A 455806-nucleotide genomic window follows, 5' to 3' on the forward strand; every position below is an offset into this window, starting at 1 on the left:
GTGCTGGCGCCGACGGCGGGCGAAAAACGGGGTGCCGTCGGATAGCTCGTGTAACGGGGCAGGCGTGCCTCGCCATATTTTGCGACAAGAGCCGGTTGCATGGAGAGTCCTTCTGGTGAGGGTGGAACCTTGATCGGGTGCCATTCTAGCGGCGGACCGGGGCGGCCTCTTTGAGCAATGTCAAAGGATGTCGACTGCATCTATGGAAGCCGCAATCAGCGCGGGAGCGAGTGTCGTGATCACCCAGGCGACGACCATTTGTCCGGCAATCCCCGTCGGTCGTTTGATGATCTTCTCAGGCAGGGGAGACTTCGGCCATCCGGATTTACATGCGCAATCCTAACCTGCCATTCGCACCTTCGAGGACTGCGCCGCGTCTATTCGGCCGCGGTGCGGGCGGCATAGCAAACGCGGTCGCGAAGGGCGTCGCACGAAAGCAAGAAGGACCTTCTCGGGCAAAGTACTTGTGCCTGAGCGAGAGGAAACTCACAGCAGCCGCGATCTCATAGGGGCTTGTTATCTAGTACTCGGCGCGGGCGGACCGTTCTCTTTGAATGTCAAAGACATGGACGAGAGCTCGCGTGATCCAGCCAATCCATGGGGATTGGGCGCATTCAACTATGACTGCGAGCCCAGGCCGTGGGGTTAGCGGAGCCAACCGTGTCTGCCGGCCATCATATCCGGGGTCCAGGCCGGCTCGTAGGTCAGCCGAACCTCTGCATACTCAACACCCGGTAAATACCAGACGCAGTTGCGCACTGCCTCTTTCAGATATTCGCTTGCCGGACAGCCCTTCGTGGTCGTGGTCATCGTCACATGGACGACGCCGCCATCCTCGACGGATACATCATAGATAAGTCCGAGATCGACTATATTGCGGCCAAGCTCAGGGTCGATGATCATGCGCAGTGCATCGCGGATTGAATCGCAGATCGTCGCGTTTTCCGGTTCGATCATGGCTTCAGCCCTTATCACCGACGCGGACAAAGATGCGGAAGGTGGTTCGTGTTTCGTCGAAATTACCCGCCCACTGGTGCCCCCGCTTGGAGAGCTCCGGGAAGAGGAAGATCGGTTCGCGGGAAAGTAGCGCGAACAGCACCTCGCCCGGCCGCAGCTGCTCTGCAGCCGCGAGGATGCGGACCATGGGTTCCGGGGGGTCGAGCTCGGTCAGGTCGAGGTTTTCGACGGGATCGGGCCAGGAGTCCGGATCGTCGGCATCTGCAGAGACCTCGACGGGGGCTCCCGCTGCCTTTGGCGTGAACAAGACTTCCCAGTCGCCGCCTTGTATCTCCTGTGCCTCGTGGCTAAAGCCGCGGCCCTCCATCACTTTGAACAGCGGCTGCGGACGAAAGGGAGCAAGCAGCCGTAACGCTTGGCCCGTTCTCAACTCGTTCACCGCCTCCATGATCGCTTGGAACGGCTCGCCGCCGCTCCTCAATATGGGTCGGACGTCGAATTCTCTTGGTGCTGGGTTCTGGGTCTCGATAGTCATCGATTACTCCTGTGGTCGAGAGATCGGGAGGAAGAGATGTGGCCTCAGCGCGCCCGCGGGAAGGCGCAGCGGCGCCGCGACGGAGCAAAGCAGACGGGCGCGGACGAGTTCCACCATCAGGCCGATCGTCGCGCAGAGTTGCGCTAGCGTGGCGACGCGGAAAGCCGCCGGCCTTTCGGCAAAAAGCGAAAGCGTTGCCGCAATCACGGCCAAGTAGTAGACGAAAAACCAGAGGCTTGCGCGCTTCTCCTCGACCAAGTCCTGAACACGCGGTACTGCGACCCGCCCGAGAACGGGGCCATAGCATTCGAGCCATGTCAAAAACGGAACAATCTTGTAGAGCTGCGCGAGGCCAAGGCCGGTCAACCAGCCAAAGACGAAGAGGTAGACGAGCGCCGCTGCGTCTTCACCTGCCGCGACCCGTGTGGTTGGCACGGCGAACATGACCACGGAAGCGAAAAGAGCAGCAAAGGCCGCATAGCTCGCGCGGATGTTTAGTTCCACGGTTTTGCGGCGGCGCTCGCGAAGCAGGCGCAAGACGTCGGCCGCGTAGAGAACGGTGGCGAAGACGGCCAGAAATGCTGCGGTGCTCTTCGCCCCTTCCACGGCTTCGCTATTCACTGCAATGGAGACGATGCTGGCAACGACGATCGCCAGGGCAGCGGCGCCCGTCCACCAGACGATCCTGCCTGTGGCCCGCGTGTCATCCGGCGCAAGCATGAACATCGGCAGCAGCCTATAGCTGACGCCGATCGCGGTGAAGGTCAGCCAGCCTGCAAGGCCAAGCGCCGCGTGAAGCGGCACTCCCTTGAGGAGAAGCGCGATCGCCGCAGCACTCGTGACGGCGCCAGTTAAGACGAGCGTGAAGGCGCCGCCGGCAAGAACCGCGACGATCAGCGCGCCGAGACCCACAGCGACGAAGCGAGCGGGAAGCGGCAGCGGTCGCGCCGAAAGTAGCGTCGCCGCGAGCATGATGATGACGAGACCGAAGCCCATCGCCAGTAGGAGCGCGCCGGACGGCAACATGGCCGGCGATACCCCTTCCGCCCCGCCAAGTGCAGCAAAGCCGCCGAGGAGCAGAAGAAGTCCGGGAATAAGGAGCATCAGAGCCGGGAGAGCCAGCCGCCTCCCGCGAAGCGGCGCCGCAACCAGCACCGGCACGAACTGGAGCAGAGCCCCCGTCATCAGGAGGCCCAGCCAGCCGATGACGACGACGTGCACAAGCGCCAACGTCGCGGGTGCTTCGACGGCGGCGAACGGATGGCCATAGCCCGCTGCCATCACGCCCTGCCCGACCATCAGAAAGAGGCAGGCAGCGGCGAAATAGGACATCGTCCATGGGGAAAGCGTGACTGCTGGCATTTAAATCACCATGCTCGGTAATTGTTACCTGCGGGGCCGGATCAATGATCCGAGTAGCAGCAGCATTCGCAGCCGGAGCCGTTTTCAAGACGGGCGATCTCGACGCGCCAGACTGCCGGCCCTTCTTCCAGATAATCCCAGCCGAATTCGCCTGGGAAAGTCGTTTCCAACTTGTAGTGGAGCGGCCGCGGATCGTGGTCGCTGGTGATCAACATAGAGCTGCCAGCCGGGAGCGTTTCGAGCATTCCGAAGATGCGCGGATGACGCTCGCGCGGGGGAACGGTGCGGACGTCGATGGATGGTTTCGCTGGTGTTTGCGTCATTGTCTTGGACTTCTCTGTTGGCCGCCCCTCGTGCATTCCGATACGGCAGCGGCTGGAACCAGATCGGAAGTCGGACCCTATCCCTGAGAGCGCCGTCTCACTTTGACGGCGAGCAAACAAATCTAATTCTCTTTAGTTGCAAAACGCTCTCCGCACTTTCGCGAGTTCACCGACGGGCTGCTTGGCGTGCCATTCGCCCTCGATAAGGCGCCTGTTGTCCAGGCGGTCGAGTTCCTGATTTTTCGTCGCTTCGGTTGTGAGGGTGCTCTACCGCAACGCACGGCGCTTGCGCACGAGAATTGGCCCGTATTCGACGCAGAACAGCGCGAAGGCCATGATCCACGCGCTTCCGGAGACAGCATAGAGACCCGCTGCGACGACGGGAAGTATTTCAGCCAGCGGGCGCAACAGTGCCGAAACGACGATCGCGGCATATGAGGCGGCCGTCAATCGCGATGCGGTAAGCGGATAGCCCGTGTGGCCGCGGCTCGCGCGGGTCATGACTGCTAGCATCATCGCGGCGATGGCCCCCACCGTGAGCACATGCATGACCGAACGTTCTTCGACGAAGCCAAGCGCGCCCATGCCGATTGCGGCGAAGCCCAGGGGAACGAAGGCATAGGCGACGTGCAGTATGACGAGCAGCATTTCCGGCCAGGTGCGCCAACCGCGCCAGCGGGCGAGCCGGACGGTGTGCAGCAGTGCGGCGGCAAAAGCCGCCACCGCCGTGAGCTGATGGTCGGGAACAAGCGTCCATGCGCCAAGCGCTGCGATGCCTGCGAGAATGGCGCCTGTGTCGAAGTGGTTGTAGGGAACCGGAAATTCGGTCCGGCCGGCACGATTCAACCAGTTGCGGGTGAAACTCGGCAAGATCCGACCGCCGATGATGGTGACGAGTACCACATAGGCGGAAATGCCGAGGCGCATCGCGATATGGACATGGTCTCCCGTGACCACGGCGAAATGAAAGCAGGCATTGGCAAGCGACAACGCGAGAAGACCGCCCAACACCTTCAAATCCTTCCACTTGCGGCCGGCGATTACCTCGCGGGCGCAGATCAAGAGCAGCGCGGGTAGGAAGAGGCAGTCTATCGCCGCTGCGGGCGGGATGCCGATCACATCCGGGGACAGCAGCGCCGCGCGTCCCGCCAGCCACAGCGCGAACAGCCCGGCGAGCGGCCAGCCGGAGACGGGGAGGCGGCCTGTCCAGTTCGGTACCGCGGTCAGCAAGAAGCCGGCAAGGACAGCCGGGGCGAAGCCAAACAGCATCTCGTGCGCATGCCAGGCGTGAGGCCCATACCCTCCGGCGATTTCGAGATGACCTGCCAGGGCCGCGATCCAGAGGGTCATAGCGACGACCGCCCAAACAGCGGCGCCGAGAAAGAAGGGTCTGAATCCGTATGAAAAGAGCACCGGGCCCGTGCGGGCGAGGCCCCGCGGCACGTAGCCTTCCCGCTTGGCCACCTTTGATCCATTCATGATTCAACTCCTAATGTCTGGGTCGCCTCTGACTACCGGAGTTGAGCAATGTCTTCTTTGACAATTGGCAAAGACATGGCAGCTGGGTACCGGCGGCCACGCCGTACGGAGTTGTAGCCCTGCTGACCAAAATGTCGCACCAGGGCAATTTGCCTGTTTGCTCCACCTCAAAGAGCCTGCCCGCCACCACCCTAGAATGAGCATGACCGGGCGATATTCGCTCCGTCTTCTCAAGGAGAGGTTCCATGTCTGAGCAGTTCCAGATGACACGTCGCAGCATGCTGGCCGGCGCCGCGATCGCGGGCGCACTGACGCCGCTGGTTGGCTCCGTATCGGCCCATGCGGAAGAGGCGGTAGCCAAGGTGGCCTCCCTCGGCGTCGCGTCGCTGCCGCGCGTCAAGGTAGATCTCGTCAAACCGCCCTTTGTCCACGCCCATACGCAAAAGGCCGAAGGCGGCCCGAAGGTCGTCGAGTTCACGCTGATGATCGAGGAGAAGAAGATCGTCATCGACGAGCAGGGTACTGAGCTCCATGCCATGACCTTCAACGGTTCGGTTCCCGGTCCGCTGATGGTCGTGCACCAGGACGACTATGTCGAGCTGACGCTCATCAACGCGGACACGAACACGCTGCAGCACAATATCGACTTCCATTCGGCAACCGGCGCGCTGGGCGGCGGCGCACTGACGGTCGTGAATCCGGGCGAGACCACGGTGCTGCGCTTCAAGGCGACCAAGGCGGGCGTCTTCGTCTACCACTGTGCACCTCCCGGCATGGTTCCGTGGCACGTCACTTCGGGGATGAACGGTGCGATCATGGTGCTGCCGCGCGAAGGACTAACCGACGGCAAGGGCAAGCCGCTTACTTATGACAAGGTCTACTATGTCGGTGAGCAGGACTTCTACGTGCCGCGCGACGCAAACGGCAAGTTCAAGAAGTATGAAAGCGTCGGGGAAGCCTATGCTGATACGCTCGAAGTGATGCGCACGCTTACCCCGTCCCACATTGTCTTCAACGGCGCAGTCGGGGCGCTCACCGGCGACAACGCGCTCAAGGCCGCCGTCGGCGAGAAAGTCTTGATCGTCCATTCGCAGGCAAATCGCGACACGCGCCCGCACCTGATCGGCGGCCATGGCGACTATGTCTGGGCGACCGGCAAGTTCCGCAATCCTCCCGAGGTCGATCAGGAGACCTGGTTCATACCCGGCGGCACGGCGGGCGCTGCCTTCTACACCTTTGAGCAGCCCGGAATCTATGCCTACGTCAACCACAATCTGATCGAGGCGTTCGAGCTCGGCGCTGCCGCTCATTTCGCCGTTACCGGCGATTGGAACGACGACCTGATGACCTCGCTCCTTGCTCCATCGGGTACCTGACTGAAGCCGGTCGCCCCGATGGCCCGCGTCGGAGCGACCGGCACACTCGCCGCCAGATCTCTCGGTGAGACCGGCAAGGAACGACAGTCGAAAGGAGGCCGCCATGGACGCACTTCCAAAAGGCAGAGAAGTCGCTCCCATCTCGCTTGCAATACCCTCCGCGCTCTTTCTGATACTCGCCGGAATCCTCGCAATTGAGACAGGGCTGCTGGGCAGCGCTCCGTCGGGCAGCGCCCTTGATGAACCGCCCGTCGTAACCGTAGCTCCGAGGGATTTCCGGTATCGTGCAGCCGGGGAGTTCTTCAAGAACGGCTATGCCGTCGACGGGCCGGTGGAGACTGTGCGCATGAGCGCGCCGCTCATCATCATGAAATATCAAGTAACCGCCGCAGACTACGCGCGCTGCGTCGCGGAACAGGCATGCCCGCCCGCCGAACCCGAGCACGTACCCGCAGATCCTGGAAGCACGCCGGCAACGGGCGTCAGCTTCGACGATGCGCAAGCTTATGCCGCCTGGCTCAGCCGGCGAACCGGCACGATCTGGATGCTGCCGACTGACGAGCAGCTCGCCTTTGCGGCCGGCAGCCGTTTTCCCGACGACGCGCTCGACGTCGAGGACGACGGCTCCAATCCAGCCTTGCGGTGGATTGCCGACTACTACCGCGAGACCGCGCGCAAGGCCTCCCGCGAGCCGGAGCCGCAGCGACTCGGACATTTCGGCGAAAGCGAGACGGGCCTCACCGACTTTGGCGGCAATGTCTGGGAATGGACGACGACCTGCGTTAGGCGTGTCACGCTCGACCGCACAGGAAGCATTACCAGCGACACCTCATCCTGCGGCATCTACATAGCCACGGGCAAGCATCGCGCCGCGCTCAGTTCCTTTATCCGCAAGCCCAAGGGGGGCGGCTGCGCCGTCGGCGCGCCCCCGGACAACGTCGGCTTCCGTCTAGTGAAGAATACCCGTTGGTATGCACGCCTGCTGCAGGCGCTTCGCGAGAAGGGCCTCGACGTCTGAGGTGCATCGCATTGAAGGGTGCTTCTCAAGCACTCACGACAACCGCGTTCTGTCGCGCCGCGGATACTCTGCTTTGTTCCCTCCTTCCGCCATGATAGTGAGATCATGGTCGCGTTGGTTCCGATCCAAGGAATCCTGCAGTAGGAAAATCGAATGAAGATCGACCGGAGTGTCGTACGGTCGCTTGCCCTGTTCGACAGGATGAGCGACGCGGATCTGGACAGGATGCTCGCCCATGCGACGGCAAGGCGCGTGCCCCAAGGTGACGCTGTTTTCGAGCAAGGTCAGAGAGCCACAAGCTTTTTCCTGCTCCTGCACGGGCGGCTGAAGGTGACCCAGGTCACCGAGGACGGTCAGCAGATCATCGTGCGCGTCGTCCATCCGGGTGACCTCTTCGGATTTGCAAAGGCGCTGCAGCGTTCGGATTATCCCGGTACTGCTACGGCCGTTACGGAAAGTCTTGCTCTTTCCTGGCCTACGGATCTCTGGCCGCAATTCGTCGAGCAGAATCCGCATCTAGCCGTCAGCACCATGCAGACGATCGGCCAGCGCCTCGAAGAGGCACACACGCGGATTCGCGAGATGTCGACCCAGGAGGTGGAGAGGCGCGTCGCCCATGCGGTGCTGCGCCTTTCGCGGCAGGCGGGCAAGCAGGAAAAAGGCGGCGTCCGCATAGACTTTCCGATCTCCCGCCAGGACATAGCTGAAATGACCGGAACCACGCTGCATACGGTGTCGCGCATTCTCAGCGCCTGGGAGCAGAAGGGACTGGTCGAGGGCGGGCGGCAAAAGCTCATCGTCTGCGACCTGCCAGGCTTGACGGCGCTCGCAGACGGCGGGCGCGACTAGACGGATTTCCGATGGCTATTTGACAAGCATCAAAGAGCAGGTGCTCTTTCTATTCTATCTCCTTGTAGCAAGAACCGAACAGGGTTCTGAAACCAAGGAGAATTTCAAGTGCGCATAATCGCAAAGGGCATGGCAGTCGCCGCAGTTCTTGCCGCCTTCACCGGCACAGCATTCGCCGCCGATTTCGAGGTCCACATGCTTAACAAGGGCTCCGAGGGAGCAATGGTCTTCGAGCCGGCATTCGTCAAGGTAAATCCGGGCGACAGCGTCACGTTTGTTTCGACCGACAAGGGACATAATGTCGAGACGATCAAGGACATGATTCCCGACGGGGCTTCGGCATTCAAGAGCAAGATGAACGAGACCTACAAGGTGACTTTCGACGTGCCAGGAGTCTACGGCGTGAAGTGCACGCCGCACGTCGGCATGGGCATGGTCGCGGCAGTCGTCGTCGGTGACGCGCCCGCCAATGTCGAAAAGGTAAAGGCAGTGAAGCTGCCCAAGAAGGCGCGGGAGCGCCTCGACGCGGCGCTCGCCGTTGCTCTCCAATAGTATCGGCAGCACGCCAATTAATAACCCGGCGCAGTACAAGCCCGTCTGCGTCGGGTCTGTTTAGTGCTGTCATTGTTGGTTTCAGCGATATCGCATGAATGGACGGACAAGATCGCCCGCAAAGATGCAGGCCTCCAAGGAAGTGTGGGGAAGATCTTCGGGACCATCAACACGCGCGAAAAGTTCCTCGACCACCGCTTGGAACTCGCCAAGCACGAACGGGCGCGGCTCAAGGCCAACGACATCCTCGAGTGCCGCAACTGTCATTCGTCGGCAGCGATGACCTTTCCAAGCAGACTAAGCGTGCCGCAGAAATCCATACGCGCTAACTGCTGCCGGGCAGGGCGACCTGCATCGACTGCCATAAGGGCATCGCTCACGAACTGCCCAACATGCAGGGCGTTGTCCCCGGATGGAAGCTGCCTCCGGAACTGGAAGGTGAGACGCTGCCCTCCGCTTCCGCGATCGATGAGCTAAAGCGAGTCTTGGACGAGGCCCACAGCGCCGCGCTCGCGAATTGAGACCGCCGGCTCCGACGCATTTGGGCGGCGCTTCTGAAGCCTCCCGGCACGGGGAGAACAAAGGATTATCGAACCATCAAGACCGGCAGGATCGGTGCGTCAATCATCGTCTTAGTTACGCCGCCGAATATCCTCTCGCGGATGCGCGAGTGCCCGTAGGCGCCGATCACGATCAGGTCGGCCGAAGTGTCGCGTGCGTACTGGACGAGTACCTCTTCGACCGGGCGGCCGGCACTCGGAAGCCGGGCGACTGTCACTTTGACCCCGTGGCGTGCAAGATAGGTGGCGATATCGGCGCCGGGTTCTTTGCCGTTCTTGATCTTTGGATCGACGAGCACCAGGTTCACCCCCTCGGCATTTCTCATCATGTCCAGCGCTTCGCGGGCGGCCCTTGTGGACTCGATGGTCGAGTTCCACGCAAGAAGGACGTTCTTCGGTTGCAAGGTGGCCGATCGGAGATTCGCGGCGAGCAGGACCGGCCGTGCCGAAAAGAAGAGAGCACCTTCTATGACTCCCCGCCGCAGGAGCTCATCTACCCTTAGACTTGTGCCGATCAAGGTGACATCCGCATATCGGGCACGCTCTCCGACGTCTTGCCCGAGCCGCGTCGTCTCTGAGTATCGCCCAGCCACATCGAATGAAATCCCGGTATTTCCGAGAATCTCCTTAGCTTCTCTGACCGCTTGGCGCAGTTGCTCCATGTCACTGTCACGGCTGTCAATCCAGGCGTCGGAAATCGCTGAGAGGTCTCCCATCGGAGGGAGAGTGGCTATCTTGCTAGCGAGAACCGAGAGGTGCGCACCCTCCGATGCACAAAGATCTGCCGCTGCTCTCAGGTCATCTTCGAATTGGCTGACACCAACGACGAGGAGGATCGTCTTGTACGTCATTGATCTGGTCTCCCGAACCCAATTTAAATGCAGAGCGATCCTACTCTGCGTCTCGGCGGCTACATTGATCACGGTCAAGAGCGTCGTGATGGACTTCCGTCCTGAAGCGATCCGCAGCAAGCGGCGGGTTGGCTGTTTACTCCAGCATGGTCTATGGAAGAGTCTGCATGGTGCAAATACACCGAAGACGCTAGACACTGCAGCGGTAAATAGTCCTTTGATGGATGATGGGATGCATTCAGAGAGCGTTTTTGAGAGGACTCGGTTGGGAAGGTTGCTCTTCAGGTGGAGAGGCCACGGCGTCGCAGCGTATGTTGTCGCCGCGATAGTCACTTCGAGCGTTCTCGCCCTCAGCGTGACACTAGGCGAACCAATCGGCGAAGGCCTTCTTCTCTTCTCGCTTATCCCTGCCATGCTCGTCGTGGCGCTGGTCGGCGGCCGGAATGCGATCCTCTTTGCGGCCGGGCTGTCGCTTTTTGCAGCGGTTCTTCATCAGCAGATCACGAGTGCCGACGGTCCGAGTCTCGTGGAACTGGTGGTCTTCGGGTCGGCAGTGCTTCTGATCGTGGCACTGGGAGAAGTGCTTGAGGCGGCAAAACGCGCCATCGACCGGACCGAGAACGTCATAAAGGCCCGCGACGCTCATCTGAGATCGATTTTGGATACTGTTCCCGACGCCACAGTGGTCAGCGCTACCGATGGCACAATCGTGTCCTTCAACGCCGCGGCCGTGCGGCAGTTCGGATACACGGAGGAGGAGGTTATCGGCCAAAACCTGCGCATATTGATGCCGGAACCCTACCGCCACGAACACGACGGATATATGCAGCGCTACATGAGAACGGGGGAAAAGCGCATCATCGGTATCGATCGCGTTGTCTCCGGGCAGCGGAAGGATGGATCGACGTTTCCGATGAAGCTCGCCGTGGGAGAGATGCGGTCCGGCGGCGAGAGGTTCTTCACGGGCTTCATCAGAGACCTGACGGAGCGGGAGGAGTCCGCCGCAAGGCTCGAGCAGATACAAGCTGAACTGGCGCGCCTTGCCCGCCTCAACGAGATGGGCGAGATGGCCTCGACGCTCGCCCACGAACTGAACCAGCCCCTTTCGGCGATCGCCAACTATGCGCATGGCTGTACGAGGCTGTTGCGTGACATGGACGACGCCATAGCTACACGAATGCGCGAGGCACTCGAAGAGGTGGCGAGCCAGTCGCTGCGGGCCGGCCAGATCATCAAACATCTCAGGGAGTTCGTCACAAAGGGGGAGACGGAGAAGGCGCCGGAAGACATCCGCAAACTGGTGGAGGAGGCCGCCGCGCTGGCTCTGGTCGGCTCCCGCGAGCAGGGCGTCAGAACCGTGTTCGAATATTTGCCCGGTGCCGAAATGGCAATGGTGGACCGTATCCAAGTCCAGCAGGTCCTCATCAATCTGATGCGCAACGCGATCGAGTCAATGCGCCTCGTCGACCGCCGAGAGCTGACGATCCGCACTATGCCGGCCGGTGGGGGGGAGGTTGCCGTCCTTGTCGAAGACACGGGTGGAGGTATTCCGGAGGAAATCTCCGGCCAGCTCTTCAAGCCGTTCGTCACGACCAAGGCTAGCGGAATGGGCATCGGGCTTTCCATTTCGAAGCGGATTGTCGAGGCGCATGGCGGTGAGATGACAGTCTCGAAAAATGCGGCCGGCGGAGCCACCTTCCGGTTTACGCTTCCCGCCTATGTAGATGAACGGATCGTTGCAAATGACTGATTACACCGTGCACATTGTTGATGACGAAGAGCCGGTCAGGAAGTCGCTGGCCTTCATGCTGACAATGAACGGATTCGCCGTGAAAATGCATCAATCCGCCGAGGCCTTTCTGGCTTTCGCGCCGGACGTCAGAAACGGGGTTCTCGTCACCGACCTGAGAATGCCGGACATGTCCGGCGTAGAGCTTCTGCGCAATCTCGGGGATCGCAAGATCAATATACCCTCGATTGTAATTACGGGGCACGGCGACGTACCCATGGCGGTGGAGGCTATGAAGGCGGGGGCCGTGGATTTCATCGAAAAGCCTTTCGAAGATACCGTGATCATCGAGGCAATCGAGAGGGCATCTGAACATCTGGTCGCTTCGGAAGCCGATGCGGATGAAGCCAACGATATCCGAGCAAGGCTCCAGACGCTGAGCGAGAGAGAACGCCAGGTGCTCTCGGCAGTCGTCGCGGGCCTTCCCAACAAGTCGATCGCTTATGATCTGGACATCAGTCCTCGCACCGTCGAGGTGCACCGTGCCAACGTGATGGCCAAGATGAAGGCGAAGAGCCTTCCCCATCTTGTGCGAATGGCTCTGGCCGCAGGTTTCGGCCCTTCCTGATCCGCCGAGTTGATCTCGCGCAATGCGGTGCGTTGCCGCAAGCGGCTTAATGGCGGCTCATTGCTGCCAGTTGCAGGGCAGATTGCGCGGGACTTAAATTGTTGGATGCGAAAACCATTATCGTCGTTGCAGCGGACCAGGGCATCCGGCGGTCCGTGGCATTCGCCCTGGAGGTCGAAGGATATTCCACTGAATCCTACGACACTGTGCAGAAGGCTGAAGCCTCTTGCCGGCAAGCGCTCTGCACCATTCTCGACGATGACGTACTGAGATCCGAGCCTCAGGCCGCGGCGCAATTCCTTAGCAATAGGGGCCGCCGGGCCATACTGCTAGTTGATGGCCTGTCGGCCCTTCAGCAACGTGTTGACAATACGACATTGACGAAGCCGTTCACCGGTGCCGACCTGCTCGGCGTGATCAACAGCCTGATCGAGGCGGCTAAGTAGTCTCCCTTAGTGATCTAACCGAATTTCTCCAAGTCACGCGAATTGGCAATCTGTCCCCACATCGAACGGGGGATAACCATGTACGCCGCTGCACAAGCCAAACCACAGTCCATCGAGGCCGAACACCTTGGACCGGCCCCAATTGCTGGGCCCCATCTTGTCGCCACCTACAAGCCGGGTCGCGAGATCTATGCCCAAGGCGATCTCAACGACAAGTGCTATCAGGTTTCGATCGGAGCCGTGCGTGTCTACCGTCTCCTTTCAGATGGACGCCGACAAGTCGTGTCCTTTCATCTCCCAGGCGAAATGTTCGGTTTCGAAGCGGGATCCAACCATTCTTTCTTTGCCGAAGCCATCACGGAAACAACATTGGCCGTTTTCGGGCGCCGGCATATGCAGGAGCGTTCGCGGGAGCTTCTCGCGCTCGCCTTGACCGGCATGGCGCGGGCTCAGCAGCACCTTCTGGTGATCGGCAGGCAATGTGCCGTGGAACGGATCGCCGCATTCCTCGTTGATCTTTGCGAACGTCAGGGAGGAGGCAGGCAGCTACGCTTGCCCATGTCGCGACAGGATATCGCGGACTATCTCGGCCTGACAATCGAAACGGTGTCGCGCGTGGTGACAAAACTGAAGGCGCGCAGCGTCATCGCGCTCAGGGACGCAAGGACGATCGATATCGTCAAGCTGGAAGCTCTGCGTTCGCTCTGCGACTAAGACTGGCCGGGGCCGCGAAATCGGCCCCTCTGATTCTCCGCCGCCGCCAATCCGGCGTGGTCTAACGGGAGGAGGGAAGAGCCATGTTTGTAAGGGAAATGTCTCGTGAGGAATGCCAAGGCGTCGTGGCAGCCGGAGATCTCGCGCGGCTGGCATGTTGCAGGGGCGGCCAGCCCTACATTGTGCCGATCACGTACGCGCATTCGGGTGAAGCATTTTATTTCTTTTCCATGCCTGGCCAGAAAATCGACTGGATGCGCAGCAACCCAAAGGTGTCGCTGCAGATTTCCGAATTTGCCAGCAGTCGACGGTGGAAGAGCGTGGTCGTGACGGGCACGTACAGAGAACTACCGGCGCAAGGCCGCCGTAGCGAGCGTATTCACGCCTGGTCCCTGCTCCAAAAGAAAGCCAACTGGTGGGAACCAGGGGGTCTCAAACCTGTACCGCAAGAGATCTCAGGGGCGTCTGCGCATATCTTCTTCTGCGTCGAGATGGACGAGATGACGGGCCGGGCAGCCTACACCGGTGAGCAATAGTTTCCCGCATCCGCAGGCGATCGCCTCCGATGGATTCTACGCCCCCAGCTTCCGTCGCTTGCATATACCTTTGCAGCTCCGTTAGGCCGGCCGATCCCACGAGCCCAAGCCGGCAAACATCCGGCGCCTTCGTGACGTCGCGGTCCGCACCGCTGTGCGAGCGGAGGAGGTCGCATCGTTGCATACCCATGTCTTGCCGCTCTTGTCCGGATACTTTTTGACCTGCCAGCACGTCTCGCGAGCTCCCAAGCAACTTGATCTGGATCAAGGTGCCACGGGCAGGGCTCTGACAATTCTCGCAATAGTTTTGCGGTTCGCGCCGCGTGCGTCAGTCAGCGATAAGAGAGAGTTGGGGCCTAACCATGAAACACACAGTCGAGATGGTCGTGCTTGCCGTCGGCGCCTTCCTGGCGCTGGTCGGAGCCGGCCTTGCGCATGACCGCCTGTTTGGCGCGCACATGTGGGTGCTGTTCTTCGTGCTGCTCGCCGGCACCCTGGTGCTCATGCGCCGCGTTGACTTCCGCCCGGCTGTCGCGGGTCATCCTGGCCGTCGAAGCGAATACTTCGACGAGGTCGTGAAGTACGGCGTAATCGCGACGGTATTCTGGGGCGTGGTCGGCTTTCTCGTCGGCGTCGCCGTTGCCCTTCAGCTCGCCTTGCCCGACCTCAACGTGGAGCCTTGGTTCAACTTCGGCCGGGTAAGGCCGCTTCACACGTCCGCCGTCATTTTCGCCTTCGGGGGCAACGCGCTTATCGCAACTTCGTTCTATGTCGTGCAGCGTACCAGCCGCGCACGGCTCTTCGGAGGGGACCTCGGTTGGTTCGTCTTCTGGGGGTACCAGCTCTTCATCGTCCTCGCCGCTACCGGCTACTTGCTCGGGATCACGCAGTCACGCGAATACGCTGAGCCGGAATGGTACGTCGACCTCTGGCTCACCATCGTCTGGATCGCCTACCTCGTCGCCTTCCTCGGCACGGTCCTGAAGCGCAACGAACCGCACATCTATGTGGCGAACTGGTTCTATCTCGCCTTTATCGTCACCATCGCGATGCTGCACGTCGTGAACAATCTGGCGGTGCCCGTCTCCTTCCTTGGTTCGAAGAGCTACTCCGCATTTTCCGGCGTGCAAGACGCGCTGACGCAGTGGTGGTACGGACACAACGCGGTGGGCTTCTTTCTGACTGCCGGCTTCCTGGCGATGATGTACTACTTCATCCCGAAACAGGTGAACCGCCCTGTCTATTCCTACCGTCTGTCGATCATCCACTTCTGGGCGATCATCTTCATGTACATCTGGGCCGGTCCTCACCACCTGCATTACACGGCACTGCCCGACTGGGCGCAAACGCTCGGCATGGTCTTCTCCATCATGCTCTGGATGCCCTCGTGGGGCGGCATGATCAACGGCCTGATGACGCTGTCTGGCGCCTGGGACAAAATCCGCACCGATCCGGTGGTCCGCATGATGGTGATGGCCGTCGCCTTCTACGGCATGGCGACCTTCGAAGGCCCGATGATGTCGATTAAGACAGTCAACTCACTCAGCCACTACACTGACTGGACCATCGGCCACGTCCATTCCGGCGCGCTCGGGTGGAACGGACTGATCACTTTCGGCGCGATCTACTATCTCGTGCCGAAGCTGTGGAACCGCGAACGGCTCTACAGCGTGCGCATGGTCAACTGGCACTTCTGGCTCGCCACCCTCGGCATCGTCGTCTACGCCGCTGTTATGTGGGTCGCCGGTATCCAGCAAGGTTTGATGTGGCGCGAATACGACGACCAAGGCTTCCTCGTGTACTCCTTCGCGGAAACGGTCGCGGCCATGTTCCCCTACTATGTCATGCGCGCCGCCGGCGGCGCCCTGTTTCTCGCCGGCGCGCTCCTCATGGCCTTCAACGTAACCATGACGATCCTCGGGCGCGTCCGCGATGAGGAACCGATCTTTGGTGCTGTACCGCTGCCGGCGCCTGCAGAATAGGAGAGCAAAGACTATGTCCATTCTCGACAAACACGCGATACTCGAGCGCAATGCCACGCTGCTGCTGATAGGCTCACTCCTGGTCGTTTCCATCGGCGGAATCGTCGAAATCGCGCCGCTCTTTTATCTCGAAAACACCATCGAGAAAGTCGAAGGCATGCGACCATACTCCCCGCTTGAGCTTGCCGGCCGCGACATCTACATCCGCGAGGGATGCTACGTCTGTCACAGCCAGATGATCCGTCCTTTCCGTGATGAGGTGGAGCGGTACGGCCATTACTCGTTGGCGGCGGAGTCGATGTACGACCATCCCTTTCAATGGGGTTCCAAGCGAACCGGACCGGATCTCGCCCGCGTCGGCGACCGCTACTCCAATGAATGGCATGTCCAGCACATGATCGAGCCCCGCTCGGTCGTGCCGGAATCTGTAATGCCGAGCTACGCATTCCTGAAGGAGACACCGCTCGAGGTGAAGAATGTTGCCATGAGCCTCAAGGCGAACAGAGCTGTCGGCGTCCCCTACACCGACGAGATGATCGGCAACGCGGCTGCGGACCTTAAGGCCCAGGCCGATCCGAATGCCGACGGTTCGGGTGTGGAGGCACGCTATCCCAAGGCCAAGCTCGGCGACTTCGACGGTGATCCGCAAAGGCTTACGGAGATGGATGCGCTCGTCGCCTATCTCCAGATGCTGGGCACGCTCGTCGACTTCTCCACCTACGACGACGCCGCCGGCTATCGCTGAGAAGGAGGCAACATGGAAACGTACACGGCCATGCGCCATTTTGCTGATAGCTGGGGATTGCTCGCGATGACGTTGTTCTTCCTCGGTGTCGTTTTTTTCATCTTCCGCCCCGGCGCCAAGAAGGCTGCCGCTCAGGCGTCTGTCATCCCGCTGAAGGAGGACTGATCTATGGCCGACAAGCACAAGCACGTCGACGAGGTCAGCGGCGTAGAAACCACCGGGCATGAATGGGACGGCATCCGCGAACTCAATAATCCGATGCCGCGCTGGTGGGTCTACAGCTTCTATGCCACGGTCATCTGGGCGATCGGCTATGCGATCGCCTATCCCTCGTGGCCTATGCTGACGGAGGCGACCAAGGGCGTGCTCGGCTATTCGAGTCGCGCCGAAGTCAGCGTCGAACTGAACGCTGCCAGGGCTGCACAGGCCGGCAATCTGGAGCAGATCGCATCGAGCTCGGTCGAGGAGATCATTGCAAATCCGCAACTGCAGCAATTCGCCGTTTCGGCCGGGGCTTCCGTATTCAAGGTGAACTGCGCCCAGTGCCACGGCTCGGGGGCTGCGGGCGGGCAGGGTTTCCCGAATCTCAATGACGACGACTGGCTCTGGGGCGGCAAGCCGGAAGAAATTTATCAGACCATAGCTCATGGGGTTCGCCACGCCCCCGACGGGGAGACTCGGGTTTCGGAGATGCCGCCCTTCGGCGACATGCTGACGCCAGAGCAGATGCAGCAGACGGCCGCCTACGTCGTGAGCCTCACTCAGGCACCGTCGCAACCGCACCTCGTCGAGCAGGGCAAGGAGGTCTTCGCCGACAATTGCGCTTCCTGCCATGGCGCAGACGCGAAAGGAAACCGTGAGATGGGAGCACCCAACCTCGCCGATGCGATCTGGCTCAAGGGCGAGGGCGAGCAGGCGGTCATCGCGCAGATGAAGACGCCGAAGCATGGCGTGATGCCCGCATGGCTGCCGCGCCTCGGCGACCACGCCGTCAAGCAGCTCGCGGTGTTCGTCCACTCGCTGGGCGGCGGCGAGTAGAGGTCCACGACCGATTGGCCGTGCACGCGTGCGGCCGATCTTCCTGGTCACGGGTGGGTGGCCAGCTTTCGTTCGTCTACGGGCAGGGGAGACCGGCCCGTTCAAAGCCCGTGGGGTGCCCACCGCAACGTTCGGCATCCGAGCGCGGACTTGATGCAGATCAAGGTGACCGGAGTGCACATCGGCAAAGGTCGCCTCACAAGCGAAACCACCGCCGGGACCTGCCTGCATGCTCCACCAGCCGATAACCAAAGCTTCAGTCGAACGGCTCGATGCCGAAGCGGTCAATGCCGCGCGCGTGCGAGGGCCGCTCTACGAGAAGCGTCGGAAGATCTTCCCGAAGAGGACCGAGGGTCGCTTCCGCCGGTTCAAGTGGCTGGTGATGCTGGTGACGCTCGGCATCTACTATCTGACGCCGTGGATCCGTTGGGACCGCGGGGCCCATGCACCGGATCAGGCAGTCCTCATCGACCTCGCTTCCCGGCGTTTCTATTTCTTCTTCATAGAGATTTGGCCGCAGGAGTTCTTCTTCGTTGCGGGGCTCCTCGTCATGGCGGGCTTCGGTCTCTTCCTGGTGACTTCGGCGGTCGGGCGGGCCTGGTGCGGCTATGCCTGCCCGCAGACCGTTTGGGTCGATCTCTTTCTCGTCGTCGAGCGCTTCATCGAGGGCGACCGCAACGCGCGCATGCGCCTCGACGCTGGAGCCTGGAGCTTAGACAAGATCCGCAAGCGCGTCGCCAAGCATGCCGTTTGGCTGGCGATCGGGGTTGCGACCGGCGGCGCGTGGATATTCTATTTCGCCGATGCGCCCTCGCTTTTGGCGAGCCTGGTCGCGCTCGATGCGCCGCCGGTCGCCTATACCACGATCGGCATTCTGACCGCGACGACCTATGTCTTCGGCGGACTGATGCGCGAGCAGGTCTGCACCTACATGTGCCCATGGCCGCGCATCCAGGCGGCCATGCTGGACGAGAACTCGCTCGTCGTTACTTACAACGACTGGCGGGGGGAGCCGCGCTCGCGGCATGCGAAGAAGGCGGCGGCTGCCGGCGAAGTCGTCGGGGATTGCGTCGACTGCAACGCCTGCGTCGCTGTCTGTCCCATGGGCATCGACATTCGCGATGGCCAGCAGCTCGAATGCATCACCTGCGCCCTCTGCATCGACGCCTGCGACGGCGTGATGGACAAGCTCGGCCGCGAGCGCGGGCTGATCTCGTACGCGACGCTCAGCGACTATGCCGCCAATATGGCCCTTGCGACCAGCGGCGGGACTGCGGAGATCGACCCGACCCGCGTGCGCGACGCCAATGGCGCCTTCCGTGACAAGGTGCGGCATCTCAACTGGCGCATCGTCTTCCGGCCCCGCGTTCTCGTCTATTTCGGCGTCTGGGCGATTGTCGGACTCGGTCTTCTTTTCGGCCTGCTGGCGCGCGACCGATTGGAACTGAACGTCCTGCACGACCGCAACCCCCAGTTCGTCGTAGAATCCGACGGCTCGGTGCGCAACGGCTATATGGTCAAGCTGCTCAACATGATCCCCGAACAGCGTACCATCAGCCTGACGATCGAGGGTATGCCCGCCGCCACCATGCGCGTGGCCGGCCAGGCGACCGGCGACGGGCGCAGCATCACCATCGGCGTCGAGCCGGACAAGGTCACCCCACTCAAGGTCTTCGTCACGTTGCCGAAGGGTAGACTCGCCGAAGCGGAAGAGGGCTTCTCCCTCATTGCGGAGGATCCGTCCAGCCACGAACGCGATGTGTATCAGGCCAATTTCAATCTGCCGGGAGCAGCAAGACGATGAGCACGACAACGAAACAGCGCGGCCCGGAGCGCGGATTCACCGGTTGGCACATGGTGGCGGTCATGGGCCTCTTCTTCGGCACCATCATCTCCGTCAACCTCGTCATGGCTTGGAACGCCAGCCGAAGCTGGAGCGGCCTTGTCGTCGAGAACACCTACGTCGCCAGCCAGCAATTCAACGGCAAGGTGGCTGAGGGCCGCGCCTTTCAGGCAAGCGGCATCAAGGGACGACTGACGGCCGAACCCGGCGCAATCCGCTACGTCCTTACCCGCAACGGAGAACCGGACCGACAAATCGACAAGGTAATCGCCGTTCTCAAACGACCGGTTGAGGAGCATGAGGACCTTCGCGTCGAGCTCCATCCGGGGGGCGAGGGCGCTTTTGCATTGGCTGAGGAGTTGAAGCCCGGTCAATGGATCGCCGCCATTACGGCCATGTCGGGGGATGCGGTGGTTCACCGCCACACTATCCGCTTCATCGCAGAGGGAGGTGACAAATGAGCTGCTGCGCCGTTGGTGCGGCAACCATGCTTGCCGAAGGAGGGCAGGCGTCGCCCGTCTCCGAGGAACTTTGGCTTGCGAGCCGGGACCTCGGAGGCGGGTTGCGTCGGTCGGAGCTGAGCGTCCCCGATGCCTGTTGCGGTGCCTGCATCGCCACGATCGAAGGAGCGCTGCACGCCAAGCCCGAAGTCGAACGCGCCCGCGTCAATCTCTCCTCCCGTCGGGTTTCAATCGTCTGGAAGGAGGAGGTTGGCGGTCGTCGCACCGATCCCTGTGACTTCTTGCATGCCATCGCTGAGCGTGGTTATCAGACACACCTCTTTTCGCCCGGCGGGGACGAGGGCGACGACCTGCTGAAGCAGTTGATCCTCGCGGTTGCCGTTTCCGGCTTCGCCGCAACCAATATCATGCTGCTCTCCGTATCAGTCTGGTCCGGGGCGGATGCGGCCACCCGCGATCTCTTCCACTGGATCTCGGCGCTGATCGCCGGACCAGCGCTGATCTATGCTGGCCGCTTTTTCTACGAGTCGGCATGGAACGCCATTCGCCACGGCCGAACCAACATGGATGTGCCGATCGCGCTCGCCGTCAGCCTTTCCTATGGCATGTCGCTCTACGAGACGATTGGTCATGGCGAACATGCCTGGTTCGATGCATCCGTGACCTTGCTGTTCTTCCTGCTGATCGGCCGTACGCTCGATCACATGATGCGGGGCCGTGCACGAACGGCGATCAGCGGTCTCGCACGCTTGTCTCCGCGCGGGGCCACGATTGTCCATCCGGATGGCTCGCGCGAGTACCGCGCCGTCGACGAGATCAAGCCAGGCGAACGCCTGATTGTCGCGGCTGGCGAGCGTATCCCCGTCGATGGACGGGTGCTGTCCGGGACAAGCGACCTCGATCGCTCCGTGGTCAACGGCGAGAGCTCGCCGACCGTGGTCGCCACAGGGGACACGGTTCAGGCCGGCACGCTCAACCTCACCGGACCGCTCACGCTGGAGGCGACCGCCGCGTCGCGCGACTCGTTCATCGCCGAAATCATCGGATTGATGGAGGCTGCCGAAGGGGGCAGGGCGCGCTACCGACGCATAGCCGACCGCGCCGCCCGCTATTACTCGCCGGCAGTCCATCTGCTGGCGCTCCTGACCTTTGTCGGCTGGATGCTAGTGGAGGGAGATGTCCACCATGCCATGCTGATCGCAGTGGCGGTGCTCATCATCACATGCCCCTGCGCTCTTGGTCTCGCGGTTCCCGTCGTCCAGGTCGTTGCGGCCGGGCGGCTGTTCCAAGGCGGTGTCATGGTCAAGGATGGCACGGCGATGGAGCGTCTCTCTGAGATCGACACGGTGCTCCTGGATAAGACCGGCACGCTGACCATCGGCAGACCACGGCTCGTGAATGCGCACGAAATCGCAGGGGGTCGGCTCGCGATTGCGGCGGCTATCGCGGTGCATTCGCGCCATCCGATCGCAATAGCGATTCAGAATTCGGCAGGGGCAATCCCTGCGCTTGCTGGCGATATCCGGGAAATTCCCGGCGCCGGCATCGAAGTGAAGACCACGGACGGCGTCTATCGGCTCGGAAGCCGCGGCTTTGCAGTCGGCGATCCGGGCTCCGATGGCGGGCAATCGGAGGCAATCCTGTCGTTGGATTTTCGTGAGCTTGCCTGCTTCCGGTTCGAGGATCGGCCGCGCCCCGCGTCGCGCGAATCGATCGAAGCCCTTGGCCGCCTGGACATTGCGACGGGAATCCTATCCGGCGACCGGGAGTCTGTGGTCGCAGCCCTCGCCAGGAGTTTGGGGATTTCGAACTGGCATTCCGAACTCTCGCCACGCGAAAAAGTCGAGGCATGCGCCGCTGCCGCCGAGGCAGGTCACAAGGCCCTGGTAGTGGGGGACGGCATAAACGACGCGCCGGTTCTGCGTGCGGCACACGTTTCCATGGCTCCGGCGACTGCCGCCGATGTAGGGCGCCAGGCTGCCGACTTCGTCTTTATGCATGAGGCCCTTTCGGCAGTTCCCTTCGCCATCGAGACTTCGCGGCACGCCGGACGACTTATCAGGCAGAACTTCGTGCTGGCGATTGGCTACAACGTCATCGCCGTGCCGATCGCCATTCTTGGGTACGCAACTCCGCTTGTTGCCGCTGTCGCTATGTCCACCTCGTCGCTCGTGGTGGTCTTCAATGCTCTGAGACTGAAGCGCAGCCTTGCCGCCGGTAAGGCCGCGACGCCATCCACATTGATGCATTCAGACGCGGTGACCTCATGAACACCCTCATCTATCTCATTCCAATCGCACTCAGTCTCGGTGGTCTGGGGCTGGTCGCATTTCTGTGGGCGCTCAAGAGCGGACAGTACGAGGACCTCGACGGAGCCTCCTGGCGCGTACTCGACGACGGAGATGGCAAGGGTGAATCGAGCCGGCCTTTCCAGCTATTTGACCAAGATCAACTTACCGAAACCGGCATAGCGCTAGACTGATGGCAGGTTTATTGGGACATTCGCAATGAAGATGCTGCAATTGACTTCGAGCGATAGGACGACCTTCCTGAGTTCGCGCTTCTTCGGACGGCTGCCGTGCTCCACCGTCGACGCCATTATCGAGGACACGAGGCTATCCACCTACGAGGAGCACGATATCCTCTTCCACAAGGGCGACAGCATCGACGACGTGTTCTTTGTACTTTCAGGTCTGATCCGCCTCTACCGTGTTGGAAAAGACGGGCGCGAGGCCGATGTGGCGGTGTTCTCCAAAGGCGAAATGTTTGCCGAGAACGTCATGTACCTGGGGCGTGCCACCGCCAGCGCGGAGGCTGCCGAAGCATCCAACATTGCGCGCATTGACAGCGCCAAGCTTCGCCAATTCGCCGCCGCAGACCCCGATGTGGCGCAGGCTTTCATCGAGCATCTCTGCCATCGAGGCAATATAACGGAAGACCTGCTCGCACAAGATCGCCTGCTCACCGCTACGCAGCGCGTTGCAAGCTACATCCTCAGCCATTGTCCAAACGGCACCACAACAAGCTTCTCGTTCCGCTTGCCGTTCCAGAAGTACGTGCTTGCGGGGAAGCTTGGCCTGGCCCCGGAAGCCCTGTCACGCGCCTTTTCGACGCTGCGCCAGTCCGGGGTCACCGTAAAGGGTCGGATGATCGAGATTCACGACCGGCACGAGCTGGAGCGGATCTAAGCCGGAGCAGAGCACGACTGATCCGAAAATACACGCACAACGTATAATTTACTAAAGATTGAGGAGTTGACACAATACATCTCCCGGTAAGACATGGTCCGGTTCCAGAAGACTGCGGATGCTTGGTTTCGCTATCCGCGTCGCGCGAGGATGGGGAACCATGTGCCGTGCCGTCAAGCATCGACTTCAAGCCCTGGATGCGATCGGCAAAGATAGACAGAAGCCTTGATTTGTCCCCCTTGGGGGATAGATGCTCGTTGCTAGGGGCTGTTCATGACGAGGGAGCAACTTCATGGGACAGTTGACGACGCGAGAACGGGATCGAGCCGCGGCAATATTGCTCGTCCTGGCTATTGTGGGCATAGCCATGGCGGCAGCAGGCCGGTTCGACCCGCTCGGAGTACATGGCGCGATTGTCCTCTTATACAGCCTCGGCCTGCTGTATGTTATAATGTCGAGCTCGTTCGGACCTCCGCCGGATCCGTCGCGGATCTCCCGCTACTACGACGATCCCATCAAGGTCGGCGTCTGGTTCACGTTGTTTTGGGCGATCTTCGGCATGTTCGTCGGAGTCTGGGCCGCCGCGCAGCTCGCCTGGCCTAGCCTCAATTTCGATACCGCCTGGGCGAGCTTCGGGCGGATCAGGCCGGCCCACACGACCGGGGTGATTTTCGGGTTCGGCGGCAACGCCCTGATCGCAACCTCGTTCCACGTGGTTCAAAGGACCTCGCGCGCCCGGCTGGCGGACCAACTCAGCCCATGGTTCGTGCTGTTCGGCTACAATCTCTTCTGCATTCTGGCCGTGACCGGCTATTTCATGGGCGTCACGCAGTCGAAGGAATATGCCGAGGCAGAATGGTATGCCGACCTCTGGCTCGTCATCGTCTGGGTCACCTATTTCATCCTCTACATCCGGACGCTGGCGCGGCGCAGGGAGCCTCACATCTACGTCGCCAACTGGTACTACATGGCCTTCATCGTGGTCGTGGCGATCCTGCACATCATCAACAACCTGACAGTTCCGGTCTCCCTGGGGCATGCCAAGAGCTACACGATCTGGGCGGGCGTGCAGGACTCGATGGTGCAGTGGTGGTACGGGCACAATGCGGTCGCTTTCTTCCTGACGGCAGGCTTCCTGGCGATGCTCTATTACTACCTGCCGAAGCGTGCCGAGCGGCCCATCTTTTCCTATCGGCTGTCTATCCTCAGCTTTTGGGGCATAACCTTCTTCTACATGTGGGCCGGCTCGCACCACCTTCATTATACGGCCCTGCCGCATTGGGTGCAGAACCTCGGCATGACATTCTCTGTGATGCTGCTTGTTCCCTCATGGGCATCAGCCGGCAACGCGCTGCTGACCCTGAACGGCGCCTGGCACAAGGTTCGCGACGACGCGACGCTGCGCTTCATTATGATGGCCGCCTTCTTTTACGGCCTGTCGACCTTCGAGGGATCTTTCCTCGCGGTCCGTCCCGTCAATTCGCTTTCGCACTACACCGACTGGACAGTCGGCCATGTCCACGCAGGGGCCCTGGGCTGGGTGGCGTTGATCACCTACGGTTCGCTCTACACGCTCGTGCCGGCGATCTGGAAGCGCGAGAGGATGTATTCGGCAGCCCTCGTTGAGGTCCATTTCTGGCTCGCCTTCGCCGGCACCGTGATATACGTCTTCGCAATGTGGAACTCGGGCATCATTCAGGGCCTGATGTGGCGGACCTATACCGGGGAGGGGACGCTCGCCTATTCCTTCGTGGATTCCCTGGTGGCGATGTACCCCTACTACATTGCACGCGCCTTCGGCGGCCTGCTGTTCCTGATCGGAGCCGTTGTCGCCACCTACAACATCTGGATGACCGTTCGCGGCGTCCCTGTGCTGGCTGAACGGCACGACGACGTTCCGGTCGCCGCGCCATTGCCGAAAGGCGCGGCAACGGGACCGGCGGAGTAGGATCATGCGCGAACTTATCCATCGAAAGCTCGAGCGGACGGCGATCGGTTTCGTGCTGGCGATCATTCTGGCGGCCAGTGTCGGCGGCATCGTGGAGATCGCTCCGCTGTTCACAATTGACGAGACCGTCGAGGACGTCGAGGACATGCGGCTCTACACGCCGCTGGAGCTCGCCGGCCGCAACATCTATATCCGCGAGGGCTGCTATGCCTGCCACAGCCAGATGATCCGCACGCTGCGCGACGAGGTCGAGCGCTACGGCCCGTATTCGCTGGCGGTCGAATCCAAATATGATCACCCGATGCTGTGGGGGTCGAAGCGAACCGGACCGGATCTCGCCAGGGTAGGAGGCAAATATTCCGATTTCTGGCATGTAGCCCATCTCACCAACCCGCGCGACGTCGTGCCGGAGTCGAACATGCCGGCCTATGCCTGGCTGGCGCGGACACCATTGCGCCTGGATGACCTCGGTCTTCATCTGGAGGCGCAGCGAAGCGTCGGAGTGCCCTATACCGACGAAATGATCGAGAACGCCGCGCAGGACGCCTTCGGCCAGGCCATGCCCGACAGCGAGCAGGCGTCGGGCGTCACCGAACGATATGGCGAGGAGACCCAGGTCAGCGCCTTCGACGGGGTGGCAACACGGGTCACGGAAATGGATGCGCTCGTCGCCTATCTGCAGGTCCTCGGACGGCTGACAAAGGCGGCGTACCAGAACACGGCAGCGCCGGAACAGGTACCCGATCCAGCCGATTGAACGAGAAAGGGACAATTCGTCATGGACGTGACGCACGAGACACTGGTGGAGGCGGCGAAAAGCTGGGGGCTCTTCTATCTCATCGGATTCTCGATCTGCGTCATCGTCTACACGTTCTGGCCGGCTAACCGCGACCGTTTCGATCGCGCCAAGAAGGCGATTCTCGACAAGGATGATCAGCCATGGACGTAGAAGAAGTCGATCCAATCAGCGGCCGGAAGACCACCGGGCATGAGTGGAACGGCATCAAGGAGCTCGACACCCCGGTTCCGCGCGGAGTGCTGCTTTTCCTCGTCATCACTCATGTCTTCGCGCTTATCTGGTGGGTTCTGCTGCCCACGTGGCCGCTGGGCACCACCTACACCAAGGGCCTGCTTGGGATCGACGAGCGCGACGTTGTCGAGGAAAAACTAACCGCCGCGGCTGCCGCCAGAGCGACCTGGGAGAACCAAATCGATACGCTCTCCTACGACGAGATAAGGGCGGACGAACGCCTTATGGCGACGGTGCGCTCAACCGGCCATCAACTCTTCGGCGACAACTGCGCCGTTTGCCACGGCGTCGACGGAAAGGGTCGCAACAACTATCCGGATTTGACCGATGACGACTGGCTTTGGGGTGGCGGACCGGAGGATATTGAGCAGACCCTGAGGGTTGGCATCAACACCAGGCACCCTGAGAGCCGCGTCGGGCAGATGCCCTCGTTCGGTCGCGACCAGATGCTCGAACGCAATCAGGTCCGTGATGTCGCCGCCTACGTCTATTCGCTCACCAATCCCCAATACTCCACGCCGGAGAACATCGGCCGGATCGAGACGGGCAGAGAAGTGTTCCTCACCACTTGCGCCGCCTGCCACGGCGAAGACGCGAGAGGCAGTCGGGAGGTCGGCGCTCCGAACCTGACCGATGCCTATTGGATCTATGGCGGCTCGATGCAAACCATCATCGAGTCGGTCCATGGCGGACGCCAGGGCCACATGCCGACATGGGACGAGCGGCTGACACCGGCGGAGATCAAGATTCTGGCCCTCTATGTCAACGCGCTGGGCGTGGAGAAGCCGTGATGACGAAGGTTGTTGCCAGACGAAGCAGATCGACGCTGGCCTGGTGGGGCCTCGTTGCTGCGGCGATTTTCCTCGGCGCTAACGCCCACATGCTTTACGTCGCGATCGATAGCGATCCCGGATGCGTCGCCCACCTCAAGGAGACGGGGCCGACACCGGGACAGTACAGGGCCGCAAAATCATCCTGCTGACGGCATGGTGTACCCGTGGAGAGACATATGTCTGGAACTCGAAAGTTACAGCGTTGGGTAGGCGAGGTCTCAGGAATAGAGGAGACCTGGAACCCGAAATGGCAGCGCCATTTACCGGCCCAGGCGCCCTTCGAGTGGTTGGCGAAAGGTTGGCGTGACCTGATCACTTTCCCGATGCCCAGCCTGAGCTACGGGATAACCGTCTTCGTCGTTTCCTTCCTGATCATCTGGCTCCTCTTCGCGACCGGACGCGACTATTTCTTGTTCCCCGCCGTTGCAGGTTTCATGATCATCGCGCCGCTCCTCGCCACGGGCCTTTACCTGAAGAGCTCGCGCCTCGAGCGCTCCGAGCCGGTCACTCTTGGGAGCATGCTCCGCGTCAGACCGGTGGCCGGCGCCCAGGTGTTCTTCACGGGGCTTCTGCTCTGCATGCTCATGCTGCTCTGGATGCGTGCGGCCGTGCTCATCTATGCCTTGTTTTTTGGAGTTCGGCCGTTTCCGGGCCTAGGGCATGTCACGCAACTGCTTCTGACGACGCCGACCGGTTGGGCCATGCTCGCAGTCGGCATTTTCATAGGCGCGCTTTTTGCGGGCTTTTCCTTTGCTATAAGCGTGTTCTCCATCCCGATGCTTCTGGACCAGCGCATCGATGCGTTCACGGCAATGGGGATCAGCGTGGCGCTTGTCTGGAACAATCTCCGTCCGATGCTCGTCTGGGGCGCGATTGTGCTTGGACTGTTCCTGGTAAGCGTCGCCACCGGGCTGATCGGTCTGGTCGTGATCTTCCCCTTGCTCGGGCATGCAACGTGGCACGCCTACAAGGCGGTGCACTAGTCATGTCCTGCTGTTCCGGGATAGCCGTTGCAAGCGCTGGGGCCGCTCCTCGGACGAGCCCGCAGGCTGAGGAGATCCGGCTTGCGAGCCGCGATCTCGGCGACGGCCTTCGCCAAACCGTATTGGCGCTGCCCGACATGCATTGTGCCGCCTGCATCGCTGCCGTCGAAGGCGTGCTTAGGAAACTCCCCGGCGTGGAACTCGCACGAGTGAATCTGTCCTCCCGGCGCGTGACCATCAACTGGCGCGGCAATGACGACGAGAGCCCGGATTTCACCGCCGCACTTGTGAAAATCGGCTATGCCTCGCATCTGGCCTCCATTGAGGAGGACACCCAGGATCCGGTGCTTTCTTCCCTTCTAAAGGCGCTCGCGGTTGCCGGCTTCTCGGCGATGAACATCATGATTCTCTCGGTATCGGTCTGGTCCGGGGCTGATCCCGCGACGCGCCATGCTTTCCATCTGATCTCGGCCGCGCTCGCTCTGCCGGCGATCGTCTATTCCGGCAGGATTTTTTATCGCTCGGCCTGGGCGGCGCTGCGGCACGGCCGCACCAATATGGACGTTCCGATCAGCGTCGGCGTTCTCCTTGCCTTCGCCCTGAGTGTTTACGACACCCTTCACAACGCGGCTTATGCCTATTTCGACGCGAGCACGTCCTTGCTGTTCGTCCTGCTGGCAGGGCGAGCACTGGATCACCTGGTGCGGGGCAAGGCGCGTTCCGCCGTCGGAGCGCTTGCGAGGCTCGCGCCGCGGGGCGCCAATTCGATCCGGGCGGACGGCGCGATTGATTACGTCTCGCTTTCCGAGATCAAGCCTGGCATGCATCTGCTGGTCGCCGCCGGCGAGCGCGTGCCGGTCGACGGCGTTGTTGTCAAAGGCGCCTCGGAGCTTGATTGTTCGCTCGTTTCAGGGGAGAGCGAGTGGAAGCGTGCAGCGCCGGGAAGCGCATTGCAGGCGGGAGTGATGAACCTCGCCAATCCGCTGACACTGGTGGCGACCGTATCCGCCGACGGTTCTTTCCTGGCCGAGATGACCCGCATGATGGAGGCTGCCGAGAGCGGGCGCTCCAATTACCGCCGAATCGCTGATCGCGCCGCAAGCTTGTATGCGCCCGTCGTGCACGGTGTCGCCCTCCTTTCCATGTTCGCATGGCTTTACGGAACCGGAGATCTCCACAAGTCAGTCAGCATTGCCATCGCCGTGCTGATCATTACCTGCCCATGCGCCCTTGGACTTGCCGTGCCGATGGTACAGGTGGTGGCGGCACGGCGCCTCTTCGAACGCGGCATCATGGCGCGCGACGGGTCCGCATTCGAGAGACTGAACGAAATCGACACCGTACTCTTCGACAAGACCGGGACGTTGACCTTCGGCGAGATGCGTCTGGTCAATGCGGACGACATTGAGCCCCGGCTCTTGTCTCTGGCCGCGGCGATGGCGAGGGTCTCGCGGCATCCCGCCTCCGCGGCCATTGCCATGGCGGGCGCAGGACGGCACGGGTCCCCTCTGGAGTTCGAGAGTCTGGAGGAGATTCATGGCTGCGGAATCGAGGGGCGGGCAGGGAATGCGGTCTACCGTCTCGGGCGCCCGTCGTGGGCGTCGAATGCAAGGCAGGTCGACCTGGGAACGGCGTCGGTAGCCGTGCTGTCGAAGGACCGCGAAAAGATAGCGGTTTTCGCATTTGAGGACTCCATCCGTCCTGGCGCTCGAGAGCTTGTACAGACACTCCGCTCCGCCGGCTATTCACTAGCGATAGTTTCAGGAGATGCCCATCCCGCGGTTTCGTCCGTCGCCAAGCAGTTGGGCATCGAGAAGTTCTCGGCCGAGCTACTTCCGGGTGAAAAGGTGAAGGCCATCCGGTCATTGGCCGAGGCGGGCAGCAAGGTGCTGATGATCGGCGACGGCCTCAACGACGCGCCGGCTCTTTCCGCCGCACACGTGTCGATCGCCCCGTCGTCGGCGACGGACATCGGGCGAAGCGCGTCCGACTTCGTCTTCCTTGGTCACAGCCTGCTGGCTGTCCGAGAAGTCATCCAGACCGCGTCCAGGGCCGATGTGCTGATCCGCCAGAACTTCGGAATGGCAGTCGCCTACAATATCGTCAGCGTGCCCTTCGCAATCGCTGCACTGGTCACGCCGCTCGCTGCGGCGCTGGCCATGTCCTTTTCCTCGATCGTCGTCGTTGGAAACGCGCTGCGCCTCGGTGCAAAGGTTGGAAAGGGCCCGCGCTTTTTCCGGGCGACCAAACCAGTCACGGCAAAGCCATGAACTATCTTGCGGTTCTTGTACCGGTGGCATTGGCGATGGGCGCTGTCGGACTGCTGGCATTTCTCTGGTCGCTGCGTGCGGGTCAATATGAGGACCTGGAGGGGGCGGCTGAAAGAGTCCTGTTGGACGATGAGGAAGACGAGGGACCGCCGGCGGACCCGGCCAGGGACGGAACCGCCAGCACAGGCCAGCGTTCTGGACCGAAAGAAGACGATGAAGCGACGCTGCACCCCGGAGGATCCAATGCCAAACACGGATGAACACATGGACAACCGCTCCCCGGAGCAAGCTGTGGAGAGGTCAAGTTCGAAACAGAACGACATGCCGGACCGCCAGATTGATCCTTCGGAGTCCGTGACCTTGTTTGCAATTGCCCTTGGCGCGATCGGCGGTCTAGTCGGCCTCGTCGCCGGGATCACTCTCCTGTCGAATTCCGGACTCGGGGCCGCTGTCCTCAATTGTCTAATTGCAGTCCTTGCTGGTGGGTCTGCGGGGATCGTCGCCGGGGGGACGCTGGGAGCGGCGATCGGCATCACGCGCGGCATCCGGGTGCCTAGACAAGTCGGGCCTTGATCACCACGGCTATCGCGTCGCTTGAAACCGGACCTATTGCGACGCTGGTTTTATCGCTGTTGCCAAAGCGTCGGCGGTAAACGCCAATCGTTAGGGCGAATGCGGCCAGCTGATCCGCGAATAACTGCGCTTATCTCTCCGACCCCGCGTTTGTTGATCTGGAACAAGGATTGTTCCAACAGGCTCGTCTATTTGCTGCATCGAGTGCTGCGCCCGAATGGAGAATGGACGATGGCGAGACGACGAACGGGATTGAGCCGAGGGCTGGCGCTGGTCGCCGCCTGCATGCTCGTCCTGCAGTCCGTTGTCCACGCTTTTGCCGGTCAAGGACCGGTTGTCCGACAATTGGATCCCTTCGGCGATCCCCTCTGCATTACGGGGGCAAGCCACTCCGACACTGACCCTGGCGGCCGCGATCACGACAGGCTGGCCGAGTGCTGTATCCTCGGATGCGGCCTGTCCTCAGCTTTGCCTGCAGCACCTGGCGGTCTCGCGTCGGTTCCTGTAACGCCGCGGTCTTCAAGCGCTGTCCTGCCCCCATCCTGCGAGCTGTTGGTTCGCAGAAGCGACCATGATCCCGGCTGTCCCCGAGCTCCGCCGCCGACTGCCTAGATCGCGTCGAGCGTGTTTTCCCACGCCGGAAACTTCCTGGCGCCTGGACCAACGTTAGTCGAGGTGCGGGCTATCCGAACTTCGTGAACTGCGGGCTGCTGTCCAGTCCCCAACTCAACCCCTTCAGCTGTGAAGCGGACCGGCGACGCTGGTCCTCGCGAACCCCGCCGACGCGAGCCGGCATTCGATAAGGAGAGAAGTCCAATGCTAAAGAAACTGGTGCTGACCGCCCCCCTGATTGCCGTTGGTGCGGGAGCGGCGATCGCTCACACCTCGCTCGAAACGAAGGAAGCTCCGGTAGGCGCGAGCTATAAGGCCGTCTTCCGCGTGCCGCACGGCTGCGACGGGAAGCCGACCAACGCGGTGCGCGTCCAGATTCCGGAGGGCGTTATTGCCGTTAAGCCGATGCCCAAGCCCGGCTGGACCCTGGAGAAGGTAAGCGGCGCCTACGAGAAGTCCTACGACAACCACGGCACCCCGACGAAGGAGGGCGTGAAGGAGGTGCTGTGGAAGGGGGGCCATCTGGGAGACGACGAGTACGATGAGTTCGTAGTGCGCGTTTATCTGACGTCGGACCTGCCGGCGGGCAAGGTGCTCTATTTCCCGACCGTGCAGGAGTGCCCCGACGGCGCGGCTGAACGATGGATCGAGATCCCGGCAGAAGGCCAGAGCGGCGACGATCTCGAGTTTCCGGCTCCCGGTGTAAAGCTCCTCGAAAAGGCGGGCAGCCACTAAAAACAATGAGAGGCGGAGGGAAGCGTGCACTCGAGGCGCGCTTCCCTATATGGCTGACGGAGATTGGCATGATCAACCCGCGCTTGGAGGGACGCCGATGCCACGCCCCGGCTCGCATGCTGGCGCTTTCGGTGCTGGCCTGTTCCGCATGGCTCTGGCTCGCCGCAACGGCCTTCGCGCATGCATCGCTGGTCGAGACCAACCCGGCAGACAACGCCGTGCTCGCCGAGGCGCCTGCGGCGTTTTTGATGACCTTCAGCGAGGTGATCTCGCCGCTCTCCCTCAGACTGGTCGGGCCGCACGGCTCGAGCGTTAGCCTCGAACACTACGAGCTACGCGATCGAACACTGAAAATCGAACCACCATCCAGACTCGTCCGGGGCACGCATGTGCTTTCCTGGCGTGTGGTCTCCGAAGACGGACATCCGATCGGTGGTTCGGTGATCTTCACGATTGGGGCGCCGAGCGCAACGCCTCCCGCAGCCGCAGTGGGCATAGACTGGGAGGTTGGCACGGCAATATGGATGGCAAAGCTCGCCCTCTATCTCGGCCTCTTTCTAGGAATTGGCGGGTCGTTCGCGCTGTCGTGGCTTGGAAAGGGCGAGCGCTCCGGAACCGTGGCCATTCACATCATTCTCGGCGTCGGACTCGTCGGAGCGCTGCTGTCTGTCGGTTTCCAGGGTCTCGACGCGCTCGCCGTTCCTCTTCGGCGCCTCGTGCATTTGGCTACTTGGCAAGCTGGAATGAGCACTAGCTTCGGCCGGACCTCCGTCGTCGCCGTTCTTGCATCTGTGATGGCGACCTTTGCGCTGGTCGCGAAGGGCGGCTGGGGGCGCCTTCTTTCTCTGGCTGCGCTCAGCGGGACCGGTCTGGCACTTGCGCTGAGCGGCCATGCCAGCGCCGCGGAACCGCAATGGGTTATGCGCCCGATGGTCTTCCTTCACGGCGTCGGGATTGCGTTCTGGACAGGAGTGCTTACACCGCTGGGACTAGCGCTGGCACGTCGCACACCAGAGTCTGCGGGCATACTGCGCCGCTTCTCCACCACGATCCCGCTCGTTCTCGCCTTGCTGATCGTCGCTGGCATGGTGTTGGCCGTGACCCAGGTTCGCAAACCGGCAGCATTGGTTGAGACCGCCTACGGGGTGGTACTCCTCGCCAAATTGGCTTTGTTTGTTCTGCTTCTTGCTCTTGCGGTGTTTAATCGCCTGCGGCTGACGGAGCCGGCAGAGCGACGTGACGCACCGGCTGCAGGGCGCCTCGCTCGGTCGATCGCCATCGAAACCGTCGTCGCCGTCTTGATCTTCGGCGTAGCCGCAGTATGGCGGTTCACGCCCCCGCCGCGCGCATTGGAAGTTGCCGCTTCCCGACCTGCAGCCGTTCATCTCCATGCAGCGCGAGCCATGGCGAATGTGCGGCTCTCGCCAGGCCGTGTCGGTCAGGTGGCGGCATTCATCGAGGTGTTCGGCAAGGACGGGCAGGTCCTCGCGCCAAGGGAGGTGACGCTCGTCCTTTCCAATCCCGCGTCTGGCATAGAAGCGATCCGGCGGCCCGCGCAGCCCACCGGGGAGAGAAACTGGCGCGTCGATGGTCTCGTGGTGCCCTTGCCCGGCGCTTGGCATGTGCGGCTTGATCTCCTGGTCTCCGATTTCGAGCTCGTGAAGCTCGAGGGCAAGGTTGGAATCCGGCCCTGAAGATGCCCCTTGCTTAGCTTAACATCCACTGGGGGGCGAAGTCTCGAGCGGCCAGGACGCCGTGTTCGACAAGACATTCGGCAAGCCACTTTCCTGCAGGCACAAAGGCGCGCGTGCTCTCTCTCTGCGAAAGCACAATTCTGGAGCGCGACGTTGAAAGCACTGTTTGCGCAGGCGCAAAGACGTGCGGACCAAAATTCTGCAAAAGGAATGTCGAATTCAGGGACGCGAATTCGGCGCGATACCGGCTTCGGCCAGCGGGATCCAAGCACACACCTGGGAAGAAACACGGCAAAGGAAAAGCTCATGACGGAAATAAGCCTCGACAACACCGTGTCAGCGATCGCAGCAGAGCTGCCCGGAGCCGCGGAACTATTCCGGGGACATGACATCAGCTTCTGTTGCGGCGGCGACGTCCGACTCTCGGAAGCCGCCGTCAAGGCGGGTCTCGCACCGTCGGCGCTGCTTGCAGAGTTGCAAGCCCTCGAAGTGGCCGCGAGACGAGACGCACCTGAGCAGACATCGGACCTCATCGGACACATCCTGGACAGATATCACCAGACGCACCGTGCGGAGCTCGCCTGGCTCATCCCGCTCGCCCAGAAGGTGGAGCGGGTGCACGGAGACCACCCGTCGGCACCGATAGGGCTCTCCCAGGTTCTTGAGCACCTGCGGGACGACCTTGAGAGCCACATGATGAAAGAAGAGCAGGTCCTCTTCCCGATGATGCAACGCGGCGGCAGTGCGGTGATCGCCCATCCGATCATGCGGATGCGAGACGAGCACGAGGAGGAGGCGGAGCATCTCCGGACGATCGAACATGTGATCCATGGGCTCTCGCTGCCGCCAGGCGCCTGCGGCTCGTGGACCGCGCTTTATACGGGACTGCGCAAGTTCACCGACGACTTGATCGCGCACATGCATCTCGAGAACGCCGTGCTGTTTCCGCGCTTCGAAGACCAGTCCCAGGCGGCCGTTTGACTTACGAGTCGACCGATTGGGGTTCCATCTGGCGGGCGCCATACCGACCCCTGTTTTTTCTCGCGGGACTATGGGCGCTTGTCGTGCCCATGGTCTGGCTCGTCCCGCAACAACTCGCACCGGACAGGGTCGAGTGGCACAGCCGCGAACTTGTGTTCGGCATGGGGGGAGCTGCGGCAGGGGGCTATCTCCTGTCGGCCTTGCCAGCCTGGACGAAGAGGAGGGCGGTCTCGCCGGCCGCCACTATGATTGCAACCTGGCTCTGGTGCGTCGCCCGTCTTACCGGCGCGCTCTCGGACCATTTGCCCTTTATCGCTGCCGCGACCGGGGTGTCCGCCTATTTTGCGTTCCTGACTGCGATGTTGATGCATGGCATTGTTGTCTCCGGGGCGTGGGATCGGTGCTGGGCGCCGCTTGGGACGGGCGCGCTTGGCATAAATGCCTTGGTTAGCATCGGCGATGGCCCGGGTCCCAAGCCGCTGCTTTATGCCGTGCTGATCGTTTTAATAGGCGGACGCGCCGTGCCCGCTTTCACGCGATCCTGGCTGGACCGGAGAGGAAGAGGGAACCTGCTCTACACTCGGCGGAATCTTTCCCACCTGGCGATAGCGGGCACTCTCCTCGCAGCCTGTCTTCATGGCGCTTGGCCGCCCACGCTGCCAGGTCTCCTGCTGTTGTTTTCGGGCGCTGTGCTGCTGTGGCAGATGAGCGCATGGCGGAGCCTCTGGACCCGCCGCTATCCGGCCCTGTTCATCCTGCATGTTGCCTTCGCCTGGACACCGACGGCGCTCATTCTCGGCGGTCTTTCAGCTATTATACCCGACCAGGTTCCAGCAGATGACGCCCTGCACGCGCTGACGATGGGCGCGATGAGCACGATGATCGCGGCTTTGATGATGCGGCCAGCCATGGTCCGCGACGGCGAGTCCCTGATCCTCGGTCGGGCCATGGCGGTCGCGTTCTCACTCGTGTCGCTCTCGGCGCTGCTGCGGATTTCCGGCGGCTGGTTGAATGAAAACGCTTTCGACACCGTCGCTGCTGCCGCAATCTGTTGGATGGCGGGGTGGACGCTCTTCCTCGTCGCATATTTTCCGGCCATGAGCGGTCCTGTTCCTAGACCCGCGTTCAGCGCCGCACTCGGCAATAAGGTCGAGCGTGGCAACGGCATCACGGCCGCGGAAGGGGTTTCTATGTCCGCAGAGCACCAAGGTGCCGGTGCTTGAGAATGCCCCTCCGATTAGATGTATCTTGCAGGAGAGAGTCATGCAGGTTCAACGAGATCAAAATGGAGATTTCACATTCGACCCCGCTGCGCTCGCGGATCGTTTCCAGCTCTCAAGCGACGACTTGCGTCGGAACATCCGTAGGGGACTCGTCACCAGCACGGTCGAGCGCGGCGAGGGTGAAGACGCTGGCACGTGCCGCTTGCGCGTCAAAATCGGGAACCGAATATGGACCGCAATCCTGAACAGCGAGGATCGCGTGATCAGCGAAGAAATGACCTTTTATCGCGCGAGCTCGCGTACTGAGATCAAACTGGCGTCAGACGGATCTTGACCCAGACCATTCGCAGGGGAAGGCCAGCCGCGGCCAGTCTGAAGGCCGGCCCCTCGGCCCTTGGTCGAAAACCGCTTCGTCCGGTGGTACCCTCACTCGGCGAATAAATTGGGGCCGAATACTTCGTAGTGAATATGCGCTTCGGAAATGCCAAGGCTGAGCAGCTTGTCGTGCTGCATGCGCATGAACGGAACCGGTCCGCAGATGTAATAGTCGGCCTCCTCGAGGAGGATGCTGTCCTTGATCTCCTCGACGTCGACCAATCCGGGAAAATCGTAGTCATGCCCCTCGATATCCGTCGGCAGGGGCTCGTTGTAGAAGATGAACAGCTTGAATTCCGGGTAGGTGCGGGAGGCTTCCTTCAGACGGTCACGCATCGCATGCACTGCGCTGTTTCGTGCGCCATGCACGAACACGACCTTCCGCGGCGGTGTCTGGAGCGCCTTCTTCAGCATACTGACCATCGGCGTCAGACCGACCCCGCCGCTGATCAGAACGATCGGCGTCGTCGCGGTGACGTCGATGTAGAAATTCCCGTAGGGAGCGGCGAGCTTGAGTTCATCGCCGACATTGACATCATCGTGCAGCAAGGACGAGACGTAGCCGGGCGTCCCCAAGCCGCCATCTTCTCTCTTGACGGAAATGCGATAGCTGCGTCCGTTCGGAGAATCCGAAAGGCTGTATTGGCGTATCTGCTGGTACCCGAGCTTTGGCACATGCACCGCGACACTCGTGTATTGTCCAGGCTCGAAATCCGCCACCTGTCCACCGTCCGCCGGCTCCAGCACGAATGAGGTGATGACATCGCTCTCCGGGTGCTTCTCACGGACGATAAAACGACGCCAGCCGGTCCAACCACCGGAGCGTTCGTCCGAGCGCTCATAGAGCTCACTCTCCATGCCAGCCATAATATCCGCCAGATTGCCATAGGCCTGTTCCCAGGCTGAAATGATTTCATCTGTCGCGGCATCTCCCAGCACCTCCTTGATCGATGCAAGCAGATGTTCTCCGACGATGGGGTATTGTTCCGGTCGCACGCCAAGGCTGGCGTGCTTATGGGCGATATCCTTCAGCACCGCCGAAAGGCTCTCCGGATTTTCGATGTTGGCCGCATAGGCGTAGACGGCGCGTGCGAGCGCTTGCTGTTGCTCGCCCCTTTCCTGGTGCGCCATGTTGAATATGTTCTTGAGTTCCGGGTGCGCCTGAAACATCCGCTTATAGAAATGCTGGATGATCGCATGCCCGTGCTGCGCGAGCACTGGGGCCGTGGCTTTGACGATATCTTTGGTCTTCTGGGTCAGCATTTGGGGCTCTCCTTTGGCCACTGAACGGCTCTTCAAACAACCGGGGCGCTCTGACTGCGCCGGGTTCAACATACGAGTGCAGCTGTCTCGGCTGCACTGACTGTGCATCATTCCGCTGACGCTGACGCAGACCTTGAATTCTACTCAGCAATGGAGCGGAATTGCGCGGATTGAGCTTCAGATCTTGTCGTTTTCTGACCCCCGGATCTTTGGACCACCGGCGTCACGCACGGCCGCACCGCTCGTGCGCACCCGAAGTGGAGATCATTTCAACGGTCAGTTCCGAATGGTGCTCGCACGCGATGCGAACAGCCGAACTGCCCATGAGGCTGAAGGCGGTTGAGAAGGCGTCGGCAGCCGTCGCAGTCGGGGCTACGACGCTGACCCGTCGATAGAGTCTTGGCGTTGCCCCGCTCAGCGGGTCGAGAATGTGGCCGAACCGGCCGGAGCCGCCGAACCGGAAGCCGTCCGGGCTCGATGTCGCGACGGCCCTGTTGACGAGGTTCAGTACGCTGTCCGGCGTGCCGGCATCTTCTCGCGTCGCAAGTCCGACCCGCCACGGCCGGCCGTCGTGCTGCGCCCCGATGGCGCGTGTTTCGCCCATGCTGACGAGACTGTTCGCCATACCCGCATCCTTGAGCAGGCCGACGATCCGGTCGGTGATGTAGCCCTGGGCTATGCCATTGAGGGTCAGCCCCATTCCCGGTTGGGAGAATACGACGCGATCGCGGTTGAACTTGAGCTTGTCCATGCCGACGCGCGACAATGCGCGCCTCTTCGCGGCCTCCGGCGGTCCCGCAGGATCAGCGTCGTTGGCGGAAAAGTGCTCTGCATAGAGCGTCCACAGAGGCTGAACGGTGGGGTCGAAGGCACCACCAGTCGCCACCCAGAAATCATGGCTCGCCTCGAGCAGGTTCACCAGATCCGACGGCGGAGCGGCGATCGCTCCGGTTCGGTTCAGTTCGGAGAGGACGGAATCGCTCTGGTAAAGACTGAACACCCTCTCGAGGCGCGACACCTCGGCAACGACACGGTCTATGAGCCGCGCCGCGGCTGCCTGGCTCTCTAAGTTCAGGATCAGTGTCGCGGGCGCGCCCAGGGCGCGGCCTTTCCACGTCAACGCGGCCACTGCGGCTTCGGCACGTCCGCCACGATCCAGCAGCGGGAGTCCGGCGGCAGCTGCCATGATGCAGATCGCCCGGCGGCGCGTAATCGGACTAACCATGAGTTTGAGCCTCCCCATGGCTCTCGGTTTCGATTCCCGCGCCGTACTCGGAGGCCCCGGTCCCCAGTACATAGTCCTTGGGAATTTCCTCGAATCCGCTCACCCGGCCGCCATTCCTTGCAGCGAAATCCCGTGCAGCGCGTTCGCTCGAAAACGGCACCGCCTCCTCGGCCCCCATTCCGCCCCTTACCTTGCTGCCGATGACGTAGAACGCCTTTGTCGCGTCGATCCAGTTCTGCGCTCCCGGCTCCCCCCAGCTCGGCGCTGCGCCCATGTCCGATACGTAGATCGCGGCGACGTCCTTGGGTTCCTCCGGTAACATCGTGAAGGCGACGGTGTCCCGCGCCGAAGAGAACCAGATGGGTTCGGGGATGTCCTGCAGGATGATCTGGCCCTTCGGCCCCGGATGCTCGAGGACGTTCATGCCGCAGTAGCGTCCCATTGCGTCGGCCGTGAGCGCATAGGGGGAGGGCATCATCGCATCCTCCTCCTTCTGGCAGCCGGCAAGGACAAGCGTTGCGGCGAGGATGGCAGTGGCGACCGTGAACCTCATAGCTCCCTCCTTGAGAAGATCAACGTGGCGAATCCGAGCGGTGCGAGCGTCCAGAACCCGAACGCTGCAAGCAGGACGGGCGCAGAAAGGCCGGTGTGGTCGGCGACGCCTCCCAGGGCCGAAAGAGCGCGTGCCCCACCGGAACCGAGGTTGAGCAGGCGGTAGACGTCGGTCGGGTTAGCGAGCAGGAGCAGGTTGAGCAGCCCGGTCGGAATGGCCAGCCCCTGCGCGGCAACGAGGCCGCCGAGCAGCGCCATGTCGTAGATCAATACGAAGAACAGCCAGATTCCAATCGCGATGCCCCCGGCCGTCGCGCGCTCCCTGGCCATCGAGCTTATAAGATAGCCGATCGACGCAAACACGGCCCCAAGGAAGATCGAGGACGCGATCATCGACCCGAAGGCCCGCCAGCTATCCGGTCCGACAGCGCTTCCCGTCGCGACCAGCGCCGCAGCAGCCGCGCCGTAGCCGAAGAGCGTTGCGAAGGCGAGTATCGCCAGATGACCGAGGAACTTCCCGAAGACGACCTCGCGGCGTCCGATAGGATAGCTGAGGAGAAGCAGCATCGTTCCTCGCTCCATCTCGCCGACGATCGCGTCATGCGACAGCAGGAGGGCGATCAACGGCACGAGGAAGATGGTCAGGCTCGAGAGGCTGACGATGACGACATCAAGCTTGTCGACGCCCACGCTACCGGTCGGCACGCTGCCAATGAAGGACAGCGTCAGGGCAAGTGCGGTCAGTAGCAAGGTGGTTGCCAATACCCACCGGTTCCGCATGCCTTCCTGGATTTCTTTCCCGGCGAGGGTGATTATATTGCTCATTTCGTTACCCCGCCCTTGAGAAAATGCGCGTAAAGGTCATCAAGCGTCGGTTCAGTGATCGTCAAGCCGGAGAGCAGCGCAGCATCTGCGGTGATCTCATGCAGCAGCGAGATCTTGCGGTCCGAGGAGACTTCCGCCTCGACGACGCCGTGCGGGCTGCGGCACCATTTCATGCCGCCGTTCAGCCAGGCAGGCGTGGCGTCGGCCTGGGAGAGCGTCAGGCTGATTCGCGTCGGCAGCCGGGCGATGCCACGAAGCTCCGCAAGTGTTCCGTCTGCGATCTTCACGCCATTGTTGACGATGATCACGCGATCGGCGCGGCCCTCGAGTTCGGTAAGGGCATGCGACGAGAGCAGCACGGTGGTGCCCTTTGCCCGCAGTTCGGTGATCAGCTCGTAGAAGTTCCGCCGCAGGGCCGGGTCGAGTCCGCTAGTGGGTTCGTCGAGGAGCAGGATCCGTGGCGTGCCGAGCAGGGCCTGCGCCAGGCCCAGGCGTTGTCGCATGCCCTTGGAATAGGTCCGGACGGGCCGGTCGACGGCTTCCTCGGCTAGCCCGACGCGCTCGAAAAGATCGCTGGCGGCTACACAGTCCACCCGCTTCAGCCGTGCGTAGAAGCGCAGAGTCTCCCGCCCTGTCAGCGCCATGTTGAAGGAGACGCTCTCCGGGAGATAACCCAGGCGTTGCCGTACCGCGAAGTCGCCCGTCGCCGGGTTCTCTCCGAGGACACGCACCAGACCTTTTGTCGGCCGGATAAGGCCGAGCATCAGCTTGATGAGGGTGGTCTTGCCGGCGCCGTTATGCCCGACGAGCGCGACGGTTTCGGCTGCTCCCAATCCGAAAGAAATGTCCCGCACTACGGTCGAGTTTCCGTAGCACTTGCTGACGTTGACTATCTCGACTGTCCCGGTCATTGCACGACCTTCCTGTCTGCCGGCACCATCAGCGGGTGGCTGTCGACGACGCCGCCGGGCAGGATTGCCGGAAACTGCGCCTGCGCCCAGCGGATCACCTGGACGGCGGGGCTAGTGGTCAGCAGCTTTGCCTGCGGGGAAGTCCATAATACCTTGTCGATTAGATCATTCGGTCTGTAGGGGCTATCGCCAACACCGTCGCCGTTGAGGTCGAAGGCGGGGTTGTCGCTCCAGTAATTGCCCTGTCCTTCAGACGACCAATCGAGGTGGCGCGTACCAACATACTTGACCTGATTTCGATTGCTGATGAAGGAGTTGCCGCTGATCAGGTTGCCCTCCGAGCCTGCGGTGAAGTGGATGCCGATCGCGCAGCCCTCGAACACGTTGTTCCGAAAGCGGTTCTTGTTAGCATTGTAGATGAATACGCATTTTTCCGGCCCAAGTCGGCGGACTTCAACTCCTGTCTGTTTCTCGTCCTCGGCCTTCGGAACGCCGTGCTCCGAGGACCGCGCCTTCAGCCAGCGGTCCGCCGGCTGAAGGCGGCCGACGACGATGTTCCCGGTGATCCGGGAGTTGTTCGCGTAGTTCAACAGAAGTCCGTGGTCGCGATCCCCGTCCGAGCGATTGCCTTCTATCTTGAGGCGGTTGGAATACATGATCGCATAGCCGACAGCGTTGCCAGTCGAGACGTTGTCGCTGATTTCGCTGTCGTTCGTGTACATGTAATGCACTGCGAACCGCAGTTGACGAAAGCGATTGCCGCTGAAGACATTCCGCTTGCTCGTTTTGCTGAAAATACCATCGCGCCCGTAGCTGACGTCATTGTCGACGACCCGCGCGCCCGGCGCGTTCCAGACCGATATGCCGTCCCCCGCCTCGCTGATCCTGCCATCGCGCAAGCCGATGATCCGGTTGCCTAGTGCCCAGGAGTCTCGTGCACCGTGAAGATAGATGCCGACGAGATTGCCGATGATCGCGTTCTTCTCCACGCGCGCTCCGGTCGCCGTCTGTGCCACGAAGATGCCGGAGTCCATTCCAGAAAGGTCCTTGCCCGAGCCTCTGATTTCGAGGCCGCGGACGATCGACTGCGGCGCCTTCACGGTTATTACGCTGCCTTTGCCGTTGCCCATGATAAGGGCTCCGGGTTCGCCTTCGAGCGTCAGCGTTTTGCCGATTGTGACCGGTCCCTGATGTTCGCCTTGCAGCACGATGACGTCGCCGGGCGAGGCGCGGTCGAGCACAGGCTGGAGCGGCAACCCGTCGGCAGCCTTCCGAATCGTTGCGGCCGAGACGGGACAGGCGAGGATGACGGCGGCAAGCGCCGCCATCCCGAAAGCCGATATGTTCGTCCGAACCATCAGGCGCCCTGCGCCTCCACGAGCATGCGGCCCTTCATCTCCATGTGCATCGCATGGCAGAACCAGGTGCAGTAGTACCAGTAGACCCCCGGCCTGCTCGCCTTGAAGGTGACGGAAGCGGTCGCTTGCGGTGCCACCTCCATGTTGATGCCGTAGTTGACGATGCAGAATCCATGCGTGAGGTCCTCGACCTCGTCGATATTCGTCACGTAGACCGTGACCTCGTCACCCTGCTTGACGGTGAAATCTTCCAGCCCGAAGGCCGGGGCGGCGGACGTCATGTAGACGCGGACCTTGTTGCCGTCTCGGATGACTTCCGAATCGACCATCAGGTCGATGTTGTCGGCCTTAGCCTGGGCGACCGCATCGGCGAAGAATGGATCGTCCCTGTTCCAGACATGGACGGGGTTGATCTTGGAGGCATGGACGATCGTCGCGTCATGGGGTTCGGCAAAGGTCGGATTGTCGTGCACGAGTACCATCTCGTCGCCCGAAATGTCGATCAGTTGGTCGTTTTCCGGCTTGAGCGGGCCGACGTTCAGGTAACGGTCCTTGGAGAACTTGTTGAGCGAAATTAGCCATTTGCCGTCCGCTTCCTTGGTCTGCCCCATGGACGTGTGGTTGTGGCCGGGCTGGTAATGGACATCGAGCTTGTGGCGAATGGGATCGACCTTCTCGCCCGCATAGGCCCGCTTGGCGTCCTCGATGTTCCATTTGCAAATTTGGCTGTCGATGAACAATGTCGTGTAGGCGTTGCCCTTGCCGTCGTAGGCGGTATGCAAGGGACCGAGACCGAGTTCCGGCTCGGCGACAACGGTGTCGCGGGGCTGGATTTTGTCATCGAAGAGATCGTCGAACTTGCGCACGTCGAACACGGTCACGGTCGGCGAGAGCTTGCCATTCGCAACGACGTGGATGCCGTCGGGCGCCGTGTTGATGCCGTGCGGACTGTTCGGCACGGGCACGTAGCGAGTGTAGGGCGAACCCTTGCGGCCGTCCAGCACCGGCACGCCGCCGATTTCCTTGTAGTCACCCTTTGCGACTCCCTCCTCGATCCGCTTCAGGTTGAAGATGACGACCCAGTCCTGCTCGCTCGCCATCATGTCCGCCAGGGTAAAGCCCTCTTCGGAATTGTAGCAGGTGGCAAAGCAGTACTTGCCCTGGTAGTCGGCGTCGACGTTGTCGAGGTTGCCGTCGACCATTACTTGCCAGGCGACCTCCATCGTCTCACCGTCCACGGCGGTGAATATCGCCTGGTAGGAGTTCTTATCGCCCATGGTCTTGCCGTCATTCGGGACTGGCACGGCGTCCTCGCCATTGCAGAAGACGTATCCGGTCTTCGGATATTTCTGGACCCGAAGCCCGTGGACAGTGTGCTGGTTCGGAAGCTGGATGATCTTGTCGCACTTCATGACGTCGAGCCGAATGCGGCAGACGCGGGAGTTGGATTTGTCGTTGGCGTAGAGGTAGCGCCCGTCATAGGTGCCGTCGGTGAACGACGGATGCGGATGGTGAAGGTCGCCGTTCAGGTAAAGACCCCCCTGATCCTTCAGGAACTCGACCGTTTCCGGCAGCAGCCCCTCGGTCATGACCTTGCGGCTTTCGTTGGTCTGGCCCCAACCGGTGGCACTGCACCGGTTGAAGACGGGTATCCGCATCATCTCGCGCATCGAGGGTGCGCCGAGAATACGGATTTCGCCCGACTGCCCGGATGAGAAGAACACGTAGTATTCGTCGAGCTCGCCCGGCTTCACTTCGTAGCTTCCGTCGGAAGCTGCCTGCGCCTTGGCCGGGGTCGCCGTGCCGCCAGAAAGCGTCAGCGCACCGCCTGCGCTCATAGCGCCGGCCGCCGCCATAAAGGCGGTGGTGCCAAGCATCTGTCGCCTGTTCAGACGCATCTTGGTTTCTTCGTTTGACATTGTGCCTCTCCTTGGATGTTGGCTTCAGACGGGATTTTCCGGCGTCGTTTCTGTCTTTCTGATCGGGGCGCCCTTGTGGGTCACGACGGTCTTCGACGGCACTTCCCCCCGCGAAACCGGGGTCGAAAGCGCCATGAACTTTTCGCGCTTCAGCCGCACCTGGATCATGTGCGGACACCGCTGATCGTCGTGGTAAAGCTCCTGGCAATGCATGCAGTAGATGCATTCGTTGACGTTGATGGCACCCTCCGGATGGATGGACTGGACCGGGCATTCCTTGGCGCAACGTTGGCAGGGCGAGCCGCATTCCGGCCACCGTTTCAGCCACTCGAACATGCGGATCCGGCCCGGAATGGCGAGTGCAGCGCCCAGCGGGCAAAGGTAGCGGCAGTAGAACCGTTCGATGAAAAGGCCGGCGGCGAGCACGGTGAGCGCAAACATGACGAAGGGCCATTCGCGGGCGAACTTCAGGATTATCGCCGTCTTGAACGGCTCCACTTCAGAAAACATCTCGGCAAGCGCGAGAGAGTAGAGCGACAGTCCGAACAGGCCGAGGAAGAGAATGTACTTGATCGGCCAGAGACGCTCATGCAGGCCCCAGGGCACTTTCACCTGAGGCACCTTCAGCAATCGCGCGACATTATTGGTCAGTTCCTGCAGGGCGCCGAACGGACATAGCCAACCGCAGAAGGGGCCGCGCCCCCAAAACAGGAGTGCGGCGGCCACGCTGCCCCACAGAAGGAAGACCAGAGGTGCGGAGAGGAAGAACTCCCAGTGGAATCCCATCACCAGGGAGTTAAAGAATGTCAGGACGTTGACAACGGAGAGCTGGGCGTTAGCGTACCAGCCGAGCCACACCAGGGTGAAGAGCAGATAGCCGCGTCTGACCCACGCAAACAGCGCCGGCCGCTTCACCAGCCAGTCCTGGAAGAAGAAGATTAGGGTCAGGACGAGCACGGAGGCTACCGTGACCGCAACCGACAGCCGGTTCATGTCCCACATTTTCACCCAGAGGGGCTGCTCTTCCGCAATCGGGTCGGCGGGTGCGGCCTGTTCGGCGGCGCTGACCGGCGGTGCCTGTGCGGTGGCTGTCTCGACGGTTACATACGCGTCGGGGAGCGTGTAACCCAGATTATAGGGCAGAACGGTCTTTTCGCGCCCGCCGGCACTTCGTTGCACCAGCAACTGCAGCTCCCAGGGGGCGGTCAAATCAAAATCGAACTCTGCCGAAATCACAAACAGGGCGATTTCGCGCAGCCGCGGCGCCCCGACCGCCGCGAGCGCCGGCAGCCTCGTATGGTAGCGGTCGCGGAACCGCAGCCCCTGGCCCTCCTGGAGCAGTTCGATGCGGTCGAAAATACCGCCCCGAACGTAGCCCGAACCCTTGAACGAATAGGCGCCATCTCCCGCGACGATTATCGCTTCCTCGCCGGGTTTCAGCTTATGGCGCATCTGCTCGTAACGAGCATCTCCGAGCAGCGACCTTCCGATTGCCGGCACGCTAACCGGCGCGACGTAGAGATCGATGAACCGGTCGCCGGGGTTGTGGGTCTCGGGCCGGCCTGCGGCGGCTAGCTGACCGGCCTGCCGAAACGCTTCGGAAACCTCGCCGACTGTCAGCCGTAGACTTCGAACGGAGCCGTCCCCGATCAAGGTCCGCCAGTCGCTCGTATCCGTCTTGTCAAGATCAAGCTTGCGGATCTCGGTAGTGGATCCGGCCGCCGTACCAGCATCCATCCCAAGCCTGCCGCTGCGGATCAGCTTGACGGAGGATCGGACGATGCTGTCGCCCATGACGAGGACGGTTACGGTGGCACCGCTGACGATATCGACTTGCGGGGGCCGATCGGCCCCTGCCGAGACGCGCCCAAGGTCCTTGCCGATGAGGGCATTGACCGAGGCGACGACCTTCGCTTCCGGAATGCCTATTAGAACGATAGGTTCCTTATGGTCGACAAGCTTAAGCCCGCGTACGACGCCTTTCGGATCGATTCCAACTACGACATGGATGGGCTTGCCGGAATAGCCGACGGAGCTTGTGACGTCGGAATTGAGATACGCGTAACCCAGCAGGCTGTCGCCGCGGAAAACGGGTGCGATCGGCGGATCGCCGGTGACCTCGCCGAAGCGGGTTGCACCTCGAAAAATTTCCTGCGGCTGCACTTTTTGAAGGTAGTTGGAAAGTTGGCCCGCGGCCATGCTTGGACCGGCCAACAAGATGGCGATGCAGAGAGTGACGAGGCCGCGCAGAAGGCGTTTGATTTGGTTCTTTTGTATCGCTGCTTGGTACATCGGATTTCCTGGGGCCACGGAGCCACTGCATCGCGGCCATTTCGCACGGCCCGAAATGTATTTCTTTGCGCCAGATCAACTCGATTAACTTCAACTCGGTCCAGTATGTCGAAGGTCGAGAAGATCGAGCTCAATTGCGCTACTTGCGCGTGCCACCGAGAGAGCAGGACATGCCGCAAAAGAGAACCGAACCCTGGGTAATGGCGTCGATGACGGAGTTGCTGTCGTTCGCCCGAGCGATGGAGCAGGAGGCAGTCGACGGCTATGTCGCCTTGGCCGCGCGCATGCGCGCCGAAGAACGCCCCGACCTCGCCGCAGTCTTCGACGGCCTTGTGGCGGAAGAGGAGGGGCATCTCGGAAAGGTGGACCAATGGCTAGGCGAGAGAGCGCCACAACCGGTCAACCTCCCAGAACCGTTCTTCGACGACGAGGGGGCGGGCGTTGTCGCTCCGGAGCTGCTGACGTCGTACCGCGCGTTTTCCATGGCGGTGCGCAATGAGGAGCGGGCCTTTGTCTTCTGGACCTATGCGGCGGCGCATGCGCCTTCCGAGGCAATCAGGCAGGCCGCCGAGCGACTGGCAAGGGAGGAACTGGGCCATGTGGCGACACTGCGTCGCGAGCGCCGCCGCGCCTTTCACGAAATGCGCCACGCGGAAGGCGGCTCAATGAGGGACGACTTGCCGACGCTCGAAGGGCGGCTCGCCGAACTGTTGATACGCATCCCTGCGGCTGCACCCGGAGAAACTGCGGAGCGGTTGCGCGGCTTGGCGAACGAGGCGCAGGAGCGCGCGACCGCTCTAATAGCAACGTCGCCTGGCGAAACGCCTCTCTTGCGGCACGTTCCCGCGAACGTCACCGGGCGGCTGGTCCCACTCTGCGAATTCCTGCTCGATTGCTATCTCGACCTTGCGGAACACGAAAGCACCGAGGCGGCAAGAGCTCGGATGCAGTCGTTCGCCAGCGACATCATCCGCTGCCTCTATGCAGCACGGGAACTTTAGGCTGCTGCCCGGGAGGCACTGGGCCACTCCGGCGCTGAAAGCCACTAATCCATAGACGATTAGCTTTGATTTCGCCGTCCGCTGGTACATCGGCGAAGCGGAGAGGCATTACCCCAGACGCTCCGAGCTTTTTGATCGGTTTCCTCCGGTGAAGAGGAGATTGATCCGGAACAATGCGCTCCATTCTCCTTTGACTAAATGTTCAGCGATCAGCAATCATCTCCCGCTTGCATCTGTCGGAAGGGAGAAGGCGCAGCCAAAGGAGACCACTATGGGAAACGGGACCGCAGATCTGATGACCCGAACAGGCCTTAAAATTCACGTCAGGCCCGTTCGGGCCGAAGATGAGCCGATGCTTGCCGAATTCTTCACCCATGTCACCAAAGAGGACCTGAGTTTTCGTTATCTTGCTGGCCTTAACGAGGTCGGCAAGGAGCGGATCGCGGCCCTCACCAATGTCGATCACGTCCGGACGGAGAATTACCTGGCTTTCGGCGAGAGCGGCAATCCGTTGATCGCCACTGCCATGCTGGCCTGTGATCCCGCATTCGAGCGAGGGGAGGTGGCGATCAGCATTCGCTCGGACTACAAGAATCTGGGCGTTGGCTGGGAGCTCCTCGGATTTCTCTCGCGGGTCGCCGAGGCAAAGGGCGTCAAGGTGCTCGAGTCGATCGAGCGGCGCGAGAACCGTGCGGCCATCGAAATCGAGCAGCAGATGGGATTCACCACCGTGACCGATCCCGACGACCCCACGATCCTCCTCGTCCGGAAGGAACTCAGAGCTGCGTGAGACGCCGCCGCGCGTAAGCAATTTTTGTTCGGCCGGAGCATGCTTCCGGCCGGAGTGCTGACATCTCCAGTCTGGACCACGATACCGTGAATGACTGTGGTAAGTTCAAACCGCGGAAGCTGGCGTGTTCCACTTCCAGACTTACGAAGACGGCCAGCTTCCTGGGTTGTTGGTCGTCCTGCAGCGTCTTGCGGATTCCGTTGGAAGTTGAAGGCATATCAATCAGTTCCGTAACTTCCGCCTAGCTCATATCCGCTCGGCGGGTCTACTTTTGGCAGCACGGGTCGTTGGTGGCGGAACGCTTGGACCTGCAATTGGTGTGATCCGCAAGGTGAGGGTTTCCAAACAGATATGGCAGTAAGCGTCATGCCAAATCCAGGCCGGCGAGGAAACCCAGTCCCAGCTTGCTGTCGCCGCCATGAGTCCGGCCGGCTGCGGCGGCCACGAGACCGGAAATCCCAGCTATCCTTGCGTTCAGCAGAAGGTAGAGGCCTGCCGACAGGCCAACCGTGAGGCAGCCTGTTGGTGGCCAGAGATAATTATTTCGGTCGCTGCGCTCACACCGCGTTGTCGGTCCGGGCGTCGATCCGCGACGATGGACTAGGTGTTTGATTGGAGTTGCCCCCAAAAGACCGGACATGCTCAGGTTGTTTAATCGCTAACTGTCCGTCAAGTGAATTCCTGTCATCGGCATCGGTCCGGCTTAGCACATAGGAGCCGTTTCAAAGTTGATTGGTGCCTACGTCGTGCGCGACCGCAGTGCTGGCAGCTGAGAAGCCGCTCGCGAGCGCGCCCAATCGTGCTGTAGCGAGTGAGAGTGGTGCGCCGATATCTTCCGGAGCAATCCAGTGCCGGGAGCACGGTTGTTTCCGCGGTCGGCAAATGCCGCCGCATAATGGGTCTTCGCAGGTAGGATCTTCCTATGTTTGAGGCGCAGTCTCAGAGAGCTGCCGCCTGAGTAACGGAATGATCAAACCCACGTCCGCAGCAGGGACGCTCCGTTCGTCAATCGAGATTTGACGAACGGAGGGAAGCTGGCGCTTGGCTTAGGCGAGATCGGCGCCAGCCGATGCGTTGAACTCTTCTCCTGTCTTGAGCATGCTGTGCATCATGACTGCGCGCTTGCGGGCGACTGCCACCGCGGCGCGCTTAAAGCCCAACCGCTCGCGCAGCTTCAGCCCCCAGACCTTGAGGCGGCACTCGGCCCTAGCGCTAGTTCTCGTCAAGAGCACCGTTGCCGCTTCGTAGAGCACCCCCCCGCAAATGGCTGTCGCCCCCGACGGGAGGTATGGCCATCATAGTCGACTTCGCCGGATGGATATCGTTGCGTCGTTAGCCCGAGCAAGCGCCCACCGACCGCGATGTTCTGAAGTGATCCGGGGCTTCAATCGCGGCCAACGTAGGAGACAGCCGTAACAGCGCCTATGCCCGGAATCGTCATCAGACGCTTTACAGCTGACTCTGCCGCGCCCGCGGGTAAAGGTCGCATTCGAACGGGCTTGCGCCCGATGGTGTCCGCGCACTCAAGCAGGTGAGCAACCTCTCGGCTGCCTTGCCCGCGGGAACTCTGGCCATTGCCGCCGGTGATTTCAACGTAAACTGCGCGGAGTCTCCGACAGAGGGTTTCTCGCGCTTGCTGCAGCGCGGAAACTGGTACGTGTCGCCCTTGGGACACATGGCCGAAGCCGCAGCCCCAAGGGGATGTGCGCAATCTGAACCGACGCTATACACGCTGGTATCCGAGCTGAAAGTTCAGAGACGGCCCGAAGCGGACCTCGGCGTCAGGATGCAAGGTCCGAATCGGGCGGGGAGTTGCCGTTCGGCTCGTCTGCCAGAACGAACACGTTCGCCGCAGACGTTGCCGACATAGGTCATGCGGTCCTCTTTGCTTGGGGCGTGCGGCTTAGAGACTTCTGGAGTATGCTGAAGACGCTTGCACTCCGAGTAGACGGAGAGGGAGCCATGGACATTGGTGCCTGGCTGCGCGATCAAGGGCTGGGACAGTACGAAGGAACGTTCCGCCAAAACGACATCGATCCTGAAGTACTCAGGCATCTTACGGCCGAGGACCTGATTGAGCTTGGCGTCGCTTCAGTAGGGCACCGTCGTAAACTGCTTGCCGCTATCGCCGCACTGCGTGAGGTCGCTGAACAACCGAACAGCGCAGCTGGGGTTGGCGTGACACCTGTAATCATCCCGGAGGCGGAGCGTCGTCAGCTCACCGTGATGTTCGTCGACCTTGTCGATTCGACCAGGCTTTCCTCACGACTCGATCCAGAGGAGATGGGCGAACTGCTACGGGGCTATCAGGGTGCGGTGGCGGGTGCGATCGCGCGATTCGAAGGACACGTTGCCAAGTACATGGGCGATGGCGTGCTCGCTTACTTTGGCTATCCGCGCGCTCACGAGGATGAGGCCGAGCGAGCGGTTCGAGCGGGGCTCGGGGCCATCGCTGCAGTGCGGAAGCTGCAACCACCGCATGGGGAGACGCTGGAAGCTCGCGTCGGCATCGCGACAGGCTTGGTTGTTGTCGGCGAACTGATTGGCGAAGGTGCAGCGCGTGAGGAGACGGTAATCGGCGAAACGCCCAATCTAGCGGCACGACTGCAAAGTGTCGCCGAGCCGGGAGCTGTGGTGGTAGCATCCGCTACCCGGCAGCTGATAGGCGGTCTGTTCGATCTCGTCGAACTCGGCTTCCACCCGTTGAAGGGTTTTCCTGCTTCGATACCTGCTTGGCGAGTGCTCGGTGAAAGCTCTGCGGAAAGCCGCTTTGAAGCGTTGCACGGGGCGAGCCTGACCCCGCTCGTCGGTCGCGAGCACGAGTTAGGCCTCCTGTTGAAGCGCTGGGAGGCAGTCAAAAAAGGAAAAGGCCGCGCGGTGCTGTTAGCGGGCGAGCCCGGCATCGGCAAGTCGCGCCTTGTTCGTGCCCTGCGCCGGCGTCTGGAAGGCGAGCCGCATACCACTGTAAGTCACTACTGCTCGGCATATCATCAGACCAGCCCCCTTTATCCGGTTATCCGCCTTCTGGAGCGGGCAGCTGGTTTCGCCGCGGAGGATCCCCCCGAAGTGAAACTGAGCAAGCTCGAAGCGCTGCTCACGCAATCGACCGAAGAAGTCGCGGACGCGGCTCCGCTGCTCGCGGCGTTGCTGTCGGTTCCAGCGGACTTTCGCTATCAGCCATTGGAGTTGAGCCCGCACCGGCAGAAGAAGCGAATGCTGGAGGTACTGGTCGATCAGCTCATCGGGCTCGCGGCACGTCAGCCCGTCCTGGCAGTATACGAGGACGTGCATTGGGCTGATCCGACATCGCTTGAGTTGCTGGACCTTGTTGTTGACCGCGTGCAGGACTCGCCGGTGCTGGTGCTCATCACGTTCCGCACCGAGTTTCTCCCACCGTGGACGCGCTATCCCCATGTGACCGCCTTGACGCTTGGTCGGTTGAGCCGTCGGCAAGGCGAAGAGATGGTCGACCGGCTGACCGGCCGCAGAGCTCTGCCTACCGAAGTGCTCAATCAAATCGTCGCGAAGACAGACGGCGTTCCGCTCTTCGTGGAGGAACTGACGCGCGCGATATTGGAGACCAGCTTGCTCAAAGACGAGGGCGATCACTACGCTCTCGCAAGTCCCCTGTCGACAATCGCAATTCCAGCTACGCTTCAGGAATCGTTGTTGGCCCGGCTTGACCGACTTGCGCCCGCCAGGGAGGTCGCGCAGGTGGCGGCCGCAATCGGTCGAGAATTCTCACATGAGTTGCTCGTGACCGCCGCGCCGTTGCAGACGAGCGAGGTTGAGGAAGCACTGGGCGACCTCATTGCGTCGGGATTGGTGTTCCGCAACGGGACTCCGCCGCAGGTAACCTACAGCTTCAAGCACGCGCTGGTACGCGACGCCGCCTACGCGACCCTTGTGCGCACGAAACGACAACGGTTGCACGCGGCGATAGCCACAGCGATCGAGCAGCGCTTCCCCGAAACCGTCCAGACGCAGCCCGAGCTTCTGGCCCAACACTATGCGGAGGCGGGGCGGCTAGAAACTGCCGTCAATTACTGTCTCAAGGCCGGGCAAGCAGAGATTGCGCGGTCCGCAACGGCAGAAGCGATTACCCATCTGACAAGAGGGCTCGAGTTGCTTGAAGGACTGCCAGATGATGCTGCGCGATGGCGGCCGGAACTCGAATTGCAGGTCGCTCTCAGCGTTGCGTTGATGACCGCCAAGGGTTGGGCAGCGCCAGAGGTCGGCCGGGCCAACGCGCGAGCACGCGAATTATGCGAGCGGATCGGAGATAAAGGCAGGCTCTTCCCTGTCCTCTACGGGGAGTGGGTCTTCCACGTCGTGCGCGCTGAACTGGAGGCGGGGAGGAAGGCGGGAGAGGAGCTGCTCCGACGCGCGCAGGAAGAACGGGAGGCGTCCGCTGAGACCGTCGGCAATCGCATCGCCGGAACTGATGCCTTCCTTCGCGGCGAGATCGCTACCGCGCGTGAATATCTGGAACGGTCGCTCGCCCTTTATGACCCGCAGCAACACCGCTCCCTCGCATTCCTGTTCGCCCAGGACCCTCGGGTGGCGGGACTTTCGGTCCTCTCCTGGACCCTCTTCTCTCTCGGGTATCCCGAGCAGGCCCAGGCCAGGAGCAACGAGGCATTGGCGGACGCAAGGGAACTTTCCCACCGCAACACGCTCGGTTACGCCCTGCTTTACGGCTGCATCCTGTCGCAGCTTCGCGGCGACTGGCGGGAGGCCCGAGATCGGGCGGATTCACTGATCAAGCTCGCAAGAGCGCAGGGCTCTCCGCACTTCCTCGGCGCAGGTGCAATGGTTCGAGGCTGGACGCTAGCAGAGACGGGTGAATTGCCAGCGGCCCTCACACAGGTTCGAGAAGGCTTGGCGTCGTGGCAGATGACTGGAGCGAAATTCCTGGTTCCATTCTTTTTGAGCTTGCTCGCGCGCCTCGAGACGCATGCCGGGGGAGCAAAGCGAGGATTGGATTTGCTGACCGACGCGCTGGACCGAGCGGGTGCAACGGGCGAGCGGTGGTTCGAGGCGGAATTGCATCGGCTGTCGGGCGAGCTGATGCAGCTGCTACCAGCGTTTGATCGTGCCGAAGCGGAAGCGCGACTCCGGCACGCGACCGAGATAGCGCGAGGGCAAAGCGCTGGCTTATGGGAGTTGCGCGCGGCGACAAGCCTAGCGCGACTATGGATCCTGCAGAACCGATTCGGCGACGCTCATCACCTGCTCGCGCCGCTCTGCGGCAGGTTTACGGAGGGATTCGCTACATCGGATCTGCAGTCGGTCCAACGGCTGCTTCGCGAGACAGCTCGTGTCAATGGCGCGACCAAGTCATCCGACTAGTCAGCCGAGTTGCGATGTTCTACGCCACCGCACTGACAGCACTGTCGGACGGCAAGGGTGTGGTGTGATGGAGCACCGAGTGAGTAGTCGTCCGCTTTCCGGCAACGAATTAGAGCCCTTAATGTACTATCGTCCTATCCGGGTCACAGTTCTGCTCGCTGAGCGAGCGACCTCAGGGGTCGGAGCGTGACCGCGGCCTTCAGTAGCAAGGTCCGCATTTGGCAACAGCGCCATGACGGCAGTCGGCCCTAACCGGACGTCACTGCAGCCGTCGCCGAAATCGCGCAAGGCACGCGCAGCAAACAGATAGGTGGCCGGGTGGATGCCTGACAATTACGTCCCTTCTTTCGAGCTGCGTCTCGGCTTCAACCTGTCGGGCACGAACAGCGACGGACCAACGAGAAGCCAGGCATCTAGCCAGAGCTCGCTACGGAGACGTCGCTGCCTTAGAGGAGCCCCGTTGCATTTCTCTGTTTCGCAAAGCGGCCTACGTGCCCAACGTCCACACCATACCGGCCAAGGCGCAGGCGAGCAGCGTGACGATGATCGATGCCTTGTACCGGAATATTGCGGTTGCGGCTGTGATGGTCAGAACGAGTGAAGGGAGAACAAGGGAGCTCAGTACGGGGACGTCGAGCGTGAGACCTCCGATCTTCCGCGTGATCACCTCGGCAAACAGCGTGTGCAAACCAAACCAGACCGCGAGATTAAGGATTACACCGACGATCGCGGCGGTGATCGCCGACATCGCCCCGGTTAGCGCCACATTGCTCCGCAGCCTCTCGATGAACGGTGCTCCGAGGAAGATCCAGAGGAAGCAGGGGACAAAGGTGACCCAAGTCGTCAGCACTGCCGCAAGCGTCGCCGCAGTCATCGGGTTGAGCGAGCCAGGATCGCGATAGGCGCCCATGAAGCCGACGAACTGGGTGACCATGATCAACGGCCCCGGTGTCGTCTCGGCCATGCCGAGACCGTCGAGCATCTCGCCCGGTTTCAGCCAACCATATTGCTGAACCGCTTCCTGGGCGACATAGGCAAGCACCGCATAGGCACCTCCGAAGGTCACAACCGCCATCTGGCCGAAGAACAGTCCGATCTTGGTGAAGACGTTGTCCGGCCCGAGAAAGATCAAAAGCAAGGCAAGCGGCACCAGCCACAGCGCGAGGAAAACCGCCGAGACTCGCAGCGACCAGGCCAGGTCGGGGCGCGCGTGAGCAGGGATGTCTTCTCCGAGAAGCGAGTCTTCATCCTTGAGAACTGGTCCGGTTCCCGCCTTGTGGCCGCCGCCGATCCGGAAGAGCGGCGACCCCGAGCGTCCACCGATATAGCCGATGATGCCGGCGCCCAGAATGATCAGCGGGAACGGCACCCCGAAGAAGAAGATGGTGACGAAGGCGGCCGCGGCAATGCCGATCATCAGCCGGTTTTTCAGTGCCCTGCTGCCAATCCGGAAGACGGCATGAATAACGACCGCAAGCACGGCCGCCTTCAGGCCAAAGAACAGCCCCTCGACGACAGTGACATTGCCGAAGGCCGCGTAGATGTAGCTCAGAGCAAGAATCGAAAGGAAGCCCGGAAGAACGAACAGAATGCCGGCGACGAGTCCTCCGATAGTTCTGTGCAGGAGCCAGCCAATATAGACCGCAAGCTGCTGCGCTTCCGGGCCGGGCAGCAGCATGCAGTAGTTGAGCGCGTGCAGGAAGCGGTGCTCGCCGATCCAACGCTTCTCGTCGACGAGGATACGGTGCATCACCGCGATCTGCCCGGCGGGGCCGCCGAAGCTCAAGGTCGCGATCCGCGCCCAGACGCGAAGTGCGTCGCCGAACGGTATGCCATGCCTCAATGCTTGGCGCTTTGACATAGTCGTGGCGTTCTGTGCGATGTCGGACAAGGTCATGCTCCCTTTTTGGGAGAAGGCCAGTTGTGCGTTTCGTCGGTCGCGTCCCGGCACCAGCGGTAAAACGCGTCATAGAGCAGCAGACCCGCCTCGAGCTGTTCGTTGTCGTCGGCATACATGCGCGACAGCCCAAGCGATGCGGCTAACAGGCCGGGCGCCTGCGGCGCAAGATCAAGCCGCGCCGTGTCAGCAGCCCGAACGATTGTTGCGAGCCGCAACAGCGGTTCCGTTGCCAGCCCGAATTCCTCAACCATGACATCAAAGGTGCAATGCTCGCCACGGTGGCTCCAGCGGACCGGCGCGTCGATGTCGAAAGGCGTGGCATTGAAACGCTCGGCGACCGTTTCGACCTCGGACGGCGAGACGAACAGGAACACGGCATTTGGATCAACAAAGCGGCGGATCAACCATGGGCAGGCGATGCGGTCGATCTTCGGACGCGTGCGCGTCACCCAGACGGTGCGCCCTTGCCCATCCCTCTCGGGCAAGCTGGAGGCAGGAACTGCCGGGTGTCCGGCCTTTGCCCAACTCTCGAAGCCGCCCTCGAGCACTTCGGCCGAAATGCCGGCCTGGCGGAGCCAGGCGGCTACGCCGTAGCTCAGTTTTTTGCCGCGGTGGCAGATGACGACGGCGGACCGGCCGTAAAGCTCATCCATCCAGAGCTGCACCTCACGGTAATCGCGCCGAACCGAGCCGGGGACCAGCCGAGGGTCGGCGTTGAAATCCTCGTCAATCCGCACGTCGATGAGAGCTGGGGATTTCGGGGTACCGATGAGGCGGGCGAGCTTGTCGGGGGAAATTTCAAGAAGTGACGGCATGGCGCGTCCTCCGTCTGAGCGGTTGAAAAGGACGCGATTCTTCGGCTGTCGCCTCGTGGGGTGATCGCAACCCCATGGGCTGTCTTTTCCGCTCTTTGCCCACGGCTGTCAAGCGGTGCGCCCGCACTTGTCACCGCACGAATAGCTCGTGAACGGCAACCGCGACGAGGATCATGCCGGCAACCGCCTCGACCGTCTTCGATGCCCTGGTGAGAAGCTCGTGTCAGGTGGCCAGCAGTCTCTCGAACTGCGACCGGAAGAACACCTTAACAACGCGACAGTGGAGAGCGTCAGTGCCACTCCCGTCATCATCACGATCGCAATCATGATGCCGGCCTCGGGCACACCGCGCGACATGGCGAAGGTCATGACGAACAAAGTCAGTGGACACGGGATGAGACCGGCCATCGTGACGTGGGTCACCGAGAGAGCGATCGACACCGCAAGGCCGCGCGTCATCCCTGCCGATGAACCCGTCAGATAGGTGGCCAGCCCGGGCTTGTTGTGGCCGGGCGTCAGCGCATGCACCGCGCCGAACACGATGCCGATCGGCAGGGAGGCGAGGAAGGCCGTCCAGCCGCCGCCATTCGCGAAGCTCTTGATGTGCTCGGCGAAGGCGAGATAGATGTCGCGCTGGGTGTCTACGATCGTTTGCAGCAAAGCCTTATGCCCAGTTTAGTGCGATGCCAGCTACGGCGAGATAACGTCCGATCTTGGTGAAAGCACCAACACCACAAAATGGGTCAGCCCGGCTTCGCTCGCCGGAAACCAGCGCCGATGCCTGAAACGCTCAATCCCGCGGCCGATTAGCCAGTTCACAGTTCACGACTGAGCCGAGCACGCTGCCAACGCTCGCTACGGCAATGAGCAGCCATGGCGAGTAGCCGGCAACCAGCAGGCCTGCCACTGCCGCTTCCGACTGCATCGGCAAAATCGTTGCGGCAGCAAGCGCGACCGCGCCGGTAGGCTATCGCGAGACTGTGACAGCGGCTCGGTGACAATTCACGACACAGTTTGCAGTACTTATAAAATGCCAAGCGGCATCAGGCGCCACCCATATAGATGTCCATGATCTGTCGGTCGTTGTGGACATCTCCGGGCGTGCCTTCGAAGCGCTTTTCTCCGGCGGCCAGGATATAGAGCCGGTCGGCAATCGGCATGGCCTCGCGAATGTTCTGCTCGACCATGAGAATTCCGATGCCGCGCGCGGTCAGCACCTTGATGCGCTCCAGCGTCTCGCTCACCATGGCCGGCGAAAGGCCGGCGGACGGTTCGTCGAGCAGGATGAAACGCGGTTCCGACACCAGCGCGCGCGCCAGCGCCAGCATCGCCTGTTCGCCGCCCGAAAGAGCTCCGGCCGTGGTCTTGCGCCGCCGCGCCAGCGATGGATATTGGTCGACCAGAGCCTCGATGCGCCTGTCCACGAGCTTCCGGTCGGCAATGGCGTAGCCGCCCATGCGCAGATTTTCCATCACCGTCAGCCGTGGAAACACGCCGCCGCCCTGCGGCATCAGCACCAGGCCCTGGCGCACGACTTCATGGACCGGCAAATTGCTGATCGTTTCGCCGCCAAGCCCGATTGTGCCGCCCCATACCGGCAGCGCGCCGGCAATCGCTTTCAGCAAGGTCGACTTGCCGCAGCCATTGGGGCCGAAGATGCAGGTGATCTTACCGGCTTCCGCGACAAGGGAGACGCCATGGACGATCTCCTGCTTGCCGTAGCCCGCAACGACGCTGTCTGCGACCAACGTGTTCATGTCGGACGCCCTAGATAGGTCTGCATGACTTCGGAATTTTGCACGACGTCCTCGAATGCGCCGCTAGTCACCACCCGCCCGGAATCCATGACGATGATGCGATCGCAGACATTGCGCACCATTTCCATGTCATGCTCGATGACGAAGAAGCTTGTTCCCTGCTCGCGCAGCCTGGCGATCGCTTCCAAGATGATCTTGCGGATGCTTGGGTGGACGCCGGCCGTCACCTCGTCGAGCAGGATGAGGGACGCCTGGCGCATGATCACGCGGCCGAATTCGAGCAGCTTTTGCTGACCGCCGGACAAGTCGGACGCGCGGTTGTTGGCGACCTGTTCGAGATGCAGCAGCGCCAGCGTCTCGTCCGCCCGCTGTTGCGCGCCACGCCAATGACCCTCGGCAGCCGCTGCCAGGAGGTTCTCGCTGACTGTCATGTTCTCGAACAACGCCGGGATCTGAAAGGTGCGCGCGAGGCCGAGGCGGGCGATCGTATAGGCCTTTTTGCCGCCGATCTCATGGCCGTCGAACAGGATCTGCCCCCGATCGGGCGTCTCCATGCCGGCCACGAGGTTGAACAGGGTCGATTTGCCCGAGCCGTTGGGGCCGATGAGGCCGGCGATCTCACCGCGTCCGACCTCCAGGTCGACGCCGGCGGCTGCCTGGATGCCGCCGAAATGCTTGTGCACGTCGCGCACGAAGAGGATGGCCTGGTCGCTTGGCGCTTGCGGTTGCGCGGTCATGCTCACGAGCGTCCTCCTTGGCGGGAGCCGAGCAGGCGTCCGAGCACCGTGTCGAGCACGCTGCCTGATTTCCCACTTCGCCGCGCAAACAGGCCGGCGATGCCATTGGGCAGCAACAGCACCACCAGGATGATGGCGGCACCGAGAATAGCGATATAGAAGGCGGTATCGCCGTAGTACATCCAGACAAGCCGGTTGACGAAGAACAGCGCGACGCCGCCGATGGCCGGCCCCCACAGGCTGCCGAGCCCGCCGAGCAGGACCATGACGACCATCTGGTCGGTGATGTCGCCGCCGAACACGCTCTTTGGATTGATGAAGGTCACCCAGTAGGCGAAAATACTGCCGAAGACGGAGGCGACGACGGCGCTGAGCACGAAGGCCTGCAACTTGACCAGCGAGGTGTTGATGCCCATGGCTTCGGCCGCCGGTTCGTGATCCCGTAAGGCCTTGACCTTCAAGCCGAAGCGGGAGCGCTCAAACAGCAACCAGGTGAGGAAATAGGTTAGGACGGCGGCCGCGAACATAGCGAAATAGAAGAAGCGCTCGTTGAGGAAGGGAGGCAGGCCGATACCGCCGGTTCCGCCGGTGAAATCGACGACGGTGGCGAACTGCATGAGCACTTCGGCGAAGGCCCAGGTGGCGATGGCGAAATAAGCGCCGCGCAGCCGCAATGTCGGCGCGCCGATGACGACCGCGAACAGGGCTGTGACGATCATGCCGATGGGAATGGTGGGGAGGAACGGCACAGGGAAATCCGCCCCCATCAGGATGGCGGTTGCGTAGGCGCCGATGCCGAAGAAGGCCGAATGGCCAAAATTGATGTAGCCGGCATAGCCGCCTAGCATGTTCCAGGAACAGGCGAGCCCCGCCCACATCAGCGCGCCGGTGGCGATGCGCAGCCAGTAATTGTTCACCAGCACCGGCAGCAACGCCAGCACGACGAGGATGACGACGAGGAGAAGCAGGCCGACCCAACGCTTTTTCATGGTCTGGGCCATCTTACAGTCCGCGCCGGAGGATGCCGCGCGGGGAAACCAGCAGGACAAGGAAGAGCGTTGCGAAGATCGCGAGATGCGAATAGCTGGATCCGCCATAAGTCGCGACAAAGGCTTCGATGACGCCCAGAAGCAGGGCCGCCACAAGCGCGCCGCCCACCGAGCCCAGCCCTGCCAGCACGGCGACGAAGAAGGCGAACAGCGTATAGCGCAGGCCGATCTCCGGATTGACCGAATAGATGGCTCCCATCAGAACGCCCGATATCGCCGTGATCCCCGTGTAGAGCCCGTAAACATTGGCGCTGAGACGCCGGATGTTCACCCCCATCAAGGCGGCGTTCTGGCGGTTTTCGGCCGTCGCCCGGATCGCCAGCCCGTAGCGCGTGCGAAAGAGAAAGAAAAACAGCCCGCCGGCGATGAGCACCGCGAACGCCGCCGCCGCCACCCGGATCAGGGGCACCGTGACCGGACCGATCATGGTGCTGTGACCGCTGAGCGCCGTCGGTACGCTATGCGTATTGAAACCCCAGACGGTCAGCATTCCGCCGCGCAGCAAGGTGAAGATGCCGAAGGTCAGCGCGAGCGCCATCAGTTCGGGACGCGCCGTGCGGCTGTTTCGAACATTGTAGATCATCGGTCCCATGAGATAGCCGATCGCGCCGAACAGGACGAAGGCCATCGGCATGGCGAGGAAGCCGTCTATGCCGAGAAAGGCCGCCATGTAGTAGGCGAAGTAGCCGCCGAGCACGACCCACGCGCCGACCGCAAAGTCGATGACATGGAGCACGCCGAAGGTCAGTTGGAAGGCGATCGAAAACGTGGCGATGACGCCGCCTATCAGCAGGCCGTTGAGCAGGGTTTGAAGAAAAAGATCCAATGGCAAACCTGTCCGTCAGTCCAAGAGGTCGGCAACATGCTTTTGGCGCGAGTGCGAATTGACGCCTGCAGTATAAAGCCCAATCTGGCCTTTGGAAGAGCCGGCCGTCATCATGCTGCCCGCTGGCATAGCATGTGAGGGGGCGACGGCGGATAGCGCCTCCGCCCGCCTCAAATCGCGATTATTTCCAGCCTGGCAACGGGTAGATGAACTCGGCCGCGGCCGCTTCCTTCGGGCCGACAGCGACGGTCTTTCCATCCTGGATCTGGATCACGACTGGCACCGGCTGGATGTTGTCGTGGTAGTGGTCACCTTCCTTCTCGAACTTGATCGGTCCGTAGAAAGTCGTGATGTCGGTGTCGGCGATGGCGTCCTTGAGGGCGACGCGGTCCTCGGGGGTGAGCGAAGGCTTCTTGCCCAGTCGCTTGGCGGCATCGGCGAAGACGAGGCCGCTGGCCGAGCAGGCGGCTTCCGTGTAGTCGGGCTCATGGCCGAACTTTGCCTGGGCCCGCGCGACATAGTCCTGTGCGGTGCCGAACAGGTCGTCCTTGTAGGGCACCGTAGGCAGCCATACGGCGACGCCGGAGGTGCCGTTCGCATCGGCGCCGAGCGCTTTGGCGAAGGCCGGATTGGTCACGCCGTAATGCATGATTAGGGCTTTTGGCCGATAATTCAGCGATTTCGACGTCTTGATCACATTTATTAGCGGCTCTTCATGCCCGCCCACCGCGACGATGTCAGGGTTGAGGGCGGCAATCTTGGACATTACGGGGGTGAGATCGCCGGAAGCCGGAACGAGCTCGTAGGCGACGACTTCGAGACCCGCTTCCTTGGCGCCGCGCTGGAAGCCTTCGCCGGTCTCCTTCGAAAAGGGTTCGTTGACCCCGATCACCGCGATCGTCTTCGCCTTCGGGTTTGACAGCGCCACCAGCACGCCCAGCGACTGGCCGGATGTCGTGTCGACGGAAGGGATGATGCCGAAATTGAATTCCGGCTTGGCCAACCAGACATTGGGCGACTCGGCCGAACCGGAAATCATCGGAACCTGGTATTTTTGGCAGATCGGCTGAACGGCGATTGTCGAGCCACTGGTGTAGGGGCCGAGCAGGAAATCGACCTCGTTCTGCACGATCAGCCGTTCGGCGGCGTCGGCGCCGGTGGCCGGATTGCTCTGGTCGTCGCCATAGAACATCTCGACCATGAAACGCTCACCGCCGACCTCGACACCGCCCTTCTCGTTGGCGGCCTCGGCCCAGAGCTCGTATCCGTTCTTGGTCAAATTGCCGCCCGAAATATTCTCGCCCGACAGAGACGTGATGACGCCCGCCTTGAAAGTCGGCGCCTGGGCGCGCGCGGTCCGCACGAACGGCATGGCAATCGTGCCGCTGGCAAGCGCCAGGGCGCTGCCGCCGAGAAATGTGCGTCGAGAAAAGCTTACGTCTTTCTTTGGCATGATGTTCCTCCCTGCATTCGTTCCTCAAGTTGCAGGATAGGTCCGCACACTACACAAATCTACCGGAAACGCTCACTGCAGCTCTATGGAAATCCCTATTTGCAGCGCATCACAGCACTTCGTGCTGGTCGCCCCTATGGCGACCCGCGCGACAGAAGCCATGTTGGTCCTCCCTTTCCAATGCCGTCGAATCGCATTCCGTTGACGTTGGCGTAACATTACGCTCATGCACCAAGTTGACCAAGAATTCGGCATTCTCTTTTCTGAGATCGCGCCTGCGAATTTGAGACAATGCCCCGCGGAAGCGCCAAATCCCGTCGTATGCCCCAAGGCGAAACGCCTTTGGGATTAGCTCCCAGGGGCCGAGATCTGACTTCGAGCGCCCCCTGCCTCTGCTGAGGGACCGCTATTGGGCGAAGGAGACCTGGACGTCTCCGATGGATGGGAGAGCGACCGCCGAGAAGCGGGGTGCGACGGCTGCGATGCGCCGAAATTCCTCGTCGCGGTGACCCGCATCTCCCTTGCCTTTGTGAAAGCGCTATACCGCCAAGGATCAGGGCGATACCGGTTGTGGAGCGAAGGCAACCAACGCCTGGAAAACAGTCGGACTGCGGGACATGAGAGGCGCAGGCAAGGCATGCTGACGTTCGTGACGCTCACCTAGCCGCGGCGCGAACGTCGCGCCGGAAATCCGAAAGCGGCATGCCGGCGATCTGCCGGAAAGCCTTGTTGAAGGCGCTCGCCGACCCGTCGCGACCGGAGCTGCAGCAAGTCCCCGCTGCAGCTCTATTTGTGTCAGGCCATCTCTCGATCGGAGGAGCGGGGCTGCCGTGAGACGGCAGCGCCCCGGGAGGGGCTGGGGCGATGCCAAAAGATATCGATCCTGTCCATGCGGTAGACAGGATCGACATTTCGAGGAAGCGTCGGCGCTCTTGCGAGTGGCGACGGCAGTTTAACTCGGCGTATCCTGGTTGGTTCCGAAGGCGCTGCTGAATTAATGAGACAAGAACCGCAGCACCCCGAAGCTATAAGGGTGCTGCCTTGCAGTTCTGGAGAACGTCACCTTTTCTTCACTAGCAGCCCGCCTTGCTCGGCGGTGCCTTCTAACCACAAATGTCGCGGATGGTTCCGAAGAAAAAGAGAGGAGGGTGGCTGTTGCTTTAAATTAAAATCCATGCACAGGCGAATAGTGCACTCACAATAAGAAGAATTACGATGCCAGTGAGATCGAGCGGGTGCATTTCATTCTTCTCTTTGTCGAATATGTCGTCTCCTCGGCAGGTCAACGCCACAGCTCACTCAATGTTTCATCTGGCCCTGATCCATTCTTGGTTGTCGATCATGCATTGTAGGTCCTCCGGCAACATGCCCTGCCATTCGCACTTCAGGACAGCTTCGTAGTATTCCTCGGCTTCAAGAGCCGCTGCCCCTTGCGGAGTCGGCCTGACCGTTAGGACGTTTGCATTTGCTCGCGTTCTTTGCCCAATGCCAGCACTTGAACAGTTCCACCCTCCCATGTGGTACCAGTGGATGTGTGCGAATTTCCGTTCGCCATCGAAGCCTGTAAAGTGCTTCGGGTGATCTGGCCAAGTCTGCCGCCATTTGTTCTAGGTCTGCCTTCGGTGATGGACATCGGTTCGATCGGTCGGAACTGACTTCGTCAGGTTCGCTTGATCGCGAACGCCACGGCACGGAGGAAGCTTCCGGACCGATGCGCTTACGAAGTCGCTGGTGTCCTGCTGGATGTCCGTCGCTGATTTGCTCGGGCAGTTCCGTGCTAACGGCTCCCCGTGGTGCGGATGTTGTAGGGTTCTACTTTCTTGCGCAGCCCCTCGGACAGGGCGCGCGGGCGAATCTCGTGGGCGCAACAAGTAGTCGCACCAGGGTCGACCGCATGGCCGTATACGGATGCCCTAGATGTTGACGTTGACCATCCAGTCACACTCGTCGATCATCGTCGACGCGCTAACGGCAACAGGCCAGCGCTGTTGAGTATTACGTCAATTCGGCGAAATTTTACGTAATTAAATCAAACGGCTGCGCGGCGTTACCACAATGCGCCGGCAGCCTCCATTCGCCTATTAGGGCTAAGCCAAAGCCACAATCAGGAGACATCCATGAACCAGAATGTCTGCAGCGGCGCTTGATCGCGCTCGGCTATCCGAACTCAGCCGGCGGATCGATGAACTGCGTCAGGAAGTCGGCTCTGTCTACGGCACGCGCGACGTGATCGCCGATCTGAAGAGTGAGGTGAGGACGTTACGGCAGCGGTTCTTCGAGGTTCGACTTGAAGTGCGGGGTGCGCAAGAGTGACTCAGCGCAGCGGCGCGCAGATGAGGCGCCGATAGGCCTCCTCAGATCTCGACGAATTCTGGCTCCACGTACCTGCCCGGAAGACGAGCCGTAAAGCCGATGTAAGGCACCGGCGTGCGAGTGTATGTGGTGAACGACCATGTTCCCGGTTTTAGTTCAATATCGAATCCACAATGCGCAGCGCGCTTGATCGCAGCATTGAAGGTGTGCATAGCCTCGGTCAGTTGGCGCTCCGCCTCCTGCTCTTCGGCGGTCTTCGGGAACAGATAAATCTCGGCCATGGGCTCGGTTCCTTGTAAGTTTTCGGGGTGCGCACTTGATGCGGCTTCCGCTGAGAGTACAATACCTGACAGCGACGTTCGAAGCGGTTCCCTTAGATGGAACAGGGCAAATGCGCCGCAGCTGTGTGATGATGAACGTCGCGATTAGGGGCTGCAGAGATCACCCTCTGCAGCTCTCTTCATGTCAATCCATCTCTCGATCGTGAAGAGCGGCTTTCGTGCGACGGCAGCGCCACGGGAGGATCTTGGGGCGCTGCCAGAATGTCGATCCAGTCCATGCGGTAAATATGATCGACGCCGGAGGAGTGCCGACGATAATTAACTCGTCGTGATCTGGTTGGTTCCTGAAGAGTAGCCTTCGCGGTCCTCAGACCGACAGAGCGTGCAGCAACTCGTTGGCATAAGACTTCAGTCCTATTCCAGACCGGTTTTACGCGCCTATTTCACTGGAATGTCCAAGAGAGGCTCGACGATAATAGTTCTTTTGTTGGTCGTCGTCATGCTCGTAATCGCGATCTATGGCTTTCTGGGGATTCAACAGCTGATCTAACGGATCTTGGCCCCAACAAAAAGCAGCGCTCCCGAAAAAGTAAAAGGAGCGCTGCAGTTGTCCGACATGTGCGATTGTCCGCAAGTCGAAATTCTAGACGAGAACACCCTTCTGATCTAGGAACACCTTTCAAACAGCGCATTGGCGGGAATGTTCCGGATCAATGTTCCTTTTTAAGGTTGGCCATTTCAGGCCGGCTCCGGTAGCGGCTGCTGGGGAAGGGGACTGCCGCCTCCACCGCCACCATCGTCATCTGGCCACCAGCCTTGCCAGTCGTCACCGAGCGCTTCCTTCGCCTGACTACCGTCGAAAAGGGGCGATGAGCATCTGCACGAGTTCGTGCTCCGAAATGCCGCTCTCGTCGGGAAGGTATGCGGCAATGTCTTTCTGACAATCCCAGATCAGCTGTTTCATCTTCAGTGCGTCGGCCATTGGTCGTCTCCTCGGAAGGTCAACGTCTTCAAAGTAAAATCCATGCACAGGCGGAATATCGCCGACCCTGAGTGTGTCCTATGCACAGGGGCAACAACAGTGGAGTTTTCGCTATGAAAACACATCTCTTGATGACCTCCGCGGCAGTCGTGCTGATTTTCTCCGGCAGCGCTGCCCAAGCGGATGATCACCTCTTTCAGGCGCAGCAGAACGGGCTGAAATCAGGCAGTACGGCGTCTTCGAACACACACGCTTTCACGGCCAATGGGGCCGGCCATAGCGGTGCCCTTGCACCAGGCCAGGGAAGTCCGTTCACGGGAGAAGAAACTAAAACGCCGGCCACTGAAACGGGTCCGGCCAACCAGCACGCCAATGTAAAGAGCCGAATTTAGAACATTTGGTACCCGCGCTTATACGAGTGCCCGCGCCAGATGCGGTCGCGGGCACTTCCTAACAGGTGGGGGACCTGAATGCCGAATTGCTCGGCATCATGATAATTCCTCGGCGAGCGCGTTTGTTCCCGCGTGCACCAGGCTCAAAGTAACAATGGCTCCGACGGGCTTTCGACCGGAAGAAGTGTCATGCGTTCAGCTGGATATGGCCTTTGTAGCGTTCTGGCGTCCTTCCAATCGGCCGTGAGCCATAGCTCGATTTCCTCCGGCTCGGTCAGGATGACAGGCATCGCCTTCGGATGGATCGGTTTGACGACTGAGTTTGCCTCACAGGTGAGAAAGGCGAACAGCTCGTGCTCGCCGACGCGCGGGTTCTTCACCGAGCCGCGGGCGCCCTTCCATGGCGTCCAGATGCCGGCGAAGAAGGCGAGGGGCTGCTTGTCATCGATCGCGAACCAGCGAGCCGTCTTCTTCGGCTTCGTGTCTTCATATTCGCAGAACGCGTTCCAGGGTACGAGGCAACGGTTCTTGACGCCTGTCCAGCCGCGCCAATGGGGAGAATCCAGGTTGCGAATGTTGGTGACGCCGTAATCCGGCTTGCCATTGGTGACCGTCGGCGGGGACGGCATGCCCCAGGTCAGGTTGATCAGTTCGCGCTCGCCCTCGGCGTTGTTGCGGATCACCGGCCCTGGCTTGTGGGGAAACACCTCCGTCGTCGGGTTCGCTCGGTTCGTCATGTCGCTCTGCGGCCGTGCCGTGTGCCAGAGTTCATCAAACTCGACTTCTATCCGGTACCGATTGCACATGCCTCCCTCTCATCCATCGCGGTGTGCCCTGCCGATCCGGAAGCCGTTGCCCTCGGTGTTCCCGCACCTGGTGCATTTGAGGATCGGCCGCAGCTGGTCGAGCGTGATTTCGTGACCATACTTGCCAGCGAGGCCCCAGCGGTCAACCCACTGGTTATGATCGCACTTGGAGCAGCGCGCGCCGAGCAGTTGATCATCCGCGAGATCTGCCAGGCGCAGATGACCAATGCCGAGATCCGGATCGATGACGCCCTTCTCAGGGATCAAGTCTATCCCGCGTCGGTGGCGCATGCCTCACCTCCTAGCGCCGAGGCTCCCTTATCAAGATGGCGTTTCCGTCACGATTTTCGCACTTCCCGCAACGCATTTTCGGTGCGAGCCGAAGAACGCTCTGCCTCTTGCCAAAGCGTACTGTCAGCGACCGCCGGTCAACCCGGGCAACGTGGCCGCAGCGCCGGCACTTGCAAAGAACGTCGCACCATTCGGGAAGGTTCGCGAAAGTATCTCTTCAGGAACGCCGGCTGGGGCCGCATCACCAGCCGGTTCCTTCGAGAGACGGGCGGCTCTCCCGATGGCATGTCATATGTGAGCCTGCAGCGATCGCGTTGGATGTTGCCGCTCTTGGGGCAACCCAGCGCCTTTGAGAATTCGGAGAGCAGCCCCGGCATGCTCCGGTCGCCGATCCGATCGAAAAGCTGTCGCGCGTCGTATTGCTTCTTTACCCCACACTCGCATTTGATGCGGATCTTCGTCCAGGCCAGAAACTCCGAAAGCCACCAGGCTCCGCCTCTAGGCATGCTTCAACTTCCACTCGGGCTGATGCTCGGCGCAGAACCACTGAGGCTCCTCTTTTCCGAAAGAAAAGCCGAAGCTGCCCCACTTCTTGCAGCCGGGATGCTCGCAATAGTGGACGTAGACGCTGGAATCCTTTTGGCGAACTGCCCCTTGCTCATCGCTCATGGTTGCTCTGCCTCGTTTCCGCCGATGCAAGCGGGTCTCCAGCCCCGTGTGTAGCCGATGCTCATGGCGATCTCCGCAAGCGCGAGCTGTTCGCGTAGGTGTTTGCAGTCGGCCAGCAGGGTGCGGATGGTCGCCTCAGCGTCACCGTCGTGCCATGCCAAGGCTGCGGCAACGTCGTCGATTTCCTGATCGGTTTGATTAATTCCGCATGCGTTCTTCGCGGGGAGCATAGTTCCTCCTTCCCGTGCAAGCACGGGCATCTGCCTCAGCATTTTCAAGATGACGGCCGCATCGCCGATGAATGTTCTTATTATGTTCTGTACGCCGAAAGAGTCAATTCGGCTTTTTGCAGGCCTGTGCGTTAATGGCTTATGGCCAGAGCATCCTCAAAGAAGCCTCGCGATCTCCCTCCGGCAGATCCTATGCCAGCGCGTGTTGATCCTTGTCTTGCAACGCTCGTCGACAGGCCACCGAAGGGGCCGGACTGGGCCTACGAGGTGAAATGGGACGGCTACAGGCTGGCCGTTCATATCGAACCCGGTCGGGTGAGGGTGCTCACGCGCGGCGGCTATGACTGGACAGAGCGCTTCCCCTCGATCGTCGATGACGCTCGGCGACTCGCCGTGCAAACCGCCATCCTCGATGGCGAGGCGGTCGTTCTCGATGAGCATGGCCGATCCGATTTCGGCATGCTGCAGCGGGCCCTGGGTCGGTTGCCATCCGCAATCGAGGCCGGCGCGATCGTATTCCTCTCCTTCGATCTTCTCTATCTCGACGGCCGCGATCTTCGCCGGCTGCCGTTGCGGGAGCGCCGGCGATTGCTCGAGCCCCTCGTCGCCGGCAGGGAAGGGGCGATCCGGCTATCCGAGGAGGTCCAGGCGGACGGCGACGAGTTCTTTCACGCCGCCTGCGCGCACGGCCTTGAAGGCATCATCGCCAAGCACGTTGAGAAGCCCTACCGCAGCGGCCGCGGCGAATGGTGGCAGAAGATCACCTGCAAGCGGCGCGACAGCTTCGTGATCGTTGGCTACGAGCCGTCCACCGTGCCGGGCCATCTCGGTCGGATGCTGTTGGCGGCGCGCAAAGATGACGAGCTCGTCTATGTCGGTGGCTGCGGTACCGGCTGGTCAAACCAGCTTTCACGAGAGCTGCGGAAGCTGCTCGAGGGGATGGCGACAAAAGCGCCGGCCGTGACCTTGAGAAGGAAAGGCGCCGTCTTTGTCGAGCCTGTTCTCGTTGCCGAGGTCGAATATCGCGCCTGGACGGATGACGGGAACCTACGGCACGCCTCGTTCAAGGGGATCAGGGAGAAGGCGGATGATGCAGGGGTGTTTCTAATAACGTGACGCGAATGGCCTAGTGCCCGTGGGGCAACGCATTCCCCCTCGTCTCGCTGCCCTCGTCCAACTCTCGGAACGGCAGAAAACCATACTGCTCCAGCCATTCGCGCATGATCAGGCGGATCATCTCTTGTCGCGTCATCTCAAGCTCTTCGCAGGCGGTAGCGAGCGCCAGCTCAACGTCATTGTCAAAGGTCATCTTCGACCTCCCCAACGCAGTACAACCAAGAGGATTTAGGGTCTCACAACGCGGGTTGCAGTCAAGGATTAGAGGTGCCGCCCAAAGGGGGTACTGCTCTAGCGCAATGCGATATTTGCGCTCCAACAGCAAATTGGCCGCTGCGGTTCTCCGCTCTCCTATAGAGAACTATATATATCCAGCGGCACCCTGTAGTGGCAAACTTTACGCGTCTCATCGATAAGTAGGGGAGAGGCTTTCATGCCCGAAATGCCAAACGAAGTGCCGTCGAAGAGCGACGATGATCGGCGGGAATTTCTAAAAAATTGCGGTCGTTTCGCTATTGTGACACCTCCGACCGTAACGATGCTGCTTTCAACCAGCCTGACGTCAAATGCAATCGCCAAGTCTGGCGGCGGGGGCGGCGGCGGGAAAGTTAAAGGCAACAACGGCTGGGGCAACGGCCCAGATCCAACGAACCCGGGCAGCTCCCATGGCGGTGGCGTTTCACAGGGCGGTCCCGGCGCGGGCAATTCGCAAAGCGGCACCAAGACCGGCGGAGCTCGTTAGTCCAGTCAGCCTAGCTGATCGAAGAAGAACGTTGCTGCTCAAGCTCGCGCTTCGCCATCAACGCTACGCCCTCGATCAGCATCCGTGATGTTGCGGAGCGCTCAGTATCTGCACGGCGTTTCTGCAGTTCCTCGACCTTCTTCATTTCTGAGGTGAGGTCATCACGGAAGGCGTCGATCCAAGCAGAACCTTCATCTCCTTTCGCTGCGGCGACTTCGACTATCAAGCGCTGGAGCATCATGAAGGTGGCTTGGACCGTGGCGCGCATTTCCGAGTCTGTCATTCCGGTCTCCTGTTGTGGGATTGCTCTCAAGCAAAAATACAACCTGAAGTCCAGTAAAAATGCTGTCATGACCGTGTGCGGTGGCCGAGAACGGCAAATGCAAAACCGAGTCACCCAGTCCCGAAATAACTCCCGAACTGATCTTCTGGACATGCCGCAAAGCGTTGTCTATCAGGGCTTGCAGCAAATTAGCCCTCTCTCCTGGGGGGCAAAAGCTCGTGTTTAGAACACGTCGCTCTGACCAATTCCGGGCGGCAAGGTTCGGCACGCTTCGTTCAAGGGGGTACGGGAGGACAATGCGACGGTGTTCGAGCTGTCGTCGCTCAATTCCTAAACCGACCCCTAGCTGCGATGTCGCAGGGAGCGCTAGGCGAGATCCTCCGCGTGACGAACCGCCAGATTGAACAGTATGAGGTGGGACCCGCGCGCGTCAGCGCACGCCGGCTGCTCCTAATAGCAGATGCGTTGCAAGTGCCCGCCACCTATTTTTTAAACGACAGACCAAATGAACTCTACGAGAAGAGTCATCCGGGCCCGTCAGCACTCAATAGAAACCTCTTCAAGCTCCAGCCCGCCAACAAAATGTACGGTGGCATAGCGAGCGAATAGTGCCCGCAGTTCAGTTCCAGAACACTTGGGCTGGCTCCGGCGTCCTTCAGCCTTTGAAGGAAGCGTCTCGATAGATCGGGAAGCACCACCTGATCCCTCGTGGCAATCACGATGTGAAGCTGGAGATCGGGCCGCGCTAGACTCTGCGCATAATTCTCCAGGTTCAGCGGAGCCCAAGCCGTTCGCAGATCAGGGAGCCCAATCACAGGCTCAAGGCTCTTCTGTATCGAGCGGGTCGCGCGTCCCGACCAAACCATGTCAGCGAGACTACCCGCCGTCAAAAACAAAGAGGCCTTTGACACGGCTGGCTCATGCGCCGCGATCAATCCCGCAACCCAGGATCCAGAGACTCATGCCGAGAACCGAAACCTCTCGGTACCCCCGGCTCTTCAGCCAGAGAATAAGCTTTCGCCCATCCAATACCGCCTGCCTCACAGACTGGATCGTTCGACCGAGGTTGGAGCTGAGCATGTAATCAGCGTAGAGCGAGCCGGGGCGGCTGCGCTCGAAGTGATAAGGCATCGTAATCTCGACCACAGTGATTCCGCGCTGCGAGAAGAACTTCGCGATCTGACGATTTCGTCTGCTGGCATTCCAATGATGGAAAATCACCAAGGCCCGATCATGCGAGCCGCTTTCGGTAATTTTTGCCCAAACGACGTTGTTCTCTTCGACGTCGGTTGAAATGTCCGAAGGAAACGTGAGCCACTCGTCGCGCCTCTCAAAGATCTGATCTCGTCCGACCGGGCCATCATAAAAGCTCGGATCGGAGAGGGCCTGGCCCGCAAGGGCACAAAACTCGTCGATAGTGTCTGTTCTCGGCCCGCCCGGGAAGGCGCGGCCGGCGTCGAGGACGCAGGCCGTTACCTTCTTCGCTGCTTCGCCGCGCTGCGCCCGTCGCTCGTCCCAACGATCAAGCCATTCATGAAACACTCTGGTTGGCTCCTATCTCGCTCTCGCGCCATCGCCCGAACTCCGGATCAAAGAGGCCGTATGTCGCGAGCAGCACGCAAACGCTCAGGAGGATCGAGAAGCCGTCGAAAGCGTCGATCAAAAGGTAGCTCCTAAAGAGCAGGCCCACCACGGCAGACATTCTCCAAAGAGGCAGGCGAAACCGCTTTGCGGCGCCGTGATGCTCATAAAGGGCTGAAGCCAAATCGTGGGCCATCCAGGCCAGGATATCTTCGCCGGTCGAGGCGAGGTAGGCGCTTTGTACCTTCATGCATATTGCGACAAGAACACCGAGGACGGTGCACCGAAAGATCCCCCGCATGACCCTGAGACCGATTTCGCCACTCTCGCGCCGATGTTCTGCCGGCCGCGTCGCTGCTGCCTCTTCGATCTTCCATAGATCGTGGATGATCGTATGGAGCAGAATGAGGCCTGCGAAAAAAAGATAGAAGCAGAGGCACATGTAGAGATGTGCGAGCGCCGTAAACCCGATCTCTGCCGGAACAGATATGAGGTCAGGTTGCACAATTGCAATCGTGCCCCAACTCGTCGCATAGTCATCTCCGCCTTCTAGTAGCGGGATCAAACACACGCCGATCCATTGAAACAGACCTGCGAACAGCACGCAGATCAAGAAGACCGCCCAACAGGTGTAAGAATACGCTTCAACATTGCGCGTCCACGCATTGTCGCTCTCCAGCCGGCCGCCCTGCGTTAAGAGCTTCAGCCGCGCATCGTGTTTCCAAAACACCAGCAACTCGATCACGATCGCGAAGAACAGCGGCAAGAGCACCATGAAGAGGAACGTCCAGTTCGGAGCCCAGAGAAAGCCGACTTCCTTCACGACACCATCAGGCCGGCCATAGGTGGCGCTGTGGATCCCCAGGATAGCGCCGCCGGCACTGATCAGCTGTACAAATCTTGCAAGGCTGTCTTTCGGCAACCGCTGGGCGATCACGCGGGGGTACTGAGAGGATCACTCTCAGTCCCGCCCGGAAATGCAAACATCTGCGAACCTTAGTAAAGGTATTTCCTCTGGCGCTGAGCTCACCGAAAGTCACATGCGGAGCGGGAAGTCCGTGGGTTCAGCGAGTTCCCATCAGACGAGATCGGCACGCGTTGGAGATGCTGTCGAAAATGAAAACGACTATTAGAATCAAAAGCACCATGTAGGCGACATTCTCCCAGTCCGAGTTGGTGCGCATTGCCTCCCATAGTTTCAACCCAATCCCACCTGCACCCACTGCTCCAATGATTGTTGCCGAGCGCGTGTTAGATTCCCAAAAGTACAAGGATTGGCTGGCGAATACCGGGAGCACCTGCGGAAGCACGCCGAAACGCTGCACGGCTAATGCCGGCGCCCCCACGGACTTAACGCCTTCCCGCTGCTTCTCGTCGATGTTCTCGAGTGCCTCGGAATAAAGTTTACCGAAGGTCCCGGTGTCAGTGAAGAAGATGGCCGAGATCCCCGCGAGCGGGCCAGGGCCGAACGCTCGAGTGAAGAACAGCGCCCATATGAGCATATCCACGGAACGAAGGAAGTCGAAGAACCGCTTCGTCATCTGGTTCAGCAGACCGCTCCGGGTGATGTTGCGGGCGGCGAGGAAGCACAGCGGAAATGCCAGAAGCGAGGCAAACAGCGTACCCACGAAGGCCATCACAACCGTCTGGAGAAGCTTCGTCCACACGTCCAGGTGCTGCCATTCGGCATTGTACAGGAAGTTGCTCCACGCAAGCGAGAGGTTCGACCGTGAGGGGTCTATCCTTTCACCGCTCGTTACCAACGCCAGAACCTCGCGCGCGCCCTTGCCGAAGAACGGGGAATTAGTGTCGAAGATGAAGTTCGCCCATCCGAAGAAGCGCCTGCGGATGCTGACTTCGTCGCCATCGATTTCGGCCCAGCCTTTGGTGCCGAACGAGAGGGTGATTTTCTCGCCCGGCCTCTTTTGAACCGCCCAGCTGGGCAAGGTGCCTTCCGGGGTAGTCGTGCCGTGGCCATCGACCGCAGCGATGAGCGTCTCGCCGGCGTGGCCGACACGCACCTGCTTGTTGGCGACCATAATGTTCGTGCCACCGCCGAGGGAAATGGCGGCGCGGATGACCACTTCCTCCGAAAGGGAACCAGAAGGTTGCGCTGGCTCCGCAATTGAGGCAGCCCCCTCGTCCTTGACAGCGGGCGCGACCATGAAGCTGATAGACGACGACGTTTTTGGCTGCCTGATTTGCGCTTCTGAGCGCGGCGCGGCCCGTTGAACAGCCTCGTGTTGAAGCTCGACCCATGACGGGGATGGGTTTGCGCCCAGTGGCGAAAACCGTCCATAATTGATCGTCATGGTGCCGTCCGGCTCGACCTCGAGTTCAGGCCTGACCTCGTACGAAACCCAGTCTGCGAGATAGCTGCCGGCGATTGACCAATTGGCGCCGCGCAGAACGTCGCCGATCGAGAACATCCACCAACACGAGATCAGATAAAGCGCCGCGGCTGACCAGATCACGAGAATACGAAGGCGCTTGCCGCTCGATTTCTCCAGAACATCCTTATGGCGCTCGGCGATTGCTTCCATGTCCTGCGGATGCATTTTGTTCATCGAAGAGTCCTCAGGAGACGGTGTTGAAGGCCTGCTCGCCGACCAGGCGGCGTCGCAGCCATGCGGAAAACTGGTCGACGGCAAAGATTGTCGTAAAGAGCAGCAGGACGATTGCGAGTGTCTTGGCTTCGTGGCCCTGTCCGATCGACAGGCGGAGAAGCTCGCCGATTCCTCCGCCGCCGACGGCTCCGATGATCGTTGATGCGCGAACGTTGATTTCGAGCCGGAGCAGGAAGTAGCTCATGAAGTTCGGCATGACTTGAGGAACGAAACCGAACCAAACACGTTCGATCCAGTTGGCCCCGGCGGCACGCAGCCCTTCCTCCGGCTTCATGTCAGCGTTCTCGACCACCTCGAAGAACATCTTTCCCAGAGCGCCAACGGTGTGAACCGACACGGCTATAATGGCGGGGACGGGGCCGAGCGAAAGGATTGCGAGAAAGAAGCCCGCAATGACCACTTCCGGGAATGCGCGGAGCACCTCCATGAAACGGCGCACCGGCCAGCGGATCCAGCGGTTCGGCATCACGTTCTTCGCTGCAAGGAAACTCAGCACGAAACCGAACGCGAGCCCGATCATAGTCGACAGAACGGCGATGTTGATCGTCTCAAGCATCTTGTGAAAATACTCGGGTATGTAGAGATTTTCCGTCAGATAGAGGCGGCCGTCGGGGTAGTTGAACTTAAAGCTGCCGTCGTCGTAGGGCGATGGCAGGTCGAACAGCGCTCGCACGATCTCCATCGCGTCCCGTGGAAGCAGGTCCTCGATGAAGTCGAAGAAAAAAGGCAGGCGATCGAAGAACTTGCCCGCGTTCGTCTCGTTGGCGAACCAGAGCGATGCGGACAGAGCGACGAAAAGAAGCGCCAGCCCGAGCACGGTGTAGATGCGACGCCGGGCGTTAAGTTCCTGCCAGTGGCGCTCGACGAGCCTACCGCTCTCGCCGAGTGAAACATTGCTGATCGAGGAAGCCATGGAAGCTCCGAACTGGAGGCCTGGGATGTCGGGGGGATGCACCAGCCGGAGCGAGGTCGCTCCAGGCTGGCTTGGAACGGCTTGTGATTAGCCGCCGATGGTTGCCTTGCGGGCGTCGATGATCGGCTTGTAGAACTCCTCGTTGACTTCGGTGTAGCCGGTGAAGTCACCGCCCTGAATGGCGGAGAAGCATGCCGGGTCCGTCTTCGGCAGGTCGACCATGAACTGCTTGAACTTGGCCTTCACGTCGTCGCTGAGCGACGTGCGGACGACGATTGGGCCGTTCGGGATGAGCGGTGAGCGCCACAGCTCGACGAGATCGTCCATGTCCAGGATGCCCTTGTCGACCATCTTGCGCAGGTTGCCCGAGCTGTAGCCGTCCTTGAACTCGCCGACGCCAGAACCCCACGTCGTGCCAGCGGCGAAGGTGCCCTTTACGACTTCGAGGACGAGGTTCTCGTGACCGCCTCCGAAACCGGTTTCGCTGAAATATTCCTTGACCGGACCGCCGATGGATTCCGGCAAAGTGACGAGCGGGACAAGGTAGCCAGACGCGGAATCAGGGTCGGCAAAGCCGAGCTTCTTCCCTTTCATGTCCTCGAGCTTCGTCATCCCCGAATCCTTGCGGGCAACCATGATCGAATGATAACCAGTAGAGCCGTCGGTCTGGACGGTCGTCAGGATCGGCTCAACCGCATCCGCCTTGGCGAGGTAGACTTTTGCGTATGCGGAAGCGCCAAGTTCGGCATAGTCGAGCGTGCCGCCCAGCAGGCCCTGAACGACACCGTCGTAATCGGCGGCCGGGAAGAAGGAGACTTTTTCAACGCCGATCGCAGCCGGAAGCTTTTCGGTCAGGCACTGGAAGTTGCGCAGGCGGTCGGCTTCGTTCTCGCCGCCGAGAATCCCGACGCGGAATTCCTTGAGGTCTTCGGCAGCGGCGTGGCCGACGAGGGCGAGGAGGGCGACAGCGCCAAAAAGAGCATTCTTCAGCATGAAATTCTCCCGTTCTCCGGCCGCGCCGGATGATGTTCAGGTCTACGAATTGCCCTTCACGCGGGCGGTCGATCCGGCGGGCGTCAGACGCCGGCCAATGCCAGTGCTTTCGAGCTGGCGGATTTCATCGGACTGCCATGATGTGACGCGGCGGCCGCGCCATCTATGCTCGTCGAGGTCATGGTCTCGTCGATCTCACTGCCATCGGCAGCCGAACCGTAGATCGTACGGACTGCCGCGCTGGTCAGATCGTCCGGCCGTCCGTCAAATACGACTTTCCCCGCGGCCATGCCGATGATGCGTTCGCAGTAGCTGCGTGCGGTGTCGAGCGTGTGCAGGTTGGTGATAACGGTGATGCCCTCGCGTTCGTTGATGTCGCGCAGAGCGTCCATCACGATCTTTGCATTAAGCGGGTCGAGCGAGGCGATCGGCTCGTCGGCGAGCAGCATCTTCGGCTGCTGCATCAGCGCGCGGGCGATCGCGACGCGCTGCTGCTGTCCTCCCGAGAGGGTGCCGGCAGGCTGCAGCGCGGTTTGCTCGATCCCAAGGCGCTCCAAGGCCGAGATCGCCATGATCCGCTCTTCACGAGTGAACACGTTGAGAATGCTGAGAGCCGTGGATCGATGATTGAGCCGCCCGAGAAGGACGTTCGTCAGGACGTCGAGGCGCGGCACGAGGTTGAATTGCTGAAAGATCATGGCGCAATCACGCTGCCAGGAACGCAGCGCTGATCCCCGCAATGCCGAGACCTTCTGCCCTGCAAAATCAATGGTGCCCTCGCTTGGATCGACGAGGCGGTTGATCATACGGAGCAGGGTCGATTTGCCTGCGCCCGATCGGCCGATGACGCCGATCATCTGCCCCTGCGGGATTGTTATGTCGACGGAGTTGACCGCCGCGTGCTTGCCGAAACGGCGTGTCACGGATTTGAGTGTGAGCATCCTTGTCCCCATCATGCCTGACGTGGACGGCTCTCTAGGCTGTGCGCATGACCGCGCAATGTCAGTTTTGTGTAATTTTCGTTAAACCGAATATTCACAGCAACTGCGCGCTGAGGTCGAGTGAGTGCACTTCAACGATGCGTTCAGAAGCGCCCGAGCTCGATCTCGTACCGCTGTCCAGTTCTATCTCCACGACGTCTGTATCGGCAGCGGAATGTCTTGTTGAGGTAAGTGGCGATATCTGATCTCGAGCAGCGCCTCACTGCCGAGTCGATGCGATTGGCTGAATATTCTCCCTTATCGCTTCTCGCCAATCGATCGTCGTCGGGCGATCCGGATCGGTCGTCTTGACCTTGCTGTGGCTGCCGTCTTTGCGTTAGCGACTGGCAGGGCTTTGCCGCCCGCTCGCCTTATGATGCGGCCTTGAGAAGCAGTTCCCAGGGCATTCTCCAACGGGGCGAGAAAACTCTTCCAGTACGCACAGGAAGCGCGATCGCAGGTTACGATTGCGATCACACAGGCGGCGATTGATTTACCAAACAGCTGATAGCGGCCGGCGCGTCTCATTGAAAATTACCGGCAGGAGAGCTCGCGCTCGCCATTTCCTCCGGGCCCGGTGAGCGATTCCAAGGCTGCAAAGGCCCCAAAAACTGCAGGGTCTCGTATGTGAAACAAATCTGTCACAAAACTGTTATGCCCAGGGGCTAAAGGGGTGGCGACGCCGAAGCGTCAATCCGAATTCCAGGGAGAAAATCCATGAAGAAGTATCTAGGAAGCTGCGCGCTCGTCGCGATCATGCTGAGCACCTCTGGCGTCGCTGTCGCTCGCGATCAGATCAAGATTGTTGGCTCCTCGACTGTGTTCCCCTATACGCAGGCGGTTGCTGAAGAGTTTGCCAATAAAACTGGAACAACTGCACCGGTCGTTGAATCCACGGGCACCGGGGGTGGTTTCAAGGCCTTCTGCGGCGGCGTGGGCGAAGGCTTCGCTGACATCACCGGCGCTTCGCGCGCAATCAAGGATTCAGAGGTGAAGCTCTGCGCAAACAATGGCGTCGACGACATCACCGAAGCAATGATCGGCTATGACGGTCTTTCGATCGCGATTTCGCGTGCGAACGAGGCCGACTGGAACCTGACCGAAGAACAGATCTTCAAGGCGCTCGCCGCGGAACTGCCGGACGGCAAGGGCGGTTTCGTCGCGAACCCGAACAAGAAGTGGTCGGATATCGACGCCTCGCTTCCGGATGCCAACATCGTCGCCTTTGGACCGCCGCCGACCTCCGGCACGCGTGATGCCTTTGTCGAGCTGGTCATGCACGACGGCTGCAAGAACCTTCCCGGCATGGCCGACCTCAAGAAGGCTGACGAGGACAAGTGGACCGAAGTCTGCTCGCGCATGCGTCAGGACGGCCCCTTCGTGGAAGCTGGCGAAAACGACAACCTCATCGTTCAGCGTCTCGAGTCGGACCCGAACGCCGTCGGTATCTTCGGCTACTCGTTCCTCTACGAGAACTCCGACAAGCTGAAGGACGTCAAAATCAACGGCGTCGAAGTGACATTCGACACGATCGCCGACGGTTCGTATCCGGTAGCCCGCCCGCTGTTCGTCTACATCAAGAACGCACACCGCGACGTTATTCCGGGCATGAAGGAGTTCCTGGAAGAGTTCGTTTCCGACAGCGCGCTGGGCCCGGACGGCTACCTCGCCGAACGCGGCCTGACCCCGCTTGCCGATGACAAGCGCATGGAAGTCCAGAAGGCTGTGTCCGAGGCGAAGAAGCTCGGTTCGTAACTTCAGGCATTGGGGCTGGCTGCCGCATATGGTAGGCAGCCCCGTCTTTTGTTCTGGGGGCTATAATGTCCGGATATTTGTTGGCTGCATTGGCGCTCGCCGCGCTTGTCATGACTTTCGTCGGCTCTGCGCGTGCTAGAGCGACGCAGAACGGAGCTTCTGAAAAGACGCATTCCCGACCGATCTACCACGGCCTGAATGCGGCGATCTGGACCGGGGTACCGGCCTTCATTTTTCTGCTGTTGTGGCTCGCAGGGCAGAACAGCGTGATCGACCAGCTCGTTATCGCCAGCTTTCCGGGCTCGGAGAGCCTCGATGGGACCGCCCGCTCGCTTGTGATGAGCGAAGTGCGGCAGGTCGCGGCAGGAAACGTCTTCAAGGAGCCGACCCCTCAGATCCAGGCCGCTGTCGAGCATTTGAAATCGCTTCAGCATCTCTCCTCGATTGCTATGGTGGCCGTCGTGGCGGCCGCGATGGCGATCGGCGCGTTCCTAGGCTATCGGGTGATCGGCAATCGTTTCCGGGCGCGCCACAGTGTGGAGCGCTCTGTCACCTATTTCATGATGTTCTCATCGCTGGTCGCCATCGTTACAACGCTAGGCATCATCGCTTCGCTTGTCTTCGAAGCCATGCAATTCTTTTCCAAGGTGCCTATTACTGAGTTCCTGTTCGGAATGCGCTGGGAGCCTCAGATTGCAATTCGTGCCGACCAGGTGGCAGGGCAGGGCGCGTTCGGTGTCATCCCTGTGCTCTGGGGCACCTTCGTGATCGCGCTGATCTCGATGATCGTGGCGGTCCCCACCGGCATCCTCTCTGCGATCTATCTCACGGAGTACTCGGACAGGCGGTTCCGCGCGGTCGTCAAGCCACTGCTCGAAATCCTCGCCGGCGTTCCGACCGTAGTCTACGGCTTCTTCGCAGTACTCACGGTCGCCCCGGCAGTTCGGAGTCTTGGACTTAGCCTTGGCATCGTGTCTTCGCCAAACAGCGCGCTCGCTGCCGGAGCAGTGATGGGCGTCATGATCATCCCCTTCATTTCCTCGCTTTCCGACGACGCTCTGGCCTCTGTGCCGAGGGCCATGCGGGACGGTTCGTTTGCCCTTGGCGCTACCAAGGGCGAAACCATCCGGAAGGTGCTGCTTCCGGCGGCGCTGCCCGGCATCGTCGGCGGCGTTCTGCTCGCGCTCAGCCGGGCGGTCGGCGAGACGATGATCGTCGTCATGGCGGCGGGCCTGATAGCGAAAATGACCCTCAACCCGTTCGATGCGGTAACGACGGTAACTGTGCAGATCGTCACGCTTCTCATCGGCGACTCCGAGTTCGATAACCCGAAGACGCTGGCTGCGTTCGCGCTGGGTCTGATCCTTTTCATCGTGACCCTGATCTTGAATCTCATCGCGTTGCACACCGTGCGGAAGTACCGGGAGAAATATTGATGTCCAGCGCCGCATTTACAGAGGTCATGCCGAAATCAGGCGTCGACTGGCACTCTGAGGAGATGAAGGCACGTCGCAAAGCCCGGTACGCGGCCGACAGACGGCTCCAGATCTACGGTATCGTCGCGATCACCTTCGCACTGGGCTTTCTGGCAATCCTGGTCGGTTCCCTAACCTTCACCGGGCACAAGGCGTTCACCCAGACCGTCGCGACTGTTGAAATCGACCTGTCACAGGCAAAGATTGACCCAGCGAACATCGGCGACGCCGACTGGCGCGGCATCGTCCGCGGGGCGCTCCGCAAGCAGATGCCGGGGCTCTCGCGAAGCGACGAACGAAAGTTCTTCGAGTTGTTCACCTCCTCGGGCCAGTTCCTGGTGCGCGACGCCGTCGTCGCCGATCCGAGCCGGCTGAACGGAGTGAGCCGCTTCGCCATTCCGATGGCCGACCCGGTCGATCAGCTTGCGAAGGGCGAAATCAGCAGGGACGTGCCCGAAAGCCAACGCCGGATCAACGACAAACAGATCGGCATGTACGACCAGCTTGTCGAGAAGGGCGTCATCTCAACGCCGTTTAACTGGGGTCTTTTCTTCAACGCAGACAGCCGTTTCCCTGAGCTCGCCGGCCTGGCCGGAGCGATCTCGGGCTCCTTCTGGTCGCTGCTGGTATGCTTCGCGATCAGCTTCCCCATCGGAATCGCCGCCGCGATCTACCTGGAGGAGTTCGCGCCGAAGAACAGGGTGACCGACCTCATCGAAGTGAACATCAACAACCTGGCCGCCGTGCCCTCAGTGGTGTTCGGTCTTCTCGGTTTGGCCGTGTTCTTGGGCTGGATGGGCCTGCCGCGTTCGGCGCCGCTGGTCGGCGGTCTCGTCCTCGCCCTGATGACTCTGCCGACCCTCATCATCGTCACCCGGGTGTCGCTGAAGTCCGTTCCGTCGTCCATCCGCGAAGCGGCGCTCGGGATCGGCGCCTCGAAACACGAGGCAATCTTCCACCATATCCTGCCGCTCGCCATGCCCACCGTGATGACCGGGAGCATCATCTCGTTGGCACGCGCTCTCGGGGAAACAGCGCCGCTGCTTTTGATCGGCATGAACGCCTTCATCACCAGCCCGCCCGACGGCGTGTTTGCCGCCTCGACCGCGCTGCCCACGCAGATCTACATCTGGGCCGACAGCCCGGAGCGCGGATTTGTGTCCCGGACTTCCGCTGCGATCCTCGTCTTGCTGGCATTTCTCGTGCTGATGAACGGTATCGCGATATTCCTCAGACAGCGCTTCGAGCGCCGGTGGTAGGAGAGATAGAGATGAACATCATGTCGGAAGCAGCAGTCGAAAAGGCGTTGGAACAGAAGATGAGTGACGCACAGTTCAAGATGGTCGGAAAGGACGTGTCCGTCTATTACGGCGAAAAGCGCGCCCTGTTCGACGTGAACCTCAATGTCCGCAAGAACACGGTCACGGCGCTGATCGGACCTTCGGGCTGCGGCAAGTCGACCTTCCTGCGCACCTTGAACCGTATGAATGACACGATCGAGAACTGCCGCGTAACCGGCCAAATCACACTTGACCAGGCCGATGTCTACGATCCGTCAATCGATGTCGTCGAGCTGCGAGCGCGCGTCGGCATGGTATTCCAGAAGCCGAACCCGTTCCCAAAGTCCATCTATGAGAATATCGCCTACGGGCCTCGCATTCACGGACTTGCGCGCTCCAAGGCCGATTTCGACGAGGTAGTCGAGAACAGTTTGCAGAAGGCCGGCCTGTGGAACGAAGTGAAGGATCGGCTGCAAGAGCCGGGCACCGGACTTTCTGGCGGCCAGCAGCAGCGCCTCTGCATCGCCCGTGCCATCGCCGTCGGCCCGGAGGTGATCCTGATGGACGAGCCGTGCTCGGCACTAGACCCGATCGCAACCGCCAAGGTCGAGGAACTCATCCACGAATTGCGCGCGAACTTCACGATCGTCATCGTCACGCATTCAATGCAGCAGGCCGCACGCGTCTCGCAGCGCACCGCCATGTTCCATCTCGGCAATCTCGTCGAGGAGAACGATACCGACAAGATGTTCACCAATCCGGATGATCAGCGCACCCAGGACTACATCATGGGCCGCTTCGGCTGACCGACCGACCATCCGAACAGAGCATCTCCTTCGAGGAATCGAACATGACCCACGCACACATCATGACAGCCTTCGACGAGGAGCTGAAATACCTCTCTCGCCGCATCTCGGAAATGGGCGGTCTCGCCGAGCAGATGGTCGCCGAATCGGTCCGCGCTCTGGTGAACTCCGATCTCGCGCTGGCCCAGAAGGTCATCTCCGACGACGTGATACTTGACGATGCCGAGCGCCAGATCGGCGAGAAGGCGATCGTCACCATCGCCAAGCGGCAGCCGATGGCCTCTGATCTGCGCGAAATCATGGGGTCGATCCGTATCGCCGCCGACCTGGAGCGGGTCGGCGATCTCGGTAAGAACAACGCTAAACGTGTGATCGCTGTTGCCGGCTCCGGCATCCCGCGCAAACTCGCGCGCGGGCTCGAGCATCTCGCCGAGCTGGCTTTGGTGCAGCTCAAGGAAGTTCTCGACGTCTACGCCTCGCGCTCGCCGGAAAAGGCAAACAGCATCCGCGAGCGGGATGAGGAGATCGACGCGATCTACACGTCGCTGTTCCGTGAACTGCTCACTTACATGATGGAAGACCCGCGCAACATTACGCCCTGCACGCATCTTCTGTTCTGTGCCAAGAACATTGAGCGCATTGGTGATCATGCAACGAACATCGCCGAGACGATCTACTACATGACCACCGGTTCGCAGCTCGAGGGCGAACGCCCGAAGGACGATACGACGACTTCGGTGGGAGCCTCAGGAGCGTAGTGCTTCCAGGCCCGGCGAGATCGAGCATCACGGAGTTTTGGCTGAATGCTACCAAGAATCGCTGTTGTTGAAGACGAGGAAGCGCTGAGCATCCTCTTGCGCTACAATCTCGAAGCGGAGGGATTCGACGTCGACACCATACTTCGCGGCGACGAAGCGGAAATCCGGCTTCAGGAGCGTTTGCCTGATCTCCTCATCCTCGATTGGATGCTGCCAGGTGTTTCGGGGATCGAGCTTTGCCGCAGATTGCGCCAGAGACCGGAAACGGAGCGTCTGCCGATCATCATGCTGACGGCGCGCGGCGAAGAGAGCGAACGTGTGCGGGGACTGTCCACCGGCGCTGACGACTATGTCGTGAAGCCATTCTCGACTCCGGAATTAATGGCCCGCGTCAAGGCGATGCTGCGGCGCGCGAAGCCTGAGGTTCTGTCGTCGGTATTGAAGACGGGAGACATCGAACTCGACCGCGAGACTCATCGCGTCCATCGGCGCAGTCGCGAGGTCCGGCTAGGGCCCACCGAATTCCGCCTTCTGGAGTTCTTCATGGTTTCGCCGGGGCGCGTCTTTTCGAGAGCGCAACTTTTGGATGGCGTATGGGGGCACGACATCTATGTTGACGAGCGCACCGTCGATGTTCATGTGGGCCGTCTTCGAAAGGCCCTGAATTTTTCCAATATGCCAGATGTAATCCGGACAGTGCGGGGGGCTGGGTACTCGCTGGAAGCACAATAAGGGAGTGATCACTGAATGGGAGCGCGAATTGTTATCGTCGAGGATGACGAGCCGCTGCGTCTGATACTGGAACAGAACCTCCGCAAAGAAGGCCTGACAGTCGAGGGACTTTCGCGGGGCGACGAAGCCGAAGCCCGGATCGAAAAATCGCTTCCCGACATCCTGGTGCTTGACTGGACCTTGCCCGGCATTTCCGGCATTGACCTCTGCCGCCGCTTGAGGAGCCGCCCCGAAGCAATCTCGCTTCCGATCGTACTCTTGACCGACCTTGCGGACGAGGACGAGCGTATCGCCGGGCTCGCAGCGGGGGCAGATGACTGCCTCGTCAAGCCGTTCTCCACCATGGAGTTCGTCGTCCGGGTGAAGAACCTGCTTCGCCGCACCAACCCCGCCGTACTTGGCCACATGATCAAGGTCGGCGACCTGACGCTCGACCGGGCGTCGCATCGGGTCCACCGCCAGCAGCGCGAGGTGAGGCTCGGGCCGACAGAATTCAAGCTCCTGGAATTTCTCATGCGGTCTCCTGGAAAGGTGTATTCTCGGTCAGAGCTGCGTGCGTCACTCTGGGGGGACGACGCGACTGTCGATGAGCGGGTGATTGACGTTCATATAGGACGCCTTAGGAAGGGCATCGGGTTCGGCAAGGCTGACAATGTCATCCGCACAGTCCGTGGCGCCGGCTATGCACTGAGCGACTATTAGAGTGGCCGAAGATGCCGAAACGCTGCTATGGGCGAATTGCGGACCCCGCCCGCGCCGAAGCGATCGGCCCAACTCCCTGCCTTCGGAGCGACCAGGCCCCCGAATAGCAGCGACAGCAGACCGAATAGCGTCCCGTGGGATGGAAAAGTCCCGCGCCATTGCTGGCGCGAGAATGCTGAACGAATAGTAGAGCGTGCCGTAGCCGATGATTTGAGTCAGGGCGAGGCGCCCAGATCACACTCGCAGGCGCACGTTTTTCGCTTATTTGGCCGGTTCCATCTCGCGTGTCATCCCCGTCCCGCAGCCGCACCCGGCTTTGCCTTCCGACTTCACGCTCGCATCCAGCACGCAGCAGGCGTCAATCTCTGCGGAAGCAGGGCCTCCGCAGCAAGCCGTCTTCTCTTTGCTGCCGGGGAGGGTGACAGTGCACACCCCGGTTTCGGGTAGCACGAGTTGGACCTGCCGCGCAGCCACGTGATCGCCCGCAAGTTCCGCGACGACAGAGCGTACCTGCTCGTAGCCCGTGGCCATGAGGAACGTCGGTGCGCGACCATACGACTTCGAACCGACGATAAAGAAGTCGCGTTCGGGATGGGCAAGCTCCTCGACTCCATGAGGGGGCACAGTGCCGCAGGAGTGGAGGTTAGGATCGATCATCGGCGCAAGTCGGCGCGGTGACTCCACGACCACATCGACGTCGATGCGCAGTTCGTTCAACATACTGAGGTCCGGACGAAAGCCTGTTGCAACGATGATGCGGTTCACACTCAGGGTTTCGGGTTGGCCGCTCACCAATGCCTCGACGTCGAGGCTTTCACCTCTCGACCCGATGGATTCGACGGAAAAGGGTGCCAACAGCTTCAGGCGACCGCTTTCGATCGCGTCCTTGGCCGCCAGTCCGAGCGCCCCGCGGCCCGGCAGTTGGTCGTTTAGGCCGCCTCCGAGCAGTTTGTCGATCTTGTTGCGCCTTAGCGCCCACAGGACGGAGGTCTTCGGGTGTTCCTTCTGAAGCTCAAGCAGCGACAAAACCGCATTTATTGCGGAGTGCCCGCTTCCGACCACCAATACGTTGCTGTCAGCATACAGCCTGCGTTCCCGCCCCAACACGTCCGGGATGCCGTAGCAGATCCGATCGCCCGCCAGGGATTCGCCTAGGACGGGCAACCCGTCCACGCCTATAGGATTCGGCCGGAGCCAAGTTCCGGAAGCGTCTAGTACCGCTCGCGCCGTAAGACGCCTTTCCGTGCCCGTTTCATCACGGTAGCGGATGATGAAAGGTGCCCGTTCGCGACCGTCGTTGGCCACCTTGTCGAGGCCGAGGCGGGTGATGGAATGCACCGTCGTTCCGTACTTTATGTGCCGCGCCACCAGGCGCGCTAGCGGGATCAGATATTGCTGGACGATTTCCGATCCGGTCGGAAGGGTATCGGGGTCGGGCTGGATCCAGCCGCTTTCTTCGAGCAGGTGCAAAGCAGCTTTGTCGAGGACGTATCGCCATGGCGAAAACACGCGAACATGGCCCCACGCGACAAGCGAGGAGCCAGGCCCCTTTCCGCGCTCAAATACGACCGGCTGCAACCCACGTTCGAGAAGATGGGCGGCTGCAGCGAGTCCGACGGGCCCCGCGCCGATCACTACGACTGGAAGTTCAGAATAGTGGTACATAAGCGCATCCTTCCATATTTCTAGTTTTTTCGAAATTACGGCGTAAAAAAAGGGATCAGGCCTCCGCAACATCCCTGTGTTCCCGGCACGCTCCGTCGGCACAGCATTCGTCAGCGAGGTAGCCGATCAGCGAATTCATCGTCTTGTAGTTGGCTCGACAGATGAGCGTCGTCCCGTTTCGTTCCTGGGTCACCAGCTCGGCGTCGATCAGCTTGCGGCAATGGTGCGAAAGCGTGCTCGCGGGAATGTCCAGCTTCTGCTGCAGTCCACCGACGGGGAGGCCATCAACGCCTGCACGCACCAGCGCCCGATAAATGCGCAAACGCGTCGGATTGCCAAGAGATTCGAGTTGTGATGCTGCTATTTCCACGTTCATGGAAACATTAATAGCTAAGCGAATCCACGGATGTCAATGAGTATTTCGATGATTTTGGAAGTATGCGTATCAGCGGTTAGTGGGAGACCACTCATTCCGTCTAAAATGGTTCGTATCGCAACCGCATACCTTCGCGTACTTCGCTGACTTCAGATGGAAGAACGGCGATTCCATCGGCGCGTGCCAGCGAGGACAGGCTTCCGGACGACCCCCTTCCAAGAATGTTTAGAACAGGTATGTCATGGTCATCGCGACCCACTACTGAGACGGGAACGAACTCCGTGCGGCCCTGCCGCTTGCAATAGGCGAACCCCGAGGTGGCGGGGAACCACAGAGGTTCGAACCAATCCAAGCCTGCAGTCGCCCGGATCGCGGGCATGGCAATCTGCCTCAGGGCGATGGCCGCCGCCATCGGATTTCCCGGCAGACCGATGAACATCGCCGCGCCTAGACGGCCGATAGTGACAGGTTTTCCTGGCCGCATCGCGACCTTGAGCACACACAGGGAAGCGCCGCAGGCAACAAGCGTCGCCCGCACAAAGTCCGCGCCACCATGGGACATGCCTCCTGTAGAGATCACGACATCATGAGTCAGCGAGAGTTCGAACAGAGCCGCGCTGAGTTCGTCAAGGCGGTCCCTGACCGTTCCGGCGTCACTGACCTCGATCCACGGCAGGCTCATCATCGATCGAGCCAGATATCTATTGGAGTCGTAGATCTGACCGTTATCGAGGGGTTCTCCCAGCTGCCTGAGCTCGGTTCCGTTGGTTACGAGCGCCACCCGGATTCGTCGCAGAACATCGACTCTGGCCATTCCAAGTGCAGCCAGCATGGCGGCCACATGAGTGCTTATCATAGCGCCACAATCCACGGCTCTTGATCCAGCCGCCAGATCCTCGCCCGCCACCCGGATGTTTTCGCCGGCTCGCGGGCGGTAGGTTGTTACCACCGAATTGCCCGAGCGCAGGCACCGTTCGGCAATGACAACCGCATCATAACCAGAAGGAACAGACGCCCCGGTGTAGATCGCCATAGCAGTGCCGGGTTTTGCCGCCACGCCCATTGTGTTGTCTCCGGCAACGAGACTGCGCACGACAGAAAGCGTCCACGGCCCAGCGCCGGTGAAATCGGCGCTCCGCACCGCATAGCCATCCATCGCCGAGTGGTCGAACCTCGGAAGGTCGTATCCCGCGAACACTGGTCGGGCGAGAATTCGACCCGAGGCGGAAAGGAGATCCACGCTTTCGCTCTCGGTCACAGGAATGGCCGAGCCGACTGCGGTACGCACGGCCTCTTCGACTGACATTTGGTGTTTTGCCGTCGCGCCGCAGTCCGCCGCAGGCGAGCCCCACCTTTGCAGGTCGATGTTCATGTTGCGTCCTGGTTACTCCCGGGCGTTCATGGGCAACGGGGTCGTCCACCCAATGTATGTTTCGTCATTGGGACGAGAACGTCTTCAGGTAAGCGATGACGTTGGCGATCTCATCGGGCTTCTTCAGGCCGGGGAACGCCATCTTCGTGCCCTTGATATAAGCCTTCGGGTTGGCGAGATACTCGGATAGATGGGCGTCGTCCCAGTTCCAGCCTTCCTCCGCCTTGGCCTTGAAGGCGGAGGAGTAGTTGAACCCGTCGACGGCTCCGACCTTCCGGCCAATGATGCCGTTCAGTTCAGGACCTACCTTGTTTTTTGCTCCAGGCCCGACAGCATGGCAGGCGGCGCACTTCTTGAAAACGGCGGCACCCGCTTCGGCGTCGCCGTCGGCGAGCGCAGGGGATGCAAGGAGAAGACAGAGTGATGCGATTGCGAGAGATTTCTGCATTTCGGTTTCCGTATTGCTCAGGAGGGGGAGGGCGGTCCGGCCGCCCTCCAGCGAAGATCAGGCCGAGCGGTATTCCTTCGGCTTGAAGGACAGGTGGGCGACGTTCTTCGGCGCGTCCGAGATCTTGCGGATGTCACCCCATGTCTGCTTGTAGTTGGGAATTATCAGCTCGTTGGTCCCGGCATTCACGACGTTGCCCTGAACGCCTGTCGGGTATCCAAAAAGCATGAACGTCTCGCCACGCCGTGCGCTCGGGGTTGGATAGGCCATGGCCTGGGTCGCGCCCGCGTCATTGTAGACTTCGACCAGATCCCCCTGCTTGATGCCTTCCTCCGCCATGTCTTCCGGGTTCATCTCGATGAATGGATAGGGCCACCGGTCCATGACGAACTCGTTCTGCTGGTCGAGATAGGCCGACTGCCAGACCGTGTTGGCGCGTCCGTTGTTGATGAGGTACTTGTGCTTGTCCTTCTGCGCCTGCTTGCCTGGCGCCTGCAGACCCCGCCAGACGGCGTCCTTGAAGATCGCCTTGCCGTCTTCGGTGTTGAACTTGCCGTCGGCGTAAAGGCGTTTGGTGCCGATGATGCGCTCCGCGCCTCCGGCGGCAACGGGAGCGGCCGCTGCGTTCGCATCCGTCTGCTGGACCGGCTCCTTGCCCCGGGCACCTTCGATGGCCGGGCCGCCGACGACCATCCCTGGCTGCGCGCCAGTGGTAGTTCCGCCCTGCGAGCTGCCCGCGGCCACGGGTTCATCCCCTACACCAACCGCCGGCTCCTGGAACCCGTTGTTGCCCATCGCGCGGAGACGGGCATATGTCACGTACTCGCCGCCTTTTTCGTGTTGATGGTACCCGTCCATGAAGGCGTCTTCTTCGGTCTTCCAGTCGAAGCCTTTGAACTTGTCGGCAGCGGCCGCGTCGCCCATCTCGCGGAGCACGCGCTCCATGTTGTTGGCAATCCGCGCGGCGATGATGCAATCGGGCATGGCTTGGCCGGGCGGGTCCATGTACCGCTCGGTCAGGCGCATGCGGCGCTCGCCGTTCATCGACGTAAGGTTCATCTCGCCCGAAGTGGCCGCGGGCAGGATCACGTGGCATGCCTGGCCGATTTTGGTGGGAATAATGTCTACGTTCACGGCGAACAGGCCGCCTTGGTTGATCCCATCGACGATCGCCCGGACCATTGCCTCGCGGTCTCCATAGGGGGCGGCACTCATCGCATCCTTCACTATGTCGGTGCGCTTCTTGTACACCCTCTTGAACTCGTGAGCGTTCAGGGTCGTTTTGTAGTGATCGCATCCCCAGATGTGATGCACACCGCCCTGGCCGGAGATCAGAAGCTGATCCACATAGGCCGCAGGCTTGCCGACGTGCGCGTCAGAAGGACGGGAGTAGCCTTCCTGATGGCCGCCGAGGCGGACGCATCCCCCACCTGGACGGCCGATGTTCCCGGTTGCGAGCGCGATGTTCACCAGAGCCGCGTTCGTGCGGTAATTGTCGTTGCCCCAGATCAGGCCCTTCTCGTAAGGGAGCATCGTGCGGCGGCGCTTGCCGTCGGCCTTCGGCTCGGCGATCCACTGTGCCGCCTTTTCGATGTCCGCTACTGAGACGCCGCAGATCTCGGAGGCCTGCTGCAACGTCATCTTGTTCGCTTTGACGGCCGCGTCGAATCCGCTTGTGCTGGCGTCGATGAACGCCTTGTCGATCCAGCCCTTCTCGACGATGTGCGTGAAGATCGCGTTGAACAGAGCAAGGTCAGTGCCAGAGTTGATCGCGAGATGCAGGACGTTTTCCGGGCCCGCCTCGGCTTCGGCTGCGTTGATGGTCACGGTGCGTCGTGGATCGACGAACACGATGCGTGCTGGCGGATGCTCCTCACCTGGAAGCTGCTCGTTCTTCTTGTCCGCAGTCGATCCCCGCAGGTTTGGGACCCAGTGGTTGAGGAAGTAGTTCGTCTGTGTCTCAAGGGGATTAGCACCGACGCAGAAGATCGTGTCCGCCAGTTCGGCATCCTCGTAACAGTTGTTAAGTTCGCCGACGCCCATGTCCCGGGTGGCGTGGACTTCGGAGTTGTAGGCAGGGCGGTTGTGGATACGGATATTCTTGACTTTCATCGCCTCGAAATAGAGCTTGCCCGTACCCCAGGTGTTCTCGTAGCCACCGCCCGCGCCGCCATGGTCGTAGGCCGAGACGTAGAGGGCATCCTCGCCCTTTTCCTTGACTATTGTCGCCGTTACGCGTGCCACTAGATCCAATGCGTCGTCCCAACTCGTCGGCTGCATCTGTCCGTATCTCCATACGAGGGGATCGGTCAGGCGCTGCTGCTGTGTATTGCGGGCCTCGGAGTAGCTCATCTCGGCCATACGCGCGCCGCGGACGGAGCCAAGGCCCGAATTGACCACGCATTCGTGGTCCGGCTTGATGACGATATGAACGTCCTGCCCATCTTGCTTGACGATGTTGTACATCGATGGCGAGTACCAGGCGTCGGTCTCCGCCTCTTGCTGCTTCGAGAGGTCGACGGCGAAGGCGTTGCGGTCGGGTTCGGTTCCGCCCTGCTTGTTCGCGGGCCATGTATAGGCGTGATAGCCGCAGCCAACGATGCAGAAGTGACAGGTGACGTTGTGATGCTTTGCATCTGCGGGAATGATCGGCAGACGGTCGATGTTACGTTTGTAGGCCATTGCCATCTCCCTCAGAGCACGTTGGACAGGCGGCCGTAGAGCAGTTCATCTACCCCCTCGGCAAAGATGTCGCCGTTGTCGGCGACACGCAGGACGTACTGCGGTAGGTTCTGGGTCGATTGTCCCCAGACCTGCTGTCCGCCTTTTTCGGGATCGAACACTGAATAGTGTCCGGGGCAGTTGAAGGTCCTCTGGTCCGCGGAATAGCTCAGAGGAAAGCCCTTGTGCGGACAGATGGTCGAGAAACCGACGATATCGCCGTCAGGTCCGACGCCGCCTTCCACCCGTGTACCGAGCTTCAGCAGGACGCCTGCCGCGTTTTCGTCTGGATAGGTGACATCGAGCGGCTCGTTCAGCGCGAGTTCCGAGACGTTGGCCAAGCGGTTCGACGGATAATCCACTCTGGCGGACGGCACGGCCGCCTGCGCCTGCGGCACTCCTGCTCCGGCGGCGGCAACCGTCGCGCTTGCGGCGGCAAGCGCGCTACCCCGCAGGAACTGCCTCCGGCCAATATCGACCATGTTTCGACAGCGTGACATTCAAGCCTCCCTTTTTCGGATGTTCACGTCATGAATTCGATTGCAAGTGACGTGCCATCCGGCGAAAGGCCCAAAATCTCGCGGTCCCCGCCGCCCTTTGCTGGGTCAGCAGCCGTGTGTCGTCCGGAAATCCGGACATATCGGTGCGCCGAGGTTCAGTTTTCCGAACGGGCGCCGCCTTCGATTCCGAAGCGCGTCATCTTTTCCCAGAGCGTCGTCCTGGAGACGCCAAGCTGCCGCGCCGCCTGTAATATCTGGCCGTTCGTCATGCTCAGCGCCTTCAGGATCTGCCTGCGCTCCGCGGCGTCGCGCGCCGCAGAGAGCGTTTCAACGGGGGAGGCGGCTAGGCTGGACCGCCTTTCCGGGAAGAGGTCGACCGGCATCAGCAGCGTGTTTTCGGAAAGCGCGGCCGCCCTCTCGAGACGATTTCGGAGCTCACGGGCGTTGCCCGGCCATGCGTGTTCCAGCATGGCATCCTCTGCCAGCGCGCTGATGCCGCGCACGGGCGTCTCGCGCGACTCGGTAATCTCGTCCAAGAAACGCCCGGCCAGCCAGAGGATGTCCTCGGGCCGGTCACGCAGCGGCATTAGCGTGAGCGGCAGGGCGGAGAGCCGGAAGTAAAGGTCTTGGCGAAAACCAGTGCCGCGCTCGCCCTCGACCTCTTGGTGGGTGGCGCAAACTATGCGCGCCTTGAAGGGGATTGGCTTCTCACTTCCGAGACGGTGCAAGTGGCCGTCTTCGATCAGCCGCAGCAGCTTTGCCTGCAGGGGGAGGGGCATGTCGCCGATCTCGTCCAGAAAGAGGACTCCGTCGCCAGCCCGCTCTGCATAGCCACGATGAAGCTGATGCGCCCCGGTAAATGACCCCTTCTCATGACCGAACAGTTCGCTCTCCAGCAGTTCCGACGGGATCGCAGCGCAGTTCACGGCCATGAACGGCGACGCCGCCCGCGGAGAAATCTGGTGGAGATACCGTGCACAGATCTCCTTACCCGTTCCAGTTTCGCCCTGGATGAGGACGGGCAGCGTGTGCGCCGCATACCGTCCGAGCACCATCTCCACGTTCCGCATGAAAGGAGAGATGCCCAGTTCCGCGTCGACGGGAGCACCGGGGGCGAATCTCAGGCTCGTAGCGATGCGGTCAAGCAAACCGGCCATGTCGAAGGGCTTGGTGATGAAGTCTACGGCACCGCTTCGCATGAGGCGGACCGCCTGATCGATGTCACCAAAGCCCGACATGAAGAGGAACGGTGTCGAGGCTTCGCGGGAGCTCTGACGGAAGACGTCTTCGCCACTCATATCTGGCAAGCGGATATCGCAGACCACCAGATCGAATTCACCCGCCCGACTGGAGAGTTCGCGCAAAGCCTGCTCTCCTCGCGTCCACCACTGTACCTTGTACCCTTCGAGCGAGAGGCGCTGCACGAGTGACTCGCCCATAATGGGATCGTCCTCGAGCAGCCCAATCCGTCCCGTGTCACGCTGCATGGCCAACCTCCAACATACTATCCAGCGGCAATTGCAGCTCGATCAACGCTCCGGTACCGCCGTTTTGACCTATCCTGATCAGTCCTCTAGCCTCGTCCACCATCTTCCTGACCATCCACAATCCGAGACCGCCCGTGCGGTTCGCCGGACCGGGATCAGCCGACGTGAGCACGTCGAGGGCGGGTTTCTGCAATCCAGGTCCGGAGTCTCCGACAGTGAGCACAAGTACGTTCGCCTCGTGGTCGATCCGCGTCTGCACGGTGACGTTTCCCCCGTCGCCGGAAGCGGCGCTAGCATTCAGAACGAGATTGAGAAGTGCCTGCCTGACCGCGACGCCGGAAAGTGCGGCCAGCGAGGCCAACTCGGGACATCGGCCCCAGACGAGCGTCTGCCGCCGCCGAGCAATTTCGGGACCCACCAGCAGACGCACGTCATTGAGGTCGTCCAAGGTCAGCGGCCGGCCCGTGCGGTCGGCTCTGTACGTAGCCAAGGCGGCGCGCACAACATCCCGGATTCCTACGAGGCCGCGCTCGAGCAGGGCTAGGCTGCTTTCCCTGACGCTTCCGTCCGTCCCATGGCTCTTCAGCGTGTCGATGCAGTTGAAGAGTCCACCTAGTGGGTTATTGATCTCATGAGCCATGCTGGAGGCAAGCCTACCGAGACTCGCGAGCTTCTCCTCCTCCGCAAGCTTAATGGTGAGCGTCCTCCGTTCCGCCTCGGCTTCTACGAGCGCGTTGAACCCGTGAAACAGGTCGGCGAATTCACCCTCTCGCCTCGGGAACTCTTCCAACGCGATGGGACGCGGAGCAGCGTTGGCACCGGACCGCATGTGGTCGGCCAAAGTCTTCACGGGCTGCACCATGCGCCTGGTGAGTGCGTATCCGACACTTGCGAACACGATAGCAAGCGCTGCGTTCGTGGCCAGCAACGTGTTCAACACCTGGCGGCGTTCGGCTACCAGGTGGGAGATGTCGAAGGATGCATGGACCGCTCCGACTGTCTTGCCCTGATAGACAAGCGCTCGTTTACCGAAACCGGTGTGCTTGCCCCAGTCGATCTGCACGCCATTGCTCGACGGGGGACGATCCGCGTATTGCTCGGGCAGCTCGGCCAAGGGAGCGACCGATCTAGGATTGCTTGAGGCAAGCACCCTTCCGTCGCGCCCCGTCACGATCGTCTCCAGCGGCGAAAGGGCGCGGTAGACGGAGCGCGTCCTGTCGAGGATGTCGTAGGTTTCCCAGACGTCGTCCCGGAGAACCGGGGGAATGAGTGCGGTCGAAAGCCCATCCAGATAGGTGCCCACCACCCCCGACAGGTGCTGCTCCTGGGTTTCGTGAAGCCTGCTCAGCACGCGTTCCGAAATTATGATGCTGATGACGACCATGAGGGTTGCGACCAGCGCCGGAACCCGGAAGATCAGGGGAATTCGCTGCAACTGCCGGAGAAGTCTCATCCTAGCCTCCGAACGAGATCGATGTTGGCGGCTATGCTGTCGAAGGTAGAAGGGGGCGCATCCACGAAGCCATCTAGTTGCAGCCGTTGCAGCACCGAGCGGCCGACCGGATCCGACGCGATGTCGAGAAAGGCAGACCGCAGGCTTTCCAGGACTGCCGTTCCCTTGAGCTTCGCCGGCGCTGCGATAGGAGGGAAGCCGTGCCAGGAAGACTTGACGAGGACCTTCGTTCGCGCGACCAGTTCCGGCTCTATGTTCCGCATCACCTCCCAGACATAGCCGTCGACGCTTCCGGAGTTCGCCAGCCCGGAAGCAACCGCCCTGATTACGTTGCGATGGCCGTAGGTGAAGAATGTTCGGCGGAAGAAGGACGACTCGTTCAGATGCCGCTCGGCGAGATAAGCCTTCGTAACCAAATATCCGGAGTTCGAGTCGGGATCCGAGAAGGCATGGATGTCGCCCCTGCAATCCTCGAGCGACGTAGCTCCGCGCTCTTCACCGACGATCAGATAGGACTGGTAGAGCGGCCGGCCCCGCCAGAGCGGCGTCGCCACAAGGGTCAGTTCGTCGCGGAATTTACGGAAGGGATAACCGCAGATCCAAGCGGCCTCCAAGCTTCCCGCCACCAGGAGCGCAGTCACCTCCTGGTACGTCCGCTGGGTCACGAGTTGCACGTCGCGGCCGGTCTTTCGTGACAAAAACGTCTGAAGCTCGTCCAGCACATCCAGGTCGTTCGACAGAAACACCGGCGTCAGGCCGAACCGCAGAACATCGGTTCCGCGTCCACCTTCCGCTGATTCGCCAAGCACATGCGTTGCCGTCAATGATAGCGCGCCGCCGAGAAGCATACGCCTGGTCAAAGGCCAAGCGCACCTACCGGACTTGCGAGGGGGCTTGTTGCTGCCTTCGGCCATCCTTCCTCCTCCGGTGTCGACGCACAGTACCCTTCCGCCTCCAACGGAAGTCATCCGCCGACGAGGCTACCTCCTTCGTCGCAGTTCACAAATAGTTAGCACCGGGACTTGCCGCTGTCTACATTTCCAGTATTCTCGACATATGGAACAAGAAAACGCCATGCCGGACCGAGTTAAAGGGGTACGACCATCCTGCGGTGAGAAAACTGCGCGAGCACGCGATCTGGTCCGAAGGAGGAACAGATGAACTGGCTTCCGAAAGGAATGCGTCGGAGGAGGGATCTCGGCCCGAGGCGAGGTGAAGAGGGAGGCGTGATCGTCGGCGCGGCTGGTCTGATCGCTCTTATGGCAGCGGTTACTCTGGGTATCTGGGCCGTTGACGATCTCGACGTGGGTGCGCAGGCGGGCGCGGTGGTGTTCCTGACGGCGTGGTCCGCATTCGCACTGTACGCTGCCAACCCTCCTGGCGCCAAGGATGTGCGGCTGCTGCCCTCCATCCACACCTGCATCAAGCTTGCACCGGCGACGGTCGCAGCCTGCGGAGTGTTGTGGCTCGCTGCCGGGGGATGGGAATAGGATCGTGTGGCGACATCGCTCGACAGCAATGCTCTCGGCGGCCTGCAGCTCTTACCTCATGGTACGGAGCTTCTGCCGCCGCGCGTCGGGGAAGACTTAATTGGAATCATTGACGCTCTTATGTGTCATCTGAATGTAATTCGGTGACGCTACATGGCCCTCTCGAAGTGTCCAAATTTGATGGAGAGGCGCCATGAGCGATATCGACAAGACGAAGCTGTCCTGGGACGAATGGGACGAACTTCACAATCCGCCACCGGCCGAGACCGATTTCGATCGAGTTGTCGATTCGGCCATTTCACGCCGCGGGTTCATCGGCGGCGTACTGGCGTTCGGCTCTGCCGCCGCTGCGATGGGCACGCTCGGCAACCTGATGAGCTCTACCTCGGCGCAAGCGCAGGAAGCCGCGTCCCGCTTCCCCTTCAAGCCGGTCCCGATCGCGACGGACGGCACGGTTCACGTACCGGAAGGCTATTCATGGAAGCCGCTCGTCAAATGGGGCCAACCGCTCTTCTCGAACGTGCCGGATGTTGATGCGGTCAACGGCGTCAGCATTGCGCATTCCGACAAGGTCTTCGGTGAGAATACAGACGGGATGGAACTCTTCGTCGTCGGCGGCCGTCAGGTCATTGTCGTCAATCACGAATACGTGAACACAGAGATCAACCTGCCGAACAACGAAAAGGGTATGCCAAAGAGCGCCGACGACGTGAAAATCCTGCAGAACATGCAGGGCGTCACCGTCATGGAAGTGGCGGAAAGCGATACGGGCTGGGAAGTCGTACTCGATAGCCCGCTAAACCGCCGAATCCATCACAATTCACCGATGAAGCTCTCCGGCCCGGCCGCCGGTTCCGACCTCGTCAAGACCGCCGCCGATCCGAACGGTGTCGACTGTCTCGGGACCTTTAACAATTGCGGCGCCGGCAGGACGCCTTGGGGCACGTATCTCACCTGCGAAGAGAACTTTAACGGCTATTTCGGTACGGCGGACACGAATTTCACGCTCCCGGACGATTACAAGCGCTATGGGATCGCGGCCGAGACGCGCTATGCCTATGAGAAATTCGACGAGCGCTTCGACGTGGCGAAGAACCCCAACGAGCCGCGCCGCGCCGGATATGTCGTCGAAATCGATCCTTCCGACCCCAACTCCACTCCGATCAAGCGCACCGCGCTGGGCCGCATAAAGCACGAGAACGCCGCTGTGGTTGTCGCCCGCGACGGTCGCGTCGTGGTCTACATGGGAGACGACGAGCGCGGCGAATTCCTTTACAAGTATGTCTCGAACGGCATCTATGTTCCGGGCGGCGACACCTCCAGGCTGCTCGATGAAGGCACACTCCACGTCGCTAAGTTCTCCGACGACGGTACTGGCGAGTGGCTGGCGCTGACGCCGGAAACGACCGGTATGAAGATAGACGAGATTTGCGTCTTCACCCGCAAGGCCGCCTCCAAGGTTGGCGCGACCACCATGGACCGCCCAGAATGGGTTGCCATCAATCCGGTCGCTATCGAAGCCTATTGCGCGCTGACGAATAACAGCCGCCGTGGGGAAGTGAAGGACGGCAAGCTGCAGACCAATGCCGGTGGCGACGAGATGAGCGTGAACGCCACCAACCCACGCGAGAAGAACGAGTACGGCCAGATCGTTCGCTGGTATCCCGAAAACGAGGATCACGCAAACGGCAAGTTCAAATGGGACCTCTTCTGCATGGCCGGCAACCCCGACGTGCATAAGGATACCTACGCCGGCTCATCCAACATCAACTCCGGCAACATGTTCAATTCTCCCGACGGCATGATCTTCGACTCAACGGGGCTTCTCTGCATCCAGACCGACGGTGAGGACACCAACGAAGGTGATTTCGCGGGCCAGGGCAACAACCAGATGCTGGCCGGTGATCCGGCAACCGGCCGCATTGAACGTTTTCTCACTGGCCCGAAGGGCGCGGAAGTCACCGGGCTGACCTGGTCAGCCGACAAACGCACCATGTTCGTCGGCATCCAACATCCAGACGCTCCCTTCCCGGACGGAGCAGGCAAGCTCCCACGCTCGACCGTCGTTGCCATCAAGCGCGAAGGCAACGCGGTTATCGGCTAACCGGATGAGACGACTAATCGGTTGAGGCGCCGGGTTCGGCGCCTCTTGATGAACGCGGATGCCATAGCATTCGACCATTATGAGCAGAAGAACCAGAGTGCGCGGCGTTTGCGACGCGTGGAGGGGCGGGGGACGCTACGTTCGACCACATGATTGTGAAAGCAGAAGACGGGGGCCAACGCCTGCGCCGTCATACTCCTATTGGAAGCTGCCGCTATAGCCGATATCGAAGTTCATTATCGGCTTTCGTTTTCGACAGGCAAAAAGCGATGGAACACCGCGATCTGCTCTCGGGACTGGGAAATGCGGGTGAAGTCTTTGCGGCCTTTCTGAAACTCGGGCTAACCTCATTTGGTGGTCCGATCGCGCATCTCGGCTATTTTCGCGATGAGCTGGTCGTGAGCCGGCGCTGGCTCGATGATAAAGGCTATGCAGACCTCGTAGCACTGTGTCAGTTCCTCCCCGGCCCGGCGTCGAGCCAGGTCGGCTTTGCCCTTGGGCTGCTCCGTGGTGGCCCGCTAGGGGCCGCGGCCGCATGGACCGCATTCACGCTTCCTTCGGCGCTCTTGCTGGTACTGTTTGCGCTGGGGGCGGCCGCCTTCGGCGGGCCGATCGGCTCCGGCATCATCCATGGGCTGAAGGTGGTCGCCGTCGCCATCGTCGCGCAGGCCGTCTTGGGTATGGCCAAAAACCTCTGCCCTGATAAGGAACGCGCCAGTATTGCGCTCGCAGCGGTTCTGATTGTGATCCTCGCTTCCGGCTCGATCGGTCAGGTCGCAGCTATCGTCTTTGGGGGGCTTGCCGGATTGTGGCTTTGCCGGTCCAAGAGCGATGCAATCACGGGTCATGTCAGCTTTCCCGTGTCACGTGCTGGGGGTGCAATCGCCCTCACGCTATTCTTTGTTCTGCTTTTGGGTCTGCCCATCATCGTGGCAGCAACTTCGTTGCAGGGCTTGGCGGTTTTCGCTTCCTTCTTCCGCGCCGGATCGCTCGTCTTCGGCGGCGGCCACGTTGTGCTGCCACTGCTGGAAGCCGAGGTCATCCAGCCCGGTTGGGTGACCGCCGATCAGTTCTTGGCGGGTTACGGCGCTGCGCAGGCCGTGCCCGGCCCACTCTTCACCTTCGCAGCCTATCTCGGCGCAGTGCTTGCCCCCGAACCCAATGGGCTTTTCGGCGCAACCATTGCCCTGATCGCCGTCTTTCTGCCAGGCTTTCTGTTGCTGATCGGCGTCCTTCCGTTTTGGGACGCGTTTCGCGCGCGGCCGACCGCGCAGGCGCTGATGCGCGGCGCAAATGCAGCCGTCGTTGGGATCCTTGGTGCCGCTCTTTACCAGCCGGTCTGGACGAGCGCGATCGTCGGCCCGTACGAATTTGCGCTGGCGCTGACCTGCTTCGTTCTCCTCATAGTCTGGAAATGCCCGCCGTGGATCGTCGTTCTTGTTTCCGCGATGGGCGGTGTGCTCATCGGGCTCGCCTAACTGGTGATGATCCGGCATGCTGGATTCCTGCCGCAGCTGGCTTTTTCGCCCGCGCATAGGCCGTTACCCCTGTGGCTGCACTTAAGTTCCATAATATGCGTTATCTGATTTTACAATTTGTAGTTGTATGTTCTATTTTCAAGCGATGAAAACAATGGCTTGCCTCGCGGTTCTGCCGACGGCACCAGCCCCAGTTCCGGCTGGACTGTTCGCAACCGACATATCCTCTTTCGATAAGGGCCACTGACAGGCCGCGCCGCGCCGGCTCTACCAAGACTCGAGCAGGTATCACAACGCGATCCTGCACACCGCCCTTCGCCATGAACGACTAGCTGCGGAGGCGAGCCACATGAGGACCCACGATTGACGAGAAAATTCGAGGCTGCCCGGCGGCGCGGGCCGATAGCAGGGCTCCATGCACAATGGCCATCATGATTTGGGCCTCCTGCTCCGGCGAAGCGTCTAGTCGAAACGAGCCTTGCTTTTCCCCATCCCTTAGAACCGATGCCAGCCACTCCATCAGGTTCTGAAAGTGACGCCGAACCAGCCCGGCAACCTCGTCCGGGAGCATCTGCATCTCGCTCGCCAACATTGCGCAGACACAGAAGGGCTGCGAGGCGTCGAGGACGCACTTCTGCCAGTAATCGAGATAGGCTTCGAGTTGGTTGGCGGGGTCCGCGACATTGTTTCGAAGCGAGTTCAGCCCGTCTTTGGCACGACCTACATAGCGTTCGACTAGGACGGCGACGAGCGCCGCCTTGGTTGGGAAATGGTGGTGGATGCTGGCCTTCCGAATCCCGATCGCGTCGGAAATGTCCGCATAGCTGAATCCGTTGTATCCCCCGACGACGACAAGAGACTGCGCGACATCGAGGATTTTTTCCGAGGTACTGAGCTCCATGTTCGGTATCTACCTTCTGGTAGGATGATCGTCAATTACATCGCGACTTCGTGAATTGACCGTGCACGGGCCTACCAAGTAGTAGGTAGATCGTTCGATCTCAAGGAGCATCCAATGCATCACCAAACTAAACCGCAGTCGACGTGGCTGCGCTCCTACTACTATGCCCGTGCTGGCTTCTCGATCTTCTGGGTGATCGCGGCCACTTCGGCAGCAAGCTTGTCCCCTGTCGCCTCCTTGCTTCTCGTCATCTACCCCGCATGGGATGCGCTCGCGAACCTCGTCGACGCCAGAGCCCACGGCGGCCTCGCCGCCAACAGGTCACAGATGCTCAACGTCTTTGCCAGTTCAGTCATGGCGATCATCGTTCTCTTTGCCGTGATGAAAGACACGTACGCTGTTCTGGCAGCCTTCGGCATCTGGGCGATCCTGTCCGGACTTCTTCAGCTCTACACCGGCATCCGGCGCTGGCGGTCAGTTGGAGCGCAGTGGGCGATGATCCTGAGCGGCGCGCAGTCAATGCTGGCAGGCGGCTTCATGATCAAGCAGTCGCTCGGTTCCATGCCGCCGACCATTCTTGACGTCGCTCCTTATGCCGCTTTCGGCGCCTTCTACTTCCTGGTCTCGGCAATAGCGCTGACTGTTGCGGCCTATCGTGGGCGGAGGAACCCAGCCTGAGAAGGTGATGAGGCTGCGGAGGAACGGCGTCCCTCCCCGCCTCGCCCATGTAGTCGGCGGCGCATAGATCATCAGTTTCGTCGTAATGTTGTTCCCGTGTCTTGAGGATCCACCGATTACTCGGGATCAGCGTCGATGCATGCGATGAGGCCGTCGGGGCCGGTGGGACATTGAGCCGACCGATCTCGGGGCGGAAATCTCCGGTGAAATCGACGCGGGCACGGATCCCGGCCGCCTTCAATTCTTCAAGCGAAAGAAGCTTAGTGGCGGTGCGGGACCCGACGAAGAACCGGTCCATGTAGTCACGAACGCCTGCGTGGCCCTCGAACCGCTCCCGGGTCGACGGATCGTCGATGACGGCGTCGTGAGCGAACAGGTGCAGTGCCGCCTGGGCGTCGAAAGAATTGGTAGCGCGGATTAGCGGCTCGACCACATGTCTATAAGGCTGGTTGGTGGTCATGCCTTACCTCCGTGCTGCCAGCTCCTGTAGACGAACTCAAGCGTGTATCCGTCGGGGTCGGTGACCGGGGCCGCGTAGTAGCGAGGATCTGGAGCTGAGAGCCCGGAGGGTGAAGCTCATGCACTCCCGCTGCCATCGCAGCAGAATGGGCGGCGCCCTGCAGCGCGACAAACAGGGTGAGACGTGATCTCATCCAGATTATCGCTTTATAGCGCCACCATCGCCTCGAAATTGGCAACGAATCCTACCTGCACGGCGCGGGCGACGCGGCGCCGTCTTGAAGCCACAAGAACATCCAGCCGTCCGCGCCGAAGCCGTTGAGGTCGGGGTGCCCTGGCGTCCGTCCCTGCCGTCGCAGTCGAGGCGCTGGCTCGTGAAGAACAGCTCCCTTGAGTCCTTGCAGGCATCCGGCCATCAGTGACCGGAATGTCCCGTGGGCGTTGAAAACGGACGTAAAAAGCACTTGCACAGATTGAACGAAGGACAGGTAACCTGCAACGCTTGTGAATACGCAGGCGCGCAGGTGCGCTCCAAGGTGATCGGGAGGTGCTGCCCATCACATACGTTCCGCCGCCGCGGTCAAGCCTGCAGCGTCGCGTATTCCGGACTGATAGGCACCGATCAGCCTCGCTGCGAGTATTGCAGCCTCCTCGGAATTCAGTGGCAATGCCCGCAATTGCAGTTCGCGACGGAAAATGCCCTCGATCAACTTGAGCTCGTCAGGCCCTAGTGGATCAAGGGTGCATACTCGTTGGTGTCTCATTAGCTCTCCTCCCGGGCCTCGCGATCGCCTCGGTGCCGGGGGAAAGTCTACGCGTCTTGGTGTACATGGCGAGTCAATACTGCGCCTCAAGGACAAAGGGTCTGGAACCGTACAATCACCGCGGAATTGGAGAAGACTGTCCTTCCGAACCATGCTGGCTTGCACATAGTCGATGGGCAGCCGGCATGCTAGAGTCATGTAACACCGATCCGCAATCCTTGGCAGAAAGCGGCCGACAGAGCCGCGGTGCTCCGGCTCCCAATGAGGGGAAGGCAATGGCGATTCCACCCCAAGCTTCGGTTAACAACCAGTTGCTGGACCTGCTTCCGGAGGTTGACTATAACCAGGTTGCGCCTGACCTCGACTATGTCAAAGTGGCTAGAGGCGCTCTGATCGCTACAGCCGGCGCCCCCATAGACCATGTTTATTATCTCACGTCCGGGATTGGCTCCCTGGTCGCCTCGACGCCTGAGGGTAACAAAGCGGAGGCGGGTATCTTCGGAAGTGAAGGTTACATTCCGACTTCTGCTGCGATGGGTGTAGAGCTCAGCGTCCACGACATCATCATGCAGATCGAAGGAGACGGCTACCGGATGGAGTTCAGCGCATTCCGGAAGTGGATGGATCTTAACCGGAATTTCGCCCGAGTGATGATCCGATGCATTGAGGCCTTCTCGATTCAGCTTACCTACACTGCGGTTTCGAACGCGTTGCACGGGGTGGACGAGAGATTGGCCAGATGGCTTCTGATGTGTCACGACCGTGTACCAGGCGACGAGATTCCGCTGACGCACGAGTTCATTTCGCTGATGCTTGCGGTTCGCCGTCCAAGCGTCACAACGTCGCTCCACGTCCTTGAAGGCTACGGTTTTATTCGCTCGAACAGGGGCAACATCATTATCCGGAACAGGCAGGCCCTCGAAGAGTTCGCCCGGGACGCCTATGGCAAGCCGGAGGCGGAATACCATCGACTTATGACTGCGCTCTTCTGAACCCGCAAAAATACGCATCCAGCCCGCCCTGGTACAAACAATGCTGCCGTCGCGGGCCGCAGGGTGTCGAGAAAAAGGCGAAGTCCTTCTCGGCGATCAGCTTGGCGGTGGCCCCGTCCATGAGGAAGCCGTGTTCGATGCACTTCACACCAGCAGCGATAGCCTTCCGGATCGCATCCGGAGTGAGAGCGTGCGCGGCGACATAGGTGCCCCAATTCTCGGCAATTTCCACGGCGGCCCGCAATTCTGGCTCGGTAAAGGTGGTGACGTCGAGCGGGCTGAAGGGTGAAGACACCCGCCGCCCGCCGTAGTTTGATCAGAACGACCCCTTGCATGGACTGCTCGCGGACGTGCAAACGCACCTCGTCGGGGCCGTCCACGACCATGGCACCCCCGCTCGTCTCCATCGGGGTGAGCAGGCCGCCGGTGCTCCTTCGCAGGTCGGTGAGCTGGCGGAAATCGCCACGTCATTATCAAAAACCCTTCTGCCACTTAAGATTTCACCGGCGCCGCCTAAAGACAACCAGAAATAGAACACCGACGCATGATGGGCCCCACTAAGCTGAACTTCGTCCGGTAGCGTACGGCAACCAGAGACGACCTACACTCGTTTTACGGACAACTCGACGAATAGGGAATTTCGCCAGCTATTCGGCTGACGAACCCGTCGGCTCAACTGCCAACAGAAGGCGTCCTTTGAGCTGCGCCAGGGAGGTTCAGATGCAAGTGACGGATGCTTGGGAAGAGTGGTGGCGAGGGCTTGGACATGTTGCCCGATGCAACCGCGACATGGCACGGACACGCGAAGCATTTGATGCTGGGTATGCGGCCGGCCGTCTCACACATCGACGAGCCGCTGATGGCGCAGCCGAAATTGCGCGAGGCACGCGTCCGGGGGCGCAAAGACACGAGACCTGGAGAGCTACAAGAGCAGCGCGGGAGAGCACCTAGCTGCCAGACGGAGGTTTCGCCACGGCCGTCCCTAGATGCCTGTCGTTGAGCAACTTAGAGATTGCCACCACCAACTGTGCCATAGCGAACGGCTTCCCGAGATGATGCTATTGGGGACGCCTTTCGACGCCCAATCGGGAGCGCTGTCTCCACTCACGTAGACGACCGGCATTTCGGGATCGACCTCTCGGCTGAAACGCGCGACATCCCAGCCATCGGGAGCCTGCTGAAACTGCATGTCGGTGATGACCCCTTGTGTGGTGGTCGATGCATTGCTCAAGATTTTCAATGCCTTGTTGCCACTCTCTACAGCAAGACAGCAAATCCGCCTCGACAAGCGTCTGTTCGAAATCGAGCAGAAGCAGCCCCTCGTCCTCTACCAGTAAAATCGCGACCGCTTCCATAGTGCCCCCGTCGCGCCATGCGGCCGTAGGTCTCAAACGCAGTGACGGGCCACCAGTTCCCCAGACTTCCAACCCCCGCTCGGGTAAACGCCTTTCTCCGCCCTTCTACGGAGGTGTCGAGGTCATAACGGATGTGCCCGGACGCGGCAAAACCAAAACCTGCCGCTTCTGGGGCCTATACGTATGGAAGTGCGGGTAAGAGGATTATATCGAATCTACTTATCGACGAGCACCGCTGACCAGCGAAATGGAATGGGCGGCAGCAATTACGAGCGGGGGTAAACCGCTCTTCCGCTTCCTCTGACGTGTACCGGTTGCGCGGGACGCCGATATTGATCGCGCCAAAGGCTGCGCCGCTTGCATCGAGGATGGGGGCCGCCACTGAAAGATCGCCGTGGCAATACTCCTCGAAGGCGGTGGCGTAGCCTTGCGCCTTCGACTTCGTGAGCTTGGCGCTGAGCGCGTCGAGATGCCAGTGGTGTGCAGCGTGAACGGGTGCAGGTTGGATTTGGAGAGGATCGTATGCGCCTCCGCCGACGGCAGGCACGACAGGATCGCGATTTTCGGCGCCGTACAATAAGCCAGCAGGCGCGTCCCGATAATCACGTCATTGTCGAGGACGTGGCGGCTCATGAAGCGTGACACGAAGACGATATCTGTGTCGTCACGAACCGCTAGATTGACGGTCTCCTCAGTCGTCTTACTGAGATGCATGAGGTAGGGCCGCGTTCGACCAGGCTGCTGCTGGCCCGGCTGTAGTGATAGCCGAAATCGAGCGCCTTGACGGAGCTTGGTTTCACCGTTCTTGCTTAGATAGCCGAGCTTTTGCAGGGTGTGGGTGAAGCGCGGGAGGCGCTCATGTCGAGCCCCGTCTCCTCGGCGATCTGCGACAGGCTGAGATTGGCGCGCGTTTCGTCGAAGGCTCTCAGTACGCGGAAGGCAAGCGAAACACCAATGTCCATCAATGATGTTTCGGACGATCAAGGATTATGAAATGAGGCACGTTATAGCCTTCACCCGAGCCGGGCCAGCCTTCGCGCAGCCATGCGAAACAGTGTTACCTCTTCTCGATCAGGGACACGAATTCAGCGAGCTCGACTGAATCCCGCCCGCTCCAGCGCGTCCTGCATATCAGGCGACAGCAGGGCGGCAAGGAATGCCTGAACTGCCACCCGCTCCTTCCGGTCTGTAACTAGCGCGAAATCAAAGTGCTCTTGCGTCAGCGGTATGAAACCCAAGCCAGCGGCGCGCGCGACCGGCCCGATCGTGACGCCCCAGTCGGCGCGTTTCTGTACGACGGCGGCGGCGACTGCATTGTGTGAGCGAGGCTGGTTCCAGTAGCCATCGGGGCGCGTCTGGCCGAGCAATTGGTCGATCAGGATGCGCGTACCGGCACCCTGGTTTCGATTGACCATCATGCATTCTGGATCAGCCAGAGCAGCCTCCACCGCCTCCGGCGCATTGCGGCCTTCGAAGCGCGCGTCACCGCGGCGGAACACGATGCCTTGTATGCGCCGCCAGCCCGGCACGAGCTCGATACCCTCGCTAAGGAACGGCGTGTTGTAGACTTGTGTCTGAGGGTCGAAAAGATGGATCGGCGCAAGGTCGCACTCACAGCGTTTAGCGGCTGCAAGACCGCCCAGGCTTCCGACGGCCAACGATCGCACCGAAATCCCTTGGCGCGCGATCTTGCCCACGACAAGATCAAGGCCTGTGCAGTGACTGCCGATCACAACGAGGTCGGGCACCCTGACCTGCGGCGTGAACAGCGTCACCGGCACTTGTGCGCCCGCTGGCAGATGGTCGGCGAAGGCGTCAATGCGGATAAAGCCATCAGCCTGGGCGAAGGCGGTAATCGCTCCCGAGCCCTTGCCGGTCGCATAGGCCATCAGTCCGTCCCGCCCCTGCACCAGCGAGACCATGACAAACTCGGTGCGCCCCAGTTCGGACGGAACGCGGAAGGGAAGCTGCGCACTCGTCTGCGCATCAACGCGCGGCGGCAGCCCCGCCATGCGCCGCAGGATGGGCACCACCATATCGTGGAAGGTGAACATGGCCGAGGTCGGGAATCCTGGCAAGATGATAACCGGCTTGCCGCCGCATACCGCCAAACAGAGCGGCTTTCCAGGCTTAAGCGCAACACCATGAGCAATGATGCCCGGTTTTCCGAGGCGGCCAATAATACGGTAGCTGACATCTCCCGCACCCTTGGAAGTACCTCCAGATAAAATCAGAACGTCATGGGAGGCGAGCGCCTCACGCATTGCGGTCTCGAGCCTGGCTTCGTCGTCTGGAAACGCGCCCAAAAAATGGGCCTCGCCCCCGTTTTCGGTGACCGCCGCACTAACGATCGGCCCATTGGCGTCGTAAATGCCGGCCGGCTGCAGCGGTTCGCCCGGTTGCACGAGCTCATCACCCGTGGACAGAACAGCAACGCGGAGTTTGCGGGCCACCGTTACCTGCGGCGTTCCGCAGGCTGCGAGTATCCCGATCTCACGCGCGCCGATCACCGACCCAGCCCGCAACACGACCTCTCCTCGCGCCATGTCCGATCCGGCGGTGGAGACGAACTGCCCCGGCGAGACAGCACGCCGCACTTCGATGGCCCCACCCCCGGCTGGCTGAGTATATTCCACCATGACGATCGCGTCCGCACCGCGTGGCAGAGGCCCCCCCGTGGCGATGGCTGTGGCGGTCCCGGGCAATACCGCAAGTTGCGGGACGCTGCCGCAGGCAATCGTTTCCCTGTTCAGCATCAATCGAACAGGCTGTAGGTCAGAGGCGGCAACCAGATCTGCTGCCCGTACCGCAAACCCATCGACATTGGAACGGTCGAAAGGTGGAATGTCGACCTGCGCCGCGACGTCTTCTGCAAGAGCCAGCCCGAGCGCCTCGGCTAAACTCCATTTTTCAGTCGGCACCGACCAGGGAAACAGCGCTGCTTCGAAACGGGCCAGGGCCTCCTCACGTGACAATATCGTCAGAAATTGCTTCTGGTCGGCGTTTTGCGGGATCGAAGAAGGAGACTTCATCATGATGGCTGCTCAGTTCAAATTGCGAAGAGGCATAGCTGTGACGGACGTGCCGACGTCATATCCCTCGCTATCACCCGGCACTGCCAGCCAGGCATCGGCAAGCCGCATGGCCTCCAGTGAAAAATCGCCAACGGCAAGCGGCGTCCACATGGCCTGCTCTCTGCCGAGCAGGACAATCTCACTGAGCCCGACCTTCGACGCAATCTTTCGCGAGAGCGGCAAGGTTGTACCAATCCGCTTCGAGCGGCCTGATAAACGGTCCAGGATCGGCTGGACCAATGCAAGAAAGCCGGCAAAGACATGGTCAGGCGCCCCGGCCAAAGCGACCAGCGGCGTACTGCCAAGTCGGCCGATCGCCGTAGTATCGCCAGGCCGCATGGCGATACGATGCGCAATCAACCCGTTGGAAAGCGTCAGGGCCTCGGCAGTCGCATCAAGGCGGCCAGCACCAGTGCCTCCGACCAGGAGAAGCAAATCGCAAACCTCGCCGGCAAGAGCGGCTGCGATCGAAGCTGCATCACGGTGCGCGGTCTCTATCGCGGCGATCGTCGCATTCGAGGTCATCACACATTCGGCAACGAGGCGCGTCGAGAAAGTCTCATGGTTTACGGAAGCGACATCGATCACACGCACGCGCGGGCTGCGTACGGGAATCTGGCTCAACCCTGCTTTGCGAGCGATCAGCAGGTCCGCGGCGCCGACTATCCCGCCTTCGAGAACCGGGGGTCGATGTGCGGTCATGTCCTCCCCCACCCGGCGCACGCCCTGACCGGGAGCAGCCTCGCCGACGGCAAAAACGATTGGGCTGCTGCAATCGATCAGATCGGCTTGCAACACACAGTCCGATCCAGTCGGCATGACGTCGCCCACTTCCACCCGGACCGGGGCCGTCGAAAGCGCCAGAGGTGAGTAGGCGGACGCTCCCACGAGGTCGAGTGAACAACACGCCCAGCCATCAATTGTCGCAATGTCTCGCAACGGCAGTGCCGGCAAGGCAGCCGGCATCGCCGCGGCGACACGACCAAGCGCCCGGTCAAGCGGCTCCGACCGGGGAGCGATAGGCATCAAACCACTGAGAAGCGCCGCAAGCGCCACTTCCAGGCTTATCAGGGCGCTCGTCGGAGGATGCACTGTCATCATCGCCCGATAATGGGACAGATGCGGGCACCTTGGCAACAGACCTCAGATGCGCTGTCCGCTCGCATTTGGAAAGAAGAGTTGCTGGCCATCGATCTTGTACTCACCGATCGCCTTCTGGCCCTCAGGCGCAAGCAACCAGTCGATGAATATCTGGCCCAGCTCCGCCTTGACATCGGGGTGTTTTTCCGGGTTCACCAGCATGACGCCATACTGGTTGAACAGCCGCTTGTCGCCCTCGACGGAAATGGCAAGATCACCGCGGTTCCTGAACGACAGCCAAGTGCCGCGATCGGAAAGGACGTAGGCATTCATGGCAGATGCGGTGTTGAGCGCCGCTCCCATCCCCTGTCCGATGTCCTTGTACCACCGGCCCTTTGCAACCTCGATATCGACGCCCGCGTCCTTCCATAGCCTGAGTTCCATAAAATGGGTGCCCGACCGGTCACCGCGTGAGACAAATGGCGCTTTTTTTGCTTCGATCGAAACTAGGGCGGCCGCGATATCCGTCATTCCACTGACGCTGGCGGGATCACTTTTCGGGCCAATCAACACAAAATCATTGTACATCACGTCGGAACGCTTCACTCCGAAGCCCTCCCGAATGAACTTCTCTTCCTGTGCCTCGGCGTGAACGAGGACCACGTCGGCATCGCCACGGCGTCCGGTGTCGAGTGCCTGGCCGGTGCCCTGCGCCACGACCTTGACATCGATCCCAGTCTCTCTCTCGAACAGCGGAAGAATATAATCGAACAGGCCCGTGTCCTGGGTAGAAGTCGTCGATGCAACGACGATCGACCGCGTTTGGGCCTGGGCCGGCGTCACGCCGGCCAGGATCAGAAGCATTCCCACAGAGAACAATCGGCGGGTCGGCATTTTCAATCTCCGTTCTGTCGATCAAAGGACGAGATCGCCGCGTATAAAGGCCGCAGCCTGCGGCGTGGCTGGACGATCGAAAAAATCCCTGGCATTGGCATGCTCGAAGAGACGGCCATGGGCCAGGAACACGACATCTCCGGCAAGTCTGCGCACCTGGCCCAGATCGTGTGAAGCCATGATGATCTTGGTGCCCGAATGGGCCGTCGCAAGGATGATTTCCTCCACAAAGCGCGTTGCCGCCGGATCAAGACTTGCGGTCGGTTCATCGAGCAGGAGAATTTCCGGCTGGCGCGCCAGAGCGCGCGCAAGCGCCAGTCTTTGCTGTTCACCGCCCGACAAACGGCGCGCAGGCCTCGAAGCCAGCGCACTCAGGTCAACGCTGTCGAGCAATTCCTCGGTGCGCTGGGCACGCAGGCCGCGCGGGCAACCGGCGTGAGCAAGTCCATACGCAACATTCGCGGCAACCGAGCGCCGCAACATCACGGGCTTCTGAAACAGGATCGCTCGGCGTTCGGGGCCGGCATCGATCCGGCCACCCCAGCTCACGACCCCCCGCGACGGGCCAAGCAAGCCCATGCACAGCCGCAACAGCGAGGTCTTGCCCGCCCCATTGGGGCCAAGAACAAACGTCGGCGCTCCCAGCCCGATCGTCAGGCTTATTCGGTCGAGTATGGTCGTCGCACCGGCGCTCAGCGACACGTCATCGAAGATAAGGGGAAGATTGCTTGCAGCAGCGCGCATTTCTAACCGGCCCTTTCCACGGCCCATACCCGCACGCCCCAGGCAGTGGCATTTACCAGCAGAATGAGGAGAATAAGGATGATGCCAAGCCCGATCGCAAGGGCAATATTTCCCTTTGAGGTTTCCAGAGCAATCGTGGTGGTCATAGTCCGAGTGAAGCCATCTATATTGCCGCCGACGATCATCACCGTGCCGACTTCGGCCGCGGCCCTGCCGAAGCCTGCAAGCAAGACGGTAACGAGGCTGAAGCGGCTGTCCCACAAAAGTGTCGCAACCCTGCTGGCCCAGCCGACCCCCATGGCGCCCAACTCCTCGCGATATTCGAGCCAAAGATCCTCAACTGTCTGGCGCGTCAGCGCGGCAATGATGGGCAGCACCAGAAATGCCTGCGCGATAACCATGGCGGTCGGCGTAAAGAGGAGACCGAGTTCTCCCAGCGGCCCCGACCGCGATAGCAGCAGGTAGACGCTCAAACCGACGACAACCGGCGGCAAGCCCATGAAACCGTTCAACACCACGACCATTGCCGTGCGGCCCGGGAAGCGGGTCAGCGCGAGAAGGGCACCAAGCGGGAAACCGATAATCCCCGCAGCCACGACAGCCGCCAGGCTGACGGCCAGCGACAGCCCGACGATCGCAAATAGGGTGGCATCTCCGGATGCGATAAGCTGCCATGCAGTGAGTGTTTCCGACATGAGGCATCTTCCCTTGTCGCAATTTCCGGCTTTTTTTTCCTGGATGTCAAATTATTGAACAATCGCGCAAATATGCATAAAAATGCAGGATGATCCTGCTGACCACATCCGAGGCTGCTGACTATCTTCGCTTGGGAGAGCGTAAGATTTACGAGTTGATTTCGAAGGAGCGAATCCCGTGCAGCAAGGTGGCAGGCAAATGGCTATTTCCACAGCACGAACTCGACCGCTGGGTCCTTTCGGGGCTCGTGCAGCCGACGGGAATGATATCGCTCGAACTGCCACCTATCGTGGGGGGGAGCCAGGATGACCTGCTGGAATGGAGCCTGCGTCAGTCAGGCTCGGGGCTTGCCACATTGGCGGAAGGCACTGAAGACGGTGTCGCGCGTCTGCTGCGCGGAGAGGTCGCGGCCGCTGCGATCCATTTCCATGGCACGGTAGCCGATGCAAATGTCGATGCGGTAGCCGCCATGCCACGGCTAAGCGATGCGGTGCTGGTCGGCTTCGTCCGCCGCGAGCAAGGCCTATTGCTGGAGCCGGGCAATCCCAAATCGCTGAACGGTCTCAATGACGTCCTGACGAGTGGTGCGAGGATGGCCGTTCGTCAACGCGGTGCCGGAGCGGATATGCTGCTTGCTCAGTTGCTGGCGGATTTAGGTGCGAAACACAGCGACCTCAATCGACTGGAGCCGCCCTGCCTGACCGGTCCCGATCTTGCATCCGCCGTGCGGAGCGGCCAGGCGGATTGCGGCATTGCCACACGCGCCGCCGCTCGCACCGCTGGCCTGGAATTCCTGCCGCTGCTGTGGGAAAATTTCGACCTGCTCATGCGTCAGCGAACCTATTTTCAGCCCTCCTTCCAGGCGCTGTTAGGTTTCTTGCCGCGAAAGGTTTTTACCGACCGCGCCGTCGAGCTTACCGGGTATGATACAAGCCCGGCCGGCCGGATCCGGTTCTTCAAGTAGAGCGCTTACGCGTTCTTGAGAGAAGGGACAAAGGATGCTCGAACACCTTGACTGAGCATCGGAACCGTTAAAATGCGTGCAACTTTCGGTCGAAAGGGCAAAGCAGCATCCGCTGGCTCATCCCAGATCGATCTCGCCTTCCACCACATGATTCAGGCCGGCGGCCTCCGACGTGATGACGGCCTTGACGATCAGCTTCCCTTGTCCTTTCAGACCTTTTTGCTCCACTGCCTTCTCTATCGCCTGTTGCGAGGTCACCCCGACCTGCTTGAGGAACTTGCGCATGGAGACGTTGAAGGGGTCGGTTTCCATATTCGTGATCATATGATTGCCTCGAACAGAGTGAACAGTAAGGTCGATCCGGCACTTTCCGTTCCTGGAACGGAGACCATCGCCAATCGAGCATGAATCCGTTTGAGGTGCAATGAAGGCGATGCTCGCTATACGCTGCCTGGTGGCAGCCGCTTCCTTCCTCTTCGGCGCGACTGCGCATGGGGCGGAACTGCGCGGCCATGGAGGCCCGGTGCGTTCAATCGCCATAGCCCCTGACGGACAGACAGCGATCACCGGCAGTTTCGATACCAAGGCGATTATCTGGTCGCTTGAAACGGGCGAGGCGCAGCAGGTGCTGCTGTTTCACGAAAGTCAGGTCGATGCCGTCGCTGCTTTGCCGCGGGGGCGTTACGCCAGCGCCGGGGCCGACGGCCGTATCGCAATCTGGGAGGCCGGACGCAGCACGCCGGTATCCGTGTTGCATGGCCATGAGGGGCCGGTTGTCGCACTGGCAGTCGCGCCCGATGGCTCTACGCTCGCTTCTGCCTCCTGGGATACGAGCGTGCGTCTGTGGCCGCTTTCCGGCGCTGCGCCGCGCATCCTCAAAGGCCACCATGGCAATGTTAACGCGGTCACCTTTCTGTCCGACGGAACGCTTGCAAGTGCGGGCTATGACGCAGCCATCATACTATGGCCGTCGGGACATGACGCTGCGCCGATGCGAATATCCATGCCGGGGCCACTCAACGCCCTCGTGAGGATGCCGGGCGACCGCCTGCTTGCAGCAGGCGCAGACGGGACATTGCGCCAGCTCGACCGAAGCGGCGCGATTGTGGCCGAGGTCAGGGTGTCCTCCGGCCCCCTGATCGCACTAGCGGCTACGGCTGATGAGAAATACATCGCCGCCTCGGCCATCAGGGAGGGCATCGTGTTGCTCGACTCCCGCACCCTGAAGCCGGTTCACACCCTCGGCAGTGCCGGCGTTGCGCCGGTGTGGGCCCTTGCCTTTCCACGCCGTGCCCGGACGCTGCTGGCCGGCGGTGCGGACAACATAATAAGCGAATGGGATGTTGAAACCGGCAGGCGGCTTGGAACCTCAGCCGCGATCCAGGCCGATCTCATGAGCGAATATGCCGGCAATCCGGACGCCGAAGTCTTCCGTGCCTGCATCGCCTGCCATACGCTCGGCCCGGAGGACGGCAATCGCGCCGGACCGACGCTGCACGGCATCTTCGGCCGCAGGATCGCGTCGCTTGCCGGCTATCCCTACTCCCCCGCTTTCCGGCGGATGGATATCGTCTGGACGCCGGAAACGGTGTCGAAGCTCTTCGAACTGGGGCCAAGCATATATACGCCAGGGACCAAGATGCCGGAGCAGACGATCAACGATCCCGAGGATCGTGCAGCGCTGATCCGCTTTTTGCAGGCTGAGACCCGCCGCGACTAAACTCAACCGATTTGTCTGTCGTTGCGTCGCGCTCCCGCAAGTAATCCTCCGTCGTCCGTGGAGCGGGACGGCCCGACGCTTCGTAAGGATCGAACCCTTCATTCATGACGGATTCGACACGACAGTTATCGCACATCCGCACGACATCGAGGCGTCGGGCATTCTCGCCGGAAAACATCCAGTGCTTGCCCTCCAGCTTGTCAACGATGCGTTCGACGGTACTTTTCGTTCCGAATGGCGTGTCGCATCGAATGCAATGGAACGGCTCTTCCTGTTTGATCACCCGGCGGGGCCCATTCCAGGCCTGGAAATCCAGTTGCGGTACCAACGCGATTGCCTTTTCTGGACAAGTCGCGGCACAGAGCCCGCACTGCACGCAGGCGCTCTCGGCAAAATACAAAGCTGGCCGCTCTTCACTGTCGGAGAGCGCGCCCGTCGGACAGGCCGATACGCATGACAGGCACAGCGTACAGGCATCGACATTGACGTCGAGCCCGCCAAATGGCGCGGCCGCTGGCAATGCCGTGCGCTCTACCGGCGTCGGAGCGGCCTCATACAAGCCGATCACCGAGCTTTTCAGCAAGCTGCGCTTGCCTCCGACCGGCAGGAATGTCACCGGCTTTCGCGCATCCGCTTGCGGCACCATCCGCCCGAGAACCGTTTGCAGATCATCGGGGTCGTCCGCTTCGATCACGCCGCAGAGATCGGCTCCATAACCCAGCGATTGTCCAAGAAGATTGGCGATGGTGACGTTTCTGGCTAGGCCGGTCAGTTCATGTTTCCCCCTCGCCGAAGAAAGGGCCCTGATCGCCACCGCTCCCCAGGCGGCCGGTGCAGTCCACGCCTCGACCCCCAGCTGCGTTATCTCATTCACACCGACCGGCAGCACATTCGCGGGCAGTCCCTGCCCGAAACGCGCCAGCGCATCGATAAGCGGCTCTCCATGACCTTCATCGTGAAACAGCACGATCGGATCGCTGCCGCCTACCCTGTGATAGGTGAGCAGGAGCGTGCGCAGGCGTCGAAGCAGGGCCGCCGCATCCGGGAAAGCATAGGCGGCGGCACCGGTCGGACAGGCGGCCGCGCAACTGCCGCAGCCGGCGCAGATATCAGCGTCGATCGCGACATGGTCGCCAGCGGGTGCAATCGCACCCGTAGGACAAAGGTTGATGCAGCGCGTGCATCCGGTGATGCGCGAACGCGAATGGGCGCAAAGATCGGCGGAAAAATTGATGTAGCGAGGCTTTTCGAATTCCCCCACAAGGCCGGCTGCCTTGGCGATCGCGGCAGCAAGGCCCGCGCGGTCGGCTGGATCTGCTCTCAGATAACCTGCCCGCAATTCATGGGCAGGAAACAGGGGAGCGCCGCCGGAAAGGTCAAGAACTATATCGGCATTCGATAGTGCGCCATCCCGCGGCGCGCCAAAACGCAGACGCTTGCGCGACGATGGCGATGGGATCGCGAAATCGTCGATCGTCAGTTCAAACGCGCCGAGATGACCGCGCGCGTTGCGGATCGTGCCCTGCACAACGGGGAAATCCCAGACGCGATGGGGCGTAACATCGTCCGGCCGCGTCAAAAGAACCGTGACGTTCATCTCGTCGGCAAGCTGCCGTCCAGCCTCGATCGCCGCTTCGTTCCGGCCATAGACGAGCACCACGCCGTTGCTCGCGAGCGTAACGCTGGTCGGCGAAGTGACCGTTTCCGCCGCCATCGCCACGAGTGCCGCGGCTTTCGGCCCGGCGGATGCCCCTTGTGCCGACCAGCCTGACGTCTCGCGGATGTTGACGAAAGCGAGTTCGCCCGCAAAGCCGCGGTCCTGCGCGACTTCACGGAAAAGCCGTTCCTGCTGTGTGCAGGCTATCGTGATGTCGTCGCCTCCATTCAATGCGTTGCGGACGCGGTCGAGTTCGGCGCCGCAGAGTTGATTTCCAGATTGGATTTGGTCGCTTGAGCATCCACGGGCGACACTCTGGCCAAAGTCCGGCATGCTGCGTTCACAGGAACAAACAAAGACGGTGCGTGGTCTGTCTGGGATCATGCTCTTCTCCCCCCGCATCACGGCACCGCCCAACAACGGTGGCGCCTCCACTTCGGATGCATTATAAAGACATTAGGCTCGCCGTCATCAGAAATGGGACCGGCATCATGTTTCAGCACGCTTCGGTGATGGACCACGCCATCGAACTGCCCCCGCCCTACAACCTCGTCATGATGCGCGAGACCGGCGACGCTTTTGCACACGCTCGCGCCATTGCCGCCGAATGGGGAGCAGGGACGCTGGTTTGGGCACGACGTGACGATCTGGCAGAGTTCGCCGTCGTGCTGGAACCGGAAATGCCGCTCGTGCATGCACGCCTGGCCATCTATGCTGGGATGAACGCACTGGCCGATGCGCTTGCCACACATGCGCCCCCGTCACGACCCATCACCTTCGACTGGCCAGACGCGATCCGTGTCGACGGGGTCTTGGTCGGCGGCGGACAACTGAGCTGGCCGGCGGGAACCGGCGAGACCGAGACGCCGGGCTGGCTTATCTTCTCGACAATGATCCGCACCACGATCGTGCGCGTCCACGAACCGGGTCTGCGGCCGCTGTTCGGCGCACTGGACGAAGTGGGTTTCGAAGCCGTCAATACCGGCGAGATCATCGCCAGCTTTTCACGTCACCTGATGGTCGGCTTGGACGAATGGCACGACACCGGCTTTGCGCGGTTGGCCAGGCGATGGCTGGACCGCGTGTCGCCCGGAGGCCACAATGGACGGATCGCCGACAACGGGGATCTGCTGGTTCAGGCCGAACCCGGCCAGACTTCCCTTACGAGGCGGAGCCTGGCGCAGGCGCTTGCATCCTGTTCCTGGCTCGATCCCGCAACGGGAATGCCATGGCTTTGAACCTGCCGCGCACCATTCGCCTCGATCCGTCCGATACGTTCGTCTATTCGCGCGCCGCCGAGCCCGGCGAATGGGCAGTATCGGGCACATTCCTTTTCTTCGGCATCGACCCCGAAACCCTCGCCGGCAAGAAACGCCAGGCTTTTCGAGCCGGCTTCCTGGGCATCGAGAGTTTTGGCTGGTCCACCCTCGTTGTCGTGACGGAGGTGAAGGCGGAAGAACGCGCTGCGGCCGTTGAACGCCTGGCCGAACAGTTGGTCGCGCATTGCGGCGCCCCCGATCTTGAAACAGCGCGGCCGGCCGCCGAAGAAGAAATCGCGTTTGCGCAATCGCTTTGCGATCACCCGCCAAACACCATACTTGCCCTCCACCGCGCCAGCGAGCAGACTGGGATCCGGGAGGCGTTCCGTACCCTTCACCCGAAGGTGGGTCGACTGGATATGGCAACGGCCTTCAACGCTATAGAGATTGACGAGGAAAACGACCGGATGGAAGAGCTCGATATCCGGACGTTGGCGGGAAGGCACACGTGAAGGATTTCTGGGTATCTTCGGGTCACCATCTCCTCGATCGGGACGAGGCAGACCGGCTTATAGTGACCGACGCGTTCCTCAAGGCTTATCTCGCTCGCCCCGAACTGCTTCCGCCGGAAGGGGCGTGTGAGGTAGAATTGCGTCTGCACCATGAGCTTCTGATGCATCATCCGCGCCGTCCGGTCACTCTGGACGAGATCGCCGTCATGGGCGACCCGGATGCCCGCGAAAACTGGGCGTTCATGATCTCCTTCCGCGACCGGCTTCTTGCCACGCCCTCGCTTGAGGCCGCTTATCTGCAACTGGCGCTCGGTTCGGCAGCCGACACGCCTCCGCTGTTCATGAACCAGCTCGCGCAGGTCGTGCTGCGCAATGCGCTCGACGGCGAGACCGAGCCCGCGGTGTTGCGCGCCGCCGAGCTGTTCTATCGCCCACAGCGGGTAAGCTTCCATGAAGGAGCGCTGCTGCTTGCCGACGCGGAAACAATAGAAGTTCACGAGCAGAACCGCCACACCTCACCGCTCTTGAGCATGCTCGGCGGGCCAGCCGTCACCGAACTCGAAATCCTGGACGAGACGAACGCCGATAGCTATTTTGACAGGAGCGATGCCTTTGACATGGTGCTCCGTCTAGGTGGCGCCCACAGCCCCGCGCGTCGCGGCCTTGCCGACGCAATGGAAGCCTGGATCCGCCATCTGGTCGCCGTCACGGTAACGATCGAACCGGTCGAGCGGATCGAAGACGACAACTGGGCATGGTTCGTCGGCCTTGACGCCGAGGCGACACGCATCGGTAATGCACTGTGGCGAGGCGAGGACCTCGACGCCGAAACGGCGGAGCGTATCGTTGCGTTGTTCCGCCTCCGCTTTTCCGACATTGGCGAGGTCAGGCCCCAAGTGGGTGCTCAACCGATCTGGCTGATCATGGCGATGACGCCCGATCGAATGATCCGCATGAAGCCGCAAAATCTTATTGCCGGTCTGCCGTTGTGCGCTACGGCGCAAGCGACCTAGGAGCGCAGTCATGGTGCGGGAAACGGAAAAAGTCGGTGTGATCGTGGAGAGGCGAGACCTGGATAGCCCATGGGCGGATCATTCCTGGGTGCCGGTCGCCGCGCTCGCGGGCGCACCGGTCGCGACACCATGGACGGTGCTCGAACAGACGACGAGGCTTACGCGCTATTATGCAGGGACATCCGACATTGAATTTTTCGGAACGGATACGGCGATGTACCGGGAGAACCTGCGTTCACAGCGGCCTAGCCTTTGGATCGCCCTCCGACTCACGGATTTAGCTCCGGGAATCGTAGTCCATCTGGTTACAGCGGATCCGGCTGAGGCCGAATCTCTGACGGAAACCAACACAGACATCATCGAAGCCGTTTCCATGCCGATTGAAATACAGGAGCGCCTTGCCGCATTCGTGGAAGCTCATCATGTCGAGCGTGCGTTCGTCAAACGCAAGCGTGATCGGACAGATCCCGAAGCCATGGCAAGTCGGATTCATGGTGGCTCACAAAGCAGGACGACAAGGGATGAGTGACGGCAGCGACAATCATCTTGCCCGCTGGTCGCGCCGCAAGCTGGCCTCACGGCGAGAGCATAAGCCGGCGGCCCCTGAATTGGACCAGGCATCGGGCGAGGTCGCCGAGAATAACGATCCGGTGGCCTCCTGTCCTGAGCGCAACCTGCCAGAGGCGAAAGCAGCGGAGCTTGAGGGTGTTGGCGTGGTCGAGCCCCTCCCGCACCTCGAAGACCTGACTGCCGAAAGTGACGTTGCGGCTTTCTTGAAGAAAGGCGTTCCGTTGGCGCTGAAGCATGCGGCGTTACGCAAGGCATGGTCACTGGACCCCGGAATCCGCGACTTCGTCGGCCCTTCGGAATATGCCTGGGACTTCAACAAACCAGGCTCGATGGGGGGGTTTGGTCCGCTCGACGCAAAGGAAACCGTCGTGGGCTTCCTGTCGAAAGCGGCGCGTGCCGTTGACACCCTTACGAAACCGGAGGCCGTTCCGTCACATGAACAACGCGGCGATGCCGTGCCGGATGCGGCCCTTCCTGTCGAGGATCCAGAGAATTTAGCGACGGAAAAGCCAGCCACCGACGAGCCGCCGGCGATAGAGCCACCAGCTCTCGAGGCGTCAACCAATGTGAGCGCATCGGTTGAATTCAAATCTCACACGCATTCGCCGGACAAGATGAGTCCTTCTCAGCTTCCCGAGGCTTACTCTAGGCCCCGACATGGCGGAGCGATGCCACGCTGATCTGGTATTTGCCGGGATCTTATGTGGTAACCCGTCAAGGTCAGGCTGTTGCATTCGTTCGGTATCGGGTTACTATGAGAAACCCCCATTCAGGCAGCACGGTCAAGGTATGATGAACCCCGACTTGCTTTCAGATCAGGCCTGGGAACAGCCAGATGGAGCGGATGCTTCAATCTTCGGTGCAGGAACAGCTGTTCTCGATGACATCGACCAGGCCCGGGCGGACGAATACGCACTCCTCGCTTCACTATTGATCACCCCGCCGGACAGGGAATCGCTCGCCAGGCTTTCATGCTTGCAGGACAACAGCGATGCACCGCTCGGGCGTGCCCACATCGCACTTGCTCAAGCGGCAGCATCGTATTCGCACGATGCGATCTGTCGCGAATATTCCGAGCTGTTCATTGGCGTGGGACGCGGCGAACTCCTTCCCTACGCATCCTATTATCTCACCGGCTTCCTCAACGAACGCCCGCTTGCGCGCCTGCGGGCAGACATGGCCCGTTTCGGTATCGAGCGCGCCGAGGGCAATTGCGAACCCGAGGATCATCTGGCCAGCATATGCGAGATGATGAGCGGCTTTGCCTGCAATCACTTTGCCGTCTCCCACGACGAGGAGCAGGATTTCTTCAAACGCCACGTCGAGCCGTGGGCCGGGCGTTTCTTCAGCGACCTGGAACACGCTAAGGCCGCCAAATTCTACCGGTCGGTCGGCACGGTCGGTCGGCTTTTCATCGAGATCGACAGCGAAGCCTTCGCCATGGCGGCACGGCAAAACGCATAGGCGCATGCCCGGGCGCCAAGCCCACTAAGGAGGAGGATGCCAAGATGCAAGACGAGCGACAAACGGCATTGGGCCGGCGCTACTTCCTTAAGGCATTCGGCGGCGCAACGACGACCGTCGTCGCGGCCGCGGCGCTCTGTCCCACCGATGCTGAGGCCTACGACCCGGGCGAAGAGGAGATGCGGGGCCGCTACCGCGAAACGGACCACGTCAAGGCCTACTATCGCGTCAATCGCTATCCTGAGCAGAAGTGAGGGTGCCATGCTGACGAAGCGCAAGGATCGGCAGGCAAGCCGCACGCATCTGCAAACCCTGACCGGCGGCATGGCAGCGGCCCCCTTGGACCGGCGGACATTCCTCCGGCGCTCCGGCCTTGTCGCCGGCGGCCTGGCGGCACTCGGTTCGTTCCAACTCGGCACAGTCAAAAAGGCCGCCGCGATCAGCCCCCCCCAACCGGGCGTGCCGATTGAACTCAAAAAGAGCATCTGTACCCACTGTTCTGTCGGGTGCACCGTAACTGCGGAGGTCCAGAACGGCGTGTGGACGGGGCAGGAACCCTCCTGGGACAGCCCCTTCAATCGCGGCTCGCATTGCGCCAAAGGCGCCAGCGTACGTGAACTCGTGCACAGCGACCGTCGTCTGAAGTACCCGATGAAGCTCGTCGATGGCCAATGGGAGCGTACCACCTGGGAGGATGCGATCAACGGCATCGGCGACAAGCTTCTCGAGATCCGCGAGAAGTCGGGGCCGGAATCCACCTATTGGATGGGGTCGGCGAAATTCTCCAACGAAGGCACCTATCTCTTCCGCAAGCTCGCCGCTCTGTGGGGAACCAACAATCAGGATCACCAGGCCCGTATCTGTCATTCGACGACGGTTGCCGGCGTAGCCAACACCTGGGGCTACGGCGCCATGACCAACTCGTACAACGACATCAGAAATTCCAAGACGATGCTCGTTCTTGGCGGCAATCCGGCCGAGGCGCATCCGGTCGCGATGCAACATCTGCTTGAGGGAAAGGAACTCAACAACGCCAATTTCATCGTCATGGACCCGCGCTTCACGCGCACGGCTGCCCATGCCACCGAATACGTCCGCTTCAGGTCCGGCACCGACATTGCGCTGATCTGGGGCATGCTTTGGCATATTTTCGAGAATGGCTGGGAGGACAAGGAATTTATCGCGCAACGCGTCTACGGGATGGATGAGGTTCGAAAGGAGGTCGCCAAGTACACCCCGGACGAGGTGGAAACGATCACCGGCGTGCCCGGCGAGCAGTTGAAGCGCATCGCCGAGACGTTCGCGACCCAGAAGCCATCGACGATCATCTGGTGCATGGGCCAGACGCACCACACTGTTGGAACCGCCAATACGCGGGCGAGCTGCATCCTGTGTCTCGCTACCGGCAACATCGGCAAGCCGGGCACCGGCGCAAATATCTTCCGCGGCCACGACAACGTTCAAGGCGCGACGGATATCGGGCTCGACGTGGTCACCCTGCCCTTCTACTACGGTCTGACGGAAGGGGCCTGGAAGCATTGGGGGCGGGTGTGGGAGATCCCCTATGACGACCTGTTGGGCCAGTTCTCTTCCAAGGAACTGATGGAAACACCGGGCATTCCGCTGACCCGATGGTTCGATTCGGTTTCACTGCCAAAGGAAGACGTCGAGCAACCCGACACCATGCGGTCGATGTTCGTACAGGGCCACGCCAGCAACAGCATCACGCGCATACCCGAGTCGATGAAGGGGCTTGCCGGACTTGAGCTGCTTGTCGTGGCCGATCCTCACCCTACAACTTGGGCCTCGCTCGCGGTCCAGGCGGGGCGCAAGGACAACACCTATCTCCTGCCGGTTTGCACGCAGTTCGAAACCTCGGGATCGCGGGTCGCCTCCAACCGCGCGCTCCAGTGGGGCGAGCAGATCGTCCCCCCAAGCTTCGAGCAGAAGGACGATTATCAGGTCCTGTACCTGCTCTCACAGAAGCTTGGCCTCGCCGAATGGATGTTCAAGAACATCGCCGTCGAAGGTGATCGGCCGGTACCCGAGGACGTGCTGCGTGAAATGAACCGCGGCGGCTGGTCGACCGGCTATTGTGGCCAGTCGCCCGAGCGGCTCAAGGCGCATATGCGCAACCAGCACAAATTCGATCTGCTTACCCTGCGCGCGCCGAAGGACGACCCGGAGGTCGGCGGCGATTACTACGGTCTGCCCTGGCCATGCTGGGGAAAACCGGAACTCCGTCACCCGGGAACTGCAAACCTCTACAGCACCGGCCTGCATGTCATGGACGGGGGCAGCCCATTCCGCGCCCGCTTTGGCGTGGAACGCAACGGCGAAACGCTTCTTGCCGAGGGTTCTTACACGGAAGGTTCCGAACTCACCGACGGCTATCCGGAGTTCACCATGGCCGTGCTCCAGAAACTTGGCTGGGATCGGGATCTCACCCCGGAAGAACTAGCCATCATCCAGACGATCGGGGATGATATGGGCGACATCGGCAAGGTGTCGTGGTCGACCGACCTGTCTGGCGGCATCCAGCGCGTGGCGCTCAGCCATGGCTGCCACCCCTACGGGAATGGCAAGGCCAGGGCGCTTGCCTGGAATTTGCCGGATCCGGTGCCGATCCACCGCGAGCCGATCTATACGCCCAGGGTGGATCTTGTAGCCAAGTATCCGACCTATCCAGACGCCAAGCAGTTCCGCCTGCCCAATATCGGCTTCAGTGTGCAGAAGGCGGCTGTGGACAATGGCACCGCGAAATCGTTCCCGATCATTCTGACGACCGGACGCCTCGTCGAATACGAGGGTGGCGGTGAGGAAACCCGCTCGAACCGGTGGCTTGCCGAGTTGCAGCAGGACATGTTTGTCGAGATCAACGTCGACGATGCAGCCGAGCGCGGCATCAGTGACGGAGGTTGGGTCTGGGTCAACGGAGCGGAGAACGACGTGAAGGCAAAGGTAAAGGCTCTGGTCACCGAGCGTGTCGGCAAGGGTGTCGCATTCATGCCCTTCCACTTCGGCGGCTGGTTCCGGGGCGAGGACTTGCGAGCCAATTATCCCGAAGGGACCGACCCTTACGTTCTCGGCGAAAGCGCCAACAGTATCACCACCTACGGCTACGATCCCGTAACGGGGATGCAGGAGCCGAAGGTTACGCTTTGCCAGATCGTTGCGGTGTAGCGGAGGAACGAAGATGGCACGGATGAAATTCCTTTGTGACGCCGAACGTTGTATCGAGTGCAATGCCTGCGTTACCGCCTGCAAGAACGAGCACGACGTTCCGTGGGGTATCAATCGGCGGCGTGTCGTCACCATCAATGACGGCAAGCCGGGCGAACGCTCCGTCTCGATGGCCTGCATGCACTGTACGGACGCACCCTGCGCGGCAGTTTGTCCCGTTGACTGTTTTTACACCACTGCGGATGCCGTGGTGCTGCATTCCAAGGACCTGTGCATCGGCTGCGGCTACTGTTTCTACGCCTGTCCGTTCGGCGCGCCGCAATATCCACGCGTCGGCAATTTCGGCTCACGCGGCAAGATGGACAAATGCACGTTTTGTGCGGCAGGACCGGAGGCCGACTCGACGGAGGTCGAGTATGCGAAATATGGAGCCAACCGGCTGGCCGAAGGCAAGCTGCCACTCTGTGCGGAGATGTGCTCGACGAAATCGCTGCTGGCTGGCGACGGAGTGATCATTGCCGCGATCTACAAGGAGCGTGTGACGCAGAGAGGCTATGGCTCGGGCGCATGGGGCTGGCATACCGCCTATCGGGAGACAGTGGACGTCTAGGGCATCCTGCAGCCGATAAAGTGATCTGAATGCAGATAAGATGATCTGGAACCTAAGGATAGAGCGCCATGCATCATCCTTTCACGCTCAGGAAGGACGCTTCAGCGCTTCGGTCGAACATCGGAATAGCCGGAAACGGGTTCCGTTTCGGTACGATGGTCCGGAAAAATCGAGATAGCGGGTGCTGCTTGGCGTCGCAGCGAAATTGGGAGGACGGAGCAAATGCGGATCTGGAGCCTTTATCGACTGGTCTCGGCGGCGGTTGCGGCATTCATACTGGCTTTCGTCCTATGGATGGCGCCCGCCGGGGCGCAGGAGCGCGCACCGGTTAACAACCCCGGTGCGCAAGGGGTGAGCGAGCAGCAGCTTCTTGATGAGCTCGGCAAGATCCAGGGTCGGGTCACGATACCCGACCGCAAGGCCACAACGCTGCAACAACCTCAAGGTCGCGACTATCAGACCTTCGAGCGGACTGCTCTACCCTGGGTTGGCGCGTTCATCATTATCGGCACGCTGCTCTCGATAGCGCTGTTTTATCTCATCCGGGGCCGTATTCGGACACAGGCAGGCGAATCAGGTCAAAAAATTCTCCGGTTCAACGCGCTGGAACGCCTGCTCCATTGGACAACCGCAACGGCCTTCATCGTCCTCGCGATCACCGGTTTGAACTTGATCTTCGGAAAGCGCCTGTTGATGCCGCTGATCGGGCCGGAGGCGTTCTCGACCTGGTCGATCTGGGCCAAGTACGCGCATCATTTCGTATCCTGGGCGTTCATGCTCGGCGTCGTATTGATGTTGTTGACGTGGATCCGACACAATCTCCCGGACCGCTACGACGCAAAATGGCTTAAGTCCGCCGGCGGATTCTTCGACCGGTCGAACCAAACGCATGTACCGGCGGGACGTTTCAACACCGGGCAGAAACTCATCTTCTGGTCTGTCGTGGTGGGGGGGACTGCGTTGTCGGTCTCAGGCGTGTTCATGCTGTTTCCGTTCTCCTTCACTGACGTCAACGGCATGCAGATGGCCCAATATGTCCATGCCATCGTGGGCCTCATCATGATCGCGGTGATCATTGGGCATATCTATATCGGCACGCTCGGTATGGAAGGTGCCTATCAGGCAATGGGCTCTGGTTCGGTGGACCTGAACTGGGCCAAGGAACATCACAGCGCCTGGGTGGAAGAGCAGCAAGGCAAGACCGGTGCCCGGACACCGCCGCATACTGCCGCTGAGCCGGCGGAATAGACCAGCCATATTCGCACCCGAACGGCGATCTGCGTATCGCGCGTCGTGGCAGAGTTGCGCCACCTGTGCCGCGAAATACTCTGGCAGAACCTAATGCAAAGCAGTTCTGCATTGCTGAAAGGCGAGGCAATCCGAGGACGAAAGGGCCAAATTTTGAGACCGGCTCGGATGTTCGATCAGAGGGTGATCAGAGGGTTTGAATGTCACCTGAGCAAAAGACGCTCGGAGCCTCCTATGAAGGTTTCTCCTCGTTGTCCGCAGAAACGCTGCCGGGTTCGCCCGACCAGTTCTTTCCGACGAGATTGTGACCTGGATCCCCAACCCGGGCGCCCTCGGTCCTGTAGACCTCCCAAGCAGGCTCTGCCGGCTGTACGTTCGTAAAATAATAGCCGGTACCAAACGCGATCGCTCCTACAACGACTACTCCCGTCACGATTATCCCCATTCCGGACTCCTTCGCTTCCGTTGCCACTCGATGTAGCCGCGACCAGGTGCCAACGGGCTATTCGTCTCGGCACAATTCCGGCATCTTATCGTTCTCCTACGGGCCGCTAGTCCCGGAGGGATTTTGAGCTGCGCCTGAATTCTGCTGATACCGGATATCCAATGCTGCCAATGCAATCAGCGGCGGTGGCATGGCAACGCCGGCAACTCTCATTTTCCGGGCCGTCTTTTGGCATTCCGCGATATCGTTCGCGTCGGCGAGTTGCTGGGCCGCTTCCATGCTCAGCACGGATTCCTTGGGCGTGCTCATCACATCGGCCGGCGGGAGCGGCGCTGCCCGTGACTCTTTCTGCGGTGCGTTTGCAACCGATCCGGCATTCGCCTGATCCTTGCCCGGCTCAGGTGCATCGGTTGCGACGCCGTCCTGTCCGGTAACGGCCTGCGCCGAATTACTCCCGCCGCCCCCCGAGGGGTCTTTGCCGGTGGTGGCCGTGCCAGCCAAACCGGCCGAGCCTTGCTGGCTCGAGGCGGGCTGCGGAGGCTTTGCCTGCTGAGCGGCCGTCACGGCAGTTTTCTTCGCATCGGCAGCTTGAGGTGCGTCTGGAGGGGGAGCCTTCATGAAGCCAAGAATCTCCTGGCACAGGTTGGCCGGACCGCCTGGTGGCGAGGCAGCCGCCTCTATTGGCGAGGCAGATTGGGGAGATAGAGGCGCCGGTGGCGTCGCAGTCTGCGCCAGGCAAGTCGAAGTTGAGAGTGCGAACGCTCCCGCGAGAATGATTTCTCTCATCGCCAGCTCCTTGTCTTGTTGATCAGGCAGCGACTATGGAAATTCCTGTTTAACATGCGGGATCATCGCTTAACTTGCAAGTTCAACGGTAACCGTTGGCACCGATTTTAGGTTCCATCGTTGGCACTCCGAGCCCTTGCGGTAGCGTTGTCCTCGTCCGTTTTGATGGACTACAATCCAAAAGAGCAGTAGGGAAGGAAACGAACGGGATCGCCCGGTGCGACCCGGCGGGCGCCATCGGCAAGTTCGACAAGTCCGGTGGCCCAGGAAAGCCCGCTGACCCGCCCCGAACCTTCCGACCGGAAAACCTCAGCGTGACCTTCCGGCGTCAATCGCGCCCGCAGATACTCGCGCCGGCCTGCGTGCTTGTTCTTTTCGAAAGCGGCCGGAACCGTGAAACTCATTGGCTCCTCCCATCCCTCGCCGGCCAACACGGAGACGGCCGGGCGGCCGAATATTAGAGCGCAGATGAAGGCCGCGACCGGATTTCCCGGCAGGCCGAACACCGGAACACCACTCCACAAGCCAAGCGCCAACGGCCGGCCCGGCTTGACGGCGATACGCCAGCTTTGCATCACACCGGCCTCCTGTAACAGCGCCGAGACATGATCCTCGTCTCCCGCCGAGGCCCCGCCGGAGGTGAAGATTACATCTGCCTCTGTTGCCCCTCGGTCAAGCCGGGCGGCCAGTGCTGCTCGGTCATCGCCGACATGACCAAGGTCTACAGGCACATGGTCCCAGCGCCGAACCATTGCCAGAAGCATCGGCCGATTGGCGTCATAGATGCGGCCGACTTCCAGAAGGGCTCCGCCAGCATCCGCGGCGATCTCGTCACCGGTGGACAGCACACCCAAGCGCAGCGGACGGAAAACCGAAACCCTTGTCGCGCCAACGGCAGACAGCAGCGCCAGATCTGGCGGGCGCAGGCGATGCCCCGCCGGCAATGCGACATCGCCGGCGATCACGTCCTCGCCGGCCTTACGGGTATTTGCTCGGATCTTGATCGGACCGTGGAAGGCTATGCGGTGGCCATCGGTGGCGGTATCCTCCTCCAGAACCACCGTGTCGACCCCTACGGGAAGAATTGCTCCGGTCAGGATGCGGACCGCCATTCCCTCCGGCACAGGGCCTAAAAATGGCACACCCGCCGCCGCACGGCCTTCGATCAGCGGCAGCGTCTGGAGTCCCTCGCCGGTAGCCGCATGAGCAAAACCGTATCCATCGACGGCTGAGTTGGCGGCGGGCGGATTGGAGCGACGTGCAACTGCATGGTGCGCCAAAACGCGGCCGAGCGCATCAGAAACGTCGAGTTCCTGGATATCCACAACAGGAGACAGGTTTGCCCGTAGCAGGCCGAGCGCAGTATCCACAGGGGTCCAATCGACGCCCGGCGGCAGGGCAAAACAATCGTTCTTCAAGCGTGGCGGCGTAAGCGGAGGAGGCGTCATCGACATCAGCAAGCCCAATGAAAAACGAAACCGACGGCGCCGATCTTTCGTGTGCTGGTACAGTCGACCGCGTCGTAGAAGGTCATGCCAAATCTCCGTGCAGAATCGCATTGGCGCGCACCATGTCCTGCGGCGTGTTGACATTGAAAAACGGATCGAACGGCGCCGACGCAAACAGCGCAGTCGCGGTGCCATGCCGTTCGGCCCAAAGCATGATCTTGCGAAGCCCGCCTGAAAGTTCGGCGTGGAGGTCCTCGCGCAAACCGACAGGCCACAAACCGAAGGTGGGATGGTGGCGCAGCGATCCCGCCTCATCCGGAGAGGCGGCCAGCGCTATTGGAACCTTCTTCTGTGCCGCCGCGTCGCTGAGCCTGGCCACTAGGTCACGGGGGAGGAAAGGCGTATCGGCCGCCGCAGTCACGATCGCATCCGCGCCCTCTTCGGCCGCCCACTCGAGGCCCGCGAGAACACCCGCCAGGGGCCCAAGATAATCCGGCAGCGTATCGGCAAGCACAGGAAGCCCGAAATCTGAAAAGCGAGCTGGATCCCCATTGGCGTTGATCGCAAGCTCCGCGCATTGCGGCGCAAGCCGTGCATGTACATGACCGAGCAGCGTTACATCGCCGAGCCGCAGCAAGCCCTTGTCGCCGCCACCCATACGAGTGGAACGGCCTCCGGCCAGTATGACACCCATAATTTTAGTCAATTAGTGCGCCTTTGCGGCGGTGATGTTTCTCATCCTCAGGTACGGTATCGGGATCAGCATCCCAGATCAGCCTCTCCTCTCCCGTTAGACAGACGAAGCGTTTACCACGCATGCGTCCAATCAGTGTCAGCCCTACCTGGCGCGCAATCTCCACGCCCCAGGCCGTGAAGCCTGAGCGCGACGCGAGCACCGGAATCCCCATCATGGCGGTCTTGATAACCATTTCGGACGTAAGCCGTCCGGTGGTGTAGAGAATCTTGTCTTCAGCTCCCACTTTCTCGAAGAGCATCCAGCCGGCGATCTTGTCGACCGCGTTGTGACGACCGACATCTTCCATATAGACCAGCGGTCGGTCCTCCTTGCACAGCACCGTTCCATGGATCGCGCCAGCTTTAAGATACAGGCTCGGCGTAGTGTTGATCGTGCGGGCCAGCGTGTAGAGCCACGACGTCCGCATTGGCGCGGCCGGCAAGGTCAGCCCCACCAGGCCCTCCATCATATCGCCAAACACCGTACCTACAGCACAGCCACTCGTGCGGGTCTTCTTCTTGACCTTTTCTTCGTACGTCGTGCGGCTCTCGGTCCGGACGACAACCACGTCAAGTTCCTCATCATATTCAACATCGGTAACCGTTTCTGCAGGATCTAGCATCCCCTGATTACGCAGGAACCCGAGCGCGAGGTATTCCGGGTAGTCGCCGATCGTCATGGCCGTGACGATCTCCTGCGAGTTGAGGAAGATGGTGAGGGGCCGCTCCTCGATAACCGAAAGTTCGAGCTTTTCGCCAAGATGATCCACGCCCATGACAGATCGCGTCAGCCGTGGATTCTCTGTGTTCGGTCCTATGATGTAGTCAGCCGCCATTGGTCACCATCAAAAGAGGGTTGCCGTTATGGGTCTGTAAATAAAGTGCAGTAGCAGGTGATGTCCGTCAAGCAGCCGACGACATCTCGCCTGCCGGTGCGACGCCGGGGCCAAGCGTTCAATGAACAGTTTTCGTCCGGTTTCAGCATGATCTCGGTGACGCTCGGATCATCCAATGCAACGCAGAGCTGATCGCCAAGCGCTTCTTGAAGCTTGCGCACGAGTCGAGGATGGGATCGAAGCTTTGTCGCGGATGTCTCCTTTAAGCTGCTTCATTACGGTGGCCAGCGATTTCAGCGCGATAGTTGGCGGGCCGGAGCTTCTTGAATGTGCTGGTGTCGGCGAGGACCCAAGAGCAGGAAGTAGGCGGGCGACTCTATATTCCTTGTCAGCCGGTGAGACTCGTACATTAACAATTGTAGAATAAGTAATTGATTTTGCCTAGTAATAATGCAGCGAAAACGCAACAAAGAATGGCCCAATCAACCGATTCCGGCCCGGACGGTGCTGAAAGAAATCTCGATGGTAACGCTGTTCGGCATTATGCGAAAAGCCCTAGCAGGACACGCCCGATCCGGATGCGCCGTCTTCAACTGCAAGGGTCTTAGTTGATGGTGAACACCTTTGCTCGGGGTTATCGACAGCCCCCATTCGGGCGACGCGCCGCTTTAACTCCGGAATTCTTCGTATGGAATCGTGTCAAAGCCGCTCAGTAAACGCTTTGATACAACTGCATAAAATCCTGAAACAGGGCAGATACGTCAGGTTCGTAGATCCCGCTCCGCACTGATTGTCGTCAATCGACACAGACAAGGAGAGGCCACATGACTGCTATCGACACATTGTCCCGCCGGAATCATATTGCTGACCGCGCCATCGCGCTTGCTATTGGGTCCATGATGCTGCTGCCGGTCACAGCCCTGCGAGAGGTAAGCGCCGCTGACACCACCTTAGTCAGTTCCAAGAACCAGCAGGCGGATGAAAGCATTCGCCCGTTTGAAATTCATGTCCCGCAGTCTCAGCTCGACGATCTTCGCAAGCGGATCGCGAACACGCGTTGGCCGGATAAGGAGACTGTCGGCGATATCTCCCAGGGCATCCAGCTCCAACGTGTTCAGGAACTGATTCGCTACTGGGGAAGCGAGTATGATTGGCGTAAGGCCGAGCAGGAACTGAATGCCCTGCCGGAATTCATTACCACGATTGACGGGGTCGATATCCAGTTCATCCACGTCCGGTCGCGTCACCCAAACGCCCTCCCCGTCATTTTAACGCACGGCTGGCCGGGATCGCAGTTCGAGTTCATCAAGACGATTGGTCCACTTACCGATCCAACCGCCTACGGTGGTCGCGCGGAAGATGCGTTCGACGTCGTGATCCCGTCGATTCCCGGTCATGGATTCTCCGGCAAGCCTACCGAACTCGGATGGGGACCGGAGCGGGTCGCGAAAGCTTGGGACGTGCTCATGAAACGTCTGGGATATTCGACCTATGTTTCCCAAGGTGGCGACCACGGTTCGGTGATCTCTGATGCGCTGGCGCGGCAAGCTCCGAAGGGCTTGCTCGGCATTCACCTCAACATGCCCGCGACTGTTCCAGGGGAGCTGATGAGGGGCATCAATGCAGGCGATCCGGCACCGGTGAGCTTATCGCAGCCCGAAAGGGAAGCCTATAGGTCGCTTAGCACGTTCTTCGGCAGGAACGCCGCCTATGGCGCAATGATGGTGACCCGCCCGCAGACCATCGGCTACTCGCTAGCGGACTCGCCATCCGGTCTAGCGGCGTGGATCTATGAGAAATTCGTTCAATGGAGCGACAGCAACGGCGTGCCTGAAAATGTCCTCTCCCGGGACGAGATGCTCAACGACATCACCCTCTATTGGCTGACGAACGTCGGTGCGTCGTCGTCGCGCTTCTACTGGGAGAACAACAACAACAACTTCAGCTCCGACGCCCAGAAGACCAAAGACATCAAGGTGCCCGTGGCAATCACGGTGTTCCCGAAGGAAATCTACAAGGCACCGGAAAGCTGGAGCAAGCAGGCATACCCATCTCTGGTCTACTACAACCAGGTCGAAAAGGGTGGCCATTTCGCTGCCTGGGAACAGCCGCAGCTGTTTGCCGAGGAATTGCGGGCCGCATTTAAGTCGATGCGTTAGACTCCAATTCCACATCGGTGCGGCTTCCTTCCGGAAGCCGCACCTTCGCTTTGCGGGCTTCGTCCTGCCCTTCAGCGATGATGCCCATAGCGTATGCTATGGCTCATCCCCGCGCTTCTCGCCGGCTCCGGCATCGCCGCGGGGATCGAGTTGCGAGCGTCCGCGCCCCTCCTGCGGCGACGCTCTCCATATGAAATTTGTAAGCAGATGTACGGCTGCGTTCTCGCGACAAACTTCGTTACACCGCCGCGCGTTTCGAACATATCGCGGATACACCCGAAAGCTCTTATTCGCGGGTCACTTCAAGCGAAAGGAGATCACATGTCCCGCTACACGCATATCCTCGCGGCCCTGGCAGCGAGTGCTCTGGCCCTTGCTGGGCCGGCTTTTGCCGGTCAGAAGCCCACTGTCGTACTCGTGCATGGTGCGTTCGCAGAATCGAACAGCTGGAACGGTGTCGTGCGGGAGCTGGAAAAAGACGGCTATCCTGTCGTAGGGGCCGCCAATCCGCTCAGAAGCGTCAAGGGCGATGCTGATTATGTTTCGGCCATTCTCTCCGGGATCAAGGGGCCGATTGTTCTTGTCGGCCATTCCTACGGCGGCAGCGTCATCTCCAGCGCCGCGAACGGTCATGAGAACGTCAAGGCTCTGGTCTTCGTCGCGGCGTTTGCGCCGGAAGCGGGAGAAACGGCCATCGATCTCACCGGAAAGTTCCCCGGCAGTACCCTGGGCCCTACCCTCGCCCCGCCGGTCACCCTGCCGGATGGTGGTCATGATCTGTACATCGACCAGAACAAGTTTCACGATCAGTTCGCCGCAGACGTTCCGCTCGTTGAAGCCAAGCTCATGGCAGCGGGGCAACGCCCTGTCGCCGAAGCCGCGTTGAAGGAGCCGGCTGGCGCGCCTGCCTGGAAGAAAATCCCGTCGTGGTTTGTTTACGGCGACGCTGACAAGAACATTCCGCCCGCCGCGATGTCTTGGATGGCTGAGCGCGCAAAGTCCAAAGAGACCGTCGTCGTCAAGGGCGCTTCGCACGTCCTCATGGTTTCCCATCCGGGAGCCGTCTCCCAACTTATCGAGAAGGCCGCAGCGTCGGCCGAGAAGTAGTCGCAAAGCTCCCGACGGCATTATCGCGCGTCGGGAGAATACACCCACCATCTTAGTCCGGTTCATCAAAATGGTCAGCCGGCGCCCGCCCTACGCCCTGGTAGTAGGGAAGCTAGCGGCGCAGGCAGGAAAGACGCGCCTTGCCGAAGCAGCAGTGGCTTCGAAGTCGTCGCGGATCGTGCCGCAGACCACCGGAAACGGCACTTCTGGCAAGGGACGGGCGACTCTCCGACCGATTGATTGAAGCTCAACGCGGCGGCCGCAGCATCGGGACGAGCGTCGGCGACGAACCGGCCTGGATCGCGCCGAGCGGTTCGAAGCCGTAGCGTCGATAGAACGGAATGTTGCGCGGGTTCGAGGATTCCAAATAGGCTGGCGCGTGATCGCGATCGCACCGTGCGAGTGCGTACGCCATCAAGGCGTCGCCGTGACCTTCGCCTTGATGCGCCGGATCGACGCCGATCAGGGGCAGGTACCAATGGGGTTCGGTCGGGTGGTACGTGGCCATCTGCTCGAATATGGCCGTGGTTTCGGGGGCAAGAGAGCGCGCAACCGTGCTCTCGAGCACCGCACCAAGCCCCTCCTCGTGGGAATGCACCCCGGGCGATAGCCACAGCGCCGCCCCGGCGCAGCCGTCGGTGCAAAAGGCGGTTCCGTTAGCGAATGCGCTGCTCCCGAACGCCCGGATCATTCGCGGCATGGCCGCAAGGTACTGGTGTGCATGCGGCCAGGTCCATCTCGCCATGGGATCCGCTGCAAACGCCAGCATGACCGTTTCGATCGCCAGATCTTCCTCGGCCGCGGCCATAACTCTCACTGTTGGCGATTTCACACTGCCCTCCTGACGCAGGTGGTCCGACGAGACGCCCGTTCTCAGCTACGCATCGTAACCCGGATGGCGTGGAAGCGATACCGGTTGCTGCCGGCTCAGCGGTTCCGAATTCGCTTCGGTCCATTCTGGCCACAAACGACAGTCGGCTTTGACGGAACAATGACCAGAAGCGGCTGTTAGGGGGACAAAGCTGGAGCGGAGGTAGTTGTGATCCACCATGTCTCGGTAGGGACGAATGATGTCGGGCGTTCGAAGCGCTTTACGATGCCTACTCCGCAAAGCAGCCGCCAACGGAGGCGCCCATGCCGACCCTTCCCTACGCAATTCTCGAAGCCCCCTCTACGCTAGGCCTCGCGACTGACGGTGTGGAGCACTTGCCCGACCAGCTCTTGAGCCTCGGTCTCGCGGAGCGCATTCAAGCGCGCCGCGCCGAGCGGCTGACGGTGCTTCCGAAGGACCCAACGCCTGATCCGGAGACCGGCACCCTGAATGCCAGTGCAATTGCCGCGTGGTCGCCCAAGCTCGCCGACGCGGTGGAAGCGGTGCTTGACGCGGGCGAATTTCCGGTCGTACTCGGCGGCGATTGCACGATCGTGCTGGGCTCGATGCTCGCGTTTCGACGGCGCGGCAGCTACGGCCTGTTCTTCATCGACGGCAACGCCGATTTTTTCCAGCCCGAGGCGGAGCCCAATGGTGAGGGCGCCTCAATGGACCTTGCCCTGGTCACCGGCTACGGCCCGTCGAAACTGGCTGACATTGAAGGTCGCGGTCCTCTGGTCCCTCCCAAAAACGCTGTCGCGTTCGCGTATCGCGATCACAAGGACCAGGAGGAGTACGGAAGCCAACCGCTTCCCAAAGAGCTCAAGGCGATCGACCTCCCCGCCGTGCGCGCGATGGGCGTCGAGGCCGCCGCCCGCGAAGCGGTTCACCACCTGACGCGAGAGGAGCTGGATGGCTTCTTCATCCACCTCGACGCCGATTGCCTCGACGATGTCGTCATGCCGGCTGTCGATTTCCGCATGCCCGGCGGGTTGTCGTGGGACGAGCTGGGGACCGCGCTTCGGGTTGCCTTGGCGAGCGGCAAGGCAGTCGGCATCGAGATTACCATCTACAATCCGCGCCTTGATGAAGACGGCAGCGCCGGACGCGGCCTGGCCGACGTACTGGCCGCAGCGCTCGGAACAGCAGCACCCTCGGTTGCCCAGGGGCGGCCGTTCGATAAATTTACCCTGTAGGAGACTTTCGCAACCGGCCCTATTGCAGACCAGCGCCATCCGGACGATGAGTGGCTCGGTTTCGCCCGAAGCAGACCGCCCCCGAGGGTCGAACTTCGGCTGTCCGCACAACTCATGCCAGCAGCAGTCCGCCGTCCACATGCATGACCTGCCCTGTGATATGGCGTGCTCCGGGTGACAGAAGGAAGGCGACCAATTCGGCCACGTCGATCGGCTCCCCGAGCCGGCCGTTCGGTGTAACCGCACGTGCGCTTTCCATCGCTGCTGATGTCGTGGCGGCATGGCCGCCGCTGTCCTTGCGCGTGAAGCCGGGTGCCACGCAGTTTACCGTCACACCTTCAGGCGCGAGCTGGGCGGCAAGCGATTTGGCCAGAGCCTCCAGCGCAGCCTTGGCGGCACCGGATGCGGGAAAATGCATGCCGTTCGTCCCGAAGCCGTGGGCGACGAACGAACTGACGGCGACCACTCGTCCCTGCGTGGATGTTCTCAGGTCCGGCAGAGCGGCGTCGACCAGCCGGAAAAAGGCCATCGGCATCATGTCGAACGCTGTCTGCAGGTCTTCGTCCGTCAGCTGACCGAACGACGATCGCTGCGCGCGGCCGGCATTCGAAACGATCTGGTCGAGCCCGCCGAAGGCTGCACGCGCCGCCCGTACGAGATGTCCGGGAACGGTCGGATCGGACAGGTCTCCGAGGTCCGTGACAACCTCGGCACCTTTTGCGCTCACCTCCTCCGCGACCGTCCTCAGTCCCTCCGCATTGGCGCCCGTGTGCAGGAAAAGCCGCATGCCGGGCGTCGCGATGCGCCGCGCGATTGCGGCGCCGATTCCGCTGCCAGCACCGGTAATGAGAATTCTTGGTGCGTCTGTCATGGCATCCTCATGAAAATGCGCGCAAAAGCAGAACAAGAGCTGAAGCCGCCGACACGATGAGGACGATGGCCTTCACATGCCCTCGGTCGACGAGCCGTCGTCCCCAGCCCGACAGCAGAAAGCCGAGAAAGGCGAAGGGGAGCATGGTCGCGGCAAGAAGGAGATCGGCGAGGGCGAAACTGCCGACGACGAAAAGGGCTCCGATCGAGATGATGCCGCCGACGACGAAGAAGGCGTTCAGGGTCGCACGCATGCGTGCGCCGCCGGCATTTTGATAAACCATGGCCATGGGCGGAGCCCCGATCGAGGTCAGGGTGCCCATGAAACCGGAAAGAACCCCGGCGAGGAAGAGCGAACTGCGCGTCGTTTCGATCCTCAGCCCCGCAAGGCTGAGCGCCACCGCGAAGAGCACGCCGAAGCCGAAGACGGCCGCAAAGGCATCCGGGCTTAGCAATTGCAGGCAGAACGCGGCCGCCCCTGCCGCCAGCAGGCGCCCTGTCAGGGAGAAGGCCAGATCCTGCCGGTTGACGTCGCTCCATTCCCGAACCGTACCACCGGCACTCACGGCTATGGCCATAGCCAGCATCGGTCCAGGCACGAAGGCGGGATCGATGATGGCGAGCATCGGCGCTGCGAGCATGTTGAATCCGAAACCGGTGGAACCCTGAACCGCACCGGCAAGGATGAGCGCGACAGCCGCGGCTATCCCCTGGGGGCTGAGCAACAATTCCATCATGAGTGCCGATTCCAGCAGGCGGCAAAATGATCGTCGGTCTTGCGCAGGAGCTGCGGAGCCTCTTCGCGGCACCGGTCCGTCGCAAGCGAGCAGCGCGGATGGAAGCGGCAGCCGGTCGGCGGATTGGCGATATCGACGGACTCGCCCGCAGGCACGATGCGTCGCCGCGCGCGCTGGAGCTTCGGATTGGCGACCGGAACCGCAGACAGCAATGCCTCTGTATAGGGATGGATCGGCCGCTCGTAAATGGCGTCGCGCGGCGCGACCTCGACGATCCTCCCCGCATACATGATCGCCACCCGATGAGAGATGTGCCGCACGATAGCGAGGTCGTGGGCAATGAAGAGATAGGATATTCCCAGATCGCGCTGCAGGTCCTGCATGAGGTTGATGACCTGAGCCCGCACCGAGACGTCGAGGGCGGAGACAGGCTCGTCAGCCACGATGAGCGCGGGCTTCAGCGCCAGGGCTCTGGCAATGCCGATCCGCTGGCGCTGTCCGCCGGAAAAGCTGTGCGGATAGCGGTCCGCGGCATCGCTGGGCAGTCCCACGCGCTCCAGCAATTCGGCAACAGCGGCACGCGCTTCCTCTGCGGAACCCGCGAGGCCGTGGACGATAAGCGGTTCGGCGACGATGCTCGAGACCTTCATGCGCGGATTGAGCGACGTATAGGGGTCCTGCAGGACGATCTGCATGCGCGCCCGCAGGCGTCGCAGCGGCTCGCCGCCGAGATGGGTAATGTCCTCGCCGCCGAAGACGATCCTGCCTTGCGCAGCGGGAATGCGGCGGAGCACCGCGCGGCCGACGGTCGTCTTGCCGGAGCCGGACTCGCCGACAAGACCGAGCGTTTCACCCGGCGCCAGGTCGAAGCTCACATCACTGACGGCATTGACGCTCCGGCGTTTGCGGAAAAGTCCGCCGGACGAGAGTTCGTAATCGATGGCGAGGCCGGAAACCGACAGCACTGGGGCGACCGTCATACTGCCTCCCTCCATGCCTGTTCGCCGGCCTTGCGGCAGGCCACTGTGCCCGCACCCATCGCACGGAGAACTTGAGGCACCCGGCAACCCTCGTCGCCGATCGGACAGCGAGGCAGGAAAGCGCAGCCGGAAGGCGGCTGCAACAGCCCCGGCGGAGCTCCGTCTATCGCCGTCAGCCGTTCCTCGTCGTCATCGAGGCCTGGGGTCGAGCGGATCAGACCCTGCGTATAGGGATGCGATGGATTCTCGAAAATGGCATCCACCGGACCGGTTTCGACGATCTGCCCCGCATACATGACGGCGACGCGGTGACAGAGGCCTGCGACGATGCCGAGATCGTGGGTGATCAGAACGATCGCCAGCCGCATCTTCTCCTGCAACTCCGCCAGAAGCTCCAGAATCTGGGCCTGGATCGTCACGTCCAGGGCCGTTGTCGGCTCGTCGGCGATTAGAAGCTTGGGCTCGCAAGCAATGCCCATGGCAATCATGACGCGCTGTCGCATGCCGCCGGAAAACTCGTGCGGATACTGATCGAGCCTCCGCTCCGCCCCGGAGATACCGACCGCCGAAAGCAGTTCCGCCGCCCGTTGCCGCGCCGCCCGCCTGCTGAATCCCATGTGAACCTCTATCACCTCGGCGATTTGCGCCCCCACGGTCATCAGCGGATTGAGCGACGTCATCGGGTTCTGAAAGATCATCGTGATCTCCCTGCCCCAGATATCGCGTGCAGCGTCGGCGACATCGAACCCGGCGAGCGGCTTTCCCTCCCAGAGGATCTCACCGTCCGAGATGCGCCCCGGCACGTCGATCAGGCCCATTACCGCCTGTGCCGTCACGCTCTTGCCGGACCCGGATTCGCCGACGATGCCGAGCGTTTCGCCCGGTGCGACGGTCAGGGATACCCCGCGCAGGGCCTGGACGGTGCCGGCGCGCGTATCGAAACAGACATGCAGGTTGTCGATCTCGAGCAGAGGCATGGTCATGCATCCACCGTCCGTCGCCCGCGCCGCCGCCTGGCCGCCTCGGCGCGCGCAAAGCGTTTCTCCCGCTCCTCGGGGTCGGTCGTTACCCGCAGCCAGTTGGCGAAGAGATTGATGGACAGCACCGTGACGACGATCGCAAGGCCCGGAAAGGTCACGAGCCACCACGCGATGAACAGGTAGTCCCGTCCCGAGGCGACGTCGAGCCCCCATGACGTCGCCGGAGGCTGAACGCCGAAGCCGAGAAACGACACCGCTGCTTCCGCCAGCACGATATTGGTGAACTCCAGGATCGCCAGCGTCAGCAGCGGCGAGACGATGTTCGGCAGGATATGCCTGAAGATGACCCGTGCAGGACGACAGCCGATCACTTCGGCTGCTTCGACGTAAGGGGTCTGACGGGTCGACGAGACGATGCCACGCACGAGCCGGGCATAGACCATCCAGTTCGTCACCGACAGGACCGCAACAAGCGTCCAGACGCCGGGCCCCAGAACCGCGACGACGAGGAGGATGAGAAGGATGCCGGGGAAGCTGACCTGAATGTCGACCAGACGCATCAAGATCGAGTCCATGCGCCCTCCCATGAAGCCTGCCCAAAGGCCGATGACCGTCCCCAGTGTCGCCGCCAGAAGGCAGGTGACGGCGCCGATCGTCAGCGTCGCCCTCGCGCCCCAGATGATGCGGGACAGGACGTCGCGGCCGAGATTGTCGGTTCCGAGCAAGTGTTCCCAGGTGCCGCGCTCCATCCAGGCCGGCGGCTTCAGCCGTGCCATGATCGACTGCGCGGCCGGATCGTAAGGTGCGATAAGCGGAGCGAACAGGGCCAGGAAAACGATGAGCAGGATGAAGGCAAGCCCGATGGCAGCGGCCTTGTCGTGCCAGAGTTCCGATATGCCCGCGCGCGGCACGCGCGTGCTGACAGGAGTGGATGAAGCGGCGGAAGCAGGAGCGGCCATCAGTTCAATTCCATTCTCGGATCCACCGCCTTCGACAGGATGTCGAGCACGATCCCGATCAAGACGATCAGGAAAGCGATGACGAAGACGATGGCCTGCATCAGAAACAGGTCGCCCCGTTGGATCGCCTGCACGGCCGTCAGGCCAAGCCCCGGCCACGCGAACACCGTTTCGACTACAACCGTATAGCCGGAAAGAGTGGCGATCAGTTCCCATCCGGAGATAGAGAGAAAGGGAACCAGGATGTTGCGTAAGGTATGGACGCGCAGAATGCGCGTTAGTCCGAGGCCCTTTGCCCTTGCCGTCTTGACATAGGGCTTGTTGAGTTCGTCGATCATTGACGCGCGCACCATCATCGTGAAGCGCGCAAGCGGCGTCAGTGCGAGCGTAAGGGCCGGAAGAACAAGGTGCGCGGCCGTGCCCATGCCGGAGGTCGGCAGCCATCTCAGCGTCACCGCAAAGATCATGATGGCGACGAGACCAAGCCAGAATTGCGGCATCGCGAGCCCGAGAAGACCGACCGACATGGTCAGCCGATCGACCAGTCCGCCCGGACGCAGAGCCGAAACGGCGCCCATCGGTATCGAAAGCATGACGGCGGCTCCAAGACCCGCCGCGATCAACAGCAGCGTGTTAGGCAAGCGCTCGAACACGACTTCAATCGCAGGACGCCGCTGCCAGAGGCTGTTTCCGAAGTCCAGAGTGGCGATGTCTGCGACGAAACGCAGGAACTGCGTGGCGATCGGCTGGTCCAGGCCGATCTGCTGGGCAAAGGCAGCCCTTTGCGCCTCCGTCGAGCTCAGCGGAAGCATCAGCGCAACCGGATCGCCCACCAGCCGGGTCACGACGAAGACGGTCGCTGTCACCCCGAAGACGACGAGCACCCCCTGGAACAGGCGGCGGAGGATGAATTCCAGCATATGAGACATTCCTGTTGTCGGGGCGACTCTTGCCGCAGAAATGGTCCGCGGCAAGGGTCAAGCCACCTGCGGGCGACGTTATTCGGTGACCTTCATCTCGCTCACCATCAACTTCGCGTCGACACGCGGCTGCCATTCCATGCGTTCCGACATTCCGTAGATGTCCTGGAGATTGAACAGCGGCACCGTGTAGTTCAGGTCGTGCCCCTTTTTCTGGATATCGTCATACAGCGCCTTGCGTTTTGCGGTATCCGTTTCGACGCGTGCCGCTTCGATCATGGTGGCCATCTCGGCATCCGAGTTCGATGCCGCTGCACCGTCCTTGTGGTAGATGAAGGACATTTCCCGGTCGGCATCGAGCAGTTCGTTGGAATTGGCGATGAAGATCGCGTCGGGACGCGGCCCGTCGCCCATCAGGCTGTCGAGATATTGCGAGAATTCCTGGATGTCGGTCGTGACGTTCAGCCCGGTCTCGGCCCAGTAACCCGCGACCGCCTCGATCTGCTCACGGTCCTTCAGCCAGCGGCCGGATTCGCCGACGACCACGAGGGGTTTGCCCTCGGCCCCTGCCTCCTTGATCAGAGCCCGCGCCTTCTCGATGTCATAAGGATAGTGCTCCAGCTTCTCGTTGAAGCCGAAGGCGGCCGGATTGATGTGCGACCCCTTGGCGATCGTCGCATAGCCCATGAAAAGGCCCTCGACCATGGCCTTGCGGTCGATTGCGAGGTTGAGCGCCTCGCGCACCTTCGGGTCCTTTGTAACTTCATTGTCCGTACCCAGGACGAAGACGGACGTCTCGAGGCCGGGAACGGCAGCGAACTTCGGCACATTCGTCGTGAACTCCGGCAGGAGGTTTGTGATCACGTCGAATTCGCCGGAAAGCAGGCCGGAAAGGCGTGTGCCCGGCTCCGTCACGAAGCGGTAGGTGACGTCGTCGATCCCAGGTTCCCCGCCCCAGTAGTCCGCGTTTGCGACGAGCTTCAGGTCCGTCCCGCGGTTCCAGCTGTCGAACTTGTACGGACCGGTTCCGACCGGCGCACCGGCAAGATCGCCGTCCTTGGCATAGCCAGGCGCGATCATCTTCATCCAGTACATGCGCGAAGGGAGGATCGGATCCGGACCTGTGGTCATGAGGTTGACTGTCAGGTCATCGACCTTTTCGGCCGCCTTGATCGTACCGAAATACGCCATCTGCTCGGAATTGTTGGCAGGATCGATGACCCGCGAGACGGATGCAACCACGGCATCGGCATTGAAAGGTTCGCCATTGTGGAACTTGACGCCGTCCCGCAATTTGAACTGCCAGGTCGTGGCGTCGATCTGCTTCGGAGGCTGCGCGGCCAGACCCGGCACGAGTTCGCCGGTTGGCGTCCTTGCCATCAGCGTCTCATAGATGTTGTCGTTGACCTGGCGCTCGCCGCCGTCATCCCTAAGCTGCGGATCGAGCGTCGAAGGCTCCGACCCGATGGCGATGGTGATGGATTGTGCCCATGCTGGCGAACAGGCAAGCGTGGACGCGAGTAACATCAGGGCACCCGCAGACAGTCTCTGTATCTTCCTCATTCACGTTCCCCTATTTTTTGTTTCAGGTCTCAATGGCTTCAGCCGGCAGTTTCCTTTCCCGGATCCCGGTGTCGCCGCTCATGCGGGCTTTTGCGAGCGACGACAGGGGTACGGGCCGCAACGGCCAACGGCAAGCGCCCATTTCGGCAAAGCTTGCCGGAGCGGCTGCGGGGCGCAGTTCGGACATCAGTGAAAGCGTCCATTCTGTGCAGAAGCGTCCCTGGCAGGCACCCATGCCGAACCGTCCGTTGAGGCGCAATTCTCGTGCCGAAACAGCGTCCGGCCCTGACATTTGCGCCTTCAGATGGCCGATTGTCCGGTTCTCGCAACGACAGATCACCGTTTCGTCCGGACAATCGCCAAGGATCGGCGCATCGTGGACGGGCGCGAAAAGGCGGGAGAGGCTGGTCTGCACGGAGCGCAGCCGTCGAATCCCGCTCCGGCCACTGCGCGGAGCGCGCCCTGCCAGCCGGGCCGCAGCCTCGCGGCCCGCTTTGGCTCCATCCGCCTCGGCGGCGTGCGCGCCGAGCACTTCACGAACGTCTCCGGCCCTAAGGATGACGAGGCCTGCCGCCGCATCATTGGTCGGCAGGCCGAAATCGTTCGGACGCAGCCCGTCATGGAGACCGATGCGGTCTACCTCGATCCGCTCCTCCCGCCCATTTGACGCGATGAGGCATGCGGTGAGCATATCGCCGGATCGGGTGATCTCAGTCAGACGCGTGCCGCGGCGCCACACGACGCGGCGGAGCAGGACAGGCACCATCAAGGCAGCCATGTCCGCAAGGATGGACGGATGAGCCAGCAGACGGACAGCAGCCAGGGGCCGCGAAGCAGGATCTCCCTCCTCGATGACGGCCACCGGCGGATTGCCGGCTGCCGTCATTTGTGCGGCCAAAGCGAGCAGCAGCGGGCCGCTTCCCGCAAGCAGGATGCGTCCCTCCGGCACGCGGCCCTCCTTCAGCATCACCTGGAGACCGCCTGCTGCAGCGACGCCAGGCAAATGCCAGCCCGGACGCGGTCTTACCCGCTCCACGGCCCCGCAGCTTAAAATCAAGGCGCGCGGCCGGCATACTTCGACCTTGCCGGCTGTCCGGTCTTCGATCAGCACGGCGCCTGTGCTGTCGATGCCGACGAATGCCCGGCGGGTCCGAACATCCACGCTCGAGGCGGAGAGCTCCGCAGACAGGGCCTGCCAGCGGCCCCTAAGCGACGGTAAGACGGCAATGGGGGCCACGCCTTCGGCCGGCTGGCGATGGATGGCGCCGCCGAGCGCATGTCTCTGCTCGCAAAGCATCACCGAGAGCCCCGATTTCGCAGCTTCGATCGCCGCCGAAACGCCGGCCGGTCCCCCGCCGACGACCATGACGTCAGCCTCTCGCATCGTCATCCTCCAGCGCCATTACGACCATACCGTCATAAACCGGTTCGAGGCAGGCCTCGGTTGCGCGCCCATCCACGCGGACGAGGCAACACTGACAGGCACCGATGCCGCAGAAATACCGGGTTTGTGACCCGGCGGGATCCTTTCCGAATCCATGAATGTTCGAGCCGGCAAGGGCGGCTGCAATGCTTTCGCCTGCTCGGAACGGCACCTCGGCGCCCCGCCAGAAGAAAATCCCGACGGTGGTCATGCCGCGATGCTCCTACCGGCGAACCGCCCCGGATCGAACGGCGAAACATCGACCTCCGGCTCCTCCCCCCGAACAAGACCCGCAACGATCCGGCCGGTCAGCGGCCCAAGACAGATACCGTCTCCTTCAAACCCGGCTGCGACGAAGAGATTGTCGACGCCCGGCATCCTGCCGACCATCGGCAGGCCGTCGCATATGGCAGTGCGGATGCCGGCAAAGCACCGAAGGATGCGCAAGCGCCCTAGCGCGGGCACCATGTCCCCGGCGGAGGCCGCCAGGTGAGCAACCGCTTCGATATCATTTTCAGGGATGGTGCGGCCCTCCTCCCGTGTCGAGCCGATCAGGAACTGGCCGGTATCGAGCGGATCGATGACGACGCCGTATCCCCGGGCATCCACCTGCGTGCCCTGGTGCTTCTTGCTGAGGAGATAGCTGCAGGAGAGAAGCGAACCCGGCAGGCCGGCATTGAGAGCGGGTGCCCGCTCGGTCACCAGTTGCTGCCCCCTGCGTGGACGCGACACATCGGGAAGTCCTATGAGCTTGCCCGCGCCGCCACCTGCGGCGACGACCACCGCCGAGGCTTCGATCACCGCTTCCCCGACACGAACGCCGCTGACCCGGTCGGATCGTCCGTCGTATTCCAGCGCCGCAACGGGGGAATTGCGCTCCACCTTCAACCCTGCGGCGGAAATCAGACGCGAGACTATGCTGTAGCCGATGGCGTGCCCCTCGTCTTCGACTTCCAGCACTGCCACCGTTTTTCGGGAGAGCAGGGCCAATCTATCTGTAACCATATCCCGGGTGAGCCAACGCACCGGCGCACCGACCTCGGCGAGAGCTTTCGAGTGGTCGGAAAGGACCTCGGCTTCCGCGTCGCTCGTCGCAACGAGGAAGGTGGGCCGCCTGTGGAACAGGCCCTGGAACAATCCCTCCTCCGCGAGTTCGCGATAAACCGCCGCTCCGGCCCGGGCCATGGTCATCATCGGGCCCGCGCGTTTGCTCGCCACCGACACGGCACCATCCGCCGCGCCGGTCGCCCCGCTGGCCGGCGTCGAAGCGTCGAGCAGCCGAACGGGCGTACCCGCGAGTGCGAGAAACGACGCGGTCGAGGCGCCGACAATGCCCGCCCCGATAACGATGACTGGTGGTGAAAAATGCTGCTCGCGCACCTGATCCGAACGCCTTGCAAGGAGGTTTCGGGACAGATCGTAGCGCGCCCGGCAAAACCGCGTCGATAAAAGAACAAGGGCACGAGTTATGAAAAAACTTACAACTCGCCGGCTCTGCGCCTTGCGGCCCTGCCCCTGCTCACCGTAACGTCCTCGGCGCGAATGCCCACGAGCCGCAGGAACCGCCACTTGCCCAGCATCAGCCTCTCACTCGTCCAGACCTTCTACCAGCTCGGACGGACCGGCTCCTATTCCGCCGCGGCCAGGGAACTCAATCTCAGCCATCCATCAGTGGCGAACCATATCCGGCGGCTGGAACACCTCCTCGGCGAGCGGCTGGTCGTCGCCGAGCGCGGGGCACGGCGTGTGGGACTGACACCTCGGGGACTTGCGCTTTACGAACTGATCCGTCCGGAATTCGACATCATGCTGACGCGTCTGACGCGACTGATGGAGAGCCAGCGTCCGGTGCTGCGGATCGGCATGCCGCAGGGAATCTTCCATGATCTCTTTCCCCGGGTCGTCCGGAATTTCCATGAAAGCCGCCCTGACGTGGAGCTTGTCGTATACGAGCGCGACACTGCCCTGTCGGATCTCGTCCGCCAAGGCAGCCTCGACATATTCATTGCGGAGCGGCACTTTGGCGACTCCGTCGTTATCCAGCAGTTGATCGGCCGTTACAGCCTTTCGCTCGTCTATCCCCGAACCTGGGGACCCGCTCCCGCCGAGGGCGGCATTCCCGAATGGGCCTGCGGTCGTCCTTTCGTTTCGCATGAACCGGGACAGATAATAAGGGACATCGCCACCGGTTTCCTCAGCAGCAAGGGTGCGGTTGTCGAGCCGCTGATCTCGGTGTCGTCAAGCGTCAGCATCAGGCGCTACGTCAGCGAAGGCCTCGGCTTTTCCATCTTGCCAACCTGGTCCGTCGGACCGGACGATGACACGATAACCCGGGTGGAGCTGCTGAGCCTCACGCCTGTTCCCATCTATTTCGGGACGGCGCACTTCCTGAAGGACAACGAGACTGTCCGGACCTTCTTCAGCCACTGCCAGGTCGAGCTCTCCGGTAGATCTTGATTGGCCATGCTCGCATCAAAGCGCCTTTTCAAGTTCCGGCAGGACTTCGAAGAGGTCGGCGACGAGGCCGTAGTCGGCGACCTGGAAGATCGGCGCTTCCTCGTCCTTATTGATGGCGACGATCACCTTGCTGTCCTTCATCCCTGCGAGGTGCTGGATCGCACCGGAAATGCCGCAGGCGATGTAGAGGTCGGGGGCGACCACCTTGCCGGTCTGGCCGACCTGCCAGTCGTTCGGCGCATAGCCGGCATCGGCGGCGGCGCGCGAGGGCCGACCGCGGCGCCGAGCTTGTCGGCAACCGGGAGGATGACTTCTTTGAACTTCTCCGAGGAGCCGAGCGCACGGCCGCCGGAGATGATGATCTTCGCCGAGGTCAGTTCCGGCCGGTCGGCGCACGACAGCGCATCGGAAAAATGGCGAGCCTTGATCTCACCCAAAGTCGCTCTGAACGGGGCGCCGAAAGTCTCCTCTTCCCTGTGTCTTCCTGCTATTATGGAGATGAGGCGATGGCCCCCTGTGAGCGACAACCGCAAGCTAGCCGCGATCCTGGCGGCGGACGTGGTCGGCTACAGCCGCCTCGCTGGCGCGGATGAAGACCGTACTTTGGCTAGGTTGCGGGCGCTGCGCAGCGATCTGATTGATCCGACCATCGCCGTCCACAACGGACGCGTGATCAAGCGCACAGGCGATGGGGCGCTGGTCGAGTTCCGCAGTGTAGTAGACGCCGTGCGCTGCGCCATCGAGGTGCAGAACAGCATGCTCGAACGCACTGCCGGCGTGCCGCAGGACCGCCGCATCGAGTTTCGGATCGGTATTCATCTGGGCGACGTGGTCGAGGAAAGCGACGGCGACCTGATGGGCGACGGCGTCAACATCGCCTCGCGCCTTGAGGGCGTCGCTGCCCAAGGGGGCATCTGCCTGTCCGAGGATGCTTATCGCCAGGTCAAGACCAGACTCGACCTTTCGGTCAGCGATCTCGGCAACACCCAGCTCAAGAACATCGCAGAGCTGATCCGGGTCTATTCGCTCCAAGTCGGAAACGGGACTCACGCGAAGGCAGGGGCTCCCAATTTCTGGAAGCTTTGCCTCCGACAGCGCCGCCGCCGAAGTCGTCGATCGCCGTGCTGCCCTTCGTCAACATGAGCGGTGATGCCGAGCAGGAGTATTTCGCCCACGGAATCTCCGAAGATATCATCACAGCTCTCTCAAAGCTGTCGCAGCTGTTCGTGATCGCTCGCAATTCGTCCTTCACCTTCAAGGGTAGGAACGTGAACGTTCAGGAGGTGGGCCGGAAGCTCAGCGTGCACTATGTGCTGGAGGGCAGCGTCCGCAAATCCGGCAACAGGGTAAGGATCACCGCACAGCTTATCGAGCGACCACCGGCGGACATTCGACAAGGCCTTGATATCATGGTTCGCGAGTTATATATTCCGACGCATCGGAAGATTTAATATGGAGGCTCACATGCCCGCAGTTGCGGAAATGCTGAAGGCGAGCGAGGCCGCCGTTGTCTCACGCGTGAGCCTACGCGACATCAATCGCGTCATCGATGAGCACATCCTGCCAGACGCCTTCGTTTCGCTCGACAATGGCCGCCACGTCCTGGCGGGGGCCTGTTCACTCATCGCCTTCTATTTTGAGAGCGCGCGCCGCCTCACGTCGGAGGAGCGACTGTTTGCCATCCGCACCGCAGAGGCCCGACTGACAAAAGCGCGCACACTCCCCTGGGCGGCCCTGTTGCGCGAGGACTGGACCGTTCACCACGAGTTTCTGACGATCGATCTTATGCCCTTTATGAGAGGTGCGAGCGAACGGCTGGACGACCTTGCCGCAGCGCGAGAGATCGTGACAGCCTCACCCGACGTACTTGGCGGTACGCCTGTCATCCGCGGCACCCGCATTCCGGTCTACGATGTTGCCGCATCCGTAGCGGCTGGTCATGCGGTTGAGCGCATCCTGGAAACCTGGCCTAGCCTGGACGCGGAGAAGATAAAGCTCGCGTCTATCTACGCGGAAGCGAACCCCTTGCGCGGCCGGCCCCGCGTCTCCGGCGACATTCCCGAAGGCTCAGTCATCATCACAGATCGTCGCGTCCCCCGTCGTAGGAAGACGGGATGAAGTTTCTGATCGATGAGTGCCTCAGTCCGCAACTGGCAAAAATGGCAATCGAAAAGGGCCACGGCGAAACAAGCCACATCGTCTGGATGAAAAAGGGCGGCTTGGAGGACTGGGAGCTCAAACCAATCATTCTCGAAGGCGACTGGACGTTTGTCACGAAGAACTCGGTCGATTTCCGGGGACCAAAAGACAAGCCGGGCACCAAGGGACAATATGCCGACGTCGCCATCCATGCCGGGCTGATCTGCCTTAACGGCCCACCCGGCATGGACCTCGACTGTTCGAGCAGGCATTGATCGAGCTCGACAATGACGATGACCTTATCAATCGGGTGTTGGAGATTTCTCTCGAAGACGAAGAGCTGCGCGTGCTTCGCTACGGTCTGCCGAAAGAATAGCCAAAGGGGCCCGCGGGGCAGCATGGCCGAGGAAGCTAGGTCACCAAAGCTACTATTTACCCACTTGGCGTTTCAGCGATCCCGTGGACTGTCATCTGAGCCTCAAAGTCGGCGCTCTTGAGAGGGAACAATCATCGCGACCGAGCTTGATCGATCGGTTTGCTATCCCTAGAAACTCTCTGGTGGGGCCTGTAGCTCAATGGTTCGAGCCGTCGGCTCAAAACCGATTGGTTGCAGGTTCGAGTTCTGCCGGGCCCACCATACCACCATACTGATCGCCAACGGCCATCGCTTACCAGGCGATCAGCGCATCGGGTTCGCTGGGGATCGTTACTTCCCGCACAATGCGGCCGTCCGCATCCACCACGCACACACTTGAGTATTCCAGTGACGTCGGCATACTGCTTCATGGTCGTCTCTCCGTGCTGCTTTGGAGCAGGCCACTGCTGACTCCGCGACACCATCGTTGTGAGGGACGACCACCGCGCCTCAAACCTGGCGGGCCGGGTTCCGCCCGTTACACCATCTTTTGAGCACAGATCGAAAATACCAGCCGTCGGTTCGCCGCCGAGTGTTACGTGCTGGCGCGCGACGCGGATAACTCGCCGCACAGGTTCCGCCCCAGGTGATGCGACGCCTAAGGCCTTTCCTCTGTGTTAGCAGTTCTACCCGCACCTAGTGGAGCTTACGTTGCGCCACGGGTCGATGGAAATGCTGGGGCCTCCTATCGGCGTCGTCCTATACGAGAGTGCCAATCGACGCATTTCTCAACCGTTTTCCGACCGCACCAAAGCAGAGAAATTTCGAAGAGCCGGAAGGAACATGGACTTCGAGGCTCTACATCCTGATTGCCGGGGATCGCAAACTGTTCGTGAAGTTTAAATACGCTGGTTCGCCCAATAGGAATGGGCCAATGGTACCGAGCTCGATGGCCGAGAGATAGAATACACATCATTGGTGGTATGTGACAATCACGGCATCGGTCCGGCTGCGATGAGGTCATAGGGCAAGCGGACGGGTCCGTCCCGGGCTGTGCCGAGCTCCTCACGGTGTGGTCAACGGCCTGGATTTTTTTATCCCGCGCCGATGGGCCTGCCGATCTTTCTGTGCCGCGCCCACGCCGCCCTTTCCTTTACACTCAACCATATTTACACTTTCACCGAAAGGCACGTCGTCCAAAGGAGCCGGGCCATGTCCATCATAATTGGCATACTGATCACGGTCCTTGTCATCGCGCTGGTGCTTTACCTCGTGCAAAAACTTCCGATTGACTCGACGATGAGGCAGATGGCTCAGATCGTCGTTGTAGTCGTCGGCCTAGTTTCGTTGCTCAGCTATCTGGACGTATTCTGAAGTGCGCGGGGTACTCCCCTCAGCCGACGGCGCCGGCCGACACTTGAAATCGGAATGGAACATTTGGATCCGACCTCTGCGCAGGCAACAACAGGGAAGCGTCAGCCGGGGTTGAAATTCGCGAAAAGGTCCAATTGTCAAACTGCTGAGCCGCTCCCTAGTGCCGTATTAGAGCAGCTCATTCCGGTCCTTGGTCGCTTTTGCCCGCCCCCCCGTGCCATTCGTGTCATTGCCACGCCTGCCTTGAGTTTCGCCGCGCGGCGATTTGTCGATTGCGCCGCCTTCATTATCCCATTCTTGAAGCGAATCCCTCATCCGCGCCGCGGCCTGAGGATCTGGGATGTCTACGTCGAAACCCGCCAAGGATGCTTCGCTGATGATGGCATCCATGAGGTCTGTATCTGAAATATCCAAATCAGGAAAAACTCGCCGGACTGCGCCAAGAGCTTCCGTGGTCGCAAATGGCCGGGCTTCTTTCTGACATGCGCTCAGAAACACGCTGATCGCCGCGCGGACCTCAGGCGATATCTTGCGGGAGTTCTTTCTCATCATCACCTCCCGGTGCATGAGGGCTCTCAATCTAAACGTTGCCTACGTCTCAATGTCCTAGTTCCTCGCGAACGCTACCGCCGTCTGTGATCTTGCCGACCTTCGGACAGAGATTGAAGTTGGGCGGAGCGGCGGATGGGAGCCTTCTGGCAGTCAAACCAGCGAATCAACGGAGTCAATTGCATTCAACCTCCCCCTACGTCAGCCGAAAACAAGTTGCCGCGGACCGCCGGTAATTGCTATGGGCTCAGACCGTGGATCCGCTTACGGGGGAGAAATTTGATGGCCACGCGAATGAACGTTTGACAAGAATCCTAACGGTCATCCTGTTTGGATGGACCAACGCCTTGAATATGCAGCAAGGCTCGATAGTTGAATGCCGAGCCGCAAGACACTACTTCGCGAACTCACGATACAGCTCGACCGTCGGTGCGTGCGTATCGATCGTGTCGGCGACCTTGGTTGCCCTCACGAGCCGACTCAGAAAGGTTCAGGCAGCGCGAAGTAGCAGCAAATGTAGTTGCGCGGCTGGCATTTCCGCCTCGACAAGTTATGTACTTTAACGCATGCTGATTGATAGATTCAACCAGCGTGGTTGGTGCGAAGATGCGGTTGACCGTCCTGTCATGCGTGTTAGCCACAACCGTTTCGATTTCCTACGCAACCGATTTGTCGGAAGACTTTCGCGCTGGCAAACTCGATGAAAGGTGGTGTACTTGCCAGATCGCTCAAAATCGGCCTGTCACCTTCGATTCTGACCCGCAAGAGGTCGGCGACAAGCACGCCCAGATTACAGTTGATCCATCGATCACTGACAACAACTGCGAAGAAAGCGAAGAGATAGAATGTGGCGTCCCCAATGGGGGCAAAATCCCAAACGGGTCAGCCTTCAAACGCGACGACGATTTCCCGGATGACCTGGGACCATCCTTCATCGAGGGGCTGTCGGATCACACCATCCTCAAGTCCGACACCTCGGTAGTTCAACGCCAAGAACTGCGTCTCACCAATGATCTGGAACACGACAGTGCAGCGACGCATGAATATGCAATTACATTCCGCACTACTAAACCCGAATCCTCCACCAGGACGCGCTGGATTACGGCTCAATGGAAACAGGAGCCCCTCCCCTCATATGGCGACGGCTGGAGCCCGAGTCCATTCCTCGCGCAGCGGTATGATGGCGGGATTCTCAATCTCACTGTTCAGGATGAGAACTGCAGGTGTCTAATTGCATCCGCCAAGGCTCCTAATCAAACTTTCAAATGGGAGGAAGGCGCTCTGTCACAATGCAAGCTGACCTATCCGACGAAGGACGAGGGTGAAGCGTGCACCAGCGCGCTCGTCGCGAATTATGGCTCCAACCCGTGGCTGGATCCGCCCACATCCGGGTGGACGGAAATGCGCTACCTCATCAAGGCCGGGAGAGATGAGCGCGACTTCATTGAAGTTCATCAGGACGGTCGTTTCATCGTGCGAATATCCGGGAAGATCGGATATTTGCCGGCGCCGGGCACGACGATTAAGACGAAGTTCAAGATGGGGCACTACCGGAACTACACGCCCAGTACAGACGTCCTTGAGGTCGATTCGGTAAGGGTGTCGCCCAAATGAGAGGGCCTAGCGTCCACCATTTGGCAAATCCGCTTGCTGCGTGGGTGACCCTACTCCTATTCGCGACTTTTGTAAGTGGATTTGGCTCTGCAGTCGCCACCGAGAACGACATAATACATCGTCCAAAGTCTCGTTTCGCCTTCGTGCGAGGAGCAGAAATTGAAGGGGTCACATTTGACTGCGACGTCACGCCATCCAGACGATGTGATCTGAACACATTTGTGCAGTACGCACGCGTCTGCGCACTGCTCGTCGTGAGAAAAAACGCGCTGCACCTCGAATATTTCAGTCCCGATGCGGGCTTCTGCCCCGAGCGGGGCGCCAGCAATGAACCGACCCGACGCTACGGCATCGCTTCCGTAACGAAATCGTTCACCTCAACCTTGCTGGGGCATGCAATCGCGACACGCTATGGCGCAAGGTCGCGCGAAGATTTCGAGCATATCCTGAAGAAACCGGTAGGCAGGTTTGTTGCAAGGTTAGATGTCCCACCCGCCAGTGCATACGTCGACGTCCCCCTTCACGACGTCCTGCGTATGCGCTCCCGAGTCCGCTGGAATGAGTTGGGTTGGTACGGACTTTTCTCCGACGCAAATCAGTTCAGCCTCGACGTGCGAAACCTGAGGATGAATATTCGGGACTTTGCGAGGCGATATCGAGTGCGCGATGAGAACCGCGAAGACAGCTTCAATTATTCTGCCCTGGATTCCGCAATTGCGGCCGCAGTTGCGGAACGCATGGTAACTCCATCCTCCCTCACCGATTTCCTCGAAGAAGGCATCTGGTCCGCTATCGGCGCACAAGGCGACGCGTCGTGGGGTGTTGACCGGGACGGCACTGCGATAGGGTCGTGTTGCTTCAAAGCGGAAGCCGCTGACCTCGCACGGTTCGGTGTCTTTGTTCTGAATAAAGGAAGGGTGGGCCGGCGCCAGATCATCCCGGAGGCGTGGTTCGAGGTAGCAACCAGAAGAAACACCGGCGACCTGATCGACCCGAGAAATAGCTATCAAAATGCCGGCTGCCCTCTGGAATACCGGTACTTTTGGTGGTTCCGACGTGGGCACTCTGATTTCACTGCGATCGGTCGGGACGGCCAATTCATCCACGTCTACCCGGACAGTGGGACCGTCATCGTCCAGATCAGCGATTGGAACGCATGGAGCAATGGATCCGCGAGGGAGTGTCTAACCTTCCAGGCTCACGACGCTTTGGTGCGCGCCGCCGTGAAGGCGCAGGAAGGCGCTCACACCGTATCTTCTGCGCCGAAATAGTTATCGTTCAACTCAAGCGCAAATTTGGGAAAGGGCATCCGCATGTCTCAAATGCCCAGGAAAGCCAAAAGAGCTCCGAACAAGCCGACAACCGCTACCGCGAAGACCAAGGCCCCAAAGACGAATGTACCTTCCTTCACTCCTGCTGGAACGGTGGGCTCGTGGGAGGACGATCCTGAAACGGCCATGGGTCTGACGGTGCCTACGCCGGATCTTTCCAAGCTTCCCCTTGCGTTCTCGTTCCCAGCGGGGGGGCCGCCACCTGCGATCTACGCGCACGGGACGTCTGAGTTCCGTTATTGGGCCACCGCGGCCGCGTTGAGGCGAGGCGCCGACTATTGGGCGCAGCGGGTACCGCTGACGCAATGGCACGGGGGGCCGAGCCTCAACGTCCTGCTCGACAACGGATTCGACCTCGACGCCAACTACGATCGGGCTGCGTTGAACTTCTTCCACGGTCCGGGTGTGACAGGAACGGTATTCACCTGCGAAAGTCCCGACGTAAGCTGTCACGAGGTGGGACACGCCGTGCTTGACGCGTTCATGCCCGAGCTATGGGGCGTCGCCAGCCAGGAGATCGCAGCCTTTCATGAGTCCTTCGGCGACATCAGCGCCTTGATGTCGGCCATCCAGATTCCGTCGCTGCGGACCGCGGTCCTCGCCGTCAGTGGCGGAAACCTCTACACGACGTCGCGTCTCTCAAGGCTCGCGGAGCAGCTCGGAAGCGCCCTTCGCGCGCAGGATCCTGACCTGGCCGAAGCGGACTGCCTGCGAAGTGCGGTCAACTCGTTCAACTATCAGGACCCGATGACGCTCCCAAGTGCAGCACCCATGTCTCAGCTCTCGTCGAAGCCGCACTCTTTCTCGCGCATTTTCACGGGCGCCTTCTTCGAGATTCTCGGCGTTTCGCTCGCCACGAAGGCGGCCAACCCAGGCGCCCCGACTGAGGCGGAGCTGCTTGCCGTCGCCGACGACCTCGCCGGATTTCTCGTTCAAGGTGTGAAGTGGTCGTCGCCAATCGTCACCAACTGCTACGCCCATGTCGCCGCTAACATGGTGATCGCGGCCCAGGTGGACCCGACCTATTCGTCGATCGCCAAGGGCGTGTTCGTGGGGAGAAGCATCCTTTCCCTGCAATCCGCGTCCTCGCTCCCAATGATGGCGAACGTCAAGTTGCTCACCGCGGCGGCGAATTCGGCTACGGCCGAGCGAGAGCCGCTGCCGATGGTCGGGCTGCCGGCGTCCCAATATGGCATCGACGGCGTGCTCTTGGTGGAGGCCGCAGCGGAGCCGCGCGATTTTACCGTGACGTCCGCCGGCTTCAATGCCGAGCCAATCCCCCCCCCGAGCGGAACTGCGGCGGCCAAGGCCTTCGTCGACGACCTCTTCATGCGTGGCCAGATCGACTACGGCGCAGTAGTCGACCCGGAACGCCGACTGGTGCGCAACCACAAGACCAAGACTCACGCACTCGTCAAGGTCAACGGGGGCGCGCGCCTTGAGCGCCGACTTTTCAACTGCGGCCTCTGCGCGCGCGGCGTGACCACTAGAAGGGAACGACTGGGTGACGCAGAAGGAAAGCGTGCCAGACCAAACCCTCGTCGTGCCCAATAACGAGACATCCAAGGCATTCCTAAAGGTCCCGTCGAGCAAGGGAAGCGGTACCGTCCACGCCGGCCGAGAGTTTCTGCTCGCCAGGACCGATGAAGGTCTGCCCATCGTCAGGTGGTCAGTCAGCGGCAGTTCGAGCACACCGTACCCCGACTTGCATCCTCTATCTTTGCGGCGGATCAGACGAAAGCAACTCAAGTGACTGCTTGGCTCTCGCCTCCCATGCCTTGGCCCCCTGTTCGCGTGCGAAAGAGATCGCCTCCTCAAACGAACTCTTGGCCTCAGCCGACCGATCCGTCTGCCTAAGCAGTTCTCCTCGTAGACGAAGCAGCTCAGGCATGTAGTAGTGCTCACCGGTACGCCTTGCGAGCTTCAAGCCCTGATCGAGGGTCGCTGACGCCTCGTCAGTCCGTCCCATTCGAAGGTAGCTGTCGGCGAGCACGCCCAGATAGCATGTCTTATCGACCTCCTGCTCGCCCATGTTGTCGCATATGTGCTGCATCTGCGCGATGCCGGAGGCGTCTTGCTGACTTGCCGCCTTGGCCCACCCGGAAAAGAACGACGCGAAGTTGAGCCAGAGCTGGAATCCGTTGCGTGTCGCGAGCGGCACGAGCTCGTCCACCAGCCTCTGGAGCGTCGCTACGTCCTGACGAAGAGACATCAGTATGCAGCCGTTACCCAGACACGCAGCGAGGCGGTAGTCCGTTTGTCCGCGGGTCTCCATTTCAGCCGCGTGGAACAACTCCACGGCCGCATCTGCCTCCCCAAGTATTTGCAGCGTCCACGAGAGATAGAGCATGGACATGCTTGGAAAGTCGCTTCCTACCTCATCGGCGTGCTCGCGGTGCTCAAGGGCCTCCAGCAACACCTCCCGCGCCTCCGGAAACCTGCCGCGCGCGAAAGCGCACATGCCTCCGAACTGCAGTCCGAGCACGAGGGCCTTAATGTTGCCATCCCTGCGGCCAATCTCCTTGAGCTGGTTACTCGCCCATTCCGCGTCCGAGAACCGGGCGGAGTTGAACGAAGTTCCGAACAGGCCGTCCAGGGCCCGGATCGCCGCCTCCGGATCTCCGGTCGCCTCGCTGAGCCGCATGACGTTCCGGTACGCGTCGCTGCCGTCCCCGGTCATGTATCCGTATGCCGCGTAGAGGACGTCGCCCCTTTCGAGTTCGAGGGTCAGCTCTCTACTGTCGCGCGTCGTCGAACGCGGTATTCTACGGACACATTCGATCCCTTTGGCGAACATGTTCGCAGCCTCGACCTTCGCCCACGTTGCCCCAAGCTTCCTGCCCGCCCTGAGCCAATAGTCGGCGGCGCGCTCGAACTGCGTCGCCTCGTCATAGTGCTGGGCAAGGATCTCGGGATGCTCCACGACCGTCCTCGGCTGAACGACCTCGATAGCCTTGGCGACGAGCGCATGAAGCTCCCGCCGCCTGTCACGAAGCAGCGCCCCGCGGGCGGCCTCCTGCAGCAGACTGTGAGCAAAGGAGTAGCGGGGCCAGTTGCTGAAGGGCTGCGGCGCGACGAGGCCGACGGCAACAAGACGATCTATCTGCGGCCGCAGCACCTCGCTCGAGAGACCGACGACATGGGCGAGCGTCTTCAGGTCGAATTCCCGGCCGATCACAGCGGCCGTCTGCGCGACCGTCTTAACGGCGCCGAGCTTATCGAGACGGGACATGAGCGCGGACTGGAGGGAGACGGGGACGTCGACGTCGCTCTCGGCCGTCGGCCCGAACCGACCGGGCGTATTGGGAGCAAGCATGAGGGCCGATCGGGCGAGTTCCTCAAGATAGAGGGGAACGCCTTCGGCCTTGCTAAGGAGCATTGAGAGGACGCCGGAAGACAGATGGCCCCCTTCGACGACGTTCTGGACGAACTCGCCAGCCTCCTCGCGGGAGAACCGCTCAAGGGCAAGATGCACCGTGACGGCGGTGTCGAACGCCGCCTTCGTCTGCCTCTCGCGCGAGGTCACCAGGAGGAGCACCGGAGACTGCGCGACGTCGTGCGCGAGCGTCTGGAGGAGCTTGCCGGAGGACGGGTCGATCCATTGCTCGTCCTCCACGAAGAGCATCACGGGTCCAGCGCTCGCAAATTGCCGGAGCCAGTCCGAAAACACTTGGCTGATCGCGACCTCCTGCTGGAACGAGGCAAGCCTGGACGGCTCGTAGTCGGGTTCGACCGCCAGGAGCCGTGTGAAGATCGGATACGAGACCGACAAGGGAACGGTGCTCGCCGACAGAGCGACCCGCAGCCTTTCAGACGGCAACGGCGCGTCCTCGGTAATGCCAGCCTCCTGCTTGAGCAGCCTCAGGAACGGATAAAGTGCGCTGTTGGAAAAGGCGGGGGCGCACTGCGCAACAAGCGCCTTCGCTTCGGGAAAGCTCCTCCCAAGCTCGAAGAGCAGCCGCGATTTCCCTATCCCCGGCTCGCCGCTTATCAACGCAACGCGTCCATGGCAGTCGGCTCGCACGGCGTCCCAGAGGGCCTCGATCGCCTGCAGCTCGCTCCTCCTCCCCACCAGCGGCGTCGACCGGAGTTCGCCCGCAAAGCGGTATTTCCTTGCGATCGGCTTGAGGGGGCGCCGGATGTGGATGGGACTGCTGAAGCCCTTCAGCGTCTTGCCGCCGACGTCGGCGTACTCGAAGGCGCCCGACGTCGCCTGGAACGTGTTCTCGTCGACGTAGATGCTGTTCGGTTCGGCTATAGCCTGAAGTCGGTGGGCGAGATTCGGGACATGGCCGAACGCCACCGTCGAAATCCCTGCAGGCGCGCCCTCGATGTCGCCGACGACGACTAGGCCGCTCGCGACCCCAATCCTCACCCCCAGGCGCGAACTGTCCGGCGTTTCTATCTGTGGCATCGCTGCTACGATGTCGAACGCCAAGTGCATCGCGCGCTCGGCGTCGTTCTCCTCCGCCGCCGGAAAGCCGAACAGGACCTGCAGCGCGTCGCCGACATAATTCGCGACGAAGCCCCCGTGCGACCTTGCAAGCGCGCTGCATCGCGAGAGGAATGTCTGCGTGAGCTGGCTGACGTCCTCGGGGTCGAGCCTGGAGGCGTACTCGGTCGAACCGACCATGTCGCCAACCAGGATCGTTAACTGCCGGCGTTCGACTGGAGTGCGACCACCCGCGCGGGGCTCCGCCGACCTGCCGAGCGCAGCGATTGCTGCAAGCAGCTTGCGGCGGGGGCCCATGGGGACGCCCAGTTCGCGCAGATCCTGATCGGAAAGCAGCGCGAGCGTGTCGAAATCGATCTGCGCGTCGACGAATTTGTCCGCCAAATGCCCCAATCCGATCTCGGCCAGCCATTGCGTGACGTCGTTCATCGCCGGATCCGCCCAGTAGACAGGCAACTCAACTTGCGTGTTTCTTCGGTTCAAGCTACTCTTCAAGCTGAGGTCATTCAACAACTTGAGTTTAATCTAGACGTGGTCGCATGGTGGCCACGTATATTGCAGTGCTGCGAGAACGTCTGGTGCGGTCCGTTGGTAGTGCATGGCATGGAATAGCGTAGGGACGGGCCGGACCCTCGGTGGGCAGCACAGAGGGGGTCAACTTGAGAGCGTATAAGATTTTCACGGCTTTGGCCGTATTCTCCTTGCTTGCGGTCTCGCCGGCAGTCGCGGCCAATGAATGCCCCGGGTCAAACAATATGCCTTGGAGGGAATACCGCGGCGGGTCATTAACCGCGCCCACGCCGGAGGAACGGCGAGACGTGATTGACCTGCTCTCCCAATATGCGTGGACGATGGACAACCGCGACTTCGACGGGCTGGCGGCTTTGTTCGTGAATGCGGGACAGTACTACCACTGCGACCCGGGCAATCCGAATTCCGTGCTTGCCATTTCGGCAGGATCGCTGGCCAAGCAATTCCAGACGATGTTCGCGCCCCTCGCTGCAACGAACTCCAGTGCTACGCGCCAGCTTAGCAGCATCCTGATTGGTAAGACGCAAGAGGGCAACTTCGAGGTTGCTTTATCGGTCCAAGTGAGCATTCAAACGATCGGGGTCAGCGCGGTACAGCTCGACTACACGGCCAAGTTATACGCAACGATCACACGGGATGGCGAATTGTTGAAGTTCGTTGTCCTCAAGGTCGCCCCCAATCAGTCCGGGATCCAGGCCAGCGCGCGCTGACAATCCGCGCGAGACGAAAAATGGGGAATGAAACGTGGGGCGCTTCGTCCATCTCGCCGCGGCAATTGCTGTCGCGCTTTCTCTGCCCATACAATCGGAGATCCCTACTCTGCGGGACCTGCACGCCGAACCTTATGAGAAATTGGAGGCCTTTGCAGACGCTGCCCCAAAAGCCGCAACCGCCGGCACCCGGACGGTGTCGCCATACGACCTTCTTCTTCAATGGAACGGCGACGTGTTGTGGGGTCCGGCAATTACGAGCACCAATCCGGTGACGAAATTCGGCGACGAGGCCAGGTCGGTATTCGGCCCCATGCCGGATGGGGTCTGCACGGGGCCGAATTCGCGACCCGTCGGTCTCGAGGTCGACGGAAACGTCGTAAGGCTGGAACCAAATCTCTCCAAGGCAGCCACTCCGCTCGAATTTGCACACCGTGACGTCGAAGGCCGACTGGTGAAGTGGACGACTGCCGTCGACCGCTGCGACAAGCCTTCGCTCGCAGGGGGCGTGACTTTCTGCGGAATGAACTCGCGGGTGGGCCGGGTCACGCGTGACCATGTACAGTGGCTGTTCCTCTGCCGGAAATCGTCCGAAAGCCTGGAAATCGCGGCGGAGCCCTACTGGACGGAGACAGATCCGCGGTTCTCCCGGTACAGCGCAATCGGATTCAACAACGTCACGGGTGAAATCGCATTCCTCGACGGCCGGAAGGACCGCTCCGTGTTCGACTGGAGGGAGCGCTTCCCGCCGCCCGGCGGAGCATCCTACGGCGACTCCGCCGGGCGGCGCGCTGCGGAGGAGCTTTACGACGGCGGCGCCGTGGTCGACTGCGTACTCTGTCACGACAACAAGAAGCCCACAGTCATCGATCCGCACATGCAACAGGCGAGAGTCGGCTATTTCGAGAGCAGACACGATCCGCGCGCCGTGTTCAGCATGGGCAACTTCCTTCCGGGCCGTATCGCGAGAGCGGACGCGCCGTTCCGCGTGATCGGTTCGGCATATTCGGCCGCCCACGCCAGCACCCTGCTTGACGGTAGGTCCTTCTTGATCGAAGGCCATCCATGCTCGAGCTGCCACAGCCTGACTACGCTGGAGTCGGGACGTCGCTTCGCCGCCGATGCCACTGGGAAGGCGCCCGTCATCCCGAACCCGACGGTGATGCAGAACGCGGCCCTCTTCGCGCAAAAGGAAGCCCTCATGCTCGTCCAGAACCATAGGACCGACTGGGCCTCCGCCACTGGAGCAGGCAAGATCAGTCCGTGGATGACACCGGGGCATGGGGGGAGCTTATGGAAAGGTGTGCGCGTACTCAATGACGACGACTGGCTGCGTCTCAGCCGATGCGCATGGGGCGTCGGCGGACGCGAATGTGGATACAGGCCGCTGTTCACGCAGTGCCCACCCCCAGGCGGAGGCGTCGACACCTTCGTGCCAAGGAACTTTTCGGCCGACGTACATCCTAACCCCACCGCCACGAAGGGCACGCAAAAGCTCTTACGCCTTTCCTGGAAGTACCTGAACGGCTACGGCCGCGTGCCGACCCGCGACGACGTGCGCTTCAACGTGGCATTCAAGACAACCGACGTGCCGCTGGCCGGCGCACCACTGACGCGGCACGAGTATCCAACGATTGACGAGGCGAAGGGAACGGGCGTCGTCGCAGCGGCAGGAGGCGTCGGCCGCTCCGGATCGGCGACGCTCCTGCAGGACGTTTCCTTCGCGGGACATAAAAAATGGACAGACCCCGTACCGTCCAGCATGGCTCGTTTGTATTCTCTGGATGTTCCGGCGGCATGCGGGAAGCGCTACCTTTTCAGGATCCTGCCTAAGCGGTTCTGCTTCGACCATTCGGGTGTCCGGTTCAGTGAAGCAGAATACTTACTCTACAAGGACATCGATTGCGACAAATAGAGCAGGCATCCTTTCGCACAGCCCGACGGTCTCCTGCCTCGCCCATATTTCGCTCGCGCATGAGGAACAATCTGCGCGAGACCATGCCGGAAGTCTTCGCAAGACGGATAAGTGTGAGCGGCACGCATGAGGTCACCTAATTCGCGGTTGTGGAGACGCCTCCGATCTCGGCTCTGGAACGTTCGAGAACAATATAGACCGGACTAGCAACCGATACCCGGGCGAACTAAGTACAACCGGCGGCCGCTCTAAACCTGAAAAATGCTGGGCCATGCGGTGAGACTCCGCGTTAATCGCGGTAACCCTACGCTGAGTGCGCGGTGAGGGCAGCGGCGACTTTTCTCTAAAGGCAAACCCGCGTAGGGGTATGCCTATGCCGCTCCAGATTGCGGAGACGATGGCTCAGCAGGGAGATGAGGACTATAGCCACCATCGCGGTACTCGGTTTTTGGGGGCTATGTCGTCGTTTCTACTGGATCAAAGCACCGGCACGAGACAAGATATTATGATCGGCCTTTTTTGTGGCCGCCGCGTTCGGAGCGTTGATGGAAGAGCACTCGGTATCATCCAGACGGGTCTACTTGCAGCTTACGTCTACGACGCGAAGCCGCTGCCGATCCTCAGGCGCGGCCCACGGCGGCACCTGGTACATCAGCCACGACACCTGTTTCGTCTTGAAGCCTGGCCGACCGGGGCTCAGACGCCCGCCGCGATCAGAGCTTTGATGTGCCGCAGGTCCGAACCACAACATCCGCCGACGACGCGCAGTCCGGGGAGCCGCTCTGCCATTTCAGCGTAAAGCGCGCCGAACTCCTGCGGGTCACCGTCATCGAGCTCGGTGGCTTCGTCCAATTCGGCATGGCTGCGGCGCGAGGCGTTTGGGCGGATCATGCCAATCCGGTTGAGCCAGCGCGATGGCAGCTGTTGGCCAAAATGCTCGGGATGGGCGCAGTTAATCCCGTAATAACGAGCGTAGCCGCCAGTCGCGGCTTCGACCTCGCTGAGCGCGGAATCGAGGTCCTGCCCGGTCGGCAACCGCCCGTCGGTCTCGACCGTGAATGAGAGTGCGAAAGGCAGGCCAAGATCGCGCGCCCGGTTGACCATGCCGATGGCCTCGCCTGGATGGGTGATGGTGAAGGCCGACGCGATTTCCACACCCTCCTCGGCAAAGGTCTCCAGCTGGGCGCTGTGCAGGCGGGCCGCTTCGGTCGGGGTCAGAAGCTGCTCGGGTGCATAGCCATCGCCTGCCGGCCCGAGCACCCCCTCAATCAGGATATGGTCACGCCAGGGATGGGCGCTCCGCAGGTCGCGGGCGAAGGCGACGGCGCGCCGGTTGACGTCCCGGATCCCTGCCTCGTCGAGCCCGAGCTTCGGCCCCCAGCCGCCATTGGCGCGCCAGGTCGGCGTGCCCATCACAAAGCCGCGCCCCGCGATCTGGGCCAAGTCGAAATACGAAACCGCGTAGCACCGCAGCATCTCGCGCCCCTCTGGGCTATCGAGCAGGACGAAGGAGGCGAACAGCGGCATTTCGGCGCCTTCATGGAAGATCAGGTCTGTCTCCATGCCCCCGTCGCTGATGAAGGGATCTTGCGACGAAAGCAGGCGATCAAGTATACCCATGATATCCTCCCCCAAAGAATCTATTGTAGCAAATACCGGCGGCACGGTCGAACTTGGTAGCGAGGCGCGACCGGCGTACTCCACGCCGCCGCCGACCGGGCGTCAGAGTTATCACCGACCCAGATGCGCATCCGCGCGACGTCGGTGCTGGTGACCGTTTCCTGATTGGCAACGATCACCAAGACAGACTGGATTGCCGAGCAGTGGCTCGCGCATCATGCAAATTCAACCCGCTCCAGTAACCTGGCACTCATATTGCGAAGCGTGCTGGCGGGAGTTGACCGCACTACATCGCCTCGGTTTGAGCGTTTAAAGATCGGCCGCTCCCTGTCGAACATGGAAGGATGACCGTTGGTCCCGGCGGATCTCAATTGGCTTATCGGTTGTGCGCCGCGCTCGACAATGCCGCTGCGTTCGCAAGCCACTGCACAGCTTTAAATAGTAGGACAGAGGAGGAACTATGAAGATCCTGGTCGCGGTTAAACGGGTCGTCGACTACAACGTCAAGATCCGGGTCAAAGCGGATGGAACGCGCGTCGAGCTTGCCAATGTGAAGATGTCGATGAACCCGTTCGACGAGATCTCGGTCGAAGAGGCGCTGCGGCTGAAGGAGCCGGCAAGGCGTCAACGGTTCGATTTCATCCAGTCTCGCGTAGCGAGCGGGCTAATGTTGCGAACGTCCCACAGCTGTTCATTAGCCGCTTCGGGTTACTACAAGTTACACCCTGCACTGCAACTGCTCGTCATGAGAACTCAAGGATGCGCTTGACCAAATCGAATCCGCGACCTATTAGGAAATGAACGTTTCCAAATAGGTCGATCAGATGAGTTTCGAAAGCATCTCTCCTCGCCCCGTCGGGCGGCCGCGCGAATTCGACATGCACCAGGCTCTGGATGCGGCGATCCGCATATTTTCCGAGAAGGGCTATCACGGGACCTCGATCGCCGAGCTCAAGGCGGAAATGGGACTGACCGCCGGCAGCATATACAAGGCGTTTCGTGACAAGCGTGACGTCTTCGTCGCCGCCTACGACCGCTATAAGCAAATCCGGGCCGATCTTCTGGATGAGGCGCTGTCCTCAGCCTCCACCGGTCGCGAAAAGATCGCCCGCGTCGTCGGTTTCTATGCCATCTCCGCCTGCGGCGAAACCGGCAGGCGTGGGTGCCTGGCCATTGGCGCTGCCGTGGAACTGGTTCTGTCGGACGCCGAGATCGCCGAAAAGGTGGCCGGACACAATCGCCATCTCGTCTCCCGGCTCGAAGGTTTCATCCGCGAAGGCCACCAAGACGGTTCAATCCGCCAGAACGTCGATCCTGCGGGGACCGCGCTTGCGCTGTTTTCCTATCTTCAGGGCGTCCGCATCGCCGGCAAAACCGGAGAGCTGGAAAACCAGATGCTCGCTTCCGCCGAAGCCGTCCTGCGCATTCTCGACTGATTGAACCGTCCGCCTCCTGCCTCCCAAGGAACTCTTCAATGACAGCTCCCGTATCCATCGCCCAGACTCAGCATCCGGCCGGGCTTTCTCCCGGCATGACATTTCTGATGGCCGCCGCCTGCGGCCTGATTGCCGCCAACCTTTACTATACCCAGCCACTCGCCGGCCCGATCGCACTCGACATCGGCCTGCCGGCAGAGGCGACCGGCCTGATCGTTACCCTGACCCAGATCGGCTATGGCATCGGATTGCTGCTGCTCGTGCCGCTGGGCGATCTCCTGGAAAATCGTCGGCTAATCGTGACGATGATCGGACTGGTCACACTTGCCCTGATCGCGGCCGGTCTCTCGACCACACCCGGGCCTTTCCTCACAGCTTCGCTTGCCATCGGTCTAGGCTCCGTCGCAGTCCAGATGATCGTACCCTTCGCTGCCAACCTTGCTCCGGATGCGGCTCGGGGCCGCGTCGTCGGCAATGTCATGAGCGGGCTGATGGTCGGGATCATGATGGCGCGGCCGATTTCCGGGCTGATCGCCGGCCTCAGCTCCTGGCATGCCGTCTTCTATGTTTCGGCCGTCGTCATGGTCGGGCTGGGCGGCCTGCTGTGGTTGCAGCTGCCGACCCGCCGACCGGCGGCCCGGATGACTTACGGCCAGCTCATCAAATCGATGGGCAAGCTCCTCGCGACGCAGCCGGTCCTGCAGCGCCGCGCCGCCTATCAGGCCTGTCAGTTCGCTGCGTTCAGCCTCTTCTGGACCGTCACGCCGCTTTATCTTGCCGGCCCGCGCTTCGGGCTTGGTCATAACGGCATTGCGCTTTTCGCCCTGGCCGGTGTCGCGGGCGCAATTGCTTCCCCCATCGCCGGGCGCCTCGCGGATAAGGGCTTGATCCGGCCGGCGACGGCATTCGGCCTTGTCGGTGTAGGAGCCGCTTTCCTGATGACGCAGGCCGCTACCGAAGGATCCACTACCGCGCTCACGCTTCTGACGCTGGCGGCGATCCTGCTCGACTTCGGCGTGACCATGACCTTGGTGACCGGGCAGCGCTCGATCTACGAACTCGGCGCGGAGTTGCGCAGCCGGCTCAACGGCCTGTTCATGGCCATATTCTTCACTGGCGGCGCCGTCGGCTCTGCCCTGGGCGCCTGGGCATTTGCCTCTGGCGGGTGGTGGCTCGCCTCCATGATCGGCCTTGCGCTACCCGCTACGGCGTTCGCCATCTTCCTGACCGAGAAAATCGATCAGGAAAGAGCCCTGAAGCACTGATCGAATTCAGATTTACGGCCACGCCCCGCGCGTCAAGCGCGAACGGCGTGGCCGGATGACGACCGATCTACTCCTCCACCGGTCCGTAGAGACCGAGCCGGTCGAGCAGCGCCCGCTGACGATCGACACTTTCGACGAGCAGGCCGGTATAGCGATCGATGATCCGGCCGCGGTGATCCGGGTCGGCAACGGCGGCGAGCGCGCCCAGGATTGCCGCAGCCCTTTCCGACGTCTGCCGCAGTTCCACCAGGAGTTCCGCCTTGCCACCGACCTCGGTGACCAGCCGCTTCGTTACGCGGCCGATGCCGGCGGGCGTGCGGCTGCCGGCCGCTACGTAGCCCTCGGGCAGATCCCCCTTGAGATTGGTGACCGACTTGAAGCGGATGACATCGAAGATCTGGTCTACCGCCTGTTTCGCGCCGGTCACGCGCGAAGGATGATCCGTGTCGGCTGCCGCGTGAGGGAGGAGTTCCAGCCGGCCCTTATGGCGTTCCTCGAGCGTCAGGTAAGGCAGCATCGGGCCGCTGAGTTTGCCGGTTGCGACGTCCTTGAAGAGGTCGGCATCGATCGCCGCATGCGCGATCTTGCCTGTCGACAGCGCCTCGTCAAGCGCGGCGGTATCGACCACCTCGCCCCGGTCGTAGTTGACCAGCACGGCGCCATCCTTCATCGCGCCGAGCACCTTCTGGTCGACGGTTCCGGCGTTGGAATAGTGACCGGTCACCGGATCCAGGCGTCCGAGACCGATATGGACGGAGAGCACGTCGGCGCCGGTTGCCGCGGCTACGGCACTTTCGGCATATTCGAAGCCCTCCGTCTCGATCCAGTGCTTGTGGTGGTGGCGGGCGTAGATCGCGACATGCATACCGAAGGCCTTGGCGAGCTTGGCGACTTCACGGCCGATATTGCCGTAGCCGAGAATGGCGATCCTGCGGCCCTCGAGCTTGGCGGTCGGGAAGTCCTTGAGCTGACGGCCGGTATCGAAGTCGCCCTCTGCGACCATCCGGTGCAGCCTGTCGACCGGCAGGTCTGGAACGACCTTCAGTATCGCCTTCATCGCCATCTGGGCGGTCGCGCGGCTGTTTATGCCCGGCGTGTTCATCAGCGGCGCCTGGCCCCCCTCGCCATTGCCGCCGCCCCAGGAGGCCGAGCCCATGTTGCCGGTGCCGGCGCCGATGCGCACGCCGCCGAGCGGGAATACGGAAGCTTTCGGAATGAAGGTCGCCGCCGCAATCAGCGCGTCGTACTGGCCCTTGTCGGTCTGCGGCAGAATTTCCGCCTCGGTGCTCAGATCCGGCTGGTAGAAGAAGTGGACGCGGCCTTTCTCCAGGGCAGACCGGTCGCCGATCGGCCCCAGGTGGAACACGCCGCCCTTTTCCTCGATATATGCCTTCACCTCGCCGTGATCCGGCCGGCCATCGGCACCGAAGCGCAGTCCGACCAGGTCGGCGATCAGCACGGTGTAGGCACGGTCGGGATCATCCTTGCGGACGGCCTGGCCGGCTTTGGCAGGGGCTTCGAACGTGACGCCCTTCTTCGCCAGTTCCTCTTCGAGGACGACGATCTTGGCGCGCAGATAGGCGTATTGCAGGTTCTCCAGCAGTGCGACGACGTCGTCTGGCTCGCGGATGCCGCCGACCCAGGCGCGATAGTCCCCGGGTGTGCCGGGGAAGGCATTGACATAGCGGGCCGCGTCGAGGCCGGGCTCGTATTCGCCATTCGGATGGGTGATGCCCTCATAGCCGAGCAGCTGCTTCGAACGTGCAATGATGCGGGCGTGGATGTCTGTATCTGTGATGTCTTCGTCGACCACCTTCAGGAGCGTCACTGCCGCACCGCGACGCTCTGGATCGGCAACGGTCAGCTTCAGGAGCGGATGCGTCTCCACCCACTCGTCGATCACCTTGCGATTGGCGGCGGAGCGCCGGTTGAGCTCGACCACGGAGCCGACGCGCGCCTCGGACTGCAAGAGACCGAAGGTGGTCTCGGCGAACGCGAGCGCGCTGTAGGTATTTATGACGCCGCCGAGCATGCGGTCTTCGGCGGCATCGTAGAACGGGCCGGCGTCGACAGAGCGCTTGGCCGAAAATGGCTGCCTCGGGTCGACCGGCGGCGCGATCTTCAGCTGGCGCGGGATAGCCCAGGCAGGGTCTTGCTGGTTCTTCTCGATCAACGTCAGGGCATGCGGCGTGAAGGAGGCGACGAAATAACCCGAGACCCCGCCGATCGCCTTCTGGAAGGGCATGAACAGGCAGCACTTCGCCATCACGGCGCTCACCAGTTCCGGTTCCCACGGCATGGCGCCGAGCATCGAGGTGGCATCGAAAACCGCATGCCGGTTGGCCGGATCACCGTCGATCCACTTCAACAGTTCGCAGATCTCGCCGCTGGTATAGGCATTGGCGCCGGTCGTCTCGTGGCCGACGCCGACGAAGATCGACACGCCGAGGGCGGAGAGCTCTTCTGCCGTCGGAATCACGCCTTCGGAGGCTGCGAAATGAATTCGGCTCTCGCAGCCCTTCTCGGCGAATCGCTGCATTTCGACGAGTTGGGTCGCCCAGGACTGGCGGAAGAAGCCCGCGGCTCTCGAAGGATCGCTCTCTGGCCGCGGCGTATCGACATAGACGCGTTGGGAGGCGTCGTTGGCGTTCATCAGGTGCTGGACGCAGACAGTGAAGCCGCTGTGGCCGCCGCCGAGACCCACTGCCATACGGTTCGTCTTCGGAAAACCGAAATAGCGATGGATCGCCCGCATCATGTCGGTCAAAATCTTGTCGGCCGGATAGCCGCGATGCATGCTGCGGGAGATTTCCGCCGTGGTAAAGCCGCCGATATCATTGCCGCTGTCGTCGAACTTGCGATAGGTCTTCTCGATCCAGGCGTCGAAGGCGATCCGCCGCAAGCGGCTGTCCACCTCATCGGTGGTCGCGTCAGTGATCGGGCCGACGCCGAAGAAAGGATTGGACGGCAGCTTCGGCGCGCCATTCCTCGTCAGTTCGAGTGCCTTCAATCGCTGTTCCTGCATCTGCGCGCTGTTCGTCATGATCTGCCATCCGTTGTCGAGGCCTGAGGATGCGCGATAGTGGATCGAATGGAGCATAAACAAGACCTCATCTGCGCCGATCAGCACGCGGAATGCGTCATGCCCGTGCTCGCGAGGACTCCGTACTGTTATTCGTAGGCTGCGGTGATGGCTCGAGCCGCGGCCGCGATGACGGCAGCACGTTCGGCCTGACCGGCGCGAGACTCTGCAACGAACGCGGCCACGGCAATGCGCCTCCCGTCTGGCGCCGTCAGAATACCGACATCATTGGTCACACCATTGATGCCCCCACGGGTTTGGCTCGTGCCTGTCTTGTGCCCGATACCCCATTCTGGAGGGATGCCCGCGCGCAGGCGATCGGGAAAGGTGGTCGTTTGGCTCATGACCGTCAAAAGGAATTCCGTCGAGCCCGCAGTCAGGAGGCTGCCTGACGCAAGGCTGTACAGGAAAGCAGCCATGCCGCGGGGCGTCGCGGTGTCGCGCGGGTCCTTGATGTGGGCCTCGAAGGCGGTTTGGCGGGCTTCCGCGGGGACTTCCCTGCGCGCCTGCTCCAGCCTCTGCGGAAAGACGAACTCTGGCTGCCACATCAACCCATCGGTCTCAGTTTGAAGCTCGCGCTCGGTTCGGTCGATTCTGACGCCCGTCAGTCCCGCCTTGTCGAGGAAGGCCTGTATCGCCTTCGGCCCACCCAGGCGGGCGATCAACACGTCCGTAGCCGCACTGTCACTCGCGACCACCGCCCGGCGCACAAGATCCCGAACACTCGTCTCAAAGGAGCCATGCCTGGCGACGATATCGGCGATGGGCTGGATGTTTACGCTCAGGTCTTCGCGCCTGATGGTGATTTGGTCGTCCAACCGGATACGCTGCTCGTCGACCGCCCGCATGACGGCTGCAGCGACGACCAATTTCATGACACTCTGCAGAGAGAAGCGTTGAGCGCCGTTCACACAAACAGGCGACTTAGGCTGGTCCTGCACGCAAATGCCGACGCGGCCGGGATGCGCGTCGGCGAGTGTCTCGAGCTCCAGACGAAAACGGTCCGGTTGAGTGATCTCGCCTGCGAATATTCGAGAAGAAAAGAGGTTTATGAGAATTGCGACCGCAGCGGTCATATAGATGTTTCTTGGCATGCTCTCACCAATCAAAGGATGTGCTTCGAGCAAGTTGTTGCCATAGGACGCAAACTGAGCCAAATGATAGAATCTCAGCGTAACCTGAATGAGATTCAATTTATGAACTGGTGCAAGGTCGACCTTAACCTCTTGAAGGTGCTGGCGGTCATGTTGGAAGAGCGGAGCGTTGCCCGCTGCGCCGATCGTCTTTTTGTCTCTCCCTCTGCAGTCAGCCACGCACTCGCCCGGCTGAGAACAATGTTCTCGGATCCTCTCTTTGTACGCAGCGGCGGGGCGATGTTGCCTACAATTCGCGCGCAGAGCCTGGAACGCTCGCTTTCGCTCCTGAGTACGGTTTTGAACGCCGAGCTCGAAAAGACGCGAGGGAGCCAATGCACCACGGCGTTCCATCCGGCCGAGTCGGTGAGAGATGTTAAGATCGTTTCACCCGGGGCATTGGAGCTTACGCTGGTGCCGGCCGTTATAGCCATATTGCACGAGCAAGCTCCCAACTGGACACTGACAGTGGAGCCGTTTGAACGGCGCAGCTATGAATCAGATCTCGCGACCGGTCGCGTCGACTTCGTGTTTTCCATCGGTGGAACCACGCCTGTCGGAGCATTGGTGGACGGAATCACCTTGTGGGAGGACGAACTCGTTGTCCTCGCCGGTCCGCGTTCGGATCTCTACGATTGTGCCGATCGAATTTCGACCGAGCTTTTTCTAGCCCATCGGCACGTTTATCCGCTTCCGTGGCCAATTTCCCAGAACTACCTTGATGTGGAGTTGGCGCGGCGCGGGCAGCACCGCAACATTGCCGTCTCGCTACCGAGCTATGCCGCACTTGGCCATCTGCTGGAAACCACCGACCTGGTTTCGTCGCTGCCGGACCGTTCCGCCCGCGCGCTGATGCGCAGCCATCCGGATCTAAAACTGCTTCGCCTTGAACCAGCGCGACGATCGGAGCTCTCGCTCCTCTGGGGGATCGCGGCTGCTCAAGAACCGGCGATCGCGTGGATACGGGACATCATTCAACGTGCCGCGGGCGAGCTAGAGAGCTTCCCGGACAAACGCGTTGCCGGTGACCGGCGCCCCAGCCGGCCGACCGTCGCTTAGGCCTATTCGATAGGCCTGTCGTTTCATCGGGTTTGCATCCGAGGCAGCGCATTCGTTGAAGACCCAACGAGGGCCGAAGCGTCTTCCGCGGTTGCACTCAAAGGCGAGATCTCGAAAAGAGTGGCAGCGCCGCACCCTCCGTCGACGCAGCCACTTCTGTGCAGGAACTCCGTCTGCATTCTGCAGGAGCTATTGCTGTCCGCCGCCCGAGGGAGCTGGCGTCGCCGTGCCGCCTGAAGGCGCCGATGTTTCTCCACCAGACGGTGCCTGAGGCGCTTCGACGTTCGGCACGTTCACGTCGACATCGGTATTCCCGCCGCCTCCGCCGCCGTTGAACAGGTCGCCGCCGAACAGGAACAAGGCTCCGACGATCAGCAGAACCACGATCACTGCGACGGCCCAACCAGCACCGTTGCCTCCGGTATTCACAACTGTTGGTCCTCTATCAGCCATGTTGTTTCTCCTTGTCGTACTTTCCTTCATCGAAACCATCACAAAAGATTTAAGTTCCCTGAAGCTAGGTAAAAGAAGAAGACGGTGACAACAGTTCCGACAAGGAATCGGTGATCGCGTTCGCCTCGGAGCCAGCATTCGGATGGCGCAGGTTTGTCGCGAGATATCTACTTAAAGACACCTTCACAGGTGCATTGAGTCAGTAATGTCTCCGAGAAACCAGTGTGATCCTCATATATCGACGGGAAATGGCAGTAGTATATATCGGACCTTAGTCCCATGGACCCTGACAAAAGTCTTACGGCAGTTGCCGAAAATTTTACCCGACACATATCCCGATGAACGCCATGGCGGATCTCGTCACCTGCTATTGCGTTTGAGGCTCCGGAACTAGTCATGTCGTCCTTGAAGGCAGTTCCGGGGCCTCATAGTCCCCTAAGGAGGCGACAATGGCCGGCAGACTGCCGAGAAAAGCTTCCTAAACGCAGCTCAGCGGCTCGGCATGGCACACCGTAATTGCCACTCTGCCTTCCACCCCCCACGCTTTCACCAGCTCTATCAACCCGGCTGCGTTGGGTCAGGTTTTCTGCAGCGAGATCGGCTGCTTCACCGTTGCCAGATCAGGGCCGCGGACGACCCGATACCGCGCTTCAATGAGGTTATAGATGCCGAAAGCAGCAATACCGGCAGCCACGGCGATGTACAGGATCGAGCCGAACGGCAGTTGTCGAAGCCACTCCAGGGCATCGCTCATGCTGCCAGCCTGTTCCGGGTCAACCCGGAATCCGGCATACGCGAACAGGATGCCGATAATCACGAAGACAGCGCCACGCGCGACGAGGCCGTAAATGCAGATTGAGGTAAGGACGCGGTTCCGGTCGGGAATGCGGACATATCGCTCGAACTTTCGTGTGAGGCCTTTGTACGCGGTGACGACCCCACCGACGATGAAGCCGATCCCGACCGCGATCGCCAGGTACGAGCCGAACGGCTTCGACATAATCCATTCCGCCAGCCCTTTCTCGCCAGATTCCTGGTTTCCACCCGCAAGAAATAGTGCATGTCCGAGGGAGTAGCCGGCCAGCCCAAGGTATACTACGGCGCTGCCGAACAATGCACTGCGCACAGTGAGACCCTTGCGATCGGATCCGTGGTCGTCACTATCCGCAAGGGACTGGGCCAGTCTCCAGGCGACGAACCCGAGCAGGCCGAGCCCGATCAATCCGACCCAGATCCGGCCGAAGGGCTGTCCGAGCAGCGTCAAGAGCGCTGACTTCATTTCGGGCCGACCGCCTGTCACTCCGGAGAAAAGAGCGAGTCCGGCAACGAGAAGGAACACTACACCACGGGCCGTGTAGCCTGCTTTCGCAAGTAGGCCGAAACGAAATCTTGAGGGCATCGTGCTCTCCGGGCTCCAATTTATTTCGTCTACTAACGCACGACCTGCCGGAAGGTTGTCGCGGTTCGACCCAAGCTCTCGGCCGGCACAGACAAGCACCCGTTACAAGATGCTTTCGATGCCCGGGCCTTGCCCGAACAGCCGCTTGTCTTGTGAATTCTAAGGGTGTTGCCGTGCGGCACTCCCCACTCTCTGTTCCTTGCCATCAATGGCTGAGACATGCCATCAAGTGTGAGACGCAAGCGGCCGCGAAGACCTTTGCAGCTCAACAGACATTGCAAGGCGCGCAAGAGAGGTACGCTCGGGCGCACTTTCGTCAGGCAGGCCCACACACTTCAGGAGAACTCATGTTTGACCATGTCAAATTCGGCGTCAGCGACTACGCAGCGAGCAAAGCGTTCTTCATCAAGGCACTCGAACCACTCGGCGTGGCCGTAGTCTCGGAGGAACTGCCGACGTACGGTGTCGAGCTTAGCCCAAAGGGCAAGGCTTCATTGTGCCTGTACCAAACCGAGGAGAAGCCAGCGCATCTCCACCTGGCGTTCACAGCCGAGAATCGCCAGCAGGTCGAAGCTTTCTATCGCGCGGCTCTTGAGGCGGGTGGCAAAGACAATGGTGCCCCTGGTCTGCGCCCGAACTACCACGCGAACTACTATGCAGCTTTCGTCATTGGTCCGGACGGGCACAATATCGAAGTCGTTTGCCACGAATCTGAGGCCTAATCCTGCCACCGAGAGGCATCGGCAAGGCTTCGCCTACCTGCGGCCGCCCGCATACCAAACATTGAGCATCGGTTTCCGGCCCGCAAAGCCGATACGCTGGATGAATGCCCTGACTCGGTTAGACCCTCGGTCAAACTCTCGAGTGAGGCCCAAAGTAAAAGCTCTTGAACAGATCCGAACCGCAGGCCCGCTCATTGTGCAACTCCTTGCTTTGGCAGGCATCAATGCACCTCAGCGACGGCGTCTAGGGCAAGCTTTGCCGCGCTTGAGCGATACCGCCTCCACCAATGTTCGTGCCGCGTTGTGGCCGCCGCTCGACAGGCGCCGTCTAGTGATGGCCAAGAACCACAGCGAGACGTCAACGGCGGGCGTTCAAGGCCCAAGCGCGCTCCTTTGGACGGACTTCGAGGCGAACTTCGATCCAACCCCGTAACCCACTGTTACATTCACCGGGAAGGAGGCTGCCTCAAAGCCAAAAGACTGACTGAAGGCGGCGCACCAAAAGTCCGGCGGAAATCATTGCTGAAATGCGCTTGATCCGAGAAGCCCGCGGTGTGGGCGGCCGTCGTAAAGTTGCTGCCGCTCACGATCTCACTTATGGCCACACGCATCCGGTTCCAAGCGCGGTAGCGACGGAAAGGCACACCCACCTCTCGGGTGAATACGCGCTGAAACTGTGACGGTGACAGGCCTAGGCTCTTTGCGAGCGGCGGTACCGAGGTGAGTTCGTCCGAGTGCGTTCGCAGGTAATCAATAGCCGCTGCTATGCGCGTGTCTCTGCTTCTCGAGGCCCGCCGTGCGGAAAAGCCGAGCAAGTCCTCCAGAGCCAAGCCGGCCCATCTGGCGGCGGCCCTATCCTCCCACAGCTCGCGCATGACGGAAACCTCGCCACTGCGCCCCATGAGAACTCCGTCCACTTCCCAACTGTCGCCGGACAGCGGCACAAGTGCTTCGGTGCCGCCTTGCTTTGGTTCGATGTAAAATACCGCCAGTGGATAGCCGCCGAGATCAAGCTCGTGAAGCACACCAGCGGGAATGACCGCCGTACGGCACGAGTGCCAGTGGCCCCCATGGATTCGCAGCCAGAATTCGCTGTAGATTCCAGCCAGGAAGACGGGAGCGCCATGCTGGTGGAGCTTGTTGTACTCGAGAGGACCGACAAAGAACGTATGCACTTCATCCACGTGCCAAAAGGGGCGGGGGATGCCGTCCGGAGCAGCACGTTCATACAAGCTATCCGGTGCCGACATAGCTAACCTCCCAATACTTGAGACCACCTAACCTCATCCCGATCGCGGGACTGCAGTGTAGGTGAACCTCGCAGAAATGGAACGACCTGTGCTGAAGCGTTCCGCAGTCAGATCGGCTGCGGCGAACGCGGCTCACTGCTTCGAGCGCAGTGGGAGCGCTCCAGCAGAGATCAGTACCCACGTGGAGGATACCGCATGATGCTTCTACCCCACCTATCTCGACGACAGGTTCTGACCTCCGCCGCTTCGTTGATAGCAGCTCCGGCCATAACCGGCCTGTGCGGGTCGGCGGCACAAGGTGCTGGCATGCCACTCGGTCCGTCTATGCCAACGCACTACCGTTTCAAGCTGGGAAGATTTGAAGTGACCAATATCCTCGATGCCGGCCCCGTGCTCGATGGACCGTGGCCGATCGTCGGGCAAGATCGCCCGCAGACCGAGGTCGAAGAGTTGATGCGGCAAAGCCTGCTTCCCGAAAGGAAATTTCGGCCGGGCTTTACCCCCACAATCGTGAACACGGGCAAAGAGCTCGTGCTCTTCGATACCGGCAACGGCGAAAACGGTTTCGTCCCGCGGCCCAATGGCGGCTGGCTAGCAAACCTGTTGGGCCCGGCCGGCTTTACGCCGGAGCAGATCGACGTCGTGGTCCTGACCCATGGCCATGCTGATCATATCGGCGGCCTTATCGAGGGTGGAAGACCACTATTCCCGAACGCGCGATATGCGATCGGGGATGCGGAGTTCGATTTCTGGTCGGCCGAGGACCGTCTCGCGGCTTCTCCCAGCGACAACGAGTATGTGTCGGCAAAGCTCTTCGCCAGCAATGTCATTCCCTTGGCCGAACGTACAAGCTTTATCAAACCGGGTGGCGACGTAGTTCCCGGCATTCGTGCGGTTGAGGCCTATGGGCATACACCTGGCCACCTTGCGTTTCACATCGAAAGCGAGGGCAAACAACTGCTCGTCTGGGGCGATTGCGCGCATCACGAGGTAGCATCGCTTGCGCATCCCGAGTGGCACGCTTTTTTCGACATGGATAAGGCCAAAGGCGCGGAGACCCGGCGGCACATCTATGACATGGTTGCAACCGATCGGCTTCCAGTCGCCGGATACCATACGTCATTCCCCTCGCTCGGGTTCGTTGAGCGGAAGGATAGAGGTTATCGTTGGCTGCCGATTTCCTATCAGTTCAGTTTATAGGCCCCATTGCAACAATGTCAGAGTGTGACCTGATTGTCTCGCATCAAGCCTACGGCCGGGAGCCATTCCCTGATCCGTGCAGTGAGGGCTACGATGCGGCGGATTGGCCGTCCAAGGGCAGCCGACAATGCCTCGGCGGCTTCTTATATGGCGCCCGCCGGATACCGATTCTTCTGTATCGCGCAGCGTTCTCACAATTTTTCGTACTATAACTGGTAGTCACGCGCGCTGCGAGTCGCTCATCCCACAGTGTGCATGCATTTCTGCAGCGAAGGCGTTTTCGGCCGCCCCGGTCGAGGCCGCACCGACGTACGAACTGACGTGTCGAGCTAAACCTATCGCTACATAGACGGGCTTAGCGCCGTCTTTTTCGTTCGGTGTGCGCCCAGGGATACCCTCGCCCCACCCTCAATACCTCCACTTAGGAGCGCGCTTTGCGTTGTGAAGCAACTCGCGAGCCGTGGCAAACCGGCCGAAGAGGCGGGTCAAGCGCCGTTTTTCTTCCTCGCACAAGTTTTGCCGTCGGCAAAACTCCGGCACTGACAACATTTTGGTTGCAGCCTCTGTTATTGCGGCTTGCGGCTGAAGCTCCATAGAAATCCTCCATCCCATGACGCGAGCACACTACCAAAGGCTAATTTAGCTACAAATAAACTAAGACATGTGCTGAGATTTTTTATCTGCAGTCGGGTTTCAGGCATAATACAACGGCAGTCGCTCAGTCCCAGCATTCGCATAACGCCAAAGGCCGCGATAGGGGCCGGGCCGTCCCGGTAAAATAGATAGAAGCGGGCTTTAAGCTTGGTCGCAACACACCTGCCTCTAGCCCTTCAGGCGGCTGGCCGCTTTATCGGCAGCGTCGCGGTCGTTGCCGTGCTGTTTGATGATGCGGCGTGCATCCGCTGCAGCGATGCCGTGCTTTCGCGCGAAGTAGTCGACCTCGTATTTCTGGGTGCCCGATACCAGTCGGCGGTCAGCTGCCGTCTTAGTCTTGTCGTCCGCCATCTAAGGCCTCCTTCCGTTCACTAACCAACAACGCAGACGGGAATCGCAGGTTCCGCGCCTCCTGCCATCACGACCACTAGGCTTCAACCCGAACACACGATAGGGAGCTGGCGCCATGACATTTGCACGCGTGTAAACAGGAGAGTTGGAGTAGGTGCCGCGGTCGGTTTCAGCGTTTCAGCGGGCAGTCTTCGTCGAACAGCAGCTCGCAATGCGGGTCGAGCTTTCGGCTGCCCTGGTTCTGCTATCTGTTTTCTCGGTACGGGTTGGCCTCGTTTTGGCCGCTATCCGGGATCCGCGCATCGCAAAAGTTGCCGTTGGAAGCACTGCGTTATGAAAAATGGATGCGACCAGCAATCCGCACTCCGGCACTCACAAATGGACGGCTTTGGGTGGTATTACTATGTGGTGCCCTTGGCGAACTGAGTGGAGACAATGTGCCGCTGGAAGAGCACGAAAAGGATAACGACTGGCACGATCGAGATGAACGCACCTGCCAAGACGAGTCCCCAATCACCCTGCACACCCCCGAACGAACGACGTAGACTGAGAAGCCCGACTTGGACCGTCAGCGCTTCGGGCGGGCTGGTGATGAGGACGAGGGGCCAAAAGAAGTCGTTCCAGGCGCCTTGAAACGCGAGAATCGCGTTGACCAACAAGGCCGGTTTGGCGTTTGGCAGAACGATCTTGCAGAACACTTGAAAACGGCTGGCACCGTCGACAATTGCAGCTTCCTCTATCTCTCTTGGAAACCCCTCGAAAAACTGTTTCATCAAGAGGACGTTGGCTGAGGCGACGAAAACGACAATCACGCTCCAGGGCGTGTTCAGAAGCGACAGGTCCCTCAAAATCAGATAGTTCGACACAAAGGTCACTTGCGCAGGGATCGTCATTGAGAAGAGTGCTGCAGCGAACAGTAAGCGGCTGCCCCTGAACTTGAGCCGCGCGAGCGCATACCCCGCAAGGCTAGCGATGACGAGCGTCAGGACCAGGCGCCCAGTTGCGATCGCAAGACTATTGCCCAGCCAGCTTCCAAGCAGGCTCTTCCCAGTCTGCAGGTTAGCCGTCTCGTTTATCACCCTCCGGTAGTTGTTGAAGATCAACCCGAGAGCGCCTGGTGTGATGTTGTCCCAGCTCAATAAGCGTCCTCGACGCTCGGATCGGGATGGCGAAATCGGACTGTCGATAAGCGTTTGAGAGGTCGGAGCGGTAAGATTGAGGGGCGTACGTTCGATCCGGGGGCCATTCTGGCGGTCGGCGCGGTAGGTGATCTCATAGACGAATGTCCGCGTCTGCCAAGTCTGCCGAAATCCCCTCTCGTCACGAGCCTGCATCGTTGCCGCACTGGAGCTTCTCAATACAATTGACGCATAATCCGCCGCATAATGCCGCATGAGCGCAGCGGCGATGCCCGATCCCGGGCGGCGGCGAGGAATCTCGGCTCTGGGTTCAACAATCGTAGCATCGGCGGGTGCCGCGTACGTCACGCTGAAATCAACTTTTGCGCCAGGAGCAAGTCCTCCCCACAAAGCGTCACCCGCACCCTCCTGCCCCAAGCGAGCGGCGGCGACCCATGCGGCCGGATTGAGCTGATCGAAATAGATGCGGAACGGTCTCTCGAGTGGATCGACTTTCAAGCTCGCTATAAAGGCAAGAGCGAATGTCCCCACCATGATGGTCGCGACGGCAAGAAAGGCCAGATATAACCAGGCGCTCGCCGCAAGCTGCCGCCGGCGAAGCGCGCCAGCCGGTAAACGGCGGCGCGAGGGAGGGACTTTAGCAGCCGGCGTGCTCGCCATCATTCGCCCTTTTCCTTCACGCCGAGCGATTTTTGTACGTACACGGCTGTGATTGTAAGGATGCCAAGGACGAGGGCCGCAGCACTTGCCATACCGATTCTCGAAGAGGCGCCTGCGGGAAAGGCGTTCTCATAAACGTAGTAGGCAAGCGTTACTCGACTTGCTAGGGGAGCCCCATCTCCTAAAATCGCAACCTGGTCAAACATTTGTAGGGTACCAATGACGCCCATCGTCACGACGGCAAAGGTTACCGGCCTGAGCGCCGGCACGGTTATGTGGCGAAATCGCTGGAAAGCGTTGGCTCCGTCGACCTCAGCCGCATCGTATAAGCTGCTCGGGATCGACTGCAGGCCTGCCAGGAACAACAGCATCAGCGTCGGGACCGTCGTAAAAACGTTCATTAACGCCACGGACCACAGCGTGACCGGCATGAAAAGGAAGTGGCGCTGCGTATTTAGCCAGGAAATAGGCCGATTGTTGTCAAAAACAGACAGCAATCCCGCGAGGGCACAGGAAACAGCAAACGCCAGCGCGCCGACGGCGGCGACGAGCAGAAAGAATGGATCGAAGATCGATACACCCTCGTAGCTGCGTCGCGCGTTGAGAACCAGCGCGCCGTGCAGAGCAGCCATGCCCACGAGGAACAAAAGGATGTGCTGGCGATAGGCAAGCATGACGCTGACGATTGCGGTCATGAAGCCATTTCTCTGGAAGAGCCACAGGAAGATAAGCGTCATGGCCGCACTGGACATGATCGATGGCAGGTAAAACACCGTCCGAACGAGTCCCCTGGCCCGGACGGCATGGTTCACAAGGACCGCCAGAGCAAGTGCGAGCACGGTCTGGGTCGTTGTTACGATGAGCGAGAAGCCGATAGTGTTGCGCAAGGCGAGGAGGAAAAGTTCGTCGGAGACCAGTGCAGTGTAATTGGACATTCCAACAAAGCTTGGAGCCTCGAACAAGTCGAAATCGGTAAAGCTGTAGTAAGCTGTCCGCACAATCGCGTAGATGAAAAACAGCATTATCGAGATTGTAAAGGGCAATACGAAGAGCCAGCCGCTCTTCTCTTCTGACCTTGCTCGTGACATGCATGCTCCTCCCGCAGGCGCCTCGCGCGTTCTCTAACCGTGGCAAGCCCGAGAGAACCTTACTTGGCGAGCATCCGATCAAAGGCGTTTTGTGCCGATGGCAAAGCTGTATTCGCATCCTCCTCCCCGAGGATGACAGAATTGAGCGCAGCATTGATAGGCTGCATCCATCTCCCTCCGACGTCCCCGAAAAAATACGGTGTAACGTGATCGTCTGAGAGGCCTTCAAGGACCACTCGGCTTGCGATCTGTTCAGGCTCGCCGCCCCGCAGCCAGGGGTTGTCAGTCAGACTAGTCCGGCTCGGGAGGGCCAGCCCCTGCTCCAAAACCCATTGCTGAGCCTCCTCGGTGGTTAGGAGCTCGGCAACTTTTGCAGCAGCCTTACTGACCTTCGAGGCCGCGTTGACGGTCCAACCGACGGAGAAGACGATATTGCCTCGTTTGCCGCTTTCAGGGTCTTTCGGCATCCGGACAGTGCCGAGATTTATGTTTGGAGCACTATCGCGCAACGCGCTGAGTATCCAAGCACCCTCTATCGCTACGGCAGCCCGCTCGGACGCCAAGCAACCGCCAGTCCAGCTGTGTCCCGCGTCGGCGGCCATAACGGCGGCCCCAGACTTCACGAGGCCGGTATAGAAATCGAAAGCCCGACGAAAGCGCTCATCCAGGACGGTTTTTCCCCGAGTATCAAAGGGGGACCAGCCTGTCGATAATGCAAAGGCGCCGAACCGGGCATATTCCGGAACAACACAGAGACCATCGACCTCCGGAAGCGACTTGTGCACGGCCACCAATTTCTCTTGCAGCGTCGTCCACGTGTCGTCGTTGCTCGGATAATCGACGCCCGCGTCATCGAAGATGTCCTTGTTGAAATGTATGGCCAGCGTATTGAAGTCCTTGGGGATCGAGTAGAGCTTCCCATCGTAGGTGAGAGCCGTGAGGAGATTGGCTGCAAAACCAGAAACGTCGCTTGTTACCGGTGCGGCTTGACCGGCGCTGAATACTGACCGCGCCCAAAAGGTATCGACGTAAAAAAGGTCTGGAGCGGTGCCCGCCGACAAGCCGTTAATGATGAATTGCGAATAGTCGCCATCAACAGGTTCGTACTTTACCCTGATACCCTCTTTCGCGAGCTTTTCGGCAACAACGTTCGTCAATAGCCCGTTGACAATGGCGACCTCGGACCCACCCCAGCCGGATATCCGCACAGTCTCCTCAGCAGATGCCGGCAAACAGAGCATGGTCGCTGCGACGAGAGCTCCAGGACGGAACAGCATATCGGTCCTCCCTCCGAACAAAAGGCCACGTAACAGAGCGGCAGGTACGGGACAAAGGCGTCCTGCTTTTTCAGCAGGTAGATAGCTTCATATGTGGAAACGTCGAGCGGCGGTCCCTTACTTGCAATATCGCGGAGCCTATCCGAGTATATTCGCTGCGCGGCCGCAACGCCGAGATCGAGGCGAACGCCATCGTCGGCGCCCTTCTCCAAAACTACAACGAGAGTTCCCGATGACCTGCTTCAGCCGGACCGCAGCTGCAAGACCAGCCGGTCCCGCAGCGACGATCACGACGTCGAATTCCATTCTCTCGCGCTCGGGGGGTTCAGCCTACACCGTGCCGTTACATCGCCTTTTCGAGTTCCGGCAGGACGTCGAAGAGATCGGCGACGAGGCCGTAGTCGGCGACCTGGAAGATCGGCGCTTCCTCGTCCTTGTTGATGGCGACGATCACCTTGCTGTCCTTCATGCCGGCGAGGTGCTGGATCGCGCCGGAAATGCCGCAGGCGATGTAGAGGTCGGGGGCGACCACCTTGCCGGTCTGGCCGACCTGCCAGTCGTTCGGCGCATAGCCGGCATCGACGGCGGCGCGTGAGGCGCCGACGGCGGCCCCGAGCTTGTCGGCAACCGGGAGGATGACTTCCTTGAACTTCTCCGAGGAGCCGAGCGCCCGGCCGCCGGAGATGATGATCTTCGCCGAGGTCAGTTCCGGCCGGTCGGAGGACGACAGCGCATCGGAAACATGGGCGGAAAGGCCGGGATTTGCCGCGGCGGCAACCGTCTCGACCGGGGCCGAGCCGCCTTCTTGAGCAGCGGCAAAGGAGGCGGTGCGCACGGTGATCACCTTCTTCGGCTCGCTCGTCTGCACCGTCTGGATGGCGTTGCCGGCATAGATCGGCCGTTTGAAGGTATCGGGCGCGACGACCTCGATGATCTCCGAAACCTGGGCGACGTCGAGAAGGGCTGCGACCCGTGGCATGACGTTCTTGCCGACCGAGGTGGCGGCGGCAACGACGGTGTCGTAATTGCCGGCGAGCGAAACGATCAGCGCGGCCAGCGGCTCGGCGAGATTGTTGGCGAGCGAGGCGTCCTCGGCGACCAGCACCTTGGCGACGCCCGAAAGCTTGGAGGCTTGCTCGGCAATCCCTTTGACGTTCTGACCGGCAACCAGCACATGCACGTCGGTTCCAGTCCCACTGGCGATGTTCGTTGCCGCCGTCAGCGCCTTCGCCGTCTGGTCGGAAAGGTGGCTGTTGTCGTGGTCAGCCAGAAGCAGAATGGCCATGGTAGAATTCTCCCTTTCGATCGAGCTCAACGATCCGTTCCGGATCGGAGCTCATGAGTCTGAAGTGGTTCATGCGTTTGTCCGGCAGCCGGTGTCCGCTTTCGGACGCATGAACTTAAAGCACGCCGGCTTCGGTCTTGAGCTTCTCGACGAGCTCGGCGACCGTCTTCACCTTGACGCCGGCCTTGCGGCCGGACGGCTCTTCGGTCTTCAAGACTTTCAGCCGCGGCGCCGTGTCGACGCCGAAATCGGCCGGGCTCTTCTTGTCGAGCGGCTTCTTCTTCGCCTTCATGATGTTCGGCAGCGAGGCATAGCGCGGCTCATTGAGGCGCAGATCGGTGGTGACGACCGCCGGCAGCTTCAGTTCGACCGTCTGCAGGCCGCCGTCGACCTCGCGGGTGACGTTGATCTTGCCGTCGCCGATCTCGACCTTGGAGGCAAAGGTGCCCTGGGCCCAGCCGAGCAAGGCCGACAGCATCTGACCGGTCTGGTTGGAATCGTCGTCGATCGCCTGCTTGCCGACGATGATCAGCCCCGGCTGTTCGGCCTCGGCGACTTGCCTGACGATCTTGGCCACAGCGAGCGGCTCGACCTGGTCTTCGGTCTCGACCAGGATCGCCCGGTCGGCGCCCATGGCGAGCGCGGTCCTGAGCGTCTCTTCCGCCTTGGCCGGGCCGATCGACACGACCACCACTTCACTCGCCTTGCCGGCTTCCTTCAGCCGCAGCGCCTCTTCGACCGAGATCTCGTCGAAGGGGTTCATCGACATCTTCACATTGGCAAGCTCGACGCCCGTTCCATCCGCTTTGACCCGGATCTTGACGTTGTAGTCGACGACCCGTTTCACCGTCACAAGTATTTTCATGGATTCCTACTCTCTGTCAGCAACAGTTGCGGAAACGCTCGACCATCACGTCCAGCACCTCGCCGGGATCGCGCTTCCACCAGTCGTTCGCGGAAAAGATTTCGACCTCGCAAGGGCCGCGATAGCCGGCGCCTTCAACGAATGAACGGATCGTCTTGAGATCGGCGACGCCGTCGCCCATCATGCCGCGGTCGAGAAGCACGTCATTGGTTTCGGCGAGCCAGTCGCAGAGATGATAGCCATATATTCGCTCGGCGCCGGCACGGTTCAACTGCCGTTCAAGCTCCGTGTCCCACCAGACATGGTAGACATCCACGGCTATGCCGACATTCGGGGCAGCTATGCGATCGCAAAGGTCCACGGCATCGCGAAGCGTCGTGAGGCAGGAGCGGTTGCCGGCGTAGACGGGATTGAGCGGCTCCAGAGCCAGTTTCACGCCGCTTGCCTGTGCGCAGGGAGCGGCTTCGGCAACGCGGTCCGCAACGATCTTCAGGCTTTCGGCAATCCCTTTGGTTCCCGGATGCACGCCTCCGACGACGATCGTTAAGACCTGAGCCCCCAAGCCTGCGGCCATGTCGATCGACTTCTTGAAGTCGTCGATGACGCTTTCGACATCCGTCGCCTGGGTGCCTACCAGAAAGGGCGTCCGGCACAGACCCGCCACGGCCAGCCCGGCGGAACGAACCCGTTCGCCAATCTCCACGGCGCGTGCGCCGATCTCGCGCCGCCAGAACACGATGCTCCCGAAGCCGCGCTCGGCACAGGCATCGATGACCTGTTCGCTAGTCCAGCCCGCACCGCGACCCTCGAGGTTGTGGCCGAGGCTCGCCGTGTTCAGTGCAAGGGCCGAGTGATCCGAAGAGAAGTCCCTCATCTCACACCCCGTAGACTGCGAGGAGACGCTTCATGCGGGTGACGGCCACTTCCGGATCGCGAAGGAGACCGCATTGATCCGCTAGGCGGAAAACCTCGGTGAAATAGGGAAGCGGCCGCATCGCCTGCGCGCCATTCAGCATCACGAAGTGGTCCTGGAAGCCGTTCAGCCAGGCCAGGAAGACCACGCCCGTCTTGTAGTATTGGGTCGGCTCCCGGAAGATCAGCCGCGCCAGCGGCACTGTCGGATCCAATGTCGCGCGGAACGCGGCAACGTCGCCTTCGCCAAGTCTCTGCACCGCAAAAGCTGCAGCCGGCGCGAGCGGATCGAAGATGCCGAGAAGTGCGTGGGAAAAACCCTGCTCGTCGCCTTCGATGAGTTCCGGGTAGTTGAAATCGTCTCCGGTGTACATCTTGACGTCCGCCGGCAGCAGCCGGCGCATCGCTATTTCTTTGTCCTTGTCGAGCAGGGAAATCTTTATGCCGTCAACCTTGCGGACGTTCGCTTCGATGACGGCCAATGCCGTCTGCATCGCGGGTTCGAATGTCTCGCCACCCCAATACCCGGCAAGCTGCGGGTCGAACATGTCTCCTAGCCAGTGCAGGATGACCGGGTGATCACAGGCATCGAGCACGTCGGAATAGACCGTGATGTAATCGTCCGGCCCCCTGGCCGCCCGAACCAGCGCCCTCGATGCCATGAGGATGATCCGCCCGCCCAGCTTCTGCACCGCTTCGACCTGATCGAGATAGGCACGTCTCACGTCGTCGATGCTGTGGGACCTGGAAAGGTCCAGGTGATCGGTCCCGCAGCCGTTTGCAATCAGCGCGTTCGGCAGCTCGGCCTTTGTGCGGCGAATGAGTTCCAGGGCGCCCGCCCAGTCCAGGCCCATGCCGCGCTGGGCCGTGTCCATGGCCTCGGCGATCCCGAGCCCCAGCCCCGCAAGATAGCGGCGGAACTCCAGCGTCTTCGGCCAGTCGACGGTTGCCCGTCCTGAGGGCTCGTTGGCGGTGAACGGGTCTGCCACGACGTGCGCGGCGGAATAGACGACACGAGCAGGATCGGAACCGAGGGCCGCGCCTGCTATCGCTTTGCCTGAAAGGCTGTACTCAGCCAGTCTGCCTTCGGTGTCGGGAAGAGCAATTTTCATTGGAGACCTCAAAATCGCGGAACGAGCATGCCGGCATCTGCCGAGATCGTCTGTCCTGTCGTGTAAGGGAGCCTGCCGGAGGCGAGCGAGGCGATCACGGCCCCGACCTCCTCGGGCTCTCCGACGCGCGGAAAAAGCGTCAGCCCCTGCTCCGCGCGCTCGCGATAGGAGTCGATCACCGGAGCGGTCATTTCGGTGGCGATCAGACCGGGCTGGACGTCATAAACAGCGACGTTTTCCCGCCCGAGACGGACCGCAAGCGCCTTGGAAACCATCGACGCGGCCGCCTTGGAGGCGCAATATTCCGAGCGCTGAACGGCGACCGCCACGGAATTCGACGAAGTGACGTTGACGATCGAGTGGAAAAGCGGGCTTCGCTCCCGAGCCAGAAGTCGGCGCGCGAAAGCCTGGCTCAGAAAGAACATCGCCTTGGCATTCACCCTGAGGCAACGGTCCCAGCTCTCTTCCGTCACCTCGAGAAGGTCGCCGCGCTTCAGCACGCCCACCCCCGCATTGTTGACGAGCGTCGTGAGCGGGCCGAGCTCCGCCTCGATCTTCGTAAGCGCGGCTTCGTGAGCAGCCAAGTCTGCGACGTCGAAGGCAGTCGCGATCACCCGTGCGCCGTGGCTGGAGACGCGTGCGGCAGCGGCCGCCAATTCGTCGTCGGCCGACAGCCCGTTGATTGCGACGGAGAACCCTTCCCGCGCCAGGGCTTCCGCAGCGGCAAGGCCGATACCGCGGGACGAGCCCGTCACCAGTGCCACGGGTTTCGCGGTCGAAGCAATCACGCCCTTGCCCCCTTCTTCAGAAGTTCACGCGCAATGATCATCCGCTGGATCTGGTTCGTGCCTTCGTAGATCTGCGTGATCTTTGCGTCGCGATAGAGCCGCTCGACCTCGAAGCCGCGGATATACCCCGATCCGCCGAAAACCTGCACCGCGTCGGCGGTGCGCTGAACGGCCATGTCTCCGGCGAAACATTTGGCGATGGAGCAGGCCTTCGTCGCGTCAAGGCCCCGGTCGATCTTGGAGGCGGCCGAATGGACAAGAAGACGCGCGGCCTCAATGTCCTTTGCCATGTCGGCGAGCAGCCATTGCACGCCCTGGAAATCGGAAATGGCCTTGCCGAATTGCTTGCGTGTACCGGCATAGTCTACCGCCGCCTCCAGCCCCGCCTGCGCGATGCCGACGGCGAGCGCGGCGATGCCCACGCGGCCTTTGTCGAGAACGGACATCATCATGTGAAACCCGCGCCCCTCCTGACCCAGCAAAGCACCACCGGGCAGGCGCACATCGGTGAAGGTCAACGCTCCCACCTGGCTGGCTCTCTGGCCCATCTTGTGCTCTTTCGGACCTCTCTCGACCCCTGCGGAATTGAGATCCACGATAAAGATCGACATGCCGCGGTTGCCGGCCTCCTTGTCGGTCCTCGCCAGCACGAACCCGACATCGGCAACGGGCGCGTTGTGGATCCAGATTTTGCCGCCGTTCAGCATCCAGCCGTCGCCGTCGCGTTCCGCCGTCGTCCGGATGCCCGATACGTCGGTTCCCGCCTCAGGTTCGGTGATGCAATAGGCGACCTTGACGCGCATGTTCAGGACGTCGGGGAGCATGCGTTGCTGATCATCGGTCCCGTGACGGACGAGCAGCGTGGATATCAGCTCTACCAGGCCGCACTGGTCGGCAACCGACGCATAACCGCGGCTGAGTTCCTCCATCACGACCGCATAGGTCAGCGTGTCGAAACCCGGTCCGCCGAGGGGTTCGGGAACGCCGATACCGAATAGTCCGAGCTTCGCCATTTCCCCGTAGAGCTCTGCGGGGAAACGTTCCTCGCGGTCGAGCGACTCCGCCATCGGTCGGATCACTTCATCGGCAAATGCGCGCGCCATGTCGCGTACCTGCTCCTGTATTTCCGTTAGATACATGGACTTATCCCGATTTCAGTAACTATCCAGTTACATACATCGGGATGCGGCAGTCGGTCAAGCCGGAAAATCGCCGATCGCATCACGACGAGGCTTGCGCGCTGGCCCTAGCCGCGCATATTATGCACCATCTGGTTACTTACATGAGGAGGTTTGTGCATGCACCCGGGAGAGAAACGGAAGTTCGGCCGCGTGGACCTAGACGTCACCGCGTTCGGGTTCGGGACAGCGCCGCTCGGAAACATTTTCCGTGAGATCGATGAAGAGGCGTCGCAGTCCATGTTCCAGCTCGCCTGGGACGCGGGCGTCCGCTTCTTCGATACCGCGCCCATGTACGGGCATGGCCTGGCCGAGCTTCGCACCGGCCATGGCCTGCGCTGGAAGGACAGGGACGAATACGTGCTTTCATCGAAAGTCGGCCGGCTGCTGACGCCCGCCAAGCGATCGACGATCGACTTTGCCCCATGGGTGAACGCGGCGCCCTTCAGCATGCGCTTCGACTACAGCTATGACGGCACGATGCGTTCCTTCGAGGACAGCCTGCAGAGGCTGGGCCTGGAACGAAAGGACATCTGCTTCATTCACGACATCGACGTTTTCACGCGGGGAAGCGAACAGCCCGAAGTCTTCGGGCAGGCCATGGACGGGGCCTGGCGAGCGCTCGATAAACTCCGGTCGGAAGGCCTGGTCAAGGCGATCGGGGTCGGTGTCAACGAATGGGAGGTGTGCCACGAGGCGTTGAGGCAGCGGGATTTCGACTGCTTCCTACTTGCCGGGCGCTATACGCTTCTCGAACAGGACGCACTCGAGGAATTCCTGCCTCTTTGTGAAGAGCGAGGCGCAGCCGTGGTCGTCGGCGGAGGCTTCAACTCAGGAATTCTGGCGACGGGGGCAAGGGAGGGAGCGAAATACAATTACGCACCGGCGCCGAAGGCCATATTGGAAAAGGTGGCGCGGATCGAGGCGGTGTGCAGGACACATGACGTGCCCCTTGGGGCAGCCGCACTCCAATTCGTGGTCGCGCACCCCGCCGTTCCCTCCTTCATGGCCGGCACACGGACGATCGAACAACTGCGCCAGAACCTTTCCTGGTTCAGCCACCCGATTCCCGCTGGGTTCTGGGCGGAACTCAAGTCCAAGGGGCTCCTGCGCGAGGATGCTCCGACGCCCGTATGAAGCGATTCAAGTGAGCGGGCCCTTTCCGACCGTCATCCTCGGGCTTTGACGCCGAGGATGACGTTTGGAGAGGCTGCGCGCATGCACTGGCTCGGAAGAGGGTAGCCGCCTTTCACCCTACCAGAATCGCCCTGAAGTCATTCACATTGGTGCCTGTGGGCCCAGGCACGAACAGATCTTCGAGGCAATTGAAGGCAGTCCAGGCGTCGTTGCCCGAAAGCAATGCGACCGGATCTCTGCCGAGTGCGCGCAAGCGCGTCGCGCTGCTTCCGTCTGCAAATGCTCCCGCATTGTTCTCCGAACCGTCGATACCGTCGCTATCTGCCGCAAGTGACGCGAAGGGCAGGCCTTCGGCTGCGATCGCGAGCGAAAGAAGGAATTCGGTATTGCGCCCTCCCCTTCCATGCCCGCGAAGCGTCACCGTCGTTTCACCGCCCGAAAGCAGAACCACGGGACGTTCGAAGGGGCGGTTGCGCAAGGCCACTTCGCGCGCGATTGCGGCGTGGACTTTGCCGACGTCGCGCGCCTCCCCTTCGATCGCGTCCGACAGGATGATGGCAGGCATTCCCCGTGCTTCGGCCCGAGCCGCGGCAGCCTCCAACGAAAGCCGCGCCGAGGCGATAACCTGAGCCTCGTGGCCCGCAAAGACGGGATCGTTCGGCGACGGGGCCGTCCCGTTCTCGCCCTTCAGCCAATCGACGAGCCTCTCGGGCAGTTCGATTCGCCAGGCATCCACCATTGCGCGGGCCGTAGCGCGGTCCGTCGCGTCGGGAACCGTGGGTCCCGACGCGACCTGTGCCGGGTCATCGCCCGGGACGTCGGAAACGATGAAGCTCACTACTTTCGCCGGGTGGCAGGCGGCGGCGAGCCGCCCTCCCTTTATGCCTGAGACCTGCTTGCGGATTGCGTTCATCACGGATATCGGTGCGCCGCTTGCGAGCAGCGCCCGATTCAGGGCGATTTCATCTTCGAGAGCGAGTTCTTCGGGCGGGCAAGGCAGCAGGGCCGAGCCTCCTCCACAGAAAAGAGCAACGACGAGGTCATCCGCCGTCAGCCCGCGCACAGCTTCGAAGAGCGCGCGCGAGGCGACAAGTCCGTTTCGGTCGGGAACCGGATGGGCCGCCTCGATCACCCTTATCCGATGGCAGGGAACGGCATAGCCGTAGCGGGTGACGACGACGCCTTCGAGCGGGCCGCCCCAAAGGCTCTCGAATGCCGCCGCCAGTTGGGCCGCGCCCTTGCCCGCCCCAACCACAACGGTGCGCCCACGCGGCGGCTCCGGCAATCGGGTGCGAAGCGCAAGCTTCGGGTCTGCCGCCCGCACGGCCGCGTCGAACAATTCCGAAAGAAAGTCCCGATCGTCAGGTGACATGAAAACCCCAGCTCATGAGCCGAACCGCGCCGGCCGCCTCTCGCGGAAGGCCGACAGGCCTTCCTGCAGGTCGTCGGACGCCGCGGCCACGGCACCCGCCAAGGCTTCGACGACCCGCTCGTTTTCTTCTTTCTCCGCTGCGTTGATGAGCATTTTCGTGAGTTCGGTCGCGCGCGCCGATCGCTTCATTACGCCTGCCGCTGCGCTTTCCGCGGCGGCGCGCCCCTCGCCCGTTGCGACCACCTGATCCACCAACCCAAGGGCGAGCGCCTCCTCAGCGTTATAGACATGCCCGAAGAGCGCCATGCGCCGCACGAGCTGCGGACCGAACCTTCGCACCGCGCGTTGCGTGCCCGACCAGCCGGGAATTATTCCGAGCCCCGTCTCCGGCTGGCCTATCCTGACATGTGCCTCGGCGATCCGGAGATCGGCGCAGGCGGCGAGCTCGAGCCCACCCCCTAATGTGTGCCCGTTCAACACCGCGATCAGCGGAACCGCGAGCCGGGCCAGAGCATCGAAGGCCGCATGGCCGTCACGCACCCAATGGCGGCCGAAGGACTCGGGCGAAGCATTGCTCCAGGCATCGATGTCACCTCCGGCGCAAAACGAACGCTCCCCCTCACCGGTCAGTATCGCCACCTTCGCCGCGGAGCGCTCGATTTCGCGACAGGCCGGGACGATTGCATCGACCATCTCGCCGTTAAGCGCATTCAGCTTGTCCGGCCGGCTAATCGTCAGCCAGGCGACACCTTCCTCGATCTTCAGTCGAACCGGCTCGCTCACAGGTCTAACCCCATTGCGGTTGAAAGAAACAGGGCTTTGTCCATTTCCTTGAGCCCGTCGGCTACCCGCAGGGGCGTCGCTGCCTGATCGAGAACGTCCCTCCTCAAGTCCAAACCGGGGGCAACCTCGCTGACAACGAGCCCATCGGGCTCGAGCTTCATCACGCAGCGTTCGGTGACATAGGTGACATCCTGCCCTTGCATGCGTGCACGCCGCCCGGAAAAACTGACCTGATCGACTTTCGGGACGATCTTCGCAACTCGTCCTTCCTTGTCGATGACGAGCCGCCCGTCCTCGACATGCATTTTCGCGCCCGCGTTGAAATTGCCCGAGAAAACGATCTTCCTTGCGCGCGCGGTGATGTCGACGAAGCCGCCTGCGCCGGCCGTGCGGTGGGGTGTCGCTGCGAGACGGCTGACATTCACCGAACCTTCGGCGTCGATTTCAAGAAATGACAGCAAAGAGCAATCGAACCCGCCCGCCTGGAAATAACAGAACTGATGCGGCGAGGCGACGAAAGCCTCGGCGTTCGACGCACAGCCGAATTTGAAATCGAGCAGCGGCACGCCGCCCACCGCGCCCTGCTCGATCACCCAGGTGATCTTGCCGTGATGCCCTTCTTCGATCAGCACGCGCGGGACGTTTGCCGAAATACCGAACCCGATATTGACCGCCCAGCCGGCCTTGAGTTCCTGCGCCACCCGGCGGGCGATCACCTTGCCGGGGTCCAGCGCCGGCGTGCGGAACGTATGAAGCGGGCGGAACAGTTCCCCGGATATCGCGGGATCGTAAGCGGTCGCAGTCGTCTGCAATTGATCGGGCGCTTCGACGATGACATCGACGAGTATCCCCGGAACGCGCACGTCGTGAGGACGCATCGTTCCCTCGGCCGCGACCCTTTTCACCTGGGCTATGACGATCCCACCCGAATTGCGCGCCGCAAGCGCCATCTCCATCGCGCCGAGCGTCGCACCTTCGTGCTCGAAGGTCAGGTTGCCTCTCTCGTCGGAGGTCGTCGCGCGGATGATCGCGACATCGGGCTGAATGGGCGGAAAATGCAGCCAGTCGTCGTCGGCAAAGCGCACGCGCCTGACGATCGGCTCGGCCCGCGCTGCGGCGTTCATGGCGCAGCCTTCCTGCTCGGGATCGACGAAGGTGTCGATGCCGACCTTGGTCAGCACACCGGGGCGTTTCGCGGCACCTTCCCTCAGCATGTCGAAGACGATGCCGGAGGGCACGTTCCAAGCCGCCACCTCTTCCTTCAAAATCATCTGCCAGATGAGCGGCGGTTCGGCACTGCTCGGACCGGAAGGATACGAACCGCCGATGATCTTCTTCAGCATGCCTGGCCTGGCGATGTGATCGACCCCCTTCGTCCCGAAGAAATCTCCGGCGGCGATGGGGTGAACCGACGTCAGTGCGCGCGGATGTCCCTCCGACTCGAACCGCTCTCCGAGTGCCCTCAAAACCTCATCGGGACAACATAGGCCGGACGACGAATTGACCGCCAGCACCGCCCCATCTTTGACCAGCCCGGCGGCCTCGTGTGCGGTCATCATTTTTGCCATGCCAGGGCTCCTTTTCTTGTTGCGTAAGTAACTAACCAGTTATAGCTTAAGCATGACAAGCCGCGGAGGCAAGAGGCATTTCCTCAGCTCCTCATTTTACTGGGCCAATCAATGGGAGGACCGATGAGCGTTTATTTCGAGAAGAGTTATCAGAGAGGTTTCGGCACCTACCCACTGAAGGGCGAGCCGTTGAAGGCGGCCATTCACGAGGCCATCATGGTCGGCTACCGCGCCTTCGACACTGCACAGATGTACGGCAACGAGGCCGAAACAGGGGAAGCGCTTGCCGAGAGTGGCGTTGATCGGAGCGAGTTCTGCATCACCACCAAGGTGCACCCCGACAACTATTCCGAAGAGAAATTTCTGCCTTCGATCGAGGCGAGCCTGAAAGCCTTGCGCGTGGATCAGGTCGACGTCCTCATGCTGCATTGGCCGGCAATCGGTGGTGAGAACGCTCAATCCCTGCGACTGCTACAGAAGGCTTTCCACATCGGCCTCGCCCGCAATATAGGGATCTCCAACTACACGGCCCGGATGATGCGCGACGCACAGTCGATCATAGAGGCGCCGCTGGTGACCAACCAGGTCGAATTCCACCCGCTCATCGACCAGAGCCGGCTGCTCGACGCAGCAGAAGAGACGAAGATCCCACTGTCCTCCTACTGTTCGGTGGCCAGGGGCGAGGTGTTCAAACATGCGGTCTTCGCCGAGGTCGGCGCGAGATACGGCAAGACGGCTGCCCAGGCGGTCCTTCGTTGGATCTTTCAAAAGGGTGTGTCCATGAATACCATGTCGACAAAGCCGGAGAACATCAGGGCGAACTTCGAGATCGTGGATTTCGTCCTTTCGCCGGAAGACATGAAGCGGATCGGCGCGATGAACGCGACCAGCTATCGGATTCTGAAGGCCGGGATGTTGCCGTGGGTTCCGGACTGGGACCGGTAGGTCACCCGCCTCCTCCGCCCGGTCCTGACGCCGGAAACACCCAGTAAGTGGCGTCAACCGGTAGAAACCAAATTGCCATCTTGTCCCGCCGAAGAATCCGGATCCCGGAATGAATATCGGGCTGCAAAGGCCCGATATAAGACGTATCCAGGAGACGATCGAATTCGAGGCGCAGGTTGCGGATGCGTTCAGCGCTACGCTCCAACGCCTCGCCAGGCGGATCTCCAAGTTAGACATAAGCGTCGAACAGATGATCGAAGATCAGCTCGAAATCGCCTTAGGCATCCGAACAATCCGTCGCTTCCGCTCAATCATCGCCGCGACGCGGCCTTCCATTTCCGTCGCAGAAATCATCGGTCCTGTTAATCGACGCTGGATCACTTCGCGAAGCGCTGACGCCTCGACGGTCTCCGCTTCCGTCTTTTGACGAAGCAGTTCGAAGCCTGCTGGAGGACGGAACTCAGGCTGGATACCGGCCGCTCTCTACCAACGAACGGGCGAACGCATTTTGTTGATCGGTCAACGAGATCGACGATTTGACACTCATAGACTGAAATCCTCTGCCCACCCTCTACTCAGTAGCATTTGTCAAATTGTGTCGGGATCCCTCCGTTACTGCCTCGCGGTCATGTGTTACCCCGGATCAGATCGGCCGCCTTCTCGCCGATCATGATGGTAGCCGCATTGGTATTGGAGCCCACGAGACTGGGCATCACCGAACTGTCGCAGATGCGGATGCCATCAAGGCCGTGGACGCGGAGCTGCGGATCGACCACCGACATATCGTCGCGACCCATCTTGCAGGTGCATGTCGGGTGATAGGACGTCCGTCCGTATTGCCGCGCATAGGCCTCGAAGTCGGCCTGTGTCCTGACGTTCTCGTCGGGGAAGCGGATCGTCCTGATGTATTTCTGCAGCGACGGCTGCCCGAAAATTTCCCTGCTGATCCTGATGCCTTCGACCGAGATCCTGAGATCGTCCGGATCCTCGAGGAAGTTCGGGTCGACGATCGGCAGGGCGCGGGGGTCGGCAGAACGAAGGGTGACGGAACCCCGTGACTTCGGCCGGACCGTGTAGGAATTCAAGGTCACCCCGGAGGAACCCTTTGGAACGCTCGGCACTCCGGCCTCGGCTCCCGCCCCCGCAAGGAAGTGGAACTGGAGGTCGGGATAGGGGCTTGCCCGATCGCCGTACCAGAAGGCTCCACCCTCAACAACGTTGGAGGCGACCGGCCCGGATTTGAAAAGCGCGTACTCGATCCCCGCCAAGAACATCCAGTGGAGCTTGTTGTACTTGTCGAGACTGTCATGCCCCTTCAGCTCGGCAACGATGTCCACGCCGAAGTGATCGTGGAGGTTCTGGCCGACCCCCGCCATATCCTGCACGACGTCGATACCGTGGCTCTGCAGGGAGGCGGCCGGGCCGACCCCGGAAAGCATCATGAGCTTGGGCGTTCCGATCGCACCCGAGGTGACGAGTACCTCGCACTCCGCCCTGGCGATCTTCGCGGCGCTCCCGGTCGAATATTCGACTCCGACAGCGCGGCGGCCCTGGAACACGATGCGAAGGACAAGCGCACCCGTGATGAGCGTGAGGTTCTTTCGCGCGAGCGCCGGCCGCAGATATCCGACGGCGGCCGAGCAGCGGCGGCTGTTGCGGATCGTCGTCTGGTAGACCCCCGCGCCTTCCTGGACCGGCCCGTTGAAGTCGGGATTATAGGGGATGCCGAGCTCCTGGCAGCTCTGGACGAAAGCCCGTGTCATCGGTTGCGGATCGGGAAGGTTGGAGACTCCGAGAGGACCGTCCGTCCCGTGCCACTCGCCGGAAAGGATCGTATTGCCCTCGGACCGCAGGAAGTAAGGCTTCACCTCCTGAAAGCTCCAGCCGTCGGCCCCCTCTTCCACCCAGCGGTCATAGTCCCGCGGGTGGCCGCGCGTATAGACCTCGGCATTGATCGAGGAGCCGCCGCCAAGCACTCTCGCCTGGGCATAGGGAATCTCGCGGTTGTTTGCATGTTTCTGCGGGGCGGTCGTCAGGCCCCAGGTCATCGGCCCCGCAGTCATCTTCGCGAAGCCGACGGGCATGTGGATCAACGGGTGACGATCGCGGCCGCCTGCCTCGATCAGGCAGACGCGCACCGAAGGGTTCTCGGAAAGGCGAGCGGCCAGAACGCAGCCGGACGATCCGCCGCCGACGATGACGTAATCGAAACCTTCCATCATCAGGCAATCCAATGCGTGCGCTTGCCGATCTCGACATGGACCGATTTCACCTGCGTATATTCCTCGACTCCGTATATGCCGGCCTCGCGGCCCCAGCCGGACTGCTTGAAGCCTCCGAGCGGCATCTCCGGCCCGCCGGCCATCATGGTATTGACCCAAAAGCGGCCCGCTCGAACGCGTCGCGTGACGGTCAGGGCCTTGTCGATATTCTTGGTCCAGACGCTTGCAGCCAGTCCGTAAACCGTGTCGTTTGCCAGCTCGACCGCCTGCTCGACCGTGTCGAAGGTCATCGAGCAAAGCACCGGCCCGAAGATTTCGTCACGCGCAATCGCCATGTCGCGCGATACGCCCGAAAACAGCGTGGGCGCGATGTATTGCCCGCGACCGAGATCGACGGCGGCCCCCCCGGTCACGAGCTCCGCTCCTTCCGTTTTGCCCTTGGCGATATAATCGAGAATGGTCGTATTCTGCGCTTCGGTCGTGATCGCGCCGACCTGGGTCGTCTCGTCCAGCGGGTCTCCGACGCGTATCCGTTTCATCTTCTCGGCAAGCAGCGCTTCGAATTCGTGCGCCACCGACCGCTCGACGATCAAGCGGGATGAGGACACGCAGCATTGCCCCGTATTGAAGCTGATGCCGAAAGCTGCGCCATCGGCCGCATCCTCTAGATCGGAGTCGGCAAAGACGATGATCGGGTTCTTGCCTCCAAGCTCCAGACCGAGCTTCTTGAAATTGCTGTCGGCGGCCGCATGCACGCAGGAACGCCCAACGGCGGTTGAACCCGTGAACGACAGCATGTCGATGTCGGGATGCTCACTCATGGCCTGACCGATCGTCCGACCCGAGCCGGTGATCACGTTATACACGCCGTCGGGCAGTCCGGCTTCGGCGAGCACATCGGCAAGGATGAGAGTCGTCGCGGAAGTCACCTCCGACGGCTTCACGACCATCGTGCAACCCGATGCGAGAATGAAGGGAACGCGCTCGCACAGGATCAGGAAAGGAAAGTTCCATGGCGTGATGAGCCCGACGACCCCGATCGGCTCGCGCAGAACCATGCCGAACAATCCGTCTCCGAGCGAATTGAAGCTGTCGCCGTGCAGAAGGCGGGCCGCACCCGCGCCTACTTCGAAGCAGGCGATGCAGTGGTCGATCTCGCCGCGCGCCTGGGTGATCGGTTTGCCGTTTTCCAGCGCCTCCCAATAGGCGAGTTCATCGCGACGGGTGCGCAGGATCTCGGCCACCCGCAGCAATACCGACGCACGAGAGCCCCCCGGGAGACCGGACCAACGCCGGTCCTCGAAAGCCCGGCGTGCGGCGGCGACTGCGGAATGCAGGTCGTCGACGCTGCATTTTGCGGTGCGGGTGACCGCAATGCCATGTCCGGGCGAGTGCCGCACGAAGAGGTCATGCCCGTTTTGCCATTTGCCATCCACGAAGAAACCGAAATCCCGCGGGGCGGCCGGAGGAGAAAGGAAGTTGTTCAGCTGGTCCATCGGGTGCCTCTCTATCTTAGTAACTAAACGGAAACTTGTATTAGCTGCGCGCTCGACCACGATGGTTTTAGGTCCGGCCGACCTAATGTCGTGACCGTGATCAATTCAGAGCGGGATGCGGGTGGAAACCGCGCACACTTTCCTCATCCCGCTCTAAGCGTCCAGCAGGATCTGGGTCTTGAGGTGCTCGGTTCTTGCCGAAACCGTTTCGAAGGCCTCCTGAATGCGCTCGAGCGGAAAGTGAGCAGCGGTAAAAGCCTCGGTTCGGAACCTGCCATGGGACAGAAGCGTCAGCGCGTCATGCATGTCCTCCCCCATTCCCGCAACCGAACCCTTGAGGCTGTTTTCCTCGAGTACGGTCCTGAGTATCTCGATCGGAACGGTTTCGCCTGGCGGGGCAATCCCGAAGAAAGCCACATGACCGCCCTTGCGGACCAGGTCGAAGGCCTGACGATAGAGCTTCGGGCTGCCGACGCTTTCGACGACGATATCTGCGCCGCGTCCGCCCGTCATCTCAAGCACCCTGCTCCTGAGCGCCGCGGGTTCCGATACCGCAGCATCCGCGCCCGCCTCGACCGCCATGCGGCAGCGCTCGCTCGACAGATCCGCAACGATGACCGGAGCCATGCCGACAAGGCGCATCATCTGGACATGCAGGTTGCCGATGGGGCCTGCTCCCAGAACCACTCCCGACCGACCGAAGGCCGCACCGGCCTTGCGCGCCGCCCGGACGACGCAGGCGACCGGTTCGACGAGCGCCAGAACGGCTTCAGGCACTCCATCCGGAACCGGGAGGACCAGACGACCGGGAAGCGCCACATATTGCGCAAAGGCTCCATCGCGCCCGATCCCGACCTGCTCCGCTTCGCCGCAGTTCAGAACTTCGTTGCGCCGGCACCAGTAGCAGTTGCCGCAACCAATATTGATGTCCGCGACCACACGCATCCCGGTCTTGAGATGCGTCACGCTTTCGCCAACCTCTGCGATCGTCCCGCAGAACTCGTGCCCGGGCACTATCGGCAACCGATCGGCCGCGTAATGGCCGTTGAAGATGTGGAGGTCGGTACCGCAAATGCCCGCCCGCGTTACGCGGATCAGGACGTCGGCCGGACCGATCTCGGGAATGCCGACTTCTCTGACTTCAAACCGGCGCGGCTCCACGAGAACGGCAGCTTTCATCGTCGCCATCCTTCTCTCCTACTTCACCGTCCTGAGCTTGGCCCGGTCGATCGTCAGGGCGATGGCGCCGATGAGGACGATGCCGAAGACCATTTGCTGTTGTGTCGCATCGATCTCGAAATAGAGCATCGAGGCGCGAATGACCGCTACGATCAGGGTGCCGATAACTGTGTTGAGGACCCCACCCACTCCGCCCGTCAGCGGAGTTCCGCCAACGAGAACGGCGACGATCGCCGGCAGCAGGAAACCGTTGGCGATCGTCGGCGCTCCGCCCGAAAGCTTGACTGCGAACAGGAGGCCGGCAATCGCCGCGAGCGCACCGGAAATCGCAAAGGCCAGTATCTTATAGCGGGCCACGTTCAAGCCCGATGCGGCGGCGGCGAGCTCGCCTGCGCCGACGGCCTTCAGCGCCCGTCCGAGAATGGTCCGGCGCTCGATGAAGAGGCAGACGACAAGGAGCACTGCAGCGATGAGGAGCTCGTTCGGCACCCCCCACGTCCGGCCGATCATCCAGCCGAAGGTCTCGTTGCGTTGCGCCGCGTCCATGTTCAGCGCGCGCTGGCCGGACAGCCATTGCGCGACCGAAAAGGCGACGCCGCCCACGGCAAGGGTGGAAATGAAGGACGGAACGTAAAGTCTCGTAGTGATGTAGCCGGACAAGGTGCCCAGCAGAAAACCCGCAGCCACGCAGAGAAGGGCCACCCAGGCTCCCATCGATGCAAGGTAGACCGAGGCAATCACGGTCACCATGTTGGCCATGGACTGGGCCGACAGGTCGATGCCTCCGATATAGATGGCGAAGGTCAGGCCGAGCGCCATGATGAAGAGCGGCACGATGTCGCCTGCGAGGCTCATGAGGTTTTGCGGCTTGAGAAAACCGGGATCGGCCATCCCGACGATGGCGACGAGCACCGTGAGCGTGATCCAGGGCAGGTGCGGTTTGAGGTGTTGTAGGTCCATCTTATCCTCAGATCATGTAATGCAGGAGGTCATAGAGGGAGGGCTTCGCGCCGGGCGCGCAATCGAACCGTTTCTGGATACTGCCATCCTTGACGACGACGATCGTATGGGAGAGGCCAATCGCTTCTTCGAGCGTGTCTGCCACCAGGACGATCCCGACGCCGGCATCGTTCATGGCGCGGATCATTTCGTAGACGTCCTCCTTCGCCCCGATGTCGAGACCTCGCGTCGGGTGATCGAGCAGCATGATATCGGCGCCTGCGGAGCGCCATTTGGCGAGAACGACCTTCTGCTGATTGCCGCCTGAAAGATTGCCGCAATCCGCGAGCTCGGAATGAGCCTTGATGGAGAGCTTCCTGATCCACTCCCGCGCGAGCGCGCGCTCCTTTCCGACCTGCAGAACGCTTGCGGTCGAATGCTTCCTCATCTGCGAGAGGGTCATGTTCTCGTAGACATTCATGCCCGCCACGATGCCCTCGATCTTGCGCTCGCGCGGAACATATCCGACACCGAGGCCGACCGATTGACGCGGCGAATATGCCTTCACCTCCTGTCCCTTGATCTTCAGGCGTCCGCCGGTGGGGCTGAGCATGCCGTAGATTGCGCGCAATATTGCTTCCCGGCCCGAGCCTTCGGTTCCGACGAGGCACAGGACCTCACCGGCGTGAAGCCTGAGCGAGATGTCCCTCGTACGTCCCGGCAGGTCGATGCCGGACATTTCGACCAGGACTCTCGAGGGATCGTAGGGCTTTTGAAGCTGCTCCCGGTAATATTGCTTGTCGACGTTCCGCCCGACCATCTTGTGCTGGATCGATTCGGCATCGGCTCCGCGCCCGCCCCGCTCGACGACGTCGACCACCTGTCCGTCCTTCATCACGTAGATCCGGTCCGACAGCTCCATCACCTCGTCCATTCGGTGCGAGACGAATATGAAGGAGGCACGGGTCACGAGCTCGCGCACGAGCTTGAACAGGAGTTGCACTTCGTCCTTCGACAGGACCGAGGTGGGCTCGTCGAGGAGGATGACGAGATCGCCGTCGACCCGCTCTTCGAGTGTGAGGACCTTTGCGAGTTCGACCAGCTGACGCTGGGCGAAGGACAGCTTCGACGTGACCGTTGAAGGATCGATGTCCAGCTTGACCTTCGCAAGCTGTGCTTTCGCGGCCTTGGCCATCTCCTTCCAGTTGATGACGCCGAGGCGGACGAACTGCTGCTCGTAGCCGAGGAAAATGTTCTCCATCACAGTGAGGTTGGGGATCAGGGACTGCTCCTGAAACACCATCCCGATTCCCTTTTCCATCGCCTGGCGGGGGTTCGCGAAGCGCACGGCATCGCCGTTGATGAGGATCTGCCCGCCATCGGGCTGGTAGGCGCCATAGATCACCTTCATCAGGGTGGATTTTCCCGCGCCGTTCTCTCCTACCAGCCCGACGATCTCGCCGCGTTTAATATGGAAGTCGATCGCCTTCAGCGCATGAACGCCGGGGAACTTCTTGTCGAGGGACTTCAGCTCGTACATGGGCTCACCCTCACTTCACGAAAGAGACAAGCTTGCGATCGGTCGACAACACGACGGCAAGGATGACGAGGAGGCCCAGAACGCCGTCCTGAAGGAAGTCCGGCAGACCGATGACCACCATGCCGTTGTTGATGACGCCGACGATAAGGACGCCGATCAGCGCATTCCACACGCCGCCGATGCCGCCCCACAGGGCCACCCCTCCGACGACGACTGAGGTGATCGATACGAACATGAAATTGGAACCCGTGACGGACTCCGCTTGCCCGATGCGTGCGACGACGAGGACTGCCGCAATCGCGTAAAACATGCCTGCAAGCGCAAAGCCGGCGATGCGCACGCGGCTGACGTCGAGGCCCGAGGCATGCGCCAGTTCTTCTCCGCCGCCGACCGCATAGAAGTTGCGGCCGAGCCTTGTGTGTTCCTGGATGAACCAGGCGACGATCAGGAATACGGCGGCCACGTACACCATGAGCGGGAAGCCAAGCCATCTGACGGTCAAGAGGCCGCGGAACGCCGGATCGCTGACCCGCACTATATCGCCGCCCGTGACCAGAATTGCCGCGCCGGTTCCGACGAAACCCATGGCGAGGCTCGCCATGAACGAGGGTACCCGCAGTTTGACGTGGATCAAGCCGTTCAGGAAGCCTATGAGCCCGCCTATGATCAGGACCAGCGGAAGGGCGAGCCACGCCGTGCCCAGCAAGGTGCCGCCGAGCTTTATGAAGGCAAAGGAGAAGAGCACGGCCGTAAGCGAGATGACACCTTCCATGGAAAGGTCGATCGAGCCCATGATGATGATGAAAGTCACGCCCACGGCCACCATCAAGGCGGGGGCGGATGCGATGGCGATGCGCGCGAAGTTGCGGGCCGAGAAGAATGTCGGGTTCAAAACCGTAAAGAAGATCACAAGCGCGACGAGCACCAGAAGGGGCGCCCATTTGATCAGGGTCTCGCGCGATATGGGCCGGGTCACGATGGGCACCTTTCGCATGGTCTCGGATAAAGATAACGGGGACGGTCGGCTGCGCGCCGTCCCCTGAGAAAGCGTCAGGACCGATACTGAATCTGTCCGTTGGAAGGCCCCCAGAAGTCGGCCCAATCGTATTTGGGAACCGAATCCAGATACTTGGCCTTGAACTCCTCGGCATCCTTCTTGCTGACCAGGACGGTCGGTCCGTAGAACTCGCGATGCTCTTTCGGCTCTTCCGACGGCTTGAAGCTGCCGATTGCCGCATGGTAGGCGAGCGCCGAGGTGATGCCACCGCCCCAGTGCGGATTGGTGAAGACTGTCGCGAGCAGCTGGCCGTCCATGACCATCTGCACCGCTTCGGGATTGCCGTCATAGGACACGATCGGCATGCCCTCGAGGCCTTCGGCGCGCAGCGCCTCGATGACGCCGTAGGCGATGTTGTCGTTGGCGCAATGCACACCCTTGATCCTGTCGCCGTAGCGGGTCAGGAAGGATGACATCAGTGCCGCGCCTTTCTGCGTGTCCCAGTCCGCCGGCTGCGCATCGAGCAGTTCGATGTTGGGAAAGTCCTTCAGTGCATTCTTGAGGCCGTTGAGCCGCTCGACCGCAGGGTTGTTGGCGGCAATGCCGCCCAGGTGGACGACCCCGCCCTCGCCGCCCATGGCTTCGAACAGGATGCGTGCGGTTTCTTCGGCGGGCTTCTCGTCCGACCAGGTCATGTGCGACACGTAGTTGTCGCCGAAATCCCATGGATGGAGATCATCGGTCTTGTTCCAGATCGTGGCGATGTAGCCGCCCGCAGCCGACACTGCCTCGACGATCGGCCGCGCATTCGGGCTGTCATTGGCATCGCAGGCGAGGGCGCAATTTCCATTGTTCTTGGCAAGGAAGGCCTTGATGTCGGCCAGAGATTTCTCGGAGGACCCTTCGTTGATCAGGCTTACGAGCGCGCTCTTCGGCTTGCCGAGCGATTCGACGAACGCTTCGCCGCCGGACACGACCGAGTTCCAATAGGCCGAAGCGCGGTCGCGATAGCTCCAGGCGATCGCGGGATCCGTCAATGCAGCGCGCGCGCCGCCGCCAAACGGGTTTGGCAGGACCGCTGCCCCCAGACCTGCGGCCGAGGCAAGCAGAAAGTGGCGACGGCTGATCGTCTCACGCTCGATGAAGTTCTTGATGAATGTCGACATTCGCATTCCTCCCAATGCAGTTGAGTGTCCGGCACCGACGGCTTCATGGAGGAGAAGGATCATTCCCCGCCCGCACCCTTCTTCCGCCGCCATTGCCGTTAACGCACTAACTAGTTACTTGTTTAGTGTTGCATGAGTCAAGGGTTTTCGTATATTTTCATGAAGCGAACATCTCGGCAGGCGGCTTTGACGGCTATACCGGCGGGCGTGTATGAGTCGGGCAACACAAGCTATGAACGCGTGAAGGTCAGACCTTGAGAACGACGAGTGCACAGAAAGCGAAAGCAGCCGGGAAACCGCGGCTGCGCGATGCCGAAGCAACCAAGGCGCGCATCCTCGAGGCCGCGAAGAAGGAATTCGCGAAAAACGGCTTGGGGGGCGCCAGGGTGGACGTGATCGCCGAGAAGGCAAACGCCAACAAGCGGATGATTTACCACTACTTCGACGGCAAGGACCACCTCTTCCAGACCGTTCTCGAAGACGCCTATAACGGGATCCGGACCGCGGAACAAAAGCTCAACCTGAATGACCTTGAACCCAAGGCCGCCCTTGAAAGGCTCGTGCGTTTCACCTGGGAATACTATCTGAAGCACCCGGAGTTCATAACGTTGGTCAACAGCGAGAACCTTCATCGCGCCAAGCACTTGAAGAAGTCCCAGGTGGTCCGTGCAACCAGTCGAAAATTCGTCGGCATGGTCAAGGAGCTGCTGGAGCGGGGCGTTTCCGAGGGGGTTTTCCGGCCGGGAATCGACCCGGTGCAACTGAACCTCACCATCGCGGCCATCGGCTATTACTACATCACCAACCGCTTTACCGGTTCGATCGTTTTCGAGCGTGACCTGATGGCGAAAGACGCGCTCGAAGAGCGCGTTCAATTCAACATAGAGACCATCATGCGCATGGTCTGCGCTTAGATAACGATACCTTCAGCCGGGTCGGTCCAAATCGGTCCAATCAAGGACGATGAACGGTTCGTCCATATGCCTTGCGGCAATGTCTGCGTAGAGAGAGGCAGGATCGGCCGGAGAAACGCGGCGCAGCAGTCCGTCGAGTTCAATTCTTCCCTCTGCCAGCCAGTCGAGTGCCCGGGCGAACCCTCCGAAGACGCTGTGGCGCGCGTTATTGTAACCGCCCAACAGTTCCTCCCACTCGAATGCACGCGCATGAACCGGCAATTCCCATTCCCAGCCCGACCGCAGGGTTACAAGGTTGAAGAAAACCGCGTGCAGAATCTCATGCGCGGAGATCTCGGTCAGCTTGCGCCATGGAACGCCAACCAGGACGACCTCGCCCAGGCGGCGAACGATGCGGCATGCGTCGAGCACGGCCCCTTCGTGGCCGGAACAATCGAGAACGAGCGCGACCTGCCCTTGAAGCGACGACTGAAGCGGGACACGCTCGCGACAATCGGAGATGCCGCACCTGGCGAGTTGCGCCCTTCTCAGCGGATCCGGATCGACGACGGTAGTGCGGTAACCGGAAATCTTGAAGAGCTGCGCCGCGAGAAGACCGACCGGGCCGGCTCCAGTGACGACGACGTGATCGCCAGGCCGGGCCTTCGTCGTCATGAGGGTCGTGAGCGAGACGCCCATGAGGCGCGAGAGAACGGCGATCTCGGGCCTCATGCCGGCCGGCAATGGAACCGTGTCCCGCGCCATATGCGTCTGAGTGCTCCGGTGCATGCCCATCGCGAAACGCAGTTCACCGGGCAGAACACCAGCCACGCCGTCCGCCACATCTTCCACCTCGAAAACAGCAGAGTAGCCAGGCCGAATTGGAAAGACATCGCCATTCGCCCAGCCGAGTTCGGTGCCGGGGCTGACCAGAGTACAAAGCGTCCGCCCGCGGACTTCGCCGAAGTTTAGCGGCAAGTCCTCATACCGGTCGAGTCGGAACGTCTGCTTTGCAGGGATCGTTATCTCGTGGGGCAAGCGCACTCCTTTCCGCCGGAGACGGCGTTCTTGCGATGGATGATGAAATCACTCTCCCGTTACCGGGGACCACTGCTTCGGCCCACCGGCCCGCTCATAGCCCAGCGCACCGTTCATGCTTACGAGTTCGAGGAACTGCCCCCACGGCGCACGCAGGTAGAGCCAGGTGAGGCCCTGCATCGCGCCGGCGTCCACGAATGTCGGCCCCTCCAGCACGTCGACGCCCGCCTGGCGCAGCCGATCCGCGGCCGCGTGGCAGTCATCCACCTCAAACGCCAGATGAAAGCCGCCGGGTTGACTGTTGCGCTTCAATGGCTCGTCGCGGCCTTCCTCGCCCGAATATTGAAAAAGTTCGAGATTGGTGCCGTTGCCAATTCGAAGAACCTTTATGTTCTCGATCCTGCAGCCGGCAGGCACGCCGAGCCTTCTCTGCATGAAGGCGTCGTCCGCTTCGATGCGTCCGGTCTCCAAACACGTCACGGCGCCGAAGGCAGCTTCGAAGAAGCGAACCGCCTCCTCCAGATGCGGCACGGTGAAGCCGATATGCTGCATGCCGAACACTCTCATCGATCCCCTCCCCGGTCATCGGTCGTAACAGCAGCTACACTGCATTTAATGATGTAACTGGTTAGTGCGTTATATTCACTGCTGCAGACATGAGTCAAGCGCTCGGGGGACAGAGCGCACCTGGGTATCCGACCGAATCCGACCGGAAAGCCGTTTCAAATTTTCCCGGAATGCTCTACCCCGCGATCGGCGCCGGATCGCCCTGCAACCACTTCGGCTGCGGAACGGCTCGCAGCAGGGCTTGCGTGTATTCGTGCCGAGGTGAGACGAAAAGGGCTTCCGTCTCGCCTTCCTCGACGATCCTGCCGCGCTGCATCACCAGGATCCGGTCGGCGAATTGGCGCACGATGGGCAGATCGTGGGTAATGAAGACGTAGGAGAGGCCGAGGCGCTGGCGGAGATCGGCCAGAAGCTCGATGACCTGCATCTGAATCGACACGTCGAGCGCCGAAACCGCCTCGTCGCAGACGATCAGCTCGGGTTCACTGGCGAGTGCCCGGGCAATGGCGATGCGTTGCCGCTGCCCGCCCGAAAACTGATGCGGATGCCGTTCAGCATGCTCTGCCTTCAGGCCGACAAGCTCCAGCAGCTCCACGACACGGTCGTTCCAGCGTTCGCGCGGCAGGATATCCCCATGGATCGCCCAGGGTTCGGAAATGATCGAGCGGACGTTCATGCGCGGATTCATCGACCCGAATGGATCCTGGAACACCATCTGCACCCTTCGGCGGAAACCGTTGAGCGCCCTGCCCTTGAGCTTGAAAATGTCCTCGCCGGCAAAGAGTGCCGCGCCCGACGTGGGCTCGTTCAGTCTCAGCAGCATGCGTGCAATGCTCGATTTACCCGAACCGGACTCGCCAACGATACCGACCGTTTCCCCGCGACGAAGCGTGAAACTGACGTCGTCCACGGCCTTGAACTCCCGCTTGGGCGAGAACGGACCGGACCCCAGCTTGTAATGCTTGCTTAAATGGGCGACCTGCAGCAGGACCTCGCCTTGTGCGGCATTCCGAGGCGCTTTCGGCGCGTCGGCATGGGGCACGGCCGACATCAGCCGGCGGGTATAGGCGTGGCTCGGATTGGTAAACACGTCCTGGGCCTTGCCGCTCTCCACCACCTTGCCGCCATTCATCACGATGATCCGATCCGCCATGGCCGCGGCGACCTCGAGATCGTGGGTGATCATGATCAGCGCCATGCCGGTCTCGCGCTGCAGATCCCGCAGGAGTTCGAGGATTTGTGCCTGAACGCTGACGTCGAGTGCCGTGGTCGGCTCGTCGGCGATCAGGATGTCCGGCTTCAGCGCGATCGCCATGGCGATCATCACGCGCTGCCTCTGTCCGCCCGAGAACTGGTGCGGATAATAGTCGATCCGCTCGTCGGCTTCAGGAATTCCGACCCGTTCGAGCAGCCGAACGACCTTGTCGCGCACCGCACCCCCCTCGCCTCCGCCATGGCTCTCGAACACCTCGGCGATCTGCCTGCCGACAGTATAGACCGGGTTGAGATAGGCCAGCGGATCCTGGAAGATCATGGCGATGCGGCGGCCGTTCAGTTCACGCCGGCCTTCGTCATCGAGGCGGGAAAGATCCGTCCCGTCGAACACCAGCGAGCCCGAGACGATGTCGCCCGGCGGGCAATCGATCAGCCCCATGACCGTTCCGGTGCTGACGCTCTTTCCCGATCCGCTCTCGCCCAGGATGACGAGGGTTTCCCCCGGGCAGACGTCGAACGAGACGTCGTCGACGGCACGCACGGGGTCGCCTTCGGAGAGGAAGTCGACCGTGAGTTTGTCGATCCGCAGTATGGGTTTGTCCGGCGCGTTCATCGCGGAGCCTTTCGCAGCGATTGCAGACGCCAGCGCTGCAGCGGATCGGCGACGGTCCGGGCCCAGCTGGCGAGAATGTTCAGGGAAAGCGTCGTCAGCAGGATGGCGAGTCCCGGCCAGAAAGCGATCCACCACGCCGTCTTCAGATAACCGCGGCCGTTGGCTACCATGGCGCCCCAGGTGAAATCCGGAGGCTGAATGCCAAGCCCGAGGAAACTCAAGGAGGATTCGGCCAGGATAACGGTAGCGAAATCGATTGCGGCTATCGTTACCAGCGTCGGCAGCACGAGCGGTGCGATATGACGGAACAGGATGCGTCGGGTACTCGCGCCCATGGAGCGCGCGGCACTGACGAACATGCGTTCGCGCAGTTCGAGCACTTCGGCCCGTGCGGTGCGGATGAAGATGGGCATGCGGGTAATCGCCAGCACGATCACCAGGTTCGTCATGCTGGGACCGAGCGTATAGAGCACGATCAGGGCAAGCAGCAGCGAGGGAAAGCTCATCACCACATCGGCCAGGCGCAGTATGACGTGGCTGTACCAGCGCTCCGAATAGCCGGCGGCAAGGCCGAGAATGCCGCCTAAAGCCATGGAGCAGAAGACGGCAGCGGCCGCGATGCCAAGCGTGTTCTGCGCCCCGACGATCAGCCGCGCCAGGATCGGCCGCCCGAGCGTATCGGCTCCCAGAATGTAGATGAACCCGTGTTCCAGTGCGAAGGGCGGCAGGTTGCGTTGCCTGAGCCCGAGCTTGCCCGCAAGTTCGCCGACGAAGAGCGGTCCGACAAGCACGCAGACGATGAGCACGAAGAGAAAGACGGCTGCGCAGAGCGCCAGCTTGTCCCGGGTTAGATAGATTGCGAGCTGCCGCAGGGCGCCGGGCGATCTTACGGATGGCAATGCCAGGTCGGTCATTGTCGCCTCCCCTCAGTATCGGATGCGCGGATCGAGAACTGCGTAAAGAAGATCGATCGCGATGTTGACGATGAAGATGGCGATTGCCGTGACGAGGATCGTCGATTGCACTACGGCAAAATCGCGCTGAATGATCGAATCGATCATCAGCTTGCCGATGCCCGGCCAGCCGAAGATCGTCTCGACGACGACGGCGCCGTTGATCAGCCCGGTCGCCAGGTCGCCGGCGACGGTGATCACCGGCAGCAGTGAATTCCTGAGCGCGTGACCGAAGATGATTTTGCGACGCTTCATGCCTTTGGCGTGGGCGGTCTTGATAAAGGGCGAGGCGAGTGCAGAGATCATCGTGCCACGCACAACCTGGACCAGGAGCCCGAAAGGACGCAGCATCAGCACGACGATCGGCATGATCCAGTGCAGGGCAGTGCCCGTACCCGACGTCGGCAACATGCCGAGCCCGACCGCGAACACGAGAATGCCGACGATCGCGATCCAGAAATCGGGTGTGCTCGCACCCGCCAGCGAAACGAGGCCGGCGACGCGATCGAACAGGCTCCCGGGACGGGCAGCGGCCAGCGCGCCGACAACGATGGCCAGAACGGTTGCCAGCGTCATCGCGACCAAAGCGAGCTTCAACGTGGCCGGAAAGGCCTCGAGAGCGACCTCGATCGCCGACCGGTTCTGTCGCAAGGACTGGCCGAAATCCAGGGACAGGAGGTTATGCAGATACTGGAAGAACTGCACGTAAATCGGCTGGTCCAGACCGTTCAGGCGGGCGAAGGCCTGGCGCGCCTCGAGACTTGAATCGAGCGGCAGGTAGAGGGCCGACGGATCGCCGGTCAAACGCGTGAGGAAGAAGACGAGCGTCAGCAGGCCAATCACCGAAATTACGCTGTGATATGCCCGCCGGCCGATATAGCCGAGCATCATGCGGAGCCTCTGGATTCCCTTGCAGTTCATGCGAGCGCGCGAACGTGCCGCGCGCTCGCCCGGATGGTGGCACTCAGTCCTTGAGGGCGATATTGGCGAGCGGGATCTCGCTGTTGGTCGTGATGTCCGGCTTCCACTCGAGGCGGCTGCCGACCCGGGTGTAGCCGATCATGTGGAACATCGGGATGTCGACCGCGAGATCGTCATGCACCTTCGCAAAGATCGCCTTGAACTTTGCCGTACGGTCCTCGCCGGTGGCAGCCACGGCATCGGCGACCTCCTTGTCGAGGCCCGCATCCTCGAAGGTCGAATAGCTTCCGCCCGAGGTGTAGAAGATCGGAACGGTGAAGGCGGCATCACCCTTGTTGTTGTCGTGCATCATCTGCAGCAGGTTCGGCCCGCGGCTCTCCGGGAAGGGCTTCTGCAGGTAGCGCAGCCAATCGTTCACGTCGAGCATCGTCAGCTTGACGTTCAGTCCGACATCCTGCCACATGGCCATCATGGCTTCCATGGCTTCCGTACCGTTGGGGTAGATGCCGTTGCGGCCGATCAGTTCGATTTCGGTATCGACCGGTACGCCCGCGGCCTTTGCCTCGGCAATCAGCGCGCGCGCCTTTTCGGCATCGAAGGCCCAGGGCGCCAGCTTGTCGTCGTGGCCGTTGATACCGGTGACGACCATCTGCGAAGCCCGCTGCACGTCCTCGCCGAAAAGCTGCGCGAGACCATCCCAGTCGATCGCCAGGTTCAGCGCCTTGCGGATTCGGACGTCGTCGAGCGGAGCAAAGCCGGCATCGATGCGGATCGCGGTGGTTTCGGAGTTCAGATAGGCGAAGTCCGTTTCCGGATTGGTCGCATCCTGGATCGCAATGGACGGTGTCAGATCGGCCTCCCCGGTCTCCACCATGGCGGCGCGAATCGAGGATTCCGGGCGCCAGACATAGCTGGCCTTGGCAATGGCCGGCTTCTCGCCCCAGTAGCCGTCGAAGGCTTCCAGCACGACCGTCTGCGGGGTGAAGCTCGAAAGCTTGAACGGCCCGGTTCCGACCGGGTCGTTCACAGCCTTGTCCGCCGGCGTGTTCGGCGAGACGATCATGACCACGCTGAGCAGCGTCGGCAGAATCGGCTGCGGCTTGTCCGATTTGATCTCGACCGTCAGGTCATCGATCGGCGTGACCGTCAGCTTGGCATCGCCGAACTTGGCGATGTTGCTGCAGGTCAGCTTGCCGCCGGTCATCCGCTCGATCGAGAATTTGACCGCCTCGGCATTGAAAGCGGCTCCGTCCTGGAACTTGAACTCCTTGACGCAGCTTGAGCTGCCAGGTGTTCGGATCGGTCTGCTTCCACTCGGTCGCAAGACCGGGTGTCGGCTGACCGCTTTTCGGATCGACGACGGTCAGCGGCTCGACGACGTTGCGGCTCAATATCTGACCGACATTGGTGATGATGGTACCGCAGGGCTCAAGATTGGCCGGCTGTTCAGGCAGGACGATCTTGATTTCCGAGGCGCTCTGCGCGCCGGCGCAGCCGGCCCAGCCGGCCACCACCATTGCGCCCGCGATGACGCGAACAGATTTGTTTCCCATTGCACTCCTCCCCAGTTGGAACGACGACGTTTAAGGCGGGCGCCATCCTCCTGGCGCCCGGCCCGATGTTTCTTTTCAGCGGCGCGATGCCTCTATCAGCCCCTGCAAGATCTCCCGCTCCTCGCCGGTCAGGTCGACCAGAGGCGGGCGAACCGGGCCCGGCGCAAAACCGGCAAGCTCCACCCCCGCCTTGATGATCGAAACCGGATAGCCGGCCTTGCGGTCGCGCAGGGCCGCGAAGGGGAAGAAAAACGTATGAAGAATGCCTTCCATCACCGCCTTGTCGCCGGCACGCATGGCCCGGTAGAAGCGCTGCGCCAGTTCCGGCACGAAATTGAAAACCGCCGACGAATAGGTCGTAACGCCGACGCCGTTGAAGCCTTCCGCGAAGAGCTCATGGGTCGGCATGCCGCCGATATAGCAGAGCCGGTCGCCGAGCCGGGCCGTCACATGACGCACGAGGTCCACCTTGCCGGTGCCGTCCTTGAAGCCGATCAGGTTGGGGCAGGCCTCGGCAAGGCGCGCGACCGTGTCGGCATTGGCGACCGAATTGGCGCGGTTGTAGAGAATGACGCCGAGGCCCGTCGAATCGCAGACGGCCTTCACATGGGCATAGATGCCTTCCTGCGGCGCTTCCGTCAGGTAGTGCGGCAGCAGGAGAATACCGTCGGCACCCGCCTCCTCGACGATCTTCGCGGTCTCGACGGCAAGCGACGTGCCGTAGCCGCAACCCGCAATGATGGGCACCTCGCCCGATACGTCCTTGGCCGCACGGGTGACCTGGCCCACTTCGTTCGGCGAGAGCGAAAAGAACTCGCCGGTGCCGCCGGCAGCGAACAGGGCCGCGGCCTCAAAGCCGGAAAGCCACTCCACATGACGTCGGTAGCTCTCCAGATTGAGCTTGTAGTCCGACGTGAAGTGCGTGACCGGAAAGGACAAGAGCCCCGAACCGACACGCGACTTGATTTCTTCAGGCGACAATGAATTCCCTCCGGCTGCGAGCTTAAGATGGGAAATTCATATGATGACTTTCAAGATGAGTCAATCAACCTCGCCGGATTTTTCACTCGGGCGCCAGGTCGTCAGCGAGCGGTACCGCTTGATCCCGGTGACGAGATGGCGGCGCATGGCCTCCCGGGCCCGGTCCGGATCCCGTGCGAGGATCGCCTCGGCGATCTCGCGGTGTTCGAGGAGAATGGGCTCGTCCCGGCTCGGCAACGGATCCACGCCGCCCATGACCGTGCGAAACTTCACGCGCGGGATCATGCGGCGCCCGACATGCTCCAGAAAGGTGCGGAAGCGGGTGTTGTTGGTGGCCGTCGCTATAGCCATGTGAAACTGGAAATCGGCCTCATCCGTGGGCTTTCCTTCGGCGACGAGATGGGCAAAGCGCTCGACCTGGGTCTGGATTTCGGCCTCCTGCGCCGGGGAACTGCGCGCCGCCGCCAGGCCTGCCGCCTCGACTTCGATGCCGATGCGCAGTTCGAGCTCCTCGATGATATCGGAAATCTTGTCGGTCTCGCCGGTGAAAAGCCTGAGGCCGGGGTCGCTCTGCCGCGGCCCTATCACGAAGACGCCCGACCCCTGCCGCGACTCCACCAGGCCATCGGCCCTAAGCGCCGCGATCGCCTCCCTCACCACCGTCCGACTGAAGCCGAACTTGTCGATCAAAGCCGGCTCGGTCGGCAACTTGTCGCCCGGCGCATAGTATCCTGCCTCGATCTGCGCCTTTATGGCGTCTGCCACCTGCGAGGACAGCGACGGGCGCGCGCCTCCCTTTTTCGTACTCGGCATGAATATTCCCATACCCCGCATCTAAAATCATCATATGACTACGACTGTTAGTTGTCGCAGACATCTTATGGGAATATCGAGCGACGGTACAGCAGATTTCGAACCGGTTACGCGCGGACGAGATGCAGCAAGCCCGAGACGAAGTCGGATAAGGGGCGACAGCAGGCATGTTCCGGAACATTTCGCCTCGTGCAAGGTTCGACAGAGTTGGCCCGCACCTGAGGAGCCAAGACTGACGCCGGGCGGGCTTCAAGGAGGAAGCCATGATCCGTGCACTGCCATCAATTTTCCTTCCGCGCCGCCGCCTTTTGCAGCTTGGCCTCGGGGCGACGCTCGTTTCAACCGCAGGCTTCCCCTCGATATCGCAGGCCGACGAGCCGAGTGACGTCGAGGACGAGGACATATTCCAATTTGCGCTCAACCTCGAATACATGGAAGCTGAGTACTATCTGCGTGGCACGACTGGCAAAGGCATCGATGATTCCGATGCAGGTTCTGACGCCGGCCCGGTGACCGGCGGCAAGCAAGTCTCCTTCGCTACCCCTGCGATTGGCGCGTTCATGCGGGAGGTTGCGGAAAACGAACTTGCGCACGTCAGATTCTATCGCAAGACGCTTGCAGATCAGGCTGTGCCGAGGCCGGCCATTGATTTCGACGCCGGCTTTGCCGCGGTCGCGAAAGCGGCGGGGCTCGGCGAGGACTTTGATCCGTTCGGTAATGAGACGAACTTCGTGCTCGGCGGCATGCTATTCGAAGATGTTGGCGTTACCGCCTATGCCGGAGCAGCCACCGTCCTCAAGAACAAGGACTTTCTCGCCGCCGCCGCCGGCATCCTGGCAGTCGAGGCCTACCACATGGGCATGGCGCGATCCACCCTTTACCGAAAGGGCGAAGAAGCCTGGAAGGCCGCGCAAGCGGTATCCGACGCACGGGATAAAATTGATGGCGCGGAAGACAAGGATCAGGGCATTCAGATGGATGGCAAGGCCAACATCGTTCCCTCGACGCCGGATGCGATCGCGTTCACCCGGACCCCGCAAGAGGTGCTACGCATCGTTTATCTCTCCCACAAGGAAGGCGTCAGCAAGGGTGGCTTTTACCCCAATGGAATGAACGGCAAGATAAAAAGCACCTGAATCGGTAGCATTTGTCTGTGTGTAACGCCGAACTCCTGGACGCTGCGCGCGTTGTCGCCAACGGCGCCGAAGCGTGCATCGCATACGAGGTCAAACGGCACTTGGAAGCCGGAGAGTTGGTCGAGGTGATTGCCCGGCCATCGACGTTACACACTCTTCCTGGAAGTGCTCTATGCCACGGCCTGCGCACCCGTTAGTTCAACGAGCGAGCCGCACATGAAGGCGGCCTCGTCGGATGCGAGGAAAGCGACGAGGGCTGCCACTTCTTCTGGTTTTCCGATCCGCCCGAAGGGAACGAGTTTGTCGAGGTCGGCAATGGTTCGTCCTGATCGCTTCACGCCCGCTTCGAGCATCGGCGTGTGGATCTCGCCGGGGCAGACGGCGTTGACGCGGATCTTGTGCGGAGCATAGTCCCGGGCCAGATTCTGGGTGAACGCCGCCACCGCCGCTTTGGTCGTGTTGTAGGCGATGTGATCTGGTGCCGGGTAAAGGCCCCATTGCGAGGCGGTGTTGACGATCGCGCCGCCGCCGGCATCGATCATGTGCGGGATGGTTGCGCGGCATAGGTGGAACATCGAATCGAGGTTTACCGCGAAGCTCGCATTCCAGTCGTCGTCCGTGAGCGACAGGAGGTTGCCGCGCCGGTTGATGCCCGCGTTGTTGACGAGAATGTCGGTGCGCTTCCTCTGATCGAAAGCCTGAGCAATGAGGCTGAAGCATGGCTCCTTCCGGGCGATATCGGCGGCGATTGCGATCGCGGAGCCGCCCGCCGCCACGATCTCCGCCGCGACGTCGTCCGCCGCATCGGCGTTTACGTCGGAGACGACGACCAATGCGCCTTCGTCCGATAGCCTGCGCGAGACCGCAGAGCCAATGCCGCCGCCTCCGCCCGTGACAATGGCGACTTTGCCTTGGAACCTCTTCATGCCCAGGTCCTAAACTCTCTTATCGGATGTAGCTGCCGCCGTTGACGTCGAGCGTCGCCCCATTCAGCGACGATTGCGACGGGCGCAACAGGAATGCGACCAGCTCGGCCACTTCGGTCGGTTCCGCCATTTCGCCGATGGGAATGTCGGCGACCACCGCCTGCTTGCCGTACTGGGCGACGAAATCCTCGGCCATGCCGGTACGCACCCAGCCGGGAGCGACGGCGATGGCGACGACGCCGTCCCGGCCGAAGCTGCGGGCAATCGACTTTGTGAGGTTCACGAGTGCCGCTTTCGTGGCGCCATATGGCATGGCGTCGGCGGCGTAGCCGCGCTGACCCGCCCGGCTCGCCATGCTGATGATCCGGCCGCCCCCATTCGCCTTGAAATGCCTGAGCGCCTCCTTGCAGAGATCTGCGGCTGCGAAGAAGTTCACCTGAAACTCCCTTTGCCAGGCCGCCTTCCAGGCTGCGGGATCGGCGTCGATCGATATCTCGGTGCGGATGCCCGCATTGTTGATCAGGGCGTGTATTCGCCCGACCGCCTCTTCGGCCTTGCGCCAAAGTTCGAAAGGGCCTTCGGAATGGGACAGGTCAGCCTGGAGGATGATGCCGCGCCCGGAAATGCGGGCAAGAAGCGCCTCGGCGGCGGCTTTGTCTTTACCGTAGTGGATCAACGGCCGGGCGCCTTCGACAGCGAGGCGTTCGACGATCGATGCGCCAATGCCACCGGAGGCTCCGGTCACGAGCACTCTCTGGCCGTCGAGCGACTCCGGTTCGTCGGCCATCATTCTTCCTCCGTCAGCAAGTGAACCTGTGGTCCCCAACTGTCAGAGAGTGCAAAACCATTCTTGAAGGGGTCCTCATCGGAAATACGGAGCTGTTCGCGACCGTAGACCCAGCCGCGCCCCGTGATCCGGGGCAGCACCGCGGGATGCCCGCCCACTTCCGTGATGCCGATCGCTTCCGCAACAAATTCGCCGCCGATGATCGAGCGGGACGTCCGCCGGTCTCCCACGACAACTTCACCGCGCGCATAGAGCGTCGCAAGGTTTGCCGAGCTTCCCGTGCCGCACGGCGACCGGTCGACGCGGCCCGGTTTAAGTGTCGTACATGTGCGAACCACCCCGTCAGGCTCATGGCCGCGGAACATCACATAGGCGATCTCATCGACCCCGGGGAGATCCGGATGTTTTACTTTCACCTGCTCGGCAAGCAACGACTTCAGCTCGATGCCCGCCTCGGCCAGATAGCGCGCATTGGCCGGTGCGATATCGCTGCCGATTCGGTCGACATCGACGATCGCGTAATAGACGCCTCCGAAAGCCACATCGACTTTGATGCGGCCCCAGCGCGGCGTCTCTATGTCCCGGTCCAACGCTTCCGCGAAACTTGGCACATTGTCGAGGCTGACCGAGAGGCAGCGCCCTTGGAAGCAATCGGCCCGTGCGACGATCAATCCCGCAGGCGTGTCGAGCCGGACGATCGTTTCGGGTTCGCGCATCGCAACCCGTCCGCTTTCAAGCAGTGCGGTCACGACGCAGATGCAATTGCTGCCGGACATGGGGTGAGCGCGGTCGGCCTGCAGCACGATGAAGCCCGCATCGGCGTCGGGCCGCGTCGGCGCGACGAGCAGATTGACCGACATGGCAACGCCGGCGCGCGGCTCGAAGGTCACGAAGCGGCGGAGGCTGTCGTCCACCATGTTGATGTGGTTCATTTTGTCGAGCATGGTCGCGCCCGGGATTTCCGGCGCACCGCCCACGATCACCTTGCCGATCTCGCCCTGGCAATGAACCAGAAGCAGGTCGAGCGAGTTGTCCCAATCCATCGAAATATTGCCGGTCATCTGATGTACCAACCCCATTTCTCGCCAGCGGCAAAACGGGTGATCTGCTTCGTCTCGAGATAGTTTTCGAGACCCCAGCGGCCGAGCTCGCGGCCGATGCCCGACTCCTTGTAACCGCCCCAGGGCGCATCGGTGAAGGTCGGCTGCGAACAGTTGATCCAGACGATGCCAGCGCGGAAGGCGGCGGCGACCCGTTCGGCGCGGACATCGTCCTTCGACATGACAGCCGCAGCGAGGCCGAAGCGGGAATCGTTTGCAAGCTCGATTGCTTCGTCTTCCGTCGAGAACGGGCGGATGCAGAGGACCGGCCCGAAAATCTCCTCGCGCCACGCGTCGCTTTCCAAGGGCACGTCGGTCAGGATCGTCGGCTCGAGGTAGTAACCCCTGTCGAAACCTTCAGGGCGCTTGCCGCCGCATGCGATGGTCGCGCCGGCGGCTTTCGCCGCCTCGATCGCCCTGAGCACCTGCTCGTACTGGCGCCTGGAGACGAGCGGCCCGAGCAGTACGCCTTCCTCGAGACCGTTGCCGATCATGATCTTTTTCGTCTTCTCGATCAGACGCGACAGCAGGCGATCATAAATCCGCTCCTGCACGAGGACGCGCGACGTGGCCGAGCAGACCTGACCCTGGTTCCAGAAGATCCCGAACATGATCCATTCGACCGCCTCGTCGATATCGGCATCGTCGAAAACGACGAAAGGCGACTTGCCGCCAAGTTCCAGGCTCACCCGTTTAATGTCGCGAGCCGCAGCAGCCATGATTTTCGAACCGACCGGACCGGAGCCGGTGAAGGCCAGCTTGTCGACCCCCTTGTGGTCGATGAGCGCCTGTCCGGCAACGGAGCCTGCCCCTGTCACGATGTTGAGGACCCCCGGCGGCAAGCCCGCCTCGTCGGCCACCGCCGCGAGTTCGAGTGCGGTAAGAGACGTAACCTCCGCCGGTTTCAGCACGACCGTGCAGCCGGCGGCGAGCGCCGGCGCAACCTTCCAGGCGGCCATCAGAAGCGGGTAGTTCCAGGGGATGATGGCGCCGGCAACACCGATCGGCTCCCTGACGGCCTTCGAGGTGAACCGGGCATCGGCGAGCGCGATCGTCTCCTCCGGATCGTTGTCGAGCTGTTCGGCAAGTCCGGCATAGAAATCGAAACAACCGGCGGCATCGGCGACGTCCCAGTCCGCTTCAGGAAGCGGCTTGCCGTTGTCGATAACCTCCAGCCTTGCGATCTCCCCCTGCCGTGCCCGGATGCCGTCGGCGATAGCTCGGAGAAAGCGCGCGCGCTCTCGGCCGGAAAGTTTCGGCCAGCCGTCCTTATCGAAAGCACGGCGTGCCGCCGTGACGGCAATGTCCACATCCTCGGCGCTCGCTGCGGCAGCCTTGTGAATGACCTCTTCCGTGGCCGGATTGACGATGCCGAAAGTTCCGCCTTTGACCGGTGCCACCCATTTTCCGTCGATAAAGAGTCCGCTGCGCATTCTTCGCTCCATTCGTTCTGGTCGCCCGTTCTGAAATCAGAACCGGTTCACGCGGTATGGTTTGATGTCGATCGGGAGTTGGGCGCCCGTGACGAGGTCGGCGATGAGCCGCGCGGTCGTCGCCGCATAGGTGAGCCCCAGATGCCCGTGACCCGTGGCGTAGAAGATGCCGGGATGCTTCGCCGAAGAGCCGATGATGGGCACCGTGTCGGGGAGCGCCGGCCGATGGCCCATCCACTCCGTGGCCTTCTCAGGTCGCAAATCCGGCAGGGCGTCCTGCGCCCGCCTGACGAGCACCTTTGCCCGCCGATAGTCCGGAGCGGCGTCGAGGCCCGCCATCTCCACCGTGCCGCCGACGCGGATGCCGCCGGCCGTCGGAGTGACCATGAATGCACGCGCCGGCCAGATCACCGAGTGGCGCATCGAAATGCCTGAAGCCATGATCTGGGTGTGGTATCCGCGTTCGGTTTCGAGCGGGATCGGCTCGCCGAGAAGTCGCGACAGCCTGCCTGTATAGGCGCCGGCGCATAGCACGATCGCGGATGCGTCCAGCGAGCGACCCTCGTCGAGGCGCAGCCCTTTGACACCGTCCGCATGCCTGAAGCCGAGGACCTCCGCTTGCTCGATCCTGCCGCCCAGCGACAGGAATTTCTCACTCAGTTTCACCACGAGCTCGTACGGGTCGATGACGGAACGATTGTCGGGAAAAAGAACCGCCTTCTCGATCTTCGACGTCAATGCGGGTTCAAGGTCGCGAATCCCGGGCCCGTCCAGGATTTTGTGACGAAAGCCGAAGCGTTCGAGAACCTCTATATGCTCCCGGTCCGCCCGAAACTCGGCTTCGTCCGCATAGAGGCTGAGGCAGCCCTCCTCGGTCAACATGTCCTCAAGATCCGCCCTTCGGAGGAGAGGCAGAAGATCTTCGTAGACGCGGCTGCACAGCACGGCCCCTGCTGCCTCCAGCTCCCTCACACGCGACGGACGGCTCGCTTCGACAAACCGAAGAAACCAGGGCGCGAGTTTCGGCAGATAGGAGGGGCGGATGCGCACCGGTCCTTCCGGATCGACAAGCCATTTCGGCATCTTCGCCCAGACCGAAGGCCGCGAGGCGGGCATGAACTCCGTGATCGCGATCGAGGCCATATTGCCATAGGAGGCACCTTTGCCAGGCCCGTCGCGGTCGACCAGCACCACGTTCAGTCCGCGGCGCTGAAGCTCGAAGGCGATGGTGACACCGATGATGCCGGCGCCGACGACTGCGATGGGAGACACGATCTATCCTCTAATCCTGAGCGTGAGAACCGAAGAGCAACTTTCATTTTTCCCCCGGCTCTCAGGTCACGATGATTTTTGAGACGCGGGATGCGGGCGGATAACCGCACGCTTTTCGTCATCCCGCTCTAGCAGTTCAGGATCGGCTCCATCGCGGCGCGGAACTCGGCTTTTTCATCCTCGGTCAGAGGACCGAGCGGCGCGCGGCACTCACCCACGGGCAAACCCTGAAGTTCGCAACCATATTTGATCTTCTGGACGAACTTGCCGCTTTCGAGGATGTTCATCGCCCGGAAGAGCGTCTTCATCTGCTGACGTGCCGTATCCAGATCGCCGGATTTGAAGGTCCGGTCGAGGTCACAGCAGGCCTTGGCCATGCAGTTCGACGGTCCGCAGATCCAGCTCTCTGCTCCCCAGAACATGAAGTCGAGCGCGATGTCATCCGAGCCGGAAACCAGTTGAATGCGGCCGTCGTAGCGACTGGCGATGTCGATTGCGCGCTGCAGCACCCCGGAGCTTTCCTTGATGCCGATCACGCGCGGATTGTCGGCGAAGTGGTCCATCAGTTCGTAACCGATATCCGACCCATCCTTGGCCGGATAGGAATAGAGGACCAGGTTTACGTCCACGGCATCGAGCACGGTTTCATAGTGCCCGATCAGTTCGGCTTGCGCAGGCCGGGTGTAGAACGGAGGAGCGAGCAGCACAGTATCGTAGCCAATCTCTTTGGCGATCGCCGTCTGTTCTATGACCTCGCGGGTGGCCGACGCGTTGGTACCGGCGATCAGAATTTCCCCCGGTCTGGCGAAATCCTTGACGAATTGCAGCACGTCGCGGCGCTCTTCAGTGGATTGGCTGAAATACTCGCCGGTCGAGCCGTTCGGAACCCAGCCTGTGACACCGGCGTCGCGCAGATGCGCCAGAAGCTTTTCAAAAGCCTTGAAGTCGACCCTGTTGTTCGCGTCGAACGGAGTGACGAGCGCGGGCATGACGCCAGACAGTTTCATGGAATATCTCCTTTAGAAAGAATTCGGTTCAGATGGCGAGCTTGGCGAGCACGCGCCGCTCGACGAGCGTGACTGCGCGCGTCAGCGGGAAGGCAATGACGAAGTAGATGAGGGCGACCACCGTCAGCACCTCGACCGGGCGCGCGGTGTTGTTGGAAATGTTCTGTCCGACGAACATCAGGTCGGCCATGCCGACTGCGGAGACGAGCGCGCTTTCCTTGAACAGGCTGACGCAATTCGACAGCAGCGTCGGGACGGCGCGCAGCACCGCCTGGGGCAGGATGACGCTCGTCACCTGAACCCGGCGCGGCACGCCGAGCGCGACGCAGGCATCGAGTTGCTCGCGGCCGATGGATTTCAGCGATGCACGGAACGTCTCGCTGGTGATCGCGCCCATGTAGAGGGTGAGTGCGATCACTCCCGAGGCGAGATTGGAGAGCTCGACGCCGAGGATCAATGGCAGGCAGAAGAATATCCAGAAGAGCTGGATCAGCACCGGCGTGCCGCGGAAGAACTCGACATAGATGCCGGCAACGACCCGCAGAATGCCGCTCCGCGATGCGCGGGCGAGACCGATGAAGAAGCCGAGGCTGCATCCGAGGACGACGCAGATCAGCGTCAGCTTGATGGTCATCCAGAGACCGAGCGCAAGGGCTTCCTGGAAGCGGAGGACGATGGAGAAGTCGAGAGCCATCAGTATTCTCCTCAACTCGTCATCAGCTGACGGCGACGTTCGAGAAAGCCGACGATCTGCGAGACTGGGAACGAGACGGCGAAATAGACGAGCGCGACGATCGTGAAGGTCTCGATCGGCCTATAGGTCTCCGTCGCGAGCGTCTTCGCCTGATACATGAGGTCCTGTACTGCGACGATCGCGACCAGGGCGCTCTGTTGGAAGATGCCGATACCATTGGTGAGCAGGACCGGGATCGAAGCCCGAACCGCGGTCGGCAGGACGATATGGAGGGTGCGCTGGAGCGGATTGAGCCCGAGCGCGATGCCGGCATCGAGCTGTTCGCGTGGGACCGCCTGGATCGCGGCGCGGTATGCCTCGGCGTTGAAGGCCATCAGATTGAGGCCGAGTGCGAGGATGCCCATCGTCATCGATCCGAGGAAGACGTTGAACATCATCGGCACGCAATAGAAGAACCAGACGATCTGCACGATGGCCGGCGTACACCGGAAGAATTCGACGAAAAGCACCGCCGGCACCCGTACCGGCGCAAAGCGGCTCATGATGAGGAGTGCCAGCGGAAATCCGAGCACGACGCCGATGAGATTGGCAGCGGCTGTCAATTGCAGCGTGACCATCAGCCCTTCCCATAGCGGCCCGAAGGAGATGGACTGGAAGTCGAACGTGTAATCCATCGCTCGCTCCTAGTGCCGGATATGGAAGACGCGGTCGATGAATTCGCGGGTGCGCTCTTCCTTTGGAGAACCAAGCACCTGCTCCGGCGGCCCGTCTTCAACCACGATGCCGCCGGCACAGAAGATGACGCGCGAGGCGATGTTCTTCGCAAACCACATGTCATGGGTGACGATCATCATCGGCATATCCTGGGCAGCAAGCTGCAGGATGACCTGCTCGACTTCGGCGACGAGTTCGGGATCGAGCGCCGAGGTCACCTCGTCGAACAACATCAACTTGGGGTCGAGCATCAGAGCGCGGGCGATCGCCACGCGCTGTTTCTGGCCACCGGAGAGCTGCGCCGGATAGGCATTGGCCTTTGCGCCAAGGCCAAAGCGCTCGAGCAGCGCCTGGGCACGCTTAGTGGCACTGGCTTTGTTCTCGCCGCGTACCTTGCACGGCGCGAGAATCAGGTTCTGAGTGACGTTCAGATGCGGGAACAGCGTGTAATGCTGGAACACCATGCCGATCGAGCGCCGCACCTCGGTGTCGATGACGGTTTTCTTGTCGGCTCCCTGCGATGATATGTATGGCTTGCCGCCGAAGCTGATCGCACCGCTGTCGATCTTCTCGAGGCCCATCATGACGCGCAGCAGCGTACTCTTCCCGCCGCCGCTCGGGCCGATGACTACGACCCTTTCGCCGGGCTTCATTTCGATGTCCAAGCCCTTGAGCACCTGGATATGCGGTCCATAGCTCTTGTGGAGAGACTGGATTTTGACAAGGGGGGCACTGAAGGACATGGTCATCGCCGATCTCGCTGGTCAAAAGAAGGGATGAGAGGCCGGGCAAACGGTGGCGTGCCCGGCCCGGCCCTCGTCATTGAGCGCTCTTGAGCACTTCGTCGACGGCCTTGCGGATCAGCTCATCCACGTGACCGGTCGCGACCTTTTCCTCGAGAAAGATGTTCAGCACTTCGACGTCGGCCGCCGACAACCGATGCGGCATGCCGAATGCAACGCCTTGCTTCGCCAATGCCGGCGTAGGGTTCAACGCAACCGCCCACTCGGGATTGGACTGGGTGAAGAGTTGATTGGTGTCGGAGGCATCGACGAGGATATCTGCGCGCCGCGACACGAGGGCGAGTCGTGTCTCGTCGTTGCCGGGAAGCCGGAGAATCGTCGCGTTCTTGATCGCGGCGGTAATCGCCTTGTCCTGCGCAGTCCCGGACATGACGGCCAGCGTCACGTCCTTCTTGTCGACGTCGGCAACGGACGTGGCGCCGCTTGGGACCTTGGGGTTTTCCTTATTGTAAGCGAGCGAGATCTGATATTCCATCGCGGGGATCGAGAACTGCACGGCCATTGCGCGGGCCGGCGTCCTGTTCAGGGCAAGGGAGAGGTCCCATTTTCCCGCCTGGAGTCCGGCGACGATGTTGTCCCAGCTCGTGTCCACGAATTCCGCCTTCCCTTTCAATGCATCGGCGAACTCGCGGCAAAGATCGGCAAAGAAACCGGAATATTCCCCGGAAGCCGGATCGCGCATGACGTAGGGCGGTGCGACCGCGGCGCCGCAACGAAGAACGCCGGCTTTCTGTACGCCTTGCCAGTAGCCTTCGGCGGTTTCGGCCGAGGCGGCAGCGGTTGAAAGTCCAGTCATCAAGGCAAGCGCAGGCAGCACCCGCAGCACGGGCGAAAACATCTTCGAAAGCATCGTCGTTTCCTCTGTTTGACGCGCGTGACGCGCGGTTCCTCTCGCCGGCTTGGAGCCGATCTTCAGTTTTGGTGTCGTCTTCGTGTCGACATTCAAATTAATGTCGTCTCTGTGTCGACATTGTCAAGCGGAAAAATTACATTGTCTTGGGATGCGCGTTCTGGCGTTATGCAGCCGGTCAACGGGAAAGGGACGTAAGTGTCTGAGGAAACAGAGACGAAACGGGCAAAGGGTACGGGCTGGAAAAGCGTCTACGAGACGTTGCGGAACGAGATTCTGGCGCTGACCATCCCTCCCGGCCAGCTTCTCGACGAAAACACGCTCGCCGAGCGGTTCGACATGTCGCGCTCACCCGTACGCGAGGCGTTGATCCGGCTTGCCGGCGAGGATCTCGTCGTCACGCTTTCGAACCGCAGCACCATCGTCGCGCCGATCGAGGTCGGAACCTTCCCGAAATATGTTGAAGCGCTTGATATCGCGCAACGCATGAACACCCGCCTTGCCGCCGAACTGCGGACGGAGGCCGACCTGAAGGCGATCGCCAGGCGGCAGAAGGAGTTCGAAGCGGCGGTGAAGTCCGGCAATCATCTGCAGATGTCGGAGGCGAACAAGCAATTCCACATTGCGATCGCGGCGGCCGGCAAGAACCCTTATCTCGCCGCGTTCTACGAGCGGCTGTTGAACCAGGGGCAACGGATGCTCCATCTCCATTTCGAGTATCTGGAGCGAACGCATGAAGGATATCTGCTGACGGACGAGCACAATCTGATGCTCGAGGCGATCCGGGTGAAGAACGTCGACCTCGCCGACGAGTTGGCGCATGCCCATACGCGGCAGTTCCAGCAGAATTTCATCGACTTCATGCGCGAAAACTACACGACGGACGTCTCGCTCGGCCGACGTAAGGCGGCAGAGTAGAACATGAGCCTGCCGACCCGCCGGGAATCGCAGCGAGCTCACATCATTGCGGAGAGCTCAGGCCAGCGAAACCTGGCGCGTCTCGGCGTCGATCAGAAAGGCCGCAACGGCAGCCACGAGCAGAAGGCCGGCAAAGATGCCGATGGCGAGACCGAAACTCTGCGCCACCACCAGCCCCATCAGCGATGGAGCAAGCAAGCCGCCGAGCCGGGCCATGGCGCCGGCAGCACCCATTCCCGTCGCCCGCGATGCCGTAGGATAGAGTTCCGGCGTATAGGCATAAAGGGCGCCCCAGGTGCCGAGCAAGGCGAAGCTCATGATCAGGAGCGAAGCCCCGATCAGCGTTGCAGTGCCGGCAATCACGAAGAGAAGGCAGCCAAGTGCCGAGAGGAGGCAGAAGCCTATCAGGGTAGGTCTTCGGCCCCATTTCTCGACCCCGTAGGCGGCCAGCGCGTAGCCGGGGATCTGCGCCAACGCCAGGACGACGAGGAAACCGTAGCCCCGAACGAACCCGAAGCCTTCGCCCGCGAGCCGCGGAGGCATCCAGGTAAAGACGCCGTAATATGATATCGAGACCAGAAACCAGATGGCCAGGATCATCAGGCTGCGCTTGCGAAGATCGACCGAAAAAATGCCGGCGCTCTGCGCCACCGGCGACGACACCAGCGATGCATCGGCACCAAGCTGCGTCTTGCCGTTGACGACGAGGATCCGGTCGACGATGGCCTTCGCCTCGGAGGTCTTTCCGCGGCGAAGCAGATAGAGCGGCGATTCCGGCACCAGGAAACGCAGCCCCAGGCCGATCAGCGCCGGCAGTGCAGTCACGGCGAAAATGTAGCGCCACGCGTCCGCTACCCCGGCGAGGCTCGCACCCCATGCGGCGAGCGCAACGATGAGCGTGCCGACGGCCCAGAAGCCCTCCAGCATCACCAGCCAGCGGCCGCGATTGCGAGCAGGCAGAAACTCCGCCATCATCGCATAGTCGACCGGCAGAGTTCCCCCCACCGCCGCGCCGGTGAGGAACCGCAGCAGAAGCAGGATAGAAAAATCCTGTGCAAAGACCGACAGCAGGCCGAAGACTGCGTCGCAGGCGACGGTGGCAATCAGGACGCGCCGGCGGCCGATACGGTCCGCAAGCCTGCCGAAACCCGCGGCGCCGAACAACATCCCGAGAAAGAACAGCGCGCCCGTCTGCAGCGCTTGCGGAACCGACAGCCCGAAAGTGGCGGCGATCGATGCGGCCGTGAAGCCGACCGCCAGCACCTGCATCGCGTCGGCGGCCCAAACCAGACCGAAAATGGCGATGAGGCGGCGCTGGTAGGCGCCGGTTCCGGCGCGGTCGAGCGCATCGTCTATCGTGATTGTCGTCATTCGCCCTTTCTCCGGTTCGGCGGACCGCCGCAATCCGGAGAAGTCCGCGTGGATCGGCTGCCGGTTACAGACGTCGGCTGCCGCAGCTCAATTCGATACGCTCCTACTTCTCGCATCGAAGGGAGGATGGCAAGCCGAGCGGGCGCCGGTGAGGCGGGATCAGCGTGAACCCCGGTCGAATGTCCCCGGGCTGACACCGCGCTGCCGCAGGATGCTCCTGGCGATCTTCTCGGTCGGGGTGCGCGGAAGCGGCGCGTCCGTGATCTCGAGGTAACGAGGGACCATATGGCGCGGCGCCAGCGCGCGGAAATGGTCGAGCAGTTCCGCCGGCGTCAGCGTCGAGCCCGGCCGGCGCGAAGCGACCACCATGATGTCCTCCTCGGTGAACTCGGACGCGACGCCGAATGCGGCGCTCTCGACGACATCGGGATGCGCTTCGGCCAGCGTTTCCACTTCATAGGCAGAGATATTCTCGCCCCGGCGCCGGATGGCCTCGTTCAGCCGGTGCTTGAAGTAGAGCCAGCCATCCTCGTCCATCACCCCCGCATCGCCGGAATGGTACCAGAGGTTTCTCAGAGTCTGCACCGTCTTGGTGTCTGCCCGGTAGTAGCCGGAAAACATGCTCCAGCTCTTTTTCGGGCGCGAGACGATTTCGCCGACCGTGCCCGGCGGCAGCGGCCTGTCCTTTTCGTCGACGACGGCCACTTCCCAGTCGGGGTGCGGCTTTCCGCAAGAGCCCGGCCGCGTGGCATCCACCGTGTCGAGGGTCACGAAGCTGGTTTCCGTCTGGCCGTAACCAGTGACAAGGCGCATGCCGAAGCGCTGCTCGAAGGCCTCCTTTTCCGGCACCATGGGAATGCACTGGCAAACCCGCACCGGATTATCCTTGTCGCCTTCGCAGGGCGCCGCCCGCATCAGTATGACGGCCATGGCTCCGAGGAGATTGGTCGCGCTCGCACCGCTTTCACGAACCTGCTCCCAGAAACGCGAGGCGCTGAACCCTTCGACCAGCGTCGCCCGGGTGCCGTAGATCAAAGGCAAGTAGACGCCGAACATCTGGGCATCGGTATGAAACAGCGGCAATGCCGAAAAATAGCTGTCGTCGGTGCTGTATCCGAGATTGGCGGCCATGGCCGCCGTCCATGAATAGCAATGATGATGCGACATCAGGGCGCCCTTGGCGGGGCCGGTCGTACCGGAGGTATAGAGGATCGCCATCGGGTCGGAATAATGCAGCCCTGCAAGGTCGACGGCCGGCAGGGAGGCCAGGCATTCCTCGAAGCGGAGGATGCGGTCGATCCGCAGGCCGGCCGCACGCGCTTCGGCGGGATCGACGCCGACCAGGACGAGGGTACGCAGGTCCGGCAGCCTCTGCTCCAACCTTGCGAGCTCGATCACGCCACGCGCGTCGGTGACCAGCACCCCCGCCCCGCAATTGTTCAGATTGTGCCAGAGCAGTTCGCCCTTCAGATCGGGATTGTTCGGCACTTCGATGGCTCCGAGGTTCGAAACCGCAAACCAGGTCGCCACGAGTTCGAAGCAATTGGGAAGCAGCATCGCAACCCGGTCGGACCTGCCGATGCCCAGCATGCGAAGACCGCTCGCAAGTCGCCAGGAGACATCGAACATCTCCTCGAAATTCGCCCGGCGCCCGCAAATATCGAGAAAGGGCGCCGATCCCAAACGCTCGGCCTGACGGAGAAGGATCTTCGGCAGGACCCGGTCTTCGATCTCGTCGTCGTGCATGCCCGGAACGGGCGAGCGGGAAACGGTGACTGTTGTTTGCGACACGGTCAAAACTCTTTTGCTCTTGCCTGCGCCTGCGGAGAGAGGAAACCACGAACCGTGGCTGCGGTCTCTCGTGCCATAGCGTCCTGAAGGGTTGAGTGAAGGCCGGCATTGATGGCGCGCTTGGCGTCCGCGACAGCGTCTGCGGGACGCTCCGCGATCCTCAGAGCCAGTTCCCGCGCCTCCTCCAGCAGGCGATCGTCCGGGACGACCTTCCAGGCGATGCCGACGTCCAGCGCCTTCCTCGCATCGTGCCGCTCGCCGAGCATGAGAAGCTCCTTCGTCACTTGTGGCCCGACCTGCTTCGTCAGCAATGCGGTTACGCCTCCCGTCACGAACAAGCCGTAGGTCACCTCGGGAAAGAACCAGCGGGCACTTTCGGAAAACAGCCGGAAATCGCAGTTGAAGGCCCATTCCAGCGCGCCTCCGACGCACCAGCCGTGCACGGCCGCAATCACGATCTTGCGCGACTGCATGATCTGGAGCGTGATGTTCTGAATGGCCTCGACCCAGGCTCGCGTATCCGCCTCGCAAGCGGTCTGCGCATCGAGATCCTTGAGGTCGTCGCCGGAACAGAACGCCCTGCCCTCGCCATGAAGAATCACGGCGCGTATGCCTTCGTCCGCTTCCGCGTCGGCGAGCGCCCGGGAGAGCCCGTCGACGAGCTGCCGATTCATCGCATTCAGCCGCTCCGGGCGATTCAGCCTTACCCAGGCGACCGCTCCCTCGTTCTTGGAGATGACAGTGTTGTTCATCGTCTCCCTCCTCACACGATCATTGGCTCGGCATAGGAGCCCCAGACCTCCCGAAGAGCGCCGCAGATCTCACCGAGCGTCGCCTTGGCCTTCACCAGTTCGATCGTTTTCGGCAGCAGATTGACGTCTTCGTATTGCGCCTGCTCGGCAAGCTCCTTCAGGAGGCGCTGGATGCGCCCGTTGTCACGGTTCGCCCTCACGGCGTTCAGACGGTCGATTTGCAGCTGCGTGCAATGCTCGTCATAAGGATGAATGTGCACATCCGCCGTACTGGTCGCCGGATCGGCGTATTTGTTCACGCCGACCGAAATCTTTTCTCCCGAGTCGATTTTCTTGAAGGTCGCATAGGCGGAGTCGGCGAGCTTCTGCTGGAACCACCCCTCCTCCACCAGCTTGATCGCGCCGCCCCGTTCGTCGATTTCATCGAGCATCTTCCAGACTTCGCCCTCCATGTCCTTCGTCAGCCGCTCGATGAAGTAGGAGCCGCCGAGAGGATCGATCACCGAGGTCACGTTGATCTCTTCGCGGATGATCTGCTGGGTTCGGATGGCGAGCTTCATCGCCTCCTCGGTCGGGATGGCGAAAGCCTCGTCCAGACCGTTGGTATGCATACTCTGGCATCCCCCGAGCACGGCGCCGAGCGCCTGAATGGCGGTTCGCATGAGGTTGTTGTGGTGCTCGACCTTGGTCAGGCTCATGGCAGCGGTCTGCACATGCACGCGCAGACGCATGGATTCCGGTCTGCGTGCGCCGAAGCGCTCCGACATGATCTTGGCATAGACGCGCCGCGCGGCCCGGAACTTGCAGATCTGCTCGAAGAAGTCCTGATGACTGATGAAGAAGAACGACAGGCGGGGGGCAAACTCGTCGATATCCATGCCGGCCTTGGTCACCTCTTCGCAATAGGCGATGGTGAAAGCCATGATGAAAGCGATTTCCTGAAGCGCGTTCCCGCCGACATCCGAGAGGTGATATCCGCTGAGGCTGACGGGATTGATCTTCGGGGTGGCGCAGGCGCTGTGCATAATGAGGTCGCGCAGCAGCCGGACGGCCGGCCGGACCGGGTAGATCCATTCCTTCTGGGCAACGTATTCCTTGAGCGGGTCGGCCTGCAGCGTGCCGGTGAGCTTATGCAGGTCGCAACCACGCTGTTCCGCCACCGTGACGAACATGGCGTAGATGACCCAGGCTGAGGGATTTATGGTGAGAGAGACCGAGATCTTCTCGAGGTCGATGCCGTCGAACAAGCGGTCGACGTCGTCCACCGTATCGATGGCGACGCCGACACGCCCGACCTCGCCGAAGGCCATAGGGTCGTCGGAATCTAGCCCCAGCAACGTCGGAAGGTCGAAATCGGTCGAAAGACCGGTCTGACCCGTCTGGATCATGTATTTGTAGCGCTGGTTGGTCGCCTCGGGGTTGCCGAAGCCGGCGACCTGGCGGATGGTCCAGGGACGGCCCCGATACATGGTCGGATAGACGCCCCGCGTGAAGGGATAGGCGCCCGGAAAACCGAGCTCGCTTGCGGGAATATCGGCAATGTCGGCCGCCGTATAGACCCGCTTCAGCGGGATGCCGCATTCCGTCTCAAACACCGGCTTCTCCTCCGGCCGCCTTTCGAGAGCGGCGGCTAAAGCGCCCTCCTCCCATTCGGTCTGTCTTCGCCGGATGTCTTCGATCGCCGCTCCCGAGAACAGTTTCACGTCGTCCATGAGTTGTCCTCCCAACCCAGCAGAGCGCGCGCGGCGACGGACGGATCGATCCGCCGGTCCGCCACGGCCCGAACATGCCGCTCGAGCGTCTCTGGCTCCCGCTGAAATTTCTGCTGAAACAGGTGCCTGGCCGTTCCGAGAATGCGCGTCCTGCAGATGTTGCGCTGACGGTCGGCCAGTTCGCCACTTCCGTTCAGATGCGCCCAGTGCTCCCCGATGGTGTTCTTCAATTCGCGGATGCGTTCGCCCGAAACGGAGCTGACCGGCAGGACAGGCGGCTTCCAGTCCGAACCGGTGCCGTCTCCGCCAAGCGCCATCATCCCCCGAAGCGCCGACACCGTTGCCGATGCCTCGGGCTTGTCGCATTTGCTGACGGCGTGGATGTCCGCGATTTCCAGGATGCCGGCCTTGATCGCCTGTATGTCGTCACCGAGGCCGGGCGCGGACAGGACGAGGATCGTGTGCGCCGCCGCGACCACCTCCACCTCGTCTTGTCCCACTCCGACCGTTTCGATGATGATCGGCGAATAACCCGCCGCGTCGAGGATATCGACGGCCTGGAGTGTCGAGCGCGCCAGTCCGCCGAGGTGACCTCGGGTCGCCATGCTGCGCACGAAGGCATTGCCCGCCGCGGCCGCATCGCTCATCCGGACGCGATCGCCCAGTATTGCGCCACCCGAAAACGGGCTGCTCGGATCGACCGCAATGACGCCGACCTTGTGGCCTTCGGCGGCATAGGCCTTGATCAGGGCGGAAACGAGCGTGGACTTGCCTGCGCCCGGGACGCCGGTAATCCCGACGACATGAGCTCTTCCACCGCGCTTGTAGAGTTCGCCCAGGGCAAAGGTCGCTTCCCTGTGCCCCTCTTCGGCGCGGGAAATCATCCGGGCAATGGCGATCGGCCGCCCGGCCAGGACGCCCTCGGCCAACTCCGTGGAGGGCGTGTAGACCCCACGCTTCGCCGATCCGGGCTGCGTGACGACGGTCATATGCGGCCACGGGCGGCAACGAGGTCGGCAATCGCCGTGACGATCACCTCCGCACGCGCCTCCTGCGGAACGATCGCATCGACGCCGCATTCCAGCAAGGCGGGATAGTCCTGCTCGGGGATCACGCCGCCGGCGACCACTAAAACGTGCTCGGCGCCCTCCTCGCGAAGGCAGCGGCACAATTCGCGAAAGAGCGGGACATGCGACCCCGAAAGAAGGCTGACGCCGATGACGTCGACATCCTCCTGGATCGCCGCCGCGACGACGTCCTTTGGCGACTTGTAGAGCCCCGTATAGACCACTTCCATGCCGGCATCGCGCAGAATGCGCGCCACCACTTTGGCGCCGCGGTCATGGCCATCGAGGCCCAGCTTGGCGACAAGGACACGAATGGTGTCGGCCGCGTGCGACGGAGTTTCGGCTCCGTCGCCAAGGCCATCGCCGGTGCGATTCGTTTCGGTCATCGGCTGCCTTCCCTATTCTGCCGCAAGATCGGGAAGGCCCGCGCCGAGAGACAGAGCCGCTTCGATGGACTGCGTGATGATGCCCAGCCCGAGGTCGATCTCCTCCTCGGAAATCGTCAACGGCGGCGCGATACGGAACACGCCGCCCATGCCGGGAAGCTTGACGATGTTCATGCTCAATCCCCGGCGGAAAGCCTCGGCGGCGATCCTGCCGCCAAGCTCGTGATCGGCGCTCCTGCTCGGGCCCGGCTTAACGATCTCGACGCCGAGCATGAGGCCGCGGCCGCGAACGTCGCCGACGCATTCGAACCTCTGCTTCAGTTGCGACAGCCCGTCGAAGAGCTTCGCGCCTGTCAGGCGGGCGCGGTCGACGAGCCCTTCCTCGGCAACGACATCGAGCACGGCCAGCCCTACCGCGGCCGGCAAGGGATCCGACACATGGGTCGTGTAGAAGAGGAAACCCTTCTCATGTGCCGCGTCTTCGATCTCGGCGGTCGTCATCACGGCGGAAAGCGGCAAGCCGGCGCCGATCGTCTTCGAAAGCGTGAGTATGTCGGGCGTGACGCCGTCGCGTTGGAATGCGAACATGCTGCCGGTCCGGCCGATCCCGGTTTGCGCCTCGTCCAGAATCAGCAGCATTCCGCGCGCGTGGCATTTCTCCTTCAACGCTGCGAGATAGCCCTGAGGCAATTCGAGCATTCCGCCGCTCGACAGGATCGGCTCGGCTATGAAGGCGGCGAGGCTGCCGGTCGACTGGCTGTCTATGAGCGCGAAGGCATCCTCCAGTTCCGTCTCCCAGTCGAGGCTGCCGTCCGGATGGCGAAAGCGCGGACGGAACGCGTTGGGCGCGGGAATGGTGAGCGAGCCGACCATCGCGGGGCCATATCCCCTGCGGCCGGCACTGTACGTGGCGGAACTCGCCGCGCCCGTCATGCCGTGCCAGCTTTTGGAAAAGGCGACGATTTCATGCCTGCCGGTGACCAGCTTGGCCATGCGGATCGCCGCCTCGTTGGACTCCGCCCCGGTCGAAAGCAGCATGACCCTGTCCAGACCGGGCGCCAGGGCGGCCAGGCGCTCTGCCAGGTCGACGACAGGCCGCGACAGCATTCCGCTGAACAAATGCGCGACCTTTTCCATCTGTCGCTGGACGGTTTCGACGATCCGCGGATGGGAATGGCCGACCAACGCACTCATCTGTCCCGATGTGAAATCGAGGATGGGCCGATCGTCCGCATCGAAAACGAAGGAGCCCCGGGCCCGCTCGATGATCGCCGGGTCGAAGCTTCCGCCATAGCGTATCAGATGCCTGCTCGCGGCCGCCCAGAAGGCGGGATCCTGATTTTTCGACATTGTAAGCCTCCAAACACCTGGGAATCGATAGCGGCTGACAAGTTCTGTGTAAAATTGATAGTATTGGGATTCAGATATAAGGAAAGCTGATATGCATGGACCGCTCGACCTCCGCCTGCTGATCACCTTCGTGCATGCTGCCCATTCCGGGTCGCTGAGCGCGACGGCGGTGCAGGTCGGGCGTACGCAATCCGCGGTCACGATGCAGATGCAGCGGCTCGAGGAGATGCTCGGCCAGTGCCTGCTGCATCGCAGCGGCAGCGGTGTTCGGCTCACCGGCAGCGGCGAACGCTTCCTCGCTCATGCCGAACGCATCCTGAAAATGCACGACGAGGCGGTGTCGGCCTTTTCCGAAAAGGGTTTGCACGGCTCCATGGTTTTCGGCAGCCCGGAGGACTATCTGATATCCTTCTTCCCGACGCTCCTGAGGAGCTTCGGCACAAAATACCCCGACGTCGAAATCAAGGTCGTATCCGCTCCCACGGCCGAATTGCGGGCGCTTCTGCAATCGCACAAGGTCGATCTCGCGCTCGTTTCGACGCCCAACCTGAACGACGTCGAAACCATCATCAGAACGGAGCCGCTCGCCTGGGTCGGCAGCAAGCCGGCGCTGGAGCTGCATGATTTCGGCGACACGGTGCCCCTGGCCCTGCCGGCGTCGAACGCCATGGACCATCGCGCAGCCCGGGAGGCGATGGCGCGCGCCGGATTGCGCTACAAGATATCCTATGCGAGCAACAGTCTTGCTGGTCTGATCGGTCTTGCACGCTCCGGACTTGCCGTCAGCGTCATGACGCAGGAAGCCGTTCCGCCGGATCTCCACATCCTGAATGCGCCGCTTCCGGAACTGCCGCATCTGGGCATCTTGCTGGCGTTCGCTGACGCCGACCACCAATCTCCCGCGGTCGCGGCCTTCGCCGAACATGTTCGGGCGGTCTTGCCAACGCTTTGAGATATGGATCTGAATTCCGTCGCCGGATCATGGCTGCGGCAGCCCCTCTCCTGCCGCAGCCATGACGCTCACGAGCGCCGCACTTCATGCAACCGCCGGTGCTCTATTTCTGAAAATAGGTCGGCCTTCCGTCCTCGCCCTTTTTCCATTCGTAGATCACATAATCCGGACGCGTGATATCGCCCTTTTCGTCATAACCGATCTCACCCAGGACGGTCGACCACGGTCCACCCGCCCTGATGGTTTCGGCGACCTTCTGCGCGTCGTCGGCCGAACCCGTTTTCTCGATGGCCGCGGCAACGATCTGCACGGCGATATAGGCATAGAGCGTATAGGCTTCCGGCTCGAAGCCGGCGGCACGGAAGGTTTCGACCACCTCCTTGGCGGCCGGATTGCGCCGCGGATCGGGAGCGAAGGTGTTCAGCGTCCCCACGACTGCGTCGCCGGCGATCGACGCCAGTTCGCTGGAAACCATGCCGTCGCCGGAAAAGAGGGTGGCGCCGAGCCCCTGATCGGCGGACTGTCGCATGATCAGGCCGGCCTCGGTATGCAGTCCTCCGAAGTAGATGAGCGTCACGCCGGCATTCTTCATCTTGGCGATCAGCGCCGAGAAGTCTTTCTCTCCGGCGGTAATTCCCTCGTAAAGCACTTCTTCGATGCCTGAGCCGTTCAGCACCTGCTTCGCCACGTCGACGATACCTTGCCCGTAGGGCGTCTTGTCGTGAACGATCGCTATCTTGTCCCCGTGAAAATTGGCAGCGATGTACTCGCCCGCGACCTTGCCCTGCTGGTCGTCACGCCCGCAGGTGCGGAACGTGTTCCAAAGGCCGCGCTCGGTGAACTGCGGATTTGTCGATGCGGGCGTGATCTGGAGCACACCGTTTTCCGCATAGACTTCCGAAGCGGGGATCGATACGCCGGAATTGTAATGCCCCACGACGTAGCGGACGCCGTCCGCGACGAACTTGTTGGCAACCGAAATGCCCTGCTTGGGGTCCGAAACGTCGTCCCCGATGACGATCTTGAGCTTTTCGCCAAGCACACCGCCGGCGGCGTTGACATTGGCAACGGCACGTTCCGCGCCCTTGACGAACTGCGCTCCGAAAGCAGCGTTCGGACCCGTGACCGGACCGGCGACACCGATCAGGATGTCGGCCCAGGCAGTGCCTCCGGGTGCGACGATCGACGTCGCGACCACGGCGGACAAGAGTAGTTTCTTCATTGTTGCGCTCCCAGTACTGCTGCGGGCCCCCGATGAAGCCTCCTGCGCTGCCCACTCGTGACGCAGAAAGCCGTCTGGCGCGCAGAGATACGCGTCAGGCATTCCGTACCGGCGACTTTGGATCGTATCGTTCCCTGGACGGGCCTCTTCTATTTCTCCGAGGCATCGGCGCCCGCCAATGCCCGCCACCCTCCACCTGCTAGGCGCGCCGCCCGTGCGTGCTGCGCCCTGTCCTCCCTCAGCCAGATATCTCCACCGCCACCGCGGTCGCCTCGCCGCCGCCGATACAGACGGAAGCTATGCCGCGTCTGAGGCCGCGGCGGCGCAGCGCATTGACGAGCGTGACGATTACCCGGGCGCCCGAGGCGCCGATTGGATGGCCCAGTGCGCAGGCGCCGCCGTGGACGTTCACCTTTTCCGCGGCAAGGTCCAGCTCGCGCATTGCCGCCATCGGCACGACGGCAAAGGCCTCGTTGATTTCGAAGAGATCGACCTCACCGATGTCCCAGCCGATGCGCAGGCAGAGTGCCTTGATCGCTCCGATCGGCGCCGTCGGAAAGAGACTGGGTGCATCCGCATGGGTGGAGTGACCGCAGATCGTCGCCAGAGGCGCGATGCCCTTTTGATCCGCCGCCGACCGGCGCATCAGCACCAGCGCGGCCGCACCGTCCGAAATCGAAGACGCGTTGGCAGCCGTGATCGTGCCGCCGTCGCGAAAAGCCGGTTTCAACAGGGGAATCTTGTCGAGCCGCGCCTTTTGCGGCTGCTCGTCCAGGCTGACGGTTCGTTCCCCTTTGCCCGAGGAGATGCTCAAGGGGACGATCTCCTCCGCAAAGCTGCCGTCGGCACTTGCCTTTTGCGCCTTCTCGAGAGACGCAATGGCATACTCATCCTGGGCGCTGCGGGTGAATTGGTAGGCTTCGGCGCAATCCTCGGCAAACGTGCCCATCAGGCGCCCCTTGTCATAGGCATCCTCGAGGCCATCGAGGAACATGTGGTCCAGCACCTTCTGGTGGCCGATGCGATAGCCCTGCCGCGCGCGGTCCAGCAGATAGGGGGCATTGGTCATGCTTTCCATGCCGCCCGCAACCACGATCGAGGCGGAGTCCGCCTTGATCAGGTCATGTGCCAGCATCGCCGCCTTCATGCCCGAACCGCACATCTTGTTGACGGTGGTCGCGCCGACGCCGGGAGGAAGACCCGCAGCGAGCGCAGCCTGACGGGCTGGCGCCTGTCCCTGTCCCGCGGTCAGGACACAACCGAACATCACCTCATCGACCGCATCCGGCGCAAGTCCGGCGCGTTTCAGAGCATCGGCAATCGCGGCCGCCCCTAGCTCGGCGGCGCAAAGGTCCCTCAACTCACCTTGGAAACTGCCGAGCGGGGTTCGGGCCTGCCCGACGATGACCACAGGATCCTGCTTGTTCATTCGAACCTCCCTGCATGGCCATGCTTACCGGGGCGCCATGCGCAAAGCCCCGTCGAGGCGAATGACCTCGCCATTAAGCATCGTATTCTCGCAAATATGCTTCACGAGGGCGGCATATTCCTCGGGCCGACCAAGACGGGGGGGAAAGGGCACACTTGCCGCGAGCGCGTCCTGAACATCCTGAGGCATACCGGCCATCATCGGCGTATCGAAGATGCCAGGCGCAATGGTGACGACGCGAATTCCAAAACGCGCGAGCTCGCGCGCGGCCGGAAGCGTCAGCGCGGCGACGCCGCCTTTCGACGCAGCGTAGGCGGCCTGGCCAATTTGCCCGTCGAAAGCGGCGATCGAGGCGGTATTGACGATCACCCCCCGCTCTCCGTCGGCGTCCGGCACTCCCCGCGACATGACCTCGGCGGCAAGTCGTATCATGTTGAATGTCCCGATCAGATTGACGGCGACCGTGCGGGCGAAACTGCCCAGTACGTGTGGGCCGCTCCTGCCGAGAATCTTCTCGCCGGGCGCAGTGCCGGCACAATTCACCAATCCGTGGACGTGCCCGAATTCCTGTTTCGCAAACGCCAGAGCGGCGGTGGCGTCGGCCTCACTCGTCACGTCGGCATTTCGGAAGCACACCGCCGCGCCGAGTTCGGCGGCAAGCGCCTCTCCCGCTCGAGGCTTCAGGTCGAGCCCCAGCACCCTCGCGCCCTCCTGAGCCAGCATGCGCGTCACAGCCGCGCCAAGTCCGGAACTGGCCCCCGTGACGATAAAGACGCGGCCCCTGAGTTGCATAGGCTCCGGCTCCAACTTTTTCCAACCGGGATGATGCAGAGGAGAAATATGGTATGCAATGACCGAATGACTCAGATTGCGTGATCGCTTTTGCAATGTTCGACGAGAAGGGACCGTCGCTCATGGAACGCCGGATGATCGCCCCATGTTTCATGGACGACACGCTCGAATGCCTGCGGCGCCATGGAGTGGATGCCGAACCCCTCCTTGCACAAGCCGGCCTGCCATCCGTCGTCACCGGTCCGGTTTCGGCCGAACAATACGGCGCCTTCTGGCATGCGGTGGCACAGGCCATGGATGACGAGTTTTTCGGCGAGGGCGCCCGGCCGATGCGCGCCGGGAGCTTCGCATTGCTGTGCCACGCCATTCTTTCGACCGTGACGCTCGAACATGCGCTGCGGCGAGCGCTGCGCTTCCTCAGGGTGGTCCTCGAGGAACCGCATGGCGAGCTGGTCGTCGAAAACGGGCTGGCACAGATCGTCCTGAAGGACGCCGGCGCGACGCGCTCCGCCTTCGCCTATCGTACCTTCTGGATCATCCTGCATGGCGTCAATTGCTGGCTGATCGGACGCCGGCTTCCGATCCGCTGGGTCGACTTCCGCTGCAGTGCGCCCCCCGCCGGAACCGATTATCGGCTCTTCTTCGGCGCGCCCGTCCACTTCGATCAGCCCCGGACGCGGCTCGTTTTCGATGCCGAGTACCTGAAACTGCCGCCCATTCGTGACGAGCGCGCACTGAAGCACTTCCTCCGGCATGCGCCTGCAAATATTCTCGTGCGCTATCGCCACGACGCAGGATTGTCCGCGGCAATACGCGAGCGGCTCCATGCCACGGCTCCGTCCGCCTGGCCGGATTTCGAGGCGCTTGCCGCGCGCATGCGGATTGCAGCGCCGACCCTTCGACGGAGATTGAAGCAGGAGGGCCAGACCTATCGATCGATCAAGGAGGACCTGCGCCGGGCGCTTGCGATGGAAGCTCTCGCCGACGGCCGGACGAATGTGGCCCAGCTTGCCGTCGAGCTCGGCTTTTCCGAGCCGAGCGCCTTTCACCGCGCATTCCGGAAATGGACCGGAAAGTCCCCGGCGCAATTCCGGCGCAATGCGACGCGGACGGAATTCTCGGAAAGCACTTCACCACGGAAACGCAGTCAGCCCCAGGAGAGCTGATCTTTAGGCAGCCGGCCACTTGGATCGTACACGTCGACGCGATGCGGCAGATCCGGTCCCCACGTCCAAAGTATGAGATTCCGGTCTTCCGCTTCGGTCCCCGGTGCGAAACTCGGAACCAGGATGCCGGCGGTCCCGCGCGGATGAAGACGGTCGTAAATGGCCCAGGAGGCCGGACGCCTCCCCTCGGCAAGCGCGCCCGCCCAGCTGCAGGCCATCTCCACCAGCGATACCCCGTGTTCCGCCCTCCCCCTCTCGGTCGTCAGATCAGCGATGTCGGCGCAATCGATGTCGTAGGAGCAAAGCACGCAAGGATCGATACGATGGGCGAAGCCCTGATTGGCCTCCTTGACCGCTGTCATGATGCTGAGTGCAAGGTAAAGCGTCTTCACGCCCTTCGGGTTGAAGCGCGCGCCCTTTATTGCCGCGCCATCGCCGGATGCAGGTTTGAAAGCCCAGCGTGGGTCATGCGCGCGATAGCAGGTTCCAGTGAACCTCAAGCAAAGCCCCCGAGGGCCATGTGGTCGAGATAATCGCGCACGGCCGCCGCCTTGCCGTCCTTCACCAGAGCTTCGGCCGTTCGTCCGCCGAATGCCGGGAGGGGCTGGGCGCGATACCACGCCATTGCCTGCTCCTTGCCGCCCGCCCAGTCGGTGACACGGCTGATGATCTCGAGCATTTCGCGGAGGCGGTTCTGCGTCTTCGTCGCCCGGCTGCGCTCCAGCCGGTAGAGCGTTTCACGCGCAAGCCCGGCCGTTTCCGCAAGTTGCGTTTTCGACATGCCGAAGCCGTCCGCGACCTGCTGAACCGCGATCTTTCCGCCCTTGTCCATGTAGGACAGTATCAACGGTCCGCCATCGCTTTGGGTCTTTTGAGACTGAGCCATCTTGCGCCATATCCAAGAACATATTTCCTGTGCAAAATATATGGCAGGGAATGCGATTTCGCAAGATAGACACGACCGCCCATCGATAACCGCTTTTCACCGCTAACAAGGATTCCGACCGTCCTTCGATTCCGAAAGCGAAACCGCCTTCTTCCAGAGATCGGCATCGACGAAAACGGGATGCTTTCGTCCGGAGTGGCCGGGAAGCCTTACGCCGGCGGCGCCATGGGAGGCGACCAGATTATCCATCGCTTCGCAGAAGCGATCGGCGGCGAAGTGACCAGGGGCGATGGCGATCAGGAATTGGCCGACATGCGGCGGCCCACCCTCGTCGCTTCCGAAGGCGCTCGCCTCCGTGCTGAGGGCCGACCCGGTCAGGGCGGCAGCAAGGATTTCCACGAGAAGGGCGATATTGGCGCCCTTGCGGCCGCCGGCGGGCAGCAGCGAGCCTTCCAGCCCGATGGCCGCGTCGGTCGTCGGCTGGCCGTTCCCGTCCTGCGCCCAGCCGATCGGGATTGCCTCGCCGCGATCGCGGCGCAGGATCATCTCGGTCTTGGTGACGGCACTCATGCTCTGGTCGACGACGATTGCCGGAGCCCCTTCTTTCGAAGGCACGCCGAAGGCAAGCGGGTTCGTGCCGAAAAGCGCCCGCGTCGCCCCGGGCGGCGCAACGGAGGCAGGCGCATTCGAAACGCAGATGCCGAGGAGGCCGGCGTCGGCAAGGGGCCGGACGTGATAACCGAGGGCGAGGCAATTATAGGAGTTGCGCACCGCCATTGCCGCGAGGCCCGCTTGGCGTGCGAGGTCGATCAGGACCGGCGTACCGGCGGCAATGGCGGGATGTGCGAAGCCGGATCTCGCGTCGACCGTGACCGTCACACCGCGCGTCGTCACCTCGGGAACGGCTTCTCCAGCGATCTTTCCGATCGCCAGGTGCCTGCAGAAGATCGGCAGGTAGTAAAGGCCGCAGACGCGATTGCCGTCGGCCTCCGCCGTGGCGATCGCGCTCGCCACGGCGCGTGCGTTTTCGGCTGCCGCACCATGGACCGCCAGCGCCTTGAGGCAAACCGCCTCGATCTCTTCACGGGAGGTTTCGACCGGTGTCATCGACTTGCCGCGTAGCGTCTTTCGCCTTCGGCGACCAGGTCTTCGGCGAGCTGGAAACCGAGTCCCGGCTTCGTGAAGGCGTCCAGCCAGCCGTTTTTGGGAGCCAGATCGGGCGAGGAGACGATATCCTTCCGGACGAGCTGCCACATGATCTGGTTACCGTCGTCGAGATTGGGAATGGCAAGCCCTATGTGGTGTTCCGCGCAGGTGGTGATGCCGGTGGTAAAGGAAGAATGGATGCAGATCTTCAGTCCGGCGGCCTCCGCCACGGCTGCCGCCTTCATCATCGGCTGTATGCCGCCGATTTCACGCGGGCCGATGCAGATCATGTCCGCGGCACGCTGGCGGCATATCTCATAGACGTCGTAGAGCGTAAAGGCGGCCTGATCCGCAACGATCGGGATACCGACTTTCTCGCGGACATGCGCCATGGCCGGAATGCTCCAGCTCACCGTTGGCTGCTCGATGAACTCGATGTCGAATTTTTCGAGCTTTCGGCACATGTTGATCGCGTCATGGACGCTCCAGCCTTCGTTCGCATCGAGGCGCAGGCGCGCGTCGCCGATCTCGCGGCGAACCGCCGCGGTGATCTCCAGGTCGAGCTTCTCGCCGCGACCGACCTTGAGATAGAAGACCCGCTCGCCCTGGGCATGACCCACCGCGGCATCGCGCGCAAGCTCCTCGGCGGTCTCGCCCTGCAGGAAATAGAAGTAGCCGACCGCCTTCCGGTGAGCCCCCCCGAGCATCTGGTGGACCGGCAGACCGGCGAGTTTGCCCTGCAGATCCCACATGGCCATGTCGATTCCGGAAAATATCTGATTGGCCGCCCGCATGATATTGGCGCCGTGTCCGAGATATTCCTGGTGGAAGATGCGCGCGATGAGCGGCGCCACATCATGGGGCGAATGGCCGACGAGGTGCTTGGCGAGGCGATATAGGATAGCCGCCGTACCGGTCTGGTCCGGCGCGACCGTGCACTCGCCGACCCCTACCGTGCCGTCATCTGCCTCGATCTCGATGAGGTTGACCGCGAAGGATTCACGGATGCCGTAGGACCAGTGGTAGGGCTGCTTGAGCGGCAGTACCAGCGGGCGGACGCGGACGTTTGATATCTTGACCATTCTCGGAGTTCCTCGAAAAGACGGCCGGCACGGCCGGTCCGGTATATCTGCGCCCGGTTCTCCGGCACGCACCCTTCCCGCCCGCCGGCAGAAAACCTGCAGGCGGGACGAGACGTTCGTCGATAGATGCGGCGCGTTTTTACATGCCGACCGACTTCAGATAGTCGGCGGCGACCGTTTCGATGGTCTTCTTCTCCACATCGACCTGGCTGTTCAAACGCTGCATCGTGGCGTCATCGAGCTTCTTCGAGACCGCTTCGAGCGTTTCCTTGAGATCCGGATTCGCGTCGAGCACTTCCTTGCGCACGACGGGGGTCAGCGCATAGTTGGGGAAGAAGCCCTTGTCGTCCTTCAGCGTCTTCAATCCAAGCGCCGCGATCTGGCCGTCGGTCGCCTGCGCGGCGATCGTGTCGAGATCGCCATTGGCGAGAGCGTTATAGGCGAGACCAAGATCCATCGGCCTGATATTGGCCCGACCGGTTTCGAAACCGTAGACCTTCTCCAAACCGATCAGGCCGTCCGGACGCTTCGGAAATTCGGCCGTCGTGCCCATGAGGACATCCTTGCCGTCGTTATACGCCTTGGCGAGGTCGGAGATCGTCTCCATGCCGTCCGTCTTGGCGTTGCCCGGCTTGATGACATAGGCGTAGGTGTTGTTCGCTGCGGACGGCGCCAGCCAGACGAGGCCTTTCTCACCGTCGAGTTCCTTGACGCGGTTGTAGGTCTCCTCCGGCGAAAGCCGTTCCGTCACCTTGTTGAAGGTGATGAGCGACGTCCCCGTATATTCCCAGTAGAGATCGACCTCGCCGTTCTCCAGTGCGGCGCGAACGATCTTCGTGCCCATGCCGTCTTTCTTGTCGACCGTGTGGCCCTTGCTCTGAAGGAGCTGCTTGGTGATCTCTGCGATGATCAGCTGCTCGGTAAAGTTTTTGCCGCCGACGGTAAGGCTGGCGGCCCAGGCAGTCGTCGTGACGAGCGCAATGGCGGCCGCCGACAGAAGGGTCTTGGCAAGTTTCGGTGCGAAGTTCATTTCAGTTCCTCTCTCTCATTTTGTTATCGTAGCGGATTGATGCCCCGTGGAACGAGGTAGTACTGAATCTGGCCGACGATGAAATCGACCAGGACCGCGAGCATTGCCGTGGGAATGGCCCCGGCCATCATCATCGGGAGTTCGTCCAGCGAGATCCCGGTGAAGATCAGTTCGCCAAGCCCGCCCGCGCCGATCAGAAAGACCAGGGGCGCCGAGCCGACGCAGATCGCGAGCGCCGTGCGGATGCCGCCGAAGATCACGAAGAGGGCGTTTGGAAGTTCGACGCGCCACAGAACCTGCCGCGGCGTCATGCCCATCCCGGTTGCGGCCTCCACGAGGTGCGGCGGCACGGCGCGCAGGCCGGCATAGGTGTTGCGCACGATCGGCAGGAGGGTGGCCGCCCAGAGGCCGAACACCGCGGGCACCGTGCCGATCCCGAGCAGCGTCATCGAAAGCGCCAGGATCGCGAGCGTCGGCACGGTGCTGCCGATATTGAAGATCTGCATCACGGCTTCCGAAACGAGGCGGAAGGCAGGCCGTGAAAGGACGATGCCGACCGGTACCGCCACAAGGATGGCGAGCCCTCCCGCCCAGGCGACCAGCTCCAGATGCTGCAAGGCGAGATAGGAAATGTCGTCGGAATAGGCGAGGATTTCCTCCGCCATGCCGCTCCACCACAGCCAGACGACGGCTCCGGCCAGCACGACGAGCACGATCATCGGTGCGGTCTCGATCCGGCGGCGATGCTGCGGTGCGGCCTGGCCGGCGAGAGCGCTCATGCCTTCCCTCCATGGCCGAGATTGTGCACGATGGAACGGTAGCTCATCACGCCCGCCATCCGTCCGCCCTCGTCGACGCAGGGCAGCAGTGCCATGTCGTGTGCGAACATCATCGACACGGCCTGCCTCAGATCGCCGGTGGTCGGGACGGCGGACTTTACCGGTTCCGCATGATCGCCCACCGTACCGGAGCGCAGCTCCGCCACCTGCTCGCTCAAGAGAGATTGCGGTGCGCCGTCGGCGTCCAGAACGAAGACTGCAGCGCTGCGCGACGATCGCATTCGCTCGAGCGCATGTTCGACCGAGTCCGAGCTCCGGACCGTGATGAAACCCGTCTCCATGGCGTCGCGCACCGAGACGAGCCTCAGCCGCTTGAGTGCCCGGTCGGAACCCAGGAAGTCTTCGATGAAGCTATTGGCGGGACGGGCGAGCAACTCGTCGGGCGCGGCATATTGTTCGAGCCTGCCGCTGCGGAAGATCGCGATCTTGTCCGCCATCTTCACCGCTTCGTCGAGATCGTGCGAGACGAAGATGATCGTCTTGCGGATCTCCCGCTGCATCTTCAGAAATTCTTCCTGGATGGCTTCGCGGTTGATCGGATCGATCGCCCCGAACGGTTCGTCCATCAGCATCACCGGCGGATCGGCCGCCAGCGCGCGCAGGACGCCGACACGCTGCTGCTGGCCGCCTGAAAGTTCCTTCGGATAGCGCGTGAGGAAAAGGTCGGGCTGGAGACCGACAAGCTCGAGGAGTTCTTTGGCACGGTCGCGCGACTTGCGGCGATCCCAGCCGAGGAGGTCTGGCACGACACAGATATTTTCCTCGATCGTCTTGTTCGGGAAAAGGCCGATCTGCTGGATCACATAGCCGATGCTCCGCCGCAGCTTGATCGGATCGATGGTGCTCGTGTCCTTGCCGTTGATGAAGACCTTGCCGCTGGTGGGCTGGATCAGCCGGTTGATCATCTTCATCGTCGTCGTCTTGCCGCACCCCGAAGGGCCGAGCAGCACGCAGATCTCTCCGGTGGGTAAGTCAAGACTTACATTGTCCACGGCAATGAGGGGATCATGCGCCGGGCCGTAGTGTTTCGTCAGATTTTCGAGCCGGATCATGGCGTGACCTCCCCCTGGATACCGCGTGACGTGAGAAGGCGCTGTACGAGCGCGAGGAAAAGGTCGGCTGCGATCGCAAGCAGCGAGACCGCCAGCGCCCCGGTCACCAGCTGTCGGGGATCGGACTGGCTGATGCCGCGCGAGATGAACGTGCCGAGGCCGCCCGCGCCGATATAAGCCGCGATCGCCGTCACGCCGATGTTCATGACGACGGCAGTCCTGACCCCGGCCATGATGACGGGAATGGCAAGCGGGATTTCGACCTGGCGCAGACGTTGCCAGGTACTCATCCCCATGCCTTTCGCGGCCTCTCGAAGAGACGGATCGACATTGGTGATCGCGGTGTAGGTGTTGCGGATGATGGGAAGCTGGGAATAGAGAATGACGGCTACGACCGCCGGGACATAGCCGATGCCGTGGCCGATCGGCGAGAGCAGCGGGATCATCAGGCCGAACAGCGCAATCGAGGGAACGGTGATCATCATCGACGCGAGATAGAGAACGGTATCAGCCGTGCTCTTCGACTGCGTGATCGCAATCCCGATCGGCACGGCCGTCGCGATCGCAATCCCGACCGCCAGGAAGACGATCGAAATGTGCTCGATCGTCCGCGTACCTATGATGTCCAGATTGTCGATGATGAACCGTATGATCTCCATTCGTTGCGGCCTGCCTTTCCTAAACTGGGTCACGATGTCTCGGTCGGATTCGACCTGAAACCGTGCGTGACCGGTTCCAATAGATCAGAGCGGGAGGCAGGCGGGACACCCGGCCTTCCGCGCTGATGCGCGCCCCGGTCAAACGCTCGTCAGAGTTCGCCGTAAAGTTTAGCGGCATTCCCGAAAGTGTAACGCAGGGGCACCGATCCCTCGACCCGCCATGCTTCGACCGTATTTCCTTTCAGAAGGGCGCAAGCGGCTTCGGTATCGACGACCGCGCCGCCATAGAGGCGGTTCGCCAGGTTGAGAATGCCGGTCTGGTGCATCGCAAGGCCGCCGCTGCCGCAGGCGTCCTTGACGAGCAGGACATGCAGGCCAAGGTTGATCGCGTCCTTGACCGTTGCATCGACACAAGCCTCGGTCCAGACGCCGGCGATCACCAGCCATTCCACGCCAGCGTCCCGCAATTCGCCGATCAAGGGGCTCTTGCCGAAGGCGCTCGCTTCGTTTTTGACAAGCAGCCGCTCCGACGGAAGCGGAGCGACCTCCGGGCAGATCGCCGTGAGCGGATCGTCCTTGTCGCTGAAGGCGGAACGTCCATCCGGTCCGATGGGATGGAACGGGCGACGATTCTCGGCGAGATCGACGATATAGGCGCAATGAAAGGCGGGGATGCCGCTGCGGCGGGCCGCCTCCTGAAGGCGCGCGGCATTGCCGAGCACCGTCTCGTAACCGTCTACGAGATAGCGCTCGTCGTGGCGATGCTCCTCCTGGAGATCGATAAAGAGAGCGGCAGCTTTTGCGCGGTCGATCCGCAACGGTTTCTTCATCAAGTCTCCCCGCTCAGGAATTCGTCCTCATAGGGAAAGCGCGACAGGAGTTCCGTGCCGTTCTCCGTGATGAGGATCTCGTCTTCGAGTTTCACGCCCTCGCGGCCGCCCTTTTCGCCGATGTAGCTTTCGACCGAGACGACCATTCCGGGCACGAGACATCCGTCGCGACCGTAGGTCTCGTAGTCCATCGCATGGGCGATGAAAGGCGTCTCGCCGTGCATGCCGACGCCGTGCATCACGGACGTGTAACGCTGATCGACGAAGCGGTCCGGTATCTTCCAGGCCTTTTCGGCGATCTCGCGGAAAGCCATGCCCGGCTTGACGATGTCGATATTGTGCTGAACCTGTTCGTAGGCCATTCGATAGAGCGACTTCTGGTAAGGGGTCGGCTTGCCGGGACCGCAGCGGAAGGTTCGCGAGAAATCGGAATAGTAGCCGTAGCAGCCGATCGTATCGGTATCGAGGGCCACGAGTTCGCCGGGTCTGATCTTGCGGCCGCTTGCCTCGTTGAACCAGGGATTGGTTCGCTGGCCGGAACTCAGCAGCCGGGTCTCGATGAACTCGCCGCCCTGCCGGATCACTTCATGATACATGATCGCGAAGAGCTCGTTTTCGGAAACGCCCGGCTTGATCGCTTCGCGTACGGCGGCCACGGCAGCTTCGGCGCCGGCCATGGATACCTGAAGGCACTTGATCTCTTCGGGAGTCTTGACGGCCCTGACGGCGAGAATTTCGCCCTGACAGTCCTTTACCTCGCACCCGCGCTTTTCGAGCGCCAGTGCCTGCAGATGGCTGCAGCGGTCCATGCCGAGCTTCATCGACCCGCCGCCATGCTGCTTGAGCAAATCGGTAATCTCGTCCGCGAACGGCCCGGCGGTTTCGTCGTCCTTACCGGAGACGGAGGACCAGACAAGCTTGGAAGGGCGGGCCTCTTCGATCGTGTCGAGGACCATCGAGACATGATAGCTCTGCGGATATTCGAAGAGGACGACCGGACCTTCAGTGGGGATGAAGAAATAGCGGGTGGAGTTGCGCAGGAAATACCCGAACATGTTTCGGGAACCCGTCGCGTAGCGCTGGTTATAGGGATCGAAAAGGACCACCGCACCGTAGCCGGCGGCGCGCATCCAGTCGCGAAGCTTCTTCAGCCTCCCCTTGCGCAGGGCGTCGGCGTCGATGAAGGACGGTTCCGTGTCCGAAAGCCACATGCCGCCGGCCGGATCGGCTGCCTCCGGATGGCGCATCCGGTCCTTGAAGTCCACGTCATCCACGCTGTCGGGATCGAATACAACAATGCTCATGACATTCTCCTTTTCCAGCAGGATGGAGAAGAGTCGGAGCGCGCATTTGCGCAAATTCCGCGGTATCTATGCCAGAATCCGCAGAGTTTCATTATTTCAGCCCCGCGACTGCGCGAGGCGCCTCGCCCGCTCGCGAAACGCGGCGGCGAACGCTGTGCGGGACATATCCGAACTGCTCTTTGAAGGCGCGGGAGAAGTTGGCGGCATTTCCGAACCCGCAGGCGACCGCGACTTCATTCACCTTGAGACTGGAATGCGTCAGCATGTCTGCCGCGTGACCAAGCCTCAGATTGCGGTAATAGCTGTTGGGCGACACGCCAAGTTCGGCCTTGAAGGCGCGTTCGAGCTTATCGGACGAGACATTCAGCCGGTCGGCCAGGTCCCCGATCCGCAATAGGTTCTCGATCGCATCCTCCATCATCGCCACAGCGGAAAGGACGAGGTCGTCTGCGATACCGCTCCGGATACGCAAGGTCAGCTTCCGGCGATCGGCGTCGGATCGCAGCGGGCTGTGCATGAACCAGCCGGCGACGCCGTCGGCGAGCTCGGCGCCATAGTCCCGTCCGATCATGTCCAGCATCATGTCGAGGCTGCCGATGCCGCCGACGGAAGTGAAGCGGCGGCGGTCGATCACATAGAGGTCCGAGCGCATGTCGAGCTGCGGGAACGCTTCCTTGAAGGCCGGCTGGCTGGTCCAGTGGAGCGTGCAGGAATGGCCGTCGAGCAACCCTTTGCGCGCCAGGAAGAAGGCAGCATCGGCTACCGCACCGAGTTGCGCACCGGATCGGAGATTCTTGCGGATCCAGGCCATCTCCTCGTCCGCAACGAGATGCTCTGCGTCACCGCCCGAACACACGACAATCCGGTCGACCTCCGGTGCGTTGCGCACATGAAAGTCCGGCTCGATACTGATGCCGTTCGATGCCGTGATCTTCTCGCCGGCCGCCACGGTAATCCAGGAATAGCAGCGCTTGCCGGAGAGCGTATTGGCTGCGCGCAGCGGCTCGATGACCGAACTGAAGGCCATCAGCGGAAAGTTCGGAAACATCAAAACCGCGAAGCGGATTTCCTGCGTATCCCTCATCTGCCCCTCAAGGTTCGCCCGCCCCGATCTCCGCTCGTCGCTGGATCATGTAGGCATCGAGCTCTTCCCGGATCGCCGGGTCGAGGACCGGTTCCTCGTATTCGCTCAGGGCTTGCTGCCAGATGCCGGTCGCGCGCTCCAGCGCGTCGTGCCCGCCGGCCTCCTGCCAGCTGCCGTAATTCTGCCAGTTGGACAGCATCGGCTGGTAGAAAGCAGTTTCGTATCGCGCCATCGTATGTTCGGAACCGAAGAAGTGTCCTCCGGCCGGTACCGATTTGATGGCGTCGAAACCGAGATCGTCCTCGGAGAATGGCATGGGCTCGAGGAAGCCCATCATGTTCTGCAGGATCTCCACGTCCAGCACCAGCTTCTCATAGGAGGCCGTCAGGCCACCTTCGAGCCATCCGGCAGCGTGATAGATAAGGTTGGCACCCCCGAGCACCGCACCCCAGGTGGCCATCTCCGTCTCGTAGGCCGCCTGAAGGTCGACGGCGTTGGAGGCATTGGCGTTCGACGTGCGATAGGGAAGCTTGTAGCGCCGCGCGAGCTGACCCGCGATGATGTTGGCCTTGGCGTTTTCCGGCGTGCCGAAGGCGGGGGCGCCGGAACGCATGTCCACATTGGACGTGAATGCGCCATACATGACCGGCGTACCCGGATTGACCAGTTGCGCAAGCGTGACGCCGAACAGCGCCTCGGCATTCTGCTGGCAGAGTGCTGCCGCAAGCGTCACCGGCGTCATGGCGCCCATTAGCGTGAAGGGCGTGATGGTCACGGGCTGCCCGTGCTCGGCCATGGCGATCAGTCCGTCCGCCATCGCATCGTCGAAAAGCCGCGGCGAGTTCACCGAGATGATCGTGATGACGCCGGGGGATCGGCGCATCTCCTCGACGCTGATGCCGCGCGCGATCGCCATCATGTTGATGCCGTCTACGGCCCGCCCCCGCCCGATGGCGGTGCAATGGAATGAGAGATCGCTGAGCGTGATGTTCGCCTTGTAGGTATCGAGGTGCCGGGAATTGGCCGGCAGCTCCATCGGCGCGCAGACCTGGTTCCCGAGAATGTGGATCGCGTTGAAGTGGTGGGCGAGACGGGTGAAGTTCTGGTAATCGGCGAGATTTCCCTGCCGCCGGCCGTTGATCCGGTCGTGCACGTTCGGAGGACCTGCCACGAGGCCGAAGGCGATCGTATTGCCGCCGATCGTCAGGCGTTTTTCGGGATTGCGGCTGGTCAGCGTGAAGGAAGACGGCGTCGTGGCGAGCGCCGCCTCGACGATGGATTCGTCGATGCGGATCATCAGGTTCTCGCGGTCGACGATGGCGCCCGCCTTCTCGAACAGCGCCATCGCCTTTTCGCTCATGACGCGGATACCGATTTCCGAGAGGATGCGCATCGAGTTGCGATGAAGCGCCTCGAGACGATCCTCGTCGAGAAGCTGCATCGGGGAATAGGTGTTGACGACCTCCCGCCATGGCAGCTGCGAGATACCGTCGCCGCCCCGGATCGCCCGCGATCGTCTTCCGCCGCCGCGTCTGCCGCTCATCGAGAACTGCCTTTCATCCCCTGATCCGCGCAGCTGCGCCATAGAAGGCCCTGCTCCGGATACTTATGCTTTTTCTGTTCCGCTCCCCGAAACTATGGCCAATCATGCACCGGTCTTCACATGATAAGTTCGGCGGCAATGGCCAAAAAAAACCATGTCATGGCACGCGTGCACCTTGCAAGTCCCGGACGGGCCTGACTAGCATGGAGCAAAAGGGGAACTTTCAGATGAAGCCGCCGCCGCCATTGAACTACATCCGCTCCTTCGAATGCTCCGCCCGGCATCTCAGCTTCACCGAGGCGGCCAACGAACTGGGCTATACGCAGGCCGCCATCAGCAATCATGTGCGGGCGCTCGAGCAATATCTCGGGCGTCAGCTCTTCATCCGCTATCCGCGCAGCCTCAAGCTGACCGAGATGGGAGAGGCCTTTCTTCCCACCCTGCGCCAGGCTCTGAACCAGATCGACTTCGCCACGGAAGCGGTACTTGCGTCGGCGCGCAACAAAACCGTCGTCATCTCCTGCCCGACGAGCCTTGCCGAAAACTGGCTGGCAAGGTGTGTCGCCGGGTTCAGCAGGAAACATCCCGACGTTGAAATCCTTCTGCACGGCACGATCTGGGAGGATTCGACCGAGCAGATCGCCGATATCCTCATTTCGATCCGGCGCTTCGACAACATGCCGGCAAGCGGCATGCAATTGTGGAACGACCGGCTTGTGCTTCTATGCGCGCCCCAGCTCGTCCACGGGCAGAATGCGATCAGGACGCCGGCCGACGTTCTGAAATCGAACTGGATCGCGGTGCACGGCCGGCAGGAGTTCTGGCAGGAAATGGCCGATGCGCTCGGCATAGACGCCTCGGCGAACGACAAGCGGCTTTCCACCAATTCCACCAATATCGCGCTGGAAATGGCGGCGAGCGGCGCCGGCTGCATCGTGACCACCCAGTCGCTGGCGCGGACCTATGTGGATCGCGGCCTGCTTGTCGAGCCGTTCCAGATCCGCACCAAGAGCGCGTGGAACTACTACCTCGCCGAAGGACAGGCGTCGAAAGGAACGACCGTCTCGAAGGTGCGCGATTGGATCATCGCCGAGGCTCAGAAGGTGATCGGCTGACCCATTCACCCCCGATACCGGAAAGGGCCGATCTCAGACTAGCCCGAGCCTATCCGGCAACAAACGAAAATTGCGAGATCAATGACCTCGTTTTATTTGTCCATTCGATGACAATAGGGGCCGATTTCCCGCTCTGGGCCGCTTTGCAAAAAACGGCTCGTCCCTAAACTGAAGCCGCGACGGCAGAGATTTGCCGGCGGCAGAGGTCATCGTTTCAAGGCTGGATTTTCATGCGCTCCCACGCTCAAGCGGTCGTCATCGGCGGCGGTCTCATCGGCTGCTCCATTCTCTACCATCTCACCAAGCTCGGCTGGTCCGACGTCGTGCTTCTCGAGCGCAGCGAACTGACATCGGGATCGACCTGGCATGCGGCCGCCAACATCCACGGCCTGCACGACTCCACGAACATCAGTCTGCTTCAGCATTATACGATGGCGCTCTACAAGGAGCTGGAGGTCGAGACCGGGCAAGGCTGCGGCATCTTCCAACCGGGTTCGCTCTATCTTGCGCAGACCGAGGCGCGCGAGCACCAGCTCCGGCTCCAGGAGGCCAAGGCGCGCCGCTACAAGATGAACTTCTACGAGATCGGCCGTGACGAAGCGGAGCGGCTGCATCCGCTCGTCAACTTCGACGGCATCCGCTGCATCATGTACGAGCCGGAGGGCGGCAATGTCGACCCCTCCGGCGTGACGATGGCCTATGCCGCAGGCGCGCGCAAGCGTGGCGCCGAAATCCACCGCTTCACGCCCGTCACCGGTACGGAGGCGCAAGCGGACGGCAGCTGGATCGTGCGCACGCCGAAGGGCGACATCCGCACCCGGTGGGTGGTCAACGCCGCCGGGCTCTGGGGCCGCGAAGTCGCGGCCATGGCGGGGCTCGAACTTCCGCTGATGCCGACGGAACACCAGTATTTCGTGACCGAGACCATAGCGGAGATTGCGGCACTCGACCGGCGGCTTCCCTCCGTCGCGGACCGCGACGGCGAATATTACCTCCGGCAGGAGGGCCTGGGCCTGCTGATCGGTGCCTATGAGCGCGACATGCGCTTCTGGGCCGAGGAGGGCACGCCGCTCGGCTTCGGTCACGAACTCTTCCCCGACGACCTCGAACGGATCGAGGAAAACATGATGCGCGCGATCGACCGCGTGCCGGTGGTCGGAACGGCGGGCATCAAGCGCGTCATCAACGGGCCGATGATCTGGTCGCCCGATAGCGCGGTCCTCTTCGGCCCCGTGCCGGAAATGACGAACTACTTCTGCTGCAACGGCATCATCCCCGGCTTCTCGCAGTCGGGCGGCATGGGCAAGCTTGCGGCGGAATGGATGATCGAGGGCGAACCGTCGCTCGACATGTTCGGCTGGGACATGGCGCGCTTCGGCCACTGGGCGAACAAGGCCTTCACCAAGGCGCGCGTGCAGGACCAGTACAGCCACCGCTTCAAGATCCACTTCCCCAATGAGGAGCGGGCGGCCGGACGCCCGGTACGCACCCGGCCGGCCTATGAGAAGCAGAAGGCGATGGGCGCCGTCTTCGGCCTGAATTTCGGCTGGGAACATCCCCTCTGGTTTTCCGCCGATGGCGAGCCGAAGGAAGAGACGACCGGCTTTACCCGCCAGAACTGGTGGGCGCCCGTCGGCCGCGAGGCCCGAATGCTGCGCGAAAGCGCCGGCATCATCGACATTTCCAACTTTGCGAAATACGCGGTGAAGGGACCGGGTGCCTCGGACTGGCTGAACGCGCTTTTCGCCAATCGCATGCCCACGACGGTCGGCCGCTCGTGCCTGACGCCTCTCATCGGAAAGCGGGGAGGCATTGCGGGCGATTTCACCGTGACGAAGCTCGGCGACGACGACTTCATGATCTTCGGCTCCGGCATGGCGGAACGCTACCATCAGCGCTTCTTCAATGCGGTTCCGCTGCCCGAGGGCACGACCCTTACCTCGATGACGGAGCGCCTTTGCGCCTTCAACATCGCCGGGCCGAAATCGCGCGAGTTGCTGATGCGCCTGACGAACGACGACCTCTCCAACGAGAGCTTCCCCTTCATGCGGTCGCGCAGGATGCGCGTCGCCGGCGTCGAGGTCGTCGCACTGCGCGTCTCCTTCACCGGCGATCTCGGCTGGGAACTCTACTGCGACGCCGACCGGCAGCTCGCGCTTTACGATGCCTTGCTGAAGGCCGGTGCGGATCTCGGCGCGGGCCCGGTCGGCTCACGCGCACTCGCCTCGCTGCGCATCGAAAAGGGCTATGGCAGCTGGAGCCGCGAGTATTCGCCCGAATACTGGCCGCAGGAATGCGCTCTCGACCGGCTGATCAAGCTCGACAAGGACGGGTTCCTGAACAAGGCCTCCTACCAGGAAATCGCCGGGAAGCGTCCGAGGCAGAAGCTCGCCATGATATCGATCGACGCCACGGATGCGGACGCCACCGGCGGCGAGCCGATCTTTCTCCGTGACGGCACCCCGATCGGCCATGTTTCGTCCGGCGCCTACGGCTATACCGTCGGCATGTCGCTGGCGCTCTGTTACATCAAGGCTGGAACGGCGAAACCGGGTGACACGGTGAGTGTCGCAATCCTCGGCCGCCCTCATGACGCCGTCATCCTGGAACGGCCGCCCTTCGACCCGGCAGGCGAAAGGCTTCGAATGTGACGAACAAATCTATGCCGTCCCTCTGAAGCCGACACCGCAGAACAGGTGCGGTATCCGCCGGAAGATCTCGTGCTCTGGAAGAACGCCGGGTCAGCCAGGATGTTTGTGGATCGGATCCACCCAGTAGACTTCCTCTGGCTTTTCGACCGGATCGACATCGGTAATGTTCACAACGACCGCCTCATTATCGGATCGGACCAGCACGCATTCGAGCGGATTTTCCGGATCCGCGTTGATTTCCTGGTGCGGCACGAAAGGCGGCACGTAGATGAAGTCACCGGGTCCGGCTTCGGCGACATATTCGAGCCTGTCGCCCCAACGCATGCGCGCCTTGCCGCGAAGCACGAAGATCACGCTTTCAAGCGGCCCGTGATGATGCACCCCGGTCTTGGCATTGGGCTCGATCGCAACGGTCCCGGCCCAGATCTTCTGGGCGCCGACGCGGGCATGGTTGATTGCCGCCTGCCGATACATGCCTGGCGTCTGAGCCGTGTTGGCGTCGAGTTGGTCACCCTTGATGACGCGAACGCCGTTGTTCCTCCAGTGGTCCTCTCCGTGATGATCGTGATCGTGCTTCTCGGGCATTCTCCGTCTCCTGCTTTAAGCACAGTTCCGCACTAGATCACGATGAGTTAGGTCGGGTCGACCGAAAAACATAACCCCAGATCTGAAATCAGATTGCCAGCTGTACGATGTGAACAAAGGGGGTCAAAGCCCATACGATTTCGAGCTTAGCAGAAACGAGCGGGCGACGCTCCCTACCGTTTCTCTTCTGCCCTGAGCGAAAGCCGTCTGGAGAGGCGGATGCGCCCTGACCCTTGCGATTGGTGTATATTCAAGCTAATATATCCGTATATTCCATGCTGGATATACATGAGGAAACGGTCATGTCTCTCTACATTCGCGACGACGATGTTGATGCCCTGGCAAAGAAGGTGCAGCAGGTCACCAAAGCCCCGACGAAGACCGAGGCGGTCAGACGCGCTCTAGAAAATGAGTTGGCGCGAGTGGAACAAGCTGTGCCGCTAAAAGAGCGAGTCGAAAAGATTCAGAACAGTGTTCGAGCCAAGATGGGACCAAACAAGCCGGACTTCGACATGAAAAAATTTACTGACGAAATGTGGGAGATCTAATGTTCTTGGATGCGTCGGCGATCGTCGCCATCTTGGCTGGTGAAGAGGATGCAGGTTACCTCGCCAAGATTGAGATGTCGGAAGGTCTTAAGATCTACTCGCCGCTCTCAATGTTCGAGGCCGTGATCAGTTTAGCCCGTATAGTCTCGATCTCGCAGTTCGGCGATCAGGTCCCTACTCCGCCGGAGTTGATCGATGAGGTGCAAGAGGACGTAGCGAAGTTCCTGGAGACGATCGGCGCGCGCGAAGTGTCCGTGAGCGGCTCCCTACACCGCAATGCAATCGAAGCGGCTCGCAACTATGGCCGTTTTGTCGGGCACCCGGCGCGGCTGAATTTTGGTGACTGCTTCTCCTATGCCTGCGCCAAGGAATATCGCCTTCCCCTTCTGTTCAAAGGCGACGATTTCTCAAAAACGGATATCGACGCTGCTTAAAAGTGCGCACCTTCGCAGGTTTGCGGGCAATGGCTTGCTCGCGGCAAGGCTGCCGGGTTGGCAGTGATCGCGGGATGTGGATCACAGGTGGAGCATTTTCTCGAGGGCGGCGAGATCGATGCGCCGGACGCCGCGTCCCAACCACTGCCGCAGCGCCCGCGCCCGGGCCGCCAAGTCGGACACAACGCAGGCGGCCACAAGAGGTGCACCTGCATTGCGTAGGTAAATTATTATTACCGAACTCCTAAGTAAACTAAACTTTACTTATCGCCGCCTGTGCCTGCATCGTGCTCCCGGAAACAAACGCGCCGGGGACCGCCGGCAGAGGAATGCTCGAATGAATGCTTTTTCGCCGCCGCCCCGCCTCCTGATGGGCCCCGGTCCGTCCAACGTCGCGCCGGAAGTGCTCGCGGCACAGGCGCGACCGACGATCGGTCATCTGGACCCCAGCTTCGTCGGATTGATGGACCGCATCAAGGACCAACTCCGCCTCGCGTTCCGAACAGATAACCGTGTGACTTTCCCCCTATCGGCCCCCGCCTCGCTCGCCATGGAGATGGCGTTGGTGACGCTGCTCGAGCCAGGCGACACCGCCATCATCGCGCAAAACGGCGTGTTCGGCGGACGCATGGCCGAAATTGCCCGGCGCGCGGGCGCGGAGGTACGGCTGGTTTCCGTCGAATGGGGCGAACCTATTGATCCCGAGGCGGTTCGCGCGTCGATCCTGGAGGCACCGCAGGCCAAGCTGCTCGCTTTCGTGCACGCGGAGACTTCGACCGGCGTACGGTCGGATGCGGCCGCGCTGTGCGCCCTGGCGCGCGAAGCGGGGTTGCTGTCGGTCGTGGATACCGTGACGGGCCTCGGCGGAATTCCGGTGTCGGTCGACGAATGGCAGGCGGACGCCGTCTATGCCGGCACGCAGAAATGTCTGTCCGCGCCGCCAGGCCTTGCGCCGATCACCTTTTCCGATCGCGCCGTCGCGGCAGTCAAGGCGCGCAAGGCGCCGATCCAGAGCTGGTTCCTCGATCTCGGTCTTATGCTGGGGTACTGGGAGGGGGAAGGTGCCCGCTCCTACCACCACACCGCACCGGTCAATGCGCTTTACGGCCTGCACGAAAGCCTTACCCGCCTGCTTGGCGAAGGCTTGGAGACCGCCTGGGCGCGCCACCGCTCCGCCCATGATCGGCTGGTCGAACGGTTAGAAGGGCTGGGCATCGGCTTCGTCGTCGACAAGGAGCACCGGCTGCCGCAGCTGAATACGGTTTGGCTCCCGGAAGACGTGGAGGACGCGCCCGCGCGCAGACGCCTGCTTGACGAGTTCGGGATAGAGATCGGCGGAGGACTCGGGCCGCTCGCCGGCCGTATCTGGCGCATCGGACTGATGGGCGAGACTTGTCGGATCGAGAATGTCGACCGTCTGGCCGAGGCGATCGGGGCAGTTCTGCCGTAGCCTCCTGGCCCTGAGTTCCCACTCCGCCAAGAAGAGCGCCGTAAGAGTGCCGACTGCTGTGATCCGGTCGCTTGCCCCCTAGGCGGCACGCGCCGGCCCGGCCGGGAACACACCCGACATGACCGTGAAGCCCTTGATCCGCTTGAGGCGATCGCACCAACGACGGATTGCCGGATAATCCTGCCGGGGAATGCCCCCCTCTTCCGAAAGCATGATGTAGGGGAAACAGGCGATATCGGCCACGGTCGCGTGCGGCGCCGAGCATATCCAGTCACGCCCTTCCTGCTCGCCGAACCAGAGATGCTCGTCGAGGATGCGAAACAGCCTGTGAGCGCCGGCCCGAGCCGCCTCGACGTCCAGATCGTAGAACAGGCCGTCATGGAGACGCGCGGCTGAAGCCGTGCCGGTGATGCCGTCCGCAAAGGCGAGCCACTGGCCGATCTCGCCGAGAAGCGCCGGATCGTTGCGCGGGTACCAGGTGCCGGAGGGATCATATTTGGAGGCGAGATAGACGAGGATCGCCTGCGCGTCGCGCAGCACCAGTCCGTCATCCTCGATCACCGGCAGCTGTCCAAGCGGATTGAGCTTCAGGAACCAATCCGACTTGTGTTCGCGGCCGGGATAGAAGTCGACCGGTACCGTCTTGTACTCGATGGCGAGCATGCTCATCAGAAGTCTGAGCTTGTAGCAATTGCCCGAGAGTTCGTAATCGTAGAGGGTAATCATCCGGCAGCTCCTAGAGATCGAGGACGAGGCGCGCGGATTTGGCGCGCGACACGCAGGTCATGATCTTGGTGCCGGACCTGCGCTCGGCATCGTTGAGGTAGACGTCCTGGTGATCGGGCTCACCCTCGATCACGGTCGCAAGACAGGTGCCGCAGGCGCCCTGCTCGCAGGATGACGGCATGTCGATGCCGGCTTCGCGCATCACCTCCAGGATGGTCCTGCCGGCGGGGACCTTCAACGTCACGCAGGAGCGCGCAAGCGCCACCTCGAAGCTCGAACTGTCGTCGATCGTGTTAGTGTTCTTGAAATATTCGAAATGCACCGCCGTTTCCGGCCAGCCGCGATCCGCCGCGATCCGGCGCGCCGCCTCGAGCATTGGCCCCGGACCGCAGAGATAGAGGTGCATGCCGGGCCGATACCCGGAAAGAACGCCCTTGAGCTCGGCGGCAGTCGCGTCCGGACGGAGTCCGAGGTGAGGCTTCAGCGCCTCGCCGAGGAGAGCGGTCTTTTCCGGAAAGGCGAGCTGTTCCTGGTTCTGGGCGAAGTAGTGGAAGGCGAAGTCCAGGTTCTGGTTCTTAAGGGCCTGTGCCATGGCAATCAGCGGCGTGACGCCGATGCCGCCGGCGACGAAAATCGTCTTCTCGGCATCGCGGCGCAGCGGGAAATTGTTGCGCGGCTCCGAAATCGCCAGGACGTCGCCCTCGCGAAGCGTCTCGTGCATGCAGAGCGAGCCGCCCTTCGAATCCCGCTCCAGCTTGACGCCGATGACGTAGCTGTCGCTTTCGCCCGGGCCATTGGTGATCGAATATTGCCGGATGAGGCCATTCGGCAAGTGAACGTCGATATGGGCGCCGGGCTGGAAAGTCGGCAGCAGGCCCTTGACCGGGCGAAGCTCGAACGCCGCGATGCCCTCGGCAGCCATCCACTTCCGCGCGACCGTTACACGGACCGTCGCCTTGCGGCCGTGAGCGGTCAGTTCCGGCATCTCTGCAAGTTCCGGCGAGACGCGCTCGATCACCGGCTCGAGCGGCGCCGGCTGCGGTGCGGCAGCCGCCTCGCGCTCGACGATCTCACGCAGCTTCGAAAGCCGCTCGTTGTGATGGCGCAGAACGGGGATCCGTTTGGCGCCGCGCGGCGAGCCGTCGAGTACGCCGCGGATAACCGAACGGTTGGAGTCGACCGGCTGGACGAAGAAGACGGCCAGCGTCTCGGTGCCGTCTTCGCGGGCCGTGAGCGCCACCGAGAAGCCGTCGCTCGCCTTAAGCGACATATCTGCCGCTGTGCCTTCGAGGCAGCCGTTCGGCTGAAAGCGATAGCCCGTCAGCGCCGCCACCACGACATCGGCCGGCGCATTGACCGGAATGCCGCGAAGGGTGAGAAGATCGCCTTCGGCGAGGCCCGCAACGTCCGGCACGTCCCCTTGAGGCTCCTCCGCCGACCAGACGAGGCCATAGCGCTCGACGCCCGCAAAGGTACGGTTGGTAATGGTGCGGGCCGGCGCGTCGGCCGGATGTGCCGGAATATAGGTACAGCCGGCGGTGCGGTTGGAATACCGCCAGCCGTGATACTGACACTTCAACTCGCGTCCATCGTTGATGCCGATCGAGAGGCGGACGCCGCGGTGCAGGCATCGGTTCTCCCAGATATTGACGTAGCCGTCGTCGGCACGCCAGACGGCGAACTCGCGGCCGAGCAACTGGGCGTGGAAGACGTGGCGGAACGGCAGATCATAGGACGCGGCAACGGGATGCCATCTGGTCTTGGCGGTATCGAGCATCGTTCTCTCCAGAATTCTGAAACGTCAGGTGGCGGCCGGGATGACCCCGTAGGTCACGCCCTTCTGGCTGAGCCAACGGCGGTAGGCGATCGCCGACTTGTCGGCGCGGATCGGCGTCTCGGCCCGCGGGTCGAGCGGCAAACGCTTCGGAAACTGGTTCTCCAGGATCGGCTTGTCCTGGCCGAAAATCGTTTGCTGGAAGCGCTTGATCACCTTGTCTTCGTTCTCTTCGTCGAGGACACAGAGCATCATATGCGCGCGGACATGCTCCTGATCGACCGGCTGAAGGAAAACGGCAATGACGTCGAGGCGGCTCTCGTCGATGGGGCTGGATTTGTACAGCACCGAACAATAGGGATGCGGCACCCGATAGATATATTCGACATCGGCGCCCCCGGTCGAAGCGGTCGAGGCCATCGGTTGGAAGAAGCGACAGCGCGTGGCGACGATCTCGTCGCGCTCGACCGAAAGCTCGACGTCGTATTCCTTGACCTCGTGTATGGGGTTCTGCTCCCAGAATATCGGTATGGACATAAGGAAAGTGGCCCATGTCGAGGAAATTCTCGATAGCGCGGGGTGCCGAAACATTGACTCCGATGGTGGCGGCATTGAGCCTGCGCCGATCGGCCTCCGCATATTCGGGAATGGGAAACAGCTCGGCGGGCGGCGTCCCCAGCGAGGTCCAGATATAGCCATAGGCAAGTTTGATCGGTAGACAGCCGCCGAGCGTACCGATATCGGCCGGACTGCCGGCAGGGAGCTCCGGGCGCGAACGCCAGACGGCCGCCCTGCCTTCGCCATCCGAAACAAAGCTGATGCGCTCCTCGAGCAGCACCGTGTCCTGAACCGTCCCCGCCGGCACCTCGTCCACCGCCGCCAGCGGGTGCCACAGATCGAGAACCACCTGGTCCTGGCATTTGGTCGGGCTCATGCGTTCATCTCCGTGAATGGCGTCTGGTCATGAAGCGGTTGGAAACCGTAACGGCTGTCGGAATTCACCGGCTCGCCGCTACCGCTGCGAACCACCTGCCGGCGATAGCCGCCCACGGCACTGGGTGGCGAGGTCAACAGCGATCAGGCGCGGGTGAAGGGGCGCGGCCGACGACGTCAGGTCCGCGGCGACATCGCAGTCACTAAGAAGAACTCGATCGCTACAAAGGGCAGTTCTGCTCATCGCATCCTCCCTGGCTAGCACTTCCCTATGAACCTAGCTCCGTGATGGACTCATTGGAACCACAAGATTGGATACCAATCAACAAGAAATTGCATGGCAAAATGCGTTTTTTGATTGACAGCTTGATTTGATTGAATACCGATATGGAATTCGTAACGCCGGATATGCGGCCGTGCAATGCTCCGGTGCGACCGTCCCGCAGATTTTTCTGCGGGAGATGGAGAGACCTGTCATGAGCAGCCGTTCGCAGGCGATTGCCGACATCCTGACCCGGGCGATCATCGATCACCGGCTCGTACCCGGATGCAAGCTCGGTGAGCGCGAACTGGCCGAAATCTTCGAGGTCAGCCGCATCGTCATCCGCCAGGCACTGATCAGGCTTGCCGACGACGGGCTCGCGCAGATCGAACGCAATCGCGGCGCCTTCGTCGCACGCCCGAGCATGCAAGAAGCGATGGAGATCTACGACGCGCTGACGCTCGTGGAACAGGGCGTCGCCGCCCAGCTCTGCGACCGCCTGGGGCCCGCCGGCTTCGCCGAGTTGCGCCAGCACGTCGAGCGGCAGCGCCAGGCCGTCGCATCCGGCAACGACGCGCTTGCCGACGTTCTCGGCCAGGAGTTTCACACTCTCTTCGTCCGCCTCAGCCGTAACAAGGTCATGCAGGAAATTCACGCGCAGCTCGTGCGGCGCACCACGCTCCTGCGCTCGTTGATCTCCGCCGATTTCGACTATTGCAATCTGCTGGACGACCACCAGCGCGTGATCGACCTGCTCGAAAAGGGTCGGCTGAAGCCTGTCATGGAGTTGATCGACACCCATCACCGCAGCGTCGTGCGCGGCTATATCATGGATCGGCAGGTCTTTCCGGAGCTGACGCCGCGGGAGGCGCTTCAGCCCTATCTCGACGGCAAAGCCGATGAGGCGTCCAAGGCGGCGCCACGCAAGAAAGCGGGAGAAAGCGGCGGGGCCGGCGCGAGCCGCCACGTCCACGCCACGAAATAGATCCGGCGGCCACAAGCCGGAGAAACGACACGAACCGACAAAGGGGTTACTGCCATGTTCAACCTGACCAGACGACAATTCCTTCGATATTCCGGCGCGACCGGTGTGGCACTCGGAACCGGAAGCCTTGCCAGCTTCGCGAGCGCAGAGGAGCCGTTAAAGATCGGCGTCGTCTACGTCTCGCCGATCGCCGAGATAGGCTGGACCAAACAGCACAGCCTGGGCGTCGACGCGATCAGGGAGGAATTCGGCGACAAGGTCGCCATAACGGTCATTGACAACATCTTCATGCCCCAGGATGCCGAACGCGTGTTCCGCGAGCTCGCCGCCTCCGGAAATCAGCTGATTTTCGGGACCAGCTTCTCGCACGGCACGCCCATGCAGAAGGTGGCGCCGCGCTTCCCCAAGACGGCGTTCGAGCACTGTTCGGGCATCGTGCACCGCGCGAACCTCGGCACCTTCGAGGCCAAATATTACGAGGGCACCTTCGTCGCGGGCGCGGCCGGCGGGCATATGAGCAAGTCCGGCAAGATCGGCTTCATCGGCGGGTTCCCGATCCCCGACATTGTCGGGCCGGCAAACGCGCTTCTTCTCGGCGCGCAGAGCGTCAATCCGGAGGTCACCTGCAACGCCATCTTCCTCAACTCCTGGTTCGATCCGGGCAAGGAGAAGGAAGCAGCCAACACGCTCCTGTCGCAAGGTTGCGACGTGATCTGTTCGATGACCGATACGGCAACCGGCGTACAGGTGGCCGGTGAAGGCGGCGCCTGGTCGATCGGCTACGCCAGCGACATGGCCAAGTTCGGCTCCGGCAAGCAACTCACGGCCTTTACCCTCGACTGGTCAAGTGAGTATCTGCGCGCCGCAAGGGGCGTAGCGGAAGGCAGCTGGAAGGCTGAGGCGCGGTGGGACGGGCTTTCCGCCGGCGTCGTCAAGATGGCCCCCTATAACGAGGCGATCCCTGCCGACATCCAGGCCAAATTGAAGCAGCTCGAAGCCGATATCGCAGCGGGCAAGATCCATCCCTATGCCGGCGAGCTTAAGGACCAGGACGGCAACGTCAAGGTCGCTGCCGGGTCGGTTCTTTCGGATAGCGACATCCGAGGGATGAACTGGTTCGTCAGGGGGATGATCGGCAAGCTCAGCTGAGCCGCGTCCTGAAATCGGCGTGACCGCGGCGGAATCCGCGTCGCGGACACGTCGTTGCCAACGCACAACCACGGCAGGAGCGGCCATGATCCCCCGCCTCGAATTGCGCAGCATTACCAAGAGCTATCCCGGCACCGTCGCGAACGACGCCGTCTCGCTGTCCATCCTGCCCGGAGAGATACACGCCGTCCTCGGAGAGAACGGCGCCGGCAAATCGACGCTGATGAAGATCATCTATGGCGCAGCTCAAGCCGACTCGGGTGAAATCTATTGCGACGGCAGACGGATCGAAGCGCACAATCCCGCAATCTCGCGCTCGCTCGGGATCGAAATGGTCTACCAGCATTTCGCGCTCTTCGAATCGGTCTCGGTGGTCGAGAATATCGCCCTGGCGGTCAAAGGCACTTTCGATCTCGACCGGCTCGCGGCTGAGATCAAGGCCTTGTCGGCGCGCTACGGCATGCCCATCGATCCGCACCGCAGGGTGCACGATCTCTCCGTCGGCGAGCGGCAACGCGTGGAGATCGTACGTTGCCTGTTGCAGTCACCCAAGCTTCTGATCCTGGACGAACCGACCTCGGTGCTTACGCCGCAAGCCGTGGTGAAGCTCTTCGAAACGCTTCGCCAACTGGCAAGCGAAGGCTGCAGCATCGTCTATATCAGCCACAAGCTCGATGAAGTGCAGGAACTTTGCGACACCGCCACGGTGCTGCGCAACGGCAAGGTGACCGGCACGGCAAAACCCAAGGAATCGACGTCGCTGGAGCTCGCCCGGATGATGGTCGGCTCGCAGCTTCCGCAAATGCATGTGAGCCCTTCAGCCCCCAGCGCCAAGCCGCTGCTGGAAGTCCGCGGGCTATCCGCTCCCGCCCGGGACAAGTACGGCACCGAGCTGACGGATGTATCCCTCGAAGTGCATGGAGGCGAGATCGTCGGACTGGCCGGTGTGTCGGGCAACGGCCAGGCTGAGCTGATCGCGCTGTTGAGCGGCGAGCGGACCCATCCGCGTGCGGAGACGATCCTCATCGGCGGCAGACCGTCCGGCCATCTCAGCGCCGGCGAACGACGCAAGCTCGGCATGGCCTTCGTCCCGGAGGAACGCCTCGGCCGTGGCGCGGTGCCGCCCCACGCCCTGTGGGAGAACGCCGTGCTGACGGCCCACCGGGCTGGCCTCGTACGCAACGCCCTTGTCGACCGCAGGAGGGCCGGCGATTTCGCGAGGCGCGTTATCGAGCGCTTCAAGGTAAAGGCGAATGGACCGCAAGCGAGCGCGCAGAGCCTCTCCGGCGGCAACCTGCAGAAATTCATCGTCGGGCGCGAGCTCACCCTGGAACCGAAGATTCTTCTCGTGTCCCAGCCGACCTGGGGCGTGGATGTCGGTGCAGCCGCCTTCATCCGCCAGACGCTCGTCGATCTCAGCCGCGCCGGCGCAGCGGTGCTGGTCGTATCGGAAGAGCTCGATGAGCTGTTCGAGATCTGCGACCGGTTGCTGGTCATTTCCAACGGCCGCGTTTCGCCGCCACTGATCAGAAAGCAAACCAATCGCGAAGAGATCGGCCTCTTGATGACCCGGGTCGGACATGGCGAAACGAGGAGAACCGAAGTTGCCCTTGAGGATTGAACAAAGGCAGGAACCATCCGCGCAGATGCGGATCGCCGCTCCGGTGATCGCCACGGTGCTGACCTTCCTTGCGGGGTCCGTACTGTTTGCCGCCCTCGGCTATGATCCGCTGGCGACGCTGTACGCCTTCTTCGTCGCGCCCATCAATTCCATCAACGGCCTTTCGGAGTGGCTGCTCAAGGCCTCGCCTCTGATCCTGATCGCCTGCGGACTGGCCGTCGGATTCCGTGCCAACATCTGGAACATCGGCGCCGAGGGGCAACTCATTATCGGCGCTGTCGCAGCCTGTGGCGTGGGCCTCTTCTACCCCGATCCCGAGAGCCCGCTCCTCATTCCCCTGATGTTTCTCGCAGGCGCAGGCGCCGGCATGGCATGGGCCGCGATCCCGGCATTTCTCAGAGCCCGCATGAACACCAACGAGATCCTCGTCACGCTCATGCTGACCTATATCGCGACGCTGTTGCTGTCCTTTCTGGTCCACGGCCCGTGGCGCGATCCGGCCGGGTTCAACTATCCGCAAACGGCGCTCCTGCCGGCGGCGGCGATGTTCGAACCTTTCGATTATGCCTACCGGCTCAATCCGTCGATCTTCATCACGGTCGTGGCGGTCGTCATGATGTGGCTCTTCACCGATCACAGCTTCCTCGGCTACAAGATGTCGGTGAGCGGCGCCGCCCCCCTAGCGGCACGCTATGCGGGCTTTCGCGAATCCTCCGCAGTCTGGACAGGGCTGCTTGCGGGCGGCGCGGCGGCAGGCATCGCCGGTATGGCGGAAGTGGCCGGTCCGCTCGGACAATTGTCGCCCCAGATCTCGCCCGGTTACGGCTTTGCCGCCATCATCGTCGCCTTCATCGGACGGCTGAACGCCTTCGGCATCGTGCTCGGGGGACTGCTGATGTCGCTCCTCTTCCTCGGCGGCGAGACCGTCCAGATGACCCTCGGCCTGCCGGCGGCGCTCACCCGCATCTTCCAGGGCATCCTCCTGTTCTTCCTGCTGGCCGCCGATTTCTTCATCTACTACCGTCTTCGCCTTCCGGAGCACGCCTGATGGATCTTTTCATTGCCATTTTCACCGGTACCATTATCGCGGCGACGCCACTGATATTCGCAGCCCTTGGCGAGCTCGTCGTCGAGAAGTCCGGCGTGCTCAACCTGGGCCTCGAGGGCATGATGCTGATGGGGGCGGCCTTCGCCTTCTGGGCGGTGATCGCCGGCCTGCCGATGCCCGTAGCCATCGCAGCCGGGGCACTCGCCGGTGCCGCCACCTCGCTTATCTTCGGGGTGCTGGCGCTGACGTTTCTGACCAACCAATATGCTGCCGGCCTGGCGCTCGCCATATTCGGGTCGGGGGTTTCGGCCTTTCTCGGGCGCGGTTTCGGCAGCGCGCCGATCGATGCGCTGAAGCGCGTCCATATCCCCTTTCTCTCCGATATCCCGGTGATCGGGCCGATGTTCTTCCGCTTCGATCCGATGGTCTATCTGGCAATCGCGATGTTCGGCCTCATCACCTGGTTCCTTTACCGTACCAAGGGCGGCCTCATCTTGCGCACCATCGGCGAGTCGCCCGAAACGTCGCACGCGATCGGCTATCCGGTCATCAGGATCAGATATCTGGCGGTGCTGTTCGGTGGTCTGATGGCTGGCCTTGCCGGGGCATATCTCTCGGTCGCCTACACGCCGCTCTGGGTGGAAAACATGACGGCCGGCAAAGGCTGGATCTCGCTGGCACTGGTCGTCTTTGCGACATGGCGGCCGCTGCGCGTCCTGATCGGCGCCTGGCTGTTCGGCGGCATGACGATCCTGCAGCTGCAGGGCCAGGCCCTCGGCATCGCGGTCCCTTCGGAGCTGCTCTCGGCGCTTCCATACCTCGCGACTATCATAGTTCTCGTGATCATCTCGCAAAATCGCCAATTGCTGACGCTGCATTTCCCGGCGTCGCTGGCAAAGCCATTCCGGGCGGCGAGCTAGCCTTCCAGGAAAGTGGCGGGGACGCCGGGCTTCCCGTTTTCGAGTTATGGCAGCTCGATCTCACCCGCCACTACATGATTGAGGCCGGTGCCTTCCGCCGTCAGCGTCATGCGGACTTTCAACGTCTTGCCTGCGATCTGCCCCTTGCGCACCGTCTCCTCGATCTCTCGCTGCGACGTGACTCCGACTTCCTTCAGGAACTTGCGGATCGACATATTGAAGGCACCTTCGCTCATGGCAGGACTCCTCTGTGTCTGGAAGTGATTGTAGGAGAATGGGAGTGAACAAGGAAGCAAACGGCCGCGCAGATGATGTCGGCGCCGGTTCCTGCCGCCTCATTGCAAGTGGAGCGTGACGGCTGTACCGTGAGGGTGACAGGTGCGCAAAGCGCGCGCTGCTGCATGCTGCCTTAGGGACCTGGCCGCCAAGGATGATGTCATGCAGCGATCCAAGGTGCCACATCGTGCTTTGCGCGTCCGACAGCACGCGCGGGGCTGGGCAACGGACGCAAAGTCATGGAACTTATCATCGCCCTCGGCGTGATAGTCTTCAAGGTCGCCTTGCTGATCGCGATCCTGCTGTTGCTGCCCCTGCCGCTGACTTGGTTGGAACGCAAGATCGCCGGGCACATGCAGCAGAGGATGGGACCGATGCGCGTGGGCTGGCACGGATTGCTGCAGCCGGTCGCGGACGGGATCAAGCTCCTGACCAAAGAGGATCATATTCCGGCCGAAGCCGACCGCTTCCTGTTCAAACTGGCTCCGATCCTGGCGCTTGCCCCGCCCTTCGTGGTGTTTGCCGCCGTCCCCTTCGGCGAAACCGTTTCGGTCCTCGGCAACGAGATCACGCTCTACATTTCAAACCTGAACGTAGCGCTGCTTTTCGTCTTCGCGGTGATCGGGCTGGAGGTCTATGGCGTCATCTTCGGCGGCTGGGCGGCCAACAGCAAATATGCCGTGCTTGGTTCTCTGCGGACCTGTGCGCAAATGATCAGCTACGAAATTCCGATGGGTTTCGCGGTCATCGGCGTCGTCATGCTGGCGCAATCCATGAGCCTGCTCGACATCGTGCGGGCGCAAACCGACGTCTGGAATATCGTTTATCAGCCGATCGGATTTTTCGTGTTCTTCGTCGCAGGACTTGCAGAAGCGCAGCGAATTCCTTTCGACCTCGCGGAAGCCGAAGGCGATCTGGGAGCCGGCTTCCACACCGAATATAGCGGCATCCGCTTCGCCTTGTTCATGGTCAGCGAATATGTCGTGATGGTGCTGGTGTCGGTCCTTACCGTGATCCTGTTCTTCGGCGGGTGGAACGGCGTGCTCATCCCGCTGCCGCCGCTCCTCTGGTTTTTGCTGAAGGTTGCCTTCTTCGTCTATTTGTTCATGTGGTTCCGCTTCACCTTCCCCCGCTACCGTTATGACCAACTGATGGCGATCGGCTGGAAGGTCTTGCTTCCCCTGTCTTTGGCGAACATAATCATCAGCGGTGTTGTTTTCTCTTGATGCATGCCGCCCGGAAGCTTCGGGGACGGACATGCAAGACGACTCTCAGGAGCCGCAGCGAGGCGGCCATGTCGCACGCACTGAACAAAGCTGGAAGATGGATCGGCTGGGCCTTCTTCGCCGATCTGGCGAATGGTTTGGCTTTGACCTTCGGCTACATGTTCTCCAGACCCGTCACCATGCAATATCCGGACAAGGAGAAGTGGCTGCCCTATTCGCGTTATCGCGGGCACCATTTCCTCAAACGTGACGCCGAGGGAGAGATCAAATGCGTCGCCTGCGAGCTCTGCGCGCGGATCTGTCCTTGCGACTGCATCGAAGTGGTCCCCTACGAGGATGAAAAGGGCAACCGGCGCCCGGCCAAATTCGAGATCGACACGGCCCGCTGTCTCTTCTGTGGGCTCTGCGAGGACGCCTGCCCGGCGGATGCGATCGCTCTTGGCCAACAATATGAATTTTCGAGTTTCTCCTCGCGCGACTTGGTGATCGGCCGTGACGATCTGCTCGCCAAGCCGGGCAAGGCGATGACCGGCGGCGGTGTCGTCGCTGCGCGCCTGAACACCGAACGGGATGTTCTGGTCCAGGCCAGCGAGCGGCGCGGGTACAATTGGTGGCGGAATATTCGACGAAAGTGAAGGCGCGCCGGGGTCGCGTCGAAGCAGGGACTGGAGGCTCAGATGCACATCTGCCAAATCCTGGGAAGCAAGTCTCCCGAAATCGTCTCGGTCACGCCGGACCACACGATGGTCGAAGTATTGCGGCTGTTTCGCGACAGGAATATCGGCTTCGTCGTCGTCGGCCGTTCGCCAGGAGAATGCCTGGGCACGCTCTCGGAGCGGGACTGCTGCCATGCCGTGGCCGAGTACGGCACCGAAGCACCGCTGATGCGGGTGGGAGAAATCATGAACCGCACTGTCGCGACCTGCTCGACGGAGGATTTCCTGCCCTTCGTGATGTCGATCATGACCGAGCGGCGCACGCGCCATGTGCTGGTCATGGACGGCAACGATGCCGTCGGCGTGGTCAGCATCGGCGACGTGGTCAAACACCGGCTCGAAGAGGCATTGCAAGCGGAGCGGGACATGCACGACTACATTTGCGGAGCCAACTATCGCTGACGACAACGCCTGCCGCAGATTGCCTTAGAGTTGATCCGATCAACAGCAAGGCTGCAGCAAATACCCCCTCTGCCCCGCAGATCCGGATGCAATCAGACCCGGTCTTCCTCCAGAGCGGATTCTGCGCGCCTCGCGCAGGCGCGGATCTCCACCGGACATGGATACTCTCCCCGCCGCATCAGACTGTTGAGCCGCAGGGCGCGGTAGTTTTCGGGAACGAACGCGAGCCCGTCCGGAAAGCGCCTGTTGACCTTGAGCTTCGCCGTCAGCTCGCCCCGGGCGGACCGCACGAGCATCTGATCCCCGTCCGAAAGGCCGAGTCGCGCGGCATCCTGAGCGCTCATTTCGATAAACGGGTCGTCTGCAACCGAATTCAGGGTTTCCGAGCGCTCGGTAACATAGCCATTGTGGAACAGGCAGTTGCCGGTGATCAGCTGGAGCACGTCCGTCACCCCAGGAGCAGACGGAGGAGCGAAGAACCCGCTTGCCCATGGCTGCGGGGCTGACGTGGTGAAGGCACCGTCGGCACCAAGCCCTTCCCGCGTCAAGCCTTCATAGGCGGGAACCAACCGGGTCATCTCGTCGAAGATGGCGGTCTCGGTCGATGGCTGCAGCGGCTGCTCCCGAAGCGCCGCGATAAAGTCGAAGATCGCCAGATTGCTGCTGGCGTCAAATGCCGGTTCGCGGAATTTTCGAAGCGCCTGGGTCCGGCCTTCATTGTTGGTGAAGGTCCCGGATTCTTCGCCGTAACCGGCTGCGGGCAGCACGACGTCGGCCAGTCCCGCCGTATCGGTCAGAAACGCGTCCTGCACGATCAGAAGATTGGCGGTACCGAGTGCGCGCTCGACGAACTCCCGGTCGGGATAGGACATCAGCGGGTCGCTTCCGACCACATAGAGGACGCCCATCCGCCCGTTTACGCAGAGTTCCAGCATCGCATCGAAACCGGCGCCCGGTTCGCGGGGTATCTCCGCGCCCCAGCTCCGTGCGAACTCCGTGCGCGTCGCCTCATCGGCGACAGGGCCAAGGCCCGGCAAAACTCCGGGCAGAACACCCATGTCCCAGGCGCCCATCTGATTGGCACGATCGAAGAGAAACTGCAGAGAGGGTTCCTTGCCGAGCAGGCGCAGGAGTTGGAGAAGATTGCCCAGCTGCTGCAGCGTCTCCCGTGCCAGCGGTGATCTCAGCAGATCGACGCTTACCAGGAGGGTGACGCTCCGACCTTCCTTGAGCGTTGATACCAGACGGTCCAACGCGTCATTGGCGTCGGACCCGGTGATCGTCCCGCTGGTCATCGCAAGGATATCGCCCGGCAAGCCCTGATCGGTCACGGCCACGAGAGCAGCCACGACCGCGGCAAGGCTCCGAGCCTCGCCGCCGGGATGGGCGCGAAGGACCGCCGCCGCATCGGCATCGAGCCGCGATGGCCGCGCCGAAAGCATGAGCAAGCGGGTATGCTGCCGGCGCGCGGCATCGCGCAGGAGGTATTCGGTGACCGGGTTCTCCTCGGTCACGTTGCCGCCGATGATGAGCACGCAGTCCTTGCCGATCACCTGTTCGAGAGGGCCGCGGCTGTAAAAGCTTGCCACCAGCGGCGCCAGGATGTCGAGGGGTGTGGACCAACGCGACGAGCAGTCGACGTTATTGGTGCGGAACACTGTCCGCATCAGTTTCTGGAACTGGTAGAGCACCTCGTTCGGCAGACGCGGCGAGATGAGCCCGCCGGCGGCCTTGCCCTCCATTACACCGATGCGCTGGCGGACAAAATCGCCCGCCTCCTCCCATGACACCGCCGTCAGCGCGCCGTCGCGGCGGATCATCGGCCGCTTGATGCGATCCCGGCTTTCGATGAAGTCGAGGCCGAAGCGGCCGCGCACGCAGAGCGTTTCGCGATTGACGCCATGTTCCCAGTCAGAGCGGACCCGCATGAACTCGCCTTTGCGCGCTCCGACGGTGAGCTGGCATCCGGTGCCGCAATGCGGGCAGATCGTGTCGGTCTCGGCGAGATCCCAGGGCCGTGCCCGGTAGCGATAGGGGAAACTCATCAGCGCGCCGACCGGGCAGACCTCGACGCAATTGCCGCACTGGTCGCAGCTCGCAAGACTCCCCTCGAAGCCGGTGACGGCGGTGTCCATGCCCTTTTCCACCGTGCCTAGCGCCACCGCGCCCACGACCTCCTCGCACATGCGCACGCAGCGCTGGCATTGGATGCACCGGTTGACATTCATGATGATGACCGGGCTCAGACGGATGTCCTTCGAATGGAACACGCGTTTTGGGTCGCGAAACCGGCTTTCGCCGGGCCCATACGCCATGACCATGTCCTGAAGTTCGCACTCGCCTCCCTTGTCGCAGATCGGGCAATCGAGCGGGTGATTGGCGAGCAGCATGTCGAGCATCGACGAGCGCGTTTCCTCGATCAGCGGCGTATTTGTCCGAACCACCATGCCGTCCGATGCCACGGTCGCGCAGGCCGGCTGCAGCCGCCGCAGTCCCTCGATCTCCACCAGACACATGCGGCACGAGGCGAGTGGCGGCAGGCGCTTCCAATAGCAGAAGGTGGGAATGTCGATGCCCAGACGCTCGGCGGCCGCTAGCACCGTGGAGCCAGCCTCGACCTCCAGCATTTGTTCGTCGATCGTGACCTTGACCATACTTCCTCCCGGACCGGCCGGGTGCCCGTTTCAGTGGAAAGGGCACCTCCGCTCTTCGATATGGACGACGAATTCCTCGCGGAAATGCTTGAGCGCGGCCCGCAAGCCCATGGCCGCACCGTCGCCCAGGGCACAAAACGTGTTGCCGAAAATACCCTTGCAGAGCATCTCCAACTGCTCCAGGTCGCCGGTTTCACCCTCGCCTGCCTCGATGCGGCGCAGAACTTTCACGGCCCAGTCCAAACCTTCCCGGCATGGCGTGCACTTGCCGCAGGACTCATGGTGGAAGAACTCGATGATCCGCGTGGCGAGCTTGACCATGCAGGTGGAGTCGTCGATCACGACCACGCCTGCCGAGCCGAGCATCGAGCCGGCGGCAGCAAGCGAGTCGAAATCCATGCCCACCTCGAGCTCGCTCGCCGGGATAACCGGTGCCGATACCCCACCGGGAATCACCGCCTTGACCTTTCGCCCCGGCAGGGGTCCGCCGGCGTGCTCCTCGACGAGTTCATGCAGCGATATGCCCATCGGCAGCTCGTAGAGGCCGGGTTTGCGAACCTGACCGCTGAGGCAGTAGAGCTTCGGGCCGGGGCTCCTGTCCGGCCCTATGCCGCGAAACCACCCCGGTCCGCGCATCACGATATGCGGCACGCAGGCAAGCGTCTCGACATTGTTGATGACGGTGGGGCTGGCGTAGAGCCCGGCCACGGCAGGAAACGGCGGCTTCAGTCGCGGCTGCGCCCGCTTGCCCTCGAGTGACTCGAGCATTGCGGTCTCCTCGCCGCAGATATAGGCGCCGGCACCGCGATGGATGTAGACCATGAAATTGAAGTTCGAGCCGAGAATGCCGGTGCCCAGATAGCCGTTTTCATGTGCCTCGGCGATCGCCTGTTCCATACGGCGAATAGCCGTCACATATTCTCCGCGAATGTAGACGTAAGCCGTCTCGGCCCCGATTGCATAGGCGCTGACCGCCAGCCCCTCAATGAGCTGATGCGGGTCGCGCTCCATGATGATGCGGTCCTTGAAGGTGCCGGGTTCCCCTTCATCGGCGTTACAGCAGAGATATTTCGGCTTGCCGGCCGCTTTCGGCACGAAGCTCCACTTCATACCCGTCGGGAACCCGGCACCCCCGCGGCCGCGCAGGTTGGATTCCTTGACGAGGTCGACGATCTCCTCGGGCGTGTATTCGCCGAGCGCCTTCCGGAGCGCCCGGTAGCCGCCGCCGGCCTCATAGGTCGACAGCAGATGACCGTCCGGCACATCGACATTCCTGAGCAGGACCGGCTCGAACATGGCTTACTCCCCTGGCGCCGGCGCAGCAGCGCGCTCGATGTTCGCCGCCCGCTCAGCCGCGCGGAAGCTCTCCAGCAGCGCATCGAGCCGCGCGGTATCAAGGTTGCCGTGGTAATCGTCGCCGACCTGCATCACCGGAGCCATTTCGCAGGCCCCGAGACATTCGACGGTCGAAAGCGTGAACGCACCGTCCGGGGTGGTTTCGCCCTTCCTGATCCCCAGTGTTGTTTCCAGATGCTTCAGCAGCGCCTCGGATCCGCACAGCATGCAGGAGACATTGTCACAGAGTTGCAGGTGGAACCTGCCGATCGGCTCGGTATGGAAGAGCGTGTAGAAGGTCGCCAGTTCATAGACCCAGACGCGTTCGACGCCGAGGATCTCGGCGACGTCTTCGAGCACCGGCCCGGGCAGATGACCATGCTCCTTCTGCGCGATCATGAGCGCGGGCATGATCGCCGACCGCCGTTCGGGGTATCGCGCCGCCGCCGCCTCGATCTCTTCGCGCATGGTCATCGCGTCCGATCCTCCCTGCTACTTGTCCACCTCCGCCATCACCGGGTCGAGACTGCCGAGCACGGCGATCATGTCGGCGAGGTAGCGTGCGTTGGTGACGCCGAAGAGCGCCTGAAGATTGACGAAGGAAGGCGCCCTCACCTTCATGCGGAACGGCTTCGGCGATCCGTCGCTGATGATGTAGAAGCCGAGTTCTCCTTTAGGCGCCTCGATGGCCGCATAGACCTCGCCTTTCGGTACGTCGAAGCCATAGGCGGAGAGATCGAAATGCTGGATCAGGGCCTCCATCGAGCAATGCACGCGCTCTTTGTCGACAGGGAAGGCGATCGTCGGGATATCGACCTGGAACGGCCCCTCCGGCATCTGCCCCATGCATTGTTCGATAAGGCGGATACTCTCGCGCATCTCGTCGACGCGGCAAAGCCAGCGCGCATAGCAATCGCCCTCCGCGCGCGTGATGACGTTGAAATCGAGCCGATCGTAGATTTCATAGGGTTCGTCGCGCCGGATATCCCAGTCGACGCCAGAGGCACGCAGGTTCGGCCCGCTCAAGCCGAGGTCGATCGCGTCCTTTGCGGAGATCACGCCTATCCCCTGCGTGCGGCTGAGAAACACCCGATTGTTCTCTATCAGGCGCTCATAGTCGCGGATCCTGTTCGGGAAGATCTCGCAAAACTCCCGGATCTTCGGAAGGAACCCGTCGGGAAGGTCCTCGCGTACTCCGCCGACGCGGCAGTAGGACGTGTGCATGCGCGCACCGGTGATCATCTCCAATAAGTCCATGATCATTTCGCGCTCGCGCATGGCGTAAAGCAGCGCCGTCATGGCGCCCAGGTCCATCGGCAGCGCGCCGGTGATCAGGAGATGGCCGGAAATTCGTGCAAGTTCGGCCATCATCACGCGGATATATTGCGCCCGGATCGGGGCCTCTATGCCGAGCAGCTTCTCCACGGCGAGCGCGAAGGCCAGGTTGTTCGAAGGCGGACAGAGATAGTCGAGCCGGTCGGTCAGCGGGAAGATCTGGGTATAGGTGAAGCTCTCCGCCAGTTTTTCGGTGCCGCGGTGCAGATAGCCGATATGCGGGTCGACGCGTTCGACATATTCGCCGTCGAGTTGGAGCACAAGCCGCAGAACCCCGTGGGTGCTCGGGTGTTGCGGACCGAGATTGAGAAGCACTTCCTTGGTATTGAGCGCTTCGCCTTCCGGCCTCATGAGCTCGGTGACTTCGGTCATCTCAACTCTCCGGCGTCTGACGGCCTCCTTGCGGTATATCTCTGGTGGCGAGGTCCGGCTGCGTCGGCGGCGGCCCCTCGGCACCGAAGGGGTTCAGTTTGTCCTTGTAGCCCCTCAAGGGAAAATCCTTGCGCTGCGGAAAGCCCTCGAAGCCTTCCCACATATAGATGCGGCGCAGATCGGGATGCCCCTCGAAACGGATGCCGTACATGTCCCAGGCCTCGCGTTCATGCCAGTTGGCGGTGCGCCAGACTCCTGCAACAGAGGGAACATGCGGTGGATCGCCGAGCCGGCACTTGATGCGCACGCGCCATTTGTTCTTCAGCGAATAGAGGTGGTAAACCGTCTCGAAACGCGGCGTTTCGGGGTAGTGATCGACGCCGCATATGTCGGAGAGGAAATCGAACTCAAGCGCCGGGTGTTCTTTCAGGAATTGACAGAAGTCGACGATCTGCTCCGGTTGGACGGCAAAGGCGCAGATACCATGCGCGGCGCCGAGATTCTCGACTGCTCCCGCGAAGCTCCCGATGATCGCCTCGAGATCGACACGCCGCTCCCCGGTCATGATGCTACAACCCGTCCCAGGGGCGACCCGGTGAGGGCGCGGGACCTCCTGATCTTCTCCTGAAGCAGGAGAAAGCCGTGCATCAGCGCCTCCGGCCTCGGCGGACAGCCCGGCACATGCACGTCGACGGGGACGAAGGTTTCCGATCCCTGCACCACGGCATAGGTGTTGTAGACCCCGCCCGAAATCGCGCAGGTCCCCATCGCAATCACCCAGCGCGGTTCCGGCATCTGATCGTAAAGCCGCCGCACGACGGGCGCGAATTTCCGCGTGACCGTGCCGGCGATGATCATCACGTCGGATTGCCGCGGAGAAGGCCGGAACACCACGCCGAACCGGTCGAGGTCGTAGCGCGCGCAGCCGGCCGAGATCATTTCGATGGCGCAGCAGGCAATGCCGAAGGTTTCGGGCCACAAGGCCGACCTCCGGCTCCAACCGATGATGCTGTCGGCCGTGGTAAACAGTACGCTGTCGCGGATCGCGTCGTTCATTCCTGCCATTCCAGCGCCCCCTTCAGCCAGGCATAGGCGAAGCCCACAAGCAGCAGCAGCATGAAGACGAACATCTCGATATAGCCGACGATGCCGATCTCCTTCAGGACGACCGCCCAGGGAAAGAGGAACATCGCTTCGACATCGAAGACCACGAGGAGGATGGCGAGGATAAAGAAAGGAACCCGAAAGCGGCCGCCCGCGGCCTCGCCCGCCGCTTCCATACCGCACTCATAAGGGGCGTTCTTTTCGGGATAGGGATTGGACGGACGCAGCAGCGAGGAGACGAAAAGCGTCGCCGTCGCCACCAGGACTATCCCGGTAACCATGAACAGAACCGGCAGGAACTCCATTGCCGTCATAGCGTTTGGCCTTGGCCAATCAGCGGCTTTTCTCAGCCGCGATCGGTCCCTTCGGAACCGGGGATGCCGGCGCCCCGAGAGGCGGTCTGGGCAATCCTTTCCTCGAAGGCGAGTCTATGCTGTCGGGCGGATCAATGCAAATCCAATTGATTAGTAACGTATGATCCGAATTGGCCCGCCTGCAGCAATCGACGATACAGCAGCGAGGACCCGCCTTACCCCCCGAAAGCCGACTGTTGAGCAAGCCTCAGGAACCACGCCGGAAACAGGCCGATGCCGATGGTGCCGGCGGCTGTGAAGGCGAGCGTGGCACGGACGAGCGGCGTCAGCGCAGGTTCGAACGTCCTTTCCGGCTCGCGCATGTAGATCACCATCACGATGCGGATATAGAAATAGGCGGCGACGACGCTGAGCAGGACTGCGATCACCGCCAGCACGACGAAACCTCGCTCCACCAGCGCGACCAGCACGTAGAACTTGGCGAAGAAACCGGCCGTCGGCGGGATGCCGGCGAGCGAGAAGAGATAAAGGAGCATCAGAAGCGCGAGCCCGGGATGGAACTTGGCGAAACCTGCGTAGTCTTCGATGACCTCGCCGGATAGATCGCCGTTCCGCATCATGATCACGGCGCCGAAAATGCCGAGATTCATGAAAGTGTAGATAAGCAGATAGAGCATCACGCTGGCGATCCCGTCCTGGCCGCCGGCCACCACTCCGAAAATAGCAAAACCCGCATGGGCGATGCTGGAATAGGCGAGCAGGCGCTTGAAATTATCCTGCACCAGCGCCACGAAACTGCCGAGCGCCATCGTTGCCACCGCAATGGCCGCGACGATGATCCAGGCGTTCGAGACCTCGACAAGCGGATTGAGGAACACCCGGAGAATCACTGCGAACCCGGCCGCCTTGGGCGCGACCGACATGAAGGCAGTGATCGTCGTCGGCGCGCCTTCATAGACGTCCGGCACCCACATATGGAACGGCACGGCCCCGATCTTGAAGACGAGCCCCGCAACGATGAAAACGACCGCCAGCAGCAGGGCGGGATCGAGCGGACCGCCGCTCACCGCCTCAGCCATCCGGTCCAGTTGGGTCGTACCGGTGAGCCCGTAGATGAGCGAAACGCCATAAAGGAAAATCGCCGTCGAGACTGCGCCGAGGATCACATATTTCAACGCCGCCTCGTTCGACCGCCGCTCTTTGCGCAGGAAGCCTGTCAGCACATAGGTGCAGAGCACCATCAGCTCGAGACCCACATAGATCGACAGAAGGTCGATCGACGAGGCCATGATCATCATCCCCGCAAGGGCGAAGAGCAGCAGGACATAATATTCGCTCCTGCCGATCCCCTCGATCTCGGCGTATTTCCGCGACAGGAAAAAGGTCAGGATGGTCGCCAGATAAAACAACAACTTGAAAAAGACGGCGAAGCGGTCCGAAATGAACATGCCCGCATAGGCCGGCCGTATCTCGCCTGCCAGCATGAGCGTGGCCACCGCGGCGAGGAGCACGATCGCGACCGAAGCCCACAGGAGCAGTTCGTCGCGCCCCTTGCGCACAAGCTCTCCGACAATCAGCAGGATGCAGGCACCGGTGACCACGATGATCTCGGGGACGCTCGCCAGGGCCCATTGGAGAAGCGCGGCAGCAGTCATCGACCGCTCCCTTCACCGTGTACCTGGACCAGCAGATTTCGCACCGACGCATCGATGATCCCGAGGAACGGTCGCGGATAGAGCCCGACCCAGAGCACAAAGACGGCGAGCGGCAGGATGGCAGCCATCTCGCGGCCGTTCACGTCGTGTATCTTGTACCTGGCAGTCACATTCGCCGGACCAAGCGCCACTTTCCCGTACATGCCGAGCAGGTAGGCGGCACTCAGCAACGCACCCACTACGGCCGCGGCGCCCGCGGCGAGGTTTGCCGCAAACCCGCCTGACAGCACCAGCAGTTCGCCGACGAAAGCGTTCGTCCCCGGCAGCGCCATCGAAGACAGGGTGAAGAGCGCAAGAAAGGCGGTATAGACGGGCGCCGCCTTCATCAGCCCGCCGTAATTCGCGATGCTGCGGGTATGGGTGCGCTCGTAGATCAGGCCCACGAACAGGAACAATGCGCCAGTCGTTATCCCGTGGTTGAACATCTGCAGGATGCTGCCCTCGAGCCCGCGCAGATTCAGCGCGAAAATCCCGAGCGTCACAAATCCCATATGGCTGATGCTGGAATAGGCCACCAGCTTTTTCAGGTCGTCCTGAGCCAGGGCCAGCAAGCCGCCATAGACGATCGCAAGAGCCGAAAGCACGAGCATAAGCGTCGAATAGTAGAGCGATGCTTCCGGCAGCATCGGCAGCGAGAAGCGCAGGAACCCGTAAGCGCCCATCTTCAGGAGCACGCCGGCGAGAATGATGCTGCCCGCCGTCGGCGCCTGGACATGTGCGTCCGGCAGCCAGGTGTGCACCGGCACCATCGGCACCTTGACGGCGAAGGCCACCAGGAAGGCGAAGAACAGCCAGGACTGAACGCCGAAGGGCAGATCCTGCGCCGTCAGGGCGAGTATGTCGAAGGTCTCGCCCCCATGGAAATAGAGCACGATGACGCCGATCAGGAAGAGGATGCTGCCAGCCAGCGTGTAGAGGAAGAACTTGAACGCCGCATAGACCCGGCCTTCCCCGCCCCAGACGCCGATGATCAGATACATCGGAATCAGCATCGCCTCCCAGAAGACGTAGAACAGGAACAGGTCGAGCGCGCAGAAGACACCGAGCATCAGCGCCTGCATGATCAGCAGGCTGACCATGAACTCCTTCACCTTGCGGTCGACCGCCACCCAGGAAGCGAGCACGGAGATCAAGCTCAAAAGCGCCGTCAGGAACAGGAAGAGCGCGCTGATGCCGTCGACGCCGAGCGCATAAGTGATCCCGAGCGCCGGCACCCAGGGACGGCTCTCGGTGAACTGCATTTCGTGCGTCGTCGTGTCGAAGCCGGCCAGCATCACGATGCAGAGAGCGAGATCGACAATCCCGAAACCGAGCGCCGTCCACCGCACCGCATCGTCGCTGCGCATGAACACCACCACCGCCGCCCCGGCGACGGGCAGGAAGACGATGAGGCTCAGCAGCGGGATCGACATCGTGCCTACCTCCACACCACCGCAAAGACGAGGATGGCCGCGATCAGGCCGGCGATCATCGCCAGCACGTAATGGGTGACGACGCCGGTCTGCCAACGTCGCAATACGCTTCCGCCGTCAAGGATCGATCGGGCGAAACCATTCACGACGCCGTCCACGCCATTGAGATCGAGCCGCACCCCCGTGCGCGCCGAGCCGTGCAGGAAGGGCAGTACCGCAGTCTCCGACACGTCGCTGACCGCCTTCTCATACCGCGCTAACGGTCTTTCTGCGAACCACATGAAGGCGCGGGCGCCCTTGCGATAGAACCAGTCGGTGTCGAGGCTGATCGTGTTCTCGGGATCGAGCGCCCGAAGGAAGATCACGAAGCCCAAAGCCGTGAACATCAGGATCCCGAGGCTCTCGGTCACGTGGACGCCGGTATAGGGCTCGAAATCGACAGGATAGGGCAGAAGCGCGTAGAGCGGGCCGGGGAATACGCCGATGGCGATGCAGAGCGCCGCCGCCATGCCCATCGCGACCAGCATGTTGCCGGGTGGCTCCCGTGCCTGCAGCCCCCGGTCGGTACCGAAAAACATGTAATAGGGGAGCTTGAGCCCGGTGTGCAGGAACGTCCCGGACGACGCCATCGTCAGCGCCAGCATCACCAGCGCGCGATGATCCTGCCCTGCCGCGGCTATCACCATCGATTTGCTGACAAAACCCGAGAAGAACGGAAATGCCGAGATCGCAAAGGCGCCGATCATATAGAGCGCTACCGTCAGCGGCATTGCCTTGTAGAGCCCGCCAAGCTCGGTGAGCTTGCGCCGGCCCGTGACGTAGATCACCGCCCCGGCACCCATGAACAAAAGCCCCTTGTAAAGGATGTGCGCGAAGGCGTGACTGGTGGCCCCGTTCACCGCCAGCTCGGTGCCAATGCCGATGCCCGCGACCATGTAGCCCACCTGACTGACGATATGATAGGCAAGAAGGCGGCGGCAGTCGTTTTCCAGCACCGCATAAATGACGCCGTAGAGCGCCATCACCGTGCCGAGCCAGACCAGCAGTTCGATACCCGGAAACGCCCGCGCCAGCACGTAGACGGCGGTCTTGGTCGTGAAGGCGCTCATGAACACCGCGCCGGTGACGGTCGCCTCCGGGTAGGCATCGGTCAGCCAGGCATTGAGCGGCGGCACCGCCGCGTTGAGCAGGAAGCCGGCAACAATGAGGTAGGTACCCGCGTCCAAAGCGCCCTCGACCGGACCGAAGAGCAGCGAGCCTACGGCTGCCCCATGGAGCAGAATTCCACCGAGCAGGATGACGCCGCCGGTGACGTGGACCATGAGATACCGAAAGGCAGCGCGGATCGCCTGTCCCCCTCCTTGAGCGAAGACGAGATAAGCCGACGCGAATGCCATGCCCTCCCAGAACAGATAGAGGGTCAGATAGTCGCCTGCGAACACCACGCCCAGCGCGCTGCCGACATAGACGAAGGCGGCTACATGCTGGCCGGCGCCGGAAAGGTGCAATGCATAGACCGTGCCGATCAGCGCCATGATGGTGAAGACGGTAGCGAAGACGGTGCTGAGCTGGTCGACCTTTGCAATCAGAATTTCCTGGCCGAGGAACTGCGTCTCGCCATAACTGCCGGGCTCTATCGCCAGGACGACGACGACCGCCAGTACCGGGATCAGCACGAGATAGGCTTTACGCGCCGGTCCCGTGAAGAACGGGATCGGCAGAGCGCCCAGAATGAAGATGAGGGCCGGATGGACGAAATCAGTCATAATAGTCCTCGCGCCGCATCAGCCCGGCGCGGTGGCCGAGAAACTTGGAAACGAAGATGAGCAGCACGCAGGAGCCGAAGCCGTACGCCGCCGACCAGCCCGGCAGGCGCTCCCACAGGTATTCGGCGTGGTCGCGGCGAACCAGGAAGTCGGCGACGACGATCAGGACGAGCACCAGATAGAACAGCCGCCGGCGCAGCCTCGCATATTGCGCGTCACCAAAGAAAACGACGACAGGCTTGATCATCGGATCACTCCGTCCGCGAGGGTGAGGAAATAGTAGGGGAAGATGCCCATCAGCACGGACAGGATCGCGGTCGCGACCAGCGGGATCGTGACCAGCGGGATTTCGCGAACCGGCGCCCGGCTCTCCTTGGTCTCCGACTCGAAAAAGGCGGTGTAGCTGACCGGCAGAAAATAGGCGGCGTTGAGGACCGAACTTGCGAGCAGCACGGCCAGGAAAGCCATCTGCCCGGCCTCTACCGAGCCCTCCGCCAGATACCACTTGCTGACGAAACCTGCCGTCGGCGGGATCCCGATCATGCTCAGCGACGCGACGAAGAATGCCCCCATTGTCCAGGGAAGCCTGCGGCCGATGCCGGCCATGTCGCTGATATTGCGTTTTCCGGACGCACAATAGATCGATCCCGCGCAGAAAAAGAGCGTGATCTTGGAGAATGCATGCGCCGCGATGTGGATGATGCCGCCGACCATCGCCAGCGGCGATAGCAGTACCGCGCCCAAGACGATGTAGGAGAGCTGGCTGACGGTCGAATAGGCGAGCCTCGCCTTCAGGTCGTCCCGCGTCAGCGCGTACACCGAAGCCATCAGGATGGTGAACGAGACCAGATAGGCCGTGGCGATGCCTAGGCCCAGTTCCCCGACCATGCTGACACCAAAGACATGAAAGATCACCCGCAGCACGCAGAAGACGCCCATCTTGACGACCGCCACGGCATGCAGGAGCGCGCTGACCGGCGTCGGCGCCACCATTGCGGCGGGCAGCCAGGCATGCATCGGCATTACGGCCGCCTTGGCGAAGCCGAAAAGATAGCAGAAATAGACGACTGCGAGCAGCGTCGCCGAGGCATTGGCGCCGGCCAGCAGCCCGCCCGCCACGAAGTCGAGCGACCCGGCGATGTGGTAGGTCAGCGCCAAGGCAGCGAGAAGCACGCTCTTCGAAGCGCCCATCAGATAGACGAGATACTTGCGGCTGCCCCGCCATCCGTCTTCGTCCTCGTGGTGGTAGACGAGCGGATAGGTGACGAGGCTCAGCACCTCGTAGAAGATAACCAACGTGAACAGATTCGCGGCGAAGGCGCCGCCCACCGCGGCCGCGAGGCTGGTGGCGAAGCATGCGAAAAAGCGGGTCTGCGCATGCTCGTGCAAATGACGCATGTAACCGATGGAATAGACCGCGGCCATGATCCACAGAAGCGACGAGACCGTGGCGAACACCATGCCGAGCGCATCGGCGCGGAAAGCGAAGTCGATCCCCGGCAGGATCTCGAACAGGCGCAGTTCGACAGTGCCGCCGGCCAGTACCGTGGGCGCCATGGAGACGACGATCGCAAACATGGCGACCGCCGCGACCGGCGATACCGCGTCGCGGAGTTTCTCGCGCTTGTTGAGAAAGAGGATGGCGAGGGCCGCCAGTCCGGCGACGGCGACGGCGAGCAGCGGCCGGGTCGATATCACCGGGTCCAAGCCGCTATCCTTTCATAATGGTGACGTCGTCTACCTTGAGGGTGGACTTGTTCCTCACCAGCGCGACCAATATACCGAGGGCCACGGCAACCTCCGCCGCGGTGATCGCGATGACAAAGATCGCGAAGATCTGTCCGCGGAAGTCGTCGTAGTACTGGGCGAAGGCGATGAAATTGATGTTGACCGAATTGAGCAGCAGCTCCAGCGACATCAGCACGATCAGGATATTGCGCCTCAGCAGGACGCCCCCCGCCCCAATCACGAACAGGGCCACTCCGAGCAGGATCGACCACCAGAGCGGGACCATCAGCCAGGTTCCTTCCGCGCCAGCACGATGGCGCCGACGAGGGCCGCGAGCAGGATGACCGAGGCGACTTCGAACGGCAGGAGATAGTCGGAGAAGAGCGTCTTGCTGAGATCCCTGATCGCATCGCCGCCGCGCTCGGCAACGGGCGGCGTTGCGGTTAAGCGATCGCTCCAGAGCACCAGCACGACCATCTCGGCACCGAGCAGGACGAGCAGCGCGAGCGCCGGCAGGTTGCCGCCCGGCATGAAGCGCTGCAGCACCGCTTCGCGCACGTCGACCATCATGATCACGAACAGGAACAGGACCATGATCGCGCCGACATAGACGAAGATCTGGATGACCGCGAGCAGCGGCGCACCGAGCATGACGAAGATTGCCGAAATCTGCAGGAAGCACGCCATCAGCGCCAATGCGCTGTGAACCGGATTGCGCGCCAGAACCAGTGTCAGGGCTGTGACCACGGACACCGTAGCGAACAGAAGAAAGAACCCCTGATGCATCGACGCCGACCTTTCGCCACGAACTCTCGGCGCAAGACGGCCGGAGTCGAGATAGCGCCGCACTCACAAATTGTGCCCTAGTATCGGGTCTTTCACAAGATTATTGTCGCTTTGACAAATCCCCGATGCTCTGTCCGCGCTTGCGCGACCGTCGGCTTACACCTTCTGAGATTGCCTACGACGCGCCGGATCGCTTAGCCCATTGTTGCCATTTGATCTTGCTATTGCATGTCGGTCACCCTTTAATGTCTAGAGGCCCATTTGCCGGCCGACTGGCTGAGGAGAGCCCGCCCTCATGAAGCCAATGAACGAAGAGCATCTCGCGGTTCTGCGCAGGCACATGGTCGAGGTTGTCGCAATCTATGCCGACCTTGCAAGCGAAGAACTCGGCAAGGCGGCGCTCGACGAACGGGTGATGGCAGCGATGCTGCGGGTGCCCCGGCATCTTTTCGTGCCGGTCCCGGCTGCGCCCTTTGCCTACCAGGACATGCCGCTTCCGATCGGCTTCGATAAGACCGTGTCGCAGCCCTTCATGGTCGCTCTCATGACCGATCTCCTTGCTCCCCAGCCGCATGAGGCCGTGCTCGAGATCGGCACCGGCCTGGGCTACCAAACCGCAATCCTCGCGCAACTCGCCGGCCAAGTTTGGAGCGTCGAGATCATCGAGGAATTCGCAGGTCAGGCCGAAGCTCTCCTGCACGGCCTCGGCATGTCGAATGTCGGCATTCGTATCGGCGATGGTTCTCGCGGCTGGCCCGAGCACGCTCCGTTCGACAAGATCCTCGTCACGGCGGCCGCTGAGCAGCCGCCCCCGGCTTTGCTCGAGCAGCTCAAGCCAATGGGCCGCCTTGTTCTTCCTGTCGGCTCGGAAGAACAGGTGCTGACCGTCATCGACAAGGATTCGGCCGGGAAATTCGCGGCGCGGCAACTTATCCCGGTTCGGTTCAGCCGGCTCGAAGCGGCCTAAGCGCGCGCCTATCCTTGAAACACAAGAGGCTCGTGTCTTTCTGCGGGAACAATTTGCGGTCGCGAGCAGTTGACCCAGGTTGCACAACCTAGCGGGGGCTTTCTTCCAATGCGATACAGCGCCTCACCAATCTGAGTGTCGTGTCATGAACGCACCGACGCCCGAACCGCCCTCCCATAGGCCCCATGATCTCCTTCACCGGCTTATGGATGGCATTGCCGAAGCGGTGATCGTCAAGGACGATGCGTCACGGTTCGTCTTCATCAACGACGCGGCTTGCGAGCTTCTGGGCAAAGACCGGAACCAGCTCATCGGACGGACCGACCACGACATATTACCGGGGGAGCAGGCAGACAGGATCGTCTCGCTCGACAGGGTCGTGCTTTCGACAGGCGAAGGCCACGAGCTCGAAGAGCAAATCACGACGCCAGATGGGACACAGCGCACGCTCCTGACGAAAAAGCGGTGCGTGAGCATTCCCGCCGGTCCGACCGGGGAAAAGTTCGTGGTCGTGACGATCGTGGATATCACCGAACTGCGCAGGACCGAAGAGACTCTCCGGGCGAGCGAGGAGCACTATCGCTCTCTGGTTGACCTTCACCCGCAAGTTCCCTGGACCGCAAACACGGCGGGAGAGGTCCTGGAGGTTGGCCCGCGATGGAGCGAACTGACTGGTCTGGGCGAAAAAGAAACGCTCGGCAGTGGATGGGCCAAAGCCGTTCATCCGCAGGACGCGCAATCGTTGGAAGAGAAATGGCACCGCTCCCTGGCAAGCGGCGCACCATTCGACTGCGAATACAGGCTTTTGACCCGGACTGGCCATTATCGCTGGTTCCGCGCTCGCGCAGCCGCAAAGCGAGACGCGGATGGAAAAATCGTGCGCTGGTACGGCCTCCTGGAAGATATCGACGAAAGGCGACGCGCCGCCGACGCCTTGCGCGAAAGCGAGGCCCGCTTTCGAGCCATCGCTGACAACGCGCCCGTGATGATCTGGGTTGCCGACCCCACAGGCGACACGAGCTTCTTCAATCGCTTGTGGTTGGAAACGACGGGGCAAACAGAGGCCGAGGCGCTCGGTTTCGGTTGGGTCGACGTCATCCATCCCGATGATCGGCAGGCAGTCGAGGAAATATTCTTCAGGGCGACTGCGGGCAAGGAACCGGTGCACAGCGAGTACCGGTTGCGACGGGCCGATGGAAGCTGGGCATGGGTCATCGACGTCGGGCAACCGCGCTTCTCCGCCGACGGAACGTTCCTCGGTTATGTCGGGTCCGTTCTCGACATCACGGAACGGCGAGCCGCGGAGGTAGCTCAGCAGGAAGCTCAGGCGTTTATCAGAAGCATTTTTGACAGCAGTCCCGACTGTGTGCGCGTGCTCGACATGGAGGGACGGCCGCTGCTTATGAACGAGGCCGGGCGGCGTATCTTCGGACTGGATGAGGGTGCTCCGGTGACGGGGCAGACATGGGACTCCATCGGGCGAGCTTCCGACGCCGACAAGGTCGAGGCCGCCTGGGAAAGCGTCAGACGCGGGGAGACAGCGCGTTTCGAGATTTCCGTTCGGGATGCCGGCGGTGAAGAAAGATGCATGGACGTGATTTCGGCCCCGATCACGGACCATCGAGGAAAACCGTTCAGAATCCTGTCGCTCTGGCGCGACATTACCGATGCGAAGCGAGCAAGCGACGAAATCAGTCGTGCGCAAAGGCATGCCGAAGCCGCTGCCGACCAACTTTCTTCGGTACTCGAGAGCACTATGGACAGCGTCATGCTGCTCGACGCCGACTGGCGCGTGCGCTATCTCAACGAGAACGCTCGGAAGCTCCTGCAGGTCGGAGACGAGGCGCTGGGAAGAGTGTTCTGGAAGCTTTTCCCCGAAGAGGAAAAGGGGAGCTTCGCCAAGCATTGCCGCGAAGTGATGGACCGCCGGGTCCGCTCCTTTTTCGAGGACCATTTGTCGTCGCTCGGCCGGTGGGTCGAAGCGAATGCCTCCCCGACGCAAGACGGCATTTCCATTTTCTGCCGAGACATAACCGAGCGGCGTCGCGCAGAAGAGGACACGCTGCTGGCCCAAAAGCAGATCGCGCATATGGCCAGGCACGACATGCTTACGGGCCTCGCGAACCGGATGTTCTTCCGCGAATGCTTCGAGCAGGCGCTGAACGAGAGCAGCCATGCCCGTATGGCAGTGCTGTGCCTGGACCTTGACGGCTTCAAAGCCGTCAACGACACGCTCGGCCATCCCGCCGGCGACGCTTTACTGCGTCAGGTCTCTCAAAGGCTGATCCAATCCGTCAGAACCACGGAGACTGTCGCGCGCCTTGGGGGCGACGAATTCGCCATAATACAACCTTTGACGAAGTCACGTGACGAAGCGTTCCGCCTCGCACAGCGGATGATCGATACCCTTTCCGAACCCTTCAGCATCGAGGGCGTCGCCGCAACTGTGGGGACGAGCATAGGGATTGCCTTTGCGCCGGAAGACGGGACCTCTGCAGATGAGCTGATCAAGGCGGCCGACATCGCGCTCTACAGTGCGAAATCCAGCGGCCGCGGCACCTACAAGCTCTTCGACGTGGCGATGCATGCGCAGCTGCAAGCACACCAGCAGATGAAGATCGCAATGCGGGATGCGCTGGCGAGGGGAGAGTTCGAGCTGCATTATCAGCCGCTGGTGAGCCTGGAGTCGCGCTGCGTGAGCTGCTGCGAGGCGTTGCTGCGGTGGCGACACCCTCAACGGGGAATGATCGCGCCGGCCGAATTCATTCCGATTGCCGAAGAGACCGGCTTGATCGTTCCGATCGGCGAATGGATTTTGAGTGAGGCATGTGGACAAGCCGCGCGCTGGCCGGAACATGTGAGCGTCGCCGTAAACCTCTCCCCTGTCCAGTTCAAGCATCGCAACCTGGTGCGGGCCGTCGCCAACGCCCTTTCCGCCACTAGCCTTAATCCCGCTCGTCTGCAATTGGAGATCACCGAGACGGTTCTGCTGGATGAGAGCGAGCATAACCTCGAGCTGCTACAGGACCTGCGAAGGCTCGGCGTCAAGATCGCGATGGACGATTTCGGAACGGGTTATTCGTCACTCGGGTACCTGCGCAGCTTTCCCTTCGACAAGATCAAGGTCGATCAGGCCTTCGTCCGGGACCTGCCGCACGGCAAGGAGTCGCTTGCGATCGTCAAGGCCGTCGCCGGCCTTGGGCAGAGCCTTGGCATGACGACAACGGTCGAGGGTGTCGAAACGGAGGATCAGCTGGCGGTGGTGAATTCGGAAGGCTTCAATGAGGTGCAGGGTTACCTCTTTTCGCGCCCCCTGCCCGCCGCGGAAATCTCCAAGCTGATCGCAGCCGGTTCCCTCTAACTCGAATGGCGTAGTTTCCGAGCAGGGCAGGAATTAGCCCTACACGTCGCGCGGCGTGTGTGGCACAATCCAATTACTACTGCTCATTGATCGAAATGACGGGAACTCATTCGCCGAGACGATCGTTAGTTGCAAGTCGAGCCGGGTTCGGAAACCCGTGGCGTGAGCCAGCGAGCGGGGATAGCGTAATGAATGCCTCAGGCGTCGCACTTATTGCCGATGACGATGAATTCTTCAGGATTGCGCTTGGCTTCATTTTGAAGAGCAAATTGCGCTTTACCGAGATTATCGAGACCGGGTCACTCGACGAGGCGATCGAGAGGCTTTCCGAGCGCGAAGACGTCTCGCTGGCATTGTTCGATCTGGCGATGCCGGGCATGCAAAGCGTCGCCAGCCTTGCTGCCGTGCGCGACGTCCACCCGGATTTGAAAGTCGCGGTCGTTTCGGCATCGTCGCGCCGATCGGATATCCTCTCCGCCCTGACTGCAGGCATAAACGGTTATGTCCCCAAGGGCCTTGGCGCCACCGACCTCGCCGAAGCAGTTCGCGCCATTCTCAACGGAGCGGTCTATGTCCCTCCCTCCATTGCAGGCCGCGCCTCCCCTTCCGAAGCAGAGACGCCAGCGCCTGGCGCGGGAGACCAGAACGAACGCCGCCGTACAATCGAATTCCTTACGCCGAGGCAGCGCGAAGTCTTGCAGCTCCTTGTACAGGGGTTCTCGAACAAGGAAATCGCCCGCAAGCTGAAACTCGGCGAAGGCACCGTGAAGATCCACATGGCAGCATTATTCCGAAGCCTGCGGGTCAGGAACCGCCAGGAGGCGGCCGCGGCCGGGGCGCGCCTTTTGCCGATGACCGAAAACCGACAATAGTCCGCTTGGATAGGCCGCCCTCTAGGTCATCCGGACGAATAGCGCAAATACACGCCAGGACGTAGTGACGACAGCAGTCAATGTATGTGGAACGATAATGCGCCAGCCGGTTTTGACAGAGAGTTTCATCCCGACGCCGCTTCGCGCCTGTCCGGCACACGGACAACGAGGTGTCCAGTGAACAGGCGCCGCCCCTCGTTGGAGCTCGCTGAACAGGTTGCAGGCAAGATCGGCCTGAGCTTCTCGGCATCCCGGAAAGAAGCCGTCGCCACGGCGATAGAGCGGGTGATGGTGCGGCGCCGCATTGGCGAGGGCCGCTCGCTTCTCGACCGGCTGGGATTGGACGAGTATTTGACAGATGACGTGATCTCTGCGGTTACGGTCGCCGAGACGCATTTCTTCCGAGGACCCGAGCAATTCGAACTGATACGGCAGACAATTCTCCCGGAACTGCTGCGACGGCGGTCCGGGGGGCCTCCTCTGCGGTTCTGGAGCCTCGGCTGCGCGACGGGTGAGGAACCCTATTCCCTTGCCGTTCTCTGCGAAGAGGAGGGCCTCCTGAACGATGTCCGGATCGATGCAGCCGACATTTCGAGGAGGGTACTCGCCGCGGCCAAGGCTGCCGAATACGGCGAGTGGGCCTTGAGGAATACGGACCCGAGGCTGAGGCAACGTTACTTCACTTCGTGCGAGGGGCGTTTTCGACTGAACGAGCGATTGCGCCGGCAGGTTGACTTCGCTCATCTGAACCTCGGCACCGACGCGCTTCCGGCTCCGGAAAAGCGATTGGCTGACTTCGACTTGATCCTTTGCCGCAACGTGCTCGTCTATCTCGAGGCGAGCGCGGTGCGCCGCATCGCCCGTCAGCTTCTGGCCTGCCTTTCCGATGGCGGCTGGCTGCTGACGGCCCCGACCGACCCGCCCCTGTGGAAATACGCCCCCTTCGAGACGTCGATCACGCCCGCGGGCATTGTCTACCGCCGCATCATGGCTCCGGACGCACGTAAGAGCCCGACCGCGTGCCTCGCTCCCGTTCGGCGCCAGACCGGCAACCCGGCCGCGTGCGTTCCGCCCGCCCGGGCTCGCGCCGCGGCCTCGCGAGAAACGACCGGCGACGATACGGCCAAGGCCATCGCGCGGCAAATCCGATCGCGTTTCGACCTGGGTGAGCCCCTTGAGGCAGCGCGCCTTGCCGCGCGAGCGATCGAGAGGCATCCGCTATCCGCGGAACTGCACTTCCTCGAAGGTGTCTCCCGGATGGCCAGCGGCGAGACCGACGCGGCGACGGCGGCACTCCGGCGGGTGGCCTATCTCGACGGCAAACTGGCGGCTGCACAGTTCTTCCTCGGTGTCTGCCTCAAGGACAGCGATCCGCAGGCGGCCCTGCGCGCCCTCGAAAATGCGCTCTCGTCCTGCCTCTCTCGTTCGCCGCGCGAACACGTTGCGTTGATGCCCGAGGCGACGGCCGGACATCTGGCGCAGCGCGCACGGCGAGAGATCGCCACGATACGCCAACATCTCGGGAGCGAAGCCGGATGAAGACACCTTCCCGCCCCCCCGCCCGTCCGCTCGACTGGACCGCCGTCAGAAGCCGTATGGCAGCCGCGATAGAACAGACGGAGGCGCTTCTGGAAGCGGTACAACAGGATTCGGAAGCGCAATACGTGCAACGATCACCCCGCGTGGCCGTTGACGTATCCGCCGGGCAAAGCGAAGAACAGGCCGTCGATCTCGTGATCTTCGTGCTGGGGGATCGGCAGTTTGCCCTGGAGATCCGCTTCGTTTGCGAAATCGTTTCGAGGGCACGCGTCACCCCGCTCCCCGGAATGCCCCCGCATGCCTGTGGCGTTTACGACCTGCGCGGTCAGCTGCTTCCCGTATTCGATCTGCGCGGACCGCTGGATCTCCCGCAACTGGCCGGCATCGCCAATGACTGGGCGATCGTGTGCGGGCGGGAACGGCCCGAATTCCTGATCCTTTCCGAAGCCGCTCCAGAAATATCGACGCTCCCGCTGGAGGAAATTCGCGCAGCGGAGCCCGCTGCGGGCATAGCTTGGCACTGGGCGACGACGAAAGCCGGGGCGGTCATTCTCGACGGCCGACTGCTTTTGGAGGATCGCCGCTTCTTTCTTGATGATGGGCAGATCACCGCCAGCGACGAGACGGAAAGGACCGAGTTTCATGAGTCCCCGACCAGCAAATAGCCTCTATGGCGCATTGGGGTTGGCAATGCTCCTATTCTTAGCAGCATCGGCGCTGCTCGTCGGGTCCAGTTTCATTGCTCTGGAACGCGTCCAGGCGGATCTTGCGGCGACGTCCTCGCTCGGCAAGGAACGGCTGGCCTACCAGATGATCTACACGGCCAGTCACCTGGAACGAGCCGAGGGTCCGGCTCGGGCCGCTGTTGCCGACGAACTGCGCCGCTTGATGGATCGCAATGAGCGGCTTCTTGCAAGTCTGGCGAATAGCGAAGAAGGGATCGGACTGGCGGCAGCGAACGAACCTGCTGCCCTCACGCAGCTCGAACAAGCCCGCCAACTATGGCGGGATGAAATCAGGCCCGCTCTGGAAAGCGCCATGGCCAGCGCACCGCTCAGCCGCGGCGCGCTGGACGAGCTGGATCCGGAGATCAGAGCGTTTGCGGCGCGTCTGGACGGATTGATCAGCCGCATCGAACAGGCCGGAGCCACCCGGCTTCAGCGCTCCCAATTGCTGCAGTTCGGTTTTTCGGCTCTCGCCCTGCTGGTGCTCCTTCAGGTGCTGAGGGTCGGGCGCCGTCTGGCCCGCCGCACGCGCGCGCTCGCGGTGCTGGCGGAAAAGGTCAGCGCCGGTGACCTGGCGCAGAAGGCGTCGGTCGACGGCAGCGACGAGCTCGCAGTTCTCGGCGCCTCCTTCAATGCGATGACAGAGAGGCTTGCCGGTATGATCGACAACGAGCGGGGCAGCAGGGAGAGGCTCGAGAAGTTGCTCGCCACGATTTCGGAAACGGCGCAACACCTCTCATCGTCAGCTGCCGAGATTCTCGCCGGCACCACGCAACAGGTCGAAGGCATGCGCGAGCAGTCCTCGGCCGTTGCCCAGACGGTCACGAGCGTCGATGAGGTATTGCAGACTTCAGAACAGGCGGCGCAGCGCGCGCAGCAGGTTGCCGCCTCCTACGACAACGCCGTCAAGATCAGCAATGAGGGCCGCAGAGCGCTGGACGACACGGTGCAGGTAATGAATGCCGTCAGCGCGCGGACGGAAACGATTGCTGCGGATATTCTCTCGCTTGCGGAAAACAGCCTCGAGATCGGCGAAATCGTGTCGGTCGTTGCCGAGATCGCGGACCAGACGAACCTCCTGGCATTGAATGCTGCGATCGAGGCATCGCGCGCCGGCGAACACGGCAGGGGCTTCAATGTCGTCGCCAGCGAGATCCGGACGCTTGCCGACCAGTCGAAGGCTGCGACCACCAGGGTCCGCCGCATCCTCATGGAAATCCAGAAATCGACAAACTCCGCGGTCATCGGCGCCGAGGATGGATCCAAGAGCGTCAGCCGTGCGCTCGAGACGGTCAGCGAAGCGGGCGAGACCATCCGGCAATTGGAGGCGATCGTAGACGATTCCGCGCGATCGGTCGCTCAGATCGCCGCGTCGGCGGGTCAGCAGCGCGCCGGCATGAAGCAGATTCACGAAGCGATGCATTACATCGAACAGACCAGCAGCCAGAACCTCTCGGCGATACGGCAGGCCGAGGAGGCCGCGAAGGACTTGAACGAACTCGGCTCAAGGCTGAAGGAAATGCTCACCGACCACGGCAGCGAACATGATAACACCTGAAGAACTCGACCCCGGCTTATTGACCATGTTCACTCAGGAGGTGCGGGAACGTGCGTCGGAGATGGAGAACGCCGTGCTGGCAATTGAGGCGTCCGGCGATGCGGATCGGAAACGGCATCTGCAGGAACAGCTTCTAAGGGTGGCGCATAGCCTCAAGGGTGCCGCCGGCCTGCTTCAGGTGCGCGGCGTGGAAACGATTTGTCACTGGATGGAGGAAATTCTCTCGATCGCTGCGAATGAACGGCTTGTGCTCGAAAGATCGAGGCTGGACCTGCTGCTGTCGGCTGCGGACGCAATCAGGGACGCGGCCAATCTGCTTGAGGGCGGCGAGATCCCCTCTCCCGCGCATGGCGAGGACGTGGTCGAAAAGCTGAAGTCCATCGCAAGCGCGGGTTCCGATGACGGCATGAAAGAAGCGCACCACCATCCGCCCTTGCCTGAGCCGGAGATCGCCATTCGCACCACCGACACCGACGGTTCCATGCGCGTCTCCGCCGCGCGCCTCGATGCACTCCTTTACAGGAGCGGTGAGATGCTCACCTTCAATGGCGTCATGCGGCGTCATGCCGAGCAGGCCTCTTCGCTGCGCGAGGAAGCAAGGAAAATGCGCGCACCGGGCTCTGACCCCACCGGGCAGGTGGCGAGTGTCGAAAGCGGCCTGCGTCAGCTTGCGGCATTCCTTCGCCAGGATGTTCGCCTGATGCAAAGTGCGGTGACCGCACTCGACGAAGAGATCAGGCTAGCGCGCACACAGCCCTTTGCGGAGGCGTGCAAGGGCCTTGGCCGAATTGTCCGGGACGTGGCGGCGGCATCGGGGAAACGGGCAGAACTGGAGATCAGGGGCGGAGAGATCGAAGTCGATCGCTCCGTCATTTCAGCGCTGCAGGATTCGCTGCGCCATCTCGTCCGCAACGCCGTTGCGCATGGAATCCAGACGCCGGAAGAGCGTCGGGCGGCAGGACAGCCGGAAACGGGCAGCATCCTGGTTTCGGCCGCCATGCGCGGAAACCGGATGGAGGTTCGTGTCGAAGACGACGGCCGCGGCCTGAATTTGGCTTTGCTGAGTGCGGCGACAGGCGAAAGCCCTCAAAACAGGCAACCCGAAGCGGATCTCCTGCGGCGTGTCTTCGAGCCGGGCGTCTCCACCTCGGCGACCGTCACCAGCCTCTCAGGGCGCGGCATAGGTCTCGACATCGTGAAAAGCAATGTGGAAAAGCTACGCGGCGCGGTCGACGTTTCGCAGGTACCGACCGGCGGTGCTGCCTTTACCCTCACCCTGCCTCTGACCCTTGCAACGGTTCGTGTTCTGGAAGTCCTTGCAGGAGGACATGTGTTCACGATCGACACCACGTCCGTCCAGCGCGTCATCCGGATCGGCCGGGGGGACTTCACGCTGGTGGAGGACAGGGATTTCGTCCGTACCCCCGCCGGTCCGATGCCCTTCGTCGATCTTTCGCTTTGGCTCCGCCTCCAGCCGAACCGGAGCGACGCGAGCGAAACCATCCCAGCAGTGGTTGTCGACTCGCCGGGCGGGCCCATGGCAGTGCTCGTCGACGAAATCACCGGGGAACAGGAACTGCTCACACGATCGCTCGGTCCGCGCCTGGCAAATGTCCGGCGTTACAGCGGTGGAATGGTGCTCCCCGACGGGCGCATCGCCCTCCTCCTGAACGTCGCAGCCCTCGCCGAAGCTGCAGCCGAGGTGCGGCCTCGCAAGAGCGTCGTCGGGCGCCGGCCCGTTGCGGCCGCTCGTCGGAAGGTCCTTGTCGTCGACGATTCGAAATATGTTCGAACGTTGGTGAAGCTCATACTGGAGGGCGCAGGATACGATGTGACGATGGCGACCGACGGCACGGAAGCGATGAAGCAGCTTCGCGACCATGGAGCCGACGTAGTCGTAGCCGACGTCGATATGCCGTCCATGAATGGCTTCGAGCTGACCCGGGCCATTCGCCAGTCTGACCGTCTTACCGGCACGCCCGTCGTACTCGTCACCGGGCGGGAGTCCCTTGAAGACAAGTTGAAGGGACTGCGCGCCGGCGCAAACGCTTACCTGAGGAAGGATCAGTTCGATGCGCACGACTTCCTGGAAACAATGCGGCAGGTCGTTTGAGGGAAGAGGATGGTACGCATTCTTCTCGCGACATCCACGCACGAGCTTGAAGATCTCGTAAAGAGGGCGATCGAGAGGGACGCCTCCGCGGAGCTCGTCCTGATCGCAAGAAGCGGGAGAGACGCCGTTAGAATGACCGGCGAACTCCTGCCGGACATTGTCGCCCTGGAACTTAGCCCTTCGGGGGATGACAGCGCAGAAACCGTCAGGGAGATAATGATCGCGGCACCGACGCCGGTCGTTTTGCTCTCACATAAGGACGGCTCGCAGCTCGGGACCATTTCGGCGCGGGCGCTCGAAGCGGGCGCTCTCGCGGTCATCCCGGCGCCGGCCGCCCACGGCATGCCGCTCGAACAGCCGGCAATCGAAAAGTTTCTCTCTACGATCAAGGCCATGTCGCAGGTAAAGGTCGTCCGGCAATGGCGCCAGAAAGCCCGCGGAGATCGCGCAGCCAAAGACCAACCGCCAGCGGCAGGGACACCGATCGGAATCGTGGCCATCGTGGCCTCGACCGGTGGGCCGGCGGCGATCCGTTCGATACTCAGAGACCTCTCAGCCGATTTCCCGGTGCCGATCCTCATCGTCCAGCACATGTCGACCGGCTTCATCGACGGCGTTGCCGCCTCTCTCGACGCGACCGTGCCGCTCCAGGTGAAGATCGCCAGGAATGGAGAGCTTCTCAAACCCGGCACCGTCTACCTCGCACCGGACAATTATCAGCTCGGGGTCTCGGGCAGATCGCGCCTACGCGTCTCGGACGATGCTCCGCTCAACGGCTTCAAGCCGTCCGGATCCTACCTCTTCGGTTCGATCGCCCGCGCCTTCAAGGGGGAGTCGCTCGCGGTGATCCTCACCGGAATGGGCGATGACGGGACGGAGGGCCTTCGGGCGCTGCGCATGGCGGGCGGCAAGGCGATCGCGCAGGACGAGAAGAGTTCGGTGGTCTTCGGCATGCCGAAGTCGGCGATCGGTGCCGGCCTCGTGGACCTGGTGCTGCCGCTGGAAAGCATAGCCGAGAACATCGCTGCCATCGCCCGGGGACGGGACTAGATCGGGAGGAGTAAACAAGGACATGAACGTTGTGGGGCCCACGCGTCGGACTTGACGCGCAGGCGCCACACCGCCCCCCTCTAGGTGTTCATTATCTGAATAACCGCCGGTGTAATGATCACCGCAAAGAGCACGGGCAGGAAGAACAGGATCATCGGCACGGTGAGCTTGGGCGGGAGAGCGGCCGCTCTTTTCTCGGCCTCGCTCATGCGCATGTCCCGGTTCTCCTGTGCCATCACGCGTAACGCCTGACCAAGCGGCGTGCCGTATTTTTCCGCCTGGATGAGGCTGGTGACGACGGCGCGCACGCCCTCCACTCCGGTTCTCTGCCCAAGGTTCTCGAACGCCTGCCGCCGGTCCTGCAGGTAGGAAAGCTCCGCCGTCGTCAGCAGGATCTCCTCCGCAGTTTCCGGCGATTGCGTGCCGACCTCCTCGCCAACCTTGCGGAAGGCGCTTTCGATTCCCATGCCGGCTTCGACGGTGATCAACAGCAGGTCCAGCGCCTCCGGCCAAGAACGCCGGATCGACTGCTGCCGCTTGGTGATCCTGTTCCTGATGAAGATCGCGGGAGCGAAATATCCGAACGCGCCCATGGCGGCGGCCATCGCCACCACCAGAAGCAGCGGCGCTTCCGGACGGACGACCAACAGGATGTAAAGCAAGCAGGCCGTGAAGATGGCAACCGGCGCAATCAGCCGGAAGGCAAGGAAGGCCGTCACCGCGGCATGGCCCCGATAGCCCGCCATGCTCAACTTGCGAACGATCTCGCCGTCCTCCGCCTGCTTGGCAAGACGGAAGCGGTCGACGATCGCCTGAAAGAGGCGCTTGGGTTCCACACGCAAGGATACCTTGCTCTTCTCCTCCAGTCGGGCGCGTTCGCGCTGGCGGATACGCTCGCGTTCGCCCTCCACTTTTCGCATGCGATCCGACAGTGTGTCCCGGAAGACGTACGGCCAGGAAACGACGACGACCGCTGAAAAGGCGGAGAAGCCGGCCATCACGGCCGCCAACTGTTCCGGGTCTGGGATATGGATACCAAGGTTCATCTCAAGTTCTCAGAAGTCGAAGTTGATCATCTTGCGCATGACGAGGATACCGATGCCCATCCACAGGCCGCAGCCAACGAGGACGACCTTGCCGATCATCGTCGTGAACAGGAGCGCCATGTAGTCCGGGCTCATGAAATAAACGGCGCTCGCGACGAGAAACGGCAAGGCACCTATGATGCCTGCAGAAGACTTCGCCTCCGAACTCATCGCCTTGATCTTGCCCTTCATCTTCTTGCGCTCCCGCAGCACCTTGGAGAGATTCCCGAGCGCTTCAGAAAGACTGCCGCCGGTGCGGCTCTGAATGGCGACGACGATGGCAAAGAAGTTGGCTTCGGCAAGCGGCATGCGTTCGCTCATGCGCTTCACGGCCTCGTCCACCGGGATTCCCAGCGTCTGGTCCTGAACGATCGCGAGGAACTCGCCCTTGACCGGCTCCTGCGCTTCCATGGCAATGACCCTCAGGCAATCCGGCATCGGCAGGCCTGCCTTTAGTCCTCTGACGATGACGTCTACGGCATTCGGAAACTCGGCAGCGAACCGCGCAAAGCGCGCATTGCGCTTGATGTTCACATAGAGGTGCGGCAGGAGCAGCCCGCCAGCGATGGCGAAACCGACCGACACCATCGGGCCCAGGCCAAGCAGCAGCAGCATCGCGGCCCAGGTGACCAGCGCAGTGCCGGCACAGACGAGAAAATAGGCCCTGCGGGACCAATGAAGGCCGGACTGACGGAGCCTGGCCGAAAGCGTCACCTTGCCTTTGCGCGCATTCGCCTGGCGCTTCTCCTCAATCTCGCGCAGTGTCTTTTCCACCGAGCGACGCCGGTCGCGGCCCTCCGTCTCGGCTGGCTCGCTTCGCTTGTCTTCCGTCCGCGCCGAAATGCGCTCGAACCTCTGGCGATAGGCGCTTGCCTTCGAGACACGCGGATAGAAAGCAGCCACCATAACGCCGCCGATGCTGGTGGACGCCAGGAGGAAGACGAAGGCGGGAAACAGCAAAGAAGTCACCATCTGTTTTGGCCCTGTGTCAGCGTTTCGTCAGGCGGCGGCCTTCATCTCCGCCGCGTCGAGGGCCGCGGCAAGCCGGGCCTCTTCGCCGTAATAGCGTGCACGATCCCAGAATGCCGGGCGACCTATGCCCGTCGAACGGTGTCTTCCGACGATTTTTCCCTTCTCGTCTTCGCCGAGGATGTCGTAGACGAAGAGATCCTGTGTCGTGACCACGTCGCCCTCCATGCCGAGCACTTCGGTGATGTGGGTGATCCGGCGCGAACCATCGCGAAGGCGCGCTGCCTGCACGATCACGTCGACCGACGAGACGAGCATCTCCCGGATCGTCTTGGCCGGCAGGGAGCTCCCGCCCATGGTGATCATCGCCTCGACGCGCGCCATCGCTTCGCGCGGAGAGTTGGCGTGGAGCGTTCCCATCGAACCGTCGTGACCGGTGTTCATCGCCTGCAGGAGGTCGAAGGCCTCGGGCCCGCGGACCTCGCCGACAATGATCCGCTCGGGCCGCATGCGCAGGCAGTTCTTCACGAGGTTGCGCATGGTGATCTCGCCCTGCCCCTCGATGTTCGGCGGCCGCGTTTCGAGGCGCACGACATGCGGTTGCTGCAGTTGAAGCTCCGCCGCATCCTCGCAGGTGATGACGCGCTCGCCGTGCTCTATATAACCGGTTAGGCAGTTCAGAAGCGTTGTCTTGCCTGAGCCGGTACCGCCGGAAATGAGGACGTTGCAGCGCACGCGTCCGATGATCTTGAGTACCTCGGCGCCCTCAGGCGAAATCGAGCCGAACCGGACCAGCTGGTCGAGGGTCAGCTTTTCCTTCTTGAACTTGCGGATCGTCAGCGTGGGGCCGTCGATTGCCAGGGGAGGCGCGATCACGTTGACACGGGAACCGTCGCCCAGACGCGCGTCGCAGATGGGGCTCGATTCGTCGACGCGCCGGCCAACCTGGCTGACGATGCGCTGGCAGATATTGAGTAGCTGCTCGTTGTCGCGAAAACGGATTCCCGTCTCCTGCACGCGGCCATTCACCTCGATGAAGACCTGGTTTGCGCCATTGACCATGATGTCGGCGATGTCGTCGCGTGCGAGCAGGGGCTCGAGCGGGCCGTACCCCAGGATGTCGTTGCAGATGTCGCTGAGAAGCTCGTTCTGCTCGGCCATCGAAATGCCGGCCTTCTTGGCCGCGACGATGTCGTTGATAATCGCGCCGATCTCCTTGCGCGCCTGCTCGCCATCCATATTGGCGAGTGCTGCAACGTCGATCGTCGCGATGAGGGCGCTGAAGATTTCCTTCTTCAAGCTGTAATATTGTTCGCCCTTCTCGGGTTTTGCGGTTGCCGGAACCTGGGTCGGCTTTCCAGCTTGGACAGGGGCGTGCACGGCCTCCGGTTCGTTTTCGACCACGGGCTGGACGGCTGCGTCAATTGTCCGTTCTTCCGAAATGGATTTCTTGCCGAACATCGTTGTCGCTTTGCTCCCGAGATTAAAAAGTTAAAGACCATTTGAATGCGAAAGCGGAAGGCTATGCCTTCCGCTTCCCTGGCCACCAATGCGTTGCCGAGAGCGTCAGCCTGCCACACCAGTGAGCGCCGTACCGATGGCGTTGAATCTGGTGGTCAACCCCGTGCCTATTGTCCCCATAACGGTGATGAGCACGACAGAGATCAGGCCAGCGATCAGGCCGTATTCGATGGCGGTGGCGCCGGATTCGTTGCGAGCAAAATGCGCGAGAAGATTTTTCATGGTTCGGTCCTTCAATGGGTTGGAGAAAGTGCCGAAACCAGGTTCGGCGTCACAGGGTTGGGCCGGGTTCTGCCTCGTGTCCCGCTTGCTGTGTGGCTCTTATATAGACTTTGTTAACCCTCTTGATCCATTCAGCCTGATGGCCGAGCCGGCGGAGCAAATGGCTCGTCCGGTTGGTCTAGTCCGATCGCCGAAACCGCAATCTGCTTCAGCTTTTTACTGCGGCACGCCGCGGTTCACGGGTTGTTCGGAGACCGATGCACCCGTATCCGAATAGCGATGGCCGCAGCCAATCGGGTCGTTGCAACCGCCCCGGGCCGCCCATGGAAATCCGGTCAACCGATCGGGATGCGCCGCGACAGGTTGAGGCTGACGGGGCTTTCGGCGAGACCGGGGACGACGAAGGTAAAGGGATAGCGGATCGACAGCACGCGGAAGGCTATGCCGTCCACCGTCTCCTTGCTGACGGCGATAGTGAGCAGCCTCGGGTCGCCGCTGTGAAAGCTCTCGCGCACCGCCCCAGCCAGCTTGGTCAGTGCTTCGCTGTCCGTAGCATCGCGGGCGATCTGTCCGATCAGCACCCGGCGGGCAGCAACATCGACGGCGTGCGACAGCTCGTTGCGCATGTAAAAGGCGCGGCCGAACTCGAGGATGCCGAAGACGAGCAGCAGCAAAGGCAGGCAGACGAGCGCGAATTCCACCGCCGTAGCGCCTGACTGACTGCGCAACAGGCGGCGAAGGATGGCGGGCGGAGCCCTCATTGGACTTGCACCTGCATGGAGGATCCGAGCTCGAATACGGGAAGTACCGCCGGCAGGGACATCGGCCGATAGGACTTTGCAGCCGCGAGCCGATAATACACGAATTGCGGTTTCGCGTTCGCGCAGGTCACCGTTCCACATTGCGGCGCGGCCTCAGGGGCGACATCGGCATTTTCCGGGCAGGCGCAGTAGCGCTTCACTGCCGGCAGCGTGGCACTCGCCAGACGCGGGCTCTGGGCCAGGGTGGAAACGAGCACCTTTTGGACCTGCGCCGCGCCGGGATCGGCCAGGGCTGCCTGCGCACCGGCGCGCAGGACATGGTCGATCGTCATCCGCTCGTTGATCGCAAGACCGAGATCGGCCGTCGCCACGAGACCGAGAGCGAGGACCGGCGCGATCAGCGCGAATTCGACCGCTGAAGCACCGGCCTCGGAGGTCTTCAATTCGCTGGCCTTCTTGCTCAGCAAGGATGACGCCTTCGGTTTGCCGCGCTTCAACACTTTCTGCAGCAACGCCTTTAGCCCTTTTTGGCGGATTCGTCGCTCACGCGTCCCGCCGACCCGCCAGGCAAGCGCAATGATGGCCTTCCCGGCCTTGGAATCGGGCGCCGACTCGATAATCAGCCGGCCATTATTGGCCGCAGCGCCGAAGAGGGACGGGTCGAATGACAGCGAGACGCTTTCGTCAAGGCCTACGGCCGCCAGAAAATCCTTCTGTTTGATTTCCTGCAGCTTCGGGGTGCCGACCTTGTTGAGCACCAGACGGGGCGGCGGATCGTTGGGTCGCGCCTTCTTCAGGAAATCGATCAGGTTCTTGGCATTGCGCATGCAGGCAAGATCCGGCGTCGCGGTCACGACGATTTCGTCGGCCTCGAGCAGAACCTTCCGGGTCCACTGCGTGAGGATATGCGGCAGGTCGACGACAACATGCCATGAGCTCGAACGAGCGACGTCGAGGAGATGATCGACATCCTCCTCACGCAGATTGATGAACTTGTCTAGTTCCGTGGTTGCCGGAAGCAGGTGCAGGCGATCCGTGTAGCTCACCGTCAGGCGTCGCAGCAGCACGTCGTCCAGCCGATCGGGGCTCTGGAGCACATCCACCATGCCGTACTTTGCTTCGATATCGAAGTTCAGGCCGAGCGTACCGGACTGAAGGTCGAGATCCGCCAGAAGAACATCGGCATCCACCCGCTTGGACATGGCGTAGGCAACATTGTGTGCGAGTGTCGAGGAGCCGGTTCCGCCCTTCGCGCCGACGAATGCAACGATGCGCCCCAGTTTCTCCTCGGTGGAATCGCGAAAGCAGCGGTGTACCGCCGCAACGAAATCCATCGTCTCGAGCGGCATGACGAGGTAGTCGCTGACACCCGCGTCCAGAAGCTTCTTGTAGAGTCCCACATCGTTGGAGCGGCCGATGACGATGACCTTGGTGCCGGTGACGCACTCCATTGCCAGCGTTTCCAGGGCCTGCATCAGGCAGGCTTCGCTTTCCTCGCTCTCCACCACGACCAGATTCGGCGATGTGACGCCGCCATAGAGCGCCGACGCCTCTTTGATCCCGCCGGCCTTCACGGTCACGCTGGCACGCGCCATTCGCCGATCGATCGCCGCCGTTGCGACGGCATCTCTTACCGATTCCGACTGGCAGAAGATTGCGATGTCCACCTTCGGAATGGGCAGCAGCGGGGGAGCCGTGGCTGGCAGCGGCGATTCTTTGATTTCGTCAGGCTGTTTCATCGTCAAGGGTTCCGTAAATGGATCAGCTGCCGTCGGAACGGGAGGGAACCTCCACCATCGACATGCGTCCGCCGTTGAAGAAGCGCACCACGCCGCGTCTGGTTCCCTCGGACTCGACGACAGAGGCCTCGTGGTTGTCGGTGATCGCACGAAGTGCGAGCGAGACGGTGCCGGAAGCCTCGGCGGCCGCGACGGCTGCGATCTGTTCCGGATCCACTTCCAGCGTCGCGGTCTTGCCGATGACCGAGGTTCCATCGGCTGCCTGCGAGACGGTCTGATCGACTGCAAGGACGCGAATATTGGACAGGATCGCGCGGCTGACGACCTTGCCGGCGTCGCCGGAGGCGTCCGGGCGGGCGGCGGTGTGAACCACGTCGACGTGATCGTTCGGCAGGATAAATCCGCCGGCCGTGCTTTCGGCCGTGACGCGAACCGCGATCGCCCGCTTTCCCGAAGGCAGAAGACTCGACAGGTAACCCGTGCCGCGCTGCGCCAGCTTGTCTTCGCGGATGGGCTCACCCGCAACGAAGTCGCTCAGGGCCAGAGAACCTTTTAGCGCTGTCGTCGCGTCCGGGCTGGAGCTGCGGCTTATGAAGACAGGGGGAATTTCGCCCTCCCAGGGCTGCCAGCGCAGGTGGCTCTCGTCGATCGCCGCACCGCGCTTGAGCTCTGCGGCGGCCACGAGCACCTCCTGCGAAGGCGCTTCCCGAACCTCAGCAACCTCGACCGCGGGCTCGTCGCCGACGCCGAGCGCCAGCCAGAAGGCGGCTCCACCGGATGCCAGTGCGAGCAGAAGAATGACGATACGGATCATGGATTAAACCTCGTCTTGCGCAAGCGGACCGTGGCGCGGTCGATCAAAGAAGGGCGGAGCACCAGTGGCTTTCCGGCAGCAGCAAAAGGGCAGCCGGCGCCATTGCCGCGCCATAGGGAATGCCCGTCTCGCGGTCGAGAAGACGCTTCGCCCAGGCATTTTTCTTCAGGACGAGCGGCAGAGGCACTCGTCGAAGCTGAAGAAGCCCAACCGTCAGGGCCGCGCCGATCACCGACGTGTAGAGGATGAAGGGGAGCGCAAGGTCGGCGCCGAGCCAGAGCACGGCGACAGGCAGGAGTTTCGCGTCACCGCCGCCGATCCAGCCGGCAGCAAAGAGGACGAAAGTGCAAGCGAGCACGGCGGAGGCAACAAGAACGCTCGACGTAACCGTCGCGAGGTCCAGGCCTGCAGCGGGCGCAAGAAGGGCGAAGGCGATCACCAGGGAGACCACCAGGCGGTTGGATATGGTCATCGTCACCACATCCCTGATGCCGGCGTAAGTCATCGCTCCGGCAAAGACAAAAAAAGCGAGCCAGGCTGCGGATGTCGAGATCATCTTCGATGCCTCATGCACAAGGGCCGACGGGCCGGTTGGAATGTCCGGAATGTGCCTATTAAGCCAAGGAATATCCATTCGACCTGATGGACTAGGAACGCCAGGCAAGGGCTGCGATCCGGACTAGGCCGACTGGCCGAATCGCCGGCAGGCGGCGGGCGGGATATATCGTCCCACTGGAAAGCCCTGATGCATTTCTTCAAGGATATGCAGCGGTTTCGAGTAGCGGCACGCAAAGGCTTCGGCTTCGGGAAACGTGGATGAGCAAGAGAATTGACGCGATCGATGAAGCGAGCCGTTCGCCTCGGCGGCCAGGGGTCGCGCCGCGATTTCTGAAGGCGGAGCACGGCACCGTCGCGGTCATCGCTGCGGTGGCTTTTCCGGTCCTCGTCGGGGCGATGGGATTGGGGGCCGAAACGGGCTATTGGTATCTGGAAAAGCGCAAGCTGCAGCACGCTGCGGACGTATCGGCCTATGCCGCAGCCGTGCGCCATCGTGCAGGTGATCAACAATCCGCACTCGAGGCCGCCGCGCGCAGGATCGCAGGCGGCTCGGGTTTTTCGCCGGGCGGCCTCACCGTGTCCACGGCCCCGGGCTCTGCCGGCGGATCGAACAAGGTGACGGTCGAGTTGACCGAGACCCATCCCCGCTTGTTTTCTTCCGTGTTCGGTGCGGGAACCATTACGATGAAGGCACGTGCAGTCGCTCAGGTCACGGGCGGCTCGAAAGCCTGCGTGCTTGCCCTGTCGAACTCCGCATCGGGCGCGGTAACCGTAACCGGCTCGACGGATGTTCGATTGTCCGGCTGCAGCGTGGTCTCTAATTCAACTGCGGCCGACGCCTTTCTGATGAAGAACGGCAGCGCGCTCATGTCGACCGATTGCGTGTATACGGTCGGCGAAGCCGTAACCACGACAGGCCTCACGCTCACCGGCTGCAGCAAACCCGTCCAGCAGGTTCCACCGACGCCGGATCCCTTTGCATCCGTCGTCGAGCCGGACAAACTGCACATTCAGCAGCTTCCCTGCCGAGATCTGACCTATGTCTCGAACTCCACCTATGCCTTCGACCGGCTTGCAAGCGGGATCGAGGCAATCCGTTTCTGCGGGGGAGTCGACATCAAGGGAACGATCACGCTGAAGCCTGGCCTCTATATCATAGACGGCGGCGAACTGACGATAACGGCCGGGGCAAAACTCACCGGCGACGGCGTCACCTTTTTCTTCGTCAATTCGGCGGCCGCCAATCTGCTCGGCAACGGTGACATCGATCTGTCCGCTCCGACCACCGGACCTTTTGCCGGCCTGCTGTTTTTCTCAAGCCGCAAAAGTGTCGGCGTAGTCCATCAGATAACAGGCAATTCCGAGTCGACGCTGGTTGGAAACCTCTACGCGCCGACGGGCCAAATCGACTTCACCGGAAACTCGAGCGTTTCGGGAGGATGTACGCAGATCATTGCCGATCAGGTAACCTTCACGGGAAATTCGACGATGGAGACCTGCGCCTCGCCGACGAAGGAGATCCTGGTCGGTCGAACGGTATCGCTCATCGAGTGAACGAGCGGCCACTTCTTTGTAGCCGGCTGGAACGCAAGGGGACGTCCAGCCGTTGACTCCCACTGTCATCAAAGCAGGAGTTTTCCCATGTACAGGCGCTCAACAGGGGCCGTCTTGGTGCTGGCAATGTCAGCTCTGGTTAGGCCCGCCGCAGCGGACGAGTCAAAAACGGCGATCGTTCCCGTTCAGCAGCGAAGCATGGGAGCCGAAGGGGTGGAGCGGCTTGTCGTTGACTTTGCCAAGACCGTTGCGCTTCCTCGGCCTGCAAGCACAGTCATCATCGGCAATACAGGAATAGCGCAGGCAAGCCTCAGCGACGACAGAACCGTGATCCTCACCGGCAAGACACCCGGCTCCACGAACCTGATCGTGATCGACGGCGAGGGTGCCGAAGTGGCCAACCTCATTCTGGATGTCGTCGCGGGAAGCGGTCGTCTGGTGACGGTTCACCAGGGCGTGCGGCGGGCAACCTTTACATGCGGAAGGCGCTGCGACCCGGTCCTGCTCGTCGGAGACGACGCCGACCACTTCAACGCCACGGCCTCGCAAATTGCCGCGCGCAACGGCTTTTCCGCCCCTTCCCCGGACAATCAGCAGTGACGGCATCCTGGAGCGCCTGTCCGCCGATCAGGCCTAATCTATGCTCGCGGTGGCCGCTGAATCTCCACCGGCGTCTTGACGATGATTTCCCGATGGGGAAAGGGGATGGATATCCCCGCCTCTTTGAAGGCATCCCATAGTGCCATCAGAACTTGGCCGCGCACATTCGTCAGACCGTTGGCCGGATCCGAGATCCAGAAGCGGAGGCGGAAATCCAGCGACGAGGCACCAAAGGCGGTCATCCAGCAGACCGGCGCCTTGTAGGCATTGACGACGCGGGGAACGCTCGATGCCGTGCCGATGGCGATCCGTACCACCTCATGCGGATCGCTGTCGTAGGACGTGCCGAAATCGACATCGATCCGGACGTAGTCGCTGGAAAACGACCAGTTCACCACCTGCTGCGAGATGAAGTCCTCATTGGGGATGAGGTATTCCTTCCCGTCGCGGGTAATCACCGACACGAAACGCGCACGGAGGTCGCGGATGGACCCGAACGTGTCTCCAAGCGTGATGGTGTCGCCGGGCTTGATCGACTTGTCGAGCAGGATGATGATCCCGGAAATGAAATTGGACACGACCTTCTGCAGTCCGAAGCCGACGCCGACACCGACAGCACCCGAAAACACCGTCAACGCCGTGAGATCGATACCCGTCGCGGACAAGGCGACTGCACCGGCCATCATGATCAGAACGATCTTGATGACCTTGCTGATCAGCACTTTAAACGATGGCGAAAGGTCGCCGGAACGCTGAACCCAATGGGCAAGCACATTGCCGACGAGCACTGCGACCCAGATAAGGGCGACTGTCAGAACAACCGCCTTCAGAATGATCAGCAGTGAAAGACGCATCACGCCCAGATTGACGGCGGCAGCATCGAGCGCCGCCAGGACAGGGCCGTCAAGGCCGGTGGCATATACGGCGAGGTATCCCCAGCTTACGATCGCCACCAGGCGCGACAAGGTCGGGTTGCGGATGATTTTGGTCAGGACGGAAATTATGAACCAGGCGGCCGCGAGGGATAGCGCCGTAGAGACCAGCCATCGCTGCGACGGCCAGGTCCCCTGTTTGAGAATGACGTTCGCAAGCCACAGCCACAGGGTCAGAAAAAGCCATTTCAGGCGGCGCATGAAGGCGATGATAACGCGCAGCAGGTCCGGATTGCCCTTGATGCGCCGAGCCCTCGTTTCCATCGCCGGCTCGGATCTGGATGCGACGAAGGAGGCGAAAACGTAACCGGCGGCGATAATCCCAAGCTGGTAGAATGTCCATTCGCTGAGGACGAATGTCCTGAACCAGATTTCAAGCGGTCGAACCATCAGCATGAAATCCACGGCGGCGCCCTTTGAACTAGATCTGCAACCCCCTGTTCCCAAATGTTAGCAGGAAAACCGTTACACACTTTCCCGGAAGTGCTCTAGATGGAAACTCCCGCCTCGCGGAGTCCCTCCACCATCCGGTCCATCAGATGGGGATCTTGGTAGGGTAAAGATCGCCTCAGGTGATCGACGGAAAAGCTCGGATTGACCCCCAATACTTCCCGCCAATAGCCCCGCGCTTCTTCGTGCCGCCCGGTACGACCATAGAGGCAGGCAAGATAGAAGCGCGTCATGTCCGATCGGGGCGCAAGCATCAGCCGACGTTTGAAGGCTACCTCGGCCTCGTCAAAACGCCCGAGATTCAACAAGGCCCTCCCTTGGAAATGCAGTGACAGGTCGAATTGCGGATCCAACCGGTGGGCTCGTGTGTACAGCGTCAAGGCCTCTTCGTGCCGGCCCTGGAAATCCCGTATGGTGCCGAGTGCCGTATAGGCGTTGGCGGAATTGGGGTCGAGTTCGATCGCTCGCTCTGCAGCGTGCTCCGCCTCGTCCAGACGCCGCATCCAGGAAAGGGCAAGCGCGAGTGTGTAATGGCCTTGCGGCTCGGTATCGTCGGTATCGATGGCCTTTTGGGCCAGTTCGCGCGCCTGTGTGAGATTGTCAGGCGTCGCGCCGTTCCACTGATTGATGAAGTCGGTCAAGGCAATGATCGAAAGCGAAGCATGGGCAGCCGCCATCCCTGGATCGATCTCGAGGACGCGGTGCAGCATGCCGCGGGCCTCCATGGACGACAGCGCGCTGAACTGCAGGATCGCCTGACGAGAGCGGACGAGCAGGTCATAGGCCTGCGGGTCGACCTTGCCGCGGCTCTCGCGTCGCTCCTCTTCGCCGGCCGTCAGCTTCACGCGCAGCGCGTTGACGATTGTGCGCGTCACCTCGTCCTGTACGGCGAAGATATCTTCAAGCCCGCGATCATAGCGCTCGGCCCACAAATGGCCGCCGGTCGTACCGTCGATCATCTGGGCGTTGATGCGGATGCGATCGGCTGCCCTGCGTACGCTGCCTTCCAAGACGTAGCGTACACCGAGTTCCCGGCTCACCTTGCGGATGTCCGGCGTCTTGCCTTTGTAGGCGAAAGAGGAATTCCGGGCGATTACGAAAAGGCCGGAAACCTTCGAGAGATCGGTGATGATGTCTTCGGTGATGCCATCGGCGAAATAACCTTGTTCCGGGTCGCCGGACATATTGTCGAATGGAAGGACGGCAATGGACGGCTTCGCCGGAAGCTGCGGGGGCGGTTCGGCAGCAATTTCATGGGGCTCGCTCGTGCGATCGTTAGGCGACCATGTCCAGATGTGCACCGGCCGCTCGATGTTCTTGACTTCATGATAACCGCTGTCGACGAAGTCGATGTCGGTGCGACCATGCACATATTCATGAATTCCATCAGAAATCGCCACGCCGCCGGGATCGGCAAGCGCTTCGATACGGGCAGCTACATTGACGCCGTCGCCGAAAAGATCGCTGTCCTCAACCATGATGTCGCCGAGGTTGACACCGACGCGCAGTACGATGGCCCGGTCTTCCGGCAGGTCTCTGTTGGCAGCCGCCATCGCCTGTTGAAGTGCTGCAGCGCATTCGACGGCGTTAACCGCACTGCCGAATTCGACGAGCACGCCGTCGCCAGTCCTCTTGAAGACACGGCCCTGGTGAATGCCGACGAGCGGCTCCAGCACCTCTTTCCACCGAGCCATAAGCAATGTGTGCGTGCTTTTTTCGTCCCGCTCCATGAGCCGGCTGTAACCGACCGCGTCAGCGGCCAGAATGGCTGCAAGCCGACGTCTGATGGGTTCCTTGGCCATAGGCAATGGCGCCTTCCTAGTGCCCGCGGATCAAAAATACTGCCGTCGATTCGGCGGCTCGCGCATTGATGCGCTCTCGTGTCAAACATGCAGAACCACTTCGCGAGGAGCAGAACTCAAACTTGCTCCAAAAGTGCCCGTGCGAGCTCTTCCCATTCTTTATCGACCGTCAAGGTCGACGGTGCGGTACCGCATCGGCGATACCAATATTCGGCGTTCGATTGATCACCTTCCTTGCGATGGAGATAGGCATGCACACGCATGCCCGCGCTATCCTCGTGCTCCTGCGCGCTTTCGTGCGCCTTGTCCCAATCGCCCTTTCCATCCCACCACAGCGCCTGCAGCGCATGGCTTAGACCGGCGGGCGGCTGTGGCTTGGCAAGCGAATCTCGGAAAACCTGCAAATCCAAATCGTCCATCCTCGTGAAACCGAACTCCGATAATACGCTCGCCCGGGCCCGAGCGGTAGCGTGCATCGGGCGATAGTCGGATTACGCCTACCTTGCCGGGAAGGATCGAAATCGGGCGCCGGCATGCAATCCCGCTATCGCGCATCAAACGCGCAAGCATCTTCTTGAGGAGCAAGTTCTGTGCATGAAGCTGTTCCGCCAGCAGCCTCCTGAGCCGCTCGTTGTCTGCGTCAAGGGCAGCGAGCTCATCGAGGGAGATCCACGCCGTTCGGCGCCGCGGCATTCCTGACGGCGCATCAATACAGTCCTTTCCGCGCGCTTCAACTCCTCCACGTGCGAGGCGGCTCTATGCCTCACGCGCCAACTCGCTTTCCTTTCGCGAAGTGACGGCAGGAAACGGCAGCGCAAAATTTTGCCGGCATTGATGCGAAAACGAGAGCGAATTCAGGTTTATGGCGAGCCGCGCGTTCCGGTGGTGATTAATCCAGCCCAAGCCTTGCGCAGTTCGGCATTTTCCGCTCGCAACTTTTCCGCCAGAAGCTTGCGGAGCCTCTGGTTTTCTTCTTCGAGCCGAACAAGATCCGCCAGCTCTTCGCCGGCGGGAAGAGGCTTCTCTGCCCTGTGCTCAACCGCTTAACGGTCCGCTTCCACAGAGAGTAGGTTTGCTCCGAAATGCCGGCACTCTTGATAGCGTTTTTGAGTGTACCATTGCCTTCGGCGACTTGCGCCTCTATCAGCTTGAGCTTCTCCTTTCTCTCTTGTTTGCTATACCTCCTCGGTTTAGCGGCCGGCGCCTCTGATACAGCTCGCCCCGATTCGGCAGCCCCTTCCGGCGCCGTGGCGACCTCTTCTTCTTAGCCGCTGATCGACGTCCGGCGCTACGGGCGCAGCAATTGACCCGGTGTTATTCTCGTCAGCCATCAGCAATACCCTCCTTGGTCTTCACTTGTTTCCTTCTGAGTGCACCACAGAGTCAACACAACCACCAAATACCCGCTTTACAGATAGGTGATGGACCCCCGTACTTGCGAGCCATGGTGCCTGCGGCGCAGTCGTACCCGTCGGCCACTGCACCGCGCACCAGTTGCGAATGTGGGTTGTTGCAATGCTCACCGCACCTCCATCTTGTTCGGTTAAGGCGGGAGGTGTGTGCGACAAGTCACAGTACGGGATGCTAGGGGTGGCCCCGCGGGCGGGGGTCAAGCCACTAAACAGGAGACTTCTCGATGAGCAGAACTGTCACGAATGCCCCAGGCGAGCCGCTGTCCTATAGCGGTAGTTCTACGGCATGGTTTTCCGCCAGCGCGTCGGGACCGGTGCTCTACGGAACGGCCGGCAACGATTCGATGTGGGCTGACAGTTCCACCGATGTCACTATGATCGGGGGCACAGGCGACGATATCTACTATCTTTATTCGGGGGCCAACCGAGCCTCTGAGGCGCCCGGCGCCGGCCTCGATACCATCAAGACCTGGATGAGCTATTCCCTGCCGGAGAATTTCGAAAACCTGACGGTCACCGGCGCTGAAGGTTTTGGCTTCGGCAATAGTGCCGACAACATCATCAGCGGTGGCTCAGGCAGCCAGACGATCGATGGTGGCACCGGCAACGACATCCTCATCGGGGCGGGTGGTGCAGACACTTTCGCTTTCAAAAGGGGCAACGGTAGCGACCTGATCAGCGACTTCGGCGCCGACGATATGGTGAGGCTCGAAGGTTATGGTTTCACGTCATTCGACCACATTCTTGGCAACGTTGCCCAGGAAGGCGGGGATCTCAGGCTCAGCCTCGCCGATGGCGAGAGTCTCGTCTTTGCAAATACGACCGCCGATCAGCTGCAGGCGAGCCAGTTCAGCCTGGCGCTGGACCGATCCGTTCTGACGCAGACCTTCTCCGACGACTTCAACACGCTTCAGCTCAACGACGGCACCAGCGGTGTCTGGGACCCGAAGTACTGGTGGGCACCCGAAAAGGGCGCGACCCTCACCGGTAACGACGAGCTGCAATGGTACGTCAATCCGACCTATCAGCCGACCGCCTCGGCCAATCCATTCTCCGTGACGGACGGCGTTCTGACGATCACCGCCAAGCCGGCCTCGCAGGCGATCCAAGCCGAAACCAACTGGTATGATTATACCTCCGGCATGCTGACGACCTACTCGTCATTTGCTCAGACTTACGGCTACTTCGAGATGCGCGCCGACATGCCCGATGATCAGGGGGCGTGGCCGGCATTCTGGCTGCTGCCGGCCGACGGCACCTGGCCGCCGGAACTGGATGTGGTCGAAATGTACGGCCAGGATCCAAATACGGTCATCGCCACCGTGCATTCCAGTGAGACCGGTTCGCAGACCAGCATCGCAAGCGCAGCCAGGGTTACCGATACAAGTGGTTTTCACAAATATGGTGTGCTTTGGACGGAAGAGGAGATCGTCTGGTACTTCGACGATACCGCAATCGCACGCGCCGACACCCCCTCGGACATGCACGATCCGATGTACATGGTTGTCAATCTTGCGGTTGGCGGGATGGCTGGCCCACCGGACGACGGGCTCGTGGATGGCGCCGAAATGAAGATCGATCATGTCAAGGCCTATTCGCTCGACGCCGACTGGCACATCTGAGCAAGGAAAGCAGATCTGAGCCAGGAAAGAAGTTACCAAGGAGACCGGCAGCGCAAGCATCTGCCGGTCAGAATGGATCGGCAGAACCCGTTTTCGCTAAACTGTTCCCTTTGGAACTGCGGGGTTCCCAGTGACGGTCATAAATTAGAGCTTGGAACCCGAAACTTGCAGAAACGGCTCGTGCACCAAAAGGAAGGCGCACATGGCTTGAATGGGTTCATAGGGCCCATCAATACGGTCATTGCCGCTATCCGCGTGTGCTTAATTTCACCGCGGGAGGGGATTATCATGGAGCCGGTAACGCTTGTACTGACGGTGTGCCTTTTGTCGGCACCCGAAAAGTGCCGTGAGGAGCGCCTGGAGCTCGAGATCCAAGACTCGTTGACGCAATGTATGTTCCGTTCCGTCATGTATGTCAGCAACTGGTCTGGACAGCATCCAGGCCTGAGCGTCAGAAAATGGCGTTGCGAGCTACCCGTTGCCAGCCGAGATGCCTGAATGCGTTCCGTCACGCTTGGCGCAGATGGATTGCAGGCCAGGTTGAATCCGCTGGACCTGCCTAGCATTGCGGGCCCGGACCAGCCTCAGAGTGTCCATCGCTTTGAGCGGATGCGAACCGCCCGCCCACCAATAGCTTTCACTGTCGAGAGTGTCCCAGCGCCAGCGATTTTGCGGCTCCTGCATCCATTGAGGACCACGACGCCGACACGTGAGACCTTCGCACTTCTACGCCGGGCATCGGCGAACACGCCGTCGATCAGCAGCTGTAGCGTCGGAGAACACATTACAGATCGGCTGCGGCACTCCAGGCCCCACGTGGCAAGCTTCCCGTCAATATATTATGCGATTTTCACATCTCTTTCCCAGTACCAAGCGACATACATCTTCCTGCGATCATGTTGCCGCGCTTTGAGGAAGGTCCTGATGGCTCGTATGTCTCTTCGTTCGCACGCAACCCAAACAAACGTTTCGGCATCGACGGCTTCTATCGCTGCTTTCGCCTCGGACACGAGAACGTCGGCAGCATCTTCCGGGTAGCTCCGCCTGTGCAACCAACGCACGTCGAGCACGCCATCGGTCGGAAGCGGTTGCTCTTCCGCCTTGTCCTCAACCTCGATGATGGCACGTATATGCGTTTCAGCGGGAGCCTCGGCCGCGATCCGTGCTATGGCTGGTAGGGCGCTCTCGTCGCCGATCAGCAAAATGGAGCGCTCCGCTGGCAGACCGCCTGCGCCTGGCCCCAGCAGGGCGGCCACGTCTCCGGGCTGCGCGTCGCGCGCAAAGTCTGCACCCGGAGTCGGTACGCCAGGAGCGGGATGCTGCAAGAAATCGATCCACAATTCGCCCCGATCCAAATCGACGGCACGGATGGTATAGACACGAACCAGAAGCGTGTTCTCGCCTTCCGGCCACGCTATGCGGCCGTCTTCCCGCGAGCCGGGCCATACCGGCGGTTTGCCCTTCGGCGGCACCAGCAGGCGGACATGCATGTCGCCGCCCACAAAAGGCGTCACATCGGCGCAGGAAAATATCACGCGACGCATATGCGGAGTGACATCGTGCGCCGAGACGACGGTCACCTCATGAAGGTTCGGCAGCACCGACAGGGACATCGATTCCGACCAGGTCAATTCGAACGGTTGGTCTTCGGCGAAATAGAAAAGATGTTCCGCCAGGATCGTGCGGCTCATGTGCAGCATTTCACGCGTCGGGCAGTCGAGCTCGATCGACAGGCCCGCGTTTGCAATGCCGATGCGAGCGACGCCGAGCTCGCTCCGCAGCACCGCCAGGTCGTCTATCCGTTCGACCTCGGCATGTTCGACAAAATGCTCGCAGATCTCGTCGAGCATGTCGGCAGCGCTGCCGCAGACCGCTACGCCGGACAGTTTGAATGAATGAATTGCGTTCATGCGCGACTCTCCTTTTGTGGTGCATCGCTCGTGTCGTCGATGACGGCCATCCGGTGTCGCCCGATCGGCAGCATGATCGGCCGGCCCGAGGTGGGATCGCTGATGACGCGACTGTCGAGGCCGAAAACATGCCGCACGGTCTCTTCGGTGAGCACCCCTTCCGGAGTGCCCGAAATGTGCACGCGCCCACCGGCAATCGCCACGAGATGGTCGGCATAGCGGGCAGCAAGGTTGAGATCGTGCAGCACCATGACCACCGTCGTTCCACGCGTGCTGTTTAGATCGGTCAGCAGATCGAGCACCTCGATCTGATGGTTGATGTCGAGAAAGGTCGTCGGCTCGTCGAGCAGCAGGATCTCGGTCTGCTGCGCGAGTGCCATGGCGATCCAGACCCGCTGCCTTTGGCCGCCGGAGAGCTCGTCGATCGGCCGTTCGGCAAGGTCGAACGTCTTTGTCGCCTCAAGCGCGCGGTCGACCGCCTCGTCGTCTTGTCGCGTCCAGCGGGAAAACAGGCTTTGATGCGGATGCCGTCCCCTGCTGACGAGGTCGGCCACGGTAATGCCTTCCGGCGCGATCGGCGATTGCGGCAGCAGACCCAGCGTCCGGGCGAGATCTCGCGACGGTGTCCGGTGGATGGACTTGCCGTCGAGGAGAACTTGTCCCTTGCTGGGCGCGATCAGCCGCGAGAGCGTGCGAAGAAACGTGGACTTGCCACAGGCATTTGCGCCGACGATCACCGTGATTTTACCCGGGGGAATGGTGAGGTCGAGCGCATGCAGGATTTCTGTATTGTCGTAGCCGGCCGTCAATCCGCTGGCGACGAGCAGATGATCGGTCATAAAGCCCCCCCGATCCGATTGATGCGAACGATGAGATAGATCAGGTAGGGTGCGCCAAGCGCCCCGGTTATGACGCCCACAGGGTAGCGGCTCGGCAGAAGGTGCTGCCCGACATAATCGGCGGCAAGCACGAGAAGGGCGCCCGTCAGTGCAGACGGGATCAGCACCGAGCCGGCGTTTCGCACGATCCGGCCGGCGATCGGGCCTGACAGGAAAGCGACGAAGGCGATCGGCCCCGTTGCCGCGGTCGCCGACGCGATCAATCCGACCGCGGCGACAATCACCAGCATCCTTGTATGCGAGACCCTTGTTCCAAGAGCGGCCGCCGTATCGTCGCCCAGCCGCAATGTCTCGAGATCGCGACTGCGAACGAGCAGTAGCGCCCCGAAGAACAGGAGGGCGAGCAGAAGCGGCAGCGCCTGGCCAAGCTGAGCGCCGTTGACGCTGCCGGTCAGCCAACGCATCGCTTCCTGCAAACTCCATGCAGGCGCCGATTGAAGGATATAGGCGATGACACTTTGCAGCATGGCGGAAACGCCAATGCCGACAAGGATCAGCCTGGTGCCGGCGACCCCATTGCGAAAGGATAGGCCATAGACGAGCAGCGCCACGGCAAGTCCTGCTACGACAGCGATAACCGAAACCATCGGCCCGTCCATGGACAGGACTACAATGGCGAAAACGGCAGCCGCCCCAGCGCCAGAGGTAATCCCGATGATATCGGGACTGGCGAGCGGATTGCGCAACATGACCTGAAACGCCACGCCGCCCAGTCCATAGCATATTCCTGCAAGGATCGACAGCACGGCGCGCGGCAATCTCAGTTGCCCCACCGTAAAGGATGCGCCCGAAACCGGTTCACCGAGGAGCACGCGCAGAACATCGCTCGGCGGCGTGACGGATTGCCCAACCGACAAGGTGACGGCGAAGACCATTGCGACCAGGGTCAGCAACACCGCGAGAATGACAGCGTGCCTGCGCGCGCTTTTTCTACGGTGTGCGATCACGACGCCAAGGGTGGATGAGGGAGCTGTCACAGGTCCCTCACGCGCTGGCGCCGGACGATCCAGATGAAGAATGGCGCACCGATCAGGGCGGTGACGATGCCGACGTCGATCTCTGCAGGGCGCGCGACGATGCGCCCGACAATGTCCGCCGCGAGCAGGAGGCACGCACCTGCCAGCGTCGAAAAAGGCAGCAGCCACCGATAGTCCACGCCAATCAACAGGCGGCAGAGATGCGGCACGACCAGCCCGAGAAAGCCGATCGGCCCGCATATGGCCGTCGTCGCACCGCAGAGAAGGATGGCGCCGAAGGAAGCAACGGACCGCGCGGTTGCGACGCTCTCGCCGAGCCCGGTCGCAAGCTCGTCACCGAGTGCAAGAGAGTTGAGTTTTCTGGCCGACAGCAGGCTGATCACGAACCCAACAAGCAGAAACGGCACCAAGGGAAGGATGCGCTCGTAAGTCGCGCCGCCAACACCACCGATCTGCCAGGAATGAATACCGCCTGCGATATCACCACGCGGCAGCACGACGGCAGTGACCATGGACGCAAATGCGACGGACGTTGCCGCGCCTGCCAGCGCCAGTTTCAAAGGGGTCGCGCCGCCCCTGCCCAGCGAACCTATGGCATAGACGAAGATCGCGGCGCATCCGGCACCCAGGATGGCCACCCAGATATACGCGTACAGCGACGACATCCCGAACCAGGCGACGCCGATGACAACTGCGAGGGATGCCCCCATATTGACGCCGAGAATGCCGGGGTCTGCAAGCGGATTGCGGGTCACGCCCTGCATGACGGCTCCGGCCAGCCCCAGAGCGCCCCCCGCAAGCAGGGCCAGCAACGTCCGCGGAATGCGCAAGGCGACCGATGCGCGACCGATATTATCCTGCGCGCCGCCGAGTGCCGCGACGACATCGCCCCACCCGACATAGCGTGTGCCGACCGTAACAGAGGCGACAAGCAAGACCACCAGAAGCGCGAAAAGCGCTGCCAGCCAAAGACTTCGCATCCGGCTGGAACGGGACACGGGCGACCAACGCCCGTCCGATGTCTTGATGATCCCGGCGGTCATTTTGACTTCTTGACTGCCTCGCTGAGCAGCTTCACGTAGTCCTTCAGGACCCATCTGATGGACAGTGGCGTGGGATTGGCGGCATTGCCGACCGCGTTGTTGCCGAGCATGACGATCGATTCCCGTGCAACGGCAGGCATATGCTGCATCAGCGCGTTGGCTTTCAAGGCATCGAAAAGCATCCCGTCGCCGTAAGTAACGAGAATATCGACATCGTCGAAAGCATCGATCTGCTCGGCGCTGACGGAGCCTGAGAACTTTCCGGCTTGTGAAGCCTGCACCACGCTTTTCGGCGATCTGAGCCCGAGATCGGCGAAAAACCTGACTCGCGTATCGTTGGTCGTGTAGAAATTGACGACGCTGAGGTCCCATGAGCTGAGATGAGTAATGAACATTGCCGATTTGCCCTTGAGCTCGGGATATCCTTCAAGCGTCAGGGCAATCTCAGCTTCGATGCCGGCTATCAGCGCTTCCCCTTCCGCAGCCATCCCGAGCCCCGCGCTGTTCATCTTGATCGTCTCGCGCCAGTCGGTGGACCAGGGAGCCTGCGGATAGGCGATGACAGGTGCAATCTCGCTCAACGTGTCGTAGTCCGCCTGACTGAGGCCCGAATAGGCCGCAAGGATCACGTCCGGTCGCGTGGCGGCGACCGCCTCGAAATCGATGCCATCCCCCTCGTCGAAAAGCACCGGCTTTTCAGCCTCGAGTTCACCGAGACGTGCGGCCACCCACGGCAGAATGCCATCATTGTCATCATCGCCGAAGTTGGCGCGCGCCATTCCAACCGGAACGATGCCCAGAGCCAGCGGCACCTCATGGTTCGCCCAGGCGACGGTTGCGACACGCTCCGGCTTCTTTGCGATGATGGTGCTGCCGAAGGCATGCTCGATGGTGATGGGATACGCAGCACTCTCGGCAGCGAACGCACTGTCGTGCCTGCCTGTCCAAAGAAGGGCTATGACTGCCAGTACAGCGAAACGGAACAGCCTCATCGCCACACTCCATCCAAGGTTTTAAGTTGACCCCCAGTCTCAGCTTAATTAAGCGGCGTCAACGGCAAAGCCGCCGATATCCAGAAAGTGCGCGCAGATTTCCGGAGGATCGTACAAATCCGGGGAAACATACAATACTGGACAATACTGCTCCAGTTAATAGCGGCTCGTGGGAGAACGGCTTCACGCCGGGGCCGGTTGAGCGCAGCTTTCCTGTGTAGCGGACGGCCGGACGCGATGCAGTTCGGAGACCTCAAAGGGCGTTGGTATTGGGGCCCGCTTTCAGCATTTACGTCAATTGGAACATGAACATGGACATCGATCAGACCGGCCGCTGGCCAACGAGGGTACCGTTTCGTTCACGAAACGCATTTCTGTTGGGCTGCACAGCACTTTTTGCTTTAACGCCTGTCCTCTCGTTCGCACAGGACGCAGGCACTGAAGGCGACGCAACGGTGCTGGAGACTATTGTGGCGCACGGCACCGGTGGCGGAAGCGTTCTCAATACGGAGGACGATTCAAAGTCGATCGTCGCCACCGAAACGACCGGCGCCGGCAAGATGCCGACCGATGTCCTGGTAGCCCCTGCCTCGGTATCCGTCATCACCTCCAAAGAAATCGAGGAACGCGCCGCCGACACCATCGAGCAAGTCGTACAATATACGGCGGGGGTCGTGACCGACTTTTATGGTTCGGACGACCGTTACGACTACTTCGATATTCGCGGCTTCACTCCGTATACGTATCGCGACGGTTTGGCGATCGGCAGGACCTTTGCAGGCGTCCGGGAAGAGCCCTATGCCTTCGAGCGCATCGAGGTGTTGAAGGGCGCCAGCTCCTCAAGCTTTGGAGCGGCGGAACCCGGCGGATCGATAAACTATGTCACGAAAACGCCGAAGAGCGATCGTTTCGGTGAAGTCTATGGCACGGGCGGCTCGTTCTCGCATAAGGAACTCGGCTTTGATTTCGGTGACAACCTTACAGCGGACGACACCCTGTCCTACCGTTTAACCGGCAAAGCTCAGCGCTCGGACGCGGAATACGATTATTCTCAGGATGACGAGAACTTCGTCTTGGGCGGCCTGACGTGGCGCCCCACCGACGCGACAAATCTGACATTTGTCTTTGATCATCTCGACAGGGACGGAGTTCCCGGGAGCGGTGGCCACCCACTCGGGACCGATTTCGACAGGGATCAATTTTTTGGGGAGCCGGACTATTACTTTTCCGAGACGAACCGCAATAGCTACAGCGTTCTTTTCGACCACGATTTCGGCAACGGCCTGAGTGTCAGCTCCAACGCCCGCTACAGCAAGCTGAACGACGGGTTCGGCAGTGCCTATATCGGCAGCACGCCAACCGATGGCTCGACCGTGGCGGGTCGCTATTTCTTCGGAAACGAGAAATCGACTGAACAATTCGTCATCGATGCTCACCTGATTTACGAAGCAAGTCTCGACAATGTGGAAAGCCGCACGCTCTTAGGTGCCGACTACAATAAATACGAATCGGACAGTGCCAACTTTTACACGCCTGCACCTTCGATCGATTGGGAAAACCCGATCTATTCAGGTGGGCCCGGCGCGATGGCGCCTTATGCCAGCACGAACAACGACCAGCAGACCAACGCGATTTATCTGCAGCAGGATCTGACGTTTTTCGACAAGCTCACCGTGAGTGTCGGCTTGCGCAATGACTGGCTCGATCTTACCGAGACGAACCTCCTTGCGGGTACCACAAGGGCTGGCAACCACAGTGAATTTACGACGCGAATCGGCGCGAGCTACAAGATAACCGAGGAACTGGCGCCCTACATCAGCTACGCCGAGTCGGCCGCGCCGCCTGCCGCAGGTAGCGATCCCACGACGGGAAAGCAGTATGAAGTCGGGATCAAATATCGTCCGGATGCCTTTCCGGCCTTGTTCACCGCTTCCGTCTACGACCTGACGAAAGGCAACATTACGGTTTTTGACCAGGTCACCTATCTGCCGCAAACCGTCGAAAGGGTCAGACATCGTGGTTTCGAACTCGAAGCCAAGGCGGAGGTAACGAACAATATCAGCGTGATTGCCGCCTACAGCTACATCGATTCAAAGATTGAAGAACCTGGCGGTGCTAATGATGGCAACCGCCTCATGCGTGTCCCCAAGAATATTGCTTCGGTGTGGGGCACTTACACGCTGGAGGGCGACGGCGCGCGGGGCGACATGATGTTCGGGCTCGGAGCTCGCTACGCGGACGCCTATTACACGGACATCACCAACAGCTCATCGTCGGAAAGTGCAGTCGTCTTCGATGCAGCCTTTACTTACAAGGTTCAGGAAAACACCACGTTCCAGCTGAACGTCAACAATTTATTCGACGAAAAACACGTGGCGAGCAAGGACTCCGGGGCGGTCTACTACAATCCGGGACGCAGCATTCTCGCGACGCTGCGCCAGACCTGGTAAGGGCAAGTCATCCGCCCGCGACTTGCCGGCGGAATCTTCACGGTTGCCGGGATTGCCGCGTCCGCCGCCAGGCCGCGGGCGTTTCGCCAACGATCTGGCGGAAGACCTTCGTCAGGTGTGCCTGATCGGAAAAGCCGAGCTGCGCGGCGATGCTGGCAACCGGGAGGTCGCTTTCGCCGAGCAGCTTTTTCGAAAGCTCGACTCGCTTTGCAAGTTGCCACTGCAGCGGTGTCTTACTCATTGTCTGCTTGAAGACGTTTGCAAACCAGCTTTCGGACAGGCCAACGACGGCAGCCATATCGGCGACGGACATACGATAATCACCAAGCGCGTCGATATGCGAGATGAGTTTGTTCATCTGTGCCTGCGTCAGCCTGCCGGCAGCCCTTTCCTCTTTCTCGGCAGGAATATCCAGAAGCCCCGCGACGATGCTGCCTACAAGGCTCTCCGCATAGACTGCATGCTTGGAAGGGCTCTTTATTTCGTCGGCCAGCAACTTCGCCAACGCATCGATTGCCGCCACGTTTTGAAGCTCGACCGGACGGCGCAACGCCGTCAGCGCTGCGGAGCTCCCAACCGATGGAGCCAGAAACCGTAACACCCGATCCTTGTGAAGGTGCAGATTGAGGTGGCTGAAGCTATGTGTCTTCAGACTGCCCGTCCACAACGGCACACCGGCAGGAACATACACGGCACGCGCCATCGGGCGCGAATTCCTCGCCAGATCAGTGTCCTGGTTCGAAATGCGAACGTTCGACGAGACGTCGTTGAAGAAAAACATGATGCGCGGATCGTCCGCGAGATAATAGCCACTGGCACCCGGTTGACTTTCCGCCTCCCAAATGACGCTGACCATCCCATCGTATTGGCGCCATTGGACTGGCGCCGTGACCCGAATGCCTTCGGTTTTCCAAGACATGGAATGCCAGAAGCTCATTTGTAGATCAGTTCTTCCTCTTCAAGGCGCCATATGTCGGTGCGAGCACGAAATTGCACTGTCGTTCGGCATCCGCATCGCAGGCGAAGTAAGTGGAGCCGTATTCTCATCTTTTTTGCAAACTGGCAAGCTGGGGGCGTTTGCGGGAGGGCGCGAAACCAGCGCTAAGCTTTTGGCTCAAACCTGCCGAACGACAGAACCTATCACATTGACGAGGATGCGTGCCGCGGTCAGAGCTGAGGTTCCGTCGATATCTGCGGGTGGGTAAAACTCCACGAGATCAAATCCCGAGATCCGTGCGCGCTTGGTAACGCCGCTGATGAGATCGATTACCTGAGTATAGGTTAGCCCTCCCGGCGTTCGCGCGGCCACGCCCGGCATGACGCTGGGATCGATGCTGTCGCAGTCGAGGGTGATGACAACACCCGCACCCTCCGGGATTTGTTGCAGAGCGGCCTCAACACCATGGCTATGCACCTCGCGTGCGGTGACAAAACGGCTGCCATAGCGGCGTGCCGCTTCGATATCGGTCATGCGAGCGCTGCCGACGCTGCGTAGCCCTACTTGCACGATACCGGCGACATGCGCCATCTCACTTGCCCGCCGCATTGGGCTCGAATAGCCATAGCGCTCACCATCCACCTCGTCGCGCCAATCGATGTGGGCATCGATCTGGAGAACCCAAATCGGCCTGTCATCTGCGAAAGCGGCGAGGAACGGAAAGGTCACGGAACAATCCCCGCCCAAGAGGATGGGGACCGCTTGAAGTGCCAAGATCTCACGCGTCTTCGCCTCAATCACAGCCCGGTTGCCGGCATTGTCATGCATGCTGGTAGGGATGTCGTCGGCGTCGACGCATGAGATTGGCCCGCCGTCGAATAGCGGGCCACCGAGGTCGAAATCCCAATGCTCGATCAGCGAGGCATCTTCCTGGCTGGCGGCACGTATGGCGTTAGCAGCTAGAGCGTATCCGCTGCTATCCTTGCCAGGGTACGTGCTTCCATGACCGGCGCCGAAGATCACCACGCGTGGCGTTTGGCCGTCAGAAAGGTGACCGGCGAAGCCGAGAAAGCCATTTGAGACGTTCATTCCTGTGATCCTGTGGCACTGAGGTGGATGCATTTGCGGAGAGCTTCTGCTCCTACGTCAAGCCAAGGACCCGCTTTCCATAATCTCTCAGTTCGCCTCGGGGACGACATATCGATAAAGCGGAACGCGCTCCGTCCCGAGTTCCTTGCACAGATCGGACGCACACTCGCCTCGCCGATCCCTCGCCGCCAGATCGCGCAGATAGCCGCCTGCCGAAACACCGGTCGCGCATGTAGTCGGTGTTCGCGAGGGACGGCGGGACACACGTGGCGCATCCCGCCGATCTAGCTATGCGGAAGCGGGGCCCGCGGACCGCCCAAGGACTTCCTCATCGTTCTGCGGCAACCGACCGTTCGGGGTCATCTTGTCCACCGCGTCCGGGATCGATGTCGAAAGGCGCTTCAGCAGCTCATTGTAGTCCAGGCCCGTCTTCGCGGCCAACTCCTGGAGGGTATCCTTGCCGATCGACGCTTCAACCTGTTCGGCCGAAACGCCCTGAGACGGCTTTTCGGCGCTTACCCAGGAGTCTGCGGCCTCCCGGTTCCCACCGTTCTTGAACGCATCGACAAGTTCTCCCAGGCCTTTGCTGAGCGAACCTTCCTCGGAGCCACCGAACATCTTGCCGAGTTCGCCGAGAATACCGCCGCTGTTCTGAGCGCCCCCCTTCGCGTCCTGAAAGATCTGTCCCAGCTTGTCCCGGTTCTGGTAGCCAGCGACCGCGAGCAGGCCCAATAGCGCCGCGAGCGACGGCATGGTGTTGCGAGATGAGGCCATGTCAGTTCCTTTCTGCTTGGTGAAACCTTAAGCGCGCCGGGCGACGGCACCCCATACGAGCAAAACGATCACGGCGCCGACAATGGCTCCGATGAACCCGGCGCCCTGATTGGCGTTGTACCACCCCAATGCCTGCCCCAGATATGAGGCGACGAATGCCCCTATAATGCCCAGGATTGTCGTCAGGACGAAGCCTTTCGGTTCGTTGTCGCCGGGCACGACGATCTTCGCCACGATGCCGGCGGCAAAGCCAATGATGATGGTCCAGATTATACCCATTCCAGAAATCCCTCGTTTAAGTAGCAAGTCTGCTCATTGCATCGGCGGGTTCGGAGGCTCCCGTCCTTTGGAAACAATTAACGGGGGCATCAGGAAAACACACATAGCGCGGCCCGACAAGCAGCAGCCTTGTGTCTTTTGCCGGCCCGTCAGCTATCCTGGGCCGGTAGGACATCCGGAACGTTCAGGAGGACGCATGGAGAAGCATCGCATCTATTCGGTCAGCCTCGCGAGCGTCTATCCCCACTATATCGCCAAGGCTGAGAAGAAAGGGCGCACGAAGGCAGAGGTCGACCAGATCATCTGCTGGCTGACGGGATATGGCCAACAAGCCCTGGACGATCAGCTGGCGAAGAACACCGACTTCCAGAACTTCTTTGCGCAAGCACCTCGGATGAATCCCTCCCGATCGTTGATTGCCGGGGTGATCTGCGGCGTCCGAGTGGAAGAAATCCAGGATACGACCATGCGGGAAATCCGCTACCTGGACAAACTGATCGATGAACTGGCGAAGGGGAAGGCGATGGAGAAAATCCTGCGGAAATAGTCAGCCCGGTTTCCAGATTATGCAGCAAAAGCGCACTCGCGACCGGCTTTCGCCGCAAATGCCCTCGGGCCGACGACCCGAGGGCACGCAGTTGTCGATCTCACCTCAATCCATTAGGTGTGGGTGATCTTCGTGCCGAGCACGTTCAGGCACTCGCGCATGAAAGCGGCGAGGCCCGTCCACCCCTTCGCCGAGACCATGTTGCCGTCGACATAGGCCCCGGTGGGCTCCACGTCGATGTAGATGCCACCGACAGCCGTCACCTCCGGCTCGCAGGCGCCAAGGCCGGCGACCTTCCGGCCCTTCAGCACGCCAGGCACAGCCATGAGGATCTGCACCCCATGGCAGATCGTGAAGATCGGCTTGCCCGTGTCGTGGAAGTGCCGCACCATGTCCTGAACGCGCTTGTCGGTGCGGATATATTCGGGGCCGCGTCCGCCGGCTGCATAAACAGCGTCATATTCCTCGACCCGCACTTCGGAAAACGTCTTGTTGATGTCGGCGTAGTGGCCGAGCTTCTCCGTGTAGGTCTGGTCGCCCTCGAAGTCGTGCAGCGAGGTTTTGATACGGTCGCCCGCCTTTTTGTCCGGACAGACGACGTGCACCGTGTGGCCGACGGCCTCCATGCCCTTTTGAAAAACGTAGATTTCATACTCTTCGGTGAATTCGCCGGTCAGCATGAGGATCTTCTTGCCGCTCATGTCATATCTCCTGTTGCCTTGGATAGGTTGAGACACGGGATGCGGGTGGAAAACCGCACATTTTTCTCACCCGCTCTCGTGTTTGATCGATGCCCGGCCAGCAGGCCGGGCAACACTCAGAATGGTGAATCGGGGAAGTAGAACTGGTCGGCGTTCTCCGGAGTGATAAGCGGTGCACCGAGCAGGAACGAACCGCGCATCGGCGCCTGACCGGAGAATTGTGCCGCGGTCATATAGATGGCCGACTTGATCATCGACGGCGGATAGGGGGTCGAGACCGGTGTGCGCTCATTGCCTTCCTTCACCATTTCGATGACTTGCTTCATGCCGTTGCCGCCGAGGGCATACTTTATGTCCTTGCGGCCCGCGCGGTCGACGGCCTCGATGACGCCGAGCAACATGTCGTCGTCGTTGGCCCAGACGGCGTCGATCTTCGGGTACTTTGCGAGATAGTCCTGCATGAGCTTGAAGGCTTCGTCCTGGTTCCAGTTGGCGTATTGGATATCGAGGATCTTGATGTTCGTCTTGTTGATGACGTCCGAGAAGCCTTTGATGCGTTCGTCGTCGATCACGGTCGGGATGCCGCGCAAGACGACGATCTCGCCCTCCCCGCCAAGTTTATCGGAAAGCCAGCGCGCCGTATTGGCACCCACGGCGATGTTGTCGCCGGCGACATAGAGGTCCTGGATCGTCGGGTCGGTGAGGCCACGGTCGACCACGGAAATGAAGGTGCCCTTTTCCTTGATCTGCTCGACCGGTCCGGTCAGTTCTTCCGACGTAAACGGCAGAATGACCAGCGCGTCGAGCTTCCGGGTCGCCGACAGGTCTTCAAGCGCGGAGACCTGCGCGGTCGCCGATGACGCGGTCGACAGCACGACGTCTACATTTGGAAAGGCGGCCTCGACCTCCTTCTCAGCCTGCTCTGCATGATAGACGACTCCTCCCGTCCATCCATGCGTTGCGGCCGGAATCGAGACGGCGACAGTCACGTTCCTCTCCTGGGCCTGAGCGCTGCCCAGCGGCAGAGCCAGGACCAGGGTAGCCGTCGATAACAAGAGGCCAGCCTTGCGGATAATAGACTTCATTTTCTCCTCCTTCGAAGTCGGTGCTGTTTTCAGCGGTTGGCAGTAAAGCGGTGCGCCAGCATGGCGACGATGATGATCGCTCCCTGAACGGCGGCGACGAGGTATTCCGAGACCATGTCCGACAGAACCATGACGTTGGCGATCACCTCGAGGATGAGGGCGCCGGCCACCGTGCCGCCAATGCGTCCCCGCCCGCCGCGGAGCAGCGTGCCGCCGATCACGACCGCGGTGATGACCTGCAGCTCCCAGAGCTGTCCGGTCGTTGGCGTTGCCGCGCCGAGGCGGGGCACATAGCAGATCGCAGCGACGGCGACGCAGAAGCCCTGGATCACGTAAGCGACGGTACGCACTCCGGCGACGTTGACGCCTGAAAAGCGCGCGACCTCGACATTGGATCCCGCCGACTTCAAGCGGCGGCCATACTTGGTCTTGTAGAGCAGGAAGGCGCCGGCCACGACGACGACGAAGGTGATGAGCACCGGATAGGGAATGCCGAAGACGCTGCCGAAATAGACCGGACGATAGGCTTCCCGGAGGCTGCGATCGATAGGCAGCGAGCCGCCATCGGTCATGAAGGTGATGAAGGCGCGGAAAATGCCCATCGTGCCCAGCGTCACGATGAAGGGCTCTATTCGCCCGACGGTCACGATAAGCCCGTTGAAGAGGCCGCACAGCGCTCCGACCAGCAGCGCGATGCCCGCTCCCATCGGAATCGCCCAAGGTCCAAATGCCGGGGCGAGTTGGTTCATCGCCATGATCATGATACCGGTGACGAAGGCCATCATCGAACCCACGGACAGGTCGAGCCCGCCGGACGAGATGACGAAGGTCGCCCCGACGGCGATGATCGCGATGAAGGCGCTCCGCGTAATGACGTTGATCAGATTGGCCGACGACACGAAGTTGGAGTTCACCAGCGCCCCGAACAGCACGATCACCGCAAGAGCGATGAAGGGCGCCAGATCGGCCCAGCGGATGCGCGCTCCTTCGTCAGTGGGTGCGAGTGTTGCTGTCGCTGCGGTCATGTTTCTCCTCCCCGACGTCCGCGCGCCCACCGGTCGTGGCGGCGTAGACGACATTTTCCTCATTGATTTCATTGCCGCTCAGCTCAGCGACGATCCTCCCGGCACGCATCACCAGAACGCGGTCGGAAAGACCCACCAGTTCCGGCATTTCCGACGAAATGACGATGCAGGCCTTGCCGGCGCGCACCATCCCGTCGATGAATTCATAGATCTGGCTCTTGTTGCCGATATCGATCCCGCGCGTCGGCTCGTCGATGATGATCACCGAGGGGTCGGCCATCATCACCTTGGCAAGGAGCAGCTTCTGCTGGTTCCCACCCGAAAGCTGGCTGGCTTCGAGGCGTAGCGAGCGAACGCGGATGTCGTAATCGGCCACCGCCTTTCGAAGGCGGGAAAGCTCTCCCCGCTTGTCCAGAAGGACACCCGGATTGATCGTGTCCAGCGCCTGCAGGGTGAGGTTGGGACCGAGCTTCTCCTCCAGGAGCAGGCCTTTGCCCTTGCGGTCCTCGGTGAGGTAAACCAGGCCGGCGTCCATTAAGGTGCCGACGGACCGGCTCCCGATCTGCCGGCCGTTCAGGACAATGCTTTCAACCTCTGACGGACGAAGACCCATCAGGCCCTCGATCAGTTCGGTACGACCCGCCCCGATCATGCCGCCGATACCCAGCACCTCGCCGGGTCTGACGCTAAATGAGACCTTCTGCGAGCCGTGGTCGACGGCAAGGTTGGTGACTGACAGGATCGGAGCCGCAGTCGCGGTTGGCCGCTTATGCGGATAGAGCATTTCCAGCTCCCGCCCGACCATCAGCTCCGCCATTTCACGCTGGCCGAGGCCGGCCGCCGGCCAAGTCCCGATCATGCGGCCGTCCCGAAGCACGGTGACGCGGTCGGCAAGCGCCTGAACCTCATCGAGGCGATGGGAGATGTAGAGCACCGCAACCCCGTGATCGCGCAGGCTGCGAACGATGTCGAGCAGCGCCGCCACTTCGTCGTTTGCGAGAACCGCAGTCGGCTCGTCGAAAATGACGACCTTTCGCTCGTCCAGAAGGGCGCGCGCGATCTGCACGAGCTGGCGCTGGGCGAGCGGCAGCTCACCCACACGGTCGCGCGGCCGGGCCGCTGAACCGACCCGCGCGAGGAGTTCGGCGGCACGACTGTTCATCGCCTTGTCATTGACCAGCAGACCTCGGCCGACCTCGCGACCCAAATACAGGTTTTCCGCAACGGTGAGGTCCGCAGCGAGCAGGATTTCCTGGTGCACGAGTACAATGCCGGCATTTTCCGCCTCCACCGCGTTTCGGAACTCGATCGACTTCCCCTCCAGGAGCAGGTGGCCGGCCGTCGGGGCAACATGGCCGGAAAGGAGCTTCATCAGCGTCGATTTTCCGGCGCCGTTCTCACCGATAATGGCGTGAACCTCTCCAGCATGAACCTCGAGCGTGACGCCCGAAAGGACGGCAATCGGACCGTAGGCTTTGCCAAGACCCTCAGCCGCGAGTGCGGCAACAGCGGGGTTTGGCGGCGCTACCGCATTGGAAGGCAGAGCGGCGTTCATTCGAACGCCGAAAGCAAACGATCGCGCGAGCGTTCGATGTGGACGCGCATGGCATAGTATGCGGCCTGCGGATCGCGCGCCCGGAAGGCAGCCAGCAGGCTCTCATGCTCTTCGAGCGCCTCCTGAGTCACCCGGATGTGGAACATCAGCCGGAAGATGTGCAGATGGACATGCTGGTTCGACAGAGTGCTGCGGATCACGTCGTTTCCGGCGATTTTCAGGATCGCGTCGTGGAACTGCGCATCGGCGCGGGCAAAGCGGGAGTAGCGTGTGTTCCGATCGACCGGCGCCTCGCCGTGGCCCATGTCGGCCGCGGAATTCTCGAGCTGCTGGAGCGCCTCCGGAGTCATGTTGACGGCGGCAAGCCGGGCAGCTTCGGGTTCGACCAGCAGGCGAAAAGCATAGAGGTCTTCGAACTGCTTGCGCGTCCATTGCGGGGCTGCACTATAGCCGATCAGATGCTCTTTGCGAACGAGGCCCTCGCGTTCCAAGCGGCTCAGCGCCTCGCGGATCGGCGTCTGGGATACGCCGAGTTCGCGAGCGAGGACATCGATCGGAATGCGTGCACCAGGCGCAATATCGAGGGACATCAGCCGGTGATAGATGCTGTCATAAACGCCTTCGACCACACTCGTCGGGCGAATACCAGCCCCCCTGCTTGTCCTCTCCGCTGCAACTGCCACTGCCATTCTCCGACTGCTTATTGACATACGACGTTTTGTTGCAAATAACATATCGCATGTCAAATACAATATCGTATATGATCTGATATAGGATTATCGAATGAGGCTGCCGCCCTCCCGTCTGAGGAATCTGAGCGTCGCTCTGCTGGAAAAGCGGGGTGTTCCCGCCGACTCCGCTCGTCTTCAGGCAGATCTCCTCCTGGAGGCCGAGCTGCGCGGATTGCCCTCCCACGGCCTGCAACGCCTGCCATTGCTTCTGACCCGGCTCGATAAAGGGCTCGCGAACCCCACGACGCGCGGAAACGGAATCTGGCGAAGAGACTCATTTCTGAGCGTCGACGGCGAACGGGGCCTGGGCCCGGTCGTGATGATGAACGCCCTGCGCGTCATGCAACGCACCCTTAAGGAGACAGGACTCGCCATTGCCGCGATCCGCAACGCCAATCACCTGGGAATGCTTGCCTATTATGCGGAGGCCGCCGCAAGAGACGGCCTGATCGGCATTGTCATGTCGACCAGCGAAGCGCTCGTGCACCCATTCGGCGGAACGCAAGCCATGGTCGGCACCAATCCGGTCGCGATCGGCATTCCTGCGGGTGACCGCCCTTTCGTGCTGGATCTCGCAACCAGCATCGTTTCCATGGGCAAGATCAACAACCATGCGATGCGCGGTCTAGCGATCCCCGCTGGCTGGGCAGTGGACCGAGACGGTCGCGCCACAACCGATCCGCACGCGGCACAGGCAGGGGCGATCGCGCCGTTCGGCGACGCGAAGGGATATGGTCTGGGCCTTGCGATCGAGCTTCTTGTCGCGGCGCTTGCCGGATCCAATCTGGCGCCTGATGTGCATGGAACGCTCGACGACATTCATCCCGCCAATAAAGGCGACCTTCTCATTCTGATCGATCCCTCGGCAGGCACGGGTAGCACACCGGAACTTGCCGCCTATCTCGACCGCCTGCGCCTATCCCGCCCGCTCGACCCTGCGCAACCAGTCGCCATTCCGGGAGACGGGGCACGAGCACGCCGCGCTGCAGCAGCGGAGACGGGCATCGAACTACCGCGGCCGCTTTTCGACCAACTTACGGCCCTCGAGGTCGCTGAATTCATCGGAGGACATACGGAATGGACCTATTCGGCACACTAAGGGCGCCGCGCGAACTGCTTTTCGGCGCCGGGCAGCGCCATGCCCTTGGCGGCATCGCCGCCAAGCTCGGCCGGCGCGCGCTGATCGTCACCGACACGCGCCTTGCAGTGGATGCCAACCTGCTTACGCTGGTGCGGCGACTGGAGGAGGCAGGGCTTGAGGTGATGGTGGACAGTTCCACCCTGCCGGACGTCCCCGTGGGATCGGCCATCGCGAGCGCTGCAGCCGCCAGGGACTTTGCGCCGGACCTCGTCGTCGGCATCGGTGGCGGGTCCTGTCTCGACATGGCGAAATGCGTCGCCCTCCTCCTTACCCACGGCGGGCGGCCACAGGACTATTATGGCGAACATGCCGTCCCAGGCCCAGTGATGTCATTGATCGCTATTCCCACCACCGCCGGCACCGGCTCGGAGGTGACGCCCGTCGCCGTGCTTTCGGATGCCGAGCGTAGCCTGAAAGTTGGCATTTCAAGCCCGCACCTGATCCCGGCGGTATCGATCTGCGACCCCGAACTCACCCTCTCCTGCCCATCCGGTCTGACTGCGATCGCCGGCGCGGACGCCCTGACGCATGCGATCGAAGCCTTCACGGCGATCCGGCGCGAGCCCGTCCCCGGTATCGCGCAGCAGCGCGTCTTCGTCGGTAAGAACGAGATTTCCGATCACTTTGCCCTTAGCGCCATTACCCTCCTGTGGCAGGGGCTGGAGAGGGCCTGCAAGGACGGCGCCGACGCCGGCGCGCGCGAAAAGGTGATGCTCGGCGCAACGCTCGCCGGTCTTGCTTTCGGGGTGGCGGGCACTGCCGCGGCCCACGCCATCCAGTACCCCGTCGGCGCGCTCACCCATACGGCGCATGGCCTCGGGGTCGCCTGTCTCATGCCCTATGTCATGACCTGGAATGCGCCGCTCATCCGCGACGAACTCGCGCAGATCGCGCATGCGGCCGGGCTCGGCGGACCGGATGAAGTGATCCCTGCCCTCGTTTCGCTCTTCGAACGCATCGGCATTCCCGCCACGCTGCGGGACCTCGGCCTCGAGGAAGACCGGATCGACTGGGTGGCGGAACAAAGCTCAGGTATCGCACGCCTCATCCAGAACAATCCCCGCCCCCTGAACCCGCACGAGATGCGCAACCTCGTCGCCGCCGCCCATTGCGGCGACCGCTCGCGCCTCAACTGAGTCGAAAGGACCCTCCATGACCTTCCATGCCAAGTTTTCCGGCTACGCCGATCCCGCCCTGCATGCCGCGGGGCTCTACATCGGCGGCAAATGGCAAAGCGGCAGCGGAATAACCGTTCTCGACCCTTCGACCGGTAATCTGCTGGCCGAGGTCGCCGACGCCTCCATCGAGGACGCACAGCGCGCAGTTGATGCCGCGCATGCCGCTGCCGCAGGGTGGCGTGCCACTCCAGCTCGCCAGCGCTCGGAAATCCTCAGACGCTGGTATCAGCTGATGACACAGCACGCCGAGGAGCTTGCAACTCTCATCGCACTGGAAAACGGCAAGGCCCTGGTCGACGCACGCGGCGAAGTCGCTTATGCCGCCGAATTCTTCCGCTGGTACGCTGAAGAGGCGACCCGCATTCCGGGCGAATTCCGGCGCACTCCCTCCGGGTCGCACAATATCCTCGTTGACCATGAGCCGATCGGCATTGCCGTCCTGATCACGCCCTGGAATTTCCCTGCCGCTATGGCGACGCGCAAGATCGGGCCCGCCCTTGCCGCCGGCTGCACGGTGATCCTGAAACCTGCCTCGGAGACGCCGTTGACGGCCTACGCCATGGCCAGACTCGGCGAAGAGGCGGGCGTTCCGCCTGGCGTCGTCAACGTGCTGACCACAAGCAATCCAGGCGGAATAACGAATGCGATGCTCGCCGATTCGCGGGTTCGTAAGCTTTCATTCACCGGCTCGACCGGCGTTGGCCGCGTTCTGCTTGCCGAAGCCGCCAAGTCGGTCGTCAGCTGCTCGATGGAGCTCGGCGGCAACGCGCCCTTCATCGTGTTCGACGACGCGGACCTCGAAGCGGCACTCGACGGTGCGATGATCGCCAAGATGCGAAACGCTGGAGAAGCCTGCACTGCCGCCAATCGTTTCTATGTCCAGGCGGGCATCCATGATGCGTTTGTCGCCGGCCTCACGGCGCGGATGATGTCACTGAAGATCGGTCCCGGATACGATCCCGAGACGCAATGTGGACCGATGATCACGCAAAACGCCGTCCGCAAGATCGACCGGCTCGTCTCAGAGGCACTCGCCGCGGGTGCGCGGGCAACGACCGGCGGCAAACCGCTTACGGAAAACGGGTACTTCTATCCGCCGACGGTACTCGAAAACGTCCCCGTAAACGCGTCGATCGCACGTGAGGAAATCTTCGGACCGGTCGCGCCTGTCTACAAGTTCGAAAGCGACGACGAGGCGATCCGCCTCGCAAACAATACCGAGTATGGCCTCGCCGCGTACATCTACAGCCGCGATCTCAAACGTGCGATGACGGTCGGAAAGCACATCGAAACCGGCATGCTCGGCATCAACAGGGGCCTGATGTCAGACCCCGCCGCTCCCTTCGGCGGCGTTAAACAGAGCGGCCTTGGCCGCGAAGGCGGCGTGACCGGCATTCTGGAATTCATGGAGCCGAAATATTATGCAGTTGATTATTGATCGGCGGGGCAGACGATGACAGCACAGGACTTTTACCGCATTCGCGACTTCGTGCCCGATTTCGACGCCATCGCCGCAGAGTTCGCCGAACGCAGCCGGGCCTTATCGGCGCGCGCCGATGTGAGGGCAGACATACCGTACGGCGCCGGCGCCCGCGAGGTCGTCGATGTCATCTTGCCGGAGCGCCTACAGGCCGGCGCGCCCCTGCATGTGTTCGTTCACGGCGGATATTGGCGCTCCGGCGAAAAGATCAACTATCGTTTCGTCGTTGCACCGGTTCTTGCGGCGGGCGGCATTGCGGCCCTGGTCGAATACAACCTGATGCCTCGCAGCCGCTTGGACGTGCTAGTGGATCAGGTTCGGCGATCGGTGCTCTGGCTTCAGGCCCACGCAAGCGATTTCGGCGCGGATCCTGCGCGACTGACCGTCAGCGGTCATTCGGCAGGCGCGCATCTTGCTTCCTTCCTCGCAGCAACCGGGCCCGAGGAAGCCTATCCGCCCTCCCTGCCGACACTTCAAGGCTTGCTGCTTCTAAGCGGAATCTACGACCTGTCGGGCATACCGGACAGCTTCCTTCGACACGAAGCGGAAATGACACCGATGGAAGCTGCCGCATGGTCCCCTCTCACCAGCTCGCAGCTCCCCTGCCCGACGCGCGTCATCGCCTATGGCGCGGACGAGACGACGCCATTCCACAGTCAGGCGGCCGGGCTATGTGAGCTGCTGCGTGCGCAGGACGAAAGTGCCGAACTGCTCCCGGTTCCTGATCTCAACCACATGAGCGTCGTGCTCGATCTTGCCGATACCGACGGCATACTCGGCCGGCAGCTTCACGATTTGGTGGCCAGACCAACCCGGTGAATCCGGAAAAGCGCCTTGGGGCGAAATGCTCGCCGCGAGCGCCGAAGAAGTTCGGCGCTGGTGCGTTGGTCCATGTCGGCCGCATTGAAGGGATGCGAACCGCGGACCACATCAAAAACTACGCCGCAGCATAATATTATACACTCGTATAACAAATCTCTTGCCTGACGGAAGGTTCTCGATATCTTGCGGCCACCCCAACCGCGGCGCTCCGGCGCGGCCGGCCGCAGCTCCCTTCAGGATCCAAGGAAATGTCCCGAGACACCCGCTTCGATATTCTCTTCGAACCCGTCAAGATCGGCCCGGTCACAGCGCACAACCGCTTCTATCAGGTGCCCCACTGTTCCGGCATGGGCTACCGCTACCCCAATGCGGAAGCCCAGCTGCGCGGCACGAAGGCGGAAGGCGGTTGGGCGGTCGTCTCCACCCAGGAGGCGGAAATCCATCCGACATCGGACCTGACGCCAGCCAACGAAGCTCGTCTTTGGGACGACGGCGATCTGCCGGCCCTTTCCGCCGTCACGGAACGTATCCACGCCCATGGCAGCCTCGCGGCCATCCAGCTCGTGCACAACGGCCTTCACGTCGCCAACCGTTTCAGCCGGATGATCCCGCTCGCTCCCTCGCACGCCGTCAGCGACAGCCTCGATCCCGTCCAGGCGCGCGCAATGGACAAGGCCGACATCAGCGACATGCGCCGCTGGTATCGCAATGCCGCGCTTCGCGCCAAAAAGGCCGGCTTCGACATCGTCTATCTCTATGCCGGCCACGACATGAGCGTGTTGCAGCACTTCCTGTCCCGCCGCCATAACGATCGCAGCGACGAATATGGCGGCTCCTTCGAAAACCGGCTCCGCCTGTTCCGAGAGATTCTCGATGATGTGCGCGAGGCGATCGGTGACACCTGTGCGCTCGCGGTGCGCCTTGCCGTCGACGAACTGATGGGCCCCTCCGGGATCACCTGCGAGGGCGAGGGGAAAGACATCATTTCGGCGCTCGGCGAACTTCCGGACCTTTGGGACGTCAATCTCTCCGACTGGTCGAACGATAGCCAGACGGCTCGTTTCTCCGAGGAAGGCTACCAGGAGCCCTATATCCGCTTCGTCAAATCCGTCACCACCAAGCCGGTGGTCGGCGTCGGCCGTTATACGTCGCCGGACAGCATGGTGCGGGTTATCAGGCAGGGTATTTTGGACTTCATCGGGGCCGCGCGCCCGTCGATCGCCGATCCCTTCCTCCCGAAGAAGATCGAGGAAGGGCGCATCGATGACATCCGCGAATGCATCGGCTGCAACATCTGCACCTCCGGCGACAATACCAACGTTCCGATGCGCTGCACGCAGAACCCGACGGTTGGCGAGGAATGGCGCAAGGGCTGGCATCCGGAGACCATCGCGTTGTCCGAAACTCCCGAACCCGCCCTCATCATCGGCGGCGGACCTGCGGGCCTGGAAGCAGCACGGGCGCTTGCCCAGCGCGGCGTCGATGTCATGCTGGCGGAGGGCGGCGGCGAATGGGGCGGTCGCGTTGTGCGCGAATGTCGCTTACCCGGTCTTGCGACCTGGGGCCGCGTGCGCGACTGGCGCGTCGGCCAACTCAGCACCCGCGTCAATGCCGAGCTTTACCTGCACAGTCCGCTTTCGGCTGCCGACATATTGCAATACGGCATCCCCCATGTGGCGATCGCGACCGGAGCGAGCTGGCGCACCGACGGCGTTGGCCGCACCCACCGGGTGCCGCTCGATTTTCTTTCGAAAGGCATCCTCGTCTCTCCCGACGCAATTCTCTCCGGGGGCGCCGAGGCGGTGCCCGCCGACGGCCCCGTCATCGTCTTCGACGACGACTGCTTCTACATGGGCAGCGTGCTCGCCGAACTGCTCGCCAGGAGGGGACGCACGGTCACCTTCATAACCCCGGAATGCCAGGTTTCGCCCTGGAGCAGGAACACGCTGGAGCAGGCACGTATCCAGAAGCGCCTCATCGATCTCGGCGTCGAGATCGTCACGGCCATGACCCTCGCCGGTCGGACGAAAGACCAGCTGGAACTATCCTGCGTCTACAGCGGCAGGACCCGTCCGGTCGATTGCGCCACTCTCGTCCCGGTCACCGCCCGCCTGCCGGACGAAACGCTGTGGCTGGAACTCAAAGCACGCGAAGACGAGTGGGCCGATGCCGGCATCAAGACCGTCACCCGCCTCGGCGACTGCCTCGCGCCAGGCCTGATCGCCGCCGCCGTCTATTCCGGCCATCAATATGCCCGGACCTATCAGGAACAGGTCGACAAGGATCGGGTGCCATTCATGCGGGAAGACATTGCAAGGCTTTACGGTCTTCGCACGGCGTAGGATGGTCCAGGGCGGCCGCCCCCACCGAATGGGTTTGGCACGCTCGACCGCGATGCTCGATTATCTTCGCGCTCGGTATCTGTCGAACGCCGTCAGCCGCTGCGTCGGAGGATCTGCCTCGTCCCAGCGATAGATCTCCTTCCGAAGGAAGCCGAGTTCAGCCTCGAGCTCATCCTCGGCGACCTCTGTCCACCATGATTTTGGGCGGCCGTCGCTGCCGTCAGACCAGCGGTACCCGCGAGCCTTCAGCACGTCCTTCAGGTCGAACGGCGCATTCTCCGCGAAAATCCTGACCCGTGAACGCTGGCTCGCTTTGTAGAGTTCGGCAAACGGCGGCAGCTTGGCACCCTCCGCAGACTGCTCAAGCACCTCGAGGAGAGCGAAGCAGTCATCCACAGCCCGATGCCCGTCATGGAAATGTCCGCTCTGACCGATCAGATAGCCGAGCTTCGTGCCTTCGAAACCTCGGCCACTCCAATCGATTTCGGAGACCGAGCATGCCCAGGCCTTGCGGACAAACACATCCGAAAGCGCCTCGCAAAACGGCCGATCGAAGCCGGCATTGTGGGCAATGATGAGATCCGCAGGCCCAACGATCGCTTGGACTGCAGCAATATCGATCGACTGGCCGGCGACCATGTCATCGGTAATACCCGTCAGCCGGGTGATCTCGGGCGGAATGGCGATGGTCGGCTGCTGCAAACCGCCATAAACAGCGACCACATCGCCGATCTCACCCTCTGCGTTGTAGGTGAATGCGACCAGCCCGATCTCGATGACCTCGCATCTGCGGGCATCGAGGCCGGTTGTCTCGGTGTCGAGGATGACGCCCCTCAGGGGAAAGCCGGGTCTCACATCGGACACGACCGTGCGGGCTTCAAGCTTTCGCAATATCCTGTAGCGACCCGTCGCCTTCAACGCGGCAAGCATCTCGGTTTCGGAAAGGGAGGTCGATGCCTGCCGCCGGGCCCGGCTTCGCTCGGTTCTCGCGGCTGCTGGTCGCACATCTCGGGCAAACATGTCGAGCTGAGAGGTCATCCGGTCCCCATCGTTAAGGTTCTCCAACTCTAAAGCGCCGGTTGCCCTGTGAACACCTCCCCCATGCTCATACCCACCGATAATGCGATGGAGCACCCCACATGCGCTCAGCGCGTCGGCAAAAAATCATGCCGGGAAGGCCGTTTTTGCCTGCGTGTCCTGCTGCGGCCACCGCTGCAGTGCTTCCCGTCCGGCCTCCGTCAGGCCATAGACGCCTCTGTCGAGCCGTTCAAACCAGCCATAGACATTCGAAAGCAGTATCTTCCCGGCATCCGGCACGCCGGATCTGATTTCACGCACGCGCAGCGGGCCTGATTCCAGCGCCAGCGCACAGCCGAGCGCCTGCTGGCGGTACGCGGTCATGACAGGCGCGCGCGTGCTCCCACCTATTGCTGGATCGCCGCGCCGCCTCTGGTGTTCGCGCATGAGCTTCGAACGCCGTTTCGGATTGGTTCGCGGCATCGGCGATACGGAGCCGACGATCACGCTGACGTCGCCGGCATCGGAAATGCCGAGCATGCCGACCCCGAGCCTGCGACAGAGATCACGGTAGCGTTTGTCGGCCTCGCGCCCTTTTCCCTTGGCCGAGACCCGAGCCGCGATCCAGACCTCGTCCGCGACAGCGGCGCGATCGACGGCCTGCAGTATGAGTTCCAGATTGAAGCGCAGCTTCAGTTCGCAGATCACGACCACGGGCGGATCGTCGTCGCTCAGGCCGACGAGATCGCAGCCGTCAACCTCGCCCTTGACGACGTAACCTGCCTTTTCGAGAAAGCCTTTGACGGGGAGATAAAGCGACGTTTCCATATGCCTGCAGGTTGAAGCGAAGAATCGCTCTGTAAGCTATATCGATCCGCCCCTACCGGACAATCATCCTAATCGGATAAAACCCGCGGCCGGGCGGCCGCGGGTTCCCGGAAGCATAGAGAAAGGCCACGCTCGGTGACGCAGCCTGTTCTTTTGTTTACTTGCGGATCTCTTCCAGCTTGGCGAGAATGGCGTCTACCACGTCGGCGCCGATCTCAGCCTTGTGCTTTTCATAGACGACCATGGACTTCTCGCGGATGCGAGCCTGTTCTTCAGCAGACAGGGTGTTCACTTCGAGACCAGCTTCCTTGATCTTCTCCAGCGACTTCTTGTTGAGCTCCTGGATGACCTTGCGCTCCTCATCCCGGCCTACGACTGCGCATTCACGCAGTGCTGCCTGCTCTTCCGGCGTATAGCTGTCGAAGATCGGCTTCGAGAACAGGAAGAGGAAGGGCGTGTAAGCGTGGTTCGTCTCGGTCACGTACTTCTGCACTTCGAAGAACTTCGACGTATCGATCGTCACATAGGGGTTTTCCTGCGCATCGATCGCCTTGGTTTCGAGCGCCGAGAAGACTTCGCCGAAAGCCATCGGAGTGGCGTTGGCGCCCAGGTTCTGGAAGGTGTCGAGGAAGATGTTGTTCTGCATCACGCGAACCTTCATCCCTTCGAAGTCTTCCCACTTGGTGACCGGACGAACCGAGTTGGACAGGTTACGGAAGCCGTTTTCCCAGTAGGCGAGATTGACCAGACCGGCCGCTTCCAGCTTCTCGTTCATCATGTCGCCGAAATCGCCATCGAGCACCGTGTAGGCTTCCTGAGCGTTGCCGAAGAGGAACGGCAGATCGAATACGCCGAGTGCCGGTATGATGCCGACGAGCGGCGAGGAAGAGGTGACGACGGCCTCCTGCACGCCGGAGCGCAGGGCCTGCGTCGCCTGAAGGTCGCCGCCGAGCGCGCCGCCCCAGAAAGCGGTGAGCTTCAGCTTGCCACCGGATTTCTGATCGAGACAGGCCTGCATCGCCTTGATGCCGTTACCGACCGGATGGTCTTCGTTGATGCCGTTCGACACCCGGATGTTGCGGTCGTTGAACTCGGCGAAAGCCGGCGCCGCGGCCGAAAGACCGAAAGCGATGGCAGTCGTGGCAAGAAGCAGTTTTCTCACGGGGGTATCCTCCCTTGGATTGTTGGTGAGGGGTTGCGGGTTAAAGCCCTTCTAATGGAGCCAGCGTGCGGGCACGATGACGATGTCCGGGAACAGGACCAGAAGGAAAAGCACGAGTATCTGAGCGATCAGAAATGGCGTCACGCCGACAATTACCTTGCCGAGCGGAACCCGGCCGACGCCGCTGACGACGTTCAATACGACGCCGACAGGTGGGGTCAGCAGCCCTATGCAGGTATTCATGATGAACAGGACACCGAAGTAGACAGGATCAATTCCGGCCTGCTTGATGATCGGCATGAGCACCGGCGTCAGGATCAGGATCGTGGGCGTAAGGTCGAGTGCGGTGCCCACCACCAATACGACCAGCATGATGACGAACATCAGAAGCGTCGGGCGGTCGATCAGCGGAGAGATGAAGCCGGTGATTTCCGCTGGTATGTTCGCTGCAGTGATCAGCCACGAAGAAACGAGCGCGGCGCAAACGAGGAACATGATCACAGCGGTGGTCTTCGCCGCCTGGAGTATGACACCCGGCAGGTCACGCGGCTTGAGTTCCCGATAAATGAACATGCCGACAAAGAGGGCGTAGACTGCGGCGACCACAGCAGCTTCGGTTGGCGTCACGACGCCGGCCTTGATGCCGCCGAGGATGATGACCGGCATGCCAAGAGCCCAAAGCGCCCGCCCGGTGGCGCGGAGCCGCTCTTTCATCGGCGTGCGTGGAAGCGGCTGGATATCATCCTTCCGCACGACCAGCAGCCACGTGGCGACAAGCGCGATACCCATGATGAGACCGGGCACGATGCCTGCCATGAAGAGCTGCGTAATAGAGACGTTCGCCGCCACTCCGAACACGATGAAGGCCATGGATGGGGGGATGACGGGGGCAATGACACCACCTGCAGCGATCAGGCCCGCGGACCGGGGAACGTTGTAGCCGGCCTTCGCCATCATCGGAATCAGGATTGCCGCAAGTGCCGCAGTGTCGGCTGCCGCCGAACCCGAGATACTTGCCATGATCACGGCCGCCATGATGGCAACGATGCCGAGACCGCCGCGTATATGACCGACACAGGCGATTGCGAAATCGATGATGCGACGCGACAATCCCCCGGCGTTCATCAATTCACCGGCGAGAATGAAGAACGGGATGGCGAGGAGCGTGAAGGTATCCGCACCCGCGATCATGTTTTGAGCGATGATCTGGGTGTTGAACATGCCCATGTACCACATGAGCACGACGCCGCAGAACATCAGCGAGAAGGCAACCGGCACGCCGATTGCCATGGCGCCGAGCAACGAAACGATGAAGACGACAAGGGTCATTAAGTGCGCTCCGCCAGCTGCTCGAGAGACATGTTTTCACCGGCGAAGGCGGCGATTTCTTCTTCCGTGACGCGCCCCGTCAGCAGGCGGAAAAGGCGCTCGAGCGCGATCAAGACCACGCCCGCTCCGGTGAAATATCCGATTCCGTAGACCCACAGCATCGAGATGCCGGTAACGGGTGCGGCCATCGAGGCATTGATCGGCGATTGCTTCCAGGTACCCCAGAAGAAGATCGCCGACACGGCGATGACGACGATATTGGAGAGGATCATGCAGATGATGCGGCCCTTGCGGCCGAACAGCGAGACCAAGGTCTCGACCCCGACATGCGAATTTTCACGGAAGGTGACAACCGCGCCGATGAAGGTGAGCCACACAAAGAAATACCGTGACATCTCGTCCGAGACGTTGATGCCGGAGTTGAAGCCGTAGCGCAGCACGACGTTCAGGAACACCATCACCGCCATGCCTGCGAGCAGCACGATCAAAAGCAGCTCGAGCAGTTTATAGAACGTATCGATCGCTTTTTGCATCTAGCCCTCCCGTTTCGCCTGCAAGAGCCCGCGTTCGGCCAGGTTCTTCATCAGAGCGCCCAGGCCGAAGCTCCATTTCGGGCAGCGGTCGCTATGATCGACCCAATTTACGAGGCGTCCGAGGCGCGGCGTCGAGATCTCGACCCGGTCTCCGATTTCATGGGTGAAACCGAGCCCGGCGCCCCGACGATCCTTCACTGGCGCAAACATCGTTCCGAGGAAGAAGACCACGCCATCCGGATACTGGTGGTTGTCGTTGAGAAGTTGCGAAACGAGGTCTTCCGGGCTGCGGCTGATGGCCGACATCGGGCTGACGCCGGTCATCTTGAAACCCTCTTTGCCTTCGACGAGAAGCGAGACTTCCGCCTGTTTCACGTCCTCGATCGTGAAAGCACCGTCGAAGAGCCGGATGAAGGGGCCGATCGAGCAGGACGCATTATTGTCCTTCGCCTTGCTGAGAAGCAGTGCGGAGCGGCCTTCGAAGTCCCGAAGATTGACGTCGTTGCCGAGCGTCGCACCGACGATCCTGCCCTTCGACGTGACGGCAAGCACCACCTCCGGCTCCGGATTGTTCCAGTCGGATTTGGGGTGGATACCGATATAAGCACCACAACCGACCGAAGACATGGGCTGCGCCTTGGTGAAGATTTCAGCATCGGGACCGATACCCACTTCGAGGTACTGCGACCAAAGACCGAGCTCCTGGAGCAGTTTCTTGACCTCGGCGGCCTTGTCGGAGCCGGCTACGAGGCCTTTGAGATTGTCGCCGAGGACGGGGGCCAGCCGGCCGCGAATTTCCTGCGCGCGCAGCGGATCGCCCTTGGCCTGCTCCTCGATCACCCGCTCCAGCATGCTGTCCGCAAAGGTGACGCCGGCCGCCTTGACGGCCTGCAGATCGGCAGGCGCCAGAAGATCGCCCGCCTCGCCACGGAGGAATGCATCGAGAGAGCCGAGGCTGGCAAAGCGCGACGGGTCGCGCAGCGCGTCGACAAGACCGTCGATCTCAAGAAGCTCGGAAATCGATGCTGCGAGTGGGGTCAGGTCGAAAACCTCTCCATCCGAGATCAGGACCGGGCAAGGTCCGCCGGCGGTTTTGGACCAGACGCGCCCGACGAGCATCGCGCCGGATGCGTCCGCAGGCTGGATTGATTCGGCGCTCAGTGCCTGTTCGAAACTCACGAGAAATCCTCCGCTCATCTCGTACCTCGAAGGTACGGGTCTCCTATTGTCAGGATGTCTGACAACGGGATGACCTGCTTCTAGTATGACTTTTTGCCCATGTCTAGGCCGTTGGTAAGTAAAGTCTGATACGCCCTTCACGGGCCGCGCCGCCCGACTCGAACCTCAGGACGAGAAGCTTTCAATCGTCAGGTCCAGGCGGGCCGCCGCCCCGTTCAGATGGTTGCGCATCGCCTCCTCGGCCTTGGCCGGATCCCGCGCCGCCACGCCATCTCGGATAGAGACATGTTCCGCAATCGTGACTTCGACGATCTCCTCCAGAATTGCAGCGGCGCGTGCCGCGTTGATCGCCAGGCTGATCCGCTCGGCGATGAATCCGATGAAAAGCAGGAAATATTCGTTATGGGTGGCCGCCGCAATCGCCCGATGAAACGCGAGGTCGGCGACGATCCCCTGCTCCGTCCATTTTTCCGCGCCGGTCATCTGCTGCAACGCCTCGTCGATCTTGCCCAATTCCTGCGGCGTATGATGGATCGCCGCAAGCCGGGCCGCCTCCACCTCAAGCGGAATACGGAGTTGAAACAGATCCCGGAAACTTCCCCGATTGGCGAGATCTCCCTGCTCTATACGAAGCGATTGCCGGCGCTCGATTTCCGTGGCGAAGGCACCGACGCCCTGGCGCGTTTCCACCAGGCCCTCATTTCGCAATTGAGCTATCGCCTCCCGCACCACCGAGCGGCTGACTCCGAAGGTCGTGGCGAGCAGATGCTCCGTCGGCAGTTTCTCTCCGGGTGCGATACGTCCTTCGGTGATCTCCCTGCCGATCTTCGCCGCGATGCGCGCGGGCAAATGCTCGCTCCTGCTGATCTGGCCGAAATCCATTGCCGCCAAGATTGCTCTCCCTTTTAGAATCTCAGTTGACAACCGGGATTCATGATCATCTCCGGGTCAACGGCATGCTTGAGCGCCGTCAACAGCTTTCGGCGGGTCTCCGGCAGCCTGGCGTCGAAATCCGGTCGCTTCAGGCGCCCGATACCGTGCTCGGCGCTGATGCTTCCGGTATAGCGATCGAGCACCTCGTTCACGACCGTCTTGGCCTTGTAGATCAATTCAATCCGCTCGTCGGGCGTACTGCCGGCCGGCGGCAGGACGTTGAGATGCACATTGCCGTCGCCGACATGGCCATAGGAAACGCTGACGGCGCCGGGAAGTGCGTCGGAGACCGCCTTTTCCGCCTCGTCTACGAAGGATGCCAGCTGCGAGAGCGAAACGGAGATATCGGTGCGCATATGAGCGCCGCGTTTCGCCTGGCCTTCGTTCATGCCCTCGCGGATCAACCAAAGATTGCGCGCCTGCGTCTGCGAGGCGGCGATCGTTCCGTCGAGGACGAGCCCTTCCTCCATCACACCTTCGAGGAAGCGCTGCATCAGATCGTCGACATCGACGAGGCCGGAGCCGGAGATCTCCATCAGCACATAGGCTGGATATTCCGCCGAGATCGGGATCGGCAAATCCGGCATCGCCTCCTGCGCCAAGGTGAAGGCGAGCGGCGGCATGAATTCGAAGGCCGACATCAGGTCGCAGCAGTCCCGACGCGCCCGGCGATAGAGCTTGATGGCACCTTCCAGGGAGGCAAGACCGAGCAGCGCCGTGGCCACGTGATCCGGATAGGGCGTCAGCTTGATGGAGACGGCGGTGATGATGCCGAGCGTGCCTTCCGCACCGATGAAAAGCTGCTTCAGGTCGATGCCGCGATTGTCCTTTCTCAACGTCGACAGACCTTCGAGGATGCTGCCGTCCGGGAGGACCACTTCAAGTCCCAGCACCAATTCGCGGGTCATGCCGTAGCGGAGCACGTTGATGCCGCCGGCATTCGTCGAAACATTTCCACCGATCTGGCAGCTTCCCTGCGCACCGAGTGCAAGCGGAAAGAACATGCCCATCTCCGCAATCGCATCCTTGAGTTCGGACAGGATGCAGCCGGACTCGACCACCGCCGAAAAGTCGGCCGGATCGATCTTGCGGATGCGGTTCATGCGAGAGAGAGAAAGCACGACCTGCCTCTCCGGAGCATCGGGGATCGCGCCGAGCACGAGGCCGGTATTGCCGCCCTGCGGCACGATCGAAAGCCCAAGCTCACGGCAGGCCTTCACGGCCGCCGCCACCTGCTCCGTCGAGCGCGGGCGAATCACCGCCACGGTGCCGCTGGTTACGTCGCCATGCCAGTCGCGGCAGTAACGGAGCATTTCCTCCGTTTCGCTCAGCACGATATCCTCGCCGAGCATCTGACGTAGCACCAGGCGCAGTTCCGCAGGTCCCTTTGCTTCCTCTATCGTGCCTGCGCTCGTCATGCTCCTTGCCCCTCCTCGCGCGTCTCTGCGAAAGCGTCCGCTATATGCCTGCACGCGATCGAGATTCTTTCGCTCGAACCGCCAGTCTCCTGTTTTCAATCGAATCATATAAGGTTATCAGACAACCGTACAAGACATATTTTCGACCCGCATGAAGACCTGATCGCATGCGGCCTCACTCAAGGAGGAGACATTCATGCATATCCTGATCATCGGCGCTGCCGGCATGGTCGGCCGCAAGCTCACGCAGCGCCTCGTCAAGGACGGCGCTCTCGGCGGAAGGACGGTGGAGAAGCTGACGCTCGTGGACGTGGTGACACCGGAAAGGCCGCAGGGTTTTGCCGGTACCGTCGTTGCACGCGAAGGCGATCTTTCCGCTTCCGGCGAAGCCGAGAAGCTCGTCGAGGGGCGCCCGGATGTCATTTTTCATCTGGCGGCAATCGTCTCGGGTGAAGCCGAGCTCGATTTCGACAAGGGCTACCGGATCAATCTCGAGGGCACGCGCTATCTCTTCGATGCGATCCGCCTTGCTCACGATCAGGATGGCTACAAGCCTCGCCTTGTCTTCACCTCGTCGATCGCCGTGGTCGGAGCGCCGCTCCCCTTCCCCATTCCGGACGATTATCATCTTACTCCGCTCACGAGCTACGGCACCCAGAAAGCGATCTGCGAGCTGCTGCTCTCCGACTACAGCCGCCGCGGCTTCTTCGATGGCATCGGCATCCGCCTGCCGACGATTTGCATCCGGCCCGGCAAGCCCAACAAGGCGGCTTCCGGTTTCTTCTCCAATATCCTGCGCGAGCCGCTGGTCGGCCAGGAAGCCGTGCTGCCAGTTTCGGAGGATGTCCGCCACTGGCACACTTCGCCGCGTTCGGCGGTCGGCTTCCTCATCCATGGCGCGACCATCGACCTTGAAAAGGTCGGCCCGCGGCGCAACCTTTCCATGCCGGGTCTCAGTGCCACCGTGGGCGAGCAGATCGAAGCGCTGCGCCGCGTTGCCGGCGAAGAGGCCGTGAAGCTCATCCGCCGCGAACCCGACGAGATGATCATGAAGATGGTCGCCGGTTGGGCGCCGGGCTTCGAGGCCAAACGCGCCACCGAACTTGGCTTCACTGCCGAAAAGAGTTTCGATGAGATTATCCGCGTGCACATCGAGGACGAACTGGGAGGGAAGCTGTGAGCGGGAAGACGAAGGTTGCGTTTCTCGGCACTGGCTTGATGGGGGCACCGATGGCGCGGCGCCTGCTCGGTGCCGATTTTCCGGTTACGGTGTGGAACCGTGACGCCGCCAAGGCCGAGCCGCTGGCCGCCGACGGTGCTGAAATCGCTGCCTCGCCGGCCGATGCCGTCGCCGGCGCAGCTGTCGCCTTCACCATGCTGACCAACGGCCAGGCCGTATCGGAGGTCCTCTTCGAGCGCGGCGTCGCCGATGGCCTGGCCGAAGGTACGATCGTCGTGGATTGCAGCTCCATAGCCCCGCAGATCGCCCGCGAACATGCGCGCAGATTGGCGGAAAAGGGCATCCGTCACCTCGACGCACCGGTTTCAGGAGGCGTGGTTGGCGCGGCCGCCGGTACGCTCGCCATCATGGCCGGCGGCGATGGCGCCGCGGTCGAAAGCCTGAAGGACGTTTTTGCCGCGCTCGGTCGCGTAACCCACGTTGGCCCGAGCGGTGCCGGCCAGGTCTGCAAGCTCGCCAACCAACAGATCGTCGCCGTCACCATCGGCGCGGTGGCCGAAGCCATGATCCTGGTGGAAGCCGGCGGTGCCTCGCGCGCGGCTTTTCGGGACGCGATCCGCGGCGGCTTCGCCGAAAGCCGGATCCTCGAACTGCACGGCGCCCGTATGGTGGAGCGCAACTTCGTGCCCGGTGGCGCTTCGAACAACCAGCTGAAGGACCTGAACGCCGTGATGGCCATGGCGGATGGGCTCTCCCTCGAGCTTCCCCTGACCAGGCAAGTGCGGCAGGAATTTGCCGATTTCGTCGAGTCCGGCGGCGGCGAACAGGACCACAGCGGACTGCTTCTGCATCTCGAAAAGCTCAACCCAAGGAATTAGGTCCCGCCATGACTGACAAACCCCAGCGCCGCCTGCGCTCACAGGACTGGTTCGACAATCCGGACCATATCGATCTGACGGCGCTCTATCTGGAGCGCTTCATGAACTACGGTGTGACGCCGGAGGAATTGCGTTGCGGCAAGCCCATCATCGGCATTGCCCAAAGCGGCAGCGATCTCACCCCATGCAATCGGGTGCACATGGATCTGGCGAAGCGCGTTCGCGACGGCATCCGCGATGCCGGGGGGATTCCGATCGAGTTCCCGACGCATCCGATTTTCGAGAACTGCAAGCGCCCGACGGCCGCCCTCGATCGCAACCTCGCCTATCTCGGCCTCGTTGAAATTCTCTACGGCTATCCGCTGGATGGCGTGGTGCTGACCACCGGCTGCGACAAGACCACTCCGTCCGCCCTGATGGCGGCCTCGACGGTCGACATCCCGGCGATCGTGCTCTCCGGCGGCCCCATGCTCGACGGCTGGCACGAAGGCGATCTCGTCGGCTCCGGCACGGTGATCTGGCGCATGCGCCGCAAGCTCGCGGCAGGCGAGATTGACCGCGAGGAGTTCATGCAGGCAGCACTCGATTCGGCTCCCTCCGTCGGCCATTGCAACACCATGGGCACGGCTTCGACAATGAACGCGATGGCCGAAGCGCTCGGCATGTCGCTCACCGGTTGCGGCGCTATCCCCGCTGCCTATCGCGAGCGCGGGCAGATGGCCTATCGTACCGGACGCCGCGCCGTGGAACTCGTCTTCGAGGACCTGAAGCCCTCCGACATCCTGACCCGGGACGCCTTTCTCAATGCAATCCGCGTCAACTCGGCGATCGGCGGATCGACCAATGCCCAGCCGCATCTTGCCGCCATGGCGAAGCATGCCGGCGTCGAGCTTTATCCGGACGACTGGCAGGTCCATGGTTTCGATATCCCGCTGCTCGCCAACATCCAGCCGGCGGGTGCCTATCTCGGTGAACGCTATCACCGCGCCGGCGGCACACCCGCGATCATGTGGGAACTCCTGAAGGCCGGAAAGCTCGACGGCGGCTGTCGCACCGTGACGGGAAAAACCATGGCCGAGAACCTCGAAGGGCGCGAATCCACGGATCGCGAAGTTATTCGCCCCTTCGACGAGCCCCTCAAGGAAAAGGCAGGCTTCCTGGTACTGAAGGGCAATCTCTTCGACTTCGCCATCATGAAGATGAGTGTCGTCTCCGACGATTTCAGGAAGCGCTATCTTCAGGAGCCGGGCCGCGAGGGCGTTTTCGAGGGCAAGGCCGTGGTCTTCGATGGCTCGGAGGACTACCACAAGCGCATCAACGACCCTGAACTCGAGATCGACGAGAACACCATCCTGGTGATCCGCGGCGCCGGCCCGCTCGGCTGGCCGGGGTCGGCGGAAGTCGTGAACATGCAGCCGCCGGATCACCTCTTGAAACGCGGCATCCGGAGCCTGCCTACCATCGGTGACGGACGTCAATCCGGCACAGCCGACAGTCCCTCCATCCTGAACGCCTCGCCGGAGAGTGCGGCCGGCGGCGGTCTCGCCTGGCTGCGGAGCGGTGATGTGATCCGCATCGATTTCAACCTGGGTCGCTGCGACATGCTGGTTTCCGACGAGGATATCGAAAGGCGCAAGGCGGACGGCATTCCCGCCGTACCGGCCGATGCCACGCCCTGGCAGCGCATCTACCGCAAGTCCGTCACCCAGCTTTCCGACGGCGCGGTGCTCGAAGGTGCAGCAGACTTCCGGCAGATCGCCAAGAACCTGCCCCGCCACAATCACTAGAGCACTTCCGGGAAAAGTGTTTTCCGTCCGGAAGTGCGTTGGATCAAATGGTTCCAAGAAGTTGAGACACGGGATGAGGAAAACCGACACACTTTTCCTCATCCCGCTCTAGCGCAATTCCAGGAAGCGTTCGTAGGTTTCAAATCCCTGATGATTAAGTGGCGGCTCCGGCCGCCCTTTTTTTATTCAACGGATAGCTCCCAGCCAGAAGCCGGGTGGGGCATGAAAGTGCGGCGGCGCGGACATCATCGCGCACCGCCGAGAAACCCGTTATTCATCCAGTTCGTCCATGCCCCCCGAATGATCGGCGCTGAATACGCCTTCGACACCAGAGCGGCCGTCGCCGCTCCACGCGCGGGTTGCATCCTCTCGGCGATTTTCCCGCCGTCGGGATCGTCTGCGTCGGAAACGCGTTCTCTCCCTGAACGTTTGAGCGCCAAGTCTATATTATTTTCTTGAATGAAAGGAACTCGGCATGAGCCGTCTCGTCATTGTTTCCAATCGTGTACCCGTTCCTGACAAGGGCGGCATTGTGCCTGCCGGCGGGCTGGCGGTCGCGCTGAAAGTCGCCCTTGAAGAGCATGGCGGCATCTGGATGGGCTGGTCGGGACAATCGAGCGGAGAGCACGAGCCGCAGCCGCTTGCTCAGTTGCAGCAAGGCAATATCACCTATGCACTCACGGATCTGACCGATACCGACGTAGAAGAATACTACCGAGGCTTTGCCAATCGCGTTCTCTGGCCAATCTGTCACTACCGGCTTGATCTTGCCGAATACGGCCGCAAGGAGATGGCCGGCTATTTCCGCGTCAACCGCTTCTTCGCCCACCGGCTGGCGCCGCTCATCAGGCCCGATGACGTGATCTGGGTGCACGACTACCACTTGATCCCTCTCGCCGCGGAACTGCGCCAAATGGGCTTGAAGAACCGGATCGGCTTCTTTCTCCACATTCCCTGGCCGCCTGCCGACGTGCTCTTCACGATGCCCGTTCACGAGGAGATCATGCGCGGCCTGTCGCACTACGATGTCGTCGGCTTCCAGACCGATCATGATCTTGAGAACTTTGCCGGCTGCCTCCGGCGGGAAGGCATCGGCGATGAACTCGGCGGAGGCCGCTTCAGCGCCTATGGCCGCGTGTTCAAGGGCGGCATCTATGCAATCGGCATCGAGACTGCGGCCTTTGCCGAATTCGCCAAGAAGGCATTGACCAACAAGACCGTCAGGAAAGCGCGAGAAAGCATCGAGCACCGCAGCCTGATCATCGGTGTCGATCGCCTGGATTACTCGAAGGGAATCACGCAGCGGATCGACGCATTCGAGCGCTTCATCCTGGCCAATCCGGCCCAGCAGGGGCGTGTCACCTATCTGCAGATCACGCCGAAGTCGCGCTCCGAAGTGCCGGAATACGAAGCCATGCAGCGCACTGTGGCCGAACAGGCCGGCAGGGTAAACGGCGCGCTCGGCGCGGTCGATTGGGTGCCCATACGCTATATCAACCGCTCGGTGGGCCGGAATATTCTTGCAGGGCTTTACCGGCTTGGCAAAGTCGGCCTCGTGACACCGCTTCGAGACGGGATGAACCTGGTTGCGAAGGAATACGTGGCCGCGCAGGATCCGGACGATCCGGGCGTGCTCGTGCTTTCGCGCTTCGCCGGAGCCGCCCGTGATCTGAGAGGTGCCCTGCTCGTCAACCCCTACGACATCGAGGGGACCGCAAACGCTATGGCGCGCGCACTCAGCATGCCGCTGGAAGAGCGGAAGGATCGCTGGAAGACAATGATGGATCACTTGCTGGAACACGACGTCTCGCGCTGGTGCCGGGACTTTCTCGATGATCTGAGGACATCACCGGATCCGTCGCGTTAGATCGCTGCTCTCTATCTTTGGCCCTGTACAGCCATGACCGGCTGCCTCAAGATCATGCGGCCGTGGGACCCGGATCATCGTCATGTGGAATGGCCGCTTTCCTGGGCCGCGGCCGGAAATTGACCACTTGCGGAGCGTGGTCGATCAGTTGCACGGGTTCGTTGCTCGTCTGTTGCAGGCGAGCCTCCGACTCGGGTTTAAGGACGATGCGCTCGACCGCGAGGATTTCGGGCCAGCCGTCCTCTCCGAGGATCTCGGTCCTCTCGCCGACGGCCAGCCCAAGCAGCGCCAAACCCCGCATCGTCCGAACGGAGATAGCGGAGTCGGCAGGTCTACTCGCTGTGCTGCGGACCACAACATGTGGTCCGCAGCACACGCCGTTGACGGTGTAGGCTACCTGCGTGTCCAGCGTGACGATATTCTCAGGTATGTCTTCACGGAAGAACACGCTGGCGTAGTTCAACTTCTCGCGCAGTAGAATCGTAAAGGATTCCGTGTGGCCGGTTTCGTCCAGCATGGACATCAGGATGTTTAGGTCTCCTGCAGTCAGTTGGCAGAAAGCTTCTCTCGACATTGCGCATCACTCCAGCTTCCGTCGGGTCGTGGGACCTGCCCTCTCGAGCAAATATGGGGGCACGAACGGCGCAACCATGGCGGTCGGCCTTTGCTCGTGCTGACGAGACAGGAACTCCCTGTGCCGACCGCGAGCGGTTCGACACAGGGCTACGAGCCTGCGGTGAGGCAACCTCCTCTAGGTTTCCGCTTTCTGCTACCGGGCAAGTGCATGGAGTCGATCGAGTCCTTTTGAGCGCCGGAAGCCTCAGAGGGCGAGTTCGCCCGTCACGTCGTCCTCGACCCGAGCGACCGTCAGACGGTTTCTCTGCCCATCTCGAGAGAACCACTCGACCGCCTGTCCGGACCGGAGACCCAGAAGCGCCACTCCGACCGGCGTCAGGACGGAAATCCTCCCCTCCTCGGCATCGACGTCATCAGGATGGACGAGAGAGAAAGTCCGGCGAATTCCGCCCTCGACCTCGCAAGTGACCACGGACCCTATCCTGATGACGTCGGGCGGCACCTGGTCGTCTGGCAGAACGCAAGGGCGCTCCAGCTTTTCGATCAGTTCAGCGGCGATGTCGAAGTCCCTCGACAAGGCTTGATAGGCCAGGCGGCTGAGAAGAGAATAGTCCGTCGCTCCAATGAAAGGCAGGGGCAGATTCGAGGAGACCATGATGCTGGACATCGTTCGCGATACCTCCGGAACAGGCACGGGATTTCCGCGTGCATGCAGTTGAAATATTCGGGAAGATTGTCGCGCATGTCAGCGAGAATTGTGCTGACCGCGTTCACCCAGGATCCGGCGGGCGACGAGGCCGGATCCGGGTTACGATCCTGCGATCAGGCGGATCCCCAGAGCGTTAGGCGGATATATGTCGCGGTTCGTCAGCATGGCCGGATGATCGCCCGCGGTATCAGGGAAGTCAAGCCGCCCGGCCGGGTGACGCAAGTGCGCAAGCACCCGCGGCACGCAGCCGGAGCGGCATTATCGCCCCTGCGCCTCAGATCACGCCGAGGGCATCCATTGCCTCGGCCACCCTGGCAAAGCCAGCTATGTTTGCTCCGAGGACATAGTCTCCCGGAGCTCCATATTCCTCTGCGGTCTCGGCGCAACGATCGTGGATCGCCTGCATGATGGTTGCAAGACGCGCCTCGGTCTGCTCGAACGTCCAGCTGTCGCGTGAGGCGTTCTGCTGCATCTCGAGAGCGGAGGTGGCAACTCCCCCTGCATTCGCGGCCTTGCCCGGGGCGAACAGCACACCCGCCTCCTGGAAGATGCGGACGGCCTCCGGCGTGGAAGGCATATTGGCGCCCTCCCCCACGGCAAGAACACCGTTCTTGACCAATACCCTTGCGTCCTTCCCGGTAAGCTCGTTCTGAGTCGCGGAAGGCATCGCCACATCACAGGGCGCATCCCAGATCGAGCCCGCTTTGATATAGTGAGCCCCGGCGCCTTTCAGTCGCGCATATTCCGAGATCCGCTCGCGACGCACTTCCTTGATCTCCTTAACCAGTTCAAGGTCGATGCCGTCCTCGTCCACAACGTATCCGTTCGAATCGGAGCACGCCACGATCTTCCCTCCGAACTCGACCACCTTCTCCATGGTGTAGATCGCTACGTTGCCGGATCCGGAGACGGTCACCCGTTTGCCGTCGAAGTCCAGGCCCCTGGTTCCAAGCATGCGCTGGACGAAATAGGTGGCTCCGTAGCCCGTCGCTTCTTTCCGGGCGCGCGAACCGCCGTAGAACAATGCCTTGCCCGTGAGGACACCGGCCTCGTAGCGGTTGGTAAGCCGCTTATACTGACCGAACATGTAGCCGATCTCCCGGCCCCCGACACCGATGTCACCCGCAGGAACGTCCGTGTATTCGCCGAGATGCCTGTGAAGCTCCGTCATGAACGATTGGCAGAAGCGCATGATCTCGCCGTCCGAACGGCCCCTGGGATTGAAGTCGGAGCCGCCTTTGCCCCCGCCGATCGGCATCCCGGTCAGTGCGTTCTTGAAGGTCTGCTCGAAGCCGAGGAACTTGATGATTCCGACATTCACCGAAGGATGAAACCGGATCCCGCCCTTGTACGGCCCGAGTGCGGAGTTGAACTGAACCCGGAACCCCCGGTTGATCTGGACTTGGCCCTTGTCGTCCACCCAGGGCACGCGGAAGATGATCTGACGCTCCGGTTCGCAGATCCTCTCGATGAGCGCGTTTTCGGCGTAACGGGGATGTTTGGCTATCACGCGCCCGAGGCTCTCCAGGACCTCGCGCACGGCCTGGTGAAACTCGTGTTCACCTCCGTTACGCCTCAGGACTTCGGTTAGAATGGGTTCCAGTTTTTCGTCGACATTCACAATAATTCTCCTAACGCCGTCTTACCTCAATCGGCACAGGCGCAATATCCGAACGATGTGATTTAGGGAATAAGCAATTTTCGGCTGTTCAACCACCAGTAGGCGAAAGGCGCTTCAGACCTCCCGAATTCCTTTGCGTGGGGGCGTCATCGCCTGAAGATGTGAATCGCGCCGCCGGCGTCGTCGGATACGAGGATGGACCCGTCCGGCGCTTCCTTGACGTCGACCGGACGACCGACGTTTCTGAGGAAGGCGGTCGCCGAGACCGGGCGGCCGCCGCGGAAGCGGACCCGCACGACCTGATAGCCGACCGGTACCGACCTGTTCCAACTGCCGTGCTGGGCCACCAGAGCATCGCCGCCCAGGCTGCGGAAGAAGTGAATCCCGAGCGCTGCGACATGCGCCTGAAAGTTGAAGACAGGTGGAATCTGGCGCGCGGGCGGCGACGCGTCCTCGAACCCTGTGAGCGGCACCTCGCCTCCGAAATAGGGGAAGCCGTAAAAGCCGCCCGGCCGCAAAGCGTTCAGCTCATCGGGCGGGATATCGTCACCCATTCTGTCGGCACCATTGTCGGTAAAGAACATTGTGCCGCCGCGCCAGTCGAAGCCGACAGAGTTGCGCACACCCCAGGCCACTCTGCGAAGGTCGGACCCGTCCTGGTTCATGCTGACGATCGTACCTTGCAGCCCGCGGGGAATGCAAATGTTGCAGGGTGATCCGAGCGAGACATAGAGGCGGGAATCCGGGCCGACGGCGACATAACGATAGCCGTGGGCGCCCGAATCCGGCAGGTCGCGCCGAATAACGCGTCTGCCGCTCAAAGTGCCGCCGCGGCCGATCTCGAAAGCCGTTATGCTGTTTCCCGAAGCGACGAACAGCCGGCCGCGTGAGCAGGCAACGCCGTTCGCATTGGAAAATCCGGAGGCGACCCTGCGGGCGCCGCCCCCGGAAAATGACACGGCATAGACCGAGGAGCCCTTGGTTCCGACGAACAATACGTCGCCGCACACCGCCATCTCGCGTGCGGTCGGTACGCGCGCGAGCAGTTCCGCCCGCGCCGTACCGAGGGGCAGGCCGCAGGCGAGTGCCACGGCTGAGACGAGCGCGACCAAACCGGCTTTCGGGAATGAGAGGCCCATCGCCACCCTCCGAATGCACGCGAATCGTGCTGGAACGGAATTGGAGCGGCGCAGTCCCGTTTCAAGCCGAAGTCCGAGCCTCACGGCGAAGTGATCTCCTCTTTCCTTCGTCGGGCGCACAGGACCGTCATACGCCGCGACGGAACATCATTCCGGCAACCTGCTCGGCAGCCAGACCCATGCCAAGACCCCGACTGCGAGCGTCAGGAGACCGCCCGTGCCGATCGCGACATGCATGCCGGTGAGGAACGCTTCCTGAGCCTGAATCAGGCTTTGATATGCAAGTCCGGGCTGATCGAGCGTTTCATCGAGCGTCCCCGCTACACCGGGGCCGAATAGCCGGAAGTTCAGTGTCGCCAAAGATCCAAGCAGAGAAATACCCAGCGCGTTGCCCAGTTCGTTGCTGGTCTCCGCAATCGAACCCGCCGCACCCGCCCGGCTCGCAGGAACCGCCGAAACCGCGATGTCGGCCACAAGGCTGAAGGACAATCCATATCCGACGCCGGCGACCATGGTGGAGGCGACGAAGACCGCAATGCCTGCCTCGGTCGTCGTGAAAAGCAGCAGGAAAGCGCCGGCGCTGATCAGCAGATGCGTTGCCACAAGTGCGGTCTTCCGGCCGATCCGTTCGACGATGCGGGCGGTGCCCACGCAGGTCGCCGTCAGCACGATCGCGCCCGGCAGGGTCAACAGCGCGGCGGCGAACACATCGATGCCCAGCACCGATTGCAGGTAGACGCCCGACAGATACCCGGCAGCAGACCACACGACCAGCGACAGAAGGCCCGTCAGAATGGCGATAGAGAAGATGCGGTCGCGGAAGAGACCGAGGTCGAGCAGCGGGTATTCAAGTCTCGTCTGTCTGAGAACGAATAGCGCCAGCGCCATTATGCCGGCGGCTCCGGCAAGGATTTGTGTCGGAGTGAAGCCATAGGCGGCCGCATGCTTGAGCGAATAGGTGAACAGCAAGATGCCGGCGAAGGACAGGACGAGGCTCGCCAGGTCGATGCTGCCGCCGACGGTCGAGCGCACCTCGCGCAACAGGATGGGCGCGCCGATCATGAAGCCGATGACAACGGGGACATTGATGAGAAACACGGCGCCCCACGCGAACTGCCGCAGCAGCATGCCGCCAATGAGCGGGCCGATCGCAAAGCCGGCTGCGAAAGTGGCCGCAAAGATGCCGATAGCCTGAGCGCGCAGTCGCGGATCGGGGAACAAGGCGCTGACGATGGCCAAGCCGGACGGCAGGAGTGTTGCGCCACCCAGCCCCATCAGGGCACGCGAGGCGATCAGCAGCTCTGGCGTTTGCGAATAGGCCGCGCCGAGCGACCCTGCACCGAAGACCGCCGCGCCGGTCATGATGAGTTTCAGCCGGCCGTAGCGGTCGCCGATATTCCCGAAAACGATCAGCAGCGATCCGACCACGAAGCCGTAGATGTCCAGGATCCAGAGCGCCTGATCAGCGGTCGGCTGGAGGGCCGAAGTGACATGCGGCATGGCGAGATAGAGGATCGAGCCGTCCATGGCCACAAGCAGGACCAGGGGTAAAATGGCGATGAGGCCCAGCCATGCGGTTCGATCGGCGGAGCGTGGAAGTGAAGTATCGGTCATGGGCACAAATCCTCTGGGAACCGCATGCGAAGGCATGCGGAGTCGGCCGCCGGCGCGAGGCCGGTGGATGGTTGCGATTGAAGGGCAGTTACTATATACTTCAGGTAAGTTACTTTTGGTATATAGCGATGTCAAGCAGGCCTAAGAAAATGCAGCCTCCCGCCAAGCGTGTCCGTCTCAGTCGCGAGCAGCGACGGCGCCAGCTTCTCGACGTGGCGTGGCAGCTTGTGCGCGAAGAAGGTTCGGATGCCCTGACGCTCCCAAGGCTTTCGCAAGGAGCTGCTGTCGCCAAGCCGGTGGTCTATGATCATTTCGGCACGCGCAATGGCCTGCTGATAGCGCTCTATCGGGATTTTGACGCCCGGCAGACGGAGATGATCGACGCCGCACTCGACGGGAGCGGCCCGACCCTCGAAGATCGAGCCAAGGTCATCGCAACCTCATACGTCGACTGTGTGCTCGCGCAGGGCCGGGAAATGCCCGACGTGCTCGCAGCTCTTGCGGGCTCCCCCGAGTTGGAGGCAGTAAAGCGAGACTATCAACTGGCTTTCATCGAGAAGTGCCGAAGGGTACTGGCGGCTTTCGTGGGGCGGCGAGGCATCGGACCGGCGGGGTTCTGGGCTATGCTCGGCGCTGCTAACGCCCTGTCGGATGCCGCCTCTACGGGGGAGATCACCGCGGCGCAGGCGCAGGAGGAGCTTTTCGCGACTATTGTCGCGATGATCGAAAGAAGTCATCGTTGATCACGTGGGATATCAAGGCGCGGCCGGGAACGCGGGACCGCATCGGCAACAGCATCGCGCGTCTTATCGCACGGGCAAAAGTCGCTGTAGCACTTTGATCTGCTGCATGTTTTTGTCGGCTACGATCAAAGGAAGACGCCGGAAAACGGTCACTCGAACAGATCTGGATTGTCCGCCTCGATCTGCGGCAGGTCGGCCAGGATACCGTTGAGATGGCTGCGCATGGCGGCCGCAGCCGCGTCGGCATCCCGCGCGTCGATGGCGGTAATGATCGCCTCGTGTTCGGCAATCAGTTTCTTCATCGAGTCCGGATGGCGCAGCTGGAGGTTGCAGACCCGATCCATGTGTGCCTTGATGTCGGAGATGGCGTTCCAGGCGAGGCCGCAGCCTGCACCCTCGGCGATCGCAATATGGAACTGCTCGTCCTCCCGGCGGAAAGCATTGTGGTCATTCGCCTCATTCGCCGCCTTTTGCCGAGCGAGGATCGTGTCGATCTTGCGCCGCGTCCAGCTATCGAATGTCTCGCTGGCCCGGCGCGCCACCGCGACTTCGATCGCCTCGCGCACGAAGCGGGATTCCATCATTTGTCTGGCTGAAATCCGCACGACGACGGTGCCCCTGTTGGGCCGGATATCCACCAGTTTGGATTTGCCCAGCGCGATGAGCGCCTCGCGCACGGGCTGACGCGACACGCCCATGCGTGTGGCGATTTCCTGTTCGGAGAGCCGCATTCCGGGGGCGAGCTCCAGCCGGATGATGGATTCGCGCAAGTCCCGCTCGACCTGGGCCGCGGCGGTTTCGCCGGTGTCGATCTTCAGGGATTCGAGGTTCATGTCTTTCGCCGCCGTCATCCGTTGACATCCAATTTGAACCACCATACAGTACCATACAATTCAGGCGCAACAGAAATCCGGCAAACCGGATGAACAGGGAGGGGCTGGCGCCGCGCGGGCCGGCCTGAGAACGCTATTGCTGTCCAATTTCATCGCACCCGATTCCACTGATCCCCGCCTGCGTATTAAATCCCGCTACCAGATGCTTGTCGATGGCAAGTCGGTCGATGCCGCTTCTGGCAGGACGATCGATCGGGTGAGCCCCGGCCACGCCGGCGTCACGGTCGGCACATGGCCGGAGGCCTCGGCCGACGACGTGCGCAAGGCCGTCGCGGCCGCCCGGAAGGCTTTCGATACCGGCCCGTGGCCGCGCATGTCGGGCGCAGAGCGGTCGCGCCTGATGTTCAAGGTCGCCGACCTCATCCTCGAGAGACAGGAGGAGCTGGCTCTGATCGAGAGCCTCGAGGTCGGCAAGCCGATCGCGCAGGCGCGCGGCGAAATCGGTTTCTGCGCAGATCTCTGGTCCTATGCCGCCGGCCAGGCCCGAGCGCTGGAAGGACAGACCCACAACAATATCGGCGACGATCGTTTGGGCCTTGTCCTGCGCGAGCCGGTCGGGGTCGTCGGCATCATCACGCCTTGGAACTTCCCCTTCATCATCGCATCGGAACGCGTGCCATGGGCGATCGGCAGCGGCTGCACGGTCGTGCTGAAGCCCTCCGAGTTCACTTCGGGCACGTCGATCCGTATGGCGGAGCTGGCGCGCGAAGCCGGCATTCCCGATGGCGTGTTCAACGTCGTCACCGGTTATGGCGACCCCGCCGGCCAGGTGCTGGCCGAAGACCCGAGCGTCGACATGGTCGCCTTTACCGGCTCTGTCCGCGTCGGCACGAAGCTCGGCGAGATCGCGGCGCGCAGCGTCAAGCGCGTGGGGCTGGAGCTTGGCGGCAAGGGCCCGCAGATCGTCTTCGCCGATGCGGATCTCGACGCGGCGGCAGACGGCGTCGCCTATGGCGTCTACCACAATGCCGGCCAGTGCTGCATTTCCGGCAGCCGGCTTCTGGTGCAGGAGGGCATCCGCGATGCGCTGATGGAGCGCCTGCTCGACATCTCGCGCAAGGTGACTTTCGGCGATCCGCTGAACGAACGCACCAGGATCGGCGCAATGATCTCGGAGACGCATGCCGAAAAGGTGCATTCCTATGTGACGGCCGGCATCGCATCTGGCGCGGAACTGCTGCTCGGCGGCGAAAGGACCGGCAGGGAGGCCGGCCTTTACTACGCACCGACGGTCTTTGCCGGCGTCACGCCCGACATGTCGATCGCACGCGAGGAGATCTTTGGTCCCGTGCTTTCAACGCTGACCTTCAAGACCGCGGACGAAGCCGTAGCGCTGGCGAACGCCACCGAATTCGGTCTTTCGGCCAGCGTCTGGTCGACCAATCTCGAAACCGCGCTGCAGAGCATCCGCCGCATCCGCGCCGGCCGATGCTGGATCAACAGCGTGATCGACGGCACGCCGGAGCTGCCGATCGGCGGTTACAAGAAGAGCGGCCTGGGCCGCGAGCTCGGCCGCTACGGCTTTGACGAATATTCCCAGTTCAAAGGCGTCCACGTGACGCTCGGGCGCCCCGCGCCCTGGTTCACATAATCGGCCGCAGTCGGGGTCGGGAGGAGGAATATCTCGGCTGGCGTGATCTTTGGTCGGAGCCCGCCAGCCGAGACTTGGGTCTTGCGACCCGCAATGCACATCCAAAGGGAGGACACGCAATGAAACTGACCAGGCTCAGAACCGCGGCGCTGGCTGCGGGCCTTGCCACCTTGTTGACGTCGAGCGCGCTCGCCGCAGACGTCAAGGCAACGATGATCATCTATCTCGATCCGAGTGTGCAGTTCTTTAATCCGGTGGTGAAGGGAGCGCAAGACGCCGCCGCCCAATTCGGCGTCGACCTGGACGTGCAGTATGCCAACAACGATCCGGTGCGCCAGAACGACCTGATCGAAAGCGCGACGGCCAGCGGCGTCGATGGCATCGCCGTCGCGATCTCCAGTTCGGATGCTTTCGACGAGAGCATCTGCGCGGCAGTCAAGGCCGGTATCATCGTCATCGGCTTCAACAACGATGATCTCGACGGCGCCAAGGGCAACTGTCGCCAGGCCTATGTCGGCATGAACGAGCTTGCCTCCGGCTATGAGCTCGGCAACCGGATGATCAAGGAATTCGGCCTCAAGTCCGGCGACGTCGTCTTCAACCCGCGCGAAATTCCGGAAGCTAGCTTTGCAGTCGCCCGTGGCGGCGGCATCGAGAAGGCGATGACCGAAAACGGCATCAAGGTGGAGACGGTTCGAGCCGGTCTCGACCCCGCCGAAGCGCAGAACATCATTGCGCAATTCCTCATCGCCAACCCGAATGTGAAGGCGCTGTTCGGCACCGGCTCGGTCACCTCGACCGTCGGCGCGGGCGCCATCAAGGACGCCGGCGTAGACATTCCCTTCGGCGGTTTCGACCTTGCGGTCGAGATCGTAAATGCGGTGGAATCCGGCGCAATGTACGCGACCATGGACCAGCAGCCCTATCTGCAGGGCTACTATCCGATCGCCCAGATCGCGCTTGCCAAAAAATACGGGCTGACACCGACCGACATCGACACGGGCCAGGGCGCCTTCCTAGACAAGTCGCGCATCGGTTCGGTCAAGCCGCTGATCGGCAGCTACCGCTAACCGCGTTCCGAGGGAGCCCGCCGGCGCGGCCGGCCGGTTCCCCCTTCCCCAACGATCGGGTGCCAGACCGTGACTCCTGTCCTAGCCGAAAGTGCCGCGCCACGCTCGCGGACCCAGAGACAATCCATCCTCAAGCAGATCATGGGCATGCCGGCGGGAGCGATCTTTCTCGTCTTCATGACCCTGCAGATCGTCTGCATCGCCGGCGCGCTCCTCTATCCGGACGAGTTCCGCTACCTCTCACCGCAGAACCTGACGATCCTGATGAAGGCGATCCCCGTGCTTGGATGCCTCGCGCTCGGAGCCGGCGTATTGATGATCGCCGGTGAATTCGACCTTTCCATCGGCTCCGTCTACACATTCACGGCCGTGCTGATGGCCTCGCTCGTCAATGCGGGGCTGAGCGCCTTCGTCGCCGCACCTATCGGTATTCTGACGGGCGTGCTGATCGGTTCCCTCAACGGCCATATCACCCTGCGCTTCGGCCTGCCATCCTTCATCGTCACACTCGGCGGGCTCCTCTTCTGGCGCGGCGCGGTGCTGCTCTACAACGGTGCCGTCCAGGTGCGTTTCGATCCGGAACCGGTCTTCACCAGCCTCTTTTCCGGCACCCTGTTCGGCGTCAACGCCGCCTTCATCTGGATCGTCCTCTTCGTCATAGGCTTTCACCTGCTGCTACACCGCCACCGCTTCGGCAACCACGTTTTCGCGACCGGTGGCAATCGCGCTGCGGCCGAGGCGATCGGCATCAACACCAGCCGCGTCAAACTGGTTGCCTTTGCGATTGCGGGCGGCATGGCTGCGGTGGCGGGCATTCTTGCGACAGCCCGCGTCGGCAGCGTGCAGCCGGGGCAGGGTGCGGGTCTGGAACTCCAGGCCATCGCCGCCTGCGTCATCGGCGGCCTGTCGCTGCGCGGAGGGCGCGGATCGATCGTCGGAATCTTTCTCGGCGTGCTGCTCATCCACACGATCACCGACGTCCTGCTTCTCCTGCGGGCACCGGGCTTCTACCTCGACATGTTCATAGCCACGCTGATCGTGCTGGCTGCAATCTTCAACCATCTCATCGAGCGGCGAGGTCTTGCGTGATGTCGACCCCCAATCTTCTCGAACTGCACAACATTTCGAAGTGCTTCGGTGCGCTGACCGCGCTTCGCAATCTGAGCTTCCATATCGGCGAGGGGGAAGTCGTCGGCCTTTTGGGTGACAACGGCGCCGGCAAGTCGACGACCGTCAATCTCATCTCCGGCATCCACAAGCCGACGGACGGCTATCTCAGCGTCGACGGCAAGAAGACGACCTTTTCCTGCCGCTCGGATTCCGCCGATGCCGGCATCGAAACGATCTATCAGCACACCGCGCTGGTCGATTCACTCTCGATTACCCGCAATATCTTCATGGGCCGTGAGCTGACCGACCGCTTCGGCTTCCTCAGGCAGCGCGAGATGCGCGACATCGCCATGGAAGTCTTGCAAAACGCCGTGCACATCTCCGGCATCGATTCCCCGGATACGCTCGTCGGCAACCTCTCCGGCGGGCAGAAACAGGCGGTCGCAATCGCCCGCGCCGTCTATTTCAAGAAGCGCGTGCTGCTCCTCGACGAGCCGACCTCGGCGCTCTCCGTACGCGAGACGGAAGCGCTGTTGAACCAGGTGCTGAAGCTCAAGGCGGAGAATGTCTCGAGCGTGCTGGTGACCCACAATCTCTACCACGCCTATCAGGTCTGCGACAGGTTCGTGATCATGAGCCATGGCACGAAGGTCTTCGACGTGCAGAAGGCCGATACGACGATCAGCCAGCTGACCGAATATGTCGTGCTCACCTGATGCCGATTGCTGGAAAGCAAGAGCAGATGCCGTGAAGGTCAAATGCCATTCCCCATCCGTCCTAATAGCCGGTTTGGGCGTAGGACCTTTGGCGCTTTGGTCTCGGACCAATGTCCCATCGTCGTAAACGGACGACATGCTAGATTCCGCACTCGGTTTGGTGCCCTGCTAGACTGAGGTCCTGTGATTTCCACGGCGGACCCTGCCTCGCGAGGCGGTGCAACCACCCGTTGCCTGGGAATTGGGACATGGACGACCGCGATATGAAACACAATGACGAGGAAAATTCTGCTTCCGACCTCTTGGAAATTGCGGCACAGCTCGCCGCGCTGGCCGAGGACATCAGGACCTTGGCTGCAATGCCGATCGAGCAGAATTCAACATTGATCGAACCCGGCGATAGGCCTGAAGCAACCTCGGAATGACCGTCATTGCCGCCGAGGCTTATGCGGCTCTGGTTGTTCTGCCCGCAATGATCGAGAAACCGCCGCTTCGACGCACTTATGGAACCATTTTTCAGCAGCAGCCATTGCGCATTAACCTCGTTGATGGAACAGGGCGCAACAATGGACGTACAGAAGGCTGGAATGGCTCGACTGCTGTTGGCGGTACCTGATGTGCGCGACAGTGCCTGGATGATTCACGACCTCACTTTCTTGAAGCTGTGCGAAGTTTACGAGCACGCCTGCCTGCGCCGCGACGTCCTGCGATGTGCGGCATCAAAAGACGACGCCGCCCTGCTCAAATCCGAAGAGGAATGCACGAGCCTCGAAGCGGCCGCCATCGCTTACATTCGCGAGCGCCAAAAATTCTCCGGCCTCGGGCGGCACTGAGGCGGCAGCATCACAATCATCTAGAAAGCCGCGCTGCGAAAGATCGCCGGCACGAGCCCGCTTTCGCTTCCTCCAGGGTCGGCGGGGTCTGAATTGTGATTTTCCTCCAGGGAGACAAAATCGCGGTATGATGACGGATCCCGATCTCAACTGCTGCGATCGTCGAAGCTTCCGCATTGCCTGTCGAGTCTATTTTCCGTCCAACCACTCCTGCAGTTCCGCTTCCGCCCGCTCCAGCGCGCTGTAGTTCAGGAGTTTGCGCAGGAAGGCGATCGTGATGGCGCGGGCACGCAGATTGAAGCGGCCGTCGTCATTGTCGTCGCTCGCGGCCTGGTAGACGTCGAGCTTGTCGTAAAGCTGCTGCAGGCGATTCTGTACGCTGCGCAGCGACAGGCCGCGGCGCCTGGCAATGGCCCTGTCGGTAAGCCCGAGTGCGATATCGACGAGGATCTCGTATTCGGAATCGGTGAAGCCGTTCGTCTGGCCAAGGCTTTTCTGCTGAAGACCCCGCACCTCCCGGTCGATGACGCATTGGCTCTCGACGAAGATCGAGCGCAGTGCAAGCTTCAGCCGTTCGTCGGACGCGGATTTCAGGACGTAGCCATAGGCAGCTCCATCCGGAACGATGCGCGAGACACCGCGTACATACGCCTCGTCCGAATAGTTCGACCAGAAAAGGATGCGGGTCTCCGGCCGCTCCTTCCAGATCGTGCGCGCCGCCTCGATGCCGTTGCGGCTCGCCATCTGCAGATCCATGACGATATGCGCCGACTTGTGATCGCGAGCGAGCTTCTCGCCGACAGTTCCATTTTCCGCCTCGATCACAGTGTCGCATTCCGGCAGGGCTGCGTTGACCGCCTCATGCAGGTAGGAGCGATGCAGCGGGTCGTCCTCGACGATCAGAACCTTCATTCCGCCCTCTCCTCGATTGAGCCCGCGTCGTGCGGCGTGAGCGGCAGCACCACGCGGACCACGGTGCCGCGATTATTGTGGCCCGGACCGATCGTGAAACGCGCGGAAATCAGTCGCGCCCGGGTCTTCATGTTGTCGATTCCCTCGCCGATCCGTCCCCGCGTTTTGGCAAGTCCGGTTCCGTCGTCCGCAATTTCGATCGACAACCGGTCGTCGTCGGCGTCGAGCCGCACCTTGACGGCAAGCGGAGCAGCGTGGCGCACCGCATTGTTGATCGCCTCCTGAGCGATGCGGAACAGCGCGACGATGACGGTCGGCTCCAGCCGTTCCAGCGCACCATTCGTCTCGTCGGCCAGGCCCCATTCGATGATCGAGCCCGCGTCCCGAGTTCGAGCGGTCCAGGTGGTGCTCGATCGCCTGGCTAAGTCCGAAGAGCTGGAGAACGGAGGGCTTTGCCTGCTCGATGATCTGCCGCAGATCCTGCATGCAATGCTGCAGGGAGCGGGAGACGGGCTCCAGTGCCTCCGGCGCCACCTCGCCGTTGCGCGACAGCCGATCGATCCTGCGGGCGAGACGCGTCAGGTCGGCGAGCGTCTGGTCGTGCAGGTCCATGCCGATGCGCTGGCGCTCCTGCTCCAATGCTTCGGTGAGTTTCAACGCACCCAGCCGCAGGCCCTCCTCGCGAGCGCGGGCTTCCGCTTCCACGATCGCCGACCGTTGCGCTTGCTCGGCCGCCCGCAGCGCGAAGAAATAGGGTGTAAGCAGGTCTGCGATAATGCGGGCCCGCTCGACGTCCTCCATCGTGTAGACACCCGCTTCCTGCGAGGAACATGAAAGCGCCGCGATGATCGCGCCCTGCACCTTCATCGGTACATGCAGGCGGCTCCTCAGCGACTGTTCGACGATCGGCCGCTTGAACGCGCCTTCGAAATGGAAGCGCGGGTCGATCATTGCGTCGTCGGCCAGCAGGAAGTCCACGTCGCCCCATAGGAGGGAGCGGATCGGACTGTTGACGACAGGTGCGCCGGCAAGGTCGCCCCAGGCGGTCTCGATGCCCGTCTCATAGGCGGTGTGATAGTTGCCGTCCTCGAGGAGCACGCAGACATCGAGATGGTCGTGCGGGATGATGTGCGCGACCTCTGCCGCGACCGAGCGAATGGCCGAGCGAAAGTCGAGCTGGCCCGCAAGCAACCGGGAAATTCCGAGATAATGATCGAACATGGCTGCGGGTGCAGGTTGCAGCATCGTGGTTTCCTCCAGAAGCGGCAGGCTCCTCAACCCGCCGCAGTCGCTTCGCCAGTAAGCGCCCGCGGGAGCGCCGCCGTCTTGCGTAAACCCGCAGCTTGTTTCGCAAAACCCGCAAACATCTTGCCGCCTTGCGCCTGTACAGGCCCGTCGATCTCCCGCATCCTGCCCTTACTGAGAGGAGGAAGCTCAGTGCAAGAACAATCTCACTCGACCCCGATTGGCCGGGCGGGTGAAGCGATCGCCTGCCAGGCGATCATGAGGGAGAGAGACATGACCATCCGTAAGATGCTTCTGGCATCCGCCGCGATCGCTTGCGCCGCGATGCCGGCTTCCGCATTTGCCGAGACCTCGGCCAAGAAGATCGCCCTTTCGAACAATTATGCCGGCAATTCGTGGCGCCAGGCCATGCTGACGAGCTGGGAAAAGGTGACGGGGGAAGCCGTAAAGGCCGGCGTCGTCGCTTCGGCCGACGCCTTCACCACTGCCGAGAACCAGGCAACGGAACAGGCCGCGCAAATCCAGAACATGATCCTGCAGGGCTACGACGCGATTGTGCTGAACGCCGCCTCACCGACGGCGCTGAACGGCGCGGTCAAGGAGGCCTGCGATGCCGGCATTACCGTCGTCTCCTTCGACGGCATCGTGACGGAACCCTGCGCCTGGCGCATCGCCGTCGATTTCAAGGAAATGGGCCGCAGTCAGGTCGAGTATCTTTCGAACAAACTTCCGGACGGCGGCAATCTGCTCGAGATCCGCGGCCTTGCCGGCGTATTCGTCGACGACGAGATCTCGGCCGGCATCCATGAGGGCGTCAAGCAGTTCCCACAGTTCAAGATCGCCGGCTCCGTGCACGGAGACTGGGCGCAGGACGTTGCGCAGAAGGCCGTTGCCGGCATCCTGCCGAGCCTGCCTGAAATTGCCGGCGTGGTGACGCAGGGCGGAGATGGGTACGGTGCCGCGCAGGCGATCGCCGCGACCGACCGGAAGATGCCGATCATCGTGATGGGCAATCGCGAGGATGAACTGAAGTGGTGGAAGGAGCAGAAGGATGCGAACGGCTATGAAACCATGTCGGTCTCGATCGCGCCCGGCGTCTCCACCCTTGCCTTCTGGGTCGCCCAGCAAATCCTAGACGGCAAGGAGGTCAAGAAGGACCTAGTCGTTCCCTTCCTGCGCATAGATCAGGACAATCTCGAAGCGAACCTCGACAATACCCAGGCCGGTGGCGTCGCCAATGTGGAGTACACGCAGGAAGACGCGATCAAGGTCATCGAGTCGGCAAAGTAAATCTCCCGGGGGCTGCCGCGCGGCCGTAGATGACCGCGCGGCAGTCTTGTTGAGCAGATGATGGCGAGCAGTATGGACGACGTAGCGAAGGCGATCATTGCGGTCGACGGCGCCAAAGTAAGCTTCGGCGCAGTCAAGGCGCTCGACGGCGTCACGCTTCGTGTCATGCCCGGCGAATGCGTTGGGCTCGTCGGACATAACGGGGCCGGCAAGTCCACGATCGTCAGCGTGATCAATGGCGGCCTTACGCCACACCAGGGAACCGTCACGAGTGACGGCGAGCGGCAGGAACGCTACGGCATCAATGCCGCCCGCGACCGGGGCGTGCGTTGCGTCTTTCAGGAGCTGTCCCTCTGCCCCAACCTCTCCATCGTCGAGAACACCCGTCTTGTACATCGCGCTCTCGGCGGTTTCGGCTGGCGTTCGCGGGCTGCTGAGATCATCGAGAAGAGCCTCGACGCCGTCTTCCCCGGCCATGGCATCGACAGCGGCCGGACCGTGGGAGATCTTTCGATCGCCGAACGGCAGATGGTCGAAATCGCTCTAGCCTTTTCCGATGCCGGCACTCCCCCGCGGCTGGTGATCCTGGACGAACCGACATCGTCGCTCGATGCAAGCCTCGCCCGTCAGATGCTCGACCATGTCCGCCGCTTCATCGCCGGTGGCGGATCCGTCATCTTCATCTCGCATATCCTGCACGAGATCCTCGAAACCGCCGACCGTATCGTCGTCATGAAGGACGGCCGCGTCGTCGCCGAACGTCCGGCGCACCGCTTCGACCATCACGGCCTCGTGGAGGCAATGGGGAGCGTCACGAAGGCGGAAACCCGACAGCGTCCGGTGCGCGACCAATCCGCGGCGCCGGTCGTTCTGTCCCATCCGGCAGCGGGTATTCCCTTCACGGCGCGCACTGGCGAGATCATCGGCCTCGCTGGCCTGGCTGGCCACGGACAGACCGAGCTCCTCCTCGCGCTGCATGCCGCCCGGTCCGGCAACTGGCTGCCGCAGCGCAATCCGCTCGTCACCTTCGTCGCCGGCGACCGCCGCCTCAACGGGGTTTTCGAATTGTGGAGCATCCTGCGAAACTTCTCCATCGCCTCGCTCAGTGACATGTCCCGCCGCGGCCTCGTCCTCGAGGCCGGCGAAAAGACGAGGGGAACGACCTGGAAAGAACGGATCGAAATCCGCACGCCCGATTTGGACAAACCCATCCTGTCGCTTTCCGGCGGCAACCAGCAGAAGGTGCTCTTCGCCCGCGCACTCGCCACGCGCGCATCGATCGTCCTGATGGACGATCCGATGCGCGGCGTGGACGTCGGTACCAAGCAGGAAGTCTACGCGATCATTCGCGAGGAGGCGGCGCGCGGCCGCACCTTCATCTGGTATTCGACGGAAATGGACGAGGTTTGCCTCTGCGACCGGGTGTATGTGTTCCGCGAGGGCCGCATCACGGCCGAACTCGGCGGCGATGCCGTCAACGAGACAAACATTATCTCCGCCTCCTTCGAGGGAGCCGCATGACGTTTCGCCTGTCCTCCGAGGCCATTCGCCTTGTCATTCCCGCTCTATCGCTGTCGCTGCTGCTGGCTGCGGTATTCTGGCTTCAACCACGCGCCATGAGCTATATCGGCCTAAACCTGCTGTTCAACCTGGCCGTGCCGATCGCGCTCGCGACGATCGCGCAAATGCTCGTGATGGCGGTAAACGATCTCGATCTCTCGATGGGCGCCTTCGTGAGCTTCGTCGCCTGCGTGGCCGCGACGTTCCTGCGGGACGCGCCGGCAATAGGCATCCTGATCCTCGCCGGCGCGGTCGCAGCCTATGCGGCGATCGGCGTCGTCATCCATTTACGAAACCTGCCGTCCATCGTCGTCACCCTCGGCATGAGCTTCGTCTGGGGCGGACTTGCGGTGCTGTTGCTGCCGGCGCCGGGGGGGCAGGCGCCCGACTGGGTGCGGTGGCTGATGACCGTCAAGCCGCCCCTGGCCCCCATGGCGATCGTCGCCAGCATCATCATCGCCGTCATTGCGCATTTCATCGTCAAGCGGTCCTCGCTCGGCGTTCTGATCCGTGGCGTCGGCGGCAACCAGCGCTCGGTGGAGCGCGCCGGCTGGTCTATCGTCGCGGCACGCGCGACCGCCTATGCCCTCGCTGGCCTCTTTGCGGTGCTGGCAGGCATCGCCCTCGTCGGCTTGACCACCTCGGCCGATGCCAACATCGCGCTGCGCTACACGCTGCTGTCGATCGCCGGCGTCATCCTCGGGGGCGGCGAATTCATCGGCGGCCGCGTCTCTCCCGTCGGCGCCGTCATCGGGGCGCTGACGCTGACGCTTGCCGGCTCGTTCCTCTCCTTCCTGCGCATCTCCCCGGACTGGCAGATTGGCGCCCAGGGCGCGATTCTGATCATCGTGCTCGCGCTCCGCCTGATGCTGAACCGCTTCGAGAAGCGGGAGAAACGCCGATGAACGCGCTCGTCCGCCAGTTCGGCAAACCCTGGGTCTGGTCGTGGCTTGCTGCCTTCGTCGTCTGGTTCCTGACGATCATGGTGACGGGCGGCGCCGGCACGCTCGGACTGTCGCAGGCAGCGCTCACCTTTGCGGCCTTCTCGGTGATCGTCGGCATCGGGCAGATGTTCGTCATCACCCTCGGCCCCGGAAACATCGATCTCTCGGTTCCCGCCACCATGACGCTCGCCGGCACGGTGGCACTGAAGTTGATGAATGTCGAAAACGGCATGATCCTGCCCGGCCTTCTCCTTGCCGTTTTCATTGGTCTTGGCGTCGGTCTTTGCAACTACACGCTTATCAAGGCGCTGCGCATCCCGCCGATTATCGCAACGCTCTCCATGAGCTTCATCGTCCAGTCTGGCGCGATCTGGACGAACCGCGGTCTTCGGATCAAGCCCCCGAGCGTGCTTGCGGAATTCACCACCACGAGTACGCTCGGCGTGCCGAACGTGGCAATCGTCGCTTTCCTGATCTCCGTCCTCGCCTGGATCCTGCTTGAGAAGACGATCTACGGCCGTTGGATCTCGGCGATCGGACAGAGCATGCCGGCCGCGCGCATGGCAGGCATACCGGTCGACGGAACGCGCTTCGTCACCTACCTGTTCTGCGCCGTGCTCGCTTCGATCAGCGGCTATCTGCTTGCTTGCTTCTCCGGCGGCGCGGCGCTCAACATGGGCGCGGAATATCTTCTGATGTCGATTGCCGTCGTCGTGATCGGCGGCACAGCGGTCGCCGGCGGCGATTCCAACGTGCCCGGCATATGGGGCGCGTCGCTCTTCATGTTCCTCGTTGTCTCCATGCTCAACACCTATGGGCTCGGCGCAGGCATTCGCCTCATCATGACCGGCCTCATCATCATCAGCGTCATCATGCTCGCCGGCGGTCGCCGGGGCATGCGATAAACGGAAAGATTGTCATGGCCGAGGCCTCCATCTACGAAATCCACGACCCGCGCTTCCGGCAGATGATCGTGACCAGCGCCGGTCTTGACGAGCTCCATTCCGGCTGCCGCTGGGCGGAAGGTCCCGTCTGGTTCAACGATGCGAACCAACTCCTGTGGAGCGACATTCCCAATCAGCGCATTCTGCGATGGACGCCGGAGGGCGGCGTTTCCGTCTATCGTGAGCCGTCCAATTTTACCAACGGCCATACACGCGACAGGCAGGGACGGCTCATCTCCTGCGAGCACGGCACGCGCCGCGTCACGCGCACCGAGGTGGACGGCTCGATTACCGTGCTCGCCGATCGTTTCGAAGGCAGGCGGCTCAATTCACCGAACGATGTCGTGGTCAAGTCGGACGGCACGATCTGGTTCACCGATCCCACCTACGGCATCATGTCCGACTACGAAGGCTATCGCGCAGACCCGGAGCAGCCGACGCGCAACGTCTACCGGCTCGATCCGGAGACCGGCGAGCTTTCGGCGGTCGTGACGGACTTCATCCAGCCGAACGGCCTCGCCTTCTCGCCCGACGAAAAGACCCTCTACGTGGCGGATTTATCGGCAAGTCACGATGACCGCCTCCCTCGGCACATACGCGCCTTCGACTTGACCAACGGCGGACGGCTCGCGAACGGACGCGTCTTCTGCGTCATCGACAAAGGAATTCCGGACGGCATCCGGACGGACGCGAACGGAAACGTATGGTCGAGCGCCGGAGATGGAGTGCACTGTTTCGATCCTGCCGGCAAGCTGATCGGCAAGATCCTGGTTCCGCAGACGGTCGCCAATCTCACATTCGGCGGACCAAGGCGCAACCGCCTGTTCATTGCGGCAACCCGCTCGCTTTATTCACTTTATGTCGCCGTGGCGGGTTCCCAGGTGCCTTAGAGCGATACCCGGTAACGGTTTTCCTCGAGAATTTCGGCCGACTATCGGTGCCGCCTGCGGCAGACCGTCGAACGGCCTTTCATGTCGAAGGAACTGTTTTCCGCGAAGATGCGAACCTGTGATGCTCAACCAATCGGTTGACATTATTCCATTTCAGCAATACTAAACCATATGGTTGACGAAAAGCTGACTCTGACGTTCGCTGCCCTTGCGGATCCCACACGGAGGGGAATGCTTGCCGCTTTGGCATCTGGTGAGAAGCCTATCAGCGAACTCGCCCGGCCCTACCAGATGACGCTCGCCGGCGCGGCAAAACATGTCGCGATCTTGACGCGGGCCGGCCTCATCGAACGGCGCAAGGTTGGCCGCCAGAATATGTGCCGGCTAAACGCCGGAAATCTGAAAGAGGCGAACGACTGGCTCGCCCAGTGGGAGCGGTTCTGGAACGTTCGCCTGGACGCGCTTGAACAGGCCCTGAAGGAGGAGCAGAATCAATGACTGCAGACAAGATCTCGCCCGACATGCTTCGCTTTGAACGAATCCTGGCGGCACCTGCCGCTACCGTTTGGCAGTACCTCGTTGATCCAGACCTGCGCGCGCGCTGGTTCATGTCGGGTCCAACGGACCTGCAGGTTGGCGGCGCCTTCGGGCTGACGATGGATCACGACCGTCTCTCGGACGAGGTCGTTCCTACGCCGGACCGGTACAAGCCATATGTCGGCCATCGTTGGCAGGAACGCATTATTCGCTATGAACCACCTCGGCTCCTGGCCTTCACATGGGAGGATGGCAAGGCGGGGGAAGTCACGTTCGAGCTGACCGAGATAGACAGCGGAACAACGCGCCTAGTCCTGACCCACACCGGCCTTCGTGGCTCTAAGGACGCGCTCGACTTCGGTGGCGGCTGGCACGCGCATCTTGCAGTTCTTGAGAAACGGCTCGCTGGAATAAGCATCCCTGATTTTTGGGCCCTTCACGCCGAAGCCCAGCGTGAAATGGAGAGGGCGCTCGGTTCTGAGGCGTGACGATTTCCGGCTCTCGCCGAATAGCACCGAAAGGAACCGGCCGATGAAGGAACGTTTCACATATTCCACCTACATCCGCTGCAGCCCTGACCTTCTTTGGCAAGCCCTTACTGCCAGGGAGGTTACCAGTCAGTATTGGGCGGGCACTTGGCAAGAAAGCGACTGGTCGCGGGGCTCTCCTTGGCGGCTGGTTGCTCCGGATGGGCGGACAGCGGATTCGGGAGAGGTCCTTGAGGCGGATCGGCCGAACAAGCTTGTGATTTCCTGGCGCGACGAACTTCATGAGGAGCTCCGCCAGGAGGGGCATTCCAAGGTTAGCTACGTCCTCGAAGAGATCGGCACGTCGGTAAAGCTGACGGTCATCCAAGAATCCGAAGTGGAAAACTCCCTTGCTATCGCTGCTATGTCAAAGGGATGGCCTCATCTCTTCGCCAGCGTCAAATCCCTTCTTGAGACGGGCTACCCGCTGGAAGAGACAAGGGCGTGGCCCGTAGACCTTTGATCGCGGATCACCATGTCGGGCCGGCCCGCAACTGCCTGAGCTATCTCGGTCGACGACCATAAGGCGATTTGGCGGTCAGAGAAGGAAAATTATGTTTACATGTCTGGCTCAAGCCTGTTTTTCCGCCGCGCTGACGTCGGTCGAATGAGACTGTATCTGTGCAGCGTCGAGCGCGATCCTCACGCCGGTCAGAAATGATTGCTCGTCGGCGAGCTCTGGCGTGTATTGGCGAACCGTATAAAGCCCCAAGAGTGCCAGGTAGATGGCCTTTGCAAGTTGTTCCGCCAGTGGGTGCGGCGCACCAAGAAGTTTGAACTCCTCCGTGAGGTGTTTCGTGCGTATCGCGTCCACCTCCCGCACTGCCGCCCTCGGCAAGGGGTCCCGTGCCGCCCACGCCCGAAGCGCGCACTCTGTTTTCGCGACGTCCAAAGCACCAGACGTCGATACGACGGCGAGTTCTGCCAACGCCTCCAAGCGTTCACGCGGTGTATCGAAGTGACTTGTCTGTTCGATTAGATTGGCGGTGAAGTCACGCTTCCAAAACTCTATGATCGCCTGGAGAAGCTCACCTCTATTCTTGAAGCGCCAGTAGAACGGGCCTTTGCTCACGCCAAGAATCACGGCCAAACGCTCCACCCTGACCGCCTCAATGCCTCCGGCTGTCAGAGCAGATAATCCGGCTGCGACCCAATCGGCCTTTGTTGGACCATCTCGTCTATCTGCCATTCGACCCGCCTCACGCTTCGTCCCGTCTGCCGAAGCTAGGGCACATCCAGGAAGGTGTGTAACGCTTTTCCGCCCGGAAGTGCGTCGTTTCAAAGGGTTGGAGCGCCGGCTCCGGTTTCCGCCGGCCGGGCGGCCGCCCAAAATAGGATGAGGCCTACGGGGCCGAAGATCGCCCATTGAATAAGGCCCCATGGGTTCCCGAACCAGACAAAGGTGAAGAACAGGCAAATACCCGAGACCACCAGGAAATGGCCTCCGATTATCCAGGCTACCGGCCAGCGCCAGTCGCTACGGAATGCCGCCACCAACGTGGCCACGGCACCGCCCGCTATCAGCGCCGCCATCTGGTACCACAAGATGTCGAGCACACCGGCGGAGGCGGGTGGCAGATTGGCCGAGTAGACGGGGTACATCACCTCGGGCGTCCCGCCAATGATGTGGTAAATGGCGGCAACTGCATTGACTGCGGATGCCATGAGAAGTGCACTACGGCCGGCGCGTCCATCTTGAAGGCGATTGACTCCTGCATCCGATTTCATTGTGCTGATCCATGTTCAGTATACGGTGGCGTATACTATGCCGCCGCGACCACGTCAATACGACAGCGTATAGAAGCGATTTGGCAGTGACCGCCGCAGCGCTGAAACTACAGGACGAGATCAGTAACCGCCGACGATCGGAAGAATCTCGCCGGTGATGTAGCTCGACGTTTGCGGAGAGGCGAGAAAGACGTAGGCCGGAGCAATTTCCTCTGGCTGCGCCGCACGCTTCATCGGCGTTTGGGAGCCGAATTTCTCCACATCTTCAGCCTCTTTGTCCGATGGATTGAGAGGCGTCCAGACCGGGCCGGGCGCGACGGCGTTCACGCGGATCCCTTTGGGAACGAGATGTCCCGAAAGAGCGCGGGTGAAGGCATGAATTCCACCCTTGGTCATGGAGTAGTCCAGCAGCTCCTTCGAGCCGGTAAGGCCCGTGACGGACCCGGTGTTGATGATCGCCGAGCCGTTCTTCAAATGCGGAATAGCGGCCTTTGCCATGTAGAAGTAGCCATAGAGGTTCGTCTTCAGCGTTTCGTCGAAGTGTTCGTCGGTCAGATCCTCGATGTCACGCGTGTGGACCTGGAAGGCGGCGTTGTTGACGAGGATGTCGAGGCGTCCAAGCTGCATGACCGTTTTTTCCACTGCCTTTCGGCAGAAGCTCGCATCCTTGACGTCGCCTTTGATCACAAGACACTTTCGTCCCTCCTGTTCCACAGCAGCCTTTGTTTCGTCTGCGTCCTGAGATTCGTCGAGATGCACGATGGCGACGTCCGCCCCTTCACGGGCAAAGAGGACCGCCACCGACCGACCGATGCCGGAGTCACCCCCCGTGATCAGCGCCACCTTGTCCTTCAGCTTGTCTGAACCCTTGTAAAACGGGGCATCGTACATTGGCGCGACGGGAAGATCAGCCTCTGAGCCCGGCTTGTCCTGATGCACCTTCGGAAATGGCGGCTCCGGATAACGGCGAGCGCCCGCCTGCATGGCTCCTGAGGCCTTCGGTTTTTCCTTCTTGTCGGCCTCTTCAACCTGCTTCTGGATGTCGCGCTGTTTCTGCCCGGTTTCGGATTTCATTGATGCCTCCTTCGATTGAGGAGGATAAACGCCGCCGAGGCCAAAAGGTTTGGGCGAGACCGCATCCTCGCCATTCCTAAATCATCGTGACCTAATGAGAGGCCAATGTGCTCTCATCGATGTGTGCGCTGGCATATACCCGCCGGGCGACGATCGCGAGAAGAAGGAGCGTCACCGTTGCGACGACGCAACATATGGAGAAACCAAGTGAAAAGCCGCTTTTCGCAGTCTCAAGCCAGACGGCTGACGTTGAACCCGGCATCGACCGAGCTGTCTCGACTGCGCCGGCAAGGGTAGCAGAAACGGCCTCGGCTTGCACGGGATCGAGGCCGCTCAGGTCGGCGCGGTTCATCGCCATACGATAGACCAGGGTCGCCAAGCTGCCGAGCACCGCGATTCCCAGTGCGCCTCCAAATTCTGCGCTCGTTTCCGATATGGCCGAAGCCGAGCCTGCCCGTTCGGGCGGTGCAGTTCCCACGATCAGGCCGGTCGTGGTCAGGACGACAGGAACGAAGCCGAAGCCGATGATCATGCTGGAGCCAAGGATCCCGATCAGGCTCTCGGCGTAGGCGGCTACAGCCATAGCAGCAGCTCCCGCCGCATTGATGAAAAGCCCGCCTAGCACGGTTCTGACGGGTCCGAAGCGGTTGGTGAAACGGTAGGCCTGAAAAGACATGACTGCGAAGACGAAGGCCGATGGCGCGGACCAGAGCGCAGCCTTCAATGGCGACAGACCGAGCACAAGCTGCAGGAAGAGGTTCTGAAACAGGAAGACGCCGAAGACGAAGAAGACACCGGCGAGGTTTACCATCAGCGAGGCCGTAAAGGCTGGCACCCGGAAGAGCGCGAGGTCGACCAATGGGTCGCTGAGGCGTCGCTGACGCCTCACAAACAGGAGGCCGACCAGAAGCCCCAGTCCGATATAGACGACTTGGGCAAGCTGGAAACCGTCGGCAGCCATATGCTTGAAGCCGTAGATGATCGGCAGAACCGTCGCGAGCGAAAGCACGACACTCAACAGATCCAGTCGGCCGGCATCATTGTTCCTGTATTCCGGCAGCAGAAACGGGGCGACGGCCAGAAGCAAGAGCATGACTGGTATGTTGATCAGAAACACCGATCCCCAGTGGAAATACTGTAGCAGAATTCCGCCGATGAGGGGGCCAACGAGGCCGCCCAGCGCAAAGGCCGTGCCCCAGATGCTGATCGCCCTGTTTCGCTCCGCCTCGTTTTTGAAGAGATTGACGATCAGCGACAGAGTGGAGGGCGCGATCGTCGCACCCGCGATGCCAAGCAGAGCCCTTGCCAGAATGAGTTGCTCCGGCGTGTTTGCAAAAGCCGCGAAGGCCGATGCGACGCCGAAAGCAAAAGCGCCCATCAGCAATACCCGTCGCCGCCCGATTCGATCTCCCAGCGTTCCCATGGTCACGAGAAAGCCCGCGACCATGAAGCCATAGATGTCGTTTATCCAGAGCAGTTGCGATGCGGAAGGATCGAGGTCCGCGACGATCGCTGGTACCGCGAGGAACAGCACCGAAAGGTCCATCGAATAGATCAGGCATGCGATCGACAGGACGCAGAGGCCAATCCACTCACGGCGGCTTGCCTGCTCAGGCGTGTGACTAGTCTCGGCCATGGTCGTCCTCCGGAAAGCCGGCGGAGATTTCCCCGAATCGCAGCCGTTGACAAGTATCAATTCGACCGGCTTCGATCCCAAGGCAGGTTTTCAAGAATTCAAACTCGGCTTGAACGAGGCCGTCGTCCTTTGTCACTGAAGTAATCACACGTGAAAACGATCAGAACGGCTGCTGACGTTGATCGGAAAGCATTCGCGCTGTAGGTTCGGCACGCGAGCCAAAAGTGCGCGAGCAAGGAGGGACTATCATGCCTACAGGTACTGTTAAATTTTTCAACGACGACAAGGGATTTGGCTTCATCACGCCTGAGGATGGCGGAACGGACGTCTTCGTTCACGTGTCTGCCTTGCAGCACGGCGGTTCGCTGAAAGAGGGTGACAAGGTCAGCTACGAGGTCGGTCAAGATCGCAAGACCGGAAAGTCGAAGGCGGAAAACGTCTCCGTGCTTTGACGGCAGACTTCCGGCAGGTTCGGAGCGCCTCCGTGTTTCATTGAAACGCGGAGGCGCTCTGTCGATGACGCTTCGCCGTGTCCGGGAAACCGCTGCACACTTTCCTGGAAGTGCTCTAAAGCCGGATCACTCCTTTGACCACGACGATCCCGGCGCCGGAGAGTTCCGGCACGGGAGCAAGCCGGACGCGCAGAATGCTCCGGCGGCCCATTTTGGTGCCCTGCTCGATGACCAGTTCGTCGTTCGTAAGGTTTCCCGTGGCGGCAAGATAGGCCGCCAGGGGGCCAGCCGCGGTTCCCGTCGCAGCATCCTCCCAGAGACCAACGGAGGGGTTGAAAAACCGAGCGTAAGCCGTATCCGGCGCATCGGCGTCGAGTGCATAGATATAGCAGCCCTCCGCAGGCGTCTTCTCGAGAACGGCGAGCAATTTGTCGGCCATCGGCCGCGCTCTGTCTACGGTATCCGCATTCAGGACGCGCACCATAAGGTGCGTGGCTCCGGTATCGGCCGGACGTGCAGGCGGGTCGGGCAAAATGTCTCTGGGATCCAGGCCGAGAGCGTCAGCCAGAGGTGCGACGTCATCGAGCGGGTCCGACAGGCTCAAAGGCATCTGGCGCATGCGGCCATGGATGCGACCGCCGACCGACTCGAGCTCGATCGGCAGAACATCTCTGCCGATCTCCTGCTGAAAGGTTCGGGCCGCGGTCAGCGAACCGAGATCGCCATTCTCCCCGAGCCAGAGCCACGCCCCAAGGGCATTGTGACCCGCACCGAACACCTCTGCACCGCTCGCAGTGAACGATCGCAACTTCCAGTCCGCCCGTGTGCTCCGCATGAGGAATGTGGTCTCGGCTTGATTGAATTCGCGTGCGATCCGTCGCATCTGGTCGTCGGTCAGGTCGTCGGCGTCCTGTACCACGGCCAGCGGATTGCCCGACAGCGGCACATCCGCAAATACATCGATGAGACCTGCGATCAATTCAACCATTTTGTACCCGACTTGAATGAGCTAGATTTAGTGTAGCGTAGCGTTCATCACTGTAGCTTTTTCTTATTGAAGGATAAAAGTCGAAATCCTCAGCTCTAAGATGAACTGGATTTAGCATGCAACGTTTGCGCCTGCCTCCCTTGTCCGCACTTCGCGCCTTTGAAGCCGCCGCGCGCCGCGCCAGCTTCAAGGCCGCAGCCGAAGAGCTTTTGGTCACGCCTACGGCAATCAGCCATCAGGTCAAACAGCTCGAAGCTTATATGGGCCTGCGCGTACTGGACCGGACGCCCAGAGCCGTGACGCTGACGCCGCCGGGTAAGGCGCTTTACGAGGCGACGGCCTCCGGTTTTGGCGAAATCGAACGGGCAGTCACACGACTGCTGGCCGAGACGGCGCCGACAACAGTCACCCTGACGTCGACGACAGCATTTCTGAGTCACTGGCTGGTGCCGCGAATGGATGCGCTGCGCCAAGCCCTTCCGACGATCGACCTGCGGTTGCACACGTCGAACACGATTGAGGACTTGCGCGCCGGGGGCATCGAAACCGCGATACGTTACGGGCGTGGTCCATTCGCCGGCGCAGCCAGCACGCAACTTTGCAGCGATGCGATGACGCCGGTTTGCAGCCCAGGACTCGGTCTGTCGCAACTTGAGGACCTGCGGCGCGTCACGCTGATCCACATCGACGGGCGAAGTCGCCCGACGTCGAAACCCGACTGGAATCGCTGGTGTGAACAGACCGGCATCGCCGACCTCGATACTAGTGCCGGCCCCCGATTTCCCGATAGCATGCTGGCCGTCCAGGCGGCCATTGCCGGCCAGGGCGTGGTCATCGCCAGTCGAGTCCTTGTCGCCGATGCACTTGCTGCTGGTTTGCTGGAAGCCCCATTCTCGCAAACACTTGCCGGCGACGCCTATCATTTTGCCTCCGCCCTGGGGCTGGAACAGCGCAATGACATCGCAGCACTTCGGACGTGGTTTCAGAACTGCTTTTCCGCAGCTCATCCTGAGCCCAGACCGGTTACCGTGAGCCTCGCGGCTCGTCCTTGACCGCTGCCGCGGATCGAGATGAACAAGCTCGAATCAAGTTCCTAGCGACCGCTGACGCCAAGCTGTGCATCGATCGCGCTGCCGTTGCTTTTCGCTGAAAGTGTCACAAGGCCGCCCGAATAACTGTCCTCCGTGCCGACTCGCCATTGCCTCGTCAGGCCCGGCAGCACATATCCGACAAACCCGTCACGTCGGGCGATGACTTCCCCGCCCTGCATCAGCTTCACATCAGACAGCCTCAGCCTCCTGGCCCCATTATTTTCAACCACGAGCATGAGCCAGCCGCGGGAGCGTGCCAGACTCCAATCAACCTCCGACGCCGAAGCTTCCGGAGTGCGGAAAAGGACTGGCAGAACGTGTTGCACGGCCACGCTTTCGGCACCCGACCTACTCCCCTTTGGATCGGGCAACTCGTCGATCAACACCCGGTAGCTCTCCTCCAAGCGTAGCGGCTCCTTGCTGACGCGTACCACACTGACGATGCGGTTGCCGTGCGGCGGCAGCCGTGCTGATGGCGGGCTTGCAACGACATCGTTGGTCGGCTTCAGTTGCTCTACTCCGCCTTCCTTACTCCAACGAAGTACCCGCACCTCGATGTCGACCGGGCGGCTCACCTGGTTTCTAAGATGCAAAACCGCCGCTCGATCCGGTGCAACACGCTCGACCGAGGTCGGAGAAATGACGAGCGAAGCAGCGTTGGCAGTCAGTGTGTACAACAAAAGCAAAACAGCTAGGCCGATGCTTTTCAGCATGGAGCACATGGCGATCTCCTGTCAGGCACTTCCGTGCATCAACGCCGTGGAACTGGCGGCACTTCAACGAGAACTCGGACGGCGAACGGAGATTTCACGAAGCGCCACTCGCCTTCAATATGGGTAGGAAGAGTGCACCACGCCTAGGCTCCAGGGGGACGATAGCCAATCGACTTTGCCTTTCCAAGGGCTTCCATCGTATCCTCGACGCTGAGGAGGACAGTGGTTTCGATAGAGCTGAGCGCGCCTCCTGCGCCGATGGCAAGGGCGACGGCCGCCATCGATACGTTATCGGGCGCCTCCCACAGATTCCAACCGTCATGCTCGCCAAAGGCGTACCAGAACCCATGGAGCTTTCCGCCGACGGATTCGATATACGAACGTGCCGCCTCACGGCGATCTTCCGGGTTTTCGATCATTCGCGCCCACGTCTCGGGCGTGTAGCTGAAGCGCGTGAGATACATGGCCATGTCAGCCTCCTCTGTCACGATAACTCAGTTAACGCCGGGTCCCCGGAGAACGCGAGTTATTTCCGACGTTCGGGATCGGCCTGCGAATAGCTCCAACCTTGCCGCCTTGGATGGCAGCTTGCGTGTCATTGCGGACTGCAGCCATCGGCTCGGCCAGTGCTGAACATGGATGGTGCCCACTTCGGCGTTTAACGATGATATAATGGGTTGCTCGCTGCCTTAAACTGTGTGCACGGGGATGGCGACACCGGGGTGAACCCATGGAACGACGCGACAAGGAACAGGAGAACCTTTCCCGGCTCGAACGGGTCGCGCAACAGACCGCTGATCCAAAAACCATGCAACAGAAGGCGAAAAGGCCCGAGGAAAAATTTCGCTTCAGCCTTCGCAAAGAAGACGTCTGGTGGACGGTTGGCTTCGCGGCCGCTGCCTTGCTGCTTTTTGGCGTCCAAGTCCTGATCAATTGGCGCCTGGATTGGTTTGACGCGCCCTTACGCCTCCGCGTGATGAATTACGTCAAGGGCGGCCTTCTCATTTTTATTATGCTGACCGTTGCGAACCTAATTGAAGTCTTTCTCATTGGCCGAATTCCCAACCGTGTCTCGCGTTTCAACCTGAAACGTATTTTTCGATTGGTCGTCGTGGTCGCCATCGTCTTCGTGGCGATTTCGGTCTTATTCGTAAACTGGTACGCCGCGGTCGTTTCGCTCGGCCTGATTTCACTCATTCTCGGCTTTGCGCTGCAAATGCCGATCTCCAGTTTCATCGCCTGGATTTATATCCTGGCCAGGGCGCCATATCGCGTTGGCGACCGAATTCGCATCGGCGATGCCCATGGCGATGTCATCGATGTCAGCTATCTCGATACGACGCTGTGGGAATTCGGCGGCGAGTACCTCTGGACCGATCATCCGAGCGGACGCATCATCAAGTTTCCGAACTCAACCGTGTTCGAGACGCCGGTCTTCAATTATTCCTGGCCGCTGTTTCCCTACGTCTGGAACGAAATCAAGTTCCAGCTCGCCTATGAAAGCGATCTGGAGTTCGTGGCGCTGACCATGAGAGAGGTCGTGGAAGAGCAGGTCGGCGACATCATGAGCCAGAAGGTGAAGATCTATAAGCACATCCTCTCGAATACGCCGGTGGACGAACTCGAGGTGAAGGAGCATCCCGTGGTTCATTTTCGCGTCAGCGAAAACACCTGGCTCGAGGCCATCGTGCGTTATCTCGTGCCGCCGAAGGAAGCGGGGCGCACCAAAACACGCCTGATCAAGGAAATGCTGGCGCGAATGAACGCAGAACCCGATCGCGTACTGTTTCCGAAGAGCAATTTGCGGTGAATTTCCCCACGCCGGGTTTGCGACCATCCCCGCCGTGACGACTCGCCGGATGTTTTCGCGCCTTTGTATCCGAGATGTCAGTATTTCGCGGGAACATAAAGCTCCGGAGGCAGGACCTTCCGCTCGTAGTTGGGATTGAAAATGCGCTCCGGCAAGGTGATATCCTCGTGCGGCACATCCTCATAAGGGATTTGCTTCAAGAGATGGTCGATGCAGTTGAGCCGCGCCCGCTTCTTGTCGTTGGCCTCGACGATGTGCCATGGCGCTTCGGGAATGTTGGTACGGGCGAAGGTCTCTTCCTTGGCCTTGGTATAGGCTTCCCAACGCACGCGCGATTGCAGGTCCATCGGCGAGAGCTTCCACTGTTTCAGCGGGTCGTGGATGCGCGTCAGAAAGCGCAGTTGCTGTTCCTCGTCGGTAATCGAGAACCAATATTTGACCAGCCGAACGCCGGAGCGCACCAGCATGCGTTCGAATTCCGGCACGTCGTCGAAGAACTGCTCGACCTCCTCCTCGGTCGCAAAGCCCATGACGCGTTCGACGCCGCAGCGGTTGTACCAGGAGCGGTCGAAGAGGACGATTTCGCCGCCGGCCGGGAGATGTGGCACATAACGCTGGAAATACCATTGAGTCTTCTCGCGATCGGACGGCGCCGGCAGTGCCACCGTTCTCACGATGCGCGGATTGAGTCGCTGGGTGATGCGCTTGATGACGCCGCCCTTTCCAGCCGCGTCGCGTCCCTCGAAGATTACGACGACCTTCTCCTTGTGGTAGACGACCCAGTCCTGCAGCCTGATTAGCTCCGCCTGCAACGCCAGGAGCGCGCGGAAATAGTCCATGCGGGGAAGCGTCGGAGGGTGCGCTTTACGGTAAATCTTGCGTATTTCCTCGGATAAGGCCGGCTCTGAAAGCTCGAGCTCGTAATCCTCGTCGATTGTGTCAGCAAGTTCCGCTTCGAGCCAATCGATGCGTTCTACCTCGTCTTTCGACTTACTCATGTCACGCCTCCGCAGTTCACGCCAACAGCTGATCGCAAGAATGGCTTATTCCATGTCGGAGTGAAGGAAATTTTACATTCCCCAGGACGCATGCCGCCGGCGTAAGCAGGGTCGAGACTCACCGGCGACACAAGAACGTTGTGATGGCAGGTCCCATTTGGGCATACTAACCCGACGATCTCAATGGAGCGGACGAGCAGCGGGCATGAACTGTGAATGCCACTAAACTCCTGCTGATCTTGCCGCTATTGGCGGCTTTCGCATACATCTCGCTTGTCGGCGTGACGTATCTGTCCCAGCGCGCGCTCCTTTACCCCGGTGCAAGCGCAACTTCGGCGCCGGAGCGAGCGAGCTGGGGGCAGAACGTGTACATCCAAACGAGCGATGGAGAAGCGCTTCATGGCCTCTATAGCCAGAGCGAGCCCGGCCAGCCGTCGGTGTTGTTCTTCCTCGGAAATGCCGACCGGGTCAGCAATTATGGCTTCTTCGCCCAGACTCTTGCCGCACGCGGCATCGGCCTGCTCGCGCTTTCCTATCGCGGCTATCCGGGATCATCTGGGACGCCGAACGAGCATGGCTTATTGATTGATGGCATTGCCGCCTTCGACTGGCTTGCGGTACGTTCCGGAAACGAGATCGTCGTGCTGGGCCAGTCGCTGGGAAGCGGTGTGGCGGTCAATACGGCTGGACAACGGCCGGCAGTCGCGGTTATCCTCGTGTCTGCCTACCTGTCGGTCCTCTCGCTCGCCCAGACCTACTATCCATTCTTCCCGGTTGCGCTCCTCACCAAGGATCCCTTCCGCTCAGATCTGAAAATCGCAGAGGTGAGGCAACCGAAGCTGTTTATCCACGGCCGGCATGACACCATCATCCCATTGTCTTCAGGCGACGCTCTGTATCAAATCGCTCCCGAGCCCAAGCAGATGCTCATCTACGACGCCGGCCATAACGATCTGTGGGACGCCCGCATGGTCGACGACATCATTCGTTTTGTGGAGGCGCAAAAAGGGGACAACCCCGATCCACCGCCGCGAAGGGACCGGAACTGACGAGCCGCTAGTCCAGTGGTCATTGGGTGCTGGCGACAGACGTCAGATTATCACAACTAAATCCTAGTCCCCTAGGATTTTACAGCTTGAAGTTTTGAGGCAAGAGGTACAACGTTTCGCCCCTAACACGCAGGGGCAGCTCATCAGTACGTGCTTTTAATCAGGCAACCGTGACGCAATCGGAGGCCGCATGACCAGCACTGCTCAGAAACTTTCGCTCGCTTCGCTGTCCGCGCTCGTCGTCGGTTCCATGGTGGGAGCGGGCATATTTTCACTGCCGCGCACCTTCGGCAGTGCGACTGGTCCGTTCGGAGCGATCGTGGCCTGGTGCATCGCAGGGGCGGGCATCTTCACTCTGGCTCACGTGTTCCGGGTGCTCGCGGAACGCAAGTCGGACCTTGACGCAGGCGTCTACGCGTATGCGAGCGCCGGCTTCGGCGACTATGCCGGCTTCCTTTCGGCTCTCGGCTATTGGCTGGTCGGCTGCATCGCCGATGTGTCGTACTGGGTGTTGATCAAGGCCACCCTCGGCGCGTTCTTCCCGATCTTCGGCGACGGCAACACGATCGCGGCTGTGCTTGTCTCCTCTGTCGCGCTGTGGGGCTTCCACTTCATGATCTTACGAGGGATCAGAGAGGCCGCGGCCATCAACACCGTCGTCACCGTGGCAAAGATCGTGCCCATTCTGATCTTCATAGTCATCCTGCTCGGTGCGTTCGAGACCGACCTCTTTCGCACCAATTTTTGGGGCGGCGCGGACATGCCCGAGGCGAGCCTTTTCGAGCAGATTCGTGCGACCATGCTGGTCACCGTTTTTGTGTTCATCGGCGTAGAGGGCGCCAGCGTCTATTCGCGCTACGCGCGCGAGCGCTCCGATGTGGGCGTGGCCACGACACTGGGGTTCGTAGTCGTATTGGGACTGATGGTGCTGGTAACCCTGCTGCCCTACGGAGTCCTGGAACGACCCGAAATCGCGGGCATGCGCCAACCATCGATGGCTTCCGTTCTGGAATCCGTCGTCGGGCCATGGGGCTCCGTCTTTGTCAGTGCCGGTTTGATCGTTTCCGTGCTCGGAGCGTATCTCGCATGGTCGCTGATCTGCGTCGAAGTGCTCTTCTGCGCCGCCAAAAACGGAGACATGCCGAGCGTACTCGCCAGGGAGAACAGCAACAAGGTTCCGGCGGCGGCTCTTTGGCTGAGCAATGGCGTGATCCAGCTCTTCCTCATTAGCACCCTGTTTTCGGAAGATGCGTTTCGATTGATGGTAAACCTGACGAGCGCAATGGTTCTGGTTCCATACCTGCTGGTGGCAGCCTATGGCTTCCTTGTCGCCAAGCGGGGCGAGAACTATGACATCAGACCTAAAGAGCGGCTCCGCGATCTGATCTTCGCGGGTGCCGCCACCGTCTACACGGCATTTATGATCTATGCCGGCGGCCTGAAGTTCCTGCTGCTTTCCGCCATTCTCTACGCGCTTGGAACGGTCCTGTTCGTCTACGCAAGGCGAGAACAGAAGAAGCCGGTGTTCGGCCCTCGGGAATGGCTCGTTTTCATAGCTGCCGTGGCCGGATGCCTTGTCGGCATCTACGGTCTCCTGACCGGCCGCATCACTATATAGATTGAGAAAAAATGAAGTAACACAAAACGTTGAAGTGTTCTTTACCCGTATGAAAGTCACGCGCGGCGATGTAGATCTCATGTCCTTGGGTAAGGATTTCATCAGCAAAGCGTTTCGCTCTTGCAATTTTGAGTATTACACGTTAACATTGTGATTAATTCAAGTACGCTATAAAGCGGCGCCAGAAGCAGATAGCATCTTCAAAAATCCACGCCGCATGCAATATCCGTAATTTCACCTGTCAAGCAAGCGATCTCCAGAGTTGTTCGCGCGTCCGCACCTCCGCAGACGCCTCTTCACCGGCGAATCCGGGAGTAATGCGATGGCGCAGAAGCTTTCCCTGTTTGCTCTGACTGGCATGGTCGTCGGTTCCATGGTCGGCGCAGGCATCTTCTCGCTCCCGCGAACATTCGGCGTCGCAACAGGGCCGTTCGGCGCAATCATCGCCTGGTGCATTGCAGGGGGCGGCATGTACATGCTGGCGCGCGTCTTCCAGTCGCTGGCGGAACGCAAGCCCGATCTTGACGCCGGCGTTTTCGCCTATGCCAAAGAAGGTTTTGGCGACTATCCCGGCTTCCTATCCGCCTTCGGCTACTGGATCGGCAGTTGCATCGGCAACGTGTCGTACTGGGTACTGATCAAGTCCACGCTTGGCAATTTTTTCCCGGTCTTCGGTGACGGCAATACTGTCGTCGCAATACTCGTCGCTTCGATCGGTATCTGGCTCTTCCACTTCATGATCTTGAGAGGCATCCAGCAGGCGGCGTTTGTCAACACCGTCGTGACCGTCGCGAAGGTCATTCCTATTATTGCCTTCATCATCATCCTGTTCTTTTTCTTCAAGCTCGACCTGTTCCGGCTCAACTTCTGGGGTGGCGAGGGGATGTCGGAGGCAGGCCTCCTCCAACAAATCCAGGCGACAATGCTGGCGACGGTCTTCGTCTTCATCGGCATCGAAGGGGCGAGCAACTATTCGCGCTATGCTCAGACGCGCTCCGATATCGGAACGGCCACGATCATGGGCTTCATCGGCGTCAGCGCGCTGATGGTACTGGTCACGCTGCTGCCCTATGCGGCCCTGACGCGCCCCGAGATCGCCGCCATGAGCCAGCCTTCGATGGCCGGAGTGCTTGCTGCCGTCGTCGGCCCCTGGGGTGCGGTTTTCATCAGCATCGGGGTGATCGTCTCGGTGCTTGGCGCCTATCTCGCCTGGTCGTTGGTGTGCGCGGAAGTGCTCTACGTAGCCGCGCGCACGGACGACATGCCCCGTCTTTTCGGCACCGAGAATCAAAACAAGGTGCCCGCAGCGGCGCTGTGGCTTACCAACATCATCGTCCAACTGTTCGTCATCAGCACCTATTGGTCGCGGGATGCGTTCGCGCTGATGCTGAACTTGACGAGCGCAATGTCGCTGATCCCCTACATGTTCGTGGCTGCCTTCGGCTTCATGCTGGCTCAACGCGCCGAGACTTACGAGGTCCGGCCGCGTGAACGCACCCGCGACCTGATCATCGCCAGCATCGCCGCCGTCTACACATTTTTCATGATTGTCGCGGGCGGCATCAAGTTCGTCCTGCTGTCGGCTCTTCTGTATGCCCCTGGCACGATCCTCTATTTCTGGGCAAGACGGGAGCGGGGCAAGCGCGTTTTCAACACATCCATCGACTGGCTGATTTTCGCGACTGCAGTCATCGGCTGCATCGCCGCGATCATCGGATTGTCCACCGGCTACCTGACGATCTGAAAAGGAGATTTGCCATGTCTTCTGAAAGCTCGACCCAGCACACTTTCGGCGTGCATTCCGAGGTCGGCCAGTTACGCAAGGTCATGGTCTGCGCGCCGGGGCGTGCTCATCAACGGCTCACGCCGAGCAATTGTGACGCCCTCCTGTTTGACGACGTCCTCTGGGTCGACAACGCCCGGCGCGATCATTTCGACTTCATGACCAAGTTGCGAGACCGCGGCGTCGACGTTGTCGAGATGCACAACCTGCTGGCCCAGACCGTGGCACTTCCCGAAGCCAGGAAGTGGATACTCGATAACCAGGTCGTGCCCAACCAGGTCGGGCTTGAGCTCGTTGACGAGATCCGCAGCTACCTCGAAGGGCTGCCCGACCGGGAGCTTGCGGAAACCCTGATAGGCGGACTTTCGACCCATGAATTCCCCGAGGCTATTGGCGGCGAAATGTTGGATTTGATCCGGGACGCTGCTGGAGTCGCAGAGTATCTCCTTCCCCCGCTGCCTAACACGCTCTATACGCGTGATACCACCTGCTGGATCTACGGCGGAGTGACCCTCAACCCGCTCTACTGGCCGGCGCGTCACGAAGAGACTATTCTCGCCACTGCGATCTATAAGTTCCATCCGGATTTCGCCGGCAAGGTCAATGTCTGGTGGGGCGACCCGACCCTGGACTGGGGGCTCGCCACACTCGAGGGCGGCGACGTCATGCCGATCGGTAAAGGTAACGTGTTGATCGGCATGAGCGAGCGAACGTCGCGGCAGGCGATCAGCCAGCTCGCCGCAACCCTGTTCGAAAAAGGCGCCGCGCAGCGCGTGATCGTCGCCGCAATGCCAAAATTACGTGCGGCTATGCACCTGGACACGGTCTTCACCTTCGCCGACCGCGACTGCGTGCTTATCTACCCCGACATTGTCAACGAAATCGAGGCATTCTCCTACAGACCGGGTGAGAAGCCGGGCTCCGTCGAGCTCCACAGGGATCGTGGCTCGTTTGTCGAAACGGTGCGGGACGCCCTGGGTCTCAAGGAAATGCGCGTGGTCGAGACCGGCGGGAACGCCTATGTGCGCGAACGGACGCAATGGGACAGCGGCGCAAATCTCGTCTGCCTCTCGCCCGGCGTGGTGCTGGCCTACGACCGCAACACCTACACCAATACGCTTCTACGCAGAGCCGGCATTGAAGTGATCACCATTACGGGCGCCGAACTCGGTCGCGGACGCGGCGGTGGCCATTGCATGACCTGCCCAATTACCCGTGATGCGGTGGATTACTGACCAAGATCGGCGGTCGCTGGCCCGGAGCGCCTCTAGCCCTGCCCTGAGAATCGTCTGATCTCTCAGCCCGATTTTCCAGAGATTGGCGCTCTCGCACAAGGAGAAATGCCATGACCCGAAGGACGATACTCCCTCTCACGCTTGCGGTTGTGGCCGCGCTTGCCGGTGGGTGCGCCACCGAACAGAACCAACGCGGCCTGGGCGGAGCTCTGATAGGCGCCGGAACAGGCGCGGTGGCGGGCCAGTTGATTGGAGGGAACACAACGAGCACCGTCGCCGGTGCGGCTGGCGGAGCTCTGGTCGGGGCCGCGGTCGGAACTGCAACGACTCCGTCCTACAACCGTGGCAACTGCAGATACAGACAGCCCGACGGGACAATCATCATCGCAAGGTGCCGATGAAACCTGCCGCCTGGCGCGCCCTGCAACCTTATTCCCGGAAGGCCGTGAACGCCTGCGCGACCGGCACCATTGGGCATTCAGGGTGCGCGCCAGGTTGCCGCTAAGCTTCGCAACTAACGTAAATGGGAGTTAGTCATGTCCAGCCTGATTGCCATTATTTATCCCAGTGAAGACAAAGCCGAAGAAGTCCGACAGCGCCTGATTGGACTGCAGAAAGAATACTTGCTCACATTGGGCGACGCCGTGATCGCGACAAAGACTGACGCAGGCAAGGTCAAGTTGAATCAACTGATGAACCTCACTGCGGCTGGTGCCGCTTCAGGAAGCTTCTGGGGTCTGCTCGTCGGTGTGCTGTTCCTCAACCCGCTGATCGGGGTGGCCGTAGGTGCGGCCTCCGGAGCAATCGGGGGCGCGCTGAGCGATGTGGGCATCAACGACGATTTCATGAAGGAACTTGCCAGAGGTCTTCAGCCCGGCAATGCGGCACTGTTCGTGCTGGTGAAGGAGATGACTGAGGACAAGGTTCTGAAGGACATATCGCCATTTGGCGGCACCATCCTGAAAACCTCACTGGATGAAAGCAAGGAGCAACTGCTGCGGGACGCCTTGCAGAAAGCGAGCGCCGCTTAGACGCCGTTCGCGCTGGTGACGACTGAACCGGACGCGGAGAAATTGGATACTCACATGGCAGGATACGGCGAAAACTTCAACCTGATGAAAATGAAGCTAATCGGCTTCGCGAGTATCATTATTGGTTTCCTCCTCGCGGCGTCCGGCTACCGATATGGCTCGTTCGGAATTGGATTGGCAGGAGTAGTCCTTCTGCTCATCGGTATAGCTTTCATCGCGGGCCACGTCCTTCGCCGAAATGAACGGCGATAGTGCGATCTGCCGCCCGGCACTGCAGGCGCAAGGTCCGTACAGACGGTCAATCCGCCCGCGGATCGATGCGCCGACGTCTTTGAAGATTTGCCGACGATCGCACCGCTTCTCGGAGCATAGTGTTTGCAACGAGCAGCCGGAGTCACGAGGAAGCCATGGCATCTTACGACACCATGCCGGTCAATGCAGGTGGCGACCCGAGCGGCCCCCCGCCTTCTGTTCGGGTCGTCCTTGGCGGCGTAATGCTTCTGGCGGGACTGGTCGTCCTGGGGGATGTGGCGTTTGCACCAGTCGTCACTCCGGCCTTCGTCGGAACCGCCGCCATCTTGGTTGGCGTGTTCGAAATCGTATATGCCTTCTGGGCGAGACGATGGGGTGGCCTGTCATGGCAAACGCTGCTCGGATTTTTATATATCGCCCTCGGCTTAATGCTAACCGACGTCGCCGGCTCGGGCGTGATGGAAGTCCTCACGAACATGGTGGCCCGCTCAGGGCGCACACAAGACTTGCTGCAAACCTACACGGTCGGCCTGCTGTTCATCCTCTCGGGCGCCGTCAGGATCTTGCTCAGCATTAGCCACTGGCGTGAGGCAGGATGGCCTATGATGCTGTCGGGAGCGTTCGGGGCCGGCGCGGGACTTGTCGTCCTGGCCGAGTTCCCGAAGACGGGCCTTTGGCTCCTTGCACTCTTGCTGGGGATCGATTTTCTGGCGCATGGCGTGGCTTGGCTGAGATTTGCATTTTTCCCCCGGCCGGACAAAACTGGAAACAATCAGGCATCGCCACCCACCTGACTGCCGGGACGGTATCGGCGCGATCGTAATCGCTTGACCCACATAGCATGGCCGACGATGACGACCGCATTATCCGCTGGGCGTCGAAGCGTCGGTTGCGATCTCCAGACCGAACAATTCTGAAAGCCACTTGCTGGACGGATGCTGGTTGCAGAAGGTCAGCAACGCGATCGTTATCGGCACGCCGATGAAGGCGCCGAAGATCCCCCATAAGTAACCCCACAAGAAAACGGAAAACAGGACCATGACAGGGGACATTGACAGCGCGCTGCCTGAGGCTCGTGGCTCGATATAACTGCCCACAACGAACTGAATGAGGTTCAAGCCCGTAAAGACAATCAAGACGGTCTCCACAGTCCCGAACTGGATAAGAGCAAAGAGCGTCGGGAACAGGGTGGACACAAGCGGCCCAAGAAAGGGGATGTAGTTGAGAGCGAACGCGATAAAGCCCCATTCCTCGGCGAGAGACAGCCCGACAGCGCGGGTGAAAATCCAAACCAGAAGCCCGGTGACGACACTCATCACGGTCCTGATCATCATGTAGCGGCGAATCTTCATAGCGGTTTGTTGGCTGCCACGAAGAAACCATGTACTGCCCGTCCGGTTTCGCATGGCCTCGAGCCTGCGCCCGAAAGCCTCCACCTCCATCAGCCCGAGCAGGACATAGACGAGCGCGATCAGCCAGAAACTCAAGGTGCTGTTAAGCCGGCCGCTTACGGCCTGTACAGTACGCACGATCCAGCCAACGCTGAAGTTCTCTGACCAGAGCATGCCAACCGCTACGCCGTGTTCCTCGAGCCACAGGCGAACCTGATCGTAGAGCTGCTGAAAACGCGCTGCATCCGCGATGAACCACCGGCCGACATGCCCGAATGCCCAGGCTATGAGCCAGCCGAACGCGACGATGGCGAGCACGACCAAGAGGAAGCTGATGATGAGCGCCAAGTGGCGAGGGAGCATAGCCTGCAAGCGGCACTGCGTCGGCCACACAAGCGCGATGATAAATAGCGCAAAAGCTACTGGGGCAAATATCGAACTTGCCATCGAGAGCATTGCGAGGAGGAGCAGAGTCGCTATCAGAATTTGGGTAGTGTAGATTATCTTCATTCTTGCGGCGGGCATGCACCTACCTCTCAGACGATCTGCTCAGTCCATCAGTAGCATGCGACGACAGCAGTCTTCGGTGGTGCCATCAGGCCGTCGTTTCTCACTGGGCGAGTGTGTTTTTGTAGATCATGCCGTCCTTCATGATGATCTTGAAGCTGTTGGCGGGATCGGCCACCAGGTCGATATTCTCCAGCGGATTGCCTTCGACGAGCAGGAGGTCCGCGAGCGCGCCTTCCTCGATCACGCCGAGCTTTCCCGGATAGGGGTTGCGCTGGCCCGACAGCGCCAGCAGTTCGGCATTGGTCCCCGTTGCCATAACGAGCGCTTCGGAAGGCGTGTACCAACGCACGAGTGAGGCAAGAATTGCTCCTTGTTGCCTCGCCAGTGCACGGGAGAACAGGACATCCGTGCCCCACGCGGTCTTGATCTTGTATTTCTTTGCCAGTTCGTACGTCCTGCCGATACCCGGCCACACCTCATCGGCCTTGGCACGCTCGACCGAACCCTCGCGAAGGCCTGTCCTCATCAATTCCGGAAGTGGCTGCAAGCTCAGCCAAATGTCCTTTTCGGCGATCAGCTTGGCAGTGGCCTCATCCATGAGGAAGCCGTGTTCGATGCACTTCACACCAGCAGCGATAGCCTTCCGGATCGCATCAGGGGTGAAGGCGTGCGCGGCGACGTAGCTGCCCCAATTCTCGGCGATTTCCACGGCGGCCCGCAATTCCGGCTCGGTAAAGGTGGTGACGTCGAGCGGGCTGAAGGGTGAAGACACCCCGCCGCCCGCCGTCAGCTTGATCAGAACGGCGCCTTGCATGAACTGCTCGCGGACGCGCAGACGCACCTCGTCGGGGCTGTCCACGACCATGGCACCCCCGCTCGTCTCCATCGGGGTGAGCAGGCCGCCCGTCCTCCTTGGCAGGTCGGTGAGCTGGCGGAAATCGCCATGCCCGCTGGTCACCGTGATCATGGCACCGGACGGATAGATGCGCGGTCCGGGGATGATGCCCCGGTCTATGGCCCGCTTGAGGCCGAACGCCGGCCCGCCCACGTCGCGAACGGTGGTGAAGCCGCGCATCAGCGTATCCGTCGCCTCATCGCCGGCCACGATGCTGGCGAAGCTGACGTCGCCCATTGCCTCTGCCGGGGTGGAAGCAGCCAACATCGCATGCCAGTGCGCATCGATCAGGCCCGGCATTAGCGTTCGCCCGTTGCCGGCAATGCGCTCAGCGCCTTCGGCTTCGATGGGGCTTACCGAAATCTCCGCGATAACATTGCCTTGGACCAGAACATTCGACGGCGCTGAAAGAGCAGCACTTTTTCCGTCGAAGATGTGGACGTTTTCGAAAAGCACGTCATCGGCGCTGGCGGTCGCGCAAAGTCCGAGCACGAGAGCCGCCGCAAGCATTTCTCTGCCAGAGCGCAGCAAGGTGAAAACGGGATGCGCAAGAAGGAACAACGCTGCAGGACGGGACGCCGCATGCACGGCAGCCTTACATTGCGTCGACTGCTGCGATCCAGAGGATTTTTGACACATGACGATCATCCCGCTTCAGGAGGAGAGGTGGTCACGCCGCAAGGACAAGTTGTAGCTTATACAATGCAGACGTCAAGAAGCGGTGGTCTCTTTCATAGTACAGGGGGGTTGAAATCTTGGCACGCCAGATCGCCGAAGGAACGGGCAACCGCGCTTCGCCGTCTCACTCATTCCCGACATCGGATACCGACACAGTGTCCACTTGGCAGACCACTTGCTGATCGCAGACTTTCTTGGCGTAGTCAGCCTCCGCCGCCTGGCCGGCGGGCAGTCATGATCCACGCGCGAGAGTCGAAAAATACGCCCTTCGGGGTCATATGCGCCTCAAGCAAGCCGCGCAGCCGCTGCAGTGGTTTGTCCGGCGGTTCATTTGCGGCCGCGAGAGCGTCCTGCACAAGATAAAGGCTGGTGAGTGCATCGAACGCGGCATCGACATCCGATCCATAGAAGACCGGCTCTCGCACGTCCGCAAAGTCGATCGAAGTAAAGCCGGCCGATCTCAGAAGGTCCGCGGCAACCGGAGGATCGCCAAGTGAAAACGGGTCGGCAGCACCTGCGGAAACCGCAATTGCCGGCGCCAGGGCTTGCCGGATGGCGCGCGACCACTCGTTACGCTCCCGGTTCTGCCATACCATCCACACAAGGCGCGCGCCGGGGCGCATGGCCCGGCCGATATTGGCAAATGCCGCCGCCGGATCGGCAAAGAACATCACGCCAAACCGGCTGATGCAAAGGTCGAAACTGCCGGTCGGGAATCCGTGAAATTGCGCGTCGCCCTGCTCGAACATCACATTCCGCAGACCCTCAGCGGCACTCCGTCGCCTTGCCTCCTCAAGCATCTCCGCGGAAATATCCACACCGATCGCTTCGCCTTGCGACGCGGCGCGGGCGGCCTCGCGCGTCGTCTGTCCTGCACCGCAGCCGATATCGAGCACCCGATCATCTGCGCCAAAGTCGGCAGCAACCCGCAGGTGGCGATTGTGTCGCGCCAATTCTGCGTCGTAAAAGTCGGCACGATCCAACGCCATAGCACTCCCTCTCTTTGTGAGGGCTGGTCCGGGAGTTTGATCCTCCCTCCCCTGCACCCCGTTACTCTCGTCTTCCCGTGTAAACCGACGTGGTCATGTTTCTGGTGACAACGCCTGCGAACTCGGTTTCGGCCACTTTCTCCAGTCCGCCGAGCAATCTTTCCCGCTCGTCCTCCGGCAGTGCCGTGACATTCGAGTAGGTCGCGTAGAGGCGTCGAACAGCGGACGGGTCCAGCGACAGGGTCCAGTCTATGAGCTCTGGCTCGTCGGTCGTAAATCCAGCCTCCGCCAAGTCGGCCAGTCGCGCTCCGACATCGAGGCCGTATGGCGTCTGGGTCGTTCCGCCACCGGACGGGCTCGTACGATGGCCCGAGAACAGGTGTGCCGTTGCTCGATGAAATGGGTCGGGCCTGACACCGTCCCCGAACACGTTCCAAATGAGAGCGACGCTACCGCCGTCTCGCAGCAGTCGCTGTATGCGCCGCAGGGCAGGAACGGCATCAATCCAGTGAAACGCCGTCGCACTGACGACGAGATCGAAACTCTTTTCCGGAACTTTCAATTTTTCGAAGGGAGTTTCCACCACTTCGAGCTCTTCCTCGTCCAATCGATCGCGAAGAAACTTTGCTAGCCGCCTGTCTGGCTCTACAGCCAGAAGCCGTTGGGGCCGATCGTCAAGAAGGCGTTCGGTGGCCAGCCCGGTTCCGGCTCCAATCTCGAGGATGGAAATACCGCTTCGGAGTCCCGCGCGCGCTCGTAGCGCATCCCAGACGAGCTCCGGATAGGGCGGCCGGGCCGTGTGGTAATTCTGCGGGTCGAGCCCGAATGCCTCTTTGCCGAAGGAACGGGCAAGGACGTCACTGGCCATGGCGGTCACCGAGTTGCTGACCGTCGAAGCTAGCTGCGAAGACGAAGCCGATCAACGTCGCCCGACGGCGGGAGCCTGACGCTATGCCCTCAACTGCGGTCCAACAAGGCAAGATTGGCCTCGATCGTCTCATCCCCCGGTAATGCCGCACGAGCTTCGAGCAGCAATTTGCGGGCGTTTGCCTTCTCGCCTCGGAGATATTGCGAGTATCCCATGTTGTTGACGATGCGTGGCTGGCGCCCGGCCACCCTGAGCAATTGACTATAGACGCGGTCCGCCAGATCGAACCGGCCGAGGCGGTCATAGCAGGCCGCCAATCCCATCAGCGCCTCGGCGTTGTCCTGCCGCAGCTCTACCGCCTTTCGAAAGTGCTTCTCGGCGAGCCCATAATTGCCGTTCATGAATTGAAGCTTGCCCTGATCGAGATCGGACTTGCTCACGTCTCCGGATGACATCAGAGCGGATGTCGGGTCGAATTCGGCACCCGACAACACCTCCGACGTCTGACAGCTCGAAAGAAGCACAGCGGCGACGATCGCCATGGCCAGTTCCGTGGTCCGGCGTTCTCCTCCCGGACGGCCCAGCACACTGCGGCCGGACTCGCCTATTCTCATCTCCATTCGCTGATCGCCGCCCTCTTGCTACTGCGTCGTGGTGTCGTTCGGATAAGGCTCACCATTTCCCCCGTTCGTCCCGTTTTGCTCCGCGTCCTGCGGCTTATATTGTTCCAGGTCGGCCGGCGTGACCAAGCTGGTCTGCTTGACCCTTGGCGGCCACGGATCGACCATCTGCATCGCGCTATTGGCCGCGATTGCATCGCCTGCGGACAGGGCTATCGTTTCGCTGCGGACGAATTCGTAGCTCTGGCACCCGGAAAGCAGGATCGACGCAAGAAAAAGAAAGCCGTGAAAGCCTTTAGGCCTGCTGCTTCTGCGGATCATTGGAGCTCCAGAAAATGGCCGGAACTCGGTGCGCGGACGACACGCGCCTGCCTCGACGCAGACCGGCCCCTGCCGTTGACCTCCACTTCATCGATATTGCCGAGAAAGAATTCAGATTCGGTCGGTCGTTTCGTTCGATCCGACGGGCTGGCGACCTTCTTGAGGGGATCGATCGGTTTGACGAGATGAGGCGTGACGATGATCACGAGATCGGTCTCGCGGCGCTGGTAAGCTTTGGACGAAAACAACGCGCCGAGAATGGGAAGTTGCCCGAGGCCCGGCACGCGCTGGGTGATGAGATTGTTCTCGCTCTGCAGGAGGCCGGCGATCATGAAGCTCTGGCCGCTCTTGAGATCGACGGACGTCCGGGCACGGCGGACGGAGAAGCCCGGGATCGCGATATTTCCCACCCGGTAGGAGGCGGTGTTGTCGATCGCCGATACCTCCGGCTCGATGTCGAGGGAGATAAGGCCATCGCTGAGCACGGTCGGCGTGAAATCCAGACCGACACCGAACTTCTTATAGCTGACGGTAATGGTTCCGTCCTGCTCCGAGATGGGGATAGGGAATTCGCCGCCGGCCAGAAAGCTTGAGGTCTCACCGGAACGCGCTATCAGGTTCGGCTCGGCGAGGCGCCGGGCCATACCCCTGTCTTCGAGCGCATCGATCGCCACATCGACCGAGTAGCCCTCTCCGATGAGGCTGCCGATAAGCGAGCCGGCCGGCGTATTGGATGTCGCGCGCGGGGAGGAGTTGAACTCGACACTCCCGTTCGACCAGGCATAGGCGGCACTGATCTGGGTTCCAAGCTCCTTGCCGACGTCGCGGTTGATCTCCACGAATCTGACATTCAGCTGTACCTGTTGGGACGACGTGATCTTAATGGAATTGATGACCTCCTCGTCGCCGGCAAAGCGCGATGCGATCTGCTCAGCCTGGGTAGCCGCAACCGCGTCCGTGGCAGAGCCGGAAAGAACGATCCTTCCGTTCGCCGAGGTTACCTTTACGCTCGAGCCCGGCACCGACTGTCGGATCGTCGAGGACAGCAATTTCGTATCGAGCGTCACCTCTATGTCGATAATGCCGACCGGATTCTTTTCCGCATCGAAAATGGTGACGCTTGTCGAGCCCAGTTCATTGCCGAGAATATAGAAGGAACGATCGGTCAGAGGGGTTACGGTCGCAATCTCCGGATCCCCGATGACGATCTCATCGAATCGCTGCACGGCCCTGATCGTGACCGTCTTGCCCTTCGCAACCTTGATTGACCGGGAAAAATTCGACGAGATTTCGACCGAATCGCCGTTTGCCGAGGCCGGGGGACTGGCGCCAATGCCCGTACACAGAGCCACAACGAAGCAGAAGAACGCAAAAAGGGAGCCTCTTGACCTTGTCATGGTTCCTGTGTTCCTCCACGACACTCGGCACAATGTCGCACTTTCGTGACGCTACGTGTTGGCCGTAACCGCCGGGAGTGTTTCGAGAACCTGCCCCAAGGTCAACCAAGAATCCCCCCAACCCACAATAAACACCCAGGAATTTTAAATAAAACCGGCAATTTTTAGTGGCCCGCGCAGCCTGTATTCTCAGGTACTGTATTGGGACCGGAATGCCTCATCGTCCGGTTCCTATCCGAGCCGACCGCTCCGCCGTTCACGGTTCGAGAGGTTTGCGACAAGGTCGCCGAAGCGGTCGCCTTGGACCGCCACATGGCTGCGCAATCCCTCCCGCGCGCCATCCGCATTGCCGGAAAGAATGGCATCGACGATCTCTCCATGTTCCCTGAACGAGACCTTCATGCGGTTGCGAACTCTGAGCTGCAGGCGGCGATAGGGGCGAAGGCGGCGATGGAGGGTAGTGCATTGCTCCTCCAGAAAGCCGCTATGGCTCGCCGTGTATATCGCGCGATGAAAAATCTCGTTCTCGTAATAGTAGCGATCGGTCTCCTCGCTGAGGACCGCTTCCCGGCATTTCTCGTGGGCGGCCAACAGAGCCGCGCTGTCTTCCTCCGTATGCCGGCGCGCGGCAAGAGCACCGGCCATGCCTTCCAGTTCAGCCATGACCTCAAACATTTCGTAGACGCGCTGCGGGGCCGGATCCACGACGACGGCGCCGCGCCGCGGTCTGATCTCGACGAGCCCGATCGCGCTCAGTTGCATCAAGGCTTCGCGGATCGGGGTGCGGGATACGCCGAAGCGCATGGCGAGTTGCGTCTCGTCCAGACGTTCACCCGGCTCGAACTCGCCCGTTACGATGCCGTTCTCGATATCGTCCCGCAGCTTGTAGAAAATGTTCTCGCTCATTCCTTACCGATCCGTATGCAACAACCATTCCTCTTGTATACAAAAATCTTGACACGGTACGCAAGATGGATCCACTCTTACTACCAAGCCGGCGGGAGGCCGGCATGTCAGGGAGGAAGAAATGAGCAGTTTTCAACGGAAGTTGACGACTTCTGCTGTCGCGGCCATCTGCAGCTTGATCGCTTCCACAGCGGGTGCCCAGACCGTGTTGAAGGCGTCACACCAGTTCCCGGGGGGAAAGGGCGACATTCGCGACGAGATGGTGCAACTGATCGCCCGCGAGGTCGCCGCCGCCAATGTCGGCCTCGAAATCCAGGTGTTCCCGGGGTCGTCGCTCTACAAGCCGAACGATCAGTGGAATGCGGTCACACGGGGCCTGCTCGATATGACTTCGTTCCCCTTGGATTATGCTTCGGGCCGCCACCCGGAATTCTCCGCGACGCTGATGCCCGGCCTCGTGGGAAATTTCGATCGCGCCATGCGGCTTAACGATTCCGAGTTCATGGGGGACATCAAGAAGGTCATCGAGGATGCCGGCGCCTTGGTGATCGCCGATGCGTGGCTCTCCGGCGCCTTCGCCTCCAAGAAGAATTGCATCACCTCCCCCGACACGATCAAGGGACAGGTGATCCGCGCCGCCGGGCCGGCCTTCGAGGAGATGCTCGTGGAAGCCGGTGCTTCGATCTCATCCATGCCTTCTTCGGAAATCTACACCGGCATGCAGACCGGCGTCCTGGATGCGGCGAACACCTCGTCGGCGAGTTTCGTGTCCTATCGCCTGTTCGAACAGGCCAAGTGCCTCACTGCGCCGGGGGAAAACGCCCTCTGGTTCATGTACGAACCGGTGCTGGTGTCGAAGCGCGTCTTCGATGGCCTGACGGAAGAGCAGCAGAAGGCGATCCTCGCTGCCGGCGAGAAAGCGGAAGTCTATTTCAACGAAGAGGTCCGCAAGGGCGATCAGGTCATGATCGACACCTACAAGAAGGCAGGCGTCGAAGTCGTCGAGATGTCGAAGGAGGATTACGATGCCTGGCTCGAACTCGCCAAGGCATCGTCCTACAAGAACTTCGCCGCCAACGTTCCCGGCGGCGACAAGCTGATCGAAAAGGCGCTCGCCGTGAAGTAAGGCGGACCGACAGAACGGCGTGCTCCGGCGCGCCGTTCCTTCCAGCGCAACTCGGGGATGATCTGATGCTCAAAGCCTATACACAGGCTGTCGGCAATGCTTCGCGTGGCCTTGCGGCCATTGCGACGGCCCTGCTCATTGCGGCGATGCTCGTCGTCTGCCAGATGATCATGCAGCGCTATGTATTTCGTCAGGCGACGATCTGGCAGACGGACTTCGTCGTGTTTTCCGCGACCGCAGCCATGTTTCTCGGCGCGCCATACGTCTTGCTCAAGGGCGGCCATGTGGGCATCGACGTCGTCGAGATGCTAGTCGGCGACCGCACGCGCTACGTCCTGCGAATCCTCGCCGGCCTGCTCGGACTGTTGTTCTGCGTCGTCATGCTGATTGCGACGTGGATTCAGTTCCATGACGCGTGGGCGGGAAACTGGAAACACTCCAGCGTCTGGGCGCCGCCGCTTTGGGTGCCGCTCGCTGCCCTACCCGTCAGCTTTGCCATGCTGTGCCTGCAATATGTCGCGCAGATTCTGACGCTCCTCACCGCCCCGGCAGTCCCGGAAGCCATAGGTCCCGGCGCGGCCGAACCGGGTTCGGCCCCGGGCGCCGACCGCCATCCACAGGAGATCATTCAGTGAGCCCGACTGTCTCTGGACTGATGATCGTTGCATGTCTTTTCGTGCTGCTGGCAACGGGAATGCCCATCGCCTTCGCCCTGGGTCTTGCCGCCTTCGCAGCGCTCTACATGCAAAGCGGCGCCGGCATTTTCTACGTGCTCGGCGATACGATGTTTTCAGGCATCGCCAATCTGGCCTATGTGTCGATCCCGATGTTCGTCCTCATGGGCGCGGCGGTTGCCTCGTCTCCGGCGGGATCTGACCTCTACACCTCGCTCGACCGGTGGCTGAACCGCATCCCGGGGGGCCTCATTCTGTCCAACATCGGAGCTTGCGCCATCTTTTCCGGGATGACGGGCTCGTCGCCCGCGACTTGCGCGGCGATCGGCAAGATGGGCATTCCGGAGATGATGCGGCGCGGCTATCCCGCTTCGGTCGCGAGCGGCTCCATCGCCGCCGGCGGCACGCTGGGTATTCTCATTCCCCCTTCGGTCACGCTGATCGTCTACGGAATAGCGACCGAGACCTCCATCGGGCGGCTGTTCATGGCGGGCATCGTCCCCGGCATTCTGCTGACGATCATGTTCATGATCTGGGCCGTCATCGATTGCAAACGCAAGGGCTATGAATTCGATGCACGCCTTGTTCGCTACTCGATGAAGGAACGGCTGGCCGCCCTTCCGCGCATCCTGCCGTTCCTGCTGATCATTGCCGGCACGCTCTACGTACTCTATGGCGGTATCGCCACGCCTTCTGAAGCAGCCGGTGCGGGCGCATTCCTGACATTGGCAGTCGTGATCGTCGCCTATCGCCTCTTCCGGTTTCGGCCGGTCGCCGGCATCTTCGGGTCGGCGATGAAGGAAAGCGTCATGATCATGATGATCATGGCTGCTGCCGAGCTCTTCGCCTTCGCGCTGTCGTCGCTGTTCATCACGCAGACTGTCGCGGCTGCGATTGCGGACATGGAGGTCAACCGCTGGGTGCTGATGCTGATCATCAACGTCTTTCTGTTGATTTGCGGCATGTTCCTGCCCCCCGTCGCCGTCATCGTGATGACCTCACCGATGCTCTTCCCGATCGTCACCCAGGCGGGTTTCGACCCCTACTGGTTCGCGATCGTGCTGACGATCAACATGGAGGTCGGCCTGATCACGCCTCCGATCGGGCTCAACCTTTTCGTCATCAATGCCATTGCGCCGCAGATTCCGACGAAGGACATTCTCTGGGGGTCCCTGCCTTACGTGCTCGTCATGTTCCTGGCGATCATTCTCCTCTGCGTCTTTCCGGACATCTCGACGTGGCTGCCGAACCAGATGCTGGGAACCGTCCAATGAGCACGACGTCATTTTTCAGCGACATGCTGCAGAGCATTGCCGAGCGCGGCCGGCGATTCTTGTCGCTCGGTCCGGCCCGGAACGGCGATGTCAATCCGGTCGGCACCATGGAAGCGCTCTGCGACACGCTGCTGTCGAGCCGAGGCGAGGCGTCGGGCATGGCGCTGGCCAAGAACATTCTGGATCGGTGGCAAGGCTTCGATCAGGACAAGCGGTGCGATTTCATGTTGGCGCTGCTCTCTCGTTTCGGCCCTGATATCGAACGGCTGGAGCGGGCGATCGACGCCTATCGCGCCGATCCGACGCCGAAGGCGCTGCTTGAGATGAGCATGGCGGCAGAACCGCGCCGCCAGGAATTGATCCGCAGGCTCAATCTTGCGCCGAACGGCATCGCGACCCTCGTCCGCATGCGGGCGGACCTCCTCGAACTCAAAGCCCAGAACCCCGATCTGGAGGCGGTCGATACGGACTTCGCGCATCTCTTCGGTTCCTGGTTCAATCGGGGCTTCCTGGTGTTGCGGCCGATCAGCTGGTCGACGCCGGCCGACATTCTGGAGAAGATCATTCGTTACGAGGCCGTCCATCATATCGGCGGCTGGGACGAGTTGCGCCGGCGGCTTGCGCCGGAGGACCGGCGCTGCTTCGCCTTCTTCCATCCGCAGCTGGTCGACGATCCGCTGATCTTCGTCGAAGTGGCGCTGACACGCGAAATGCCTTCCAACATCGCGGAGCTGCTGAAGGAGGACCGTGCGCCGATCCGCGCTGCCGACGCGACGACAGCCGTCTTCTATTCCATTTCGAACTGCCAGGAAGGCCTCAGGGGCATCTCTTTCGGCAACTTCCTGATCAAACAGGTGGTGGAGGATCTGCGGCGCGACCTCCCTCGCCTCGACACCTTCGTGACGCTGTCGCCGGTGCCGGGCTTTGCCGATTGGTTGTCGCGCGAACGCCGGGCCGAAACGTCCAACGCCCTATCCGCCGCCGACCGCAGCAGGCTCGCGGTGCTCGACGAGCCTGATTGGGCCGATCAGCCGGAGACCGCAGCGGCCATCCAGCCAAGCCTGACGGCTGCGGCCGCCTGGTATTTCCTCAGGGCTCGCAATCGCAACGGCAAGACCGTCGATCCCGTCGCCCGGTTCCATCTCGGCAACGGCGCACGGCTCGAACGCATCAATTTCCTGGGCGACCGGTCCGAACGGGCGATGCGCCAGGCCCACGGGATGATGGTCAACTATCTCTACAAGCTCGACGACATCGAGACCAACCACGAGGTCTTTGCGACCCGCGGCGAGGTCGTCGCCGCACCCGCCATCCGCCGGCTGGTGCCGGCCGACAGGGGTTCACGCAGCCTCGTTCCAGGTCCGGACGCCTTTCCCCCGGACGTCCGATCAGCCGACGCACCAGGAAGGAAAGGCAACAAGGAGTTCACCTCATGAGCAACCATCTGTTCGACGCCATACGCCGGGCAGCGCGCCCCGACTCCGCCTTCATCCTGACGGCCGACGGCGGCCGCTGGACCTATGGCGACATGCTGGAGCATTCGGGCCGCATCGCTTCCGCGCTCGACAGCCTCGGTGTGCGGCCTGGCGATCGGGTGGCGGTGCAGGTGGAGAAGAGCCCCGAGGCGCTGATGCTTTATCTCGCCTGCCTGCGCGCGGGCGCGGTCTATCTTCCCCTCAACACGGCCTATACGCTTGCCGAACTCGACTATTTCTTCGCAGATTCCGAGCCTCGGCTCATCGTCTGCGGGCCGGCTGCAAAGGAGGGGATCTCGAAGCCTGCCGCCGATCACGGCGCCAAGGTCGAGACGCTGGACGAGAAAGGTGGCGGCTCGCTGATCGACCTTGCCCGGGGCAATGCACCGGATTTCCGCAACGCCGATCGCGGTCCGGATGACCTCGCCGCCATCCTCTACACGTCGGGCACGACCGGGCGGTCCAAGGGCGCGATGCTGACGCATGACAACCTCCTCTCGAACGCCGCCACGCTTCGCGACCATTGGCGCTTCACGGCCGACGACAGGCTGATTCACGCCCTGCCGATCTTCCACACGCATGGCCTCTTCGTTGCATCGAATGTCGTTCTTCTGGCCGGCGCCTCGATGTTTTTCCTGCCGAAGTTCGACGCCAACGAAGTCCTGCGTCTGATGCCGCAAGCAACCGCAATGATGGGCGTTCCGACCTTCTATGTGCGTCTCGTTCACAATCCGGGACTGACGCGCGAGGCAACCGCCGGGATGCGGCTTTTCGTGTCTGGCTCGGCTCCGCTGCTTGCCGAGACCCACAGGACTTTCGCCCAGATGACCGGACATGCCATTCTAGAGCGCTACGGCATGACCGAAACCAATATGAACACCTCCAACCCCTATGACGGCGAGCGCATCGCCGGAACCGTCGGCTTCCCATTGCCGGGTGTTTCGCTTCGCGTCGCCGATCCGGAGAGCGGCAGGCCACTCCCGAAAGGCGAGACGGGAATGATCGAGGTGAAGGGCCCGAACGTGTTCAAGGGCTATTGGCGCATGCCCGAAAAGACGCAGGCGGAGTTCCGCGCCGACGGCTTCTTCATCACCGGCGACCTCGGCAAGATCGACGAGCGGGGCTATGTCCATATCGTCGGGCGAGGCAAGGATCTCGTGATTTCCGGCGGATACAACATCTATCCCAAGGAAGTCGAAACCGAGATCGACCAGATGCCGGGGGTCGTGGAAACGGCAGTCATCGGCGTGCCGCATCCGGACTTCGGCGAAGGCGTCACGGCCGTGGTCGTCCGGAAGCCGGGTGCGACGATCGACGAGCGCGCCATTCTCGATGGTTTGGAAGGCCGGCTGGCGCGCTACAAGCAACCGAAACGGGTGATCTTCGTGGACGACCTGCCGCGCAATACGATGGGCAAGGTTCAGAAGAACGTCCTTCGCGAAACATATGCGCGTCTTTATGCAGGAGCCGTGGCGCGCGCGTAGGCATCGCGCGCACGCCGAGAGATTGCTTCTAATCGGTCAGAGCATTCAAGGTTTCACAGAAACACTGAAATGCTCTAACCATTTGATCCAAAGCACCTCCGGACCGAAAACCGTTACACTTTCCTCATCCCGCTCTACGAGATGGCGAGCACTTCGAGCTCCTGATCGCCGACACTCGCGATGTCCCCGACAGATTTGCCCATAAGAACCCTTGCCACGGGGGACACGTAGGAGATCGAACCGGCCTTGGGATCGGCTTCATCCTCTCCGACAATCCGATATTTCTGCACCCGCCCGTCATCACGGCTGAAGGTGACCGTGCTTCCAAATGCGACCACATCGAATGATGCCGGATCGGAGACGAGTTGAGCCGTTCGAACTCTTTCCGCGAAGTAGCGCAGATCCCGCAAGGGGCCCGCCGCCTGCCGCCGCCGTTCGTTCACGTCCTCGATCGTGCTTGCGGCCTCGTAGGCTTCCCGAGCCTGTTGGAGGTGCAATTCCAGAGCCTTCAATCCCTTTGCTGTGACAAGGTTCGGATGGGGCGAGACCGGCCGGTCAGGCAGCAGTGTTTCCGAGGCCGTTTCGGCACTTTCTTCCTTGATGAAGGCTACGCTCACCGGCGAACTCCGCTTGGACGAAGCGCTCTCTCCTTGGGAGCGATCGCACTCTGTTTTCTCGGAACTATATAGGGCGATGACAGGAACCGACAGTATCGACACATCGAGTTTCTGCTCATTCTCTCGCCGACGGAATAGAAGCCTCGCCGTTCCGTTACTCCCGGGCCATTCAACGGGAGAAGCGGGATGTTAAGTTTCCTAAAGAAAGATCCGCGGGTCATTCAGTTTGTCTGCCATCCGGAAGACGACGGCGTTATCGCGCGGCCGGTACCGGCCAAATCGGTTCTGCCTGATTGGTTCCGCCGGCTGCCGGCGGTCGACAAAGGGCACCTGTCGGCAATCAACAACGGTCTGACCGTCAAACGCTGCATGCCCTTTCTCGATGCCATGACCACTGGCTGGATCCTGCGGATCGCCGCGACGGTGCGCCTTGACATCAAGGATGACGGCCGCAGCGTCGAGGCCGGTTGGGAGTTCGACCGGGTAATGGTCAGCAACCACGGCGCCCATCAGGTGGCGGGAAATCCGAAAGAGCCCTCCCCGCCCTGCAAGTTTCACAATTACTGGTCGATCCGCACGCCGGCCGGATGGAGTTGCCTGTTTCTGCCGCCGCTAAACCGCCCGGGACAGCCTTTTGAATGCGTGGCCGGGATTGTCGATACGGACAGCTATAGCGCTCACATCCATTTTCCGTTCTTCGCGACGGCACCGGATGGCCTTCACGTCGTCGAAAAGGGAACGCCGCTTGTGCAGGTGATACCCTTTCGCCGTGCCGATGCGGCAGTCACAGCGGAAATCCGCGCCGAAACCCGCGCGGAAGCAGTTGAGCGCGAGACGGTCCACCGAAACACCATCGCCGCAGAAGGCTGGTATCGAAAGTCCGCGCGCGCCGCTCGCTAGGGCACTTCCAGAACACGTGTGTAACGGTTTGCCGTCCGGAAGTGCGCAGCTTCAGAGGTTAGAGCGTTTCACCGTTTCCAACGAGACCCTAAAACGCTTTGAAAGGTCCGGTAAAAAAGGCGGGGGCCGGAATGTCGGCCCCCGCTCTCTTGTCGCACCGTCAGCTTTCCCGCAACCTCAGCGCCCTGTGTGCCACAGCTTGCCCGGACGGTACGACCGGTCGGACCGGTTCGAGCTCGAATTGGACGAACGGTTGGAGGATGAGTTCGACGAGCTGTTCGAGGATGAATTGGAGCTCGAATTCGAGGAACTGTTGGACGACGAGTTGGAACTCGAATTGCTCGAGGAGTTGGAACTCGAATTGGATGAGCTGTTGCCGGCGACTATGATCTCGCCGTCGGTTCGGCCGGTCGTCTGGGCGGTTTGCGTCGAAGCGCGCTCCACGCCGGGAAATGAGGAGGTATATTCCCTTGCTTCGGCGGCAGAGCCCACGAGTGCCGCCAAGCCGGCGGCGATTGCCTTGTTCGTCCAGTTCTTTGTCATCTCATCTACTCCTTATGAAAACCGGACCGCTTCTTCGGTCCGCAGGAGTAACGGGCGGTGCGCGCCTCTATTCCATGATCGCGATTTTTGATGCACTCACCGTTGCGCACCTCGGAGTTCGCCGAGAGCTCTAGCCTCTTCCGCCGCCTCGAGCGGCGCCCCTGCATCAATCGCTGTCAGATAGGCGTCGAGCGTTTCCGTGGAAGATGCAGGAGCATAGCCGCCGCTCGCTACGGGTGCGATGACGGCGAAGGTCACACGCCACTCGGCCCCGGTGCGGCAGGCAACCGAAACCACTGTTGAGCCATCGGCCGAGTCCAGCTCGAACTCGCGGCACAGCGCCTGCGCATTGTCACGGAATGTCGCAATCGCCCGGAAGCGTTGCTTGGAACCCGGCAGCCGCCGTTCCTCGCCTGCGGCGACCGTGGCGAGCGCCTCATCAAGCGCGGGGCTGCCTATGGCGGCAACGCGCAAGCCACCTTCGATCGGTGCCTCGACACTTCCCCGCAGCCAATATCCGCCGAATCCCGCAACGACAGCCGCCAGCGAGGCAGCGACGGGAGCGAGCCATCGCCTTCTGTTAGATTCGTTCGCAACGCGGCGTGGGAAAGGCAGGATGCCCGCGCCCGATACAGGAGGTGGCGACGTCTTCTCCGTCACCATTCTTTCGACCGCACGCTTGAGTCCGGAAGGTACCGGCTCATCGAGCAGCGGCTCCATAGCGGTCTTGGCAGCGTGGCGCGTTTCGATGAAGAGCGCCACCCGCGCGACCAGCTCGTCATCCGATTCCATCGCTCGTTCTACTTCGGCGATCGTCCCGGCGTCGAGCTCGCCGTCGGCGAACCGCATCAGTGTCTCGTCGGAGAAGTCCGTTCCTGTCATTCCTTTGTGCCCTTTATTGACTGAGAACGTCCGGTCGACTGTGTTATTCCGGCAGCCTCGGCCAAACTCTTACGTGCCCTCGCCAGTCGGCTCATAACCGTGCCTATGGGAATGCCCATCACATCGGCCGCTTCGCGATAGGATAGCTCCTCGACGCAGACAAGAAGAACCACCTCCCGCTGCTCGTCCGGCAATTCGGTGATCGCCTCCGCGACGGTTTTGAGGGTCAGCCGCGCTTCGGCTTCACGCTCGCCGGATGAACCGGCGATGTCATGACGCTCGGTGATATCGTCCTGCACGCCTGCGGTCTTCTGCCGGCGCACCTGGTCGATCCAGAGATTGCGCAGGATGCGGAATATCCAAGCGTCGAAGCGCGTGCCCGGCTCGAAGCGCTCGGCACTGGCCAGTGCCCGCTCGCAGGCCGCCTGCACAAGATCATCGGCGACATCACGCGAGCCGCAAAGGGAGATGGCAAAGCGGCGCAGATTGGGCAAAAACGCCATGAGGCGTTCGCCGACATCCTTTACCGCACTGCTCATGTCCCGAAACTCCGTAATTGGCTAGAAGAGGGAATAGACCGACGACTCAGCCGTTCTGACACAATCTACAGGTAGCGGTCTCACCGTCCAAAGGAATGCGCTATCCTCCTATCCGCCTGACCTAGCCGATTGAGGTTTTCAGATGCTGACCACGTCGAAACTGGCCCTGCTCGCGCCCATTGCTGCAATCGCACTCTTATCCGGCGACGTCCTGGCTCCCGGGAACATGATCGTGCGTGACGTGCTCGGAACCGGGCTTGCCCTGGCCGACGACGACGACGACGATGACGGTGGGAATGACGGCAACCGCGGCTCGCGCGATTCCGGCCGCTCCGGCTCCTACGGCGCCGGCGCCGGATGGAGTGGCGGCAAGAGCCTGTTTCCATTCCGAGAGTTCCTGCCACGTCGGACCGCCCCGCGGCGCTCGCGCGCAGCCGCACCCGCCGCACCCATACGAGCGCCCGATGAGATCGTCGGGCTGGGTTTCAGTTCGACGGAACTCGGCGGGTTGGCGGCCGCAGGCTTCGAGCTCCTCGAACGGAACACGATGGCTTCCTTCAACGCCGAGGTGATCAAGCTTCGCATTCCCCAAGGCCTGACACTGGAAGCCGCTCGGCAGCAGGCCCGCGCCCTGGCGCCTCAAGCGGTGATCGACTTCAACCATTATTTCCGGCCGGAACAGCATCCCGATGCCCCGTGCGTCGAAAGCGACTGCCTGGCACGCGACGTGATCGGCTGGCCCTCGGCTCAAACCTGGCCTGGCACTTGCGCGGCAGGCGTGCGCATCGGCCTTGTCGATACGGCGATCAACCCCGATCACATCGCATTCGAGGCTCGCAACGTAGAGATCGTCCGCCTCGTCGACGAAGAACTGCCGGAGTCCGGCAGGCAGCACGGCACCGCTGTCGCGGCCTTGCTCGTGGGCTCAGCCACGAGCCGCACGCCGGGCCTGATACCGGGTGGCAAGCTCATCGCCGTGGACGCGTTTCACCGGGCGGGGCGGCAAGACGACCGCTCCGCCGCCTTCGATCTGGCGCGCGCACTCGACCTCCTCGTTGGGCGTCAGGTTCAGGTGGTCAATCTCAGCCTTGCCGGCCCGCCCAATCTCCTGCTCCAACAGGCGGTCAAAAAGGCGGGGGAGCGCGGAACCATCATGGTCGCCGCCGCGGGCAATGACGGTCCGAGAGCCAAGCCCGTCTATCCGGCTGCCTATGAAGAGGTCATTGCCGTCACCGCGACCGACAGGCGCAAACGGCCCTACCGGCGCGCCGGACGCGGGGAGCATATCGACTTCGCCGCCCCTGGCGTGGCGGTCTGGACAGCAGCTTCGGTCAGCGGCGTGCGTCCGAAGACTGGAACCTCTTTCGCCGCCCCTTTCGTGACCGCGGCGGTGGCGATGATGAAAGCATCTGAAGCGGACCTCGCTCCGGAATTGCTCCGCGACAGGCTGACCGGACACGCCGAAGATCTCGGAGAACCGGGAAAGGATCCCGTCTTCGGCTGGGGTCTGTTGAACGCGCGAGCGATTTGCACGACGAAGTCCTGAGCTAAGCAGCGTCGTCCGGTGCAAGACATGCATGGGAACGGCCAAACCCACCGACCGGCCACTCGCAACAGCCGCGCCATCCTCGCTGTGTGAAGACGCTGCGGCGTTGCGAGGCTGATGTGCCTGGCTTTTCTTGCGGGCGCATTGAATACTTGGTGATCCCGTGCGACTTTCGAAGCGCATAATGGGAGCCTCTTCCGTGAGGTAGCTCTACGTTCACTGGCGGCCGGGCAGGTGATTTCCCAATGTCGGCCGCTTGCGGCCCAAATCCGAATGTTTCCAAGCGAAAGGACCAGGCAATGGCGAAGAATACGATTTGCCTATGGTACGATAAGGACGCCGAGGCTGCCGCTCGTTTCTACTGTGAGATCTTTCCTGACAGCGCGGTGCGTGCCGTGCACCGCGCACCCGGTGACTACCCCGCGGGCAAAGAGGGCGACGTGCTGACGGTCGACTTCACCGTTGCGGGCATTCCCTGTATCGGCCTCAACGGGGGGCCCGCATTCAAGCACAACGAGGCTTTCTCCTTCCAGATCGCCACCGACGATCAGGAAGAGACCGATCGCTACTGGAACGCCATCGTCGGCAATGGCGGCAAGGAAAGCGCCTGCGGCTGGTGCAAGGACAAATGGGGAATTTCCTGGCAGATCACTCCGCGCGTACTGACCGACGCGATGGCCGCCGGCGGCGACGAGGCAAAGCGAGCGTTCGAGGCGATGATGGACATGAAAAAAATAGACGTCGCTGCAATCGAGGCGGCGCGGCGCGGTTGATGCTCCACCGGACTGCGACCCGGTTTGCGGCAAAAGCGTCCGCGTGTCCCTGTGCAGACGCTCGGACCGCCAGTTAGCTGAGCATTTCACTGTTTCATAGAAACGTTGAAATGCTCTAACCCTTTGGTCCAACGCTCTTCCGGACGGAAAACCGTCACACCCTTTTCCTGGAAGTGCTCTAGAAGGAGGTTCCTTGAGCCTTTTCTGTCGCAAGAAGCGGACGAAGTGAACTCTTCGGCATCGGTCTGGACAAATGGAAGCCCTGCAATTCGTCGCAGCCAAGCTTGCGCAGGATCTCGCTCTGCTCCTCGGTCTCGACTCCCTCGGCGGTGATGCGCAGACCTTTTGCATGTGCGACACCGACGATGGACTGCACGACCGCCACGCCGCCACCGGGCTGATCGAAGGCGTGGACGAAAGAGCGATCGATCTTGATCCGGTCGACCTCCAGGCGCTGCAACCGCCCAAATGAGGAGAAGCCCGTACCGAAATCGTCAAGTGCGAACTTGACGCCGAACTCGCGTAGCGCCGTGATGTTTTTTTCGCAGACGCCGGCTTCGTCGAGGAGAGCCGTTTCGGTGATCTCGAGCTCCAGTCTCGACGGCTCGACCCCGAACTGCCGCAGCAGTGAGAGAACCTGGGCGGCATAATGCCGTTGTCCAAGCTCGACCGCGGAGACGTTCACTGCGATGTCGAGGCCCGGAAATTCGCGCGCCGTAGAACAGGCTTCCTTCAGCACGAAAGCGCCGAGCCGATCGATGAGGCCGGCAGTCTCCGCAAGCGAAACGAAGGCATCCGGTGCTATGTTGCCCTTGCTCGGATGCCGCCAGCGAATAAGAGCTTCCAGCGAGCTTATCTCATGGGACTGCGCCGAATATACGGGCTGGTAGAAGACCTCGAGCTGATTGCCGGCATCCAGGGCCGCTCGCAGATCCTGTTCCAGATCCCGCTTCGTCCTGATCAGTTCGTCCATGTGAGGGCCAAACACTGCGTATCGGTTCCGCCCGGCCGACTTGGCGTGGTAAAGCGCGATATCGGCCTTCCGCGTGATCTCGACGGGGTCGGCGCCATTCCCGGTCGCGACGGCCACACCTATCGAAAGTCCGATGAGAATCGGCTGTCCGTCTATCTCGAAAGGCCGGCGGATCGAAGCGATCAGCGAGTCACAGAGCTTCTCCACCTGGTCCTGGCGGGTGCGTTCGACGATGATGGTAAACTCATCGCCACCAATTCTGGAAATGGCGGCACCAGCAGCGGTTTCCTTAAGCCGTTTCGCGACCTCGACCATCAGCCGATCGCCAACAGGATGGCCGAGTGTGTCGTTCACTTGCTTGAAGCGGTCGAGATCGAGGTACAGGAGAGCATTGGCTTGATCGATTGTCGACGTAGCAACGACCCGCGCCAGCAGACCGTTGAAAGACGCACGGTTGGCGAGTCCCGTCAACGGATCGTGACGCGCCAGATGGTTGAGCTCCGCCTGGCTTTCCTGCAGACGTCTCGACCGCCTCCGCAATACGATACTGAGCGCGCTGGTGAGGGCAAAGAGGAGGGCGCCGGCGACCAGAAGCACCGGCGCCGTGGCCTTCATCACATCGGCACCGGGCCTGAACGGGAGCCAGGAGAAATACCCTATCGTTTCTCCGGACGATGAAACGATCGGAGCATAGGACCGCTGCCGACCGAGTTCTGGCAAAACAGAAAAGCGCAGGTCCTCGAAACCATAATCCTCACCGAGATGGGTCAGGAGATCGCCGTCGAGAAAGCGGACGGCCAAGTGCAGAAATTCCCTGCCGGGCTCCTGAACGATATCACCGGTGTCCGACACGATCGGCTTCACGCTGATAATCGCCGGGCGGCCCCCGATGCGTACGAGATCGCTCTCGCCGATGGACAGCACCTGCTCGCTCGTTCCTTCCTCATCGCCTGCTGCGAGCCTCTCTTGCAGCTTGGCGATCAGCGGCATTGCTTCGGGTTCTATGTTGCTGAAAGCTTCGTCAGTCCGGCCGGCAAGAAAGGCGTATAACGGTTTACGGTCCGGACTGATCACGAATGCGCCGTCGTGTCGGAAATAGCTGTTCATCCAGCTGCCCAGGTTGGAATCAACCCACCGCGAATCCCATTCCTGCGAAACTTTTCTGACGGCGTCATCCCAGACGGTGACGCTCTCCTGATCATGGGCGATGCTGCCTTGCATCTTGGAGATGACAAGCTCGACGAGGTGTTGCTGCCGCTTGACCGCCACAGCGTCCGATTGCTGCGCCGACCAGCGGACGGCCAGGTATATGCCTCCCATCAACGCCATCGCGATGGCCAAGGGCAGCATCCACCTGAAAACCGCGACTTTGCCAGCCACAAACCTCATCCGCACTCCTCCTGACAGGGCTGCTCATCATTGAGCTGAACGTCTTAAAACGGCGTAAGCTTCGCACGTGCCCTTCGGCATCTCACGATCTAGTCCGCTTTGACCGTGCTTTCCCTATCCGCACGCTTGCTTCTCCGCATGGCGTATCCGGGTGCGATCTTCGGATGGGCGAGTTTCAAAGACCGAGGCAATTCGTCTGAAAGCGCCTCGCGGACGGCGTCACCCATCCCGAATACCACGAAATCCGCCTGCAGCGATTCAACGAGCTGGTCTCTTTCGGTAGTGTCCGGCCGGCCATCCTCCTGCCACAGAACGATCCCGATGCGCGCCGCAGGGGCCATGCGTTTCAGCCGACGCACGGTAAACTTGGCATGTCTCATGAAATCCTGGTCGAGAACGCTCAGGACGACGGCGTTTCGCCCCTCGAGCTTCAGAGCCTTTATATTGCCCGCCTTGAGGACGTCGTGACCGGCGTGAGCCGCCTCCGCGCCCTGGATCCATAGGGTCTGGGCGAGCATCGATGCGGCAACGTCATCGAGATCACTGCGCCCTCCGACGCACAGGACGGACTTGCCGTCGCCGAGGGGAAGATCATATTCGTCCGCATCATCATCACCATTTTCCTGCGCTTCCGCGCCCGTTTCCTCCTCCTCCTCCTCCTCTTCGCCGGCAATCTCCTCGAGATTGGCGATGAGGGTGTTCGCACTCTGGGCAATCTGAGCCGCCTGGGCGTTCGTCAGGGCGCCCCGTGCGCGGTCCCGCTCCGCCAGGAGCAGTGCGGGAATAGCAACCGTGTCGTAGAACTCGACGAGATACTTCTCCTCCAGCATGTCTTCCGCATTGTCCGTCGCCTCATCCGGATCTCCGGCGAGCAGACGCTGATAGAGGCGCTCCTTCGGATCGAGCACGGGCTCGTTGCCCAGCAGTATCTCCAGAAACTCGAATTGCGGGACGTGGCGACCGAGAACGACAAGGCACACGGTGAGCGGCGTCGACAGCACCAGTCCGACCGGCCCCCAGAGCCATGCCCAAAAGATCGCCGCGACGATGATCGCAAGCGGCGACAAACCGGTGCGGGAACCGTAAAGCCAAGGCTCGACGACATTGTTGCTCACGAGCTCGAGGACAATGAACAAGGCCGCCGTCCAGACGAGCAGGCTCCATCCAGGTGCCGCGGCAAACGCCAGGAACAACGGCAGAGCCGCAGCGATGACCGGCCCGATATAGGGGACGAAGCGCAACACGATGGCGAGCATCCCCCAGAGGACCGCATTGGGGATACCGAGCAGCGAGAGGCCGATGGCCAGCGGAATGCCGTAGGTGATGTTCACGACCAACTGCATGAGCAGGTACCGGCCGACGCGAGCGCCCGCGTCCTGAAGTGCTTCGGTCGTTCGATGCAGGTCGCCGTAGCCGACCAGCCGAATGAAACGGTCGCGCAGCTCCTCCCTCTCGAACAGCATGAAGATGACCACGACGATGACGAGGCCGGTCGTCGCCAAGGGCCCAAGCAGAGGATTGATGATATTCTTCAGTGTTTCGACCGGCCGCTGCGGAGAGAAAATCTCCACGAGCAACGGCTGGGTCTCCGGCGCCGGTTCGGGTGAGGCACGCACCTCGGGTTCGGGCCGGCTGATCTCCGTGCTGATCCTCTCTATAACGCGGCCAATCCGTTCAAAAATCTGGCTTTCCGATCCGGTCTCCTTCAGGGTCCTGACCTTCTCGACGATGTTGTACTGATAGGTCGGCAGGTTCTGAGCCACCTCGCTCACTTGCATCGCTATGACCGCGCCGAATGCGGACAGGAACAGAAAAGCCGTCGTCACCGTCCCGACGACGGCCACCGAACGGGGACAACCGACTCGACGCAGCCTCGAAACCAGCGGCGCGAGCGCAAAGGTGAGCAGAATGGCGATGGCCAGCGGCAGGAAGACGTCCCGGGCGAAATAGAGGACGGCAACCGTGGCAGCGGTTGCGACGAGGGTCGGTAGACGTGACGGCTGCGCCGCGGCTGCTGCGCTGCGCGCAAACGCGATTTGCTGCAGGCCGCCTGCGGCGGCTGCACGATCCTGGTCAACGCCACGCGAGAACTTCAGCACCACACCCTCCACCACATCACCCGGCGGTCGACCTGGTTGCGACCAGCAGGCAAGAACCTTGTTCGCAAGTAGGTAGGGCAGTGTTTGGCGCCGCCCAGCAGATGCTCCGTTGCATGGAACCGCAGCAGTTGCCATTTCCGGTGCCAAAGCCAAGCCGCCCACCAGCATGGCGGCCGGAGCATCGCGCCGGGAACCATTCTGCGCCCGGCGTGTTTCTGCGACGGGGGATCAATCGCGGTCTTCTGAAGAGGTAACCACATGAAAAATATGATCATTGCCGCGGCAGCACTGATGAGCGCCGTGGCCACGACTTCACTCGCGCAGACGACGCCTTCAGCGGAAGGAGAAACGCCTGCTGTCGCAACGCCCGATTCTGAGAACCCGACGGCACCGGTCGAAGGCGCGAACAGCTTTACTGAAGCGCAAGCGAAGGAACGGATCGAAGAGGCCGGATACACCGAGGTCAGCGGATTGAAGCTCGATGACAAGGGTGTGTGGCAGGCAACTGCGATGAAGGAGGGCAAATCCGTTTCGGTCGCTCTCGACTATCAGGGCAACGTAACGGCGCAGTAGTCCACAGACACCAAAGGAAAGGGAGAACGAATATGAGAACCGTAACAGGGCTCTTTGACGACTATGCAGATGCTCGCGAGGCCGTAAGCGATCTGGAAACGGCAGGCGTTCCTTCAGATAACATCAGCATCGTCGCGAACAACACGGGCGATCGCTACTCGACGGACGGCTCGAACGCGGCCGAAGGGGCCGGTGCCGGAGCTGGCCTCGGCGCTGCCGGAGGCGGCGTCGTTGGCCTTCTGACGGGGCTTGGCCTTATGGCCATTCCTGGAGTTGGCCCAGTGGTGGCTGCCGGCTGGCTTGCCTCCACCGCGGCCGGTGCGGCCGCCGGCGCAATCGCCGGGGGCGCAGCTGGTGGCCTGATAGGTGCGCTGACGGAATCCGGCGTCGATGAAGAAGACGCCCATGTCTACGCCGAAGGCGTTCGCAGGGGGGGCACTCTGGTCACGGCAAGGGTCGAAGACAGTGTCGCACCCCGAGCAGAAGCGATCCTGAAACAGCGCAAAATCGTGGATCCTGCGGCCCGCAGAAGCATCTATGCCCAGGAAGGATGGTCACGTTTCGACGAAAATGCCGATCCGTACACGCTCGATCAGGTCGAACGAGAGCGTGAGCGGTACCGCGGCATGATGCCATAACGGCAGGGCTGACGTCCGCCGCTGCGGGGGCTGCAAGGGCGGCCGGCCCTCGCAGCTATTTCCGCGGCCGTCGAGCCAAACCGGTAGCGCGCGCGCGCCCCATGCTTCTTCTGGGGCGTGCTCACTTGATCTTCAGAAGCAGCATCTTGCCGGCCATGGTAATGCCGTGAGCCGACTCCTCGGGCGGAACATCCGTATCGAGCGCCTTCACGAGGTTGTGCTCGCGCAGCTCGTTCAGGGTCGCGGTCGTCAGGAACTTGATCTTCTGCGGCCGTTCCTTGAACCGGTCCTTCCTTGCATAGGTGACCTGGGCATTCAGGTGCGTCCACCTCTTCCCACCCTGGGGATGCACGTCACCGTCCTTGGCAAGCTTAAGGCCCCGGATCTGCGTTGGCGTCAATTCAATCATGTCGTCGTCTTTCGTACATCTTCGGTAAGGGAGCGGCGCAGCGACCCTGCGGCGTCGCGGAATGAAACCAGCCTCCGGCGCCGGTCGTCCCAGAGCACGAGCCGGACGCATTTGAGGCTGTCCCACAAGGTGATCCGTCCGATGCCGGCAAGTTGCGGATGGTCACGCAGTACCTCCGGCAGACGGTAATAGGGGATCCGGCTGGACAGGTGGTGCACGTGATGAATGCCTATATTGCCGGTGAGCCACCGCAGCACCGGCGGAAGATCGTAATGCGAGGCGCCATGCAGCGCCGCCTGAGGAAACCGCCAATCCTCGCCCGCCGACCAGTGAGTCTCCTCGAACTGGTGCTGCACATAGAAGAGCCAAACGCCGGCTGCACCTGCGAGCAGCACGACCGGAAGATGGATCAGGAGAAAAGGTCCCAACCCGACGGCCCACACCATCAAGCCGGCCAGCGTAACGATCGCAAGATTCGTCCCCATGGTCGAAATCCAAGGCAGAGCACCCGAGTTCATCATCCCGAACGGCAGGCGTTGCTTGAACAGGAAGAGCCAGGCCGGCCCGATGCCGAACATGACGAGCGGGTGCCGGTACAGCCGGTAGCCGAGGCGCTTCGTCGGCGAAAGGGCTCGGTACTCGGCAATGGTCAGCGTGGTGATGTCACCAACCCCGCGTTGGTCGAGATTGCCCGCAGTCGCATGATGGGCGGCGTGTGCACGCCGCCAATAGTCATAAGGGGTCAAGGTCAGGACCCCGAGCACGCGGCCGGTCCAGTCATCGAGCCCCCGACGGGCGAAAAACGATCCGTGGCCGCAATCGTGCTGGATCATGAACAATCTGAGCAGGAAGGCGCTGGCAGGAAGGATCGCGATCAGCCCAGGCCAGAAGCCGTTGGCCAGGGAAAAGCAGGCCGCTGCCCAGAAGATGGCGAAAGGAACGAGAGTGACGAACAGTTCGAAGGCGCTACGCCCCAGACGGGGCTGCCGGTATTTCGCCAGCGTCTTCAACCACGCTCCAGCATTGTCCTCAACAAGTGAAGCGGGTGGATAGACATGTGCGCTCATTATAACCGGTCCGTTTTTCGCTCGCCCCGTGATCATCTGCCAGGGCAATGGGCTGCGCCCGTGGAACGGGAGCAGGTGTTGAAGTGTTACGCCCGGCGGGCTTTGCGGGCCGCATAGCGGCGGTCGCGTTCGGCCTTGCGGGCCGCTTCGTCGGCGACGACGCGCGAGACCCGATCGGCAATTTCTGCCTGGCGGGCTTCGGCTTCAGCCCTTTGCTCGGCCTCGGCAGCCGCGGCCAACGCAGCGGCTTCTGCCAGGATTCGCTCGTTCTCGGCTGTCTTCAGCGCTTCGCGCTCCGCGCGGCGGGCCTCCCTGGCACGGTTGGCCGCTTCGCGCGCAGCCAGTTTTTCCTGCATTTCAGGGTCGGTCGGTTTGGGAGCGGATGCAAATTTTGTCAGAAGCTGGCGCTTTGCATCTGCCGCGGCATTGCGTCGTTCGGCAAAGCCGTTGTCGTTCGGGTGTCTCAATCGTTGTTCCTTTGATATCGTTTGGTCGCGAAGACCGCCTCAACGGAAAAAGGCCAGACATTCGCCTGGCCTCTTCGAACCTCTTGCCGCGATGCCAGTACATCCGTGGTCATCAGCGGCGAAAAAGCATTAGGCAGCGCGGAGCTGGCCTGCGGACATCTTGCCCGACTTGTTGTCGCGCTCGAGCTCGAAGCCGAGCTTCTGACCTTCGACGATCGAATTCATGCCCGCGCGTTCAACAGCAGAGATGTGAACGAACACATCGGCGCTGCCGTCGTCGGGCTGAATGAAGCCGAAGCCCTTGGTGGAATTGAACCATTTAACTGTGCCAGTGGTCATAACGAACCCTTTCTTAGCAACATAGATCACCGCTGGGCGACGCACAGCGGGGTTTCGACTTTTGAGAGAGGGAAGTTCGTCAAGAGACGCGCACAGCGCAGCAAAACAAATATCGGCAAACAAAGTATCGATGTCCTCTCATAGACGAGAGCGGCGACCGCGTCAACCTTTTGTTTTCAGAAAAATCGAAGACAACCTTTGGTAGATAACTCTAGGTGGTCGCGTTTCTTTCCATACCGGTGCACCCGCCGCTAGGCCAAATGAGCTGAGTACACCGGTACGCCTCGAAGTGTTTTTAACTAACGAACGCACAGTCTCCTAGTCATCCTGAATACTATCTTGCCGCGGAAAAGGGTAATTTAGGTATTTCAAAATATTAATTCCATTTCTCCCGGAAAACAATTCGCGTAATTGCAGACACCGATTTCAGGTCATATTCAGCTTCGAATAATATTTCTTGGCACTCCTATTAATCGATTGCCGTCGATGCTATTTAGGAGTTGCAGCCGCCCTATACGCCGGTCGCAGAAAGAATCCCATGACATTTCGCCCGCTCCTCGACCGCGTCGTCATCCGACGCGCCGAACGTAACATCAAATCCAAGGGCGGGATCATCATCCCCGACGCCGCCAAGGAAAAGCCCCAAGAGGGCCAAGTGATCGCCGTCGGTCCCGGCTCCCGCGACGAAAGTGGAAAGCTGATCCCGCTCGACGTCAAGATCGGCGACACGATCCTGTTCGGTAAATGGTCCGGAACAGAGGTCAAGATCGATGGCGAAGACCTACTGATCATGAAGGAATCCGACATCATGGGCATCGTCGCAGCAAATACCGTCGCAACCGCCAATGCTGCCTGATCCCTCGAATTTCGATCCCTTATCTCAAGCCCGAACAGGCCAAAGACAATGTCCGCCAAACAAATCATCTTCTCCACTGACGCCCGCGATCGCCTGCTTCGCGGCGTGGAATTGCTCAACAATGCCGTCAAGGTGACGCTCGGCCCGAAGGGCCGCAATGTCGTCATCGACAAGTCCTATGGCGCTCCACGCATCACCAAGGACGGCGTGTCCGTCGCCAAAGAAATCGAGCTTGAAGACAAGTTCGAGAATATGGGTGCGCAGATGGTGCGCGAGGTAGCCTCAAAGACCAATGACCTTGCCGGCGACGGCACCACGACGGCCACCGTGCTCGCCGCGTCCATCTTTCGCGAAGGTGCTAAGCTGGTTTCGGTGGGCATGAACCCAATGGACCTAAAGCGCGGCATCGATCTTGGCGTTGCCGCCGTCCTCGCGGAAATCAAGGTGCGCGCCACGAAGGTCATCTCGTCGAGCGAGATCGCGCAGGTCGGCACGATTGCCGCCAATGGCGACGCCAGCGTCGGCGAAATGATCGCAAGGGCGATGGAGAAGGTGGGCAACGAGGGGGTCATTACCGTCGAAGAGGCCAGGACGGCCGATACCGAACTCGACGTCGTCGAGGGCATGCAGTTCGATCGCGGTTATCTCTCGCCGTATTTCGTGACCAACGCCGAGAAGATGCGCGTGGAACTGGAGGATCCCTATATCCTCATCCACGAGAAGAAGCTCGGCAGTCTGCAGGCTATCCTGCCGATCCTTGAGGCCGCGGTGCAGACCGGGAAACCGTTGCTGATCATCTCCGAAGACGTCGAAGGCGAAGTGCTGGCGACGCTCGTCGTCAACAGGCTGCGAGGTGGCCTGAAGATTGCGGCCGTCAAGGCTCCCGGCTTCGGCGACCGCCGCAAGGCCATGCTGGAAGACATTGCCATCCTGACGGACGGCCAGACGATCTCCGAGGATCTGGGTATCAAGCTTGAGAACGTTACGCTGGATATGCTTGGCCGCGCCAGGCGGGTGCTGATCGAGAAGGACACGACCACAATCATTGACGGCTCCGGCGACAAAGCCTCCATCCAGGCGCGCGTCAGCCAGATCAAGGCGCAGATCGAGGAGACGGCGTCCGACTACGAAAAGGAAAAGCTGCAGGAGCGGCTGGCGAAACTCGCCGGCGGCGTCGCGGTCATTCGCGTCGGCGGCGCGACCGAGCTTGAAGTGAAGGAAAAGAAGGATCGCATCGACGATGCCCTGAACGCTACGCGCGCGGCGGTCGAGGAAGGCATCGTTCCCGGCGGCGGAGTGGCGCTACTACGGGCAAAATCGGCTCTTGTCGGTCTCACCGACGAGAACGCCGACGTAGCGGCAGGCATCTCGATCGTGCGCCGGGCACTGGAAGCACCAATCCGCCAGATCGCCGACAATGCCGGCGTCGAGGGTTCGATCGTTGTCGGAAAACTTATCGACGGCAGCGATCACAATCAGGGGTTCGACGCGCAGACGGAAACCTATGTCGACATGATCAGGGCCGGCATCGTCGATCCCGCCAAGGTCGTGCGGACAGCCTTGCGGGACGCCGGCTCGATCGCGGCTCTTCTGATCACCGCCGAAGCCATGATCGCCGATATTCCCGAGAGGGAGTCTCCCCAAGGCACCGGAAACGGCGCCATGGGCAGTATGGGATACTGAGAGCAGTGCCTGAACCGTTCGGCCCGGTGGTCAGGCGGCGAAACGCGAACAACGACGGAGGGGGAGGCTTCCAATGGCCATGCAGAACAGCAGCAAGACGTCAATCACCCAGCAATTCGACAATTACAAGCCATCCAAAGCGATCCTCGTATGGGCGTGCGCCGCGACGGCGGCCGCAACGATGATCGTCGGCTTCAACTGGGGCGGCTGGGTGACAGGCGGCACGTCTCGCACGGCGGCAGCGGCCGCAGCCGACATCGCGCGCGGTGAACTGGCATCCGCCATATGCGTCGAGCGGTTCAACGCCGCGCCGGACGCGGCCGCAAAACTGATCGAGTTCAAGGCAATCACCGACGGCTACAAGAAGCGTCAATTCGTAGAGGCCGGCGGTTGGGCGACGATGCCCGGCCAAACCTCACCCGACAGCCGCAGCGTTCAAGGTTGCGCCACCGCTCTGGCCATCTGAGCGCAAAATCTGAAAAGCGCTCCCGTGTTTGTTTGGAGCGCTTCAATCTGCCAGATCAGGAGAACGTCAAATGATCCGTTTCGAGAGAAAGCCCGACCCGCAGCCCTCACTGAAGGAAGCCGAAACCAATCGTACCAAGCAAATAAGCGAAGCCGCGAAGGAAGAGAACAAGAAATCGGACACAACGGGAGCGCGGCGTCGCGCGCCTCAAGCGGCTGATGACGACCGGCTCATTTGAGAGCATATAGGACGCCACGGCCTGTTTCTCATTGGGGCCGCCCATATGGCGGGTCGGCTTCATCAAATTCAACGTCAAGAGGATCGCATCGATGGCTAAAGGACAAGTGAGAGGCAACCGCGAGGCGCGGAAGCCGAAAAAGGAAAAGGCGCCGGTGAAGGTAGAGACGAGCTTCACCAATCAGCTCAAGAATGCCGAGAAGAGCAGCCCACAGGGTGGTAAACACAAAGGCTGAGCCCAAGGGAACGGCGGGGGCGCTGGAAGACTTCGGAGCCGCGTGCAACGGCTATTTTGGCGCTGCGGCCGCGGTTTCGCCCGGCGGCAAGATCCTGAACATAAAGGTTGATACCTTTTCCCCTGGCTTGAACGGGCCCGGCACCTGATGACTTACCGGCTTCAGGCTTTGAAGGAATGCTGCAATTGCGCCTGCGTCTTCTTTTGTGAGTTGCGCAAATGCGTGCCACGGCATGATCGGCGCCAGCATGCGGCCGTCGGGGCGCTGCCCGGTCTGAATGGCAGTCACAATCTGCTCCGTGGTCCAGCTGCCGATGCCGGTCTCTTTGTCGGGCGTGATGTTGCGACCGATGAAAACACCCTCTCCGGGAATTTCGAAGCCTACATCCGACCCGCCGAGAAAGCGTGAGCTGTCCGGTTTTCCAAAAAAATATCCCGGTGTGTGGCAGTCGTTGCAGCCGCCCATCGTGACGAGATATTCCCCCCGCGCAATTTCGGGATCGTCGGCAGCAGCGGCCCCGAGCGGCTGTAGCCCAAAAGCATAGGTGGCGAAACATGCGAACCCAATGCCCAACCGAAACATGCTTGCCTCCTTGAGGTTCGCTGCTGAAGCAAACTGAATATCATAACGGAGTTGCCCTATATATTAGCCATTTCGAATTATCGGGAGATCGCCGAACCTCTATGTGGTTCAGCCTGACGGAGGTCGCACCATTCGGCGACGACCTTCTCGGAAAGTGCGGCCGGTAGAGCGCTCCTGGGCCAGCGGTCTGCAGCGCCTTTGCGACAACAAATCGCGATGCCGCAGGCTAATGCTGCTGACGACGTCGACGTCGCTCGAATCCGCTTGGTTTGTGAGCTCCGGCGCGACATGAACGTCAACGATGACGCTGTGCCGATCATCCTTGCGCTGCTGGATCAGCTCTATGGTCTAAGGCGGGAGCTTAGAACAATTGCGACGGCGCTGTCGAAGCAGCCTGATGAGGTACGCCAGCAATTGAAGCAGTCGCTCTTTTCGCATATTGGTTGAGAGCCCGCTCTCGCCTTGAGCCGGCACGATCCAGCCGCTGTGCACCCACTGGCGCAGCTGTTTGAGGGTTACAGCGTCGCACCGTTCAAGGACTTGCCTCTCCGTCAATTTCATGTGGCCCTCCGTAGAGCTTCGCGCGGGTCATAAGCGTGGCTCTGCCGCCACGTTTCCATGAAACGCTCGAGATCGGGATCGGTCGTCGTCGGCAGAACGACCTTCAGCGTAACACGCTGATCCCCGGCGGGGCCGTGTTGAGACTTCACCCCTTTGCCCTTGAGACGCAGGATGTCGCCCGTATTTGAACCCTTAGGGATGGTCATCGATACGCGGCCGGAGATCGTCGGCACTTCGATCTTTGCACCAAGCACGGCTTCATAAAGCGTAATTGGCAGATCCATTTCGATGTCGTTGCCTTCACGACGGAAGACGGAGTGGGAACGGACGCTGATTTCGATCAAGGCATCTCCGGGTTCCCCGCCAGCAATCCCCGGTGTCCCCTTGCCCCTCAGCCTGAGCGTGCTGCCGTCACGTGTGCCGGCAGGAATGGCCAAGTCGAGCGTGTTCCCGTCGGGAAAGGTGATGCGGCGGCGGGCGCCGTTTGCCGCGTCCTGGAACTCGATTTCGAGGTGATAATGACGGTCCTGCCCACGCGCCTTGAAACGAGCCCCTGCCCCGCCCCGCCCGAAAACATCCGCGAAGATGTCCGACACATCCTCGAATTCACCGGTTCCGCCCGCTGACCCATACCGCCGCGCGTGGTCTGCATCGGCGTAGTTCCTGTAAAAGTGCTGCTGCGGCCGTTCTGCCCCCGATGCATCGATCTCGCCCCGGTCGAACCGGGCCCGCTGCTCGGGATCGCTCAGCAAATGGTGGGCTGCGGAAAGCGCCTTGAATTTGGCTTCCACCTGCTTGTCGCCTGGATGCAGATCCGGGTGCAGCTCCTTTGCGCGCTTGCGGTAGGCTTTGCGGATCTCATCCGGTTTGGCGGTACGCGGAACGCCGAGTATCTGATAGGGATCGTCAGTCACCGATCACCTCCACCAATTTGACGTGCACGTCGACTGCGCGGCTGCGGCAAGCTGCGCGTCAACATCTTCAGGCCTCTGCTCGCTAGACTTCCTTTGAAATCTGCACCAGCGCGGTTTCCAGTTCGCTGTCCAGAAACGGCTTCGTGAGCAAGGGGATGTTCGAGTACCTTGTATCCAGGCCTTTGCTGCCATAGCCCGTGGCAAAAATGAAGGGTACGTTGCGTTCCGCCAGAACGTCCGCGACCGGATAACTGGGCTCCCCGTCCAGATTGACGTCGATGATGGCGATGTCGAACTGACCTTTCCGCGCGATATCGAGCGCCTCCTGCATCCGAGAGGCTATAGCGACGACCTCATGCCCGAGTTCGCATAGACTATCTTCAATCAGCATGGCGATCATGGATTCGTCTTCGACCACGAGTACCCGAAGTCTGCGCGCTGTCATGCGTCAGGCCTGTAGAAGCTTGAACGTCATGCCAGTGGCGCCTCGATGTGAAAGCGCACGCCGCTCGGCGCAAACACAAGATCGACCTTGCCGCCGAGTTCGCGAGCCAAAGCACGTTCGAGCAGGCGGGTGCCAAAACCCGTCCGCGCTGGGACTATGACAGATGGACCACCAATCTCCTCCCATTGTAGATGCAGGTGAGACGCACTCTCAATATCGCTGACATGCCAGCTGACCTTGATGAGACCGCCGTCGTTCGTGAGCGCCCCGTATTTTGCAGCATTTGTGCAAAGCTCATGAAAAGCCATCGACAATGCCAGTGCCATTTTCGGCCGCAACCGGATCGGCGGACCGGAGGCCTCAACGCGCTGCTGGGGTTCCACGCAGATTGGATTGATCGTCGCGAGAAGGACCTCTTGAAGATCCGCACCCTGCCAGCTCTCCCGAGTAAGCACGTCGTGCGCCCTCGCCAATGCGACGAGCCGGCTTTGGAACCGGCCAAAATCCTGGCTTGCATTTACACCACGGAAGGTTTGCGCAGCCAGCGACTGAACCGTGGCAAGCGTGTTCTTCACGCGGTGGTTCAGTTCGTTGACCAGGAGCTTGCGGTGTTCTTCGCTGCGTCGCCTTTCTGTAATATCGCGCGCGATCTTTGACGCGCCGACGACGCGACCGCGGGCGTCTTTCAAAGGGGAAACCGTCAAGGAGACATCGATCAGGGTTCCGTCCTTTCGAATCCGTACCGTCTCATAATGGTCGATGTGCTCGTCTCGCCGAATCCTTTCAAGAATGCCGGGCTCCTCGTCCTGGCGGTCGGGCGGAATGAGGATGTTTATAGGCTTTCCGATCACTTCCTCGGCGCTATAGCCGAACAGGCGCTCGGCACCTCTATTCCAAGTCTGGATGATGCCTTGCGTGTCCTTGCTTACGATCGCATCGTCCGAGAACCTGACAATGGCCGCGAGCCGTTCTGCATATTCCGCAGCCTTCTCGCGATCGGAGATGTCCACCAGCATGTTGACCGCCCCAACGAGCTTGCCGGCGACATCATGCAGCGGAGTGGGATAGGGTATGAACGGCACACGGGTCCCATCCGGCCGTTCGGCCACGGCTTGTTCGCCACGGACCGCTCGGTCTTCTTTGAGCGCCACGGCCATTGGACATTGGTCGTGCGGCAGGTAGGTGCCGTCCGGTCTGTAGAGACGCCAGGTGACACACCATTTATCTCCGAACTGTGGGGTGCGGCCGGCCATCTCGACAGCCGCCTTATTGAAGAAAGTGATGCGACCTTCGGCATCTGTGGTGTAGACGGCGGCGGGCAGCGCCTCGAGCAAATCACGCATATGCTGTTCGCTTTCGCGAAGACGGTCGTCCATGCGTTTCGCTTCGGTGACATCAAGCAGAACCCGCACGCCATAACGGAAACGACCGGCGTGATCGCGGACAGTCGAACTGTAAACATCGAGATAAACGACCGTACCGTCGGGCTTCACGGCACGTTTGCGAATTGCATAAGTATCAATCTCTCCGTTGACCTGCCGCGCATAGGAGCGGGCTTCCTCACCGCGGTCATCCTCATGCGTATAGTCGAGGAACGTCATAGTCAGGAGTTGTTCGCGCGAGCGGCCCAGCATGGTGCAGAATGCGTCATTGACCCGCAGCAGGCGGCCATTCGCATCGGATTCAGCGATCCCGATCGTCGCCGCCTGGTAGGTGGCTGAAAGTCGTTCCTCGCTCTCACGTCGTGCGTCTTCCGATTCGTACAGGCTGGTAACATCGGTCGTGAAGCATCGGGTGTTGACGAATTTTCCGTCATCGAAGCGGCTGTTGGATGTGATCAGCACATGCTTGATCGAGCCATCGCGTGCGCGCAAGCGGGCGGGATAGCGATCGAGTTTTTCGCCACAGGACAGGCGGTCAAGAATGTCGCCGATGACAGGCGGATCTGCGTGAAATTCAGCGATGTGCCGGCCTACATACTCGTCCGCCGGATATCCGAGGAGCTCCAGCTCTGCCTTGTTCGCCCGCAGGATGATCCCCGCGGCGCTGACGATGTGCAGCCCGATCGCGCTGTTCTCGAAGAAGTCCTCCAGGTCCTTGCTCTTGCGGATGACCTCCGCTTCGATCCGCTTCTGTTGCGAAATATCCTGGAAGCAATTGATCGCCCCTTGAATTGCTCCCCGATGGTCTCTGAGCGGGCGAATATTCACGAGCGCAAAGATGCGGGATCCGTCAGGTCTTTCGATGATCACCTCGGCGTTGCGCGTGGAGACACCGTTCTTGACCGCCTTAGCCATAGGGCAGTCCTGATGCTCCAAGAGCGCGCCGTCCGGAAGGAAAAGACGTTGGGACCCACAAAACCGCTCTCGCGATGCGCTAAGCGATGGCTGTCTACCCCAAAGCTCGGCTGCCTCGGCGTTGTAGCGCACGAGCCATCCCTCGTGATCACAGACATAAACGGCTCCCGGGATAGCATCGAGCGCAGTTGGAGCTGACGTGATCAGCGCTTCGTATTCGGTCAATACGCGACCGGTAAGCGGAAATTCTTCGACATTCGACATGAAAACAAGTCCCTCGCGGCTTTTCAAGGGATCGATTGAATCTCAGCCGGAGTCATGGAGGGACAACTCTGCTCGACGCGCGACCCCAGGTGCGCAAAATTGCTTAACCGACATCAACGCACCGGACGCGGTTTTGTTCCCGACATTTTTGACTCGCACATTCTCGGACTGGCCACGTCATCCAGGCGGTACCGTTGACCGCCCCCATTTCCTGCACCCTATCGAAAGCTCACATCTAGACCGCGGCGCTTTAGAGATCTACAGTCGAGTTTCTGTGATCCTGAAATTGCATCAGGTCCAGCCCTTCGCATCGTCCACCGCAATGAATTGCGGTTCGGGCCCGCGCTTCAGCCCTCAATAAACGCAATCTCACCGTGCAAGCGGGAGGAGTTTCCATGGCCACTGCCCAATGCGCCTGCGGCGCTCTAAGATTGATGCTTAACGAACCGCCACGACTGACCGCGCTGTGTCACTGTTTCGCCTGTCAGCGAAGAACTGGTGCACCTTTCAGCGCGAATGCGTTCTACTCGATTGACTGTGTCGAAATATCTGGCGTGTCTACGGAATACATTCGTACTGCCGAGAGCGGTCGCAAGGTCCGGATGCATTTTTGCCCAAGCTGCGGCTCGACCCTCTATTGGAAAGCCGATGCTTCGCCGTCCTGGATCGGGGTGGCGGTAGGGTCATTTGCCGACCCGAACTTCGCCCCGCCTGCCATGTCAGTATTCGTGCAATCGAAACATAAGTGGGTGCAGCTCGATGAAACGGTAGAGCAATTCCAGGGCCTTCCGATCGGACAGTAAACGCAGGTATCGACACGGGGAGGCTAGAGCCGGTGGGCGCACACGAACTTTCCACGCGTTGCAGACGCTCTGCTCACCGCTGAAAGCGACGGCCCCCGGCTCACCAATCTGCTGCTCTCTAGCCGCCGCCTGAAACGATCCGAAGCACCAGTGGATGAGGTTTCTGATTCATCGGTGGTGCCAAGGATTTACCACGGTAAGTCCAGCCGCTTCGAACGGGCTGATATCGCGCGTCGCGACGAGGAATCCCCTGGAGGCGGCAATGGCGGCAATATATCCGTCGGGCGTCGGAAATCCCTTGCCGGCGGCTCGAGCGGTCACGGCAAGCCCGGCATAGTAGCGAGCAGCTCCGATATCGAACGGCAATACGCGATCGCCAAACAGTTCGAGCACGCCGTCAAACATTTCGGCCAGAGCCTTCTTGCGCCGACCATCCGGCAGCGCACCGATGCCGAACAGCAGTTCGGCCAAGGTCACACTGGCCAGATAAAGGGTTTCAGCGACCTGCTCGTTCAACCAGGAGCGCACGGCCGGATCGGCGGCCGGTTTCATCACCTCGGAGACGACATTCGTATCGAGGACAATCATTCAAATCTCATCGGCTGCGCCGGCGCCTTGTCACGTATCTCGTCGAACACTGCGAAATCGTCATTGGTCAGGCCCAATCGCCGGCCGAGCTCGGCCAGGGCATCGCCCATGCGAACGCGCTGCTCGGGCTTCACCGCACTTTCCAGAATCTCCCGCACTTCCGCCTCGGTGCTGCGGCCGTGCATCGCCGCTCTCACGCGCAATGCGCGATGCACTTCATCGGGCACATTTCGAACCGTCAGGATCGCCATAGTCAAACCCTCGCATTTGCCTTCAATGATAGCAATCTAGTCCTTTTGCAGTCATGTCGCAAGTTTTGGGCGACAGGGCTTTACGCTAGACTAGAATTTCCGCTTTCCCCGAGACGGGGAAACTCTCTAACCCTTTGTTTTCCGCAATCCCGGACGGAAAACCGCTGCGCACTTTTTCCTGGAATTGCGCTAGACGGCTGGCACCAATCTCATCCGATGGCCAGGCGCGATCTCGACCAGTTCGGAGGGCGGGGGCGCGGAAAAGACGTCCGGTGCCGTGCTGCCGTCAAGTGCGAAGCGGCGACCGGCAGGAAGCGGCACATCGGCAAAGTGGTCTTTCGTCCGCGGGCTCAGCGCCGCATCCGGATCGGGAATGGCAGCGATGAGCCGGCGCGTATAGGGATGGGCGGGCCTTTCGAAGATGTCCCGCCAGCCGCCCTCCTCCACGACCTGTCCGAAGAACATCACCAGCACCCGGTCGCTCATATGCTCCACCACGCTCAGGTCGTGGCTGATCATCAGGTAGCCGAGGCCGAGCTTTTCCTGCAGGTCCAGCAGCAGGTTGATGATCTGTGCGCGGATCGACACGTCGAGGGCGGATACCGGTTCGTCCAGCACGACGATTTCCGGTTCGAGGATCAGGGCGCGGGCAATGCCGATGCGCTGGCGCTGGCCGCCGGAGAACTCGTGCGGATAGCGGTTCGCCTGCTCGGGCGTCAGCCCCACATTGGCGAGCATGACCTCGATCCGGTCGGCGATCTCCGATGCGGCCGTGATCCCGTGTAGCCTGAGCGGCGCAGCGAGCGAGGTGCGTACCGACTGGCGCGGGTTCAGCGAGGCATAGGGGTCCTGGAAAACCATCTGCACCGCCTTGGCGCGCTGCATGCGTCCGGGCGCACCCGGCCCGGTGAGCGGCTGACCGCGGTAGCGGATCGTGCCTTCGGTCGGCTCCTGAAGACCGAGAATCGAGAGCGCCGTGGTGGATTTGCCGCAACCGGATTCGCCGACGATCGACAGGCATTCGCCCCTGGCGAGCGAGAAGCCGATGCCGTTGACGGCATGCAGCATGCGCCGCCCGGTTCCGAGCAGCCCTCCGCCGGCAACGGAAAAGCGGACATGCAGGTCGTCCACTTCCAGCAGGGGGTCGGTCATGACTGCTCCCTCTCTTCCACGCTTCGCTGCGCGATGAAGCGGGTCTCGGTAAGCTTCGAGCGGTCGGCAATGATGCTGTCGATGTCGACCAGCCGTTGGCGGCCGTGCAGACTGCGGCTGCCGAAGCGCGGCAGGGCGCCGAGGAGCCCACGGGTATATTCGTGCCGGGGTGCCGCGAAAAGCGCCCGTGTCTCGTTCTCCTCGACGAGGCAGCCCGCATACATGACGCCGACCCGCTGGCAGATGCTGGCGATCACGCCGAGATCATGGCTGATGAAGAGAACCGCCGTACCGCGCTCGGCGCAGAGTTCCTTGATCAGGCGCAGCACCTCGGCCTGCACGGTGACGTCGAGCGCCGTGGTCGGCTCGTCGGCGATCAGGAGGTCCGGATTGCAGGCGAGCGCCATGGCGATCATCACGCGCTGGCGCAAGCCCCCCGACATCTGGTGCGGATAGTTGCGCACCCGCCGGTCGGGATTGGGCACGCGCACGCTGGCGAGCGCGTCGACCGCGAGCTTCTGCGCCTCGTCCCAGCTCTTTGCCTGATGCAGCACGAACATCTCGGCGATCTGCCGGCCGATGGTCGAGAGCGGGTTCAATGCCGTCATCGGCTCCTGAAAAATCATGGCAATGCGGTTGCCGCGCAGGCGCCGCATCTCGCGCTTAGGCAGCGCCAGCAGATTCTGCCCCTTGAACAGGATCTCGCCGCCGCAAACGGCGAGCGGCTTCTTGAGAAGCCCCATGACGGCGAGCGAAGTCACCGACTTGCCCGAGCCGGACTCGCCGACGAGACCATAGGCCTCGCCCGGCATGATCTGGAAGGAGACTCCTTTGAGGAGCGGACGATTGACGGAGCGGCCGACCGCGACGCCCAAGTGGAGTTCCTTGATGTTCAGAAGCGCGGTCATGGGGTGCGCGTCCTCATATGCGGGTCGAGGCTGTCGCGCAGGCCGTCGCCGAGAAGGTTGAAGCCGAGCACCGAGAGGAAGATGGCAAGGCCGGGGAAGATGGCCACCCAGGGCGCGAGCTGGATGAGCTGGCGCGCATCCGTCAGCATCGAGCCCCAGCTCGGGAACGGCGGCTGGATGCCGAGGCCGAGAAAGGAGAGTGCGGCTTCCGAAAGCACCGCCGAGCCCATGCCGAGCGTCGCCATGACGAGGATCGGTCCCATCATGTTGGGCAGGATCTGCGTGAACATGATGCGCAGGTCCCCGTAGCCGAGCGTCTGCGCCGCCTGCACATAGCCCAGCGACTTCAGGGAGAGTGTGGAAGAGCGGGCGATGCGGCAGGTCCAGCTCCAGTTGGTGAGACCGAGCGCGATGAGCAGCGACGGCAGGCCGGGACCCAGCACCGCCATCACCGCCAGCGCGAAGATCAGCGAGGGAATGGCGAGCATGACGTTCGTGAAGCCATTCACCAGATCGTCCCACCAGCCGCCCCAGTAACCGGCGGTCATGCCGAGCGTGACGCCGATGATCGAGTTGATCACCTGCGAGACGATGCCGACCGTCAGCGAGATCTGCGCGCCGTAGAGGATGCGGGTGTAGACGTCCCGCCCCTGCCCGTCCGTGCCGAACCAGAAGGTGGCGTCCGGCGGCAGTTCGGAGTTCATCAGGTCCGCGTCGAGCACGGGGTCGAAGGGCGCAATCCAGGGGGCGAGGATGCCGGCGAGGATCACCAGCGTCGTCAGTCCGGCACCGAGCCAGAAGTTGAAGCCGAGGCGCATTCCCGTCACTCCTGCTTGATGCGCGGATCGATCGCGGCATAGATCAGGTCGACGGCCGTGTTGATGACCAGGAACCAGAGCACGATGACGAGGATCGTGCCCTGCACCACGGGAATGTCGCGGCTCGCCACGCTATCGACCAGAAGCGAACCGATGCCGGGCCAGGCGAAGAGCTTCTCGATCACGACAGCCTGGCCGATCAGCGAGCCGAATTGCAGGCCGACGGTCGTGACGATCAGCACCAGCGCGTTGCGCGCCACATGCCAGCGCACCACCTTGGCCTCGCTCATGCCCTTGGAATGGGCGGTGCGGATGAAGTCGGCGTTGAGGACATCGAGGACGCCGGCCCGCGTGGTGCGCGCGAGAAGTGCAAGGGGCGTGACCCCGAGCGTGACAGCGGGCAGGATCAGGTTCCGGAAGGACCCGTCGCCGTAACCGAAACTCGGCAACCAGTTCAGCTGCAGTGCGAAGAGATACATCATCAGGAGACCCAGCCAGAACTGCGGCATGGAGAGGCCGGACACCGCCCCGATCATGGTCACCGTATCGAGCACGGAGCCGGGCCTTAGCGCAGCAACGAAGCCGAGCGGCACACTGATGACGAGGGCGAAGACCATGGCGGCGAGCGCCAGTTGCAGCGAGGCCCACATACGGTCGTTGATGAGATCGATCACCGGCTGACGGGTGCGGAAACTGGTGCCGAGATCGAATTGCGCAAGGTCCGTGACATAGGTCACGAAGCGCTCCATCAACGGCCTGTTCAGCCCGAATTCCTCGTTGAGGCGGGCGATCATCTGCGGGTCGGCGGCACGCCTGCCATCGGCGAAGAGGCTTGCGGCGAAGGAACCTGGTACGACGCTGAAGATGACGAAGATGAGCAACGCCACCACCACGACCGTGGGTATTATCTGCAGGACGCGGCGCAGGGTAAAACGAAGCATGAGCGGTCCCGTTCTGGCCGCCCGTACGGGCGGCGACAATCGATAAGGGGGCAGCCGCAGCTACCCCCTCCCCCTCAAGGTCTTACTGGCGCGATGACGGCGCCGTCTCGTCGATCCAGATTTCGTCATAGGGCTGGATCGCCAGTTCCGTGGCGTTCGGAACCAGGCCATGGATCCACGGCTGGTAGGCCATCACCGCCTTGTTGTAGTTGAAGAACCAGACCGGAGCGTCGTCCTGCACGATGTTGTTGGCCTGGCGCAGGAGGTCGTTCTGCTTGGCCGGGTCGCGTTCCTGCTGTGCCGCCTCGTAGAGCTTGTCGAATTCCGGGCTTGCATAGCTGGTGTAGTTGCAGGCCGATTGCGCCGTCTTCGAATAGTAGCAACGCAGTGCGTTCAGCGGGTCGGGGCCGGAAAGGTTCGACCAGATGAAGGCCTGGAAGTTGTTGGTCGTCACCGCCTCGCCAAGCGTGGAGCTTTCGACCGGCTTCGGCTTTACGGTGATGCCGACCTTCTTCAGCATCGGCAGGATGGCTTCGACGATCGGCACGCCCCAGCTTTCGTTCGGGCTCGCCGTCACCTCGAATTCGAAGCCGTCGCCATAGCCGGCCTCGGCGAGCAGCGCCTCTGCCTTCTCCGGATCGTAGGCGTAGGGCGCCTTGTCCTTGTCGAAGGCGGGCGAGGAAATCGGCAGCCAGCCGGAGGCCGGGTAGGCCTTGTTCTTGACGAGGCGTTCGATGATCAGCGGCGCATTGATGGCATGGTTGATCGCCTGGCGCACCCGCTTGTCCTTGAAGGGCTCGAAGGCGGGGTTGAAGCCGATGTTGCGGGTATACACCTCGGCGACTTCCAGGAGGTGATCCTTTAGCCCCTCCTCGCCCTGATAGGCCTGGTACTGGGTGGGGCCGAGGATCGACACGTCGATTTCCTTGTTGCGGAAAGCGACGTCGCGCGCGGCGTCCTCGGCCATCAGCACGATGTTGATGCGGTCCAGATAGGGCCTGCCCTCCTCGTAGTACTTGTCGAATTTTTCCACGACGACCTGCGAACCGGGCACGTGCTCCTTGAAAACGAAGGCGCCGAGGCCGACCGGATTCTTGCCGAAGGTCGATTCGTCCTCGACATTCGAAGGGTAGATGACCGTCGTGTTCTGCATCAGCGGGAAGCCGGGATTGATCGTACCGGTATAGGTGATCTCCAGCGTATGGTCATCGATCTTCTTCAGCCCCGAAATCTCGTCGGCCTTGCCGGCGATATAGTCCTCGGCGCCCTTGATGACGGCGATGAAGCTTGCGCCGGGGAAGGCGTGTTCCGGGTTGGCGATGCGCTTGTAGCTGTAGATGATGTCGTCGGCCGTCAGCGGCTTGCCGTTGTGGAACACGGCGTTTTTACGCAGGTGGTAGGTGTGGACCCTGCCGTCCTCAGAAACCTCCTCCGAGGACGCCAGTTCCAGGACGGGCTTGTTCTGGTTCGAATCCCAGCTGTAGAGCGCACGGTGGATGGCCTGCGTGATGAATTCTTCCTGCGTGTTGGGGCTCGACTGCACGTCAAGCGTGGCGAAGCTCGAGCCGTAGGGCGCGGTGAAGACGAGCGTACCGCCATGGCGCTCGCCCGCGGCAAGCGCCCCGGCAGCCACGCCGAGGCTGAGCATTGCGGCCAGTGTCAATCTCTTCAGCATTTCGTTCTCCCTCTCGTGCCGTTCTCGGCATCGTTTCGGTTCAGTCCGGCAGGCCGTCAGCGCGCATCATGCACGACGCGGCCCGCAAGCAGGGTCAGCACGCACTTTGTGTCCGAAAGGATGGTTTCGGGCGCGGCGGCCAGAAGGTCGTTGTCGAAGACGGCGATGTCCGCCCACTGACCGCGCACGAGCCGCCCTTTCACCCCCTCGGCTTTCTGCGAATAGGCGCCGTATTCGGTGTAGGCCTGCAATGCCTCCTCGCGGCTCAGCCGTTCGGATGCCTCCAACACCGTGCCCCTGCCCGTCTGGCGCGTGAGCATCGCGTGCAGGTTCGGGAACGGATCCGGCGAGCAGACCGGCGAATCCGAGCCGGTCGACGGTTTCAGGCCCATGCGCATCCAAGTGCCGATCGGGTAGGATGACCGGCCGCGCTCCTCCCCGAGCACGGATATGTAGCTGTCGCCGAAATCGTGGATGAAGGCCATCTGCGGCGCAGGCAGAATACCGGCTGCCTTCATGCGTGCATTCTGATCCGGTGTGGAAAAGCCGCAATGCTCGACGCGATGGCGGCGATCGGGATCGGGATTTTCGGCAAGCGCCTTCTCGTATGCCGTGATGAGCTGCTCGATCGCGCCGTCGCCGATGGCGTGGCAGACCATCTGATAGCCGCGGTCGTGGCACGCCTTGACAACCGCCTCGACCTCCGCATCCGGCAGCATCTGCACGCCGATATTGTCCGGCTCGCCCCTGTAGGGCCTCGTCATCCAGGCGGTGCGCCCGCCCGCCGAGCCGTCGAGGAAGACCTTGACGCCACCGACGCGCAGCATGTCGTCACCGGCGCCGGAAAGAAGGCCCGCGCGCCAGCAATCGTCAACGATGGAAACCCCGGGATCGCCGAGCAAGGTCAACCAGACGCGCACCGGCAGCCGGCCGGAAAGCTTGGCCATCTCATAGGCCTGGATTTCGGCAAAACCGGAGACCTGCCCCACGGCCGCATCCATGCAGCTGGTGATGCCGAAGGAGAGCAGATATCGCCCTGCCCGCTCGATTCCGTCGATCAGGTCCTCGGTCGTTGCCGCCGGCATGGCGGCCCTGACGAGGCTCTGGGCGTTTTCCGCTAGGAAGCCGTTCAGCCGGCCCTCCGTGAGGCCGATTACGCCGCCTTCCGGCACGGCCGTCGCCTCGGTGATGCCGGCAAGCTCCAGAGCGCGGGAGTTGGCGACCGACACATGGCCGCAGGCCCGTGTCAGCAGGACCGGGTGATCGGGGGCCACGCGATCGAGATCATCGCGCGTCGGGTGCCGCCCGGTGTCGAGCTTGACCTGGTCATAGCCGCGGGCGCGCACCCAGCCGCCCTTCGGCGTCGTGGCTGCGCGGTCGGAAATCCGGCCCAGCAGGGCGGCAAGCGTCGGCGCGCTGGCGGGCGTCGCGTCGACCCAGCCCATGGCCATGCCGGTCGCAATGAGATGCAGGTGGTTGTCGATGAGGCCGGCGGTGGCGAAGCGGCCTTCGAGATCGATGACTTCGGTGTGCGGCCCCTTCAGGCCCGAAATGTCCGCATCGCTGCCGGTTGCGAGAACCTTGCCTTGCCACACGGCGAGAGCCTCGCTGATGCCCTCCTCCCGGCCGCGCCAGATCCGGCCATTGATGAGGATAAGATCGGCTTCTATTCCGAGCGCCATTCGCAACTCCCCCCATGTCGGTCCCGGACGGGCCGGCACCTATTTCCTCCAGACGCAACGTGGAAGGTTGCAGTTGGCTTGGCCAATTCGCTTTTGGCAACAACCCATGCAGAATTGACATACCTATTTCGATTGAATGACTTATGATCGCGCACAGGACGCGTGCAGCGAAGGAAGCGGATATGGAGATCAAGTGGCTGGAGGATTTCGTGACGCTTGCCGACACGTCCAGCTTCTCGCGCGCGGCCGAGCTGCGCAACGTGACGCAGCCCGCCTTCAGCCGCCGGATCAAGCAGTTGGAGAGCTGGCTGGGCGCGACGCTCATCAGCCGCGCGACCATGCCGGCCGAACTCACGCCCGCGGGGCGCAATTTCCTGCCCGTGGCACAGGACGCGATCCGCACCTTCTACGCGGCGCGCGAAGTGCTGCGTCTCCCGCACGAGCCGGGCCTCATCCGCTTTGCCGCGCTGCATACGCTGACGGTCACCTTCTTTCCGCGCTGGCTGAAGACGCTGGAAGCGGCGGGTGGATCATTCAGCACCTCGCTCATTCCGGACCGCGGCGGAATCGAAGCGAACCTCGACGCGCTCGTCGGAGATGAGGCGGATTTCTTCCTGACCTATGCGCATCCGGAAGTGCCGTTTCATCTCGATAGCGGGCAGTTTTCCGCGCTGACCGTCGCCCATGACCGGCTGATCCCGCTGGTCGCGGCGGAGATCGTGCTGTCCGGCGATGCGCAGCCGGGACTGAACCTCCTCGACCGCGCCATCGCGCAGCCGCGGCTCGCCATCCCCTATCTCAGCTACGGCTTCAATTCCTTCTTCGGGGTCGCCCTGTCGCGCCTGCTGCTGCGCCGCCCGCCTTTCCGGCGCCGTACGACGCACGAAAACACGATCAGCGCCGGCCTGATGAACATGGCGGTGACGGGCGCGGGCGTATGCTGGCTGCCGGAGAGCCTGGCGCGCGAGGAAATCGATGCGCGCCGCCTCGTGCCTGCCTCTGCCGACGAGGGTTGGAACCTTGACCTCGAGATCCGCCTTTACCGCCACGCTGCGAGCCGCAACCGCAAGGTCGAGGAACTATGGGCGACGGCGCAGCGACTCCTGGAACCCGCACCGGCCTGATCAGACCTTCACGAAGATCATGGGAACGGGTTCTCCTTCAGCCAGTCGGCAAGGCAGGGATAGATGCGGCCGTTGCGCGCCGGCATGGCGGAGGCCATGCAGAGCGCGTTCAGGACCGCCTCCTGCGTCGTCTCGGCGGCAGCGCGGAAGGCGATGTCGATGTGGCCGTCGACGAGCCGCTCCTGCGTGGCGAACGGCGCGGCGGGTTCATGGTCCACCGGGTCGGCGGTGGTGAAACAGAGGGCGACATCGCCGCTGCCATGGCCCCAGAAGGCACCGAGCCGGGCAAGGCCCGCGCCGGCACGCCGCGCGACCCGCTGCAATTGGCGATCTGCCAAGGGAAGATCGGTCGCCATGACGACGATGACGGAGCCGCGCTCGCGATCGGCCGGCGCCCGCGGATCGGGCCGGCGCCCATCCGGCAGGACGAGGTCTCCCGTCGCGCCGAAATTGGCAAGGACCAGCGTGCCGAGCGTGAAGTCGCGCTTGCCGATCCGCATGCGCCGCGAGGCCGTGCCGATGCCGGCCTTGAATCCGAAGGCGGTCATCCCGGAGCCGGCGCCGACCGCACCCTGCTCCACCGGCCCCGTGCGCGCGGCGTCCAGCGCCGCCTCGGCATCGGCGGGCCTTACGGCCAGCGCCTGAATGTCGCTGATGCTGCCGTCATTGCACTCGCAGACCAGCGCATTGACCGTCGAGATCCTTCGCCCGATCTCCGGATTGGCGGCGATGGCGCGGCGGACCAGCGCTTCGGTGCAGGCGGCAACGCCGAAGGTGTTGGTGAGCAGGATAGGCGTCTCGATCGTGCCGAGTTCGGCCACCTGCATCAGCCCCGCCGATTTGCCGAAGCCGTTGATGACCTCCACCGCCGCCCGCGGCTTCACGCGGAAGACGTCGCCTGCATGCGGAAGGATCGCCGTGACCCCGGTGAAGAGGCCCTCGCCGCGCAGCGACCGGTGGCCGACCGAAACGCCCGCGACGTCGGTAATGGCATTGCCCGGCCCCGGTTCGAGCCTGCCCTGCGGGATCAGCCCCAGTTCGCGCGCGGTCTTCATATCGCCCCTCCCTGCATCGCTTTTTCTGGTTCAGTGAACCAGTCAACGGATCTAGAGCATTTCAACGTTTCATAGAAACACTGAAATGCTCTAACCATTTGATCCAACGCACTTCCGGATGGAAAACCGTTACACACTTTTCCCGGTAGTGCTCTAGACCGGAACGCCGGCCGCTTCCAGATAGAGGGCCTGGAGTTTTCGGGTCATCGGACCGGGCTTGCCGTTGCCGACGACCCGGTCACCGATGCGCACGACTGGCATGACGAGGCTGGAGGCGGAGGTCTGGAACGCCTCGGCGGCGCCCTGCGCCTCGTGGGGCGCGAAGGGGCGCTCCTCGATCGCGAGACCCTCGGCGGCACAGAGCAGTGCGAGGGCACGCTGCGTGCAGCCCGGCAGCGTCGCGCGCGACGCCGCGCGGGTGAGAATGCGTCCGTCACCGGTGATGACATGAGCCGTGGAGGATGCGCCTTCCGTCACCAGCCCGTTCTCCACCAGCCAGACGTCGTCGAAACCGCGGGCGCGTGCCGCCTGCTTCGCCATGACCTGACCGAGCAGCATGGCGGTCTTGATGTCGCGTCGGCTCCAGCGGGGGTCTTCGGCGAGATCGACCGATATGCCGTCCTGCTGAGCCTTCGTGCCGGTCAGCGTCTTCGCCTGCGTGAAGCCGACGAACCGCGGCACCAGCGCGTCGGAATAGAGAAAGTCGCGATCCGCCTCGCCGCGCGAGACCTGCAGATAGACCGTGCCGTCCCGCAAGCCGTTGCGGGCGATCAGTTCCGCCTGGACGCCGGCAATCTCCCTGCGCGAGAGGGCAAGCGGAATGGCGAGTTCCCTCAGCGAACGTTCCAGACGGCCAAGATGCAGGTCGTTGTCGATCATCCGTCCGCCGATAACCGCCGTCACTTCGTAGACGGCGTCACCGAACAGGAAGCCGCGATCGAAAAGCCCGATGCGGGCCTCCTCCTCCGGCAGGAATTGACCGTGGACATAGACGATCCTGCCCATGTGTTCCCCTTGCTGTGCCTGCTGCCCTGCAGCGCCGCGCCTCTCTGGACGCAAAGGTCGCTGCAAAATCGTCAACTTGCCGCATGTCTCGTTTCACCGGTCCGATGAAAGGAGACATGCGGTCATCACGGAACATAGGAGCGACTTGCCGCGGCTGACCAATTCAATTCGCGCAGCATCCTATGCAAAATTTGCCTGAGATGATTTTCAGTCGGTTGGAGCGGTCTCCTGGTGCAGATCGCCCAAGCGCCTCTTTACCGGCACTGTTTGCGCGGGCCGCCGCTGTAAGGCTGGTAACTGTTGTCTTCCGGGCGGTAGGAGCGGTAGCGGCTGAAGCAATAGGCAACGTGTTCCTGCGTCAGTCTGATTGCCTCGCCATTGTCGGCCCCATTGTCGGCCGAGTATTCCAACTGCGTCGAGGGGTCGTCGGCCTCTTCCGCCTCGATACCGCGCGTTACAGGCGAAATATCCTCCGACGGCCCCCACGCCGCATCCATGTAGGGTGAGTTGCAGGTCCGCCGTCCGCCACTGAAAGATCGGTAGCTGTTGTCGAACGGACGATAACTGCGATAGCGTTTCGCACACCATTCGGCATGAGCGGCGGGTACTGTCGACGCCGTCGGCTGCTCCTGCGCCGGCGGCGGTTGAATTGAAGCGGTGGCCGTCTTGTCCAAAGGCTCCGGGGCGCGTTCCTTTTCGGCCTCGTTGCCCATTGCGGGCGTCTCGGACTCTCTCGAAGCGTTAAGGTCGGACGGGGCGGAGCGGGCGGGCAGTCGCTCGAATTGCTGGGCCGCCCTGTCGACTGCTCGCGGCTGCTTGGTCCATATTTCCGCCTGGTTCACGTCGAGCTGCGGCTGGCGCGCAGGCTTGCCGGTAAGGAACAAGACTGCGACGACCGCTCCGCTCAGGAACAACGCGAGAGACAGGACGAACCCGCCAAATACCGCCAACGCCGTTTTCACTTAAGCCTCCTTCGTCCTTCCACGAAGAAATGCAAGGGCTCGGTCTCAAGTTCCGACGATGCCTCAGAATGCTTGAGCTTTCGGATAGTGAGCGGCGGTGCCGGTGCTCCGGTCGACGAAATCCTATGCCGCCCCGGGAATGCGCGCGATGACTTTGATCTCGAAATCGAACCCGGCAAGCCAGTTCACGCCCAGCGCGGTCCAGTTGGGATAGGGTGGAGCGCTGAAGATCTGATTCTTGACGGCCATGATGGTTTCGAACTGGTTCTCGGGGTCGGTGTGGAACGTGGTCACATCGACTATATCGTCGAAGGTGCAGCCGGCCGCATTCAGCGTCGCCCGCAGATTTTCGAAAGCCAGTTGGACCTGGCGCCCGAAATCCGGTTCCGGACTACCATCGGAACGGCTGCCGACCTGCCCGGAGACGAACAGGAGGTCGCCGGAGCGGATCGCGGCTGAATATCCGTGAGCTTCGTACAGGGCATGCCGATCGGCGGGAAAGATTGCGTCGCGTCGCGTCATCTGGTCATTCCTTTTCAACGTTTCTGCCGGCGCTGGGTGATTGTGACATCGCGCTGCCGGCTCTACATACGCGGCGTATGTGAACCAGCGTCCGCAGCGTCTGTCAACTCAAATATACGCGACGTATGTGAAACGCCGGGTGCCACCCAAATTGTTCGGACGAACTTCTAAGAGTTGATCAGCCGCTTGCCACCTGCCCGGACACTCGCTGCAATGACGCAAGCGTTTGCCTTATTCGTACCTTGAAAGGGCACGTGCTACGGATTGGCGGCACTCGGGGAGCAGCGCACAACTCAATCCCTTGATCGAGCGTCGAGCTCGAACACATGGTGGTGGATGTGGCCTTCGAACATCTCCAGCAGACCCTTGGTCAGTTCGCGGCTCTCGTAGCGCACCGGCGACTCCAATGCTCGCGCCAAAGCAGCGCGATCATCATAGATGGTGGAAAGGATCATCGCGAAAACCGGTGCCCCTTCGTCCCGGTCGACGGCATGGAGCACCCGGACTTCCCTGACGCCCGGAAAGGCCTGCCACAGAGGCAGCAGCTTCTCCTCGACATAGTCGCGGAATGCCTGCTCCCGGCCAGGATGGATGATCCCCTCGAACAGGGCCTGGCGAACGATCATGATGTCTTCTCCCGCTTCAGTTGACGGTGTTCGGCGCTTTTTCGCCGGCAAAGTGGGCGGCGAGATTTGCAAGCACGAGCTTTCCCATTGCCATGCGCGTCTCGACCGTCGCGCTGCCCTGATGTGGCATGAGCACCGTATTCGGCGTGGTGTGGAATTCGCTTCGGATTGCGGGTTCGTTGACGAAGACATCGAGCCCGGCACCCGCGATCGTTCCGGACCTCAACGCCTCGATCAGGGCCTCCTCGTCGACGACGTTGCCACGCGCGACATTTACCACGATACCCTCGGGACCGAGCGCCTGAAGAAGGGATGCGTCAACGATGTTCTGCGTCGCCGCACTCGCCGCCACGCAGACGGCCAGAACGTCGCTGTCGCGGGCGAGATCGACGGGACTCTGATGCGCGATCCAGTCGACGCCGGAAAGCGCAGACCGATTCCAGTATCGCACCGACATGCCGAAGGCCTCCGCGCGCGACGCGAATGCCCGCCCGATCTGACCAAGACCGAGTACGCCGATCCGCTTCCCCTTCGGGCTGTGGCCGAGCGGTAATTGTTCGCCCGTGGCCCAGCGGCCTTCGCGCACCAGCCTGTCGCCATCGCCGACCCGCCGCAGGACGGCGAGCATGAGCGCGATACCGAGGTCAGCGACGTCGTCCGCAAGGACACCCGGCGTCGTCGTCACATCGATGTTGCGACTGCGCGCGCGGGCGAGATCCACCTTGTCCGTCCCGACCCCGTTGATTGCGATGATCCCCAGTGATGGAAGCTTCTCCATCCATTCATTGGAAAGGCCCGCGCCGCCGCCCGTGGCAACCGCGCGGATCGATGGGAGCGCCGCTTCGAGCGCTGGCCGATCGGCGGCCTGGTAAAGCCTGTGAACCGTATAATTCCGCTGAAGTTCGTCCATGACGAACGGCATCATCGGCTCCACGAGCAATAGATCTGGTTTCACGTTTCGAAACTCCAATTACCGGGGTGTGGCCATCAGGAGATCTGGCCGAGGAAGAAGCGCGTGCGCTCGTGTTGCGGGGCCCCGAAGAAGGCATCGGGCGGCGCAACCTCCAGGATCTCGCCGCGGTCCATGAAGACGACACGATCGGCGACGCTTCGCGCGAAGCCCATCTCGTGCGTGACGCAAAGCATGGTCATGCCTTCGTTGGCGAGATCCACCATCGTGTCCAGGACCTCCTTGACCATCTCCGGATCGAGAGCCGAGGTCGGCTCGTCGAAGAGCATGATCTTCGGGTTCATGCACAGAGCCCGCGCGATCGCGACGCGCTGCTGCTGTCCGCCCGAAAGCTGCGCCGGATATTTCGCGGCCTGCTCGGGGATGCGCACCCGTTTCAGATATTTCATCGCCGTCTCTTCGGCCTCTGCCTTGGCGAGACCCCGAACCTTCATGGGAGCCAGCGTGCAGTTCTCCAGCACCGTCATGTGCGGGAAAAGGTTGAACTGCTGGAAAACCATGCCGGTCTCCTGCCGGACCAGATCGACGTTCCGTCCGCCGGCGGTCAGGTCGTGACCGTCCACGACGATCCTGCCCGAATGAATGGTCTCGAGCTGGTTGATGCACCTGATCAACGTCGACTTGCCGGAACCCGATGGTCCGCAGATGACGATCCGTTCACCGCGGCCGACCGCCAAGTCGATGTTCTTGAGCGCGTGAAAGGCGTCATACCACTTGTTGACGCCCTCCATGCGGACGGCCGGGTCCGAAGCCTCGCGCGAATCCGGGGGCGAGGCGTTTTCGCGTTCCGTGTTCATCGCGAGGGCTCCATTCTTATTTCGCTTCAGTGACGAATTCCGGCAGCGGAGAGCCGAGCCACTTCTCGTGGATGGCGTTGAGTTGTCCGTCCGCCTTGACCTTGTCGAGGAAGCCGTTGACGAAGTTCAACATCTCGCTCGATCCCTTGCGAACGGCGATACCCTGAACCTGCTGGCTAAGCTGAAGCTTCTGATTGAACCGCCCCGGGGCGGCGGCTTCGATCTGGGCCGCGACGACATTGGAAACGCCGATCAGTTCGACCTGTCCGGAAAGGAGCGCTTGCACCGCACTGGCGTCGTCGTCGAAGCGTTGAATGTTGGCGTCCTCAGGGGCAATCTTTGTAGTCGCCGTGTCCTGCGTGCTGGCACGGGCGACGCCGATCGTCTTGCCGGCCAGATCTTCAGGCTTTGTGACGTCCAGGTCGGCGGCGCCGAACACGCCGATCGAAATGCCTGCGTAAGGTTGCGAGAAGTCGACGTTCTTGGCGCGCTCCTCGGTGATGCCTAGCGAGGCGACCAGCAGATCCACCTGGTTGCTCTGCAGGTAGGGGATGCGGTTGGGTCCCGTCACCGGCACGATCGTCACTTCGACTCCGAGCTCCTTGGCAAGCAGCTTCGCAACATCGGCATCGTAACCATCCGGCTGGTTGTTCGCGTCCATGATCCCGAACGGCGGGAAATCGACCAGCATGCCGATCTTCACCGTTCCGGCCGATTTGATCGCCTCCACCGTCTGCGCTGCGGCGGGCGCCACCAAACCCGCGACAATCGCAGCTCCGAGGACAGATATTGCCATGCGTCTCGAGATATTCATTAGCCCTTCCCTTCTCATATGCCGGCCCTCCCGCCGGCGGGGCCCGTCAACGTGCCGTTGCCCGGGAAAAACGGGTTTCCATCCGGCGTGCGATCAGCGACAGCGGCCAGCAAAGCAGAAAATAGACGGCGGCAACGGTGCCGAAGACCAGAAACGGACTGAACGTCGCATTGTTGATGATCTGCCCTTGTCGGGTCAGTTCGGTAAAGCCGATGATCGATGCGAGCGAGGTGCCCTTTATGAGTTGCACGAGGAAACCGACAGTGGGCGCGACGGCGATACGGGCCGCCTGGGGCAGGATCACATGACGCATCGACCGAAAATAGCGCAGGCCGAGCGCTGTCGCCGCCTCGCGCTGTCCCTTCGGCACGGCCTCGATGCAGCCCCGCCAGATCTCGCCCAGGAAGGCGCTGGCGTGGAGCGCGAGCGCAATCGTCGCGGCGATCCAAGGATTGATCGAAAAGCCGAAGATGTTCATGCCGAAGAAGACCAGAAAGAGCTGCATCAGCAGCGGGGTTCCCTGAAAGACGCGGATGAAGCCCGTCGCGGAGAGACGCAGCACTCGCGTATCGGCGACGCGCATCAATGCCACCAGTAGTCCGCCGACGCTGCCGCCGGCAAAGGCGATCGCGGAAAGGGCGATCGTCCACTGTGCCGCGGCGACGATGACGAGAAACTCGTTCCAGCCGAAGGCTCTGATCATGACAGTGCTCCTAACGGCCGAGGGGATATTTGAAGGCCATTTTCTCGACCGCATAAAACAGCGCGGAGAAACCGACCGACAGGGCAAGATAGATCAGAGTGACCGCGATATAGACCTCGAAGCTCGCAAAGGTCGCGGACTGAAGGTCGTTGCCGGCCGCAGCCAGGTCATCCGCCGAAATCACCGACACGACGCTGGTATTCAGCATCAGATAGATGAACTGGCTGGTGAGCGCGGGATAGACGGTGCGCAAAGCCGGCTTCATGACGATGTAGCGGAAAATCTGGGCCCTCGACAGCCCAAGCGCCCAACCGGCCTCCACCTGTCCCCTGTGAATGGATTCGATCCCGGCGCGGATGATCTCCGTGCCGTAGGCGCCGAAGTTGACCACCAGCGCCAGCAGCGCCGCACTGTTCGGCGAAAGCCTCAGGCCAAGCGAAGGCATGCCGAAGAAAATGAAGAAGATCTGCACGAGGAAAGGCGTGTTGCGGATAATCTCGATATAGCCATCGATCACGGTACGCAGGATCGCCGGTCCTGCTGTCTTTCCCCAGGCGCAGAAGACTGACACGACGAGGCCGATCAACATGGCTGCACATGACAGGCGAACCGTGAGCCAGGCGCCGATCAGCAACTGGTCGAAGGACGCGAGCACAGGCGCGAAGTTGAACTCGTACATGCCGGGACCTCCTCCCACACTACCGCCGCCACACCTCGCGCTTCCCGCGATATGCGTCAGTTAGATCGATCTAAAATGTTTCCTGACGTGCGTCAACCGCAAATGACGTCCGGGATCGGGCGCGGTCAGGCGGGCCGGCCGCAGGACTGCCGAATGTTCAGCGTCGTGTCGTTCACCATGCGCCGCGGCGGCAAATCCGGATTGGCGATGCGCTCGACGAGGAGCAGCGCCGCCTTTTCGCCGATCGCAGTCGGGCCGGTCGAGACCGAGGTCAGTCTCGGCCGGATGGCCTCGGCGTCAGCCACGTCGTCGAAGCCGATCAGCGAGAGATCGCGTCCGATCGTCAGTCCGCAATCGTGAAGTCCTGCGGCAAGGCCAAGAGCGACAAGATGATTGAAGCAGATCACGGCAGTCGGCTGTGTGGCCTTTGCAAACAGAAGGTGGGTCGAGCCGGCGATTTCTCCGAGCTGTGCCGGCAAATGGATCAGGATCTCGGGATCGAACCCCTTTGCCAGCATGGCGGCACGAAAGCCGTCCACGCGCTCCCGATAGGCAGAATGAACCGGGCCGTGGGCGGCAAAGGCAATCTTCTCATGACCGAGCGTTGCGAGATAATCCACCGCCTGACGCATGCCGCCGGCATAGTCCACGCCGACATAGTCCATATCGGCGGAAATGTGGCGCAATACCTGGACGACGGGCATACCCCACGCCGCCAACTGCTCGGACAGGTCGGGTTCGGTGCCCGCGGCGGGGCAAAGAACGACCCCGTCCACCCCATGTTCGCGCATGCGCTGGAGCAGCATCGCCTGCCGCTCCACCCTCTCCCCGCTATTGGCGAGAATGACCACCTTGCCGGTGGCCCCGATAGCCTCCTCGATACCTGAAAGGAGTTCCGCGAAGAATGGATTGGTGAGATTTGGAACGATTGCGCCGATGATCTGGCTGCGTTCGACGCGCAGGCGGGCTGCGCCGATGTTGTAGACATAGCCCAAATCCCGCATCGCCTGCTCGACTCGCGCGCGCGTCTCACTGCCGACCAGCGGGCTCTTGCGAAGAACGAGAGAGGCGGTCGCGCGGGAAACATTGGCATGCCGCGCGACATCCAGAAGCGTGACGCGAGGCTTCTTTCGTTCTTGGAAAGACATTGGATACCGATCGGGTAAAAAAGCGTGGAGAGGACTATAGTCGACGGGCGAACACTAGGGCAAATCGAGCGAAGCTGCGCAACGGTTTCCGCCCGGCGCGGCGCCCGGGAGCCCGCGGCTGACGACATGCTCAGCCAGATTTCGCGGCGATACGCGTGGAGACGCTCAGCGATTCACCCGGCTCGAGAATCTTGAGGCCGCGGGCTTCGGCCTTGCCGGGAAGGTTGAACGCATCGACCGGGTGCGTCACCGGTTCGAAGCAGAAGAAGCCGGCGTCGGCAGCGGGTGAGAAGACGACGTATTGGCGCAGCGCCTCGCTCGCATCCACGTCCGCCACGAGCCCACGCCTCGGCCAGTGGATGCGGGCCTTGCCGTTCCAGCCGTCGAACCAGTTGTTGATCCATCGCTCCGGCAATGGCTGCGGCCTGCTGAAATCCATTTCCGGATGTGCGGCTATGGCATCGTAGGCCTTTGGCAGGTGATCGGATTGCTCCAGCCAGACGCCGCGGGCCGGCGCGTGCAGCGTCGTATCCGGCTCGCGCACGAACCAGGGATGAAAACCGGCGCCATAGGGCAGACGGATCCTGGCGCGGTTGACGAGGCTCAGCTCCATCGCCAGGCCGGCGCTCTCCAGGCGGTAGGACATCCTCGCATCGTAGCGGAAAGGCCCCGGTCCTTCTGCCGAAAGGGTGAGCGTGATCGAATCCGCGCTCACGGAGGCAACGTCCCACGCGGCCGAAAAGCCGTTCCCGTGGATCGGGTATGGCTCCGTCTCCACGTTCCGGGGCAGGGCATGAAAGGTTCGGTCAAATGTGAACCCGCCGCCGGAAACCCGGCCGGAAAAAGGAACGAGCAGAATGTTCGAAAGCGCGAAGGGATGCGCGGCAGAGGGATCGACCCTGCGGAAGATCGGTTGCCAGGAGCCATCGTGCAGCACGTCGAATGCCGTCAGCCCGGCGCCGAGATCGGGCCGCAGGACGATGCGTGCATCGCCGTTGGAGAGCTCGATCGCCGGCATCACCAGCCGCCGTCGATCGCGATGTTCTGGCCGGAAATCATGTCGGAGGCAGGCGAGACAAGGAAGTGGACCAGGTCGGCGACGTCGGAGGGCTGGATGCGCGCCTTCAGCGACTGGTTTTCGACGATCCAGTCATTGTATTGTTGCAGGCGGTCGGCAAAGACCCGCTCTTCGGCCTCCGAAACCACCGCGCCCGGCGACACCGCGTTGACGCGCACGCCGTGCGGGCCGAGTTCGCGCGCAAGCGCCTTCGTCAGCCCCAGCATCGCGCCCTTGGACGCCACATAGGGCACATAGCCGTCCCAGCGGCCGTTCAGCGTCAGGGAGCAAAAGTTCACGACCTTGCCGTAGCGCTTTTGCTTCATCCCGGGCGCGACGGCCCGGGCAAGCGCGAAAGCCGCCGACGAGTTGACGCGGACCTGGTCCTCGTATTCCTCCAGCGAAAATTCCTCGAAAGGCTTATTGATGATGAGCGCCGCATTGTTGATGAGAATATCGATGCCGCCATGCTCGCGGGAAAGCGTAGCTGCGCGCTTTTCCGCCGAAGCCAGGTCGTTAAGGTCCTCGCCGACATAGATCGCGCTCACACCGTGAGCCGCGGCGACACGCGTCGCGAAGCCCTCCCCGGCTTCGGCGCCGGGCCTGTCGAGCAATATCAAGGCGGCGCCGGCGCGCGCCAGCCGCTCGGCCTGGGCGCGGCCGAGGGTGCCGAGCGCACCGGTAATGAGGGTGGTCTTTCCGGAAAGCTCTGTCATCGTTACCTCACAGAAGCGCGTGAACCTCGTCTATCGACGTCTCGGCGGTCGGCTTGTCGAACACGATCTCGCCGCGTGCCATGGCGACGATGCGGTCGCAGGATTGGAAGACGTGCTGCATGTTGTGCGAGATGAAGATCCCGGTCAGGCCCTGCGCCTTCAATCCGCGCACGAAGCCGATCACCTTGTCGGTCTCCTTGACCGAAAGATGGTTCGTCGGCTCGTCCAGGATCAGCACCTTCGACTTGAAGTGCATGGCGCGCGCGATGGCTACGCCCTGCCGCTGGCCGCCCGAAAGCTCGCCGACCAGCGCATCCGGCGAGCGCAGATGCAGATCGACATCGGCGATGGCACGGATGCTTTCGGCGCGCATGCGCTTCTGGTCCATGATGCCGATGCCTAAGACCGACCATTTCATCGGCTCGCGGCCGATGAAGAGATTGCGGGCGATCGACATGGATGGGACCATGGAATTGTACTGATAGATCGTTTCCAGCCCGTGGCGCATCGCATCCTTGGGGCTGCGAAGAGCCACCTTGCGGCCTTCGATCAGCACGTCGCCGGAATCCTGATGGTGAACGCCCGAGAGAATCTTGATGAGCGTCGACTTGCCGGCGCCATTGTCGCCGACGAGGCCGACGGTCTCGCCGGGGTGGATCGTGAGGTCGACATTCTTCAACGCATGCACGCCGCTGTACCATTTCTGGAGGTTGCGGCATTCGATGATCGGCGTGGTCATTTGTGCGCCTCCACCTTGATCTTGCGGGACATTTTACCCATCCAGGCATTGGCGATGACGGCAAACATGGTGAGAACCCCGATCGCGAACTTGAACCAGTTGGCATCGACACGGGAAAGGACCAGGCCGTTGTCGATCGTGCGGATCAGAAGGGTGCCGATGATGGCGCCGAAGACCGTGCCGATCCCTCCTGCGAGCGCCGTACCGCCGATGACGGCCGCGGCGACCGCCTGCAATTCCAGCCCTTCGCCGATCGACGGCAGCGGCGAACCGAGACGCAGCACCTGAAGCAGTCCCGCAAAGCCCGCCAGTACCGAGCAGAGCATAAAGCAGACGATCTTCACGCGCTTGACCGGAATGCCCATGGAGGCGGCGGCCTCGTTGAAGCCGCCGGTCGCCCGGATCCAGTTGCCGAAATTGGTGAGCGACAGCAGCGCCGCCACGAGTGCGGCGATGACCACGAACCAGAGGAAGGACATGCGGAAGGGCGAGCCATGCCAGATATAGTCCGTGAAAAGCCAGGTCGGCAGGTCGGGCGGCAGAAGCGGCGGGAAACCGCCTGATATGACGATGGTCAGCGAGCGCGCGATGAAGAGCATCCCCAGCGTGGTGATGAAGCTCGGTATCGAGAATTGCAGCGTGACATAACCGTTGATGAAACCGATCGCCCCGCAGATCATGAGACCGAGCAGCACCGCGACGGTGAAGGGCACGCCGGAATTCAGTATCACCGCCATCGACATGGGCATCAGCGCAAAGACGGACCCGACCGATAGGTCGAATTCGCCGCAGATCATCAGGAGCGTCACGCCGATGGCGACGAGCGCCATTTCCGGCAGAAGGCCCATTACGCCGCGCATGTTCTCGAAGGAAAGAAGAATGCCGTTCGACTTCGCCTGGAAGACGAGAACGAGGACGATCAGCAGTGCAAGGCCGGCAAGCTCGGGCTTATCGAGATAGATTTTCAGAAATCGCTTCATGGGCTGCCACTCATGGTTCGGCGTCGTGCCTGACCGATCACGACGATCTCAGGTCGGGTGCCTGAGATCGTCAACGCGATCGATTCCGAGAGCTGGGACGGGATGCGGGCGGAAAGCCGCATGAATTCCCCCCGCTCCGGTTTCGAGCTCGGGCAAGACGCCTGTTGCTTATCGGGAGCGCCGGATCAGCGCAGACCCTGCTTCGCCAGTTCGAGGATCGTCGGCACATCCTTCGGCGTGACGATGCCCTGCCCCGTATCGACATCGGAGGGTGTCAGGCCGGCGGTTTTCCAGAGATAGGCCTGCATGACCGGGATGAAGCCCTGCATGTAGGGTTGCTGGTCGACCTGCACCTGAACATAGCCGGCCTCCATCTGCTGCAGCACCTCGGGCACGAGGTCGAAGCCGCCGAGCAGGACCTTGCCGGGCTCGATGCCGCGATCCTTCAGGACCTTGGCGACGCCGGCATGCCAGTAGCCGGTATCGAAATAGGCGGTCGTGTCCGGGTTGGCATTGAGATAGGCGCCGATGCGGTCGGCGGTCAGCGCGAGGTCGGTGGCCGAATCGATGCGGGTGATGTTCACCTCGCGGTCGGAATGCTCGGCCTTGTACTCCTCCAGAAATTTCGTGACGCCGCCGGCGCGCTGCTCGGACCAGGTCTGGCCCGGCGCGTTGACGCCGACCAGCAGGTTGAGCGGGCCCTCCTTCGGGAAGTTTTCCGACTGGGCCTTGGCGAGCGAGTAGCCGGCCGCGGTGAAGCCCTGGCCGATGAAGGCCTTACGGGCGTTGCCCTTGGCGCCTTCGCTGTCATCGACATTGACGGCGAGCACCAGGATGCCGGCGTCGACGGCTTCCTTGATCACGTTGTCATAGGCATTGTTGTCGACGATCGCGACGAAGATCGCGTCCGGCCTGGAGGCGATTGCCGCCTGCAGATTGGCGACGGCCTGCTCGACCGCGCCTTCCGTCTGCGTGAGGATCAACTGGCACGAGGCGCCGACTTTTTCGCAAGCGTCGTCATAGCCCTTCTTGACCGCCTGCCAGAACGTGTTCGAGGCCGACGAATGGCTGACGAAGGCGATGCTGAGACCTTCCGCGCTGGCGGCTGGAGCCATCAGCGTCAGCCCCAGGGCCGTTCCTGCTATCAATTTACTGATCATGATGCGTTACCTCCCGTTGAACATCGATCATATTGCGGCGGCCGGTCACCCCGTGCCGTCGAAGAACTCCGCCCGCGATCGCGCGATCTCGGGCAAAGATTTCAGAATTTCGCGCAGATGCATGCGCAGCGCCTGCTCTGCCCCGCCGACATCGCCTGCCGCGATCGCATCGACGATCTGCTCGTGTTGTTCGATCAACCGGCCGATCTGCGGGTCGTCGACGCTCAGGAACCGGACGCGGTCCATCTGCGCCTTGACGCTTTCGATGACGCTCCAGGCATAGGCGCGGCCGGCGGCCGTCGCGAGCGTGTGGTGGAAGAGTTCGTCCAGCCGCAGGAACGCGGCGCGATCGTCATGCGGCACCTGCTTCTGGCGAGCGATCTGTTCGCGCAGTTCGTCGACGATCGCCACCTCATGCTCGCCGGCGACCTGGCGCACGATGTCGGCCTCGATGGCCTCGCGCACGAAGCGCACGTCCATGACCGATGCCGTCGAAATCCGCGTCACATAGGTGCCGCGTTGGGGCAGCACCTGGACCAGCCCCTCCTCTGCCAGCTTGATGAAGGCTTCGCGAACCGGTTGGCGGCTGATCGAGAGGCTTCTTGCTATCTCGGCTTCGGAAATGCGCGCGCCGGGCACCAGCTCCGCCTGGATGATCTGCTCGCGCAGGATGCGATAGACCTGCGGACCGACAGCTTCGATCGCGGACAGAACGCGCTGCGGTTTGATGTTCTGCATCCGGCCCCCCTCCAAGCTCCCGGCAGTATTGGCCTACTACCATACAAGTTGGTCGAACTTCAATCCTTCGAACTGCGCCGCAACACTTCGAATTTCCGGTCGAGATCGGGAGCGAGGTCGACCCCGTGCCCTGCCCCCGGCGGAATGGTAATCATGCCGTTCGTCACAGTGGGCAGCTGCGTCGTAAGGTCGGCATACCAGGTCTTGTAATAGGCACGCACGCTTTCCTGGACGAGCGCGTTCGGAGCATTCAGCGACAGATGCGTCGAGGCTGCGAGCACCACAGGGCCGGTGCAATCATGCGGCGCGACCGGAAGGTGCCAGGCTTCCGCCATGGTGGCGATCTTCTTTGCCTCGGAAATCCCGCCGCACCAGGAGAGGTCGAGCATGACGACCCCGGCCGCATCCGTTTCCATGAGATCGCGGAAGGCCCATCGGGTCGCGAGCGTTTCAGACGCGCAGAGCGGCGCGCGGCTTGCCGCCGCGTAGCGCTTCAGACTGGAGAGCGAGTCCATCTTGATCGGGTCTTCATGCCAGAAGGTGGCATAGGGCTCGAGTGCCCGGGCGATCTGGATGGCGGGCGTCAATTGCCACATGGAGTGGAACTCGACCATGATGTCGATGCGGTCGCCGACGCGCTTGCGGATCTTCTCGAAGGGCTCCAGCGCCTTGCGCAGGTCCGGCCCGGAAATATACTGGCCGCCGCTTTTCTCCGCCGCGATATCGAACGGCCAGATCTTCATGGCAGTGATGCCTTCCGACAGGAGGTCCTCGGCGAGTTCGTCCGCCCGTTCCAGAAATCCGTTCAGGTCGTCATAGTCGCGCCGCGGGCCGCCGATGCCGTAGTTTGCCGTCTGCTGGCCCTTCGCGTCGCGCATATAGGTGTTGCCGGCGCAGGTGTTGTAGGTGCGGATCTCGCGCCGCGAGAAGCCGCCGAGAAGCTGGGCGATCGGCAGGTTCGTCGCCTTGCCGAAAAGGTCCCAGAGCCCGATGTCCACCGCCGAATTGCCGCGCATCTCCGCCCCGGTCGAGCGGAAGCCGAGATAGCCTGTCAGATCCTTGGAGATGCGGTCGATCTCCAGCGGGTCGCGCCCGACGAGTTTCGGGGCCACCACCTCGTGAATGTAGGTTTCCACGGTCTGCGCCATGAAGAAGGTCTCGCCAAGTCCGACAAGCCCCTCGTCCGTGTGGATGCGGACCCAGAGAATATTGGGAAAGTCGCGGACGCGGACCGTTTCTAGTTCCGTGATCTTCATGCTCAATAAACTCCTGCCGCCAAAAGCGCCTTTACCGTCAGATCGAAATGCTCGACCATCGCCTCCTCGCCTTTCGCCGGGTCGCCGTTGGCGATGGCCTGCGCGATGGTCATGTGGCCGTCGATACTTTCCTGCCGCGTCTCATTGCTGGCACGGCTCGCCCAGCCGATGGGCCAGGTATGGCGCGTCACGACATGGAAGGAGCCGACGATCAGCGCGAACATCGGGTTGCGGGACGCCGTGCCGATCGCTTCGTGAAAGGCGATATCGTGTTCCATGACCCTGACCGGCTGGTCGAAATCCCGCTGCATCGCTTCGGCAAGCGCGACGATTTCGGCGGCCTCCTTGTCGGTGCGGCGCATGGCTGCCAGCACGACGGTGCGGCGCTCGACAGTCCGGCGGACATCGAAAATCTGCTGGATCGTCACCTGGTCGGTATGCACGGCATGGTCGGTCACCAGGGCCAGCACGTCCGCCTTGGGCGCAGCCACCCGCGGACGCCGGCCATTACCGATGTCGATCAGCGTCAGCGCCGCGAGCGAACGATAGGCCTCGCGCACGACGCTGCGGGATACGCCCAGCTTTTCGGCAAAGGCCCCCTCGCTCGGCAACGAATCGCCGACCTGAAGACCGTTTTCGCGAATATGGACCTTCACGGCAGTCACGACGCCGCCCAGCAGTCCATCCGCGCCGGAACGTCCGGATGAGGACTCTTCCTCCGCCTTGAGCTCTATCAAGTTAACCTCCTACCTATCAGATAGGTTTGTGATGACCTGTGAATAGATTCGCCTTCGGCTGTTGTCAACGCCGAATTGCAAAAACTGTTTGGGAGGCGCTAGGGAAGCAACCGCTCGACAGAAGCGGCCTAACGGGCATCGCCCGCCGTATCTGACGCGAAATACGCCGAAAACCGCTGAGCAAGCTCGCCCAGATCGACCATCGCGCGCCGAAGATGCAGCCGCATGATCTCCTGGGCCTTGGTCGCGTCCCCTTCGCTCACAGCCTCGAGAACGCGCCGGTGATCCTCGACCAGCTGGTCGAGTTGCCCCGCCTGTATCGACAGACGGCGGACCCGGTCCATATGCTTCTTGGCATCCGAGATGAAGGCCCAGACTCCGTCGCGGCCCGCGAGGCTGCAGTAAAGCGCGTGCATGCGTTCGTCGCACTCGAAAAACAGGTCGGGGTTGTCCTCGAGGACAGCAAGCTCCTGCTCCTCGATGGCTTGCCGTATGCCGAGCAGGACGCGGCGGTTCGATTGCTGCGCCGCTTCGGCAACGATCGCCAACTCCAGCTGTTCGCGAACGAACTGGGCGGTCCTGACCGCGTCCATGCGGATCGGCGCCACCACGACGCCTGCCCGTGACCGGAGGTCGACAAGTCCTTCCGCACTCAGCCGCGAAAGGGCCTCGCGCACGGGCGTACGGCTGACTCCCAGCAGCCCGGCCAGCGCATGCTCGCCGATCGGTTCGTTCGGCTTCAGTTCGAGCCCGATGATCTTGCGCGAAAGCGTGCGGTAGCAATGCTCCGCGGCCGAGATTTTTATGTCACGCGTCATAAATTGAGAGCCCTATGTATTTTTGCATGCAATCGTTCATCGCAAGCAGATTACCCGGACAACGTTTCGTTTGCTACTCGCCATTGAAGCTCCCTTGACGATTTCTGAAATCTTGCATACAAGAATGCAAACGGGTTTGGGAGGACACCAATGACCAACCGCAAGCGGCAACGTCCCGCAGCGTTGCATACCGGATTCATGGCGCGGCCATGAGTGCCACGGTTTCCCTGCTCCTCGATGCGAAGGACATCGTCGGCGAGAGCATTCTCTGGTCCGGGGACGAGAAGGCGCTTTACTGGGTCGATATCGTCGGCAAACGCATCCATCGGCTCGAACCCGAAAACGGCCGTCATGACACATGGCCGACCCCGGACTTCGTGACGTCGATCGGCATGCGGGCGGATGGCGGGTTCATCGTCGGCCTCAGCCGCAACGTCTGCCTGTGGACGCCCGGCGGGCCTTTCGAGGCGTTTGCCGTGCCGGAGCCGGATCTGCCGGAAAATCGCCTCAACGAGGGTCGCGTCGCACCGGACGGCTCCTTCTGGGTCGCGACGATGCAGAGCAATCTTGACGCAGGCGGCTCACCGAAGGCCATGGACCGGCAATCGGGCGCGGTCTACCGCATCGATCCCGCCGGTCACGTGTCGCAGCTCACGCCCAACGAATACGGCATCACCAACACCATGGGCTGGACGCGGGACAACCGTTTCTTCTTCGCCGACACGCTCGCAAACGAGATCTACGTGTTCGATTGCGATCTTGCCGCCGGGCGGATCGACAACCGGCGCACCGTCGTGGCCGGCTTCGCCCGCGGCCTGCCGGACGGCTCCTGCCTCGATGCGGACGACCGGCTCTGGAACTGCCGGGTGGCGGGAGGCGCAGCCGTCGCGGGCTTCGACGGAACCGGCCGTCTCATCCAACTGATCGAGCTGCCGGCAAGTTGGCCGACGAGCTGCACATTCGGCGGCAAGGATCTTTCCACCCTCTACGTGACCTCGGCGCGTTTCACCATGACGAACGATCATCTCGATAGGCATCCGCTGGAGGGCGGGCTCTTCGCGGTCGAGGGCGTGGGGCACGGCGTCGAAGAGCCAAAATTCGGGCAGGCGTCCGACAAGTTCCCCTCTGTTACGGAGACAGCGTGATGAGCGATTTCAACGGCAAGAGCATCGTCGTCACCGGCGGCAGCCTCGGCATGGGTCTCGCGTGTGCCCATCGCTTTGCTGCCGGCGGCGGCAAGGTGACGATCGTGGCAAACGACAAGGCTTCGGTCGATGAGGCCGTTGCTTCCATCGGGGACAATGCCGCCGGGTTCGTCGGCGACGTCCGCTCCAAGGACGACATGGAAGCGGCGGTTCAGGCCGCGGTATCGCGCCATGGGGGCGTCGATATTCTTGCCTGCTGCGCCGGCATCCAGCGCTACGGCACCGTGGTCGACACGCCGGATGAGGTCTGGGACGACGTTCTCGACATCAATCTGAAGGGCATCTTCCTCGCCTCCAAATTCGCCATTCCCGAAATGCGCAAGCGCGGCGGCGGCGCGATCGTCGCCATCTCTTCCGTGCAGGCCTATGCTTCGCAGGCGGGCGTCGCCGCCTATACGGCGAGCAAAGGCGCGATCAACGCACTCGTGCGCGCCATGGCGCTGGATCACGCCGGGGACAATATTACTGTCAATGCCGTCTGCCCCGCCTCTGTCGATACCCCGATGTTGCGCTGGGCCGCCGATCTGTGGAAAGGCGAAGGCACCGCCGAGGCGACCCTGGAAGCTTGGGGAAGCGGACATCCGCTGGGCCGCGTCGGCAAGCCTTCCGAAATTGCCGAACTGGTTGCCTTTCTTGCCGGCGATAAGGCCCGCTTCATCACGGGCGCCGACATCAAGATCGACGGCGGCGTTCTTTCCAAGCTCGGCATCGTCATTCCAGATTGACCGGAGGTCCGTCATGAAACCGCTTCCCGATTTCCGCTCGAAAGACTTCCTGCGCGCCCATATGCGCGAGATCATGGATTTCTACCATCCGATCTGCCTCAACGAGGAAGACGGAGGCTATTACAACGAATACCGCGACGACGGTTTCATCACCGACCGGAAGACCCAGCATCTCGTCTCCACCACGCGCTTCATCTTCAACTATGCCACCGCCGCGGTGCTCTTCGAGCGCCCGGACTTCGCGGAAGCGGCCGCCCATGGCGTAAGGTATCTCGACGAGGTTCATCGCGATCCGAAGCATGGCGGCTATTTCTGGCTGATGCGCGGCCGCGATGCGGTGGATGCGACGAAGCATTGCTACGGCCACGCCTTCGTCTTGCTCGCTTATGCGACAGCCATGAAGGCCGGAATTCCCGGTATGGATGCCCGGGTTTCGCAGACCTGGGAACTTCTCGAAAGCCGCTTCTGGGAGCCGGACCGCGAACTCTACAAGGACGAAATCAGCCGCGACTGGGGGGCGACTTCGCCCTATCGGGGACAGAACGCCAACATGCACATGACCGAGGCGATGCTGGCCGCCTATGAGGCGACCGGCGAGGTGCGTTACCTGGACCGCGCCGAAACCCTCGCCCGGCGCATCTGCGTCGAGCTTGCCGCCAACGCTCAGGACGTGGTCTGGGAGCACTATCGCGAGGACTGGTCGATCGACTGGGATTACAACAAGGACGATCCGAAGCACCTCTTCCGGCCCTACGGCTACCAGCCTGGCCACATGACGGAATGGACCAAGCTGCTCCTGATCCTCGAGCGCTATCGCCCGCAGGACTGGATCCTGCCGAAAGCCCTCCTTCTCTACGAGACGGCCTTGGCAAAGAGCGCCGATCTCGAATTCGGCGGCATGCATTACAGCTACGGCCCCGACGGCAAGCTCCATGACCTCGACAAATATCATTGGGTCCATTGCGAAACGATTGCGGCCGCGGCCGCGCTCGCCGCACGCACCGGACGGGAGCGCTACTGGCAGGATTACGACAGGCTCTGGCGCTACAGCTGGCGGCACCTGATCGATCACGAATATGGCTGCTGGTTCCGCATTCTCTCGCCCGACGGCGTGAAGCAGAGCGACATCAAGAGCCCTCCAGGCAAGACCGACTACCATCCATTCGGTGCCTGCTACGAAATCCTGCGCGTGCTGGCGGAGGCGCAATAGCAGGGCGACCGTTTCCGGCCAGCGCCGACGGACACGGCCGGCGCCCCGCACCTTAACCTCCGCACCCGACAGCCTGCATTGGAGCCTCCCATGAAGCGACCCAGGATCACCGATATCCGCGCGACCACCGTCACCGTTCCGCTGGAGGCGCCGCTGCGTCATTCCAATGGCGCACATTGGGGGCGGTTCGTCCGTACGATCGTCGAGGTGGAAACCGATGTTGGCATCGTCGGTCTCGGCGAAATGGGCGGAGGCGGAGAGAGCGCCGAGGCGGCGTTCCGGGCGTTGAAGCCCTATCTGGTCGGCCACGATCCCTTCGAGCTGGAAAATCTCCGCTTCATG

General features: G+C 61.5%; 425 protein-coding genes, 1 tRNA gene and 27 pseudogenes (2 of these 453 running past the window's edge). 179 read left to right on the forward strand and 274 right to left on the reverse strand.

Annotated elements, in window-relative coordinates; all coding sequences use genetic code 11:
* The 6 genes from hemN to AC5J09_RS01420 form a co-directional block, all read right to left on the reverse strand.
* Positions 1-101, reverse strand: partial view of an oxygen-independent coproporphyrinogen III oxidase gene (gene hemN, locus AC5J09_RS01395; RefSeq protein ID WP_494296657.1) — the 5' portion only. It extends 1252 nt beyond the left edge of the window; only the first 101 of its 1353 coding nucleotides appear in the window; the start codon lies at positions 99-101; its stop codon lies beyond the left edge, outside the window.
* Between the two features lie 544 nt (positions 102-645).
* Positions 646-957 (reverse strand): metal-sulfur cluster assembly factor, encoded by a 312-nt coding sequence (locus tag AC5J09_RS01400; RefSeq protein WP_338280773.1) that lies wholly within the window; start codon positions 955-957, stop codon positions 646-648.
* A 4-nt stretch (positions 958-961) separates the two neighbouring features.
* Positions 962-1492, reverse strand: coding sequence for a DUF2249 domain-containing protein (locus tag AC5J09_RS01405; protein WP_338280775.1), 531 nt, complete (start codon positions 1490-1492; stop codon positions 962-964).
* 3 nt (positions 1493-1495) lie between these two features.
* Positions 1496-2854, reverse strand: a complete 1359-nt coding sequence (locus tag AC5J09_RS01410) for a hypothetical protein (RefSeq protein ID WP_494296658.1) — start codon at positions 2852-2854, stop codon at positions 1496-1498.
* Positions 2855-2895: 41 nt separating this feature from the next.
* On the reverse strand, positions 2896-3177 hold the full coding sequence (locus AC5J09_RS01415; RefSeq protein ID WP_494296659.1) for a DUF2249 domain-containing protein: 282 nt from the start codon (positions 3175-3177) through the stop codon (positions 2896-2898).
* Positions 3178-3444: 267 nt separating this feature from the next.
* Positions 3445-4656, reverse strand: a complete 1212-nt coding sequence (locus AC5J09_RS01420; protein WP_494296660.1) for an NnrS family protein — start codon at positions 4654-4656, stop codon at positions 3445-3447.
* 245 nt (positions 4657-4901) lie between these two features.
* On the opposite strand from AC5J09_RS01420, the gene nirK reads away from it, so the two are divergent.
* From nirK to AC5J09_RS01450, 6 genes and pseudogenes are all read left to right on the forward strand, one after another.
* A complete protein-coding gene (gene nirK / locus AC5J09_RS01425) occupies positions 4902-6032 on the forward strand; it encodes a copper-containing nitrite reductase (protein ID WP_494296661.1) in 1131 nt (376 codons plus the stop codon).
* 103 nt (positions 6033-6135) lie between these two features.
* A complete protein-coding gene (locus AC5J09_RS01430; RefSeq protein WP_102763127.1) occupies positions 6136-7050 on the forward strand; it encodes an SUMF1/EgtB/PvdO family nonheme iron enzyme in 915 nt (304 codons plus the stop codon).
* Between the two features lie 153 nt (positions 7051-7203).
* Entirely contained in the window at positions 7204-7899 is a 696-nt protein-coding gene (locus tag AC5J09_RS01435; protein WP_324765262.1) for a Crp/Fnr family transcriptional regulator, read from the forward strand.
* A 108-nt stretch (positions 7900-8007) separates the two neighbouring features.
* Entirely contained in the window at positions 8008-8451 is a 444-nt protein-coding gene (locus AC5J09_RS01440) for a pseudoazurin (protein WP_494296662.1), read from the forward strand.
* Positions 8452-8595: 144 nt separating this feature from the next.
* A pseudogene (locus AC5J09_RS01445) lies at positions 8596-8697 on the forward strand (NapC/NirT family cytochrome c); the annotation flags it as partial.
* Positions 8698-8804: 107 nt separating this feature from the next.
* Positions 8805-8972: a hypothetical protein gene (locus tag AC5J09_RS01450; RefSeq protein ID WP_494297045.1), complete on the forward strand. Its 168-nt coding sequence runs from the start codon at positions 8805-8807 to the stop codon at positions 8970-8972.
* Between the two features lie 65 nt (positions 8973-9037).
* Here AC5J09_RS01450 and AC5J09_RS01455 read toward each other — a convergent pair whose 3' ends face one another.
* On the reverse strand, positions 9038-9862 hold the full coding sequence (locus AC5J09_RS01455) for a universal stress protein (protein WP_494296663.1): 825 nt from the start codon (positions 9860-9862) through the stop codon (positions 9038-9040).
* Between the two features lie 232 nt (positions 9863-10094).
* Here AC5J09_RS01455 and fixL point away from each other — a divergent pair, with 232 nt between their 5' ends.
* The 28 genes and pseudogenes from fixL to AC5J09_RS01595 all read left to right on the forward strand — a co-directional run bounded on the left by fixL (position 10095) and on the right by AC5J09_RS01595 (position 36388).
* Positions 10095-11612: an oxygen sensor histidine kinase FixL gene (gene fixL / locus AC5J09_RS01460; protein WP_494296664.1), complete on the forward strand. Its 1518-nt coding sequence runs from the start codon at positions 10095-10097 to the stop codon at positions 11610-11612.
* Positions 11605-12219: a response regulator FixJ gene (fixJ, locus tag AC5J09_RS01465; protein ID WP_127712309.1), complete on the forward strand. Its 615-nt coding sequence runs from the start codon at positions 11605-11607 to the stop codon at positions 12217-12219. The genes fixL and fixJ overlap by 8 nt, the downstream gene beginning before the upstream one ends.
* Positions 12220-12317: 98 nt before the next feature.
* Positions 12318-12665, forward strand: a complete 348-nt coding sequence (locus AC5J09_RS01470) for a response regulator transcription factor KdpE (RefSeq protein ID WP_494296665.1) — start codon at positions 12318-12320, stop codon at positions 12663-12665.
* 78 nt (positions 12666-12743) lie between these two features.
* Complete coding sequence (locus AC5J09_RS01475) at positions 12744-13379, forward strand: helix-turn-helix domain-containing protein (protein WP_324765266.1); 636 nt, start codon at positions 12744-12746, stop codon at positions 13377-13379.
* 83 nt (positions 13380-13462) lie between these two features.
* Entirely contained in the window at positions 13463-13915 is a 453-nt protein-coding gene (locus tag AC5J09_RS01480) for a pyridoxamine 5'-phosphate oxidase family protein (RefSeq protein WP_494296666.1), read from the forward strand.
* A 362-nt stretch (positions 13916-14277) separates the two neighbouring features.
* Positions 14278-15897, forward strand: coding sequence for a cytochrome-c oxidase, cbb3-type subunit I (gene ccoN / locus AC5J09_RS01485; protein ID WP_494296667.1), 1620 nt, complete (start codon positions 14278-14280; stop codon positions 15895-15897).
* A 13-nt stretch (positions 15898-15910) separates the two neighbouring features.
* A complete protein-coding gene (ccoO, locus tag AC5J09_RS01490) occupies positions 15911-16642 on the forward strand; it encodes a cytochrome-c oxidase, cbb3-type subunit II (RefSeq protein WP_494296668.1) in 732 nt (243 codons plus the stop codon).
* A gap of 12 nt (positions 16643-16654) precedes the next feature.
* The gene (locus AC5J09_RS01495) at positions 16655-16807 is read left to right on the forward strand and encodes a cbb3-type cytochrome c oxidase subunit 3 (protein ID WP_102763113.1); all 153 of its coding nucleotides are present in this window, start codon (positions 16655-16657) and stop codon (positions 16805-16807) included.
* 3 nt (positions 16808-16810) lie between these two features.
* Positions 16811-17680: a cytochrome-c oxidase, cbb3-type subunit III gene (ccoP, locus tag AC5J09_RS01500; protein ID WP_494296669.1), complete on the forward strand. Its 870-nt coding sequence runs from the start codon at positions 16811-16813 to the stop codon at positions 17678-17680.
* A gap of 229 nt (positions 17681-17909) precedes the next feature.
* Positions 17910-19484 (forward strand): cytochrome c oxidase accessory protein CcoG, encoded by a 1575-nt coding sequence (gene ccoG, locus AC5J09_RS01505; protein WP_494296670.1) that lies wholly within the window; start codon positions 17910-17912, stop codon positions 19482-19484.
* The gene (locus AC5J09_RS01510; protein WP_494296671.1) at positions 19481-19984 is read left to right on the forward strand and encodes a FixH family protein; all 504 of its coding nucleotides are present in this window, start codon (positions 19481-19483) and stop codon (positions 19982-19984) included. Before ccoG ends, AC5J09_RS01510 begins: the two co-directional genes overlap by 4 nt.
* Positions 19981-22254: a cation-translocating P-type ATPase gene (locus tag AC5J09_RS01515; protein ID WP_494296672.1), complete on the forward strand. Its 2274-nt coding sequence runs from the start codon at positions 19981-19983 to the stop codon at positions 22252-22254. The genes AC5J09_RS01510 and AC5J09_RS01515 overlap by 4 nt, the downstream gene beginning before the upstream one ends.
* Positions 22251-22409, forward strand: a pseudogene (ccoS, locus tag AC5J09_RS01520) (cbb3-type cytochrome oxidase assembly protein CcoS); the annotation flags it as partial. The gene AC5J09_RS01515 and the pseudogene ccoS (AC5J09_RS01520), both read left to right, overlap by 4 nt.
* 82 nt (positions 22410-22491) lie before the next feature.
* Complete coding sequence (locus AC5J09_RS01525) at positions 22492-23172, forward strand: Crp/Fnr family transcriptional regulator (RefSeq protein WP_494296673.1); 681 nt, start codon at positions 22492-22494, stop codon at positions 23170-23172.
* 292 nt (positions 23173-23464) lie between these two features.
* A complete protein-coding gene (ccoN, locus tag AC5J09_RS01530) occupies positions 23465-25120 on the forward strand; it encodes a cytochrome-c oxidase, cbb3-type subunit I (RefSeq protein ID WP_127712321.1) in 1656 nt (551 codons plus the stop codon).
* Between the two features lie 4 nt (positions 25121-25124).
* On the forward strand, positions 25125-25877 hold the full coding sequence (ccoO, locus tag AC5J09_RS01535) for a cytochrome-c oxidase, cbb3-type subunit II (RefSeq protein WP_324765276.1): 753 nt from the start codon (positions 25125-25127) through the stop codon (positions 25875-25877).
* 21 nt (positions 25878-25898) lie between these two features.
* On the forward strand, positions 25899-26069 hold the full coding sequence (locus AC5J09_RS01540; RefSeq protein WP_100673587.1) for a cbb3-type cytochrome c oxidase subunit 3: 171 nt from the start codon (positions 25899-25901) through the stop codon (positions 26067-26069).
* Complete coding sequence (gene ccoP, locus AC5J09_RS01545) at positions 26060-26941, forward strand: cytochrome-c oxidase, cbb3-type subunit III (RefSeq protein WP_494296674.1); 882 nt, start codon at positions 26060-26062, stop codon at positions 26939-26941. The genes AC5J09_RS01540 and ccoP (AC5J09_RS01545) overlap by 10 nt, the downstream gene beginning before the upstream one ends.
* Positions 26941-27132: a hypothetical protein gene (locus AC5J09_RS01550; protein WP_127712324.1), complete on the forward strand. Its 192-nt coding sequence runs from the start codon at positions 26941-26943 to the stop codon at positions 27130-27132. Before ccoP (AC5J09_RS01545) ends, AC5J09_RS01550 begins: the two co-directional genes overlap by 1 nt.
* A gap of 27 nt (positions 27133-27159) precedes the next feature.
* Positions 27160-27966: a DUF2189 domain-containing protein gene (locus AC5J09_RS01555; RefSeq protein WP_494296675.1), complete on the forward strand. Its 807-nt coding sequence runs from the start codon at positions 27160-27162 to the stop codon at positions 27964-27966.
* A 2-nt stretch (positions 27967-27968) separates the two neighbouring features.
* Entirely contained in the window at positions 27969-30236 is a 2268-nt protein-coding gene (locus AC5J09_RS01560) for a cation-translocating P-type ATPase (protein ID WP_494296676.1), read from the forward strand.
* Entirely contained in the window at positions 30233-30496 is a 264-nt protein-coding gene (ccoS, locus tag AC5J09_RS01565) for a cbb3-type cytochrome oxidase assembly protein CcoS (protein ID WP_494296677.1), read from the forward strand. Before AC5J09_RS01560 ends, ccoS (AC5J09_RS01565) begins: the two co-directional genes overlap by 4 nt.
* Positions 30480-30809: a hypothetical protein gene (locus AC5J09_RS01570; RefSeq protein WP_338280820.1), complete on the forward strand. Its 330-nt coding sequence runs from the start codon at positions 30480-30482 to the stop codon at positions 30807-30809. Before ccoS (AC5J09_RS01565) ends, AC5J09_RS01570 begins: the two co-directional genes overlap by 17 nt.
* 816 nt (positions 30810-31625) lie before the next feature.
* Positions 31626-32156: a YcnI family copper-binding membrane protein gene (locus AC5J09_RS01575; RefSeq protein ID WP_338280822.1), complete on the forward strand. Its 531-nt coding sequence runs from the start codon at positions 31626-31628 to the stop codon at positions 32154-32156.
* 68 nt (positions 32157-32224) lie between these two features.
* On the forward strand, positions 32225-33850 hold the full coding sequence (locus AC5J09_RS01580; protein WP_494296678.1) for a copper resistance CopC/CopD family protein: 1626 nt from the start codon (positions 32225-32227) through the stop codon (positions 33848-33850).
* 306 nt (positions 33851-34156) lie between these two features.
* A complete protein-coding gene (gene ric, locus AC5J09_RS01585; RefSeq protein ID WP_494296679.1) occupies positions 34157-34831 on the forward strand; it encodes an iron-sulfur cluster repair di-iron protein in 675 nt (224 codons plus the stop codon).
* Positions 34828-36054 (forward strand): NnrS family protein, encoded by a 1227-nt coding sequence (locus AC5J09_RS01590; RefSeq protein WP_494296680.1) that lies wholly within the window; start codon positions 34828-34830, stop codon positions 36052-36054. Before ric ends, AC5J09_RS01590 begins: the two co-directional genes overlap by 4 nt.
* Before the next feature lie 40 nt (positions 36055-36094).
* Positions 36095-36388 (forward strand): DUF6522 family protein, encoded by a 294-nt coding sequence (locus AC5J09_RS01595; RefSeq protein ID WP_324765286.1) that lies wholly within the window; start codon positions 36095-36097, stop codon positions 36386-36388.
* A 92-nt stretch (positions 36389-36480) separates the two neighbouring features.
* Here the strand turns inward: AC5J09_RS01595 and hmpA are convergent, their stop codons facing one another.
* The 8 genes from hmpA to AC5J09_RS01635 all read right to left on the reverse strand — a co-directional run bounded on the left by hmpA (position 36481) and on the right by AC5J09_RS01635 (position 46774).
* Positions 36481-37692: an NO-inducible flavohemoprotein gene (gene hmpA / locus AC5J09_RS01600; protein ID WP_494296681.1), complete on the reverse strand. Its 1212-nt coding sequence runs from the start codon at positions 37690-37692 to the stop codon at positions 36481-36483.
* Between the two features lie 223 nt (positions 37693-37915).
* Positions 37916-38917, reverse strand: a complete 1002-nt coding sequence (locus AC5J09_RS01605) for an FAD:protein FMN transferase (RefSeq protein WP_494296682.1) — start codon at positions 38915-38917, stop codon at positions 37916-37918.
* Entirely contained in the window at positions 38910-39470 is a 561-nt protein-coding gene (locus AC5J09_RS01610) for a nitrous oxide reductase accessory protein NosL (RefSeq protein WP_494296683.1), read from the reverse strand. The genes AC5J09_RS01605 and AC5J09_RS01610 overlap by 8 nt, the downstream gene beginning before the upstream one ends.
* Positions 39467-40294 carry an ABC transporter permease gene (locus AC5J09_RS01615; RefSeq protein WP_494296684.1) on the reverse strand — a complete coding sequence of 276 codons (828 nt, stop codon included), beginning with the start codon at positions 40292-40294 and terminating at the stop codon, positions 39467-39469. The genes AC5J09_RS01610 and AC5J09_RS01615 overlap by 4 nt, the downstream gene beginning before the upstream one ends.
* Positions 40291-41205, reverse strand: coding sequence for an ABC transporter ATP-binding protein (locus AC5J09_RS01620; protein ID WP_494296685.1), 915 nt, complete (start codon positions 41203-41205; stop codon positions 40291-40293). The genes AC5J09_RS01615 and AC5J09_RS01620 overlap by 4 nt, the downstream gene beginning before the upstream one ends.
* Positions 41202-42563 carry a nitrous oxide reductase family maturation protein NosD gene (locus AC5J09_RS01625; protein ID WP_494296686.1) on the reverse strand — a complete coding sequence of 454 codons (1362 nt, stop codon included), beginning with the start codon at positions 42561-42563 and terminating at the stop codon, positions 41202-41204. The genes AC5J09_RS01620 and AC5J09_RS01625 overlap by 4 nt, the downstream gene beginning before the upstream one ends.
* The gene (nosZ, locus tag AC5J09_RS01630) at positions 42563-44482 is read right to left on the reverse strand and encodes a TAT-dependent nitrous-oxide reductase (protein WP_494296687.1); all 1920 of its coding nucleotides are present in this window, start codon (positions 44480-44482) and stop codon (positions 42563-42565) included. Before nosZ ends, AC5J09_RS01625 begins: the two co-directional genes overlap by 1 nt.
* Before the next feature lie 24 nt (positions 44483-44506).
* Positions 44507-46774: a 4Fe-4S binding protein gene (locus tag AC5J09_RS01635; protein ID WP_494296688.1), complete on the reverse strand. Its 2268-nt coding sequence runs from the start codon at positions 46772-46774 to the stop codon at positions 44507-44509.
* A 170-nt stretch (positions 46775-46944) separates the two neighbouring features.
* Here AC5J09_RS01635 and AC5J09_RS01640 point away from each other — a divergent pair, with 170 nt between their 5' ends.
* Complete coding sequence (locus AC5J09_RS01640; protein ID WP_494296689.1) at positions 46945-47775, forward strand: ferritin-like domain-containing protein; 831 nt, start codon at positions 46945-46947, stop codon at positions 47773-47775.
* A gap of 271 nt (positions 47776-48046) precedes the next feature.
* The gene (locus AC5J09_RS01645) at positions 48047-48565 is read left to right on the forward strand and encodes a GNAT family N-acetyltransferase (RefSeq protein ID WP_494296690.1); all 519 of its coding nucleotides are present in this window, start codon (positions 48047-48049) and stop codon (positions 48563-48565) included.
* A 376-nt stretch (positions 48566-48941) separates the two neighbouring features.
* On the opposite strand, the pseudogene AC5J09_RS01650 reads toward AC5J09_RS01645, so the two are convergent.
* Together AC5J09_RS01650 and AC5J09_RS01655 are read right to left on the reverse strand one after the other, a co-directional pair.
* A pseudogene (locus AC5J09_RS01650) lies at positions 48942-49067 on the reverse strand (YeeE/YedE family protein); the annotation flags it as partial.
* Positions 49068-49611: 544 nt separating this feature from the next.
* Positions 49612-50114, reverse strand: a pseudogene (locus tag AC5J09_RS01655) (transposase); the annotation flags it as partial.
* 413 nt (positions 50115-50527) lie between these two features.
* Between AC5J09_RS01655 and AC5J09_RS01660 the strand changes: the two are divergent.
* Entirely contained in the window at positions 50528-53917 is a 3390-nt protein-coding gene (locus tag AC5J09_RS01660; protein ID WP_494296691.1) for an AAA family ATPase, read from the forward strand.
* 487 nt (positions 53918-54404) lie between these two features.
* Here the strand turns inward: AC5J09_RS01660 and chrA (AC5J09_RS01665) are convergent, their stop codons facing one another.
* The 11 genes and pseudogenes from chrA (AC5J09_RS01665) to AC5J09_RS01715 all read right to left on the reverse strand — a co-directional run.
* A complete protein-coding gene (gene chrA, locus AC5J09_RS01665) occupies positions 54405-55814 on the reverse strand; it encodes a chromate efflux transporter (protein WP_494296692.1) in 1410 nt (469 codons plus the stop codon).
* Positions 55811-56632, reverse strand: coding sequence for a chromate resistance protein ChrB domain-containing protein (locus AC5J09_RS01670; protein WP_494296693.1), 822 nt, complete (start codon positions 56630-56632; stop codon positions 55811-55813). The genes chrA (AC5J09_RS01665) and AC5J09_RS01670 overlap by 4 nt, the downstream gene beginning before the upstream one ends.
* 130 nt (positions 56633-56762) lie before the next feature.
* Positions 56763-57292: pseudogene (locus tag AC5J09_RS01675) on the reverse strand (ABC transporter permease).
* Between the two features lie 84 nt (positions 57293-57376).
* Positions 57377-57557 (reverse strand): annotated as a pseudogene (locus AC5J09_RS01680) (YqaA family protein); the annotation flags it as partial.
* A 118-nt stretch (positions 57558-57675) separates the two neighbouring features.
* Positions 57676-58389, reverse strand: a complete 714-nt coding sequence (locus AC5J09_RS01685; RefSeq protein ID WP_494296694.1) for an ABC transporter ATP-binding protein — start codon at positions 58387-58389, stop codon at positions 57676-57678.
* Positions 58386-59126, reverse strand: a complete 741-nt coding sequence (locus AC5J09_RS01690) for an ABC transporter ATP-binding protein (protein WP_494297046.1) — start codon at positions 59124-59126, stop codon at positions 58386-58388. The genes AC5J09_RS01685 and AC5J09_RS01690 overlap by 4 nt, the downstream gene beginning before the upstream one ends.
* A gap of 2 nt (positions 59127-59128) precedes the next feature.
* Positions 59129-60115 (reverse strand): branched-chain amino acid ABC transporter permease, encoded by a 987-nt coding sequence (locus tag AC5J09_RS01695; RefSeq protein WP_494296695.1) that lies wholly within the window; start codon positions 60113-60115, stop codon positions 59129-59131.
* A 13-nt stretch (positions 60116-60128) separates the two neighbouring features.
* On the reverse strand, positions 60129-61001 hold the full coding sequence (locus AC5J09_RS01700) for a branched-chain amino acid ABC transporter permease (protein ID WP_494296696.1): 873 nt from the start codon (positions 60999-61001) through the stop codon (positions 60129-60131).
* A 181-nt stretch (positions 61002-61182) separates the two neighbouring features.
* Positions 61183-62454 (reverse strand): amino acid ABC transporter substrate-binding protein, encoded by a 1272-nt coding sequence (locus tag AC5J09_RS01705; protein WP_324765238.1) that lies wholly within the window; start codon positions 62452-62454, stop codon positions 61183-61185.
* A 656-nt stretch (positions 62455-63110) separates the two neighbouring features.
* Positions 63111-63203: pseudogene (locus AC5J09_RS01710) on the reverse strand (helix-turn-helix domain-containing protein); the annotation flags it as partial.
* A gap of 904 nt (positions 63204-64107) precedes the next feature.
* Positions 64108-64468: pseudogene (locus AC5J09_RS01715) on the reverse strand (SDR family oxidoreductase); the annotation flags it as partial.
* A 113-nt stretch (positions 64469-64581) separates the two neighbouring features.
* Between AC5J09_RS01715 and AC5J09_RS01720 the strand changes: the two are divergent.
* Positions 64582-64767 (forward strand): hypothetical protein, encoded by a 186-nt coding sequence (locus tag AC5J09_RS01720; protein ID WP_494296697.1) that lies wholly within the window; start codon positions 64582-64584, stop codon positions 64765-64767.
* A 41-nt stretch (positions 64768-64808) separates the two neighbouring features.
* On the opposite strand, the gene AC5J09_RS01725 is transcribed toward AC5J09_RS01720, so the two are convergent.
* Both AC5J09_RS01725 and AC5J09_RS01730 read right to left on the reverse strand, forming a co-directional pair.
* Positions 64809-65048: a hypothetical protein gene (locus AC5J09_RS01725; protein WP_494296698.1), complete on the reverse strand. Its 240-nt coding sequence runs from the start codon at positions 65046-65048 to the stop codon at positions 64809-64811.
* A 738-nt stretch (positions 65049-65786) separates the two neighbouring features.
* Positions 65787-66030 (reverse strand): annotated as a pseudogene (locus AC5J09_RS01730) (hypothetical protein).
* A 113-nt stretch (positions 66031-66143) separates the two neighbouring features.
* On the opposite strand from AC5J09_RS01730, the gene AC5J09_RS01735 reads away from it, so the two are divergent.
* A complete protein-coding gene (locus AC5J09_RS01735; protein ID WP_494296699.1) occupies positions 66144-66422 on the forward strand; it encodes a hypothetical protein in 279 nt (92 codons plus the stop codon).
* A 143-nt stretch (positions 66423-66565) separates the two neighbouring features.
* Here the strand turns inward: AC5J09_RS01735 and AC5J09_RS01740 are convergent, their stop codons facing one another.
* The 4 genes from AC5J09_RS01740 to AC5J09_RS01755 form a co-directional block, all read right to left on the reverse strand.
* A complete protein-coding gene (locus AC5J09_RS01740; RefSeq protein ID WP_494296700.1) occupies positions 66566-67228 on the reverse strand; it encodes an SOS response-associated peptidase in 663 nt (220 codons plus the stop codon).
* Between the two features lie 9 nt (positions 67229-67237).
* Positions 67238-67519 (reverse strand): hypothetical protein, encoded by a 282-nt coding sequence (locus tag AC5J09_RS01745; protein ID WP_324765334.1) that lies wholly within the window; start codon positions 67517-67519, stop codon positions 67238-67240.
* A gap of 498 nt (positions 67520-68017) precedes the next feature.
* Positions 68018-68188 carry a hypothetical protein gene (locus AC5J09_RS01750; RefSeq protein WP_338279472.1) on the reverse strand — a complete coding sequence of 57 codons (171 nt, stop codon included), beginning with the start codon at positions 68186-68188 and terminating at the stop codon, positions 68018-68020.
* Positions 68185-68418, reverse strand: a complete 234-nt coding sequence (locus tag AC5J09_RS01755) for a hypothetical protein (protein WP_494296701.1) — start codon at positions 68416-68418, stop codon at positions 68185-68187. Before AC5J09_RS01755 ends, AC5J09_RS01750 begins: the two co-directional genes overlap by 4 nt.
* A gap of 141 nt (positions 68419-68559) precedes the next feature.
* Here AC5J09_RS01755 and ligD point away from each other — a divergent pair, with 141 nt between their 5' ends.
* A complete protein-coding gene (gene ligD / locus AC5J09_RS01760; protein ID WP_494296702.1) occupies positions 68560-69534 on the forward strand; it encodes a non-homologous end-joining DNA ligase in 975 nt (324 codons plus the stop codon).
* A gap of 10 nt (positions 69535-69544) precedes the next feature.
* Here ligD and AC5J09_RS01765 read toward each other — a convergent pair whose 3' ends face one another.
* Positions 69545-69727: a hypothetical protein gene (locus tag AC5J09_RS01765; RefSeq protein WP_324765338.1), complete on the reverse strand. Its 183-nt coding sequence runs from the start codon at positions 69725-69727 to the stop codon at positions 69545-69547.
* Between the two features lie 240 nt (positions 69728-69967).
* Here AC5J09_RS01765 and AC5J09_RS01770 point away from each other — a divergent pair, with 240 nt between their 5' ends.
* Positions 69968-70276, forward strand: a complete 309-nt coding sequence (locus AC5J09_RS01770) for a hypothetical protein (RefSeq protein ID WP_324765339.1) — start codon at positions 69968-69970, stop codon at positions 70274-70276.
* A 10-nt stretch (positions 70277-70286) separates the two neighbouring features.
* Here AC5J09_RS01770 and AC5J09_RS01775 read toward each other — a convergent pair whose 3' ends face one another.
* Positions 70287-70559, reverse strand: a complete 273-nt coding sequence (locus AC5J09_RS01775) for a hypothetical protein (protein ID WP_324765340.1) — start codon at positions 70557-70559, stop codon at positions 70287-70289.
* Positions 70560-70910: 351 nt separating this feature from the next.
* On the opposite strand from AC5J09_RS01775, the gene AC5J09_RS01780 reads away from it, so the two are divergent.
* Positions 70911-71168, forward strand: a complete 258-nt coding sequence (locus AC5J09_RS01780) for a helix-turn-helix domain-containing protein (RefSeq protein ID WP_494296703.1) — start codon at positions 70911-70913, stop codon at positions 71166-71168.
* On the opposite strand, the pseudogene AC5J09_RS01785 reads toward AC5J09_RS01780, so the two are convergent.
* From AC5J09_RS01785 to phnC, 6 genes and pseudogenes are all read right to left on the reverse strand, one after another.
* Positions 71084-72101 (reverse strand): annotated as a pseudogene (locus AC5J09_RS01785) (RcgR family putative quorum lactone hydrolase). The gene AC5J09_RS01780 and the pseudogene AC5J09_RS01785 sit on opposite strands and share 85 nt — an antisense overlap.
* Positions 72091-73008 (reverse strand): annotated as a pseudogene (locus tag AC5J09_RS01790) (RcgA family putative transporter); the annotation flags it as partial. The pseudogenes AC5J09_RS01790 and AC5J09_RS01785, both read right to left, overlap by 11 nt.
* Positions 73009-73204: 196 nt before the next feature.
* Entirely contained in the window at positions 73205-74707 is a 1503-nt protein-coding gene (gene phnE, locus AC5J09_RS01795) for a phosphonate ABC transporter, permease protein PhnE (RefSeq protein WP_494296704.1), read from the reverse strand.
* Between the two features lie 10 nt (positions 74708-74717).
* Complete coding sequence (gene phnE, locus AC5J09_RS01800; RefSeq protein WP_494296705.1) at positions 74718-75680, reverse strand: phosphonate ABC transporter, permease protein PhnE; 963 nt, start codon at positions 75678-75680, stop codon at positions 74718-74720.
* 87 nt (positions 75681-75767) lie between these two features.
* A complete protein-coding gene (phnD, locus tag AC5J09_RS01805; protein ID WP_494296706.1) occupies positions 75768-76673 on the reverse strand; it encodes a phosphonate ABC transporter substrate-binding protein in 906 nt (301 codons plus the stop codon).
* A gap of 83 nt (positions 76674-76756) precedes the next feature.
* Positions 76757-77614 (reverse strand): phosphonate ABC transporter ATP-binding protein, encoded by an 858-nt coding sequence (gene phnC, locus AC5J09_RS01810; RefSeq protein ID WP_494296707.1) that lies wholly within the window; start codon positions 77612-77614, stop codon positions 76757-76759.
* A gap of 756 nt (positions 77615-78370) precedes the next feature.
* Here phnC and AC5J09_RS01815 point away from each other — a divergent pair.
* From AC5J09_RS01815 to AC5J09_RS01845, 7 genes are all read left to right on the forward strand, one after another.
* Complete coding sequence (locus tag AC5J09_RS01815; RefSeq protein WP_494296708.1) at positions 78371-79408, forward strand: PstS family phosphate ABC transporter substrate-binding protein; 1038 nt, start codon at positions 78371-78373, stop codon at positions 79406-79408.
* Positions 79409-79473: 65 nt separating this feature from the next.
* Positions 79474-80844: a phosphate ABC transporter permease subunit PstC gene (pstC, locus tag AC5J09_RS01820; RefSeq protein ID WP_494296709.1), complete on the forward strand. Its 1371-nt coding sequence runs from the start codon at positions 79474-79476 to the stop codon at positions 80842-80844.
* Positions 80844-82142 carry a phosphate ABC transporter permease PstA gene (gene pstA / locus AC5J09_RS01825; protein WP_494296710.1) on the forward strand — a complete coding sequence of 433 codons (1299 nt, stop codon included), beginning with the start codon at positions 80844-80846 and terminating at the stop codon, positions 82140-82142. The genes pstC and pstA overlap by 1 nt, the downstream gene beginning before the upstream one ends.
* An 11-nt stretch (positions 82143-82153) precedes the next feature.
* Positions 82154-82969 (forward strand): phosphate ABC transporter ATP-binding protein PstB, encoded by an 816-nt coding sequence (gene pstB, locus AC5J09_RS01830; RefSeq protein ID WP_338279499.1) that lies wholly within the window; start codon positions 82154-82156, stop codon positions 82967-82969.
* A gap of 44 nt (positions 82970-83013) precedes the next feature.
* Entirely contained in the window at positions 83014-83727 is a 714-nt protein-coding gene (gene phoU, locus AC5J09_RS01835) for a phosphate signaling complex protein PhoU (protein ID WP_338279501.1), read from the forward strand.
* A gap of 45 nt (positions 83728-83772) precedes the next feature.
* Entirely contained in the window at positions 83773-84459 is a 687-nt protein-coding gene (phoB, locus tag AC5J09_RS01840) for a phosphate regulon transcriptional regulator PhoB (protein ID WP_494296711.1), read from the forward strand.
* 15 nt (positions 84460-84474) lie between these two features.
* Complete coding sequence (locus AC5J09_RS01845; RefSeq protein ID WP_338279504.1) at positions 84475-85161, forward strand: winged helix-turn-helix domain-containing protein; 687 nt, start codon at positions 84475-84477, stop codon at positions 85159-85161.
* A 41-nt stretch (positions 85162-85202) separates the two neighbouring features.
* Here AC5J09_RS01845 and AC5J09_RS01850 read toward each other — a convergent pair.
* The 10 genes and pseudogenes from AC5J09_RS01850 to AC5J09_RS01895 all read right to left on the reverse strand — a co-directional run.
* Positions 85203-85426: pseudogene (locus tag AC5J09_RS01850) on the reverse strand (arsenite efflux MFS transporter ArsK); the annotation flags it as partial.
* Complete coding sequence (locus AC5J09_RS01855; RefSeq protein WP_494296712.1) at positions 85423-86898, reverse strand: FAD-dependent oxidoreductase; 1476 nt, start codon at positions 86896-86898, stop codon at positions 85423-85425. The gene AC5J09_RS01855 and the pseudogene AC5J09_RS01850, both read right to left, overlap by 4 nt.
* Positions 86882-87202, reverse strand: coding sequence for an ArsR/SmtB family transcription factor (locus tag AC5J09_RS01860; RefSeq protein ID WP_494296713.1), 321 nt, complete (start codon positions 87200-87202; stop codon positions 86882-86884). The genes AC5J09_RS01855 and AC5J09_RS01860 overlap by 17 nt, the downstream gene beginning before the upstream one ends.
* Positions 87203-87302: 100 nt before the next feature.
* On the reverse strand, positions 87303-88574 hold the full coding sequence (locus AC5J09_RS01865) for a molybdopterin molybdotransferase MoeA (protein WP_494296714.1): 1272 nt from the start codon (positions 88572-88574) through the stop codon (positions 87303-87305).
* 64 nt (positions 88575-88638) lie between these two features.
* Positions 88639-89022, reverse strand: a complete 384-nt coding sequence (locus tag AC5J09_RS01870) for a c-type cytochrome (RefSeq protein WP_494296715.1) — start codon at positions 89020-89022, stop codon at positions 88639-88641.
* Between the two features lie 57 nt (positions 89023-89079).
* The gene (locus tag AC5J09_RS01875; protein ID WP_494296716.1) at positions 89080-91704 is read right to left on the reverse strand and encodes an arsenate reductase (azurin) large subunit; all 2625 of its coding nucleotides are present in this window, start codon (positions 91702-91704) and stop codon (positions 89080-89082) included.
* An 11-nt stretch (positions 91705-91715) separates the two neighbouring features.
* Positions 91716-92243, reverse strand: coding sequence for an arsenate reductase (azurin) small subunit (locus AC5J09_RS01880; RefSeq protein WP_494296717.1), 528 nt, complete (start codon positions 92241-92243; stop codon positions 91716-91718).
* Between the two features lie 155 nt (positions 92244-92398).
* A complete protein-coding gene (gene aioR / locus AC5J09_RS01885; protein ID WP_494296718.1) occupies positions 92399-93730 on the reverse strand; it encodes an arsenic response regulator transcription factor AioR in 1332 nt (443 codons plus the stop codon).
* Positions 93720-95183 carry a sensor histidine kinase gene (locus AC5J09_RS01890; RefSeq protein WP_494296719.1) on the reverse strand — a complete coding sequence of 488 codons (1464 nt, stop codon included), beginning with the start codon at positions 95181-95183 and terminating at the stop codon, positions 93720-93722. The genes aioR and AC5J09_RS01890 overlap by 11 nt, the downstream gene beginning before the upstream one ends.
* Positions 95180-96031 (reverse strand): substrate-binding domain-containing protein, encoded by an 852-nt coding sequence (locus AC5J09_RS01895; protein WP_494297047.1) that lies wholly within the window; start codon positions 96029-96031, stop codon positions 95180-95182. The genes AC5J09_RS01890 and AC5J09_RS01895 overlap by 4 nt, the downstream gene beginning before the upstream one ends.
* A gap of 309 nt (positions 96032-96340) precedes the next feature.
* Between AC5J09_RS01895 and AC5J09_RS01900 the strand changes: the two genes are divergently transcribed.
* From AC5J09_RS01900 to chrA (AC5J09_RS01910), 3 genes are all read left to right on the forward strand, one after another.
* Entirely contained in the window at positions 96341-96673 is a 333-nt protein-coding gene (locus tag AC5J09_RS01900; RefSeq protein WP_494296720.1) for a hypothetical protein, read from the forward strand.
* Between the two features lie 193 nt (positions 96674-96866).
* A complete protein-coding gene (locus tag AC5J09_RS01905) occupies positions 96867-98777 on the forward strand; it encodes a PhoX family protein (protein ID WP_494296721.1) in 1911 nt (636 codons plus the stop codon).
* Positions 98778-99046: 269 nt separating this feature from the next.
* Entirely contained in the window at positions 99047-100255 is a 1209-nt protein-coding gene (gene chrA / locus AC5J09_RS01910; protein ID WP_494296722.1) for a chromate efflux transporter, read from the forward strand.
* A gap of 328 nt (positions 100256-100583) precedes the next feature.
* On the opposite strand, the gene AC5J09_RS01915 is transcribed toward chrA (AC5J09_RS01910), so the two are convergent.
* Complete coding sequence (locus AC5J09_RS01915; RefSeq protein WP_411921457.1) at positions 100584-101156, reverse strand: TetR/AcrR family transcriptional regulator; 573 nt, start codon at positions 101154-101156, stop codon at positions 100584-100586.
* A gap of 114 nt (positions 101157-101270) precedes the next feature.
* On the opposite strand from AC5J09_RS01915, the gene AC5J09_RS01920 reads away from it, so the two are divergent.
* A complete protein-coding gene (locus AC5J09_RS01920; RefSeq protein WP_324765344.1) occupies positions 101271-101834 on the forward strand; it encodes a DUF308 domain-containing protein in 564 nt (187 codons plus the stop codon).
* Between the two features lie 322 nt (positions 101835-102156).
* Here AC5J09_RS01920 and AC5J09_RS01925 read toward each other — a convergent pair.
* Positions 102157-102294 (reverse strand): annotated as a pseudogene (locus AC5J09_RS01925) (hypothetical protein); the annotation flags it as partial.
* A 556-nt stretch (positions 102295-102850) separates the two neighbouring features.
* A complete protein-coding gene (locus AC5J09_RS01930; RefSeq protein ID WP_324765345.1) occupies positions 102851-103057 on the reverse strand; it encodes a hypothetical protein in 207 nt (68 codons plus the stop codon).
* A 275-nt stretch (positions 103058-103332) separates the two neighbouring features.
* Here AC5J09_RS01930 and AC5J09_RS01935 point away from each other — a divergent pair, with 275 nt between their 5' ends.
* Positions 103333-104049, forward strand: coding sequence for a Crp/Fnr family transcriptional regulator (locus tag AC5J09_RS01935; protein WP_102763346.1), 717 nt, complete (start codon positions 103333-103335; stop codon positions 104047-104049).
* A gap of 82 nt (positions 104050-104131) precedes the next feature.
* Here the strand turns inward: AC5J09_RS01935 and AC5J09_RS01940 are convergent.
* A pseudogene (locus tag AC5J09_RS01940) lies at positions 104132-104513 on the reverse strand (amidohydrolase family protein); the annotation flags it as partial.
* Between the two features lie 723 nt (positions 104514-105236).
* Here AC5J09_RS01940 and AC5J09_RS01945 point away from each other — a divergent pair.
* Complete coding sequence (locus AC5J09_RS01945; protein WP_338279536.1) at positions 105237-105386, forward strand: hypothetical protein; 150 nt, start codon at positions 105237-105239, stop codon at positions 105384-105386.
* A gap of 193 nt (positions 105387-105579) precedes the next feature.
* Here the strand turns inward: AC5J09_RS01945 and AC5J09_RS01950 are convergent, their stop codons facing one another.
* From AC5J09_RS01950 to AC5J09_RS01985, 8 genes and pseudogenes are all read right to left on the reverse strand, one after another.
* A complete protein-coding gene (locus AC5J09_RS01950) occupies positions 105580-105951 on the reverse strand; it encodes an IclR family transcriptional regulator domain-containing protein (RefSeq protein WP_494297048.1) in 372 nt (123 codons plus the stop codon).
* A pseudogene (locus AC5J09_RS01955) lies at positions 105942-106118 on the reverse strand (IclR family transcriptional regulator domain-containing protein); the annotation flags it as partial. The pseudogene AC5J09_RS01955 and the gene AC5J09_RS01950, both read right to left, overlap by 10 nt.
* Before the next feature lie 95 nt (positions 106119-106213).
* Positions 106214-106366: a helix-turn-helix domain-containing protein gene (locus AC5J09_RS01960; RefSeq protein ID WP_338279538.1), complete on the reverse strand. Its 153-nt coding sequence runs from the start codon at positions 106364-106366 to the stop codon at positions 106214-106216.
* A 123-nt stretch (positions 106367-106489) separates the two neighbouring features.
* On the reverse strand, positions 106490-108439 hold the full coding sequence (locus tag AC5J09_RS01965; protein ID WP_494296723.1) for a molybdopterin biosynthesis protein: 1950 nt from the start codon (positions 108437-108439) through the stop codon (positions 106490-106492).
* A gap of 9 nt (positions 108440-108448) precedes the next feature.
* Entirely contained in the window at positions 108449-109576 is a 1128-nt protein-coding gene (locus AC5J09_RS01970; protein ID WP_494296724.1) for a molybdopterin-binding protein, read from the reverse strand.
* 45 nt (positions 109577-109621) lie between these two features.
* On the reverse strand, positions 109622-110452 hold the full coding sequence (locus AC5J09_RS01975; RefSeq protein WP_494296725.1) for an ABC transporter substrate-binding protein: 831 nt from the start codon (positions 110450-110452) through the stop codon (positions 109622-109624).
* Between the two features lie 21 nt (positions 110453-110473).
* Entirely contained in the window at positions 110474-111196 is a 723-nt protein-coding gene (locus AC5J09_RS01980; protein WP_018099304.1) for an ATP-binding cassette domain-containing protein, read from the reverse strand.
* Between the two features lie 2 nt (positions 111197-111198).
* Positions 111199-111891, reverse strand: coding sequence for an ABC transporter permease (locus AC5J09_RS01985; protein ID WP_379939447.1), 693 nt, complete (start codon positions 111889-111891; stop codon positions 111199-111201).
* An 89-nt stretch (positions 111892-111980) separates the two neighbouring features.
* On the opposite strand from AC5J09_RS01985, the gene AC5J09_RS01990 reads away from it, so the two are divergent.
* A complete protein-coding gene (locus AC5J09_RS01990) occupies positions 111981-112856 on the forward strand; it encodes a substrate-binding domain-containing protein (protein ID WP_494296726.1) in 876 nt (291 codons plus the stop codon).
* Positions 112857-112973: 117 nt separating this feature from the next.
* On the opposite strand, the gene AC5J09_RS01995 is transcribed toward AC5J09_RS01990, so the two are convergent.
* Complete coding sequence (locus tag AC5J09_RS01995) at positions 112974-113180, reverse strand: DUF6494 family protein (protein ID WP_018099301.1); 207 nt, start codon at positions 113178-113180, stop codon at positions 112974-112976.
* A 100-nt stretch (positions 113181-113280) separates the two neighbouring features.
* On the opposite strand from AC5J09_RS01995, the gene AC5J09_RS02000 reads away from it, so the two are divergent.
* The gene (locus AC5J09_RS02000) at positions 113281-114576 is read left to right on the forward strand and encodes a hypothetical protein (protein ID WP_494296727.1); all 1296 of its coding nucleotides are present in this window, start codon (positions 113281-113283) and stop codon (positions 114574-114576) included.
* Here the strand turns inward: AC5J09_RS02000 and AC5J09_RS02005 are convergent.
* A complete protein-coding gene (locus AC5J09_RS02005; RefSeq protein WP_494296728.1) occupies positions 114512-116617 on the reverse strand; it encodes a 4Fe-4S binding protein in 2106 nt (701 codons plus the stop codon). The two genes, AC5J09_RS02000 and AC5J09_RS02005, sit on opposite strands and share 65 nt — an antisense overlap.
* Before the next feature lie 107 nt (positions 116618-116724).
* Here AC5J09_RS02005 and AC5J09_RS02010 point away from each other — a divergent pair, with 107 nt between their 5' ends.
* The 10 genes from AC5J09_RS02010 (at position 116725) to AC5J09_RS02055 (ending at position 126092) form a co-directional block, all read left to right on the forward strand.
* Positions 116725-117471, forward strand: a complete 747-nt coding sequence (locus AC5J09_RS02010; protein ID WP_494296729.1) for a biotin/lipoate--protein ligase family protein — start codon at positions 116725-116727, stop codon at positions 117469-117471.
* The gene (locus tag AC5J09_RS02015; protein ID WP_440854282.1) at positions 117462-118004 is read left to right on the forward strand and encodes a DUF6505 family protein; all 543 of its coding nucleotides are present in this window, start codon (positions 117462-117464) and stop codon (positions 118002-118004) included. The genes AC5J09_RS02010 and AC5J09_RS02015 overlap by 10 nt, the downstream gene beginning before the upstream one ends.
* Positions 118001-119017, forward strand: a complete 1017-nt coding sequence (locus AC5J09_RS02020) for a DUF6352 family protein (protein WP_494296730.1) — start codon at positions 118001-118003, stop codon at positions 119015-119017. Before AC5J09_RS02015 ends, AC5J09_RS02020 begins: the two co-directional genes overlap by 4 nt.
* Positions 119018-119027: 10 nt before the next feature.
* Positions 119028-119546 carry a DUF3305 domain-containing protein gene (locus AC5J09_RS02025; protein WP_324765356.1) on the forward strand — a complete coding sequence of 173 codons (519 nt, stop codon included), beginning with the start codon at positions 119028-119030 and terminating at the stop codon, positions 119544-119546.
* A complete protein-coding gene (locus tag AC5J09_RS02030) occupies positions 119539-120267 on the forward strand; it encodes a DUF3306 domain-containing protein (protein ID WP_494296731.1) in 729 nt (242 codons plus the stop codon). Before AC5J09_RS02025 ends, AC5J09_RS02030 begins: the two co-directional genes overlap by 8 nt.
* A complete protein-coding gene (locus tag AC5J09_RS02035; RefSeq protein WP_494296732.1) occupies positions 120245-121051 on the forward strand; it encodes a TorD/DmsD family molecular chaperone in 807 nt (268 codons plus the stop codon). The genes AC5J09_RS02030 and AC5J09_RS02035 overlap by 23 nt, the downstream gene beginning before the upstream one ends.
* Positions 121052-121095: 44 nt before the next feature.
* Positions 121096-121305, forward strand: a complete 210-nt coding sequence (locus AC5J09_RS02040; protein WP_018099292.1) for a formate dehydrogenase — start codon at positions 121096-121098, stop codon at positions 121303-121305.
* A 7-nt stretch (positions 121306-121312) separates the two neighbouring features.
* A complete protein-coding gene (locus tag AC5J09_RS02045) occupies positions 121313-124234 on the forward strand; it encodes a formate dehydrogenase subunit alpha (protein WP_494296733.1) in 2922 nt (973 codons plus the stop codon).
* A gap of 13 nt (positions 124235-124247) precedes the next feature.
* Positions 124248-124844: a formate dehydrogenase FDH3 subunit beta gene (gene fdh3B / locus AC5J09_RS02050; protein WP_018099290.1), complete on the forward strand. Its 597-nt coding sequence runs from the start codon at positions 124248-124250 to the stop codon at positions 124842-124844.
* A 222-nt stretch (positions 124845-125066) separates the two neighbouring features.
* Positions 125067-126092 (forward strand): formate dehydrogenase subunit gamma, encoded by a 1026-nt coding sequence (locus AC5J09_RS02055; RefSeq protein WP_411927070.1) that lies wholly within the window; start codon positions 125067-125069, stop codon positions 126090-126092.
* Between the two features lie 541 nt (positions 126093-126633).
* Here the strand turns inward: AC5J09_RS02055 and AC5J09_RS02060 are convergent.
* From AC5J09_RS02060 to AC5J09_RS02080, 5 genes and pseudogenes are all read right to left on the reverse strand, one after another.
* On the reverse strand, positions 126634-127323 hold the full coding sequence (locus tag AC5J09_RS02060) for a hypothetical protein (RefSeq protein ID WP_379939431.1): 690 nt from the start codon (positions 127321-127323) through the stop codon (positions 126634-126636).
* A gap of 170 nt (positions 127324-127493) precedes the next feature.
* Positions 127494-128915, reverse strand: a complete 1422-nt coding sequence (locus tag AC5J09_RS02065; protein WP_494296734.1) for a molybdopterin-binding protein — start codon at positions 128913-128915, stop codon at positions 127494-127496.
* Positions 128854-129465, reverse strand: a complete 612-nt coding sequence (gene mobA / locus AC5J09_RS02070; RefSeq protein ID WP_379939837.1) for a molybdenum cofactor guanylyltransferase MobA — start codon at positions 129463-129465, stop codon at positions 128854-128856. Before mobA ends, AC5J09_RS02065 begins: the two co-directional genes overlap by 62 nt.
* Before the next feature lie 4 nt (positions 129466-129469).
* Positions 129470-130342, reverse strand: coding sequence for a formate dehydrogenase accessory sulfurtransferase FdhD (locus tag AC5J09_RS02075; protein WP_494296735.1), 873 nt, complete (start codon positions 130340-130342; stop codon positions 129470-129472).
* Positions 130343-130412: 70 nt separating this feature from the next.
* A pseudogene (locus AC5J09_RS02080) lies at positions 130413-130563 on the reverse strand (P-type conjugative transfer ATPase TrbB); the annotation flags it as partial.
* A gap of 675 nt (positions 130564-131238) precedes the next feature.
* On the opposite strand from AC5J09_RS02080, the gene AC5J09_RS02085 reads away from it, so the two are divergent.
* Entirely contained in the window at positions 131239-132501 is a 1263-nt protein-coding gene (locus AC5J09_RS02085) for an epoxide hydrolase family protein (protein ID WP_494297049.1), read from the forward strand.
* Between the two features lie 321 nt (positions 132502-132822).
* Positions 132823-133608: an alpha/beta fold hydrolase gene (locus AC5J09_RS02090; RefSeq protein WP_324765431.1), complete on the forward strand. Its 786-nt coding sequence runs from the start codon at positions 132823-132825 to the stop codon at positions 133606-133608.
* Between the two features lie 247 nt (positions 133609-133855).
* Here the strand turns inward: AC5J09_RS02090 and AC5J09_RS02095 are convergent, their stop codons facing one another.
* Positions 133856-134416 (reverse strand): GNAT family N-acetyltransferase, encoded by a 561-nt coding sequence (locus AC5J09_RS02095; protein ID WP_494296736.1) that lies wholly within the window; start codon positions 134414-134416, stop codon positions 133856-133858.
* A 326-nt stretch (positions 134417-134742) separates the two neighbouring features.
* On the opposite strand from AC5J09_RS02095, the gene AC5J09_RS02100 reads away from it, so the two are divergent.
* The gene (locus AC5J09_RS02100) at positions 134743-135675 is read left to right on the forward strand and encodes an arginase family protein (RefSeq protein ID WP_100673332.1); all 933 of its coding nucleotides are present in this window, start codon (positions 134743-134745) and stop codon (positions 135673-135675) included.
* Between the two features lie 112 nt (positions 135676-135787).
* Here AC5J09_RS02100 and AC5J09_RS02105 read toward each other — a convergent pair whose 3' ends face one another.
* From AC5J09_RS02105 to AC5J09_RS02150, 10 genes are all read right to left on the reverse strand, one after another.
* Positions 135788-136546 carry an SDR family NAD(P)-dependent oxidoreductase gene (locus AC5J09_RS02105; RefSeq protein ID WP_379939423.1) on the reverse strand — a complete coding sequence of 253 codons (759 nt, stop codon included), beginning with the start codon at positions 136544-136546 and terminating at the stop codon, positions 135788-135790.
* Between the two features lie 7 nt (positions 136547-136553).
* Positions 136554-137282 (reverse strand): sulfite exporter TauE/SafE family protein, encoded by a 729-nt coding sequence (locus AC5J09_RS02110; RefSeq protein ID WP_494296737.1) that lies wholly within the window; start codon positions 137280-137282, stop codon positions 136554-136556.
* Positions 137279-138262: an ABC transporter ATP-binding protein gene (locus AC5J09_RS02115; RefSeq protein WP_494296738.1), complete on the reverse strand. Its 984-nt coding sequence runs from the start codon at positions 138260-138262 to the stop codon at positions 137279-137281. The genes AC5J09_RS02110 and AC5J09_RS02115 overlap by 4 nt, the downstream gene beginning before the upstream one ends.
* Positions 138259-139245: an ABC transporter ATP-binding protein gene (locus AC5J09_RS02120; RefSeq protein WP_494296739.1), complete on the reverse strand. Its 987-nt coding sequence runs from the start codon at positions 139243-139245 to the stop codon at positions 138259-138261. The genes AC5J09_RS02115 and AC5J09_RS02120 overlap by 4 nt, the downstream gene beginning before the upstream one ends.
* Positions 139242-140201 (reverse strand): ABC transporter permease, encoded by a 960-nt coding sequence (locus tag AC5J09_RS02125; protein WP_494296740.1) that lies wholly within the window; start codon positions 140199-140201, stop codon positions 139242-139244. The genes AC5J09_RS02120 and AC5J09_RS02125 overlap by 4 nt, the downstream gene beginning before the upstream one ends.
* Entirely contained in the window at positions 140201-141121 is a 921-nt protein-coding gene (locus AC5J09_RS02130; RefSeq protein WP_102763321.1) for an ABC transporter permease, read from the reverse strand. The genes AC5J09_RS02125 and AC5J09_RS02130 overlap by 1 nt, the downstream gene beginning before the upstream one ends.
* Positions 141122-141199: 78 nt before the next feature.
* Positions 141200-142684, reverse strand: a complete 1485-nt coding sequence (locus AC5J09_RS02135; protein WP_411927065.1) for an ABC transporter substrate-binding protein — start codon at positions 142682-142684, stop codon at positions 141200-141202.
* 22 nt (positions 142685-142706) lie between these two features.
* Positions 142707-144068, reverse strand: a complete 1362-nt coding sequence (locus AC5J09_RS02140) for an FAD-dependent oxidoreductase (protein ID WP_494296741.1) — start codon at positions 144066-144068, stop codon at positions 142707-142709.
* The gene (locus tag AC5J09_RS02145; RefSeq protein WP_018096288.1) at positions 144055-144318 is read right to left on the reverse strand and encodes a 2Fe-2S iron-sulfur cluster-binding protein; all 264 of its coding nucleotides are present in this window, start codon (positions 144316-144318) and stop codon (positions 144055-144057) included. The genes AC5J09_RS02140 and AC5J09_RS02145 overlap by 14 nt, the downstream gene beginning before the upstream one ends.
* Complete coding sequence (locus AC5J09_RS02150; RefSeq protein WP_494296742.1) at positions 144315-145487, reverse strand: NAD(P)/FAD-dependent oxidoreductase; 1173 nt, start codon at positions 145485-145487, stop codon at positions 144315-144317. Before AC5J09_RS02150 ends, AC5J09_RS02145 begins: the two co-directional genes overlap by 4 nt.
* Positions 145488-145676: 189 nt before the next feature.
* Between AC5J09_RS02150 and AC5J09_RS02155 the strand changes: the two genes are divergently transcribed.
* A complete protein-coding gene (locus AC5J09_RS02155) occupies positions 145677-146564 on the forward strand; it encodes a LysR family transcriptional regulator (protein WP_494296743.1) in 888 nt (295 codons plus the stop codon).
* Positions 146565-146579: 15 nt separating this feature from the next.
* On the opposite strand, the pseudogene AC5J09_RS02160 reads toward AC5J09_RS02155, so the two are convergent.
* A pseudogene (locus AC5J09_RS02160) lies at positions 146580-146980 on the reverse strand (electron transfer flavoprotein subunit alpha/FixB family protein); the annotation flags it as partial.
* 100 nt (positions 146981-147080) lie between these two features.
* On the opposite strand from AC5J09_RS02160, the pseudogene AC5J09_RS02165 reads away from it, so the two are divergent.
* The 5 genes and pseudogenes from AC5J09_RS02165 to AC5J09_RS02185 all read left to right on the forward strand — a co-directional run.
* Positions 147081-147954, forward strand: a pseudogene (locus tag AC5J09_RS02165) (adenylate/guanylate cyclase domain-containing protein); the annotation flags it as partial.
* Between the two features lie 62 nt (positions 147955-148016).
* Positions 148017-148682 (forward strand): DUF433 domain-containing protein, encoded by a 666-nt coding sequence (locus AC5J09_RS02170; protein ID WP_494296744.1) that lies wholly within the window; start codon positions 148017-148019, stop codon positions 148680-148682.
* Positions 148679-148978, forward strand: coding sequence for a DUF5615 family PIN-like protein (locus AC5J09_RS02175; RefSeq protein ID WP_494296745.1), 300 nt, complete (start codon positions 148679-148681; stop codon positions 148976-148978). Before AC5J09_RS02170 ends, AC5J09_RS02175 begins: the two co-directional genes overlap by 4 nt.
* A gap of 286 nt (positions 148979-149264) precedes the next feature.
* Positions 149265-149340: transfer RNA gene (locus AC5J09_RS02180), tRNA-Leu, on the forward strand.
* A 930-nt stretch (positions 149341-150270) separates the two neighbouring features.
* Positions 150271-150432, forward strand: coding sequence for a Thivi_2564 family membrane protein (locus AC5J09_RS02185; RefSeq protein WP_494296746.1), 162 nt, complete (start codon positions 150271-150273; stop codon positions 150430-150432).
* Between the two features lie 168 nt (positions 150433-150600).
* On the opposite strand, the gene AC5J09_RS02190 is transcribed toward AC5J09_RS02185, so the two are convergent.
* A complete protein-coding gene (locus tag AC5J09_RS02190) occupies positions 150601-150981 on the reverse strand; it encodes a hypothetical protein (RefSeq protein WP_494296747.1) in 381 nt (126 codons plus the stop codon).
* Positions 150982-151587: 606 nt separating this feature from the next.
* Between AC5J09_RS02190 and AC5J09_RS02195 the strand changes: the two genes are divergently transcribed.
* The 3 genes from AC5J09_RS02195 (at position 151588) to AC5J09_RS02205 (ending at position 155480) form a co-directional block, all read left to right on the forward strand.
* Positions 151588-152595 carry a hypothetical protein gene (locus tag AC5J09_RS02195; RefSeq protein ID WP_494296748.1) on the forward strand — a complete coding sequence of 336 codons (1008 nt, stop codon included), beginning with the start codon at positions 151588-151590 and terminating at the stop codon, positions 152593-152595.
* 221 nt (positions 152596-152816) lie between these two features.
* Positions 152817-153866, forward strand: coding sequence for a serine hydrolase domain-containing protein (locus tag AC5J09_RS02200; protein ID WP_494296749.1), 1050 nt, complete (start codon positions 152817-152819; stop codon positions 153864-153866).
* A 186-nt stretch (positions 153867-154052) separates the two neighbouring features.
* Positions 154053-155480 carry a hypothetical protein gene (locus AC5J09_RS02205; protein WP_494296750.1) on the forward strand — a complete coding sequence of 476 codons (1428 nt, stop codon included), beginning with the start codon at positions 154053-154055 and terminating at the stop codon, positions 155478-155480.
* A 160-nt stretch (positions 155481-155640) separates the two neighbouring features.
* Here AC5J09_RS02205 and AC5J09_RS02210 read toward each other — a convergent pair whose 3' ends face one another.
* Entirely contained in the window at positions 155641-158808 is a 3168-nt protein-coding gene (locus tag AC5J09_RS02210) for an AAA family ATPase (protein ID WP_494296751.1), read from the reverse strand.
* A 389-nt stretch (positions 158809-159197) separates the two neighbouring features.
* Here AC5J09_RS02210 and AC5J09_RS02215 point away from each other — a divergent pair, with 389 nt between their 5' ends.
* Positions 159198-159620, forward strand: a complete 423-nt coding sequence (locus tag AC5J09_RS02215; protein WP_379937831.1) for a hypothetical protein — start codon at positions 159198-159200, stop codon at positions 159618-159620.
* A gap of 34 nt (positions 159621-159654) precedes the next feature.
* Positions 159655-161535 (forward strand): hypothetical protein, encoded by a 1881-nt coding sequence (locus AC5J09_RS02220; protein ID WP_494296752.1) that lies wholly within the window; start codon positions 159655-159657, stop codon positions 161533-161535.
* 696 nt (positions 161536-162231) lie between these two features.
* On the opposite strand, the gene AC5J09_RS02225 is transcribed toward AC5J09_RS02220, so the two are convergent.
* Positions 162232-163155, reverse strand: coding sequence for a homocysteine S-methyltransferase family protein (locus AC5J09_RS02225; RefSeq protein ID WP_494296753.1), 924 nt, complete (start codon positions 163153-163155; stop codon positions 162232-162234).
* A gap of 460 nt (positions 163156-163615) precedes the next feature.
* Between AC5J09_RS02225 and AC5J09_RS02230 the strand changes: the two are divergent.
* From AC5J09_RS02230 to AC5J09_RS02240, 3 genes and pseudogenes are all read left to right on the forward strand, one after another.
* A pseudogene (locus AC5J09_RS02230) lies at positions 163616-163783 on the forward strand (electron transfer flavoprotein subunit beta/FixA family protein); the annotation flags it as partial.
* 196 nt (positions 163784-163979) lie between these two features.
* Positions 163980-164591, forward strand: a complete 612-nt coding sequence (locus AC5J09_RS02235; protein WP_437405452.1) for a TetR/AcrR family transcriptional regulator — start codon at positions 163980-163982, stop codon at positions 164589-164591.
* 38 nt (positions 164592-164629) lie between these two features.
* On the forward strand, positions 164630-165856 hold the full coding sequence (locus AC5J09_RS02240; RefSeq protein WP_494296754.1) for an MFS transporter: 1227 nt from the start codon (positions 164630-164632) through the stop codon (positions 165854-165856).
* Between the two features lie 67 nt (positions 165857-165923).
* Here AC5J09_RS02240 and AC5J09_RS02245 read toward each other — a convergent pair whose 3' ends face one another.
* A complete protein-coding gene (locus AC5J09_RS02245) occupies positions 165924-168899 on the reverse strand; it encodes an NAD(P)-dependent oxidoreductase (RefSeq protein ID WP_494296755.1) in 2976 nt (991 codons plus the stop codon).
* A 128-nt stretch (positions 168900-169027) separates the two neighbouring features.
* Positions 169028-170014, reverse strand: a complete 987-nt coding sequence (bla, locus tag AC5J09_RS02250) for a class A beta-lactamase (protein WP_494296756.1) — start codon at positions 170012-170014, stop codon at positions 169028-169030.
* A gap of 81 nt (positions 170015-170095) precedes the next feature.
* On the opposite strand from bla, the gene AC5J09_RS02255 reads away from it, so the two are divergent.
* A complete protein-coding gene (locus AC5J09_RS02255) occupies positions 170096-171130 on the forward strand; it encodes a LysR family transcriptional regulator (protein ID WP_494296757.1) in 1035 nt (344 codons plus the stop codon).
* 189 nt (positions 171131-171319) lie between these two features.
* On the opposite strand, the gene AC5J09_RS02260 is transcribed toward AC5J09_RS02255, so the two are convergent.
* Entirely contained in the window at positions 171320-171583 is a 264-nt protein-coding gene (locus AC5J09_RS02260; RefSeq protein ID WP_100673320.1) for a hypothetical protein, read from the reverse strand.
* A 577-nt stretch (positions 171584-172160) separates the two neighbouring features.
* On the reverse strand, positions 172161-172982 hold the full coding sequence (locus AC5J09_RS02265; RefSeq protein ID WP_494296758.1) for a DUF1206 domain-containing protein: 822 nt from the start codon (positions 172980-172982) through the stop codon (positions 172161-172163).
* Positions 172983-173329: 347 nt separating this feature from the next.
* Between AC5J09_RS02265 and AC5J09_RS02270 the strand changes: the two genes are divergently transcribed.
* Complete coding sequence (locus tag AC5J09_RS02270) at positions 173330-173704, forward strand: VOC family protein (protein WP_494296759.1); 375 nt, start codon at positions 173330-173332, stop codon at positions 173702-173704.
* Between the two features lie 446 nt (positions 173705-174150).
* Here the strand turns inward: AC5J09_RS02270 and AC5J09_RS02275 are convergent, their stop codons facing one another.
* Positions 174151-174954 carry a helix-turn-helix domain-containing protein gene (locus AC5J09_RS02275; RefSeq protein WP_494296760.1) on the reverse strand — a complete coding sequence of 268 codons (804 nt, stop codon included), beginning with the start codon at positions 174952-174954 and terminating at the stop codon, positions 174151-174153.
* Positions 174955-175149: 195 nt separating this feature from the next.
* Here AC5J09_RS02275 and AC5J09_RS02280 point away from each other — a divergent pair, with 195 nt between their 5' ends.
* Positions 175150-176154 carry an MBL fold metallo-hydrolase gene (locus AC5J09_RS02280; RefSeq protein ID WP_494296761.1) on the forward strand — a complete coding sequence of 335 codons (1005 nt, stop codon included), beginning with the start codon at positions 175150-175152 and terminating at the stop codon, positions 176152-176154.
* Between the two features lie 408 nt (positions 176155-176562).
* Here the strand turns inward: AC5J09_RS02280 and AC5J09_RS02285 are convergent, their stop codons facing one another.
* The 12 genes and pseudogenes from AC5J09_RS02285 to AC5J09_RS02340 all read right to left on the reverse strand — a co-directional run bounded on the left by AC5J09_RS02285 (position 176563) and on the right by AC5J09_RS02340 (position 187424).
* Complete coding sequence (locus AC5J09_RS02285) at positions 176563-176748, reverse strand: hypothetical protein (protein ID WP_100673314.1); 186 nt, start codon at positions 176746-176748, stop codon at positions 176563-176565.
* Positions 176749-176976: 228 nt separating this feature from the next.
* A complete protein-coding gene (locus tag AC5J09_RS02290) occupies positions 176977-177159 on the reverse strand; it encodes a DUF3606 domain-containing protein (RefSeq protein WP_027992259.1) in 183 nt (60 codons plus the stop codon).
* 401 nt (positions 177160-177560) lie between these two features.
* Complete coding sequence (locus AC5J09_RS02295) at positions 177561-178961, reverse strand: carbohydrate ABC transporter permease (RefSeq protein ID WP_494296762.1); 1401 nt, start codon at positions 178959-178961, stop codon at positions 177561-177563.
* Positions 178958-180046 (reverse strand): carbohydrate ABC transporter permease, encoded by a 1089-nt coding sequence (locus AC5J09_RS02300; RefSeq protein ID WP_494296763.1) that lies wholly within the window; start codon positions 180044-180046, stop codon positions 178958-178960. Before AC5J09_RS02300 ends, AC5J09_RS02295 begins: the two co-directional genes overlap by 4 nt.
* Positions 180047-180105: 59 nt before the next feature.
* Complete coding sequence (locus AC5J09_RS02305) at positions 180106-181323, reverse strand: extracellular solute-binding protein (RefSeq protein WP_494296764.1); 1218 nt, start codon at positions 181321-181323, stop codon at positions 180106-180108.
* 134 nt (positions 181324-181457) lie between these two features.
* Positions 181458-181629, reverse strand: a pseudogene (locus tag AC5J09_RS02310) (electron transfer flavoprotein-ubiquinone oxidoreductase); the annotation flags it as partial.
* Between the two features lie 37 nt (positions 181630-181666).
* A complete protein-coding gene (locus tag AC5J09_RS02315; RefSeq protein ID WP_494296765.1) occupies positions 181667-182608 on the reverse strand; it encodes an electron transfer flavoprotein subunit alpha/FixB family protein in 942 nt (313 codons plus the stop codon).
* Between the two features lie 115 nt (positions 182609-182723).
* Positions 182724-183473, reverse strand: coding sequence for an electron transfer flavoprotein subunit beta/FixA family protein (locus AC5J09_RS02320; protein ID WP_411921432.1), 750 nt, complete (start codon positions 183471-183473; stop codon positions 182724-182726).
* 16 nt (positions 183474-183489) lie between these two features.
* On the reverse strand, positions 183490-184347 hold the full coding sequence (locus AC5J09_RS02325) for a sugar phosphate isomerase/epimerase family protein (protein WP_494296766.1): 858 nt from the start codon (positions 184345-184347) through the stop codon (positions 183490-183492).
* Between the two features lies 1 nt (position 184348).
* Complete coding sequence (locus AC5J09_RS02330) at positions 184349-185497, reverse strand: dihydrodipicolinate synthase family protein (protein WP_494296767.1); 1149 nt, start codon at positions 185495-185497, stop codon at positions 184349-184351.
* An 8-nt stretch (positions 185498-185505) separates the two neighbouring features.
* Entirely contained in the window at positions 185506-186282 is a 777-nt protein-coding gene (locus AC5J09_RS02335; RefSeq protein WP_494297050.1) for a 3-ketoacyl-ACP reductase, read from the reverse strand.
* Entirely contained in the window at positions 186282-187424 is a 1143-nt protein-coding gene (locus tag AC5J09_RS02340) for an acyl-CoA dehydrogenase family protein (RefSeq protein ID WP_102763180.1), read from the reverse strand. Before AC5J09_RS02340 ends, AC5J09_RS02335 begins: the two co-directional genes overlap by 1 nt.
* Positions 187425-187583: 159 nt before the next feature.
* On the opposite strand from AC5J09_RS02340, the gene AC5J09_RS02345 reads away from it, so the two are divergent.
* Positions 187584-188600, forward strand: coding sequence for an aldo/keto reductase (locus AC5J09_RS02345; RefSeq protein ID WP_494296768.1), 1017 nt, complete (start codon positions 187584-187586; stop codon positions 188598-188600).
* Between the two features lie 112 nt (positions 188601-188712).
* Here the strand turns inward: AC5J09_RS02345 and AC5J09_RS02350 are convergent, their stop codons facing one another.
* Genes AC5J09_RS02350 through AC5J09_RS02360 form a run of 3 tightly spaced genes read right to left on the reverse strand, consistent with a single transcriptional unit; the run spans position 188713 to position 192323 of the window.
* Positions 188713-189972 carry a glycerate kinase type-2 family protein gene (locus AC5J09_RS02350; RefSeq protein ID WP_494296769.1) on the reverse strand — a complete coding sequence of 420 codons (1260 nt, stop codon included), beginning with the start codon at positions 189970-189972 and terminating at the stop codon, positions 188713-188715.
* 12 nt (positions 189973-189984) lie between these two features.
* Positions 189985-190755: an enoyl-CoA hydratase/isomerase family protein gene (locus AC5J09_RS02355; RefSeq protein WP_275602675.1), complete on the reverse strand. Its 771-nt coding sequence runs from the start codon at positions 190753-190755 to the stop codon at positions 189985-189987.
* Positions 190752-192323 carry an acyl CoA:acetate/3-ketoacid CoA transferase gene (locus AC5J09_RS02360; protein WP_379937538.1) on the reverse strand — a complete coding sequence of 524 codons (1572 nt, stop codon included), beginning with the start codon at positions 192321-192323 and terminating at the stop codon, positions 190752-190754. Before AC5J09_RS02360 ends, AC5J09_RS02355 begins: the two co-directional genes overlap by 4 nt.
* Before the next feature lie 123 nt (positions 192324-192446).
* On the opposite strand from AC5J09_RS02360, the gene AC5J09_RS02365 reads away from it, so the two are divergent.
* Entirely contained in the window at positions 192447-193268 is an 822-nt protein-coding gene (locus AC5J09_RS02365; protein ID WP_494296770.1) for an aldo/keto reductase, read from the forward strand.
* Between the two features lies 1 nt (position 193269).
* On the opposite strand, the pseudogene AC5J09_RS02370 reads toward AC5J09_RS02365, so the two are convergent.
* The 9 genes and pseudogenes from AC5J09_RS02370 to AC5J09_RS02410 form a co-directional block, all read right to left on the reverse strand.
* Positions 193270-193533, reverse strand: a pseudogene (locus AC5J09_RS02370) (type II toxin-antitoxin system RelE/ParE family toxin).
* Positions 193530-193815: pseudogene (locus AC5J09_RS02375) on the reverse strand (ribbon-helix-helix domain-containing protein). Before AC5J09_RS02375 ends, AC5J09_RS02370 begins: the two co-directional pseudogenes overlap by 4 nt.
* A 79-nt stretch (positions 193816-193894) precedes the next feature.
* Positions 193895-195490 (reverse strand): GMC family oxidoreductase, encoded by a 1596-nt coding sequence (locus AC5J09_RS02380; RefSeq protein WP_494296771.1) that lies wholly within the window; start codon positions 195488-195490, stop codon positions 193895-193897.
* The gene (locus AC5J09_RS02385) at positions 195490-196986 is read right to left on the reverse strand and encodes an aldehyde dehydrogenase family protein (protein WP_494296772.1); all 1497 of its coding nucleotides are present in this window, start codon (positions 196984-196986) and stop codon (positions 195490-195492) included. The genes AC5J09_RS02380 and AC5J09_RS02385 overlap by 1 nt, the downstream gene beginning before the upstream one ends.
* Positions 196987-197139: 153 nt before the next feature.
* On the reverse strand, positions 197140-198174 hold the full coding sequence (locus AC5J09_RS02390) for a zinc-dependent alcohol dehydrogenase (RefSeq protein ID WP_494296773.1): 1035 nt from the start codon (positions 198172-198174) through the stop codon (positions 197140-197142).
* Between the two features lie 9 nt (positions 198175-198183).
* Positions 198184-199125, reverse strand: coding sequence for an ABC transporter permease (locus AC5J09_RS02395; protein ID WP_102763188.1), 942 nt, complete (start codon positions 199123-199125; stop codon positions 198184-198186).
* Between the two features lie 7 nt (positions 199126-199132).
* Positions 199133-200644, reverse strand: coding sequence for a sugar ABC transporter ATP-binding protein (locus AC5J09_RS02400; protein ID WP_494296774.1), 1512 nt, complete (start codon positions 200642-200644; stop codon positions 199133-199135).
* Positions 200645-200654: 10 nt separating this feature from the next.
* Positions 200655-201620 carry an ABC transporter permease gene (locus AC5J09_RS02405; protein WP_411921418.1) on the reverse strand — a complete coding sequence of 322 codons (966 nt, stop codon included), beginning with the start codon at positions 201618-201620 and terminating at the stop codon, positions 200655-200657.
* 74 nt (positions 201621-201694) lie between these two features.
* Positions 201695-202807, reverse strand: coding sequence for a sugar ABC transporter substrate-binding protein (locus AC5J09_RS02410; RefSeq protein WP_379937544.1), 1113 nt, complete (start codon positions 202805-202807; stop codon positions 201695-201697).
* A gap of 254 nt (positions 202808-203061) precedes the next feature.
* On the opposite strand from AC5J09_RS02410, the gene AC5J09_RS02415 reads away from it, so the two are divergent.
* Positions 203062-203721, forward strand: coding sequence for a TetR/AcrR family transcriptional regulator (locus AC5J09_RS02415; protein WP_102763191.1), 660 nt, complete (start codon positions 203062-203064; stop codon positions 203719-203721).
* Positions 203722-203733: 12 nt separating this feature from the next.
* Here AC5J09_RS02415 and AC5J09_RS02420 read toward each other — a convergent pair whose 3' ends face one another.
* From AC5J09_RS02420 to AC5J09_RS02455, 8 genes and pseudogenes are all read right to left on the reverse strand, one after another.
* Entirely contained in the window at positions 203734-204738 is a 1005-nt protein-coding gene (locus AC5J09_RS02420) for a zinc-binding dehydrogenase (protein ID WP_494296775.1), read from the reverse strand.
* Positions 204739-204786: 48 nt separating this feature from the next.
* Positions 204787-205305, reverse strand: a complete 519-nt coding sequence (locus AC5J09_RS02425) for a VOC family protein (protein ID WP_102763193.1) — start codon at positions 205303-205305, stop codon at positions 204787-204789.
* 175 nt (positions 205306-205480) lie between these two features.
* Complete coding sequence (locus tag AC5J09_RS02430) at positions 205481-207133, reverse strand: ABC transporter ATP-binding protein (protein WP_494296776.1); 1653 nt, start codon at positions 207131-207133, stop codon at positions 205481-205483.
* Positions 207130-208047 (reverse strand): ABC transporter permease, encoded by a 918-nt coding sequence (locus tag AC5J09_RS02435; protein ID WP_494296777.1) that lies wholly within the window; start codon positions 208045-208047, stop codon positions 207130-207132. Before AC5J09_RS02435 ends, AC5J09_RS02430 begins: the two co-directional genes overlap by 4 nt.
* Positions 208048-208059: 12 nt before the next feature.
* Positions 208060-208974, reverse strand: a complete 915-nt coding sequence (locus AC5J09_RS02440) for an ABC transporter permease (protein WP_180980849.1) — start codon at positions 208972-208974, stop codon at positions 208060-208062.
* Positions 208975-209050: 76 nt separating this feature from the next.
* A pseudogene (locus tag AC5J09_RS02445) lies at positions 209051-210560 on the reverse strand (ABC transporter substrate-binding protein).
* Between the two features lie 75 nt (positions 210561-210635).
* Complete coding sequence (gene kdgD, locus AC5J09_RS02450; RefSeq protein WP_102763196.1) at positions 210636-211541, reverse strand: 5-dehydro-4-deoxyglucarate dehydratase; 906 nt, start codon at positions 211539-211541, stop codon at positions 210636-210638.
* A gap of 60 nt (positions 211542-211601) precedes the next feature.
* The gene (locus tag AC5J09_RS02455; RefSeq protein WP_100673307.1) at positions 211602-212366 is read right to left on the reverse strand and encodes a FadR/GntR family transcriptional regulator; all 765 of its coding nucleotides are present in this window, start codon (positions 212364-212366) and stop codon (positions 211602-211604) included.
* Between the two features lie 251 nt (positions 212367-212617).
* Here AC5J09_RS02455 and AC5J09_RS02460 point away from each other — a divergent pair, with 251 nt between their 5' ends.
* Positions 212618-213490: a ferritin-like domain-containing protein gene (locus AC5J09_RS02460; protein WP_494296778.1), complete on the forward strand. Its 873-nt coding sequence runs from the start codon at positions 212618-212620 to the stop codon at positions 213488-213490.
* Positions 213491-213660: 170 nt separating this feature from the next.
* On the opposite strand, the gene AC5J09_RS02465 is transcribed toward AC5J09_RS02460, so the two are convergent.
* From AC5J09_RS02465 to AC5J09_RS02510, 10 genes are all read right to left on the reverse strand, one after another.
* Complete coding sequence (locus AC5J09_RS02465) at positions 213661-214416, reverse strand: SDR family NAD(P)-dependent oxidoreductase (RefSeq protein ID WP_494296779.1); 756 nt, start codon at positions 214414-214416, stop codon at positions 213661-213663.
* A 19-nt stretch (positions 214417-214435) separates the two neighbouring features.
* Positions 214436-215203 (reverse strand): SDR family NAD(P)-dependent oxidoreductase, encoded by a 768-nt coding sequence (locus AC5J09_RS02470; RefSeq protein ID WP_494296780.1) that lies wholly within the window; start codon positions 215201-215203, stop codon positions 214436-214438.
* Complete coding sequence (locus tag AC5J09_RS02475) at positions 215203-216246, reverse strand: proline racemase family protein (RefSeq protein ID WP_494297051.1); 1044 nt, start codon at positions 216244-216246, stop codon at positions 215203-215205. The genes AC5J09_RS02470 and AC5J09_RS02475 overlap by 1 nt, the downstream gene beginning before the upstream one ends.
* 14 nt (positions 216247-216260) lie before the next feature.
* Entirely contained in the window at positions 216261-217736 is a 1476-nt protein-coding gene (locus AC5J09_RS02480) for an aldehyde dehydrogenase family protein (protein ID WP_494296781.1), read from the reverse strand.
* A gap of 36 nt (positions 217737-217772) precedes the next feature.
* Positions 217773-219008: an NAD(P)/FAD-dependent oxidoreductase gene (locus tag AC5J09_RS02485; protein WP_494296782.1), complete on the reverse strand. Its 1236-nt coding sequence runs from the start codon at positions 219006-219008 to the stop codon at positions 217773-217775.
* A 128-nt stretch (positions 219009-219136) separates the two neighbouring features.
* Positions 219137-220015 (reverse strand): dihydrodipicolinate synthase family protein, encoded by an 879-nt coding sequence (locus AC5J09_RS02490; RefSeq protein WP_494296783.1) that lies wholly within the window; start codon positions 220013-220015, stop codon positions 219137-219139.
* Between the two features lie 28 nt (positions 220016-220043).
* Entirely contained in the window at positions 220044-220709 is a 666-nt protein-coding gene (locus AC5J09_RS02495) for an amino acid ABC transporter permease (protein ID WP_494296784.1), read from the reverse strand.
* An 11-nt stretch (positions 220710-220720) separates the two neighbouring features.
* Positions 220721-221383: an amino acid ABC transporter permease gene (locus tag AC5J09_RS02500; RefSeq protein WP_494296785.1), complete on the reverse strand. Its 663-nt coding sequence runs from the start codon at positions 221381-221383 to the stop codon at positions 220721-220723.
* 9 nt (positions 221384-221392) lie between these two features.
* Positions 221393-222172: an amino acid ABC transporter ATP-binding protein gene (locus AC5J09_RS02505; protein WP_324765399.1), complete on the reverse strand. Its 780-nt coding sequence runs from the start codon at positions 222170-222172 to the stop codon at positions 221393-221395.
* A gap of 70 nt (positions 222173-222242) precedes the next feature.
* Positions 222243-223076: a substrate-binding periplasmic protein gene (locus AC5J09_RS02510; protein WP_494296786.1), complete on the reverse strand. Its 834-nt coding sequence runs from the start codon at positions 223074-223076 to the stop codon at positions 222243-222245.
* A 198-nt stretch (positions 223077-223274) separates the two neighbouring features.
* Here AC5J09_RS02510 and AC5J09_RS02515 point away from each other — a divergent pair, with 198 nt between their 5' ends.
* Positions 223275-223994, forward strand: a complete 720-nt coding sequence (locus AC5J09_RS02515; RefSeq protein ID WP_100673296.1) for a GntR family transcriptional regulator — start codon at positions 223275-223277, stop codon at positions 223992-223994.
* A gap of 57 nt (positions 223995-224051) precedes the next feature.
* Here the strand turns inward: AC5J09_RS02515 and AC5J09_RS02520 are convergent, their stop codons facing one another.
* The 7 genes from AC5J09_RS02520 to AC5J09_RS02550 form a co-directional block, all read right to left on the reverse strand.
* Complete coding sequence (locus tag AC5J09_RS02520) at positions 224052-225365, reverse strand: MFS transporter (RefSeq protein ID WP_494296787.1); 1314 nt, start codon at positions 225363-225365, stop codon at positions 224052-224054.
* Positions 225366-225524: 159 nt separating this feature from the next.
* Positions 225525-227156 (reverse strand): AMP-binding protein, encoded by a 1632-nt coding sequence (locus tag AC5J09_RS02525; RefSeq protein WP_494296788.1) that lies wholly within the window; start codon positions 227154-227156, stop codon positions 225525-225527.
* Positions 227157-227158: 2 nt separating this feature from the next.
* Positions 227159-227908: an enoyl-CoA hydratase/isomerase family protein gene (locus AC5J09_RS02530; protein WP_494296789.1), complete on the reverse strand. Its 750-nt coding sequence runs from the start codon at positions 227906-227908 to the stop codon at positions 227159-227161.
* 11 nt (positions 227909-227919) lie between these two features.
* The gene (locus tag AC5J09_RS02535; protein WP_494296790.1) at positions 227920-229620 is read right to left on the reverse strand and encodes a methylmalonyl-CoA mutase family protein; all 1701 of its coding nucleotides are present in this window, start codon (positions 229618-229620) and stop codon (positions 227920-227922) included.
* Positions 229608-230609: a methylmalonyl Co-A mutase-associated GTPase MeaB gene (meaB, locus tag AC5J09_RS02540; protein WP_494296791.1), complete on the reverse strand. Its 1002-nt coding sequence runs from the start codon at positions 230607-230609 to the stop codon at positions 229608-229610. Before meaB ends, AC5J09_RS02535 begins: the two co-directional genes overlap by 13 nt.
* Positions 230606-231073, reverse strand: a complete 468-nt coding sequence (locus tag AC5J09_RS02545; RefSeq protein WP_494296792.1) for a cobalamin B12-binding domain-containing protein — start codon at positions 231071-231073, stop codon at positions 230606-230608. The genes meaB and AC5J09_RS02545 overlap by 4 nt, the downstream gene beginning before the upstream one ends.
* A gap of 12 nt (positions 231074-231085) precedes the next feature.
* Complete coding sequence (locus AC5J09_RS02550; RefSeq protein ID WP_379937564.1) at positions 231086-232423, reverse strand: aspartate aminotransferase family protein; 1338 nt, start codon at positions 232421-232423, stop codon at positions 231086-231088.
* Between the two features lie 91 nt (positions 232424-232514).
* Between AC5J09_RS02550 and AC5J09_RS02555 the strand changes: the two genes are divergently transcribed.
* Positions 232515-233375, forward strand: a complete 861-nt coding sequence (locus tag AC5J09_RS02555; protein ID WP_494296793.1) for a LysR family transcriptional regulator — start codon at positions 232515-232517, stop codon at positions 233373-233375.
* 103 nt (positions 233376-233478) lie between these two features.
* Here the strand turns inward: AC5J09_RS02555 and AC5J09_RS02560 are convergent, their stop codons facing one another.
* The 3 genes from AC5J09_RS02560 to AC5J09_RS02570 form a co-directional block, all read right to left on the reverse strand.
* A complete protein-coding gene (locus AC5J09_RS02560) occupies positions 233479-234597 on the reverse strand; it encodes a branched-chain amino acid ABC transporter substrate-binding protein (protein WP_494296794.1) in 1119 nt (372 codons plus the stop codon).
* Positions 234598-234835: 238 nt separating this feature from the next.
* Positions 234836-236026, reverse strand: a complete 1191-nt coding sequence (locus AC5J09_RS02565; protein ID WP_494296795.1) for an acetyl-CoA C-acyltransferase — start codon at positions 236024-236026, stop codon at positions 234836-234838.
* Between the two features lie 24 nt (positions 236027-236050).
* On the reverse strand, positions 236051-236818 hold the full coding sequence (locus tag AC5J09_RS02570) for an SDR family NAD(P)-dependent oxidoreductase (protein ID WP_494296796.1): 768 nt from the start codon (positions 236816-236818) through the stop codon (positions 236051-236053).
* Between the two features lie 122 nt (positions 236819-236940).
* Here AC5J09_RS02570 and AC5J09_RS02575 point away from each other — a divergent pair, with 122 nt between their 5' ends.
* Positions 236941-237984, forward strand: coding sequence for an AraC family transcriptional regulator (locus tag AC5J09_RS02575; protein WP_494297052.1), 1044 nt, complete (start codon positions 236941-236943; stop codon positions 237982-237984).
* Here the strand turns inward: AC5J09_RS02575 and AC5J09_RS02580 are convergent.
* The 12 genes from AC5J09_RS02580 to AC5J09_RS02635 all read right to left on the reverse strand — a co-directional run bounded on the left by AC5J09_RS02580 (position 237966) and on the right by AC5J09_RS02635 (position 249439).
* The gene (locus tag AC5J09_RS02580; RefSeq protein WP_494296797.1) at positions 237966-238484 is read right to left on the reverse strand and encodes an RES family NAD+ phosphorylase; all 519 of its coding nucleotides are present in this window, start codon (positions 238482-238484) and stop codon (positions 237966-237968) included. The two genes, AC5J09_RS02575 and AC5J09_RS02580, sit on opposite strands and share 19 nt — an antisense overlap.
* Positions 238481-238870: an antitoxin Xre/MbcA/ParS toxin-binding domain-containing protein gene (locus tag AC5J09_RS02585; protein ID WP_102763209.1), complete on the reverse strand. Its 390-nt coding sequence runs from the start codon at positions 238868-238870 to the stop codon at positions 238481-238483. The genes AC5J09_RS02580 and AC5J09_RS02585 overlap by 4 nt, the downstream gene beginning before the upstream one ends.
* 102 nt (positions 238871-238972) lie before the next feature.
* Complete coding sequence (locus AC5J09_RS02590; protein WP_494296798.1) at positions 238973-239977, reverse strand: Ldh family oxidoreductase; 1005 nt, start codon at positions 239975-239977, stop codon at positions 238973-238975.
* Positions 239974-241098, reverse strand: coding sequence for a mandelate racemase/muconate lactonizing enzyme family protein (locus AC5J09_RS02595; protein WP_494296799.1), 1125 nt, complete (start codon positions 241096-241098; stop codon positions 239974-239976). Before AC5J09_RS02595 ends, AC5J09_RS02590 begins: the two co-directional genes overlap by 4 nt.
* Positions 241099-241237: 139 nt before the next feature.
* Positions 241238-242128, reverse strand: coding sequence for a glycine betaine ABC transporter substrate-binding protein (locus AC5J09_RS02600; protein WP_494296800.1), 891 nt, complete (start codon positions 242126-242128; stop codon positions 241238-241240).
* A gap of 23 nt (positions 242129-242151) precedes the next feature.
* Entirely contained in the window at positions 242152-242907 is a 756-nt protein-coding gene (locus tag AC5J09_RS02605) for an ABC transporter permease (protein ID WP_494296801.1), read from the reverse strand.
* Complete coding sequence (locus AC5J09_RS02610) at positions 242904-244019, reverse strand: ABC transporter ATP-binding protein (protein ID WP_494296802.1); 1116 nt, start codon at positions 244017-244019, stop codon at positions 242904-242906. The genes AC5J09_RS02605 and AC5J09_RS02610 overlap by 4 nt, the downstream gene beginning before the upstream one ends.
* Positions 244016-244678 (reverse strand): ABC transporter permease, encoded by a 663-nt coding sequence (locus AC5J09_RS02615; protein ID WP_018096326.1) that lies wholly within the window; start codon positions 244676-244678, stop codon positions 244016-244018. Before AC5J09_RS02615 ends, AC5J09_RS02610 begins: the two co-directional genes overlap by 4 nt.
* 149 nt (positions 244679-244827) lie before the next feature.
* Complete coding sequence (locus AC5J09_RS02620; protein WP_494296803.1) at positions 244828-245508, reverse strand: isochorismatase family protein; 681 nt, start codon at positions 245506-245508, stop codon at positions 244828-244830.
* Positions 245508-246812: a M24 family metallopeptidase gene (locus AC5J09_RS02625; protein WP_494296804.1), complete on the reverse strand. Its 1305-nt coding sequence runs from the start codon at positions 246810-246812 to the stop codon at positions 245508-245510. Before AC5J09_RS02625 ends, AC5J09_RS02620 begins: the two co-directional genes overlap by 1 nt.
* Before the next feature lie 91 nt (positions 246813-246903).
* Positions 246904-247896, reverse strand: coding sequence for a GlxA family transcriptional regulator (locus AC5J09_RS02630; RefSeq protein ID WP_494296805.1), 993 nt, complete (start codon positions 247894-247896; stop codon positions 246904-246906).
* Between the two features lie 7 nt (positions 247897-247903).
* Entirely contained in the window at positions 247904-249439 is a 1536-nt protein-coding gene (locus tag AC5J09_RS02635) for a trimethylamine methyltransferase family protein (RefSeq protein WP_338279679.1), read from the reverse strand.
* Between the two features lie 227 nt (positions 249440-249666).
* On the opposite strand from AC5J09_RS02635, the gene AC5J09_RS02640 reads away from it, so the two are divergent.
* On the forward strand, positions 249667-250554 hold the full coding sequence (locus tag AC5J09_RS02640; RefSeq protein ID WP_324764662.1) for a LysR substrate-binding domain-containing protein: 888 nt from the start codon (positions 249667-249669) through the stop codon (positions 250552-250554).
* Positions 250555-250784: 230 nt separating this feature from the next.
* Positions 250785-253205 (forward strand): GcvT family protein, encoded by a 2421-nt coding sequence (locus AC5J09_RS02645; RefSeq protein WP_494296806.1) that lies wholly within the window; start codon positions 250785-250787, stop codon positions 253203-253205.
* 90 nt (positions 253206-253295) lie between these two features.
* Here the strand turns inward: AC5J09_RS02645 and AC5J09_RS02650 are convergent, their stop codons facing one another.
* Positions 253296-253790, reverse strand: coding sequence for a cupin domain-containing protein (locus AC5J09_RS02650; protein ID WP_100673276.1), 495 nt, complete (start codon positions 253788-253790; stop codon positions 253296-253298).
* Between the two features lie 302 nt (positions 253791-254092).
* Between AC5J09_RS02650 and AC5J09_RS02655 the strand changes: the two genes are divergently transcribed.
* From AC5J09_RS02655 to AC5J09_RS02665, 3 genes are all read left to right on the forward strand, one after another.
* Positions 254093-254338, forward strand: coding sequence for a type II toxin-antitoxin system VapB family antitoxin (locus AC5J09_RS02655; protein WP_379937572.1), 246 nt, complete (start codon positions 254093-254095; stop codon positions 254336-254338).
* Positions 254338-254772, forward strand: a complete 435-nt coding sequence (locus AC5J09_RS02660) for a type II toxin-antitoxin system VapC family toxin (protein WP_494296807.1) — start codon at positions 254338-254340, stop codon at positions 254770-254772. The genes AC5J09_RS02655 and AC5J09_RS02660 overlap by 1 nt, the downstream gene beginning before the upstream one ends.
* Positions 254773-255109: 337 nt before the next feature.
* Positions 255110-256222: a pyridoxal-phosphate-dependent aminotransferase family protein gene (locus tag AC5J09_RS02665; protein ID WP_494296808.1), complete on the forward strand. Its 1113-nt coding sequence runs from the start codon at positions 255110-255112 to the stop codon at positions 256220-256222.
* A 78-nt stretch (positions 256223-256300) separates the two neighbouring features.
* Here the strand turns inward: AC5J09_RS02665 and AC5J09_RS02670 are convergent, their stop codons facing one another.
* The 3 genes and pseudogenes from AC5J09_RS02670 to AC5J09_RS02680 form a co-directional block, all read right to left on the reverse strand.
* Positions 256301-256948: a glutathione S-transferase family protein gene (locus AC5J09_RS02670; RefSeq protein WP_338279689.1), complete on the reverse strand. Its 648-nt coding sequence runs from the start codon at positions 256946-256948 to the stop codon at positions 256301-256303.
* A gap of 10 nt (positions 256949-256958) precedes the next feature.
* Complete coding sequence (locus AC5J09_RS02675; protein WP_494296809.1) at positions 256959-258725, reverse strand: Rieske 2Fe-2S domain-containing protein; 1767 nt, start codon at positions 258723-258725, stop codon at positions 256959-256961.
* A gap of 24 nt (positions 258726-258749) precedes the next feature.
* Positions 258750-259275 (reverse strand): annotated as a pseudogene (locus AC5J09_RS02680) (hypothetical protein).
* Between the two features lie 856 nt (positions 259276-260131).
* On the opposite strand from AC5J09_RS02680, the gene AC5J09_RS02685 reads away from it, so the two are divergent.
* From AC5J09_RS02685 to AC5J09_RS02705, 5 genes are all read left to right on the forward strand, one after another.
* Positions 260132-260902, forward strand: a complete 771-nt coding sequence (locus AC5J09_RS02685) for a GntR family transcriptional regulator (RefSeq protein WP_338279694.1) — start codon at positions 260132-260134, stop codon at positions 260900-260902.
* Between the two features lie 54 nt (positions 260903-260956).
* Positions 260957-262051, forward strand: coding sequence for a BMP family ABC transporter substrate-binding protein (locus tag AC5J09_RS02690; RefSeq protein ID WP_494296810.1), 1095 nt, complete (start codon positions 260957-260959; stop codon positions 262049-262051).
* Positions 262052-262136: 85 nt separating this feature from the next.
* Positions 262137-263672 carry an ABC transporter ATP-binding protein gene (locus AC5J09_RS02695; protein WP_324764669.1) on the forward strand — a complete coding sequence of 512 codons (1536 nt, stop codon included), beginning with the start codon at positions 262137-262139 and terminating at the stop codon, positions 263670-263672.
* The gene (locus tag AC5J09_RS02700; RefSeq protein WP_494296811.1) at positions 263656-264720 is read left to right on the forward strand and encodes an ABC transporter permease; all 1065 of its coding nucleotides are present in this window, start codon (positions 263656-263658) and stop codon (positions 264718-264720) included. The genes AC5J09_RS02695 and AC5J09_RS02700 overlap by 17 nt, the downstream gene beginning before the upstream one ends.
* Positions 264720-265640 carry an ABC transporter permease gene (locus tag AC5J09_RS02705; protein WP_494296812.1) on the forward strand — a complete coding sequence of 307 codons (921 nt, stop codon included), beginning with the start codon at positions 264720-264722 and terminating at the stop codon, positions 265638-265640. The genes AC5J09_RS02700 and AC5J09_RS02705 overlap by 1 nt, the downstream gene beginning before the upstream one ends.
* Positions 265641-265684: 44 nt before the next feature.
* Here AC5J09_RS02705 and AC5J09_RS02710 read toward each other — a convergent pair whose 3' ends face one another.
* Positions 265685-265876 carry a DUF6494 family protein gene (locus AC5J09_RS02710; RefSeq protein WP_411921381.1) on the reverse strand — a complete coding sequence of 64 codons (192 nt, stop codon included), beginning with the start codon at positions 265874-265876 and terminating at the stop codon, positions 265685-265687.
* A gap of 279 nt (positions 265877-266155) precedes the next feature.
* Between AC5J09_RS02710 and nuoH the strand changes: the two genes are divergently transcribed.
* The 3 genes from nuoH (at position 266156) to AC5J09_RS02725 (ending at position 268260) form a co-directional block, all read left to right on the forward strand.
* A complete protein-coding gene (nuoH, locus tag AC5J09_RS02715; protein WP_494296813.1) occupies positions 266156-267142 on the forward strand; it encodes an NADH-quinone oxidoreductase subunit NuoH in 987 nt (328 codons plus the stop codon).
* Positions 267143-267210: 68 nt separating this feature from the next.
* Positions 267211-267777, forward strand: coding sequence for an NADH-quinone oxidoreductase subunit I (locus tag AC5J09_RS02720; RefSeq protein WP_338279705.1), 567 nt, complete (start codon positions 267211-267213; stop codon positions 267775-267777).
* 42 nt (positions 267778-267819) lie between these two features.
* On the forward strand, positions 267820-268260 hold the full coding sequence (locus AC5J09_RS02725; protein ID WP_018096349.1) for a CBS domain-containing protein: 441 nt from the start codon (positions 267820-267822) through the stop codon (positions 268258-268260).
* Between the two features lie 92 nt (positions 268261-268352).
* On the opposite strand, the gene nuoG is transcribed toward AC5J09_RS02725, so the two are convergent.
* The 14 genes from nuoG to AC5J09_RS02795 form a co-directional block, all read right to left on the reverse strand.
* Positions 268353-270914 (reverse strand): NADH-quinone oxidoreductase subunit NuoG, encoded by a 2562-nt coding sequence (gene nuoG, locus AC5J09_RS02730; RefSeq protein ID WP_494296814.1) that lies wholly within the window; start codon positions 270912-270914, stop codon positions 268353-268355.
* Positions 270915-270944: 30 nt separating this feature from the next.
* Positions 270945-272210 carry an NADH-quinone oxidoreductase subunit NuoF gene (gene nuoF / locus AC5J09_RS02735; protein ID WP_494296815.1) on the reverse strand — a complete coding sequence of 422 codons (1266 nt, stop codon included), beginning with the start codon at positions 272208-272210 and terminating at the stop codon, positions 270945-270947.
* Positions 272211-272213: 3 nt separating this feature from the next.
* On the reverse strand, positions 272214-272723 hold the full coding sequence (gene nuoE / locus AC5J09_RS02740; protein ID WP_379937582.1) for an NADH-quinone oxidoreductase subunit NuoE: 510 nt from the start codon (positions 272721-272723) through the stop codon (positions 272214-272216).
* Between the two features lie 18 nt (positions 272724-272741).
* Positions 272742-273956, reverse strand: a complete 1215-nt coding sequence (nuoD, locus tag AC5J09_RS02745; protein WP_494296816.1) for an NADH dehydrogenase (quinone) subunit D — start codon at positions 273954-273956, stop codon at positions 272742-272744.
* Position 273957: 1 nt separating this feature from the next.
* Positions 273958-274521: an NADH-quinone oxidoreductase subunit C gene (locus AC5J09_RS02750; RefSeq protein WP_494296817.1), complete on the reverse strand. Its 564-nt coding sequence runs from the start codon at positions 274519-274521 to the stop codon at positions 273958-273960.
* A complete protein-coding gene (locus AC5J09_RS02755; protein WP_100673259.1) occupies positions 274518-275021 on the reverse strand; it encodes a NuoB/complex I 20 kDa subunit family protein in 504 nt (167 codons plus the stop codon). Before AC5J09_RS02755 ends, AC5J09_RS02750 begins: the two co-directional genes overlap by 4 nt.
* Positions 275009-275374: an NADH-quinone oxidoreductase subunit A gene (locus AC5J09_RS02760; protein WP_026168746.1), complete on the reverse strand. Its 366-nt coding sequence runs from the start codon at positions 275372-275374 to the stop codon at positions 275009-275011. The genes AC5J09_RS02755 and AC5J09_RS02760 overlap by 13 nt, the downstream gene beginning before the upstream one ends.
* Positions 275375-275589: 215 nt before the next feature.
* A complete protein-coding gene (locus tag AC5J09_RS02765) occupies positions 275590-277029 on the reverse strand; it encodes an NADH-quinone oxidoreductase subunit N (RefSeq protein WP_102763237.1) in 1440 nt (479 codons plus the stop codon).
* Positions 277026-278501 carry an NADH-quinone oxidoreductase subunit M gene (locus AC5J09_RS02770; protein WP_494296818.1) on the reverse strand — a complete coding sequence of 492 codons (1476 nt, stop codon included), beginning with the start codon at positions 278499-278501 and terminating at the stop codon, positions 277026-277028. The genes AC5J09_RS02765 and AC5J09_RS02770 overlap by 4 nt, the downstream gene beginning before the upstream one ends.
* Positions 278502-278506: 5 nt before the next feature.
* Complete coding sequence (locus AC5J09_RS02775; RefSeq protein WP_494296819.1) at positions 278507-280267, reverse strand: Na(+)/H(+) antiporter subunit D; 1761 nt, start codon at positions 280265-280267, stop codon at positions 278507-278509.
* Positions 280260-280514: a hypothetical protein gene (locus tag AC5J09_RS02780; RefSeq protein WP_100673255.1), complete on the reverse strand. Its 255-nt coding sequence runs from the start codon at positions 280512-280514 to the stop codon at positions 280260-280262. The genes AC5J09_RS02775 and AC5J09_RS02780 overlap by 8 nt, the downstream gene beginning before the upstream one ends.
* Positions 280511-281974 carry a monovalent cation/H+ antiporter subunit D family protein gene (locus AC5J09_RS02785; RefSeq protein WP_494296820.1) on the reverse strand — a complete coding sequence of 488 codons (1464 nt, stop codon included), beginning with the start codon at positions 281972-281974 and terminating at the stop codon, positions 280511-280513. Before AC5J09_RS02785 ends, AC5J09_RS02780 begins: the two co-directional genes overlap by 4 nt.
* Before the next feature lie 4 nt (positions 281975-281978).
* Entirely contained in the window at positions 281979-282281 is a 303-nt protein-coding gene (gene nuoK, locus AC5J09_RS02790) for an NADH-quinone oxidoreductase subunit NuoK (protein WP_100673253.1), read from the reverse strand.
* Positions 282281-282781, reverse strand: coding sequence for an NADH-quinone oxidoreductase subunit J family protein (locus AC5J09_RS02795; protein ID WP_494296821.1), 501 nt, complete (start codon positions 282779-282781; stop codon positions 282281-282283). Before AC5J09_RS02795 ends, nuoK begins: the two co-directional genes overlap by 1 nt.
* 295 nt (positions 282782-283076) lie before the next feature.
* Between AC5J09_RS02795 and AC5J09_RS02800 the strand changes: the two genes are divergently transcribed.
* The 8 genes from AC5J09_RS02800 (at position 283077) to AC5J09_RS02835 (ending at position 294966) form a co-directional block, all read left to right on the forward strand.
* Positions 283077-283748, forward strand: coding sequence for a protein-L-isoaspartate(D-aspartate) O-methyltransferase (locus AC5J09_RS02800; protein ID WP_100673251.1), 672 nt, complete (start codon positions 283077-283079; stop codon positions 283746-283748).
* Between the two features lie 145 nt (positions 283749-283893).
* Positions 283894-287109, forward strand: coding sequence for a sensor domain-containing protein (locus tag AC5J09_RS02805; protein ID WP_494296822.1), 3216 nt, complete (start codon positions 283894-283896; stop codon positions 287107-287109).
* Positions 287110-287297: 188 nt separating this feature from the next.
* Positions 287298-287981 (forward strand): LuxR C-terminal-related transcriptional regulator, encoded by a 684-nt coding sequence (locus AC5J09_RS02810; RefSeq protein WP_018096365.1) that lies wholly within the window; start codon positions 287298-287300, stop codon positions 287979-287981.
* A gap of 177 nt (positions 287982-288158) precedes the next feature.
* Positions 288159-289520, forward strand: coding sequence for a CheR family methyltransferase (locus tag AC5J09_RS02815; RefSeq protein WP_494296823.1), 1362 nt, complete (start codon positions 288159-288161; stop codon positions 289518-289520).
* Positions 289517-290185, forward strand: a complete 669-nt coding sequence (locus AC5J09_RS02820; protein ID WP_411927012.1) for a chemotaxis protein CheW — start codon at positions 289517-289519, stop codon at positions 290183-290185. The genes AC5J09_RS02815 and AC5J09_RS02820 overlap by 4 nt, the downstream gene beginning before the upstream one ends.
* Complete coding sequence (locus AC5J09_RS02825; RefSeq protein ID WP_411927011.1) at positions 290163-291803, forward strand: methyl-accepting chemotaxis protein; 1641 nt, start codon at positions 290163-290165, stop codon at positions 291801-291803. Before AC5J09_RS02820 ends, AC5J09_RS02825 begins: the two co-directional genes overlap by 23 nt.
* Positions 291790-293916 carry a hybrid sensor histidine kinase/response regulator gene (locus AC5J09_RS02830; RefSeq protein WP_494296824.1) on the forward strand — a complete coding sequence of 709 codons (2127 nt, stop codon included), beginning with the start codon at positions 291790-291792 and terminating at the stop codon, positions 293914-293916. The genes AC5J09_RS02825 and AC5J09_RS02830 overlap by 14 nt, the downstream gene beginning before the upstream one ends.
* 9 nt (positions 293917-293925) lie before the next feature.
* Entirely contained in the window at positions 293926-294966 is a 1041-nt protein-coding gene (locus tag AC5J09_RS02835; RefSeq protein ID WP_494296826.1) for a chemotaxis protein CheB, read from the forward strand.
* 80 nt (positions 294967-295046) lie between these two features.
* Here the strand turns inward: AC5J09_RS02835 and AC5J09_RS02840 are convergent, their stop codons facing one another.
* The 8 genes from AC5J09_RS02840 to AC5J09_RS02875 all read right to left on the reverse strand — a co-directional run bounded on the left by AC5J09_RS02840 (position 295047) and on the right by AC5J09_RS02875 (position 302633).
* The gene (locus AC5J09_RS02840; RefSeq protein ID WP_494296827.1) at positions 295047-296012 is read right to left on the reverse strand and encodes a type II secretion system F family protein; all 966 of its coding nucleotides are present in this window, start codon (positions 296010-296012) and stop codon (positions 295047-295049) included.
* A gap of 9 nt (positions 296013-296021) precedes the next feature.
* Positions 296022-297023: a type II secretion system F family protein gene (locus tag AC5J09_RS02845; protein WP_494296828.1), complete on the reverse strand. Its 1002-nt coding sequence runs from the start codon at positions 297021-297023 to the stop codon at positions 296022-296024.
* A 27-nt stretch (positions 297024-297050) separates the two neighbouring features.
* The gene (locus AC5J09_RS02850) at positions 297051-298481 is read right to left on the reverse strand and encodes a TadA family conjugal transfer-associated ATPase (protein ID WP_494296829.1); all 1431 of its coding nucleotides are present in this window, start codon (positions 298479-298481) and stop codon (positions 297051-297053) included.
* Positions 298482-298586: 105 nt separating this feature from the next.
* A complete protein-coding gene (locus AC5J09_RS02855) occupies positions 298587-298763 on the reverse strand; it encodes a Flp family type IVb pilin (RefSeq protein ID WP_494296830.1) in 177 nt (58 codons plus the stop codon).
* Between the two features lie 335 nt (positions 298764-299098).
* Complete coding sequence (locus tag AC5J09_RS02860) at positions 299099-299524, reverse strand: TadE/TadG family type IV pilus assembly protein (protein WP_494296831.1); 426 nt, start codon at positions 299522-299524, stop codon at positions 299099-299101.
* Positions 299521-301263: an AAA family ATPase gene (locus AC5J09_RS02865; protein WP_494296832.1), complete on the reverse strand. Its 1743-nt coding sequence runs from the start codon at positions 301261-301263 to the stop codon at positions 299521-299523. Before AC5J09_RS02865 ends, AC5J09_RS02860 begins: the two co-directional genes overlap by 4 nt.
* A 22-nt stretch (positions 301264-301285) precedes the next feature.
* Positions 301286-302077 (reverse strand): Flp pilus assembly protein CpaB, encoded by a 792-nt coding sequence (gene cpaB, locus AC5J09_RS02870; protein ID WP_494296833.1) that lies wholly within the window; start codon positions 302075-302077, stop codon positions 301286-301288.
* Between the two features lie 43 nt (positions 302078-302120).
* On the reverse strand, positions 302121-302633 hold the full coding sequence (locus AC5J09_RS02875) for an A24 family peptidase (protein ID WP_100673453.1): 513 nt from the start codon (positions 302631-302633) through the stop codon (positions 302121-302123).
* A gap of 260 nt (positions 302634-302893) precedes the next feature.
* Between AC5J09_RS02875 and AC5J09_RS02880 the strand changes: the two genes are divergently transcribed.
* Complete coding sequence (locus AC5J09_RS02880) at positions 302894-304189, forward strand: pilus assembly protein TadG-related protein (RefSeq protein WP_494296834.1); 1296 nt, start codon at positions 302894-302896, stop codon at positions 304187-304189.
* 87 nt (positions 304190-304276) lie between these two features.
* Positions 304277-304789: a pilus assembly protein N-terminal domain-containing protein gene (locus tag AC5J09_RS02885; RefSeq protein ID WP_494296835.1), complete on the forward strand. Its 513-nt coding sequence runs from the start codon at positions 304277-304279 to the stop codon at positions 304787-304789.
* A 38-nt stretch (positions 304790-304827) separates the two neighbouring features.
* Here AC5J09_RS02885 and AC5J09_RS02890 read toward each other — a convergent pair whose 3' ends face one another.
* From AC5J09_RS02890 to AC5J09_RS02905, 4 genes and pseudogenes are all read right to left on the reverse strand, one after another.
* Entirely contained in the window at positions 304828-306111 is a 1284-nt protein-coding gene (locus tag AC5J09_RS02890) for a mechanosensitive ion channel family protein (RefSeq protein WP_494296836.1), read from the reverse strand.
* A 98-nt stretch (positions 306112-306209) separates the two neighbouring features.
* A complete protein-coding gene (locus AC5J09_RS02895) occupies positions 306210-307973 on the reverse strand; it encodes a tetratricopeptide repeat protein (protein ID WP_338279770.1) in 1764 nt (587 codons plus the stop codon).
* Between the two features lie 116 nt (positions 307974-308089).
* Positions 308090-308392 carry a hypothetical protein gene (locus AC5J09_RS02900; protein ID WP_338279772.1) on the reverse strand — a complete coding sequence of 101 codons (303 nt, stop codon included), beginning with the start codon at positions 308390-308392 and terminating at the stop codon, positions 308090-308092.
* 470 nt (positions 308393-308862) lie between these two features.
* A pseudogene (locus AC5J09_RS02905) lies at positions 308863-309304 on the reverse strand (transposase).
* Between the two features lie 305 nt (positions 309305-309609).
* Between AC5J09_RS02905 and eglC the strand changes: the two are divergent.
* Positions 309610-311007, forward strand: coding sequence for an endo-1,3-1,4-beta-glycanase EglC (eglC, locus tag AC5J09_RS02910; protein ID WP_494296837.1), 1398 nt, complete (start codon positions 309610-309612; stop codon positions 311005-311007).
* 288 nt (positions 311008-311295) lie between these two features.
* The gene (locus tag AC5J09_RS02915; protein WP_100673572.1) at positions 311296-311505 is read left to right on the forward strand and encodes a hypothetical protein; all 210 of its coding nucleotides are present in this window, start codon (positions 311296-311298) and stop codon (positions 311503-311505) included.
* Positions 311506-311846: 341 nt separating this feature from the next.
* Here the strand turns inward: AC5J09_RS02915 and AC5J09_RS02920 are convergent, their stop codons facing one another.
* From AC5J09_RS02920 to AC5J09_RS02940, 5 genes are read right to left on the reverse strand one after another with little or no spacing between them, the layout of a single operon-like run.
* The gene (locus tag AC5J09_RS02920) at positions 311847-312917 is read right to left on the reverse strand and encodes a DUF2218 domain-containing protein (protein ID WP_494296838.1); all 1071 of its coding nucleotides are present in this window, start codon (positions 312915-312917) and stop codon (positions 311847-311849) included.
* Positions 312914-313756, reverse strand: a complete 843-nt coding sequence (locus tag AC5J09_RS02925; RefSeq protein ID WP_494296839.1) for an ABC transporter ATP-binding protein — start codon at positions 313754-313756, stop codon at positions 312914-312916. The genes AC5J09_RS02920 and AC5J09_RS02925 overlap by 4 nt, the downstream gene beginning before the upstream one ends.
* Positions 313753-314793, reverse strand: a complete 1041-nt coding sequence (locus tag AC5J09_RS02930) for a FecCD family ABC transporter permease (protein ID WP_494296840.1) — start codon at positions 314791-314793, stop codon at positions 313753-313755. Before AC5J09_RS02930 ends, AC5J09_RS02925 begins: the two co-directional genes overlap by 4 nt.
* Positions 314790-315836: a FecCD family ABC transporter permease gene (locus tag AC5J09_RS02935; protein ID WP_494296841.1), complete on the reverse strand. Its 1047-nt coding sequence runs from the start codon at positions 315834-315836 to the stop codon at positions 314790-314792. The genes AC5J09_RS02930 and AC5J09_RS02935 overlap by 4 nt, the downstream gene beginning before the upstream one ends.
* On the reverse strand, positions 315833-316828 hold the full coding sequence (locus tag AC5J09_RS02940) for an iron-siderophore ABC transporter substrate-binding protein (RefSeq protein ID WP_494296842.1): 996 nt from the start codon (positions 316826-316828) through the stop codon (positions 315833-315835). Before AC5J09_RS02940 ends, AC5J09_RS02935 begins: the two co-directional genes overlap by 4 nt.
* A gap of 311 nt (positions 316829-317139) precedes the next feature.
* Here AC5J09_RS02940 and AC5J09_RS02945 point away from each other — a divergent pair, with 311 nt between their 5' ends.
* Positions 317140-319278 (forward strand): TonB-dependent siderophore receptor, encoded by a 2139-nt coding sequence (locus tag AC5J09_RS02945; protein WP_494296843.1) that lies wholly within the window; start codon positions 317140-317142, stop codon positions 319276-319278.
* 37 nt (positions 319279-319315) lie between these two features.
* Here the strand turns inward: AC5J09_RS02945 and AC5J09_RS02950 are convergent, their stop codons facing one another.
* The 4 genes from AC5J09_RS02950 to AC5J09_RS02965 all read right to left on the reverse strand — a co-directional run bounded on the left by AC5J09_RS02950 (position 319316) and on the right by AC5J09_RS02965 (position 322357).
* The gene (locus tag AC5J09_RS02950; RefSeq protein WP_494296844.1) at positions 319316-320215 is read right to left on the reverse strand and encodes a helix-turn-helix domain-containing protein; all 900 of its coding nucleotides are present in this window, start codon (positions 320213-320215) and stop codon (positions 319316-319318) included.
* 177 nt (positions 320216-320392) lie between these two features.
* Positions 320393-321304: an agmatinase gene (locus tag AC5J09_RS02955; protein WP_494296845.1), complete on the reverse strand. Its 912-nt coding sequence runs from the start codon at positions 321302-321304 to the stop codon at positions 320393-320395.
* A gap of 288 nt (positions 321305-321592) precedes the next feature.
* Entirely contained in the window at positions 321593-322078 is a 486-nt protein-coding gene (locus tag AC5J09_RS02960; RefSeq protein ID WP_437405389.1) for a YidB family protein, read from the reverse strand.
* A gap of 27 nt (positions 322079-322105) precedes the next feature.
* On the reverse strand, positions 322106-322357 hold the full coding sequence (locus AC5J09_RS02965; RefSeq protein ID WP_494296846.1) for a GlsB/YeaQ/YmgE family stress response membrane protein: 252 nt from the start codon (positions 322355-322357) through the stop codon (positions 322106-322108).
* Between the two features lie 196 nt (positions 322358-322553).
* Between AC5J09_RS02965 and AC5J09_RS02970 the strand changes: the two genes are divergently transcribed.
* The gene (locus AC5J09_RS02970; RefSeq protein ID WP_494296847.1) at positions 322554-322904 is read left to right on the forward strand and encodes a DUF2200 domain-containing protein; all 351 of its coding nucleotides are present in this window, start codon (positions 322554-322556) and stop codon (positions 322902-322904) included.
* 113 nt (positions 322905-323017) lie between these two features.
* On the opposite strand, the gene AC5J09_RS02975 is transcribed toward AC5J09_RS02970, so the two are convergent.
* The 5 genes from AC5J09_RS02975 to AC5J09_RS02995 form a co-directional block, all read right to left on the reverse strand.
* Positions 323018-323605, reverse strand: a complete 588-nt coding sequence (locus AC5J09_RS02975; RefSeq protein WP_018096406.1) for a DJ-1/PfpI family protein — start codon at positions 323603-323605, stop codon at positions 323018-323020.
* A 116-nt stretch (positions 323606-323721) separates the two neighbouring features.
* Positions 323722-324690 (reverse strand): substrate-binding domain-containing protein, encoded by a 969-nt coding sequence (locus AC5J09_RS02980; protein WP_100673494.1) that lies wholly within the window; start codon positions 324688-324690, stop codon positions 323722-323724.
* Between the two features lie 29 nt (positions 324691-324719).
* Entirely contained in the window at positions 324720-325715 is a 996-nt protein-coding gene (locus AC5J09_RS02985; RefSeq protein ID WP_324764699.1) for an ABC transporter permease, read from the reverse strand.
* Entirely contained in the window at positions 325681-327270 is a 1590-nt protein-coding gene (locus AC5J09_RS02990; protein ID WP_494296849.1) for a sugar ABC transporter ATP-binding protein, read from the reverse strand. The genes AC5J09_RS02985 and AC5J09_RS02990 overlap by 35 nt, the downstream gene beginning before the upstream one ends.
* Positions 327267-327959: a GntR family transcriptional regulator gene (locus AC5J09_RS02995; protein WP_494296850.1), complete on the reverse strand. Its 693-nt coding sequence runs from the start codon at positions 327957-327959 to the stop codon at positions 327267-327269. Before AC5J09_RS02995 ends, AC5J09_RS02990 begins: the two co-directional genes overlap by 4 nt.
* Positions 327960-328053: 94 nt before the next feature.
* Between AC5J09_RS02995 and AC5J09_RS03000 the strand changes: the two genes are divergently transcribed.
* From AC5J09_RS03000 to AC5J09_RS03020, 5 genes are all read left to right on the forward strand, one after another.
* Positions 328054-329100: an Ldh family oxidoreductase gene (locus tag AC5J09_RS03000; protein WP_494296851.1), complete on the forward strand. Its 1047-nt coding sequence runs from the start codon at positions 328054-328056 to the stop codon at positions 329098-329100.
* Entirely contained in the window at positions 329079-330278 is a 1200-nt protein-coding gene (locus AC5J09_RS03005) for an iron-containing alcohol dehydrogenase (protein ID WP_494296853.1), read from the forward strand. The genes AC5J09_RS03000 and AC5J09_RS03005 overlap by 22 nt, the downstream gene beginning before the upstream one ends.
* A gap of 16 nt (positions 330279-330294) precedes the next feature.
* A complete protein-coding gene (locus AC5J09_RS03010) occupies positions 330295-331758 on the forward strand; it encodes an NAD-dependent succinate-semialdehyde dehydrogenase (RefSeq protein WP_275598208.1) in 1464 nt (487 codons plus the stop codon).
* Between the two features lie 15 nt (positions 331759-331773).
* Entirely contained in the window at positions 331774-332619 is an 846-nt protein-coding gene (locus AC5J09_RS03015; protein ID WP_338279802.1) for an alpha/beta hydrolase, read from the forward strand.
* A 251-nt stretch (positions 332620-332870) separates the two neighbouring features.
* Positions 332871-334964, forward strand: a complete 2094-nt coding sequence (locus AC5J09_RS03020; protein WP_494296855.1) for an oxidoreductase — start codon at positions 332871-332873, stop codon at positions 334962-334964.
* 60 nt (positions 334965-335024) lie between these two features.
* On the opposite strand, the gene AC5J09_RS03025 is transcribed toward AC5J09_RS03020, so the two are convergent.
* The 8 genes from AC5J09_RS03025 to AC5J09_RS03060 form a co-directional block, all read right to left on the reverse strand.
* Positions 335025-336002: a 3'-5' exonuclease gene (locus tag AC5J09_RS03025; RefSeq protein ID WP_379937623.1), complete on the reverse strand. Its 978-nt coding sequence runs from the start codon at positions 336000-336002 to the stop codon at positions 335025-335027.
* Positions 336003-336128: 126 nt separating this feature from the next.
* Positions 336129-336809 carry a DUF2161 domain-containing phosphodiesterase gene (locus AC5J09_RS03030; protein ID WP_494296856.1) on the reverse strand — a complete coding sequence of 227 codons (681 nt, stop codon included), beginning with the start codon at positions 336807-336809 and terminating at the stop codon, positions 336129-336131.
* A gap of 157 nt (positions 336810-336966) precedes the next feature.
* On the reverse strand, positions 336967-337971 hold the full coding sequence (locus AC5J09_RS03035) for a TRAP transporter substrate-binding protein (protein ID WP_100673505.1): 1005 nt from the start codon (positions 337969-337971) through the stop codon (positions 336967-336969).
* A 51-nt stretch (positions 337972-338022) separates the two neighbouring features.
* Positions 338023-339300 (reverse strand): TRAP transporter large permease, encoded by a 1278-nt coding sequence (locus AC5J09_RS03040; RefSeq protein WP_275598203.1) that lies wholly within the window; start codon positions 339298-339300, stop codon positions 338023-338025.
* Positions 339300-339833, reverse strand: coding sequence for a TRAP transporter small permease (locus AC5J09_RS03045; protein WP_018096421.1), 534 nt, complete (start codon positions 339831-339833; stop codon positions 339300-339302). Before AC5J09_RS03045 ends, AC5J09_RS03040 begins: the two co-directional genes overlap by 1 nt.
* On the reverse strand, positions 339834-341030 hold the full coding sequence (locus AC5J09_RS03050; protein WP_494296857.1) for a fumarylacetoacetate hydrolase family protein: 1197 nt from the start codon (positions 341028-341030) through the stop codon (positions 339834-339836).
* Positions 341031-341177: 147 nt separating this feature from the next.
* Positions 341178-341903 (reverse strand): FadR/GntR family transcriptional regulator, encoded by a 726-nt coding sequence (locus AC5J09_RS03055; protein WP_338279816.1) that lies wholly within the window; start codon positions 341901-341903, stop codon positions 341178-341180.
* Positions 341904-341917: 14 nt separating this feature from the next.
* The gene (locus AC5J09_RS03060) at positions 341918-343363 is read right to left on the reverse strand and encodes an FAD-binding oxidoreductase (RefSeq protein ID WP_494296858.1); all 1446 of its coding nucleotides are present in this window, start codon (positions 343361-343363) and stop codon (positions 341918-341920) included.
* Between the two features lie 196 nt (positions 343364-343559).
* On the opposite strand from AC5J09_RS03060, the gene denD reads away from it, so the two are divergent.
* From denD to otsA, 4 genes are all read left to right on the forward strand, one after another.
* Positions 343560-344543: a D-erythronate dehydrogenase gene (gene denD, locus AC5J09_RS03065; RefSeq protein WP_338279819.1), complete on the forward strand. Its 984-nt coding sequence runs from the start codon at positions 343560-343562 to the stop codon at positions 344541-344543.
* On the forward strand, positions 344540-345421 hold the full coding sequence (locus AC5J09_RS03070; RefSeq protein ID WP_338279822.1) for an NAD(P)-dependent oxidoreductase: 882 nt from the start codon (positions 344540-344542) through the stop codon (positions 345419-345421). The genes denD and AC5J09_RS03070 overlap by 4 nt, the downstream gene beginning before the upstream one ends.
* Before the next feature lie 8 nt (positions 345422-345429).
* Positions 345430-347208, forward strand: a complete 1779-nt coding sequence (locus AC5J09_RS03075; RefSeq protein WP_338279824.1) for an IlvD/Edd family dehydratase — start codon at positions 345430-345432, stop codon at positions 347206-347208.
* Positions 347209-347683: 475 nt separating this feature from the next.
* Positions 347684-349075 (forward strand): alpha,alpha-trehalose-phosphate synthase (UDP-forming), encoded by a 1392-nt coding sequence (otsA, locus tag AC5J09_RS03080; RefSeq protein WP_100673514.1) that lies wholly within the window; start codon positions 347684-347686, stop codon positions 349073-349075.
* A gap of 52 nt (positions 349076-349127) precedes the next feature.
* Here otsA and AC5J09_RS03085 read toward each other — a convergent pair whose 3' ends face one another.
* The 5 genes from AC5J09_RS03085 to AC5J09_RS03105 form a co-directional block, all read right to left on the reverse strand.
* Complete coding sequence (locus AC5J09_RS03085) at positions 349128-349598, reverse strand: transcription elongation factor GreAB (RefSeq protein ID WP_275598197.1); 471 nt, start codon at positions 349596-349598, stop codon at positions 349128-349130.
* A 297-nt stretch (positions 349599-349895) separates the two neighbouring features.
* On the reverse strand, positions 349896-350318 hold the full coding sequence (gene rnk, locus AC5J09_RS03090; protein ID WP_100673516.1) for a nucleoside diphosphate kinase regulator: 423 nt from the start codon (positions 350316-350318) through the stop codon (positions 349896-349898).
* Between the two features lie 316 nt (positions 350319-350634).
* The gene (gene gdhA / locus AC5J09_RS03095) at positions 350635-351981 is read right to left on the reverse strand and encodes an NADP-specific glutamate dehydrogenase (protein ID WP_494296859.1); all 1347 of its coding nucleotides are present in this window, start codon (positions 351979-351981) and stop codon (positions 350635-350637) included.
* A gap of 146 nt (positions 351982-352127) precedes the next feature.
* A complete protein-coding gene (locus tag AC5J09_RS03100) occupies positions 352128-353120 on the reverse strand; it encodes a PQQ-dependent sugar dehydrogenase (protein WP_494296860.1) in 993 nt (330 codons plus the stop codon).
* A gap of 147 nt (positions 353121-353267) precedes the next feature.
* Positions 353268-354734: an MFS transporter gene (locus AC5J09_RS03105; protein WP_494296861.1), complete on the reverse strand. Its 1467-nt coding sequence runs from the start codon at positions 354732-354734 to the stop codon at positions 353268-353270.
* A gap of 128 nt (positions 354735-354862) precedes the next feature.
* Here AC5J09_RS03105 and AC5J09_RS03110 point away from each other — a divergent pair, with 128 nt between their 5' ends.
* Complete coding sequence (locus AC5J09_RS03110) at positions 354863-355477, forward strand: TetR/AcrR family transcriptional regulator (protein ID WP_494296862.1); 615 nt, start codon at positions 354863-354865, stop codon at positions 355475-355477.
* Between the two features lie 149 nt (positions 355478-355626).
* Here AC5J09_RS03110 and AC5J09_RS03115 read toward each other — a convergent pair whose 3' ends face one another.
* Positions 355627-356328, reverse strand: coding sequence for a GntR family transcriptional regulator (locus AC5J09_RS03115; RefSeq protein ID WP_180980745.1), 702 nt, complete (start codon positions 356326-356328; stop codon positions 355627-355629).
* Positions 356329-356446: 118 nt separating this feature from the next.
* Here AC5J09_RS03115 and AC5J09_RS03120 point away from each other — a divergent pair, with 118 nt between their 5' ends.
* From AC5J09_RS03120 to AC5J09_RS03150, 7 genes are all read left to right on the forward strand, one after another.
* Positions 356447-357961 (forward strand): aldehyde dehydrogenase family protein, encoded by a 1515-nt coding sequence (locus AC5J09_RS03120; protein WP_494296863.1) that lies wholly within the window; start codon positions 356447-356449, stop codon positions 357959-357961.
* A gap of 119 nt (positions 357962-358080) precedes the next feature.
* Positions 358081-359031 (forward strand): sugar ABC transporter substrate-binding protein, encoded by a 951-nt coding sequence (locus tag AC5J09_RS03125; protein ID WP_102762095.1) that lies wholly within the window; start codon positions 358081-358083, stop codon positions 359029-359031.
* A 69-nt stretch (positions 359032-359100) separates the two neighbouring features.
* Positions 359101-360120 (forward strand): ABC transporter permease, encoded by a 1020-nt coding sequence (locus AC5J09_RS03130; RefSeq protein ID WP_275600233.1) that lies wholly within the window; start codon positions 359101-359103, stop codon positions 360118-360120.
* Positions 360120-360857, forward strand: a complete 738-nt coding sequence (locus AC5J09_RS03135) for an ATP-binding cassette domain-containing protein (protein WP_100673525.1) — start codon at positions 360120-360122, stop codon at positions 360855-360857. Before AC5J09_RS03130 ends, AC5J09_RS03135 begins: the two co-directional genes overlap by 1 nt.
* Before the next feature lie 248 nt (positions 360858-361105).
* Positions 361106-361282 (forward strand): hypothetical protein, encoded by a 177-nt coding sequence (locus tag AC5J09_RS03140; RefSeq protein ID WP_018096438.1) that lies wholly within the window; start codon positions 361106-361108, stop codon positions 361280-361282.
* Positions 361279-361473 (forward strand): hypothetical protein, encoded by a 195-nt coding sequence (locus AC5J09_RS03145; protein ID WP_275598190.1) that lies wholly within the window; start codon positions 361279-361281, stop codon positions 361471-361473. The genes AC5J09_RS03140 and AC5J09_RS03145 overlap by 4 nt, the downstream gene beginning before the upstream one ends.
* On the forward strand, positions 361424-361690 hold the full coding sequence (locus AC5J09_RS03150; RefSeq protein ID WP_026168753.1) for a hypothetical protein: 267 nt from the start codon (positions 361424-361426) through the stop codon (positions 361688-361690). Before AC5J09_RS03145 ends, AC5J09_RS03150 begins: the two co-directional genes overlap by 50 nt.
* A gap of 189 nt (positions 361691-361879) precedes the next feature.
* Here AC5J09_RS03150 and AC5J09_RS03155 read toward each other — a convergent pair whose 3' ends face one another.
* Both AC5J09_RS03155 and AC5J09_RS03160 read right to left on the reverse strand, forming a co-directional pair.
* Positions 361880-362602 carry a response regulator transcription factor gene (locus AC5J09_RS03155; RefSeq protein WP_018096445.1) on the reverse strand — a complete coding sequence of 241 codons (723 nt, stop codon included), beginning with the start codon at positions 362600-362602 and terminating at the stop codon, positions 361880-361882.
* Positions 362599-363847 (reverse strand): annotated as a pseudogene (locus AC5J09_RS03160) (sensor histidine kinase). Before AC5J09_RS03160 ends, AC5J09_RS03155 begins: the two are co-directional and overlap by 4 nt.
* 273 nt (positions 363848-364120) lie before the next feature.
* Here AC5J09_RS03160 and AC5J09_RS03165 point away from each other — a divergent pair.
* The 8 genes from AC5J09_RS03165 to AC5J09_RS03200 all read left to right on the forward strand — a co-directional run bounded on the left by AC5J09_RS03165 (position 364121) and on the right by AC5J09_RS03200 (position 371002).
* Positions 364121-365137, forward strand: a complete 1017-nt coding sequence (locus AC5J09_RS03165) for an ABC transporter substrate-binding protein (RefSeq protein WP_494296864.1) — start codon at positions 364121-364123, stop codon at positions 365135-365137.
* A gap of 72 nt (positions 365138-365209) precedes the next feature.
* Positions 365210-366658 (forward strand): sugar ABC transporter ATP-binding protein, encoded by a 1449-nt coding sequence (locus tag AC5J09_RS03170; protein WP_494296865.1) that lies wholly within the window; start codon positions 365210-365212, stop codon positions 366656-366658.
* Entirely contained in the window at positions 366655-367602 is a 948-nt protein-coding gene (locus tag AC5J09_RS03175; RefSeq protein ID WP_440853021.1) for an ABC transporter permease, read from the forward strand. The genes AC5J09_RS03170 and AC5J09_RS03175 overlap by 4 nt, the downstream gene beginning before the upstream one ends.
* Positions 367599-368546 carry an ABC transporter permease gene (locus tag AC5J09_RS03180; protein WP_018096450.1) on the forward strand — a complete coding sequence of 316 codons (948 nt, stop codon included), beginning with the start codon at positions 367599-367601 and terminating at the stop codon, positions 368544-368546. Before AC5J09_RS03175 ends, AC5J09_RS03180 begins: the two co-directional genes overlap by 4 nt.
* A gap of 14 nt (positions 368547-368560) precedes the next feature.
* Positions 368561-369475: an SMP-30/gluconolactonase/LRE family protein gene (locus tag AC5J09_RS03185; RefSeq protein WP_494296866.1), complete on the forward strand. Its 915-nt coding sequence runs from the start codon at positions 368561-368563 to the stop codon at positions 369473-369475.
* 171 nt (positions 369476-369646) lie between these two features.
* Positions 369647-369973: an ArsR/SmtB family transcription factor gene (locus tag AC5J09_RS03190; protein ID WP_100673531.1), complete on the forward strand. Its 327-nt coding sequence runs from the start codon at positions 369647-369649 to the stop codon at positions 369971-369973.
* Positions 369970-370500: an SRPBCC family protein gene (locus tag AC5J09_RS03195; RefSeq protein WP_324764727.1), complete on the forward strand. Its 531-nt coding sequence runs from the start codon at positions 369970-369972 to the stop codon at positions 370498-370500. The genes AC5J09_RS03190 and AC5J09_RS03195 overlap by 4 nt, the downstream gene beginning before the upstream one ends.
* Before the next feature lie 43 nt (positions 370501-370543).
* The gene (locus tag AC5J09_RS03200; RefSeq protein ID WP_275598187.1) at positions 370544-371002 is read left to right on the forward strand and encodes an SRPBCC family protein; all 459 of its coding nucleotides are present in this window, start codon (positions 370544-370546) and stop codon (positions 371000-371002) included.
* 108 nt (positions 371003-371110) lie between these two features.
* Here AC5J09_RS03200 and AC5J09_RS03205 read toward each other — a convergent pair whose 3' ends face one another.
* From AC5J09_RS03205 to AC5J09_RS03220, 4 genes are all read right to left on the reverse strand, one after another.
* Complete coding sequence (locus AC5J09_RS03205) at positions 371111-371728, reverse strand: TetR/AcrR family transcriptional regulator (protein WP_494296867.1); 618 nt, start codon at positions 371726-371728, stop codon at positions 371111-371113.
* 89 nt (positions 371729-371817) lie between these two features.
* Positions 371818-372267, reverse strand: a complete 450-nt coding sequence (locus AC5J09_RS03210; protein ID WP_440853024.1) for a hypothetical protein — start codon at positions 372265-372267, stop codon at positions 371818-371820.
* A 120-nt stretch (positions 372268-372387) separates the two neighbouring features.
* Entirely contained in the window at positions 372388-373341 is a 954-nt protein-coding gene (locus AC5J09_RS03215) for an SDR family oxidoreductase (RefSeq protein ID WP_440853025.1), read from the reverse strand.
* A gap of 91 nt (positions 373342-373432) precedes the next feature.
* Positions 373433-374977: an MFS transporter gene (locus AC5J09_RS03220; protein ID WP_494296868.1), complete on the reverse strand. Its 1545-nt coding sequence runs from the start codon at positions 374975-374977 to the stop codon at positions 373433-373435.
* A gap of 248 nt (positions 374978-375225) precedes the next feature.
* Here AC5J09_RS03220 and AC5J09_RS03225 point away from each other — a divergent pair, with 248 nt between their 5' ends.
* Positions 375226-375429: a cold-shock protein gene (locus AC5J09_RS03225; RefSeq protein ID WP_018096455.1), complete on the forward strand. Its 204-nt coding sequence runs from the start codon at positions 375226-375228 to the stop codon at positions 375427-375429.
* Positions 375430-375544: 115 nt separating this feature from the next.
* Here the strand turns inward: AC5J09_RS03225 and AC5J09_RS03230 are convergent, their stop codons facing one another.
* Entirely contained in the window at positions 375545-376417 is an 873-nt protein-coding gene (locus tag AC5J09_RS03230; RefSeq protein WP_275598180.1) for a PhzF family phenazine biosynthesis protein, read from the reverse strand.
* Positions 376418-376533: 116 nt separating this feature from the next.
* On the opposite strand from AC5J09_RS03230, the gene AC5J09_RS03235 reads away from it, so the two are divergent.
* A complete protein-coding gene (locus AC5J09_RS03235) occupies positions 376534-377469 on the forward strand; it encodes a LysR substrate-binding domain-containing protein (RefSeq protein ID WP_494296869.1) in 936 nt (311 codons plus the stop codon).
* A 41-nt stretch (positions 377470-377510) separates the two neighbouring features.
* Here AC5J09_RS03235 and AC5J09_RS03240 read toward each other — a convergent pair whose 3' ends face one another.
* Complete coding sequence (locus AC5J09_RS03240) at positions 377511-378230, reverse strand: fimbrial biogenesis chaperone (protein ID WP_102762079.1); 720 nt, start codon at positions 378228-378230, stop codon at positions 377511-377513.
* Between the two features lie 134 nt (positions 378231-378364).
* Positions 378365-378691, reverse strand: a complete 327-nt coding sequence (locus AC5J09_RS03245) for a GYD domain-containing protein (RefSeq protein ID WP_180980742.1) — start codon at positions 378689-378691, stop codon at positions 378365-378367.
* A 260-nt stretch (positions 378692-378951) separates the two neighbouring features.
* Between AC5J09_RS03245 and AC5J09_RS03250 the strand changes: the two genes are divergently transcribed.
* Positions 378952-380031: a mechanosensitive ion channel family protein gene (locus tag AC5J09_RS03250; protein WP_018096459.1), complete on the forward strand. Its 1080-nt coding sequence runs from the start codon at positions 378952-378954 to the stop codon at positions 380029-380031.
* Positions 380032-380108: 77 nt separating this feature from the next.
* On the opposite strand, the gene ppk2 is transcribed toward AC5J09_RS03250, so the two are convergent.
* Complete coding sequence (gene ppk2 / locus AC5J09_RS03255; RefSeq protein ID WP_100673543.1) at positions 380109-381029, reverse strand: polyphosphate kinase 2; 921 nt, start codon at positions 381027-381029, stop codon at positions 380109-380111.
* Positions 381030-381241: 212 nt separating this feature from the next.
* Between ppk2 and AC5J09_RS03260 the strand changes: the two genes are divergently transcribed.
* Complete coding sequence (locus AC5J09_RS03260; RefSeq protein ID WP_494296870.1) at positions 381242-382078, forward strand: alpha/beta hydrolase; 837 nt, start codon at positions 381242-381244, stop codon at positions 382076-382078.
* 190 nt (positions 382079-382268) lie between these two features.
* Complete coding sequence (locus AC5J09_RS03265; RefSeq protein ID WP_494296871.1) at positions 382269-383696, forward strand: basic amino acid/polyamine antiporter; 1428 nt, start codon at positions 382269-382271, stop codon at positions 383694-383696.
* Positions 383697-383864: 168 nt separating this feature from the next.
* On the opposite strand, the gene AC5J09_RS03270 is transcribed toward AC5J09_RS03265, so the two are convergent.
* A complete protein-coding gene (locus AC5J09_RS03270) occupies positions 383865-383915 on the reverse strand; it encodes a twin-arginine translocation signal domain-containing protein (protein ID WP_146032676.1) in 51 nt (16 codons plus the stop codon).
* Positions 383916-384018: 103 nt separating this feature from the next.
* Between AC5J09_RS03270 and AC5J09_RS03275 the strand changes: the two genes are divergently transcribed.
* From AC5J09_RS03275 to AC5J09_RS03295, 5 genes are all read left to right on the forward strand, one after another.
* Positions 384019-385440, forward strand: coding sequence for a basic amino acid/polyamine antiporter (locus tag AC5J09_RS03275; protein WP_102762076.1), 1422 nt, complete (start codon positions 384019-384021; stop codon positions 385438-385440).
* 14 nt (positions 385441-385454) lie between these two features.
* A complete protein-coding gene (gene arcA, locus AC5J09_RS03280; protein WP_102762074.1) occupies positions 385455-386714 on the forward strand; it encodes an arginine deiminase in 1260 nt (419 codons plus the stop codon).
* A gap of 110 nt (positions 386715-386824) precedes the next feature.
* Positions 386825-387115 (forward strand): YMGG-like glycine zipper-containing protein, encoded by a 291-nt coding sequence (locus AC5J09_RS03285; RefSeq protein ID WP_102762072.1) that lies wholly within the window; start codon positions 386825-386827, stop codon positions 387113-387115.
* A 135-nt stretch (positions 387116-387250) separates the two neighbouring features.
* A complete protein-coding gene (locus AC5J09_RS03290; RefSeq protein ID WP_275598172.1) occupies positions 387251-387745 on the forward strand; it encodes a DUF1269 domain-containing protein in 495 nt (164 codons plus the stop codon).
* Between the two features lie 407 nt (positions 387746-388152).
* Positions 388153-388791 (forward strand): HdeD family acid-resistance protein, encoded by a 639-nt coding sequence (locus AC5J09_RS03295; protein ID WP_102762069.1) that lies wholly within the window; start codon positions 388153-388155, stop codon positions 388789-388791.
* 69 nt (positions 388792-388860) lie between these two features.
* On the opposite strand, the gene AC5J09_RS03300 is transcribed toward AC5J09_RS03295, so the two are convergent.
* The 8 genes from AC5J09_RS03300 to AC5J09_RS03335 all read right to left on the reverse strand — a co-directional run bounded on the left by AC5J09_RS03300 (position 388861) and on the right by AC5J09_RS03335 (position 396572).
* Positions 388861-389913 carry an AI-2E family transporter gene (locus AC5J09_RS03300; protein ID WP_102762067.1) on the reverse strand — a complete coding sequence of 351 codons (1053 nt, stop codon included), beginning with the start codon at positions 389911-389913 and terminating at the stop codon, positions 388861-388863.
* 85 nt (positions 389914-389998) lie between these two features.
* Complete coding sequence (locus AC5J09_RS03305) at positions 389999-391303, reverse strand: metal-dependent hydrolase family protein (RefSeq protein ID WP_102762066.1); 1305 nt, start codon at positions 391301-391303, stop codon at positions 389999-390001.
* Between the two features lie 371 nt (positions 391304-391674).
* Entirely contained in the window at positions 391675-392460 is a 786-nt protein-coding gene (locus AC5J09_RS03310; protein ID WP_494296872.1) for a class I SAM-dependent methyltransferase, read from the reverse strand.
* A 61-nt stretch (positions 392461-392521) separates the two neighbouring features.
* Positions 392522-393328, reverse strand: coding sequence for a class I SAM-dependent methyltransferase (locus tag AC5J09_RS03315; RefSeq protein ID WP_494296873.1), 807 nt, complete (start codon positions 393326-393328; stop codon positions 392522-392524).
* Positions 393329-393417: 89 nt separating this feature from the next.
* On the reverse strand, positions 393418-393948 hold the full coding sequence (locus tag AC5J09_RS03320) for a tetratricopeptide repeat protein (protein ID WP_494296874.1): 531 nt from the start codon (positions 393946-393948) through the stop codon (positions 393418-393420).
* Positions 393949-393969: 21 nt separating this feature from the next.
* Positions 393970-394269: a hypothetical protein gene (locus AC5J09_RS03325; protein ID WP_102762064.1), complete on the reverse strand. Its 300-nt coding sequence runs from the start codon at positions 394267-394269 to the stop codon at positions 393970-393972.
* The gene (locus tag AC5J09_RS03330; protein ID WP_494296875.1) at positions 394266-395666 is read right to left on the reverse strand and encodes a type II and III secretion system protein family protein; all 1401 of its coding nucleotides are present in this window, start codon (positions 395664-395666) and stop codon (positions 394266-394268) included. Before AC5J09_RS03330 ends, AC5J09_RS03325 begins: the two co-directional genes overlap by 4 nt.
* 231 nt (positions 395667-395897) lie before the next feature.
* Positions 395898-396572: a GntR family transcriptional regulator gene (locus AC5J09_RS03335; protein ID WP_494296876.1), complete on the reverse strand. Its 675-nt coding sequence runs from the start codon at positions 396570-396572 to the stop codon at positions 395898-395900.
* Between the two features lie 121 nt (positions 396573-396693).
* Between AC5J09_RS03335 and AC5J09_RS03340 the strand changes: the two genes are divergently transcribed.
* The 5 genes from AC5J09_RS03340 (at position 396694) to AC5J09_RS03360 (ending at position 402605) form a co-directional block, all read left to right on the forward strand.
* Entirely contained in the window at positions 396694-397698 is a 1005-nt protein-coding gene (locus AC5J09_RS03340; RefSeq protein ID WP_100673556.1) for a TRAP transporter substrate-binding protein, read from the forward strand.
* Between the two features lie 65 nt (positions 397699-397763).
* The gene (locus AC5J09_RS03345; protein ID WP_494296877.1) at positions 397764-398333 is read left to right on the forward strand and encodes a TRAP transporter small permease subunit; all 570 of its coding nucleotides are present in this window, start codon (positions 397764-397766) and stop codon (positions 398331-398333) included.
* Entirely contained in the window at positions 398330-399646 is a 1317-nt protein-coding gene (locus AC5J09_RS03350) for a TRAP transporter large permease (RefSeq protein WP_494296878.1), read from the forward strand. Before AC5J09_RS03345 ends, AC5J09_RS03350 begins: the two co-directional genes overlap by 4 nt.
* Positions 399643-401082: a malonyl-CoA decarboxylase gene (locus AC5J09_RS03355; protein ID WP_494296879.1), complete on the forward strand. Its 1440-nt coding sequence runs from the start codon at positions 399643-399645 to the stop codon at positions 401080-401082. Before AC5J09_RS03350 ends, AC5J09_RS03355 begins: the two co-directional genes overlap by 4 nt.
* Positions 401079-402605, forward strand: coding sequence for a malonate--CoA ligase (locus tag AC5J09_RS03360; protein ID WP_494296880.1), 1527 nt, complete (start codon positions 401079-401081; stop codon positions 402603-402605). Before AC5J09_RS03355 ends, AC5J09_RS03360 begins: the two co-directional genes overlap by 4 nt.
* Positions 402606-402739: 134 nt before the next feature.
* On the opposite strand, the gene greA is transcribed toward AC5J09_RS03360, so the two are convergent.
* Positions 402740-403222, reverse strand: a complete 483-nt coding sequence (gene greA / locus AC5J09_RS03365) for a transcription elongation factor GreA (RefSeq protein WP_437408492.1) — start codon at positions 403220-403222, stop codon at positions 402740-402742.
* Between the two features lie 186 nt (positions 403223-403408).
* On the opposite strand from greA, the gene AC5J09_RS03370 reads away from it, so the two are divergent.
* Both AC5J09_RS03370 and AC5J09_RS03375 read left to right on the forward strand, forming a co-directional pair.
* Positions 403409-404122 carry a DUF6065 family protein gene (locus tag AC5J09_RS03370; RefSeq protein ID WP_494296881.1) on the forward strand — a complete coding sequence of 238 codons (714 nt, stop codon included), beginning with the start codon at positions 403409-403411 and terminating at the stop codon, positions 404120-404122.
* Between the two features lie 241 nt (positions 404123-404363).
* Positions 404364-404756 carry a hypothetical protein gene (locus AC5J09_RS03375; RefSeq protein WP_164866950.1) on the forward strand — a complete coding sequence of 131 codons (393 nt, stop codon included), beginning with the start codon at positions 404364-404366 and terminating at the stop codon, positions 404754-404756.
* A gap of 5 nt (positions 404757-404761) precedes the next feature.
* Here the strand turns inward: AC5J09_RS03375 and AC5J09_RS03380 are convergent, their stop codons facing one another.
* Positions 404762-405547, reverse strand: a complete 786-nt coding sequence (locus AC5J09_RS03380; RefSeq protein WP_338279916.1) for an anti-sigma factor family protein — start codon at positions 405545-405547, stop codon at positions 404762-404764.
* Positions 405544-406086, reverse strand: coding sequence for an RNA polymerase sigma factor (locus AC5J09_RS03385; protein WP_494296882.1), 543 nt, complete (start codon positions 406084-406086; stop codon positions 405544-405546). The genes AC5J09_RS03380 and AC5J09_RS03385 overlap by 4 nt, the downstream gene beginning before the upstream one ends.
* A 142-nt stretch (positions 406087-406228) precedes the next feature.
* Between AC5J09_RS03385 and AC5J09_RS03390 the strand changes: the two genes are divergently transcribed.
* Together AC5J09_RS03390 and AC5J09_RS03395 are read left to right on the forward strand one after the other, a co-directional pair.
* A complete protein-coding gene (locus tag AC5J09_RS03390) occupies positions 406229-407632 on the forward strand; it encodes a S8 family serine peptidase (protein WP_494296883.1) in 1404 nt (467 codons plus the stop codon).
* 299 nt (positions 407633-407931) lie between these two features.
* Complete coding sequence (locus AC5J09_RS03395) at positions 407932-408405, forward strand: VOC family protein (protein ID WP_102762054.1); 474 nt, start codon at positions 407932-407934, stop codon at positions 408403-408405.
* A 178-nt stretch (positions 408406-408583) separates the two neighbouring features.
* Here AC5J09_RS03395 and AC5J09_RS03400 read toward each other — a convergent pair whose 3' ends face one another.
* Both AC5J09_RS03400 and AC5J09_RS03405 read right to left on the reverse strand, forming a co-directional pair.
* Positions 408584-410767: a putative bifunctional diguanylate cyclase/phosphodiesterase gene (locus AC5J09_RS03400; protein ID WP_494296884.1), complete on the reverse strand. Its 2184-nt coding sequence runs from the start codon at positions 410765-410767 to the stop codon at positions 408584-408586.
* An 89-nt stretch (positions 410768-410856) separates the two neighbouring features.
* Positions 410857-412866 carry an AI-2E family transporter gene (locus AC5J09_RS03405; protein ID WP_275598675.1) on the reverse strand — a complete coding sequence of 670 codons (2010 nt, stop codon included), beginning with the start codon at positions 412864-412866 and terminating at the stop codon, positions 410857-410859.
* Between the two features lie 258 nt (positions 412867-413124).
* Here AC5J09_RS03405 and AC5J09_RS03410 point away from each other — a divergent pair, with 258 nt between their 5' ends.
* Together AC5J09_RS03410 and AC5J09_RS03415 are read left to right on the forward strand one after the other, a co-directional pair.
* On the forward strand, positions 413125-413439 hold the full coding sequence (locus AC5J09_RS03410) for a PepSY domain-containing protein (protein ID WP_018096480.1): 315 nt from the start codon (positions 413125-413127) through the stop codon (positions 413437-413439).
* A 32-nt stretch (positions 413440-413471) separates the two neighbouring features.
* The gene (locus tag AC5J09_RS03415; RefSeq protein WP_102762051.1) at positions 413472-414077 is read left to right on the forward strand and encodes a general stress protein; all 606 of its coding nucleotides are present in this window, start codon (positions 413472-413474) and stop codon (positions 414075-414077) included.
* Positions 414078-414198: 121 nt separating this feature from the next.
* On the opposite strand, the gene AC5J09_RS03420 is transcribed toward AC5J09_RS03415, so the two are convergent.
* The 4 genes from AC5J09_RS03420 to AC5J09_RS03435 all read right to left on the reverse strand — a co-directional run bounded on the left by AC5J09_RS03420 (position 414199) and on the right by AC5J09_RS03435 (position 416359).
* On the reverse strand, positions 414199-414486 hold the full coding sequence (locus AC5J09_RS03420; protein WP_018096482.1) for a hypothetical protein: 288 nt from the start codon (positions 414484-414486) through the stop codon (positions 414199-414201).
* Positions 414483-415553 carry a fatty acid desaturase gene (locus AC5J09_RS03425; protein WP_127710396.1) on the reverse strand — a complete coding sequence of 357 codons (1071 nt, stop codon included), beginning with the start codon at positions 415551-415553 and terminating at the stop codon, positions 414483-414485. The genes AC5J09_RS03420 and AC5J09_RS03425 overlap by 4 nt, the downstream gene beginning before the upstream one ends.
* Positions 415554-415639: 86 nt before the next feature.
* Positions 415640-416020, reverse strand: coding sequence for a DUF6481 family protein (locus tag AC5J09_RS03430; protein WP_127710398.1), 381 nt, complete (start codon positions 416018-416020; stop codon positions 415640-415642).
* 129 nt (positions 416021-416149) lie between these two features.
* The gene (locus AC5J09_RS03435) at positions 416150-416359 is read right to left on the reverse strand and encodes a cold-shock protein (RefSeq protein WP_011970048.1); all 210 of its coding nucleotides are present in this window, start codon (positions 416357-416359) and stop codon (positions 416150-416152) included.
* Positions 416360-416897: 538 nt separating this feature from the next.
* Here AC5J09_RS03435 and AC5J09_RS03440 point away from each other — a divergent pair.
* The 5 genes from AC5J09_RS03440 (at position 416898) to AC5J09_RS03460 (ending at position 419837) form a co-directional block, all read left to right on the forward strand.
* Positions 416898-417215: a co-chaperone GroES gene (locus tag AC5J09_RS03440; protein WP_494296885.1), complete on the forward strand. Its 318-nt coding sequence runs from the start codon at positions 416898-416900 to the stop codon at positions 417213-417215.
* 48 nt (positions 417216-417263) lie between these two features.
* Entirely contained in the window at positions 417264-418898 is a 1635-nt protein-coding gene (groL, locus tag AC5J09_RS03445) for a chaperonin GroEL (RefSeq protein ID WP_338279934.1), read from the forward strand.
* A gap of 73 nt (positions 418899-418971) precedes the next feature.
* Positions 418972-419364: a hypothetical protein gene (locus tag AC5J09_RS03450; RefSeq protein ID WP_338279937.1), complete on the forward strand. Its 393-nt coding sequence runs from the start codon at positions 418972-418974 to the stop codon at positions 419362-419364.
* A gap of 70 nt (positions 419365-419434) precedes the next feature.
* On the forward strand, positions 419435-419602 hold the full coding sequence (locus AC5J09_RS03455; protein WP_102764042.1) for a hypothetical protein: 168 nt from the start codon (positions 419435-419437) through the stop codon (positions 419600-419602).
* A gap of 91 nt (positions 419603-419693) precedes the next feature.
* Complete coding sequence (locus tag AC5J09_RS03460; RefSeq protein ID WP_003525318.1) at positions 419694-419837, forward strand: hypothetical protein; 144 nt, start codon at positions 419694-419696, stop codon at positions 419835-419837.
* A gap of 51 nt (positions 419838-419888) precedes the next feature.
* Here AC5J09_RS03460 and AC5J09_RS03465 read toward each other — a convergent pair whose 3' ends face one another.
* On the reverse strand, positions 419889-420419 hold the full coding sequence (locus AC5J09_RS03465) for a cytochrome c family protein (protein WP_338279957.1): 531 nt from the start codon (positions 420417-420419) through the stop codon (positions 419889-419891).
* Positions 420420-420656: 237 nt separating this feature from the next.
* On the opposite strand from AC5J09_RS03465, the pseudogene AC5J09_RS03470 reads away from it, so the two are divergent.
* A pseudogene (locus AC5J09_RS03470) lies at positions 420657-420866 on the forward strand (chaperone modulator CbpM); the annotation flags it as partial.
* A gap of 110 nt (positions 420867-420976) precedes the next feature.
* On the opposite strand, the gene AC5J09_RS03475 reads toward AC5J09_RS03470, so the two are convergent.
* From AC5J09_RS03475 to AC5J09_RS03485, 3 genes are all read right to left on the reverse strand, one after another.
* Positions 420977-421894, reverse strand: a complete 918-nt coding sequence (locus AC5J09_RS03475) for a DnaJ C-terminal domain-containing protein (RefSeq protein WP_494296886.1) — start codon at positions 421892-421894, stop codon at positions 420977-420979.
* An 82-nt stretch (positions 421895-421976) separates the two neighbouring features.
* Positions 421977-422339 carry a response regulator gene (locus AC5J09_RS03480; protein ID WP_338279964.1) on the reverse strand — a complete coding sequence of 121 codons (363 nt, stop codon included), beginning with the start codon at positions 422337-422339 and terminating at the stop codon, positions 421977-421979.
* 26 nt (positions 422340-422365) lie between these two features.
* Positions 422366-424900, reverse strand: a complete 2535-nt coding sequence (locus AC5J09_RS03485) for a PAS domain-containing sensor histidine kinase (RefSeq protein WP_494296887.1) — start codon at positions 424898-424900, stop codon at positions 422366-422368.
* Between the two features lie 395 nt (positions 424901-425295).
* On the opposite strand from AC5J09_RS03485, the gene AC5J09_RS03490 reads away from it, so the two are divergent.
* Entirely contained in the window at positions 425296-425703 is a 408-nt protein-coding gene (locus AC5J09_RS03490) for a GFA family protein (protein WP_275598669.1), read from the forward strand.
* A 168-nt stretch (positions 425704-425871) separates the two neighbouring features.
* Here the strand turns inward: AC5J09_RS03490 and AC5J09_RS03495 are convergent, their stop codons facing one another.
* The 8 genes from AC5J09_RS03495 to AC5J09_RS03530 form a co-directional block, all read right to left on the reverse strand.
* Entirely contained in the window at positions 425872-426291 is a 420-nt protein-coding gene (locus tag AC5J09_RS03495; RefSeq protein ID WP_275598668.1) for a type II toxin-antitoxin system VapC family toxin, read from the reverse strand.
* Complete coding sequence (locus tag AC5J09_RS03500; protein ID WP_275598667.1) at positions 426288-426542, reverse strand: FitA-like ribbon-helix-helix domain-containing protein; 255 nt, start codon at positions 426540-426542, stop codon at positions 426288-426290. The genes AC5J09_RS03495 and AC5J09_RS03500 overlap by 4 nt, the downstream gene beginning before the upstream one ends.
* Before the next feature lie 189 nt (positions 426543-426731).
* Positions 426732-427694, reverse strand: a complete 963-nt coding sequence (locus AC5J09_RS03505) for an ATP-binding cassette domain-containing protein (RefSeq protein ID WP_494296888.1) — start codon at positions 427692-427694, stop codon at positions 426732-426734.
* Entirely contained in the window at positions 427691-428602 is a 912-nt protein-coding gene (locus AC5J09_RS03510; RefSeq protein ID WP_494296889.1) for an ABC transporter ATP-binding protein, read from the reverse strand. Before AC5J09_RS03510 ends, AC5J09_RS03505 begins: the two co-directional genes overlap by 4 nt.
* Complete coding sequence (locus tag AC5J09_RS03515; RefSeq protein WP_100674058.1) at positions 428599-429420, reverse strand: ABC transporter permease; 822 nt, start codon at positions 429418-429420, stop codon at positions 428599-428601. The genes AC5J09_RS03510 and AC5J09_RS03515 overlap by 4 nt, the downstream gene beginning before the upstream one ends.
* A 5-nt stretch (positions 429421-429425) precedes the next feature.
* Entirely contained in the window at positions 429426-430361 is a 936-nt protein-coding gene (locus AC5J09_RS03520; protein WP_338279980.1) for an ABC transporter permease, read from the reverse strand.
* An 82-nt stretch (positions 430362-430443) separates the two neighbouring features.
* Entirely contained in the window at positions 430444-432036 is a 1593-nt protein-coding gene (locus AC5J09_RS03525) for an ABC transporter substrate-binding protein (protein ID WP_494296890.1), read from the reverse strand.
* 56 nt (positions 432037-432092) lie between these two features.
* A complete protein-coding gene (locus AC5J09_RS03530) occupies positions 432093-433718 on the reverse strand; it encodes an amidohydrolase (protein WP_494296891.1) in 1626 nt (541 codons plus the stop codon).
* A 182-nt stretch (positions 433719-433900) separates the two neighbouring features.
* Between AC5J09_RS03530 and AC5J09_RS03535 the strand changes: the two genes are divergently transcribed.
* The gene (locus tag AC5J09_RS03535) at positions 433901-434842 is read left to right on the forward strand and encodes a LysR family transcriptional regulator (protein ID WP_494296892.1); all 942 of its coding nucleotides are present in this window, start codon (positions 433901-433903) and stop codon (positions 434840-434842) included.
* Positions 434843-434859: 17 nt separating this feature from the next.
* Here the strand turns inward: AC5J09_RS03535 and AC5J09_RS03540 are convergent, their stop codons facing one another.
* The 20 genes from AC5J09_RS03540 to AC5J09_RS03635 all read right to left on the reverse strand — a co-directional run bounded on the left by AC5J09_RS03540 (position 434860) and on the right by AC5J09_RS03635 (position 452324).
* Positions 434860-435897, reverse strand: coding sequence for a DmpA family aminopeptidase (locus tag AC5J09_RS03540; RefSeq protein WP_494296893.1), 1038 nt, complete (start codon positions 435895-435897; stop codon positions 434860-434862).
* Between the two features lie 153 nt (positions 435898-436050).
* A complete protein-coding gene (locus tag AC5J09_RS03545) occupies positions 436051-436902 on the reverse strand; it encodes a D-amino-acid transaminase (RefSeq protein ID WP_494296894.1) in 852 nt (283 codons plus the stop codon).
* A gap of 254 nt (positions 436903-437156) precedes the next feature.
* Complete coding sequence (locus AC5J09_RS03550; protein ID WP_275598657.1) at positions 437157-437864, reverse strand: BA14K family protein; 708 nt, start codon at positions 437862-437864, stop codon at positions 437157-437159.
* A 123-nt stretch (positions 437865-437987) separates the two neighbouring features.
* Positions 437988-438386 carry a RidA family protein gene (locus tag AC5J09_RS03555; protein ID WP_180980738.1) on the reverse strand — a complete coding sequence of 133 codons (399 nt, stop codon included), beginning with the start codon at positions 438384-438386 and terminating at the stop codon, positions 437988-437990.
* Between the two features lie 293 nt (positions 438387-438679).
* Positions 438680-439012 carry an EthD domain-containing protein gene (locus tag AC5J09_RS03560; protein WP_379937699.1) on the reverse strand — a complete coding sequence of 111 codons (333 nt, stop codon included), beginning with the start codon at positions 439010-439012 and terminating at the stop codon, positions 438680-438682.
* A gap of 16 nt (positions 439013-439028) precedes the next feature.
* Positions 439029-439967 carry a 2-hydroxyacid dehydrogenase gene (locus AC5J09_RS03565; protein WP_280951595.1) on the reverse strand — a complete coding sequence of 313 codons (939 nt, stop codon included), beginning with the start codon at positions 439965-439967 and terminating at the stop codon, positions 439029-439031.
* 32 nt (positions 439968-439999) lie between these two features.
* Positions 440000-440779, reverse strand: a complete 780-nt coding sequence (locus AC5J09_RS03570) for an amino acid ABC transporter ATP-binding protein (RefSeq protein WP_102762030.1) — start codon at positions 440777-440779, stop codon at positions 440000-440002.
* A gap of 16 nt (positions 440780-440795) precedes the next feature.
* Entirely contained in the window at positions 440796-441593 is a 798-nt protein-coding gene (locus AC5J09_RS03575) for a transporter substrate-binding domain-containing protein (RefSeq protein ID WP_198516857.1), read from the reverse strand.
* Positions 441594-441639: 46 nt separating this feature from the next.
* On the reverse strand, positions 441640-442296 hold the full coding sequence (locus AC5J09_RS03580; protein WP_018096512.1) for an amino acid ABC transporter permease: 657 nt from the start codon (positions 442294-442296) through the stop codon (positions 441640-441642).
* Positions 442297-442306: 10 nt separating this feature from the next.
* Entirely contained in the window at positions 442307-442975 is a 669-nt protein-coding gene (locus tag AC5J09_RS03585) for an amino acid ABC transporter permease (RefSeq protein ID WP_100674071.1), read from the reverse strand.
* 125 nt (positions 442976-443100) lie between these two features.
* Positions 443101-444123: a LacI family DNA-binding transcriptional regulator gene (locus AC5J09_RS03590; protein ID WP_379937701.1), complete on the reverse strand. Its 1023-nt coding sequence runs from the start codon at positions 444121-444123 to the stop codon at positions 443101-443103.
* A gap of 130 nt (positions 444124-444253) precedes the next feature.
* On the reverse strand, positions 444254-445141 hold the full coding sequence (locus AC5J09_RS03595) for an aldose 1-epimerase (protein WP_494296895.1): 888 nt from the start codon (positions 445139-445141) through the stop codon (positions 444254-444256).
* Positions 445141-445896: an SDR family oxidoreductase gene (locus AC5J09_RS03600; protein ID WP_494296896.1), complete on the reverse strand. Its 756-nt coding sequence runs from the start codon at positions 445894-445896 to the stop codon at positions 445141-445143. The genes AC5J09_RS03595 and AC5J09_RS03600 overlap by 1 nt, the downstream gene beginning before the upstream one ends.
* A gap of 7 nt (positions 445897-445903) precedes the next feature.
* Complete coding sequence (locus tag AC5J09_RS03605) at positions 445904-446635, reverse strand: ATP-binding cassette domain-containing protein (protein ID WP_102762025.1); 732 nt, start codon at positions 446633-446635, stop codon at positions 445904-445906.
* A complete protein-coding gene (locus AC5J09_RS03610) occupies positions 446632-447615 on the reverse strand; it encodes an ABC transporter permease (RefSeq protein ID WP_494296897.1) in 984 nt (327 codons plus the stop codon). Before AC5J09_RS03610 ends, AC5J09_RS03605 begins: the two co-directional genes overlap by 4 nt.
* Before the next feature lie 185 nt (positions 447616-447800).
* Positions 447801-448775 carry a sugar ABC transporter substrate-binding protein gene (locus AC5J09_RS03615; protein ID WP_494296898.1) on the reverse strand — a complete coding sequence of 325 codons (975 nt, stop codon included), beginning with the start codon at positions 448773-448775 and terminating at the stop codon, positions 447801-447803.
* Positions 448776-448820: 45 nt separating this feature from the next.
* Positions 448821-449513: a GntR family transcriptional regulator gene (locus AC5J09_RS03620; RefSeq protein WP_102762022.1), complete on the reverse strand. Its 693-nt coding sequence runs from the start codon at positions 449511-449513 to the stop codon at positions 448821-448823.
* Positions 449514-449572: 59 nt separating this feature from the next.
* Positions 449573-450769, reverse strand: a complete 1197-nt coding sequence (locus AC5J09_RS03625) for a mandelate racemase/muconate lactonizing enzyme family protein (RefSeq protein WP_324764788.1) — start codon at positions 450767-450769, stop codon at positions 449573-449575.
* 2 nt (positions 450770-450771) lie between these two features.
* On the reverse strand, positions 450772-451506 hold the full coding sequence (locus AC5J09_RS03630) for a FadR/GntR family transcriptional regulator (protein WP_324764789.1): 735 nt from the start codon (positions 451504-451506) through the stop codon (positions 450772-450774).
* Positions 451507-451634: 128 nt separating this feature from the next.
* Positions 451635-452324, reverse strand: a complete 690-nt coding sequence (locus AC5J09_RS03635; protein WP_275598646.1) for a GntR family transcriptional regulator — start codon at positions 452322-452324, stop codon at positions 451635-451637.
* Between the two features lie 209 nt (positions 452325-452533).
* Between AC5J09_RS03635 and AC5J09_RS03640 the strand changes: the two genes are divergently transcribed.
* From AC5J09_RS03640 to AC5J09_RS03655, 4 genes are all read left to right on the forward strand, one after another.
* Positions 452534-453469 carry an SMP-30/gluconolactonase/LRE family protein gene (locus tag AC5J09_RS03640; protein ID WP_494296899.1) on the forward strand — a complete coding sequence of 312 codons (936 nt, stop codon included), beginning with the start codon at positions 452534-452536 and terminating at the stop codon, positions 453467-453469.
* On the forward strand, positions 453469-454254 hold the full coding sequence (locus AC5J09_RS03645) for an SDR family NAD(P)-dependent oxidoreductase (RefSeq protein WP_494296900.1): 786 nt from the start codon (positions 453469-453471) through the stop codon (positions 454252-454254). The genes AC5J09_RS03640 and AC5J09_RS03645 overlap by 1 nt, the downstream gene beginning before the upstream one ends.
* Before the next feature lie 13 nt (positions 454255-454267).
* A complete protein-coding gene (locus AC5J09_RS03650; protein ID WP_494296901.1) occupies positions 454268-455464 on the forward strand; it encodes an AGE family epimerase/isomerase in 1197 nt (398 codons plus the stop codon).
* Between the two features lie 90 nt (positions 455465-455554).
* Positions 455555-455806: the start of an enolase C-terminal domain-like protein gene (locus tag AC5J09_RS03655; protein ID WP_494296902.1), read on the forward strand. Its footprint extends 996 nt past the window's final position; 252 of the gene's 1248 nt are visible here — the first part of the coding sequence; its start codon is at positions 455555-455557; its stop codon lies beyond the right edge, outside the window.

Source organism: Sinorhizobium sp., from assembly GCF_059070375.1.

Coding starts and splice junctions, on each gene's coding strand:
- AC5J09_RS01400 (WP_338280773.1), bottom strand. CDS start 957: ATGATCGAACCGGAAAACGCGACGATCTGCGATTCAATCCGCGATGCA.
- AC5J09_RS01405 (WP_338280775.1), bottom strand. CDS start 1,492: ATGACTATCGAGACCCAGAACCCAGCACCAAGAGAATTCGACGTCCGA.
- AC5J09_RS01410 (WP_494296658.1), bottom strand. CDS start 2,854: ATGCCAGCAGTCACGCTTTCCCCATGGACGATGTCCTATTTCGCCGCT.
- AC5J09_RS01415 (WP_494296659.1), bottom strand. CDS start 3,177: ATGACGCAAACACCAGCGAAACCATCCATCGACGTCCGCACCGTTCCC.
- AC5J09_RS01420 (WP_494296660.1), bottom strand. CDS start 4,656: ATGAATGGATCAAAGGTGGCCAAGCGGGAAGGCTACGTGCCGCGGGGC.
- nirK (WP_494296661.1), top strand. CDS start 4,902: ATGTCTGAGCAGTTCCAGATGACACGTCGCAGCATGCTGGCCGGCGCC.
- AC5J09_RS01430 (WP_102763127.1), top strand. CDS start 6,136: ATGGACGCACTTCCAAAAGGCAGAGAAGTCGCTCCCATCTCGCTTGCA.
- AC5J09_RS01435 (WP_324765262.1), top strand. CDS start 7,204: ATGAAGATCGACCGGAGTGTCGTACGGTCGCTTGCCCTGTTCGACAGG.
- AC5J09_RS01455 (WP_494296663.1), bottom strand. CDS start 9,862: ATGACGTACAAGACGATCCTCCTCGTCGTTGGTGTCAGCCAATTCGAA.
- fixL (WP_494296664.1), top strand. CDS start 10,095: ATGCATTCAGAGAGCGTTTTTGAGAGGACTCGGTTGGGAAGGTTGCTC.
- fixJ (WP_127712309.1), top strand. CDS start 11,605: ATGACTGATTACACCGTGCACATTGTTGATGACGAAGAGCCGGTCAGG.
- AC5J09_RS01475 (WP_324765266.1), top strand. CDS start 12,744: ATGTACGCCGCTGCACAAGCCAAACCACAGTCCATCGAGGCCGAACAC.
- AC5J09_RS01480 (WP_494296666.1), top strand. CDS start 13,463: ATGTTTGTAAGGGAAATGTCTCGTGAGGAATGCCAAGGCGTCGTGGCA.
- ccoN (WP_494296667.1), top strand. CDS start 14,278: ATGAAACACACAGTCGAGATGGTCGTGCTTGCCGTCGGCGCCTTCCTG.
- ccoO (WP_494296668.1), top strand. CDS start 15,911: ATGTCCATTCTCGACAAACACGCGATACTCGAGCGCAATGCCACGCTG.
- AC5J09_RS01495 (WP_102763113.1), top strand. CDS start 16,655: ATGGAAACGTACACGGCCATGCGCCATTTTGCTGATAGCTGGGGATTG.
- ccoP (WP_494296669.1), top strand. CDS start 16,811: ATGGCCGACAAGCACAAGCACGTCGACGAGGTCAGCGGCGTAGAAACC.
- ccoG (WP_494296670.1), top strand. CDS start 17,910: ATGCTCCACCAGCCGATAACCAAAGCTTCAGTCGAACGGCTCGATGCC.
- AC5J09_RS01510 (WP_494296671.1), top strand. CDS start 19,481: ATGAGCACGACAACGAAACAGCGCGGCCCGGAGCGCGGATTCACCGGT.
- AC5J09_RS01515 (WP_494296672.1), top strand. CDS start 19,981: ATGAGCTGCTGCGCCGTTGGTGCGGCAACCATGCTTGCCGAAGGAGGG.
- AC5J09_RS01525 (WP_494296673.1), top strand. CDS start 22,492: ATGAAGATGCTGCAATTGACTTCGAGCGATAGGACGACCTTCCTGAGT.
- ccoN (WP_127712321.1), top strand. CDS start 23,465: ATGGGACAGTTGACGACGCGAGAACGGGATCGAGCCGCGGCAATATTG.
- ccoO (WP_324765276.1), top strand. CDS start 25,125: ATGCGCGAACTTATCCATCGAAAGCTCGAGCGGACGGCGATCGGTTTC.
- AC5J09_RS01540 (WP_100673587.1), top strand. CDS start 25,899: ATGGACGTGACGCACGAGACACTGGTGGAGGCGGCGAAAAGCTGGGGG.
- ccoP (WP_494296674.1), top strand. CDS start 26,060: ATGGACGTAGAAGAAGTCGATCCAATCAGCGGCCGGAAGACCACCGGG.
- AC5J09_RS01550 (WP_127712324.1), top strand. CDS start 26,941: ATGACGAAGGTTGTTGCCAGACGAAGCAGATCGACGCTGGCCTGGTGG.
- AC5J09_RS01555 (WP_494296675.1), top strand. CDS start 27,160: ATGTCTGGAACTCGAAAGTTACAGCGTTGGGTAGGCGAGGTCTCAGGA.
- AC5J09_RS01560 (WP_494296676.1), top strand. CDS start 27,969: ATGTCCTGCTGTTCCGGGATAGCCGTTGCAAGCGCTGGGGCCGCTCCT.
- ccoS (WP_494296677.1), top strand. CDS start 30,233: ATGAACTATCTTGCGGTTCTTGTACCGGTGGCATTGGCGATGGGCGCT.
- AC5J09_RS01570 (WP_338280820.1), top strand. CDS start 30,480: ATGCCAAACACGGATGAACACATGGACAACCGCTCCCCGGAGCAAGCT.
- AC5J09_RS01575 (WP_338280822.1), top strand. CDS start 31,626: ATGCTAAAGAAACTGGTGCTGACCGCCCCCCTGATTGCCGTTGGTGCG.
- AC5J09_RS01580 (WP_494296678.1), top strand. CDS start 32,225: ATGATCAACCCGCGCTTGGAGGGACGCCGATGCCACGCCCCGGCTCGC.
- ric (WP_494296679.1), top strand. CDS start 34,157: ATGACGGAAATAAGCCTCGACAACACCGTGTCAGCGATCGCAGCAGAG.
- AC5J09_RS01595 (WP_324765286.1), top strand. CDS start 36,095: ATGCAGGTTCAACGAGATCAAAATGGAGATTTCACATTCGACCCCGCT.
- hmpA (WP_494296681.1), bottom strand. CDS start 37,692: ATGCTGACCCAGAAGACCAAAGATATCGTCAAAGCCACGGCCCCAGTG.
- AC5J09_RS01605 (WP_494296682.1), bottom strand. CDS start 38,917: ATGGTTAGTCCGATTACGCGCCGCCGGGCGATCTGCATCATGGCAGCT.
- AC5J09_RS01610 (WP_494296683.1), bottom strand. CDS start 39,470: ATGAGGTTCACGGTCGCCACTGCCATCCTCGCCGCAACGCTTGTCCTT.
- AC5J09_RS01615 (WP_494296684.1), bottom strand. CDS start 40,294: ATGAGCAATATAATCACCCTCGCCGGGAAAGAAATCCAGGAAGGCATG.
- AC5J09_RS01620 (WP_494296685.1), bottom strand. CDS start 41,205: ATGACCGGGACAGTCGAGATAGTCAACGTCAGCAAGTGCTACGGAAAC.
- AC5J09_RS01625 (WP_494296686.1), bottom strand. CDS start 42,563: ATGGTTCGGACGAACATATCGGCTTTCGGGATGGCGGCGCTTGCCGCC.
- nosZ (WP_494296687.1), bottom strand. CDS start 44,482: ATGTCAAACGAAGAAACCAAGATGCGTCTGAACAGGCGACAGATGCTT.
- AC5J09_RS01635 (WP_494296688.1), bottom strand. CDS start 46,774: ATGTACCAAGCAGCGATACAAAAGAACCAAATCAAACGCCTTCTGCGC.
- AC5J09_RS01640 (WP_494296689.1), top strand. CDS start 46,945: ATGCCGCAAAAGAGAACCGAACCCTGGGTAATGGCGTCGATGACGGAG.
- AC5J09_RS01645 (WP_494296690.1), top strand. CDS start 48,047: ATGGGAAACGGGACCGCAGATCTGATGACCCGAACAGGCCTTAAAATT.
- AC5J09_RS01660 (WP_494296691.1), top strand. CDS start 50,528: ATGGACATTGGTGCCTGGCTGCGCGATCAAGGGCTGGGACAGTACGAA.
- chrA (WP_494296692.1), bottom strand. CDS start 55,814: ATGACCTTGTCCGACATCGCACAGAACGCCACGACTATGTCAAAGCGC.
- AC5J09_RS01670 (WP_494296693.1), bottom strand. CDS start 56,632: ATGCCGTCACTTCTTGAAATTTCCCCCGACAAGCTCGCCCGCCTCATC.
- AC5J09_RS01685 (WP_494296694.1), bottom strand. CDS start 58,389: ATGAACACGTTGGTCGCAGACAGCGTCGTTGCGGGCTACGGCAAGCAG.
- AC5J09_RS01690 (WP_494297046.1), bottom strand. CDS start 59,126: ATGACCGCGCAACCGCAAGCGCCAAGCGACCAGGCCATCCTCTTCGTG.
- AC5J09_RS01695 (WP_494296695.1), bottom strand. CDS start 60,115: ATGAAAAAGCGTTGGGTCGGCCTGCTTCTCCTCGTCGTCATCCTCGTC.
- AC5J09_RS01705 (WP_324765238.1), bottom strand. CDS start 62,454: ATGCCAAAGAAAGACGTAAGCTTTTCTCGACGCACATTTCTCGGCGGC.
- AC5J09_RS01720 (WP_494296697.1), top strand. CDS start 64,582: ATGTCTGCAGCGGCGCTTGATCGCGCTCGGCTATCCGAACTCAGCCGG.
- AC5J09_RS01725 (WP_494296698.1), bottom strand. CDS start 65,048: ATGGCCGAGATTTATCTGTTCCCGAAGACCGCCGAAGAGCAGGAGGCG.
- AC5J09_RS01735 (WP_494296699.1), top strand. CDS start 66,144: ATGAAAACACATCTCTTGATGACCTCCGCGGCAGTCGTGCTGATTTTC.
- AC5J09_RS01740 (WP_494296700.1), bottom strand. CDS start 67,228: ATGTGCAATCGGTACCGGATAGAAGTCGAGTTTGATGAACTCTGGCAC.
- AC5J09_RS01745 (WP_324765334.1), bottom strand. CDS start 67,519: ATGCGCCACCGACGCGGGATAGACTTGATCCCTGAGAAGGGCGTCATC.
- AC5J09_RS01750 (WP_338279472.1), bottom strand. CDS start 68,188: ATGAGCGATGAGCAAGGGGCAGTTCGCCAAAAGGATTCCAGCGTCTAC.
- AC5J09_RS01755 (WP_494296701.1), bottom strand. CDS start 68,418: ATGCTCCCCGCGAAGAACGCATGCGGAATTAATCAAACCGATCAGGAA.
- ligD (WP_494296702.1), top strand. CDS start 68,560: ATGGCCAGAGCATCCTCAAAGAAGCCTCGCGATCTCCCTCCGGCAGAT.
- AC5J09_RS01765 (WP_324765338.1), bottom strand. CDS start 69,727: ATGACCTTTGACAATGACGTTGAGCTGGCGCTCGCTACCGCCTGCGAA.
- AC5J09_RS01770 (WP_324765339.1), top strand. CDS start 69,968: ATGCCCGAAATGCCAAACGAAGTGCCGTCGAAGAGCGACGATGATCGG.
- AC5J09_RS01775 (WP_324765340.1), bottom strand. CDS start 70,559: ATGACAGACTCGGAAATGCGCGCCACGGTCCAAGCCACCTTCATGATG.
- AC5J09_RS01780 (WP_494296703.1), top strand. CDS start 70,911: ATGTCGCAGGGAGCGCTAGGCGAGATCCTCCGCGTGACGAACCGCCAG.
- phnE (WP_494296704.1), bottom strand. CDS start 74,707: ATGAACAAAATGCATCCGCAGGACATGGAAGCAATCGCCGAGCGCCAT.
- phnE (WP_494296705.1), bottom strand. CDS start 75,680: ATGGCTTCCTCGATCAGCAATGTTTCACTCGGCGAGAGCGGTAGGCTC.
- phnD (WP_494296706.1), bottom strand. CDS start 76,673: ATGCTGAAGAATGCTCTTTTTGGCGCTGTCGCCCTCCTCGCCCTCGTC.
- phnC (WP_494296707.1), bottom strand. CDS start 77,614: ATGCTCACACTCAAATCCGTGACACGCCGTTTCGGCAAGCACGCGGCG.
- AC5J09_RS01815 (WP_494296708.1), top strand. CDS start 78,371: ATGAAGAAGTATCTAGGAAGCTGCGCGCTCGTCGCGATCATGCTGAGC.
- pstC (WP_494296709.1), top strand. CDS start 79,474: ATGTCCGGATATTTGTTGGCTGCATTGGCGCTCGCCGCGCTTGTCATG.
- pstA (WP_494296710.1), top strand. CDS start 80,844: ATGTCCAGCGCCGCATTTACAGAGGTCATGCCGAAATCAGGCGTCGAC.
- pstB (WP_338279499.1), top strand. CDS start 82,154: ATGAACATCATGTCGGAAGCAGCAGTCGAAAAGGCGTTGGAACAGAAG.
- phoU (WP_338279501.1), top strand. CDS start 83,014: ATGACCCACGCACACATCATGACAGCCTTCGACGAGGAGCTGAAATAC.
- phoB (WP_494296711.1), top strand. CDS start 83,773: ATGCTACCAAGAATCGCTGTTGTTGAAGACGAGGAAGCGCTGAGCATC.
- AC5J09_RS01845 (WP_338279504.1), top strand. CDS start 84,475: ATGGGAGCGCGAATTGTTATCGTCGAGGATGACGAGCCGCTGCGTCTG.
- AC5J09_RS01855 (WP_494296712.1), bottom strand. CDS start 86,898: ATGTTGCGGAGGCCTGATCCCTTTTTTTACGCCGTAATTTCGAAAAAA.
- AC5J09_RS01860 (WP_494296713.1), bottom strand. CDS start 87,202: ATGAACGTGGAAATAGCAGCATCACAACTCGAATCTCTTGGCAATCCG.
- AC5J09_RS01865 (WP_494296714.1), bottom strand. CDS start 88,574: ATGAACATCGACCTGCAAAGGTGGGGCTCGCCTGCGGCGGACTGCGGC.
- AC5J09_RS01870 (WP_494296715.1), bottom strand. CDS start 89,022: ATGCAGAAATCTCTCGCAATCGCATCACTCTGTCTTCTCCTTGCATCC.
- AC5J09_RS01875 (WP_494296716.1), bottom strand. CDS start 91,704: ATGGCCTACAAACGTAACATCGACCGTCTGCCGATCATTCCCGCAGAT.
- AC5J09_RS01880 (WP_494296717.1), bottom strand. CDS start 92,243: ATGTCACGCTGTCGAAACATGGTCGATATTGGCCGGAGGCAGTTCCTG.
- aioR (WP_494296718.1), bottom strand. CDS start 93,730: ATGCAGCGTGACACGGGACGGATTGGGCTGCTCGAGGACGATCCCATT.
- AC5J09_RS01890 (WP_494296719.1), bottom strand. CDS start 95,183: ATGAGACTTCTCCGGCAGTTGCAGCGAATTCCCCTGATCTTCCGGGTT.
- AC5J09_RS01895 (WP_494297047.1), bottom strand. CDS start 96,031: ATGCTTCTCGGCGGCGCGCTATCATTGACGGCAACGCATGTGCTTGGC.
- AC5J09_RS01900 (WP_494296720.1), top strand. CDS start 96,341: ATGAACTGGCTTCCGAAAGGAATGCGTCGGAGGAGGGATCTCGGCCCG.
- AC5J09_RS01905 (WP_494296721.1), top strand. CDS start 96,867: ATGAGCGATATCGACAAGACGAAGCTGTCCTGGGACGAATGGGACGAA.
- chrA (WP_494296722.1), top strand. CDS start 99,047: ATGGAACACCGCGATCTGCTCTCGGGACTGGGAAATGCGGGTGAAGTC.
- AC5J09_RS01915 (WP_411921457.1), bottom strand. CDS start 101,156: ATGGAGCTCAGTACCTCGGAAAAAATCCTCGATGTCGCGCAGTCTCTT.
- AC5J09_RS01920 (WP_324765344.1), top strand. CDS start 101,271: ATGCATCACCAAACTAAACCGCAGTCGACGTGGCTGCGCTCCTACTAC.
- AC5J09_RS01930 (WP_324765345.1), bottom strand. CDS start 103,057: ATGAGACACCAACGAGTATGCACCCTTGATCCACTAGGGCCTGACGAG.
- AC5J09_RS01935 (WP_102763346.1), top strand. CDS start 103,333: ATGGCGATTCCACCCCAAGCTTCGGTTAACAACCAGTTGCTGGACCTG.
- AC5J09_RS01945 (WP_338279536.1), top strand. CDS start 105,237: ATGTCGGTGATGACCCCTTGTGTGGTGGTCGATGCATTGCTCAAGATT.
- AC5J09_RS01960 (WP_338279538.1), bottom strand. CDS start 106,366: ATGGACATTGGTGTTTCGCTTGCCTTCCGCGTACTGAGAGCCTTCGAC.
- AC5J09_RS01965 (WP_494296723.1), bottom strand. CDS start 108,439: ATGATGAAGTCTCCTTCTTCGATCCCGCAAAACGCCGACCAGAAGCAA.
- AC5J09_RS01970 (WP_494296724.1), bottom strand. CDS start 109,576: ATGACAGTGCATCCTCCGACGAGCGCCCTGATAAGCCTGGAAGTGGCG.
- AC5J09_RS01975 (WP_494296725.1), bottom strand. CDS start 110,452: ATGCCGACCCGCCGATTGTTCTCTGTGGGAATGCTTCTGATCCTGGCC.
- AC5J09_RS01980 (WP_018099304.1), bottom strand. CDS start 111,196: ATGCGCGCTGCTGCAAGCAATCTTCCCCTTATCTTCGATGACGTGTCG.
- AC5J09_RS01985 (WP_379939447.1), bottom strand. CDS start 111,891: ATGTCGGAAACACTCACTGCATGGCAGCTTATCGCATCCGGAGATGCC.
- AC5J09_RS01990 (WP_494296726.1), top strand. CDS start 111,981: ATGATCCTGCTGACCACATCCGAGGCTGCTGACTATCTTCGCTTGGGA.
- AC5J09_RS01995 (WP_018099301.1), bottom strand. CDS start 113,180: ATGATCACGAATATGGAAACCGACCCCTTCAACGTCTCCATGCGCAAG.
- AC5J09_RS02000 (WP_494296727.1), top strand. CDS start 113,281: ATGAAGGCGATGCTCGCTATACGCTGCCTGGTGGCAGCCGCTTCCTTC.
- AC5J09_RS02005 (WP_494296728.1), bottom strand. CDS start 116,617: ATGATCCCAGACAGACCACGCACCGTCTTTGTTTGTTCCTGTGAACGC.
- AC5J09_RS02010 (WP_494296729.1), top strand. CDS start 116,725: ATGTTTCAGCACGCTTCGGTGATGGACCACGCCATCGAACTGCCCCCG.
- AC5J09_RS02015 (WP_440854282.1), top strand. CDS start 117,462: ATGGCTTTGAACCTGCCGCGCACCATTCGCCTCGATCCGTCCGATACG.
- AC5J09_RS02025 (WP_324765356.1), top strand. CDS start 119,028: ATGGTGCGGGAAACGGAAAAAGTCGGTGTGATCGTGGAGAGGCGAGAC.
- AC5J09_RS02030 (WP_494296731.1), top strand. CDS start 119,539: ATGAGTGACGGCAGCGACAATCATCTTGCCCGCTGGTCGCGCCGCAAG.
- AC5J09_RS02035 (WP_494296732.1), top strand. CDS start 120,245: ATGGCGGAGCGATGCCACGCTGATCTGGTATTTGCCGGGATCTTATGT.
- AC5J09_RS02040 (WP_018099292.1), top strand. CDS start 121,096: ATGCAAGACGAGCGACAAACGGCATTGGGCCGGCGCTACTTCCTTAAG.
- AC5J09_RS02045 (WP_494296733.1), top strand. CDS start 121,313: ATGCTGACGAAGCGCAAGGATCGGCAGGCAAGCCGCACGCATCTGCAA.
- fdh3B (WP_018099290.1), top strand. CDS start 124,248: ATGGCACGGATGAAATTCCTTTGTGACGCCGAACGTTGTATCGAGTGC.
- AC5J09_RS02055 (WP_411927070.1), top strand. CDS start 125,067: ATGCGGATCTGGAGCCTTTATCGACTGGTCTCGGCGGCGGTTGCGGCA.
- AC5J09_RS02060 (WP_379939431.1), bottom strand. CDS start 127,323: ATGAGAGAAATCATTCTCGCGGGAGCGTTCGCACTCTCAACTTCGACT.
- AC5J09_RS02065 (WP_494296734.1), bottom strand. CDS start 128,915: ATGTCAACACGCCGCAGGACATGGTGCGCGCCAATGCGATTCTGCACG.
- mobA (WP_379939837.1), bottom strand. CDS start 129,465: ATGGGTGTCATACTGGCCGGAGGCCGTTCCACTCGTATGGGTGGCGGC.
- AC5J09_RS02075 (WP_494296735.1), bottom strand. CDS start 130,342: ATGGCGGCTGACTACATCATAGGACCGAACACAGAGAATCCACGGCTG.
- AC5J09_RS02085 (WP_494297049.1), top strand. CDS start 131,239: ATGATGCTGCTGCCGGTCACAGCCCTGCGAGAGGTAAGCGCCGCTGAC.
- AC5J09_RS02090 (WP_324765431.1), top strand. CDS start 132,823: ATGTCCCGCTACACGCATATCCTCGCGGCCCTGGCAGCGAGTGCTCTG.
- AC5J09_RS02095 (WP_494296736.1), bottom strand. CDS start 134,416: ATGGCCGCGGCCGAGGAAGATCTGGCGATCGAAACGGTCATGCTGGCG.
- AC5J09_RS02100 (WP_100673332.1), top strand. CDS start 134,743: ATGCCGACCCTTCCCTACGCAATTCTCGAAGCCCCCTCTACGCTAGGC.
- AC5J09_RS02105 (WP_379939423.1), bottom strand. CDS start 136,546: ATGACAGACGCACCAAGAATTCTCATTACCGGTGCTGGCAGCGGAATC.
- AC5J09_RS02110 (WP_494296737.1), bottom strand. CDS start 137,282: ATGATGGAATTGTTGCTCAGCCCCCAGGGGATAGCCGCGGCTGTCGCG.
- AC5J09_RS02115 (WP_494296738.1), bottom strand. CDS start 138,262: ATGACGGTCGCCCCAGTGCTGTCGGTTTCCGGCCTCGCCATCGATTAC.
- AC5J09_RS02120 (WP_494296739.1), bottom strand. CDS start 139,245: ATGACCATGCCTCTGCTCGAGATCGACAACCTGCATGTCTGTTTCGAT.
- AC5J09_RS02125 (WP_494296740.1), bottom strand. CDS start 140,201: ATGGCCGCTCCTGCTTCCGCCGCTTCATCCACTCCTGTCAGCACGCGC.
- AC5J09_RS02130 (WP_102763321.1), bottom strand. CDS start 141,121: ATGCTGGAATTCATCCTCCGCCGCCTGTTCCAGGGGGTGCTCGTCGTC.
- AC5J09_RS02135 (WP_411927065.1), bottom strand. CDS start 142,684: ATGAGGAAGATACAGAGACTGTCTGCGGGTGCCCTGATGTTACTCGCG.
- AC5J09_RS02140 (WP_494296741.1), bottom strand. CDS start 144,068: ATGCGAGAGGCTGACGTCATGGTCGTCGGCGGGGGACCGGCCGGCGTT.
- AC5J09_RS02145 (WP_018096288.1), bottom strand. CDS start 144,318: ATGACCACCGTCGGGATTTTCTTCTGGCGGGGCGCCGAGGTGCCGTTC.
- AC5J09_RS02170 (WP_494296744.1), top strand. CDS start 148,017: ATGGAGGCTCACATGCCCGCAGTTGCGGAAATGCTGAAGGCGAGCGAG.
- AC5J09_RS02175 (WP_494296745.1), top strand. CDS start 148,679: ATGAAGTTTCTGATCGATGAGTGCCTCAGTCCGCAACTGGCAAAAATG.
- AC5J09_RS02185 (WP_494296746.1), top strand. CDS start 150,271: ATGTCCATCATAATTGGCATACTGATCACGGTCCTTGTCATCGCGCTG.
- AC5J09_RS02190 (WP_494296747.1), bottom strand. CDS start 150,981: ATGAGAAAGAACTCCCGCAAGATATCGCCTGAGGTCCGCGCGGCGATC.
- AC5J09_RS02195 (WP_494296748.1), top strand. CDS start 151,588: ATGCGGTTGACCGTCCTGTCATGCGTGTTAGCCACAACCGTTTCGATT.
- AC5J09_RS02205 (WP_494296750.1), top strand. CDS start 154,053: ATGGGTCTGACGGTGCCTACGCCGGATCTTTCCAAGCTTCCCCTTGCG.
- AC5J09_RS02210 (WP_494296751.1), bottom strand. CDS start 158,808: ATGAACGACGTCACGCAATGGCTGGCCGAGATCGGATTGGGGCATTTG.
- AC5J09_RS02225 (WP_494296753.1), bottom strand. CDS start 163,155: ATGGGTATACTTGATCGCCTGCTTTCGTCGCAAGATCCCTTCATCAGC.
- AC5J09_RS02235 (WP_437405452.1), top strand. CDS start 163,980: ATGAGTTTCGAAAGCATCTCTCCTCGCCCCGTCGGGCGGCCGCGCGAA.
- AC5J09_RS02240 (WP_494296754.1), top strand. CDS start 164,630: ATGACAGCTCCCGTATCCATCGCCCAGACTCAGCATCCGGCCGGGCTT.
- AC5J09_RS02245 (WP_494296755.1), bottom strand. CDS start 168,899: ATGACGAACAGCGCGCAGATGCAGGAACAGCGATTGAAGGCACTCGAA.
- bla (WP_494296756.1), bottom strand. CDS start 170,014: ATGACCGCTGCGGTCGCAATTCTCATAAACCTCTTTTCTTCTCGAATA.
- AC5J09_RS02255 (WP_494296757.1), top strand. CDS start 170,096: ATGATAGAATCTCAGCGTAACCTGAATGAGATTCAATTTATGAACTGG.
- AC5J09_RS02260 (WP_100673320.1), bottom strand. CDS start 171,583: ATGGCTGATAGAGGACCAACAGTTGTGAATACCGGAGGCAACGGTGCT.
- AC5J09_RS02265 (WP_494296758.1), bottom strand. CDS start 172,982: ATGCCCTCAAGATTTCGTTTCGGCCTACTTGCGAAAGCAGGCTACACG.
- AC5J09_RS02270 (WP_494296759.1), top strand. CDS start 173,330: ATGTTTGACCATGTCAAATTCGGCGTCAGCGACTACGCAGCGAGCAAA.
- AC5J09_RS02275 (WP_494296760.1), bottom strand. CDS start 174,954: ATGTCGGCACCGGATAGCTTGTATGAACGTGCTGCTCCGGACGGCATC.
- AC5J09_RS02280 (WP_494296761.1), top strand. CDS start 175,150: ATGATGCTTCTACCCCACCTATCTCGACGACAGGTTCTGACCTCCGCC.
- AC5J09_RS02285 (WP_100673314.1), bottom strand. CDS start 176,748: ATGGAGCTTCAGCCGCAAGCCGCAATAACAGAGGCTGCAACCAAAATG.
- AC5J09_RS02290 (WP_027992259.1), bottom strand. CDS start 177,159: ATGGCGGACGACAAGACTAAGACGGCAGCTGACCGCCGACTGGTATCG.
- AC5J09_RS02295 (WP_494296762.1), bottom strand. CDS start 178,961: ATGATGGCGAGCACGCCGGCTGCTAAAGTCCCTCCCTCGCGCCGCCGT.
- AC5J09_RS02300 (WP_494296763.1), bottom strand. CDS start 180,046: ATGTCACGAGCAAGGTCAGAAGAGAAGAGCGGCTGGCTCTTCGTATTG.
- AC5J09_RS02305 (WP_494296764.1), bottom strand. CDS start 181,323: ATGCTGTTCCGTCCTGGAGCTCTCGTCGCAGCGACCATGCTCTGTTTG.
- AC5J09_RS02315 (WP_494296765.1), bottom strand. CDS start 182,608: ATGGCCATTCTGCTTCTGGCTGACCACGACAACAGCCACCTTTCCGAC.
- AC5J09_RS02320 (WP_411921432.1), bottom strand. CDS start 183,473: ATGAAAATACTTGTGACGGTGAAACGGGTCGTCGACTACAACGTCAAG.
- AC5J09_RS02325 (WP_494296766.1), bottom strand. CDS start 184,347: ATGAGGGACTTCTCTTCGGATCACTCGGCCCTTGCACTGAACACGGCG.
- AC5J09_RS02330 (WP_494296767.1), bottom strand. CDS start 185,497: ATGAAAATTGCTCTTCCCGACACCGAAGGCAGACTGGCTGAGTACAGC.
- AC5J09_RS02340 (WP_102763180.1), bottom strand. CDS start 187,424: ATGTATCTAACGGAAATACAGGAGCAGGTACGCGACATGGCGCGCGCA.
- AC5J09_RS02345 (WP_494296768.1), top strand. CDS start 187,584: ATGCACCCGGGAGAGAAACGGAAGTTCGGCCGCGTGGACCTAGACGTC.
- AC5J09_RS02350 (WP_494296769.1), bottom strand. CDS start 189,972: ATGTCACCTGACGATCGGGACTTTCTTTCGGAATTGTTCGACGCGGCC.
- AC5J09_RS02360 (WP_379937538.1), bottom strand. CDS start 192,323: ATGGCAAAAATGATGACCGCACACGAGGCCGCCGGGCTGGTCAAAGAT.
- AC5J09_RS02365 (WP_494296770.1), top strand. CDS start 192,447: ATGAGCGTTTATTTCGAGAAGAGTTATCAGAGAGGTTTCGGCACCTAC.
- AC5J09_RS02380 (WP_494296771.1), bottom strand. CDS start 195,490: ATGATGGAAGGTTTCGATTACGTCATCGTCGGCGGCGGATCGTCCGGC.
- AC5J09_RS02385 (WP_494296772.1), bottom strand. CDS start 196,986: ATGGACCAGCTGAACAACTTCCTTTCTCCTCCGGCCGCCCCGCGGGAT.
- AC5J09_RS02390 (WP_494296773.1), bottom strand. CDS start 198,174: ATGGCGACGATGAAAGCTGCCGTTCTCGTGGAGCCGCGCCGGTTTGAA.
- AC5J09_RS02395 (WP_102763188.1), bottom strand. CDS start 199,125: ATGGACCTACAACACCTCAAACCGCACCTGCCCTGGATCACGCTCACG.
- AC5J09_RS02400 (WP_494296774.1), bottom strand. CDS start 200,644: ATGTACGAGCTGAAGTCCCTCGACAAGAAGTTCCCCGGCGTTCATGCG.
- AC5J09_RS02410 (WP_379937544.1), bottom strand. CDS start 202,807: ATGTCGACATTCATCAAGAACTTCATCGAGCGTGAGACGATCAGCCGT.
- AC5J09_RS02425 (WP_102763193.1), bottom strand. CDS start 205,305: ATGAGAGTGTTCGGCATGCAGCATATCGGCTTCACCGTGCCGCATCTG.
- AC5J09_RS02430 (WP_494296776.1), bottom strand. CDS start 207,133: ATGAACGCGCCGGACAAACCCATACTGCGGATCGACAAACTCACGGTC.
- AC5J09_RS02435 (WP_494296777.1), bottom strand. CDS start 208,047: ATGACCGACCTGGCATTGCCATCCGTAAGATCGCCCGGCGCCCTGCGG.
- AC5J09_RS02440 (WP_180980849.1), bottom strand. CDS start 208,974: ATGCTCGGCTATATCGGCCGGCGGGCATATCACAGCGTAATTTCGGTG.
- AC5J09_RS02455 (WP_100673307.1), bottom strand. CDS start 212,366: ATGGGAATATTCATGCCGAGTACGAAAAAGGGAGGCGCGCGCCCGTCG.
- AC5J09_RS02460 (WP_494296778.1), top strand. CDS start 212,618: ATGATCCGTGCACTGCCATCAATTTTCCTTCCGCGCCGCCGCCTTTTG.
- AC5J09_RS02465 (WP_494296779.1), bottom strand. CDS start 214,416: ATGAAGAGGTTCCAAGGCAAAGTCGCCATTGTCACGGGCGGAGGCGGC.
- AC5J09_RS02470 (WP_494296780.1), bottom strand. CDS start 215,203: ATGGCCGACGAACCGGAGTCGCTCGACGGCCAGAGAGTGCTCGTGACC.
- AC5J09_RS02475 (WP_494297051.1), bottom strand. CDS start 216,246: ATGGATTGGGACAACTCGCTCGACCTGCTTCTGGTTCATTGCCAGGGC.
- AC5J09_RS02480 (WP_494296781.1), bottom strand. CDS start 217,736: ATGCGCAGCGGACTCTTTATCGACGGAAAATGGGTGGCACCGGTCAAA.
- AC5J09_RS02490 (WP_494296783.1), bottom strand. CDS start 220,015: ATGAAACTGTCTGGCGTCATGCCCGCGCTCGTCACTCCGTTCGACGCG.
- AC5J09_RS02495 (WP_494296784.1), bottom strand. CDS start 220,709: ATGGCTCTCGACTTCTCCATCGTCCTCCGCTTCCAGGAAGCCCTTGCG.
- AC5J09_RS02500 (WP_494296785.1), bottom strand. CDS start 221,383: ATGGATTACACGTTCGACTTCCAGTCCATCTCCTTCGGGCCGCTATGG.
- AC5J09_RS02505 (WP_324765399.1), bottom strand. CDS start 222,172: ATGACCATGTCCTTCAGTGCCCCCCTTGTCAAAATCCAGTCTCTCCAC.
- AC5J09_RS02510 (WP_494296786.1), bottom strand. CDS start 223,076: ATGCTTTCGAAGATGTTTTCGCCCGTGCTGCGGGTGCTGCCTGCGCTT.
- AC5J09_RS02520 (WP_494296787.1), bottom strand. CDS start 225,365: ATGACGACAATCACGATAGACGATGCGCTCGACCGCGCCGGAACCGGC.
- AC5J09_RS02530 (WP_494296789.1), bottom strand. CDS start 227,908: ATGAACAACACTGTCATCTCCAAGAACGAGGGAGCGGTCGCCTGGGTA.
- AC5J09_RS02535 (WP_494296790.1), bottom strand. CDS start 229,620: ATGGACGACGTGAAACTGTTCTCGGGAGCGGCGATCGAAGACATCCGG.
- meaB (WP_494296791.1), bottom strand. CDS start 230,609: ATGACCGTCGTCACGCAGCCCGGATCGGCGAAGCGTGGGGTCTACACG.
- AC5J09_RS02545 (WP_494296792.1), bottom strand. CDS start 231,073: ATGACCGAAACGAATCGCACCGGCGATGGCCTTGGCGACGGAGCCGAA.
- AC5J09_RS02550 (WP_379937564.1), bottom strand. CDS start 232,423: ATGTCGAAAAATCAGGATCCCGCCTTCTGGGCGGCCGCGAGCAGGCAT.
- AC5J09_RS02555 (WP_494296793.1), top strand. CDS start 232,515: ATGCATGGACCGCTCGACCTCCGCCTGCTGATCACCTTCGTGCATGCT.
- AC5J09_RS02560 (WP_494296794.1), bottom strand. CDS start 234,597: ATGAAGAAACTACTCTTGTCCGCCGTGGTCGCGACGTCGATCGTCGCA.
- AC5J09_RS02565 (WP_494296795.1), bottom strand. CDS start 236,026: ATGAACAAGCAGGATCCTGTGGTCATCGTCGGGCAGGCCCGAACCCCG.
- AC5J09_RS02570 (WP_494296796.1), bottom strand. CDS start 236,818: ATGCAACTCAGGGGCCGCGTCTTTATCGTCACGGGGGCCAGTTCCGGA.
- AC5J09_RS02575 (WP_494297052.1), top strand. CDS start 236,941: ATGGAACGCCGGATGATCGCCCCATGTTTCATGGACGACACGCTCGAA.
- AC5J09_RS02585 (WP_102763209.1), bottom strand. CDS start 238,870: ATGGCTCAGTCTCAAAAGACCCAAAGCGATGGCGGACCGTTGATACTG.
- AC5J09_RS02590 (WP_494296798.1), bottom strand. CDS start 239,977: ATGACACCGGTCGAAACCTCCCGTGAAGAGATCGAGGCGGTTTGCCTC.
- AC5J09_RS02595 (WP_494296799.1), bottom strand. CDS start 241,098: ATGGTCAAGATATCAAACGTCCGCGTCCGCCCGCTGGTACTGCCGCTC.
- AC5J09_RS02600 (WP_494296800.1), bottom strand. CDS start 242,128: ATGAACTTCGCACCGAAACTTGCCAAGACCCTTCTGTCGGCGGCCGCC.
- AC5J09_RS02605 (WP_494296801.1), bottom strand. CDS start 242,907: ATGAGCGCTCTCGCCGGCCAGGCCGCACCGCAGCATCGCCGCCGGATC.
- AC5J09_RS02610 (WP_494296802.1), bottom strand. CDS start 244,019: ATGATCCGGCTCGAAAATCTGACGAAACACTACGGCCCGGCGCATGAT.
- AC5J09_RS02615 (WP_018096326.1), bottom strand. CDS start 244,678: ATGGAGATCATACGGTTCATCATCGACAATCTGGACATCATAGGTACG.
- AC5J09_RS02620 (WP_494296803.1), bottom strand. CDS start 245,508: ATGAAGAAACCGTTGCGGATCGACCGCGCAAAAGCTGCCGCTCTCTTT.
- AC5J09_RS02625 (WP_494296804.1), bottom strand. CDS start 246,812: ATGAGCATTGTTGTATTCGATCCCGACAGCGTGGATGACGTGGACTTC.
- AC5J09_RS02630 (WP_494296805.1), bottom strand. CDS start 247,896: ATGAGGGATACGCAGGAAATCCGCTTCGCGGTTTTGATGTTTCCGAAC.
- AC5J09_RS02635 (WP_338279679.1), bottom strand. CDS start 249,439: ATGAGCGGCAGACGCGGCGGCGGAAGACGATCGCGGGCGATCCGGGGC.
- AC5J09_RS02640 (WP_324764662.1), top strand. CDS start 249,667: ATGAAGCCGCCGCCGCCATTGAACTACATCCGCTCCTTCGAATGCTCC.
- AC5J09_RS02645 (WP_494296806.1), top strand. CDS start 250,785: ATGCGCTCCCACGCTCAAGCGGTCGTCATCGGCGGCGGTCTCATCGGC.
- AC5J09_RS02650 (WP_100673276.1), bottom strand. CDS start 253,790: ATGCCCGAGAAGCACGATCACGATCATCACGGAGAGGACCACTGGAGG.
- AC5J09_RS02655 (WP_379937572.1), top strand. CDS start 254,093: ATGTCTCTCTACATTCGCGACGACGATGTTGATGCCCTGGCAAAGAAG.
- AC5J09_RS02660 (WP_494296807.1), top strand. CDS start 254,338: ATGTTCTTGGATGCGTCGGCGATCGTCGCCATCTTGGCTGGTGAAGAG.
- AC5J09_RS02665 (WP_494296808.1), top strand. CDS start 255,110: ATGAATGCTTTTTCGCCGCCGCCCCGCCTCCTGATGGGCCCCGGTCCG.
- AC5J09_RS02670 (WP_338279689.1), bottom strand. CDS start 256,948: ATGATTACCCTCTACGATTACGAACTCTCGGGCAATTGCTACAAGCTC.
- AC5J09_RS02675 (WP_494296809.1), bottom strand. CDS start 258,725: ATGCTCGATACCGCCAAGACCAGATGGCATCCCGTTGCCGCGTCCTAT.
- AC5J09_RS02685 (WP_338279694.1), top strand. CDS start 260,132: ATGAGCAGCCGTTCGCAGGCGATTGCCGACATCCTGACCCGGGCGATC.
- AC5J09_RS02690 (WP_494296810.1), top strand. CDS start 260,957: ATGTTCAACCTGACCAGACGACAATTCCTTCGATATTCCGGCGCGACC.
- AC5J09_RS02695 (WP_324764669.1), top strand. CDS start 262,137: ATGATCCCCCGCCTCGAATTGCGCAGCATTACCAAGAGCTATCCCGGC.
- AC5J09_RS02705 (WP_494296812.1), top strand. CDS start 264,720: ATGGATCTTTTCATTGCCATTTTCACCGGTACCATTATCGCGGCGACG.
- AC5J09_RS02710 (WP_411921381.1), bottom strand. CDS start 265,876: ATGAGCGAAGGTGCCTTCAATATGTCGATCCGCAAGTTCCTGAAGGAA.
- nuoH (WP_494296813.1), top strand. CDS start 266,156: ATGGAACTTATCATCGCCCTCGGCGTGATAGTCTTCAAGGTCGCCTTG.
- AC5J09_RS02720 (WP_338279705.1), top strand. CDS start 267,211: ATGTCGCACGCACTGAACAAAGCTGGAAGATGGATCGGCTGGGCCTTC.
- AC5J09_RS02725 (WP_018096349.1), top strand. CDS start 267,820: ATGCACATCTGCCAAATCCTGGGAAGCAAGTCTCCCGAAATCGTCTCG.
- nuoG (WP_494296814.1), bottom strand. CDS start 270,914: ATGGTCAAGGTCACGATCGACGAACAAATGCTGGAGGTCGAGGCTGGC.
- nuoF (WP_494296815.1), bottom strand. CDS start 272,210: ATGTTCGAGCCGGTCCTGCTCAGGAATGTCGATGTGCCGGACGGTCAT.
- nuoE (WP_379937582.1), bottom strand. CDS start 272,723: ATGACCATGCGCGAAGAGATCGAGGCGGCGGCGGCGCGATACCCCGAA.
- nuoD (WP_494296816.1), bottom strand. CDS start 273,956: ATGACCGAAGTCACCGAGCTCATGAGGCCGGAAGGCGAAGCGCTCAAT.
- AC5J09_RS02750 (WP_494296817.1), bottom strand. CDS start 274,521: ATGACCGGGGAGCGGCGTGTCGATCTCGAGGCGATCATCGGGAGCTTC.
- AC5J09_RS02755 (WP_100673259.1), bottom strand. CDS start 275,021: ATGGCAGGAATGAACGACGCGATCCGCGACAGCGTACTGTTTACCACG.
- AC5J09_RS02760 (WP_026168746.1), bottom strand. CDS start 275,374: ATGACGGCAATGGAGTTCCTGCCGGTTCTGTTCATGGTTACCGGGATA.
- AC5J09_RS02765 (WP_102763237.1), bottom strand. CDS start 277,029: ATGACTGCTGCCGCGCTTCTCCAATGGGCCCTGGCGAGCGTCCCCGAG.
- AC5J09_RS02770 (WP_494296818.1), bottom strand. CDS start 278,501: ATGTCGATCCCGCTGCTGAGCCTCATCGTCTTCCTGCCCGTCGCCGGG.
- AC5J09_RS02775 (WP_494296819.1), bottom strand. CDS start 280,267: ATGACTGATTTCGTCCATCCGGCCCTCATCTTCATTCTGGGCGCTCTG.
- AC5J09_RS02780 (WP_100673255.1), bottom strand. CDS start 280,514: ATGATCAAGCCTGTCGTCGTTTTCTTTGGTGACGCGCAATATGCGAGG.
- nuoK (WP_100673253.1), bottom strand. CDS start 282,281: ATGGTCCCGCTCTGGTGGTCGATCCTGCTCGGAGTGGCCCTGTTCGTG.
- AC5J09_RS02795 (WP_494296821.1), bottom strand. CDS start 282,781: ATGCATCAGGGGTTCTTTCTTCTGTTCGCTACGGTGTCCGTGGTCACA.
- AC5J09_RS02800 (WP_100673251.1), top strand. CDS start 283,077: ATGAAGCCAATGAACGAAGAGCATCTCGCGGTTCTGCGCAGGCACATG.
- AC5J09_RS02805 (WP_494296822.1), top strand. CDS start 283,894: ATGAACGCACCGACGCCCGAACCGCCCTCCCATAGGCCCCATGATCTC.
- AC5J09_RS02810 (WP_018096365.1), top strand. CDS start 287,298: ATGAATGCCTCAGGCGTCGCACTTATTGCCGATGACGATGAATTCTTC.
- AC5J09_RS02820 (WP_411927012.1), top strand. CDS start 289,517: ATGAAGACACCTTCCCGCCCCCCCGCCCGTCCGCTCGACTGGACCGCC.
- AC5J09_RS02825 (WP_411927011.1), top strand. CDS start 290,163: ATGAGTCCCCGACCAGCAAATAGCCTCTATGGCGCATTGGGGTTGGCA.
- AC5J09_RS02830 (WP_494296824.1), top strand. CDS start 291,790: ATGATAACACCTGAAGAACTCGACCCCGGCTTATTGACCATGTTCACT.
- AC5J09_RS02835 (WP_494296826.1), top strand. CDS start 293,926: ATGGTACGCATTCTTCTCGCGACATCCACGCACGAGCTTGAAGATCTC.
- AC5J09_RS02840 (WP_494296827.1), bottom strand. CDS start 296,012: ATGAACCTTGGTATCCATATCCCAGACCCGGAACAGTTGGCGGCCGTG.
- AC5J09_RS02845 (WP_494296828.1), bottom strand. CDS start 297,023: ATGGTGACTTCTTTGCTGTTTCCCGCCTTCGTCTTCCTCCTGGCGTCC.
- AC5J09_RS02850 (WP_494296829.1), bottom strand. CDS start 298,481: ATGTTCGGCAAGAAATCCATTTCGGAAGAACGGACAATTGACGCAGCC.
- AC5J09_RS02855 (WP_494296830.1), bottom strand. CDS start 298,763: ATGAAAAATCTTCTCGCGCATTTTGCTCGCAACGAATCCGGCGCCACC.
- AC5J09_RS02860 (WP_494296831.1), bottom strand. CDS start 299,524: ATGAGGGCTCCGCCCGCCATCCTTCGCCGCCTGTTGCGCAGTCAGTCA.
- AC5J09_RS02865 (WP_494296832.1), bottom strand. CDS start 301,263: ATGAAACAGCCTGACGAAATCAAAGAATCGCCGCTGCCAGCCACGGCT.
- cpaB (WP_494296833.1), bottom strand. CDS start 302,077: ATGATCCGTATCGTCATTCTTCTGCTCGCACTGGCATCCGGTGGAGCC.
- AC5J09_RS02875 (WP_100673453.1), bottom strand. CDS start 302,633: ATGATCTCGACATCCGCAGCCTGGCTCGCTTTTTTTGTCTTTGCCGGA.
- AC5J09_RS02880 (WP_494296834.1), top strand. CDS start 302,894: ATGAGCAAGAGAATTGACGCGATCGATGAAGCGAGCCGTTCGCCTCGG.
- AC5J09_RS02885 (WP_494296835.1), top strand. CDS start 304,277: ATGTACAGGCGCTCAACAGGGGCCGTCTTGGTGCTGGCAATGTCAGCT.
- AC5J09_RS02890 (WP_494296836.1), bottom strand. CDS start 306,111: ATGGTTCGACCGCTTGAAATCTGGTTCAGGACATTCGTCCTCAGCGAA.
- AC5J09_RS02895 (WP_338279770.1), bottom strand. CDS start 307,973: ATGGCCAAGGAACCCATCAGACGTCGGCTTGCAGCCATTCTGGCCGCT.
- AC5J09_RS02900 (WP_338279772.1), bottom strand. CDS start 308,392: ATGGACGATTTGGATTTGCAGGTTTTCCGAGATTCGCTTGCCAAGCCA.
- eglC (WP_494296837.1), top strand. CDS start 309,610: ATGAGCAGAACTGTCACGAATGCCCCAGGCGAGCCGCTGTCCTATAGC.
- AC5J09_RS02915 (WP_100673572.1), top strand. CDS start 311,296: ATGGAGCCGGTAACGCTTGTACTGACGGTGTGCCTTTTGTCGGCACCC.
- AC5J09_RS02920 (WP_494296838.1), bottom strand. CDS start 312,917: ATGAACGCAATTCATTCATTCAAACTGTCCGGCGTAGCGGTCTGCGGC.
- AC5J09_RS02925 (WP_494296839.1), bottom strand. CDS start 313,756: ATGACCGATCATCTGCTCGTCGCCAGCGGATTGACGGCCGGCTACGAC.
- AC5J09_RS02935 (WP_494296841.1), bottom strand. CDS start 315,836: ATGACCGCCGGGATCATCAAGACATCGGACGGGCGTTGGTCGCCCGTG.
- AC5J09_RS02940 (WP_494296842.1), bottom strand. CDS start 316,828: ATGAGGCTGTTCCGTTTCGCTGTACTGGCAGTCATAGCCCTTCTTTGG.
- AC5J09_RS02945 (WP_494296843.1), top strand. CDS start 317,140: ATGGACATCGATCAGACCGGCCGCTGGCCAACGAGGGTACCGTTTCGT.
- AC5J09_RS02950 (WP_494296844.1), bottom strand. CDS start 320,215: ATGAGCTTCTGGCATTCCATGTCTTGGAAAACCGAAGGCATTCGGGTC.
- AC5J09_RS02955 (WP_494296845.1), bottom strand. CDS start 321,304: ATGAACGTCTCAAATGGCTTTCTCGGCTTCGCCGGTCACCTTTCTGAC.
- AC5J09_RS02960 (WP_437405389.1), bottom strand. CDS start 322,078: ATGGCCTCATCTCGCAACACCATGCCGTCGCTCGCGGCGCTATTGGGC.
- AC5J09_RS02965 (WP_494296846.1), bottom strand. CDS start 322,357: ATGGGTATAATCTGGACCATCATCATTGGCTTTGCCGCCGGCATCGTG.
- AC5J09_RS02970 (WP_494296847.1), top strand. CDS start 322,554: ATGGAGAAGCATCGCATCTATTCGGTCAGCCTCGCGAGCGTCTATCCC.
- AC5J09_RS02975 (WP_018096406.1), bottom strand. CDS start 323,605: ATGAGCGGCAAGAAGATCCTCATGCTGACCGGCGAATTCACCGAAGAG.
- AC5J09_RS02980 (WP_100673494.1), bottom strand. CDS start 324,690: ATGAAGTCTATTATCCGCAAGGCTGGCCTCTTGTTATCGACGGCTACC.
- AC5J09_RS02985 (WP_324764699.1), bottom strand. CDS start 325,715: ATGACCGCAGCGACAGCAACACTCGCACCCACTGACGAAGGAGCGCGC.
- AC5J09_RS02990 (WP_494296849.1), bottom strand. CDS start 327,270: ATGAACGCCGCTCTGCCTTCCAATGCGGTAGCGCCGCCAAACCCCGCT.
- AC5J09_RS02995 (WP_494296850.1), bottom strand. CDS start 327,959: ATGGCAGTGGCAGTTGCAGCGGAGAGGACAAGCAGGGGGGCTGGTATT.
- AC5J09_RS03000 (WP_494296851.1), top strand. CDS start 328,054: ATGAGGCTGCCGCCCTCCCGTCTGAGGAATCTGAGCGTCGCTCTGCTG.
- AC5J09_RS03005 (WP_494296853.1), top strand. CDS start 329,079: ATGGACCTATTCGGCACACTAAGGGCGCCGCGCGAACTGCTTTTCGGC.
- AC5J09_RS03010 (WP_275598208.1), top strand. CDS start 330,295: ATGACCTTCCATGCCAAGTTTTCCGGCTACGCCGATCCCGCCCTGCAT.
- AC5J09_RS03015 (WP_338279802.1), top strand. CDS start 331,774: ATGACAGCACAGGACTTTTACCGCATTCGCGACTTCGTGCCCGATTTC.
- AC5J09_RS03020 (WP_494296855.1), top strand. CDS start 332,871: ATGTCCCGAGACACCCGCTTCGATATTCTCTTCGAACCCGTCAAGATC.
- AC5J09_RS03025 (WP_379937623.1), bottom strand. CDS start 336,002: ATGACCTCTCAGCTCGACATGTTTGCCCGAGATGTGCGACCAGCAGCC.
- AC5J09_RS03030 (WP_494296856.1), bottom strand. CDS start 336,809: ATGGAAACGTCGCTTTATCTCCCCGTCAAAGGCTTTCTCGAAAAGGCA.
- AC5J09_RS03040 (WP_275598203.1), bottom strand. CDS start 339,300: ATGACCCTTGTCGTCTTCATCGTTTCGTTGCTCGGCGCCATGGCAATC.
- AC5J09_RS03045 (WP_018096421.1), bottom strand. CDS start 339,833: ATGCAAAAAGCGATCGATACGTTCTATAAACTGCTCGAGCTGCTTTTG.
- AC5J09_RS03050 (WP_494296857.1), bottom strand. CDS start 341,030: ATGAGCGGAGGATTTCTCGTGAGTTTCGAACAGGCACTGAGCGCCGAA.
- AC5J09_RS03060 (WP_494296858.1), bottom strand. CDS start 343,363: ATGACGAGCGCAGGCACGATAGAGGAAGCAAAGGGACCTGCGGAACTG.
- denD (WP_338279819.1), top strand. CDS start 343,560: ATGCATATCCTGATCATCGGCGCTGCCGGCATGGTCGGCCGCAAGCTC.
- AC5J09_RS03075 (WP_338279824.1), top strand. CDS start 345,430: ATGACTGACAAACCCCAGCGCCGCCTGCGCTCACAGGACTGGTTCGAC.
- otsA (WP_100673514.1), top strand. CDS start 347,684: ATGAGCCGTCTCGTCATTGTTTCCAATCGTGTACCCGTTCCTGACAAG.
- AC5J09_RS03085 (WP_275598197.1), bottom strand. CDS start 349,598: ATGTCCATGCTGGACGAAACCGGCCACACGGAATCCTTTACGATTCTA.
- rnk (WP_100673516.1), bottom strand. CDS start 350,318: ATGTCCAGCATCATGGTCTCCTCGAATCTGCCCCTGCCTTTCATTGGA.
- AC5J09_RS03100 (WP_494296860.1), bottom strand. CDS start 353,120: ATGGGCCTCTCATTCCCGAAAGCCGGTTTGGTCGCGCTCGTCTCAGCC.
- AC5J09_RS03105 (WP_494296861.1), bottom strand. CDS start 354,734: ATGACCGATACTTCACTTCCACGCTCCGCCGATCGAACCGCATGGCTG.
- AC5J09_RS03110 (WP_494296862.1), top strand. CDS start 354,863: ATGTCAAGCAGGCCTAAGAAAATGCAGCCTCCCGCCAAGCGTGTCCGT.
- AC5J09_RS03115 (WP_180980745.1), bottom strand. CDS start 356,328: ATGACGGCGGCGAAAGACATGAACCTCGAATCCCTGAAGATCGACACC.
- AC5J09_RS03125 (WP_102762095.1), top strand. CDS start 358,081: ATGAAACTGACCAGGCTCAGAACCGCGGCGCTGGCTGCGGGCCTTGCC.
- AC5J09_RS03135 (WP_100673525.1), top strand. CDS start 360,120: ATGTCGACCCCCAATCTTCTCGAACTGCACAACATTTCGAAGTGCTTC.
- AC5J09_RS03140 (WP_018096438.1), top strand. CDS start 361,106: ATGGACGACCGCGATATGAAACACAATGACGAGGAAAATTCTGCTTCC.
- AC5J09_RS03145 (WP_275598190.1), top strand. CDS start 361,279: ATGACCGTCATTGCCGCCGAGGCTTATGCGGCTCTGGTTGTTCTGCCC.
- AC5J09_RS03150 (WP_026168753.1), top strand. CDS start 361,424: ATGGACGTACAGAAGGCTGGAATGGCTCGACTGCTGTTGGCGGTACCT.
- AC5J09_RS03155 (WP_018096445.1), bottom strand. CDS start 362,602: ATGAAGGTTCTGATCGTCGAGGACGACCCGCTGCATCGCTCCTACCTG.
- AC5J09_RS03165 (WP_494296864.1), top strand. CDS start 364,121: ATGACCATCCGTAAGATGCTTCTGGCATCCGCCGCGATCGCTTGCGCC.
- AC5J09_RS03170 (WP_494296865.1), top strand. CDS start 365,210: ATGGACGACGTAGCGAAGGCGATCATTGCGGTCGACGGCGCCAAAGTA.
- AC5J09_RS03175 (WP_440853021.1), top strand. CDS start 366,655: ATGACGTTTCGCCTGTCCTCCGAGGCCATTCGCCTTGTCATTCCCGCT.
- AC5J09_RS03180 (WP_018096450.1), top strand. CDS start 367,599: ATGAACGCGCTCGTCCGCCAGTTCGGCAAACCCTGGGTCTGGTCGTGG.
- AC5J09_RS03185 (WP_494296866.1), top strand. CDS start 368,561: ATGGCCGAGGCCTCCATCTACGAAATCCACGACCCGCGCTTCCGGCAG.
- AC5J09_RS03190 (WP_100673531.1), top strand. CDS start 369,647: ATGGTTGACGAAAAGCTGACTCTGACGTTCGCTGCCCTTGCGGATCCC.
- AC5J09_RS03195 (WP_324764727.1), top strand. CDS start 369,970: ATGACTGCAGACAAGATCTCGCCCGACATGCTTCGCTTTGAACGAATC.
- AC5J09_RS03200 (WP_275598187.1), top strand. CDS start 370,544: ATGAAGGAACGTTTCACATATTCCACCTACATCCGCTGCAGCCCTGAC.
- AC5J09_RS03205 (WP_494296867.1), bottom strand. CDS start 371,728: ATGGCAGATAGACGAGATGGTCCAACAAAGGCCGATTGGGTCGCAGCC.
- AC5J09_RS03210 (WP_440853024.1), bottom strand. CDS start 372,267: ATGAAATCGGATGCAGGAGTCAATCGCCTTCAAGATGGACGCGCCGGC.
- AC5J09_RS03215 (WP_440853025.1), bottom strand. CDS start 373,341: ATGAAATCCGAAACCGGGCAGAAACAGCGCGACATCCAGAAGCAGGTT.
- AC5J09_RS03220 (WP_494296868.1), bottom strand. CDS start 374,977: ATGGCCGAGACTAGTCACACGCCTGAGCAGGCAAGCCGCCGTGAGTGG.
- AC5J09_RS03225 (WP_018096455.1), top strand. CDS start 375,226: ATGCCTACAGGTACTGTTAAATTTTTCAACGACGACAAGGGATTTGGC.
- AC5J09_RS03230 (WP_275598180.1), bottom strand. CDS start 376,417: ATGGTTGAATTGATCGCAGGTCTCATCGATGTATTTGCGGATGTGCCG.
- AC5J09_RS03235 (WP_494296869.1), top strand. CDS start 376,534: ATGCAACGTTTGCGCCTGCCTCCCTTGTCCGCACTTCGCGCCTTTGAA.
- AC5J09_RS03240 (WP_102762079.1), bottom strand. CDS start 378,230: ATGTGCTCCATGCTGAAAAGCATCGGCCTAGCTGTTTTGCTTTTGTTG.
- AC5J09_RS03245 (WP_180980742.1), bottom strand. CDS start 378,691: ATGGCCATGTATCTCACGCGCTTCAGCTACACGCCCGAGACGTGGGCG.
- AC5J09_RS03250 (WP_018096459.1), top strand. CDS start 378,952: ATGGAACGACGCGACAAGGAACAGGAGAACCTTTCCCGGCTCGAACGG.
- ppk2 (WP_100673543.1), bottom strand. CDS start 381,029: ATGAGTAAGTCGAAAGACGAGGTAGAACGCATCGATTGGCTCGAAGCG.
- AC5J09_RS03265 (WP_494296871.1), top strand. CDS start 382,269: ATGACCAGCACTGCTCAGAAACTTTCGCTCGCTTCGCTGTCCGCGCTC.
- AC5J09_RS03275 (WP_102762076.1), top strand. CDS start 384,019: ATGGCGCAGAAGCTTTCCCTGTTTGCTCTGACTGGCATGGTCGTCGGT.
- arcA (WP_102762074.1), top strand. CDS start 385,455: ATGTCTTCTGAAAGCTCGACCCAGCACACTTTCGGCGTGCATTCCGAG.
- AC5J09_RS03285 (WP_102762072.1), top strand. CDS start 386,825: ATGACCCGAAGGACGATACTCCCTCTCACGCTTGCGGTTGTGGCCGCG.
- AC5J09_RS03290 (WP_275598172.1), top strand. CDS start 387,251: ATGTCCAGCCTGATTGCCATTATTTATCCCAGTGAAGACAAAGCCGAA.
- AC5J09_RS03295 (WP_102762069.1), top strand. CDS start 388,153: ATGGCATCTTACGACACCATGCCGGTCAATGCAGGTGGCGACCCGAGC.
- AC5J09_RS03300 (WP_102762067.1), bottom strand. CDS start 389,913: ATGCCCGCCGCAAGAATGAAGATAATCTACACTACCCAAATTCTGATA.
- AC5J09_RS03305 (WP_102762066.1), bottom strand. CDS start 391,303: ATGCTTGCGGCGGCTCTCGTGCTCGGACTTTGCGCGACCGCCAGCGCC.
- AC5J09_RS03310 (WP_494296872.1), bottom strand. CDS start 392,460: ATGGCGTTGGATCGTGCCGACTTTTACGACGCAGAATTGGCGCGACAC.
- AC5J09_RS03315 (WP_494296873.1), bottom strand. CDS start 393,328: ATGGCCAGTGACGTCCTTGCCCGTTCCTTCGGCAAAGAGGCATTCGGG.
- AC5J09_RS03320 (WP_494296874.1), bottom strand. CDS start 393,948: ATGGAGATGAGAATAGGCGAGTCCGGCCGCAGTGTGCTGGGCCGTCCG.
- AC5J09_RS03325 (WP_102762064.1), bottom strand. CDS start 394,269: ATGATCCGCAGAAGCAGCAGGCCTAAAGGCTTTCACGGCTTTCTTTTT.
- AC5J09_RS03330 (WP_494296875.1), bottom strand. CDS start 395,666: ATGACAAGGTCAAGAGGCTCCCTTTTTGCGTTCTTCTGCTTCGTTGTG.
- AC5J09_RS03335 (WP_494296876.1), bottom strand. CDS start 396,572: ATGAGCGAGAACATTTTCTACAAGCTGCGGGACGATATCGAGAACGGC.
- AC5J09_RS03340 (WP_100673556.1), top strand. CDS start 396,694: ATGAGCAGTTTTCAACGGAAGTTGACGACTTCTGCTGTCGCGGCCATC.
- AC5J09_RS03345 (WP_494296877.1), top strand. CDS start 397,764: ATGCTCAAAGCCTATACACAGGCTGTCGGCAATGCTTCGCGTGGCCTT.
- AC5J09_RS03355 (WP_494296879.1), top strand. CDS start 399,643: ATGAGCACGACGTCATTTTTCAGCGACATGCTGCAGAGCATTGCCGAG.
- AC5J09_RS03360 (WP_494296880.1), top strand. CDS start 401,079: ATGAGCAACCATCTGTTCGACGCCATACGCCGGGCAGCGCGCCCCGAC.
- AC5J09_RS03370 (WP_494296881.1), top strand. CDS start 403,409: ATGTTAAGTTTCCTAAAGAAAGATCCGCGGGTCATTCAGTTTGTCTGC.
- AC5J09_RS03380 (WP_338279916.1), bottom strand. CDS start 405,547: ATGACAGGAACGGACTTCTCCGACGAGACACTGATGCGGTTCGCCGAC.
- AC5J09_RS03385 (WP_494296882.1), bottom strand. CDS start 406,086: ATGAGCAGTGCGGTAAAGGATGTCGGCGAACGCCTCATGGCGTTTTTG.
- AC5J09_RS03390 (WP_494296883.1), top strand. CDS start 406,229: ATGCTGACCACGTCGAAACTGGCCCTGCTCGCGCCCATTGCTGCAATC.
- AC5J09_RS03395 (WP_102762054.1), top strand. CDS start 407,932: ATGGCGAAGAATACGATTTGCCTATGGTACGATAAGGACGCCGAGGCT.
- AC5J09_RS03400 (WP_494296884.1), bottom strand. CDS start 410,767: ATGAGGTTTGTGGCTGGCAAAGTCGCGGTTTTCAGGTGGATGCTGCCC.
- AC5J09_RS03410 (WP_018096480.1), top strand. CDS start 413,125: ATGAAAAATATGATCATTGCCGCGGCAGCACTGATGAGCGCCGTGGCC.
- AC5J09_RS03415 (WP_102762051.1), top strand. CDS start 413,472: ATGAGAACCGTAACAGGGCTCTTTGACGACTATGCAGATGCTCGCGAG.
- AC5J09_RS03420 (WP_018096482.1), bottom strand. CDS start 414,486: ATGATTGAATTGACGCCAACGCAGATCCGGGGCCTTAAGCTTGCCAAG.
- AC5J09_RS03425 (WP_127710396.1), bottom strand. CDS start 415,553: ATGAGCGCACATGTCTATCCACCCGCTTCACTTGTTGAGGACAATGCT.
- AC5J09_RS03435 (WP_011970048.1), bottom strand. CDS start 416,359: ATGACCACTGGCACAGTTAAATGGTTCAATTCCACCAAGGGCTTCGGC.
- AC5J09_RS03440 (WP_494296885.1), top strand. CDS start 416,898: ATGACATTTCGCCCGCTCCTCGACCGCGTCGTCATCCGACGCGCCGAA.
- groL (WP_338279934.1), top strand. CDS start 417,264: ATGTCCGCCAAACAAATCATCTTCTCCACTGACGCCCGCGATCGCCTG.
- AC5J09_RS03450 (WP_338279937.1), top strand. CDS start 418,972: ATGGCCATGCAGAACAGCAGCAAGACGTCAATCACCCAGCAATTCGAC.
- AC5J09_RS03455 (WP_102764042.1), top strand. CDS start 419,435: ATGATCCGTTTCGAGAGAAAGCCCGACCCGCAGCCCTCACTGAAGGAA.
- AC5J09_RS03460 (WP_003525318.1), top strand. CDS start 419,694: ATGGCTAAAGGACAAGTGAGAGGCAACCGCGAGGCGCGGAAGCCGAAA.
- AC5J09_RS03465 (WP_338279957.1), bottom strand. CDS start 420,419: ATGTTTCGGTTGGGCATTGGGTTCGCATGTTTCGCCACCTATGCTTTT.
- AC5J09_RS03480 (WP_338279964.1), bottom strand. CDS start 422,339: ATGACAGCGCGCAGACTTCGGGTACTCGTGGTCGAAGACGAATCCATG.
- AC5J09_RS03485 (WP_494296887.1), bottom strand. CDS start 424,900: ATGTCGAATGTCGAAGAATTTCCGCTTACCGGTCGCGTATTGACCGAA.
- AC5J09_RS03490 (WP_275598669.1), top strand. CDS start 425,296: ATGGCCACTGCCCAATGCGCCTGCGGCGCTCTAAGATTGATGCTTAAC.
- AC5J09_RS03495 (WP_275598668.1), bottom strand. CDS start 426,291: ATGATTGTCCTCGATACGAATGTCGTCTCCGAGGTGATGAAACCGGCC.
- AC5J09_RS03500 (WP_275598667.1), bottom strand. CDS start 426,542: ATGGCGATCCTGACGGTTCGAAATGTGCCCGATGAAGTGCATCGCGCA.
- AC5J09_RS03505 (WP_494296888.1), bottom strand. CDS start 427,694: ATGACCGACCCCCTGCTGGAAGTGGACGACCTGCATGTCCGCTTTTCC.
- AC5J09_RS03510 (WP_494296889.1), bottom strand. CDS start 428,602: ATGACCGCGCTTCTGAACATCAAGGAACTCCACTTGGGCGTCGCGGTC.
- AC5J09_RS03515 (WP_100674058.1), bottom strand. CDS start 429,420: ATGCGCCTCGGCTTCAACTTCTGGCTCGGTGCCGGACTGACGACGCTG.
- AC5J09_RS03520 (WP_338279980.1), bottom strand. CDS start 430,361: ATGCTTCGTTTTACCCTGCGCCGCGTCCTGCAGATAATACCCACGGTC.
- AC5J09_RS03525 (WP_494296890.1), bottom strand. CDS start 432,036: ATGCTGAAGAGATTGACACTGGCCGCAATGCTCAGCCTCGGCGTGGCT.
- AC5J09_RS03530 (WP_494296891.1), bottom strand. CDS start 433,718: ATGGCGCTCGGAATAGAAGCCGATCTTATCCTCATCAATGGCCGGATC.
- AC5J09_RS03535 (WP_494296892.1), top strand. CDS start 433,901: ATGGAGATCAAGTGGCTGGAGGATTTCGTGACGCTTGCCGACACGTCC.
- AC5J09_RS03540 (WP_494296893.1), bottom strand. CDS start 435,897: ATGAAGACCGCGCGCGAACTGGGGCTGATCCCGCAGGGCAGGCTCGAA.
- AC5J09_RS03545 (WP_494296894.1), bottom strand. CDS start 436,902: ATGGGCAGGATCGTCTATGTCCACGGTCAATTCCTGCCGGAGGAGGAG.
- AC5J09_RS03555 (WP_180980738.1), bottom strand. CDS start 438,386: ATGACGCGACGCGACGCAATCTTTCCCGCCGATCGGCATGCCCTGTAC.
- AC5J09_RS03560 (WP_379937699.1), bottom strand. CDS start 439,012: ATGATCGTTCGCCAGGCCCTGTTCGAGGGGATCATCCATCCTGGCCGG.
- AC5J09_RS03570 (WP_102762030.1), bottom strand. CDS start 440,779: ATGAACACGGAACGCGAAAACGCCTCGCCCCCGGATTCGCGCGAGGCT.
- AC5J09_RS03575 (WP_198516857.1), bottom strand. CDS start 441,593: ATGAATATCTCGAGACGCATGGCAATATCTGTCCTCGGAGCTGCGATT.
- AC5J09_RS03580 (WP_018096512.1), bottom strand. CDS start 442,296: ATGATCAGAGCCTTCGGCTGGAACGAGTTTCTCGTCATCGTCGCCGCG.
- AC5J09_RS03585 (WP_100674071.1), bottom strand. CDS start 442,975: ATGTACGAGTTCAACTTCGCGCCTGTGCTCGCGTCCTTCGACCAGTTG.
- AC5J09_RS03590 (WP_379937701.1), bottom strand. CDS start 444,123: ATGTCTTTCCAAGAACGAAAGAAGCCTCGCGTCACGCTTCTGGATGTC.
- AC5J09_RS03595 (WP_494296895.1), bottom strand. CDS start 445,141: ATGCCGGCGATCGAGCTCTCCAACGGCGATGCACGCATCGTCCTGCGG.
- AC5J09_RS03600 (WP_494296896.1), bottom strand. CDS start 445,896: ATGACAGAGCTTTCCGGAAAGACCACCCTCATTACCGGTGCGCTCGGC.
- AC5J09_RS03605 (WP_102762025.1), bottom strand. CDS start 446,635: ATGACCACGCCGATCATCGAATGCCGCAACCTCCAGAAATGGTACAGC.
- AC5J09_RS03610 (WP_494296897.1), bottom strand. CDS start 447,615: ATGAAGCGATTTCTGAAAATCTATCTCGATAAGCCCGAGCTTGCCGGC.
- AC5J09_RS03615 (WP_494296898.1), bottom strand. CDS start 448,775: ATGATCAGTAAATTGATAGCAGGAACGGCCCTGGGGCTGACGCTGATG.
- AC5J09_RS03620 (WP_102762022.1), bottom strand. CDS start 449,513: ATGCAGAACATCAAACCGCAGCGCGTTCTGTCCGCGATCGAAGCTGTC.
- AC5J09_RS03625 (WP_324764788.1), bottom strand. CDS start 450,769: ATGAAGATCACGGAACTAGAAACGGTCCGCGTCCGCGACTTTCCCAAT.
- AC5J09_RS03635 (WP_275598646.1), bottom strand. CDS start 452,324: ATGACGCGTGACATAAAAATCTCGGCCGCGGAGCATTGCTACCGCACG.
- AC5J09_RS03640 (WP_494296899.1), top strand. CDS start 452,534: ATGAGTGCCACGGTTTCCCTGCTCCTCGATGCGAAGGACATCGTCGGC.
- AC5J09_RS03645 (WP_494296900.1), top strand. CDS start 453,469: ATGAGCGATTTCAACGGCAAGAGCATCGTCGTCACCGGCGGCAGCCTC.
- AC5J09_RS03650 (WP_494296901.1), top strand. CDS start 454,268: ATGAAACCGCTTCCCGATTTCCGCTCGAAAGACTTCCTGCGCGCCCAT.